Genomic DNA, 461373 nt, shown 5'->3' on the forward strand with positions numbered 1-461373 from the left:
ACCGACAGTCCGAAATGCAGCGCCGCCGCCATGCACACCGGCGACAGATCGGTCGCGCCATGGCAGCCGGTGCGGACATTGTGCAGGTCCGCGAAGCTCGCGATCCGCCTGAGATGGGTGAGCCCGCCGGCATGGACCACGGTGGCGCGGATATAGTCGATCAGCTGCTCCTCGATCAGCTGCTTGGCATCCCAGATCGAATTGAACACCTCGCCCACCGCCAGCGGCGTCGTGGTGTGCTGGCGGATCAGGCGGAAGTTCGCCTGGTTCTCGGCCGGGGTCGCATCCTCCAGCCAGAAGGGGCGATAAGGCTCCAGGTCCTTGCCCAGCCGGCCCGCCTCGATCGGCGTCAGCCGGTGGTGGATGTCGTGGAGGAGATGCACGTCCCAGCCCAGCGCCTCGCGCGCGGCCTCGAACAGCGGCGGCACCGAACGGAGATATTTCTCGCTCGACCAGACATTCTCGGTCGGCAGGTCGGCATCGGCGGGCTCGTAGAAATAACGGTCCTTCGACACGCCATAGGTGGAGGCCAGCCCCGGCACCCCCGATTGCAGGCGGATCGCCTTATAGCCCTGCTCCTGGTAATGGAGCGCATTGTCGATCGTCTCCTCGATCGTCCTGCCGTTGGCGTGGCCATAGACCATCACGCCCTCGCGGCTCGCGCCGCCGAGCAGCTGGTAGACCGGAAGCCCGGCGATCTTGCCCTTGATGTCCCACAGCGCGGTATCGACCGCCGCGATCGCCGACATCGTCACCGGCCCGCGCCGCCAATAGGCGCCCTTGTAGAGGAACTGCCAGATATCCTCGATCCGGTGCGCATCCCGCCCGATCAGGCAGGGCGCGACATGATCGGCGAGGTAGGAGGCCACCGCCAGCTCGCGCCCGTTCAGGGTCGCATCGCCCAGTCCATATATCCCCGCCTCCGTCTCGATCTTCAGCGTCACGAAATTGCGACCAGGGCTCGTCACGATAACTCGCGCAGCGGTGATCCTCGGCATGGCTGTCCTGTCCTGTCAGGCGATCTCGAGGATCGCGGTTTTCAGATGTTCGCTGTCGGGGCCGGCCATGATGTCGAAGCGGCCGGGCTCGACCACCTCCTCCATCGCCTCGTTCCACAGCGCGAAGGCATACCGGCCCAGCGTGAAGCGAAGCGTGCGCGCCTCGCCGGGGGCCAGCGTGACGCGGGCGAACTGCTTCAGTTCCTTGAGCGGGCGCGTGACCGACGATAGCTGATCGCGGACATAGATCTGCACCACCTCGTCGCCCGCGCGATCGCCGATGTTGCGCACGTCGACCTCCACGGTGACGCTGCCGTCCACGCCGATCCGCGCCGCCGAAAGGCGGGGAGCGCCGATATCGAAGCGGGTGTAGCTGAGCCCGTGACCGAAGGGGAAAAGCGGGGCCGCATCCTCGAACAGATAGCCCCGCCGCGACGATGGCTTGCGGTTGTAGAAAAGCGGAATCTGGCCCGCGTCGCGCACCACGGAAACGGGCAGCTTGGCGCCGGGATTGACATCGCCGAACAGCGCGTCGGCCATGGCGGTGCCGCCCTCCTGCCCCGGATACCAGCAGAGCAGCACGGCATTGGCTTTGGCGGCGACGCCGGGCCAGCTTGGCGGGCGGCCGTTGATGGCGACGACGACGATCGGCTTGCCCAGCGCGTGGAGCGCATCGAACAGCGCATTCTGCTCGCCCACCAGATCCACGCTGGTGCGATCGCCGAGATGGTTTTTCGCAAAGCCCTCGCGGCTGGTCTGCTCGGTATCGCCGATCGCGAGCAGGATGACGTCGGCCTTGCGGGCGATGGCGACCGCCTCGGCGATCAGGCGGTGGTTCTCCGCCGGATCGGCGAGCAGCACCTCGTCGGCCGATCGATCCTCGCTGCGGGTGATGAACACGCCCTGGGCGTGGACCACCTCCGCCTTGCCGGCCAGCTTCGCGCGCACCCCGTCCAGCAGGCTCACCGCCTGGCGCGGGGTGCTGGAATAGCCGCCCAGCCGGGCGATGGCGGCATTGGGGCCGATCACCGCCACGGTCGGATGCGCGCCCGGCTTCAGCGGCAGGGTGCCGTCGTTGCTGAGCAGGCACAGCGATTTGCGCGCGGCCTCGAGCGCGAGCGCGCGGGCCTCCGCATTGCCGGTGATGCGATCGGCGGCGGCGAAATCGGCATAGGGATTTTCGAACAGGCCGGCGCGGAACTTCAGGCTCAGCATCCGCGCGCAAGCCTCGTCGATCCGCGCCTCGGAAACCTCGCCGGCGCGGACGGCATCGACGAGGTGGCGGAAGGTCGCCCCGTCCGGCAGCTCGCTGTCCACCCCGGCATTGACCGCGATCACGCCGGCGGCGCGCACGTCCGGGGCGACATGGTGGATCGTCGCCAGCTCGTCGATGGCGGTATAGTCGCTCACGACGATGCCGCCGAACTTCCATTCGCCGCGCAGCACATCCTGCAGCAACCAGCGGTTGGCGTGGGACGGCACGCCGTCTATCTCGTTATAGGACGGCATCACCGCCTCGATCCCGGTGCGGCCGACGACCGCGCGGAAGGGCGGGAAGAAATTCTCCCGCAGCTCGCGTTCCGATATCGGCGCGGGGCCGACATTGGTGCCGCTCTGCGGCTGGCCGTGGCCGGTCATGTGCTTCAGCGTGGCGAAGACCTTGCCGGGCTTCAGCACATCGCCCTCGCCCTGAAGGCCCTGCACGGCGGCGACGCCCATCTCCCCGCAGAGATAGGGATCCTCGCCGAACGTTTCCTCGATCCGGCCCCAGCGCGGATCGCGGGCGATATCGACGACGGGCGAAAGCGCCAGGTGGACGCCGCGCGCGCGCACCTCGCGGGCGATCACGCCTTGCACGTCCCGCATCAGATCGCGGTCGAAGCTGCCGGCCAGCGCGATCGCCTGCGGGAACATGGTGGCATCCGTCGCCATATAGCCGTGGAGCGATTCCTCGTGGAACAGCACGGGGATGCCGAGCCGGGTCTGGGTCGTCGCCCAGCGCTGGACGGCGTTGACGAACTTCACCGTGTCCTCGGGCGTCCGCCAGCGCGCGCCGGTGCCGCCCGCGACATCGGCGACGGCCGGACCGCCGCGCCGGTCGGACGGGCGGGTGATCTGGCCGAAGCTGGCCGGATAGGCGCGCGATGCCCGGGCGGGATCGAAATCCAGCCCGCCTTCCACCATCACGTCCTTCTTCGTCGCCCAGAGCGCGATCATCTGGGCGACCTTCTCCTCCAGCGTCATGCGGGACAGGAGATCGCGGACGCGCGCCTCGGCCGGCTGCGTCGCATCCTTGTAGAGCGGGCGGCCCGCCCCGCGCGCGAAGGCGGCGGAGGAGGATGCCGCGCTCGCCGCCAGCACCGATCCCGATGCCAGCCAGCCGAGCGCCTGCCGGCGGGCGATGCCGATGCTCACGGCTTCACCGTCAGGGTGACGGTCTTCAAGTCGACCGAATTAGGGCCGGCCATGATGTCGAACTCGCCCGGTTCGACCACGCGCTCCATCCGGTCGTTCCACATCTGGAAACTGGCGGGCGTCAGCCTGATCTTCACGGTGCGCCGCTCGCCGGGCTGGAGGGTGACGCGCTGGAAGCCCTTGAGCTCCTTCACCGGCCGCGTGACCGAGCTTACCTTGTCGCGGACATAGACCTGCACGGTCTCGTCGCCGGCGCGGCTGCCGGTATTGGCGACGTCGACCAGCACGTCGACATCGCCGTCCGGCCGGATGGTGCCCGCCGAAAGGCGCGGCTGGCCGATATCGAAACTGGTGTAGCTCAGCCCCCAGCCGAACGGGAAAAGCGGGGCCGTGGTATCGAACAGATAGCCGCGATGGGCGCTGGGCTTATGATTGTAGAACATCGGCAGCTGGCCGACATTGCGCGGGATGGTGACGGGCAGCTTGCCGCCCGGATTGACCGTGCCGAACAGCACGTCCGCCACGGCATTGCCGCCCTGTTCGCCCAGATACCAGCCTTCGATCAGCGCGTTGGCCTGCTCCGCGATCGTCACGGTCGAGGCGGGGCGGCCGTTGATGAGGATGACGGTGATCGGCTTGCCCAGCGCCTTCAGCGCATCGAACAGCGCCTGCTGCTCGCCCACCAGGTCCAGGCTCGGGCGGTCGCCGATATGGTTGTCGGCCCAGGCCTCGCGGCTGGTCTGCTCGGTATCGCCGATGGCGAGCACGATCCGGTCCGCCTTCTTCGCCACCTCGACCGCCTCGGCGATCATCCGGCGGTTGGCGGCGGGATCGGCGAGCTTCACCTCGTCCGCCCACCAATCGTCATTCTCGGTGATCTTCACGCCCGGCGCGAACAGGATATTGGCGCGGTTGCCCGCCCGATTCCTGATGCCTTCGAGGATCGAGACGCTGTGCGGCGGCTGGCCGTAATAGCCGCCCAGCCGCGCGACGTCGGCATTGGGGCCGATCACGGCGATGGTGGGCTTCGCCGCCAGCGACAGCGGCAGGGTGCCGTCGTTCTTGAGCAGCGTGATCGCCTGCTGCGCGGTCTTCAGCGCAAGCGCGCGGGCGGCATCGTTGTTGGTGATCGCCAGCGCCTGCCGCACGTCGGCATAGGGGTTTTCGAACAGGCCCGCGCGGAACTTCAGGTCCAGCATGCGGCGCACCGCAACGTCGACCCTGGCCTCGTCCACCCGGCCCTCGCGCACGGCCTTCACCAGCGTCTTGTAGGAAAGGCCCTCGGGCAGGTCGGAATCGACGCCGGCATCGAGCGCGCGGATCGCCGCGCCTTCCAGATCGGGCGAGACATGATGCAGGCTCATCAGCTGGTCGACCGCCGAATAATCACTGACGATCGCGCCCTTGAAGCCCCATTCGCCGCGCAGCACGTCCTGCAGCAACCAGCGGTTGGCGTGGGAGGGCACGCCGTCGATCTCGTTATAGGACGCCATCACCGCCTCGATCCCGGTGCGGCGGACCACCTGTTCGAACGGGGGGAAGAAATTCTCGCGCAGCTCCCGCACCGATATCGGCGCCGGGCCGACGTTGGTGCCGCTTTCGGGCTGGCCATGGCCGGTGAGGTGCTTGAGCGTCGCGAAGACATGGCCGGCCGGCAGCAGGCGATCGGCGCTCGTGTCGCCCTGGAGGCCCTGCACGGCGGCGACGCCCATTTCGCCGACCAGATAGGGGTCCTCGCCGAACGTCTCCTCGATCCGGCCCCAGCGCGGATCGCGCGCCACGTCCACCACCGGGGAAAGCGCCAGATGCACGCCGCGCGCGCGAATCTCGCCCGCGATCACGCCGTTGATCTGGCGGATCAGACCGGGGTCCCAGGTGGAGGCGAGCGCCATCGCCTGCGGGAAGCTGGTGGCGCCGACGGCGGCATAGCCGTGCAGCCCTTCCTCATGGAACAGGATCGGGATGCCGAGCCGGGTCTGCGTCGTCGCCCAGCGCTGGAGCGCGTTGACCAGCGCGATCGTCTGCCGGACGTCGCGGCCGGGCACGACGCGCGGCGAGACGGCGCCGCGCGCGTCGGACGGGCGGGCGAACTGGCCGATGCCGTCCGGCCAGACGGCGGGCAGCTTCTTCGGATCGAGCTGGAGCTGGTCGTCGAAGACGGCGGTCTTGCCTTCCCAGACGGTGATGATCTGGGCGACCTTCTCCTCCAGCGTCATCCGCTTGAGCAGATCCTCGACGCGGGCCTCGACGGGCTGGGACGCATCCTTGTAGATAGGCCGGGCCGGCGCCTGCTGCGCGGCGGCGATCACGGGCGCGACGAGGGGCGTTCCGATCGCGGTGATCGCGGAAGCGCAGGCAAGCATGGCAAGGCGGGCGCTGGAACGCATTTCGTCTCCTCTCCTGTCGCGGCTATGCCGCCTGCGACGACATTGGCGCGCCGCTTTATTGATTGATAGCGCTACCATGATATAGTCCCGCAAAGCTTGTCAATGGCGGACGGCAGCCGCGACCATTTCAAAACGTGGCGCCGTGGAAAGGGAGAAGGGATGAGGAAAGGGGTGTTCGGCGCCTGCCGCGCGCTGATTCTGGCGGTGGTGGCGCTGCTGGCAAGCGGGCCGGCCATGGCCGAGGACGGCTATGACCTCTGGCTGCGCTATCGCCCGCTCGCCGATTCGGCGCAGGCGCGCTACCGGCCGTTGGCGACGGCGATCGCCGCCCCGCAGGACGATCCCTCGATCCGCATCGCCGCAGCCGAGCTGCATCGCGGCCTTACCGGCCTGCTGCGCGCCGACGTGCCGGCATCGGCCGACGCCATCGCGCCCGGCGCGATCCTGCTCGGCACCGGCGGGGACAGGCGGATCGCCGCGCTCGGCCTGCCCCTTTCGACGCTTGGCCGGGAAGGCTATCTGATCCGCAGCGTCCGCGTGGACGGCAAGCCGGCGACGGTGATCGCCGCCAACAGCGGCGTCGGCGTGCTCTACGGCGCCTTCCATCTGCTCCGCCTCGTCCAGACCGGCGATCCGATCGATCGGATCGACATCCGTTCGGTGCCCAAGGTGGAGCTGCGCCTGCTCAACCATTGGGACAATCTCGATCGCTCGGTGGAGCGCGGCTATGCCGGCCAGTCGATCTGGGACTGGTGGAAGCTGCCGGACATCACCAATCCCCGTTATGTCGATTATGCCCGCGCCAATGCGTCGATCGGGATCAACGGCACCGTCCTCAACAACGTCAACGCCAAGGCGGACAGCCTGACCGCGCCTTATATCGCCAAGGCGGCGAAGCTGGCGGACATTTTCCGCCCCTATGGCATCCGCGTCTATCTTTCCGCGCGCTGGTCGGCGCCGATCGAGATTGGCGGGCTCAAGACGGCCGATCCGCTCGATCCCGCCGTCGCCGCATGGTGGAAGGCCAAGGCGGACGAGATCTATGCCGCCATCCCCGATTTTGGCGGCTTCCTGGTGAAGGCCAATTCGGAAGGCCAGCCGGGGCCGCAGGACTATCAGCGCAGCCACGCCGATGGCGCCAACATGCTGGCGGCGGCGGTGAAGCCCCATGGCGGCATCGTGATGTGGCGCGCCTTCGTCTATGCGCATGAAAATCCCGACGATCGCGCCAAGCAGGCCTATGACGAGTTCAAGCCGCTGGACGGCAGGTTCGCCGACAATGTGATCGTGCAGGTGAAGAACGGTGCGATCGATTTCCAGCCGCGCGAACCCTTCCATCCGCTGTTCGGCGCGATGCCCAAGACGCCGCTGATGATGGAATTCCAGATCACCAAGGAATATCTCGGCTTCGCCACCCACCTCGTCTATCTCGGCGCGCTGTTCGAGGAGACGCTGGCGAGCGACACCTTCGCCAAAGGCAAGGGATCGACCGTCGCCCGCGTGATCGATGGATCGCTGGAAGGCCATGCGCGGACCGGCATGGCCGGCGTCGCCAATATCGGCGTCGATCGCGACTGGACGGGATCGCAGTTCGATCAGGCCAATTGGTATGCCTTCGGCCGGCTCGCCTGGGACCCGGAGGCCTCGGCCAGAAGGATCGCGGCGGACTGGGCGGGGATGACCTTCTCCACCGATCCCGCCTTCGTCGCGCCGGTGGTCGACATGATGATGCGTTCGCGCGAGGCGGTGGTCGATTATATGACGCCGCTGGGCCTGCACCACCTGATGGCGACCGGCCATCACTACGGCCCCGGCCCCTGGGTCGACGATCTCGAGCGGCCTGACTGGAACCCGGTCTATTATCACAGGGCCGATGCCCAGGGGATCGGCTTCGACCGGACGAAGACGGGCAGCAACGCCGTCGCCCAATATGCGCCGCCGGTGGCGCGGCAGTTCGGCGATATCCGCACCGTGCCGGAACGCGATCTGCTGTGGTTCCACCATGTGCGCTGGGATCACCGCATGGCATCGGGCCGCATTTTGTGGGACGAGCTTGTTACCCGTTATGATCGCGGCGTTGCCGAGGTGGCGGCGATGCGGGCGCGCTGGGCGACGCTAGCACCTTATGTGGATGCCGATCGCCACGCCGACGTGATGCGCTTCCTGGCGGTGCAGGCGCGGGAGGCGCAGTGGTGGCGCGATGCCTCGATCGCCTATTTCGCCACCTTCGCCCGGCGGCCGCTGCCGGCGGGATCGCCGCCGCCGGCGCATGATCTGGACTATTACAAGGCGCTGCGTTTTCCTTACGCGCCAGGAAATTGAGCGCTAACATACTTTGAAATAGCACGGAATTATTCGCGGAAAGACCGATTGACACGTCCGGAGAAATGGACGTAGGTTGTGAAATGTGAGCGCTACCAAACAGGGGTGTGGCGCCCCGCGGATCAGCCCATGTGAGGCCGGCCGCGGTTGGGAGAGGGGAGTGACATGTCTACCGAATCACAGACTCGCTTTGCCGTGCGTCGGCTGGCCCTGCTGGGCGCGACGATCCTGGCGGGGCATTGCGTTCCCGCTTTCGCGCAGGATGCTTCGCCGGCCACGGCCGCCAACGTGTCCAACGAGGACATCATCGTCACCGGCTATCGCGCCAGCCTTCTGAGCTCGACCAACGCCAAGCGCGACGCCATCGGCTTCACCGATTCCGTCTTCGCCGAAGATATCGGCAAGTTCCCGGATACGAACATCGCCGAATCCTTCAACCGCATCCCCGGCATCACCATCGTCCGCGACACTTCCGGCGAGGGCCTGAACGTCGCGATCCGCGGCCTCGGCACCAATTTCACCAAGGTGCTGCTGAACGGCGCGCCGGTGGCGGTGGCATCGAGCGGCCGCATGGATTCGCAGAACACCAACCGCGAAGTCGATCTGGACATGTTCCCGACGGAGCTGTTCACCCAGCTCACCGTCAGCAAGACGCCCACGGCCGAGCAGGTCGAAGGCGGCGCCGCCGGCACCGTCGACATGCGCAGCGCGCGGCCGTTCGACAAGCCGGGCACGCGGATCGCCTATTCGCTGCAGGGCACCAAGAACAGCGCGGCGGACGGCTGGGGCCAGCGCGGCTCGCTGCTCGCCAGCACCACCTTCGGCGATTTCGGCGTGATCGCCGGCGTCACCGGCGTGCGCAACAAGGTGAACACCAAGGGCTTCGAGACGATCGGCTGGACGAATGCCAATCTGTCGGCCGCGCAATGCGGTGCCGCCACGGGCTGCAACAATACCGGCGGCGGCAACTGGTCGATCCCCGGCACGGTGCCCAGCAATGCCGGCAACGGCCTGACGGCCGGCGAGACGATCGACAAGCAGTGGCTGCTCGATCACAATCCCGGCCTCACCATCCAGCAGATCGACAACGCCCTGCTGCCGCGCCTTGGCCGCCCATCCGAGACGTTCGGCACCAAGAAGCGCTACAATGCGATCTTCGGCCTGCAATATAAGCCGAGCGACGATCTCAATATCTATGTCGACTCGCTATATGGGCGGAAGAAGAACAACCTCCAGCGCATCGACATGAACTGGGTCGTCCGCAGCGGCGCGCCGATCCCGATCAACATGCAGGTCGATCGCGACGATTGCGGCGGCGGTTGCGTCGTCACCGACGGCACCTTCGCCAATTCGCAATTCTTCCTGGAATATCGTCCCTTCATCGAGGACACGAAATTCTGGGGCGTCAATCCCGGCATCGAATGGCAGGCGACCGACACCATCAAGGTCGACCTCCAGGGCAATTGGACGGAAAGCCGCTTCCATCGTGAATCGCCGTCGGTGGTGCTGAGCACGGCCGCGAATTCCGGCCTGACCGTCGATTACAGCAATGACGGCGGCATCCCCAGCATCGCCTCCAATGTCGACCTGAACGATCCGGCCAATTTCGGCTGGTTCCCCGGCAGCCGCGTCAACGTGCAGGACGAACGCCGCCTGACCAAGACCAAGGGCATTCGCGGCAACCTGACCTGGGGGGATGCGCGCCTGAACCTGCGGGTCGGCGGCGCCTATGACGATGTGTCGCGCCGCATCCGTGCCTATGACAACAGCCAAGCCTGGCAGAATGCGGCTTGCGGCGGCAATCCCAATGTCTTCCTGCTTTCGCCGAACAGCCAGCCGGCCTGCGAGGGCCTGACCTCCGTCACGCCGGGCCAGCCGGGCTATCCCAGCTATCCGGCGCTGGGCACGGGCTATTCCAGCGGGATCACCACGCCGCTGGTCTATCAGGGGTCGCTGATCCCCAACAGCGCGGTCGCATCCTATCTGCGCCCCGGCCCCGGCTTCGTGACGCTGGACTGGAAGAAGTTCGCCGGCGCTTCCAACTATGATTATTTCCACGACAATGCGCCCGAGGCCGGTGCCGCCAATACCGGCGCCAGCGGCGGCTATGTCCGCGAGAAGACGACCGGCGCCTATGCCGAGGTGAACGGCGACATCGACGTGGCCGGCAACCCGCTGCGCTTCAACATCGGTATCCGCTACGCCCACACCGATCAGACGATCGGCGGCCAGGTGTCGCTTGCCGATCCGCGCAATCCGCCGGCGCCGCCTTCGGGGCCGAATCCGGCCGACGGCTCGCTCTACCCGAACGTCATCAATTTCGTGGAGACGCAGAACAGCTACGACAACTGGCTGCCTTCGGCGAGCGCGGCCTATAATGTCGCGGACAATGCGGTGGTCCGCGTCTCGCTTTCCAAGACGATGACGCGGCCCGATCCGAACGCGATGCTGCCGGGCGTGAACTTCAGCACCCCGTCCGCCGATCAGGCGACGATCGGCAATCCGGCGCTGAAGCCCTTCATCTCGAAGAATATCGATCTGGGCTTCGAATATTATACCGGCGGCGCCGGCTATGTGAGCTTCGCGGCGTTCCGCAAGTCGATCAAGGGCTTCACCCAGACCGGCTTCAACACCGTCGCCTTCACCGATCTGGCGGCCTACGGCATCACCTACGATACGCTGACGCCTTCGCAGCAGCAGGCGATCGACGCCCGCGGCGGGCCGGGCCAGGCCGATGTCGTGGTGCAGCAGCAGGTGAACGCCACCGGCACGCTGACCGTCAACGGCCTGGAGTTCAACTGGGTCCAGCCGCTCGATTTCCTGCTGGATCGCTATCTGGGCGTGAAGGGCTTCGGCTTCACCGCCAATGCCACCATCATCGACCAGAAGGGCACGGGTGCTGCGCCGGCGGTGGCGCTGGGCGTCGCCAAATATGCCTATAACCTGACGGCCTATTACGAGAATGGCGGCTTCATGGCGCGCCTGTCGACCACCTACAACAAGGGCTCGCAAAGCTCGCTGGGCGGCCAGAACGGCATTTCGGCCGCGGCGTTGTTCTCCGACAGCTACCAGCAGTGGGATTTCTCCTCGAGCGTCGATCTGGAGAAGGTGTTCGGCCTCAACCACGGTCCGCAGCTCACCTTCGACGTGGTGAACATCTTCAACGCGAAGCAGCGCAGCTACTTCCAGTTCGAAAACGCCACCTTCACGCAGTACAAGCCGGGAACCCAGTTCCTGATCGGCCTGCGCGGAACCTTCTGATTTCCCCACCCTCGGCGGCCGGCAGCGATGTCGGCCGCCTCTTTCCCTGGCCGGTAGCGGCAGGCCCGCCGGTTGCTGTAAGGCAATCGTAACAGGTGGGAGAACCAGATGGCCAATAAGGTTTCACGACGGCAGGGCGGCGCCCCCACGATCGCGGACGTCGCGCGGGAGGCCGGCGTGTCGCCGATGACGGTGTCGCGCGTCATCAACGGCGAAAAGAACGTGCGGGAGGCCACCCGCGAGGCGGTGAACGCGGCGATCGCCGCGCTGAACTATGCCCCCAATCCCGCGGCGCGCAGCCTGGCGGGCGCGGACCAGATCCGCATCGGCCTGCTCTACAGCAACCCGTCCTCCGCCTATCTCAGCGAATTCCTCGTCGGCGGCCTCGATCAGGCCAGCCGCCGCAACGTGCAGCTCGTGGTCGAGAAATGCGATCTCGACCGGCATGAGGTGGAGGTGGCCCAGCGGCTGGTCGCCAGCGGGATAGACGGCATCATCCTGCCGCCGCCGCTCTGCGATTCCCAGGCGGTGCTGAAGGTGCTCGCCGATGCCGGCACGCCCGCCGTCGCCGTCGCCACCGGCCGCGTGGCCGATAACGTATCCGCCGTCAGCATCGACGATTTTGAGGCGGCTTTCGCGATGACGCGCCATATCGTGTCGCTCGGCCATCGCCGCGTCGGCTTCATCATCGGCAATCCCAACCAGACCGCCAGCGGCCGCCGCCTCGAAGGCTATCGCGCGGCGCTGGAGGCGGCGGGCCTGCCCCTTGCGGACGAGCTGATCACCCAGGGCCTCTTCACCTACCGATCGGGCCTGGACGCGGCCGAGCGGCTGCTGGAACTGGCCGAGCCGCCATCGGCGATCTTCGCCAGCAATGACGACATGGCGGCCGCCACGGTGGCGGTGGCGCACCGCCGCGGCCTGGACGTTCCGGGCGACCTCACCGTCTGCGGGTTCGACGATACCGCGCTGGCGACGACGATCTGGCCGGAACTGACCACCATCCACCAGCCCATCACCGACATGTCGCGCGCGGCGGTGGAATTGCTGGTGGACGAGATCAAGCGCCGGCGCGGCGGCGAAGGCGAGAAGCACCGCCGCATGCTGCTGGATTTCACGCTGGTGCGCCGCCAGTCCGATGCCGCGCCGCGCCGCCGACCGACGTTCAGCATGGCGTGAAGCCTTGACGGCCAAGGGGCCCATGGTAACGCTACCATAGAAAGGAGTTCCGGGCGCGGTAGTAGGCTGCCGCCGGCCGGACATGCAGGAGAGGTTCCGTGCCGCGCACCCCCGTTCGCCCCTTCCGCTCGCGCGACTGGTTCGCCGATCCCGCCCGATCGGACATGACGGCGCTCTATCTCGAACGTTTCATGAATTACGGGATCACGCCGGAGGAACTGCGCTCCGGCCGGCCGATCATCGGCATCGCCCAGACGGGCAGCGATCTCTCCCCCTGCAACCGCATACACCTCGATCTCGCGCGCCGGGTGCGGGACGGGATTCGCGATGCCGGCGGGATTCCGATGGAATTCCCGGTCCATCCGATCTTCGAAAATTGCCGCCGGCCCACTGCCGCGCTCGATCGCAACCTCGCTTATCTCGGGTTGGTTGAGATACTTTACGGCTATCCCATCGATGCCGTGGTGCTGACCACGGGTTGCGACAAGACGACGCCTTCGGGGATCATGGCGGCTTCCACCGTCGATATTCCCGCCATCGTCCTTTCCGGCGGGCCGATGCTGGATGGCTGGCATGAAGGCGAGCTGGTCGGCTCCGGCACCGTCATCTGGCGCAGCCGCCGCAAGCTTGCCGCCGGGGAGATCGACGAGGAGGAATTCCTCAACCGCGCGTGCGACAGCGCGCCCTCCGCCGGCCATTGCAACACCATGGGCACGGCATCGACGATGAACGCGGTGGCCGAGGCGCTGGGCCTGTCGCTCACCGGCTGCGCGGCGATCCCCGCGCCCTATCGCGAACGCGGCCAGATCGCCTATGAAACCGGGCGCCGCATCGTCGACATGGCCTATGAGGATCTGCGCCCGTCGCGCATCCTGACGCGCCGGAGCTTCCTCAACGCCATTGCCGTGGTCAGCGCCGCCGGCGGCTCCAGCAATGCCCAGCCGCACATCCAGGCGATGGCCCGGCATGCCGGCGTCGAGATCGGCCCGGACGACTGGAGCGCGGCCTATGATCTGCCGCTGATCGTCAACATGCAGCCGGCCGGCAAATATCTCGGCGAACGTTTCCACCGTGCGGGCGGCGTGCCGGCGGTGATGTGGGAGCTGCTGGGCGCCGGGCGCCTCGATGGCGATTGCCTCACCGTCACCGGCCGCAGCGTGGCCGACAATCTGGCCGGCCGCGAGGCTTCGGACCGGGAGGTGATCCGCCCCTTCGCCGATCCGCTGATGGATCGCGCGGGCTTCCTCGTGCTCAAGGGCAATCTGTTCGATTTCGCGATCATGAAGACCAGCGTGATCTCCGATGCCTTCCGCCAGCGCTACCTCAGCCGGCCGGGGCAGGAAGGCGTGTTCGAGGCGCGGGCGATCGTGTTCGACGGATCGGACGATTATCACCACCGCATCAACGATCCGGCGCTCGATATCGACGAAAATTGCATCCTCGTCATCCGCGGCTCAGGCCCGATCGGCTGGCCGGGCTCGGCCGAGGTGGTCAACATGCAGCCGCCCGACGCGCTGATCCGCAAGGGTATCCTGACGCTGCCCACGCTGGGCGACGGCCGCCAGTCCGGCACGTCGGACAGCCCGTCCATCCTCAACGCCTCGCCGGAAAGCGCGGCTGGCGGCGGGCTGGCCTGGCTGCGCACCGGCGACATCCTCAGGATCGATCTCAACGATGGCACCTGCGACGCGCAGGTCGACGCGGCCGAAATCGCCCGCCGCAAGGCCGAAGCCCCGCCGCCCGTGCCCGCCAGCCACACCCCCTGGGAAGAACTCTACCGCGAAAAGACCGGCCAGCTGGCCGACGGCGCCGTCCTGGAATTCGCGGTGAAATACCGTGCCGTGGCGGACAAGACGCCGCGGCATAATCACTGAGGGCGATATGGCGGCCGGGTGTCCTGCGTCGCTGGGAGCAGGGCGGAGTGGCGCACATGCTCGCTGACGGTGCCCCCGCATGGCTACTAGTGTGGCACGAGCAGCAGCGTCAGCCGCGCTATTTCGTTTTGAATGTCGCTGTCGCGATTAGCTGCACTCTGTCCAATCGTTGCTTAGGCTTGACTGCTCGACTGATTTGGATCGTCATGGCAGGCTCTTCGCGATTCCGGAAAGTGGTGGAAGCCATTCCGTCTTTTATCGAGTTGCTCTGCTGCTCCCAACGACTCCTGAATGCAGGCGAAGCAAGGACCGCTTCAATCGCAGGCTGAAGGTCCGCATTGCCGCCACCAGTGATGTGGCACATCGGTAGTTGGTCAGAGACAACCAAAATGTAGCCGGCACCTTCCGTTGAGTTGATGCGCCAGAAGTGATTTGCCTGCCGAAGTTGGGTGGGGGGAAGGTTTACGGCTTCCACGCTCTCCACCAATCCCATCTTCGCGCCGAGGCCGACAGCCTTTATGAACGGCTCAGGGCCACTAGCCCAACTGGCGGGGTCAAGCACCCAAGTCTCGCAGCCTTTCAACGCTCCACTGAAGCCCCGTTCGAGATCAGATTCCGCGTATGCTGGCGCGGCAAATGCAAGCGCAAGGCTTAAAATGACAAATCTCATGCCGCTGTATTACCGTAGTGCTGACCGGCATGCTACTCGCGTTTTGCGACAGTGAACAAAGTAAGCTCACAGCAGTACGCATTCTTACAATGCTCTTACACGATGCTTATGGGCTGTGTGCAGCCTAGCTACGGATGCCATAAGTTACTGTATTTGTAAGAAAAATTTGGTGGACGCACTAGGGCTCGAACCTAGGACCAGCTAATATACTATATGGTGTTCACTAGCGTCAGAACTGAACTAAGTAATTGTTTTAACAAATAAAATACTTGCGGACCTTCAACCGGCCTCCCTAGCTTATAGCCAATGTCTAGCCGCATCCGACATTGGAGTTCGATAAATGGCCGATGAAATTGATACCCGCGTCACCCCGTCTTTTCATCCTGACACTGTGCGGGCAATTGTCGAATACGACGACGACACCGCCAGCATTCTTGCCGGGGCCGAAGCCGCATTGACCGAAGCCTATATCGGGGTCGGGCGCGTCCATGATGCCCGTGAGGCGGGCAAGCGCAACCCGGCATGGAACGAAGCCGCTGCCCTCATTGAAACGCAGAACTTCGCGGACAAGATGACCGCGAACCTCGCCAAGCGGTTCGATAGCGCTACGGCGAACCTGACCCGCGTGATTGAGGGGCTTGAGCGCGACCTGTCCCAGCCCATTGAGGGCGGCGGCGTGGGAGCCATGGCGGGCGAGATTCGCGCCTATGTTCACGCGCTGCCCGAAGGCCAGCGGATGGGGTTCATCAACCGAGCCATCGAAGCGGGCGACACCCGAACGGTCGGCGCGTGCCTTGGTGGACCTGCCTACCTGTGCGGCCTGACCCCTGAAATGCAGACGGCGCTCCTTCGCGTGCATCACGAGAAGTCTAATCCCCGCATGGCGAAGCAACTAAGGGCGGCGAAGGCGGGTCTTGAACTGCTCGGCGAACGCGGCGGCCTCATCTTCAAGGAGATGGAGAAGGGGGTCGGGGCGAAACAAGCAAAAGTGCAGCAACTTCGTGCAGCAAAGGCGGCGGCTGAAAAGTCGTTCGTCGTCTGACCTGTTCTAAACAATCCGGGATTCAGTTCAGATGCATCGACACATCGCACCTTGGGAGCAGGGCTTCCAGACCGTCACCGCTCCACCGCCCGCACCGCCAATTCCGAAGCGCCGCCAGCCCCGCCGGGGAACCCGGCATGGACAAAGGGGGTGAGCGGCAACCCCGCTGGTCGCCCGCCCGGTCGTCCCGATAAGCGGCTGCTCGCCACGCAGCAGATGCTCGACGAAATGCGAAACATCGTTGCCGTGCTGGTCGGCAAAGCGCTGGAAGGGGATTCTAACGCTGCGGCAATCGTCTTGAGCAAGGTGCTGCCCTCCGTGAAGGCGCAGGCCGAGAAGGTGAACTTCGAGTTCGATGCCACGGCACCGATTAGCGATCAGGTCGCCCAGGTGCTTGATGCCGTTGCCGCTGGCGCAGTCGCGCCCGATGTCGGCAGGCTCATCATCGACAGCATCAAATCGCTCGCGGACGTGCGCGCCAGCGAGGAGCTTGAGGCCCGGATCGCCACTCTTGAGGAGAAGCAAGGGTGAGCGTGCAAACAGCAAAATATGCGTCGTTTGCGAAGGGGCCGAGATGTGACGGCTTCCACGAAAATCCCATCGTAGGGGCACCGGCATGAAGATTCAAACAACCCGCAATGTGGTCATCACAGAGCAGCCCGAACCGGATGACGTGTTCGTCCAAATCTCGTTGCTTGGACCCGGTGACGAACCCGGTCTGTGGCACCCGCGCAGCTTGGGCTACGAGCCGGTCAGTAACTATCAGGCAGCGGTAGATTGGGCGGTCGGGATGGCGGACCAGTTCGCCAAGCCCATCTATGTCGTCCCGCTCAATCACCGCGACATTCTGCTCACCGGCAGGTTCGACCCCATGCGCGCAGCAATCCAGCGCATGACCGATCAGGAGCGCGGCGAGATGCGGCGGGTCGTTGTGACCACATGCTGCGAGGTCATGCGGGACTGCGATGACCCGGAAATCCGCGCAGATATGTTCGACGTGCTGCGCAAGCTGAAGGTGACATATGAAAGCTGATATACCGAAAGAGGAACGCCAGCGCCTTGAGAGGGAGCAGTGGGCGGAAATTCGCGCTGCCCTCGTTCGCCGCCACTTCGCTACCATGCAGGAACAGATGGCGATTGACGCAACGCTGCACCGCTTGGAGCGTGAACACCTCACGCAAGCCGCGCCTGCCATCAACGCCATGCTGGCGGGCATGGGTCACGCCCCGGTGCCCCTCGCTGCACCTGTGGTCATTCCCGAACCTGAACCCGTCGCGCCGGAGCCGGTTGCGGTTCGTCCCGGTGCGCCTGACCTGCCCTTTGACCTACGCCAGCGCTTTGGACTGCGATAACCACAATGGCGGGCATCCGGGCCTTGCAGAAGCGGACGGCGAAGCTGGAGGATGCCGGGATGTGGAGCGGCGTGCAAAATTGACCCCCTTAGCGGGGTGATCGGCGTCTAAAATTGACCCCCATCATTCCAGAGTGTGAGGCGTCGCGGCTTGGGCTTCCAGGCGGCGAGGACGGGGATGTTGATTGTGGAGACTATTGCCAAGATACGCAGGGAGCACAGGGACGGTAAGCCGATCAAAGAGATTGCGCGTGATTTACGGTTGTCGCGCAACACGGTGCGCAAGGCGATCCGTGCTCCGGAGGCGGATTTCAGCTACGAGAGGAAGGAGCAGCATCGTCCGCAGACCGGTCCATTTCGCGAACGGTTAGATGAGTTGCTGGCGGAGAACGAAGAGCGCCCCCGGCGCGAGCGACTGCGGCTGACGCGGATTCATGATCTGCTGGAACGTGAGGGGTTCACCGGCTCCTACGATGCGGTGCGGCGCTATGCGGCCCGCTGGAAGCAGGAGCGCCACGCCGGTGGCAGCGGGGATATGAGCAAGGTGTTCATCCCGCTCATGTTCCGGCCTGGCGAGGCCTACCAGTTTGATTGGAGCCACGAGGACGTGGAGATCGCCGGCAAGCCGATGCGGGTTAAGGTGGCGCATATGCGGCTATGCTGGTCGCGGGCGCCCTTTGTGCGGGCTTATCCGCGTGAGACCCAGGAGATGGTGTTTGACGCCCATGCCAGGGGCTTTGCTTTTCTCGGCGGGGTGCCGACGCGCGGCATCTACGACAACATGAAGACCGCGGTGACGACGGTGTTCACTGGCAAGGAGCGGGTGTTCAACCGGCGCTTCCTGATCATGACGGATCATTATGGCGTTGAGCCGGTGGCCTGTAGCCCGGCGGCAGGCTGGGAGAAGGGACAGGTCGAGAACCAGGTCCAGACCGGCAGGGAACGGCTGTTCAAGCCACGTCTGCGGTTTGCCAGCATGGAAGAGTTGAACGCATGGCTGGAGGCCGAGTGTCGCCGATGGGCCGAGCGCTATGCCCATCCGGATATGGAAGATATGACCATCGCCCAGGCACTGGAGATGGAACGACCCTCCCTACAGCCGCTCACCACGCCTTTTGACGGCTTCTTCGAGAGCGAACATGTGGCGAGCTCGACCTGCCTCGTCAGCTTCGATCGCAACCGTTACTCGGTCATGGCCGTTGCTGCCCGGCATGCGGTGCAACTGCGCGCCTATGCCGACCGGGTCGTCATCCGTTGTGCCGGCAAGGTGGTCGCCGAGCATGCCCGCCTGTTCGGCCGCAATCAGACGAAGTTCGATCCCTGGCACTATCTGCCGGTCCTGATCCGCAAGCCAGGCGCATTGCGCAACGGCGCTCCCTTCCAGGACTGGGATCTTCCGCCGGCCCTGGCCCAGCTGCGCCGCAAGCTGGGCAAAAGCGATGACGCAGACCGACGCTTTGTACGGGTACTGGCAGCGGTGCCCGAGGATGGCCTGGAGGCAGTCGAAGCTGCCGTGCGCGAAGCCATGGCGGCGGGCACGGCCAATGACGAGGTCATTCTCAACATCCTGTCGCGCCGACGCGAACCACAGCCTGTGCAGGCGATCAATGTTGTCGTCGATCTCAGGCTCAAGCATCCGCCCATTGCCGATTGCGCGCGCTACGATACGGTGCGAGGCCTCAATGCAGCGGCATGAGATGTTGGCAGCCCTCAAGGGGCTGGGCCTGAAGGGCATGATCGCCGCGTTCGACGATGCCGTCACCAATGGCATCCGCCGTGACCGGACCGCCATGGAGATGCTTGGCGATCTGCTACGCGCCGAAACGGCCCACCGTGAAGCCGCCTCGATCCGGTATCGCATGACTGCGGCCAGGCTGCCGGCCATCAAGGATCTCGACGGCTTTGTCTTCGCCGACACACCGATCAACGAGAGCCTGGTGCGTTCGCTCCATGCCGGCTCGTTCCTGCCGGAACGGCGCAATATCGTGCTGGTTGGTGGCACCGGCACCGGCAAGACGCATCTCGCGCTCGCCATCACCGCTGCGGTGGTCCGCGCCGGGGCCAGGGGCCGGTTCTTCAATACCGTCGATCTGGTCAATCGTCTGGAGGAAGAAACCCGGCAGGCCAAGGCCGGCAGCCTGGCCGCCCAGATGGCCCGCCTGGACGTCGTGGTTCTGGACGAGCTCGGGTATCTGCCGTTCGCCCGGTCAGGAGGCCAGATGCTGTTCCATCTGATCAGCAAACTCTACGAAAAGACCTCGGTGATCATCACCACCAATCTCGCCTTCGGCGAATGGCCTAGCGTCTTCCAGGATGCCAAAATGACGACGGCGCTGCTGGACCGTGTCACGCATCATTGCGACATCATCGAAACCGGCAACGACAGCTGGCGGTTCAAAAACCGAAGCTAAGAGACGGGAAAAACCCCTTCCCCCGGACCCCCATCCCCGGCGGTTACCCCGGTGGGTCCACAGGTACCTCCCGCGGACGCCGCCGCCAGCGCTCCTGACGGCGCGCGTCGGCGTCCGCGGGTCCCTCCTATGGACTACCGGGATAACCGCCGGAACTCACGAAAAAGGGGGTCAATGTTGGGCGCCGATAGGGGGTCAACTTTGCGCGCCGGTTGACACGCTTGACGACGGGCGCGTCCTTTCTCCAAGCAACTTTGCCCGTGGCAACGGCGCCCAGAAATGCTTCATCATTTACAGCTTCAGCTGTGCCGCGGATCGCGAATAGTTCACGAAGCCCCGCAAGATCGAGGATACGTTCGCTGAGCAGTATCTGCGCCACCTCGGCAGCCTTCGTGCTCTGATCTCGAAAGATGAAGGCCTCATCGTCGATGCGCATCAGTTTCTCGAATATCTCGAGATCTTTCGCTGGATCGTCAGTTGCCGGCAACAGCGCGCCCAGGACGCAGGCCCTAACCAGAACGAGTGGTTTACGTCCCTTCCAGTATGATCCCAACGCTGTCAGGGTCTGTGACTGAACGGCCTTGCGTTCCTTCTGCGCTTCTACGGAGATCTTCTGAGCCGGCCAAAGGCGCTCAATCAAGGCAGGCGCGTCTTGAAGCGAAAGTGGCTGGACCGTCGCGGCAATGGTCTGGTTCGTCATCACAGGTCCTCGAAACTGATCTGTCGCTTGTTGCCGGCTTCGACAGCGCCGGCGCCCTCCGTGAGTCCGATGCGGATCGCCTTGCGCCATCCCTTGTCGATGTCCTCGGCCCGCCCGGTGGCGTGGACGGCCATCGAATAGAGCCACCAGCGCTCTTCGGGACGAAGACCGGTCCATGCGTCGATGGCGGCGGGGATAAGGCTGGCCTCGCAGCTCTCGACCGCCCAGACCAGTACGCAGAGCTCACGGCCGAGAAGCCGGTGAACGTCATTGTCACCCGACGTCCACTTGCCGGATCCCATCTTACGACCCTTCAGACGCTCGTTGAAGGCAGTCCGCACTGCTGCGGAGATCTGCCGCCAACGCTTCTGGTCGAGACGGCACCGAACGACGCGATCCGAACGCATGTTAGTCTGCGGATCATACTGCGGACCCGTGATGCCGAAGTCCTCGATGATCTCGACGAGGTCGCGACCGTTGGCCGGGATGCGGACGACGAAGCGCTGGGGATCGATCTCGTTGGTCGGCACCCCATAGCCGATCGTCGCCATGCTCTTGCTGGCCATGCTCATTTTCCTTTCGTGACACCCGGACCGAAATCCGGCTCACGCCTGTTCGATGTCGGTTCCTGTGTAGATTTCCTCGATCGCGCCCATGAACGCGTCGATCTCGGCGGCGCGATCGACGGATGCCGACTTCCACTGCACCTTCACCTCGGCGAGCTCGTTCCCGAGCTGAGCGCGGGCGAACTTCGCCACTTCCTCGATGGCACCGGGCTTCACGGGCACGTCGCCGCTGAAGCTGGTGCTGACGTTGTTTCCGCCGGAGCCGACGATGACGACGACGCTGCGGAACGTGATGCCCGCCTCTTTGGCCTTCGTGACGGCGGCGAAGACCTTCTCTGTCGTGCCCAGGCTGATCGGCTTGCGAATCGTGGCAGGCTTTTCGCCGTCGATCATCTGACCGGCGCCGTCGCGCCGATTCACGCGGAATTCCTTCCGAATGACGACGCCTTCCGCTTCCGCGTGAGCATAGATCGTGACGTCAGTCTTGCCGTCTAATTTGATGGGACCGTCGTACACAGCTCCCTCGGCAGGGTTCGTGCCGTCGATGTTCCAGCGGATCGTGCCGGTGGGCTTCACCGTCAGCTCAACCTCGTAGCCGCCGCCGACGGGCTTCGGTTCGTGGGTCAGATTGAGGCTATTCAGCCATTCCGTGGCCGCGCCCTTCTGGTGGTTGCCGTCCGGATCGACCGCTAAGAAGAAGCGCTTCATATCGGTCGTGCGCACGGTGGTGTCGTCCAGAACCGTGGAGCTTTCCGACACGTCCGACGAGTTCGACCAATAGATGACGGGGTTGGATCCAGCGTTCTTCGGGCTGATGAACAGCGTCGCCTCGCCGGTCTTCTCATCGTAGTTGAGGACGTCGACGTTGACGCTCGTCTTCTCCTTCTCGAACGGACCCTTCTCGATCCAGCCGGTGCCGCTGTCCCGCCAGTCGCCCCGCGACAGGGCGATCTTGCGGAGCTCGTCCAGCCCGCCGCGGGGAAGCCACAGCCAGCGCACGTTAGAGGCTGCGCGATCCTGCACGTCGGCCCAGCGGGCACGCCGCTCGCTTGCGGGCCACAGCATGTCCTGCGCGCGATCCCGTAGCTTGGCGTAGTTCTCCTCCACGGAGAGGATCAGCTTCTGCGAGTTGACGTCGGTCAGCGCGCCTTCGGTCGCAGCCTCGCCGTCATAGCCGGCGCCATCCGTCCGGCGATGCGCGTCGAGCTTCAGCGCGGTGCTGACGAGACCGTCGGTGCCGCCCGGGACGCGCATCGGGAACCAGATCTTGTTCAGCGTCGAGGCGATCGTGGCGTACACGTCGATCTCGGCGTCCGTCTGGCGCTTCTCCAGATCGGCTCGGTTCTGGCTGTTGGGTCCCTCCGCTTGGATAACCTTTTCCACGGCATAGGCCGTGCGGACCTTCTCCTCGACACTGGCGAGGCTGTGGTCGTCGCCACTGACGATCGCGAAGTTGTTCTTCTCGGTCGTGCCCTCGAACAGCATCCGCGCCTTCTCGGGCGGGATCTGCGCGTCGGGTGACAGGACGATGAGGAGACGCTCCCCCTTGGTGTCGATGTCCTCGAGCTTCGGAAGAGCGAGGACGCGGCCGTAGGCGTTCTTCCGCTTGGGGGTGAAGAGCTCGATCAGGCGGCGTGCGAGATCCGCATCGATCTTCGGCTGGGCGGTCGTACGTGCGGTGTTCTCGATCTTCTTGGTCAGATTCTCATTCTTGGAGAAGATCCAAGCGCCGTTCTCGCGCTTGTGGAGGTACCAGGAGCGCTGCACCAGCGCGTCGAAGCCAGCGATGATGTCGCTCTCAGGCCGGCCGGGCGCGATGAGGTAGGCGCGGATCGTGTCTTCCTGCAGGCCCTTCACGGCGTCGTTGGCCTCGGCGAGCGATGCCATCAGGATGAGGCGGGCCGCCTGGCTGGCTGCGTCGTTTCCGGCGTTGGCGTCGATCGCCTCGGCATGTGCGTCGCTCGCACCTGTGTCGACGATGTCCTGCGTGATCGCGGCATCGAGATTGTAGATGCTGTTGACGAAGTCCCGCGTTTCGCGCTCCGCAAGGTCGAGATGCTGCGGGCCGAGCAGGTAGACGTCGTTGTACTGCCGGCCTTGGGCGGCTTTGATCATGAGCGCGGCGATGCGCATCAAGCCGCGCGTCTGGCGGAAGTTTTCGTTGTCCTTGAACGTGGCGACCACGGTCTTGAGTCCGGGATGGAAGGGGTACGTCGCCGAAACCTCGTCGGCGATCTTCTCCGCTGACTTGGTGATCATGTTCGCCGTGACCGCGTCGGACAGCAGCTGGCCGTATGTCTCGGCAACGGTGGTGATCAGGCCTCCATCCGGTTCCTCGGCAAGCAGACGCTTGCGAAGGATGCGGTAGATCTCGTCGGATCCGAGCTCCACCGGAGTGATCGGCTTGGTCTGGCGGGTCGCCTCGGCCGAAATCTGCGAGATGATCTTCGAGAGCTCGCCGCTTGCCTTGTACTGGCCAACGAGCGTCGAGAGCACGATGCACAGGCGGGGCAGTTTCGTGGCGGCCGAAAGCAGGTTGGCCAGCGCGTGGGAGGTGACGTCGCCGAGATGGCCGCCGCCGACCGAGATGGTGACGGCGTTCTCCAGATACGGAGGCAGCTCATCGATCAAGATGAGCGTCGGTTCGTCACCGAACAATGCCCGCCAATCATCCTCGTTCGGGGCCTTGGCGCCGTTACTCCAGAACTTGGAGAACAGCTCCTCCTTGCCGAGCTGGCGCGCGACCGAACCCCACAGATAGACGTCGTGCGGGATGTTGCGCCCGGAGATTACAACCACCTTGGCCGGGACGGGAGCGAAGCCCTTCACGATCGCGGGATCGACGTCGGCAGCCAGTTGGGGATGAGCGGCTAGGTAGCCTGCAGCGAGCATCGAGTGCGTCTTGCCGCCACCCATCGCCTGCCGCAGCTCGAAGGCCGCCTGGTCATTGAGCCCGGCAAGCCGCTGCATCGTCATGCGCAGAAGCGTTGCCATGCCTTCCGTGACGTACGTCTTGTCGAAGAAGGTGCGGGCGTCCGCCTCCGAGTGACCAACGAGGTCCGCAAGATCCTCGATCTGCTTGGTGAGGGCGACCTCAATCGCATCCTGCTTGAACTTGCAGACGTCGAGCACAGTCTGGAGCATGTTATGGACCTTCGTTCAGCTGGCGGTTGGCGTGGCGGTATCGCTGGGAGCGGTTGAGGCGAGATGCTTGCGGACGGCGTCTTCCAGATCGACGATCCGGTCGCGCTTCGAGATGATGACCTTCAGCAATCTCGTTCCGACGTCATCGGGACAGGGGTTGGCGGAGGAGAGCCAGTAGCGCACCGCGCGATCCGACACGCCGAGGTCAGCGGCGATGGGCGCCTGCCATCGCTCGCCGTACAGTGCCTCTCCGACCAGGCGGAGCAGATCAAGGTTCGAATTTTCCCCCATGCTTCCGGGGTTCTAGGAAGCGAAAAGGCTTTGGCCAACCGGTTTTTCGTGAGGAGGCCAATCCATCTACACTCTTCCACCGTGAGAACGAGTAGCCTGAAGCGGATTCGCCCTATGCGTGTAACCACGCGTAAGGTACAAACCCGGAACGGTGGCGCTGGGGGAGGTAGTTGTCTTGGCCGATTTCACGCATTTGGAAGATCAGATCCGCGATTGCTATGGCCGTGTCGTCTATACCCACAAGACACACGAGAAGATGGCCGACCGCTGCAGTCGGACGCTGCGGCGGTTCAAGATTGCACAGATCGTACTTACTGCGGTCACGGCGTCCGGCGCGTTCTCGGTCGTCTTTCTTGACGACACCTTGCTGAAGATCGCGACTGCGGTGGCGTCGATCGCGAGCCTCATCATCTCGGGATACATGAAGGGATTCGATCCCGGCGCCACGGCGCAGAAGCACAGGGATGCGGCCGCAAGCATGTGGCCAATCCGGGAGTCATATCTTTCCCTCCTCACCGACCTTCGCATGAAGCGGATCTCGGACGATGAAGCAGTCAAGGAGCGTGACGCGCTTCAGGCCAAGCTGGCCGCCATCTACAGGGGCGCGCCACAGACCACGGGTGACGCCTACACCGATGCCCAGGACGCACTGAAGAACAAGGAAGATCTCACCTTCTCCGATGCCGAGATCGACTGCTTCCTCCCAACCTCGCTTCGGAAGACCGCCGCCTGATGGCGCAGCCGAGCCGAACCGGGGAGGGGCTGATTCAGGATCTGGCCGAGGTTCTGGAAATCCCGGTTTCGCGCTACGAGTCAGCCGACCGCAGTTACAGGTCGGTCAGCCGGTGGCTCGATCGGCCGGAATCCCGGTTCGCCCACGTTGATCTGGACGTATACACGCAGGGCTCGTTCCGGCTGGGTACTGCCATTCGGCCGCTGAATGGCGAAGAGCACTACGATCTCGACATCGTCTGCGAGTTCCGCATCAGCAAGGCGCACACGACACAGAAGCAGCTGCACGACGATCTCGGGCATGAGCTCGAGTTGTATGCGGCTAAGCATGGGATGCAGGAGCCGTCACCCTGGCAACGATGCTGGACATTGAACTACGCGGACGAAGCCCAATTCCACATGGATGTGCTGCCATCCGTCCCTGACGCTCAACGGCAGAGGGTGCTGCGAGAGGCGCGATCTCTCCCGCTCGACTACGTGGACCAGTCGGTGTCGATCACCGACACCGAACACGCGAACTTCCGACGACTTTCCGACGAATGGCCGGCCAGCAATCCCAACGGATATGCTGACTGGTTTCAGTCCCGCATGAAGCCGGCTTTCGAGAGTCGCCGAAAGGCGATTATGCTGGCCGAAGCGAAGGCGGACGTGGCTGACATCCCCGTTTACCGGGTGAAGACGCCGCTCCAGTCGGCCATCCAGATCCTGAAGCGTCATCGAGACATGCGCTTCGCCGACGAACCCGAGCGCCGCCCGACGTCGATCGTCATCACCACGCTCGCGGCGCATGCCTATCAGCAGGAGACGACCATCTCGGGCGCGCTCCTGAGCATTCTCCAGCGCATGGACAGCTACATCGTCCAGCAGGACAACGGGTACTGGATCGCCAACCCGTCGGATCCGCGCGAGAACTTCGCGGACGCGTGGAACGAGGATGCGGATCGCCGCGACGCATTCTATGACTGGCTGGAGACGGCGCGCGCCGACTTCAGCCTGGCCGCCAGCCAGCAGGATCCCTCTGCGTTCGTGGACGCTTTGGCGCCTCGCATCGGCCGAAGCCTGGTGGAGGCAGCCGTTGCGCGACGGAGCCGTCCGTCGACAGGTGGAATGTCGTTCGTCAGCAGGGCCAGCCGGGCGCTGCAGCGTGTGATCGACGCTCCGCACCGCAAGCCTGCAACATGGCCCACTGTGCGCTCGGGCACCGTCGAGATCATCGTGGCGACCGCGATGCGGGATGGTTTCCGTCCGCGGATATTCACGAGCGACGATGCGCCTGTTCCACCCGGTGCCAAGCTGCGCTTCGACGCGCGGACCGATGTGCCTCGCCCGTTTCGCGTCTACTGGCAGGTGGTGAACACCGGCGCGGCAGCCACCGCGGCGCGGAACCTGCGGGGGGGATTTGACGAAGTCACTGTGGTGCCCGGTGTCCTGTCGAGAACCGAGGACGCCAAGTATCCCGGATCCCACAGCATCGAGTGCTTCGTCGTGAAGGATGGCTATCTGGCGGCTCGAAGCGGGCCGTTTCTCGTGAACATCGGATAGAAGACGGAAGTGGATCGGGGATGGGTGTCGGCGAGGATTTTTCGCGCTTCAAGGACGGCTACAACATCGATGCGTCGACGATGGCTTCGATCAGCTATCGCTATCGGCGCATAACCAGGCAGCTCAACAAGGACTTCTGGAACACCGAGTCCGAAACGACCCATAGTCTCTACGTGGGATCGTACGGTCGCGACACCGCAGCCCGCGGCCTCAGTGATCTCGACGTCGGGTTCGTTCTCCCCAACTCCCTATACCACCAGTACAACGCCCATCTGGGGAACGGCCAATCGGCACTTCTGCAGGCCGTCAAGCGCTCGATCCAGAAGACCTATACGACGTCGGAGAGCTTCGGGGACGGGCAGGTCGTGGTGGTCAGCTTCACCGACGGCATCACGTTCGAGATCCTGCCCGCCTTCGACAACTCCGATGGGGACAGCTGGACTTATCCCAACGCGAACGGCGGCGGCTCGTGGAAGACCTGCAATCCTCGTGCGGAAATGCGGGCGGTGGACACGCGAAGCCTCCTCACCAACAGGAACCTGAAATATCTGTGCCGCATGATGCGGGTGTGGCGTGACGTGCATTCCGTTCCGATGAGCGGAATGCTCATCGACACCCTGGCGTATCAGTTCATCGAAGGATGGGCGCACCGCGACAAGTCGTTCTTCTATCATGACTACATGGCGCGCGACTTCTTTCTCTACCTATCCCAGCGTGACACCACCCAGTCGTATTGGCGAGCGCCCGGCAGCGGGGCGCTGGTCGCTCGCAAGGGTGCCTTCGAGCGGAAGGCTGCGAGCGCGTATGCGAAGGCACTCGAAGCAATCACCTATGACGCCAACGGACATGATTGGTCACGTCGACAGAAGTGGCGCGAGATCTTCGGCACCCTCTTTCCGGCGTAGTGCTTTACAGATTGCCGATGCGATCTTGCCTCCCCTCCTTCACCACCTTTCACCGAAAAGGTGCTGAACGTGAGAAAGCGATGCCGGGACCGTCGGGTCTGAGCAGGTGACGCCCAGGTAGGTGGCAGCACGGGTCGCGCCGACATAGATGTACTTGTCGAAGAGATCAGGCTCTCGTTGTTCCAGCTTGTCGACATCCACGAAGAAGACGGCCTCGAACTCCAATCCTTTGATATGCTCCACCTCGAACACTCGAACATCGTTTTCCTGCCCCATCACCTGACCATCCGGACAAGCTACCGCGCGGATGTTTCTCGACTCGAGCCTTTCGCTCAATCCGGCAGCGATGGGCGCCATCGAGGCGCTCTCATTCACCAGGATCGCGATAGACGGTAGTTGGCCCGAGAAATCTTCTATTTCGCAGATCCTGTCGCCCAGCCACTCAATCAGCTCGGCCGAACTGGCCAGATCGGCCCCGAAGACTGGCTTCACACCTTCGTTCTCAAGGTGTTCGGGCATCCTCGTTGTGGAGCGGCGTGCAAAATTGACCCCCTTAGCGGGGTGATCGGCGTCTAAAATTGACCCCCATCATTCCAGAGTGTGAGGCGTCGCGGCTTGGGCTTCCAGGCGGCGAGGACGGGGATGTTGATTGTGGAGACTATTGCCAAGATACGCAGGGAGCACAGGGACGGTAAGCCGATCAAAGAGATTGCGCGTGATTTACGGTTGTCGCGCAACACGGTGCGCAAGGCGATCCGTGCTCCGGAGGCGGATTTCAGCTACGAGAGGAAGGAGCAGCATCGTCCGCAGACCGGTCCATTTCGCGAACGGTTAGATGAGTTGCTGGCGGAGAACGAAGAGCGCCCCCGGCGCGAGCGACTGCGGCTGACGCGGATTCATGATCTGCTGGAACGTGAGGGGTTCACCGGCTCCTACGATGCGGTGCGGCGCTATGCGGCCCGCTGGAAGCAGGAGCGCCACGCCGGTGGCAGCGGGGATATGAGCAAGGTGTTCATCCCGCTCATGTTCCGGCCTGGCGAGGCCTACCAGTTTGATTGGAGCCACGAGGACGTGGAGATCGCCGGCAAGCCGATGCGGGTTAAGGTGGCGCATATGCGGCTATGCTGGTCGCGGGCGCCCTTTGTGCGGGCTTATCCGCGTGAGACCCAGGAGATGGTGTTTGACGCCCATGCCAGGGGCTTTGCTTTTCTCGGCGGGGTGCCGACGCGCGGCATCTACGACAACATGAAGACCGCGGTGACGACGGTGTTCACTGGCAAGGAGCGGGTGTTCAACCGGCGCTTCCTGATCATGACGGATCATTATGGCGTTGAGCCGGTGGCCTGTAGCCCGGCGGCAGGCTGGGAGAAGGGACAGGTCGAGAACCAGGTCCAGACCGGCAGGGAACGGCTGTTCAAGCCACGTCTGCGGTTTGCCAGCATGGAAGAGTTGAACGCATGGCTGGAGGCCGAGTGTCGCCGATGGGCCGAGCGCTATGCCCATCCGGATATGGAAGATATGACCATCGCCCAGGCACTGGAGATGGAACGACCCTCCCTACAGCCGCTCACCACGCCTTTTGACGGCTTCTTCGAGAGCGAACATGTGGCGAGCTCGACCTGCCTCGTCAGCTTCGATCGCAACCGTTACTCGGTCATGGCCGTTGCTGCCCGGCATGCGGTGCAACTGCGCGCCTATGCCGACCGGGTCGTCATCCGTTGTGCCGGCAAGGTGGTCGCCGAGCATGCCCGCCTGTTCGGCCGCAATCAGACGAAGTTCGATCCCTGGCACTATCTGCCGGTCCTGATCCGCAAGCCAGGCGCATTGCGCAACGGCGCTCCCTTCCAGGACTGGGATCTTCCGCCGGCCCTGGCCCAGCTGCGCCGCAAGCTGGGCAAAAGCGATGACGCAGACCGACGCTTTGTACGGGTACTGGCAGCGGTGCCCGAGGATGGCCTGGAGGCAGTCGAAGCTGCCGTGCGCGAAGCCATGGCGGCGGGCACGGCCAATGACGAGGTCATTCTCAACATCCTGTCGCGCCGACGCGAACCACAGCCTGTGCAGGCGATCAATGTTGTCGTCGATCTCAGGCTCAAGCATCCGCCCATTGCCGATTGCGCGCGCTACGATACGGTGCGAGGCCTCAATGCAGCGGCATGAGATGTTGGCAGCCCTCAAGGGGCTGGGCCTGAAGGGCATGATCGCCGCGTTCGACGATGCCGTCACCAATGGCATCCGCCGTGACCGGACCGCCATGGAGATGCTTGGCGATCTGCTACGCGCCGAAACGGCCCACCGTGAAGCCGCCTCGATCCGGTATCGCATGACTGCGGCCAGGCTGCCGGCCATCAAGGATCTCGACGGCTTTGTCTTCGCCGACACACCGATCAACGAGAGCCTGGTGCGTTCGCTCCATGCCGGCTCGTTCCTGCCGGAACGGCGCAATATCGTGCTGGTTGGTGGCACCGGCACCGGCAAGACGCATCTCGCGCTCGCCATCACCGCTGCGGTGGTCCGCGCCGGGGCCAGGGGCCGGTTCTTCAATACCGTCGATCTGGTCAATCGTCTGGAGGAAGAAACCCGGCAGGCCAAGGCCGGCAGCCTGGCCGCCCAGATGGCCCGCCTGGACGTCGTGGTTCTGGACGAGCTCGGGTATCTGCCGTTCGCCCGGTCAGGAGGCCAGATGCTGTTCCATCTGATCAGCAAACTCTACGAAAAGACCTCGGTGATCATCACCACCAATCTCGCCTTCGGCGAATGGCCTAGCGTCTTCCAGGATGCCAAAATGACGACGGCGCTGCTGGACCGTGTCACGCATCATTGCGACATCATCGAAACCGGCAACGACAGCTGGCGGTTCAAAAACCGAAGCTAAGAGACGGGAAAAACCCCTTCCCCCGGACCCCCATCCCCGGCGGTTACCCCGGTGGGTCCACAGGTACCTCCCGCGGACGCCGCCGCCAGCGCTCCTGACGGCGCGCGTCGGCGTCCGCGGGTCCCTCCTATGGACTACCGGGATAACCGCCGGAACTCACGAAAAAGGGGGTCAATGTTGGGCGCCGATAGGGGGTCAACTTTGCGCGCCGGTTGACACATCCTCGTCGATGCCTTTCCGTCCTTGGCCGCCAAGGCGCTGGCGAGTTCGTTGAGACGTCGGCTCTGTCTGTAGGCCACGTCGATCTCGCGGACGTCGATATCAGGGAAGATCCAGCGAAGGTGATCGACTGAGCGGGCGCCCCAGACTGTTAGGCGTTGATTGAAGTCGCCACATGCAAAGAACGAGTTCGTCCAAGGACTTGCCAGCGCCGCCATGCAGGCGAGCTGGACCGGCGAGAAATCCGTCGCCTCATCGACAAGGATTTGGTTGCGCTGCAAGCGGCTGACATCGCTCAGGATCTGCGGTGTGCGATCCCCCAGGCGCCGCATGAGGTTAGTGTCGTCAAGCATGTCGCGGGCATTGCGCAGCATGGCGAGCAGGATGACGTCGACCTCGTGCGGCGAAACCTCCCCTCCAGCGATGTCGCTTTCCTGGTACCATCGACCGACCGCTAATCGTGCTCGGCGGAAGGTTCGATAACGTGCCGGCACGCCCCTGACGAAGGCAGTCGGCGAGGCAACTAGCCGTCGAGCAGCTCTCTGCACGACGACTAACTCGCCGATGTCGGCCATCTCCGGCAGCATCATACCACGATCCGTCAGCCACTGGAGGACCCGGCCGTTGCGGCTGGTACGTGACACCGGTCGCTTGCGAGCCTCGGCCACAGCCCGCCCTCGCAGCGCCTTTAGGAAGGCGTCCTGCGCGGCCCGGCGCCCCTGTTGCGGTACCTCATCTTCATCATCGCCCTCCGCGTCCTCGTCGTCTTCAACGTCAGGAGAGAGCGTCACGATGAACCGGGCGAGGTCGTCGAGCAGCGTAGGGTCGGCAGCCACCTGCCTGGCCAGCGGACGGCGTAGTCGCTGCCGAATTTCGTCGTTCAGGCTCGACGATGTCTTACGAAGCTCCTCGAACACGGCAGACACAGCGGCAATCGCTGCCACCGGGCGGGTGGACGCGCTCGATAGTAGCCCCGCTACTCGGCTTCCGATGCGGGCGATCGTCGGATCTGCTGATCCCCCGATCGCGGCAGCGTGTGCCGAGATTTGCTCGAGGAAGATGGCGGACGAGAAGGCATTGAAATCCTCGAACCAGGCGATCTGGTCGGTGATCGTGGCTGGCTGGAGGGGGTCCACTCGTTCGTTGATGACGAGCGTTCCGCCAGTGGCCGAACGCAAGATCGGAAGGGAACGCCGGGCCAGATCCCGCCGGTGGTCGCTCCAGGTTCGGATGCGCTGCTCGGGTGCTGGAACGCCCTCCCGCGCGAACGCCTCCTTGACGTACTGCTTTAGCAGCTCGGTGGGCGTGAACATGAGCCACGACTGATTATGGGGCGGTCCGTTTGCATCCGCCGTTTCGACCAGATCCTGTTCCTCCTCCGAGAGGAACTGGAAGTCTACCTTCTGGCGGAGACGCCGGACCAGCGTCGTGGTCTTGCCGGTGCCGGGGGGACCAAGAATGGCGAGGCGGCTGTCGAGGGGAAGCCGAAAGATTTCGTCTTGGAACTGGTCCAGGATCGGCTGATCCCGCAGCTGCATGGCGGTAAGAACCGAACGCCGCAGACCTTCCACCACGTTGACGGCTTCGTCGTCATCCGCAAGTTGCCGCTCGAGGGCATCCAGATCGTCATCTGCGTACCCCGCCGCCGCGAGAAGCTCGCGAAGCGAAACAATAGTTAGAGGGCCGTGTCCCTCTGCCTGGAAAACAGTTGGCTGGGAGTCCCACATCCCGCCCGGGCACGTTGGCTTGAATACCGCTTTTTCGACCACTTCGAGGTCTACAGCTCCCGAGGGCAATCGGATGCGCGCGAAGTCTCCCACGGGCAATGCCGCAAGGCGTCCTTTCGGCCCAAGGTTGCTACACAGCTGCACACCGCCGCAGGTGACTGGCGTCGCACGGCAGATGTAGAGCGTCTCACGTCGATCGTTCTCATCTGCCACTACAACCCGAGCGATCGCGGGTTCATCCCTCAGGTGTCGATACGCAGACGCAAGTTCTCCTTGCACACGTCCGAGATTCTCGACCGCTCTCGAGGCAGTAAGCTCGTTGATCCCCGCGAACGCATCCACACCGGCGGGGCGCTGTCCGATTAGGGATGCCGCGGCGCTGACGATCTGCTCGAAGGTGCCGAGCGCATCTTCGGCCAAGTCCCGAAGTATTACCGACCGGTCGCTCTGTTCGTCCTCTTTAGCGCTTGTGGCCACATCGCTCCCCCGTGATCCCCGGGGAAGAGTTGAGCGGAAACAACAGATTGCCGCAAGCTGATATCGACCGATCTCTCACCCGCCACCTTCGTGCTGAGGCAAGGATCATCGGGATGAAGGACATCGGCGTTCTACGTCACACTCGTTCGATTCGCTCCACGGCCAGCAGATCGAAGCCATCCCGAACGCCGACGACATTCACGCGCATGCCCAGCAGGCGCCGTGCTTTCCATCCTGCGTCCAGCCGCCAGGTTCCTCCGCCCGCCACCTCCAGTACCAGTTCTCCGCGCTGCTCCAGCAGGATTCCGGTGATCTCGTGGCGTGTCCCCCGCGGCATTTCGCCTCCTCAGCAGCGATGGTCGCGCCATAGGGGCGGCCAGGTGAGTACCGTTGCGCACGATGATTGCCGCGCCAAGCCATGAAGGTGCGAGACTGCGGGTCCCACCGCACATAACCCGCAAGTTCGGCTGGATGTGATGCGGTTCGGCTCGGAGGCGGTTCGCCGACAACGGGACCGAGGCCGGATTTTGGAGCTTCGATCGCGTCCGCGGATGCGTGTGGCGCTCACCGTCCTCGACGGGTCGCTGGTCGTTCCGGGGGTATTTCGTCCGGCGTAGGGTCGGCCGGGGCCGGCTCACCGCAGCCGAGCTCGGTGTCGAGGCTGGCGAACGGAACCGTTGCTCGCGGAAACAGCACGAGACGGCTGCGCAGCTCCACGTGCAGAAGGCTGACGCGGGCGTCGCAGTAGTCGCTGCGCCTCGCGGCCGCCTGATCGAACACGAACGCCGTGGCGCGGCCATCGGCGAGCGCGACGACCTTCCAATAGCCGGACGGCACGCGCTGATAGGGGCCGCCGGTCGGAAGAGGCTTCATCATCCGCTCGAATAGCGGGCCCGTGTAGACGTAGACGGGCACCCCGAGCCGAGTTGCCAGCGCGCGCTCCCTGTCCTCCAGCCGAACCCAAGGCCCCTGGTTGAGCGCCGAACTCTGGGGCGTGATGTTCGACAGGATGTTCGTGTCCGCTGCATGCGGGGTGCCGGAGAAGGACGACAGGGGCGCTTGATGGCCTCGGTCGATGTGGAGCGCGCCACTGGCGCCATCGTACGCATCCGGGGTCAGGGTCTCGTCCGATGACAGCCAGGGATCACGCCGCCAGTCGCGATCGCCCGATACCCCGATGCCCTCCCTGGTGACGCGGTAGGCGACCCAGTCCGCGAGCTTGGTCAGGTCGTTGGACGAGAGGGTGTAGATCTCGCGAACGACGATGTCGTTCGTGGCGGGCGCCCCGATGGGACACCCCTGCAGGCAGTGGAACGTATGGAGCTCCGATGCGCGGCTTTGTGCAGCGGCCGCGAATGGAGTCGCGAGCCCGACCAAGAATGCCGCGGCACCGGCAATCCTGGCCGTCAGGCGCGATGTGCGGATCATGGTTGCGGATGTCACGCGCCGAACCTGTCACGGAAGCGTTCGTGGTTGCGGAGCGCCTCCGGCCTATAAGGTCCCTCGCCGCCCTGACGAGGGACGCTGGGCAGTTCGAACCGCTCCTCGACAGAAGGGTGCAGGGTGGCCGTTTCGATCGGCTGCCGCCGCTCGACCTTCCAGGTCAGCGCGCGCGTGAGCCATCGCAGGGGCGCGGGAGTACGGGCCCGGATGGTGTCCGCCATGCCAGCGACCTCGTCGTGCTGGAGCCCTGCGGCTGACGGGAAGAGCCGCAGCCGGCTGTCGTCGACCAAGAGCGGATGGGGGACCGAACGCGCCTCTTCGAGCATCCACTGCAGCGAGATGTCGGACAGCCTCGACTCCGACTCGGGGTAGCTGCCGCCGATGTCGGAATGGTTCCCGGCGAACCATAGCTGGATGAAGGGCTTGGCTTCGCCCTCGACTTCGGGCGGTCGCTCGACACCCTTTCCCCAGCCCCATTTCAGACGCGGGAAGTCGGCGCGGTTCTCGTCGATCGCTATGGCGTGGCGCGCGTAGAGGACCGACCGGCTGAGCAGCCGGTCGAAGTTGCGCCCGCTCCACTGCGCGAGATGCATGCTGGGCCACCGTCGTCCAGGAAGCGGAGGCCACATGATCTTGAGCGCCGTGCGCAGATAACCCCACAGCGTCCAGCCCCCGATGACGGCGGCGGCGGCAAGGAAGGACCATGTCCAGCGAATGCCGAACGCCCAGTGCGCGACCCCGGCGAGCGTCGCGGCGGCCGCGGCGACGAGCAGCGCCACTAGGGCGGCGAGGGCGATCCTGAGCGGCCCCTTGGCGCCCAGGGAGGCGACGGTGTCGAACACGCCGACGAAGTAGGGCGCCACGTTGGCCTCTCCGCCGGCATCCGAACCGAAGTCGTGCCGGAACCGACGGGCGAGCTCGTCCCGCTCCTCCTCGTACTTCGCGCGGTCGTGGCCGGCGCCGTGCTCGTAGACGCGGATCACCGCCCGCCCGGAGATCTCACGGACCCGTAGCCGGAATCGGGGTAGCTCACCTTCGGGCACCTTGGTGGGCACGCCGCAGAGCATGAGGACGTTGGCGATGCACCGTGCGGTGTAGGCGCCGCGGCTGAAGCCGAAGAGCCAGATCCGATCGCCCGGCGTGTAGTGGTTGACGATGAACTCGTAGCAGTCCGCGATGTTGGTGGTGATGCCGCGACCGGTCACCGAGGACAGCAGCTTAGTGATGCCGCGCCGGATGGAGGTGATGCCGGTGGCGCTGGTGTCCGTGCCGAGGCCGGGATCGTAGAACGCGACCTGCAGGCGGGGATCGATCTGGCTGTCAGGGCCGGGACGGGCGGCGCGGTACATCTTGTAGATGTTGCTGAGCCGCTGCTCGGGCCTGACGCCACCGTCCTGCCCGGTGCCATCGGAGAATATGACGATGTTCTTGGGCACGGTACTCCCCTTCGCCGTCACCGTATCCCATTTGTTCCTTACAGCATAGTGTGGCAGCGCATGGAGGGGCACGTCGACAGGACGAATACGCACGTGGTTTGGCCGGCGACACCGTCGGCTACTCCTGGGTAACTTCGCGGACGGTGAAGTAGTCTACTTCGTAGCTGGCGTTCGGCGAGGCGTTCCCGTTGTTCAGGTAGACGAGAGGCGAGAAGAAGGCCGCGTCTGCAGGCAGGCGAAAGACCGACGCCGCCGTCTTGCCGATGATCGCCTTCCTGTCCTGCCAGGCCCGATCAGAGAACGAGAGATTGGCTCCCCAGGGATAGAAGCCATAGGAGGTGCCGTTGGGGATCCGAACTCCCGCTGCGTTGAAGACGACGATGCCGAGATAGGCGCCCGTCCTGTCGGGGTCGCCGTCGCCTTGGCGGATGCCGAGTGCGATCTCGAACTTCTGGTCGTCCGAAACGATCGGATAACGTGCGGTGGACTGGAACGCCACGTTGCCGCCAGGGATGCTGTAGGCGACGCCGGATCGGCCACCGCGACTTGCTGCCCACCGCATAGGCGCAAGCCGCCCGACGAGCGCTTCCTCATAACCCTTGAGGCCCTTGTCGAACGCCTCGTTGTCAGAGCACGCCGAGTAGTCGGTGGCTGACCGCGTGAGGGAGCCGAGATCTCCGATGAGCCCGGCCTCGGCGGCGTGCAGGCAAAGTGACGGATCCGCCTGCGCCCCGCTGGAGGTGTCGCGGCACGCGACGTCGCGTTGCTCCGTCACCGCCCCGCAGCCGCTCGTGTTGTTCCAGCCGCGATCCTCCCAAGCACATCCCGAGATCTGCTCCGCCTCGTCTAGAACGTCCGGTTTTGGGCCGGTGCAGATGCCGTCGTCCGGTGCGGGAATGCCGTCGGAGCGCAGGCACTGGACGGCGCGCGTGCGGGTCGCCGGATCGGCGCAGGTCGACGACCAGGCTCCATAGTCGCCGGTCCGCCAGTCGAAGGTGCATCCGTCGCGGCGTTCGGCGAAGTCGGTGGTGGCTGGCTTCGGCAACCGGCAGCGCGCCTCCTCGGCCGGCTTGTCGTCTGTCATGCATGTGACCGCGCGCGAACGAGGCGCCCGATCCGTGCAGGCGGCGAATCCGGTCCATTGCCACGCCCCCTCGACCCAGCGGCCATCGTCCTCAACTGGCTGATCGGGGATATGTGTCGCGTTCGTGGGTTTCGCGACCACTCGCCGCATCACCACCACGTCGCCGGGGGACGACGATTGCGCCAACGCTCCTGGCGCGGGAGCGCAGGCGAGTGTTGCGATCAGGCTCGCCTTCCAGAGGTTCTGCGTGACGGGCATGTGTTCTGCTCCTCGTCGGCCCCGTTCAACTGGTCGGGACAGCATTGTGCTGGTTCTAGATTGTCGGTTCAGCCGGCCATCCAGCAGCCGGATGGGGACGTATTTCCTCGCCCGATCGCATTCCGTCGCGACGTGGGGAACGGAGACTGGGGGCGGTGCTCCTCACGCTCCCATATCGCGCGCTGGATGGTGCGCGGCATCACGGCCGTTCGCGTCTGGCGGTCCACTCACCCTGCGCGCCGCTCCGCGTGGATCGGGATCTGGACCAGGCGCCGCCCGGAGGTGGCGCATCGTGTGCGTCTTGGTTTTAGGATGGTGGGAGCGCTTTCGGCAAGCGTCTCAACGGACGTTTCCGCCTGCGCAAGTGTGGCATTGAGGGCGGAAAGGGGGAAACGCGATACGGTCTGAGGTCCGTCGTGCTTTCGCTAACTATACGCCAGCTATATGCGAAAGTCAGGAATCGCTCTCGAAACCCTACGCTAGGTGCGCCTAATCGCGTGTCCCTTGGGGCGCCCCGAAGGTCGGTGGCAGCCAGTGAAGGGGCATATCGATGAAGTTCCTTGTTACGGTCAGCGCAACTGCATTGTTCGCGTGGCCTCTCGCAGCTCAAGCACAATCGACTGCCGAAGATAAGGTGGCGGCAGAAGCCGTACCGCCCTCGGTGCTCACGGTCAGTGGGTCGGCGACACTCGCCTCTGATTACCGCTTCCGCGGCGTGTCCCAGTCCGATCAGGAGATGGCGGTTCAGGGCGGTCTGACGATCGCGCACGACAGCGGCTTCTACGTCGGTGCATGGGCTTCGAACCTCGCGGGCTGGGGCACCTTCGGTGGTGCCAACATGGAACTCGACCTGATCGGCGGCTTCAAGGCGCCGCTTTCCGATAACGCAACACTCGATATTGGCCTCACTTGGTACATGTATCCGGGCGGCGCCGACAAAACGGACTTCGCCGAGCCCTATGCCAAGCTGACCGGCACTACCGGGACTGCAACGCTGACGGCCGGTGTGGCGTACGCGCCCAAGCAGCAGGCGCTTGGACGCTGGTACGACACCGGCACCGAGGCGGCGGCAGGCATCTACAACAATCCCGGTGCCAAGGACGACAATATCTATCTCTGGGGTGATGCCGCAGTTGGCATCGCGGGCACGCGGATCACGGCGAAGGCGCATATCGGCCACAGCTGGGGCCAGGACGGACTCGGGCCGAATGCGACGGCGGTCGCCCCCACCGGCGAGTATTGGGACTGGTCACTTGGCGCCGACGTGACGTGGAGGAACCTCACCTTCAACGTGTCCTACGTCGACACCGACATCTCCGTGTCCGAGGCCAGCCGTCTGCGCCCGAGCTTCAGCAAGGGCCAGGACGGCACCGGCAACATCGCCGGGAGCACGGTCGTCATGTCCCTGACCGCAGCCTTCTGAGGGGGAGGACACGGATGCAGGATCTGCTCTGGATCGCGATCATGGCCGGATTGGTGGCGGCGACGCTCGCCTACGTCCGCCTGTGCGACAATGCGTGAGGTGACGCGATGACGCTCGACCTCTGGCTCGCAGCGCTGACGGCGCTTGGCCTTCTCGCCTATCTCGTGGCGGTGCTGATCCGCCCCGAACGCTTCTGAAGGGGGCGACATCATGACACTTCAGGGTTGGATCCTGATTCTTGGCTTTGTTGCCATCCTGCTCGCGCTGGCCAAGCCGGTCGGCGCGTGGCTGTTCGCACTTTACGAGGGGCGTCGTACGCCGCTGCACCTCGTGCTCGGGCCGTTCGAACGCGGCTTCTACAGGCTGTCCGGCATCGACCCGACGCAGGAACAGGGCTGGCGTCGCTATGCGGTGCACATGCTGCTGTTCAACGCCGCGTTGATGTTCTTCAGCTACGCGGTGCTACGGCTGCAGGCGTTCCTGCCGCTGAACCCGCAAGGCCTGGGGCCGGTGAGCGAGCATCTCTCGTTCAACACGGCCATCAGCTTCACCTCCAACACGAACTGGCAGAGCTATGGCGGCGAGGCGACCATGTCGAACCTCAGTCAGATGCTGGGGCTGACGATCCACAACTTCCTCTCGGCGGCGACAGGCATCGCGCTCGCTTTCGCCCTGTTCCGCGGCTTCGCGCGGCGAGAGGCGAAGACGGTGGGCAACTTCTGGGCCGACGTGACCCGCATCACGCTCTACCTGCTGCTGCCGCTCTGCGTCGCGCTCACGATCTTCTACATCGCCTCGGGCGTGCCGCAGACGCTGGGTGGCGTGGTCGACGTCACCACGCTTGAGGGCGCGCGCCAGTCGATCCTTCTCGGGCCGGTGGCCAGCCAGGAAGCGATCAAGATGCTCGGCACCAATGGTGGCGGCTTCTTCAATGCCAATTCCGCGCATCCGTTCGAGAATCCGACCGCGTTGACCAACTTGGTGCAGATGCTGTCGATCTTCGTGGTCGGCGTGGGGCTGACATGGTGCTTCGGCAAGGCGGTGGGCAACACGCGGCAGGGCTGGGCGATCCTGTCGGCGATGATGATCCTGTTCCTGGCCGGAACGACGATCACCTATTGGCAGGAAGCCGCCGGTAACCCGGTGCTCCACAGCCTCGGCGTGGAGGGCGGCAACATGGAGGGCAAGGAGGCCCGCTTCGGCATCGCCGCTTCCGCGCTGTTCGCTGTCATCACGACCGCCGCCTCGTGCGGCGCGGTCAATGCCATGCATGACAGCTTCACCGCGCTGGGCGGCATGATCCCGCTGTTCAACATGCAGCTGGGCGAGGTCGTGATCGGCGGCGTCGGCGCCGGCATCTACGGCTTCCTGCTGTTCGCCATCCTTGCGGTGTTCGTCGCCGGGCTCATGGTCGGGCGTACGCCGGAATATGTCGGCAAGAAGATCGAGGCGCGCGAGGTGAAGCTCGCGGTGCTCGCGATCGCCGTGCTGCCGCTCATCATCCTTGGCTTCACCGCCCTCTCGTCCGTTGCGGATCAGGGGCTTGCCGGCCCGCTCAACAAGGGGCCGCACGGCTTCAGCGAGATCCTGTACGCCTTTACCTCCGGCGTCGCGAACAACGGCTCGGCCTTCGCCGGCCTGACGGCCAACACGCCTTGGTACAACGGCCTCCTGGGTGTCGCGATGTGGCTCGGGCGCTTCTTCATCATCGTGCCGATGTTGGCCATCGCCGGCAGCCTGGCGGCCAAGAAGTACACGCCTGAGAGCGCAGGCTCGTTCCCGACGACAGGCGGCCTGTGGGTCGGCCTGCTGGTGGGCATCATCCTGATCCTGGGCGGTCTCACCTTCCTGCCGAGCCTCGCGCTTGGTCCTATCGCCGATCATCTCGCGATGATCCGCGGTCAACTTTTCTGATCGGGGGCGCCGACATGGCCCAGAAAACCCAAACACCATCCCGGACCAAGAGCCTGTTTACGGCCGACCTCGTCGTGCCCGCGATCAGGGCATCGTTCACCAAGCTCAACCCACGCGAGCTCGTCCGCAACCCCGTGATGTTCGTCACCGCCGTCGTGGCCGCGCTGATGACCGTCCTGCTCGTGATCGGGCAGGACGATCTCTCGACCGGCTTCAAGATGCAACTTGTCGTATGGCTGTGGCTGACTGTCCTATTCGGCACCTTCGCCGAGGCGCTTGCCGAAGGCCGGGGCAAGGCGCAGGCGGCATCACTGCGCGCCACCAAGGCGGAACTCACCGCCAAGCGGCTGAAGGGCGACGGGCGCCAGTACGACAATGTGGCCGCCAGCCAGCTCAAGATCGGCGACATTGTGCTGGTCGAGACCAATGATCTGATCCCGTCGGACGGTGAGGTGGTCTCCGGCGTGGCGTCGGTCAACGAGGCGGCGATCACCGGCGAAAGCGCGCCGGTAATCCGCGAGGCGGGTGGTGACCGTTCGGCTGTGACCGCCGGCACGCGCGTCATCTCGGACGAGATCCGCGTCAAGGTGACGGTGGAGCCCGGCAAGGGCTTCCTCGACCGCATGATCGCGCTGGTCGAGGGTGCCGAGCGCCAGAAGACGCCGAACGAGATCGCGCTTACCCTGCTGCTGGTAGGGCTCACGATCATCTTCCTGATCGCGGTCGGTACGATCCCAGGCTTCGCAAGCTATGCCGGCGGCAGCATTCACATCGCCATCCTGGCGGCGCTGCTCATCACGTTGATCCCGACCACGATCGCAGCCCTGCTGTCGGCGATCGGCATCGCAGGCATGGACCGGCTCGTACGCTTCAACGTGCTCGCGAAGTCCGGCCGTGCGGTCGAGGCGGCCGGCGATGTGGATGTGCTGCTGCTCGACAAGACCGGCACGATCACGATCGGGGACCGTCAGGCAAGCGAGTTCCGGCCGGTCGGCGGTGTCGCGCCCGAAGCGCTCGCGGAAGCCGCGCTGCTGGCTAGCCTCGCGGACGAGACGCCAGAAGGCCGCTCGATCGTGGTGCTGGCGCGTGACCGCTTCCTGGTGCCCACCGCCGTGCTGCCGGATGGTGCGGAAGTCATCCCCTTCACCGCCCAGACCCGCATCTCGGGCGTGAGGATTGGCGGCGCTCTAATCCAGAAGGGCGCGGTGGATTCGGTTCTCCGGGCCAATCCCGGCCTGGGCGAGACGGCGGGCGCGACCGAGCTTCGGCGGATCACCGACGAGATCGCGCGCGCCGGCGGTACTCCGCTGGCGGTCGCTCGGGACGGCCGGCTGCTCGGCGCGATCTTCCTCAAGGACGTGGTCAAGGCGGGCATCCGCGAGCGCTTCGGTGAGTTGCGGGCCATGGGTATTCGCACGGTGATGATCACCGGCGACAACCCGCTCACCGCCGCGGCCATCGCCGCCGAGGCGGGCGTGGACGACTTCCTCGCTCAGGCGACGCCGGAGGACAAGCTGGAGCTGATCCGCAAGGAACAGCAAGGCGGCAAGCTGGTCGCCATGTGCGGCGACGGCACCAACGACGCGCCGGCGCTGGCGCAGGCCGACGTCGGCGTTGCGATGAACACCGGCACCCAGGCAGCGCGCGAGGCGGGCAACATGGTCGACCTCGACAGCGATCCGACCAAGCTGATCGAGGTCGTCGGCCTCGGCAAGCAGCTGCTGATGACGCGCGGGGCGCTCACCACCTTCTCGGTGGCCAACGACGTGGCCAAGTATTTCGCCATCATCCCCGCCATGTTCGTGGCGCTCTATCCTGGGCTCGGGGTGCTCAACGTCATGGGACTGGCGACGCCGCAATCGGCGATTCTGAGCGCGATCATCTTCAATGCGCTCATCATCCCCCTCTTAGTGCCCCTAGCGCTGAAAGGCGTCGCGTACAGGCCGATGGGTGCCGGGCCGCTGCTGGCGCGCAATCTCGCCGTCTACGGCCTGGGAGGTCTCGTCGCGCCGTTCATCGGCATCAAGATCATCGACCTCGTGGTCGGCGGGCTCGGTCTCGCGTAAGGAGTGACAGTCATGGGCAAGGATTTTACTTCAGCACTGCGGCCCGCGATCGTCATGACGATCCTGTTCGCCGCTCTTCTCGGGATCGCCTATCCGCTGGCGATGACCGGCATCGGTCAGGCAATCTTCCCGAGCCAAGCCAATGGGAGCCTGGTGCGGGATGCCGGCGGCAAGGTGATCGGCTCGACGGTGGTCGGTCAGGCCTTCACGTCGGATCGATACTTTCAGACACGGCCCTCGGCCGCCGGGGAGGGCTATGACGGACTCGCCTCCTCTGGCTCGAACCTCGGCCCCACGTCGCAGGCGCTGGTCGACCGGGTCAAGCCGGACATCGAGAAGCGCCGCGCCGAAGGCGTCACCGGACCAGTGCCGGTCGACCTCGTCACCGCCAGTGGTTCCGGACTCGATCCCGACCTCTCGCCGGAAGCGGCCCTCGCACAGGCGCCGCGGATCGCGAAAGTGCGTAACCTGCCGGTCGAGCGCGTCCGTTCGCTCGTGACCGATCAGCTGGAGACGTCGGTGCTTGGCGCGCCGCATGTCAACGTGCTGGCCCTCAACCGCTCGCTAGACGCGCTCACGCGCTGATGGCGCTGTCCGGCGACGGCAGACCCGACCCTGACGCCCTCCTGCGCGCTGCCGCGCAGGAGGGCAGAGGCCGCCTCAAGATCTTCCTCGGCGCCGCCCCCGGCGTCGGAAAGACCTACGAGATGCTGTCGGACGGGGCTGCCCAGCGCCAAGAGGGGCGGGATGTCGTGGTCGGGGTCGTCGAAACTCACGGTCGTGTAGAGACTGAGGCGCTCGTTCGAGGTCACGAGCTGATTCCCCGCCGGGAAGTTCCCTACCAGGGTCGCATTCTCCACGAGATGGATCTCGACGCGTTGCTCGAACGGGCGCCTGAGCTGGTGCTGGTGGATGAGCTAGCCCATACCAACGCGCCGGGCAGCCGGCATCCCAAGCGTTACCAGGATGTCGAGGAGCTGCTCGCTGCCGGCATCGACGTCTACACCACTGTCAACATCCAGCACATCGAAAGCCTCAACGACGTCGTCGCCTCGTTCACGCGAGTCCGGGTACGTGAAACCGTGCCTGACGGCATCCTCGAAATGGCGGATATCGAGGTGGTCGATATCCCCCCCGACGAACTGATCGAGCGGCTGAAGGCCGGCAAGGTCTATCTCCCACGTGAAGCGACCCGCGCGCTCACCCACTTCTTTTCGAAGTCCAATCTTTCGGCACTCCGCGAACTGGCGCTGCGGCGGGCTGCTCAGGCGGTGGATGCCCAGATGCTCGAGCATGTCCGGGCACTGGGCGTGGGCGGCACCTGGGCCGCGAGCGAGCGGATCGTAGTCGCAGTCAGCGAGCTTCCGGGGGCCGATGGTCTGGTCCGCGCCGCGAAGCGGATCGCGGACGCGCTCCACGCGCCCTGGACGGCGGTCTACATCGAAACGCCTCGCGCGCAGACGTTCGGCGCGGGTGAGCATCGATCTCTCGCCGCGGTCATGAACCTTGCCACCCAGCTTGGCGGGGTGGTCGCCACGGTGCCCGCGACGTCGATCGTGGCAGGCCTCAAGGCGTACCTGACCGACGCACGCGCAACCCAGCTGATCGTGGGTAAGTCGCAACGGTCCCGCTGGTTCGAGCTGCGTCACGGTTCCGTCGTCGATCGTCTCGTACGCGAAACGCCGGGGGTAGCAGTCCACGTTCTGCCGCTTGAGTCTCCACCGCCACGGACTGGTGGCTTTCGCATCCACAATGCCTGGGGTTCGCGCAGCGGCTATGCATGGACTGCTGCGATGGTGGCGGGTGTCACAGCGATCGCCAGTGGCCTGTTCCACGTGCTCGATCTGGGCAATGTGGCCCTGCTCTACCTGCTGCCGGTCATGGCCGCCGCTACCTTGTTCGGGCTGCGAACCGGCCTGTTCGCAGGCCTCACGTCCAGCCTGGCCTATAACTTCTTCTTTCTGCCTCCCACGGGCACGCTGACGGTCAACAATCCCGAGAATGTGATCTCGATCCTGGTGCTGCTCGGCGTTGCTATCGCGACCAGTCAGCTGACCGCACGCGTCCGCGCCCAGGCCGATATGGCGTCATCGAGCGCGCGTACGAATGCGGCATTAGCCGGCTTCCTGAGGCGGCTCACTGGGATCGGCGATCCAATGGAGCTGGCACGCGCGATCTGCGAGGATATCGCGCGCCTCTTCGATCTGCGTGTGGTGCTGCTTGTCCCAAACGGCGGAGGTCTGTCGCTCCAGGCGGCCAGCCACCCGGGGTGCGACCTCGAGACGATGGAACTGGCAGCCGCACGATGGGCATTCGATACCAGCGCGCCGGCGGGCAGGGGATCGGGAACCCTGGCGTCGTCCGACTGGTATTTTCAACCGCTGCGCGCGGGCGACAGGACACAGGGCGTGCTTGGGCTGGCGAAGGAGGATGGGGGCGATCCGCTGCGGGCGGACCAGCTGCCGTTGCTGACGAGCCTTGTCGATCAGGCCGCACTGGTGATGGAGCGCTTCCGTCTCGAAGAGGAGATGCGCGATGTCGAGTCAGTCCGCACCCGTGACCGATTGCGACAGGCACTGTTGTCGTCGGTGAGCCACGACCTGCGCACGCCCCTGACCGCCGTGATCGCCGCGGCCGACCAGCTCGATCATGGCGCCACGCCAGATTTGATCGGAACGATCAAGGCCGAGTCCGCACGGCTCAACCGCTTCGTGTCCAACCTGCTCGACATGGCGCGTGTCGAGGCGGGCGCGCTGAAGCTCAACATCGAAGCCATCGATCTCAGCGACGCTGTCACAGGCGCGGCTCATGATGCGCGTCGCGCGCTGGAAGGCCATCCCGTACGGCTGGATGTCCCGCCGGATCTGCCGCTGGTGCGCGCCGACCCGCAGCTGCTTCATCACTGTCTTCTGAATCTGCTCGATAATGCCGGCCGCTACGGCGATCCCGGCACGGAGATCGTGATCGAAGGGCGTCACCTCTTCGGTCACATCCGCCTTGCCGTGCTGGACAATGGTCCCGGCTTGCCTCCGGGCCGCGAGGCGGAGGTCTTCGAGACCTTCCGCCGGTTCGAGGGATCGGACCGCGCGATCGGCGGAACCGGGCTCGGCCTCGCCATCGTCAAGGCGTTCGCGGAGGCCATGGGCATGTCGGTCGAAGCATCCAACCGCGAAGACGGCAGCGGCGCCTCGTTCGCGCTGATGTTCCCATCCCCCCTCATCGTGCGCGACGTCGCACAGGGAAGCGTTTGATCGGATGTCCGCCAAGGTTCTCGTGATCGACGATGATGCCGCCATCCGCCGGCTGCTACGCAACACGCTCGAACGCGCGGGCTACGCGGTCATCGAGGCTGTGAACGGACGGGATGCGCTTGGGCAGGCTGCCTCGCAGCATCCCGATGCCATTCTGCTCGACCTGGGTCTGCCGGACCGCGATGGCCTCAGTCTCATCCCGCTCCTGCGAACCGACAACGGCGTGCTCCTCGTGGTTTCGGCTCGCGAGGCCACCGACGAGAAGGTGAGCGCGCTCGATCTGGGAGCGGACGATTACGTTACCAAGCCCTTCGACACGGAAGAGCTGCTCGCCCGCCTTCGTGTCGCGCTTCGGCATCGGAGCATGTCGGAAACGGCGCCCAAGGTCATCCGGAAGGGCGACCTGAGCATCGACCTTGACCGTCGCGTGGTGTGCCGCGCTGGGGAGGAACTGCACCTCACCCGCAAGGAGAATGACGTGCTGGCGGTGCTTGCACGCCATGTCGGCAGGGTCGTCACCCATGAGCGGATCATCGCAGCCGCATGGGGCGCGGACGAGGATCCGCGCATCGAGTACCTCCGCATCGTGATCCGCAACCTGCGCCAGAAGCTGGAGGCACCCGGTCCGGTCGGCAGCGTCATCGCCAACGAGCTTGGGGTCGGGTACCGGCTCCGAGCGGATTAGGCGCGTGCGGTCTTCACGCGGGCGCATGCGAAAGTCGGACTAACAGTCGCGAGTCGGGAAGTCCGCATCGTTCCTCCCCGCTCCGAAGCCAGGTTCCGATACCAATGCCCGCGTTCTTTCGCCTGGGCTGTTCCCGACGGGGCAGCCCGGAACACCAAGCGAGGGCCATGATCTCTTCCGGAAGGAGGCGACGAGCCGGTCCGAATGAACATGGGTTGGAGTCGATCCGCGACACCCGGCGAAGCGCCTCTTCCGGGCGATCGCCTGCTCCATCGCTTGGCGGTATTGGCAGGCACTAGTTCGATGCGCGGGCGGGACACCGGGATGTGCGGCCTCCGGAAGCGGTGGTCCGGTAGCCGCGCTCGGGGCTGCTAGTGGCGCGTGCTGCGCGCCTTCTTTCCGCGCTCGCACGCCAGGGCCAGGAACTCACTCAAGCCTTCCGCAGGAGCGGTCTCCGCCCGGTATACCACGGTGCGGCCCACCTTCTCCGAGGACACGAGGCCCGCACGCTGGAGAACGGCGAGGTGCGCCGACATGGTGTTGGGGGTCGTGCCCACCGCCGCCGCGATGTCGCTCGATGCCATGCCTTCCGGAAGGGCTTCCACCAGACGGCGGAACGTGGCGAGCCTGGTCGCTTGGGACAGCGCGGACATCACCTGAAGGGCATGCATCTTTTCCACTCCTGATACTCTAGGTCCGCTCGGCGCCCCAAGCCAAGCGTCCTCGCTACAAAAGCGTTAGCGTGGCGCTAACACTACAATAATTCGCGAAGTGTTGTAATGTTCCGTCGGTGGTCCATATTGTGGTGTGCCGGCGGTCGTCGCCACTTCCGGCACACCTACATCGATGATGATGGAGTGAACCATGAACGCGATCACGGGAAGCATAGAGGCTTCACCTCAGACCGACCTGGACGTCGTCCATTCCGCGCCCGCCTGTGGGCAGTTCCCGGACCCGCTCGAAGCGGACGATGCCTCGGACGAGATCGTCGTCACCACGCGGCGTGCCATCGGGCGTGTCGCCCTCGTGGCGGCCGAGGTGGGAATGCGCTTCCAGCGCGAATCCGTTCCCTACGATCCCATGAGCTGGATGCTGGCGCCGCGCCGCGTGTTCGACGGAGCGGCCCCCGTCGACGCATGTCTCGACCGGGACGACTGCATGCGCGGCGTCCTGGTCCATGGCCTTGGGCTGGGACTGGATGTCGACCGCGCGGCGATCGACACGCTCATGTCATCCGATGACGATGACTTCGATGAGCATGAGTTCGGGCACCTGTACGATGGCCAGTTCGGCGGCGCCGGGCGCTCGAAGCGCGAACGGACGGGTCGTGGCACGCGCCTGCGCCTCTACACCGCGACGATCGCCGAGACCCGTGACAACGTCATGACCCAGGCCTTCCACGCTTCGGTCGCCCGCAACTCGGGCGAAATCCGCGCGCGCCTCGCGGGCCGCTTCGGTCCCGACCTTGCGGACGCAGCCGACATCCGCATCGGCGTGCACGCGGCGTCTCCCCTGGTGGTGGCTCTGGTGCCGGGAGCCGTAATCGAGATGATCCGCCAGATGGATCGCGATTGCGGCACCGTCGCCGCGCGCACCTTCGCCGTCGACATCCAGCAGTGCATCCAGGCGTAGTCGGACCAACCGCCTGACTATGCTCGCGGGCGAAGGGCGCGGCCGTTGCCGCGGCGCGCGAACAGGCTCTTCGATCCACCCCGACTGAACCTCCGCCTCACGGAGACCTTCATGGATACCCAGACCAAGGTCGGGCGCATTGACGCGCCCGCCGCCGGAGGCGTGCGCCTCCTTCATCCCCTGCGATTGCAGGAAGGGCCGACCGGCGAAGGATCCGGGCGGGGCCCGTACATCGGCGTCGCCGTCGATTGCGAGACGACGGGCCTCGACTGGAAGGCAGGCCGCATCATCGAACTGGCTCTTCGCCGCGTGCGCTACGATCGCGACGGCACCATCACGGACATCGATCGCGCGTACGAGTGGCGGGAGGATCCCGGCGAACCGCTGACCGAGGAGGTCTCGCGCCTCACCGGTCTCACCGACCAGGACCTGGCCGGCGAGGAGATCGACACGGATGCCGCCGTCCGGCTCCTCCGGTCCGCCTCGTTCGTGGTCGCCCACAATAGCGCCTTCGACAGGCGCTGGATCGAGGCGCGGCTGCCGGAGGCCGCCGGGCTTCGCTGGTGCTGCTCCATGGCCCAGGTGGATTGGCGCGGCCGTGGCTTCGACGGCAAGGCCCTGGGCTATCTGCTGGTGCAGAACGGCTTCTACTTCTGCGGCCACCGGGCGGCGAACGACGTCGACGCGATGATCGAGATGCTGCGCCACCGCGATGGCCGGGGCCGCACGGCCTTGGCGGAGATGATCGAGCGCGGCTCGGCGCCCTCCTGGGTCGTGCGGGCGAGCGGCGCGCACTTCGATCTGAAGGATGCGCTGCGCGCCCGCGGCTATCGTTGGTCAGCGGACCTGAAGGTCTGGGCAAAGGAGGTCGCGGACGACGACCTCGTGCCCGAGCAGCTCTGGCTCGCCGGCAACGTCTACTCCGCGGACGCGAAGGCTAAAGCGCTCTGTCCCGAACTCGTTCGCGTCACGCCGCGCACGCGCTTCCTCTGACCGGGCGTGAGCCCACCCAATCGAAACAGGAAGGATGACCATGAGCAGGAACAAGATCACGCGAGCCAATAAGCCCGTCTCGACTGCGCTCGCGATCCCGACCGCGGCGGAGCTCGTGCCGATCGTCGGATCGGAGCGGGCGCTGGCGAAGCTGCCTGGCACCGGCGGAGCGGTCGCGCGGGAGGATGGCACCGTGCTGGTCACCGGACGCGGCTACGCAACCCGCGACGGGGTCATCCCTGCGGCGGAGATCTACTTCGTCGATGGGCTGAGGCCGGCGGGGGAGGGTGTCTGGCTGGGCGAGGCCGACAAGGTCGCGTGGCGCGACGAGACGACCGGCTACGAGTGTATCATGCTGCGGGCCACCCGCGGCGGCTACCTGAGCGGTTACGTCGGCGTTCCGCGCGATCACCCGCTTTGGGGATGGGAGCACGGGGCAGTCGGGCCCGATCTCGGCGTCGAGGTGCACGGCGGGCTGACCTACTCGCGCATCTGCGAGGATGGACCCTCGCCGGAGCGCCGGCTGGTAGAGGAGGCCCGCCGGATCTGCCATGTGCCGACGCTGCCTAGCCAGTACGAACCGGTGATTCACGCGACGGGCCACCGTCCCGGCGACGTCCACGCATGGTGGTTCGGGTTCGACTGCAACCACGCCTACGATCTGGTGCCCGAAGCCGACCGTCAGCCGCAGCCGTTCCTCGGCGCGGAGGTGGGGGCCGAGTACCGCGACGACGCCTATGTCATCCAGGAGATCCTCAATCTTGCCGCGCAGTTGCGGGCGGTCGCCGACGGTGTGCCGGCGCCGCCACGCCAGGGACCGCCGCTGCCGCCCATCGGCCTCGATCCCCACGCGGGAGGCTGACCATGGATCCGAGCGACTGGCATTTCGGCGACCTTCCCTGGGGGTGGTGGCTCCGCGCCCGTGACGGCGTGCTGGAGGATCAGGACGGGCGGACATGGTGCACGGTTCGCGACGCCTTCTGGCACGGTGAACTCGCGATGCCTTCGAGCAACGTCGTCCGCGAGCAGGTCGAGCTGCTGCAGCGGGTTCTCACGGCGATCCATGGGCGCTGGCTCGGCGGGGCCGAGCGCCAGCAGGACCTGTTCGACGGGAGCATGGTGTTCTGGCGCTTCTATCCGTGCTGGCTCGCCTCGATCGGACTTATCGAGCCTCGTGCCCGGGGCACGGTCCTGGAGGCACCGCTCACGCCGAAGGGCAGATCGGTGATGCTGATGCTGCAGGCCACGCGCGATCCCGCGTGGGAGGCGCTGCCGATGTCGGAGGTGCTTGAGGCGGTCAGCGCCGCCGAGCGCGGGACCGCCGACGAGGCTCGCGAGCAGGCATTGCGGGACTTCGAGCGGAGCCTCGGCAGACGTCGTCATCTCTTCGCGCGCGAACAAGTCGGCCGATCGCATCTGGTCACCCTCACCGGCGTTGCCATTGATGCAAGGATGCCGACGCTGCGCGTCATGTGGTCGCAGGCGTTTGCGACGGAGCGGGCGCGCGACGATCTCTTCGCCTGGCTGGCCACCAGGGTGGACCGCTGGGACGACTGGGGGTTGCTTGCCTACCGGAAGGGTGCGGACGCTCTGACGAGGCACCTCTTCTCGCTCGTTCTCCTCGACGGATCCACCTCGTCATGATGGCGCGCGAACCAGCTGGTGATCGAACGCGCACGGCGTCGGTCGGGCCTGATCGCATCCACGAGCTGGCGAGGCGTCGGGCGTGCGACGAGGCGCTCGTGATCGATAGGCTTGTGGAAACACTGCGGCTTGCCTCGTTTCGCTCGTTCCTCGCCTCGACCGTGGTGTCCATGTCCGCCATCGTCCCCTCCGTATTGGACATGGTCGGATCGGACGTGCCTTCGGCCCTCCAGCGGATACGGCCGGGGCACCTGTGGCCGCGGAGCACGAGCCGCGCCGGTCGTTCTCCCGCTTCCTCCGCCTTGGGCAGGAAGGACTTGGTCTGGCCGATGCGGATCGGTGATGCGGTCATGGCGGATGGCATCCTCGCGTGGGTGGAGGCTGCGATCCTCGGATCCTCGCTCGACATCGTCCTGCGCGCCGGGGGGGTCGAGCTGGCGACCTACGCGGGGGTGGCGCGCCTCCAGGTCGACGACCGCCTACCGGACACGGTGCTCAGCGCATGCGAGGGGCGCCCGCTGGACCAGATCGTCGACCACCCGCTGCTCCGCGGACGTGGATACGTCGTGGATGGGGCCTATCAGGCTCGGGACGCGTCCGTGCTGACGTTCGACGTCGGTCGGCGGAGCCTGGAGATGCCGTGGCGCCCGTGACCTGCTGTTCCTGTAACCTCCACGTCCATTGCTGATCTTGCTCCACCGTCGAATTGACTTGCGGCTCACATGGGTTCGTGCTCAACTTTCCCTGTATGTTCTCATCAATCCCCAGCGCCGGATGTAGTTCATGACCCTACAGTCCTCCCGCGTCGCAGCAGACCCCTTCTTGCTCCGATTCGCCACGCCGCGGTCCGCCGACGCGGAGATGCCGGGACGCTATTCGCCCGATCTGGGTGTCTGGGTGATCGATCGTGACGGTGGAGAGGTTCCGATCATCGAGGTGGCCGGCGGCTCGCTGGTCGCGACCCAGAGCAAGACCATGACCCATGTGGAGGTCGACGACGACGACCCGGCCCGGTTCGGGTCGATGGAGACGGGCACCTCCACCAGGGTGCGTCAGGAAGCCGACGACGAGGATGCTTCGCTCTGCCTCCCCGAGCTGACGACCAAGACCGACGTCCAGCAGGAGCGGGACGACGAGACGGTGACGGCCTACTGGTGAGGATCGTCCCGGCTTGATCCTGATCGTCACCAACAAGCGAGACGTGACGACTGACTTCGTCGTCATGGAGATGCGCCGGCGGGGTCTTCCGTTCGTTCGGCTCAATACGGAGGATCTGCCGCAGCACCAGGTCGCGATGATCGATGGCGATCCGTCCGAGCTGACGCTCACGGGCGCCTGCGGTTCACTTCGTCTCTCCGATGTTACGGGCGCCTACTATCGTCGACCAGGCAGCTTCGAGGTCGCCGGCTCCGCTCCCGTCTCTGAATACGTGGTGGCCGAATGGTCCGCTGTGCTGCGCAGCCTCTGGAACGCGCTTGAGGGCCGCTGGCTGAACTCGCCCTTCTCGATCCTGCGAGCCGAGGACAAGCCGCGACAGCTCGCGGCCGCGCGTCGCGTCGGCCTGCGTATCCCTGGCACGCTGGTGACCAATGACTTTGCTCTGGCGCGCGATTTTCTGTCGGGCGGGCCCATGGTGGCGAAGCCACTCCGCCATGCGCTCATCGACGACGGTGAGGTTGGCAGCGTGATCTTCACCAATCGGGTTGAACGCCTCCACGACGCCGACGCCGAAGGGTTCGGACGAGCGCCCATGATCCTGCAGCGGGAGATCGTGAAACGCGCGGACGTCCGCGTCGTGGTGGTGGGCGGAGCGGTGTTCGCCACCCGGATACTCTCCCAGGCGTATGACGAGACGCAGGTGGACTGGCGGCGGGGCGTGCGTCAGGACCTCGACCACGAGCCCCTCGGACTGCCGCCCGACATAGTTTCAGGCTGCCTCGCCGTGACCCGAGATCTCGGTCTGCGCTTCGCCGCGATCGACCTCGTCGAGGACGGGCAGGGCGCCTTCTGGTTCTTGGAGGCCAATCCGAACGGTCAGTGGGCCTGGATCGAGCAGAAGACGGGCGCGCGGATCACGTCCGCGATTGTCGATGTCCTCGCGTCCAAGGCGCGGGTATGAACTGGCGTCGCCTCGTCGATCTCGTGTTTCCCTACATCGAGCCTCTTACGACCGCCGAGAAGATCGCGGAGGAGCAGCGGCTTCGACGGGACATCGCGGCCATCGAGGCCGCGGACTTCACCCGAAGCGACGAGCGGGCACTCGACGAGGCACAGAAGGTCTCCGCCACTGAAATCGAGCGCGTCCGCACCGCAGAAGGTAAGGCCACAACCTATCTGGCGGTGCTGGCAGCACTCGTACCGGTGATCATCACATTGCAGGCAGCCAACTGGGAGAAGAAGGCTGGTCCCGCGCCGGACGCTGCCCGCCTGTTCGTTCTGGCGGTGGCAACCGTCTATGTGGCGGCGGCCGGCTTTCACGCCTTCAAGACGCTCCAGGTTCAGGGCTTCCAGCGCGTCGGGGAGGCCGAGATCGCAGCGGCGTGGCAGTCCCAGAAGCCGCTGCGCAGGCTCACGCGCGGCACGCTGCTGGCAACGCGCCGGTCGAGGGATGCGGTCAACGCGAAGATCACCCGGATTCGGGTGACGCACGAGCATCTGCTTCGCGCATTCGGTACGTTCGTCCTGCTGCTGCTCCTCGATCCGCTGTTCTACGCCATGGGCTTCCGAAACGCGGCACCGGATGCACCAGCCGCCAAGAACGTCGTGGTGGAGCACCGACGGGTAGCGGCGCCGCCATCGACAGCGCCACCTCCTCCGTCGCAGCGGCAGTCACCAGCTGGATCCTTGGAGCGAACATCTGCTCGGCCGCAATCGGTCGGGGCCTCGCCGACTGTTGCGCGAAAGGTCGAATCTGCGGCGGATCAGGCGCAGGATTGTCCTGCTGGAGCCAAGGAGTGCTCGGGGCCGAGATAGTTCCGGCGGCGGCCTCACGACTGTCCTGGCTTTACCAAGAGGAGCATGGCGCGGGCTTACAAGACAGCATGTTGCTTGCCGGTGGCTGGCTGCCCGCAGCGCCCTGGCTGAGGCGGACGGCGCAGATCTACCCACGGTGCTTCTCGGCGAGCGAGATGATCGTTAACGGGCGATCTCTTTCAGCTCGTCAGACATCCCAGAACCGACGCAAAACCGGGCAATGACACCATAGGTTGTGCGAATGACAATGACAGGTTGTGCCAGCGTCTAAGTCATTGAAAAAGTGGTGGACGCACTAGGGCTCGAACCTAGGACCCGCTGATTAAGAGTCATTCATAGGCGCTCCACGCCATACCCCGCATCACCACGAAACCGATTGTCTTACAAGCATTTATTGGGCACTACGAGGCGTGGCCGGGGTTGGCCACGCTGACCCCGGCACCGTCTTAACCGTCTTAATTCCCGTCTTCGGACGGGTGGGAGCCGAGCCGATGTCTGACCTGATTGAGCTGACCGACAAATATCTGAAGGCCCTGCCGCCCCCGACCGGCGGCCAGACCGTGGTGCGCGATACGCTGCCCGGCTTCTTCGTCGTCGTGGGCAAGCGCACCAAGACCTTCACCGTGCAGTGCGACGTGAAGGATGACCTCGGGCGGCGGCGCACCAAGAAGGTCGCGCTGGGGCAGGTGGGCGACCTGACCGTTGCCCAGGCCCGCGCGAAGGCAAAGGCGACGCTGGGCGCGCTACAGGTTGCCGGCAAGTTCGAGGAGCGCCGGAAGGAATGGACGTTGGGCGAGGCATGGGACCACATGCGCGACTTCGACCTTCCGGCGAAGGGATCACGCCCCCGGACGGTTGACGGCTATGAAAAGACGATCCGCCGCCTCATGGGCGACTGGCTCAAGGTGCCGCTCCGTAAGTTCGCGGAGAAGCCGCATCTGGTGACGGAGCGCCACCGCACCATCACCCGCGACAACGGCCCCTATGCCGCTAACCACTTCGGGCGAGCGTTCCGGCGGCTATATAACTACGCGCAGGCGAAGCTCGACCGCACGTTGCCGGTCACGGCATGGTCGAAGGTCATCACCTTCAACCGCGAATATCGCCGCAACACGGGCATGGGTGATGGGGATCTTGGGCATTGGTTCACCCAGCTTGCGGACATCCCGAACGGGGTGCGCCGGGAATTTCACCTGTTCACGCTGCTGTCCGGGTCGCGCCCCGATGCGCTGAGCAGGGCGGAATGGCGGCATCTGGACGTGAAGCGGCGGGCACTGCACATCCCGGCTCCGAAGGGCGGGGAGGATCGCGCCTTCGACATCCCGCTGTCCCGGCCCATGCTGGCGTCGCTGGCGCGTGCCCGGCGGATCGGCAGCAAGCTGGCCCCGCGCCAGTCTGAGACGTTCATCTTCCCGGCCGCAAAGAGCAAGGCTGGCCATATCGTGGAATGGAAGGAAGATCGCGATGTGCTGGGCAAGTGGGGCGTGGACCTGCGCCAGTCCTATACTATTGCCGCCGAAACGCTGGACGTTTCGGAGCGCACTTTGAAGCGCCTGCTGAACCATGCGACGCAGGACGTGACGATGGGCTATGGTGATCGCGACCGCATGTGGCCCCGGCTGCTGGAAGAACAGGCGCGCATTTCGGCGCACCTGATGGCCTACGCCAAGCGCAGTTAGTCAGTTTTTACGCTGCACTACGTTTGGCCCCGTTAAAATGCTTGCCGCGCGCGACGTGGCGAACCATATTGTCATCGTCTGGTTGAGGTAGCGCGCAAGCGCAGGCCCATCGGGGGAACGACCCCCGGCCATGACCGGCGGGCACCACTACGCCCCCAGCCGCTCTGGAGGCCCTTCGCGGGCCGCGTGGACTTAGCGGGCCGACGGAACCAACTCAGCGGATGGCCGGAGCGCCAACGCTGATCCGTCGGAGCTTCTCATGACCGCTGCACTTGATGATTCATGGGGCCAGCTTGCCGAGCGGGTCGCGGGCATCGTGACACGCCATCTTGCTGACCTGCCGCCCCGCCGCGTGTCGCCGTGGTTCACCCCGGACGACGCCGCCGACTATCTCCGCCTGACCCGGCGGGGCCTCGAAGATATGCGCGCAAAGGGCACCGGCCCGCGCTTCCACAAGGTCAATGATCGCGTCGTGCGCTACCATGTGCGCGACCTTGACGCTTGGCTTCTGGGCGAGGGAGGCAAGCGTGGGCGTAGCTGAATACGAAATGCCCGCCCCGTGCAAGGGGGCGGGCGAGGGCGCTACTTACCGAGCCGCAGCCCCTTCATTTAGCGACCATCCTTGGCTCTGGGAAATCAGCAACGGGGACTACGAGACGCTATACTATGCGGCGCGGGAGGCCGTCCGTTTCGCGGAAGCCCTGTTCGATCTCGACCGCGAGTATGAGGATGGTCGGGACTTGGTCGGCCGCATTCAGGCCCGATGGGACGCTACCCCGGAAATGTTGCGCGCCTGCCTGCCGCCGATGATGAATGTGGCGGTGCGGCGCGAAGCTGAGCGGTTGCTGCTTTGGGAAAGCCAGATTGCCGAAGCACGGTTCCAGGCCGTGAAGGGGATGGTGGCCCATGGCTGACGCCTTGCCCAGCACCGACACGGTCGGGGCCGCGATGAACTATATCGGCACGGGGATGCGGCTGGTCGTATTGCGGCCGGACAGCAAGAAGCCGGTAAGCGAAAAGGGGTGGCAGAACGCTGAGCCAAAGGGCCGTGATTTTGAGGACGGCAAGAATATCGGTGTGCAGCTTGGCGCAAAGTCGGGCCATCTTGTTGACATTGATTTTGACTGTGCGGAAGCGCGCGCACTGTCCGGGCTGGGCTGCTTCTTCGCAGATCTGCCGGCATTCCGCCGGGCCAGCCTGTCGGCGGACGCCCCCGGCCATAGAATTGTGGTATGTGCGGATGCGCCCGATGCGGTGATGCAGTTCGCCTTCACCAAGAATCCCGAACAGGAAGCCATCGCGGACCTTGGGCTTACCAAGTCCGTGATTTTGGAATTGCGAGCGGGCAAGGGCTATACTGTGTTCCCGCCCTCGGTGATTGAGGGCGACCGGCTGGTCTGGAACCCACGGGTCAGCGCGGACGTGCCGACTATGGCATGGGAGGAATTGCGCCTTAAGGCGGGCATCCTTGCTTTCGCCGCGTTCGCCGCCGCCTGTTATCCCCCGGAAGGCGGGCGCGACAATTTCTGCCTCTCTCTGGCGGGCGCTCTTATTCATGCGGGCGTTGCCGCCGAAACGGCTGAGGATATTATCGCCGCCATTGTCGCGCTTAAGGGTGACAACCCGCGCGACCGGCGCGGCAAGGCCATCGCCACGGCTGAGAAGCGCGATGCCGGGGAGCCGGTAACGGGCCTGCCCGCATTTCTCGAAAATATCGGGATGCGGGCGTGTGAGAAGCGGCTGAGGGATTGGCTGGGGATGGCCGCCGCAGAGGCCGGGGAGCCGCTGCCCCCGGACGCCATCCTTATCGGCAGGCCCGATACCCATGCGGTCCTCGCGGAAATTGAGGAAATGCTGATCGCCAAGAGCGGGCGCGTATATCGGCGCGGCTCTGATCTTGTGCGCGTCAGCACCTTGGAAGAGCCGGTGCGCGACGGTGACGAGATTGTTCGCCACGCGGGGTTGGTAGAATTGCGTTCGGCCTCTCCGGCATGGCTCGCCATTGAGGCCAGCCGCGTAGGCAATTTCGCGCAGCGAAGCGGCAACAAGATCGTGCCCGTCGCGCCTCCGGCTGGCCTCATGGCCATGCTGGGGGCCGTTGCCGACGAAAGCCGCTTCCCGCCATTGCGGGGCCTCTCCATGACGCCGACGCTGCGCTGTGAGCAGCCGGGCTACGACCCGGAAAGCAGGTTGTTCCTCGCCTTCCCGCCGGGCATGTTCCCGCCCGGCAATATGACGCCGACGCAGGCAGAGGCGGAGGCCGCGCTGGTGCGGCTGGCGCATCCTCTCCGGGGCTTCCCCTTCGTCGCCGATGCCGACCGCTCAGTGGCGCTGTCCGGCATGATCGCTGCCGTAATCCGGGGGGAGATGCGGACCTGCCCTCTGCACCTCATTGACGCGCCCGCGCGCGGCACCGGCAAGACCAAGCTCGCTGAGATTATCGGCATCATGGGTACGGGCGTTCCGCCATCAGGCGTCACGCATAGCGATGACGGCGACGAGAACGAGAAGCGGCTGGTCGCCATTCTGCGGACGGGCGACCCGGTTATCCTGATTGACAATGTCTCGTCTGATTTAGAAGGCGACTTCCTGTGCGCCATGCTCACCAGCGAGACGGTGCAGGCGCGCATTCTCGGCCAGAGCGAACGGGTGCGGCTTTCTACGCGCGTGCTCACGCTGGCGACCGGCAACAACATCCGTATGCGCGGCGATATGGCGCGGCGGGCAGTTAGGTGCCGCCTGGACGCCCACATGGCCAATCCCGATGAGCGGAGCTTTGACTTTGACGCGGTCGCGGACGTGCGCGAGGCTCGCCCGGCGCTGGTTACCGATGCGCTCACGGTCGTCCGCGCATTTGTCGCGGCGGGGAAGCCTGCCACCGTGCCGCCCTTCGGCAGCTTTGAGGATTGGGACTTGGTGCGCGGCGCGCTGGTTTGGCTGGGCCACGCGGACCCGGCTGAGACGCGGGCAGCGGTAAAGGAAGATGACGCTGACGTAGAGGAGAAGGTTGAGCTTCTGCGGCTGCTTCACGAACATGTCGGCATTGGCGCGCGATTTACGATGGCGGAATTGGGATCGGCGTCTCGCCGCGAGGCACTGCGGACGGCGCTGGCTCGGATGCTTGATCGCGGCGTGTGGGATAGCAGGCGCGCGGGCAGGCTGCTGCGGCGGCACAAGGACGTGCCGTTTCTGGGGGTTACGCTCCGCGCCCGCCCGAACACGGCAAATGTGCAGGAATGGTGGCTGGCCGGGGAGCCGGAGGAAGCGTTGCTCGATTATCGGGGGGAGCCGGCATGTCCCTTCTAGCGCATCGTCCTGACACTATCCCGGGTTTTCCGGGTTTTCCGGGAACCGCACTAGCCCCAAGGAGCTTCGGCTTGTTTTCTGTTGTTGTTAACAACAACAAGAATAGCCGTAGTAGGAGTAGGGGTGGGCAGCATTCCCGGAAAACCCGGAAAACCCGGCGTCGCCCCCCGGTTTCCTCGCCCATCCCGCCTTCGTGTCAGCTAAAAAAGGGACCGCGACGGTCCTTTTCGGGCGCTCCCCCGGCCGTTTCCCCGGACCCGCTGACCAGCAATCAGCAGGTATCGCCACGCAAACCACTGGTTTTGCAGAAATCATCGAGCAGAAACCTCAGATTAGGACGGTAAAAAGGACGGCTCAGCACATGGAAATGCGCTATGGAACATAACATGAACATTGAAGCCAGCCCCCCGGCCACCGCCACCCTGCCGACGACGCGCGACGACCGCTACGGCACGGTGACGATCAACGCCCCCGGCCTCGCCATCATCAGCGACATGGCGAGGAACGGCTACCCTACCACCAGCATCGCCTCTGCCCTGGGCATGTCGCCGCGCATCCTGCGCGAATGCCGGAAGCGCCAGCCCGAAGTCGAGGAGGCATGGGCGACGGGCCTCGCGGGCCTCGAACAGGAGCTTGTGCATAGCCTGCTGGTTGCGGCCCGGAAGGGCGCGATTGCCGCCGCCATGTTCCTGCTCAAGACCCGCCACGGCTACCGGGAGACGGGCCAGACCGACGCCAGCCCCAAGGTCGCGGTGCAGATCAACCTGCCCGCCGCGATGGAGGCCAAGGCTTACGCGGCGATGGTCGAGGCGGAGGCCCGAATGGTGGGCGACGGGGGCAGCGATGGCGACGCCTAAGCTCACCACCCCGACGCCGTGGCAGGAACGGGTGCTGGCGGTGCCGAAGACCTGAACCTCGCCCTGCTGGGCGGGCGCGGCTCCGGCAAGACGACCGCGCTGGCGCTGCTCGTCCTGCGCCACTGCGTCCAGTACGAGGACAAGGCCCGCGTCCTGATCCTCCGGGCCACCTACAAGTCGCTGGCGAACCTGTGGGACGAGCTCGAAGCCCTGTTCCGCGACGCCTTCCCCGGCGGCATCACCAGCAACCGCGCCGATTTCGTGATCCGCTGCCCGAACGGCGCGGTCGTCACGCTGGGCAACCTGTCGTCGCAGAAGGACGTGGTGAAGTGGCAGGGGCAGGAAGCCAATCTGCTGGCCGTCGATGAGATCACCAACTTCACGACCCTGCGCCACATCAACATGCTGCGCGCCAACCTGCGCGGCCCGGCGGGCATCCCCACCCGCATGATCGTGCTGGGCAACCCCGGCGGGCCGCTGCACGCCACCATCGCCCGGATGCACGTGCATGGTCGGGTGCCGTGGAAGCCCTACGAGCTTCCCGATGGCTCCCGCTGGGTATATGCCCCCTCCACCTACATCGACAATCCGACCATCGACACGGAGCGTTACGCCCGGTCGATCATCGCGTCGGCAGGCGGCGACCGCGCGCTGGCGTCGGCGTGGTTGGAGAACAACTGGAACGACCTTGCCGGGGCGTTCTTCGCGGACGTGTTCGGCGACCATCTCATCATTCCCGACGATCCCGGTTTCCGGGTGCCGAAGGGCAAGGGCCACGGCTGGTATAGCTGCGTCGCGCTCGATTGGGGCTGGTCCGCGCCGACCGCCGCCGTGCTGGCCGTCCATGCCCGGCGTCCGGGTCTTATTGGACCCGGAGGGCGGGTATTCCCGCAGGGATCGTGGATCATCGTGGACGAAGTGCATAGCGCCCGCTCCGACGACCCCTCGCTGGGCAAGAGCTGGCCGCCGCAGATGGTGGCGGAGGAAGTGCTGGCGGCTTGCGAGCGGTGGGGCATCCGCCCGCATGGCGTGGGCGACGACGCGCGGGGATTGCAGAACGACACGCTGCTCGAACAGCTTGGACGGCACGGCCTGCACCTGACCAAGCCCACCAAGGATCGCATTTCCGGCTGGGTGAAGGTGAAGTCCCTCATGGCCGCCGCCCGCGACGGCGACCCGGACACGCCCGGCCTGTGGATGTCCGAGCGGTGCCGCTTCGGGCTGGAAACCCTGCCGCTGCTGCCCCGCGACGATGTGCGGATGGAGGACGTGGACACGTCGGCCAACGACCACTTCGCCGATGCCGTCCGCTACCTCGTCAACTCCGCCCCCCGGATTGTCACGTCTGGCCGCGTCATCGGCCATTACTATTGAGAAGGAGACTACCCCATGCCGACCCCTCTGGACGAAAGCACCCCTGTTCGCGGTGACGTGCCGCTGTCGATGCACCCCGACGCCCTGCTGAACGTCAGCGACACCCTCAACCGTCCCGACACCCTGGGCATTCCCGCCCTGTCCGCCGCGCGTGAGGCCCTGCGGCTCTGCTACGACTGCTATGGGCGGCTGAATGACGCGGAGCGGGACTTGCAGGCCGTTGCGGAGCCTGCCTTGCGCCGCCAGTATCCCGCCGACCGGGGCGGGCACACGGAAGTCAGCGGCAACGTCCGCATGGTCAACGGCAAGCCGACCCGCATCGTGGACGCGGAAGAGTTCGTCACCGCCGCTGAACAGGCGCTGGCCCGCGTCTCCCCGGCGGTTGACCGTCGCATGGCGGAGTTGAAGGGCTACCGCGACACGCTGGCGCAGCGGGTAGCGACCGCGCTGGACGTGCCCGCCCGCAAGTCGCCGGAAGGGCTGGCACTGGCCTCCGAAGTCCGGGCGCACATCAAGGCGATGAAGCAGCCCGCCGCGCGGGGCAAGTTCGTGCTGGACGCGGTGGAGGCGGGCGACTTGCCCACCGTCGCCGCCGTGCTGCACGCCCCGGCCTTCCTCTCCGGGCTTGATGTGGGCACCCATGCCCTTGTCCGCTCGCGGGCGGCGGCGCGCTTCGCGCCGGTGGATAGTGCCCAGCTTGACGCCGCCGAAGTCGCCATCGCTCAGGTCGCGGCGGCGGGCAGTGCGACCACCCGGCGCTTCGGTGCCGTGCTGGCGCTGCGGACCACCCCCGCCGTGAAGGCCGCGAAGTCGGTGAAGGCGCTGGCCGGGGCGGGCGCGTGACGCTCTCCGTCGCCGCCGCCAATCGCATTGCCCGCGCCGCTGCCGCACGTCGCCAGCGCGACGAAGCCCGCCGCCTCGCGGCGCTGGCCGTGCGCGGGGCCTACGACCCGCCCCGCTGGGTGCTGGACCGGCTCACGTCCGGCGACAGGATGGAATACGAGGCCGCGCGCGACGAGGCGCGGAAGGGCAACGTGTGACCAAGCCCAAGCCATACAAACTCGGCCCCAAGCATCCGGGCCGGAGCCGGTTAGCCGGGGGTCATTCGCCAGATACTCAGGTTCGGCCCTGTATCACCTGCGGCAAGCCCTTCCCCAGCGAAGGGCCGCACAACCGCATGTGCCACGATTGTCGCTACTACCGGGACACCAATCCCTACGAGCCATAATCTGCGGCCCCTCTCAAGAAGTGTGTTGCCGAAATAACACACCATTGGGCAACTGGAAGTCTCCAGAAAAGGAGACAACCCCATGCCCACCAATCCCCGCCCCGACCGGCTGCACAATCGCCCGCATGGTTGGGGCCGCATCCTCGTGCTGGACACCCCGGCCAATTATAGCCCCGACCAAGCTGACGCCCATGCCCGGCTGATGACTGCACTGCGCGCGGGCGATGCCCCCGACGAAGCGGACGTTCGCCTTCTCCGGGCCGATTGGGATGGGCACCTAGAGGGCCTCTCGCAGCGCGCGGAAGCGTGGCGGTGGGGAGCATGACAGTGGCCGCTGGGATAGCGGTGCGCGTCCTGACCTTCCTGTTGGTCGTCCTGTTGGTCGTCCTGTTCGCCTTAATGCTGGACATGCGCCACGACCGGACCGGTAGGGAGGATTGAGGAGAGGCGCTAGGTTGGGGACTCATTTGATCCACTCGGCGATGGTGGCGACCAGTGCGATGGCGGCGAGGTAATTGGTGGCATATCGGTCATATCGCGTGGCGATGCGGCGCCAGTTCTTGAGCCTGCAGAAGAGGCGCTCGATAACATTCCTGCGGCGATAGATGCGCCTGTTCAGCGGGTAGGGCGTGCGGCGTGAGGCAGTGGACGGAATCACGGCCTTGATGCGCCGCTCGGCGAGCCAGCGGCGCAGGCTGTTGGCGTCATAGGCTTTGTCGCCGATCAGGCGTCGGGCCGGAGCGGTGACGCTTAGCAGCGGCACCGCCATGCTGATGTCGGCGACATTGCCGGGTGTCAGGGCGATGGCAACCGGTCGGCCGCGATCATCGGCCAGGCAGTGGACCTTGCAGGTCCGCCCACCGCGCGAGCGGCCGATCGCTTCCTGCCACTCCCCCTTTTTGAGCCCGCTGCCGAGCGGTGCGCCTTCACATGCGTGCTGTCGATCGACAGTTCGTCCGGCACCGGCCCGGCACCAGCGATCTTCTCGAACAAGCGCTGCCAGATGCCGCGCGATGCCCACCGGTTGTAGCGATTGTAGATGGTGGTCGGCGGCCCATATGCAGCCGGAACATCGCGCCACCGGCAGCCTGTCTTGAGCACATGCAGGATGCCAGAGATCACCGTCCGATCGTCGACCCGAGGCTTGCCCGGGCGCCCATGCGGAAGATGTGGCTCGATCGCCGCCCACGCCTCATCCGACAACCAAAACAAATGCCGTGCCATCGCCGCTCCTGCTCGAACCTATCGCAGGCAGATATTTACCAGAAAGTATCAACAACTTGTATGGGTTCTCAACCTAGTGCTGCGGCTGGAACAGGAAGAACACGCCGACCGAGTGCGCCAGCGCCAGAAGCGCGCGAGGATGCGGCCTTGCTTGATATGCCGGATATACTGGCTCGCCTTTGCCGCCCTCTCGTTGTTTGCGGCCGAGCCGCTGGGGGGAGGGGCCTCCGTCGAGGCAGGCGAAGTGTGGCGGTGGGGAGGGTGAAATGAAGCAGGCACTGGTGACAACGGCTATGATGCTGCTGGGCGGCTGCTCCATGCGCCCGGACGGTCTGAACTGGCTCCCGCCCGAAGCCCACGGGTCGCAACCGGACTTGCCCGTTGCGGGCGGCGGGACGGCCGACCGGCTGCTGATCGTCCGTGATGGGCGGACGGTGGCGAGCGTGCCCACCGAGCCGGGGCGCGGGGGCGTGGTGTATTTGCCACCGAAGTAGGGAACAGCCGAAAGGCTCGGAAGCGCAAGCGTGAAAAATATTTGCTCACCCCTTGAAGAGCGAGCTTCTGTTCCTACTTTGTGCTCGTCCCCGGAATTGGCCGACGGATACGATCGTTGCAACGTGCAACCCGCCATATGATGGCCGCGATTACGGCTGTGCCGTAGCCGAGCCACCCGGCGAGTTCGATACTCGGGTCATTGAGCATAGCTCGGACCTCCTCGATCATACTATACCACTTAGCGTTTCAGACCCGCACCGAAGAGCGGCTCTACTCGGGGCCTAACAGGGGTGGATTGTGGTGTGCGTCCGGGGGCATCCAGTTAATTCTGGGGTTTCGGGTCAAGACTGGCCCCCGGACTCTGCTAATGCTACGACTGGCGTATGAAGACGCCTAGTTGGTTCCGCGTCCGCGGATACTCTCACTTTGACGTGCCAGTGAAAGTCGCTTTTGCGGAAGGCTTATGCCCGGAGCAGGTGATCCGGCACCCTTGGTCGCCTCTGATCCACTACATAAAGACTGAGAAGCGCTACAAGGCGAGGGAACGCAAGACTGTCCCCAAGGAGCGGCCCATCATGTTCGCATCCCATCGGGATGCCTGCATTCTCAGCAAATACTCAGCGGAGCTAGTTGCGCTGCTTGACCGATGGTATCGAGACAATTCGCTGGACGAGACTGTGATCGCCTATCGCTCACTCGGACTCTCCAACTATCACTTTGCCCGACGTGTTCAGGACTATGTGCGCTCCCAACCATCACTGACGGTCATGTGCTTCGACGTGACGGGTTTCTTTGACAATCTCGACCACGGCCGGTTGAAGGAGCGTCTCCGGTGGATATTGGGCGGCGGCGAGATTCCGGGGGACTGGTACGCCATCCTCAAGGCGATTACCTGCTATCATTACGTCAACCTGGACGACCTTAAGAAACACGATCACTTGGCCCAGCGCATCAAGGAGCGAGGGCACCATCCGCTTGCCACCATCGGGCAAATCAAGGCCCTTGGCGTGCCGATCAACAAGAACCCCAACAAGGTCGGCATCCCGCAGGGGACGCCCATCAGCGCCAGCTTCTCGAACCTGTACATGACCGCGCTGGACATGGAGCTTGCAGTGGAGGCGACGAAACGGGGCGCGCTATATCAACGCTACTCCGACGACATCCTGATCGCCTGTCATCCGACATCCGCAAATACCCTTGAGAAACTGGTCGAAGATAGGCTGCTCGCGTGGGGGCTTGCGCTACAGAAGGCGAAGACGGAGCGGGTGACGTTAGCGGGCGCCAGCACGTTGACCTTTCAATATTTAGGCTATCAGTTGGGGCACGTCGAAGCGAAACTACGGCTCAAGTCGCTATCGCGCCAGTGGCGGACGGTGAAGCGAGCACTCAAGAAAACGGAGCGTGTCGGCTCGAGCGCAGTAGCGGCTGGGAAGGCGAAGCAGATTTACACGCGCAAGCTCAACGTCCGCTTCACCGACGCGGGACCGCGCAATTTTCTGGCCTACGCGGATCGCTCAGCCGATACCCTGGAATCAGGATCGCTGCGTAAGCAGGTGAAGCGGCTGCGGCGGCACGTGCAGGGGGAGATTGCTCGGTTGAAGGGCAAGCCTCCGAAAAAACCTTGAGGCCCTGCAACCGTCTTAATTCCCGTCTTTCTAGGACGGTGGCCCCTCCGGGTCTGCACTAAGTCGTTGAAAAGATTGGTGGACGCACTAGGGCTCGAACCTAGGACCCGCTGATTAAGAGCCGAAATCAGAGGGTCCTTGCGCTTCCGCATGGGTCCAAAAGCGGCAGAACTCTGCGATTCATAGTCCGTATTGTTCTTGAAATGTTCGCCAGTATTCACTACAAAAAGCTACCTAAGGTAGCAGGGACATATGGCGAACAAAGTTGGTTTGACGGATGCTCGAATCGCAGGTTTGAAAGCGCCTGCAAGCGGGCAAATTGAGGTCGCTGATGGCATCGTGACCGGTCTGCGGCTCCGAATGGGAGCGAGCGGCACCAAAACTTATATCTTGCGTAAGCGCGTTCAAGGTAAATGGTTGAACGTGACTATCGGGCGGCATGGCCCGAATTTCACTCTTGCACACGCCCGTCGGAAGGCGCGGGACCTGCTCGTCGACGTTGAGCAAGGCAAAAGCATCGCCAGAAAGCCGGGAGCGAAGAGGAAGGGATCGAAGGGTGTCGGCACCGTCGCCGAGCTATACGAGACATATCTGGCTCAACAGATCGTCGGCAAAAAGCGGAGCGCGAATGAGTTCGACCGGGTTTTCCGCAAGTACATCGAACCTGAGCTAGGCGACCGCCTCGCCGATTCGATCACCCGAAGCGACGTCAGCCGCTTCGTAGAGAAGATCGCATTTGAGCGGGGCAAGGAAACCCTGACGATGGCTCGCATCGTTTATCGGCACCTTTCGACGTTTTACTCATGGGCGCTCACCAGACTTGAACATTTGCCAGCCAATCCGTGCCGGGACGCCTGGCGCCCAAAAAGGAGCGAGCCTCGCGACCGGGTGCTCAGCGATCGAGAGGTCGCTGCACTGTGGCAAGCCGCCGTCGAGGATGGCTATCCGTTTGGTCATCTTGTGCAGATGTTGATTCTCACAGCCCAGCGCCGGGGAGAGGTGCTCGACGCCACTTGCGACGAGTTCGACTTCAAGGGGAAAGTTTGGACTGTACCAGGAGATAGAGCGAAAAACGGCAAGGCAAATTTGGTGCCTTTATCCGCACAGGCCCTCGAGGTCGTCACCGACATCTTCGCGGCCGCCGGGGTCGCGCCTGAAGACGCTCACAAGCAATCCCAAATTCTATTGGCATCCAAGGTGACCAGCACAAACAGTGTCAGTGGGCTGTCAAAGGCCTGGAAGCGGATAAGGGCAAGCGTGGACGAGAAACTCGGCTATGAAGCCGCTCATTTTACCATGCATGACATTCGCCGGACGGTGGCGACCGGACTGCAGAGGATTGGAATACCGCTGGTCGTTTCAGAGGCCGTTCTCAATCATCAGTCCGGCTCGGCAATGGCTGGTGTCGCCGGGGTTTATCATCGGCATCAGTACACGAATGAAAAACGCGAAGCTCTCGCACTGTGGGGCAGGGAGGTCCTACTGATCGTCGCGAAATATCCGCCGCAGGATAGTCAGGAAGAATGACTCTCCACCCCGAGCCAGTCGGCGCGTATCCGATCCATGCCCGCGACAACGCCTTCAACGGTCACTGTATATCCAATGAAGTCCTCACGAACATCATCGCCTTCGATAATCCAGACATCGTCAGAAGTGGTAGTCAGGATCATTCCGCGTCTGCCACCGCTTAGCGTTCCTGACACTCGTATCCGACCCGCGCTCACAACGTCCCCCGTTCAAAAACGCCAATGGCGCAGCACTTCGCGCACATAGGCCGGCGTCTCGCCATTGCGAGGAATACCGCCTGCGCGCTCGACGGCTCCTGGACCTGCGTTGTAGGCAGCGAGGGCCAGATGAACCACCCCGAACTTGTCCAGCATCTGGCGTAGGTATCGGGCCGCACCCAAGATGTTCGCCTTGGGATCGAAGCGATTTGAAACGCCAAGGTCCCGCGCTGTCCCTGGCATCAATTGGCCCAAACCTGCGGCGCCAGCCTTGCTGACGGCCATGGGATTATATCGTGATTCCGTCCATACAAGAGCGTCGAGAAGGCCGCTTGGTAGCGAGTATTGAGCCTCAGCAGCGTAAACATGAGGAAGGTAGCTTGCCCGACGGAAGCCCGATGGCGCGCTGTCTTGGGGCTTTGGATATCGATAGGGCAGATAGGTTCGACCCGCATCGGTAGCCGGCGGCTCGGACGAGGCCGTTGGAGGCTTTCTCCAAATGCCATGTTCGACGAGACGAAAGCCATCGGTTCCTTCTGCAACGCGGAAGCCGTCGGTCGTCAACTCCGAGGCAACGGTCATCTGAGGGGGCTCCATCTCCTGCGCGTGAGCGGAGAGGACGGACCCAAATCCTGTCGTTGCCCCTGCAACTACTGCCCATTTCAGTTTCATTCCCGAATCCTTTGGTGGTCGAATCGGGAAAGAACATATATAGAACATCCGATGTAGGAAAATGAAACGTCAGCGACGCAGAGCGGAGGCTGCGCGGGTGGAGGCACGTTACGATGGAGATGCCCCCATGCACCAACACCGATCATCCCAATTCCAAGGTCTGCAACTGGAAAACCGCGCGCGCAAGATAGTTGAGCAGCTGGGCGGTGCCTGGTCGCGTTCGCGCGGAATGTGCTGTTGCCCAGCCCACGACGACCGCACTCCTTCGCTAAGCATCACACTCGGAAAGCGCGCAATCCTTGTTCATTGCTTTGCCGGCTGCACGAACGAGGCGGTGATAGAAGCTATGGCTGGGCTCGGAATACGAATTGCGGACCTGTTCGATGGCACGAGTGGTCCGATCGTGGCCGAACCGCGCGAGGAAGTCGCCAATCGCAATGCGCTGAGGCTCTGGCGTGAGGCGTCGACCATCGCTGGCAGCCCCGCCGAAAAGTACCTCGTGTCCAGAGGCATCACGATTTCTTCGCCGGAGCTGCGTTTCCACCCGCATATGCCGCTGGGGCCAAAGGGTGCTGTCCGGTTTCTACCCGCGATGGTGGCGGCCGTGCGCAATGATGCCGGAATTCTGGCGCTGCACCGCTCCTTCCTTGACCTCGACAAAACCAGCGTGGCTTCTTTCGATCAGCCCAGGCGTGCGTTAGGCAGCCCCGGTTCTGGCGCGGTGCGTTTCGCGTACCCCAATGGGGGACGCCTTGGCTGTCAATCGGCGTCCAAACGGGACCCCCGATCGGCGCGCAAAAGGGACCCCCTCTCAAGGATGGGGCGACGGTCGAGGAACGCTCCTTGCGCTGCGCGCGGCGTAGGGAGGGCGGAGCCCGACCGGAGACGCGCGCAGCGCAAAGCATCTTAATCCCGGCATGCGGTGGGATCAGTTGCGGTTCTTGAAGCGCCAGCTGTCGTTGCCGGTCTCGATGATGTCGCAATGATGAGTGACGCGATCGAGGAGCGCGGTGGTCATCTTGGGATCGCCGAACACGGTGGGCCATTCCCCGAACGCCAGATTGGTGGTGATGACGACGCTGGTTTGCTCATAAAGTTTGCTGACCAGATGGAATAGCAACTGCCCGCCTGAGCGGGCGAACGGCAGATAGCCAAGCTCGTCCAGAACGACGAGATCGAGCCGGGAGAGCTGGGCGGCAAGCGCGCCACTCTTGCCGATCCGGGCCTCTTCTTCGAGGCGGGTCACCAGATCCACGGTGTTGAAGTAACGCCCCCGCGCCCCGGCGCGGACGACATTGGCGGTGATGGCGATGGCCAGATGGGTTTTGCCGGTGCCTGTGCCGCCGACCAGGACGACATTGCGCCGTGCAGGCAGGAACGCGCCGCTGTGTAGCGAACGGACCAGCGCCTCGTTGATCGGCGTCCCCTCGAAGTGGAAGGCATCGATGTCCTTCACCACCGGCAGCTTGGCGGCTGCCATCCGGTATCGGATCGAGGCTGCGTGGCGATGGGTTGCCTCCGCGCGCAGCAGATCGGTCAGTATCTCCATCGTCGTGCGCTGCCGCTGAAGGCCGGTGGTGACGGCCTCATCGAACGCGCCGGCCATCCCCTTGAGACCGAGCCCGCGCATCGCGTCGATCATGTCATGCCGCTGCATGGAAGTTCCTCAGTTGGTCGTAACGGGCACAGTCTGCGATCGGCGGATGCCGCAGGGCGTTGTCCTCCGAAGTGACGATCGTCAGCGGTCGCGGCGGTTCGCGGCGCCGCGCCAGGATATTGAGGATCAGATCATCGCTCGCCGTGCCGGTCGCCAGCGCCTCCCGCACGGCGGCCTCGACGAGTTCCAGACCGTCGGTCAGCACGGCCGCCAGCACGCGCACGAACCGCCGATCGGCATCATCGCCATTGCCCAGCTTGCGGCGCAACCGAGCCAGTGCTGGCGGCAGCTCCCAGTCCTGGAAAGGGGCGCCGTTGCGCAAAGCGCCGGGCTTGCGGGCCAGCACCGGCAGATAGTGCCAGGGATCATAGATCGTGCGGTTACGCCCGAAGAAGCGGGGATGTTCGGCAACGACCTCATCATCGCATCGGACGACAATGCGGTCGGCATAGGCCCGGACCTGCACCGTGCGTCGTGCCACCGTCGAGAGAACCGAGTATCGGTTGCGATCGAAGCTGATCAGGCAGGTGCCCGACACGCCATGCTCGCTCTCGTTGAAGCCGTCGAACGGCCCCAGCATCGGTTGCAATGCGGGGCGTTCCATCTCCAGCATCTGCGCCACGGTCTGTTCGCCCTGTTCAGGATGCGCCTGCCGTTCGGCCCAGCGCCGGCACTCGGCTTCCAGCCAGCCATTGAGCTCCTCAAGGCTGGCGAACCGCAAACGGGGCTGGAAGAAGCGCCCTCGGATCGTCTGCACCTGGTTCTCGACCTGGCCCTTCTCCCAGCCCGCCGCCGGCGAGCAGGCCGTGGGCTCGACCATATAATGGTCGGCCATGATCAGGAACCGCCGGTTGAACACCCGCTCCTTGCCGGTGAACACGCTCGTCACCGCCGTCTTCATATTATCGTAGATGCCGCGCTTGGGCACGCCACCGAAAAAGGCAAAGCCGCGCGCATGCGCGTCAAACAGCATCTCCTGGCTCTCGCGGGGATAGGCCCGGACATACACCGCCCGCGATGCGCACAGCCGCATATGCGCGACCTTCACCCGCATCGGCTTGCCGTCGATCTCGACATCCTCGTGGCTCCAGTCGAACTGGTAGGCCTCGCCGGGCTGGAACAGCATCGGAATAAAGGCCGTCGTCCCATCGCCGACATTCCTGCGCCGCTCGACCTTCCACCGTGCCGCATAGCGACGCACGGCATCGTAGGAGCCTTCGAAACCCTCACGCACCAAAAGGTCGTGGATACGGGTCATCCGAAGCCGGTCACGTCGGCCCAGCAACTCATTCTCTTCCAGCAGCACATCAAGACGATCCTGAAACGGACCGATCCGCGGTAGCGGCTGAACCTTGCGTCGATAATCAAATGCGCCTTCCGGCGCCCGGATCGCCTTGCGGATCACCTTCCGCGACACATGCAGATCACGCGCGATCGCCTTGATCGCCTTCCCGCCGGCGAACTCTCGCCGGATCCGAACCACTGTCTCCAAAACCAACATCCCGATCTCGCCGCCTGAACATCCAGACGACTGTTTAGGCTATCGAAATGAGGGGTCCCTTTTAGACGCCGATCACCCCGCTAACGGGGTCCTTTTTGCACGCCGATCCACACTTTCGCTCGACATCATGGTCTTCACCCTCGCGGATGCCGACACCCACGACTGGCGGTCACGCGCGGCCACGACCCTGCGTGGCGGCGTCCCCGCGGGTCCGATTGTCGGGTTCGAAGCGAAGGATGCGCCGGCAAGCGCGTCCCTTGCGGACCTGCGCTCGGGTCTCGATGAGAGTTGGCGATCCGGCGAAGACGCTTCGTCGCGCTTCAAGATGTTTCGGGCACTCGCTGATGAAAGTCGCGCAGCATGGCTCGGCTTCGTCGTCGCTCGCACGCTCGAGGCGAGCCTCAACATGGCAGGCGAACGTCAGATCGCGTTCCAGGATCATCTGGGCAGCACGATCGGCATCGACATGGCGCAATGTTGGCGTCCGACTGCGGCGAACTACTTCGACCGTGTCTCGAAGCAGGTCATTCTCGATGCGCTCACCGATGTCGGCGGCCTGGAACTGTCCTCGCGCTTCGCATCGGTGAAAAAGGGCGATCTCGCGATGAGCGCCGAGCGCGTCTTCGCGGGGACCTACATTACCGAGGTCGAAGTTCGGGAGAGGGCGCTCGCCTGGGTGCCCGAAGTCATGCGCTTTGCCGACCAGCCGGAAATTCCTGCCGATAACGAAGCGCAAAGTCCCGACGCGGATTTCGTCGCCAACGACGACAATCAGCCGCCGAGCGAGCTGGCCGCCTGACCTCCTCCTGACAGGAACGGCTGCTCGCCACCGTGAAGCGGTCCTCCGGCACATGCCGGGGGGCCGCTTCCTTCATGGAAAGAGAGCGGAGGGGGCTCCGGGATCTCCGGCACTGACCGACGGAACTGTCGTCAGGCCATTTCAGGAGATCCAACATGGCCTATCGCAAGGGACAAAGCGGCGGAGTGTCGCCTGCTACCCGTATCACCCAGGAAATCATCGCCCGCCTCGAGTCCGGCACGAAGCCGTGGATCAAGCCGTGGCGCGGTGTGCCAGTCTCGCGCCCATTGCGGGCGTGCGGCATCCCTTATCGCGGCATGAATGTCTTCTGGCTCTGGATGGTTGCCGACATGTGCGGTTACGCCTCGCCGTTCTGGATGACCTACAATCAGGCCAAAGAATTGGGCGCACAGGTGCGCAAGGGTGAAAAATCCACCATCGCCATCTTCTACAAGAGCTACACCAAGGAAGTCGAAGCCCCTGACACCGGCGAAAAAACCGACGAAAGTCGTCGCGTGTTGAAGGCCTATCCGGTTTTCAATGCCGATCAGGTCCAAGGTCTTCCGGAACGTTTCCATCCCGCCGCGACGCTTGAGGTGGTGGAGCCCGAGGGCCGTCAGGCTGAACTCGACTCATTCTTTGCCAGTATTCCGGCCGTCCTGCGTCATCAGGGCGACGAAGCCTATTATGAGCCAGTGGCTGACCGGGTGACAATGCCGCCCGCGCATCTCTTCTCGGGCTTCGATCACTATTACGCGACGCTCGCGCACGAACTGTCGCATTGGACCGGCCATGCCAGTCGCATCGACCGCAATCTCAAGAATCGATTTGGTTCTGCAGCTTACGCCGCCGAGGAACTCATTGCCTTATCTGGACAGTCTGCACCGCATGGCACTTTGCAGTAGGATGTGGTGATGGACGCCGACGGTAGGCAGTTATCAGGCTGGCCGTAGCGCTGACCCAAGAGCTGGCGGAGGCCAGCCTGATAACTGACGGGCCATAGGGCGCAACGGTGCGAGGTCAGCTTCCGGGTGGGGGGTCCGGGGGGAGGGTTTCGCGCTGATGTCGATCATCTCTGTCTGCGAGCGTCGCGAGGCCAAGGGTCTCGATGCGCATGTGCCGCTGATCTTGCGCGACGACGCGCTTTACGATCCCGATCTGGATCGCTTCTTTCTCGACCTGCCGCTGTCGGGCGTCCGCTCGCGGCACTCGCTTCGCGCCTGTGCCTACGATGTCGCGGTCTGGCTTCGCTTTCTCGATGCCTTTGGCAAGACCGTGTGGACTGCGACCCGCGACGATGTGGTCGCCTATCATCGTGAGCGACGCCGCGACGAGGCTGATAACCGGATCACGGCGGCAAGCTGGAACCGGGCCGTCGCCAGTCTCGATCGCCTCTACCGCTGGGGCGAGCAGCAAGGGCTGATCGCCGAGGCGCCGTTCAGCCGCCGTGCCGTGTGGCGACCGGCGCAGGGCGGCCGTCGCGGCATGATCGCGGCGCGCAACGACGCCTATGAACGTGTCGCGAGGCGGTCGGATGTTCGGTTCGTCCCGATGGACGACTACCGCATTTTCCGTGAGGTCGGCCTGCGCGGTCTCGCCCCTGACGGCACCGAGCGCCCTGGCGCGCGCGATCGGAACGGGCTGCGCAACGCGCTGTTCGCCGATCTTCTCGTCACCACCGGCCTGCGCCTCGAAGAGGCGTCGTGCCTGCTCGCTGCCGAGCTCACGGCGATCGACCGCGAAGACGGTGATGGACAACAACTTTGGCTGCCTCTCCCGCCGCCGCTCACCAAGGGCGACCGAGGACGCAGCGTTCTGGTCCCGCGCCGGCTGCTTCGTCAGATCGCCGCCTATGTCGCCGTCGAACGGGCCGCAGGCGTTGCCAAGTTTGCCGCGCGCGATGGCGCGGCCAGTTTTGAGCGACCGATCCCTGTCACTCGCGCCGGTCTCGACCGCATGCGGGATATCTGCACCCCGGAGGAACGATGCCGCCTGATCCTGTGTGATGAGGATGGAACGCTCCGGGAGCCGGCGGCGCTATGGCTGACCGAGGTCGGGCAACCTGTCCGTCCCAACTCGTGGGAGGTGATCTTCACTCGGGCCTGCAAGCGGTGCGCGGAGAACGGTTTTCCGCTGTCGATCAGCCCGCACCAGCTTCGCCACACCTTCGCAGTCCATATGCTCGCGTTGCTGATCCAGCAGCGACTACGCGAAGCCGCATTGCCGGCGGGGGCGGTAGAGAGCTACCGGCTGATCTTGGGCGACCCGCTGCAACAGGTGCAACGCCTGCTCGGCCACGCGAGCCTTACGACCACCTATATCTACCTCGACCATATCGCGACCCGCGCCGATACGGTCGACGCAGCCGTAGAGGAGCTACTCGCGCTGCTGCCGGGACCGCAGGGCGCATGAGCGGGCGTCCCCGCAGGGGCCGGCCTGTCGCTTTCGCTCCGATCACCCCGGAGGCTGTGCAGCCCGATCCGGTGCTCGGCCTCAAGTTCACCATCGAGGCGCGGCATGGCGGGACCGTCCTGGTCGATATGACCGGGCTCGAGCCTCGTCCGCTCGCCATTGCCTTTGCCGGCGCGCTCCATCGGTCAGCGGCACTCGGCGGATCAATCGGTGCGGCCAGCGTCATCAAGCAGTATCTCCAGGTCTATCGTCACTTCTTCGCCTGGCTTGCCGACGAAGCGCCGAAGGTGGCCGGCATCAGTGATCTCCACGCGGCCCATATCGATGGTTTTTCCTCCACGCTCGAGCGACTCGGGAAGAGCGCGATCCACCGGCACATAATCGTGGGCAAGGTGATCAACACATTGCGCATGATGGAGGCAGATCGGCCCGACCGGATCGCGCCCGACCTGCATGAGCGGCTTCGTTACACGTTGGCCACTTCGGCAGGTCGCTCGACCCCGCGCGATGCCTACAGTCCGTTCGTCGCTCGCGCACTGCGCGACGCCGCAAGGGCCGATATCGAAGCGATGTTCCGCCGTTTCGGCGCCGATGACGACCACACCGATGAGGGCGATCCGATCATCGCCAGGGCGCGCGCTGAAGTCGAAGCGGTCATCGCGCGGCAGGGCTTTATCGTCGCAGACCATCCCGCGCTGAAGAGCCTCTATTTCATGCGCGCACGGCGCGGCCTGCCGATCAGCACGCTGGTCGATGACCTGCATCGCCGCCATCATCTTCACGTCACCGATATCCCCCCATTGTTCGTGCTACTTTCGCTCGATACTGGCCTGGAGCCCGAGTGCTTGAAGGCGTTGACGGTTGATTGCCTGGCCAACCCATCCGCTGGCACTGTCGAGTTGCGTTACCTGAAGCGACGCGCCCGCGCTGCCGAGCACAAGAGTATGCGCGTGCGCGACGGCGGCATCGGCACGCCAGGTGGCCTTATCCGCCGGCTGATCGAGGTCACGGCAGTTGCGCGCCAACATCTGTCCGCTGATTGTCTCTGGGTCTACCACAACGCTGGCGGGCTGCACGCCGGTATTCGTCATCCGCGCGAACGTCTCGATGCGTGGGTGGCTCGGCACCGGATTGTCGATGACGACGGCAAGCCGCTCTACCTTCTGCTTTCCCGCCTTCGCAAGACCCACAAGGCGCTGTGGTACACCAAGACCGAAGGGCATATGGCTCGGTTCGCGGTCGGGCATAGCCGTGAGGTCGCCGCGCGCCATTACGCGGATCTACCCTCGCTCCGGCCCCTGCACGAGGCCGCGGTCGCCGATGCCTTCCGCGAGGCGGTCGCCGCTGCGATGCCGACCATACTCCCGCCCACTGCGGAGCAGGCACTGCGCGAAGGGCCCGAACAGGCCGCGCCGCTGATGCCGCCAGATACGGTCGATCCGCTGCTCGACGGCGAACAGGATGTCTGGCTCGCCGCTTGTGCGGGCTTCCATCGCAGTCCCTTCGCCGAGGTTGGTTCGCCCTGTTCTCAGCCTTTCTGGGGGTGTCTCCATTGCCCCAACGCTGTCATCACCGCGCGCAAGCTGCCCGCGATCCTGGCCTTCCTCGCATTCGTCGAAGATCAACGGCAGGGCCTGCCTGGTTCTGACTGGATGGCCAAGTTCGGGCAGGTTCATGCCCGGATAGTCAACCAGATTCTGCCAGCATTTTCCGATGCGGTCGTCGCCGAAGCGCGGCTGCGCGCAACCGACGAGCATCTCTATCTCCCGCCCGAGACGCGCGCATGACGGCCCCCGCCTATGTCCCGGCGCTCGCGTTCGATGATCGGCCCGTGTTGACGATTGTGCCGCTCAAGCCGGGCCATTCCCGTGAGGCACTGTCGCGTGTCGGTGACCCGAGCTGGGATCTTGGACCCGCTGTTTTCCGCGAGAACGCCCGGCGCTGCCATGTCACCGTGCATTTCGACGTGCTTGAACATGCCGATGTGCAGGCGACGATGCGCGCCTATCTCTATGCCCGTCTCAACGTCGATCTCCCCGGCTACCGTCCGAAGCTATTGCCCGCCTGTATCCGGCAAGCGTTCAATCGGGCGCGGCGCTTCTTCGGTTTTGCGCGCGGACGACTGGGTGTGCTCGACCTTAGCCGCATCGATCCCGCGCTGATCGATGCTTATGCCCGCCATCTGCGTGATGATCCCGCAAGGAGGCCCGTCATCGTTGGCCACCTTCTCGAGGTGATCATCGATCTATACCATTACCGCGACCATCTTCCCGGTGGCGGCCTGTCGTTTGAGCCTTGGGAAGGACGGGCTCCTGCGCGCGTCGCTGGCTATCGGCATGTCCGGGAGAACCGCACACCGCGTATGCCCGAGGGGATCATCACCCCGCTGCTGGCCTGGTCGCTGCGCTATGTCACCGTCTTCGCGCAGGATATTTTCGCGGCCCGGCGTGAGCTTGATCGCCTCGAAGCCCAACGTGACCGCTGGTTTGCTGCCGAACGGGGACTGGCACACGCCGAGCGTCGTCAACGGCAGCGGATGCGATTGCAGCGCTATTTCCGGTCGCGCGCGCGGCAAGGCCGAGGCGTACCGGTCTGGGTAAGCCCACCCAACGGATCTGCCTCCATCGATCCGGCCAGCGGGACGACCATGCCAGTCGTCAACGTGCAGCTTCTCCATCTCCACGTCGGGGTCGACGCCGCCGCAGAACCGGCGATGCACCTTACTCTCGCTGGCGGTGCTTCCGATCTCATTGAAGCTGCCATCGCGGATATGGGCGTCGAACCTGGCGGTATGGATACGCCGATCTCGATTGATCCCGATCGTGGTTTACCATGGCGGCCCCGTTTCGATGCCAAGTCCCTTATCCTCGAAGAGCGCATGCTGCAGGCGGCAGCCTATGTGGTCTGCGCTTATCTGACCGGGATGCGCGATTGCGAGGTGCAGGCGATGCGTCGGGGATGCCTGACCCTCAAGCGGAGTGAGGATGGCGTCGTGTCACGGCACCGCGTGCGTTCCACCGCCTACAAGGGCAAGGGTAGCGGGGGAGCGCCGGCCGAGTGGGTGACCATTGCTCCTGTCGCTGATGCGATCAGTGTGCTCGAGCTATTGTGCAAGCGTGCGGCCGACGCTCGCGGCCTTGATACACTCTGGCCCGTGCTGTCACTGACGCGGAGCCGCAAGTCGCACGTTTCCGCGGAGATCGTCCGTCAGATCAACGCCTACCGTGACCATCTCAACACGCTGTTCGGTTCGGACGAGGCGCCCGCTATTCCGCCAGGACCGGACGGCAAGCCCTGGCGGATTACGACCCGCCAGTTTCGCCGCACCATTGCATGGCATATCGCCAACCGCCCCTTCGGAACGGTGGCTGGCATGATCCAGTACAAGCATGCCTCCGTTGCCGCCTTCGAGGGCTACGCAGGAAGCAGCGCCTCCGGGTTCCGCGCCGAGGTGGAGACGCAGCGCGGACTCGGCCAGCTCGACGACTTGCTCGATTATTTCGACAGGCGGCGAGGTGGGGCCTCCCTTTCCGGACCAGCGGGCCGGCGCATCGAGCGCGTCCTCGATGAGACGGCCACGCAACTCAGCCCATTGCCAGCGATGATCGCCGACCGGTCCCGTCTGCGCACCATGCTCGCCAGCCTTGCCCGCACCCTGCATGTCGGCACGCTGGCCGATTGCTTCTTCGATCCGGCAACAGCCTTGTGCCTCAAGCGTGCGACAGATTCCTCGGCGAACCGGCCGTTGACAGCACTTTGCGAACCGACCCGCTGTCCGAACGCCTGCATCGCCGAACGTCACCGGCCCATCTGGGAGCGGAGCGCCACCGAGGCGCGGATGTTGCTGCGCGAGAAGCGCCTGCCTGGATTGCAACGAGCAGCGCTCCAGCACGAGGTTGACCGGATCGAGGGCGTGCTGGCCCAGATCGCGCCTGAAGGCGCGACGCCGCCCTTTCGGGCGGCGGTAGAGGGAGAGGAGGGCCTGGAGATGGGGTGACGGGATGAGGAGCGGGAGAGGCCTGCTTCGCCCGTCGTGGAGATCGAACATGTCCCGCTCATCAGCGCCGGCCGAGCGCGCCGACGTTTATACCCGCATCACCACCGAGATCATTGCCGCCATCGAGGCGGGCGCGGGCACCTGGCGCATGCCCTGGCATCATGATGGCGCCGCCGTCACGCGGCCCGAGAACTTCTCATCCCATAAGCGCTACCGGGGCGTGAACGTGCTCGCGTTGTGGGCGGCCGCACAGGTGAGCGGCTATGCCAGCGGCCTGTGGGGCACCTATCGGCAGTGGCAGGCGGTCGACGCCCAGGTTCGCAAGGGCGAACGCGGCACGACAGTCGTTTTCTGGAAGCAGGCTGCGTCCAACGTCGATCAAGACCATGACGATGGCGATCAGCGGCCCGGTCGTATGTTCGCTCGCGCTTTCACCGTGTTCAACCTCGCGCAGGTCGAAGGTTATGAGCCTGCGCCGGTCACCCTATTGCCGGAGACCGAACGCCTCGCCCATGCCGAAGCATTCGTCGCGGCGCTGAACATTCCGATCACCGAAGGCGCCTACGATGCCCATTATCGCATCGATCTCGACCAGATCTTCATGCCGCCTTTCTCGGCGTTTCACGATGCAGCCGCTCACATGGGCACCCTGCTGCACGAGTCCGGCCACGCCACAGGGGCAAAGCATCGGCTCGACCGCAACTTCCAGGACCGGTTCAAGCGCGATTGGCTGCCGATCGAAGAAGCCTGCGCCGAACTCACCGCATCGTTCGTCCTGGCGGACCTCGGCATTGCCCATCATCCGCGCCCCGATCACGCCGCCTATGTGGCATCGTGGCTCAGTGCTCTGAAGAAAGATCCACGGGCGATCTTCACCGCCGCCAGCAAGGCCCAGCAAGCCGCCGACTGGATGTGGGCGCAGCAGCCCCAGCGCGAGGAGTTGGCAGCATGACCAGCACCTCCGCTCGACCCCCAAAAATTCAAATTAGGGCTGGACTGTCAGGATATGTCGCAGAACTCTCGAGCGCCATGCTTGGCGCTGAACTCGGTCTGCCAGTCACCCACCTCGATAGCCATGCCAGCTATATCGAGCACTGGCTCAAGCTCCTGAAGCAGGATGACCGTGCCATTCTCACCGCTGCCGCGAAGGCTGAGGAAGCATCAAGGCTTTTGCTCAGACTCGGAGGACGGATCTCTGCCGATGATACCGACGAAGCGTCTGCCGACGCTGCGTTGGCCGCCTGAAGGAGGGTGTCATGGGCCGATCGGTCAGTTACCCCAGCGGGGCCATTGTCGCCTTCACTGTGCTCGAAGTCGAAAATGACGACGACTGGGACTTCGAATATGAGTGGCTCCGCGAGGATCTGCGTGAGCGCGCAGGGCAGGCATTCCCTTCTCTGATCGCGCACGACGGTTGGCGAGGCCGCGAAGACCGCATCCTCATGCGCAATGCCTATGCGGATTTCGGCGTGTCGGTTTACGCCGGCCTGGTTGCGGTATGGATCGTCGAGCGTGACGATGGCGCCTATTGGGATGCCGATTGGCGCACGGCCAGATCGCCCAGAGCACAACGCTGGCTGTCCCAGATCGCCCCGCGTTTTGAAGCGTTGTTCGGCGACTACGTCTGCCTCGGTCACATGTCGAACGGTGAAGGTGTTTACGCAAAGCGGGTGGCTTGAATGCGTCAGTCACTTTGAACGTGGCGAGCTGCCTGTCCTCCCTGACGAAGCTTGCTTTTGCACTCATGGTCTGAAGCCATGCGAGAAAGGCCCTGGGCCAGCCGCCAGTCTTCCGCAACCCGGCTTGCGCAGGCCCGAGTTGGCCCGGCCCTGTGGGCCGTTGGCCTGCCCGCGCCAGCCTGCCCAAGCAGGTTTCCCCTGTCGGGTGCGGAGACTGCCTCCAGCTGGCCCTGACGGGCTCTCGCTGGCGCAGCCATGAGCGGGTGCATCAGCCTCACGCCAGTCAGGAGGACAATACCCATGCACTCATCATTTTCAGACCAACTTGCCGGCCTCGATCTTTCCGGTTTTTCGATTGGTCCTGCCCCGGTTTCCGCCAATGATTTTCCGGTCCACGATGCGGTAGTCCAGACGCTCGAAGCCGTCTGGTCCGATCTATTTGCGATGGTCTCTGGGACTGCGCTGGAGGCCGATGCCGAGGACCTCGGCTGGGCGTTCGTCAACATCTTTCACCGTTCCGCGACCCGCAAATCGACCGCAGTCGACCGCGCAACCGATGAAGTCCGAGCGCTCCTGGCTACTGCCGATGGATCCGAAATTCATACCCATGAACTCGAGACCCAGATTGAGCGTGCGCAGTGTGCTGAAGGGGCCATGATCGCTCTCGAAGAGATGCGCGAAGTGGCCGCTGCCCTCTATCTCAACGAATTCGGCTCCTCGTGGAAGCCCGTGTCGAGTTCGCGCTTCAATCACAGCGCCATGCTGACTTCCGCGCTTGTCGAGGGCCGCGAGTTCGTCCGAGCCCGGTCTGAAGCCAAGCGCCGCGCCGCCATGCCAGAAGGTACGCCGGTGATCTTTGCCGGTGGCCGCACACGCCATCCAAACGAGCAGGACGCACTCACCTTTGCCAACAATGTCTGGGCTACTCTGGACAAGGTCCACGACCGGGTTCCTGACATGGTGCTTGTCCACGGCGGAGATACCAAGGGCGTTGACCGTCTGGCATCTTCATGGGCGGAACGACGCAACATCCCGCAAATCAGCTTCTCCCTCGACACGCGCCTAGGCGCGCGCGCAGGCTTCAAGCGCAACGAGCGTATGCTCTCGCTCGACCCCCGTTATGTCGTCGCCTTTCCCGGAAACGGGGTCCTGGAGCGCTTGGTCATCGAAGCCAAATCCCGTCGGATTACCGTCGTTGATCGCCGCGGTCCGCTTGGAACTTCTCCCAAGCGCGCGGCTCAGGACACCGACTGATGCGTCCGGCATCGCGCCAGCGCCATCGGCGCTGGCGCAGCCCTTCAGAGGAAAGAATTCGCCTGTTCTCGTGGGCAAGACGATCGGTGCTTGCCCCCACATCTCAGGAGAAATCTGATGACTGATTTTCAGGCGATCATGGCGAATTTTGCTGTCCGCCAGGCCGAGCGCGCGGCACAGGCACAAAGTGAAATCCAGCGGCTCAAGGCAGCTATCATTGCCCCGCTGCGCAACGCCGAAATTGCCCGTGTAGAAATCCGTTTCGATGGGTGCGGTCGAAGAATGCGTCTTCTCTGACGCCGTCGGGGCAAGTGTTCCGTGTCCCGAAGTGACGATCGCCTGTGCCGGAGAAGGCGACGACCAGAGCCTCAATTCCGCCCTCGAGCAACTGACTTACCTTGCTCTCGAACGCCATCATCCCGGATGGGAAATCAATGATGGTGCCTGCGGCGAACTGATGATCGAAGTGGCTACGCCGAGTTTCGTTCTGGACTGCCAGCTGCGTTACACGGCGACCGACGACCATTCGACTGATCTCTAGGAGAGGTGCGATGGCTCATTGCTACTATCACGCCCTATCGTCGGTCCGGAAATGGGGAGGGGTGGAGGAAGACTACCTGCCGCTCCACCAATGGTTTGACCAGTCGAAGGCGATCTTTGCTGATCCGCGGCACCGGGCCCTTCGGCACCATGCCGAAGGCATTTTCATGCTCGAAACGCTGTTCGGGCCTACCATCGTCAACGCCGACAACCGTGTCGTGCCTGTTCGCCTTGTAGGCGAGCAGCACGTCCGCGAGGACTTGGGTGCGATTCCTTCCTTTGCGGATTGGGGGCGCCTAATCACGCCCCAAGACTGGATGTTGCGGGGGCACCGTCTGGACGAGCCTATACCGCTTGGCACTGTGGAGACTGGTGCTGGCGGTGCGTTTTCAGGAGGTCATTCGTCGGCTTCGGGACGAGCTTTCGTAGTCGAGATATGATGTCGCCTTTGAAGGCAGGTGAGGTCAGGGGGCACGTCGCATCCCGATAGTACGAAAAGTCATGGCTGTGGATCGGCGTGCAAAAAGGACCCCGTTAGCGGGGTGATCGGCGTCTAAAAGGGACCCCTCATTTCGATAGCCTAAACAGTCGTCTGGATGTTCAGGCGGCGAGATCGGGATGTTGGTTTTGGAGACAGTGGTTCGGATCCGGCGAGAGTTCGCCGGCGGGAAGGCGATCAAGGCGATCGCGCGTGATCTGCATGTGTCGCGGAAGGTGATCCGCAAGGCGATCCGGGCGCCGGAAGGCGCATTTGATTATCGACGCAAGGTTCAGCCGCTACCGCGGATCGGTCCGTTTCAGGATCGTCTTGATGTGCTGCTGGAAGAGAATGAGTTGCTGGGCCGACGTGACCGGCTTCGGATGACCCGTATCCACGACCTTTTGGTGCGTGAGGGTTTCGAAGGCTCCTACGATGCCGTGCGTCGCTATGCGGCACGGTGGAAGGTCGAGCGGCGCAGGAATGTCGGCGATGGGACGACGGCCTTTATTCCGATGCTGTTCCAGCCCGGCGAGGCCTACCAGTTCGACTGGAGCCACGAGGATGTCGAGATCGACGGCAAGCCGATGCGGGTGAAGGTCGCGCATATGCGGCTGTGCGCATCGCGGGCGGTGTATGTCCGGGCCTATCCCCGCGAGAGCCAGGAGATGCTGTTTGACGCGCATGCGCGCGGCTTTGCCTTTTTCGGTGGCGTGCCCAAGCGCGGCATCTACGATAATATGAAGACGGCGGTGACGAGCGTGTTCACCGGCAAGGAGCGGGTGTTCAACCGGCGGTTCCTGATCATGGCCGACCATTATATGGTCGAGCCCACGGCCTGCTCGCCGGCGGCGGGCTGGGAGAAGGGCCAGGTCGAGAACCAGGTGCAGACGATCCGAGGGCGCTTCTTCCAGCCCCGTTTGCGGTTCGCCAGCCTTGAGGAGCTCAATGGCTGGCTGGAAGCCGAGTGCCGGCGCTGGGCCGAACGGCAGGCGCATCCTGAACAGGGCGAACAGACCGTGGCGCAGATGCTGGAGATGGAACGCCCCGCATTGCAACCGATGCTGGGGCCGTTCGACGGCTTCAACGAGAGCGAGCATGGCGTGTCGGGCACCTGCCTGATCAGCTTCGATCGCAACCGATACTCGGTTCTCTCGACGGTGGCACGACGCACGGTGCAGGTCCGGGCCTATGCCGACCGCATTGTCGTCCGATGCGATGATGAGGTCGTTGCCGAACATCCCCGCTTCTTCGGGCGTAACCGCACGATCTATGATCCCTGGCACTATCTGCCGGTGCTGGCCCGCAAGCCCGGCGCTTTGCGCAACGGCGCCCCTTTCCAGGACTGGGAGCTGCCGCCAGCACTGGCTCGGTTGCGCCGCAAGCTGGGCAATGGCGATGATGCCGATCGGCGGTTCGTGCGCGTGCTGGCGGCCGTGCTGACCGACGGTCTGGAACTCGTCGAGGCCGCCGTGCGGGAGGCGCTGGCGACCGGCACGGCGAGCGATGATCTGATCCTCAATATCCTGGCGCGGCGCCGCGAACCGCCGCGACCGCTGACGATCGTCACTTCGGAGGACAACGCCCTGCGGCATCCGCCGATCGCAGACTGTGCCCGTTACGACCAACTGAGGAACTTCCATGCAGCGGCATGACATGATCGACGCGATGCGCGGGCTCGGTCTCAAGGGGATGGCCGGCGCGTTCGATGAGGCCGTCACCACCGGCCTTCAGCGGCAGCGCACGACGATGGAGATACTGACCGATCTGCTGCGCGCGGAGGCAACCCATCGCCACGCAGCCTCGATCCGATACCGGATGGCAGCCGCCAAGCTGCCGGTGGTGAAGGACATCGATGCCTTCCACTTCGAGGGGACGCCGATCAACGAGGCGCTGGTCCGTTCGCTACACAGCGGCGCGTTCCTGCCTGCACGGCGCAATGTCGTCCTGGTCGGCGGCACAGGCACCGGCAAAACCCATCTGGCCATCGCCATCACCGCCAATGTCGTCCGCGCCGGGGCGCGGGGGCGTTACTTCAACACCGTGGATCTGGTGACCCGCCTCGAAGAAGAGGCCCGGATCGGCAAGAGTGGCGCGCTTGCCGCCCAGCTCTCCCGGCTCGATCTCGTCGTTCTGGACGAGCTTGGCTATCTGCCGTTCGCCCGCTCAGGCGGGCAGTTGCTATTCCATCTGGTCAGCAAACTTTATGAGCAAACCAGCGTCGTCATCACCACCAATCTGGCGTTCGGGGAATGGCCCACCGTGTTCGGCGATCCCAAGATGACCACCGCGCTCCTCGATCGCGTCACTCATCATTGCGACATCATCGAGACCGGCAACGACAGCTGGCGCTTCAAGAACCGCAACTGATCCCACCGCATGCCGGGATTAAGATGCTTTGCGCTGCGCGCGTCTCCGGTCGGGCTCCGCCCTCCCTACGCCGCGCGCAGCGCAAGGAGCGTTCCTCGACCGTCGCCCCATCCTTGAGAGGGGGTCCCTTTTGCGCGCCGATCGGGGGTCCCGTTTGGACGCCGATTGACATCATGCGCCGGCTTGCCTCATGCGAGAGAAGCGCTGCAATCGCGTCTGGGACCATCGACCAGTCCGAGAAGACGAGCGTCTTGGTCGCCGGGACAGGCTCTCCGAATGAAGGACGAGAAGGCGGAATCCACAGCGCTCGATCGAGGCCGTGTTGGAATGCAGTGTCGGCGAGCGCGCGCATTCGTCCGTTGCGAAGTGGAATCTCTGCGAAGTCTTCGACCTGTGCCTTGTCGATGAAGTACGGCGCGGCGGCTCTAATGGCGGTGCGCAGCTCCTTGGCCGGCCGCAATTTGACTGCCTGCAGGCGCTCTCGCAGCTTGTAGCCACGCATGAAATTGAGAAGGTACGGCGACGACTTCCAATATTCGACGATGCCGGGCGCACTGACGAGTTCGGCCACCTGCGAGACCGCTTTCGCCTCCCTCAGATCGTCCGTTTCAATCGTCAGCGGGGGCTTCAACTCCCTCACAAGCGAATTGCGGTCCGCAGTGGAGTCTACGCGCTCCGTCCGGGCAATGACCTGGCTGAGGATGTGATGCACGCGGTCCCGCTGGATACGCGCGGCTGATTTTGACGCAGGCATTGCCTGCAACGCACGCCGGAATTGCGAGAGCTCATTCTCGAGTTCCCTGACACGCGCCTCGCCGTCCACGTCGCCGAAGAGGAAGCGCATGGTTCGCAGAAAATCGCTGTAGTGATCGCCTTCTTCCGGATCGTCGCTGCTCAAGGTGAGCATCCGGTACGGCGTAGCGGACAGCAACAGCAGGCGTGCCGACGAACCGTCCGGGCCGGAGTAGGAAAACAGCGCCCGGGCAAGCTCCGCGGCCGCTGCCTTTTCGGGCGCAAGACTCTCATCGTGCTCATGCAGCAATTCGGCAAACCGCTGGAACTCGTCCAGGATGATGAGATCCGGGGTAAGTGCGTCGACGCATATCCGTGCCAGGATGCGGCGAAGTTCCCCGATTATCGAGGCCGGGCGCTGGTCGGGTGGGTAGTCAGGACTTTTCTTGTTCCGTGCCAGCTCCGATGCCGCGCGAATGCGCTGGATGAAGTCATCCCCGATAGCGTCGTTGAATTTCTCGGATATCTCCTTCGAAATCGACTGGCTGCGCATCCAATCTGTCCAGCCGGGCCAGTTCTCAGGCGTAACTCCACCGCGAAAAATGCGCTGCACGCCACCATGTCGGATGCCGAGCCTTTTTCTCAGCATCTCATAAATGAGAGCGCGCTCTTTTGCCGTGCCCAACGACGATTTGAGATCGAGCGTCGTTCCCGGTGTCAGGCTGATGAGATTTATGGGCCTGGATGCGATCCCTCCTTCCTGCTCGATCTCAAGCGGCAGGAGCGTGAGGCGGGTGTTCAGCGGTTTGGTCGCCGATCCGATAACATTGAGTGACTTGATATTCTGCTCGGCTATCGCCTGGTTCGAGCAGATGTAAACCACGTCTATGCGGTCAACCTTTCCTGTCAGTTGTTCGATCGTCTTGGCGATAACGCCGCGCGCAACCATGGTCTTTCCTAAGCCGACTTCGTCGGCAACGAGGAACTGACGCGTGGGCGACGCATCCGTGAACAGGCGCTGGAATACATAATCGACCGTGGCGCGCTGGAAGGGCTTCAGGATTTCCAGATGGTCGTTCGCCCGATAGGTCACTGCCGCGCTCCCTTGGTGGCCAGGAGCGGCGCAAAACTTGCCCAAAGCGCGAGAAACTCTGGCGGCACTATGTTCGCGCCGCCATCCGGATCTTCGAGGCGCTTGATGAGCTGATCGATCTCGGCGAGCTCGCCGCTATCGAGGCTTAGAGCGCGAACCATCGGTTCGAGAAGCGATGTTCCGCCCTGACCGAGCCGGCGCAGCCATTGCCCTTCGCCGGCGGACTCGCTCTCGAGGAAACTCCCTTCGCCCAGACTTCCGAGGAGCAAGCTCAAATATCGAAAGAAATTCTCGACGTTCGCAATGTGCGCCCGCAGCACGGCGGCGTCGCGCCCATCAGGGACCCCGACAAGCCGCGCACCAAGGGTGAAGGCGACTTCCACGCCAGTCTGATCGTCGCGAAGGCGGATTCCCAACCAGCGGGTGACCTCGCTCAATGGCACCGAACCAAGCGTCATTCGAGACTGTGCTTTCGAGAGCAACGCCGCAGCATCGTATCCCCGTTCGTTCGCAACGGTGATTGCGCGCATGAAACAGCTTACGCCGTCCGGTAGCTCGAGGGATGGGGCTTTGCCGGCGATCTCGACTTCGAGCGCAATGGTATCCGTCAATTGGGTGCAATGAAGGTCGAGCGCGATCGCCGCGATTTTGATGCGCAGTTTCTCCAGCGCCTTTTCGGCTGCCGCCGCAGCGTCCTGCTCGGGCGGCTCGGATGGCGTATAAGGAGCCAGGAGGCGGCGAAATCCTTCCGATAATACCGCATCCTCAATCGTTCCCATCCGGGATTTCGGGCCATCGAGCGTGGCCATGATCTCTACGTTCTGCGTCCGGCCTCCGTGGGTCGGCACCAGCGCAGCCGTCGTCGCATTGGCGGACCCAAGATGAACGTGTAGGCGTGAGCCGCGCTCGACCACATAAGCCTTGGCGTGAAGACCCTCGAGATCGGCTGAACAGGCCTCCTCGCGGTCTTCCTCCTCGTATTCGGTGGCGCGGTCATCGAGGGTTTGGATCTCAAACAGACTGCGAATGGCCGGTTTGATGCAGTCGAGTTCCTCGGCCCGCGCGACGAGTTTGCAAGATGCGGGATCATCGTATCCCGCAGCCAGTTGCTTGAGCGCGTCCCCGCTTACAAAGGGAGACAGGATAGCAAGACGCTCCCCCTTTTGCGGCGCCCACGCTCCCGCTTCCAGGCCATTGACGGCGAAGCGGATCTTGGTTGCCCCGGCGGGAAGATCGTCCCACCAGCAGCAGGCGAGATCGCGCAGCAGCGAAGGGAGGAACTTTGGCGCCGTCGGCCGATTGGCCGCATTCGCCAGTCCCGGAAGGGCGCGTAAGAGCCCGACGACGGGCTCATTGCCTTCGCAAACATCGTCGGCGACCGTGCCATCGAGGCAAAGCGCCAAATCCCAGCATCGATCATTGGTCAGGTTACGCGAAAGAATCGCCAAACGCATGCGGATGGGCATGCCCTTGCGTTCCGGTTGGAAGCGAATGCACCACAATTTAGGATGAAACGCTCCGCCTCCCGGCGCCGCAACTTCGGTGATGGTTTTCTCATAGAGAGCCATCAGACGCGCTGCATTCGGGCGCGCCTCCTTGATGCGGCCACGATCGCAGTAAATGGCCATCCGGCCCGCCATCCGTTCGACGCTTTGCAGCAGAGCCAAGGGGCTGCGCAGCATCTCGTCGCGATTCTCCGCGTCGCGAAATACAATGGCGATCGGGATCGCGAGGGCGGTCTCGAAATCGAGCGAATAGGTGGTGGCTATGGCGTGGTCGAACCTATAGCCGTCGGGCGAGCGCATGAGCGAGGTGTAGAGTTCGCGATTTTCAGGGTCGAAGGCGGGATCAACCGGCATCGGCTAGCTCTCCGAGATAGCGGCTGGCGATGCCCCACCTGAAATCGAGTCGCGCGTCCCCCGAGGCCCCTGACCAGCGTTCAAGCGGCGCATCGTGAAGGAGCCTTGCCTTCATCCTTTTCAGCCCGTGCTCCCGCTGCTTGAGCAGTTCTATCGCCTGGTGATCAGCCTCAACGGGACCAGTGCCGTCCCGGGCGATTGTTATCCATCCCCGGATGAAGTCCCGCGATGACTTGGTGAGGTTGTGGCTGGTACTGCCAATCAGGCCGAAGAGGTCGTCGAGATCCCAGTCGTTCAACGCCAGGTGATCGAGCTCCGACCTCCAAACTTCGATGCGCGAGCGATAGTCCGCCGCCAGTGTGTCCGCATCGGCATGTTTCTTGGCGTTTGGCAGGTCTGCAGCACGAAGGGCCAGCAGGAGGTTATAGAGAAGGCTGGCTCCGTACATAACGCCGGAAAATCGTTCGGCATGCCGAAGGACCGCGCGATTGGCGTCTGAAATGGTGTCTTCGGCGATCTGCCACGGCCAGTCATCCGCGAAGGATTTGCCCTTGCGAGCCAACTCGTTCAGCAAGCTTGAGCCCGCATGGCTTTCGATGCGGTCTCGCAGGAAATCAGCCTCACCATCGGCCAGGGCGAAAGACGCTTGGTCCAGGAGATCTGCGGGTGGCTTCGGAAGGTTGGACGACCAAAGTTTCAGATCGTGGTCCTTCAGGCTTTCGGGACCATAGGACAGGAAGGTCGAATGGCTGCCCGGTAGCGCCCGGATGCCTAGCGTGTTCAGACCCGCCCAATAAACGCTTGATGCGAGGCGCTTCAGGTTCCGCCCCGCGTCTCGTCCGATCACTCCGATCGTCTCTCCACCGCGCAGCAGGGCTTCGCTCAACTGGAATTCCAGATCGCGAGCAATAACCGTGCGTTCCGCCTGCGTGGCCTTGCGACCCTGCGCTTCCAGATAGATCCACGGAATAAAAAGCATGTAGCGCAGCCGCGTCTGGATCGTGCTGGTTCCGGGAAAGAGAAGATCGGCCAGCCCGTCACGCACGGTGCCGAGGCCGAGCTCGTCGCGCGCCTCGGGCTGTTTGAACAGGTCGATCAGTGTTTGAGCGCGGCGACGCTCTTCGGGGTCAAAATCAATCCAGGCGAGATAGGACATGAATGCTTCTTCGTGAGGTACTTGGAAGGGCAGGGCAGCGAGGTCAGGTCCTCGGTTCGATCACGGCGTCGAGCCGACGCTGGATGGCGAGACCTCGATAATCTCACCCCTCGTCATCAGGACAATCATTCCGCGTTCGGCGCCAGTCATGTCTAGATAGGCTTGCACCTGACCTCTGTAGTGCTCGAGCGACACGGCATCGGGCGCTACATCGCTCTTCCAATCCACGATCGTTCCCGGCCTGCCTTCAGGGGTCAGGGTGAGGGCGTCAGCAATTCCGGAGGTCGCATATTCATGCCCATCCGCGGTGTGGCTCGCAAACACCGGGAACTCGGCTATCAGCTCGCGGCGTACTGCTGCAATCGGATCAAGCTTGAGTGTCTTTTCGACGCAACTGGCCAACTCCTCGGCGGACAGTCCCCTCGCGGCATCGCTGACCGCAGTCCGGCCGAATTGAACGATCAATTCCTTCGCTCGCTCGGTCAGCGAACCAAGGTCGTCGAAGGTTTCGCCCGTCAGAACCTCCTCCATCAGCTTGTGGAGGATCAGGCCCCGCTCGCGGCTGCCTTGAATGGCGAGCTGCAGCGGGAGCTCCTGAGGTTGTCTGTCATCGGAGTCTGTCCAGAGGTCTGGTTCCTCCGAGACGACGACGGGGCCGGAGGTATCTTCGCTGCGGCTCGGGGCGAGCCAGGTCAGATGGACCTGTCGTTGCAGGATTTTTTCAGCTTCCGCCGCAAATATCTCTCGCGTCTGCGCATTGCCCACTTCTGCTGCTGGCGATGGTGAGCGCTCTGGCAGTTCGCCGGGATCGATGGCTGGAAGCTCGGCAAGCGAAAGGTCGAGCAGGCTTATCCATGCCGACTTCGATGGTGAGACATCGAGGCGAGGAAGAATCAGCAATTGCCTCGCTCGCGTTGCCGCCACGTACCACAGACGTATGCGTTCCCGATCCAGCTCGAGCTTCTCAGCCTCGATCGCCGCTTCGTGGCCCTCGGGGGGTACGCCGAAGATCGGGCAATAGAATGTGTCCGACTGGCGATCTGTTACCGCGCTGTCGGGACCCATGACCCCCGTCATGGTGTTGATGGGAATGACGACAGGCCATTCCAGGCCCTTCGCCGCGTGCATCGTGAACAGCGAGATGGCTTCCTCTTGCGCGTCGGGACGACCTTCGACCGCTCGGGCCTCATCCTCCCACGCCGTCGTCATCGCCTCAGAAAATGACCGCAGACCGCGCACCGCATATGCGGTCGCGAGATTGAGGTAGAGGTCGACGTTGGCGAGCGCGCGTTCCGCCTGACCGCGATGGCGCTCGACGAGAATGGGCCTGATGCGCAGGACATCAATCGCCTGCGACAGGAGTTCATGAGGCGTGGTGCTGTTCGCTCGCCGCGCAAGAGCCTGGAGTTTCACCAGGACCGCGCGCGCCAGATCGTGCGTGACGGTGTCCGCATCGACTGACAGGGTCAGACGCGGGATACGGTCGGGTTCGCTCTCACTGCGCGGGAGCGCCCAGACAATATCGAGCAATTCTTCATCCGCAAGGCCGACCAATGGCCCCCGAAGCAGGGCGCCCAGTGCCAAGGTGTCGCGACGATCAGCAAGGACACGGGTGACCGCGATCAAATCCTGGATTTCCTGACGGCGGAAGAGCCCTTTGCCGGCTTGGGTCGCAACCGGGATGCCGCGGCGTTCCAAAGCTTCTTCGTATCGCCATAGTTCGGCGCCTGTCGGCGCGAGCAAGGCGATGTCGCCCGGTTGGCAGAGGCGCGGAGTGCCGGTCCGGCGATCGGCAATTTCGTGCCCGCCGATCAGCCGAGCGCAAAGGTCGGCAACAGCTTCGGCTTCACCGTCTCGTTGCTGCTCCACATTCGCTTTGCCATCCTCGCCGGCAACCGCGACGTCGAGGGCGGCTACGCATACGCCTTCGGCGGGATCGGAGTGGAAGGCATCGAGGGCCGTGAAGCCTGGCTGACCATCGGCAGAGAGTACGGCTTCGAAGCGCGCGTTGACGAAGGTCAAAATGGAGGCGCACGACCGGAAGTTGGTCGAGATGGAGAGCAAGCTTTCCTGACTATGCGCGATGAACGCGCTGCGAGCCTGTACATAGGCGCCGACGTCGGCACCGCGAAAACGGTAGATCGCCTGCTTCGGATCGCCCACGAGAAACAGCGCGCCAGGACGGATTCGGAAGTCCGCCCAATCGTCGCCTTCATTCTGCGGATCACCGCACAGCCGCCAGAAGATCTCGGTCTGGAGTGGATCAGTGTCCTGGAACTCATCGACGAGGACGTGGGCAAAACGCTTGCCCAGGGCCTGGCGTACGGCCTCATGACTGCGCAACAGGTCGCGCGCGGCATAGATCAGATCGTCGAAGTCGAGCTGCGCGCTGGAACGCTTGTATTCGCGGTAACGCTCGAGGATTGGAGCGGCTTCTGAGACAAGCGCAGCCAGAACGTGGCCGGCAATCGCCTGCTGCATCGCAGCCCACGTCGCGCAGCATTTCCCGTAGAGATCGTCGGCGGCGATGTTGAGCTGCTCACCATCGGCTTTGGACAAACCGGCCTGCTTCGCCGCTTCGACCCACTTGCCCTTTTTGCGATAGGCGGCAAATCCACCGGTCTTGGTGCAAACGTCCGGATGGGCGCGCGCAACCAGCAACTGAACAAGGCCCGCGGGTGATTGGGGTTCGGCAACCGCGGCTACCGCTTCTGCCATCTGCACGAAGCCTGCCGCATAGGTGGCTGTCTCGGGCTCGTGGGCCGAAGCATTCTCGATGAAGTCGCCCAAGGCCGTGGCCGCCTGTTGGAATTCGGATATGAGTGGAGCAAACGGGGAGGGCGAAGGTGCCTTGAGAGTTCGCCTGCTGCGCAAATTGGCCGCGATCTTGTGAAGCAGCTCGACCGTGCTCTTCGGATTGTAGAGCACCATTTCGGCAATGATGCCGCCGTGTTCACCGGATAGCCGCTCTCGCAGCCAGCCATCGACGATTTCGAGAAACGCAAGGTCAGCCAAGTTCCGATCCATGACCGTCGCGCCAGGATCGATGTCTGCCTCAGCCGGGTAGGGCTTGATGAGGCGCTGGCAGAAGCCGTGAATCGTCGAGCAGGTGACTTCATCGATCGCCGCGCTCGCGGTGATGAGATTGCTGCGCTGGGCATCGCTGAGGCCATCAGGAAGCGCGACTTTCAGCTCTGGCGCGATCCGGCCTTCGCTCAACTCGGCGACAAACTCCCTGACCCGCGACACCAATTCGCTTGCCGCCAGTTCGGTAAATGTCACCGCCGCGATGGCGCCCGGAGAGGTTCCCTCCGCGAGCATTACGGCGATACGCCCCGCCATTACCGCAGTTTTTCCCGAGCCAGCGCCGGCCTCGACAAGGATCGAGCGGGTATGCCGACCAATTGCATCGAAGCGGGCACCGTCGTCCTTCAGTTGCGCAGACATGGTCGTCATCACTCCGCCTCCCACACCTGAGCCGCATCGCCGAGCATTGCTGCCGCGATTGGACGCTTGCGTTTGCAGTAGGTTGGGCCGGCGTTTGCGGGCAGGGCGAAGGCGAGATCGTCGTAATCATCGCCGGTATCGGGGCCGGGGATCGCCAATCCGGATTGTAGGTTCGACCGGGCGGCAACGAGGTAGCCGGTGACCTCGGACAATACGGCGTCGGGATCGTCGAGCTGGAGGTCCAAGTTCTCCCGAGGATACAACAGCGACGCGGTTATGCTCACATCCTCGCCGAGCAAGGATTTCACGGCGAAGCCATAGAGACAGCGTTGAAGCTCCTTGCCCCCGTTGAGGCGAATGGCCGACCGTGGTGCGCGGCCGGTCTTATAGTCTCGCACAATTGCGCGCTTGCCATCGTTAAGAATGTCGAGGCGGTCGATGTACCCCTTGATCGCAAAGCCTGCGCCGGGAATTTCGACCCTGGTGCTCGGATCCCAGGGAATGGCCCCGTCCGATTTGGCCGTAGATCCACCGAACGGCACCTCGGCAAAGCTTTGCGCTCCCGCCAGTTCCTGATTGCCATAGGTCAGGGCATTGCTTGCCGTCATTCGAGCGTCTGAGAGCGTGCGCGCCCAGATGATCGCCGGCGGCACTGGACGTTCACTTTCCCAATCGGCCGCCACTCGGGCTGCGGCATTTTCGACCAATTCGTCGACAACTTGCGCCGTTGCGCTGCCGAGCCCGCCGGCGGCCTCGATGCTCTGGAGGGCGATGTCGAGCACCATGTGGACAAGGTCGCCCATTTCCAGCGGATCGAGCACCAACGGTTCGGTCCCGGCGTCAGGGGCGCTCCAGTGGAGGCCATAAACCCAGATAAAGCCGAGGGGGTTGCGGAGCAGGCGTCGCAGTGAACTGGCTGATTGCGTGCGATCGAGAACGGCCTGGATCAGGGGATGGTCTGGCCTCACCTTGCCATCGTGAGCGGTAATCTCCTCCCGCTTCCAATCCCGCCAGCAGGCCAAGGCGCTGACCGCTTGGGGATAAACGCGAAACTCTTCCGTTCTGGCCATCAACCGATCGGTCTCGCTGAAAGCATGAAGCGGAACCGCATTGCGACGAAGATACATCTCGGTGCCAAGTCCGGCGAGCAGCGGACTACGTCCGAGGAGCCGGCCATCGCTGTCGCGGCGGGCACGGGAAAGTACGAGCTGGCCGGATGTCGTCGCCATAATAGTCTCGAAATCGCGCCTATCCGCCTGATTGATCGGAAGTGGATCGAGCACATGGGTTGGAATGATGTGATCGGGGATCAAGCGGTCTTCAGAAATGCCACGCGGCCAACGCGAGGAATTCAGCCCAATCAGCCGGACAAACCGGCGCGGTGAGGCGGCAAGGGCACTTGCTGGCATCCACGCAACCGAGACGCAGGAGTCGAGGCCGTCATCCTGCTTCAGGTTTTCCAGCGAAGTGTCGATCGATGCGGCCGGGCCGGCCATGAGTGCCTTGCGCCAAATCGCGAGCGCGCGGCCTGAAAGAAAGGCCGGGCCGATTTCATCGGCAGCGTCGGGTCCTTTCGCGAGCAGTTCGATCGCGAACTTCAGAGCAGGTGAATGGTCGCTTCCATCCGGCCAATCTTCTGCTTCGAGACCCGACAACAGCCGGTTCCACGCAGCTGACGTCGCCATCGGTGCATCGGTTGGCAAGACGCGCAGCCACCCTTCAGGCAGGACTGAAAGCGCGGGGCCATCCGAGCAGAGTGCGGCGAGGCGGCGGATACGGGTCTGCGACAGGCCGCGAACGAGAATGTCGGCCAATGCCGCAGCGGCCTGACCATCGCGGGTCGTGACTGTCCGAACGCCATGGACAAAGTGCAGGTCGATGTTCGCATCGGACCGTAACGCCAGGAAATGATCGTCATATTCGGCAGTCGACGCAGCTGCGATTGCGATTTCGTGCGGGGCGACATCGCCGGATGCCAGAAGGGATCGTACCCAGCGCAACGCCTCGATAGCCTCGTGGAGACCCGAGGCGGCGCTTGCGACGCTGACCTCGGGATGCTGGGCCGCAGCTTCGACTACCTTTATCGCGGATCCCACCAACCAGGCCGGAATCCGGCGCGGCCCGGCACTCCACGTCACCGGAATCTCGGTCGCGAGCTCGATCAGCAATGGGCGCCAGCACGGCGATAGCTCGGTCAGTCCCTCAACGGTCAGGGAGCCGAGCACCTTCTGAGAATGATGAATCCGGCTCCGCGCGCAGGCGACGATATCCATCGGCCTGAGCATTCCCGCGGGAAGTTCTGCCAAAACAGCAGCTTCGAGGTGGGTCAGCGCCTCTAGCCTGGGATGGTCTCCTGCGCGTGCGGAGAGGTCGATCCCAGCCCGCCAGACCTTGTGAAGAGTATCGGCCGCAGCGTTGACCATACCGGGGAGTGACTTGATGTTTTCCAACTCACCGAGTGGCGTATTGGGAAGCACTGACTGCAACGTCGAACGAAGCGTTTCGTCGTCAATTGGCTTGATGAAGCCTCCGGCCAACCGCACCGCTGCCTGCTCGAAGGACATGATCTGGGTGCCATGATGCCGATAGCGTGCAGCATGCAGCCGCTCGCAGCGCATGGCATGTCTTCCGTGGCACACAATAGTTGAGCGACAAGCAGCATTCACAATCGATTTCCTTCTGACAAGCAGTCAGTAAACTAAATGATCTTGCTACGCCGACTTGGCGCACAGGATCGTGAATCTTGTGACTATTGGCAGCCCCCTACGAGTACCGCTCATACAAGCCTTTTGATGATCGGATGCAAGATGCCCGAACGGCATTTTGATCGGATTCAAGCTTGCTGCGACCGGTTCTGTCGTGGAGACTGTCTGCAAGGTCCGACCGGAAGCCCGGATTCGGCCGAGGGCGGCGGGGGAAATTCATGGGATTGTTCAACCGGATCTTTGCCGGGCAAAAGATCGACGAATGGGCGTCCGATTACACCCTCGTCGCTGCGAGAACGCTCAATCAGGTTGCGGCCGATCTGATCGTTTCTGCCGAGGATGAGATTGCCAAAGTCGGCCTGAAAGACGGGCTGTTCAGCCAGGCCACCTTCATCCAGGAGCGTATCGCGCCAATGGTGCGATCCGTGGCGGAACCCGTCGCCATTCATATCCTTGACGAAGCGAACACGGCTCTCCTTGAACTGGTTGAGGAGCAGGCCGTTTGGGTGCGGGGGCCAGAGCATGCGGAGGAACCGGAAGGTGCCTTCGAGGGGGCAAGGGATGTCGCGGTGGCCGCGGTTCCGTTGGCCGCGGGGGTGGCTACCGTTGCTGCCCTTCCATTCGCAGCCGTAACGACCACGACGGCCTGGCTCGGGTTGGTGACCACCACAGCTATAAGTTGGCCGGTGGTGCTGGGTGGCGGTGCCCTTGCCGGATTGGGTCTTGCTACCGGCGTTTTCAACACAGCTAAGATACGCGATCGCACGTTGGTCCGTCTGCGAAAGCGGGTGCGAGGGTTCATCGTCGCCTCGCTGATCGACGGAAGCGAACAGTCTCCTGCAATCCTGCAGCAACTCGCGACCGAATTTAACCGAGCCGCCAAGCGAGCGAAGTCCCTATGATCGGCTCGCTTGCCAACACGCTGCTGCGCGAGATCCCCGGTCACCTTCTGGCCGGCGTTGCCTCGGGCGAATACCGCGTCTCCGGCTCCATCATCCAGTCCGTCACCTCGGGAAGGATCGTCGGGCATTTGCAAGAGACCTCGGCGCTCTCTTCGTTGCTGAGTTCCGGTCCCCTGGCGTTGCCCCAGTTGGCGCTCGAGGCCGTGAGCGTCGTCCAGAACGAACAGATCAAGGCTGCGATCGCGGTGGTTCAGTCGCTGCAGGTCGCCAACCTTGCATTGAGCGGCATATCGATTGGGGTGTCGATTGCGGGAACCGCCCTGCTTGCCCGTCGGATCGCGCGCGTTGAGCAGAAGGTCGATGCCATTCTTCCCGGACTAGCAGCGATTGCACGAGGGATTGATGGTCTGCGAACCGAGCGAATTGCGGAAGATTTTACACGGCTTCGCACTCTGGCCGACCAGGTCGAGGAAGCATGGCTTCCATCCGCCACCCACACCGAATGGACGGCTATTGCCCGGGACTCCCATTTTCTCGCAGACAGCTTCGAACGCCGTGCCCGTGACCTTGACGATGCCAGTGATCGTCTTTGTGGCGAACCCTTCGTGGATGCCTATGCATTGGCTTCGGGACTGCGCATTACCGCGAGGTTGGCCGCAGGCCAGGATGACATGGCGCGTCAGGCCGCTACGGCTCGTACCCACACGCTTCTGGCGCTTGGCGAGCCCGTGCGCCTTGGCCGGTTGGTCCTCGCAGCTTCGCCAGACAATGACCTGGCGGCAACGCCGCAGTGGCAAGAGCGAATGGATCAGCGAACCGAAGACTTTCGCACCATCGTCAAATCAGCGCGCGAACGCGAACTCGCAGCGGCCGCCAGCGTGGAGACGCTGGAAGAATTGGCAAGGCAGGAGATCTCCGGACGTGACTGGCTGGAAGCCTCGCGATCCGAGGAAAGCAGCCCTCTGCTATTCCTGCCGGTAGGACCCTTCGAACTGCAAGGGGAAACGCCATGACCCAGAGGATGGCCAAGCTCGATCGCACGCTGAAGCTCGTTCATATGCTGTGCGACAGCGGGGAAGGCCTGACCCTGGACGAGATGGCTGCCGGGCTCGGGGTTACTAGGCGAACCGCCGAGCGCCTGCGCGACGTGATCGCGCTTCATTTCGATGTCGTCGAGGACAGCGATGGACGAACCAAACGTTTTCGCATTCGAGACGCGCTGAGGCGGGTGTACACGCGTCCCACGGCTGCCGAGATCGCGGCACTCCAGGCTGAAGCCGACGCTCGCAATCGCGAGATGGCACCTCAGGCGGCACTGCTCTCCAGCCTGCTCGACAAGACAAAAGCTGCATTGGATGATCGCGAGAAGCGAAGGGTCGATCCGGACTTGGAAGCCTTGGTACGCCTTCAGCGCAGCAGGGTTCCCGCCGGCCCGGCCGTCGTCGCCGACCCGGAAAATCTGGCCGCTATCCAGGGCGCCATCATGGCAGGGCAATGTGTGGAATTCGATTATCGCGCTGACGGGGCTGATATCTCACGATGGCGCCGCGTGATACCTTTTGGCCTAGTGCATGGTCCGATCACGTACTTGGTCGGCAAAATGCCCGATCGAGATGCCGACCCTGTGCCCTTCCGTCTGGATCGGATGAAAAACGTGCGTGCGGCCAACACGTCGGGACTGCCTCCAGACGACTGGGACCTCGACCAGTGGCTGTCACAAAGCTTTGGCATCTGGCGGGAGGAAGATCACGCAGTCGTGTTGCGCGTGCTCCCATCCTCCGTCGAACGCGCACGGCAATGGCGCTTCCATCCCGCTCAGGAACTGGAAGAAACGGCTGAGGGCCTAACCGTAAGGTTCAGGGCTGGCGGCCTCCGAGAAATTGCCGAGCATCTTTTTACATGGGGCGGGGAGGTAGTGATCGAAGGCCCCGACGCGCTCCAAGCGGTTATGCGGGAGCGACTGGAGGCGGCCAGCGCATGCCTGCGACCGCTTTTGACGCAGCACGACGTTAGGGCAGGGACATGAGAAAGCCCGATTCTGTTTCTGCGCTCGCTGATTTCGGCCGCGTTCGGTTGTCGAAGTCATTCTTCATGCGCGATTTCCTATTCTCCGACATTGCAGCGGTACATGGCCTGAGCAACGTGCCCGACGACCCTGATCTGGCGATCGCCGCGGGAAGCAGGCTTTGCGAGGAACTGCTCGAGCCGTTGCAGGATAGGTTTGGCCGCATCGCCATTCGTTCCGCGTTTCGGTCGTGCGAAGTGAACGGGCTGGGCAACGAGTTGCAGGCCGCAGGGAAGAGCGGGTATAATTGTGCTTCTAACGAAGCCAATTTTGCCGGGCACATTTGGGATCGACGCGATGCCAAAGGCCGGATGGGTGCCACGGCGTGCGTCGTCGTTCCAGCATTTTGGGACGCATTCCAGGCAGAGGGGGATTGGCGCAAGCTTGCCTGGTGGATCCACGATCACCTGCCCTATTCGAGCCTCTATTTCTTCCCGAAGTTCTGGGCCGTGAACATCGCCTGGTGCGAGGAGCCGGAGCGACGGATCGACAGCTATACCTATCCCAAGGGCTGTTTGACCAAGGTGGGCATGCCGAACAATTCCGGATCACACGAGCAGGATTGGGCTGGCATCGAGGCAGCAATGGCCCGCGGATTTGCGTGAAGGGGAACCGGGCATGATGATTCCAGGTCAGCTGATCACCGCCGTCGATATGGCCATCGCGAGCGGAATCGATCCCAAGCGTTTTCGCGCAGCCCTTAGAGCTGCGGGCCTCGGCTGGCATCCGCACAACGGGCGTTGGGAGGTCGTGAGAGGAAGTGATCAGCACCATGACATGGAAAGGGTCATGGCTCGGCTGGGTGGAGGAGACTCCGACATCCGGTCAACGTCCAAGGCGGCGCAAGACGTTTCCCGGACAGCAATCCGCGACGAGCAATATGTGCTCGATCTCTGCGATGCGGTTCTCGGACTGAAGGCCGTCCGCCAGCATTGCTTTCCGTTTCTAACCGGAGATCCTGATCGGCGTGGTTACCGGAAGCCTCTGCCTGTCGACGGCTTTTACCCGGCTCTCAGCCTCGTCGTGGAATATCATGAGCGCCAGCACCGCGAACGCGTGGGATTTTTCGACGACAAGCCGACGGTTTCCGGCGTGCCTCGGGGCGAGCAGCGCCGACGATATGATGAGCGTCGCGCCGATTTGCTGCCGAAGCATGGCTATAGGCTAATCGTTCTCGAGGTGGATGAATTTGCCCATGACAGAGCCAAGCGCCTGCTCAGGCATTGCAACGACAAAGAGATCGTGAGCAGACGCCTTCGCGACTTCAGGACACAGGTCGGCTCAGGTTCAGTTTTATCTGCTGATTAATGCAAAATGAGGCATGGTGTGTAAATGGCTACTGAACCACGTGCCCCCAGACTTGCCGTATTGATTGATGCGGACAATGCCTCTTCGCGAATCGCGCCCCGTCTCTTTGAAGAGATTGCGAAAATCGGCGAAGCTAGCGTGCGGCGCATTTATGGCGATTTTTCCGGAACCAGGCTGAAGTCCTGGGCCGACGTCCTCGCGACACATGCCATCAAGGCGCACCAGAACTTTGCGTACACCAGCGGCAAAAATGCCTCGGACATAGCCTTGGTCATTGACGCGATGGACCTGCTGCATACCGGCAGGTTCGATGGCTTTTGCCTTGTTTCTTCCGACAGCGACTTCACCGGACTGGCATCGCGCATTCGCGAGCAGGGCGTCGATGTTTATGGCTTCGGGGAACAGAAGACCCCGGAAAGCTTCCGCCAAGCCTGCCACAGGTTCATCTATTCTGAAAACCTGTTGCCGGAGGCACCAACGCCGGACGAGCCAGAACGGCCTGATACGCGCCCCGCGAATGTCAAGAAGCCGCCGACTGCTGCGGCACCATTGATCCGGACTGCGATCTCGCAGCTGGACGATGAGGCAGGTTGGGTTCCCCTCGGCCGGGTGGGCCAGCGCCTGGCTGCGCTCGCGTCTGACTTCGACCCAAGAACGTATGGCCAGAGCAAACTCAGCGATCTGGTTGAAAAGGCCGGGGGGTTTGAGTCGCGCAGGACCGACGCCGGCCACCTCCAGATTCGCGTGCTCCCGAATTCCAAGGCGAAGACGCCCAAGGCAAAGCAGTCTAAACCTGCATGACCGAAGAGCTACCCGAACTCTTACTTTCCCAGATCGCCGATGGCGGCTTCGTCCACGCCGGTAGGTGGGACTTGAACGCCCAAGGGATGCTGATTTTTGCGGGCAATGCGCCGAAGCATCCCGGCGTCTACATTTTCGTGCAGGCCGGAAGCGCGCGGTATGTCGGCGTTGCGTCGAGAAGCCTTGCACGGCGGCTTTATATGTACGGCCGCCCCGGCGTCAGCCAGCGAACCAATATTCGCTTGAATGCGGCTCTCCGAGACGAGCTCGCAAACGGCAACATTGTCGACGTCTATGTGGCGAACCCGCCCGACCTCAAATGGAATGGGTGGACAGTGTCTGGCGCTGAAGGTCTCGAAGCCGCGATCATTCGCAGCTTCCGATTGCCCTGGAATCAGCGTGGAACAGTGCCTGCGGTGATACCCTCTGCATCGACGGAACTCCCGCAGGCCAATTCGTCCGATAGCACGCACGCCTTCGGATCCGCTGCTCCCGACCAGAGAACGAAAACCGCCGACCGCATTCGCGACTATGCCGAGAGCCGGTTCTTCGATCCGGCCCGGGATGCCGGCCGGTCCATTGTTGAAATCTCAGCACGGGAAATTCACGATGCGCTCGGGCTGCGCAACGCGTTCCCCTCGGTTTGCCAGGCACTCAGCGGGAGAAAGATCGCTGAACTGTGCCGGGTGAACCTCACCCGACGAATTGGCCCCAGCAACAGTTCGACGACTGCCTATGTTTACGAATTGCTCGAATAGCATGGCCTGTGCCTGCCAAAGCACGTGGACATCGCCGCTCGCGTCATCTCGCTGATCTCGCCGGGGGCTACAGTGGCGCTGCGATGTATCGACACACATTCAGGCAAGAGCCTTCATGCGTTCGAATTTGCGCCACAGGATTGGCAGGCTCTTGCCGCCCAAAATGCGCGCGAACGGCATCTCCGCGCACCTTGCTGTCAGGCCGAGATAATACTCAGGCGTTCCAAACTCGGCACCCAGCACTTCGTTCACAGGTTTCGCGGCGCCTGCACGAGCTCACCGGAAAGCGAAGACCATCGTCAAGTGAAGCGTGTGATTGTCGAAACGGCGATAGCCGGTGGCTGGAACGCAGTGGCGGAATTCGACGGGCTGAGCAGCGACAGTGAGCCATGGAGGGCCGACGTGCTGCTGACCAAGGGGCGCGTCCGCATCGCAATCGAGGTGCAATGGTCGAGGCAGAGCCAAGATGAGACCGCTCGCCGACAGTCCCGTTACGCTTCGTCCGGCGTACGCGGTCTCTGGCTCTTTCGGCAACCGCGTTTTGACACTTCCGAGGAGATTCCTGCTGTTCGAATCAGCGGCAACCCATTCGATGGTTATGATGTCTTCGTTCCGACCGGCGCCGGCGAGCAGGTTCTGCCACTCTCGTCGTTCATTTCTGCTGCCTTGAACCGGCAGTATCAATTTGGCCTGCCGCTCGGCGCGGCGGCGGACGTTGAGGTCCGTTGCGGCAATTTGGATTGCTGGAAGTGCGGGGCCGAGACGCAGATCATCACTGGACTCGATATCAGCATTGGTCCCCATAAGCTCTCGGCGACCATCCCAGATCTCGGCAATTGCCCTGATCTCGTGCGGAGGACCTTGCAGGCGATCCCTGCACAAGCATCGCTTGGCCGTATCATGCACCGCAACAGCCGAGAGGCTGGTTTTCGTTACCTGAGCAACGGATGCGCCCACTGTGGCGCTCTGATCGGCGCTCACTACGAATATCAGGCCTGGGACCGTCAGGATGTCGTGGCGAGGTTCCCCACCGTTGTCGATGAACGGATGCGGCAATTGGCGATCGACCTCGGCGACGAACCGGGATGGGGTGTCCATAGGTAGAGGATCATCAACCGGGAGCCACCCACTTTGACCGCGTGCAGTTGCGGTTTGCAGGTCTGAGCTACGACCGCTTCTGACGGATGCCCGAAGTATGAGGCGATGATGAGTGAACTGTTTCTCCCAGGAGTGCCAGCTGACCTGGTCCGCCTGTCATTAGATAGGGCGGGTGGTAACGAACTCGCCTCCGGTAAATTCGCCAGTCCCGAAAGCAGCGCCGCTTTGGCGGCGAATGGGTTTGGCTGGTTCATGGAGAGGCCAAGCCTGCTCCCGGCTTTCCCCGGGCTCGATGACATCAAATGGCGACCCCTCTCGGTCGAGATTGAGCGCCAGATGCGCTTTCCTTGGCAGGGCGGTCGTCACCCTTGGCTTGATGCCGCCGTTGTGACCGAAACCCATCTCATCGGGGTGGAATCCAAACGATACGAGCCATTTCGTGACAGGAAGCAAGCCGCTCTGGCTCAAGCGTATGACCGCGATGTTTGGGGCGAGGCTATGGAGCCTTGGCTGGCCATGCGCGATGCCTTGCGAAAGGATCCGCTCACCTATCGCTACCTTGATGCAGCGCAGCTCGTGAAGCACGCTTTTGGACTCTCGACCGAAGCCAGGCGTGTCAGTCGAGCGCCGGTCTTGCTGTATCTCTACGCCGAGCCATCGCGTGTGGCTGCCTTCGCTTGTTCAGACCATCGCGCGGAAATCGAAGTCTTCTCTGCCGCAGTGCGCGGCGCACGTGTTCGCTTTGCTGCGACGAGTTGGGCCGACTGGCTGGATCGCTTTGCTGTGTCGGCCGCGCCCCCTGCGGTAAAGGCGCATGCCGAAGCTCTGCGTCTCAAATTTCAACCATAGATCGGCGAGCTAAGTCGCACATTGGTGCGAAGATCTGCTTTCGAGCTGGTGCAGCCCTTCCTGCCCTCCAGTGACGCCAGACAGGCGGGCCATTTCGAGGCCACGATTCTCCTGCGGAGCCACAACCGAAAAAATAATCGACAGCTAGCGGTGCTACCTAGGCAGCTACCTAGCGCGACGACGAATCGTCTTGGCCCAAATTCCAGGCCGTGTAAGTTATTGATATAATGCAGGAAAGTGGTGGACGCACTAGGGCTCGAACCTAGGACCCGCTGATTAAGAGTCAGCTGCTCTACCAACTGAGCTATGCGTCCATCCCGTTGGAGACTGAATGTCTCGAAGCGAGGCGCGCCCTTTGCCCCAGGGCGGGCGCCTTGTAAACACCCTTTGGCAGATTTTTTTGCATTGCCGCAGGCGTGGGGTGGTCGGGGCCTCGGGCGGGGGTGGCGATTGCCTTAGCGGCCGGCCTTTTCGGCGCGGTCGATCGCCATCAGCAGACCCAGGCAGAGCATCACCGTCATCACCGCCGATCCGCCGAAGGAGACCAGCGGCAGCGGGATGCCCACGACGGGGGCGAGGCCCATCACCATCGAAAGGTTGATGGCGACGTAGAAGAAGATCGTCATCGAAAGGCCGCCCGCGGCCAGCCGGCCGAAGCGGCTGCGCGCGCGGAGCGCCACGCGGACGCCCCAGTTCACCACCAGCAGGAAGGCGACGATGATGAACAGCCCGCCGGCCAGCCCCCATTCCTCCGCCATCGTCGCGAAGACGAAGTCGGTATGGCCTTCGGGCAGGTAATCGAGATGGCTCTGGGTGCCGTTCAGGAAACCCTTGCCGAAGATGCCGCCCGATCCGATCGCGATCTTCGACTGGCTGATATGATAGCCGGTGCCCAGCGGATCGCTTTCGGGATCGAGGAAGATCAGCACGCGGTTGCGCTGATATTCGTGGAGCGAGAAGAAGATGATGGGCAGCGCCGCCAGGAAGGCCGCGCCCGCGCCGATATAGAGGCGCAGCGGCAGCCCGGCGAGGAAGGTCACGACCACGCCGCCCGCCAGGATCATCGTGGCGGTGCCGAGATCGGGCTGGACGAGCACCAGCGCGAAGGGAACGCCGATCAGCGCGGCGGCCGGCCAGATCGCGCTGAAGCGGCGTATCTCGCCCGCCGGCAGCAGATCGTAGAAGCGCGCGAGCACCAGCACGATCGCCGGCTTCATCAGCTCCGACGGCTGGAGGCGGATGAAGCCGAGGTCAAGCCATCGCTGGCTGCCGCCGCCGACGAAGCCGAATATCTCCACGATCACCAGCGCCGCGACGATGATCGCATAGGCCGGGAAGGCGGCCGCCTTGATCTGGTCCTCGCGCACGCGGGACAGCAGGATCGCGCCGAACAGGAAGGCGCAGAAACGGATCCCCTGGGAAAGCGCCCAAGGCTTCAGGCTGCCGCCGGCGGCCGAATAGAGGACGACGAGGCCGAAGCCGCCGATGGCGATCACCGTGGCGATCAGCCGCCACGGCAGCATGGCGAGCGGGGCCGGGACGAGCGGATCGCGCATCAGTCCGTCTCGACCGGTTCGTTGCCGACGGCGTCGGCGGCGGGCGCGGCCGCTCCGTTGTTCGCGGCCGGCGCAGGGGCAGCCGCGTTCGATGCGGCGGATGCTGGCGCCGGGGCGGGCGGAGCCGCGGGCGCCGGCTTCTCGCGATTGGCCCATTCGGCGGCTTCGCGGGCCATGCGCGTCTCGATATCGCCGCCCCAGCCCTCCTCCATCTTCTCCAGCGTCGCCAGCGCCTTCGCCGGATCGTAGAGATAGGTCATCACGTCGCGCGCGATGGGGGCGGCCACGGCCGATCCGCCGATGCCATGTTCGATCACCACGGCGGCGGCGTAGCGCGGATTTTCAACGGGCGCGAAGCCGATGAACAAGGCGTGGTCGCGATATTTCCACGGCACGCCCTCGCCGCCGAACTTGCCGCCGCGCGCGCGCTCGGCGGCGGTGATGTTGCGGACCTGGGCGGTGCCCGTCTTGCCGGCCATCTGCACATTGGCGATCGGCAGGCGCGACCGGCCGGCGGTGCCGGGGCCGTTCACCACGTCGCTCATCGCCGATCGGATGAAGGCGAGATGTTCGGGGTCCACGTCCAGCGCCTCGCCGCCCTTCAGCGGGCTGCGGGCGAGCAGGCGCGGCATCAGCGCCCGGCCCGATGCGATCCGCGCGGACATGATGGCGAGCTGGAGCGGGTTGGACAGCATATAGCCCTGCCCGATCGTGGCGTTCACCGTGTCATAGGTGTTCCAGCCGGTCTTGTAGCGGCGCTGCTTCCACGCGGTATCCGGCACGGTGCCGTAACGCTGCGAGGCGACGGGCAAAGGGAATTCCTCCCCCAGGCCCAGCTGGCGCATCATCGTAGCGATGGCATCGATGCCGATCGTCTGGGAATAATGGTAGAAGAAGACGTCGCAGCTCTGGTGGATGGCGCGGCGCATGTCGACATGGCCGTGGCCGCCGCGCTTGTGGCAGTGGAACAGGCGGTTGCCGAGCCGATAGGCGCCCGTGCACACCACCGATTCCTCCGGCCGCTGCCCGGCGCGCAGCAAGGCCAGCGCCACCGCCGGCTTCACCGTCGATCCGGGAGGATAGAGGCCCTGCAGCGTCTTGTTGAGCAGCGGCAGGTGATCGTTGGCGTTCAGCATCGCATATTCGGAATGGCTGATGCCGTCGGAAAAGCTGTTGGGATCGTAGGACGGCATGGAGGCCATGCACAACAGGTCGCCGGTATGGCAATCGACCACCACCACCGATCCGCTGTTGGTGCCGATGCGCCGCGACGCATAGGTCTGCAGCCCCGCGTCGATCGACAGGCGCAGCGTGCCGCCCGCCACGTCCGACCGGGTATCGAGATCGCGGACCAGCTTGCCGCGCGCCGTCACCTCGCTGCGCCGGGCGCCGGGCTTGCCGCGCAGCACCGGCTCCATCACCTTTTCCAGCCCTTCCTTGCCGATCTTGAAGCCCGGCGCGATCAGCAAGGGGTCCCGGTTCTTCTCATAATCCTTGGCGGAGGCCGCGCCGACATAGCCGACGAGATGGCCGACGGCGGCGCCGGCCGGATAATAACGGGTATAGCCGCGCGCGGGCGCCACGCCCGGCAGCTCGCTCTGGCGGACGCTGACGGCGGCGAAATGCTCGTAATCGATCTTCTCGGCCACCTGCACAGGGCGGAAGCCGGCGGCGTCCTTCAGGTCCTCGCGGATGCGGTCCACCTCCTCCTCCGGCAGGGCGAGCAGGCGGGCGAGTTCGGCGAGCACGCGCTCCTCGTCCTTTAGCTGGTCGGGGATGATGTCGACGCGGAAATCGGTGCGGTTGATCGCGATCGGCTGGCCGTTGCGGTCGATGATCCAGCCGCGCCGGGGGGGGATGAGGATAAGCTGGACGCGATTATCCTCCGCCATCAGGCGATAGCGTTCGTTCTCCGCGATCGAAAGCCAGCCCATCCGCGCGGCGAGTATCGCGCCGATGCCGATCTGCGCGCTCCCCAGCACCATCGCCCGCCGGGTGAAGGTGAGGAGCTGCTGCTGTTCGGTGACGATGCGGCGGCCGCGCTTCACCGGAGCCGCCAGCGGTCCAGCGCCGCGCACAGGCGCATGGCAGCCGGGAAAAGAAGGATGGTGATGATCGTCTGCGGCACGATCGCGAGCAAATAGCCTCCGCCGGTGGTGAATGCGACAAGGCCGACGCCGCCCGCCAGGCAGAAGATGATCGCTGCCGCCGCCGTCAGCCAGTCCATCCAGTAATCGCGCCACACCGCGCGATTGTCCATCATGTCGAACGCCACGAACACGATGGTCCAGAGCGCCATGGCGGAACCGAGCGGCTGGCCGCTGAACAGATCGTCGAACAGCCCCAGCGGCAGCGCGATCCAGCTGGGCCACATCTCCGGACGGAGCAGCCGCCAGCCGAGCAGCATCAGCAGGCCGACGGGCGGCAGCAGCGGCCAATCGGCGACGATCGGCAGCAGCGTGACCAGCGACCCCGCCAGCACCGTGGCGATCGGCACCCAGCGGGCGCGGCGCGGCAGCAGGACGATATCGTCATCGTCCATGCCGACGACGCGGGGGCGCGATCCGTTCACGGGCCGGTGGGCGCCGGGGGCGGCGGCGGCAGATCGGATTGGAGGGGGCGCAGCACCATCGCGAAATCGAGGCGGGCGGGATCGGCCAGCGGCATGGCCCGCGCGGCATCGCGCGTCACCTTCGTCACCACCGCCACCGGGATGCCGGCGGGATAGATACCGCCCGCGCCCGTCGTCATCACCACGTCGCCCCGGCGGAAGGGCGATGCGCCGGCGATCAGCGACCTAAGCTCGATCGATCCGTCGCCCTGGCCGGTGGCGAGTGCCGCGACGCCGCTGCGGATGATCTGCACCGGCACCACGCTGCTGCCGTCGGTGATCAGCAGCGCGCGGGAGGATATCTGGCCCGCTTCCACCACCCGGCCGATCAGCCCTTCGGCGGATCGGATCGGCTGGCCCGGCTCCACGCCCGCCGTGCGGCCGGCGCTCAGCGTCACCAGCCGGCGGGTGCTGCTGGCGGACGATCCGATCACGCGGACCACCGCCACCGTCTCGCGCTTGTCGCCGACGAGGTTGAGCAGCCGCTTGAGCCGGCGATTCTCGAAATCGATGGCGCGGGCTTCCACCAGCTTGGCGCGCGACGCCTCGATCTCGCGCCGCAGCTCGGCATTCTGGGTGCCGGCGCGCCAATAGGCGCCGATCTCCTCGCCGATCGTCGTCGCGCCGTCCACCAGGCCGCGCCCGGCCGATGTGGCGGGGGCGGCCAGATCATTGGCGGTGGCGCGCAGGGCGGAAAAGCCCTGCGGGTCGAAGCGCGCGGCAACCAGCAGCAGCAGCGCGACGACGATCCCGGCCACCGCGATCACATAAGCGGCGAACAGGCCATATTGCGCGCGGCGCGAGAATCCGGGGCGTCTGAGGCGCGGCGGCGCCATCGCCGGCCGAGCCCGCTCAGGCGGTCTGGAGCACGCCGCGGAACGCCGGATCCTCCAGCGCGCGGCCCGTTCCCAAGGCGACGCAGGTCAACGGGTCCTCCGCGACGGTGACGGGCAGGCCGGTCTCCTCGCGGATCACCTCGTCCAGCCCGTTCAGCAGCGCGCCGCCGCCCGTCAGCACGATGCCCTGGTCGACGATGTCGGCGGCCAGCTCCGGCGCGGTATTCTCCAGCGCGATGCGGACGCCCTCGACGATCGCCTGCACCGGCTCGGAAAGCGCCTCGGCGATCTGGCTCTGGGTGATCGTGATTTCTTTGGGCACGCCGTTCACCAGGTCGCGGCCCTTGATGTGGATCGTCTCGCCGCGGCCGTCGGCCGGCATGCGGGCGACGCCCATTTCCTTCTTGATCCGCTCGGCGGTCGATTCGCCGATCAGCAGGTTGTGGTTGCGGCGGACGTAGGAGGCGATCGCCTCGTCCATCTTGTCGCCGCCCACCCGGACGGAGGTGGTGTAGGCGAGGCCGCGCAGCGAAAGCACCGCCACCTCGGTGGTGCCGCCGCCGATATCGACGACCATCGATCCCACCGGCTCGGTCACCGGCATGTCGGCGCCGATCGCGGCCGCCATCGGCTCCTCGATCAGCCACACCTGGCTGGCGCCGGCGTTGGAGGCGGCGTCGCGAATCGCGCGGCGCTCCACCTTGGTCGATCCCGAAGGCACGCAGATCACGATTTCCGGGAAGCGCGGGAAGCGGCGCTTGCCGTGCACCTTGTGGATGAAGTGCTTGATCATCTGCTCGGCCACGTCGATGTCGGCGATCACGCCGTCGCGCATCGGGCGAATCGCCTCCATGCTTTCCGGCGTCTTGCCCATCATCAGCTTGGCGTCGTCGCCGACGGCACGCACCTTCTTGATTCCATTGGTGGTTTCGATGGCGACCACGGATGGCTCGTTGAGCACGATTCCGCGCCCCCGCAGATAGACGACCGTATTGGCCGTTCCGAGATCGATCGCCATGTCATGCGACATGAACTTGAACCACCGGGTAAATGACATCAGTTCGCCTGTCCGTGGATGCTGCGCCGCCGATCGCGCCCGTGCATTGAGCCCCGTGCATGGTCGGGTGGAAATGCCGGTCGCGGGATGCTCGCGCTTGGGCTAGAGCGGCAGCCATGTCAATACGCCGCCTTCCCGAACATCTGGTGAATCGTATCGCGGCCGGCGAGGTGGTCGAAAGACCCGCCAGCGCGCTGAAGGAGCTGGTGGAGAATGCGGTGGATGCCGGGGCCACCCGCATCGCCATTTCCCTGTCCGACGGCGGGCTCGCGCGGATCGAGGTGGCGGACGACGGCTGCGGCATGGCGGCGGACGAGATCGCGCTGGCGCTGGAGCGGCATGCCACCTCCAAACTGCCCGACGATGCGATCGAGGCGGTATCGACGCTGGGCTTCCGGGGGGAGGCGCTGCCCTCCATCGCCAGCGTATCGCGGCTGACGATCGAAAGCCGGGTGCGCGGGGCGGACGGCTGGTCGCGCACCGTCGACAATGGCGCGCTGGCGGGGGAGGGGCCGGCGGCGATCCCGCCCGGCACTCGCATCCGCATGGAAGGGCTGTTCGATCGCGTGCCAGCCCGGCGCAAGTTCCTGCGCTCCCCCCGTGCCGAATATGCCGCCTGCATGGATGCGATCCGCCGGCTGGCGATGGCGCGGCCGGACATCGGCTTTTCGGTGGAGCATGACGGCCGCCGCGCGCTTTCGGTGCCGCCGGGCGAGGATCGCGCGTCGCGCGTCGCCGCGCTCACCGATCGGGCGCTCGCCGAAAACAGCGTGGCGATCGATTATGTGCGGGGCGAGGTGACGCTGCGCGGCGTGGCGGGCCTGCCCACCTTCAATCGCGGCGTCGCCGATCATCAATATCTCTTCGTCAACGGCCGGCCGGTGAAGGATCGGCTGCTCGTGGGCGCGCTGCGCGGCGCCTATCAGGATATGCTGGCGCGCGATCGGCATCCGGTGGTGGCGCTGTTCATCGACCTGCCGGGCAGCGAGGTGGACGTGAACGTCCATCCAGCCAAGACGGAGGTGCGCTTCCGCGATCCGGGGCTGGTGCGCGGCCTGATCGTCGGCGGGCTGCGCGCCGCGCTCGACGCCGCCGGTCACCGCAGCGCGCAATCGGCGGACCCGGCAGCGATGGGCGCCTGGCGCAGCGAGCCGATGGCCGCGCTCGGCAGCCCGGTCGCGGCGCCGTCGCCCGGCGCCGGCTGGGCCGCGCCGCGTCCGCCGGTGCAGGGATCGGTATGGGATCATGCCCCCGCCTTCGCGCCGCAGCCCCAGGCGCGGGCCGAGCCCGCCCACGCGCCGCCGCCCGAGGCGGTGGACTATCCGCTCGGCGTGGCGCGCGGGCAGGTGGCTGCCACCTATATCGTCGCGGAATCGGCCGATGGACTGGTGCTGGTCGATCAGCATGCCGCGCACGAACGGCTGGTGCTGGAACGGATGCGCCGGGCGATGGCCGATGGCGGCGTCGCGGCGCAGGCGCTGCTGCTGCCCGAGGTGGTGGAGCTGGACGAAGGCGCCTGCGACCGGCTGGAGGCCCGGATCGCCGAGCTGGCCGAAATGGGGCTGGAACTGGAACGCTTCGGCCCGCAGGCGGTGCTGGTGCGCAGCGTGCCGGCGCTGCTGGGCGGCAGCGACGCCAAGGGCCTCGTCACCGATCTCGCCGACGAGCTTGCCGCCTTCGGCGAGGCCCTGTCGCTCAAGGAAAAGCTGGATTCGGTGGCGGCGACCATGGCCTGCCACGGGTCGGTGCGGGCCGGCCGTATCCTTTCCGTCGCGGAAATGAACGCGCTCCTCCGCGAGATGGAGGTGACGCCCCATTCCGGCCAGTGCAACCACGGCCGGCCGACCTGGATCAAGTTGGGCCACGCCGATATCGAGAAGCTGTTCGGCCGGAAGTAGCGGCGCCGATCAGCTTGTCTTCGGCACCTGGATGGCGAAGCGGGTGCCCTTTTCCAGCCGCGCGACCGAGGCATCGGCCTTGAGCTGTTTCGTGGTGCGGGCGATCAGCTTCATCCCCAGGCTTTGGCCCGGTCGGGAAAGGTCGAAATCCTCGGGCAGGCCGACGCCCTCGTCCGCCACCTCGATCGTGATATGCCCTTCGTCGCCCTTGCCGAGGATCACCCGGATCGGGCCGCCCTGATCGGCGGGATAGGCATATTTCAGCGCGTTGGTGACAAGCTCGTTCACCACCAGCCCGATCGAGATCGCCTGCTCGGCGGGGACGATATGGCGGAAGCCTTCGAAGGCGATGTTGTGATGCGGCGCCGAATCGCCGAGCTTGCGGCAGAGATCGCGGAGGAATTCGCCGAGGTCGGCGACGCGGGCGTCCTCCTGCTTCCAGAGATGGTCGTGGACGTCGGCGATCGTCTGCACCCGCGAACGGGCATCGAGCAGCACGTCGCGGATGATCTCGTTGCGGGACGAACGCGCCTTCACGTCGAGGATGCTCGCCACCAGCGACAGGCTGTTCTTGACCCGGTGGCTCACCTCCTTGGTCAGCAGCTTCTGGCGTTCCTGCAGCTCATATTGGCGGTGGATGTCGGTCGCGGTCGCGAACCAGCGGCGCACGGCGACGGCGCCATCCTCCAATATCGGCACGGCGCGGATCAGGAACCACAGATAGTCGCCGTCCCGCGATCGCAGCCGGCAGGTGAATTCCCACGGCTCCCGCCGGCCGTGCGCATCGTCGATGATCCGGTTGAGCTCGTCGATCTGGTCGGGATGCACGGTCGCCCGCCAGCCCGACCGGGCGATCTCATCACCGGAAAGGCCCGTGAACTCGCTCCACTGGTCATTATACCACACGGTGCCGTCACGCATGTCGCGCATCCAGGCGAGCTGCGGGATGACGTTGGCGAGCAGGCGGAAATTGCCCTCGCTCTCGCGCAGCGCGATTTCGGCCCGGCGGCGATCGTCGATATCCGCCGCCGCTCCCACCCAGGCGATGAGCCTGCCCTCGCGCTCGACGGGGGCGACGCTGGCGCGGTGCCAGCGATAGGCGCCGTCGCGCTGGCGCTTCAGCCGCATCTCCACGTCATAACGCTGGCCGGCGGCGATGGCGGGCGCCGCGATGCGGCGGAGCCGGTGCAGATCGGTGGGATGGACCAGATCGCGCCAGCCATGATCCGGCGTTGTCTCGATATCGCCCGTGTAGCGCCGCCATTCGCGATTGTAGAATTTTGCGGTGCCGTCGGGCCGGCCGACCCACATCTTCCGGGGGGCATTTTCGATGATCGCCCTCAGATTGTCGCTGCTCTCGTTCCACCACTCGTCGGACCCGATACACATACGCAACGTCCCTTCCTGGGGCAGACCTGATCCTCTCCGGCTATTGATTGGCTCTAATGGTTCGACTGCAACCAATGCTTACAGCATCGATGGTGGCGTGACTATGCCGGAGTTTTCGCATGATCTATTATAGATACGGCAATAATGCATTTTGCAGGTCATTCGGCTTTCATGCGAAGGCATGGTTAACCCTGGGATATCGCTTTTCATCATCCACGTCGTCATTTCATATGCTGATATGGTGTTGCGCCGAAGATGTTTACTATCGATCCTAACCGGATCGCAGGATCAACGGCGCTAATGGCTGCCGGATGTCGGGACGGTTGCCGCTGCTTTTCACGATCCTGGCCGGCGCGGCCCTGGGATGGCTGCTGCCCTATCGGCCGTCGCCCGATCCGGCCCCGCCGGCCGAGCCCACGGCGCGGGCCGCCCCGGCGGTTGCGGATCGGGTTGCCGCCCCACCGGCGGCGACTTCGCAGAGGATGCCGGAACCGCCGCGGCCGGCGATGCCGGCAGGGCCGGGCATCGTGATCGAGCGCCGCGCCGACGGCCATTATTATGCCGATGCGCTGGTGAACGGGCGGCAGGTGCATTTCCTGGTCGATACCGGGGCGAGCGGCGTCGTTCTCACCATGGACGATGCCCGCCGCGTCGGCCTGCCGTTCAACCCCTACGAATTCAGCGTCATTGGCAAGGGCGCCTCGGGCGACGTGCGCGGCAAGCTGGTGACGATCGACCGGATCGTGCTGGGCCATGTCGATGCCGCCGCCGTGCCGGGCGCGATCATCGGCGATGGCGCGCGGATATCGCTGCTCGGCCAGTCCTTTCTCTCGCGCATCGGATCGGTCAGCATCGCCGACGGCCGGATGACCTTGCGCTAGGGCCTGCGTTTTGAGGGTGGCGGCCGCCCGCCCGAGCCAATATGCCTCGCCGGATACCAAGTTCCGGAGACGACCCATGAAGACACGCGCCGCGGTAGCGTTTGAGGCGAAGAAGCCACTGGAAATCGTGGAGCTGGACCTTGAGGGTCCGAAGGCGGGCGAGGTGCTGGTGGAGATCATGGCGACCGGCATCTGCCACACCGATGCCTATACGCTGGACGGGCTGGACAGCGAGGGGCTGTTCCCGAGCGTGCTGGGCCACGAAGGCGCTGGCATCGTCCGCGAGGTGGGCGCGGGCGTCACCTCGGTGAAGCCCGGCGATCATGTGATCCCGCTCTACACGCCCGAATGCCGCCAGTGCAAAAGCTGCCTGTCGGGCAAGACCAACCTGTGCACCGCGATCCGCGCGACGCAGGGCAAGGGGCTGATGCCGGACGGCACCACCCGCTTCAGCTACAAGGGCCAGCCGATCTTCCATTATATGGGCTGCTCGACCTTCTCGAACTTCACCGTCCTGCCCGAGATCGCGGTGGCGAAGATCCGCGAGGACGCGCCCTTCGACAAGAGCTGCTATATCGGCTGCGGGGTGACGACGGGCGTCGGCGCGGTGGTGAAGACGGCGAAGGTGGAGCCCGGTGCCAACGTGATCGTCTTCGGCCTGGGCGGGATCGGCCTCAACGTGATCCAGGGCGCGAAGATGGTGGGCGCGGACAAGATCGTCGGCGTCGACATCAACGACGGCAAGGAGGAATGGGGCCGCCGCTTCGGCATGACCCACTTCGTCAATCCGGCGAAGGTGGAGGGCGATCTGGTGGCGCACCTCGTCGCGCTTACCGATGGCGGCGCGGACTATACCTTCGACTGCACCGGCAACACCCAGGTGATGCGCACCGCGCTGGAGGCCTGCCATCGCGGCTGGGGCGAATCGATCATCATCGGCGTGGCGGAGGCCGGCAAGGAGATCGGCACGCGGCCCTTCCAGCTCGTCACCGGGCGCGTCTGGAAGGGATCGGCCTTCGGCGGCGCCAGGGGCCGTACCGATGTGCCGAAGATCGTCGACTGGTACATGAACGGCAAGATCGAGATCGACCCCATGATCACCCACGTCCTCTCGCTCGACGAGATCAACAAGGGCTTCGACCTCATGCACGCCGGCGAGAGCATCCGGTCCGTCGTGGTCTACTGACAGCAACAAGGAAGGGAGAGCCAGTGTTTACCCATGTGATGGTCGGCGCGCACGACATCCAGAAATCCAAGATCTTCTACGATGCGGTGCTGGGGGCCCTGGGCGTGAAGCCGGGCTTCGCCGACGACAAGGGGCGCGTGATCTACGTGCACGATCATGCCATGTTCATGATCACCAGCCCGATCAACGGCGAGCCCGCGACCCACGCCAATGGCGGCACGATCGGCTTCCGCGCGGCTTCGCCCGAACAGGCCGATGCCTGGCATGCGGCGGGAGTCGCCCATGGCGGCACGAGCTGCGAGGACGCGCCGGGCTATCGCGAATCACCGATCGGCGCGCTCTACCTCGCTTATCTGCGCGATCCCGCCGGCAACAAGCTCTGCGCGCTCCACCGCCCGGCATAAGCGAGCCGCCCAGGCCCCGGCTTCGGTTGGGGCCTTCATTCTTGCATGTCGCGGGAAAGTGGAGCGGGTAGCGGGAATCGAACCCGCGCGTTCAGCTTGGGAAGCTGACAGGCTACCATTACATCATACCCGCCTGTGCCGCGCCGGATAGCGCGGGCACGAACGCTTGGCAATCGGCCTCTTGATCAGGGGATCAGCAGGCTCGCATCGCCATAGGAATAGAAACGATATCCCTCGGCGATGGCGTGCGCGTAGGCGGCCTGCATCCGCTCGCGCCCTATCAGCGCCGATACCAGCATGAACAATGTCGATTTGGGCAGGTGGAAATTGGTCATCAGCCCGTCGATCCCGCGGAAGCGGTAGCCGGGGGTGATGAAGATGGCGGTATCGCCGTCGAACGGGCGGATGATGCCGTCCTCGCCGGCCGCGCTCTCGATCAGGCGCAGCGATGTGGTGCCGACCGCGATCACCCGCCCGCCGGCCGCGCGCGCGGCGTTCAGCCGGTCGGCCGTAGCGGCGTCGATCCGGCCATATTCGGCGTGCATGCGATGGTCGTCGGTATCCTCCGCCTTCACCGGCAGGAAGGTGCCCGCGCCCACGTGCAGGGTCAGCGTCACATGGTCCACGCCACGCGCCGCCAGCGATGCGATCAGCCCGGGCGTGAAGTGCAGCGCGGCGGTGGGCGCGGCGACGGCGCCCGGCTCGGCGGCGAACATCGTCTGATAATCGTCGCGGTCGCGCTCGTCGGCGGGGCGCTTGCCGGCGATATAGGGCGGCAGCGGCATCCGTCCGGCGCGCTCCAGCAGCAGCTCGACCGGCTCGTCGCCCTCGAACTCCAGCAGGATCGATCCGTCGTCGCCCCGGCTCGCGGCGATGGCGGCCACGCCCGCGCCGAATTCCACCCGGTCGCCGTCGCGCAGCCGCTTGGCGTTGCGGACGAAGGCGCGCCAGGCGCGCGGCCCCTCGCGCTTGTGGAGCGTCGCGCCGATCCGCGCCTCGCCCCGCCGGCCTTCCAGCTGGGCGGGGATGACGCGGGTATCGTTGAAGACCAGGATATCGCCCGGCCGCAGGATATCGCCCAGGTCGCGGACGATGCGATCGGCCATGCCGGCGGCGTCCACCACCAGCATCCGCGCGGAATCGCGCGGGGATGCCGGGCGGAGCGCGATCCGTTCCGCCGGCAGATCGAAATCGAACAGGTCGACACGCATGGCTTTGGCCCGATCCGCCGCCCTTATTTCTTGGGCTTCTGATCGTCCTTCATCTCGCCCTTCAGCACGCTCTTCACCGCCTTGGCAGCTTCCTCCTCGCGCTCATGCGCATGGGGATCGGCGGCGGTGGCCGCTGCCGCCACGGGCAGCGTCGGCTCGGCGGCCTCGGTACGGGCGCGGACGATCTTGGACGGGTTGGCCGGCGGCTCGCCCCGCTCGATCGCATCGACATATTGCATGCCGGAAATGACGCGGCCGATCGCGGTATATTTGCCGTCCAGGCGCAGATTGGCGGTCAGCATGATGAAGAACTGGCTGTTGGCGCTGTCCGGATTGTCGGCGCGGGCCATGGACATCACGCCGCGCACGTGCGGCATGTCGTTGAACTCGGCCTTCAGGTCCGGCAGGTCCGATCCGCCGGTGCCGTCGCCGCGCGGGTCGCCCGTCTGGGCCATGAAGCCTTCGATCACGCGGTGAAAGACCAGCCCGTCATAAAAGCCGCGATTGGCGAGCGAACGGATGCGCTCCACGCTGTGCGGCGCCTTGTCGGGCCGCAGCAGGATCTTCACCGTGCCGCCGGTCGAAAGCTCGAGATCGAGGATGTTGGCCGGATCGACGGCGGGGGCAGGCGCGGCGGCGGGCGCCGCCGGCGTGGTCGGCGCTGCCGGCGCGGCATCCTGGGCAAGCGCGGGTCCGAATGCGAACAGGCCGGCGAGCGTGGCCATCAACATCTTCAAACGCATCGAAATTTCATCTCCCGCCGGGGTGCGGCGCCTGCCTGCCCCGATAATCCTGTCCCACATGACGGCCGAACGCCGGGTGCCCGGCCCTGGCCGGATCGCCCTTGCCGGCGGCTGAACGGTCAGCCGCCCCTGACGCCAAGCTGTTCCACCCGCGCCCGCACTTCGGCGGCCACGGCCGATGGCACGAACTTGTCGATCGCGCCGCCATAAAGCGCGATCTCCTTCACCAGCCGCGAGGCGATCGGCTGGAGGCTGACGTCCGCCATTAGGAAGACGGTCTCCACCCGGTCGTTCAGTTGCTGGTTCATCCCCGCCATCTGATATTCATATTCGAAGTCGGAAACGGCCCGGAGGCCGCGCACGATCACCCGCGCGCCTTCCCGATCGGCAAAGTCCATCAGCAGCGAATCGAACGTCACCACCGTGATATCGCCGGGAATCGAGGCGACTTCGCGGCGGATCATCGCCAGCCTTTCCTCGATCGTGAACATCGGCGTCTTGGCGGGGTTGGTGGAAAGGCCCACCACCAGCCGGTCCACCAGCTTGGCGCCGCGGCGGATGATGTCGACATGGCCGAGGGTGATCGGGTCGAACGTGCCCGGATAGACGCCGATGCGCGCCATTCAGCGATCCCTTTCGATGATGTAGCCGGCGATCGCGCGCAGCAGATCGGCTTCCGCGCCATAGCTGGAAAGATGGGCGATCGCCTGGCCGACCAGCATGTCCGCCTGTTGGTGCGCGCGTTCGCGGCCCAGCAGCGATACGAAGGTGGCCTTGCCGGCGGCGGCATCCTTGCCCACGGCCTTGCCGATGGCGGCGGCATCGCCTTCCACGTCCAGCAGGTCGTCCGCGATCTGGAAGGCCAGGCCGATATCGCGGGCATAGCCACGCAGGCGGCCGCGCCCCTCGGGCGGCACATGGCCCATGATCGCGCCGGCCTCCAGGCAGAAGCCGATCAGCGCGCCGGTCTTCAGCTGCTGCAGGCGGGTGACGGTCGGCAGGTCGAACGCCTGGGTCTCGGCGGCGAGGTCCATCATCTGCCCGCCCGCCATGCCGGCCGGGCCGGCGGCGCGGGCCAGCTCGGCCACCAGCTCGATCCGCACGAAGGGATCGGGGTGGGTCGCCTCGTCGGCCAGTATCTCGAAGGCTAGGCTCTGTAGCGAATCGCCGGCCAGCACCGCCGTCGCCTCGTCATAGGCCTTGTGGACGGTGGGCTTGCCGCGGCGAAGATCGTCATCGTCCATGCACGGCATGTCGTCGTGCACCAGCGAATAGACGTGGATGCATTCGATGGCGAGGGCGACGCGCAGCGCCGCCTGGCGATCGACATGGAACAGGTCGCACGCGGCGCACACCAGCAGCGGGCGCAGCCGCTTGCCGCCGCCGATCGCGGCATGGCGCATGGCATCGTAGAGCCGCGCGCGCGCGTCGTCCGGCACCTCCAGCAGCAGGTCGAAATGGCGGTCGATCTCGGTCGCCACCTGCCGCATCGCGTCCTGGAGCGCGACGGGCGTGGTCGTCACGTCGCCGTCAGCCGACATCGAAGGGCTGCGCGCCCGCCGGCCGGCCGTCGGCGCCCAGGCTGATCTTCTCGATTCGCGCCTGCGCGTCCTTCAGCCGCTTCTCGCACTGCGCGCGCAACGCATCGCCTTCGGCATAAAGGCGGATCGAATTGTCGAGCGTCTCCTCGCCGCTCTCCAGCCGCTGGACGATGGTCTCCAGCCGCTTCAGCGCGTCCTCGAACGAAAGCTCGGCGATGGTGTCTTCATCCTGCCCCATGCCCCGGCTTGTGGCCGGGGCGGGCGCCACGGTCAAGCCGGCGTTGCGGCCTTTGCGCTCGCTTCGGCGCGGGCGCGCTCCTCGGCCACCAGTTCCTTGCGGCTCAGTTTGCCGACCAGCGTGTGGGGCAGGCTCTCGCGGATCTCGACCGCGACGACGCGCTCATGCTTGCCGACCTGCGGGTTCAGCCATGCGCGCAGCGCCTCGCCCGTCACGGCCTCGCTTCCGGGGTGGAGGGTGACGAAGGCCTTGGGATTCTCGCCATGATAGGCATCGGGGATGCCGATCACCAAGGCCTCCTTCACGGCGGGGTGGTGGTAGAGGATCGCCTCGATCTGGCTCGGGAACACCTTGAACCCGCCGACGGAGATCATGTCCTTCAGCCGGTCGACGATGCGGATATAGCCGTCCGCGTCGATCAGGCCGACATCGCCGGTGCGCAGCCCGCCGCCCACGAAGATGTCGGCGTCCGCATCCGGCCGGTTCCAATATCCGGTCATGATCTGGGGGCCGTGGATCACGATCTCGCCGGGCTCGCCGTCCGCCGCCGGCTTGCGGGGATCGTCGCGGTCCACCAGGCGGAAGGTGGTGGCGGGCAGCGGCTGGCCGATCGTGCCGGTGCGGTTCTCGCCCTCATAGGGATTGGCGCTGGCGATGCCGCTTTCGGTGAGGCCATAGCCTTCGCACAGCTTGGCGCCGGTCACGCCCTCGAACCGCGCCTTCAGCTCGGCCGCCAGCGGCGCCCCGCCCGAAACGCAGACTCGCAGCGAGGAGAAATCGGTGCCCGCCGTCTTGGGATGGTCCAGCAGCGCCTGATACATGGTCGGCACGCCCGGCATGGCGGTGGCGCGGGTGCGCTGGATCGCGGCCAGCGTGCCGGCGGCGTCGAAGCGCGGCAGCATCACGATCTCGCCGCCGTTCATCACGGTGCGGTTGAGCACGGCGGCATTGGCGAAGATGTGGAACAGCGGCAGCACGCCGATGATCCGGTCGTCCTCGTCGCGATGCGGATCGACCGCCACGATCTGCCGCGCATTGGCCGTCATCGCCTGGTGGGTCAGCTTGGCGCCCTTGGGCACGCCGGTGGTGCCGCCGGTATATTGCAGCAGGGCGACGTCGCGCTCGGGATCGATCGGCACGGGGGCGAGCGCGCCGTCATTGGCGATCAGGCGCGAAAAGGGGACGATCCGGGGATCGTGCGGCGCCTTCGCCACCTCCTTGCGCTGGAACAGGCGGTAGAGCAGCGACTTGGCCGGCGGCAGCGCGCCCGCCACCGATCCGACGACAAGCCTCTCCAGCCCGCTCGTCTCCATCACCTTCAGCGCGGTGGGCAACAGCGCCTTCGCCGATACGGTGACGAGGATGCGCGTGCCCGAATCCTGCACCTGATGGGCCAGTTCCTCCACCGTGTAGAGCGGCGAGAAGTTGACGATCGTCGCCCCCAGCATCAGCGCGCCGTAATAAGCCGCGACATAATGAGGCACGTTGGGCAGGAACAGGCCGACGCGATCGCCCTTGCCCACGCCCAGCGCGGCCAGGCCCACCGCCGCCCGGCGCGCGCCGGAAAGCGTTTCGGCATAGCTGAAGCGGCGGCCGAAGAAATCGATCAGCGGCCGATCGGGCCAGCGCGCGGCGGAAGCCTCCAGCATCGCCGGCAGGCTGAGTGGCGGGTAGCTCGCCTCCCAGCTGGTGGGGTGGCGGTAGGCGGTTCGCCAGATGGAAGCGGGATCGGCCATGACAATCCACTAGGCCGGGCTGCGGGGGGATGCAAATGCAGCAAGGCCGCGCCGGGCTGTCCCGACGCGGCCTTGCTGGAAGATGGCGATCGCGGCGCCCCCACGCGCCGGACCGGCTTACTTCTTGAAGGGATCGACGAAGCCGTCCTCGTCCCCCGCCTCACCATGCAGCGCCGATTCGGCGGCGCGGGCGGCGGCCTCGCGCTGGGCGCGCAGCTCGTCGATCAGCGCCTCGCGGTCGCCTTCCAGGCGGCTGTCGACCGGAGTCTCGATGCCGGCGGCCTTGGCGGCCTTGGCGACGATCGCGTCCAGCTCGCGCTGCGAGCAGAGGCCCAGCGTCACCGGGTCCTTGGGCACGATGTTGGCGATGTTCCAGTGGGTGCGATCGCGGATGGCGGCGATGGTGGTGCGGGTGGTGCCGATCAGCTTGCTGATCTGCCCGTCCGAAACCTCGGGATGGTTGCGGATGATCCAGGCGATGCCGTCCGGCTTGTCCTGCCGCTTGGAAACCGGCGTGTAGCGCGGCCCCTTGGTGCGGCGCACCTGTTCCGGCCCCTTCAGCATCACCAGGCGGTAATTGGGATCGGCCTGGCCCTTCTCGATCTCGGCCAGCGTCAGCTCGCCCGCGCGCACCGGATCGCGGCCGGTAAGCTTGGTGGCGGCCATGTCGTCGGCGATGGCCTGCACCTCGAGGATGTGGAGGCCGCAAAAGGCCGCGATCTGTTCGAAGCTGAGCGCCGTATTGTCGACGAGCCAGGAAGCGGTCGCATGAGGCATAAGCGGCTGGGCCACGGGAACATCCTCCGGAAATAAATAGGGCCGCCCCTTACGGAGCGGCCGGTGCGTTCCGGCCCGATGTAATCGCAGGCGGCCGCGAGGGCAAGAAGAATGGAGTTCAGGCGGTGATCGGCAGGTAGCCGGGCGTGCGCGCGACCGCCGCGATCCAGGCCGATATCGCCGGATAGGCGCCGAGATCGAACCCGCCCTCATGGGCCACATGGGTGTAGGCGTAGAGGCAGATATCGGCCAGGCTGATCCGATCGCCCACGAAGAAGCCGGCGCCGCCGCGCAGATGCCGCTCCATCACTGCCAGCGCCGCATCGCCGCCCGCCCGCCGCGCGGGGATGGAGGCGCGCTGGGCATCCGTCAGCGCGTTTTCGCCGACGAAGGCCAGCCAGAAGCGCAGCGTGGCGATGTTGGGCTCGTGATTATACTGCTCGAAGAACATCCAGCGCAGCATGTCCGCGCGGTCGAAGCGGTCCTCCGGGATCAGCGGCGATCCCTCCGCCAGCCAGAAGCAGGCGGCATTGCTTTCTGGCAGCAGCTTCTCGCCGATCTGCAGCACGGGAATGCGGCCATTGCCGTTGATCTGGGTCAGGAAGGCGGGCGTGCGGGTCTCGCCCTTCAATATGTCATATTCGCGCCGGTCCAGCGGCACGCCGACCAGGGCGGCCGTCAGCCTGATCTTGTAGCAGTTTCCGCTATTCGCATATTCGTGGAGGATCAGCGCGGCCATGGCGGGCTCCTTATGGGTCCCGCGCGCCATAAGCCGGAAAATTCCCGTCCGCCAGAAGCCGTTTGCGCGCGGCGGCGCCTCTTGTCAGTGGATCAGTGGGCGGTTTCCTGCCCGGCCTGGCCCAGCACCATGCGGCGATAGGCGGTGGGGGAGACGCCCGCCCAGGACCGGATGGCGCGCGCCAGCCCGTTGGCCTCGGCAAAGCCGGCGCGCGTGGCGATCTGGCTGATCGGGATCGATCCGTCGTGCAGGCACATCAGCGCCACCTCGCGCCGCACGTCGGCCTTGAGCGCGCGATAGCTCGATCCTTCCGCCTCCAGCCGCCGCCGCAGCGTCTGCCCGCACATGCCGAAGCCCTCGGCCAGCGCCTCCAGCTTGGGCAGCGCCTGGTGGATTTCCAGATGCGCGCGCATGCGGGCGCGGATCGCCGTCACCAGCCCGTCGCCGACATCGTCGACGGTCAGCATGTCGACGGGACGGTGGGCGAGGAAGCGGGGAATGTCGCTCGGCACCCGCACCACCCGCCGGGCCAGGATCGCGTCGGCGAAGCCGAGGCGCGCCACGTCGGCGCCGAACCGGCATTCGCAGCCCATCACTTCCAGATATTCCTGCATCGGCACCGCCGGATCGCCGGGGAATTCCGCGGTGATGACGGCGAACTTCTCGCCGATCAGCCATTGCGCGAAGCGCTGCCAGAAGATCAGCCACCAGCCCGGCAGCACGCGATCGGGATCATGGCCGGTATCCGGGATGGCGACGGTGACGACGGCGTCATGCCCGTCGCGGTCGAGCGTGAAGGCCAGGTCGCGCGTGGCGACGGCATAGAAGCGGAAGGCGCGATCGAGCGCGGTGCCCACCGTATCGCTGAGCGTGCCGATCTCGCACATCAGCTCGAACGCGCCGGGGCGCAGCGGGTGCGCGGTCAGGCCGCACAGCTCGTCCGCCATCATCAGCTTGGCGTTGCGGGATATCGCCGAAAGCGCGGTGCCGTCATAGCGCCCGGCCACCGGATCGCGCCCTTCGGCGACGATGGCGGGATCAAGCCCCGCGCGGGCCGCGCTGGCCAGGAAGGCCCGCGCATAATGGTCGATAAGCGTGGCCGCGGCCACCGGATCGGCTCCCGATTGTCCCAAGGGTCGCACGATGCGGGATTGCCCTTCGCTTGGCAAGCGGGTGGAAGGCGGGTGGGCGGGCGTGGCGCGGCGGCGCGACCCGATGGCCGCCGCGCCCCTGGCGGGCGGCCCACAGGGAGCACGCCGCCCGCAAGGTCGCCTCCGTCCGGCAGGCTCAGTTCGTCGCGAACATCCTGAGGCCGTTCTCGCACACGATCTTGCGGCGATCGGCGTCGGGAATGCCGGCGGCGGTGAACTGCTTTTCCATCAGCGCCCGCGAATTGGGCCAGGACGTCGCCGGGTGCGGGAAATCCGTGGACCAGTAGAGGACGTCCGGGCCGAAATAGTCGTAGCAATATTTCAGGCCGAGCGGCTCATACATGAAGGTCGCGCCCATCTGCCGCTTGAAATATTCGCTGGGCAGCAGCTTCAGCTTCGGGAAGCTGTAATGGCCCTGGATGATGCGGCCGTCGAGGATCATGTCGAACAGGAAGGGCAGCCAGCCCAGGCCCGGCTCGACGAACAGCACCTTCAGCTTGGGGAAGCGCTCCAGCGTGCCGGAAAGGATCCAGAAGCAGATCGTCTCGGCCAGCTGGAAGCCCGGCAGGCCCAGCGCGACGCCCTTCATCGGGGTCGGATCGCGCTTGATCAGCTCGTAGCCCTTGGCATTGTTGTCGAGGTGGTTGAGGATGGTGATGCCGGTTTCCTGCAGGATCGCCCACAGCCGGTCGTAACGCTCGTCGAAATAGTCCGGCAGGCCGAGCTCGGTGGGGAAGGGCGGAAGCTGCACGCAGCGCGCGCCGCGCTTGGCCACGCGCTCCACTTCCTTCACCGATGCTTCCACATCGTGCGGCAGAAGCTGGTAGGCGCACATCAGGCGCTGCGGATCGACCGCCGCGAAATCGGCGATGGCGTCGTTGAAGCCCGACAGCATCTCCTTCCAGTCGTTGCCCATGATCTCCGGGCTGCACATCTTGGCGCCGCCGACTTCGGGGAAGATCACCTCGGCGAACACGCCGTCGCGGTCCATCGAGGCCAGCTTGGCATGGGGCTCGTAATGGCCCGGATCGTTCCACGCGACCGGGTCCATGATGTCGTTGATGTCGGGGATGAAGCCGCCGCGCTTCTCCAGCTCCAGCGCCTGATATTTCTTGTTGCCGTCGATCCACCCCTGGCGCAGCCGCTCCGAAAGGCGGGGGACGACCCATTCATCGGTGTAGAAAACGTGCGAATCGACCGAGACGAGTTTCTCGTCGGGCGCGATCGAAGGTGCGGTTGCCATGTGCCTCTCCTTATCGTTGCCGGCGGCAAAGGCCGGTTCGGGGAGAGGCTATGGGGTGGGCCGGGGCGTGGAAAGATCGGAAGCTTACAGCCGAGGGATCAAAATCGGACGCCCGCTTCGTCCATCGGCCCGCTTTCGATCGAAAGGCCCGTCATTTCAGGCCGTAGCGTGGTGCTGCATGGGCGTGGCTCAGATTGGGGGCCAGCGCCGCGCGGGCGGCGACATAGGTTTCCCAGTCGCCGGCATCGGGCAGCGAGGGGATCGTCACCGCCTCGCCCTGGTCGAAGCCTGCGATCGCGGCATCGACCATCTCGTCCACCTCCATCACCATCTCGGCCGGCACGAGATCCAGCTTGCCGTCCAGGCTGTCCCAGATGGCGGTGCGGGTGATGCCGGGCAGCACCGCCTGGATGCGCACGCCGCTGTCGCCCGCCTCGGCCTGCAGCGCTTCGGTGAAGTTCAGCAGATAGGCCTTGGTCGCGCCATAGCCGGGCTCGAACGCGCCGGACATCAGCGCCGTTACCGAGGCGATGTTGATGATCGCGCCGCTGCCGGCGGCGAGCAGCCGAGGGAAGATGGCGGCCGCCAGCCGCGTGGTGGAGACGACGTTGAGCCGGATCATCGCCTCCAGCTTGTCGGGATCGGCCGTCGCCAGCGGCCCGTCGCCGACGATGCCGGCATTGTTGACGAGGATGGTGATCGCCTTGTCGTCGCGGAGCCGATGCTCGACGCGGGCCAGATCGTCGGCCTTGCCCAGATCGGCGGACAGCACGTCCACCTGCCGGCCGGTCTCCGCGCGCAGCCGGGCGGCGAGCGCCTGGAGCTTGTCGGCGCTGCGGGCGACGAGGACGAGATCATGGCCCCGGCGCGCCAGCCGTTCGGCATAAGTGGCGCCGATGCCGGACGAGGCGCCGGTGACGAGGGCGGTTCCGTTGATGCTGGTCATGGGGTGCTTCCTCCAGAATGTCCGGCGGCCGCCTGTCCCCAAAGCGGGGCGGCATGCCGATCCGGGCTGAATGAAGCGACGCTACTCCGACGTCCCCCGCATGCCGCCCCGGACCATCGTTTAGCCGGGGCCTCCATCCGGCAGAGGCGATCATGCCTTGGTATGCCCCGAAACCGGCCCTCCCCGGAACCTTCAAAAGGGTGGCGGCCGGATCATCGCCCCGGAACCCGTTTCAGGGGCCATCCTGCGGCAAGCGATTTCGGTGCCGGATATTCGAACGTCGATCCGGCTTAATCCACGGAATCCGCGCGCAGGGCGGCGATCTGCTGGTCGAGCGAGGCCAGCACGCTGGCCCGCTGGCTGGCGGTGAGATCGGCCGCGCGGATCTCGGCGCGGGCCTCCTTCAGCGCATCGGCCACCTGCGCGCGGATCGCGCGCGCGTCCACGCAACTGGCGGCCAGCGTGGCGATCGCGCGGCGATCATCAGCCTCGGCGGAAATCCGGCCCCGGCCATTGCCGCAGGTCCGCGCCAGCTCGGCACGCGCCTGGGCAAGGGCCACGCGGACCTCGCGGTCCACATCCACGCGGATCACATCCGCGCGCGCCTGGGCACGCATCGCTTCCCGCCGCGCCTCGCGGCCGATCGCCCGGGCCTCGGCGGCGGCCTCGCGCGCTTCCGCCGCCTGCTCGCGCATCCGATCCGCCTGTTCGCGCAGCATGGCGGCATGCTCACGGGCACGCGCCGCCCGTTCGCGGGCCGCCTGGGCTTCGACCGGGGGGCGGGGGGCGGCGGGGGCCGCCACCGGGGCCGGCGGCTCGGGCGCATCCGGCGCCACCACGGACGGCGGCAGCGGCACCGCCTGGATGGCGGGCTGGGCAGGGGCGGCGGGCGCAGCCGGTGCCGCCGGCGCCAGCGGCGCGAGGGGAGCGGCAACCGCCAGCCGGGGTATATCGATCCCCGTCGCCGCCGCGACCCCGCCCGATGCGGTCGCCAGCAGGCCGCCGCCCACCATCAGCCCCACCAGGGCGCCGCCGCCCAGCCGGCGTGCGCGCCCGATCTTGCCCGTGGCCATCATCTGCAGTCTCCTCTTGATCCGGGCGGCGCCCAGCGCGCAGGCGGCGGCGGGCGTGCCGCGCGTCGCCGATTTCACCAGCGCCGTCGCATAGGCGTGGCGCTCCGTCGCCGGCTCGTCCGCCAGCACGGTTTCGTCGCAGGCCAGTTCCTGATCGGCGCGGAAGGCGCGATAGGCGATGTGCGCCAGCGGGTTGAACCAGTGGAGCGACAGCATCGCCAGCGCGAAGATATTGGCGATCAGATCGCCGCGCACATGGTGGGCCACTTCATGCGCCAGCACCAGCCGCTGCTCCTGCCGGGTATAGCGGCGGGTGAAATCGCCAGGCAGCAGGATGCGGCGACGGACGATGCCGGCGGCCACCGGGCCGTCCACGCCCGCGCTCACATGCACCGCGATTCCGCAGCGGCGGCAGAGGAAGGCCGATCCCCTGAGCGCCATCTTCAGGAAGTGGCGGTAAAGGCCGATATGCCATGCGAAATGAAGCGCCGCCCCGCCAAGCCACAGCAGGCCGGGCACCATCAGCGCGGCCCAGTCCGGCCCCGTCGCCGCGGCCATGCCGGCGGCATGGGGCGCGATCATGGCCGGCGATGCGGTTTCCGCGCCCGCGGGCAGCGCGGTCGCGATGCCCTCCAGCCCCGAAAGGTCGATGCGGATTGGGACATGCGCCGCCACCGGCCGGGCGATTTCGGGCAGCGGCGGCATCACCAGCCGGATCATCGGCAGCGCCCACAGCGCATAGGCCAGCCGCGCGCCGAACAGGGCGGCGATCCTGCCGCGCACCAGCAGTACCAGCAGCATCAGCAGCGCCGATGCCGCCAGATTTTGGAGAAGCAGCGCGGCGCTCATGGCTTGAGCGCCTTCAGCAGCGCCTCGATCTCGGCAATGTCCTGCGGGGAAAGCTGGTCCTGCTCGGCCAGATGCGCCACCAGCGGCGCGGCGCGGCCGCCGAACAGGCGATCGATCAGCTTGCGGGATTCGCGGGCCGCATAATCCGCCCGCGCCACAAGCGGCCGGTAGAGGTAGCGGCGGCCATCCTCCTCATGCGCCAGCACGCCCTTGGCGAGCAGGCGGGCGAGCATGGTCTTGACGGTGCGGTCGCTCCAGCCGCGGGCGGGATCGATCCGTTCGGCCACCTCGGCGGCGGTCAGCGGCGCCTCGTCCCACAACACGTCCATGACGGCATGTTCGCCGTCGCTGATTCGATCCACCATCGGCGTCCCTCCGATTACAGATGTAGTCTTATATGACTACGCCTGTAATCGTCAAGCCCGGCGATTGGCGGTCAGCGGGATCGGATCAGTGGCGATGCTCGCGGCGCAGCTGGTAGCGGCCGTCGCGATAATCGTCGAAGATGCCGGAAATGGCGGGGTGGTCCACCGGCTCGTCGCTTTCGTCATGCTCCAGATTCTGCTGGCTCACATAAGCGACGTAGCTGCTGTCCGAATTTTCGGCGAGCAGATGGTAGAATGGCTGGTCGCGCGCGGGGCGGACGCCTTCGGGAATGGCCTCATACCATTCCTCGCTATTGGCGAACACGGGGTCGACATCGAATATCACGCCCCGGAATTCCAGCAGCCGGTGCCGCACGACATCGCCGATGGCGAAGCGTGCATGGGCGATGGCGGGCGCGATCAACTGCGCCTGGCGATCCACGGAAAGCGAAATATCCCTCGTCATGGGATCAATCTAGGGTTTGTCGCGACGGAAGCAAGCGCGACGCTTGGCAAGCCCGAATAGTTCGGCTAAGGGCCGCCCCTCATCGACCAGCCGCCCCCGGGCGGAGAGACCCTCGATCATGCGGAGAGGTGCCAGAGAGGTCGATTGGGACGGTCTCGAAAACCGTTGTGCGGGCAACCGTACCGTGGGTTCGAATCCCACCCTCTCCGCCATTTACGCTTCCAATAGCTTGGATTTACTAGATATTTTGGAGGCCCGGCGCGCGCCGTCCCTCATGAAAGCCCACATCAAATCGGCGCTTGATCGGGCCGATTCGATCGCTTCCCGGCGATCACTTCGTTATTCCTAGATCAGCACGACCTCACCCACGACGCGCTCCGCGAAGGCCTGGACGCTGAACGGACGGCGAGGCGCGTTCGCGGTGATTTTGGCGGCTTGCTGCCGTTGGATATGCGGAGCATCGTCAAGGCATGACGAAGTACCTCATCTCCTTTCCGAGTGAGGCCATGGTGCTCACGGACGAAGAGTTCCCGATTGTCGCGGCCGATGCTCATGCGGTGATCGAGGAGGCGAAGGCGGCCGGGGTCTATGTGTTTGGCGGCGGAATCGATGAGCAGGTCGATCCCCTGTTGGTCTCCGGCGACGGGTCGGTGTCCAGGGAGATTTATCCGGGCGGCCGCCTCAAGGGTGGATTCACGGTGCTGGAGTTGCCGACGCGCGAGGATGCCGTGGAATGGGCAAGGCGGATCGCGGTCGCCTGCCGTTGCCCGCAGGAGCTGCGCGAATTCATGTACGATCCGGCGAGCTAGAGAGAATGGATCGGGCGCCGCAGCAGGCGCGGATCAGAAACGCTGAAATACCGGGACGGGATCGAACATCAGGGAAATGAAGCCCCACAGGCTGATCCCGATCAGGACGATCCCGACGAGCTGCATCAGGAGCTTCGGCGATATCCGTTTGGTGAGCCAGGCGCCGGCGGGCGCCGCGGCGATCCCGCCGATCAGCAGACCCGATGCCGCCTGGGTAAAGGATGAAAGGCCGAGTGTTCCGATGAAGGCGGAAAGGACGGTGACCGTCACGAAGAATTCGGCGGCGTTCACGGTGCCGACCGCCATGCGCGGCGTCATGCCCTGGGCAAGGAGGTTGCCCGTCACGATCGGCCCCCAGCCCCCGCCCGAAGCGTCGAGAAACCCCCCGATGAAGCCGAGCGGGCCGACCAGCCGCATCCGCCTGTAGGCCTGCGGCCGCCGCGGCGCCCGCCAGATGAGATAGGCGCCGATCGCGGCCAGATAGACCAGCACCACCGGCCTTGCGATGTCGGTGTGGACGAAGGTGAGCACCCAGACGCCGATCAGGCCGCCGACGATGCCGGGCAGCACAAGCCGCGCGAAGAGCGGCCAATCGACATTGCGCTGGAGCGCGTGGGCCGCGCCGGACGTGCCGCTTGCCAGCCCCTCGACCGTATGGGTGGCCGCGGAGGCCGCCATGGGCGGAAGGCCGAGCAACAGCAGCAGCGAATTCGAGATCACGCCAAAGGCCATGCCCAGCGCGCTGTCCACCAGTTGCGCGAGAAACCCGATCAGGATGAACGGGGCGAGATCGGCCCAGGGGATCGATGCCAGATCGATCATGGCGCGTCGGTTTTCAGGAGCGAGGAAACCGACTTGCCGACGCGACCGGCGGGTGCGGTGAGCAGGAACAGCAGCGGAAAGGCCAGCGCCAGCACGGAGAGGAAGCCGCTCAGCATCGCCTCCGCACCGGCGAGCCAGGGCAGGATCGCGGCCCAGATCGCCACGCCGAGCACCACCAGCAAGGTGCGCTCCTGCTCCGCATCGTCGAGGCTGGACAGATTGGTTCGGACCCGCCCTTCGAACAGGGTCTGCAGGCCGAGGCTGATGCGGCCCTTCCTGTCGATCAGCGGCCCGGGCAGGAGGGCGTGCACGATCGATCCGAGGCCGGCGGCGATCATGCGCAGGCCGACCGCGCGGGCGAAGCCCCGATAGCTGGCGTTGCGGTCGCTGATCGCCCGCAGCCCCGATCGCCCGCCGAAAACCAGCTCGGCCAGCGCCGTGCTTTCGGCCGGGACGGGCGCCTGCCGGGGCGCATCCTGGGTCGCCACGATCCATTCGAGGATGGCGGTGGGCACGTCGAACCCGCTGGCGCGCTCCAGGCCCTGGAAGCCCGGCGCGGAATTGGCCTCGCAGATCCGATAGCCGTCCTCGTCGAACAGGATGTCGATGCCGGTGACGTCCAGTTCCAGCGCGTCGGCCGCCTGCACGGCAAGCTCGGCCATTTCGGGCGGCGGATTATAGGCGACGCCGACGCCGCCCAGCGAGACGTTGGACTTGAAGCCGCCGGTCAGCGATCGCCGCTCCATGGCGGCGACGACGCGTCCGCCGACCACCAGGATGCGCACGTCGCGGCCATGGCTGGCCCGCACATAATGCTGGAGGATGAAGTCCGCCTGCGCCTCCGCGCTTTCCAGCAGGCCGGCCAGATCCTCGAACTGGCTGCGATTCTCGCATTTGAGCACGCCGGCGCCCCGGGTGCCCTTCAGCGTCTTGACGATCAGGGGAAAGCCCAGTTCGCGTTCGACCAAAGCGGCATCCATCGGAAACTTGCCCAGGATCGTCCTGGGAATCGGCAGGCCCGCCCGGATCAGCTGCTGGAGCGTGTGGAGCTTGTCTGAAACCAGCTCGATGGTGGTCGGGCCGTTGATCAGCCGCACGCCGCGCCGTTCGAAGTGCCGCAGCAGCGCCAGCGTGAAATAATCGGTTTCGGCGCCCGTGCGACAGATGATGAAGTCGGGCCGCTCCATCATCCGGTCCTGATATTTGACGGACCAGCCGTCGTCGGCGCCGACGATGAGGTCGAAGCTGTGCGGATTGAGCACGTCGAGATCGATTCCCATCGCGGCGGCGGCTTCCTGGAAGCGGAATATCTCGGGCACTTCCGGAAGCGCCGGATCAAGCTCGCGATGAAACAGAATCCAGCCTCGCAAGATCCTACGCTCCTTTTCTCGCGCGGCACCCGATCCCGGCCCGCAGGCTATCGTGCGGGAAGGGGGCCGGAGGCATCGACGCCCGACAGGTGAGGCGGGCGTCGCGCTTCGTTCAGGCCGAATCGTCCATGGGCCGGACTCTACCCGAACTTCGGGAAAATCCACGGCCCCAAACAGCGGGAATCACGCGGATCCGTAAGGATCGGCGGATCGTCCGCCTGCCACCGGACCGCCTTATCCTCGCCAGCCGTAGCGCTGGTCCAGCTTCGAAAGCTGGCTGGCGAAGCCTTCCTGCTGCATCCTGGTGAATTCGGGATCGTGCATGGCCGACAGCGTCACCACCATCCGCACCTGGCCGTCCGCGACGGGGAAGAATTGCACGACGATCTCGTTTTCATAAGGCTCCACGCCCGGCAGGAAATCGATGATGTGGGTGAGGACGAGGCGCTCGTGCGGCTTGAACTCGGTGAAGGTGCCGCGCGTCTCGTGCGACGGGGATTCGCCCATTTCCCGCATCGCCGCGACCATCTCGGGCGTATCGGCGGCCATGTCGTAATGCAGCGCGCCGCCCGGCCGCCCATCGAGCATGTGGACGTCGGCGCGGAAACCCTGCGGCCCCCACCAGGAAGCGAAGCCCTCCTTCGTCGTCCACAGAGCCCACAATTCCTCGATCGGCGCCTTGTAGGTGCGCTCGACGACGATGCTTGCCTTCATCCTCTCGCGCATGCTCAGCGTTCCTCCAGCGTTTCGCGGCGGCCTTGCCCGGCTTCCAGCGCGGCGCCGAAACGGTCGAGCCGCGCCTCCCACAGCCCGCGATACCGGGCGAGCCAGTCCTCCAGTTCGCGGAACGGCGCCTGCTTCAGCGAATAGAGCCGCCGCTGTCCGTCCGGCCGCATCGCCACGAACCCGGCTTCGTGGAGGATGCGTAGATGCCGGGACACGCCCGACTGGTGGATGCCCACTTCCTCGACGAGGTCGTTGACCTGCCGCTCGCCCCGGCTCAGCGCATCGATGACGCGCCGGCGCGTCGGATCGGCTAAGGCCTGGAACGTGTCTAGTTGCATGAGCATGTATATGCATGATGATGCATATATCGTCAATCCGGGTGCTGCCGCTTATGCCGGACCGCGCTTATTGCCCCAGGCCGGCGCGGCTTTCGAAGATGCGGGCATGGGCCACGTCGTCGCCCTCGGTGCGGACGACGGCAAGGCGCTTGGGATTCTTGTGCCGGAAGCCCTTTTCGCCGCTCGCCGGCGGCGGATCGGCGATCAGGATCAGTGCGTCGAAGGCGCTGCGGGCACCGCGCAATTCCTTCAGGATGGCGAGCAGCTCGCGCGGGGTCGTGCTGCCGCCGCCGTCGCTGTCGGGCGTCTGGGTTTCGATCAGGCGATGAAGCGCCTCGACGATGGCCAGCGTCGGGGGCGCATCCAGCGCGGGCGGCTCGATCGGGATGGCGCGCGCGTTGGCCAGCGCCAGATAGGGATCGATCGCGCCGGGGCCGAACTGCCGTTCGATGTTTATCAGGATCGCGGCATCGAGATTCGTCGCGCCCGTCCGCGCGTTGCGGATCGTGCTGGCCGAACAGGCCAGCCGCGTCGCGAGCTGCCCGTCGTTCAGCTCATGATCCTTCTGCACCCGCCGGATGATCTGGGCGACGGCATCGCGATAAGCGGCGCTGGACATGCGTGACGCGGACGGATGTTTCACAGGGGCGCTCCCATGGGCCATGGATCTCCGGCTATGGCTGCCCGGCCGCAGGACAATGCGATTCACGGCCAATTCCGATCAAGACTTTGCTTGCCGACCGAAGGTATCCGACGCACCCTATGAATTATAGTCGCAGAAACATCCTGCTGGCAGGCGGTGCCATCGCCGGCTCGACTCTCCTCGGCCCCCTGGCGGACAAGCTATCCGCGGAACCCAACGTCCCAGCCCCGGTGCCGGCCCGGCCGATCGCGCGGGACGACGCGCCCGCCGCGCCGTCCACCCCGTCCGCAAGGGCGCCCGATGGCATCCGGCCGGCCTTGTTCGCCGCCGCGCTGGCCGCGCTGGAGCGGCATGGCCCGGCGGTGAAGCGGGACCGGATGGCGATCGTCGATTTCGCCGCCGCCTCGTCGCAGCCGCGCTTCCATCTCGTCGATCTCGCCGGGGGGCGAAACCTGCCGCTGCTGGTTTCGCACGGTTCCGGTTCCGATCCCGATCATTGCGGCTGGGTGGAGCGCTTCTCCAACCAGCCGGGGTCCAACGCCTCGTGCGAGGGCGCCTTCCTGACCGGCGATTATTATGTCGGCAAGCATGGCCGTTCCCAGCGGCTGACCGGGCTCGATCCCACCAACAGCAATGCACTGGCCCGCGCCATCGTGGTGCATGGCGCCTGGTATGCCGAGCCGGACATGATCCGCGGCCACGGCAAGCTGGGGCGGAGCCAGGGCTGCTTCGCGGTCGGCGACAGCCGGATCCAGCAGCTGTTCGACCATCTCGGCGAAGGCCGGATGATCTACGCGGCCAAGCTCGCCTGATACCGGTCAGGGCCGGGGCACGACGGCGTCCATGATCGTCAGCCGCTCGAGCGGTTTGGCGCCCACTGCGGAGTTGGTGACGAGGATCGTCGATCCCGGCTTCAGCTGCGCCTTCACCGCCTCGTAGAAGGGGCGCGGCATGTGAACGCGGTTGATCGTCGCCTCGTCCAGCACATGGCCGGCATCCTCGTCATGGCCGGGCAGGCCGACATAGACCCATTGCGGCCGGCCGGCCTGCTCGATCAGGGTGATGACGTGGGAACCGGGATCGCTGTCGTCGATCCGGGCGACGCTGCGGCCGATCTCGGTGCCGTTGCGGATCACCACGACGCGCTGGTCGCTCTTGGAGATGATGATGGAAAGCGGGCCGGCGCCGGCCAGCTCCGGGGTCCAGCGATATTCCTCGCCCTCGGCCAGCGCCTGGCGCTCGACCGGCTGGCCCTTGTCGTTGAAGGGGGCCAGCAGGCTGTTCTCGCTGGTGCGGACATGGTTTTGCGCATCGCCCTGCACCACCACGGTGACGCCGAGGTCGGTGAGCGCGAACAGCTCGCGCGCGAAGCCATAGGGCAGATGCACGCAGCCATGGCTTTCGGGATAGCCCGGCAGGCCGCCGGCATGCAGCGCCACGCCGTCCCATGTCAGCCGCTGCTGGTAGGGCATCGGCGCATTATTATATTTGCTGGACCGGTGCTTGGCATCCTTCTGCAGGATCGTGAACACGCCGGTCGGCGTCGCGTGGCCGGCCTTGCCGGTGGAAACCGTGGTCGCGGCGATGCGGACGCCGTTGCGATAGACCATGGCGATCTGCCGGGAGAGATCGACATAGATCAGCACCGGGCCGTTTGGCGCCACCTGCGGCGCCCACACCCATTGTCCGGGCTTCAGCTGATCGATCCGGCGGGCGAATTCGGGCGGCGAGCTGGCCTGCGCGCCCTGTGCGTGGGCGATGCCCGGAAAAGCGACGGCCACCGCCGCGAACAAAGCCAGCCTCAAACGCATCCCCATTCCCTTTGCCGTCCGTCCGATGCATCCGGCATATCGCGCGCCACCGCTTTTCCCAATCCGGGAATTGCACATGCGGACCTGTGGACATGCACCAAAGCAGGCGGCGGGTGAGTCCGCTTGCGGACGGGGATGATAAGGCGATCGGGCGCGGATCAGCCCACGTGGATCAATCCGCGCGGATCAGGGAGCCTGCTTGCGCGGGCGCTTGGCGGCGGCCGGCCGGGGGGCGGGGCGTTCGCCCTTCTTGCGGCCGAGGCCCAGTTCCTTGGCGACGGCGCGGCGGCGTTCGCTATAGGCCGGCGCCACCATGGGATAGCTGGCCGGCAATCCGAAGGCCTCGCGATAGCTTTCGGGCGTATAGCCGTGGCGGGTGATGTGCCGCTTCAGGCTCTTGTAGGATTTTCCGTCGATCATGCTGACGATATATTCGGGATCGGACAGCGATTTGCGTATTCCCACCGCCGGCGCGGGCTTGCTGGCGCCGCTCGCGGAGGTTTGCGCGCCGCCGCCGGCCGCCTTGGCAAGGGCATCGTGGACGGAGCGGATCAGGATCGGCACGTCGTTCGCGGCAACATTGTTGTTCGCCAGATGCGCCGAGACGATATCGGCGGTGAGTTCGATGAGCGCTGTGTTCCGGTCGTCCATCATTCACACTCCGGTGTAGATGCTGCCGAGATTCGATCGCATTGATCGATATCCAACGAATTCTACACTGTGAATCTCTTGTAGACTATGATTTTTCGTCGTCTTGATCGATATATTGCTCGATTTGTCGGTATGGAATGATGATGTTCCGTTCGTGTTCCATGCCCGGATGATCGATTGCCGATCGGTTCGCCGGCGGGTCGCGGACGGAACCATGGATGGAGCATCGCCTCATGGCCGGCCAGGAAGAGGTGGAGCTGAAGCTGGATGTCGATGCGGCGGCGATGGCGTCGTTCCTCGCCTTGCCCATGCTCCGGGACGCGGCCTCGCGCGAGCAGCATCTCCATGCGATCTATTATGATACGCCGGACCGCGATCTCGGCGCGGCCGGCGCGTCGCTGCGCATCCGCCATGGCGAGGGCGTCCCGCTCCAGACGCTGAAGCTGCCCGGCGGGTCGGCCGCGGGCCTGTTCGCCCGCGGCGAATGGTCGTGGCCGCTGGCCGAGGACGAGGAGGCCGCGCTGGATGAGCCGCCCGTCCGCGCGCTGCTGCCGGGCCTGGATGCGGGGCTTGCGCCCTTGTTCGAAATCCGGGTCGTCCGGCGGCTCCATGACGTCATCCATGGCGATGCCCGGATCGAGGCGTCGCTGGATAGCGGCGAGATTTCGGTGGCGGGCGCGAGCCGCGCATTCGATGAGGTGGAACTGGAACTGAAATCGGGATCGCCCGCCGCGTTGTTCGATCTCGCGCGGCTGCTGGACGGCATCGCCCCGGTCCGCGTCGGCGTGTCCAGCAAGGCCGAGCGCGGCTATCGCCTGATCGCGGGTCGGGATGCCGGGCCGGCCAAGGCGGAGCCGCTGGCGCTCGCCGACGACGCGACCGCCGCGCAGGCATTCGGCGCGGCGGCCGGCGCATGCCTGCGGCAGTTCCGCCTCAACGAACCGCTGGTGATGGCGGACTGGCATGCCGGGGCGCTGCATCAGGCGCGGGTCGCGCTCCGCCGGCTGCGTTCCACCATCGCCCTGTTCCGGCCTATGCTGGCGGATCATCTGCCCGCGCATCTCGACGGGGAGTTGAGGTGGCTGGCCGGCGCCATGGCGCGCGCCCGCGCGATCGACGTGCTGATCGCGCGCCATGGCGACGACATGCTCCGCCGATCCGTGCTGGAGCAGCGCGAGGCGGCCTATGTCGCGGCGATCGGCGCATTGGCCGGCGCGCGAAGCCGCGCGCTGCTGCTGGATCTCGCCGAATGGATTTCGATCGGGGCCTGGTGCCGGCCGCTTTCGGATGCGCCGTCCGATCAGGCGGACGCCCGCGCCGTCATCCGCCACGGCCTTCGCCGCTTCCGGCGGCGGATCAAGCGGGCCGGCCCGCTGGACGCGCTCGACGATGCCGGCCGGCACAAGGTGCGGATCGCCGTGAAGAAGCTGCGCTATGCGAGCGACATGTTCGCGCCGCTGTTCGAAGGCCCGCATAAGGCCCGGCGCGATTTCCTGCGCGCGCTGGCCACGCTGTCGGATCGGCTGGGCGTGCTCAACGATATCGTCACCGAACCGGGGCTGATCGCCGATCTCGGCCTGCCGCGCCCCGCCGGGACGGGCGAGCCCGCACTGCGATCGGCCATCGGCGATGCCGAGGATGCCCGCCTGGCGTTGCTCGCCATCCGCCCCTTCTGGCGATAGCGGGGACGGAACGGGCGGCCGGTCCCTGCCTGCCGCCCGCCCGCCTCGATACCGTCAGGCGCCGGCCTTGGCCGTCCTGCGCGTCCGCTTGGCCGGGGCTTCCGCCGGCTCGGCCTTCTTGCGGCCCAGCCCGAACTGCTTGGCGACGGCGCGGCGATGCTCGCTATAGGCCGGCGCCACCAGCGGATAGTTGGCGGGGAGGCCGAAGGTTTCGCGATAGCTTTCCGGCGTATAGCCATGACGACCGATGTGGCGCTTCAGGCTCTTATACGGCTTGCCGTCGATCATGCTGAGGATAAAATCAGGATTTGCCGTGGATTTGCGGACGCCGACCGCTCCAACCGGCTTGTCTCCAGAAGATTCTTCGGTGGCCGATGCGTCCGGCGATGCCAATTTGGCAAGAGCATCGTGCACCGACTGGATCAGTTGCGGCACGTCGCCGTTGCTCACGACATTATTGGATACATGCGCCGAAACGATATCGGCCGTAATTTCGATAAGGGTCCTCTGCAGGTCCGTAGTCATTCTATGCTCCCGGGGCCGATGATTGTTTGCTTTGGAAAAATTCGTCGGCTGCGGTTCCCCTACACCATGAATCCACATGATTCCATGTTCATCGGCATGAATTTTTATTAAGGAGGCAAGCTAAAGCGGGTCGTTGCAGTCCAGCCACATGTCGACCGCGCTTGTTTCCGTCCTGTTTGCAAGAAATTGCGTATCTTGCCGGAGGAGTTCGCGCCTTGCGTGCATCGGGACTGCCTATGCTTTCGTTTTGTTACGTTCCTGCGATGCCCATTCCCCGAATACGCATGCGCAACACTTTGCCGATACGCATGCACGATCGAGATCATGATTGAGGATGGCCGGCCGCATCATCACTGATGACGGCGCAGCAACGATGTTCCGCCGGGGGCGGGACGGGGCCGGACCGGAAAGCGATGTCTGGCGGGCTCTGGCCAAGCGCGGGCGAATCCTTATGGTCGCGGCCACCTGTTCATGGAGCGTTCGTTGAAAAGCCTGTCCGTCGGAACCGTCGAGATCGCCAATGACAAGCCGTTCGTGCTGGTCGCCGGCCCCTGCGCCATGGAAAGCCGCGATCATGCGCTGGAGATGGCCGATGCGCTGAGCACGCTGTGCGCCCGGCTCGGCATCGGCTTCATCTACAAATCCTCGTTCGACAAGGGCAACCGCACCTCGATCGCCGCCCCGCGCGGCATCGGCCTGGAAAAGGCGCTGGCGATCTTCGCCGAGGTTCGCGAGCGCTTCGGCTGTCCCGTGCTCACCGACGTCCACGAGCCCGCGCAATGCGCCCCGGTGGCGGAGGTGGTGGACGTGCTCCAGATCCCGGCCTTCCTCTGCCGCCAGACCGACCTTCTCGTTGCGGCCGCCCGCACCGGCCGGGTGGTGAATGTGAAGAAGGGCCAGTTCCTGGCGCCGTGGGACATGAAGAATGTCGCCGCGAAGATCGCGGCCGCCGGTAACGACCGGATCATGCTGTGCGAACGCGGCGCGAGCTTCGGCTACAACACCCTGGTCAGCGACATGCGCGCGCTGCCGATCATGGCGGCAACCGGCTATCCGGTGATGTTCGATGCCACCCATTCGGTGCAGCAGCCGGGCGGGCAGGGGGATCGATCGGGCGGCCAGCGCGAATATGTGCCGGCGCTGGCGCGCGCGGCGGTGGCGATCGGCGTCGCCGCCGTCTTCATCGAAACCCATCAGGACCCGGACAGCGCCCCCAGCGACGGACCCAATATGGTGCCGCTGGGCGAAATGCCGGCGCTGCTCGAAACGCTCCGCGCGTTCGACAGGCTGGCCAAGGGCGGCCTGGGGGAAAGCGCGCGGGCATAGTCCTCGCGCCGGCGCGGGCGCCGCCTGTCGCGCCCGCCCGCCGCGATGGACGTCAGCCCATCACCGCCTTGGGTTCCAGATAGGCCTCCAGCCCGAACACGCCGTTCTCGCGGCCGATCCCCGAATGCTTGAACCCGCCGAAGGGGGCGAGCGGCTCCATCGGCGCGCCGTTGATGATCACCCGGCCCGCCACCAGCCGGCCCGCCACCTTGCGCGCGCGGGCGGGATCGGTCGACGCGACATAGGCGTGCAGGCCGTAGCTGGTGTCGTTGGCGATGGCGATCGCCTCCTCCTCGCTCCCATAGGCGATGATCGACAGGACCGGGCCGAATATCTCGTCGCGGGCGATGGCCATGTCGTTGCGAACGGCGGTGAAGATCGTCGGGCGGACGAACCAGCCGCCCGTCTCGCCCTCGGGGCGCCCTTCGCCACCCGCCAGCAGCGTCGCCCCTTCCTCGATCCCGCGCCGGATATAGGATTGCACGCGCTGCCATTGCTTCTCGCTCACCATCGGGCCGATGGCGGTCGCGGGATCGCGCGGATCGCCGGATTTGATCGTCGCCACGCCCGCCGCGATCGCCGCCTCGAATTCCGCCAGCCGCGCCTCGGGCACCAGGATGCGCGTGCCGGCGATGCATGCCTGTCCGCTGTTCATGTAACCCGCCTGCAAAGCGAACGGCACGGCCTCGGCGAAATCGGCATCGTCCAGGATCAGCATCGGCGATTTGCCGCCCAGTTCCAGCGTCACCCGCTTGAAGGTGTCGGAAGCCGCCTTCAGGATCGCGCGGCCGGTGGCGGTCGATCCGGTGAAGCTCACCTTGGCGATATCGGGATGGGTGCTGAATTCCGCGCCCACCGTGTCGCCGCGCCCGTTGACGATGTTGAAGACCCCGGCGGGCAGGCCGGCTTCGTGCAGCGCCTCCAGCACGATCCGCGTCTGCATGGCGCTCATCTCGCTCGGCTTGATGACGCAGGTGGAACCCGACGCCACCACCATGGCGAGCTTGCTGCAGATGAAGCCGGCATTGCTGTTCCAGGGCGTGATGATGCCCACCACGCCCAGCGGCTCCATCGTCACCGTGGCCGATCCGATCCGGCGGGTGAAATCATAATCCTCCAGCGTGCGGGCGGCATCGGCCAGGACGCTGGCGGCATATTCCGCCATCCAGCGAGCGCGGCTGGCCGGGGCACCATATTCCAGGATCACGGCCTCGGTAAGCGCGTCGGCCCGCGCCGTGACCGCATCGTGCATCCGGCGCAGCATGGCGATGCGATCCGCCTTGCTCGTCTGCGAGAAGGCCGGGAACGCGCGTTTGGCGGCGGCGATCGCGGCGCGCGCGTCCGTCTCGTCGCCCAGCCGCACGCGGCCGATCACATTTCCCGTGGCCGGATTGTGGAGATCGAACAATTCGGTGCCGTGCGGCGTCACATAGGCGCCGTCGATATAGATCTGGTCGATGGTCTCCATGGGGCGGTCCTTTCGGATTGGGATTTGATGAACCGCATCTAGGGCGTAGGATTGATTGGATTAGCCGGACAAACCGGCATGCGGTGATGCGGAAATCGGGATAATGGCGCGCACGCGAAGCGGTCTTGCGGAATATGAGGCGGTCGTGGCCGTCGCGCGGCTCGGCAGCTTCCGGGCGGCGGCGGTGGAACTCGGCATGTCGACATCGGCGCTCAGCCATGCCGTGGCGGCGCTGGAGGCGCGGCTGGGCGTGCGTCTGTTCAACCGCACCACGCGCAGCGTCTCGCCCACCGATGCCGGCGATCAGTTCATCGCGCGCATCGCGCCCGCGCTGGGGGAGATCGGCCAGGCGGTCGAGGCGGTGAACAGCCATCGCGAAACCCCGACCGGCACGCTTCGGATCAACACATCGGCCGGGGCGGCGCGGATGATCCTGGAACCGATCGTCCTCGAATATCTCCGCCGCTATCCCGAAATGAACGTGGTGATCGTCACCGAAGGCAAGCTCGTCGATATCGTCGGCCAGGGTTTCGATGCCGGCATCCGCCTCGCCGAGGCGGTTCCAAACGACATGATCGCGGTCCCGATCGGCGGCGATCAGCGGATGCTGGTGGTGGGCGCGCCTTCCTATTTCCGCGATCGCCCGCGCCCGCAGGTGCCCGATGACCTGCTGGGCCACGAATGCATCCGCGCGCGCATGGCCAGCGGCAGCATCTGGCGGTGGGAGTTCGAATGTCGCGGGCAGGCGATCGCCGTGGATGTTCCCGGCCGGCTGGTGCTGGATGAGATGACGCTGATGCTGGAAGCGGCGCTGGCGGGCGTGGGGCTGGCCTATCTCAGCCAATGGTCGGTCGCCGGCCATATCGCGGCGGGGCGGCTGGTGCCGGTGCTGGAGGATTGCAGCCCGCCTTATCCCGGTCTCTGCCTATATTATCCCGGCCGCCGCCATGTGCCGGCGGGCCTGCGCGCGCTGATCGGCCTCATGCGGGAAAGAAATGCAGCCGGCGTTTCGTTCAACGGGGAAATCCCGATTTCCTAGCTGCTTAGTCCCGGCTTTCGATGGCTTGATAGCGGGCGTCGTCCCAATCGGCAAATCTTCGGGCCGGCCGGCATAATATCCGGCCCCCGCCGATCATGTCGGAAGCGTGTCGATTTCGTCGCCGGTGATTTGCAAATCGCTGTGGGATTTGAAAGGCTGCGCGTATTACTCGACGAAGAAGCGCATTTTTCGAAAGGATGCGTCCCCTGTTACCCGAGCAGGAAGCCGAGCTGACACAACATTACCGGCGCTGGCGGCCGGCGTTGATGTCCTATTTCATGAAGCGGGTGCATGATCATGCCGAGGCGGAGGACCTGACGCAGGAAACCTTCGCCCGCGTGTTCAATGCCTCCGCGGCCGAAAGCGGCTTCCATTCGGGTTACATCTTCAGGATCGCAGCCAATCTGCTGCGCGATCGCGCGCGGCGGCAGAAGGTCCGAACCGATCATCAGGACGTGCTCGACACGCTCTACGGGCAGGGGATCGAATGGCTCGATCCCGAAAAGCTGGCGACGGCGCGCAACGCGCTGTCGCGGCTCGCCGCCGGGCTCGCCGAGCTGCCCGAAAGGACAAGGACGATTTTCGTTTTGTATCGCGTAGAGAATATCGACAAGCGCATGATCGCCGAAAGCTTCTCCATCTCGCCCAGCGCGGTGGAAAAGCATGTGACGCGCGCGCTCGCCCATCTGACGCTGCAGGCCCGGAGGGAGCAGCAATGATGCCGGCGGATGAAGAGGCCGCCTTCGAGCGGGCCGAGGAAGCCGCCTTCTGGTGCGTCCGGCTGGCGGCCTCGCCGCTCGATCAGGCGTCGCAGGATGCCTTCGATGCCTGGATCGCGGCCGATCCCGCCAATGCCGCCGCCTTCGAGGAGGTCGTGGTGCTGTGGCAGGGCGTGGATTGGGTGAAGGACGCGCCGGAAATGATCGCCCATCGGGCGGAGGCGGTGGAAAGCCTGCGCCGGACCAACGAGCGCCGCTGGTCGCGCGGGCCGGCGCCGCGCCGGCCGTGGGTCGCGGCTCTTGCGGCCTGCTTTGCGATGATATTCGTGCTCGGCATCCAGATCTTCGGCCATCCCGTCCAGGTCTATGAAACCGGGATCGGCGAACGCCGCATCGCCACGCTGGAGGACGGCACCCGGCTCACCATGGACGGGGCGACCCGCGTCGAGGTGCGGATGGACGCCGATCGCCGCCGCCTCACCTTGGTCAACGGCCGCGCCAAGTTCGATGTCGCGCATGATCCGCTGCGCCCGCTGAGCGTGCTGGCGCGCAACCGGCTCACCGTCGCCACCGGCACCTCGTTCAGCGTGGAGCTGCTGCCGCGCCAGATGCGGGTGGTCCTCTACGAAGGCAAGGTGGAGGTGATGGCGCAGGCCGATCGCGGCCGCGAAACCAGCCTGCTCACCCGGACCGCCAGTGCCGATGCCGACGCCGCGCTCGTGCCCGGCAAGGAACTCGTCGCCTCGACCGAAGGCACGCAGGTGCGCGTCGCCAAGACGGATGTCGCCCGCTCGCTCGATTGGGAGAATGGGCAGCTCAGCTTCGAAGGCGAGCCGCTGGCGCTCGCGGTCGAGCGCATCAACCGCAGCGCCAAGGAAAAGCTGGTGATCGCCGATTCCGCCATCGCCAATTATCGCATCGTCGGCACCTTCAATGCCGGCGATACCGAGGCGTTTCTGGAAGGCGTGGCGGCGCTGCACCCCGTCCACATCGATCGCCAGCCCGGCATGCTGCTGCTCCGTCGCGGCGGCTGACCGCGCGGGCCGTTCCGGCCTCGATCCGCCGTCCCAATTCCGTCCGGCAAGGCGATCGGCCGAGCATTGCGCTTCGCCGCCGGCCCGCCGCGCGAACAACTGATCCAATAACAACTGATCCAATAACAGAAGAGTGGGGAATGCCATGAACCGTCGTCCATCGCTGCGATCCCATCCGCATATCTCCTGCCGTTCGCGCGCGCTTGTGGCCGTCGCCATCGCCGCGCTGGCGATGCTCGGCCCGGCGGCGGCCGTGGCGGCCGCGCCCGCCGCCTCGGTGCTCGGCCTCTGGCGTTCGCAGGATCGCGGCGGCACCATCGAGCTTTACAATTGCGGGCCGGCGGTCTGCGGCCGCATCCTCGACGGCCCCACGCTCCGCGCCAATCCCGACCTGCGGGACGTGAAGAATGGCGACAAGGCGCTGCGCACCCGCCCGGTGAAGGGTCTGCGCATATTCGACGGCTTCACCGGCGGTCCCACCCGATATGCGGGCGGATCGCTCTACGACCCCGAAAGCGGCTGGGGCACGAGCAATGGCTTCCTGACGCTGAAGGACGCCGACACGCTTGAGGTAAAGGGTTGCGTTGCTTTCTTCTGCCAGTCCGAAATCATGCTGCGGATTCGTTAGGCCGCGTGGGCCTGCCTTATGACCGGGGCATCGGGGAGAACCGGCCTTTCGTCACCTCTCTCGCTTTGTCATTCCCGCATAAGCGGGAACCCACGGCTATGGCGGGCTCTCTTGAGTCGATGGCGCCCGACACAATGGATTCCCGCCTACGCGGGAATGACGAAGGGGGTGGGGCCAGCCGGGCAGGCAGCTTTTCCATGGAACGGCGCGTTGCCGGCTTCCCCACCGGCGCTGATGCAAGCTGAGCCTCCACGCAGGGCGGATCGGCATCGAGCAACATGCTAGGCGCGGCGTGCGGCGCAAAAATTCAGCCGGCGCGGACTCGATCCGGGGGCATCCAAAGAAGATTGGCGCAAGGCCTTCAGGCTTCGAAGCCTGTCGCGCAATGATCTCTGGGAGATAGCGCAGAATAAAAGGCGATCCGGCCGGGCCGCGTCAAAAGCATCGGGGCGGCTCCGTCCGCATGGAGGCCGCCCCGGTTCGTATCTGGATATGGGCTCGCCGGCCGGCCTCAGGCGCGGCGCTGGCCGATCATCGTCATCGTGCCCAGCGGGCCGACCTTGACCGATCCGTTCAGCGTGTCGCCGTCGACGGTGGCGGTGGCATCCATGGTCATCGGCGGCATCTTCAGCTTCATCTTCCAGGTCAGCACGCCGTTCTCGATCTTGCCGTCGATCACGTCGACCTTGCCGGTCGGGCCGTCATTGGAGCCGGTGAAGGTGTCGCCGTTCGTCACGATGGTGAAGACGGACTTCTGCTCGCCCATCGGCGTCTTGGTCACGCAATCCCACTGTCCGTCAGCATTCGCCATGTCGGTATTTCCTCTCGATCGTGTCTTGTGGCGGGCCTTGCCGTCCGAAGGCCCGACCGTGCCCGCCGCGCGAACATGCCTTGCCGGAAGGTCGGGCGATAGGTGGATTCAGGTTGCGGCCCCGGCCTGATCCCCCATCGCCCGGCCGCCGCGACGCCATCTGCCGCGGCGCCTTCCACGCAAGGCACGTCATCCAGCTAAGACGCACGGCATTTCCGAACCCACAGCGGCGATCGCGCCTTCCGGCCGTTTTTCCCGGCGCATGGCCCGGTTGCAAACGTCCGGGGCGGCCCGCTTCGCGCTTTACCGCAATCCCGCCACGCACGCCTTCAGCCACTCCGCCACCGCCGCGATCCGGGCCAGCCGGCGGACGTCGCTGTGCGTCACCAGCCAGAAGCTGCGGCGGATGGTGGTGGCCGGCAGGACGGGTGCGAGCGCGGGATCGCGATCGGCGATGAAGGCGGGCAGCACGCCGATGCCGCCGCCGGCCGCCACCATCCTGTGCTGCACGTTGATGCTGGTCGATCGGAGGCGCGCCTCCAGCCCGCCGCCAATCTCGCCCAGATAATCGAGCTCGGGCGCGTAGATGAATTCGGGCACATAGCCGATCAGGCTGTGGGCGTGGAGATCCTCCACCCGGCGCGGGGCCGCATGATCCGCCAGATAGGCGCGCGCCGCATACAGGCCGAGCGCATAATCGCCGAGCTTGGCGGCGACGAGCCGCCCGGTGCGCGGCCGCGCCAGCATCACCGCCATGTCCGCCTCCCGCTTGGAGGGGTTGAGGAAACCCGATGCGGTGACGAGGTCGATGCGGATATCGGGGTTGGCGGCGTGGAAGGCGGGCAGCGCGGGCGCCAGCACCCAGCTCGCAAAGCCCTCCGCCACGCTGAGGCGCACCTGGCCGGACAGGCTGCGCGCGTCGCCGGCCACCTCGCCCATCGCCGCCAGCGCCGCGCTCTCGATCGTCTCGGCATGGGCGAACAGCGCCTCGCCGCGCGGGGTCAGCCGCCGCTCGCCGCCGATCGTCTCGAACAGCGGCGCGCCGAGGCTGGCGGCGAGCCGGCTCATCCTGCGGCCGATGGTGGTGGCGTCGATCCCCAGCATGCGGGCGGCGGGCGCGATCTTCCGCGCGCGCGCCACCGCCAGGAAGATGCGCAGATCGTCCCAGTCGAACATCGCCTGCCTCGTCCCCGCCGGTTGATCCTGCAAAAATGCAGGCCATCCCTGCACGCATGCGCCCTTGCGTGCAATTCCCCGATGGTGAAGGGAGGCGGGGACAGATTAGAGAGGAATGCCGATCATGCGCATCGTCGAGAATTTCATCGCAGGCGCCGCGGCCGCCGGCGGCAACCGGCAGAGCGACATCTTCGATCCCAATTCGGGCCAGGTGCAGGCGCGCGTCGCGCTGGGCGGCGCTGCGGAGCTGCAGAAGGCGGTGGATGCCGCCAAGGCCGCGCAGCCGGCCTGGGCCGCCACCAATCCGCAGCGCCGCGCGCGGGTGATGTTCCGGTTCAAGGAACTGGTCGAGCAGAATATGGAGGAGCTCGCTCACCTGCTCTCGTCCGAACATGGCAAGGTGATCGCCGATGCCAAGGGCGATATCCAGCGCGGGCTGGAGGTGATCGAATTCTGCTGCGGCATCCCGCACGTGCTGAAGGGCGAATATACCCAGGGCGCCGGCCCCGGCATCGACGTCTATTCGATGCGCCAGCCGCTCGGCATCGGCGCCGGCATCACGCCGTTCAACTTCCCCGGCATGATTCCGCTGTGGATGGCGGGCGTGGCGATCGCGGTGGGCAATGCCTTCATCCTGAAGCCGTCGGAACGCGATCCCTCCGTCCCCGTCCGCCTGGCGGAACTGTTCAAGGAAGCGGGCCTGCCCGACGGTATCCTGAACGTGGTGCAGGGCGACAAGGAGATGGTGGACGCGATCCTCGACCATCCCGATATCGCGGCCGTCAGCTTCGTCGGCTCGTCTGATATCGCGCATTATGTCTACCAGCGCGGCGTCGCGGCGGGCAAGCGCGTGCAGGCGATGGGCGGCGCCAAGAATCACGGCATCGTCATGCCGGACGCCGATCTCGATCAGGTGGTGAACGATCTTTCGGGCGCGGCCTTCGGATCGGCCGGCGAACGCTGCATGGCGCTGCCGGTGGTGGTGCCGGTGGGCGAGGATACCGCCAACCGCCTGCGCGAAAAGCTGATCCCGGCGATCGCGGCGCTCCGCGTCGGCGTGTCGACCGATGCGGAGGCGCATTACGGCCCCGTCGTCACCGCCCAGCACAAGGCGCGCATCGAAAACTATATCCAGATGGGCGTGGACGAGGGCGCGGAGCTGGTGGTCGACGGCCGCGGCTTCACCCTCCAGGGCCATGAAAACGGCTTCTTCGTCGGGCCGACGCTGTTCGATCATGTGAAGACGGGCATGCGCACCTATCAGGAGGAGATTTTCGGCCCCGTCCTCCAGATCGTCCGCGCGAAGGATTTCGAGGAAGCGGTGTCGCTGCCGTCGAAGCACCAATATGGCAACGGCGTCGCCATCTTCACCCGCAACGGCCACGCCGCGCGCGAATTCGCGGCCCGCGTGAACGTCGGCATGGTCGGCATCAACGTGCCGATCCCGGTGCCGGTCGCCTATCACACCTTCGGCGGCTGGAAGCGTTCCGCCTTCGGCGATACCAACCAGCACGGCATGGAAGGCGTGAAGTTCTGGACCAAGATCAAGACCGTCACCGCCCGCTGGCCGGACGGTTCGGCCGACGGCGGCAACGCCTTCGTCATTCCCACTATGGGGTGATGCGATGCGCGCCGCGCTCCCCCTCGTCGCCCTGCTGATCGGCCCGCCGGCCCTGGCCGGGGAGGCGTTCCAAAGGGCGGTGCGGGGGCCGGCCGTGCTCTGCGGGGAGGCGTTCGCGCTGCCGCTGATGCCGGGGGAAGAAGCGACGGTGCACGATCCGAAGATCGATTTCGTCACCTATCATGTGAAGGCCAAGGACGGTCCGTTCGTCCTCTACGAAGGCAACGCCCCCCAGCCGCATGACGACGAGCTGCGGACCGGGCTGGGCTGGCCGAACGTCGTGGCCATCCACGACAATCGCGGCGCGGCCGCGAAATCGGCGAGCCATATCCGCGACAGGTTGCTAACGGGGGCGAAACGGGCGGCCGCCTGCAAGTAAGTGAGCCACAGCGAATGACCCAGTTCGATCTTACCGACGATCAGCGCGCCATCCAGGACATGGCCCGCAAGTTCACCGCCGATGCGATCACGCCCAACGCCGCGCGCTGGGATGAGGATCATCATTTCCCCCGCGATGTCGTGAAGGCGGCGGCCGAACTCGGCTTCGGGGCTATCTATGTTTCGGAGGAATCCGGGGGCATCGGCCTTGGCCGGATGGAATCGGCGCTGATCATGGAGGCGATGGCCTATGGCTGCCCCTCCACCTCGGCCTTTATCTCGATCCACAACATGGCCGCGTGGATGATCGATCGCTTCGGCGGCGATGCGGTGAAGGCGAAATATCTGGCCGACCTCGTGCCGTGCGAGAAGATCGCGAGCTACTGCCTGACGGAGCCGGGCTCGGGCTCGGATGCCGCCGCGCTCAAGACCAAGGCGGTGCGCGACGGCGATCATTATGTGGTGACGGGGGCCAAGGCCTTCATCTCCGGCGGTGGCGAGAACGATCTCTACGTCACCATGGTCCGCACCGGGGAGGACGGGCCGAAGGGCATTTCCTGCCTGGTGATCGAAAAGGACATGCCCGGCGTCTCCTTCGGCGCGCAGGAAAAGAAGCTCGGCTGGCGATCGCAGCCGACCGCGCAGGTCAATTTCGATGGCGTGCGCGTGCCGGTGGAAAATCTGCTTGGCAAGGAAGGCGAAGGCTTCAAGATCGCGATGGCGGGCCTCGACGGCGGCCGCCTCAACATCGGCGCCTGTTCGCTGGGCGGCGCGCAGCGCTGCCTGGACGAGGCGCTGCGCTACACGGCCGAACGCCGCCAGTTCGGCCAGCGCATCCTCGATTTCCAGAACACCCAGTTCGTGCTGGCGGATATGGAGACGGAGCTTCAGGCCGCCCGCATGCTGCTCTACACGGCGGCGGCGAAGGTCACGGCGGGCGCGCATGATCGCACCAAGTTCGCCGCCATGGCGAAGCGGCTGGCCACCGATACCGGCTCGGCCGTGGTCGATCGCGCGCTCCAGCTCCATGGCGGCTACGGCTATCTGCAGGATTATCCGATCGAGCGTTTCTATCGCGACCTGCGCGTCCACCGCATCCTGGAAGGCACGAACGAGATCATGCGTGTCATCATCGCGCGGGAGATGATGCGGCAGTGATCCCTCGCTTCTTCTCCCCGCTCATCCTGGGTAGGGACTGAGCCCAGTCGAAGGCCCGTATCGAAGGACAGCTATGACGGACGAGGTGATTTTCGCGGTCGAAGGCGCGGTCGGGCGCATCCGGCTTAATCGGCCCAAGGCGATCCACGCGCTGAACACGGCGATGTGCGATGCGATGATCGAACGGCTGCTCGCCTGGCGCGCCGATCCCGCGATCCGCATGGTGATGATCGACCATGCCGAAGGGCGCGGCTTCTGCGCCGGCGGCGATATCCGCATGATCGCGGAAAGCGGCGCCACCGATGGCGTCGGCGCACGCGATTTCTTCTTCCGCGAATATCGCCTCAACCACCTGCTCTTCACCTATGCCAAGCCGGTGATCGCCTTCATGGACGGCATCACCATGGGCGGCGGCGTCGGCATCTCGCAGCCGGCGGCCTATCGCATCGCCACCGAACGCACCGTCTATGCCATGCCCGAAAGCGGCATCGGCCTGTTCCCGGATGTCGGCGGCGGCTGGTATCTCTCGCGCCTGCCGGGCCGCACCGGCCAGTTCCTGGCCCTGACCGGCGCGCGGATCGACGGGGCGGAATGCGTCGCGCTGGGCCTTGCCACCCATTATGTGCCGAGCGACGGGCTGGATGCGCTGAAGGCCGCGATCGCCGCCGATCCGGGCGAGGTGGATCAGATCCTGGCGGGCTTCGCGGTGCCGCCGCCGCCCGCGCGCATCGCTGGCAATCGCGAGCGGATCGATCGCCTGTTCGCGCCCGAGACGCTGGAAGGCGTGATCGCCGCGCTCCAGGCGGACGGATCGGAATGGGCGGAGAAGGAACTGGCGACGCTCGCCACCAAATCGCCCACCACCTGCAAGGTATCGCTGCGGCTGCTGGCGCAGGGGCGCGACCATGCGGATTTCGCGGACGAGATGCGCGTCGAATATCGCGTCGCCTCCCACATCTGCCAGCGCCACGATTTCATCGAAGGCGTGCGCGCGCTGATCATCGACAAGGATAATGCGCCCAGATGGGATCCGGCGACGCCCGAAGGGGTGAGCGATCATGTGATCGACCAGATCTTCGCGCCGCTGCCGGAGAATCAGGAATGGACGCCGGTGCCGCTATAGGCTTTCCCGCCATGCTGAACCCGTTTCAGCATCCATCGATGCCGCGCCGGGAATTCATGCGTGGCGGCAACGGGGCCTGGCTTTCGTCAGGATGACCCATGAAAGCCGGTTGGACGCCGCACCACAGGATGATGAAAGGAACGAATGAAATGGCCACCTATGAAACGCTGCTGGTGGAAAACCATGGCGCCGTCACGCTGATCCGGCTCAACCGGCCGCAGGCGCTCAACGCGCTCAACACCCAGGTGCTGGCCGATCTCATCGCTGCCTTCGCCGCCTTCGATGCCGATCCGGGCCAGCGCTGCGCCGTCCTCACCGGCAATGAAAAGGCATTCGCCGCCGGCGCCGACATCAAGGAAATGCAGCCCAAGGGCTTTGCCGCCATGTATGCGGAGAATTTCTTTGCCGGCTTCGAACGGGTCACGGCCACGCGCAAGCCGTGGATCGCGGCGGTCGCGGGCTTCGCGCTGGGCGGCGGGTGCGAGCTGGCGATGATGGCCGATTTCATCCTGGCTGCCGATACGGCCAGGTTCGGCCAGCCCGAAATCAAGCTCGGCGTGGCGCCCGGCATGGGTGGGTCGCAGCGGCTCACCCGCGCGGTGGGCAAGGCCAAGGCGATGGAAATGTGCCTCACCGGCCGGATGATGGACGCGGCCGAGGCCGAACGCGCCAGCCTGGTCGCCCGGGTGGTGCCGGCCGCCGATCTCGTCGACGAAGCGCTGAAGACGGCCGCGCAGATCGCGGCGATGCCGCCGCTGGCCGCCATCGCCAACAAGGAAATGGTGAACGCCGCCTTCGAAACCGGGCTTGCCCAGGGCATCCTGTTCGAACGCCGCCTGTTCAACGGCCTCTGCGCCACGGAGGACAAGGCCGAAGGCATGACCGCCTTCGTCGAAAAGCGCCCCGGCAACTGGACGGGCAAATAACCTCCTTCCCCTTTCAAGGGAGGGGCCGGGGGGGGTGATGCCGGTTGCGAAACAATCGCGCGCCCTCCCCGGGCTCATCCCACCCCCTAACCCCCTTCCTTGAAAGAGAGGGGGAATTACGGAGAGACACATGGCACGCATCGGTTTCATCGGGCTCGGCAATATGGGCGGCGGCATGGCCGCCAACCTCGCCAAGGCGGGGCATGATGTCCGCGCCTTCGATCTGTCGCAGGATGCGCTGGATCGGGCGAAGGCCGCCGGCTGCCTGCCGGCGGCGTCGGCGGCGGAGGCCGTAACCGATGCGGAATTCGTGGTGACGATGCTGCCCGCCGGCAAGCATGTCCGCGCCGTCTATGAAGGCGAGGTGTTCGGCGCCGTGCCCGGCACCGCGCTGCTGCTGGATTGCTCTACCATCGACGTCGCCTCGGCCCGCGCCGTGGGTGCGGCCGCGCAGGCCAAGGGGCTCGCCATGGTCGATGCGCCCGTCTCGGGCGGCATCGCGGCGGCCAATGGCGGCACGCTCACCTTCATGGTCGGCGGATCGGTGGAGCATTTCGGCCGCGCCCAGCCGATCCTGGAAAGGATGGGCAAGGCGGTGATCCATGCCGGCCCGCTCGGTTCCGGCCAGGCCGCCAAGATCTGCAACAACATGCTGCTGGGCGCCACCATGGTCGCGACCTGCGAGGCGTTCGTGATGGCGCAGAAGCTGGGCCTCGATCCGCAGACCTTCTTCGATATCTCATCCAAGGCCTCGGGGCAGAGTTGGTCGATGACCAGCTATTGCCCGCTGCCCGGCGTCGGCCCGCAGACGCCGGCGGACAACGGCTATCAGGGCGGCTTCGCCGCCGCGCTGATGCTCAAGGATCTGAAGCTCGCGGTCGAGGCGGCGCAGGGCGTCGACGCCGCCGTGCCGATGGGCGCGGCCGCCGGCGCGCTCTACCAGGCCTTCGTCAATGCCGGGAACGGCGTGCTGGATTTCTCCGGCATCATCCGGATGCTTGCCGGCGCCGACGGCCGCGAATAAGGGCGGTCGCAATCGCCGGCTAGCGCGCCGGATCGGGCACCTTGCCGAACCACACCACGGCATAGCGCCCGTCCAGCGCGACCCCCATCGCCCGCCAGCCGGTTCCGGCCCAGCGCCCCTGTTCCAGGATCACCGCATTGTGGGCGGCGCTGCCGCGCCACAGGTCGAAGGCGATGTCGGCATCGATCCCCTCGCTATATCGCGCCGCGATTTCGAATCCCTGGCCGCCATAGGCCCCGCGCGTGATCTCGCGCGGCTTGCTCCACATCAGCTGGGCGCGGGCATGGTCCGCCGTGTAGCAGACCGGCGTCGCGCCCGATGCGGCGGACCAGCTGTGCAGGGTGCAGCGCCGCCCGTCCCCGTCCGTGCCGGAATCGGGATTATGATCCTCGAGATCGCGGGCATGGGCGTGGGCCACGCGGGCGAGCGTGGGCGAATAGGGGATGGGCGGCAGCCCGTGCGCCGCGCGATAATCGTTGAGGAAATCCGCGATGCGCGCTTCCTCGCCCGACGGCGCAAGCATGCCGGCGGCCGCCAGCAGCAGCGTCGATATCGATCCAATCATGCGGAAAACCAGCCGATAACCCAGAACCCGATATCGCCCCATCGGCGATCGGCCGGCCGCCGGCAAGCCCGCCACGGCGCGTTTCCGGATCGCTTCGCCGCTCGGGCCGCTTAAGCCTGGCTTCATGTTCATCGCGCCATAGGCACCGCCGGGCGAGCGGGATTTGCCGCCGCGCGGGGCTGCGTTAGATGGATCGGTAGCGCAACGAAGGCCCGTTGAACCAAAGGCCCGGTCCGGCGTCTTGTGCCAAGCGTATCAGCAACGGAACGATCCAGACGAATGCCCAATAACTCACCTGTCACGTCTCGCGAACCTTCGGCGCCCGGCATCCTGTCGCGGCGGCATGCCCTGGCGGGGATCGCCACCACCGGCCTCATCCTCGCCACTGGCGGTGCCCAGGCGGCGCGGAAGAGCGGCGGCCAGCCATTCTCGTGGGAATGGCTGCAGCAGCTCGCCGTGGATCGCGGGCGGGAAGGCTGGCACGCGCCCGAGCCGATCGCCGCCGCCGCTGCGATCGACTATGACGAGGTGAACCGTATCAGCTTCCGCGCCGATCATGCGCTGTGGCGCGGCGATGGCGAGCGGGAGACGCGCTTCTTCCCGATCCACCGTTTCGCCAACACGCCGGTGGAGATCAACCGGGTCGAGGGCGGCCGCGCCTTCCCCGTGCCCTTTTCGCCGGCAATGTATGATATCGCGCCGGACAAGCATGGCCGCCGTTTCCAGATGGCGCCGGGCTTTGCCGGCTTCCGCCTGATGAATGCCGGCGGCCGGGGGGACTGGCTCGCCTATCAGGGCGCATCCTATTTCCGCTCCGCCGGCCAGCTCCACCAATATGGCCTGTCGGCCCGCGCGCTCGCCATCGATACCGGGATCGACGGGCAGGAGGAGTTTCCGATCTTCACCCGTTTCTGGCTGATGCCGGGGCCGGATGATGCGATGACGGTATTCGCGCTGCTGGAAGGGCCCAGCGTCACCGGCGCCTACCGCTTCGTCAACCGCAAGACGGAGGCGGGGCCGGTGCAGGATGTGACCGCCACGCTCCATCTGCGCCGCGATGTCGCGCGGCTGGGGATCGCGCCGCTCACCAGCATGTTCTGGTATGGCGAGGGCAATCGCGCCCAGGCGATCGACTGGCGCCCGGAAATCCACGATTCGGATGGGCTGGCCATGCTCACCGGCGCGGGCGAGCGTATCTGGCGCCCGCTCGGCAACCCGCCGCATCCCACCACCAGCAGCTATAGCGACAGCAATCCGCGCGGCTTCGGCCTGCTCCAGCGCGACCGGCAGTTCGTCCATTATCAGGATGACGGCGCTTATTACGAAAAGCGCCCCAATCTGTGGGTGGAGCCGATCGGCGATTGGGGGCCGGGCGCGGTGATGCTCTACGAAATCCCGACGGTGCGGGAAATCGAGGACAATATCGTCGCCTTCTGGACCCCGGCCGGACCCGCCAGGGCCGGCAACCGTTATGACATCGGCTACCGCCTCACCTGGGGCGGGGATGATCCCGCGCCGGCGGGCCTTGCCCGCGCCGTGGATTGCTGGACGGGCGTGGCCGGGCGGCCGGGCCATGATCCGCTGCCCGATGCCCGCCGCCTCGTCGCCGATTTCGAAGGCGCGCGGCTGGCCGGCCTCGATCGTGAAAGCGGCGTCGAAGGCGTAGTGACGACCAACGGCGGCAAGGTGATCGCCACCTATGCCTATCCGGTGGTCGGCACCGCCTCCCGCTGGCGGTTGATCGTCGATGTCGACCGGTCGGACGGCCGACCGAGTGATTTGCGCGCTTACCTGAAGCGGGGAGGCGATGCGTTAAGCGAAACGCTTCTCTACCTCCTGTATTGAAGGGCAGAGCGTATCGTTGCCCAACCGGTTGAACGAAAAAAGAAACGGAGCCGGTTGTTCTGGGGAGGGTGATCCGGGGGAAACATAATAGATGGGTTTGACCACCGTGCATCTGCATAAGGTACAGCAATTGTCGGCCGCCGAACGGAAAAGCATGCCCTTTTCCGAACCTCTGCTGCCGAATGAGGCACCATTGGCGATGCCGGTGCAATCGCTGGATACGGCCACGTCGCTGGCCGATCTGGAGCCCGGCCCCACCGCCATCGCGGTCGAGGGCGTGTGGGAGCGCCGCCTGTTCCTCGTGCTCGGCAGCCTGCTGGTGGGCATCGCCGCGACGCAGGAGATGATGCGATCCTTCGCGGCGGACGGGCTCAGCCTCCTCGACGTGATCCTCTCGCTCCTTTTCTTCAGCCTCTACAGCTGGATCACCTTCGGTTTCCTCGGCGCGCTCGCCGGGCTGGTCGTGCTGCTGGGCAACGGGCCGGGCCTGTCGCGCTGGTTCACGCGGCTGCGGCTGCCGAAACGGCGGACGGCGGTGCTGATGCCGATCTACAACGAGGATACCGAGGCGGTGTTCGGCCGCATCGCCGAGATGAGCGCATCGATCGCAGCGATCGGCGGGCAGGACCTGTTCCACATCTTCGTGCTCAGCGATTCCCGTGCCGACATGGAAGCGCGCGAGCTTGCCGCGCTGCGTGCCGTGCGCGCCGGCAACCCGGTGAAGGTGTTCTACCGCCGCCGGACCGAGAATATCGCCCGCAAGCCGGGCAATATCGCCGAATGGATCGGCCGTTTCGGCGCCGCCTACGAGAATATGATCGTCCTCGACGCGGACAGCCTGATGAGCGGGCCGGCCATGGCGCTGCTCGCCACGACGATGGAGGAACGGCCCAGCGTCGGCCTGATCCAGACGATCCCGACGATCATCAACGCCCGCACCTTCTTCGCGCGCTGGCACCAGTTCGCGGCGGTCGCCTATGGCCCGGCCGCCGCCGCCGGCCTGCAATGGTGGTCGGGCACGGAATCGACCTTCTGGGGCCACAACGCCATCGTCCGCGTCCGCGCCTTCGCCGAAAGCTGCGGCCTGCCGCGCCTGCCGGGGCCGGAACCGTTCGGCGGCCATGTGCTGAGCCACGACATGGTGGAAGCCGCGCTGCTGCGCCGCAACGGCTGGTCGGTCCACATGGTCTCGCTGCCGGAAGGCAGCTACGAGGAATTTCCGCCGACGATCGCCGATCATTCGGTGCGCGATCGCCGCTGGTGCCAGGGCAACCTCCAGCATGTCCGCCTGCTGGGCGCGCGCGGCTTCCACTGGGTGAACCGCCTGCAACTGCTGATGGGCGCGTCCGCCTTCCTCACCTCGCCGCTGTGGATGCTGATGCTGCTGCTCGGCATCGCCGCTTCGGTCGGCGCGTCGGATGCCACCTTCTCCTCGCCGCCCGATACCTGGCTGGTGATGCTCACGCTGCTCCTGCTGTTCGGGCCAAAGCTGATCGCCGTCCTCTGGCTCAGCGTCGACGATGGCCTGCGCGCGGCGATGGGCGGCGCGCGCAAGCTCGCCACGACGATCGCGATCGAAATGCCGCTGTCCATGGCGATGGCGCCGATCACGATGGTCAACCAGACGATGGCGATCATCGATATCCTGCGCGGCCGCCCGGTGGGCTGGATGCCGCAGCGGCGCGATGCCGATGGCATGCCGCTGCGCGACGCCCTGATGCTCTGCCGCGTGCATATCGGCCTGGGTTTCGCGCTGCTGCTGCCGCTGCTGCTGGGCGCGGGCTTCGCCATCTGGGCGCTGCCGGTCGCGATCGGCCTGATCGCCTCGCCCTTCACGGCGATGCTCACCTCGCGCGTCGATGTCGGCGACTGGTTCGCCCGCCACGGCTTGTTCGCGGTGCCGAACGGCACCTCGGCGACGGCGCAGGCGACGCTGGTGGGCGAGGAGCCTCTGCCCGCCGCCGGCCATCTGGCGGGCACCACGGCGATGGCGCGTGCCTTCGTCGCCCGGCCGATCGGCCCCGCCGTCCGCCCCTGAAGCCTTATTCCGGCCCGGCTTTGCCGCCGGGCCGCCGCCCATTCTCCCGGTCGCCCCGGATAAGGGCCATTTGGCCGCTGGCGCGGTTGACCATATGCCTTGCCAGCCCCCAACCCCGGCGGATCGGCGATGCGGCGCGCCGGGCATCGCACCGATGCGGTCACAGCCGGGAGCAAGAACAGATCAATGTCGCGTTTCTTTCAGTTCGCGTCGCATGACATGGCCATCGATCTCGGCACCGCCAACACGGTCGTCTATCTGCGCGATGCCGGCATCGTCCTCAACGAACCGTCCGTGGTGGCGATCGAGACCCGCAACGGCGTGAAGAAGGTCCGCGCCGTGGGTGCGGACGCCAAGCTGATGCTGGGCAAGACGCCGGAGCATATCCAGGCGATCCGCCCGCTGCGCGACGGCGTGATCGCGGACATCGACATCGCCGAGCAGATGATCAAGCATTTCATCCACAAGCTGCACGGCGGCACCAAGCGCTTCCTGCGCCGGCCGGAGATCATCGTCGGCATCTCTTCCGGCGCGACGGTGGTGGAGCGCCGCGCCATCCGCGACGCCGCCTCCAACGCCGGCGCCTCGCGCGTGCTGCTGGTGGAGGAGCCGATGGCCGCCGCGATCGGCGCCGGCCTGCCGGTGATCGATCCCGTGGGCGTGATGGTGGTCGATATCGGCGGCGGCACCACCGAGGTGGCGGTGCTGTCGCTGCGCGGGCTGGCCTATAGCGCGTCGGTGCGGGTCGGCGGCGACAAGATGGACGACGCCATCACCTCGGCGATCCGGCGGCGGCACAATCTGATGGTGGGCGAGGCGACGGCCGAGCGGATCAAGCAGCAGATCGGCAGCGCCACCACGCCACCCGGCCATGGCGCCGAACTGCGGATCAAGGGCCGCGATCTCGTCGCCGGCGTGCCCAAGGAGATCGTGGTGACGGAGGCCGAGATCGCGGAGGCGATCGCCGAGCCCGTCAGCCAGATCGTCGGCGCCGTGCTGGCCGCGCTCGAAAATACCCCGCCGGAGCTGGCGGCCGATATCGTCGATCGCGGCATCGTCCTCACCGGCGGCGGCGCGCTGCTTCGGAATATCGACGCGCTGATCGCGGAGGAGACGGGGCTGCCCGTCACCGTCGCCGACGAGGCGCTGGCCTGCGTGGCCAAGGGCGCCGGCCGGGCGATGGAGGATGCCGCCTATCGCGGCGTGCTGCGGCAGAGCTGAGGCGCGCTGGGGGCGGCCCCTCAGCCGATGGCGTCGCGCATCATCTCCAGCGCGGCGCGCAGGCTGGCGATGCGGATCGCGCCGCGCCCGATCGCGCCGAAATGCGCCTCGCGATGCGTGGTCGCGCCGCCGCGCAGGGCGCAGGCGAGATGGACGAGCCCTTCCTCGTCCCCCGGCCCGCCCGCGCCGGCGAAGCCCGTGATCGCCAGCGCTATATCGGCGTGCGATCGCAGGATCGCGCCCTTCGCCATCGCCACGGCCACCTCGCGGCTCACCGCGCCGCAGCTGTCGATCCGTTCGCGCGCGATGCCGAGCAGCTCGCACTTGGCATCCTCGCTGTAGCAGACGAAGCCCCGTTCGAAGACATGACCCGCGCCCTCGACGTCGGTGAGCAGCGACGCCAGCAGCCCGCCGGTGCAGCTTTCCGCCGTGGCGAGCGTGCGATCGCGGTCCCGCGCGGCGCGAAGCACCGCGTGCACCAGCGCCTCGATGTCATCCGGCAAAGCAGGCGAAAGTGTTTCGGTCATCCTGTGCCTCCCCGTTCCCGCTGCCCAACCCGCGCGGCATCAACGCGGTTCCGTGCCGGCGAAAAGCCGGTTAAGGCCGGCGCCTCGGATGATGGCGGGGCGGAGTGCGGCGAAGCGCGATGGTGTCGGACGACTGGACCTTTCATGGCGGCCGGCTGGATCGCGCGCGGATGGTCTATGCCGATGCGCCGCGCCCCTGGATCGATCTTAGCACGGGCATAAATCCGCACGGCTGGGATGCGGGCCTCGCCGGGCCGATTGACTGGCGCGCCTTGCCCGATCCGCAAGCGCTTGGGCGCCTGGAGGCGGCGGCCGCCGCCTGTTTCGGCGCCGCGCCCGATCGTGTCCGGGCGCTGCCGGGCACGGAGATCGGCCTGCGGCTGCTGCCGGCGCTCGGCCTGCCCGCGCCCTTCCGCCATGTCGAGCCCGGCTATCGCACCCATGGCGACGCGCTTGCCGGCAGCATTGCCATGTCGGCCGATGCCCTGGACCAGGAGGCCGCGCGCGGCGGCACGATCCTGCTCGCCAATCCCAACAATCCGGACGGCGGCATCCTTCCGCCCGCCACGCTGGTCGATCTCGCCCGACGGATGGCGGGAAAAGGCGGCTGGCTGGTGGTGGACGAAGCCTTCGCCGATGCCTGCCCGGAAGCGGGCATCCTGCCGATGCTGGATGCGGACCTGCCGGTGATCGTGCTGCGGTCCTTCGGCAAATATTTCGGGCTGGCGGGCCTGCGGCTGGGCTTCATGATCGCGCCGCCCGCCATGCTGGAAAGGCTCGACCGGCGGCTGGGAAGCTGGCCGGTCTCGGCGGCCGCGATCGCGATCGGCACCGCCGCCTATCGCGACGCGGCCTGGATCGCCGCCACCCGCCGCCGGCTGCGTGCTGATGCCGATGCGCTGGATGCCCTGCTCGCCCGCCACGGCCTGGAGGGGCGGGGCGCATGCCCGCTTTTCCGCCTGATCGAAACCGAGGATGCGCCGGCCTTGTTCGAACGGCTGGCGCGGCAGGGCATATTGACCCGGCCGTTCGATTATCAGCCCCGCTGGCTGCGGCTCGGCCTCCCCGCCGATGCCGCCGCGTTCGATCGGCTCGACTGGGCCCTGGCGCATGGCTAGCGGCGTCGCCTGCGTGGCGCTTGCGATCGACGCGCTGATTGGCTGGCCGCCCGCGCTCTACCGCCGCATCGGCCATCCCGTGGGCCTGTTCGCCGGCGTGATCGACGGGCTGGAAGGGCGCTGGAACCGGCCGGGCCGCAGCGATGCCGCCCGCCGCGCCGCCGGCATCGCCGCCATGGCGCTGCTGATCGGCGGCACCTTTCTGGTCGCGCTCGCGATCGAACAGATGCTCTGGGCTTGGCTCGGCCGCTGGGGATGGATCGGCGTCGCGGCCGCCGCCGCTCCCGGCCTTGCCGCGCGCAGCCTCCACGATCATGTCCGGCCGGTCGCATCCCGGCTCGCGGCCGGCGACCTCGCCGGCGCGCGCAGGGCGGTGGGGATGATCGTCGGGCGCGATACCGGTGCGCTGGACGAAGCCGGCGTCGCCCGCGCCGCGATCGAAAGCCTTTCGGAAAGCTTCTGCGACGGCGTCGCCGCGCCCTTCTTCTGGCTCCTCCTGCTCGGCCTGCCCGGCATGTGGACCTACAAGGCGATCAACACCGCCGACAGCTTGGTGGGTCATCGCGAGGAACGCTGGCGGGCTTATGGCTGGGCAGCCGCCCGCATCGACGATGCCGCCAATTTCCTGCCGGCGCGGCTGGCCGGCCTGCTGATCTGCCTTGCCGGCATGGGCGGCTGGCGGGTGATGGCGCGCGATCATCGCCACCATGCCTCCCCCAATGCCGGCTGGCCGGAGGCGGCGATGGCGGGCGCGCTCGGCCTGCGGCTCGGCGGGCCGAGCGCCTATGACGGCATCATGCAGGACAAGCCGTGGATCGGCGGCGGCCGCGCGGCGGCCACGGCCGCGGATATCGCCCGCGCGCTCCGCATCTACATCCGCGCCTGCCTGCTCCTCTGGATAGCGGGAGCAATTGCATGGGCGGCCTGATGCTGCAGGGCACCGGATCGGATGTCGGCAAGTCGGTGCTCGTCGCCGGCCTGTGCCGGGCCTTCGCCAATCGCGGGCTTTCGGTGCGCCCGTTCAAGCCGCAGAACATGTCGAACAACGCGGCCGTCACGGTGGACGGCGGGGAGATCGGCCGCGCCCAGGCGACGCAGGCGATCGCGGCCCGCGTGGCCCCCCATAGCGACATGAACCCCGTGCTGCTGAAGCCGCAGGCCGATCGCACTTCGCAGCTCATCGTCCGGGGCCAGGTGCGCGGCACGATCGGCGCCGGCAATTTCCGCGAGGCGCGCCGCCCGCTGCTAGGCGAGGTGCTGGAAAGCTACCATCGGCTCCGCGCCCAATGCGATGTCGTGGTGGTCGAAGGCGCGGGATCGCCGGCCGAAATCAACCTGCGCGCCGGCGATATCGCCAATATGGGCTTCGCGCGGGCGGCCGATGTGCCCGTCATCCTCGTCGGCGATATCGATCGCGGCGGCGTGATCGCGGCGGTCGCCGGCACCCGCGCGGTGATCGATCCGATGGACGCGGCGATGATCCGGGGCTTCATCATCAACAAGTTCCGTGGCGATCCCGCCTTGTTCGACGATGGCTATCGCATGATCGAAAGCCTGTCCGGCTGGCGCGGCTTCGGCGTGGTGCCCTGGCTCAAGGATGCGGTTCGTCTGCCCAGCGAGGATGCGGTGATCCTCGAGCGCCGCCGGAACGACGACAGGGGCCGGCTGGTCGTCGCCTGCCCGATCCTGCCGCGCATCTCCAATTTCGACGATCTCGATCCGCTGCGGCTGGAACCCGATGTCGAACTGCTGATGGTGCCGCCCGGCAGGCCGATCCTGGCCGAGGCGCGGCTGATCGTGCTGGCCGGATCGAAGGCGACCATCGCCGACCTCGCGGCGCTGCGCGCCGAAGGCTGGGATATCGATATCCTCGCGCACCACCGTCGCGGCGGCGCGGTGCTGGGCCTGTGCGGCGGCTATCAGATGCTCGGCCGGCGCATCGCCGATCCCGCCGGCATCGAAGGCCCGCCGGGATCGGTCGTGGGCCTCGGCCTGCTGGATGTCGAAACCGTCCTCACGCCGGCCAAGACGCTGAAGGCGGTCGCCGGCACGGCGCTGGGCGGCCGTTTTTCGGGTTACGAGATGCATATGGGCGAAACCGGGGGAGCGGACGCCGCCGCGCGCCCCTTCGCCCGGCTGGACGATGGCCGCGCCGATGGCGCGCTATCGGCGGACGGCCTCGTCATGGGCAGCTATGTCCACGGCCTGCTGGCGGAACCCGGCCTGCGCGGCGCGCTCCTCGCCCGTATCGGCGCGGTTGGCGGCGGGCATGACCAGGCCGCCGCGGTCGACGCCGCGCTCGATTCCATCGCCGCCGTGCTGGAAGCGCATCTCGATATTCCGGCGCTGATCGCCCTCGCCCAGGGGCATTGACATATAATCTGCGGTAGCGGCCGGAGGGCGCTGTTCCGGCAGGGATTCCAGCCCCTGTTGCTGCGATGCAACGCGATTCGTCGGCGCGACCCGCCGAAACCTTTTGTCGATCGGTGCATTTGACATACGATCCCTTGGATTGCGCGGGGCCGCGACTCGGCCCGGCGCACCGCAATTTTTTCGCAATGCAGCGAGGTGCTGATGAACGCTCACGGGAAGCGGACCGGCCATATTGCCCTGATCGGCAACCATCCGCCGCGCATGTGCGGTATTGCCACCTTCACCGCCGATGTCCGCGCGGCTCTGATGGCGGCGCGGCCCGATCTGATCGCCGATGTCTATGCGATGGACGAACCGGGCGGCCTCCATGCCTATCCCCCCCAGGTCGTCTGCCAGATCGGGCAGGCGGATCTGGCCGATTATCGCGCCGCCGCCCGGCGCATCAACCAGGACGGCGTGGACCTCGTCTGCGTCCAGCACGAATATGGCATATTCGGCGGGGCCGCCGGCGCGCATCTGCTCCGCCTGCTCGATCGGGTGGAAGCCCCCGTGGTCGTCACGCTGCACACGGTGCTGGCGGACCCCAGCCCGGAACAGCGCTTCGTCATCGATGCGCTGGCCCGCCGCGCCGATCGCCTGATCGTGATGACGGAGCGTGCGCGCAACATGCTCCAGCGCGTCCATGGCGTGCCGCTCGCCCGTATCGCCGTGGTCGCGCATGGCGTGCCCGATCGCCCGATCGCCGATGTAGAGGCGGCCAAGGCGCGGTTCGGCTTCCAGGGCCGCAAGGTGCTGCTCACCTTCGGGCTGCTTTCCCCCAACAAGGGCATCGAAACCATGATCCGGGCGCTGCCCGCGATCGCCGCCGAGCATCCCGACGTGCTTTATGTCGTGCTCGGCGCCACCCATCCCCAGCTCGTCATCCAGCAGGGCGAGGCCTATCGCGAACGGCTGGCCGTTCTGGCGCGGGAACTGGGCGTCGAACCCTATGTCCGCTTCATCAACGAATATACCGAGACGGACCAGCTTCTCGATTATCTCGAGGCCGTCGACATCTATGTCACGCCCTATCTGAACGAGGCGCAGATCACCTCGGGCACGCTGTCCTACGCGGTGGCGCTCGGCAAACCGATCGTCTCGACACCCTATTGGCACGCCGCCGATCTGATCGCCGAAGGCGTCGGCATCGAAGTCGGCTTCGGCGACAGCGACGGCTTCGCCCGCGCGATCAACACGCTGCTGGCCGATCCCGAACGGCGCGAAGCGATGCGGCAACGGGCCTATGCGGTCGGCCGCACGATGATCTGGCCGCGCCTCGCGGATGCCTATCTCGACATCTTCGATCGCGCGATCGCGCCGCGTCCGCTGCGCCTGCCGGTCGCCGGTCGCGGCGATCGCATCGCGCCGCGCCTCGCCGCGGTCGAGCGGCTGACTGACCAGTGCGGGATCATCCAGCATTCGGTGTTCAGCGTGCCGGATCGGCATCATGGCTATTGCGTGGACGACAATGCCCGCGCGCTGATCCTGATGCACCGGTTGGGCGACGCCCGCACCGAACGCAGCGAGGCGCTGGCCACCATCTATGCGGGTTTCGTCCAGCACGCCTGGAATCGCGATCGCGGCATGTTCCGCAACTTCATGGCCTATGACCGCCGCTGGCTGGAGGAAGTGGGATCGGAGGACAGCTTCGGCCGCGCGCTCTGGGCCGTGGGCGTCACGGCGGCGGAGGCGCGCCGCCCCGATCTGCGCCGCTGGGCGAGGCATTTGTTCGATGAAGCCGCGCCCACCGCGCTCAAGCTGCAGAACCACCGCAGCCTCGCCTTCGCGATGCTGGGGGCGGAGGCGCTGCTGGAAGGCCAGCCCGGCCACACCCTCGCTTATCGCATCATCGAAACCTGCGGCCGCCGGCTGGCACTGGCGCTGGCGGAAACCCGGCGGCCCGAATGGGTCTGGTTCGAACCGACTTTGGGGTATGACAATGCCCGCCTGCCCGAAGCGCTGATCCGCGCCGGCATGGTGCTGGGCGATCAGCGGATGCACGCCGCCGGGCTGGAGGTGCTGGGCTGGCTCGATCGCATCCAGACGGCCGAGGACGGGCATTTCCGCGCGGTCGGCAATGAAAGCTTCGAACGCCCCTTTGCCCCGCCGCTGCCTTACGACCAGCAGCCCGTGGAAGCCTGGGCGATGATCGACGCGGCGTTGACGGCCTGGGCCGCGACCCGCGATCCGCGCTGGCATGCCGCGGCCCAGCGGGCCTGGCGCTGGTTCCTGGGGGACAATGATCTCGGCCAGCCGGTGGCGTCGGCCGCCGACGGCAGTTGTTTTGACGGATTGATGCGGGACGGCGTGAATCTTAATACAGGCGCAGAATCGGTGCTGGCCTTTCAGCTCGCCGCCTGCGCCATGGCGCAGACCGGCCTGGTGTCGGACAGCCCCGAACGGCCCGAAACGGGGGCCGTGGCCGTCTGAGCCGCCCAGCCCTTCGGGGGGCTGGCGGAAAAGGCGGCCTGACTTGGCAAAGGGCGCCCCTGTCGGGCACCCTGCGGGGAGGAGTGCGGCGCCATTCAGCTCGATCTGATTCACACGCCGCTCCGGCTCAATGCCGATGCGTCCCGCGTCGTGGTGCGGCCTTTCCATATTCCCGTCGATCCGGCGAACCCCGCCGCCGGCCGTGTCGGCCGCATCGTTCGCCAGGTGCTGGCGCTGGATGATGTCCATGCGGAGGCCGAGCTGGCGCTGGTGCTGCGCGATTTCGAGGCGCGCCACTGGCAGACGCGCAACATGTTCAACAAGCGCTACGGCCAGATCGAGCTGGCTTTGGGGCTGGACGGCATGCGCATCTCGCCGGTCAAGCAGCAGCTGATCGGCGCCTATTTCTGCCACGAATATAGCTATGCCGCCGCCGCGCTGATGAACCCCAGCATCGTGCCGCATCCCGATCAGTCGGGCCTGTCGGCCGGCTCGCAGCGGGTGATCCTGTCGCTGCGCGCGGTGGGCGAAGGCCATATCAGCTCGATCGCGTTTCGCGAGGGGATACTCTCCCCCGGCATGCAGTTCGAACTCGCGCCCGAACCGCCCTTCTGCACCACCGCGACGCTGGAGCCGGGCGATCCCGAGCCCAACGGCCGCGTCCAGATCCACCGGCAGCAGGATTCGACGATATCGGGCACGCTGATCTTCCCGATCACGCCCGCGCAGAGCAACGGGCTGGAGGATCTCCGCCTCGTCCAGTTCACCCATGATGACGGCCGGGTCGAATGGATCGGCACCTATACCGCCTATGACGGCCGCTCGATCCGCTCCGAATTCCTGCGCACCTATGATTTCCGCGCCTTCCACATGGAAGCGATCGAGGGATCGGCCGCGCGCAACAAGGGCATGGCGCTGTTCCCGCGCACGATCGGCGGCCAATATATGATGATCGGCCGGCAGGATGGCGAAAACCTGTTCCTCATCACCTCCGACCGGATCGACCATTGGGACGAGGGCGAACTGCTGCTGACCCCGCGCTATCCGTGGGAGATGGTGCAGATCGGCAATTGCGGCGCGCCGATCGAGCTGGACGAAGGCTGGCTGCTCCTCACCCACGGCGTCGGCGCCATGCGCAAATATTCGATCGGCGCGGTGCTGCTCGACAAGCAGGACCCCTCGAAGATCATCGGCCGCACCGTCCAGCCGCTCCTGTCGGCGGCGGACGAGGACCGCGAAGGCTATGTCCCCAACGTCGTCTACACCTGCGGCGCGCTCCGGCACGGCGATCTGCTGTTCATGCCCTATGGCGTGGCGGACAGCTCCGTCGCCTTCGCCTTCGTGCCGATCCCGACGCTGCTCGAAACCATGGCGTAGGGCGGATCGGCTGGCGGACCGGTTACGCGAAGGATCGTCACTCCGGACGTGTTCCGGGATCCACCGTGCGACTGCCAATGTCGGTGCAAGCGGAGGGATGGATGCTGAAACAAGTTCAGCATGACCAGTTTGATAAGTATGCGGTCAAACATTCACGATAATTGAATTTCGATCGCTCCCGAGCCGGATCGCCGTGCCCCCCGCTCGCCTCAACGCCCCGTGCCGTCGGCCGGCACCGCTTCGAACTTGCCGAGCACGCAGGGCACGCCCGGATCGCCGGGGCGGGCCGCCCGCACGAAATCGCCCCGGCAGAGGCGCGCGCCCTTCTTCTCGATAATCAGCGCACCAGCCGCATCCGCCCGCGCCAGGCCGGGGCAGGCGGCGCCGATCCGGTTCAGATAATGGGTGCCGTCCAGCATCACGAAGCGGATGGCGTCGTCGCCTTCGGCCCGGCGGCTCACCACCCGGTCGGGATCGATGCACGTCGCCACGGCCGGCGTGGCGGCCATTAGGGCCAGGGTGAGCAGCATATCGCGTTCCTATCGCTTCACGTCGCGTCCGCCCTCCCGGAAGGCGGCGAGCTCGCGCGGGCCGGAGAGGCTGAAATCGCCGGGGATCGAATGTTTCAGCGCCGCGAGCGCGAGGCCGGTCTCCGCCGCGGCGGCCTCGCCATCGGCCAGGGAGTGCAGCACGCCGGCGGCAAAGGCATCGCCGGTGCCGATGCGGTCGATGATGCCGGCCACCTCGATCTCCGCCGTCTCGAACGCCGCATCGGGCGTATCGATCCGCGCGGTCAGCCGGTGCCGGTCGGCGTCCTCGATATGCCGCGCGGTGGAAGCGATGCGGCGCAGGTTGGGAAAAGCGGCGAAGGCGGCCAGCGCCGCTTCCCGCCGCCGTTCCGGCCCGTCGCCGTGGAAGGCGCGGCCCAGCAGCAGGGCGATGTCGCGATGGTTGCCGAACAGCAGGTCGGCATGGCGGATCAACTCGGTCAGGATCGCGCGGGGATCGCTGTCCCACGCCTCCCACAGCCGCGCGCGATAATTGCCGTCGAAGGATATGGGAACGCCCGCCGCCCTGGCCGCGCGCACCGCCTCCAGCGCCAGTTCCGCGCTGTCCGGCCCCAGGGCGGGGGTGATGCCGGAAAGGTGCAGCCGGCCGACGCCGGCCAGCAGGGCCGGCCAGTCGAAATCGCCGGGCCGTGCCCGCGCAAAGACGCTGTCGACGCGATCGTAGAATATGGCGGAGGCGCGCACGCCGGCGCCCGGCGTCAGGAAATAAAGGCCCATCCGGCCATCGCGCCGGGCGATGCCGTCGATGATGACGCCATGACGCCGCAGCGCATCGATCGCGGCATCGCCGATCGCATTGTCCGGCAGGATGGTCGCCATCGCCGCCGGCCGGCCGAGCTTCGCCAGCGCCACCGCGACATTCGCCTCCGCGCCGCCGAAGCGCGCGTCCAGCCTTTCCTCCTGCAGCAGCAGGCCCCGGCCCGTCGCCGAAAGGCGCAGCAGCATTTCGCCGAAGCACAGCACCGGCCCGGGCCGGTCGATCGAAGCCATATCATCCTCCCCGGCCGGCGCCTCAGGCCCGGCTTCCCTCATCGATATCCCGCATCCGCGCAACTTGACAGCGCTGCCAGACATCGCAATGGTAGCGCTATCAATTAGCGTCGCAAACGCACAGAGTCGAGAGAGGGGATTGATGACGGGCTTCCGGTTCGAGGCAGCGGCCATGCTGCCCGACGACTGGCGCGAGGGCAGCTTCCTGGGCCGCATCCAGACGGCCGAGGGGCCCAGCCCGGTGCTGGTCCAGGGCGGCGTCGTCCACGACATGGCGGCGGTCTTCCCCACGGTTTCGGAACTGGTGGCGCATCGCGCGTTCGATGCCGGTGCCGGCCGCGCGCTCGGCGATCTCGCCACGCTCGGCCTGTCGGCCGCGCCCGATGCCCCGCTCCGGCTGCTGAGCCCCATCGATCTCCAGGTGGTGAAGGCCGCCGGCGTCACCTTCGCCCTCTCCGCGATCGAGCGCGTGATTGAGGAAGCCGCGCGCGGCGATGCCGATCTCGCCGCCGAGGTGCGCGGCCGGCTGGAGGCGAAGGTCGGCACCGGCATCCGCTCGGTCGTCCCCGGCTCGGCGGAAGCCGCCGCGCTCAAGGAGGCGCTGATCGCCGACGGCATGTGGTCGCAATATCTGGAGGTCGCGATCGGCCCGGATGCGGAGATCTTCACCAAGACGCCCGTGCTCGCCTCGGTCGGCTGGGGGGCGGAAATCGGCGTGCGATCCGATTCCACCTGGAACAACCCGGAACCCGAAGTGGCGATCCTCGCCGATGCCCATGGCGATGCGGTCGGCGCGACGCTGGGCAACGACGTCAACCTGCGCGATTTCGAGGGCCGGTCCGCCCTGCTGCTCAGCAAGGCGAAGGACAATAACGCCTCCTGCGCGATCGGCCCGTTCGTCCGGCTGTTCGACGATCGCTTCGGCATGGACGACGTGCGCGATGCCGTGGTGGAGCTTACCATCGACGGGCCGGAGGGATACAAGCTGCATGGCACCAGCTCGATGCGGCAGATCAGCCGCGATCCGGAGGACCTGCTGGCCCAGGCGATGAGCGAGCATCATTATCCCGACGGCTTCGTCTTCCTGCTCGGCACGCTGTTCGCGCCGACCCAGGATCGCGATGTCCCCAATCGCGGCTTCACCCACAAGGTGGGCGATGTGGTGACGATCTCCACGCCGCGCATCGGCACGCTCGTGAACCGGGTCAACACGGCCGGGGCCGCCCCCGCCTGGAATTTCGGCATCGCCGATCTGATGCGCAACCTTGTCGACCGTGGCCTCGTCACGGCGACCGCCCGGAAAGGAGAGGCGGCATGAAGCTCACCCATTTCATCAACGGCGAACAGGTTTCGGCGGATACGCCCTTCGATAGCCTGAATCCTTCCGATACCGACGATGTCGTCGCCAGCTATCCGGCAGGCGGGCCGGCGGAGGTGGAGGCGGCCGTTGCCGCCGCGCGGGGCGCTTTTCCCGCCTGGTCGGCGGCGTCGCCGGAATTGCGGTCCGATCTGCTCGATCGCGTCGGCGCCGCCCTGATGGCGCGCGGCGCCGAGCTGGGCGAGCTTCTCGCGCGCGAGGAGGGCAAGACCCGGGCGGAAGCGACGGGCGAGGTGATGCGCGCCGCGCGCATCTTCAAATATTTCGCGGGCGAGGCGCTGCGCCGCCACGGCCAGACCCTGGAATCCACTCGCCCCGGCCTCGATGCCTCCACCTGGCGCGAGGCCGTCGGCGTCTACGGCCTCATCACCCCCTGGAACTTCCCGATCGCGATCCCCGCGTGGAAAACCGCGCCCGCGCTCGCCTTCGGCAACACGGTGGTGCTGAAGCCCGCCAATCCGACGCCCGCTATCGCCCATGCGCTCGCCACCATCATCCACGAATGCGGCGCGGCGCTGAACGTGCCCAAGGGCATCTTCAACATGGTGCTGGGGCAGGGCGGCGTCGGCTCGGCGCTGGTCGATCATCCCGATGTCGCCGGCATCTCCTTCACCGGATCGCAGGCCGTCGGCGCCAAGGTGGGCATCGCCGCCATGGCGCGGCAGGCGCGCGTGCAGATGGAAATGGGCGGCAAGAATCCGCTGGTCGTGCTGGCGGACGCCGATCTCGACCGCGCCGTGCAGATCGCGCTCGACGGCGGCTTCTTCCAGACCGGCCAGCGCTGCACCGCTTCCAGCCGCGTGATCGTGGAGGATGCGATCCACGATCGCTTCGTCGCCGCGCTGGCCGAACGCGCGAAGGCGCTCAAGGTCGGCCCCGCGCTCGATCCGGCGACGCAGGTCGGCCCGGCCGCCAGCGACAGCCAATTCGAACAGAATCTCCGCTATGTCGGTATCGCCACCGGCGAAGGCGGCCGGCTCGTCACCGGCGGCGAGCGCCTCAGCCTCGCCACGCCCGGCTATTTCATGAGCCCGGCGGTGATCGCCGATACCAACCCGGACATGCGCATCAACAATGAGGAGGTGTTCGGCCCCGTCGTCTCCACCATCCGCGCGAGGAATTACGAGGAGGCGCTGGAAATCGCCAATCGCGGCAATTTCGGCCTGTCCGCCGGCATCGTCACCACCTCGCTGAAGCATGCCCGCGATTTCCGGCGGAACGTGCGCGCGGGCATGGTGATGGTGAACCTGCCCACCGCCGGCGTCGATTATCATGTGCCCTTCGGCGGCACGCGCGGATCGAGCTACGGCGCGCGCGAGCAGGGCTTCGCCGCCGTCGAATTCTATACCCAGATCAAAACCGTTTATGTCGGAGACTGAGGCGTTGTTGCAGGCCCCCATCACGGCGGACAAGGCCGCCATCTACCCCAGTCTCGCCGGCAAGCGCGTTTTCATCACGGGCGGCGGCAGCGGCATCGGCGAAGGGCTGGTCGAGGCGTTCGTCCGGCAGGGATCGCGCGTGGTGTTCGTCGATATCGTCGAGGAACCGTCCCGGGCGCTGGTCGAGCGGCTGTCCGGGCAGGCCGTGCATGCGCCGCGCTTCACCCGTTGCGACCTCACCGATGTCGCCCATCTCCGCCAGGTCGTTGCCGGTTACGAGCAGGAACTGGGCGGTTTCGACGTGCTGGTGAACAATGCCGGCAATGATGATCGCCATGCCATTGCCGAGGTGACGCCCGAATATTGGGACGAGCGCTTCGCGGTGAACCTGCGCCACATGTTCTTCGCGGCCCAGGCGGTGGTGCCGGCGATGAAGAAGGCGGGCGGCGGCGCCATCCTCAATTTCGGATCGATCAGCTGGCACCTCGCGCTTGCCGACCTGATCCTCTACCAGACGGCCAAGGCCGGCATCGAAGGGCTCACCCGCTCGCTTGCCCGCGATCTCGGGCGGGACAATATCCGCGTGAACACGATCGTGCCGGGCAATGTGCAGACGCCGCGGCAGATGAAATGGTATACGCCGGAAGGCGAGGCGGAGATCGTCTCCGCGCAATGCCTGGACGGGCGCATCCAGCCGGCTGATGTCGCCGCCCTCGTGCTGTTCCTCGCGTCGGACGATGCGCGCATGTGCACCGGGCACGATTATTTCGTCGACGCCGGCTGGCGCTGACATGGCCGCTACCGCCCCCCGCAGCGTCTGCCCCGTGGGCGCCACGCTGGGCGAAGGCCCGCTCTGGCTGGCTAGGGACGCGGCCTTGTGGTTCGTCGACATCAAGGGAAAAAGGGTCCACCGTTTCGATCCCGATCAGGGCATGCTGAAAAGCTGGCCCGCGCCGTCCCAGCCGGGCTGGATATTGCCGATCGCGGATGGCGGACTGATGGTCGGCCTGCAAAGCGGGCTCCACCGTTTCGATCCGGCCACCGGCACATTCGATCCGCATCTGGCGCCCGAACCGCACCTGCCGGGCAACCGCCTCAACGATGCGACCGTGGCGCCCGACGGCCAGCTATGGTTCGGATCGATGGACGATGCGGAAAATGCCGCCACCGGGCGCATCTACCGCCTGGCGCGCGGGCAGGCGCAGGCCGCCGCCGCGATTGATCCGGTGGTCATCACCAACGGCCCCGCCTTCGCTCCCGATGGTCGGACGCTCTATCATGTCGATACGCTCGGCGGGCGTATCCATGCTTTCGCGGTGGATGATGATGGGGCGCCGGGGGCGTCCCGCCTCTTCGCCACGATCGATCCCGCTGATGGCCATCCCGACGGCCCCACCGTGGATTCCGAAGGCTGCCTGTGGATCGGCCTGTTCGGCGGCGGCGCGGTGCGCCGCTATTCGCCGGCGGGGGAGCTGATGGAAACCGTGCGCTTCCCCGTCGCCAACGTCACCAAGATCGCCTTCGGCGGCGATGATCTGCGCACCGCTTACGCCACCACGGCGCGCAAGGGCCTCGACGAGTGCCAGCTCGCGGCGCAGCCGCTGGCGGGGGATCTGTTCGCGTTCCGCGTCGATACGCCGGGCCTGCCGGTGCAGCCCATCAGGATAAACCATCCCGGCTGAGACCGGGGATTGCCGTCAACAGGGAAAGGGCGCGGGAAAAGCGCTCGAGGAGAGGAAAGAGGCATGTATCAGGCGCAGCTAGAGCGCGTGAATATGGCGTTCATCGCGGCGATCGTCGCGGTGGCGACTATCGGCGGCTTCATGTTCGGTTATGACAGCGGCGTCATCAACGGCACGCAGGACGGGCTGGAGCGCGCCTTCGATCTTTCGAAGCTGGGCACGGGCCTCAACGTCGGCGCGATCCTGGTGGGCTGCGCGGCGGGCGCGTTCATCGCCGGCCGGCTGGCCGATCGTCTGGGCCGGCGCAACGTGATGATGATCGCGGCAGTGCTGTTCCTGCTGAGCGCGCTGGCGGCGGGCGCGGCGGGCTCCTCGGCGGTGTTCATCATCGCCCGGCTGATCGGCGGCATCGGCGTCGGCGCGGCCAGCGTGCTCTCGCCGGTCTATATCAGCGAGGTGACGCCCGCCCATATCCGGGGTCGGCTGTCCAGCGTCCAGCAGATCATGATCATCACCGGGCTCACCGGCGCGTTCGTGGCGAATTATGCGCTCGCCCATTCGGCCGGCGGCTCCACCGCGCCCTTCTGGCTCGGCTATCCTGCGTGGCGTTGGATGTTCTGGATGCAGGTGATCCCGGCGGCGGTCTATTTCCTGGCGCTGCTCTTCATCCCGGAAAGCCCGCGCTTCCTCGTCGTGCGCGGCCGCATCGCGGAGGCGGAAGCCGTGCTCGCCCGCCTGTTCGGCCCGCAGGAGGCGCGCCGCAAGGTGGAGGAGATCCGCGCCTCGCTGGCGGCCGATCACCACAAGCCCAAGCTGTCCGATCTGCTGGACAAGTCCACCGGGCGGGTCCGCAGGATCGTCTGGGCGGGGATCGGCATCGCCATCTTCCAGCAGCTCGTCGGCATCAACATCGTGTTCTATTATGGCGCGGTGCTGTGGCAGTCGGTGGGCTTCAGCGAGAATGACGCGCTGAAGATCAACATCCTCTCCGGCACGCTTTCGATCCTTGCCTGCCTCGTCACCGTCGGCCTGATCGATCGCATCGGGCGCAAGCCGCTGCTGCTGATCGGTTCCGCCGGCATGGCCGTGACGCTCGGCACCATGGCCGCCTGTTTCGCGACGGCGGGCTTCGTGGACGGCAGCCTGCATCTGTCGGACCAGGTCGGGCTGATCGCGCTGATCGCGGCCAACCTCTACGTCATCTTCTTCAACCTGAGCTGGGGGCCGGTGATGTGGGTGATGCTGGGCGAGATGTTCCCTAACCAGATCCGGGGATCGGGGCTGGCGGTGTCCGGCTTTGCCCAGTGGATCGCCAATTTCGCGATCAGCGTCAGCTTCCCGGCGCTGGCGGCCGGCGTCGGCCTGCCGGTGACCTACGGCTTCTATGCGCTATCGGCCTTCGCTTCCTTCTTCTTCGTCCGTGCCATGGTCAACGAAACGCGCGGCCGTGAACTGGAAGATATGGAGGGCTGATTCGTTTCTTTCGGGTTGGGAAGGGGCGTTCCGGCATCGGCCGGGGCGCCCTTTTTCTTTGGCGGCTATGCCATGGCCGAATCGCCTGCCGTTATGCCGGTGCCTGGCCGCCTGATGATTCGCACAGCGGATGGAAGTGAAGCCGTCGACCGGCGAGGCCGTTCGACAGTAACGCGGGCCTGGCCGGACATAAAAAAAGCCCCGCTGAAAGCGGGGCTTTTCGTCAAGCTAAGCGCGTTGCGCTCAGCGCCACTGACCGCCACCCAGGAGATAGCTCCAGATGTCCCAGCGCAGCGGCTGGTTGGCGTGGCGATTGTGACCCGTGCTCTTAACCATGATTGCCCCTCACATTGCGCGGGCAGGTTCAGGACGCCCGCGAAACGAGGGGTATCACTACCAATCATGGTTAACAAGATATTAAGTATGTTAAGCCGCAGTTTCCCTTGCGTTAGCGGGCAATTGGTTGATCAGGGCAGGCGCCGGCATCGGCCGGCCAGTATGGTAGCCCTGCACGAAATCGCATTGCATCCGCCGCAATTCGGCGAGCGTGGCGGCATTCTCCACCCCCTCGGCCACCACTTTGCGACCCAGCGAATGAGCGAGCTGGATCGTCGAATGCACCATGATCCGGTCACCCTGGGATTTATCGAGCATGCCGACGAAGCTGCGATCGATCTTGATCTCACCTGCCGGAATTTTCTTTAGATATTCGAGGGTTGAAAGACCGGTGCCATAATCGTCGATCGATAGCTGCACGCCCATGGCGCTCAGCCGTTCCAGATTCGCGAAGGATTCGCTCTGGCTGGCCATGGCCGTCGTCTCGGTCACTTCCAGGATCAGCAGGCCGGCCGGCAGGGCGTGACGGGCGAGCGTCTGCTCCACCATCCCGATCAGGCCCGGCTTGTCGAGCAGCCGCGCCGAAAGATTCACGGCGATGCTGAACGGGTAGCCGGACCGATTGATCCGCGCCGCGAGTCCCACGGCCGAATCGAGGACATGCGCGGTCAGATTTTCGATTCGCCCGCTTCGCTCGGCGGCGACGATGAACTGACTCGGGAAGATTTCACCCTTCTCGGGATGCTTCCAGCGTGCGAGCGCCTCGGCGCCGATGATGCGATCATTGGCGAGGTCGATCTTGGGCTGGTAGGCGACCCAGATCTCGCCCCGCTCGATCGCCTGGTCGAGACGGCCGAGGAGAGACAGTTTCCACTGCGCATCCTCCAGCGTCGCCGGATCGAATGTCGCGCAGCGCAGGCCTTCCTTTGCGGCCTCGTCGGCCGCCACGAGCGCGCTCGACACGCGCTGCATCAGCGGACGCGAGGAATCATTGTCCAGGCCGAAGGTCACCGTCACGTCGACAAGCTGGGCCGAAACGATCACCGGGCTGCGGAACAGGGCGTGCAGGCCGTTAAGCTGCTCGATCAGCATCTCGTCATTCTGGGTCTGCGCTACCCAGATGAATATCCCCTCGTCCGCCTGATAAATGGCGGCGCCCGTCGTGCCGAAGCTGAACCGGCTCGTGATCTGCTCGACGAGCTCGCGCTCATATTCCTGGGGAAGGGCGGTGGTGATTTCGGCGAAATTCTGGATCCGCGCGACGACCAGGGTGCCGAGCGCGGCTTCCTCCCTTTGGCGCAGCGCATTCAGATTGGGCAGGCCGGAGATGGAATTGGTGGTGCCCCGGACATGATAGGCGCGCCGCAGATTCTTGTAGAGATGAACGACCGCAACCACCGTCATGGTGACGAGCGACGCCATGATATCCGGGAAGATGTGGTGATGTTCCAGGAATATCGGCCCGATCAGGAAAAGCCCGTAGCCCCCCGCCAGCACGATCCGCGCATGTGTCCGGTTGCGCAGTGTCAGGAATATCGCGGCGATCATTCCGGCCAGGATCAAAGGCGGCATCCAGCCCAGGGCGATGGGGCGGCCCGCAATCAGGGTTTCAGCCGCGATCACATGGAAGAACGCCGCCGGCACGAGGGCGTAGCCCGGCATGAAATAATGTTCGGCGCCCGTGGACGTCTGCGCGACGATCACCTTGCGCCCGGCGACGATCTTGCTGTCCCAGCGGCCCTTGGCGATATCCCGCGCGCTGACGACGGGGACGGAGCGCACGTCGATCGCATAGTCCAGGGGGAATTGCGCGCCTTCATTGCCCTGGACGCCGCTCAGCAGGCTGGCCAGCGATGGCATGACCCCCGTGGCGAGTTCGAGGGCATAAGGATGCGCCCAGATCTTGCTGTCCCGATCCACCCATAAATTGGTGTTCGCCATCGTGGCATGGCGGGTGAAGCGCGGCAGCGGCCTGGTATCCGCCTGCGTTCCGGCAACCATGTCGACGAGCAGCCGGGAAGAGAGGGATACATGCCCCTTCGCGGCGCGCAACGCATCCTCGAGTGCCGCGTCTTCTGCGGGCTTGCCTGGCGATGACAGATCGATATCGAGATGGATCTGCTTTGCTCCGGCGGCGCGCAGCTTGCCCACGATCTGTCCGATCTGGTCCCTCGGCCATGGCCACGGGCCGAGTTCGGCGACGCTCGGATCGTCGACGGCGACGACGACGATAGATCCGCTCGCCTGATCGGCGTGCAGCTTGCCCCTGATGGTCCGCGCGGCCATCTCGACCGGCAGGAACAGGCCAAGCGCGCCCACGACGAGCCCGATCAGCAGCGCCGCGCACAGGATGCGCAGGTTCGGCCCGTAGCGCGACCGGCTAATATGGAAAGGAGTCGACCCCATAGCTTTGTTCTGCCCTTTCGGGATGATCTTGAACAAAAAGTGTTAGGGAAATGGAAACGACGATTGCCCGCGGTAATCCGCCGATTTTGCTCCTTCGCCAGGGGCCGGCCGGCCGAATCGGCAAAGCCCTGCCATCATCGGTAAAACTTTGATCATTCTAGACAGATATGATCCGAAAGATCATGGGAATGCTAGGGCATCAGAGCGGGAGAAGGGGCATCAGGGGGCTGGCCGGCGCCGTTATCGCCATCTTCCTGCTGTGCGGATTCGCCCCGTTCGCGCATGGCGCGGTCGATTCGCTCAAGATCGGCGCGCCGCTCTGCTACGTCGTCACGCCGGAGGATCCCGGCGCGGAGATGCCGTCCCCGTCGGATTATCGGTGCCACGGCCGGCCGCGCGGCTATCAGGCCGGCACGCTCTGGCTGCACATGCCGGTGCAGGCCCGGTCGGCCGGCGATGATCTCGCCCTGCTGGTCCATCTCACCCGCTTCGATCGCCTCACGATATTTTCCACCTATGCGGACGGCGCGGTCCGGACATTCGGGGTCGCGCGCGGCGATTTCGGCACGCATTGGCGCGATGGCGGCCAGATCGTCTTCCGCCTGCCCGATCGGGACGTGCCCGTGGCGTCGCTCACCATGCGCTTCGATCGGCTGGCGAGCCACGATCTGCTACGGGCGCGGCTGATGCCGGGTAGCGAGGCCGATCGCGAGGGCACGCTCGTCGGCCCGCTGATCGGCGGCGCGCTCACGCTGCTGCTGCTCGGCACGATCTACAACCTGTCGCTGGCGCATGGCGTGCGCCGGCAGTTCATCGCCTGGCACGGGGCCTGGGCGGCCTGCGTCTTCATCTGGGGCCTGATCTGGTCGCAGCTGGCGCTGCTGGTGGTGCCGGGCATCGCGGGCACGCTTTCCTCGCAGATCTGCACCTTCCTTTCGACATTGGCGATCGCCTGCGCAACCGCAAGCGCGGTCACCTCGCTCGAACGGTCGCTGCTTCCCCGCGCCCTGCGCATCGGCGTTCTCCTGCTGGGCGCGGCGGTGGCGCTGGTCGGGTTGCCGGCGGCCTTCGCCGTCGGCCCCGCGATCGAGCCGATCGGGCAGATATTGGGCGTTCTCATCATCGCGGATCTGCTGGCGGTCACGGCCGCGATCGTCACCGCCTGGCGGCGCGGCAGCGTGGAGGCGCGCGATTTCGCGCTTGCCTGGGCGGTGCCGATGGCGACCCTGGGGGCCACCCAGCTTTTGGACCTCAACGATCGGCTGCTGGGCGGCGGCGCGCAGATCGCGGTGCTGATGGCATCCGCTTTCCAGACGATTTGGCTGTCCTTCGCGATCACCCGCCGCCTCGCGCGGCTCCGCATCGAGCGGGACGCCGCGCAGGCCGCACAGGCGGAGCTGGATGAGCTGGCCCGCCGCGATTCGCTGACCGGCCTTCTCAACCGCCGCGGCTTCATCGCCGCCGCCGGCGAGGCGCTGGCGCTTGCGGAGCGGGAGAATATCGCCTTCGGGCTGCTCCTGATCGATGTCGATCGCTTCAAGGCGGTCAACGATCATTTCGGGCACGATGTGGGTGACAGGGTGCTGCGCCGCATCGCCGATCGCTTGCGGCAGTGGGAGGGCGACATCTGCACGGCCGGCCGGCTGGGCGGCGAGGAATTCGTGCTGATCGTTCGCGGGCTGGCCGGCCGGCCGCTGGCCGAATTCGCCGATCGCGTTCGGATCGGCATCGCCGGCCAGGGCTATGACGGGCTGCTGCCCGCCGACATGCCCGTCACCGTCAGCATCGGCCTTGCCGATACCGGTGCTGCGACGAGCTTCCCGCTGCTCTACCGCCTTGCGGACGAGGCGTTGTATGAGGCGAAGCGCGGCGGCCGCAACCGCGTGGTCATCCACGCCTCCGGCCGCACCGCGCTTCCGCCACGGCCCGCGCGCCGGGCCTGACCGGCTTCAGGCCGGATCGGGCGGCAGACGCAGGATCTTGCCGGGGTTCATGATGTTGGCGGGATCGATGGCGCGTTTGATCCGCCGCATCAGCTCCACGGCCTCGCCATGCTCCGCCTCCAGCCAGTCGATCTTGCCCAGCCCCACGCCATGTTCGCCGGTGCAGGTGCCGCCCATCGCCAGCGCGCGCTCCACCAGCCGGGCATTGATGCGGCGGGCCTCGGCGAACTCCTCCGGCCGTTCGGGATCGAGCACGAAGGTGACGTGGAAATTGCCGTCGCCGACATGGCCGACGATCGGCGCGGGCATGGCGATGCCGGCCAGATCGGCCTTGGTCGCGACGATGCATTCGGCCAGGCGGCTGATCGGCACGCACACGTCGGTGGACCAGCCGGTCGATCCCGGCCGCAGGTTGAGCGCGGCATAATAAGCCTGGTGCCGCGCCTTCCACAGGCGATTGCGCTCCTCGGTGGTGGAGGCCCAGCTGAAATCGCCGCCGCCATTGTCGGCGCTGATCGCGCGCACCGTCTCCACCTGCTCGCGCACATGCGCCTCGCTGCCGTGGAATTCGAAGAACAGGGTGTTCCGCACCGCAAGCCCGGTGCCGGCCCAGCGGTTCACCGCGTCGATCTGCACGTCGTCCAGCAACTCGATCCGCGCCATCGGCACGCCGAGCTGGATCGCCTGGACGACGGTGTCCACGGCGCCCTGCAGGCTCTCGAACGGGCACACCGCCGCCGAGATGGTTTCGGGGATGCCGTAAAGGCGCAGCGTCACCTCGGTCGCGATGCCCAGCGTGCCTTCCGATCCCACGAACAGCCGGGTCAGGTCGTAACCGGCGGCGGACTTGCGCGCGCGCCGGGCGGTGGTGATGATCCGGCCTTCCGGCGTCACCACCTTCAGCGCCAGCACATTTTCGCGCATCGTGCCGTAACGCACGGCGTTGGTGCCCGACGCGCGCGTCGATGCCATGCCGCCCAGCGTGGCGTTCGCGCCGGGATCGATCGGAAAGAACAGCCCCTTGTCGCGCAGGTGCAGGTTCAGCGCCTCGCGGGTCACGCCGGCTTCCACCGTGCAGTCGAGGTCCGCCTCGTTCACCGTGACGATCCGGTTCATGCTGGTCATGTCGAAGCAGACGCCGCCGTGGATGGCGGTGATATTGCCCTCCAGCGACGTGCCCGCGCCATAAGCGATGATCGGGATGGCATGGCGCGCGCAGATGGCCACCGCCGCCGCCACCTCTTCGGTTGATCGCGGGAAGATCACCGCATCCGGCGTCCGGGCGGCATGATAGGTCTCGGCCTTGCCGTGCTGCTCGCGGATCGCTGCGTTGCGCGTGAAGCGCTCGCCCAGCAGTTCCGCCAGCGCGGCCAATCCCGTTTCGAAATCGGCGCGCGGCCGGGCTTCGGATTCGATCGACATGATGGGTCGCTTATACCCGATCCCCGGCCATGGAAACGCCGCGTCGCCGTGCCCCGCTCAGCTTGTCGATATGGCGAGGGAGACTTCGGTGATCGGCAGCGGTTCTTCCGGCATGCCGCCGATGCTCACTGCCATGCGCGAGGTGAAGTTGAAGGTCATCAGCGCCACCAGCATCGATGCGATCTCGGCCGGCTGGAACGTGCCCGAAAGCCGCGCCGCGCCGTCCGGCGCCATGCCGGCCGGGAAGTTCAGATAGGCATCGGCCAGCGCCAGCGCCGCCTTTTCGCGGGGGGCAAGGGCGCTGTCCTCATAGCCGTCGGCCACCATCTCGGCGCGATCCTCGGAAAGGCCGTCGCGGCGGGCCACGTCATAGCGCACCGATTTGCAGAAGACGCAGTTCACCGTGCGCGCATTGCGCAGGCGGATGATCTCCAGCAGCGAAGGCGGCACCAGGCTGTCGCGCCAGACATGGCCGTTAAGGGCGATGATCTCATCCACCGTTTCGGGGATCAGGCCCATCGCGCTGTCGCGGATGACATTGCCGGTCTGGGTGCCGGGGCCGGTGGCGCGGGGCTTAGCCGACATGGGCGGTCTCCTTCACAGGGGCGGCGGCCGTCAGGTCGCGCAGGCAGCGGGCGGCGCGGATGCGGCCGTCGATGCAGCCCAAAGCCTCGATCAGCATCACCAGCCCCGCCTCGCCGAAATGGGCCTTCACCGCATCGGCGGCCTCCTCGGTGATGGATTGCGGGTCCATCCAATAATATTCGGCGAACAGCAGCACCGCCTTGTCCGCGGGCGAAAAGGCCGGATCGTCCGGCGCCGTGCCGGACAGGACGGCATCGCGCCGGCCGGGCGAGGGCGCATGGCCGCCCAGCTCGATATTGGCGGCGGCCTGCTCGCCGGCATCGCCGTGGAGACGGGCCATCGTCAGGCGGCAGAGTTCCAGCAATTCCGCCGGCAGGTGATCCTGTCGCCACAATGTCCGCCACAGGCGGGCGAAGCTTTCGGCCGCCGGCCCCGCAATGGCGAGATGGGCGTCAAGGCTGATGCTGGTCGGCGCATCGGTCATCGGCAAATCCTCCTCATGGACGCCGGCATGGCCTTCTGGCCCGTCATCGAATCGTCCATGGCGCGACTATCGGCCTTTCGCCGGGGCAGGGCCAGCCGCCGCCCTTTGTCCGAAACCGGACAGATGGGGGATTGCCCATGAAGGGAATTTTCGTGAGATGGTTTATTTTGCCATCTATGTGCGAAATTTGCCGATAGATGGTGGATATCATATCGGTAAAATCGAAAAATATGAGAATTTCCGGGGAAATCGAAATTGGCACGATCCCTGCTGAGTAGGAAAGCATCTGCAACCTCACTCAGGGAAGGGAAAGAAAATGACCATCAAGAACAACTCGCTCGCCGTCTTCGGTGCGATCGTCGCCACTGTCGTCACCCTCGCCGCCGCCACCCCGCTGCGCGCCGAAACGGTCAGCCAGCCGGTCTCCTACAGCGACCTTGATCTGTCGACCGATGCCGGCGTCGCCACCTTGAAGAGCCGCGTCAGCCGCGCCGCCGACCGGATCTGCGGCCGGACGGGCAACGTCCCCACGGTGGCGAGCGCCCGCTGCCGCGCCAAGGCGATCGAAGGGGCGAAGGCCGATATGGCGATGGCCGTCGCCAAGTCCGATCTCCGCTTCGCCGCCCGTTGATCGTGCGGCTGATGCGAACCCGCCGTCCGGCTACGAAAGCCGGAACGGCGGGCTCCATCGCCCGGTAATTCCGGGCAAAAGCCCGGCCCACCAGCCGCCGCGCGGTGGGCAGGGGTTGATCGGGGCCTGATGCCCCCCATATCCAGGGCGCCGACATGGTGCGCCATGCGCCGGGATCGTCCGAACCCGGCTGCCGCCCGAACCCCGCGGGGTGGGGCATGCCAATCCACCGGAACGCCAGACATGCCGTGGCCCCAAGGCCGCGCTTGTCGCTTCATCCGATAGCGTATGGGCGCCGCCGCCGGCATTTCCATAAACCAAGATGCGCGATCGAACGCGCCCAGGAATGAAATGCAGACCATCAATCACAAGAACGCACGAAACGAAACGCGCCGGCCGCCGATGCCGGCCTACGATCCTGCCATCCGCGCCGCCGGATCGGCGCTCCTCTCCCAGCGCGAGCTGCGCCGCATCGTCGCCGACATCATCGGCTGAATCCGCTCGCGGCCTCGCCCGGCGACGGGCGCGGCTATTCCCCCGCGCCTTCCCGATACACGCAACGGAATCCGATATGGGAGGTCGGCGTGTCGATAGGATGCGCATGCCGGGCGGCGGGCCGGTAACGCCGGCAGTAGCTGGGCGCGCAGAGATGCGATCCGCCCTTCAGCACGCGGCGGGGGATGGGGATCGGATCGCCCGGCGCCACGCTTCCGGCCTCGGTTGGCGGGCGGGGCCGATCCCCGCCGCAGCAGCTTTTGGCGGCGATGCGCGCGCCGGGGAGCGACCACCAATCCGCCGTCCATTCCCACACATTGCCGATCATGTCGTAAAGGCCGTGGCCGTTCGGCGGATAGGTGCCCACCGGCGACGTGCGCAGCCAGCCGTCCTCCAGCCGGTTTTCCATGGGAAACGCGCCCTGCCAGGTGTTCGCCATGGCCTTGCCGTCGGGCATCAGGACATCGCCCCAGGCATATTCCGCGCCTTCCAGCCCGCCACGCGCGGCATATTCCCATTCGGCCTCCGTGGGCAGCGCCAGCCCGGCCCAGGCGGCATAAGCCTCGACATCGGCCAGCGCGACATGGACGACGGGATGGTCGTCCAGGCCGTCGAGGCTGCTTTCCGGCCCCGTGGGATGCCGCCAGTCCGCGCCGGCCGTATATTGCCACCATTGGGTGATCGGGCCGTGGAGGGCGACGGGGGCCGAAGGCTGCACGAACAGCAGCGATGCCGGAACAAGGTTTTCGGGAAGCGCACCGGGATAGTCGGCCGGGTCCGGGGCGGTCTCCGCGACCGTCACATGCCCGGTGGCGGCCACGAAGCGCGCGAACGCCGCGTTCGTCACCGGCATCCTGTCGATCCAGAATCCGTCCACGCGGGCGGGGCGGCACGGCCGCTCCTCGGGATAATGATCGTCCGATCCCATCGTGAAGCGGCCGGCGGGAATCCAGGCCATATCGCGATCGGCCACGGCCGGCATGGCCCCGGCGGTCGCCATCAGAACGGCCCGATATGGAAGATGGCGCGCAGGATCGCGAACAGGCCGACGATCAGCAGGGCGCCGGCGATCAATGTCGTCGACGATAGCTGGAATTGTGCCATGTTGTGGATCAGCCCCAGCCGATAGAGGCGGTTGCGCCGTTCGCGCAGCATCCTGATCGAGCGCACATGGTTATAAAGGCCCAGGCACAGCATCACCATGCCGATGGCGATCAGCACCGCGCCGAACCGGCGGGGCGCGGCGCTCATCATCTGGTCCTTCAGATAATTCTCCTTCAGCGTCTGGAAGAACTGGAAGACGGTGAAGCCGAAGGCGATCAGCGAGAGCGAGGTGCGGACGACCGACATCAGCGTGCGGTCGCTGCTCATCTCCGTGCGGAAAAGCGATAGCGCGGTGCGATTGGAGGAAAGTTCCTCCGAAGGATCGCCGCCGATCAGGGAATCAGCGTCGCCGGGGGGAACGGGTGGTTCGTCCATATCACGTCTCCGATCGGCGGGCCGGCGCTATCGGGCCTTGGGCGGGGGCGGCGGGAAATTGGCGAGCGCCGCGTCGACCGCGACGTCGATCATCGCCGGATCGGGCTTGTTCCGGTTGATCTCCTGCGTCGCGGTGCCGTGCCAGACCGGCTTTTTCGTGGCGACGTCATATATGTCGATGGTCAGGGTGCCGTCGGTCACGTTGCGCACGTCGACATCGTGATATCCGCCCCAGCCATAGCCGAAGCGGGGGAAGAAGGGGCCGTAAGGGCCGTAATCCGTCACCTCCACCCTGTCGCGGGCGCCGAGCGTGAAGGCTATGGCGAAATCGCCGTTCGCCGATTGCGTGAAGGATCGGGCGGCGAGCGACCGGTCGATCGACGCCTTCACCCGTTCGAACAGCAGCGGGTTCATCCCCTGCGGAACGCCGGAAAATACCCAGCTATAGGATCGGTAGCGGCTGAAATCCGCCGTCGGATCGGAGTCGTAATTGACCCGCGGGGTCGATGCACAGGCGGTTGCCACAAGCAAGGCGGCAATGCCGAACCAACGCTTCGCCATCGATTCCCTCCATGGCTTCCGGTTGTCGTCATTATGGGGCAGCGGAAGCCGCCATACCTATCGGGAAGAATACCGAGATCGCCTGAGATCAGTCCGGATGGCGTGGGGCGGCCACCAGCGCTGCGGGAAGGCCGGCCCCGCCGCGAGGACGATCGGGACGTTGCCGGGTCGCGGCGCGGGTTTTCCCCGATGGCGAAGCGCGCGCGGGCAATCGAAAAGCAAGGGGAGGAGTGAAGGGTGCCCGCCCGATGGATGAAGAGGCCGAAACGATCGAGGCCGCGCAGCGGCGCCACGAACGGCATCTGGACCTGGCCGAGATCATCGCCGCGCTGGTGCTGTCGGTGGCGGCGTTCCTGACCTCTTGGGCAGGCTTCCAGGCGGCGCTCTGGGATGGCGAGCAGGCGGCCGCCTATACCCGCGCCGGTGCCGCCCGGGTGGAGGCGAGCCGGCTTGCCATGCAGAACGGCCAGTTGGAGGCCGTGGACCTCTTCCTTTTCTCGCAATGGCTCGATGCCGTGGCGCAGGAGGAGCCAAGGTTGCAGGCTTTTTACCACCGGCGCTTCCGGCCCGCATTCCGGCCGGCCTTCGATGCCTGGATCGCCTTGAAGCCGCTCCACAACCTGTCGGCGCCGCCCACGCCCTTCGCGATGACGGACTATGCGATGCCGTTGCGGAACGAGGCCGCGCGGATGGAGCGCGAGGCGGACAGGCTGTTCGCCGATGGCGAGCGGGCGAACAATATCAGCGACGCCTTCGTCCAGGCGACGGTGATCCTGGCCCTGGCGCTGTTCCTGGGCGGCATCGGCCAGACGTTCAAGCGGCCCAGGGTCCGGCTGGCGCTCATCAGCCTGGCAGCGGTGGCGTGCATCGTCGGGCTGGTCCAGCTGCTGCAGCTTCCCGCGCTGCGCCTCACCATGGGATGATGGCCGGTCAGCGCCCGTGGGCTGCGCGCAGGGCCGCGATCTCGGCCTGCGTCACCGCTCCATCCTTGTTGGTGTCCGCGCGCGTGAACATCGGCATGGGCGCCTTGGCCAGTTCCTCGCGCGTGACCTGCCCGTCCTTGTTGAGATCGGCTTCGGCGATCATCGCGTCCAGCCGGGCGGCGATCTGCGGACGGCTGGACGCGCGGGGGAAATCCGCCCGGCTGACCACGCCGTCGCCATTATGGTCGAGCTGGGCGAAATGGCGAGATCGCGCCGCCGCATATTCCGCCTGCGTCACCTTGCCGTCCTTGTCGGCATCGGCCTGCTCGAACGCCGCCGCCGGATCGCGCTGGCGCATCTGCGCCCACCCGATCACCGGCGCGGCCAGGAGGGTCGCGGCCGCCGCCAGATGTCCGCCGAAATAGAGGGAACGCAGCATGGTCCGAACTCCCGCTGACGAGATGGTCGCAGGGAAATTAGCCGCCTCCGCCTGAGCGCGACATCGGGACTTTCCCGGTGGAATGCCTCGTATATCTTCCGGGCGCGCCTGCCTTGGACGGGATCGGGCGCCGCCCGTGCGGGGGTAAATCCCTATGGTCTTCGCCCCCGCTTCGGGTGATCCTTCGTGAATCGGCGAGCCGGAGCAACCGGCCGGAACAAGTGGAGGGAGTAGTGCGAGGAGCACGATCGACCATGCAGGCCCTGCGCTGTTTCCCGCCGGATCGCTCCACGGCAAGGCCGGGCTGAGCGGAGTGGGCATGGGACCTCCCCAGCGCCGCATCCTGATTGCGGACGACCATGAGGTGCTGCGCCGTGGCGTGCGCACCTTCGTGGAGAACCGGCCCGACTGGATCGTGGTGGGCGAGGCGGCGGACGGCCAGAGCGCGCTCGATCTGGCGCTGGAATGCAAGCCGGACATCGCGATCGTCGATTATCTGCTGCCGATCCTCAACGGGCTGGATCTCACCCGCCGCCTCAAGCGGGAGCTGCCGCGCGTCGAGGTGCTGATCTATACCATGCACGATCGGGAGGATCTGATCCTCGAGGTGCTGCGCGCCGGCGCGCGCGGCTATGTGCTGAAATCCGATACGGGCGGTCACCTGCTGGGCGCGATCGAGGCGCTATCGGTGCACAAGCCCTATTTCTCGGGCGCGATATCGGAAACCCTGCTCGATCGCTTCCTCGAGGCGGATCAATCGGCCAGCGGCACCACCCTCACCCAGCGCGAGCGCGAGGTGGTGCAGCTGATCGCGGAGGGCCGAACCAACAAGGAAATCGGCCACGCCCTGCACATCAGCGTGAAGACCGTGGAAACGCACCGCGCTTCCTCCATGCACAAGCTGAAGCTGAAGACGACGGCCGAGCTGGTGCGCTACGCCGTGCGCAACAACATCGTCCAGGCCTGAAGCCCTCCCTTCGATGCGCCGGCGCCCGCATGCCTAGGGCATATCCGCGCGAAGGGAAGGGTTTGTCCCGATAGGATCGTCGCCGGCCGGCTGCGATGTTTTCCCCGATCCTCTGCGACGGGAGATTCGCGATGCCGAAGGGTAAACCCAATATATTGGTGATCTGGGGCGACGATATCGGGATCAGCAACCTCAGTTGCTATTCCCACGGCCTGATGGGGTATCAGACCCCGAATATCGATCGCCTCGCCAGGGAAGGCACGATGTTCACCGACAGCTATGGCGAGCAGAGCTGCACGGCGGGCCGTTCCTCCTTCATCACCGGCCAGAGCGTCTATCGCACCGGCCTGTCGAAGGTCGGCCGTCCGGGCGGACGCGAAGGGCTGCAGGCGGAAACCGTCACGATCGCGGACCTGCTGAAGAACCATGGCTACGCAACCGGCCAGTTCGGCAAGAACCATCTGGGCGACCGCAACGAATTTCTGCCCACCCTGCATGGCTTCGACGAATTCTACGGCAATCTCTACCACCTGAATGCCGAGGAAGAGCCGGAGATGTACGATTATTATCCGGAAAAGGATTTCCCCAACATCCGCAAGACCATCGGCCCGCGCGGCGTTCTCCACTGCTTTGCGCAGGACAAGGAGGACACGACCGAGGAGCCGCGCTGGGGCAAGGTCGGCAAGCAGAAGATCAAGGATACCGGCCCTCTGACGAAGGAGCGCATGGAAACCTGCGACGACGATTTCGTCGAGCATGCCCGCGCCTTCATCAAGAAGGCGCATGCCGATGGCGTGCCTTTCTTCGTGTGGCTGAACACCACCCACATGCACATGTTCACGCACACCAAGAAGGAAAGCCTGGGCCAGGCCGGCCGCTGGCAATCGCCTTATCATGACACGATGATCGATCATGACGGCAATGTCGGCCAGATGCTCGATCTGCTCGATGAACTCGGTATCGTCGACGACACCTTCGTCATGTATTCGACGGACAACGGCCCCCATCGCAACTCATGGCCCGATGGCGGCACCACGCCGTTCCGCAGCGAAAAGAACACCAATTGGGAAGGCGCCTTCCGCGTGCCGCTGCTGGTGCGCTGGCCGGGCAAGGTGAAGGCCGGCCATGTCGCCAACGGCATCGTCCAGCATCATGACTGGCTGCCCACCTTCCTGGCGATCGCGGGCGAACCCGATGTCGTGGAAAAGCTGAAGAAGGGCCACGAGGCCAATGGCAAGACGTTCAAGAACCACATCGATGGCGTGAACCTGCTGCCCTATCTCACCGGCGAGGAAGAGGAGAGCCCGCGCAAGCTGTTCTTCTATTTCAGCGATGACGGTGACGTGCTGGGCGTCCGTTACGACAATTGGAAGATCGTGTTCATGGAGCAGCGGGTGCGCGGCACCATGCAGGTCTGGGCCGAGCCCTTCGTCCCGCTCCGCCTGCCCAAGCTGTTCAACCTGCGGACCGATCCCTACGAATATGCCGACATCACGTCGAACAGCTATTATGAATGGTTCCTCTATCACGACTATATCCTGTTCGGCGCCTACGGGTTGGCGGACAAGTTCGTGCAGACGTTCAAGGATTTCCCCCGCGTGCAGAAACCGGGCAGCTTCACGATCAGCGATGCCCTGGCCAAGCTGTCGGAACCGGCCGCCGGTTCCAGCTGAGCGGGAATCCGGCAATGGCGGGGCGGAGGCCGGAAGCGGCCTTCGCCCCGTTGCCGTTCGGATCGGTATCGGTTGCGTGCGTGCCCTGGCGATTCCGGGGGAGATCCGGCCTGTCAGCGCTGGTCGATCGGGGCGGCCTCATATCCCGGCGGATATTTCTGCCAGCGATATCCCGCACTTCCCTCCGCCCTGCCGAGCTCGAAGAGCTGGCGCATATAATCGGTATCGAATTCCTGGCGGTGCGGCACGTTGAAGCTGCTGGGGATAAAGGCCAGGTTGTAATCGATCCCGTCGCGCTGCGTGGTCACGTAGATGCGGTAGAGATCGCCTATCCCCTGCGTCTGGGTGAGCGAGGCGACGGCGCGCGCGGCCACCGGCAGGGTGCGCCGTTCGACGCTTGCCCAGTCCGGGTCCAGCCGGGCGTTGCGGATGATGTAGAGCGTGCGCTTGCGCGCCACGATATGGCCGTGCAGCGCGGCCTTCGCCGCCGGCGGATAGAGGAAGACCTGCGCGATTGTGCCGCCGTCGACATGCATTTCCTGGTGGCGGACGCCGTCGACGGTCACGTCGATCATCACCGGCGGGAAGGCGCCGGGGATCGACGCTGACGCCACGAGTATCTTGCGGAACAGCTCCGGCGCGCGCGGATCCTTGCTGGCGGCGATCGCCGTCATGTTCCAGATCACCGGCTCCAGCGCGTCCAGGTCCGCCGTGGCCACCAGCAGCAGCCGCCCCTTGGCATATTCGCGGGCGATGGCATCCAGCATGGTCTGGTCGACATAGCGTTCCACAAGCTGCATCAGCGGCGTCGAATCCGCCATCGCGTCGGCGAAGAAGCCTTTCAGCAGACCCCGCATCCGGAAGACGTCGCGTTGGGAGATGGTGGTGTAGACCCGCGCCAGCTCATCGTCATAATCCGGCCCTTCTACGATCTGTGCCTCTAGGGCATGAACAACGATCTGCGCGGCTACGAGGCGGGGCGCTATCGCGACGGCGCCACCTGGGCGGCGCAGGCCGAGATCCGCCAGCACCTGTTCTGGCGGATCGGCGCGGTCGTCTTCGGCGGTGTCGGCGGCGTCTCCCCCAGCCTCGGCCATCTTACGGACACCAAGTTCCTGCCCGCCGGGGGAGGCGGCCTGCGGTTCCAGCCATCGCGGAAGACCAATGTGAACCTCCGGCTGGATTTCGCGGTGGGCAAGCATTCCAACGCGCTCTATTTCAGCATTGCGGAGGCGTTCTAAGGGCGATCGACCTTCGGGATTGTCGGAAGGGCGGTCCACCGATCCGAAGGTGGCGGTCTGGCTACGCGAAGGAGGCGCGGACGGTCAGACCGAAAGGGGCATCCCGGCGATCAGCTTGTCGAGCGTGACGGGATAATCGCGCACGCGCACGCCGGTGGCGTTGTAGATCGCGTTGGCGATGGCCGCGCCCACGCCGCACAGGCCCAGCTCGCCCACGCCCTTGGCCTTCATCGGCGAGGATATGGGATCGACCTCGTCGAGGAAGATCACTTCCTGGTGCGGGATATCGGCATGGACGGGCACTTCATAGCCGGCAAGGTCGTGGTTGACGAAGAAGCCGAAGCGCTTGTCGACCGCTAGCTCCTCCATCAGCGCCGCGCCCACCCCCATCGTCATCGCGCCGATCACCTGGCTGCGCGCGGACTTGGGGTTGAGGATGCGGCCGGCGGCGCACACCGCCAGCATCCGGCGCACCCGCGTCTCGCCGGTGAAGCGGTCGACCCCCACCTCGACGAAGTGGCTGGCGAAGGTCGACTGCTGATATTTGCGGTGGAGATCGCCATATTCGATCAGGTCTTCCGCCGCGATCGGCCCGTCGCGGGCGGCATCCGCCAGCGGCACCGATCGATTGCCGCTGGTGACGCGCCCGTCCGCGAAATCCGCGTCGGCGTTGAAGCCCAGCTTCTGGGCCACTGCCTCGCGCAGCTTCACGCAGGCGGCATAGACGCCCGCCGTCGCGTTGTTGGCGCCCCATTGCCCGCCCGATCCGGCCGAAACGGGGAAGTCGGAATCGCCGAGCTTTACCACCACCCTGCCGATATCCACGCCCATCATCTCCGCCGCTGTCTGGGCGATGATGGTATAGGTGCCGGTGCCGATATCGGTCATGTCGGTTTCCACCGTGACGCGGCCGTCGTTTTCCAGCCGCACCCGCGCGGCGGATTTCTGCAGCAGGTTGTTGCGGAAGCCCGCCGCCACCCCCATGCCCACCAGCCAGCGCCCGTCCCGAACCGCGCCCGGCGTGGCGTTGCGCCTGCCCCAGCCGAAGCGCTCCGCCCCCTGGCGCAGGCAGGCGACGAGCTGGCGCTGGGAAAAGGGGCGTTCCGGCTTTTCGGGATCGACCTGGGTATCGTTGAGGATGCGGAATTCGATCGGGTCCATGCCCAGCTTTTCCGCCATCTCGTCGATGGCGACCTCCAGCGCCATCAGCCCCGGCGCCTCGCCGGGCGCGCGCATGGCATTTGCTTCGGGCAGGTCCAGCACCGCAAGGCGCAGCCGGGTCATCCGGTTGGCGCCGGCATAAAGCAGCCGCGTCTGCTGCACCGCCGTTTCCGGCCCGCCGCCGGGCAGATCGCCAGACCAGCTTTCATGGCCGATCGCCGTGATCCTGCCGTCCTTCGTCGCGCCGATGCGGATGCGCTGGATGGTTGCGGGGCGGTGGGTGGTGTTGTTCGCCATCATCGGCCGGGCGAGCGCCACCTTCACCGGCCGTCCCGCCGCCTTGGCGCCGAGCGCGGCCAGCACGGCATCGGCGCGGACGAACAGCTTCCCGCCGAAGCCGCCGCCGATATAGGGCGAATCCAGCCGCACATTTTCCGGCGCGATGCCCAGGTTCCGCGCGACATCGCCCTTGCCCCAGTTGATCATCTGGTTCGAGGTCCAGAGCGTCAGCCTGTCGCCCTCCCAGGCGGCGATGGAAGCGTGCGGCTCCATCATCGCATGGCTTTCGTCAGGCGTTCGATATTCGGCGTCGAGCTGGACGGGCGCCGCGGCAAAGGCACCGGCGAAATCACCCACCAGCGAATCCTCGTCGCCCTTCGGCATGGTGGCGGCATCCTTCGCGGCGGCAAGGTCGAACGCGCCCTTGGTCCGGGCATAATCCACCCGCACCAGATGCGCGGCGGCGCGCGCCTGCTCGAACGTCTCCGCGACGACCAGCGCCACCGCCTGATGATAATGCTCCACCTCCGGCCCCGCGATCAGCCGGGCGGTGTTCATCTGGCCCTTGCCGAGCTTGCCGGCATTGCCGGCGGTGACGATCGCGAGCACGCCCGGCGCCGCCTTCGCCTCGGCCAAGTCGATCGCCACGATCCGCCCCTTGGCGATCGCCGCGCCCAACACATGGCCATAGGCCTGGTTGGGGATCACGTCGTGCCGCTCATAGGCATAAGGGGCCGTGCCGGTGGTCTTCAGCTTGCCGTCGATGCGGTCCAGCGGGCGGCCCACCACCTTGCCGCGATCGATCGGGTTGGCGCCTGCCGGGGTCTCGAACTTCATGGCTCAGGCCCTCGCTTCGTCGATCGCCGCGGCGATGGTGCGTTCGGCCAGCGGCAGCTTGAAGGCATTGTCGCGGGTGGGCCGGGCACCGGCGAGCAGCCCGGCGGCGACCGCCTTCGCCCCGCGCGGCAGTTCCGCCTCGGCCGCTTCCACCCGCCACGGCTTGTGCGCCACGCCGCCCAGCGCGACGCGGCCGCTGCCGTCGCGCCGGATCACGGCGGCAACCGATACCAAGGCGAAGGCGTAGGAGGCGCGATCGCGGACCTTCCGGTAGATATGTCGTCCGCCCGGCGGCTTCGGCAAGGTCACGGCGGTTATCAGCTCGCCGGCTTCCAGCGCGGTCTCGATATGCGGCGTATTGCCGGGCAGGCGATGGAAGTCCGCGATCGGGATGGCGCGGGTCGTGCCGTCCGGCTTCACGGTCTCCACCGTCGCATCCAGCAGCCGCATCGCCACGGCCATGTCGCTGGGGTGCGTCGCGATACAGGCCTCGCTCACCCCGATCACGCCAAGCTGGCGGCTGAACCCGCCGATCGCCGCGCAGCCACTGCCCGGCCGGCGCTTGTTGCATGGCTGGTTGGTGTCGTAGAAATAGGGGCAACGCGTCCGCTGCAGCAGGTTGCCGGCCGTCGTCGCCTTGTTGCGCAGCTGACCCGATGCCCCGGCCAGCAACGCCCGGCTCAGCACCGCATAATCGCGGCGCACCCTCTTGTCGGCGGCGAGATCGGTATTGCGCACCAGCGCACCGATGCGCAGCCCGCCGTCTCCGGCCGGCTCGATCCGGTCGAGCCCGACACCGTTGACGTCGATCAGGTGGGCCGGCGCCTCGATCTGCAGCTTCATCAGGTCCAGCAGGTTGGTGCCGCCGGCGATGAAGCTCGCGCCCGGCGTGCGCGCGGCCGCCCCGGCGGCTTCGACGGGGGTGGCGGCGCGTTCGTAGGTGAAGGGTTTCATGCCTTCACCCCCGCGACTTCGGCCATCGCCTCGGCGATGTTGGAATAGGCGCCGCAGCGGCAGATATTGCCGCTCATCCGTTCGCGCAGCTCCATGTTGGTCGCCCTGGGGCGGGCAGTGAGGTCGGCCGAGACATGGCTGGGAATGCCGGCCTTGATCTCGTCGAGCACCGCGACGGCGGAGCAGATCTGCCCCGGCGTGCAATAGCCGCACTGATAGCCGTCATGCTTGATGAAGGCCGCCTGCATGGGGTGCAGGGCCTCCGGCGTGCCGAGGCCCTCGATCGTCGTGATCCGGTCGCCCTCGTGCATCACCGCCAGCGTCAGGCAGGAATTGATCCGCCGCCCGTCGACGATCACCGTGCAGGCGCCGCACTGGCCGTGATCGCAACCCTTCTTGGTGCCGGTGAGGCGGAGATGCTCGCGCAGCGCATCGAGCAGCGTCGTGCGCGTGTCGAGCTCCAGCGCATGCTCGCGCCCGTTCACCACGAAAGCCACCCTGGCCATCGCCGGCGAAGGCGGGGCGGGCGGCTGTGCCTCCGCCGTCACGGGCACGGCCGTCGCCGCCACGGATGCGGCGCTACCCACCAGCACGGTCCTGCGCGTGAGCTCCAGATCGTCCGCTTCCAGCATGATCCGCCCTCATCTTCATCGCCAATTCCGGGGATCCGACCCGTTCCAAACGCGGCCGGACGCGGATTGTGCCCGCCCGCCGACATCTGTGACGTGCGATACGGGCGCGCGACCGAATCCACCGGATACGCGATCTTGGCCCATCCGCACGCGCGAAGCATGTATCAAAATGTCGATCGGGAAGAGGGCGCGTGCACGCGCCGAGAGGGTTGCCCAAAGACAGCTCTCAAACGTTTCCAGCGTTGTCTGGAAAATGGTGCCAGAAGAGGAACCGCAAAGGCAAATTATCTATTTGATAAAATTAGATTATCGCGATGGGGAGATTGCTTATGCCCCCATTCATGCCCCCAGTCCCACTTTGTGGCTCGGGTTCGAAGACCATTTTGGCGAATGCCGGTCCCGTTGACCAGCCCTAATCCGCGCCGATCAAATCGGGGTTGTTATCGCCCTTGCGTCGGACGCGATCATACACCTCTCGCGCCAGATGCTCTTGCGCTGCTGAGCGAAATTGCTTGTCGCTCATCACGCGGTTGAAGATTTCGTCGTTGCCCTCCATCCGCTGGATGAACAGGTCATCGAGCACGCGGCTGAAGAAAGCCGCGAAGTTCGCTTCGTTGTTCGCCTTTGCCGCTTCAACGATCTTCTCATCCCTCTCAGCGGTGGCACGCACCTGATCGAAGAAAAGCTGGTCGGCCTCGGTGAAGTCCGTCCCAAAGCGCTCGTTCGCCTGCACCATAGCCTTTCCAGTGTCGGCTGGGGCATCTTCGGCATGAACGAATGCCCAGTTGACGAAGAAAAAGCGGATTGCCTGATCCGTGCGGCCATAGTTGGCCTTGCTGATCGTCAGCGTGCGAAGCCCCGTCTCCGCATCATGGTCGAGCGTGACCTGCGACCGCACGGCATTTTGCCATGCGGTCGAGCCGGAATACTGATTCCCGGCCTTATAGCCTTGGCCGTGCTGCTTGTTCGGGTGCCCGATCAGGATGATGGCTGCGCCCGTCTCTCCCGCGAGGCGGTTTAGGGCATTGAGAAAGCGCGTGACGTCTCCCCGATCATTCTCGTTGCCGGTGAACAAGTGTGCAACGTTGTCGAGGAAGACGAGTTTCGCGCCGGTTTGCGTTATCAGGGCCGCTAGCCGATGATATGCCGGAGCCAATGCGAAAAAGCCGCCTTTGGCGAACGTGCATAGCTCAATGTCCAGTTCGCCGCGCAAACTGACTAGATTGAGCCTGCCCGCTAAGCTTTCCATCAGCACACCGAGAGTCCCGCAGATGTGAGCTTGCCGCCAATGGAGTTGGTCTTCATCATCCTCGCAAGTCAGATAAATCGTATTCGCCTGCTCCAACTTGTGGAGCGGCGTGCAAAATTGACCCCCTTAGCGGGGTGATCGGCGTCTAAAATTGACCCCCATCATTCCAGAGTGTGAGGCGTCGCGGCTTGGGCTTCCAGGCGGCGAGGACGGGGATGTTGATTGTGGAGACTATTGCCAAGATACGCAGGGAGCACAGGGACGGTAAGCCGATCAAAGAGATTGCGCGTGATTTACGGTTGTCGCGCAACACGGTGCGCAAGGCGATCCGTGCTCCGGAGGCGGATTTCAGCTACGAGAGGAAGGAGCAGCATCGTCCGCAGACCGGTCCATTTCGCGAACGGTTAGATGAGTTGCTGGCGGAGAACGAAGAGCGCCCCCGGCGCGAGCGACTGCGGCTGACGCGGATTCATGATCTGCTGGAACGTGAGGGGTTCACCGGCTCCTACGATGCGGTGCGGCGCTATGCGGCCCGCTGGAAGCAGGAGCGCCACGCCGGTGGCAGCGGGGATATGAGCAAGGTGTTCATCCCGCTCATGTTCCGGCCTGGCGAGGCCTACCAGTTTGATTGGAGCCACGAGGACGTGGAGATCGCCGGCAAGCCGATGCGGGTTAAGGTGGCGCATATGCGGCTATGCTGGTCGCGGGCGCCCTTTGTGCGGGCTTATCCGCGTGAGACCCAGGAGATGGTGTTTGACGCCCATGCCAGGGGCTTTGCTTTTCTCGGCGGGGTGCCGACGCGCGGCATCTACGACAACATGAAGACCGCGGTGACGACGGTGTTCACTGGCAAGGAGCGGGTGTTCAACCGGCGCTTCCTGATCATGACGGATCATTATGGCGTTGAGCCGGTGGCCTGTAGCCCGGCGGCAGGCTGGGAGAAGGGACAGGTCGAGAACCAGGTCCAGACCGGCAGGGAACGGCTGTTCAAGCCACGTCTGCGGTTTGCCAGCATGGAAGAGTTGAACGCATGGCTGGAGGCCGAGTGTCGCCGATGGGCCGAGCGCTATGCCCATCCGGATATGGAAGATATGACCATCGCCCAGGCACTGGAGATGGAACGACCCTCCCTACAGCCGCTCACCACGCCTTTTGACGGCTTCTTCGAGAGCGAACATGTGGCGAGCTCGACCTGCCTCGTCAGCTTCGATCGCAACCGTTACTCGGTCATGGCCGTTGCTGCCCGGCATGCGGTGCAACTGCGCGCCTATGCCGACCGGGTCGTCATCCGTTGTGCCGGCAAGGTGGTCGCCGAGCATGCCCGCCTGTTCGGCCGCAATCAGACGAAGTTCGATCCCTGGCACTATCTGCCGGTCCTGATCCGCAAGCCAGGCGCATTGCGCAACGGCGCTCCCTTCCAGGACTGGGATCTTCCGCCGGCCCTGGCCCAGCTGCGCCGCAAGCTGGGCAAAAGCGATGACGCAGACCGACGCTTTGTACGGGTACTGGCAGCGGTGCCCGAGGATGGCCTGGAGGCAGTCGAAGCTGCCGTGCGCGAAGCCATGGCGGCGGGCACGGCCAATGACGAGGTCATTCTCAACATCCTGTCGCGCCGACGCGAACCACAGCCTGTGCAGGCGATCAATGTTGTCGTCGATCTCAGGCTCAAGCATCCGCCCATTGCCGATTGCGCGCGCTACGATACGGTGCGAGGCCTCAATGCAGCGGCATGAGATGTTGGCAGCCCTCAAGGGGCTGGGCCTGAAGGGCATGATCGCCGCGTTCGACGATGCCGTCACCAATGGCATCCGCCGTGACCGGACCGCCATGGAGATGCTTGGCGATCTGCTACGCGCCGAAACGGCCCACCGTGAAGCCGCCTCGATCCGGTATCGCATGACTGCGGCCAGGCTGCCGGCCATCAAGGATCTCGACGGCTTTGTCTTCGCCGACACACCGATCAACGAGAGCCTGGTGCGTTCGCTCCATGCCGGCTCGTTCCTGCCGGAACGGCGCAATATCGTGCTGGTTGGTGGCACCGGCACCGGCAAGACGCATCTCGCGCTCGCCATCACCGCTGCGGTGGTCCGCGCCGGGGCCAGGGGCCGGTTCTTCAATACCGTCGATCTGGTCAATCGTCTGGAGGAAGAAACCCGGCAGGCCAAGGCCGGCAGCCTGGCCGCCCAGATGGCCCGCCTGGACGTCGTGGTTCTGGACGAGCTCGGGTATCTGCCGTTCGCCCGGTCAGGAGGCCAGATGCTGTTCCATCTGATCAGCAAACTCTACGAAAAGACCTCGGTGATCATCACCACCAATCTCGCCTTCGGCGAATGGCCTAGCGTCTTCCAGGATGCCAAAATGACGACGGCGCTGCTGGACCGTGTCACGCATCATTGCGACATCATCGAAACCGGCAACGACAGCTGGCGGTTCAAAAACCGAAGCTAAGAGACGGGAAAAACCCCTTCCCCCGGACCCCCATCCCCGGCGGTTACCCCGGTGGGTCCACAGGTACCTCCCGCGGACGCCGCCGCCAGCGCTCCTGACGGCGCGCGTCGGCGTCCGCGGGTCCCTCCTATGGACTACCGGGATAACCGCCGGAACTCACGAAAAAGGGGGTCAATGTTGGGCGCCGATAGGGGGTCAACTTTGCGCGCCGGTTGACAGGCTTGCGGCGGAAATGATCGTGCGGCGGCCAAGGCGCGTTACCTTCAAACGGCCTGAAGAAATGTGAGAATAGATCGTTGTCCTGCCGAGGCTGGACACGCGGCAGGCTTCCTTGATGGAATAGCCGAGCAGAGGCGCTTCGGATTGGGGAAATAGCATCGGTGTCGTTCCCGCAAGGTCACGGACGGGATTGTCCGAACGTTGCGGGACGATCAGTTATATGGAGCGAGACGCCCGAAATACGCGCCCGAAATAGGCCCGATCATTTAATTTCGGGCGCGGCCTTCCATGCGATGTGTGCGGAGCGAATCCGGTTTGTTATGGTTTTTATCGTTGGCGCTTGTCGGTCGGGATGCTCCTGCCGAAACCATGCTAACAAGGCTCCGGCCTCTTGGGTCAGAGTGGAAAGCGTGTCGCCTCGCTGCTTTCGACGATCGAACTCGGCCATATAGAGCGCGAATCCCTTTTCCCTTCTGCCTGGATCTCCTGTTCCCTCAACTTCGGCCTTTGGTTCGGGCGTCAGACATTGCTCGGGAAGGTAGGATCGATCGAATTCTACATTCCGGGCAAAGCCCGAGTAGGTGCCACCCTCATCCTGAAACGACGACAGATCGAATTCCCCAAGGTGCCAGTTGGCGTTCCGGTGCGCTGCTGACTTCACGACGACCTGCCAGTATTCCTTTGGAATTACCCAGCCGTCATTTTCGTTGCTCGGAACCTTCTCAAGTTTCCAGCCATCACCATCGATCGGTCTGAACTCGCAATGATAGGCTCCCGCACGCGCTGGCCAGTCCCCAGCGGACAAATACCGCAGAATTGACGCTTGGGAACGCTCCCTCGCTTCTACCAAATTCACCTGCATCGCCGAGGCGTATGCGCGCGTCATGGCGGCGAGGGCATCGCAGGCCGATATCCATCTGCTTTCGTGGTTGCTCATGCAAGGGGATCGCTCTTGTCCCATAGGTCGTTGTAATGCTGGACTTTCAACGTGCCGAGTTCAGCTTCTGCACGGGACACTGACGCCGGAGACTTTTTGGCGATGTCCTTGAGCGACTGTGAAATGAGCCATACTACCTTGCCGTCAAGGATGATGAGCCGGTCATGCAGGGAACCCTGCGGCGCATATCTTACTTCGACGGGATGGCTTTTTGAAATATTGTCACCTTCCCACTTACCGGCGGCAGCTAAAAGTCCGGGGTGATACTCAGGCCGCTTCGCAGCCAAGCACCGAACGATCTTTCGAGCAGCGGAGTGGGGCGCTAAGTCTGTGTAGATGACAGAATTGAGATAGGGGTCCACTATCAGCAAATCGTCGCATTCTGTCTGCATAATACTGACGAGGGCAGCGTACCCGTTCCACGTATCCCCACCGGGGATGAACGCACCTTTCAATGCCGCAGGCGCTGACAACTCGACACGACTATAAGCGTCATGGAGGGGAATCAGAAGCTTGTCGCGACTATGGGAATATGACCCAAGCGCCTCGCGGGCTGTGCGAAAGCTAACTAGAGCCGGAATGGCGCCGCTTGCCTCAATCAGAGCGTCCGCCCTCCCCAACCATGCTCTATCGTTATTGGCCAAATCTTCCTGATAGGTGAATTGCGGCGCATCACGAATCGTGGCTTCCAAGAGTGCAAGCAGTTGTTCTGGAGGTGGTGATTTCCGGCCGATCATTTCGACTGAATGACGCGACTAAGTAGCGACAGTCAACAGCGCCTTAAGCCCGAGGGCGCATCGCCGTCATTTGCTCACATGGCGCTCATCCAGATAATCGCTCCACCACTGCGCCATGCGGACGCGCTCATCCCAATAAAGCCCGCGATGATAGGCCCCGCGCGTGGCATTGCTTTCGCCATGGGCAAGGGCGCGCTCGATCGCATCGGGATTCCACAGCCCGCTTTGATTGAGCAGGGTCGAGGCCGTGGCGCGCAACCCGTGGGCCGTCACCTCGTCCTTGTCGAAGCCCATACGCCGGAACGAGGCGTTCAGCGTGTTTTCGCTCATTGGACGGCTGGGGCCATTGGCGGAGGGGAACACATACTTTCCCGAGCCGGTAAGCGTCCGCAGTTCCACGAGCATCTGCTTCACCTGTCGCGACAATGGCACGGCATGGGGCCGCCGCGCCTTCATTTTGGCGGCGGGCAAGTTCCAGATGCCCTCCTCAAGATTGAACTCCGCCCATTCGGCATGGCGCAGCTCGCCCGGTCTGACGAACACATGCGGCGCGATCTGAAGCGCTGCCTTGGTAACGGGGCTGCCGGTGAATGTATCGATCGCGCGCAGAAGCTCGCCCAGTTTGGCAGGCTCCAGAATCGCGGCGTAATGCTTGGCCTGAGGCGTGGTCAGAGCGCCTTGTAGCAAATGGGCAGGGTCGGAGGCGCACCGCCCCGTCACGACGCCATAACGGAAGACTCGGCTCGCGAACGACCGGCATTTCTTCGCCGTCTCATATCGCCCCCTCATCTGCACCCGCATCAGCGCCGCCAGCAGCATTTGCTGATCGACCTCCGCGATCGGCATTTTGCCGATGGCGGGCTCCAGCTGCTCAAGGAACCATCGAGCCTTGCTGATCGTCGCATCAGCCCGTGATTCGCCGACCATCTTCGTATCAATATATTCGTGGGCCACGGCAGCGAAGGTGTTGGCGGCGCTGATCTTGGCAGCGACCTTGCCTCGCTTGCGATCCAAGGCCGGATCAACGCCCTTGAGCAGCTTTGCCTTTTCGTCATCGCGCGTGGCCCGGGCTTCTTTCAGCGAGACGGCAGGATAAGCCCCGAGTGCAAGTCGCTTCTCCTTGCCCGCAATGCGAAACTTCCAGCGCCAGAGCTTCGAGCCGTTGGGGAAAACTTCAAGGTAGAGGCCGCCGCTATCGGCCTTTCGATAGGGTTTATCGAGTGGCCGAAAAGCCCTGATTTCCGTGTCTTTCAGCGCCATGCGGGGGCACCGAAATCTGACGAAACGGGGCCGCTCGGGGTATATGCCCCCGGCGATGCCCCCAGAATGGCCCGATTGTTGGCGATCATGCGTGAATGCCCCCGAACAGTTCGGGGGAGTATTTCGCAGATTTCCTTGATTTTTTCAACCGTTGGCGAACGTCCGCGAACGGTTAGTTGGTGCCCAGAAGAGGACTCGAACCTCCACGACCTTGCGATCGCCAGCACCTGAAGCTGGTGCGTCTACCAATTCCGCCATCTGGGCACGGGGTAGGCGGCGGCCTTTAGGGGAGGCTGTCGGTGCTTGTCAACAGCCGCCATGGGCGGCATTGCGGTTGCGAACGAAATTTTTTCCAAAACTCGGGAATCGGGACATGACTGCACTTGTTACCCTGTTCGGCGGCGCCGGCTTTCTCGGCCGTTATGTCGCGCAGGAATTGCTGAAGGCCGGCGCCCGCGTGCGCCTGGCGGAGCGTGATCCCAAGCGGGCTTTCTTCATCAAGCCGCTGGGCGGGCTGGGGCAGACGCAGTTCGCCGCCGCCGATATCACCCGCGCCGAGAGCGTCGCGCGCGTGGTCCAGGGATCGGATGCCGTGATCAATCTCGTCGGCATCCTGAAGGGCGATTTCGAGGCCGTGCACATCGGCGGCGCGCGCAACGTGGCGGAGGCCGCGCGCGATGCGGGCGTGGGCGCGCTGGTGCATGTCTCCGCGATCGGCGCCGACGCGGATGCCGAATCCCGTTATGCGCGGAGCAAGGGCCAGGGCGAGGCGGCGGTGCGCGCCGTTTTCCCGCAGGCGACTGTCCTGCGCCCGTCGATCATCTTCGGGCCGGACGATCATTTCGTGAACCGATTCGCCCAGATGGCGCGCATGCCGGTGCTGCCGGTGATTCGCGGCGGCGTGAAGCTGCAGCCGGTGTTCGTCGCCGATGTCGCCCGCGCGGTCGCGGCGGCCGCGCTCGATCCCGCGCGCTTCGCCGGCCGGACCTTCGAGCTGGGCGGCCCGGAAACGCTCTCCATGGCCGATCTCAACGCCTGGATCGCCAAGGCGGCGGGCCGCGATCCCGCGATCCTGTCGATCCCCGACGGCGCGGCCCGGCTGATGGCGCGGCTCGGCGGCTGGGCGCCCGGCGCGCCGATCACCTGGGACCAGTGGCTGATGCTGCAGAAGGATAATGTCGCCGCCGGCGGCGCGGAGGGCTTCGAGGCGTTCGGCATCAAGCCGGCCCCGCTGGAAGCCGTCGCCCCCGGCTGGCTGGTCCAGTATCGTCGCCACGGCCGCTTCGCCAAGCAGCCGGCCTGATCGGGCAGGGGCGGGGCTTAGGCCGCGCCCCGCCCTGCTTCACCCGCATTCCCCCATCGCGGCTGTCGCCACGGCGGCCCGCCCGGCCGAAAGACGCCCCCGCTGATGCTTCCCGCGCTGATCGTCGTCATCCTCCTCGGCATCGTCGAGGGGGTCACGGAATTCCTCCCGGTCTCCTCCACCGGCCACCTCATCCTTGCCGGCGAGCTGCTGGGCTTCAACTCGGCCGCCGCCGGCACGTTCGAGATCGTCATCCAGCTCGGCGCGATCCTGGCGGTGATCGTGCTCTACTGGCGGCGCTTCTGGGATGTGCTGGCGGGCCTCGTCCGCGGCGACGCGCGCGCCATCGCCTTCGCCCGCAACATCGCGCTCGGCTTCCTGCCGTCCGCCGTGATCGGGCTGATGGTCTACAAGGTCGTGAAGGCGATGCTGGAGACGCCGGTGATCGTGGCGGTCGCGCTGATCGTCGGCGGTGTCGCCATCCTCGTCATCGAGCGGCTGGTGCGCGCGCCTTCCACCCACAGCGTGGAGGAGATGGGGTGGAAGACGGCGCTGGGCATCGGCTTCGTCCAGTGCCTGTCGATGATCCCCGGCGTCAGCCGCTCGGGCGCCACGATCATGGGCGCGCTGGGCCTGGGTGTGGAGCGCCGGACGGCCGCCGAGTTCAGCTTCTTCCTCGCCGTGCCCACGATGCTCGCCGCCTCGGGCTACGATCTCTACAAGAGCGGCGGCGCGCTCGGCAGCGACGACTGGCTGGCGATCGCAGTGGGCTTCGTCGTCTCCTTCATCGTCGCTCTCGTGGTGATCCGCTGGTTCATCGGCATTGTCAGCAAATATGGTTTCGCGCCCTTCGCCTGGTACCGGATCGTCGCCGGCGGCATCGCCCTGGTCTGGCTGCTGGTGAGATAAGGCCGATACGGACCTTGTTTGAAGGCTCTCTCGACGTGATGTCGCCCGGGATGAACGGAATGTCGAAATAATAGGTCATCAGCACTAACCTATATCGCAAATTCGACGTGACTCCGCCCTTTCGATGAGTCATGGGCCGTTCGAGGAGAACGGTTCATGGCGGATAACCCCATGCTCAAGTTCGTCCGGGTGGGGCAGGATTATCCGGCCAAGCGCCCGGCGGGAGAGCGCAGCGCGGATTTCGGCGAGATCGCGCGCAAATATGAGATGGTGAAGGCGGAGGAGCAGGCGTCGCGCTGCTCGCAATGCGGCGTGCCTTATTGCTCCACGCATTGCCCGCTCCACAATCACATCCCCGATTGGCTGCGGCTGACGGCGGAAGGCCGGCTGCGCGAAGCCTATGAGCTGTCGAACGCCACCTCCACCATGCCGGAGATTTGCGGCCGCATCTGCCCGCAGGATCGGCTGTGCGAGGGCAATTGCGTCATCGAATTTTCGGGCCATGGCGCCGTCACCATCGGATCGGTGGAAAAATTCATCACCGACACCGCCTGGGCGGAAGGCTGGGTGGAGCCGATCCGGCCGCTTCCCGATCGCGGCCAGTCGGTCGGTATCATCGGTGCCGGCCCGGCGGGCCTTACGGCGGCGGAGCTGCTGCGCGCGCGCGGTTATGAGGTCCATGTCTACGATCGGCACGATCGCGCCGGCGGCCTGCTTACCTACGGCATCCCCGGCTTCAAGCTGGAAAAGCCCGTGGTGATGCGCCGCGTCGCCCGGCTGGTCGAAGCCGGCATCCGTTTCCACATGGGGTTCGAGGTCGGCCGCGATGCGGGCATGGCCGAGCTGCGCGAGCGCCACGATGCCCTGCTGATCGCCACCGGCGTCTACAAGCCGCGCGCCATCAAGGCGCCGGGCGTGGGATCGGACGGCGTGGTCGACGCACTCGATTATCTCATCGCCTCCAACCGCAAGAGCTTCGGCGATGAAGTCCCGGCGTTCGAGGATGGCAGCCTGAACGCCGCCGGCCGCAACGTCGTCGTCATCGGCGGCGGCGATACGGCGATGGATTGCGTGCGCACGGCGATCCGCCAGGGCTCGAAGTCGGTGAAGTGCCTCTACCGCCGCGACCGGGCGAACATGCCCGGTTCGCAGCGCGAAGTCGCCAATGCCGAGGAGGAAGGTGTCGAGTTCGTCTGGCTCTCCGCACCCGAAGCGTTCGAGGCGGACGGGGAGGGCGGCCGCGTCTCGGCCGTCCGCGCGACGAAGATGCGCCTCGGCCAGCCGGACGCCTCGGGCCGCCGCGCGCCGGAGCCGGACCCCGGCAGCGAATTCCGGCTGGAGGCGGACCTCGTCGTCAAGGCGCTGGGCTTCGATCCGGAGGATCTGCCCAGGGCGTTCGGCGTGGACGAGCTTTCCGTCACCCGCTGGGGCACGCTGCGCGTCGATCACAAGACGATGCAGACCAGCCTGGAAGGCGTGTTCGCCGCCGGCGATATCGTTCGCGGTGCCAGCCTCGTGGTCTGGGCGATCCGCGACGGCCGCGACGTGGCCGACCGGATGCACGCTTTCCTGAAGGCGAAGGCCGGCGCGGCGCGCGAGAAGGTGGCCGCCTGAACCGGCGGGCCGAGCCAGATGATACCCCTGAGGGGATGAGATGATGACGACCTACGACCAGCCCAACCCCGTCCTCGATGCCGAGCGCGCGCGCCTCGCCGCCGACGGCATGTATCACCCCGACATGGAAGGCGATGCCTGCGGTGTCGGCCTGGTCGCGGCGACGGACGGCAAGGCCTCCCGCCGCGTCGTCACGGCTGCGATCGATGCGTTGAAGGCGGTGTGGCATCGCGGCGCCGTCGATGCGGACGGCAAGACGGGCGACGGCGCCGGCATCCATGTCGACCTGCCGGTGCGCTTCTTCGACGATGCGATCGAGGCTTCGGGCCACCGCCCGCTGCCCAACCGGCTCGCCGTCGGCATGATCTTCCTGCCGCGCACCGATCTCGCCGCGCAGGAAACCTGCCGCACCATCGTCGAATCCGAGATCATCGATTTCGGCTACACCATCTATGGCTGGCGGCAGGTGCCGGTCGACGTGTCGGTGATCGGCGAAAAGGCGCAGGCCACCCGGCCGGAGATCGAGCAGATCATGATCGCCGGCCCGCTGCCGGAGGAGATGGACGAGGCGGAGTTCGAAAAGAAGCTCTACCTCATCCGCCGCCGCATCGAACGCAAGGTGATCGAGGCGCAGATCCAGGGCTTCTACGCCTGCTCGCTGTCGTGCCGTTCGATCGTCTATAAGGGGCTGTTCCTGGCGGAGGAGCTTTCGGTCTTCTACCCGGACCTGAAGGACGAGCGCTTCGTTAGCCGCGTCGCGATCTTCCACCAGCGTTATTCCACCAACACCTTCCCGCAATGGTGGCTGGCCCAGCCGTTCCGCAACCTCGCCCATAATGGCGAGATCAACACGATCCGCGGCAACAAGAACTGGATGAAGAGCCACGAGATCAAGATGGCCTCGCTGGCCTTCGGCGAATATTCGGAGGAGATCAAGCCGCTGATCCCGGCGGGCGCCTCCGATACCGCCGCGCTCGACGCCGTGTTCGAGGCGATCTGCCGTTCGGGCCGCGACGCGCCGACCGCCAAGCTGATGCTGGTGCCCGAAGCTTGGCAGGAAGCGGATATCCCGCAGCCCCATGCCGACATGTATTCCTATCTCGCCTCGGTGATGGAGCCGTGGGACGGCCCGGCCGCGCTGGCGATGACGGATGGCCGCTGGGCCGTGGCGGGCGTCGACCGCAACGCGCTCCGCCCGCTGCGCACCACGCAGACGGCGGACAATCTGCTGATCGTGGGATCGGAAACCGGCATGGTCGTCGTGCCCGAAAGCTCGATCGTGCGGAAGGGGCGGATGGGGCCCGGCCAGATGATCGCGATCGATCTGGAAGAAGGCAGGCTCTACGACGACCGTGCGATCAAGGATCGCATCGCGGCCGAACAGCCCTATGGCGAATGGGTCCGCAATTTCCTGTCGATCGACGATCTGCCCGAAGCCGCCGATGCGCGGCCCGCCTATGATCGCGCGGAATTGACCCGCCGTCAGGTCGCCGCCGGCCAGACGCTGGAGGATATGGAGCTGATCCTGGCGCCCCAGGTGGAGGACGCCAAGGAAGCGATCGGATCGATGGGCGACGATACGCCGCTGGCCGTCATCTCGGACAAGCCGCGGCTCGTCAGCCACTTCTTCCGCCAGAATTTCAGCCAGGTCACCAACCCGCCCATCGATTCCCTGCGCGAAACGCAGGTGATGTCGCTCAAGACGCGGTTCGGCAACCTTGCCAACATCCTCGATGTTGAGGCGCAGCAGGGCAATGTGCTGGTGCTGGATTCGCCCGTGCTCAGCTGTTCCGACTGGGCGCGGCTGAAGGGCCATTTCGGCCGCCACGCGGCGGAAATCGATTGCACCTATCCGGTCGATGGCGGGCCGGATTCGCTCCGCCAGGCGATCGCCCATGTCCGCGCCGAGGCGGAGAAGGCCGTGCGCGAGGGCCGGACCGAGCTGTTCCTCACCGATGAGAATGTCGGGCCGGATCGCATCGCGATCGCGATGGTGCTGGCCGCCGCCGCCGTCCACACCCATCTCGTCCGCAAGGGGCTGCGCTCCTATGCGTCGATCAACGTGCGCTCGGCCGAATGCCTCGACACCCATTATTTCGCGGTGCTGATCGGCGTCGGCGCGACCACGGTGAACGCCTATCTGGCCGAGGCGGCGATCGCCGATCGCCATGCGCGCGGCCTGTTCGGCGATCTTTCGCTGGAGGATTGCCTGAAGCGGCAGCGCAAGGCGATCGACGACGGCCTGCTCAAGATCATGTCGAAGATGGGGATCGCCGTGATCTCCAGCTATCGCGGCGGCTACAATTTCGAGGCGGTCGGCCTCTCCCGCGCGCTGGTCAACGATCTTTTCCCCGGCATGCCGGCCAAGATCTCGGGCGAAGGCTATGCCTCGCTCCAGCTCTCGGCGAAGCTGCGCCACGACGCGGCCTTCGACGAAGCCGTCACCACGCTGCCGATCGGCGGCTTCTACCGCCAGCGCAACGGCGGGGAGGCGCACGCTTATTCCGCCCAGCTGATGCACCTGCTGCAGACGGCGGTCGCGACCGACAGCTATTCCACCTATCTGCAATTCGCGCGCGGTGTGAAGGATATGCCGCCCGTCTATCTGCGGGATCTGCTGGAGTTCAACTGGGCGCGCGAGGCGATCCCGATCGATTCGGTCGAGGCGATCACCGAGATCCGCAAGCGCTTCGTCACCCCCGGCATGTCGCTCGGCGCGCTGTCGCCCGAAGCGCATGAGACGCTGGCGATCGCGATGAACCGGATCGGCGCGAAGGCGGTGTCGGGAGAGGGCGGCGAGGACAAGTCCCGCTACACGCCTTATGAGAATGGCGACAACGCCAACTCGGTCATCAAGCAGATCGCCTCGGGCCGCTTCGGCGTGACGGCGGAATATCTGAACGCGGCCGAGGAGATCGAGATCAAGGTCGCCCAGGGCGCCAAGCCCGGCGAGGGCGGCCAGCTTCCCGGCTTCAAGGTGACCGCGCAGATCGCCAAGCTGCGCCACTCGACGCCGGGCGTCACGCTCATTTCGCCGCCGCCGCACCACGACATCTATTCGATCGAGGATCTGGCCCAGCTCATCTACGATCTGAAGCAGATCAACCCGCGCGCGCGGGTCTGCGTGAAGCTGGTCAGCCAGGCGGGCATCGGCACGGTCGCGGCTGGCGTCGCCAAGGCGCATGCGGACGTGATCCTCGTCTCGGGCCATGTCGGCGGCACCGGCGCGTCTCCGCAGACCTCGGTGAAGTTCGCGGGCACGCCCTGGGAAATGGGGCTGACCGAGGCGAACCAGGTGCTCACCCTCAACGGCCTGCGCCATCGCGTCAAGCTGCGCACCGATGGCGGGCTCAAGACCGGGCGGGATATCGTGATCGCCGCGATCCTGGGGGCCGAGGAATTCGGCATCGGCACGCTCAGTCTGGTGGCGATGGGCTGCATCATGGTCCGCCAGTGCCATTCGAACACCTGCCCGGTCGGCGTCTGCACGCAGGACGAGGCGCTGCGGAAGAAGTTCGTCGGATCGCCGGAAAAGGTCATCAACCTGATGACCTTCATCGCCGAGGAAGTGCGCGAGATCCTCGCCAAGCTGGGCGTCCGCTCGCTCGACGAGGTGATCGGCCGCACCGAGCTGCTTCGCCAGGTCAGCCGCGGTGCCGAGCATCTCGACGATCTCGATCTGAACCCGGTGCTGGCCAAGGTGGATGCGGACGACGACAAGCGCCGCTTCAACATCCCCACCTTCCGCAACGAGGTGCCGGACAGCCTCGACGCGCAGATGATCGCGGACGCGAAGGCCGTGTTCGAGCGCGGCGAGAAGATGCAGCTCACCTATACGGTGCGCAACACGCACCGCGCGGTCGGCACGCGCTTCTCGTCGGAAATCGTCCGCCGCTTCGGCATGGAGAAGCTCGCCGACGGCCACGTCCATGTCCGTCTGCGCGGATCGGCCGGCCAGTCGCTCGGCGCCTTCGCGGCCAAGGGGCTGACGCTCGAAGTGTTCGGCGACGCCAACGACTATGTCGGCAAGGGGCTTTCGGGGGCGATCATCACCGTGCGGCCCACCGTCTCCTCGCCGCTGGAAAGCCGGTCGAACACGATCCTCGGCAACACCGTGCTCTACGGCGCCACCTCGGGCCGCCTCTATGCGGCCGGCCAGGCGGGCGAGCGCTTCGCCGTCCGCAATTCGGGCGCGACCGTGGTGGTCGAAGGCTGCGGCGCCAACGGCTGCGAATATATGACCGGCGGCACCGCCGTGATCCTCGGCCGCGTCGGCCAGAATTTCGGCGCGGGGATGACCGGCGGCATGGCCTTCGTGCTGGATGAGCATGGCGACTTCGCGTCGCGGGCGAACCCGGAAAGCATCGTCTGGCAGCGGCTGGCCTCCACTTATTGGGAAACCCGTCTCAAGGCCCTGATCGCCGAGCATGCGGTGGCGACGGACAGCAAATGGTCCAACATCATCCTCGATGATTGGGATCGCTGGCGCGGCCATTTCTGGCAGGTCTGCCCGAAGGAGATGGTCTCCCGCCTCGAACATCCGCTCAGCGATGCCGAGGCGGAAGCCGCCGCCGTCGCCGCGGAATAAGGACCGTCCGGGCCAGCCGTGGCGCGATCGTTCACCCGGTCGCGCCACAGACGGTTTCGCGCGGCGGCGAAACCGGTTATGGCCACGCCCGGATTGCTCCAGCGGCCCCGTAGCTCAACTGGATAGAGCACCTGCCTTCTAAGCAGGATGTTGCGTGTTCGAGTCACGCCGGGGTCGCCATTTCCATCATAACATGTCGATGACACCTCGCCGGGGGCGAGGGCATGGGAGGCGTGCGACGGCGCCGGATCGCCGGCATGCGGGGCCGTCCCGATTCCGATCACTAATTGCGATTGACTTGCGTTAGCTTCCGGATATGGACCGCCCTGAGTGAACAGGGGGATCCATGAGCCGGTTTTTCGCACTGCTTTCCAGCGTTGCCATCGTCGCGTTTGCCGCACCCGCCTGGGCCGATACGGCTCCTGCGGTGGACGAGGAGGCGACGGCGCCGGGCGAGATCATCGTCACCGGCGAAAAGAGCACGCGCACGTTGCAGCAGACGCCGACCAGCATCGCCGTCGTCACGCCCGAGCGGATCGAGAAGGAAGCCCTGATCACGATCCAGGACGTCTACAACCGCACGGCCAATCTTTCCGAAACCTATGGCGCGGCGGGCTTCACGATCCGCGGCGTCAGCAACACCGGCGTCGGCGCGGGCGGGCAGGCGGATGCCGCCAGCGTCTATGTCGATGGCGCGCCGATCCCGCACTGGGCGCTCTATGGCGGCCCCACCGACATGTGGGACGTCCAGCAGGTCGAGGTGCTGCGCGGCCCCCAATCGACGATCCAGGGCCTCAATGCGCTGGCGGGCGGCATCGTCATCACCAGCAAGGACCCCTCGCTCGTCAACTGGACGGGCGATGTGCGCGTGCTGTGGACGGAACATGATGACCGCACCTTTTCGGGCGCGGTGGGCGGCCCGATCATCGAGGACGAACTCGGCGTGCGCCTTTCGGCCGAGCGGCGCGCCGATCGCGGCCTGATCCGCAACGTGACGCGCGGCGGCTATGACGATGAGTTGAAGGCGCTGAACCTGCGCGGCAAGATCAAGTGGACGCCCGCCGCGATCCCGGGGCTGGAGGCTGTCGCCAGCTACAACCGCGTGCGGCGTGACGGCGGCTATCTCTACGAATATTCCCGCACCGACGTGCCGGATTATTACGACCACCGCATCTCAACCGGCGATCAGCCCAGCCGCGGCAAGATCGACAGCGATATCGCGGTGTTCAACCTCAGCTACCCGCTGGCCGACAAGCTGAAGCTGTCCAGCGTGACCTCGTGGAACAGGTCCAAGGTCCATTCGGTCATCGATACCGATGGCACGCCGGCGGACCTCCAGACCATCGACAACCGCTATCTCTACAAGACGCTGACGCAGGAACTGCGCCTCAACTATGATAGCGATACGCTGAGCGGCCTGCTCGGCGCCTGGTATTATCGCCGCACCGGCAGCATCCACCAGAACAGCCGCATCAATATCGAAACGCCGACCGCGACGATCGCCGGGCTGCTGCAGGCCAACGGCGCCACGCCGGCGCAGGCGCAATTCATCAGCAACGCCTATGCCGCCCAGCTTCCGGTGATCCCCGTGGCCTATAATGGGGATCAGCCCGAAAAGGTGGAGACGATGGCGCTGTTCGGCGACGCGCGCCTGAAGGTCACGGATCGGCTCACGCTGATCGGCGGTTTCCGCTTCGATCATGAACGCAACCGCTATGCGGCGGAAACGGTGGCGACGTTCAACGGCACCCTGCCGGACCCGAACTTCATGGGCGCGCCTTATGCGGGCATCATCTCGCTGATCAACCAGGGCGTGCTGGGCCTCGTGTCCGATGCCTCCTCGCCGCTGGCGTCCAACAGCCGCACCTTCAACGCCTTCCTGCCCAAAGCCGGCATCAGCATGGACTGGACGCCGGATCTCACCACCGCCTTCACCGTCCAGCGCGCCTATCGCTCCGGCGGGTCGAGCCAGAATCCGGCCCGGGCCGAGCTGGTGCCCTACGATCCCGAATATAGCTGGAACTATGAAGGCTCGCTCAGGTCCAAGTGGCTTGACGGGCGGCTCGTCCTCAACGCCAACATCTTCTACATGACGTGGAAGGACCAGCAGGTGACCGCCTATTTCGGGCAGAACGCCTATGACTATAACACGGTGAACGCGGCTGGATCGCACCTCTACGGGTTCGAGGTGGAAGCCAATGCCAAGGTCGCGCGGGGCGTGGATGTCTATGCCTCGGTCGGCCATGTCCGCACCAAGTTCGACGATTTCGATCTTCCGCAGGGCGCCACCAGCACCGTCGATCTCGAGGGCACCCAATTCCCCTATGCGCCGCGCTGGACGCTATCGGGCGGGGTGAACGCGGAATTCGGCGGCGGCTTCACCGCCAACCTCAACGCCAATTACCGCACCTCGGTCTTCACCGGCGTCGGCCAGGATCAGGCGCAATACAAGGTTTCGGGCCGCACGGTCGTGAACGGCCGGATCGGATATGAGACGGACCGCTGGTCGCTGTTCCTGTTCGCGCGCAACCTCTTCAACGAAAAATACAAGCAATATGAATATGCGGCGATCCACCAGGCGATCCTGGGCGATCCGCAGACCTTCGGCGTGGGCGCGGGCGTCCATTGGTGATGGCGGCGGCCAGCCTCGCGCTGCTGGCAGGCGGCGCGCTCGGCGCCTCCCTGCTCCGCCGGTCCTGGCAGCGGCGTGACAGATCGGCGATCGGCCTGATTGCCGGCGGCTGGGCCGTGCTGGCCGGTCTCGCGCTGGCATCGGCAGTGCTGATCGGCCCGGTCAAGGGGCTGGCGCTGGCACTCGCGCTGGAAGGCATCGGCGCGTTGGTGGTCGTCTGGTCCGGTCGGGTGCGCCGCAAGGCGGCACGCCTGCGCGAAGGGGAAGTCGCGCCCGAGCCGCTGGAGGGGCCGGGCCGCTTCTGGCGCGGTGTGCTGCGCGCCCTGCTGGCCGGGCCGCTGGGCATGACGGCGGCGATGGGCATCGCTTTCTGCATCACCGTCTATCTGCCGGGCGATCCGCGCACGCGGATCGTGCTCGGCGGCATGATGATGCCCGTGCTCTGGGGGCTGGCGATGACGTGGACGCTCGCCGATCGCCGCCTGTTGCGCGCCACCGCCGTTCTGGCCGGCACCAGCATCGTCGGCTTCGGCCTTGCGGCTTTGGGAGGGGCGGCATGAACGATATGAAAGCCCGGAACAGCCGCAGCCGGCAATGGCGCTGGCCGATCTCGCCGGAAACGGTGCGCGCGGTGCTCAGCAGCCACTCGGTCCTCGGCCTCGCCTTCGCGGGCATAATCTATCTGGTCTGCCTGACCGGCACGATCGTGGTCTTCGCGCCCGATCTGGAACGCTGGGAAATCCCGGCCGCGCCCGTCATCTCCTCGCTCTCCGATACGGCGGCGGCGCGGGCGATCGCGGAGGGGGCAAGGCATGCGCCGGCCGATGCCACGCTCTATCTCAGCCTGCCCGCGCGCGCGCGCGACGGGGCGACGCTGGTTGCCTATAGCCCCACCTTCGAACGGAAATGGGCCGTGGCCGCCGACGGCGCGCTCGCCGATATGGAAGCGATCTGGACGGAATTCCTGATCCACCTCCACGTCAACCTGCACCTGCCGCGCAGCTGGGGCGAATTCATCGTCGGGCTGACCGGGGTGGCGCTGCTTTCGTCGCTCGTCTCCGGCATATTGGCCCATCCGCGCATCGTGCGCGATGCCTTCCACCTGCGGCTCGGCGGATCGCGCCGCCTGCAGGAGGCCGATCTCCACAACCGGCTCGGCGTCTGGGCGCTGCCCTTCCATTTCGCGCTGGCGCTGACCGGCGCGCTGCTCGGGCTCAGCACCGTCATCGTCGCGGCGCTCTCGCTGCTGCTTTACCGCGGCGACATGGGCAAGGTCTACGAACTGTTCCTCGATCCGCCGCCGCCCGTCGATGCGCGCGCCGTACCGATGCCCGATATCGCCGCGCTGATCGCCGATGCGCGCGCCCGCGCGCCCGGCGCCGCGCCGCAAAGCCTGATGGTCGAACGGCCCGGCCGGGCTGATATGCGCATCTCGGTGGATGGCGGCCGGCCGCGCCTGCTCGTCTCGCAGGATGAAACCCGGTTCGATGCGCGCGGGGCCATGGTCCATGACGAGCATCCCCAGGATATCGTCACCGGCACCCGCCTGCTCGGCGGCATCGGCCAGATCCATTTCGGCTGGTTCGGCGGCCTGCCCGTGCGGCTGGCTTATGGCCTGCTCGGCCTCGCCCTTTGCGTCGTCACCTCGACCGGCGTGACGATCTGGCTCGCCCGCCGCCGCGATCGGGGCCGGCCGGCGCCGCGATGGGAACGCATCTGGGCCACCGTCTGCTGGGGCCAGCCCGCCATTCTCGCACTGACGGCACTGCTCGCCTTGTTGACCCCCACGGCACCTTTGCCGGCAGCGTGGCTGGGCCTGACGATCCTGTCGATCCTCGCCGCCGCGCTGGCCGGCACCATATCGGCGGACCGGCTCTCCCGGGGCTGGCGCTGGGCGCTCGCGATCCTGCTGTTGGCGCTCGCCTTGCTCCACGGCGTCCCCCTGCTGGGGAAAGGCGCGCCCTTGCTGATAGATGCGCTGTTGCTGGCCGGCGGACTGGGGCTGCTGGCCTCGCTGCTTCGCGGGCAAAAAGCGCGGGCCGTCGCCATCTAGCGGGGATGGGGAGCGCCGCCGCCCTCCATCCCCATGATGCGCTTTAGTTCAGCTTGCCGCTCAGCGAGATGCCGAAGACACGCGGCTCGTTATAGACGGCGGCCATGTAATTCTCGATCACGCCCTTCAGATTCTTCTCGTTGGTGATGTTGCGGACGAAGAAGGCGATCTCGTAGGCGCCATCGTTGCCGCTATAGCCGAGCTTCAGGCCGCCTTCGAAATTGCCCTTAGAATAGAACTCCTTGGTCTTGTAGAGCACGAAGTTCGTATAGCCCTGGATGTTCCAGTCGGTCGCCAGGAACAGCTTGCCCGCGTCGCTTACGGGCAGGTCGTAGCGGCCGGCGAAGTTCAGGTTGTACTTGGGCGCGTTGGGCAGCGGATTGCCGTCGATCTGCGCGAACACCGCCGGGCCGAACGCGGTCGGCACGGTGATGGTCGGGTCCTCCACGGTGCAGACGACCGCGCCGTTCAGCGCGCAGACCTGCGCATAGACGCGCTTGTCCTTGATCTCGGTATGCAGCACGCTGCCGCCCAGCGTCAGCGCCAGGTTCCGCACCGGCCGCCAGTCGGCCTCCGCCTCGAGGCCGTAAGCCCTGGCCTTGTTGGCGTTGAACAGCACGCCGTTGCCGTCGGCATCGTTGCCGTTCAGCTGGATGTCGTCGACCGTATAGGCGAAGGCCGATGCGTTCAGGCGCAGCGTGTTGTTGAACAGGCTGGTCTTCACGCCCGCTTCCCAGGACAGGATCGTCTCGGAATCGGCGGTGGTGAAATCGCTGTTGAACACGGCGGAACGGCCCTGGATGGTCGGCCCGCGGAAACCCTTGGCGACGCGCGCATACAGGCTGACATCGGGGTTCACCTGATAGAGCGCGCTGATGTCCCAGCTTGGCTTGGTGTCCTTCAGCTCGACGAAGGTGCGGCCCGTATAGGTCACGACGCCGGCCGCCGTGTCGGCGGTCTTCAGCAGGCGGGTCTCCTTCTTGTCCTCGGTCACGCGGACGCCGCCCGTCAGGGTGAAGTCCGGCGTGATGGCGTAGCTCGCCTGGCCGAACAGCGCCCAGCTGGTGTTCACATTGTGCAGCCGCACCCAGTTGTTGGGATTGTGCCCGGCGGTGGTGAGGAAATAGGCGCGCTGGTAGAAATCGGTCGTGTCGCGGCTGTCGAAATAAAGACCGCCGACCTGCCATTTGAACGGCCCGTCATTGGCGCTCGCAAGGCGCACTTCCTGGGTCCACTGGTCGAGATCGCGCACCTTGCCCATCGACTGGCCGAAGCCGTTGGGCACGCCGTTGACGGGGAAGTCGGCGGCGGCACCGCCGTCGGTATCGCCGCGGCTGTAGCCGGAGGTGGTCTCGTAAGCCGTGATCGACGTCAGCGTCACCGGCCCGAAATCATAATCGATGTGCAGCGATCCGCCGTAGGTGTTGTAGGCCTGCGGATTATTGTCGGCTTCGTCGTAGGCCACTTCGTCGCGCGGCACGTCGGTCTTGTTCGAACCCTTCTTCAGCGCGCCGCGCAGGAACAGGGTGGAGGTGCCGTCATAATCGCGGGCATGGCCGGATGCGAGGATGGAGAGCCGCTCGGTCGGCGTCAGCAGCACCTGCAGGCGGATGTCGCGCTCGTCATAACCGCCCATCGCATTCTTCTTCGGCGTCACGGTGCCGTCGGCGCTGGTGCCGGTGAACACATTGTCCACATAATCGTCGCGATGCTGGTAGAGGCCGGATACGCGCACCGCCACCTTGTCGGGCACGATCGCGCCGCCGATGCCGCCGTCGAAGGTCACCGTATTGTAGCTGCCATAGGATGCGGAGGCGCGGCCCTCCAGATCCTGGCTCGGGCGGATCGTATCGAACTTGATGATGCCGGCGGTGGTGTTGCGGCCGAACAGCGAACCCTGCGGCCCGCGCAGCACTTCCACCTGCCGCACGTCGAACACGGGGTTCGACTTCAGCACCACATGCTCCAGCACCACATCGTCCTGGATGATCGAAACCGGCTGGGACGCGCCCAGATAGAAATCGATATTGCCCAGGCCGCGGATATAGAAACGCGGGAAGATGCGGCCGGTCGTCGTCTCGGCATAAAGGCTCGGCACCCTGCCGGAGAGCGCCAGCAGCGTATCGTCGCCGCCGCTCTGGAAGTCCCGGAGGTTGCCGCCGCCGATGACGCCCACCGAAACCGGCACCTTCTGGAGATTCTCCGATCGCCGCTCCGCCGTCACCACGATCTCACCCAGATCGTCGCCGGCGCTCGTTTCCTGCGCTTGCACCGCGATGGGGCAGCAGAATGCGCCCATGGCGGCGCCCAGCAACAAGGATGATTTTCCAACCGCTTTGAACATCATTCCCCCTTTGGCGGTGTCTGTCCGGCCGCCAGTGACGCACATATTGCTTCTGTAACAAATCATTTCGGAAGCGCTGGCAAGGCGCCCTAGGCCGCGATTGTTTCCCTATCGTGACGACCTTTGGCGTCGGCTACTGAAGCACCGCATTGACGTCCACCAGCGTCACATCGTGCATCTGGTTGAGATAGGCCTCGTAATAGCCCTTGTGCGATGAGCCGACGATCGCGAGCAGGCGGGTGCCGGGCCGGCGGCCCAGCACGTCGCGGATATTGGCCGCCATGCGGAGGTTGCGCGTTTCCCAATAGCCCACATAGCTGCGGCCGAAGGCCTGCGGCGACGGTTCCTCGAGCGCGGCGCCGAAATCGGAGAGATAGACCTGCATCGGCACGCCGGGCGCATTATAGGCGCGATACATCGCCATCAGCCCGTCCGGGCGGGAGAGGCCCGCTTCCAGCCGATCATCCTCCGCCCGGCGCGCGTGCGCGGCGGGGTTGTCCCACGCGCGGCGGATCGCGGCTTCATAAGCCTTCTCGTCCACCGGGCCGGGGCTGTCGGCCGAATGATCGTCCACGCTCCACAGCCGCTCCAGGCCGAGCCGGGCGGCGAGGGGGGCTGCGATCAGGTAGCTTTCGTTACGCCGGTCCTTCAGCTTGTCCAGCAGGGCCGCCAGCTCGGCATTCAGGCCGTCGCCGGCGCGGCGTTCTCCCTCCGGCAGGCGCAGCCATTGCACCAGCGCGGAGCCGCGCTCGCCCGCCGCCAGGAAAAGGGCCGCCAGATGCCGCCGCTGTGCGGCCGAGGGCGCGGCCGGCCAGTCCGCCAGCAGGCGTTCGGCCTCGGCATTGGCGGCCGGCACGTCCAGCCCGGTCGCCTTGCCCGCGGCCACCGTGTCGGGGCAATAATCCTTCACCGTCTCCGCATAGCGGGAGGGATAGCGGCGCAGGCTGTCGCACTGCAGGCCGGACATGTCCTCGGTGGCGACGGCCGTGGGCCGCCAGCTTGCCAGCCGTTCCAGAAGCGGGGCCGTCATGTCCGGCCGGAAGCTGTCGGGCAGGTCGGACAGGTGCATGGTCCCCAGCACCAGCACTTCATTGGGCTTCCCGGCGGCCGGGCCTTTCAGCCGGTCGGGCTGGAAGGACGGCCGGTAATCCTGCCGTGGAGGATCTGCCAGGGCCGCCCCGGCGAACAGGGCGAGGCCCAATGCAACAAGCGTGGATCGACGAAGGCCGGCCATGCGACACCCCTTTTTTGAGCATGAACGAGATGCCGCTCTAGCTCGACTGTGTTGCTCATGCAATACAGTCGAATCGGTGCCGTCTAGCGCGTCGTGAAGCAGGCCTGGCCATGTGCCGCCAGCGCCGCGCAGGCGCGGTCGGCGGCGGCGTGATCGGGGAAGGGGCCGGCCTGCAATCGCGTCACCGCCCCCGCGTCGATCAGGAAGGATTGCTTGTCGGCCAGCACGGCATGCGTGTTCCTGAGCTTCTGCCACAGGCCGTCGGCGCGCGCGGCATCGCTGAACGCGCCGAGCTGGATGCGCCAGCCGCCGCTGGCGGAAGGCGAAGCCGCCGTGGCGGCAGGCGATCGATCGGGCGCCGCGACTTTCGCTTTCCTGTCCTTCGCGGCCTTGGCGGTGGGCACCGGGGCTGCTGCAGCCTCGGTCGCCATCGCCGGTATCGCCGTCTGTCCGACGGCGGCGGTGCGGCCCATTTCCAGCGCCAGCGCCTCGCCGCGACGGCGTTCGTCCTTGGGGATGTAGCGCTCCATCTCCGCCAGACTGTTCACCGCCGGGGGCAGGCCGCTCGCCGCCGCGCGTTTCATATAGGCATAGGCCCGCACCCAGTCGCGCGGCGGGGGATCGCCGTTGAAAGCCAGTGTGCCCAGCACGTAGAGCGCGCGGGCATCGCCCCGCTCGGCCGCCTTCTGCAGCCAGGGGAGGGCGGTTTGGCGATCGCCGTCGTCGAACAGCAGCAGCCCGTAATTGGCCTGCGACTGGGGATGGCCCTGCTCGGCCGCCCGGCGATACCACTCGCGCGCCGCCTTCGGATCGGCGGCCACGCCACGGCCCAGCCGATAGGCCTGGCCCAGGTTGAACTGCGCATCGGCATTGCCGGCCTCGGCCAATGGACGCCAGAAGGCGATCGCCGCCGCATAATCGCCGCGCTTCCATGCGGCGACGCCCGCCGCCGGACCGGACGGCGCCGCCGGACCGGGCGCGGGCGGCGCGAGAAGCGCCTGGGCCGCCGGGGCGTCGGCAGGTTCCGCCGCCGATGCGAAGGTTGCCGCGCCCGCCGCCGCCAGCACCGCCATCGCACCCAGCCATTGCCCCGACGAAACCATGCTTGTTCCCTGTAAACCCGGCCTGCCCGCCTGATCGGCCCATCCCGGCCATGGGGCCGGGATGGTTAATCTTTCGTCAGTGATCTTGCCCCGGTCCGTTCCATACTATCGGTATGGCATTCCCGCAATTTAACGAACTTTTAGGCCGCCCGGTGGCATTCGTTGCGATAGCGACGGTTATTGGGGATTGGATATGCGGGTATTGGCGCTGGCATCGCAGAAGGGCGGGTCCGGCAAGACCACGCTTTCCGGCCATCTGGCGGTTCAGGCGCAGCGCGCTGGCGCGGGGCCGGTGGTGCTGATCGATATCGATCCCCAGGGCTCGCTGGCCGATTGGTGGAACGAACGGCAGGATGACATGCCGGCCTATGCGCAGACCACGGTCGCGCGGCTCGCCGCCGATCTGGAGATGCTGCGCCAGCAGGGCTTCCGCCTCGCCGTGATCGATACGCCGCCGGCGATCACCGTCGCGATCCAGAGCGTGATCCAGGTGGCGGAACTGGTCGTCATCCCCACGCGGCCCAGCCCGCACGATCTGCGCGCCGTCGGCGCCACCGTCGATCTGTGCGATCGCGCCGGCAAGCCGCTGATCTTCGTGGTCAATGCCGCGACGCCCAAGGCCAAGATCACCTATGAGGCGGCGGTGGCGCTGTCGCAGCACGGCACCGTCGCGCCCGTGACCCTGCATCACCGCACCGATTTCGCCGCCTCGATGATCGACGGCCGGACCGTGATGGAGGTCGATCCCAAGAGCAAGTCGGCCGCCGAGGTCGAGGCTCTTTGGAGCTACGTCTCCGATCGGCTCGAGAAGAATTTTCGCCGCACCGTGTTCGCCGCGCCCGGCCAGATCGCGGTCACCGGCAGCGCGCGGCCCATGGGTGGCTTCGGCCGCCGCGTGGTCCAGCACTAAGGGGGGATGATGATGAGCGAATCGCGTCCCTTCGCCTCTCTCACCTCCGGCCTGCTCGCCCGCAAGGGCTTCGCGCGGCCGGCCATGCGCCCGCAGGGCCATGCGCTTACCCCTTCGCATGACGATCTCGGCTGGAACGATATGGGCAGCTTCCGCGCGGCGGAGGAGGAACGCCCCCAGCCGGCAGTGTCCTTCCTCACCCCGCTCTCCGGCGGCGAGGATGCCGGATCGCCCCTGCTGGAGCCGGCGCCTCCCGTCGTCCATCGCCAGCAGGAGGTGATCGCGCAGGAATTCGGCGCCGCTATTCCCGCTCCTGACGATGCGTTTGCCGATGAGGCCCCGGCCGCCGCAGTCGAATCGCCGGTGGTGGCGGAGGCCGCGCCGGTCGCGGCCGTGCGTGCGCCCAAAGCGTCCCGCTCGAAGGCGCACGGCACGCGCGTCGGCACCCGCACCAAGGCGGCGCCCGGCTCGCGCGCCAAGGCGGCCTTCACCCTGCGGCTCGATCCCGAACGCCATCTCCGGCTCCGGCTGGCCTGCGCGGTCGGCCATCGTTCGGCCCAGCGGCTGCTGATCAACGCGCTCGATGCCTATCTGGCGGATATCCCCGGCCTCGATGCGCTCGCCCAGAATGTGCCGGGCGGGGCGCCATCCGCCTGACCGGTATCGTCCATATTGTCCGGCCGTCATTGTTCAGGCCGTCATTGTTCAGGGAAGCGTTGCGATGAAGTCCAGGGTCCTGCTTCAGCTTTCGGCCTCAGCCGCCCTCCTCGCGCTCGTCACCGTCGGCTGCAAGCCGGCGGGATCGCGGCCGGCGACGCTCTCGTCCACGGCCGTGCCCGATGCGCGAGACGGTGCCCGCGCCGCCGCCAAGGCGCGCGCCGCACTCCAGGCTCGAGACGCGGCGAAGGCCGTTGCCGAGGCGGAACGATCGGTCGCCGCCGATCCGCGCAATCCCGCCTATCGCGCAGTTCTCGGCCAGTCCTACCTCCTCGCCGGCCGCTTCGTCTCGGCGCAGACCGCCTTCGCCGATGCGCTGAGCCTCGATCCCGATCAGCCCGTGGCCGGCCTGAACCTGGCGCTGGCCCGGATCGCGCTGGGCGATGCCTCCGGCGCGCTCCGCCTGCTCGACCAGCTCGAGGGCAAGGTCGGCGAAAGCGATCGCGGCCTGGCCTTTGCGCTGGCCGGCGATGTCGAGCGCGCGGTTCCGATCCTCGAGGCCGCCGCCCGCGCGCCCGGCGCCGACGCCCGCACCCGCCAGAATCTCGGCCTCGGCTACGCGCTCGCCCGCCGCTGGGATGAAGCCCGCGCCGTCGCCGCCCAGGATCTTCCGGCCGAACAGGTCGGCCGCCGCATGCTCGAATGGGCGATGTTCTCCCGCCCCAGCCGCAGCTGGGATCAGGTGGCCGGCGTGCTCGGCATCAGCCCCCATCTCGACAGCGGCCAGCCCGTCGCCCTCGCGCTCGCCCCGCAGGCCGAACCCGTGCGCACGGCGGCCGTGGAGCAGCCGGCACCGCTCGCGGAGCCGGCGATCGCGGAAGCCCCGGCTTCTCCGCCGGCCGAGCTGGCCGCCAATCTCGAACCGGAAGCCTTGCCGCCGCTGCTGAAGGCGACGGCTCCATCGGTAACGCCCGTCGCCGTGCCGGCGATGCTGGCCCCGCCGCCGGCCAGGCCCGTCCGGGCCGCCTTCGTCGCGCCCGAACCAGCCCTGCGGCAGGCTTCGCTCCCGATCCAGCGCGTGGCGAGCGAGGGCGGCTTCGTCGTCCAGCTCGGCGCCTATAGCACCGCCGCGCGGGTGGAGACGGCCTGGAGCCGCATCGCCGCGCGCGTCCAGATGATCGCGGATTATGTGCCGTCCAGCAGCGCGTTCGATCTGGAACGGGCCGGCACCGTCTATCGCCTCAGCCTCGGCGGCTTCCAGACCCGCGCCGCTGCGGTCGATCTTTGCGAGAAGGTGCGCCTGAAGGGCGGCGAATGCTTCGTGCGCGCGGCGCTTGGCGATCGTCCGCTGCGCTGGGCGTCCGCAACGCCTGCCGGGGGCGGCCGGCAGCTCGCCTCGCGCTGAACGGCCGGCGCGCGCCGACGGGCCGATCGCAAGGGCTATTCCCCTTGCCGCGATTTCCGGCTAGCGTCGCGCCTGCGAATTTTCCTGATCGGATAGGAGAGGGCGAAAGTCCGGCCGTCTTCCCCGCCTTGGCGGGGAAGACGGAATAACCCCTGCCGGCCGCGCTTCAGGAATTTCCTTACATCTCCGGCTGAAGCAGCCGATGGAGATGGACCACCACATATTTCATCTCGGCATCGTCCACCGTGCGCTGGGCCGCGCCGCGCCAGGCCTTTTCCGCCGACTCGTAATCGTCGAAGAAGCCGACGACGTCGATCGCGTTCAGATCCTCGAATTCCAGCGTGCGGGGATCCTTAACGCGACCCCCGAAAACAAGGTGCATCTTGCTCATCATCATGTCCCTAATTGTGGGTTTGGCGCCCGCCTAGCACGGACGCCGCACCGCAACAATCACGAGGGCCGGCGCGCCTGCCTCAGCCCTTGGACTTCATGAACGCGACGAGCTTGTCGAAGCCGTTGCGCTGGATATAGGCGTCGAAATCGGCCGCCTGGGTAAGCGCCAGGTTGATGCCGGCGACGGTGAGGTTCGAAACCTTGTAGCCGGCCGGCGTCTTGGTGACGGACCAGATGGCGGTGATGGGCTGCTGGCCCTTCTTCACCACCTGGGTGACGACGGCGGCGCCGTTCGCCGCCGGCTGGGAACGGATGACCTTGAGGTCGGCATCGGCATATTCGAACAGCCGGTCGGCATAGATGCCGATCACGTAATTGGGCAGCGCGGCCTGGTAGGCGGCAAGCTGATCGGGCTTCAGCGTCGGCTTCCAGCGGCGGATCAGCCGATCGCCGATCTGGTCGATCGCGAAATGCTGGGAGAGGAGATCGCGGAACTTGACCTTGGCAGCCGCCCGGTTGCCGCCGCGCAGCGCGCCAAAACCTTCCTGCGAAAGCCCCGAGATGAAGGCCTGCGGATCCTGATTGTTGATCGCGGCGGCGGACGCCGGCGTCGCCAGCGCGATCGGGGCGGCAAGACCGGCCAGCGCGATCGTCGCGGCGGTGAACGGGATACGCATCGAAATCATTCTTCTGTCGCTCCGGATTTGGTTCTGCCGCGGCTTTCGCCCCGGATCGGTGAACCGGGCTTGAATATCAGTGATTCTTGACGGCGTTGACCGCGGCGCTGCCGGCGGCGCCCGCCGATCGGGTGGCGGCTTCGAACAGCTTGCCCACCTGCTGGGACGCCGCATCCTTGTTGATGCCGAGGTCGTCCAGAGTTTCGCGCCCGGCTTCCTTGGCAGCGGCGATCGCCACGCGCGCGGCTTCGTTGAGCTTGCCGCCGACCGGCGCCAGCGCCGCCTTCTCGCGTTCACCGCGCGGCAGGAGCGCGCCCACAACCGCGCCGATCGCGATGCCGGCGACAAGCGCCGCGACGGGATTGTCCTCGATCCCCTGGATCGTCGCCGATTTCGCCTCGGATGCCTTCTCCCGCGCGCTTTCCAGCGCTTCGGACGCGGCGACGCGGGTATTGTGCGCCCGTTCGCGCAGCTGATCCTTGGCCTCGCTCAGCTTCTCGCTGGCATAGGCGCCCGCCCGTTCGGCGCTGTCCTTCACGCTGTTGCTCATCGCTCGTCTCCTCGTTCCGCCGGGCGGGCCGGCGCGATTGGGTCAGTCTTCGCCAGAACCGTTCGGGGCGGCGGCGGTTTCCTCCTCCGTCCCCGCTTCGTCTCGTTTCGCCAGCAGGTGCATGATGCCCCGCACGATGGGCTTGCGGGCAAGGAACAGTGCGACGCCGCCGGCGATGGCGGCGGTGCGCGCCGGCTTCTCCTTCGCGGCTGCCAGCGCCTCGGCCGCCAGCTCCTCGCCATGCTCGCGCAATTCGTCCCATGCCTCGCGCGCCAACGCCTTTGGATTGAGCCTTGCCTGGATCTCGCCCAGCGTGCTGCCGAGCCGCGCGCGGGCGGCGGCGGCGCGGGCGCGGGCATTGGCGATATCCGCTTCGTCGCCGATCACCGGTCCCGCTCCGCTTGCGTCGGCTCATCCTCTTCCGGCGGCGCGACCGTCGGCAGGCGTTTCAACCCCTCGCGCACCAGCAGGCCGGCGACGAGGAAACCGGCAAGCCCCGCGACGATCCCGCCGCCCACCGGGCCGATGAAGCGCGCGAGGCCGATCGCGAAGCCGATCATCAGCGCGCTGGCGGAGCCGAGGGCGATGAGCACGCCGGCCAGCATCAGCGCCACCGCCAGCCTTGCGGCCAGCGCGCGGCGGATGGCGAGCCGGCGATAGACCGCCAGCTCGGCGCGGATCAGCTCCCCCCCCTGATCGACGGCGCGATTGAAGAGCTCGCCGATCGAAGTGCCTGGTTCCTTCGCCCCCGCCATCGCGATGCTCAGGCCGATTTGTCCTGCCCGCCATCCTTGCCGGCCCTCACCAGCCGGGCGAGGACGAAGCCGACGGCAACGGCGGCGCCGATCGCGAGCGCCGGGGATTTGCGGACGACGGTGCGGGCATCCTCGAGCAACTCGTCCACATCCTTGGAGCGCAGCGATGTCGCGACATTGGATACGGCGGAGGCCGCCTTGCGGGCATAATCGCCATATTGGGCGCCGACCTTGTCGTCGATGGTGCTGGCCGCGTCGTCCATCAGGCGGGTGACGCTATCCAGCCCCTCGACGGCCTTCTCCTTGCCGATCGCGGCATAATCGCGGGCCTTGCCGGTGGCCTGCTCCTTGAAGTCGCTCGCCTGCTCGCCGACCTTTTCCTTCGCCGCGGCAAAGGCTTCACGCGCCTTCGATCCGGTGGGATTGATATCGATCTCGGCGGCGTTGGGCGTGGCCGGCTGGTTCGGCTTTTCGGTGGAATCCGGGGTCGTGGGCATGTGCGTCTCCGTCGAAAGCGTTTCGCTGTCCGCTTCTCCAACATCCGCCCCTGCCCGGATGTTCCGCCGCGAAACCATTCGCTACACGGCCGGCGAAGCGTTGCCTATCGCTCCTCCTGCGGATAGAGCGCGGGCCATCCAGCGTCCAGAAAAAGGTGCGATTCCGAAATGACTGCGATCATCGACGTCCACGCCCGGCAGATCATCGACAGCCGGGGCAATCCCACCGTCGAGGTTGACGTGACGCTGGAGGACGGCAGCTTCGGCCGCGCCGCCGTGCCGTCGGGCGCCTCCACCGGCGCGCACGAGGCCGTCGAGAAGCGGGACGGCGACAAGAGCCGCTGGCAGGGCAAGGGCGTGAGCGCAGCGATCGACGCGGTGAACGGCGAGATCGCCGAGGCCGTGACGGGCATCGACGCCGAGGACCAGCAGGAAATCGACGCGGTGATGATCGATCTCGACGGCACGCCCAACAAGGGCCGGCTGGGCGCGAACGCGATCCTGGGCGTCAGCCTTGCGGTGGCGAAGGCCGCTGCCGATGCGCGCGGCCTGCCGCTCTATCGCTATGTCGGCGGCACCGCCGCCCATGTGCTGCCGGTGCCGATGATGAACATCATCAACGGCGGCGTCCATGCCGACAATCCGATCGATTTCCAGGAATTCATGATCATGCCGGTCGGCGCGGAAAGCCTGGCCGAGGCGCTGCGCTGCGGATCGGAAATCTTCCACACGCTGAAGAAGGCGCTGCACGACAAGGGCCTGGCGACGGCGGTGGGCGACGAAGGCGGCTTCGCGCCGAACCTCGCCTCCGCGCCGGCCGCGCTCGACTTCATCATGGCGAGCATCGAGAAGGCCGGATACAAGCCGGGCGACGATGTGGTGCTGGCGCTCGACTGCGCGGCGACCGAATTCTTCAAGAACGGCGTCTATGATTTCGAGGGCGAAGGCGTGAAGCGCTCGCCCGCCGAAATGGCCGATTACCTCGCCGATCTCTGCGCCCGCTACCCGATCAAGTCGATCGAGGACGGCATGGGCGAGGATGATTTCGAAGGCTGGAAGATCCTGACCGACAAGATCGGCGACAAGGTGCAGCTCGTCGGCGACGACCTGTTCGTCACCAACCCGGAACGCCTGCGCCAGGGCATCAGGGACGGCCTCGCCAATTCGCTGCTGGTGAAGGTGAACCAGATCGGCACGCTGTCCGAAACGCTGGAGGCCGTCTCCACCGCGCAGCGCGCCGGCTACACCGCCGTCATGTCGCACCGCTCGGGCGAGACCGAGGACGCGACCATCGCCGACCTCGCCGTCGCCACCAATTGCGGGCAGATCAAGACCGGGTCGATGGCCCGTTCGGACCGGCTGGCCAAATATAACCAGCTGCTCCGCATCGAGGAGGAACTGGGCTTCGTCTCGCGCTACGCGGGCCGCTCGATCTTCAACTGATCCTTGTCCGGGCCGCACGGCGGGGCCTATGCCTCCCGTGCGGCCTAATTTATGCGGGAACCGGGCCGCTCCGCCGATTCAGGCTTGCCTTGGCGGCGTGTTAGTGATTCCTGATTCGGGTGATACGCAAGCGCTCTCCCTTCCGCCTTCTCGCCACCGCCGCCGCGCCGACGCTGGCGGTGCTGGTGATGCTGATGTTCGCCGGCTATGCGGTGCTCGGTTCGAACGGCCTGCTGGCGCGCGGCGAATATCATAAGCAGCTGGCCGACGCGAAGGTGAAGCTCGCCCAGGTGGAGGCCGAGAAGCAGCGGCTGCTGAATCGCAAGCGCCTGCTTTCCCACGGCGATCCCGATCTGGCCGACGAGCTTACCCGCGGCGCGACCGACATGGTCGGCCAGGACGAATATGTCATCGTGACCAAGTGATGCTCCGCTGGCGGCGGGCGCCTTCTCCGCGCCCGTTTCGGACTCGTTTTCGTTAGATCGTTACGCCTTTCCCGGTCGTCGTGACGGAATCTTTCCCAACGCTGTCATGGCGTTCGAAACCCCCGAGTGCCGTTGCGGAATCGGGTGTTCGCGGCCTATAGACGGCCCGACATCCGTATCTCTCCACAGGAGCGTTCCAGCTTGGCCAAAGCAGCACAGCCGCGAACCCGCAAGGCGCCCGCCGCCGCGCGGAAGCCGGCGGCATCCGCCGTCCCCGCATCCAACCGCGAGCGCCCGGCCGAACCCGTGCGCTACAAGGCCTCCAAGCAGGAGATGCTGGATTTCTACCGGCAGATGCTGCTGATCCGCCGGTTCGAGGAAAGGGCCGGCCAGCTTTACGGCCTGGGGCTGATCGGCGGCTTCTGCCACCTCTATATCGGCCAGGAAGCGGTGGCCGTGGGCCTCCAATCGGCGCTGACGGTGGGCAAGGACAGCGTCATCACCGGCTATCGCGACCATGGGCATATGCTGGCCTATGGCATCGATCCCAAGGTGATCATGGCGGAGCTGACCGGCCGCGAAGCCGGCATCTCGCGCGGCAAGGGTGGCTCGATGCACATGTTCTCGGTGGAACATGGCTTCTACGGCGGCCACGGCATCGTCGGCGCGCAGGTGTCGCTGGGCACCGGCCTCGCCTTCAAGCACAAATATGCCGGCGACGGCGGCGTGTGCCTGGCCTATTTCGGCGACGGCGCGGCCAACCAGGGCCAGGTCTATGAGAGCTTCAACATGGCGGAGCTGTGGAAGCTGCCGATCATCTTCGTGATCGAGAACAACCAATATGCCATGGGCACCAGCGTGAACCGGGCTTCGGCGGAGGACCAGCTCTACCGCCGGGGCGAGAGCTTCCGCATCCCCGGCATCCAGGTGGACGGCATGGACGTGCTCGCGGTGCGCGGCGCGGCCGAGGAAGCGCTGGAATGGGTGCGCGGCGGCAAGGGGCCGATCCTGCTCGAGCTCAAGACCTATCGCTATCGCGGCCATTCCATGTCGGACCCGGCCAAATATCGCTCGCGCGAGGAAGTGCAGGCGGTGCGCGACAAATCCGACCCGATCGAGCATCTGAAACGCGAGCTGGAAGCGGCCGGCGTTTCCGAGGACGAGCTGAAGCAGCTTGAGAAGGACATCCGCAAGACCGTGCAGGATGCCGCCGACTTCGCCGAGCAGGCGCCCGAGCCCGAGCTTTCCGAACTTTATACCGACGTGCTGGTGGGACAGTATTGATGGCGATTGAACTGAAGATGCCGGCGCTTTCCCCCACCATGGAGGAAGGGACGCTTGCCAAGTGGCTCGTCAAGGAAGGCGATGCCGTCAAGTCCGGCGACATCCTGGCCGAGATCGAGACCGACAAGGCGACGATGGAGTTCGAGGCGGTCGACGAGGGCACGATCGCGAAGATCGTCATCCCCGAGGGCACCGATGGCGTGAAGGTGGGCGAGGTGATCGCGCTGATCGCCGGCGAGGGCGAGGATGCCGCCGCCGTCGAGGCCGCGCCGGCCAAGGCGCCCGAGCCCGAGGTGGAAGCGCCCAAGGCCGAGGCGTCGCCCGCCGCCGGCGAGGATGGCGGGCCGCGCAAGGCGGATACCGGCACCAGGCAGCTTGCCTCCGAAAAGGCGGCCACGGTCTCCGATCCCGATATCCCCGCGGGCACCGAGATGGTGAAGACCACGGTGCGCGAGGCGCTGCGCGACGCCATGGCGGAGGAGATGCGTGCCGACGATCGCGTCTTCGTGATGGGCGAGGAAGTGGCGCAGTATCAGGGCGCCTACAAGGTGACGCAGGGCCTGCTCGACGAGTTCGGCGACAGGCGCGTCATCGACACGCCGATCACCGAATATGGCTTTGCCGGCGTCGGCACCGGTGCGGCGATGGGCGGGCTGAAGCCGATCGTCGAGTTCATGACGTTCAACTTCGCCATGCAGGCGATCGACCACATCATCAACTCGGCCGCCAAGACCAACTATATGTCCGGCGGCCAGATGCGCTGCCCGGTGGTGTTCCGCGGCCCCAACGGCGCCGCCAGCCGCGTCGCCGCGCAGCACAGCCAGAATTACGGCCCCTGGTATGCCAGCGTGCCAGGCCTGATCGTGATCGCGCCCTATGACGCGGCCGATGCCAAGGGCCTGCTCAAGGCGGCGATCCGCTGCCCCGATCCGGTGGTGTTCCTCGAGAACGAGCTGCTCTACGGCCACAGCTTCGAGGTGCCGAAGCTCGACGATTATGTGCTGCCGATCGGCAAGGCGCGCATCGTGCGCGAGGGCCGGGACGTGACGATCGTCAGCTATTCGATCGGCGTGGGCGTCGCGCTCGACGCGGCGGAGAAGCTGGCGGCCGAGGGCATCGACGCCGAGGTGATCGACCTGCGCACGCTGCGCCCGCTCGACAAGGCGACGGTGCTGAAGTCGCTCGCCAAGACCAACCGGATGGTGGTGGTCGAGGAAGGCTGGCCGGTCTGCTCGATCGCGTCGGAAATCGCGGCGATCGCGATGGAGGACGGCTTCGACGATCTCGACGCGCCGGTGCTGCGCGTGACCAACGAGGACGTGCCGCTGCCTTATGCGGCGAACCTCGAAAAGGCCGCGCTGATCAAGGCCGACGATGTCGTGGCGGCGGTCAAGAAGGTCACCTACCGCTAAGCGATCTTCGGACGGCAAGGAAAAAGGGGAGGGGCGCCCGGCGTGCCCCTCCCCTTTTTCGTATCCGGGCTGGCGAATGGTCCGGAGTGCGTGTGGATAAATCGATGGTCGCTACCCGCGATCTTCATCGGATGGCGACCGCCCGGACATACCGCCAAAAACCGTCATTCCCGCGCAGGCGGGAATCCATGGATGCGGTTGGCTCGATAGAGTCGATGGCGCCCGACACAATGGATTCCCGCCTGCGCGGGAATGACAGGTGGGGAAGGGCGGCGAAATATCTGCTTCCCCGGCCTTCCGATCTTAGGCCGGGCGCGGCACTTCGAGACCCAGCGGTCGCCCCCGCGGGGAACTCACCTGCCCTCAGCCCTGATCCTCATAGGCGAGCTGCAGGATGCCCCAGTGGCGGCCGGCGACATGGATCGATGCGATCACCTGCTTCAGCAGCATCACGCCGCCGCCGGCCACCGGCCGGCGATAGGCCTTGAGCCAGAAGGGCTCGGTGAGCCGGCACTGGATGCGCTGGTCCTCATAATCGAAGAACACCTGATGGCGGCTGTGCTCCGCGTTCCAGATGGGATCGTCGCGGCGGGGCAGCGAGCGTTCGGGCATCTGGACCGCGCCGAAGGTGTTGCGATCGGTGAGCGACATGCCGAAGAAGCCCGGAAGCGCGCGCGCCTTTTCCTGATGCGGGCGGGCGGCCGCGACGATCAGGTCGGTCGCGGGATGCTGATATTGCTTCGGGTCGGTGCCGGGGATCGGCTCATAATGATCGGAGAAGAACGCTTCGGCCGAGATGCGCCCGTTGCGGATATCGGCTTCGAGCGCCGCGACGATGGTGCCGGCCGCATCCAGCGCGAAGCGGACATAGGGGCTGTCCGGTATCTCGACCCCGGTTTCGGCCATGTGCTGCAGCAGCACGTTGGTATCGTCGCTGACATGGCTGAGGCGATCGCTGAGCCGCACGAGATCGGCGGCATTGGCGCTGGAGGTGCTGGTGAGCGCATCGAGGCCGGTGCGGATGCCGGATACCGAACCGACGATCGATTCGAGGCTGCCGGCCACCGCGTCGCTATTGTCGGAAAGGCCGCGCATCAGCGTGGCGAGGCTGCTGACCAGGGTCTCGATCTCGCGCGTGCCTTCGTGCGCGGAGCGGGCCTTGTCCACGCCCGTGCCGATCCGCGCCAGCATGGCCTGCGCCTCGGCGGTGAGCGCGCCGATCGATTCGTTGATCTTGGCGGTGGCGGCGGCGGTTTCCTGGGCGAGCTTCTTCACCTCGCTCGCCACCACGGCGAAACCGCGCCCGGCATCGCCGGCGCGCGCCGCCTCGATCGTGGCGTTAAGCGCCAGGAGGTTGGTCTGGCCGGCAATCTCGCTGATCGCTTCCGTCACGCTGGCGACGGTCGCCAGCGCCGCGTTGAAGCTGCCGAGCCCCGCATGGATCTGGCTGACCTGCTCGATCAGGTCGACGACATTGTCGGTGGCGGCATCCAGCCGCGCGCTGGAATCGGCGATCACGTCGCGGGCGGCCGACGCCTTTTCCTTGGCGTCGCGCGCCGTGAGCGACACGGCCGAGCGATCGCGCTCCAGCCGATCGGCATCCGCGCCGATCCGTTCCACCGTATTGGCCTGTTCCGTAACCCGTTCGGCAAGCGCCGCGATATCCGCCTGGAGATCGAGCGTCCTTATCCCAAGGTCGCCCGACAGCTTCGCCGCCTTCACGACCGTCTGTGCAATCTGCATCCGGCTATCCCCGTTCAATATACGGAGAATATGCGGGAGATGCCTAACAAGCGGTCAACGCTTCCCCGCGCGCCGCCCGGCGGGCTTGAGCCGATAGCGGCGCGCGCCCAGCGTTTTGGCGAGCAGGGCGGTGATCGCCGCCTCGTCGCGCTTCAGCCGGCCGCGATGCAGCAGCGACAGGCCGATCACGATCGCCATCATGCCGAGCGGCGCGGCCATCAGCAGCGCCCGCACCAGCGGCGTCACCATGCTCGTCCAGCCGATATAGATGGAGAACAGAACCATCGAGGCGAACCAGCCGATCATGTAGCGGCTGGTGTCGGTCGGCACGCGGAAGCGGCCGCGTATCTGGGTGTTAGCGCCGTCGCGATAGAGGCGGGCGTGGAGCGCGAATTCGCTGTCGGCGCGCCGGTTGCGATGGCGGCAGGCGATATGGAGCGCATCGCGGCCGACGCTGCCGGCGAATACCATGTCCGGCCCGCCATCGGTGAAGGCCACGTCGCCGCCGGCCACGAGCAGCGGCGCCAGCCTGTCGACGCATTCTTCCGGCGAAAGCGGCACGCGATAGCGCGCATCGCGGCCGGTGAGTTCCGGGATCATGCGGGGCGGTTCACCTGTCGCCTTCCTCCGCGCGATAGCTGCATCCCGCGAAGGTGGCGCCGGGATGGGACGGGAAGGCGGTGACGATCATTACCCGCTTATAGGTATAGGACATGCCGAGATCGGCATCATGCTCCACCCGGCGATCGACCAGCTTCTCCCCGAAGAAGCGCGTGTCGTCCGGGATCGTGTTGGCGATGCCGACCTCGCCGGCGATCGTGGCGGGGGCGACTTCCGGCAACATCGCCAGCACGGCGGTGCCGGCAAAGCCGATCCGGTCGGTGGTGCGGCCGAAGGCGGCGATGGGGGCGGGCAGGCGGAATTCGACGATGGTGGGCTCGTCGCCGTCCACCCGCGCCCAGCCGCGCGATGCGCCGCCATTGTCCGGCCCCGTCGCCCAGGCGACGAAGCCGTTGAACTGGCGGGCATCGAGCCTGCAGGCGACGACATCCTCCACCCGCACCGCCGATGGATTGAAATCCGGGGCGCCGGCCGCGCCGGGGGCGGCAGCCAGCAGCAATGCGGGGAGGAGGGCGATCGTCATGCGGTTTCGAGCAGCCTTTCCCTGGCGATCTTCTCCCGCCAGACGAGCGGAGCCATATGGTGCACGTTCTGGCCGGTGGAATCCACCGCCACCGTCACCGGCATGTCCTGAACGTCGAACTCGTAGATCGCCTCCATGCCGAGGTCCTCGAAACCGACCACGCGGGCGCCCTTGATCGCGCGGGCGACCAGATAGGCGGCGCCGCCCACCGCCATCAGATAGGCGGCCTTGTGCTTCCTGATCGATTCCACGGCCGCGGGGCCGCGCTCCGCCTTGCCGACCATGGCGATCAGCCCGGTCTGCTCCAGCATCATGTCGGTGAACTTGTCCATGCGGGTGGCGGTGGTGGGGCCGGCGGGGCCGACCACCTCGTCGCGCACCGGATCGACCGGGCCGACATAATAGATCACCCGGCCCTTGAAGCTGACGGGCAGCTCCTCGCCCTTGGCCAGCATGTCCTGGATGCGCTTGTGGGCGGCGTCGCGGCCGGTGAGCATCTTGCCGTTCAGGAGCAGGCGGTCGCCCGGCTTCCAGCTCGCCACGATTTCCGGCGTCAGCGTATCGAGGTCGACCTTGATCGCCTCCTTGCTCGGCGTCCATTCCACCTTGGGCCATTCGTCCAGGCTCGGCGGATCGAGATAGACGGGGCCGGAACCGTCGAGGGTGAAGTGGGCGTGGCGGGTGGCCGCGCAGTTGGGGATCATCGCCACCGGCTTGGAAGCCGCGTGGGTCGGATAATCCATGATCTTCACGTCGAGGATGGTGGCGAGCCCGCCCAGCCCCTGCGCGCCGATGCCGAGCGCGTTCACCTTGTCGAAGATCTCGATGCGCAGTCGCTCGATATCGTTCTGGGGGCCGCGCTGCTTGAGCTGGGCCATGTCGATATGGCCCATCAGCGATTCCTTGGCCAGGCTCATCGCCTTTTCGGCCGTGCCGCCGATGCCGATGCCCAGCATGCCCGGCGGGCACCAGCCGGCGCCCATCTGCGGCACCATCTCCAGCACCCAGTCGACGATGGAATCGCTGGGGTTCAGCATCTTGAACTTGGACTTGTTCTCGCTGCCGCCGCCCTTGGCCGCGACGTCGATATGCACCTTGGCGCCGGGCACCATCTCCACGTTCATCACGCAGGGCGTGTTGTCCTTGGTGTTGACGCGGCCGAAGGCGGGGTCCTTCAGGATCGAGGCGCGCAGCCGGTTCTCCGGGTTCAGATAGGCGCGGCGCACGCCTTCATCGACGACCTCCTGGAGCGACTTGTCGCTGTCCAGCATGCATTGCTGGCCCCATTTGACGAAGACGGTGACGATGCCGGTATCCTGGCAGATCGGGCGGTGGCCCTCCGCGCACATGCGGCTGTTGGTCAGGATCTGGGCGATGGCGTCCTTCGCGGCCGGCCCCTGCTCGGCCTCATAGGCGTCGCCCAGCGCGCGGATATAATCCATCGGGTGGTAGTAGCTGATATATTGGAGCGCGTCGGCGACGCTCTCGATCAGGTCGGCTTCCTTGATGATGACGGTCATGGGCTCCCTCTACGGGTGGGACGTGGCGCGAAACATCGGGCGCGATCCCACGCGGGAATCGCGTCGTTCGGGGGTGGCCTTACGCGTTTCGCGCACCCATTCCAACCGGCGGTCCCCGGTTGATGGCCCGCTAAGTGGGCCGACCCGCTATGCGGGCAGCGGCCTGCCGTGCCGGAGCACGCCGCCGATGAGGCCGAATCCGGCGATCATCATCGCCCATGTCGCCGGTTCCGGCACCGGCGGCGGCGCGGCGCGGGTGGAGATCGCGCCGACCGCGTCGATGTCGGCGCCGACGGTGGCGCCTGTCGTGCCGCCATTATTGGCCACGTCCGTCAGGCGGATATAGGCGAAGGCGGAGGAGGAGCCGTAGCCGAACGCATCGATATCGATGCCCCGCGTCGATCCGCCGATGGCGCCGACCGAGAGCCAGTCGATGCCGTTGACGCTGATATCGACGATCGTGCCTTCCACATCGGGGCCGACCTCGAAGATCCACAGATCGTCCGCATCGGAATCGCTGCCGGTCAGCAGATTATCGACGAAGCGGAGCACGATCCGCCCGCCCACGCCCAGCGAGACGAAGCTGCAGGCATCCTGCGACGCGCAGGAATTCACCCCGTTATAATCGGGCACGCCGAGCGCGTTGGCGGCGCCCTGGTGCGGTGCTGTCGGCGCATTGCCCTCGAGGCCGGGCTGGTAGGAGACCACGGCATCGGCGAAGGAAAGGGCGCCCTGCGGGAATTCGACTCCGCCGATGATCTCCGCCCTGGCGCCGGCCGCGCTCATGCCGAGCGTCAGGACAGCTACGCCGGACAGGAATATCCGCTTGGGAAAGCTGCTCATTTCGAACCCCTCCTCCATAGGCCGCCGCCGGGGCGTGCCGGCGGGGCATCGTTGAGCGATCCGAAAGGCGTTCGAGCCCCTGTTATCGGGCGAAGCGTGGTCCCGATGGCGTCATGCTGTCAATGCGCGGCCCATAAGGGGTAGGGGCCGGATCGGCATCTTTCTTCCGCCGCCCCGACCCGATCCGGCATGCCCTATCGTTCCACAAGCCGGGTGTAGAGATGCCAGGTGGCATAGCCCAGCACCGGCAGCACCACCGCCAGGCCCACGAACAGGGGGATGCAGCCGATCACCAGCAGCGCCGCGACGATCAGGCCCCATGTGCCGATCGCGACCGGATTCTGGGTGGCGGCCTTGAAGGAGGTGGCGATGGCGGTGCCGACATGGACGGGCCGGTCCACCAGCATAGGGAAGGTGACGACGCTGCTGGCCAGCGCGATCACCGCGAAGCCGAGGCCGACGAGGTTGCCGAAGATGATGAGCCGCCAGCCTTCGTTCGTGGTGAACAGCTGTTCGAGGAAAGCCGATATGGTGAGGCCCTGGCTGAGGCCGAAGGCGCCCTGGTAGAGCCGCCAGGCGGTGCCGACCCAGGCGACGAACAGCAGGGCCAGCGTGAGGGTGGCGAGCAGCAGCTCGCGCCCGCGCGGGCCGCTCCACGGATCGAAGAAATGGGTCCAGCCCGATTCCAGCCCCTGCTCGCGCCGGCGGGCAAGCTCGTAGAAGCCCGAGGCGACCGTCGGCCCCAGCAGCGACAGGCCGGCGACCAGCGGGAAGAGCAGGGGGATAAGCTCCCCGTTCAGCGCGAACCAGGCCGCGATGAAGCCCACCAGCGGATAGATGAAGCCGACCAGCAGGATATCGCCCCGCTTCTCCCGGAAATCGTGCCAGCCCTCGGCGAGCGCCCAGCGCAGATCGGCCATGCCGATCCTGCGGACGTCGGGGATTCTCGTCTCTTCGGAAACGGGTGTGATCGCGACCATGGCGGCCCTCCTGATGGCGGGACGGGCTGCGCCCTTCCCTCGAGCGGCAATTGGATCAGCAAACGGACCGGCGGCCGGCGACCCGAGGCAGGCCGGAGGTCGATCCCGATCCTACGCCTGCCGGCGCCACGCGGGAAGCCGAAATTGCCCAAGGCCGGGCGCCCGCCGATTGCGGCCGCACCGGCCCTTTCGGGAATATTTTTTTGTTCCTCTTTCATTCTCTTGCGGCGGCGCGGAGTGCAGGAAAATCCGCGCGTCGCAGGCCATTTTTCCGCCGGCGGGTGCGACGAACCGAATCGGAGCGGCGATGAGCCGTGGAGGCGCCAAGCGAATTTACATCTTGCGTCCGGACGGGGATCGGGCACTATGGATAGTGGTCGTGCCAGGGGGCTGGCCCCAAGAGATTGTTAAACCCGTGCCGTATCCTATATTTGCGGAACGGCTGTTTGCGTCTCTTTGACGTGGGATTGCGGCGGAAAGCCGGTCCCCTTCCGCCCCCCGGCATGCTAGGCTTGGGGAGCGTGGCTTCCCGGCCGAACATTCTGGGAACGATCGGGCCGCAAAGGCCCGTCCGGCACCCCGGATGGCCATGATTTTGACGACGGATAACCGGGCAAGGGCGACGCGACGATGGACCTTTCAGGCAGCAACAACGAAGCGGGCGCGAGCGACGTGGCCACCACCCTCGAAGCGACCAGGGCCGAAGCCGGGACGGACAGCCCGCACGGCGTGCTCAAGCGGCCCTATCCGGTCGAGGTCGATCACGGGCGTGACGCGCTCCTCACGGATTTCGGCAAGGAGACGCTGAAGGACCGCTATCTGCTGCCGGGCGAAAGCTATCAGGACCTGTTCGTCCGCGTGGCCTCGGCCTATGCCGACGATGCCGCGCACGCCCAGCGCCTCTACGACTATATCTCGAAGCTTTGGTTCATGCCGGCCACGCCGGTGCTCTCCAACGGCGGCACCGGGCGGGGGCTGCCCATCTCCTGCTATCTGAACTCGGTGGACGACAGCCTTCAGGCGATCACCGAGATCTGGAACGAGAATGTCTGGCTCGCCTCGCGCGGCGGCGGCATCGGCACTTATTGGGGCAATGTCCGCGGCATCGGCGAACCGGTCGGCCTGAACGGCAAGACCAGCGGCATCATCCCCTTCGTCCGGGTGATGGACAGCCTGACGCTGGCGATCTCGCAGGGCTCGCTGCGTCGCGGCTCGGCCGCCTGCTATCTCGATATCTCGCACCCGGAGATCGAGGAGTTCCTTGAAATCCGCAAACCCAGCGGGGATTTCAACCGCAAGGCCCTGAACCTCCATCACGGCGTGCTTCTGACCGACGCCTTCATGGAAGCGGTGCGCGACGGCCGCGAATGGGAACTGACCAGCCCCAAGGACGGCAGCGTCCGCGGCAAGGTCGATGCGCGTTCCCTCTTCCAGAAGCTGGTAGAAACCCGGCTGGCGACGGGCGAGCCCTATATCGTCTTCGCCGATACGGTGAACCGGGCGATGCCGAAGCATCATCGCGAACTGGGCCTGAAGGTCTCGACCTCCAACCTCTGCTCCGAAATCACCCTGCCCACCGGCCGCGACCATCTCGGCAACGATCGCACCGCCGTCTGCTGCCTGTCCTCGCTCAACCTCGAGACGTGGGACGAGTGGAACGGCGACAAGCAATTCATCGAGGACGTGATGCGCTTCCTCGACAATGTGCTGACCGATTATATCGATCGTGCGCCCCCGGAGATGGCGCGCGCCAAATATTCGGCGATGCGCGAACGTTCCGTGGGCCTGGGCGTGATGGGTTTCCACAGCTTCCTCCAGGCGCGCGGCCTGCCCTTCGAAGGGGCGATGGCCAAGAGCTGGAACCTGCGCATGTTCAAGCATATCGCCGCCAAGGCGCAGGAAGCGTCGATGCTGCTCGCTTCCGAACGCGGCGCCTGCCCGGATGCCGAGGATCGCGGCGTGATGGAGCGTTTCTCCTGCAAGATGGCGATCGCGCCGACCGCGTCGATCAGCATCATCTGCGGCGGCACCTCCGCCTGCATCGAGCCGATCCCCGCGAACATCTATACGCACAAGACGCTGTCGGGCAGCTTCTCGATCAAGAACGTCCATCTGCAGAAGCTGCTGCAGGCCAAGTCCAAGGATTCGGACGCGGTGTGGAATTCGATCCTCGAGCAGGGCGGCTCGGTCCAGCATCTCGATTTCCTCAATCAGGAGGAAAAGGACACGTTCAAGACCAGCTTCGAGATCGATCAGCGCTGGCTGCTAGAGCTGGCGGCGGACCGGACGCCCTATATCGATCAGGCGACCTCGCTGAACCTGTTCATTCCCGCCGACGTCGAGAAGTGGGACCTGCTGATGCTGCACTTTCGCGCGTGGGAGCTCGGCATCAAGTCGCTTTATTATCTGCGGTCGAAATCGATCCAGCGCGCGGGCTTTGCGGGCGGCGTGGAGGCGGACAACACGCCCGACCTCAAGAAGATCGAGCTGGCCACGACCACCGATTATGACGAGTGCCTCGCCTGCCAGTGAGACGAGGCCGCTAGGTTGAGAACCCATACAAGTTGTTGATACTTTCTGGTAAATATCTGCCTGCGATAGGTTCGAGCAGGAGCGGCGATGGCACGGCATTTGTTTTGGTTGTCGGATGAGGCGTGGGCGGCGATCGAGCCACATCTTCCGCATGGGCGCCCGGGCAAGCCTCGGGTCGACGATCGGACGGTGATCTCTGGCATCCTGCATGTGCTCAAGACAGGCTGCCGGTGGCGCGATGTTCCGGCTGCATATGGGCCGCCGACCACCATCTACAATCGCTACAACCGGTGGGCATCGCGCGGCATCTGGCAGCGCTTGTTCGAGAAGATCGCTGGTGCCGGGCCGGTGCCGGACGAACTGTCGATCGACAGCACGCATGTGAAGGCGCACCGCTCGGCAGCGGGCTCAAAAAGGGGGAGTGGCAGGAAGCGATCGGCCGCTCGCGCGGTGGGCGGACCTGCAAGGTCCACTGCCTGGCCGATGATCGCGGCCGACCGGTTGCCATCGCCCTGACACCCGGCAATGTCGCCGACATCAGCATGGCGGTGCCGCTGCTAAGCGTCACCGCTCCGGCCCGACGCCTGATCGGCGACAAAGCCTATGACGCCAACAGCCTGCGCCGCTGGCTCGCCGAGCGGCGCATCAAGGCCGTGATTCCGTCCACTGCCTCACGCCGCACGCCCTACCCGCTGAACAGGCGCATCTATCGCCGCAGGAATGTTATCGAGCGCCTCTTCTGCAGGCTCAAGAACTGGCGCCGCATCGCCACGCGATATGACCGATATGCCACCAATTACCTCGCCGCCATCGCACTGGTCGCCACCATCGCCGAGTGGATCAAATGAGTCCCCAACCTAGGGCACCCGGCTGGAGCGACAGCCGGGTTTCGGCGCGTCGAGGGCCTGCCTGATGGCCGGAATGCCGGGGGAGCGCGGAGGGACGCTAGTGAAATGCCTGCGCTCCCCCGGCATTCCCCTTTTCGCGGGAATGACGGATCGGGCCGGATCGGACCAGGCAGGCTTTTTCTGCGGAAAGGCACATTGCCGGCCTTCCCGCCACTGCTGATTCAAATCTGAATTTTCCACGCTGTCCGGGCCATGGGCAGTCCACGCCAGGGCCGCCGCTGCCGGCATGCACGAACGGGAAAACGCACCCGCCGCCCCGATCCCGTCGGTGGCGGCGGGTGCGTCTTTGCATGGCTGAAACGTATATATCCGCAAGGCATCGTCTGGTCGGGCATGCCGGGAAACGGGATCGCTCTGTTCGGATCGGATATCGCAAATGACCCAATATCCGGCGGGCCCAGATATTGGAGCCGGCCGATCGCCAGATTGCCGCCATGACATTGCCAAATCTCGCGAGGTCGGGTGCCGTTCATCGCAGAGAGTTTGCAGGCGCTTATGCTGCACTGCGGAAGTATAATCCTTCTATTGACTCATATGAGTATTTTCCATCCATATGATTATATGGAGGGGATGCGGTGCTGCGGTTGAAAGAGGTCGAAAAGGCCTATGGCGTTGCCGCGAATCCGATTCCGGTGCTGAAGGGCATTTCCTTCTCGATAGAAAATGGCAGCTTCTGCGCGATCCTGGGGCCTTCGGGATCGGGCAAGAGCACCCTGCTCAACATCATCGGCCTGCTCGATCACCCGGATCGCGGCGAGGTCCTGCTGGGCGATAATGCGGTGAACTTCGCCTCGGCGGAGGAAACGGCGCGGCTGCGCAACCGGCTATTGGGCTTCGTCTTCCAATCCTTCCAGCTGCTGCCCCGCCTCCGCGCCTGGGAGAATGTCGCCCTGCCGCTGCTCTATCGCGGCATTCCCAAGGCGGATCGCCGGCCGAAGGCGCTGGCGCTGCTCGATCGGGTGGGGCTGGGGCACAGGGCCGATCACCTGCCCTCCGAGCTTTCGGGCGGCCAATGCCAGCGCGTCGCCCTGGCACGGGCGCTGATCGGCGATCCCCAGTTGATCCTGGCGGACGAGCCGACCGGCAGCCTCGACAGCGGAACGTCGCTGGAGATGATGGACCTGCTCAAGGATCTCAGCCGCCGGCTGGCGGTGACGATCGTGATGGTCACCCATGATCGCCAGCTGGCCGAACGCTGCGACAGGCGGATCGAGCTGCTCGACGGGCAGGTGATCGCCGATACGGTGGCCATGTGACGCAGCGCGCGCCCGCGACTTCGGGAATTCCGCTGGCCGAGATCATCGGCGAGGCGTTCGCCAATCTGCGGGTGCAGGGGCGGCGATCGGCGCTGGCGCTGCTGGGCATCCTGATCGGCACCGCATCGATCGTGGCGCTGCTCAACATCGGCCATATCGCGCAGCTCGAGACGCTGAAGCTGTTCCGCCATCTGGGCGTGGATACGGTGCAGCTGCAGGCGACGCCCACGGGGGAAATGCCGCCCGGCTTCGATCCGGACGTGGTGGCGCAGCTGCCGGCGCGCGATCCCGATGTGCTGCGCGCCGTTCCCATCATCACCGGCCGCGCCTCGATCAGCGCTGGCCGCCAGACCACCGATGCGGGGATCGTCGGCATGCCCCCGGCCTTTGCGGCGACCGTGGGGCTCGCCCCCCGGCTGGGGCGGCTGTTCCGGCCGATCGACAATTGCAGCCCAGTCGCGCTGGTCGGCAAGGGGACGGCGGAGAAGCTGTCCGCGCCGGGGGCGGAGCTGCTGCCGGGCGCTGCCATCATCGTCGGCAATTACGGTTTCACGGTGATCGGCATCCTGATGCCGACCGCCCTCGAGGCGATCAATCCCAGCGATTACAACGAATCCGTCATCGTGCCGCTGGCCTGCTCACGCCGTGTGGTGGCGGGTGGCGTGCCCAATATCGTGCTCGCCAAGCTGCGCCCGACGGCGGACCCCGATATCGTGGGGCAGCGGCTGTCGGCGATGCTGGCCAACCCGCGATCGGCGATCCAGGTGATCAGCGCGCGGACCTATATCAAGACGATGAACGCGCAGAAGGCGGTGCATTCGCGCATGCTGGCCGCCGTCGGCGCTATCTCCCTGCTGGTGGGCGGCATCGGCGTGATGAACGTGATGCTGATGGGCGTGATGGAGCGCCGGCGCGAGATCGGGCTGCGCGCGGCCATTGGCGCCACGCCGCGTGACCTGCGGACGATGTTCATCGTCGAATCCGCGACGCTGGCGGTGGCGGGCGGCCTGTTCGGCGCATTGCTGGGCTTGCTGGCGACCTATTTCGTGGCGCGAAGTTCGGGCTGGACCTTCAGCATCGCTTATTATGTGCTGCCGCTGGGGACGGGCGTGGCCGGCCTCGTCGGCCTGATATTCGGCCTCTATCCCGCGATCACCGCGTCCCGCCTGAAGCCGATCGAGGCGCTTCGTGCGGAATAGGGGGCGCATAGCCGGGCAGATCGGGCAAAGCGGGCGGTTCGGCAAGGCTCGGGGCGCTTGGCGGCACCTTCAACTCCCGGGGCGTCGCGCAGCCGGCGGGCAACAGCAGGCACAGGCAAAGGCCGATTCTGGTGCCGATCATCGCCGCCTCCCCTGGTTGCTGATTGCGTGCCTTTGTGGCGCGATCGCCCCGGATCTGGCAAGCGCGCAGAAGATCGCGCCGATCGCGGCGGTAAGATCCCCGCCCGCAAATCCGGTGCCCAGCGGGCAGCCGGTGCCGCTCACTCTCGCCGAAACCGTAGCGCTGGGCCTGCGGGACAACCGGACGATCAAGTCCGCCTATCTCCAGCGCGTGGCGCAGAAGTTCGACCTGTTCGTGGCCGACACGCTGTTCCTGCCCAAGCTGAACCTTTCCGCGGATATCGCCCATCAGCGCGTGGGCGGGACCACCTTCAACACCTCCTCCGTCGGCGCGGCCGGCACCTGGCTGACGCCGATCGGCACGCGCGTGCAATTTTCCTGGGATCGGCGCGACCAGCTCGATTCCGGAAGGACGGGCCATAGCGATACGGCGGCTTTGTCCTTCACCCAGCCGCTGCTGCGCGGGGCGGGGACGAAGGTGAACATGGCGCCGGTGCGGATCGCCCGGCTGCAGGAGGAGATCAACAAGCTGAGCCTGAAATCGACGGTGATCGACACCGTCACCGGCATCATCCAGGCCTATCGCCGCCTGTCGCAGGCGCAGAGCCAGGTGGAGCTTGCGGAACTCTCGCTGGAACGGACGCGGGATCTCCTCGAAACCAACCGGGCGCTGATCGCCGCCGGCAGGATGGCCGCCGCCGATATCGTCCAGACGGAATCCGGCGTCGCCAACCAGGAAGTGGCCGTGCTGCAAGCGCGGCAACAGCTGGCGAGCGCGCAGCTCGCCTTGCTGCAATTGCTGGCGGTGGACCCCCGCACCAATGTGGTGGCCGCGGACGAACCCGATGCCGAGCAGGCCGATATCGACCTCGATCGCGTGGTCGACCTCGGCCTTTCGTCGCGCGTCGACATATTGGGGCAGCGCCTGGCGCTGGAACAGACGCGGATCGACCTTGCCGTCGCACGGAACAACCGGCTCTGGGATCTTTCGATCGGCGGCTCCGTCTCCCGCCAGCGGGTGGACGATCCGATCCTGGGGCGGCTCGATCCGCCGACCGACCATAATGTGGGCGTGCAGCTTTCCATCCCGATCGGGGATTTTTCTTACCGCCAGCGGGAAATCGGCGCGACCACCAGCCTGCGGACGGCGGAGCTGCGTTATCAGGACCTCACCCAATCGGTGGAAACGCAGATCCGCGATGCGGTGCAAACGGTGGAGGCGAGCTGGCAGCAGCTGGCGGCCGCCCGCCGCGCCCGCGCTCTGGCGGCGCGCGCGCTGGAATTGCAGCAGGAAAAGCTCAAGGTCGGCCGGGCATCGAATTTCGAGGTGCTTTCCTTCCAGGCGGACCTGCGCACGGCGGACACGCAGGAACTCACTGCCCGCATCGGATATCTGAACGCTTTGACGAGCCTGGATCAGCAAATCGGGAACACGTTGGAAACATGGCGCATATCCCTGAACGATTGAAGCGGATGGATCGGCGATCCCTCGGCTGGCTGGTCGTCGCCGCCGGCGGCCTTTTCGTGCTGGCCCTGTGGTGGCGGTCTCCCGGGCAGCCGGAGGCAGGCGGCGAGACTACCGAGCAGACGATGGTCGTCCAGCCGCGACCCTTCACCGCGTCGATCAGTTTCGCGGGCACGATCAAGGCGGGTGAGGGGACGGGCATCGTCGCCCCGTTCGACGGGACGGTGAAGGAAATGGGGTTCGCCTACGGCAATCCCGTGGCGCCCGGCCAGATGCTCGCCGTGCTCGACGTTTCGGAACTGGAGCAGAGCCGCAACGAGGCGGAAAGCGCCTATCTGAAGGCGATGCAGGCCGCGCGGGACATGGAGGGATGGGCCAGCGGCCCGGAGGTCTCCCGCGCGCGACGGGCGGTGGAAAGCGCCCGGTTCGATCTGGCCGATACGGAACGAAAGCTGGCGGAAACCAAGACGCTGCTGGATCGCGGGCTGGTGGCGCGTACCGAATATGATGGCATGCTCCAGCAACTGCGCACGCAACGCACTGCTGTGGCCTCGGCGAACGAGGATATGCGGGTGGCTTTGGAACGCGGCAGTGGCCCCAATCGGCGCGTGGCGATGCTTGAGCTTGCAAATGCGCGCGCGCGCCTCGCGGTGCTCAATGCACAATTTACGGGAGCAGTGATCCGCGCGAAAGATGCGGGTATCATGGTACGCCCACCTGCAAATAAGCTGGCTGTGGCCGCGGAAAATGATGTCCATGTAGGTGCCCGCGTTTCGCGCGGCCAGCTTATTGGCGTAAACGCCCGTGCGGGTGATCTTATTGTCACTTTCAACATCGAAGAAGCCGATGTCGCTTTGCTCAGGCTGGGACAACGGTTGATGGTAACTGGTGCAGGCTTTATGGGGTTGGCGCTACCGGGAAAGATTGATGCAATTGCTGGGGAAGCCAGCAATCCTGGTGGCGTCACGACACCTGGAAAGGCAATATTTACCGCTACAGCTAGCCTCGATCCGCTGGCGCCTGATCAGGCGGCTCGGGTCAGAGTCGGCATGACTGCCAATATCGCGGTAATGACCTATAATGCGGCTGCCGCATTGGTGGTTCCCCCTTCGGCGGTGCGGGGCGCGGCGCCAGATACCTTCATTTTGGTGCGCAATCAACGTACAGGCAAGGATAGTCCGGCCAAGGTGCAGATCGGGCAGGTCGGACCGGATGGCGTGGAGATTGTGTCGGGGCTGAAGCCTGGGGATACTATAGTGTGGGAGGACGCACAGTCATTTCCATCGCAATAATTTGTATTAACTCATTAATTTTCATCAGCAGTACTATTGTAGGGTCACTTTGAACCTAAAAATATAAAAAGACGCCCAAGCTCCGTTGGGGGCTTGGGCGTTCAGGGAGGAAGTTAACTATATTGGATGAATTACGGAGTCGCGTCGATATCAAATTCACCCGCTGCCGCCGTCAGCGTTCCAGAGAAGGTGCAGGCACCGACGGTTTGATTGAGGAACGTAACTCGCGCGTTCGGGGGCGGAGGCGAGCCCGGATGGGTGTAAGTGCCGCTGATTGATCCCGCGCAGGTGATCAGGCCGCCAATCGCCGTTGCGTTGATGCCGCTGATCGTAACCGTCGTCGGAGAGACCGAAATGGTGGGCGTCCCGTGCAGGGTGGCAAGGGAGCATCCGGTCCCACCGCTCATCGAAAAGCTGCGCAGATTAACGGTATGTCCATGCGATGGATCCGTGGAGAGCGAATGGCTGAAGGTGGTATGGCCATCTCCAGCCATTTCCGGGACGTCATAAACCGCCGTAACGGTGCAGGTGGTGGATACGCCCAAAATCGTCGTTGTAATCGGGCCGCTCAAGACCATGCTATTGCCCGCTTTGCGGATCGTAACGGCATTTGCCGCGCTGCTCATGCCTGCCATAATAAGAGCGGCTGAACAGATAAGTGATAGTTTCTTCATGTATTGTCTCCTTCTCCTAACAATTATTGAGCAGAAGTGACGCAACATACGCAGAATATAACGATGTCTGCGATAAACATCATCTGCCCACGTGCCATTTTAAGGCATGATTATGTTTGCATTGGAATTATATATAGTCAAGTGATTCTTTTTTATAATTATTATAATCTAAAATTTATTAACAAGGCATGGCAAAACGGTTGGGAGATCTAATCGTGTAGATCGCCAAATCCTATGAGTGCTGAAATTATTATTATTTAATATATTATTAAATTTTAAAATTTCTTAGTGATGTTGAATCCTATGATTCTAGGATCGAGGTAAAATGTATTTGCTGGCATTCCTATATCATCAGCACTGAGAAAAACGTCCGTAATTGGTTGGTCATTCAGAACATTCTTCACGTATAATTGGAACGCAAGTTGATCTTTTGGTCTGGCAAAGGAGACAGAAATATTCAAATTTCCCCAACCTTTTAGTTTGTCGAATTCCGTATTATAAACACGAGCATAACTCTTGGACTGTCTATAATAGTCTCCGCGGAAAGTTAGTTCCCAATCGTCGCTGTCCAAAAAGAATGTGTACTGTGCTCCAACATTGAAGGTGAGGTGCGGAGAATTTGGTAGTTCATTGCCGCCAAGATCGGCATCGAATCCTCTTCCGGCATTTGGAGCCTCTGTTAGAGGGTCATAGGTAAACCCTAGATACTGCCAATATGGCACGGTAGTTTCCGGGGGTATATTTGGATTGTAAGATCCAATACCGGTCGATCCGGGGCACAGTGCCGCAAGGGCCAACTCGGATGGAAAGGTGCTGAGTACCTTTTCGACATACTTGGTTGGCGCGACGCAGTTCGTCGGAACCTGTAGCCATGGCCGGACCACCGTCCAGTCCGGATTCCCCTGGGTGCGATCCATCACGTCGATCGATTTCGCATTCTTCTTCAATTTTGAATCGAGATATCCCAAGCTGCTGTTGAAGCGGAAATTTCGGTTCGGCTGCCAGGTCGCTTCTAGCTCGAGCCCCCAAGTTTGGGCATCGAAGTTTTCCGTATAGGTAATACGATCCGTAACCTGAGATATCTGATAATTGTCATAATCATAGAAGAACGCCGTTGCGTTTAAACTTATAGTATTGTTGGCAAGAAGGTTTTTCGTGCCGATCTCAAATGCTGTCAAACCTTCTGGTTTATATCTATCGGATAGGGGAATATATTGAACGATCCGAGGATCAAAATCGACCCGTGGCGGATTGGCGCCGCCACCTTTGTAACCACGAGAGACGGATCCATAGACGAGTGTATCGTCGGTGAAGGAAATATTGGGTTTCCAATCGACAACAGCTCGTCCAGTGAATCTGCTCCATCCCTGATCTATGTCAGGTAGGGCTGGATATCCATAATTTACAGTTCCTCCAGTTATGATGGAACTGCTAAGAAGAAGTTGGCTTGGTATCTGGGTTTGATATTTTTTATCGTTTGTATATCTGGCGCCTAAGGTGATTTTTATATCATCGGTGGCTTGATAATAAGCTTCTCCAAAGATCGCAAACGATTTGGTCTTAACATTATTTCTGCTCAAGAAATAATTGTGGCCAAGGTCATCTATGCTGTTAAGGGGATTTTTGTCCTTATATGGAGCATATTGACACGCTGGATCTTCGCTCGCCGCAGGGCAATTCAGAAATGATATAGTAGGAGGACTTCCAAAAGCCTTTGATAAATCCTGAAGATAAACGAAATCTGTTGTTAGATTAAAAAGATTGCTGAATGCGTAATAATCGTCCGTGGTTTTGAAATTCAGATAATTCGCCCCGACGTTGAAATTGAATCTATTATTAAAATCCGATTGAAGGCGTATTTCTTGGGTCCACTGACGGGTTCTTGTTCTATTCAGATCCATAGTTAGCAATCTATCCGATGATCCAAGTTGAGAATCTGTATAAAATCCATCTGGAAGGGGGCCATCATCGGCGTATGGTTCAAATAGAACGTTATATAATCCTTTGGTGTTTCCAAAAATAGGGTTGGATGCGAATCTATTGTAATCTTGAGAGGAATACCAACGATCTTTGCTGTATCCGCTCTGCGAAATTAAAGTTAAAGATTCGCCAATTTTTAATTCGAGGTTAAGTTGCACAATGTCGTTTTTGGCTTTGAATGTCAGATCGATAGCTGTCGATATTCTACGCGGGTTGCGCGATTGAACAATGCCCGCGTAAGGATCGCCTGCTTTCACAAGGGGTATTGATGCAAATGTATTCGGATCAATGCCAATAACGATAGACTGCGCATTATAGAGCGCGGTCTGGCTTGCGGCGTTAGGCACGCCGAAGGCGGCATCATCGTAAAGCGATCCAGGCAAGCAACCCTGACTTAGGCGGCTGCGCAACCGATCGGGAACAATAGTGCTGCCCACCATTTCCGGACCTGGATCGGTGGTGCACAGCGCCTTGCCGGTGCGAGAGCGGTCGTCATCCTCGTTGAAATGTTCCCAGATGACGTTCGCTTTGAAGCGGTCGCTGGGCTCCCATTGCGCGGAAAGGCGCGTCGACCAGAGATCGCGCCCGTTCACCCGGTTGCGGGTGAACTCGTTATAATCGAAACCCTCGCGCTTGGTGTAGGCGCCCGCGCCGCGGATCGAGAACGTATCGGTCAGCGGGATATTGAGCATCCCGCTCACCCGGCGGGTCTCATAGTTTCCCACCTCGCCCTTCAGCTCGCCCTCAAACTCACCGGTGGGCAGCGCGGGGAAGATGTTGACCACGCCGCCGGTGGCGTTGCGGCCGTAGAGCGTGCCTTGCGGGCCGCGCAGCACCTCCAGCCGGGAGGTGTCGAAGAATTCCTGCTCGAACAGGCGATTCCGGATCAGCGGCGTATTGTTGTAGCTCACCGCCACGCCCGGATCGCTCGACGAGTTCAGTGCCTTGGTGCCGATGCCGCGGATGCCGATATTGTACATGCTCGAAAAGCTTTTCGAGAAGTTCAGGTTCGGCACCCCGCGCACCAGATCGGCGCCGCTTTCGATCTTCTGGCGATCGAGCTGAGTCCCCGAAAAAGCCGATACCGCGATCGGCACGTCCAGGATCTTCTCCTCACGCTTCTGCGCCGTCACCACGATGTCGAGCGTCTCCGCGGGGGTGAGATCGGGATTCTGGGCTTCCGCCTTGCTGGGCCTCGGCGTCGCCGGCTTTTCGACGATGAAGATGCCGGTGCGGCCGACGCGGACGGTCAGGCCCGAATTGGCGAGCAGCCGGTCGAGGGCATCGCGCGCGCTATATTGGCCGGTAAGGGCGGGACTCTGCTTTTCGCGGACCGCTGCGGGATCGAAGGTGATCTGTTGATGGGATGCGCGGGCGAAGGCGTTCAGCGCGCCGCCCAGGCTTTGGCTGGGAATGTTGAAATCGTATAATTGCTCGCTCGTCTGGGCCGACGCCGGCACCGCGCATGCGGTGGCGATGCTGGCAAAGGCCGTCGCAGAATACAGATATCCCCGCAGAAAACTCCGCTTCATGAATGCCCCTCCTCATGCCGCAAGCCTGCTTTCGACTTGTGGTCATGAGGGTGATACGCGCGAACCGCCGATCCCCACATCCGCACGGCACGTCTTTTCCGCACCTTTTTCAGATTTATTTTCGGAAAAGGCGACGTTCGATATCTCCGGGCGGCGTTTTTCCTGATTTTCCGGCGGCATCCCGTGCAGGTGGAGTGGCCGTCGGGTTGCGTGAAATCTTTCGGGCCGGCATCACAGGATCGGTTTTCGGTTGCAGCAAGGATCGCCCGCCATGCGCAGGATCGCCACCCTTACCCTCAATCCCGCGATCGACGGGGCGTGCGAGGCGGAGCGCGTCTTTCCCACGCACAAGATCCGCACGAACAACGAACGCTATGATCCCGGCGGCGGCGGCATCAACGTCGCGCGCGTCGTCGCGCGCCTCGGCGGGGAAGCGGAGGCTTATTATCTGGCCGGCGGCGTCACCGGGGCGGTGCTGGACAGCCTGATCGACAAGGCGGGCATCGCGCGGACGCGGATCGACATTCACGATCACACGCGCGTGAGCCTTGCGGTGCACGAGCGGGCCAGCGGCCAGGAATTCCGCTTCGTGCCGGAAGGGCCGCTGGTCGGCGATGCGGAATGGCAGGCGGCCCTCGATCGCCTGACGGTTGCGGAATGCGATTATCTGGTGGTGAGCGGTTCCCTGCCGCGCGGCGTGCCCGACGATTTCTATGCGCGGACGCGCGCCGCGATGGCGCCGCGCGGGGTGAAATTGGTGGTCGATACGTCCGGGGCGGCGCTGGCGCGCACGCTGGTGGACGGCGGCATATTCCTGATGAAGCCCAGCCAGGGCGAACTGGAGCAGCTGATCGGCCGCAAGCTGGCGGACGTCGCGGCCATTGCCGAGGCGGCCTCCGCCTTCGTGGCGGGCGGGCAGGTGGAGCATGTCGCGGTGACGATGGGCCATCGCGGGGCGGTGCTGGTGAATGCCGGCGGGGCCTTCCTGCTGCCGGCCGTGCCGGTTGAGGCGCGCAGCGCGGTGGGGGCCGGCGACAGCTTCGTCGGGGCGATGACATTGGGCTTCGCGCGCGGATGGAGCGCGGCGGAGGCATTCCGATACGGGCTTGCCGCGGGCACGGCGGCGGTGCTGACGCCGGGGACCGACCTGTGCTGCCGGGAGGATGTGGAACGCATCCTCGCATCGGTGCCGGAGCCGGAGGCGCTGACGATTGGGGCCTCCGCCGGCTGAACCCCCGCCTTCCAGCGCCCCATCCGCATTGTCGGCCCGGAAAGGCGGTGCTAGGCCCGCGCCGGTCTGGATCGCAGTGGAGTAACGGGCATGGAGGCAGGCGCGACGGGCGCGAAACCGCAGGTCCTGGCCGGCGTGAAGGTGCTCGATCTCTCCCGCGTCCTCGCTGGCCCGTGGTGCACGCAGATCCTGGCCGATTTCGGCGCGGACGTGATCAAGGTGGAAATGCCGGGCCGGGGCGACGACACGCGCGGCTGGGGACCGCCCTTCCTCGATCCCGCCCCGGACGAGCCGGGGCCGGGCGAGAGCGCTTATTATCTGAGCTGCAACCGCAACAAGCGCTCACTGGCGCTCGACCTTTCGACGCCGGAAGGGGCGGCGATCGTGCGCCGGCTGGCGGCGGAGGCCGACATCCTCGTCGAGAATTTCAAGGTGGGCGGGCTGGCCAGATACGGGCTCGACTATCAGAGCCTGCGGGCGGTCAATCCGCGGCTCGTCTATTGTTCGATCACGGGATTCGGCCAGGACGGCCCCTATGCCGATCAGGCCGGCTATGATTTCGTGGCGCAGGCGATGGGCGGGCTGATGAGCATCACCGGCGAGCCCGATGGCCCGCCCACCAAGGTCGGCGTGGCGATCACCGATATCACCACCGGCATCTATGCCACCGTTTCGATCCTGGTGGCGCTCCGCCACGCGGAAAGCACGGGGCAGGGCCAGCATATCGATTGCTCGCTGCTGGATACCCAGATCAGCATGCTCGCCAACCAGGCGATGTCCTGGCTGGTGGGCGGCGTCGTGCCCGGCCGGCTGGGTAACGCCCATCCGACGATCGTGCCTTATCGCCTGTTCGACGCGGCGGATGGGTCGGTGGTGGTCGCCGTCGGCAATGACGGCCAGTTCCGGTCGCTGTGCGCGGCGCTGGGGCGGCCGGATCTGGGCACGGACGACCGCTTTGCCCGCAACGCCGCGCGGGTCGCCAATCGCGACGTGCTGGAGCCGGTCCTGGAGGGACTGATCGCTACGCGCAGCGCGGCGGAGGTCATCGCCATGCTGAAGGAAAACGGCATACCCGGCGGCCCCGTCAACCGCATCGACCAGATATTCGGCGATCCGTTCGTGGCGGCGCGGGGATCGGTGCACAATTTCGTGCGGGAGGATGGCGTGGCCGTGCCGACGGTGGCCTATCCCGCCAGGCTATCCGAAACGCCGGCCGATTATCGCCGCCGCGCGCCCTATCTGGGCGAGCATAGCAGCGAGATATTGGGGGAATGGCTGGGGATCGGCACATCCGAGCTTGCCGGCCTGAGGGGGGACGGCGTGATCCGGGATCGCCCCGGCCCCGACGGCGAGGTGCCGTAACGCCGGCGACCCGTGGGGGATTTCCCTTCCGCTTCATGAATATGGCGTAGTGCGCCATTCAGCTTCGGCATGTCATGAACGATATGCAAAGGACACCCAAGGGGACGAGATATGCGTAAGTTCATCATTGCCGCCGTGCTGGCCGCCGTTGCCGTGCCGGCAAGCCCGGTCCTGGCCGATCATGGCCGCGACCGTCATCACGGCAAGCATTACAACAACGGCAATCGCGGCAAGAATTATTGGAAGGGCGACCGCTATTATAATAACGGCCGCTATGACGGCCGCCGCCTGAGCCGCAACGACCATGTCTATCGCGGGCGCGACGGGCGCTATTATTGCAAGCGCGACGACGGCACGACTGGCCTGATCATCGGCGCCGCCGCCGGCGCGCTGCTGGGCCGGACAGTGGACACGAGCGGCGATCGCATGCTGGGCACGCTGCTGGGCGGTGCCGGCGGCGCGCTGCTGGGCCGCGAGATCGATCGCGGCGAGGTGCGCTGCAAGTAAGCGCGGGCGCCGGCGGAACGGGGCAGGCCCCGTCCCGCCGGCACGCGGATCATTGCATGGCCTCGCCATCGGCAAGGAATTCGGCCAGCTTCCAACCGCTGGCCGTCTTCGCGAAATAATAGCCATAGCCGGCGCAGAAGATCACATAGCGATCCCCTTCCCGCACTGGCGCCGCGGCGGCGATGCAGGGGCGGAGCGGCGCAGCGAACAGGCTCATCCACAGGCTGCCGAACTCGTCCGCGCCCAGCTCGTGGCTGTCGAAATGGAACGGAAAGGCGACGAGCGGCCTGACGGCTGCCGCATCGCCCCGGCCGACGGCGGCGGCGAACCCTTCCCAGAAGGCGGCAAAATCGGGCGGCAGGTTCGATCCGGCCTTCGCGGGGGGCGCTCGCGGAACGGAAGCCGGGAAGATGGGCCGCGCCCCGGCCGGTGGAGCCGGCGCCAGTTCCAGCCAGGTGATACGCCGTTCGTCATTATACCAATCGTCGCGAAAGAACTTCGCCCGCGCCCACATCCCGTCCGCGATGGCGACGGGCGGGTCGGCCGCGTTGGTGAAGGAGGCATGGCTGGGATAGCCGCCGACGATGAAGGTGAACGGCGTATCGCCGATGTAGAAATATTCGTAGGTCGTCTCCTTATAGCGATCGAAGGTGGTGACGCCCACGCCGCGCGACGAACCGGCGAAGCTCCGTTCGGTCCAGCGGCGATGGCCGTTGATCGGGCCTTCCACGGTCGTCACCTCGCCCGCAATTGCCCGCGCCTGGACGCGATCATGGTCCGCATAGGGCAGGGCGACGGTCAGCAGGCCGAGGAACAGGGCGAAGCCGGCGGCCAGCTTCCACCACAGCCGCCGTTCCGCCGTCTTCCACAGCCATAAGGTGAGCGCGATTCCGGCCAGCGGAAAGGCCAGCATCACCCATTGGTCGAAGGGCATGGCCCCCGCATCATGCACCACCCGCATCCCGGCACCCGATCATTGCCACGCGCCGATATTGCCCGCGAGCGCAAGGCGCCCTCAATGGGCGCAAAGGTGGCAGTGCGGGATCGATCAGCCTTCCGCAGCGCGATGCTATCGCCCGAGCGCCTTGCGGACGGACGGCAGGATGTTGGCCACGATCACGTCCACGCCGCGCGGATTGGGGTGCATGCCGTCCTTCAGCAGCAGGGCCTTGTTGGTGGCCACGCCCTGCAGGAAGAAGGGATAGAGCGGCACCTGATATTTGCGGGCGAGCGCCGGATGGATGGCGTTGAACTCTCGGGCATAGGCCTGCCCCAGATTTGGCGCCGCCTGCATGCCGGCGACCATGGCGGGAATGCGCCGCCGCTTGAGCTCTGCCAGGATCGCATCCAGATTGGCCCGGGTCTGCGCGTTGGGCAGGCCGCGCAGCATGTCGTTGGCTCCGAGCTCGACGATCACGAGGTCGGGCCTGGCCTTGAGCCCTCCCAATACCCAGCCGAGCCGGGCCGTGCCCTGCGCGGTGGTATCGCCCGAGACGCCGGCATTGTGCACGCGCGCCGGGATGCCGCTTCGCCGCAATGCGGCCTCCAGCCGTGGGGCGAAGCCTTCGCCGGGCTTGAGCTGGTAGCCGGCCATCAGGCTGTCCCCGAAGGCGACGACCAACTTGTCCGCCGCCAGCGCGGGGAAGGTTACGAACAATGTCATGAGGGCGGCGGCATGGACAATCAGGCGCCGCACTCCATATGCGTAACAATCGGGCCTCAAGGGGAAACCTTCCTTCGCTATGTCAGCCGCCAATATCGTCATCGAAGCCCGGAATGTCACGCTGGCGCTGGGCAGGGGTGAAGCGCGCGTCGAAATCCTGCGGGGGATCGATCTTTCGATCGCCGAGGGGGAGACGGTCGCGCTGCTCGGCCCATCCGGTTCGGGCAAGTCATCGCTGATGGCCGTGCTTTCCGGGCTGGAGCGCGCGGATGCCGGCCAGGTGCATGTCGCGGGCGCCGATTTCGCGGCGATGGACGAGGATCGGCTGGCCAGGGCCCGGCGCGGGCGGATCGGCATCATCCTGCAGGCTTTCCACCTGCTGCCGACGATGACGGCGCTGGAGAATGTGGCGGTGCCGCTGGAGCTGGCCGGCCAGGCGGATGCGTTCGCCCGTGCGCGCGTGGAGCTGGAGGCGGTGGGCCTCGGCCATCGCACCGGCCATTATCCGGCCCAGCTTTCGGGGGGTGAGCAGCAGCGCGTGGCGATCGCGCGTGCGGTGGCGCCCCGCCCGGCCATCCTGTTCGCCGACGAGCCGACGGGCAATCTCGATGCCCGAACCGGCGCGGCGATCATGGATCTTCTGTTCGGTCGCCAGCGCGAAACGGGGGAGACATTGCTCGTCATCACGCATGATCCCGCGCTTGCCCATCGTTGCGGCCGGGTCATCGAAATGCTGGACGGGCGGATCGTCAGCGACAGCCGGGCGGCATGAAGCTCGCCTGGGCCTTGGCGCTGCGCGATCTGCGCGGCGGGTTTGCCGGGCTGCGGCTGCTGGCCATCTGCCTGTTCCTGGGGGTGATGGCGCTGGCGGGCGTCGGCAGCCTTTCCAGCGCCATCACGTCGGAACTGGCGTTGCAGGGTCAGTCGATCCTGGGCGGCGACGTCCAGATGTCGATCGTTCAGCGCACCGCCGATCCGGGGGAGCGCGCGGCCTTCGCGGCGGCCGGCCGCGTTTCGGAAACCATCCGCATGCGCGCCATGGCCTCGCGTCCCGATGGCGCCCAGGCGGTGCTCGCCGAGCTGAAGGGCGTGGACGGCGCCTATCCGCTCTATGGCGATTTCAGGCTCGCCCCCGGCGCGCTCGGCGCGCGGCCCAGGGGGAAGGAAGTCGCGATCGCCCCGGCGCTGGCCGATCGGCTGGCGGTGAAGCCGGGCGACATGGTCCGCATCGGCGATGCCGAGCTGCGGGTGATCGGCCTGATCGCCGAAGAACCCGATCGGGTCGGCGAAGGCTTCACCTTCGGCCCGGCGGCGCTGGTGGACATGGATGGCCTTGCCGCCACCGGGCTGGTGCAGCCGGGCAGCCTTTATACCAGCCGCTACCGCATCCGCCTGCCCGATGGGCAGGATGCCGCGAATGTCGCGAAGCAGATCGCCGATCGCTTTCCCGGCGCCGGCTGGGAGGTGCAGGATCGCAGCAACGCCGCGCCCGGCACCCGACGTTTCATCGGGCGGCTGGGCCAGTTCCTGATGCTGGTGGGGCTGACGGCGCTTGCGGTGGCGGGCATCGGCGTGGGCAACGGCGTCACCTCCTATCTGGAGGGCAAGCGCAACGCGATCGCGACGCTGAAGGTGCTGGGCGCTTCCTCGCGCACCATATTCCTTTCCTATCTGATCCAGATCGGGCTGGTCGCCGGCGCGGGGATCCTGGCCGGCGTGGTTGCGGGCAGCCTGGTTCCGTCCGCCGTCGTCGCGCTCGCCGGGGATGCCCTGCCGGTGCAGCCGCATTTTGCCATTCACGCGCGGCCCCTGTTGCTGGCCGCGCTCTATGGCCTGCTGATCGCGCTGCTGTTCGTGCTGGCGCCGCTCGCCCGCGCCCGTGCCGTGACCGCCGCGTCCCTGTTCCGTGGCGGGGTGGAGACGGCGAGACGGCCGGCATTTCCCGTCTTAGCGGCGATGGCCATCACGCTTGCGGCGATCGTCGCGCTGGCGGTCGGCACCGCGCGGGAACCGCTGTTCGCGGCGTGGTTCGTTGCCGCCGTCGCGGGGCTGCTGCTGCTGCTCACCCTGATCGGCTGGGCGGTGCGGCGCATCGCCGCGCGCCTGCCGCGCCCGCGCAGGCCGCTGCTGCGGCTGGCGATCGCGAACCTGCACCGGCCGGGCGCGCAGACGGGCCGGCTCGTCGTGGCGCTCGGCCTCGGGCTCACGCTTTTCGCCACGCTCGCGGTGATCGAGACCAATCTTTCCGGCCAGATCGACAGCACCGTGCCGGCCAAGGCGCCGAGCTTCTTCGCGCTCGACATTCCGGTCGACGATATCGATCGGTTCCGCGCGCTGGTGGCCGCCCGCGCGCCGGGGGCGGAGGTCCGCACCGTGCCGTCGCTGCGGGGGCCGGTGGTGTCATTCGGCGGCAAGCGCGTGGCCGATCTCGATACGCTGCCCGAGGGCGCCTGGATCCTGCGCGGCGATCGCGGGCTCACTTATTCCGCCACGCCGCCCGAAGGCAGCCGCGTGGTCGAAGGCCAATGGTGGCCGCCCGATTATTCGGGGCCGCCGCTCGTTTCGCTGGACGTGGAGGCCGCCCGCATCCTGGGCCTGAAGGTCGGGGACGAGATCACCGTGTCGGTGCTGGGCGTCGAGGTGCCCGCGACCATCGCCTCGCTGCGCGAGATCAAGTGGGACACGATGGGCTTCAACTTCGTGCTGGTCTATTCGCCGGGGGTGCTGGAGGGCGCGCCGCACAGCTACATGGCCACCATCGCCATGCCGGAAAAGGGCGAGGCCGCGCTCAACCGCGAGATCACCCGGCAATTCCCGTCCGTGTCGCTCATCCGGGTGAAGGAGGTGATCGGCCAGGTGGCGGACGTGCTGGGCCAGCTTTCCACCGCGGTCCGCTCCGCCGCGTCCGTGGCGCTGGCGGCGGGCATCGCCGTGCTGGTCGGTGCCATCGCCGCTTCGCGCCGGTCGCGCATCTACGATTCGGTGCTGCTCAAGCTGCTGGGCGCAACGCGCCGGCAGGTGCTGGCCGCGCAGGCGATCGAATATGCGATCCTTGCGTCCATCCTCTCCCTGCTGGCCGCATTGTTCGGCGCGTTGGCCGGCTGGTATGTGGTGACGGGCGTGTTCGAGCTCGATTGGGCGCCCGACTGGATGGTGGTGGGCGCGACGCTGGCGATCGGCGGCTTCGGCACGCTGGCGCTGGGCCTGCTGGGATCGCTGCCGGCGCTGGCGGCGCGGCCCGCCCGCGCGCTTCGGGAATTGTGATGCGCCGGGCGGCCGCTCAGGCGTGGGGCGGCAGCCCGATCAGCGATATCTGCCGGCCATAGCCGGGCTCGCCGCGATGGGTGGCGCGGCGGAAGCTGTAGAAACGATCGGGATCGGCATAGGTATCGAGGCCCAGCGCCTCGACCCGGCCGATGCCGGCGGCGGCGATGCGGGCGGTGACATAGGCTTCGATGTCGAACTGATAATGGCGGGCACGCACGCCATCGGTGAAGAAGCGCTCATTTTCGGCATCATCCTCGGCAAAGCGGCGGAGGAAGGCTTCATCGACCTCATAGGATGCGCGCGCGATACAGGGGCCGATCGCCGCGACGATCCGCCCGCGATCGGCGCCGATCGCCTCCATCGCCGCGATCGTCGCATCGGTGACGCCACCGATCGCGCCCTTCCACCCGGCGTGGGCCGCGCCGATTACCCCGGCCTTGCTGTCGGCGAACAGCACCGGCACGCAATCGGCGGTCAATATGCCGAGCAGCAGGCCCGGCCGATCGGTGACGAGCGCGTCCGCATGCGGCCGGGCATCGTCGGGGAAGGGCGCGCCGACCTTTACCGCATCGGCCGAATGGACCTGGTGCAGCGTTACCAGCTGCGCATCCGGCAGCACGGCGGCGACGGCGCGCCTGCGATTTTCGCGGATGGCATCGCGATCGTCGTCCGATCCCAGCCCTACGTTCAGCCCGGCGTGGATGCCCATGGAAACGCCGCCGCGCCGGCCGAGAAAGGCGTGGGGGATATCGCCCAGCGAGGCGGCGCGGATCGGATCGATGGCTTGCGTCATGGCGGGCTTCTTACACCGATGGATACGGTTGGACAGCCCGCGCCATACCGATGAACCGTTAGGCCGGCGGTGCCCCGAATCCGGCCGGTTCCGGCCAGCCGGGGGCGACGAACGCCATCACCTTGAACAGCTCCCCCATCTCGCTCGCGTCGGTGAGGCGGTGCCGGGCGGCCTCGATCTCTTCGGCGCGGGTGGGCGAGCCGCGGGAAAGCGCCGCCGTCCGCGCGCCGATGCCGATCGCTTCCAGCCATGCCCCCTGGCCGACGGGGCCGTGGACGCGCACGCCCTCCGCCTCGCCGGCCTGGCGGATCGCGGAAAAATCGACATGGGCGGTCAGGTCGCGCGTGCCGGGGCGGGCGAACGGATCGGCATAGGCATGGGCGTGGACCGCCTGGAAGGTGTCCCCCGCCGCGCGGCCGGCATAGCCATAGTCGATGATGATCGCGGCGCCGCCCTGCTCGGCGATGCGGCCGGCGACGTCGCGGGCGATGGCGGTGCCCATGGGCGCGCTTTCCAGGATCGAGCCGGCGGGCGCATCCCGCAGGCGATCGGGCACGAGGGCGTCGACGGGCACTTCGCCGGGCACGGGGACGAAGCCGTCCGGGCCGTGCGCCACCATCCGCTCGCGCCAGCCGTTCACGGTGCGGACGAACTGGCGGATGGGAAGCGCGTCGAAGAATTCGTTGGCGACCAGCAGCAGGGGCTTGCCGGCGGGCAGGGTGGAAAGATCGTCATGCCAGGCGGCATTGGCGAAGCGTTCGGCCTGCGCGGCCCGGAGCGCCGGGCTGGTCTCGACGAAATGCACGGCCGGCTGGAGGCCGACGGCGCGCATCGCCCGCGTCGCATCGGCGGCCAGCGTGCCCCGGCCCGGCCCCAGCTCGACATAGCAGGCGGGCTCCTCCCCGGCCTGCTGCCAGAGGTCAGCCAGCCAGAGGCCGATCAACTCCCCGAACATCTGGCTGATTTCGGGCGCGGTGACGAAGTCGCCCGCCGCCCCCAGCGGATCGCGCGACGCGTAATAGGCGCCGTTGGCCTCGGCCATGAACTGGGCGATGGGGATCGGGCCGACCGCCCGGATCAGGCGGGCGAGCCGTTCTTCGCAGCTGGGGCTCGTCATCGGAACCCGCGCCGGCTCAGGCGACGCTCTGGTCGCCTGCCACGGGCTCCACGCGCTGGCGGCGGCCCCTGGCGGTGAGGATCAGGTAGAGGCCGCCCAGGATCATCGGCACCGTCAGCCACTGGCCCATGCTGAGGTGGGTGCGCGCGGCGAATTCCATCAGCTGTGCGTCCGGCTCGCGGAAATATTCCACGCAGAAGCGGCTGAGGCCGTAGCCGAGCAGGAAGGTGCCGACGAGCTTGCCGGGCTGGTAGCGGGCATCCGTCTTCCAGAAGAGGAACCACAGGACGGCGAACAGCAATATCCCTTCCAGCCCCGCCTCGTAGAGCTGGCTGGGATGGCGGGCGACGTCGCCGCCGCGCGGGAAGATCATCGCCCACGGCACGTCGGCCGCCCGGCCCCACAATTCGCCGTTCACGAAATTGGCCAGCCTGCCGAAGAACAGGCCGAACGGCACGCAGCAGGCCACATAATCGTGGATGCGCAGCCAGTTGAGCTGATATTTCCGCGCGAGCAGGATGATGCCCAGCGACACGCCGATCACCCCGCCGTGGAAGGACATGCCGCCTTCCCACAGCTTCAGCACGTCCAGCGGGTGCTGCCATATCTCCGGCTGGTAGAATGTGACATAAGCGAGCCTGCCCCCGATGAGGATGCCGAGCGTGGCATAGAACACCATGTCGTCGGCATGGCGGCGGGCCATCGGTGCGCCCGGCTGGTCGAGCAGCTTGAGCAGATACCACCAGCCGATGAGGATGCCGGCGATATAGGCCAGCGAATACCAGCGGAGCTGGAAGAAACCGAGGTCGAGCGCCACAGGGGAGAGGCCAAGCTGGTCAAACCGCAAGGCTGCCGTAGCGTCAGCGAGGAAGGTCAGGATCAAGGCTTTTCCCCGAGGATTTTGGCCCTCATAAAGGGGGCAACGAGAAACGCAAAGCGTGAGGAGAGAGCGGCCGATGCCTAGTGAGCAGGACGCCCGCATGCAAGCGGTGATGGATGCGGTTACCGGGCCGGGGGGCCTCGTCGAGATCACGCATGACGCGCGCGGCTTCGCGATGGCCGCGAAGCTGCCGGCCACGCTGCCCGATCTCTTCCGCTTCGCCTGCGGCCAATATGGGCCGGAAACCGCGCTCGTCGCCGGCAAGGAACGGCTGACCTACGCCGATCTGGACATGTGGTCCGAACGGCTGGCCCGGTCGCTTGCCGGTGGGCATGGCATCCGCAAGGGCGATCGGGTGGCGATCGCCATGCGCAACGCGCCGGCCTGGATCGTCGCCTATATGGCGGCCGCGAAGGCGGGCGCGATCGTCACGCTGATCAACGGCTGGTGGACGCCGGAGGAACTGGCGCACAGCCTGCAGCTTTCCACCCCCAGCCTCGTCATCGCGGACGGCCCGCGCGCACAGCGGATCGCCGATACCGGCATCGAGGTTCGCGTGGCCGATCTGCTGATCGACCTTCCGATCGCGCAGGCGCTGGCGCCGCTGATCGACGGCGTGGCCGAAGGCGATCTGCCGGCGGTGTCGCCCGAGGACGACGCCACGCTGCTCTTCACCTCGGGCTCCACCGGCCAGTGCAAGGGCGCGGTCTCCACCCATCATGCGGTGACGACCGCCACCTATTGCTTCGTGGCGCTCACTGCCACGCTGTTGGGCGCGTTCTATGGCGGGGATCGCAACAATCTGCCGGGCGCGCCGGCGGCGCTGGTGACGGTGCCGCTGTTCCACGTCACCGGTGAGATACCGGTGTTCGTCGCCAGCATCGTGATCGCGCGCAAGCTGGTGCTGATGCCCAAATGGGATGCGACCGAGGCGCTCAGGCTGATCGAGGCGGAGAAGGTGAGCTATTTCGTCGGCGTGCCGACGATGAGCCTGGAGTTGATGCAGCATCCCGATCGCGGCCGTTACGATCTTTCCACCCTGCTCGACATCGCGGCCGGCGGCGCGCCCCGCCCGGCGGCGCATGTGCCGCGCCTGATGGAGGCCTTCCCGCAGAGCAACCCGATGATGGGCTATGGCCTCACGGAGACGAACGCGGTCGGCTGCACCAACTGCCGGGGCAATTATGCCGCGAAGCCTTCCTCGACCGGTCCGGCGCAGGCGCCCTTCGTCCATGTCGCCATCTATGATGACGATGGCAATGCGCTGCCACCGGGCGAGCGGGGCATGATCGGCATCGCCAGCGCGGCCAACATCCGGGGCTATTGGAACAATCCGGAGGCGACCGCCGCGGCCTTCACGGCGGACGGGCATTTCCTGACGGGCGATGTCGGCTATCTGGACGAGGACGGCTATCTCTTCATCGTCGATCGCGCCAAGGATATCGTGATTCGCGGCGGCGAGAACATCTCCTGCATCGAGGTGGAGGCCGCGCTCTACGCCTATCCCGACGTGGCCGAGGCGAGCGTGTTCGGCCTGCCGGACGAGCGGCTGGGCGAAATCGTCGGCGCGGTGGTGCGGATGCGCCGGGGCGGGGCGGTGGATGCGGTGACCTTGCTGGAATTCCTCGGCGGGCACCTCGCCAGGTTCAAGCTGCCCGCGCATCTCTGGTTCTCGGACGATCCCCTGCCGCGCCTCGGCACCGGCAAGATCGACAAAAGGGCGCTGCGGGAGCGCTTCACCAGGCAGATGGAAGCGGACGCCCGCGCGGCCTGATCGCCCTCAAGCCACTGGCGTTCGCGGCGCGCCCTCCTTATTCAGCCGGGTGATGATGGGATCTCGGGGCCTTCCATGGCGATAAGCCGTCGCAATTTCCTGGTCGGTGGCGGCGCCGGGGCGGGCCTGCTCCTCGCCTGGGGGCTCTGGCCGCGCAGCTATCGCCCCAATCTCGTCGCCAGTCCGGGCGAGGCCATCTTCAACGCCTTCCTGAAGATCGGCGAGGACGGCCATGTCGCCGTGGTGGTGCCGCAGGCGGAGATGGGGCAGGGGGTGTGGACCTCGCTGCCGCAGGTGCTGGCCGATGAACTGGGGGCGGACTGGCGGACCATCGCGGTCGAACCCGCGCCGATCAGCCCGCTCTACGCCAATGATTTCCTGATCGGCGAGGCCGCCCAGGGCATGCTGCCCGATCTGCTGAAGGGCGTGGGCGGCTGGGCCGCGCGGCAATATGCCATCCGGTCCGCGCTGATGGTGACGGGGGGATCAAGCTCGATCCGGGGGTTCGAAACCCGCTTCCGCGAGGCCGGCGCCGTTGCCCGCGCCCTGCTCTGCACGGCGGCGGCAAAGCGCTGGGATGCCGATTGGCGGGCCTGTGATACGGCGGTCGGCTTCGTCACGCGCGGCGAGGATCGCCTGCGCTTCGGCGAGCTTGCGGCGGAGGCGGCGTCGCTCGACGCGCCGGGCGGCGTCGCCCTGCGCGCGCCGGGGGCGGGTGGGCTTTCCGGCCGTTCGGTGCCGCGCATCGACTTGCCGTCCAAGGTGGACGGATCGGCCCGCTATGCCGGCGACGTGCGCCTGCCGGATATGGTGTTCGCGGCGGTCCGCCACGGCCCGCACGGCGCCACCCGGCTGACGGGCGTGGACAAGGCGGCGGCGGAGAAGGTGCCGGGGGTCATCGCGGTTGTCCAGAATCCGGGCTGGGCCGGGGCCGTCGCCACCAATGGCTGGGCGGCCGAGCGCGCGCTGGATGCGATGCGCCCTCGCTTCACCACTGACGGCCCTTTCCCGGACAGTGACTCGATCGATCAGGCGCTCAATGCCGCGCTCGACGGGGGCGAGGCCACGCGGTTCGTCGCCGTCGGCGATGTCGACGCGGCCTTTGTCGGCAAGCAGGGGCTGAAGGTCGATTATTCGGTGCCGCTCGCCGTCCACGCGGCGATGGAACCGCTGGCCGCGACCGCGCGGCTGATCGGGGACCGGATGGAGGTGTGGATGCCCACGCAGGCGCCCGGCCTCGCCCGCGCCGCCGTCGCCCGCGCGCTCGACATGAGCGAGGGGCAGGTGACGATCTATCCCATGCTGGTCGGCGGCGGCTTTGGCCGGAAGATCGAGAATGATGCCGCCGTCCAGGCCGCGATCATCGCGCGGGAGGTTCGGCGCCCCGTCCAGCTCACCTGGTCGCGTCGCGACGACATCCAGCAGGATCGCTTCCGCCCCGCCGCCCGCGCACGGATGGCGGCGGCCCTGGGCGAGCGGGGTGAGGTGGTCGGCTGGCAGGCGCGCATCGCGGCCCCCGCCGCCATGGCCTCCATGCAATCGCGGCTGATGGCCGGCGGCGGCGATCCGGGCGCGAAGGCGGAGCTGTCCGCCGTGGAAGGGGCGTTGCCGCCTTATGCCATTCCGGCGATCGCGATCGATCACCTGCCGGTCGATATCGGGATACCCACCGGTATCTGGCGATCGGTGGCGAACAGCTACACCGCCTTCTTCACCGAATGCTTCATCGATGAGCTTGCCCGATCGGCGGGGATCGAGCCGCTATCGTTCCGCATGCAGATGCTGGGCGGCAATCCCCGCCTCGCCCATTGCCTGACGACGGTGACGGCTATGGGCGGGTGGGATGGCGGCATGCCCGGCGGCAATCAGGGGCTGGCATGCCATTCCAGCTTCGGCAGCCATGTGGCGATGCTGGTGGAGGCGCATGTCGGCGAGGATCAGCGCATCGTCGTCGATCGCGTGGCGGCGGCGGTGGATTGCGGGCGGATCATCCACCCCGATATCGTTCTCCAGCAGATCGAAGGCGGGATCGTCTGGGGGCTGGCGGCTGCCTTCGGCGCGACGACGGGCTTCGCCCGCGGCATGGCGGAGGCGCGCAATTTCGACGCGCTGAACCTGCCGCTGCTGGCCGGCACGCCCGATATCCGCGTGGAGCTGATCCCAAGCAAGGAGGCGCCCGGCGGCGTGGGCGAGATCGCGGTGCCGCCGGTGGCGCCCGCCGTGGCCAATGCGATCTTCGCCGCAACGGGGCAGCGCCTGCGCTCGCTGCCGCTGGCCATCGGCGGCCAGTGAACCCGCCCGCCGATCATCCCGCCGTGCCCCAGCGGCGCATCGGCGTGCTGCTGGTCAACCTCGGCACGCCGGACGCGCCGGATGCGTCCTCGGTCCGGCGCTATCTCCGGGATTTCCTCTCCGATCCGCGCGTGGTCGAAATCCCCCGGTTGATCTGGCAGCCGATATTGCACGGCCTGATCCTGCCGACGCGGCCGAAGAAATCGGCCCATGCCTACGCCCAGGTCTGGCGGCCGGATGGTTCCCCGCTCGCGGCCATCACGCGGGCGCAGGCGGCGGCGCTGGCGGGCGCCTTCGGGCCGGACGTCATCGTCGATCATGCCATGCGCTATGGGCGCCCCGCGATCGGCGATCGCATCCGCGCGCTGGTTGCGGCCGGGTGCGACCGCATCCTGCTCGCCCCGCTCTATCCGCAATATAGCGCGGCGACGACGGCGACCGCCAATGACCGCGCCTTCGCCACCCTGGCGGCGATGCGGTTCCAGCCCGCCATACGGACGCTGCCGCCCTATTTCGATCATCCGGATCATATCGCCGCGCTGAAGGCCGGTATCGAAGGGGCGCTGGCGGCGCTGGATTTCGTGCCCGAGGCGATCGTCGCCAGCTTTCACGGCATGCCCGAACGCACGCTCCGCCTCGGCGATCCCTATCATTGCCAGTGCCAAAAGACGGCGCGGCTGTTGGGGGAGGCGCTGGGACGCGAGCTCATCGTCACCTTCCAGTCCCGTTTCGGCCGGGCGAAATGGCTGGAGCCGTCCACCGACGTGACGCTCGCGGCGCTACCGGGCCGGGGCATCCGCAAGGTGGCGATCGTGGCGCCGGGCTTCGCGGCCGATTGCCTCGAAACGCTGGAAGAACTGGCGATCAGGGGGCGCGACGGCTTCCTCGCGGCGGGCGGGGAGAAGTTCGCTTATCTTCCCTGCCTCAACGATAGTGGCGCCGGCATCGAAATGTTGAAAAAACTCCTGGGTGCCGAGCTTGAAGGCTGGCGGGCGGGCCTCTAGACTTTCGCGAAATTGCCGTGGGAGTACGCAAATGGCCAGAATTGCGATCGTGACGGGTGGAACGCGTGGGATCGGGGAGGCCATCAGCCTCGCCCTCCAGGCCAAGGGCGTCACGGTTGCGGCCAACTATGCCGGCAACAGCGAACGGGCCCGCGCCTTCACCGATCGCACCGGCATCCCCGCCTATCAGTGGGACGTCGCCGATCATGAGGCGTGCCTTGCCGGCGTGCGGCAGGTGGAGGCCGATCTCGGCCCGATCGACATCGTCGTCAACAATGCCGGCATCACCCGCGACGGCACCCTGCTGAAGATGGACTGGCAGGCGTGGGACGAGGTGATCCGCACCAATCTGGGCGGCTGCTTCAACATGGCCAAGGCCACCTTCGCCGGGATGCGGGATCGCGGCTGGGGCCGGATCGTCAATATCGGCTCGATCAACGGCCAGGCCGGGCAATATGGCCAGGTGAATTATGCGGCCGCCAAGTCCGGCATCCACGGCTTCACCAAGGCGCTGGCGCAGGAAGGCGCGAAATTCGGCGTCACCGTGAACGCGATCGCGCCGGGCTATATCGATACCGACATGGTGGCCGCGGTGCCGCAGGAAGTGCTGGCCAAGATCGTGGCCAAGGTGCCGGTGGGCCGGCTCGGCCATGCGGAGGAGATCGCCCGCGGCGTCACCTTCCTTGCCAGCGAGGATGCGGGCTTCATCACCGGCTCCACCCTGTCGATCAACGGCGGGCAGCACATGTATTGACGGCACCGGCCCTTTTCCCCGCGGCCATCCGCGCCGGACGGCCCTGATGCCGGGGCCGGTCAAGCGTTCGGTGATGATCGCGGGGCATTCCACCTCGATCAGTCTAGAACCACCTTTCTGGGATGCCCTCGTCGCGGCCGCGCGGGCGGAGGATATCCCTCTCAACGCCCTGGTCGCGCAGATCGATGCGGATCGGGTGCTCGATCCCGATCCTCCAAACCTCGCCAGCGCCATCCGCGTCTGGCTGTTTGAACGCGCCTGTCGATCTCAATAATCGACGTTGACAATATTGAGAATGACTAGCAATAGCCTCCCCCGATAAGTTCGGGCCGCGCAGATGCGGCGCAAAAGGGGAGCCATCCATGGCCAGTTCGGATTTCCGCAGTTCCGTAGCCACGCCTGCCTTCATCGCCCTCGGCTGCGTGGGCTTCATCGCCTCCGCGCCCGCCATGGCGCAGTCCGGCGGCACGGCCGAGGGCGGCAAGCTCGGCGGCGTCACCGTCGAGGCAGAGGCGATCGAGGAAGGCATCAAGGTCGATCGCGTGGAATCGCCGAAGGCGACGGCGCCGCTGCTGGATACGCCGCAGACGATCACGGTGGTTTCGGCCGAAACCCTGCGCCAGCAGAACCTCCTTACGCTGCGCGATGCGCTTTCCACCTTGCCGGGCATCACTTTCGGTGCGGGCGAAGGCGGCGGTGGCTTCGGCGATAGCATCAACCTGCGCGGTTATTCGGCAAACAACGATATTCTCTATGACGGCGTGCGTGACAGCGCGCAGTATAGCCGCACCGAGACGTTCAATATCCAGCAGATCGAAGTCTATAATGGCGCGAACAGCGTGTTCAACGGCTCGGGTTCGATCGGCGGATCGATAAACCTCGTGCAGAAGACGCCGCAGGCGGGCGATCTCACCACCGTTTCGGCCGGTATCGGCACCGACAATTATTATCGCGCCACGGTGGACAGCAATGTCCGCGTGAGCGATCTGGTCGCCGTCCGTCTCAACGCGGTTATCCACGAGAATGACTATCCGGGTCGCGACGTCGAAAAGAACAAGCGCTGGGGCATCGCGCCTTCTGTCAAGATCGGTGCTGAAGGACCGACGAGCCTGACGCTTTCCTACCTCTATCAGCGCGACAACAATATCCCCGTCTATGGCGTGCCTTATTACCGGAACGCCGTGAACGATGGCCCGCTGGACGGCATCAAGGACAGCAGCTATTTCGGCATCCGCAATCTGGACGATCAGGATATCTACCTGAACCAGGCGACAATGCGCTTCGATCATGCCTTCAGCGACAAGGTATCGATCCGCAATCTGACCCGCTGGCAGCGCGTGGAGCAGAATACAGTCACCTCCGCGCCGCAAGGCACTTGGTGCCTTGCCGATGGCACGCTTCCTACCGGCCTGCCCTGCACCGGAGCCACGAATCAGCCGGGTTTCTTTTATCCAAGCGGGCCGCGCGGTTTCGTGCGTGATCAGGAAAATGAACTCTATTACAATCAGACCGACCTCAAGGCGGATTTCCTGACCGGTCCGCTGCACCACAGCTTCGTGATAGGCGTTGCCTATACTAGAGAAGATTATCACATGGACACGGGCCAGTTGCTGCGCGATGCGGCTGGTAACACCATCCCGCAGCCACCCATCAGCATCACTAATCCGAACACGGTGTATACCGGACCGGTCAATTATATCCGTTCCAGCCAGGCTTATGGTTCGACCACCAACAAGGCGATCTACGCCTTTGACACGATCGCGCTGGTGTCCCAGGTCGAGTTGAACCTGGGTGCGCGTTACGAGAACAACAAGGCGCGCTTCCGCACCGATACCTATAACACCACAGTTGGCCCCAATCTGGGTGCTTATACCCGTGGCGCCAATCAGGTGAGCGACGAGAATCTTTTCTCATGGCGTGCTGGCCTTACCTACAAGCCTACCGAGTGGGCGAGCCTCTATGTCGCCTACGGCAATTCGCGCACGCCGCGCTCGGCCTCGGTGCGTGCGGGCTGCGGCACGGTGATCGGTCTGCCTACCGGCGGCACCGCTGACCCCTGTGATGTGGCGCCGGAAAAGGCGTTCAACTACGAAATCGGCGCCAAGGCGGAATTGTTCGACCGCCAGCTGCTACTGACGGCGGCTCTGTTCCGTAACGATCGCACCAACTACAGCGTCAACACCAACGATCCCATCGCGCCGACGCTGCCGGTGCAGGACGGGCATAGCCGCGTGGATGGCATCGCCTTGGGTGCGTCGGGGAACATCACCCGAGAATGGGCCGTGTTCGCCAACTACACCTATCTCGATGGCGAGGTGCGGCAGAGCGTGTCGGATTACTGTCTGGAGCATCCCGGGCCGATTGTCGGCACGCCCAACACAAATCCCTGCGGCAACAATGCGGCTGTTCTTGATCCGCAGCGTGGCCAGCGGCTCACGAACACGCCGCGCCACTCGGGGAGCCTCTTCACCACCTACATGCTGCCTTTCGGCCTGCAGGTTGGTTACGGCTTCACCTATCAGGGCAGCTTCGCATTCAACAATAGCGCGCTCGTGACGCCGCTGGTGGCGGGCAGCACGGCGCTGACGCCCGTGTTCAAGAGCAAGAGCTACCTCGTTCACCGCGCCTTCTTTGGCTACGAAGTGATGGAAGGTATGCAATTGCAGCTCAACATCCAGAACTTCACCGACAAGCGTTACTTCACGGGTATCCGCAACAATGGCTGGGCGACGCCGGGCGAAGGCCGCTCCGCACGCTTCACGATCAACTACAGCTTCTGATCGGTCACCCGCCCGGCAAGTCCGGGCGGGCCATCAGTCCAGCATTTCGGCGAGGGCAGGGGAGAAGGCTTCCCGGCCCTCGTTGCTTATGAAGCGTGCTGCCAGCCGCTTTTGCGTGGCCAGCGCCATGCCGGCTTCGATCCCCAGCACGGTGAGTGCCGTGGCCCAGGCGTCGGCGTCCATGCAACGGGTGTGGACTACCGATACGGCCGCGACGCCGTTTTCCACCGGCCGGCCGGTGCGGGGATCGAGGCTGTGGGCGTAGCGCCGGCCACCATGATCGAAGAAGCGGCGATAATCGCCGCTCGTCGCCACGGCGAGGCCGTGGAGCGCGATCCGCGCTGGCGGCACGGGGGCTTCCGGCGGCGTCTCCAGATCGACCCACCAGGGCTGGCCGTCGGGCATCACGCCTTCGCCGACCAGCTCGCCGCCCACTTCGACCAGGAAGTGGCGATAGCCGGCCTGGCGCAGGGCATCGGCGAGCATGTCGACGGCATAGCCCTTGGCGATGCCCGAAAAATCGAGCGCGAGGTCGCCCGGCTGGCATGCCCGCCGGCCATGGATGTCGATCGCCATCCGCCGATATCCCGATGCCGCCAGAGCCGCGGCGACGTCGCCATCCGAAGGCGGGGCGAGGCTGGCGGGGGCGGGGCCGAAGCCCCAGAGATCGACCAGCCGGCCCATCGTCGGATCGAAGGCGCCGTCGCTTTCGGCTGCGATGTCGATCGCGCGGCGGAGCACGGTGAAGAAATCGGCCGGCAGGGCCTGCCATGCGCCGGCGGGAAGCCGGTTGAAGCGGCAGAGGTCGCTCGTCGGCTCCCAATGGCTCATTTCCGCGACGATCCGGTCGAGCAGGGCTTGCAGGGCCGGTCCGGCATCCGGCAGCGCAGCCCGCGCCGCGATCCGCGCCGACCAGCTCGTCCCCATCGTCCGGCCGCCCAGGGCGATCACCCGGCCGTCGGCGATCCGGGTGGCGATCGCGGATGGAGAAAGCAGGTGGGGGATCAGGATGTGCGGATCGGCCATCCGCTCTCGTTAGGCCGGTTCCATTCTCCTGCAAGCGGGAACGGGCACCGGAAAGGCCGTTCCGGTCGCGGGTAAATTTCCCGATGCCCCTAAAGCTCGGGTCCATCCGGTCGTTCTTGCGAATGGATCAGCGGGGAATGGCCAGTGACGTCGATTGCTTCAACCTTGGGCGTGGGATCGGGGATCGATACGGCGACGCTCGTCGAGCAGCTCGCGGCGGCATCGAAGAAACCCAAGGAGGATCTGATCGCCAAGCGGGAGGAGGCGAACAGCGCCAAGATTTCCGCGCTCGGCAACATCTCCTCGGCGATCGACTCCTTCGCCTCCGCTCTCTCCTCGCTGATTTCCGGCGGCTCGCTTTTCACCCAGGCGACGTCGTCCGACACCGGCGTCGTCGCCAGCGCACTGGCGGGTTCCCGGATCGGCAATCTTTCCGTGCAGATGGAGGTCCGCCAGCTTGCCGCCGCGCAGTCCATCGCCTCGGGCAGCTATGCCGGCGCGACCTCGCCGATCGGGCAGGGGCAGATGACGCTCACCACCGCGAAGGGCAGCTTCGCCATTACTGTCGATGCCGCCAACGATTCGCTGGCGGGGCTCGCCCGCGCCATCAACGCGGCCGGCGCGGGCGTGACGGCCAGCGTGATCCAGGACACGACCGGATCCCGCCTCGTCATCAAGGGGGCGACCGGCGCCGCGCAGGCCTTCAGCCTTTCGGTCGATCCGAGCGCGGATGCCGGCCTGCAGGCCTTCGCCTTCGATCCGGCCAGCTATGATGCCGGCAACCCATCCGGCATGAGCCTCGCCCAGGCGGCCCAGGATGCGATCGTGCGGGTGGATGGCGTGGAGGTCACGCGCACGTCGAACAGCTTTTCCGATCTGGTGCCCGGCGTGAAGATCGATCTCAGGAAGGCGGCCGCCGGCACCGTCATCACCATCGGCTCGTCGCGGCCGACCGCTGCGATCTCGCAGGCGGTGAGCGATTTCGTCGCGGCCTATAACGAGCTTAAGTCGATGCTGGACGCGGCGACGGCGGCGGGCGCCGGCGCGCTGCGCGGCGATGTCGGCCTGCGGGAAATGCAGCGCCAGCTCGCCAAGCTGCCCACGACCGTGCTGTCGAGCGCGGGCGGCCCGGCGACGCTCGCCGAAATCGGCGTCCGCACCCAGCGGGACGGGACCCTGGCCGTCGACGGCGCGCGCCTGTCCTCGATCCTCGCGTCCGATCCCGATGGCGTCGAGGCCTTGTTCAACCCCGGCCAGACGGCGTCCAGCCCCCTGATCCGGATCGTCAGCCCCTATGGAGCGGTGAAGCCCGGCACCTATACGGTGAGCGATCTCGTGGCCGGAGATCCGGCTTCGGGCAAGATCGAAGGATTCCTGGGCGTCGTATCGGGCAGCCAGTTGGGTTCCTCGATCGCGGCCAAGTCCAAGGGGCTCGTGATCGAACCGCTCGGCAACCTTGCCGAAGGCACGATCACGGTCGATCTCGGCCTGGGCGGCGCCTTGCAGGCGATCCGCGATGCGCTGCGCGCGTCCGGCGGGCCGCTGGCGACCACGCAGGCCCGGCTGGCGACCGAGAGCAAGACGATCGCCAAGGATCGGGAGAAGATGGAGACGCGCGAGAGCGCCTATCACGACCAGCTCGTCCGCCAGTTCACCGCGATGGACAGCCGTGTCGCGGCGTTCAAGGCGACGCAGAGCTACCTCGACCAGCAGATCAAGATGTGGACCAGCGGCAACAACTGATCCGCCGCCGGTTCCATGGTTCAATTCGTTTCGGAACATCGCGCGGCCCCGCCCGCCGCGACAGGAGAGTGATGCATGTTCGGTTCCGCCGCCCGCGCCCGCTATGCCCCCGCCGGTGCCCGCTATCAGAGCGTCGATATCGCGACGCGGATCGAGGGCGCGGGGCCGCATCGGTTGGTTTCGATCCTGTATGAGGAACTGTTGACCCGGATGGCCCTGCTCAAATCGGGGCTGGTCAACGGGGATCATGCGCGCCGATCCGATGCGCAGGCGCGGTCGCTGGCGATCCTCGCCGCGCTGGAGAACGGGCTGGACCATGACAAGGGCGGCGATGTCGCACCGCTGCTGGCTTCCGTCTATGCCGAGGCCAGCCGGCTCATCCTGCGGGCGGTGAACGACAATGACGCCGCCCCGCTCGATACCGCGCGCTCGATCATCGCCGACATCGCCGAGGCGTGGGACCGGATTCGCTGATCGATCCGCGTCCCTTCCGCCCAAGCTGGCGCCTTGGCGATTCTGGTCGTTTGGGGCGGCATCGGCTACTCCGCCTGCCATAGGACAGGATAGAGAGGGCCGGCCGCCATGCGTTTCCACCACGCCGAATCGATGACGCCGTTCGAAAATCTGGTGCCGCTGGCCCAGGATGCCGAAGCGCACGGCTATGCCGGCTACATGATCCCGGACAGCCTGATCTACCCGCAGGAAACCGACAGCAAATATACCTACACGGCGGACGGCGGGCGCGAGTTCCTGGAGAACAAGCCCTTCGTCGAAAGCTTCATCCTGGCGACGGCGCTGGGGGCATCGACCACGAAGCTGGAACTCACCACCAATGTCGTGAAGCTGCCGGTGCGGCCGCCGGTATATTCGGCGAAGCTCGCCGCATCCGTCGCGGCGATCACCGGCAACCGCTTCAACTTCGGCGTCGGCCTTTCCGTCTGGGAGGAGGATTATGCCGTGATGGGCGTGGATTTCGCCAAGCGCGGCAAGCGGTTCGACGAGTGCATCGAGATCGTCCGCGGCCTCACCAACGGGGGCTATTTCGGCTTCCAGGGCGAATTCTACGATTTCGCGCCGGTGAAGCTCAATCCCGTGCCGACCAGGCCGCTGCCGATCCTGATCGGCGGCCATTCCGACGCGGCGCTGAAGCGGGCGGCCAGGCATGACGGCTGGCTGTGCGCCGGCGGCAGCTATGAACAGACCCTGCCGCTGCTGGACAAGCTGGCCGCCTATCGGGCCGAGCTGGGCACGGCGGGGCGGCCCTACCGCATCTTCACCACGGCGATGGGCGGGATGCTGGGCCTGGACGACGTCCGCAAGCTCGAGGATGCGGGCGTCACCGACATCGCCGTCGCCTTCCGCAACCTTTATGCCGTGGAGGAGGACCGCCAGCCGCTCGACGAGAAGAAGGCTGATCTGCGCCGCTTCGCCGACGAGGTGATCGCCAAGGCGGGCTGAGCGGGCGCGGCCTCTCCCCCTCGACTTCCCATCCTTCCGGCGGCAGAGAAGGGCCGTTGAGGGGAGAGGGCCGCACCCATGATCGTCGTCGAAAGCCAGCCGGAGGAAGCGGTGCCGCGCCGGCGGAGACTGGCCGGCCAGCTTTATTTCCAGGTGCTGGCGGCGATCCTCGCGGGCAGCGTCATCGGCCATTTCTGGCCGGAGGTCGGCGCGTCGCTGAAGCCGCTGGGCGATGCCTTCATCAAGCTGGTGAAGATGGTGATCGCGCCGGTCATCTTCCTGACCATCGTCACCGGCATCGCGGGGATGAAGGAGCTGGGCGTGGTGGGCCGCGTCGCGCTCAAGGCCTTCATCTACTTCCTCACTTTCTCCACCTTCGCGCTGATCGTGGGGCTGATCGTCGCCAATGTCGTCCAGCCCGGCGAGGGGATGAACATCGACCCGGCGACGCTCGACAGCGGGACGGTGGCCACCTACACGCGGGCCGCGCACGACCAGTCGCTCGTCGCCTTCCTGATGCACATCATCCCGGACACCTTCCTCGGCGCGCTGAGCGGGGGCGAGATATTGCAGGTGCTGTTCGTCGCCATCCTGTTCGGCGTGTCGCTGACCATGCTGGGCGGCCGCGCCCAGCCGGTGGTGGACCTGCTGGAGACGGTGGCGCAGGCGGTGTTCAAGCTGGTCGGCATATTGATGCGGGCGGCGCCGATCGGCGCGTTCGGGGCGATGGCCTTCACCATCGGCAAATACGGGCTGGCGAGCCTGGCCAACCTGATCGCATTGGTGGCGACATTCTACCTCACCTCCGCCTTGTTCGTGCTGGTCGTGCTGGGGCTGGTGGCCCGATATAACGGCTTTTCCATCCTCCGGCTGATCGCCTATCTGCGGGCCGAGCTGCTGCTGGTGCTGGGCACCTCCTCCTCCGAAGCGGCGCTGCCGGCGCTGATCCAGAAGATGGAGATCGCCGGCTGCCCCAAGGCGGTGGTCGGCCTGGTGGTGCCGACCGGATATTCGTTCAACCTGGACGGCACCAACATCTACATGACGCTGGCCGCCCTGTTCATCGCCCAGGCCACCGGCATCCACCTTTCGCTGGGGGACCAGCTGCTGCTGCTGGCGGTGGCGATGCTTTCGTCCAAGGGCGCGGCCGGGGTGACGGGCGCGGGCTTCATCACGCTGGCGGCCACCCTTTCCGTGCTGCCGGCGGTGCCGGTGGCGGGGATGGCGCTGATCCTGGGGGTGGACCGGTTCATGAGCGAATGCCGCAGCCTGACCAACTTCATCGGCAATGCGGTGGCCACCATCGTCGTTTCCCGCTGGGAGGGCGGGCTGGACAAGCCGGCGCTGGACGCCGCCCTGCGCGGCGACCCCCGCGAGGATTAACCCGCCGCCGCCCATTCGGCCACGGCGAGATCGCGTTCGGCCTGGGCGAGGTGGAGCCGTTCCACCATCCGCCCTTCCACCCGGATCGCGCCTTTCGCGGCATTGGCCGGATCGGCGAAGGCGGCGACGATGGCGCGCGCCCAGGCCACGGCATCGGCATCGGGGGTGAAGGCGGCGTTGCACGCGGCGATCTGGCGCGGGTGGATCAGGGTCTTGCCGTCGAAGCCGAATTCCACCGCCTGCGCGCATTGTTCGGCAAAGCCGGCATCGTCGTCGATCGCGTTGAACACGCCATCCAGCACGACCAGCCCGTGCGCCCGCGCGGCGGCGACGGCCATGCCCAGCATCCCCTGGAAGGGCGCGCGTAGCGTGCCGGGCCGCGCCCCCATTTCCTTGGCGAGATCGTTGGTGCCGAGCACGAAGCCGCCGCCGGGACCGGCATCGGCCAGGGCGACGGCAATCTCCTCCAGCCGGAAGATCGAGCGCGCGGTTTCGATCATCACCCAGAGCGGGGCAGCGCCGGCGAGCGCGGCGGCATGGCGGGCGACGGCCGCGCCATCATCCACCTTGGGGACGAGCACGGCATCGGGGCGGGCGGCGGCGAGCGCCGCGAGATCATCGAACCCCCAGGGCGTATCGATGCCGTTGGCGCGGACCACCAGTTCCCGCCGGCCGAAGCCGCCGGCCGCAACCGCCGCCACGGCGGCGGCGCGCGCATCCGCCTTCACATCGGGCGCCACCGCATCCTCGAGATCGAGGATCACGACATCGCAATCGAGCGCGCGCGCCTTTTCCACCGCCCGGGGGTTGGACGCCGGCATGTAGAGCGCGCTGCGGCGGGGACGGACGGCCATGGATCCTCCTGATCGGTGCGGTTGTGCTTGCCCGTGGGCTGTAGGGCGAATCGGGGTGGCTTGGAACCGCCGGCGGCGACGGCGCGGTTCAGAGCGCGCGGACGGCGGCGGGCGGGCGATCGCGCGGCGGGGCCTGTGCGCCGGGCGGTGGCTGGTCGGGCAGTGGCTTGCCGGATGGGGCCGGGCCGGGGTCCGTGGGGCCGGAAGCGACGGGACCGGTGCCTGTGGGGCCGGCCGGAGCAAGCGGGGCCGCGGCCGGGCGCGCCGCTGGCGGCCCGGCGTTGAAATCGGGGAACATGGCGCGGTTATTCTCCAGCCCCAACGGGTCCGGCCCCTTGCCCCGGCGCCACGCCTCGTCCGCGTCATAGAGGCCGAGCAGGCGATTGAGCCGGTTCACCGCCGCATCATGCTGCGCGCATTGCCGGCGGAAATGCGCATCCTCCGCATCGCCTTCGGGGTCGTCGGGTTCCTCCTCCTCCTCCTCCTCCTCCTCCTCCTCCTCCTCGGGCTGGCCGGAGGGCACGAAGCCGAACCAGCGATCGCGATCGGGCGCGTCGGCGGCGATGCGGCCATCGACGAAATATCGGTGGCGGGCCTCCACCACGGCGCGTTCGGCGCGGGAGAGGGCGCGGCAATAATCCGGGTCGCCATATTCGCCGTCCTCCGGCCCGCGAAAGCCGGGCGGGGGCGGGAAGCGGGTGAACCAGCTTTCCTCCTCCGCATCCCACCAGACGGGTTCGTCCTCCGTCGCCAGGCCGGCGTCCGCGCCATCGCGAAGTTGAGGAAGTTGAGGATTGCCATCGGTGCCCTCCGGGCCGGCATCGGGCGCCGCGACGCGGATCAGGCCGGCGGCCTCGGCCCGCGCCCACTGGTCCGCCGTCCAGCCCGCCCGGCCGTCCATGTCGAGATCGGAGATATCGACATCGCCCGCCAGCGCGCCGCCGCCCCGCAGCCAGCGATCGGCGCGGGCCAGCGCCACCACGGGGGCGAGATCATGGCCGGCGCCGCCTTCCTCCCCGCCATCGGCGACGCGCAGGCCCAGGAACAGGCCGGCGCGGGCAGGCGAGCAATCGCGGCCGACCAGATCGAGGAACGCCTCCCATTCCTGCGCGATCAGCCGCGCGGCTTGGTGCGTGCCCTCTGCCACGCGGGCATCGGCCAGCCGATCCATGCGGGTGAGCATCGCGGTGGCGAGGCGATTGTCGAACCGATGCCGCTCGATCACGTCGCCATTGGCCTGACGTGCTCCCCTTTTCTCCTCCACTCATAAGTAGAGTCCGGGGTTGCCAGGGTGCCCTGGCGGGTTGGGTTGTGCAACCCGCCCGGCAGCATTGGCGGGCGTCAGCCCGCCTATCCCGCTATGCGGCCGCACGTAGTTGTAGTCGTCGCGCCATGCCCGCAGCACCGACCGCGCATGGCTGAGGGACGCGAACAGCGTCTCGTTCAGGCATTCGTCGCGCAAGCGACCATTAAAGCTCTCGACGTAGCCGTTCTGCTGCGGCTTGCCCGGCGCGATATAGTGCCACTCGATCCCCCGGTCCTGCGCCCAACGCAGGATCGCGAGGCTGGTCAGTTCCGTGCCGTTGTCGCTCACGATCATCAGCGGCTTGCCGCGAACCGCGATGATCGCATCGAGCTCGCGCGCCACACGAGCACCCGACAGCGACGTATCGACCACCAGCGCGAGGTTCTCCCGCGTGAAGTCGTCCACCACCGCAAGGATACGGATACGCCGGCTGCACACCAGCGTGTCGCTCACGAAGTCCAGGCTCCAACGCTGGTTCGGACCTTGCGGTAACGTCATCGGTGCTCGCGTGCCCATCGCTCGCTTGCGGCCCCGCCGGCGCCGCACACGCAAGTTCTCCTCGCGATATAGCCGCAGCAGCTTCTTGTGGTTCATCACGATGCCCTCGCGGGCCAGCATGGTCCCCAGCCGCCGGTAGCCGAACCGGCGACGTTCAAGCGCGATCTCGCGAAGACGCGACCGCAGGTCGCCATCATCACCACGCCGATGCGCATAGCGCATCGACGATCGATCCACGCCAAGGATGGCACAGGCCCGACGCTCGCTGATGCCGAAGGCCTGCCGAACATCCTCGACAGCCCTTCGACGAGCGGCAGGCCCGAGGCGCTGCACGGCACCTACCGGCTGCGCAAGGCGCTGGGTGAGGGGCTTTGGGCGGAGATGCTTCCCGGGCAGCTTGATGGCGACACGTCCATGCCGCCATACGTCGCCTTCCACTTGTAGAATGTCGCACTGCTCACGCCGTGCTTGCGGCACACATCCCCCGTCTTCGAACCGGCCTCCTGCTCCCGCAAGATCCCGATAATCTGCTCCTCGGTGAACCTGCTGCGCTTCATCGTCGTCCTCCTTCATGAAGGACTCTAGCTCAGACTGGCGGAGTTTCAGGGGACGCGTGACGGTTTCGACCTGCCCGTCGATCGCGCGGGAGAGGAGGATATCGGCCAGCTTCTCCCGCGCCTGCAACGCCGCCGCCTGCCAGCCGAGCGCAAAGGCCGCCCCGTTCGCGCGGCGGCGGAAGGCGTAGGCCGGCACGTCAGCCGAGGCGACGGAAAGCCCGACGATCCGGCACGCGGCCTCCACCGTATGGCCTTCGGCCACCGCCTCGAGAAAGGCGCGCTGGCGTTCGGGCGTCCAGCCGTCGCGGCGGGGAAGGGCGGTTGCGGGGGCGGCCGGGGAGGCGGCCGGCGCGGAGGGGATGGCGAGGTCGGTCATGCCGACAAGATAACCTATATGGTTATATGTAGGACAGGGCATCCCCTCCAGCCGTCATCCCGGCACAGGCTGGGATCGCCTGCTTTTGGCGAAACATCGAGGAAAGCGATCCCAGCCTGCGCTGGGATGACAAGGAAAATTGGGTCAGACTGCGATCATGCCCGAAGCCGCCCCCACGCCCATCACCGGAAGCTGCCACTGCGGCGCGGTGACGCTCACCGTGCCCCACGCCCCTGAATGGGTGAATAGCTGCAACTGCTCGCTGTGCCGCAGGACGGGCGCGCTGATGGCCTATTATCCCGATGGCGCGGTGAAGGTGACGGGCGAGACCCGCGCCTATGTGTGGGGCGACCGGACGATCGGCATCCACCACTGCCCGGTCTGCGGCTGCCTGACCCATTGGCGCACGCTGGGCGAGGATTTCGGCAAGATGGGGATGAACGCGCGGCTGCTGGACGGGTTCGATCCAGACGCGGTCGAGGTGCGGAAGGTCGACGGGGCGAGTTGGTGAGCGCTGACGCGGGAGGGCGGCTCCTGTCCGGCCCGCGACCGGGAAGGAGGACTGGCGCTCGGCGTCCAGTCGCGAGGCGGTGGTGGCGAGGGGATGTGGAGGCATGGTTCGGCATGCCCCCAACTTCATACATGTAAGACAGCCACCATGCTTCCCTGCCGGATAGCTAAGCCGCTATCTTCTTTTCCAATTCCTCAATCCGAGAGGCGATATACTCTTCGAGCTTATAAATATCGGTCAGCGCACTGATTAGATGGCGGGTCTCATCTTTTCCTGAGAATGTTCCGACATATCTCGTTGTGGGGCTGTTGAAGTGAAGCCTAGCCAGGGATTTCCTGTTGTTGTCGTCGAGTAATATGGCGCAATATGACTTCGAGTCTCTTATGACAACTCGACTTGGATCTACGTGTCTGGAAGCTATCGCCTGAATGATGCGGAATCCTGAAATTTCATCGTCTGTTGTTATGATGCCATCGGCTTTCGACATGTCATCAGAGGTATTTTCCTCTATGATATCCGTAGAAGGATTGGCTACATTCAGCGCTGATGTGAGGCGTTCGTTCACGCGGTCGCGGATCAGATCCGATATTGCTGACGAAAGAAGGGATTGAAATTGCTCTCTTATTGCGGCTGACACCCTCCCGCTATGAACGCGAGAGGCGATAAGTCTGACGAATTCCTCAGATGGAGAAGAAAATTCTGTTTCAATTTCCTTCCTTATCTGTGATTGTAATTTTAACCTACTCGCTGCATCAACTATTGCTTCAACATCGAAAGAATGTCTTGTAAATTTCTCCAGGATTGCGGGGTCGCTTCTTTTAAGCGCGTCCATGGAGAATGTATAAAATGGACGGTCGTCCATTTTGTTAGGCTGTTCCGTGTCAGAGTAGAATTGATATGTAACGCCATTCGTTAAAATGGCCACACGCGCATCCGTTACCGAGAAATATCTAAAGAGTTGAGATGCATGTTTTGTATCCAAGTCGGAAGTTGACGGCTTGCACTCTATGAGGATTGATAGTTTGCCATCGACGCATATGGCGTAATCAACCTTCTCGCCCTTCTTTATGCCAACGTCAGCCGTAAACTCTGGTATGACTTCGCTTGGATTAAAAACGTCATATCCCAGCGCTTGCAAGAACGGCAAAACGAGAGCTGTTTTAGCAGCTTCTTCCGTAAGCAGTAACTCCCGGTGCTCAATCGTGCGTTTTTCAAGCGCCATGAGCTTAGTTGCGAGCTCCATATCTCTTCCCCCCCCGGATGATCGGCCGGTCTAAACCTAACGCTGGAAATGGGGACGATTCAACTGCTTCGATAATTATTTCTTTGAGAAGGGAGAGGGAGGCTGACCTGAGAGGAACCGATATCATCAAATCCCCATGAGTTGGGTAATCAGTTCCCGGGATGAGCGGGCGGTGTCCCGTAATCGGATGTTATTGCGCTTCAAAATGATGATCTGATTCATCTTGAGGCGCACTCTTTGTTCCGTGCGATCGGTGCTTCCGCCATCGGTGGTGTTGATTGCCCCTCCAATTATCGGTGGAGGGGGCCCCCTCATCCAACTTCGGCCAGGCGGCCGGGCCGCCAAGCCATCATATCCTTCTCCCCCAAGGGAGAAGGTCTTGTGATCACTCCGCCGCGACCTGTTCTCCGGCCGGTTGCAGGCCGAGCAGGGGGGCGAGGTAGCGGCCGGTGTAGCTGCGGGGTTCCTTCGCGACCTGTTCGGGCGTGCCGGCGGCGACGATCTCGCCGCCCTTGTCGCCGCCTTCGGGGCCGAGGTCGATGATCCAGTCGGCGGTCTTGATGACCTCCAGATTATGCTCGATCACGACCACGCTGTTGCCCTGCTCCACCAGCGCGTGGAGCACCTCCAGGAGCTTGCGGACGTCCTCGAAATGCAGGCCCGTGGTGGGTTCGTCGAGAATGTAGAGGGTGTTGCCGGTGGCGCGGCGGCTGAGTTCCTTGGCGAGCTTGACGCGCTGCGCCTCGCCGCCGGACAAGGTGGTCGCCTGCTGGCCGACCTTGACGTAACCGAGGCCGACTTCGGCCAGCATCGCCATCTTGTCGCGGATCGGCGGCACGGCCTTGAAGAATTCCACCGCGTCCTCGACCGTCATGTCCAGCACGTCGGCGATCGACTTGCCCTTGAAGGTGACTTCCAGCGTCTCGCGATTGTAGCGCTTGCCGTGGCACACGTCGCAGGTGACGTAGACGTCGGGCAGGAAGTGCATCTCGATCTTCAGCACGCCATCGCCCTGGCACGCCTCGCAGCGGCCGCCCTTGACGTTGAAGCTGAAGCGGCCGGGCTTGTAGCCGCGCGCCTGCGCCTCCGGCAGGCCGGCGAACCAGTCGCGGATGTTGGTGAAGGCGCCGGTATAGGTGGCGGGGTTGGAACGCGGGGTGCGGCCGATCGGCGACTGATCGATATCGATCACCTTGTCGAGATGCTGCAGCCCCTCGATCTTCTCATGATGGCCGGCGAGCATGCGGGCGCCGTTCAGCACCCGCGCGGCGGTGGCATAGAGCGTGTCGATGGTGAAGGTGGACTTGCCCGATCCCGAGACGCCGGTGATGCAGGTGAAGGTGCCGAGCGGGATGGAGGCGGTGACGTCCTTCAGGTTGTTCGCCCGCGCGCCCCTGACCGTCAGCTTCCTGCCATTGCCCTTGCGGCGCTTCTTCGGCACGTCCACCGCGCGGCGGCCGGAGAGATAGTCGCCGGTGAGCGAGCCTTCGGTGGCGAGGATATCGGCGAGCGAGCCCTGCGCCACGATCGCCCCGCCATGGACGCCCGCGCCCGGCCCCATATCGATGACATGATCGGCGGTGCGGATCGCGTCCTCGTCATGCTCGACCACGATCACCGTGTTGCCGAGATCGCGCAGGCGGCGGAGGGTTACGAGCAGGCGATCATTGTCGCGCTGGTGGAGGCCGATCGAGGGTTCATCGAGCACGTAGAGCACGCCCGACAGGCCCGAGCCGATCTGCGACGCCAGGCGGATGCGCTGGCTTTCGCCGCCGGACAAGGTGCCCGACGTGCGATCGAGGTTGAGATAATCGAGGCCGACATTGTCGAGGAAGCCCAGCCGCTCGACGATTTCCTTCAGGATGCGTTCGGCGATCGCATTCTGCTGGGCGTTCAGATGGTTGGGCATATCGCGGAAGAAGGCCAGCGCGGGGCCGACGGCGCGGCGGGTGGACTGGGAGATATCCTCGCCCGCGATCTTCACCGCCAGCGCCTCGGGCTTGAGGCGGGCGCCGTGGCACACCTCGCAAGGGGCCGCGGACTGATATTTGGCCAGCTCCTCGCGCATCCACGCGCTTTCGGTGGCGAGCATGCGGCGGTTGAGATTGCCGATCACGCCTTCGAACGGCTTGGTGACCTGGTAGCTCTTCTTCCCGTCGATGAAGGTGAGGACGATCGGCGTGCGGCCGGTGCCGTTGAGGATCGCCTCGCGCTGCTCGTCGGTGAGCTGGTTCCACGGCGTATCGAGCCTGAAGCCGAAATGGGCGGCGAGGCTGGCCAGCACCTGCATGTAATAAGGCGAGGGCGGGTTGGACTTGGCCCAGGGGACGACCGCGCCCTGCTTGAGCGAGAGATTCTCGTTCGGCACGACCAATTGGGGATCGAAATAGAGCTTCTCGCCCAGGCCGTCGCAGGCGGGGCAGGCGCCCTGGGGGGCGTTGAAGGAGAAGAGACGCGGCTCGATCTCGGCAATGGTGAAGCCGGAGACGGGGCAGGCGAATTTCTCCGAGAAGGTGATGCGGTTGGCCGGCACGCCCGCGCCCTTCATCTGGCCGCCGGCATCCTCCGCCTCGCGCCCCGGCACGACGCCGTCGGCGAGATCGACATAGGCCAGCCCCTCGGCAAGCTTCAGCGCGGTCTCGAAGCTCTGGGCGAGGCGGGTTTCCATGCCTTCGCGCACGACGAGGCGATCGACCACCACCTCGATGTCATGCTTGTATTTCTTGTCGAGCGCGGGGGCGTCCTCGATCTCGTAGAATTCGCCGTCGATGCGGACGCGGGTGAAGCCCTGCTTCTGCCATTCGGCCAGTTCCTTGCGATATTCGCCCTTGCGGCCGCGCACGACGGGCGCGAGCAGGTAGAAGCGCGTGCCTTCCGGCAATTGCAGCACGCGATCGACCATCTGGCTGACCGTCTGCGCGCTGATCGGCAGGCCGGTGGCGGGCGAATAAGGCACGCCGACCCGCGCCCAGAGCAGGCGCATATAATCGTAGATCTCGGTCACGGTCGCGACCGTCGAGCGCGGGTTGCGCGAGGTCGTCTTCTGCTCGATCGAGATGGCGGGGGAGAGGCCCTCGATATGATCGACGTCGGGCTTCTGCATCAGCTCCAGGAACTGGCGCGCATAGGCCGAGAGCGACTCCACGTAGCGGCGCTGGCCTTCGGCATAGATGGTGTCGAAGGCGAGGCTGGACTTGCCCGACCCCGACAGGCCGGTGATGACCGTGAGCGTTTCGCGCGGGATATCGACATCCACGCCCTTGAGATTGTGCTCGCGCGCGCCACGGACGGAAATGTGAGTCAGCATGAGGGCAAATGTTCCATATTTGTTCGCGCGCGGCAAGCCGCTATCGGCCATGTTCGGCCCCGAGATGGTGCGCGGCGGGGCAAGAGGCAAGCCGATGCGGGACGGAAGCGGCCGCGGCGGGGCGCCTTCCCCGAAATGGCGGCGGCCCTTCCCCACGGAGTAAGGCTTAGGAGTGCTGGGCCGGGCGGACGTGGACAGGCATAATGCAATGGGGGCGTTCGACAGGGAGCCTGCCATGCCCGGCCATCGCCAATCATCACCTTGCCTGCGCGCGCGCGGTGGTTCGCGGATAAAAGGGGCGGCTTTCCTTCTGGCGGTAGCGATGGTGGCGGGAATGACGGCGCCGGCGACGCGGGCAAGCACGACCCTGGCGTGGCTGGACGGCACGCTGGAGGGCAATGGGCTGGCGAGCACATCCACCGCCGGCGCCGAAGCCGTGGCGATCGACGCGGCGGGCGAAGGGGGCGTGTTCCTTGCCGGCCGGGCCGCCAGCGAGATCGGGATAAACCGGCTTCAGGTCGCCAATTCCACCGGCCTTCCCTTTGCCGACAGCGGCAGCGTGATTTCGGCATTGTCCTTCTGGGCGGACAATCTTTCGGTGCGGGCGGCCGACGGCGGCCCGGTGACGCTGAGCATCAGCTTTTCCTTCGAGGGAAGCTATGTCGGCCCCTGCTGCGACGTGGCCAATCCTAGCAGCACCTTCGGCAATGCCTATTTCCTGGCCGCGCCAGGGCGCTTCCTCGATATCGGGCAAGGCGAGGAAGACGGGCCGATAAGCTTCACCACCAGCCTGGGCAGCGCGGTGCTGCGGGGGCAGGCCACCGCCGTGCCGGGCGGCCTTTTGAGCGTGGCATCCTTGTGCGACGGTGACGATGGGGAGGATGGCTGCGATCCCTTTTCGGCCAGCGCCACCTACACGCTGGATTTCACGATCGGATCGGATGAAGATTTCTGGCTGGCGGGCTATTTCTTCGTCGGCGACCTAGCCCAGGGCGAGAGCGTGGATGCGTTCCACAGCGCCCGGCTGCTGGGGATCAGCATCGATCCCGGTGCGGTGCTGACTTCGGAAAGCGGACGGATCGTGCGGCGCGCCGATGGCAGTTACGGCCTGCCCGCGGCGATACCGGAGCCGGCAACCTGGGCGATGATGATCCTCGGCTTCGGGCTGGTCGGAATGCGGGTGCGCCGGACAGTTTTTCTATCGTATCAATAGAAATTGTTGTCTTGATCCCGGCCATCGGGAGCGGACAGGGGTGGCGATCCATGAGGAGCCGCCGCCGATGACCCAGACCGCCATCGAACCCTTCGATCCCAGCCGGGAGCTTGGCCCCATCATCGCCGGCCTGCGCGCGCAGCGGCTGCGCTGGCGGGCGGCGCATGAGCGGCATGCCGAGCATGGCGGCCACGGCTTTCCCCAGCGGCAGGCGATCAGCCGCATCCTGGCGCCGCTGAGCGCGCTGCTGTTCCCGCTGCGGCTGGGGCCGCCGGAGCTGAACCCGGCGAACGAGGACGCCTTCATCGAGGCGACGCTGGAGACGACGCTGCTGCAGCTGGCGGCGCAGGTGCGGCTGGAGCTGCGCTATCACCAGCGGGATGCGGCGGACGACGCGATCGAGGCGCGGGTGCAGGCGATCCTGCGCGGCTTCGCCACCGCGCTGCCCGGATTGCGCGCGCTGCTGGACAGCGACGTGCAGGCCGCCTGGCAGGGCGATCCCGCCGCGCGCAGCGTGGACGAGGTGCTGATCTGCTATCCCAGCATCACCGCCGTGATCCATTACCGGCTGGCGCACCGCCTGCACGAGCTGGGCGCACCGCTGGTGGCGCGGATCATCACCGAGATCGCCCATTCGCGCACCGGCATCGACATCCATCCCGGCGCGCGGATCGGCGCGCGCTTCTTCATCGACCACGGCACCGGCGTGGTGATCGGCGAGACGGCGGTGATCGGCGAAGGCGTGCGCCTGTATCAGGGGGTGACGCTGGGCGCGATCGGCCTGTCGATCGACGCGACCGGCGCCGCGCGCGGCGAGCCGCGCCATCCCATCGTGGAGGACGAGGTGGTGATCCACGCCGGCGCCACCATATTGGGCCGCGTGACCATCGGCCGGGGCGCGGTGATCGGCGGCCATGTGTGGCTGACCCGCGACGTGCCGCCCGGCGCCGAGGTGCTGCCCGCCGCGCCCGAGCTTGCTATCGTCGAATAATCGGAATCTGATGAGTTTCATGCCCCAACCCACCCGCGCCCGTTTCCGCCCCAGCTTCGGCACCCAGGTGCTGGCTTCGATGGCGATCGGCGTCCTGCTGGGCCTGATCGCGCGCGCGATCGGATCGCCCGACGGCGTGCCCAATGCGCTGGCGCAGACGCTGGCGACGATCGGCAGCATCTTCGTCCAGCTGCTGAAGGTGCTGGTGCCGCCGCTGATCTTCACCGCGATCGTCGCCAGCATCGCCAATTTCGGCGAGATGAAGAATGCCGCGCGGCTGGCCGGCCAGACCTTGCTGTGGTTCGCGCTGACCGCGCTGATCGCGGTTTCCATCGGCCTGGCGCTGGGGACGATATTGCAGCCCGGCGCGCACGCCCATGCCGAAGGGGTGACGGCCGCCGCCCATGCGGCATCGAGCGCGAGCTGGCTGGATTTCCTGAAAGGACTGGTGCCCGCCAACATATTGGGGCTGACGGTGGCCACCAAGCTGGAGAATGGCGGCGCCAGCACCAGCCTTTCCATCAACACGCTGCAGATCGTGGTGATATCGATCGTGATCGGCATCGCCGCCCTGCGATCCGGCGAGGCGGCGGCGCCCTTCCTGGCCTTCATCCGTTCGCTGCTGGCGATCACCCGGCGGATATTGAGCTGGGTGATCCGGCTGACGCCGATCGGCACCATCGGCCTGCTGGGCACCGCCGTCGCCCAATATGGCTGGACGACGCTGGCCCAGCTCGGCGCCTTCGCCGGGGCGATCTATCTGGGCCTCGCGATCGTGCTGCTGGGCGTCTATCCCGCGCTGCTGGCGCTGAACGGGCTGAGCCCGGCGCACTTCTTCCGCACCGCCTGGCCGGCGATCCAGCTGGGCTTCGTATCGCGATCCTCGATAGGCACCCTGCCGGTGACGGAGGCGGTGACCGAGCGGCTGGGCGTGCCGCGCCCTTACGCCGCCTTCGCCGTGCCGCTGGGCGCCACCACCAAGATGGACGGGTGCGCCGCCATCTATCCGGCGGTGGCCAGCCTGTTCATCGCCCAATTCTACGGCATCGCCCTGGGGCCGTCCGATTATCTGCTGATCGCCTTCGTTTCGGTGATCGGATCGGCGGCGACCGCGGGCATGACCGGCGCGGTGGTGATGCTGACGCTCACCCTTTCCACCCTCGGCCTGCCGCTGGAAGGGATCGGCCTGCTGCTGGCGATCGACCCGATCCTGGACATGGGCCGCACCGCCGTGAACGTGGCCGGGCAGGCGCTGGTGCCGCTGATCGTATCCCGCCGCGAAGGGATGCTGGAGGGCGCGCCGCAGGAGGACGATCCGCTCGCCTCCGTCGAAGGGCCGGCATAGGCCCTTTCGGGAAGCGTGATCGGCGCCCCGCCCGCGCCCACTTTCCAAAACCACCGCAAAGGCCCATTGAGCCCCTTCCATCGCCTTGTTTCCGCCGGAGATTCCCATGACCGCCGATCTGACCGCGAGCCGGATGGTTTCCGCCAACCTGACGGCCGATCGGCCGACCTTCGTGACCCATCTGGAATGTTCGCTGACCGGCGAGCGTTATGAGGCGGACCGGCTGCACGGGCTTTCCGCCGCCGGCCGGCCGCTGCTGGTGCGATACGATCTGGAGGCGGCGGGCAAGGCGGTGACGCGCGAGGGGATCGCGGCGCGGCCGACCGACCTGTGGCGCTGGCGCGAGCTGCTGCCGGTGCGGAACACCGCCGACATCGTCAGCCTGGGCGAGATCGAGACGCCGCTGGTGCCGATCCCCGAGGCCGGCGGCGCCAATGTGATCGTGAAGGACGAGGGGCGGCTGCCCACCGGTTCCTTCAAGGCGCGCGGGCTGGTGATGGCCGTCGCCATGGCCAGGGCGCTGGGCGTGACGCGGATCGCCATGCCCACCAACGGCAATGCCGGCGCCGCGCTGGCCGCCTATGCCACCCGCTGCGGCATCGAGACGATCGTGTTCTGCCCGGAGGACACGCCCGAGATCAACGTGCGCGAGATCGCGATGCAGGGCGCGCGGGTGTGGCGGGTGAACGGCCTGATCGACGATTGCGGCGCGATCGTCGCCGAAGGGGCCAAGCAGGGGCGCTGGTTCGATTTCTCCACCCTGAAGGAGCCCTATCGCATCGAGGGCAAGAAGACGATGGGGCTGGAGCTGGCGGCGCAGCTCGGCTGGCGGCTGCCCAGGGCGATCTTCTACCCCACCGGCGGCGGCACCGGCCTGATCGGCATGTGGAAGGCCTTTGCCGAGCTGGAGGCGCTGGGCTGGATCGGGCCCGAACGGCCGAAGATGTTCGCGGTGCAGGCCGACGGCTGCGCGCCGATCGTGAAGGCGTTCGACGACGGCGTGAACCATGCCGAACGCTGGGAGAACGCCCACACCATCGCCGCCGGCATCCGCGTGCCGCGCGCGGTGGGCGACTTCCTGATCCTGGCCGCGGTGCGCGAGAGCGGCGGCAGGGCGCTGGCGGTGAGCGACGCGGAGATCGCCCGCGCCGTGGACGATGCCGCCCGCAAGGACGGCCTGCTGCTCTGCCCCGAAGGCGGCGCGACCCTGGCCGCCTATCGCCGGGCGCTGGCGGAAGGGCTGATCGGGGCGGAGGACAGGGCGGTGCTGTTCAACTGCGCCACCGGCCTGAAATATCCGATGCCGGCGGCGGACAATGCGCTGGACCGGACCAGGCCGATCGATTTCGATCTGTTGTGAGCGCGCGCGCCCGATGGCGCCAGATCAGACGATCAGCGCCAGCAGGGCCAGCGGGAGGGCGGCAAGCCCCATCGCCGGCAGCCAGCGCGGGCGATAGAGCAGGGCCAGCACGACGATCGCGGCGGCGGCGGCGTTGAGGCCGACCCATTCGACCATGCCCGCCCGCCAGCCCGGCGCGGCGAGGCGGAGCGCGAGCGAGGCGGCGAGGAAGGTCCAGCCGGCGATGCGGAGCGGGGCTTCGTGGCGGACGAGCCGGCCGTCGGGCACGGCCTGCGCGGCATGGCGGCGCATGGCGAGGCTGAGCGCGGCATAGGCCGCGAGCAGCAGCAGGGCGGAGGCCATCGTCATGAAAGCCCCCGCGTCACGCCAGCGCCGGCCGGCGGCGGCGCGGGGCGGCGGGCTGGCGCCGGTGGAGGTGGAGCGCGGTCATCAGCGCGCCGCAGCCGATGGCGAGCGCGACGAGATCGAAGCCGGCGAACAGCCAGTCGCCATGGATCAGGCTGGCGGGAAGCCCGCGCGCGGTGGTGAGCGCGGAGACCAGCGGCAGCAGCAGCCAGCCGAGGCCCATCATCGCCGTCAGCTCCGCCCAGCCGCGCCGGGGCGCGCGGGCGAGGGCGAACAGCATCGCCGCCGCCCAGCAGAGGAAGAAGGCCCGGACCTCGATGCCGGGACGATCGGCGAGGCCCACGGGCGCCAGCCGGTTCGCCCAGAAGAAGGCGGCCATGGCGATCGGCAGGCCGGCGACGGTGCCGACGGTGAGGCGGGCGACGAGATGGTGGCCGAAGCCCCGGCCTTCCGGGCGGCTGACCGTCCACAGCACCAGCCCGCTGGCGATGGTGGCGGACAGCGCCAGCCCGCAGAGGAAATAGAGCCAGCGGCTGACCCAGGGGGCGAAGCGGCCCATGTGGAGGCCGTAGAGCACGTCGAACGTCTTCTTCGCGGGGCGATCCTCCGCATAAGCGGCGAGCAGCCGGCCGGTGACGCCGTCATAAGCGAGCTTGCCGGCCGAATAGCCGAGCTGATCGGCATCGTCGCGCAGCACCTGGATCACGGCCGCCGCATCGCCGGGATTTTCCACCGCGACATTGCCGATCCGCCCGCCATCGAAGCGGCGGCGGGCATCGGCGAGAATCGCCTCGACATCGCCGAGCGGGGCGGGGTGGCCGCTGCGTTCGCGCTCGAAATAGCCGGGCGCGACTTCCGCGAACATCGTCGTCGTATCCTTGCCGTAATTGGCGACGAGGCCCCAGGGCATGGTGAGGGTGACGAGGGTGAGGACGCCGGTGAAGGTGATCATCAGGTGGAAGGGCATGGCGAGCACGCCCAGCACGTTATGCGCATCCAGCCAGGACCGCTTGCCCTTGCCCGTCCGCAGGGTGAAGAAATCGGCGAAGATGCGGCGGTGGGTGATGATGCCCGATATCAGCGCCACCAGCATCAGCATGCCGGCGGCGGACGCGAGGATGCGGCCCCACGGATAGGGAAGCTGCAGCTCGAAATGGAAGCGGTAGAAGAATTCGCCGCCCAGCGTCTCGCGGATGCCGTCCGGCCGGCCGCTATTGGGATCGAGTGCCGCGAAGCGATAATCGTCGCCGTCGGCATAGCTCGCCTCGATGGTGGACTGGCGATCGTCCGGGGCGGTGAGATACCAGGCCGGCGCGTTGGGCGCCGCCTTTTCCAGATAGCGGATGGCGGCGGCGGTGGCCTTCACCTGATCGGGCGCGGCCGTGACCTCCGGCCGCATCCAATCGCCGATTTCGGAGCGGAAGACGGTGGCGGTGCCGGTGAGCACCATGGCGAAGAGCAGCCAGCCGAGCACCAGCCCGGCCCAGCCGTGGAGCCATGCCATGGATTGGCGGAAACCGGTTTTCATGGATGCGCCCGCTTCATGGATGGGGGCCGAGCGCCCAGGCGATCGCGGCGGCGAGCCCCGCGACCGCGACGATGCCGGCCCAGGCGCGCGCGGCGCTGCCGACGGCGAAGGCCCAGATCGCCGCGGCCGGCATCACCAGCAGCGCGACGATGGTGGCGACGGTCGAGGCTTCGGCCCGCGCCATCGGCAGCGCGCGGGCGAACGCCATCGCGACGGCGGCGGCGAGCGCATAGCCGCCGACGGCCGCCGCCACCGTCCGCGATGCGACGCCGAGGCGGTAGCGGAGGGTGAGCGGCGGCTTCATCGCCCGATCAGAACCGGTAGCCGACGCTGAAATTCACCGTCCGCCGCAGGCCGAGGAAGCAATCGCCCCGGCCGAGGCAGGTGGTGTAATATTTCTTGTCGGTGAGGTTGGTGGCGTTGAGCGACAGGCGCCACGCGCCATAATCCAGCCCGATCATCGCATCGGCGGCCAGATAATCGGGCGTGACGAGCGTATAAGGCACGAAATTCACGTCATAGGTGGGCGAATAGCTGTCGCTGACATAGCGCAGGCCCGCGCCGATGCGCAGCTTCGCCTCGTCGGTGACGGCGACATGCTTCATCGCCCAGATCGAGGCGAGATGCTTCGGAATGCTTTCGAGCTGATTGGTCGAAAGGCCGACGCCGGCATCGATCTGATCGCTGAGATTGCTGTCCCTGGCGCGGGTGTAGCTGTAGGAGGCGATGATATCGAGATCGTTCGCGATGCTGCGCGAGGCTTCGACCTCGAAGCCCTTGGTCCTCACCTTGCCGGCCTGGATCTGGTTGTTGGGATTGGACGGATCGTTCACCAGCCGGCCGCTATCCTTCATGTCATAGGCGGTGACGGTGACGAAGGTGGCGGGATCGGGCTGCCACTTCACGCCGATCTCATATTGCCGGCCGCGCGTGGGATCATAAGGCTGGCCGTAGAAATCGGCGCCGGCGATCGGCTGGAACGATTCCGTATAGCTGACATAGGGCACCACGCCGGGCGCGATTTCGTAGAGGAAGGCGATGCGCGTCGTCCACGCATGGTCGACGAAGCGTTCGGCGCCCTCGGTATCGTTGGTCGCGCGATCGTAGCGCAGGCCGACGAGCAGGGTGGCCTTGTCGAACGCCTTGATCTGATCCTGCACGTAGAAGCCGGTCTGTTCCTGCTTGGTATCCGGAACATCGTAGAAGGTCAGCGGCATGACATTGCCATAGACCGGGTTATAGGCGTCGATCGGCGTGGTGCCGGGCGGGATGGGATTGCCATCCTCGTCGAAGCCGTTGTTCGACATGGCGAAGGCATCGCGCTCGCGCGTCTTGTAATGCGCGTAATCGAAGCCGACGAGCAGCTTGTGGGTGAGGGGGCCGGTGGCGAAATCGGCCTGGAGCTGGCTGTCGGTGGTCAGCGTCCTGGAATGGAAGACCTCCCCGAAGGCGTAGCGGTTGAGCACGCGGTTGGGGCCGAGCGCGGCATATTCCGGGAACACGGCGTTCAGATAGGGATCGGCCGGATCGAGATAGGGCGCCGCCGGGCTGCCGCCGTAGATATCGGCATAATGCAGGATCTGGCTGGACTTGAACCATTCGTAGCGGGCGTTCTGCCGGAATTGCAGGGCTTCGCTGAACCTGTGGCTGAACTGCGCCGACACCCATTCGGTGTTGTAATCGACCTTGTCGACCGACGGTTCGCCGAGGTTGCGGCTCCACGGCAGCGGGCCGAGCGGATGATCCTTGCCGAACAGCGTGGAGACATAGGGCAGGAACTGGCCGGTCCAGCCATTATTGTCGTCCTGCACCAGGCCGATCAGGGTAAGCTCCGTATCCGATCCCATCCGCCAGGTGAGCGAGGGGTTGATCGTCCAGCGCTTTTCCCTGGCATGATCGGTCTGGGAATCGGCGTCGCGCCAGACGGCGACGAGCCGGGCGGCGAGCTGATCGCCCAAGAGCGGGCCGGTGACGTCGATGCCGGCTTCCTTGCGATCGAAGGTGCCGTAGGAGACGAAGCCCTCGCCGCCGAAATCGAATTGCGGGCGCTTCGACGTGGTGTTGACGAGGCCGCCGATCGGCGCCTGGCCGTAGAGCATGGAGGAGGGGCCGCGCAGCACCTCCACGCTGGAGAGCGTGAAGATTTCCTGCCGCGAACCCTGGCGATAGCCGAAGGAGCGGCGCATGCCATCCTGATAGACGCCCGGTTCGGTGCCGCGCACGAAGCCATAGTCGCCGCGCGTATCGAGGCCATAGGCTTCGGTGCGGACGCCGGCGGTGTAGCGCAGCGTATCCTGCAGGTTGAGCGCGCCCATTTCGAGGAAGCGTTCGGCCGAAACCACCGTGATCGCCTGCGGCGTATCGATCAGCGGCGTATCCGTCTTGGTGCCGATCGGCGATTGATACTGGGCGCCGGTGACGATGATGTCGGCGGGATCGACGGGCGCGCTGGCGGCGTCCTCCGCGCGGGCCGGCGCCGTGGCGAGGCCGATGACGAGCGCCAGTGCCGTGGCGGAGCCGCCGAACGGAAATGCGCCGGAGCGTCCCTTGGCCGAACCCATGCAACCCCCTTTAATGATATCGATAACGACTCGCAATAGAGGCGCTCATATGGCGGGGAGGGGGAAGCGTCAATGCCGTCCGGCGGGGGCACGGATCGGGCAGGCGCGGGCTCCATGTCCCCGCGCTCCCCGCGCTCGCCGCGCGCCGGATGCGGCGCGGGGCTATCCGCCATTGCCGATCGCGGCCCGCATGCGCGGCACCACGAAATCGAGGAAGGCCCTGATCCGCCCCGGAATGCGCTGGGTGCCGAGGTGCAGCGCGTTGATTTCCTCCACATCGCCGCCGCCGGCATCGTCGAGCACCGTCACCAGCCGGCCGGCCGCGATATCCTCCGCCACATGGAAATGGCCGAGCCGGGCGAGGCCGACCCCGGCGATCGCCATGCGCCGCACGGTTTCGCCATTATTGGCGAGCAGCCCGCCCCGGACCACGCGATCGACGACCCGGCCCGCCTGGCGGAACGGCCAGACCGGGGCCGAGCGGCGGAAGTTGAAGCCCAGGCAATTATGCCCTTCCAGATCCTCCATGCCCCGCGGCGTGCCGTGCCGTGCCAGATAATCGGGGGCCGCGACGATGTGCCGCCGCGTGGCGCCGATGCGCACCGCGACCAGGCTGGACGAGGCGAGCGCGCCGATCCGGAAGGCCACGTCCGTCCGTTCCAGATAAAGATCGACGACGTCGTCGGACAGCGACAGATCGACCTGCACGTCCGGATGGGCCTGCCAGAAGGCGGGCAGCAGGGGTTCGAGGACATGCACGCCCAGCGCCACCGAGGCATTGACGCGAACCGTGCCGCTGATGCGGGGCGACCCTTGCGCCAGCCCCTGTTCCAGATCATCCAGATCGGCGAGCAGCGCGAGGCTGCGTTCATGATAGGTGCGGCCTTCATCGGTGAGGGCCAGCCTGCGCGTCGAGCGTTCGACGAGGCGCACGCCCAGCCGCTGCTCGATACGGCCGACGAGCTTGCTGACGGTGGACGGCGTCATCCGCAATTGCCGGGCGGCCTCGGAAAAACTGCCGGTTTCCGCCACGCGCACGAAGACGAGCATCTCGCCGGCCCGATTGTCCACCCGCCTCGACCTTCCATCTGTGAATCCGCTTCCCAGATCATGTGCCGGCCCGGCCGATTTTCAAGATGCGATCACAGGCCCATTTCACGGGGGATTTCGAAGGAGGCATTTCCATGAACATCTTCGTGACCGGCGCGAGCGGTTATATCGGCGGATCGGTGGCGGCCCGGCTGGCGGGCCTCGGCCATAATGTGCGCGGGCTGATCCGCAACGCCGCCCGCGCCGACGAGCTCCGCGCCCACGGCATCGAGCCGGTGATCGGCACGCTGGACGACGGCGCCCTGCTGACGGCCGAGGCGCGCGCCGCCGATGCGGTGATCAACGCCGCCAGCAGCGACCATCGCGGCGCGGTGGAGGCGCTGCTGGCGGGGCTGGCCGGATCGGGCAAGCGCTTCATCCACACCAGCGGCACCAGCCTGGTGGGCGACGAGGCGGTGGGCGAGCCTTCGGACGCGATCTTCACCGAGGAGACGCCGGTGACGCCCGCGCCCGACAAGGTGGCGCGGATCGCGATCAACCGGCTGATCGAGGATGCGGCGCCGGGCGTCCATTCGATCGTGCTGTGCAACAGCCTGATCTACGGCAACCATCTGGGCCCGCGGGCGCAGAGCGTGCAGATCCCGCCGCTGGTGGCCGAGGCCAGGGAAAGCGGCGTGGCGCGCCATGTCGGCCGCGGGCTAAACCGCTGGTCCAACGTGCATATCGCGGACATGGCCGATCTTTATGTGCTGGCGCTGGAAAAGGCGCCGGCCGGCAGCTTCTACTTCGTCGAGAATGGCGAGGCCTCGTTCAGGGAGATCACCGACGCGATCGGCGCGGCGCTGGGCATCGGCCCGTCGCAGGACTGGGCGCCCGAGGCGGCGATCGCCCGCTGGGGCCGCGAGCTGGCGGTATTCGGCCTCGGCTCCAACAGCCGCGTCCGCGCGGACAAGGCGCGGGCGGAGCTGGGCTGGGCGCCGGTCCACACCTCCGTCACCGGCTATATCCTGAACGATATGCCGCGCTAGGAGGGAATGCGCGCGGCGGCCGGGCGGCCCCGCGCGGAACGGCGGGAACGCGCGAAGCCGCCCGGCGGGCAGCCGGCGTGGCGGCGGAACGCGGTGCTGAAGGCGCTGGCCGATTCATAGCCGATCTCCTCCGCCAGCCGATCGAGCGAGATCCCGCCCCGGCTGAGCGCATCCTTCGCCAGCGCCATCCGCCAGCGCGCCAGATATTCGATCGGCGCGCATCCCACCGTCTGCGTGAAGCGCGCGGCGAATGCCGAGCGCGACATGCAGGCGATGGCGGCCAGGCGGGCCACCGTCCAGCGATCGCCGACATTGGCGTGGAGCGCCTGCAGCGCCTTCGCCACGCCGGGATCGCGCATGCCGCCGAGCAGGCCGGTGGCCCGGCTTCCGCCGTCGATGCCGTGGTGGCGGAGCGCCGCGATCAGCATCACCTCCAGCAGCCGTTCCAGGATCATCCCCGCGCCGGGACGATCGCCGGCGGTCTCCTCCAGGATCAGGCCGAGCACGCGGGAGAGGCCGGTCGTGTCGTGCAGGGCGGAGCGGACATGGATCATGCCGGGCAGGAGCGCGGATACCAGCGCCGCATTGGCGGGATCGACCCGGAAGCTGCCGCCCAGCATGCGGAAATCGGGCGCGCCATCGGGATCGCCGTGGCGCAGCGCCTGCCCGGACGGTTCCACCGGCACGCAGGCCATGCCCGGCCGGCTCGCCATATCGAAGGCCGGCGTCACGGGCAGCAGCACGAAATCCCCCGCCTCCAGCCGCACCGGATCGCCCGCCGCCAATGTCAGCCAGCAGCCGCCCTCGACCACCATCGCGAAGCCGGGCATGCCATAAGCGGCGTAGCGCACGCCCCAGTCGCCGCGCGCGGTGATCGGCTTGGACAAAGCGGCATGGGGCCGCAGCAGGGCGATGACGGTGCTCAACGGGTCCATCGGGACGATCCGTAAATAATATCGGATCATGGATTATGGATCGTCCCCGCCCGCCCGTCTAACCCCGGCCGCGACAGCGAAGCCCAGGGAGGCGATATGAGCAGGACCGTTTTCATCACCGGCACCTCATCCGGCTATGGCAAGGCCGCCGCCGATCATTTCCGGGCACGCGGGTGGAAGGTGATCGCCACGATGCGCCGCCCCGATCCCGCCATCTTCGCGGATGCCGGCGATCGGCTGAAGGTGCTGCCGCTGGACGTGACCGACGCGGACAGCATCGCGGGCGCCATCGCGGCCGGCCTGGACTGGGCCGGATCGATCGACGTGCTGGTGAACAATGCCGGGATCGGCCTGGCTTCCGCCGTCGAGGCGACGCCCGACGCCGTGATCCGGGAAATCTTCGAGACCAACAGCTTCGGCGTCTTCGCCATGTGCCGCGCCATCATCCCCGCGATGCGGCGGCAGGGGCATGGCGTGATCGTCAACGTGACGTCGAGCGCGGCGATCGGACCGATGCCGCTGGTGGCCGTCTATGCCGGCAGCAAATGCGCCGTGGAGGGGTTCACCGAATCGCTGGCCTATGAGCTGCACCCCTTCGGCATCGAGGCGCGGCTGGTGGAGCCGGGCTATGCGCCGACCACTCGCTTCACCGCCAATGGCGGACCGCGCATGGCGGGGCTGATCCCCCCGGACTATGCCGCCTTCGCCCAGGCATGCTTCGCGAAGATGGCCGATTATCCCACGCCTTACTGCACCGAGGCGGAGGTGGCCGAGGCGATCTTCGCCGCCGCGACGGCGGAGCATCGCCGGCTCCGCTTTCCCGCCGGGGCCGATACCCGGATGCTCGCCGGCCTGCGCTGGTCGGCGGGCGAGGACCGGTATAGCATGCGGATGCGCGAGATGTTCGATCCCGCGGGCGCGCCGGCGGCGGCGGGCTGACGGGGCGGCATCGCCGGGCCGGAGCAGTTGACCGAGCTGGAGGGCATGGCCGCATGACCATCGACCGGCGCACATTCGTGGGGGCGGCAGCCCTCGCCGTGGGAAGCGCGGCCATGGCCGGCGCCATGACCGAGGCGCGCGGGGCGGCCGAGACGGCCGGCGGCGCGAAGGCCCGCAACGTCGTGCTGGTGCACGGCCTGTTCGCCGACGGATCGTCCTGGTCGGAAGTGATCCCGCTGCTGCAGGCGCGGGGGCTCAATGTCGTTTCCGTCCAGAACCCGCTCACCACATTGCCCGAAGCCGTCGCCGCCGCCCGCCGCGTGCTGGACAGGCAGACCGGGCCGACCGTGCTCGCCGGCCACAGCTTCGCGGGGATGATCGTCACCGAGGCGGGCGTGCATCCCAACGTCTCCGCGCTGGTCTATGTCGCGGCGCGGGCGCCCGATGCCGGCGAGGATTATGGGGCGCTGGCCGCGAAATTCCCGGCGGCCCCGGCCAGCGCGGGCATCATCTACGACGGCGACGAGGGGCGGCTGGGCGACGAAGCCTTCCTGCGCGACTTCGCGGGAGACCTGCCCGCGGCGAAGGCGAAGGTCCTCCTCGCCGTGCAGCAGCCCTTCCGCAGGGAATTGCTCGCCGGGCGCACCGCCAATGCCGCCTGGCGCGGCAAGCCGAGCTATTATGCGGTCTCCACCGAGGATCGCACGATCGACCCCGATCTCCAGCGCTTCATGGCCGGCCGCATGGGGGCCAGGACGATCGAGCTGCGATCGAGCCATGTCTCGCTCCTGTCCCACCCCGCCGAAATCGCGGGCCTGATCCTGGAGGCGGCCGGCGGGCGTGGCTGATCCGTCGCGCGGTATCCGGCGCGCGCCGGGATGACGGGGATGAGGACGGGTTGATCGTCGTTCGACGGGATTCAGATGGGCGTCTTCATTCCCGTTCCGCCGCTGGCGGACGCTGACCGGCCCAGGTCAGCAGGGCATCGAGGGCGGGGCAAAGCGCCTGCCCCCAGTCCGTGAGGCAATATTCGACCTTGGGCGGCACCTGATGGTGGACGATCCGGCGCACGACGCCGTCCTTTTCCATCTGGCGAAGCTGCTGGATCAGCATCTTCTGCGAGATGGCGGGAATCGCCCGCTCAAGATCGGAGAAGCGCAATATCCTGCCGCCGAACAGATGGAACAGGATCACCAGCTTCCAGCGTCCCTCCAGTATCCGCAGCACCTCCTCCACCCCGCTTGCTGCCGAAACCGGCGTCAAATGGCTATTCTTACCTTCAGGTAAGTTCCCTACTTTTTCGTGTGTTCTTGCCATTCACAAAGCGTAACCTCACTCTCGCGCTCGATCAATCAGCATGGCGTTCGACCGCGCCATGCACTGCCGAGGAAGCGCTATGCCGATTAATCTACCTCGACCCATTGCCGCCTATTTTGCCGCCGATCGAGCGGACGGCGAAGCGGTTGCGCGCTGCTTCACCGAGGACGCCGTCGTGCAGGACGAGGGCCGGACGCATGGCGGCCGACCGGCCATCGCCGCCTGGAAGGCGGACGCATCGGCCAGATACGCCTATACGAGCGAACCCGTCGCCATGGACGAGAGCGACGGCAGGACGGTCGTCACCTGCCATCTTGCCGGCGATTTTCCCGGCAGCCCCGTCGACCTGCGATTCTTCTTCCGCTTGCAGGGCGACAAGATCGCCTCGCTGGAGATCATCCCATGAGCTTCGACCTTCAGTTGGCGGGCGCGCGGGCGCTTGTCACCGGGGGCACCAAGGGGATCGGGGCGTCGGTGGTGGAGGCGTTGCAGGAGGCCGGGGGGCGCGTGGTCGCGACCGCGCGAACCGTGCCCGGCCCATCCTCGGCGGGCGTCCATTATGCGGCGGCGGACCTGACGAGTGCGGAAGGCTGTGCTGTCGCCGCGCGGGCCACGCTCGACGCGCTTGGCGGGATCGACATCATCGTCAACACGCTGGGCGGGTCGAGCGCGCCGCCGGGCGGCTTTGCGGCGCTCAGCGACGCGGCGTGGGCAAGGGAACTCGATCTCAACCTCATGCCCGCGGTCCGCATCGACCGGGCGCTGCTGCCCGCCATGATCGCGCAAGGGTCTGGCGTCATCATCCACGTCACGTCGATCCAGCATGTGCTTCCCCTGCCGGAATCGACCACCGCTTATGCCGCCGCCAAGGCGGCGCTTGCGACCTACAGCAAGAGCCTGTCGAAGGAGGTGGCGCCCAAGGGCATCCGCGTCGTCCAGGTTTCTCCCGGCTGGGTGGAGACGGACGCCGCCGTGGCGCTGGCCGAGCGCCTCGCGGCTGACGCCGGAACCGATTATGAAGGCGGCAAGCGCATCATCATGAACGCGCTTGGCGGCATCCCGCTCGGTCGCCCGGCCAGGCCCAGGGAAGTGGCGGACCTGATCGCGTTTCTGGCATCGCCGAAAGCGGGCGCGATCACCGGCGCGGAATATGTCATCGATGGCGGCACCGTGCCCACGGCTTGAAGCGGGCCCTCTCATGAACCGCCGTGCTTTCAGGATCGTGGTGCCCCAAGCAGGATGAAAGCGATGAATATGAGTTGCCGCTTGTGCTACGCTAGGACCGCATTTCAACGCATCGCGCCGCTTTCTGTCGCCTTCAAGGCGTTATGATGTAGTCTCGGCCGTGAGCCGATCGGTCTTGCTCTGTGAACATTGTCGAAAGCGGATATCCTGCTCAGAGCAAATGGCGCTGGAGCGGGAAGGTCAGAGGCGTAAAAGCTATTGCCCACATTAATCTATGTGCTAATACACATTAAACAATGTGTGGTTCAGTGGAACCATGTCATATGCGGACTTTCTGATTGAGTTGGCGCGGGCCGGGCTCACCGTGCGCGGATTCGCGGACTTAGTCGGAATGAACCCAAACTCGATCACCAATTATGCGCGCCAGGGCGGATGCTCACAACATAGACGGAATTTTACTTATAGACACTTGTCGCCTCCCGATAACGTCCCTGACCCAATTGCTCTTTGGCATATCTGGCTCCAAGCGGCGTGAAAGGCTCACCGGAGCAATTAATTAGTCATCTCGCATGATCTTCTCTCGCATGTGCGCACAGTAGGAGCACAACCCTTCATCCAGTCCATCCAGATAATCCTGGATACTGATGCCCTCTCCACAACGAATGCACTCGTCGGTATAGTCCAGCGCTTCGCTGCAATTCGCGCAACTGTCTTCGCCTTCGATCAGCGTAGCCCGTCCACAAGCGGGGCAAGTGTATATGGGGCCATCCTCAAACGCATCCTTGTAGCGGATATAGGCTTCGGTCCCATGGACTTTTTCGATCGCCCGCTCGATCGCGTCGGCCATCTCAACGTCCTGCCCGCAAGTCTTGCAGCGTAGTTCCGCGCAGTCCTGGCTCCCATTATCCGGTTCAATCTGCTCGACCAACTCGGATTGACAATTTCCGCATTTGATGACCTCGGGGATGATCGAAGGTGAATGCCATTCAATCTTTTCTAAGGTCGCGCGCGCTTCCCTGAGTTCTTGATCGTATAATTCTTTGGTCTCCAGCATGGTTGTCCATGCTTCGCCCAGCAAGGTTACAGGATTTTCGTCCATTTGCCGGAACAACGACGCGGCAACGGGAAACCCTTTGCTGATTGCTGAACGGATGGCCGTTGCCGATTCCGAGGTGTAGTGATGCTCCATATCGTTGCGGATCGTATTGAGTGCTTTGAGTGCCTTGTGATCCAGAGCTACGCCGAAATCTTTGGCTCGTTCGCCGATCTGCTGGAAATCGATCGTCGAATGTCCGACCTGTGACAACTCAATGCCCCCCTGGCCGTCCGGCACAGGTTTGAGTTTAGCTCCAATGATGTGCTGGGGGTCCGCGTTCGGCGCAGCCCGAATCAGGGCTTCCTTCGCAAGAAGCAGCAGGCCAGCATAGAAATTGCGTACAGCCGAAATATCGCGATCATGGTCCTGCTGTCGAAAATCTTCGACACCCATACGGATCGACGCAATCGCGTTCTCAAATAGTGACGGCATATAATCTCACGAAAAAGACGATCGTGTCAGTTAAACCAGTACCGCCCAATCCTCCGCCAGAAAATTGTCCATAGGGAATTCGGTGGCGCGAATGATCGTTTTCGAGGGCAGCGATCTGAGCATGGATTGAAACAAAATAGGCGCGATCCGGCCATTCACCAGAACGGACTCGAACTTCCTATCGCAATATGTCGCCGCGCCTACGCTATTGATTGGTCAGGCCAGTGTAGACACGGCGATGCAAAGGCGGTTCTGGCGTACCGTGGCGTAGAGCCACGGCGGTGGTGGTGCCCCGGGAGAGACTCGAACTCCCGACCTGCGGTTTAGGAAACCGTTGCTCTGTCCTGCTGAGCTACCGGGGCAACAGGTGGTTCCGTAGATTTCCGGGGGGGCGCCGTCAATCGGCCGCGCGCGGGAGGGGCGGGCGGGGGCTTGGGGGCTGTTCCATCAGCTCGTCGCCGCCCAGCGTCTGATAGAGGGCGACGAGGTTCTGCGCGCGCGCCAGCCGCGTCGCCGCGAGGGTGCGGCGGGCGGAATAGAGGGTGCGCTGGGCATCGAGCAGGTTGAGATAGGAATCGATGCCGCCGCGATACCGCTCCGTCCCGAGATAGAGGCTGTCGCGGGCGGCTTCCTCCAGCGCGCGATCGGAGCCGAGCTGGCTGTCGATCGTGCCGCGCCGGGCCAGCGCGTCCGCCACCTCGCGGAAGGCCGTCTGGATCGCCTTCTGGTAATTGGCCAGCGCCAGATCGCGCTGCGCCCTGGCATCGGCGAGGTTGCCGGCATTGGCCCCCCAGTCGAAGATCGGCAGGGTGGCGGAGGGCTGCACGCTCCAGGTGAAGGCATCGCCGGTGAAGAGATCGGCAAGCGCGGTGCTGGCGAGGCCGGCCAGCGCCGTCAGCGAGATGCGCGGGAAGAAGGCCGCGCGCGCCGCGCCGATCCGGGCATTGGCGGCGTAGAGGCGATATTCGGCCTGCACCACATCGGGGCGGCGCAGCAGGATGCCGGAATCGAGGCCGGGCGGAAGCTCGGCAAGCTGGTCCTCCGTGCCGTCGAGCGCGGCGGGAAGGAGATCGTCCGCCACGGGGGCGCCGACGAGCAGCTCCAGCGCATTGCGATCCTGGGCGATCGCGGTGGTGAGCTGCGCCGCATCCGACCGGGCCTGGGCGAGGATCGTTTCCGCCTGGCGGAGATCGGTGCGCGGGGCGATGCCGCCCTGGAGGCGGGCGCGGGTAAGCTCCACGCTGCGCAGCGCGCTCGCCTCCGTATCGCGGGCGATGGCGAGCAGCGTGCGATCGGCGGCGAGCTGGAGATAGAGGTTGGCGACTTCGGCCACGAGCGTGAGGCGGGCGGCGCGAAGCGCGGCCTCCGTCCCCAGATATTCGTCGAAGGCGGCGTTGCTCAGGCTTTGCAGCCGGCCGAACAGATCGACCTCGAACGCGGTGACGCCGCCTTCGAGGCTGTAGGAGGTGTTGGTATCGCCGCCGCCGCCGCTTGCGCCGCCGTTGAGCGAGCCGCCGCCGTTCGCGCCGTGATTGACCGAGATCCGCCCGCTGGCGTCGATCCCCGGAAAGATGCCGGCATGCGCCACGCGATATTGCGCGCGCGCGGAGGCGACGTTGGCGAGGGCGGCGCGCAGATCCTGATTGTTGGCGATCGCCCGGTCGATGATCGCCTGCAGCTTCGGATCGCGGAAGACATCGCGATAGGTGACGGAGGGCAGGCCGGCCTCGCTCTGGCGGAGATAGGCGTCGCCCGCCGGCCAGCCTTGCGGGATGGCGGGCGCGGGGCGCGGCATATCCGGCGCCATGGTGCAGCCGGCGAGGAGAGCCAGGGCGGAGAGAGCCAGGGCGGGAAAGGCCAGGGCGGGGAGGGCGGGCGGGAGGCGGCGGATCATGCCAGCGCCTCCGCGGCGCCGCCGGATGCCGGGCCGTCCGGCTTTTCCGCATGGCCCTTGCGGAACAGCCTGCGGACGAGGACGAAGAAGAGCGGCACGAAGAAGATCGCCAGCACCGTGGCGGTGATCATCCCGCCCATCACCGCCGTGCCGATCGCCACCCGGCTCTTGGCGCCGGCGCCGGTGGAGATGGCGAGCGGCAGCACGCCGAAGATGAAGGCGAGGCTGGTCATCAGGATCGGGCGCAGGCGGATGCGGGCGGCCTCCAGCGCGGCTTCCACCGCCGTGCGGCCCTGCCGTTCCGCCTGCTCGGCGAATTCCACGATCAGGATGGCGTTCTTGGCCGAAAGCCCCATGGTGGTGAGCAGGCCGACCTGGAAATAGATGTCGTTTTCCAGCCCGCGCGCCAGCACCGCCAGGGTCGCGCCGATCAGGCCGAGCGGCATCACCAGCATCACCGCGAAGGGGATGGACCAGCTTTCGTAAAGCGCCGCGAGGCAGAGGAACACGACGAGCAGCGACAGGCCGTAGAGATAGGGCGCCTGCCCGCCCGAAATCTGTTCCTGATAGGACAGGCCCGCCCAGGCGATGGAGACGCCGGGAAGCTGGCCCGCAAGCTCGGCGATGCGCGCCATCGCGTCGCCCGAGCTCTTGCCCGGCGCCGACTGGCCCTGAATCTCGTAGGAAGCGAGGCCGTTGAAGCGGGTGAGCGTGTTGGGCGCGCGGCCCCAATCGATATGGGCGAAGGCCGAGAAGGGCGCCATCTGCCCGGACGCGCCGCGCACGAACCAGTTGGCGAGATCCTCCGGCCGGCTGCGATAGGGGGCGTCGCCCTGGACATAGACGCGCTTCACCCGGCCGCGATCGACGAAATCGTTGACATAGTTGCCGCCCCACGCGGCCGACAGCGTCTGATCGACCGCCGCCTGGGTGAGGCCGAGCGCGCCGACCTTCGCCTGATCGATCTGGACCGACAAGGTGGGCGTATCCTCCAGGCTGTTCTGGCGGACCTGGGCGAGGATGGGATCGGCGGACGCCTCCGCGATGAGCTGATCGCGGCGGGCCTTGAACTCCTCCCGGCTGAGGCCGCCGGAGTTGAGCAGCTCCAGCGTGAAGCCGCTCGACTGGCCGAGGCCGCGCACGGCGGGCGGGTTGAGCGCGTAGAACTGGACGTCGCGCATCTCGCGGCCCAGCTCCGCCGTCGCGCGGCGGGTGATCGCCTCCGCGCTGTTGGCCGAACCCTTGCGCTCGTCCCACGGCGCCAGCGACAGGAAGCCGCGCCCGGCATTCTGGCCGGTGCCCGCCTGGTTGCCGCCGATGACCGCATAGACGACGTTGGTGTTCTTGCCCTCCGTCCCCAGGAAATAGCGCTCGATCGTCTTGGCCGCCGCGATGGTGCGGGCCTGGGTGGCGCCCGCCGGCAGGGTGAACTGGAGCTGGGCGATGCCCTGGTCCTCCACGGGCAGGAAGCTGGTCGGCAGCTTCAGGAAGACGAGGACGAGCAGCACGACGATGGCGCCATAGACGAGGAGCGCCGCCTTCATGTGGCCGAACAGGCGGGCGACGCGGGCGCGATAGCCTTCGGACATGCGCGCGAACCAGGCGTTGAAGCGATCGCCATAATGGTGCGCGCGCTGGACGATCCAGGGGCCGCCGCGCCGGGCCGCGTGATCCGGCCGCTTGAGCAGGGTGGCCGCCAGCGCGGGCGAGAGGATGAGGGCCACCACCACCGAAAGCACCATCGAGGAGACGATGGTGATCGAGAACTGCTTGTAGATGACGCCGGTGGACCCGCCGAAGAAGGCCATCGGCAGGAACACCGCCGACAGCACCAGCGCGATCGCGATCAGCGCGATGTTGATTTCCGACATCGACTTGATCGTGGCGTCGCGGGGGGAGATGTCCGGCTCCTCCTCCATCACGCGCTCGACATTCTCGACCACGACGATCGCGTCGTCGACGAGCAGGCCGATCGCCAGCACCATGCCGAACAAGGTGAGCGTGTTGATCGAGAAGCCGAAGGCCGCGAGCACGCCGAAGGTGCCGAGCAGCACCACCGGCACGGCGATGGCCGGGATCAGCGTCGCCCGCCAGCTCTGGAGGAAGACGAACATCACCAGGACGACGAGGATGATCGCCTCGATCAGCGTCTTGATGACGTCTTCCACCGAAAGCTTGATGAAGGCGGTGCTGTCGTTGGGATAGGCGTAGCGCAGCCCCTGCGGGAAAGCGGAGGCGTGGCCGTCGACATAGCTGCGCACCAGCTTCGCCGTCTTGAGCGCGTCCGCCCCCGGCGCGAGCTGGATGGCGATGCCGGCGCCGGGATGGCCGTTGAGCCGGCTGACATTGTTGTAGCTTTCGCTGCCCAGCTCCACCCGCGCGACATCGCGCAGCAGCACCTTGGAGCCGTCCGTCTGCGTCTTGACGATGATGTCGCGGAACTGATCCGCCGTGGTGAGGCGGGACCGCGCCGTGACGATCGCGTTCAGCATCTGGCTGTCGGGCGAGGGCTGGCCGCCGATCTGGCCGGCGGCGACCTGCGTGTTCTGCGCCTGGATCGCCGCGATCACGTCCGCCGGCATGAGCTGGACCGCGGAAAGCTTGAAGGGATCGAGCCAGATCCGCATCGCATATTGCGATCCGAACACATTGACGTCGCCGACGCCCGCGAGGCGGCCGATCGGATCCTGCAGGTTGGAGACGAGATAGTCGCTGACGTCGGCGCTCGTCATCCGATCCGTCTCGTCGTAGATCGACACCACCATCAGGAAATCCGCGTTGGATTTCGTGACGACCAGGCCCTGCTGCTGGACCTGCTGGGGCAGGCGGGGCAGCGCCTGCTGCACCTTGTTCTGCACCTGGACCTGGGCGATGTCCGGGTCCGTGCCCTTCTGGAAGGTGACGGTGACCGTGACCGAGCCGGACGAGTTCGAGGTGGACTGGAAGTAGATCAGCCCGTCGATGCCGGTGAGCTGCTGCTCGATCACCTGGGTGACGCTGGATTCGATCGTTTCGGCCGACGCGCCCGGATAGGTGGCGCGGATGTTGACCGAGGGCGGCGCGATATCGGGATATTGCTCCACCGGCAGCGTCAATATGCCGCCGATGCCCAGCAGCATGATGACGATGGCGATGACCCATGCGAAGATGGGCCGATCGATGAAGATGCGTGACAGCACGGCCTAGCCCCGCGCGGCCGGCCGGGAACCGCCCTGCGCCGCGCCCGGAGGCGCCTTGCCGGAGGCCGGCGGCGAGCCGGCGGGGACCGGCTTGACCGGCTGGCCGGGCCGGATCTTGCCCAGCCCCTCGACGATCAGCCTGTCGCCGGCGGCGATGCCCGACGTCACCAGCCATTTGTCGCCGATGGTGCGATCGGCCGTGACGTTGCGTTCGACGGCCTTGTTGTCCGCGCCCACCACCATCACGGTCGCCTCGCCGCGCGGCGTGCGCGACAGGCCCTGCTGGGGCACGAGGAAGGCGCCCTGGCTGGTCGTCTGCGCAAGGCGCGCGCGCACATACATGCCGGGCAGCAGGATGCCCGAGGGATTGGGGAAGAGCGCGCGCAGCGTGACCGTGCCGGTATTGGGATCGACCATCGCCTCGGCGAATTCCAGCCGGCCCTCCAGCGGATATTCGCTATTGTCCTCCAGCTTCAGGCGCACGGGCACGCGCTGGGCGCCGCCGCCGGGGGCCAGCGACCGGCGCAGCGCCAGCAGCTCCGCGCTCGATTGCTGGATATCGACATAGATCGGATCGAGCCGCTGGATGGTGGTGAGCGGATCGGCCTGGTTGGAGGTGACGAGCGCGCCGGTGGTGACGAGCGAGCGGCCGATGCGGCCGGTGATGGGCGCGGGAACGCGGGTGAAGGCGAGGTTGATCCGCGCGGTTTCCAGGCTGGCGCGGGTCTGCGCCACGCTGGCGGCGGCCTGCTTCGCCGTGGCGGCGGCGTCGGTATAATCCTGCTTGGCGACGGCCTCGATCTCGGCCAGCGGCCTGTAGCGATCGGCGCGGGCCTGGGTCGCCTCGCGGTTCGCCTCGGCATTGGCGAGGTTGGCGGTCGCCTCGTTCACGGCGGCGCTGTAGAGGCTGGGATCGATCTGGTAGAGCGTCTGCCCGGCCTGGACGATGCTGCCTTCGGTGAACAGCCGCGCCTTGACCAGGCCGGAGACCTGCGGGCGCACCTCGGACGTCTCATAGGCGGTGGTGCGGCCGGAAAGCTCGACCTCCAGCGGCACGGTTTCGGGCTTCACGGTGATGAAGCCGGCCTCCGGCGGGCCCTTGTCGCGGCCATTGTCCCGGTTGCCGGAGCAGGAGGAGAGCGAGATGGCGAGGGCGGCAAGACCGGCCGCCCGGAACAGCAGCCGGTAATTCAACGACGCACCATGATGAGGGCCATTCGTCCACGCTCCTGAACTGCCGGCGATGCCAGGACAGCCGACGCCATCCGGACCAAGCCGACACGAATCATATGCCCCACGCACGGCTACCTAAAGCGTCGCCGCGCGGAAGTGTAGCGCTTTCCGATGGATGCCGGCCGGCGGATGACGGCCGGGCGGGCGCCGGACTACATGCCGTAGGTTTCGAGCAGGTTGACCTGCCCGGTATGCGCCAGCATGCCCCCGTCGACGATGAAGTTCTGGCCGGTGATGTAGGAGGCATCGGCGGAGGCGAGGAAGGCGATCAGCCCGGAAACCTCCTCCACCTGCCCCGGCCGGCGCATCGGGATGGCGGCGTGCCATTTGGCCAGCGCCTCGGGCGAGCTCTGGCTGGTGGCCGGCGTGACGATCAGGCCGGGGCTGACCGCGTTGACGCGGATGCCGTCGCGCGCATGATCGAGCGCGATCGATCGGGTGAGGTTGATGACGCCCGCCTTGGCCGCATTATAAGCATGGAAGCCGTAATCGCCCGCGACGCCGCAAACGGAGGCGATGTTGATGACCGAGCCGCCCGTCTTCACCAGATGCGGGATGGCGAAGCGACAGGCGTAGAAGATCGAATCCAGATCGGTGGCGATCACATGGTGCCAGACGGCGGGATCGACCGTGGTGACGCGGCCGAGCATGCCCGAGCCGGCATTGTTCACGAGCACGTCGATCGCGCCATATTCGCCGACCGTGAAATCGATCAGCCCGGCGATGTCGTCCGGCTTGCTGACGTCGGCCACGCGGATGCTGGCCCTGTCCCCCGCGCCGAGCGCATCGGCGCGTTCCTTCAGGCTCCCTTCCGTCCGGCCGGCGAGGACGACGCGCGCGCCTTCCTCGACAAAACGCGCGGCCGCCGCCGCGCCGATGCCGGCGGCCGCGCCGGTGACGATGACGACCTTGTCCTCGAAACGCCTCATTGATCTTCCCCATGCTTGCCGGTTGCGCCCGGTTCCCTGCCGGCGGAAGGTGCCTCATCCCGATGCGGATGGGGCGCGCCATTCGCCCGTTTCGCGATCTTTGCGGCCGTTTCGACGAGCGCGACCATCGGCGCGACGTTCCGCCCCCATTTCCGAACGGGGTCGTCAGCGCGGAAATAATGCCGCAAGAAGGGGATGAGCGCGGGGGACGCCCCGCAGGCGACCGTGGATGCAAGCGAGGGAATATCGTTGGAAACGATCACTATCATCCTGATCCTGTTGCTGGCGGTGGTTGTGAGCGGCGTGGTTTCGCGCATGCTGCCCCTGCCCGTTCCCCGACCGCTGGTGCAGATCGCGCTGGGCGGCGTGATCGGCCTTGCCGCCAACTGGCGGGTGACGCTGGACCCGGAGATATTCTTCCTGCTCTTCCTGCCGCCGCTGCTGTTCCTGGACGGCTGGCGCATCCCCCGCGAGGAGCTGTTCAAGGACGGCAAGACCGTGCTGGAACTGGCGCTGGGGCTGGTGGTGTTCACCGTGCTCGGCATGGGGCTGATCATCAACTGGATGATCCCGGCGATGCCGCTGCCCGTCGCCTTCGCGCTGGCGGCCGTGATCTCCCCCACCGATCCGATCGCGGTTTCGGCGATCGCCCAGCGCGTGCCCATCCCCAAGCGAATGATGCACATATTGGAAGGGGAATCGCTGCTGAACGACGCTTCCGGCCTCGTCTGCCTGCGCTTCGCGGTGGCGGCGGCGCTGACGGGCGTCTTTTCGATCGGCGATGCCGCGCTGAACTTCCTGTGGGTGGCGCTGGGCGGCATCGCGATCGGCGCGGGCGTCACCTTCCTGGTCGTGCGCATCAAGGCGGGGGTGAGCGGCCGTTTCGGCGAGGATAGCGGATCGCAGATCCTGATCAGCCTGCTGATCCCGTTCGGCGCCTATCTGGTGGCCGAGCATCTCCATTGTTCCGGCATCCTCGCGGCGGTGGCGGCGGGCCTCGCCATGGGCTTCGCCGAAGGTTCCGCCCAGGCGATGGCCGCCACCCGCATCCGCCGCAACACCGTGTGGGATGCGATCCAGTTCACCGCCAACGGCATCATCTTCGTGCTGCTGGGCGAGCAATTGCCGCTGATCCTGGCGGGGGCGGCCGAAACGGTGCGGATCACCGGCCATCACGAGCCGGGCTGGCTGGCCGTCTATGTGCTGGCGATCAACCTGGGGCTGGCGGCGCTGCGCTTCATCTGGGTGTGGGTGTCCTTCCGCTTCACCCTGCTGACCCATGGGCGGACCCGCCAGCAGCCCAACTGGCGGCTGGTGGCGGCGATGTCCTTCGCGGGCGTGCGCGGCGCGATCACGCTGGCCGGCGTGCTGACCCTGCCGCTGGCGATGGCCGACGGATCGCCCTTTCCGGCGCGCGACCTGGCGATCTTCCTGGCGATGGGGGTGATCATCGTTTCGCTGATCGTCGCCAGCATCGGCCTGCCCTGGCTGCTGAAGGGGCTGGAGATGCCGGCCGAATCCTCCCAGCTCGCGGAGATCGAGGCGGCGCGCATCGCGGCGGCCAAGGCCGCGATCGCCGAGGTCGAGCGCGTCGAGCACGTGCTGGCCGAGGGGCAGGAGGATGCGGACCTCTATGTCGAGATCGCCGGGCGGATCATGGACATCTATCGCCGCCGGATCGAGACCCGATCCCCCATCGCCGAAGACGCGGCGGCCGCCAGGCGGGTGGACAGGATCGAGAAGGAGCTGCGGCTGGCGGCGCTGAGGGCCGAGCGGGCCGAGATCACCCGGCGCAGCCGCCAGCGCGAGCTTGGCAGCGACGGCGCCCGCAAGCTGATCCGCGAGCTGGACCTGATGGAAACCCGCTATGCGGGGTGAGGGCGGCCCCGCCGGCGCATCCTGCCGGCGGGGCGGCGATCAGGCCGCCTCCACCCGAACCCGCTCCAGCCGGGGCGAGAGCAGGTGGACCGCGACCAGCGCCAGGAAATAGGCGCTGCCCGCCACCGCGAAGAGCGGCGTGTAGGTGCCGAAGCCGTCGAGGATGAAGCCGGCATATTTGGCCATCATCATCCCCCCGATCGCGCCCACCGTGCCGCCGATGCCGATCACCGATCCCACCGCGGCGCGCGGGAACACATCCGACGGCAGGGTATAGAGATTGGCCGAGAATGCCTGGTGCGCGGCCGTGGCGACGCCGATCACGAGCACCGCGACCCACAGATTATCGATATTCTGGGCGAAGAATACCGGCAGCACCGCGGCCGCGCAGACCAGCATCGTCGCCTTGCGGGCGAAATTGACCGACCGGCCCGCCCGCATCAGCCGCGAGGACATCCAGCCGCCGGCGATGCTGCCGACATCGGATAGCAGGTAGATCGCCACCAGCGGCGGCCCGAAGCTGAGGAGATCGAGGCTGTAGCGATCGCCGAGATAGCCGGGCAGCCAGAACAGGAAGAACCACCAGATCGGCTGGGGTGGGAGCGGCAATGTCTCTGACGTCGGGCCGTTGGACTGACCAATCCGGCGGATATTGCGTCCGCCGGCCGGGGCCAGCACAATGGCGCGGCATCGGGAGGAAGGAATGGCCGCCGGATCGCCGCAGGATATCCGCATCAAGCGCGCCTATCTGGCGCCCGCCGACGATGACGGGCGGCGCATATTGGTGGACAGGCTGTGGCCGCGCGGCCTTGCCAAGGCGAAGGCCGCGATCGACCTGTGGCTGAAGGATGTCGCGCCCAGCACGGAGCTGCGCCACTGGTTCGGCCACGATCCCGCGCGCTGGGCGGAATTCCGCAAGCGATATGCGGCGGAGCTGGCGGGCAATCCGGCGGTCGCGGAACTGCGGGAGATCGCGGGCAGGGAGCGGGTGACGCTGGTCTACGCCGCCCATGACGAAGCGCACAATAATGCGGTAGCGCTGGCGGCGTATCTGGCGGGCGCCTAGCCCGCCGCCCGTGCCTGGTTGCGGAGCAGCAGGGCTTCCAGGCATTCGAGGGCGCGGCGCAGCCGATCATGGTCGATCGCGCCGCCCAGCGATATCCTGACGGCGGCGGCGGGGTGATCCTTGCGGACGGCGAAGGCTTCGCCGGGGACGATGGAGAGCCCCATGCCGCGCACCGCCGCGGCGAGATCGGTGGCGGCCATGCCCGGCCCCAGCGGAAGCCAGAGGTGATAGCCTTCGGGATGGGCCGCATAGGGCACCTGCCCCAGATGGTGCGCGGCGATGCGCTGCCGGGCCACGGCTTCGCTGCGGACGCCGGCCACCAGCCGGTCTAGCGTGCCGTCGCGAATCCAGCCCGTTACCAGCGCGGCGTTGAGCGGCGCGGCCATGACCGCGGTTTCGTGGATATCGGCCGACAGCCGCCAGGCATCGCGGGCCGAAGGCGCCCGGACATGGGCGATGCGCAGCGCGGGCGAGACGATCTTGGACAGGCTGGCGATATGCCAGGTCCGTTCGGGCGCGAGGCTGGCGATCGTCGCGGGCGGGACCGCGGGAAGCCGGCCATAGGCGTCGTCCTCGATGATCTGGGCGCCGTGGCGGCGGGCCAGCGCCGCGATCGCCGCGCGCCGTTCGGCGCCGAGCGTGGCGGCGGTGGGATTATCGTTGGTGGGGACGACATAGACGGCCTTCGCCCCGCCCCGGAGCGCGCGGGCGACGCCATCGGGATCGAGCCCCTCCGCATCGGTTTCGAGCGGATCGACGCGGATGCCGAAGCGGGCCGCGAGCGCCAGCAGGCCGGGATAGACGAAGCGGCCGGCGGCGAGCCTGTCGCCTGGCGCCAGGACATTGCCGAGGATCGCATGGAGCGCGTTCTGCCCGCCGGCCGCGATCGCCACCTCATCCTCGGTCGATGGCATGCCCCGCGCCGACAGCGCCTCCGCCGCGACGGCGCGATCGTGCCCGTAGCCGCCGGTCGGCTGATATTGCAGCAGCGGGGAGGGGCCGGACGCGCGGAGCAGCGCCGCCATGCCGGTGCGGATCGCCTCGCTGAGCTGGGAGAAGCCGGGCTGGGGCGGCATGTTCATGCCGGTATCGTCGGATGCCTGTGCGGCCAGCGCCTGCACATGCGCGCCGTTGCGGACGAAGCTGCCGAGGCGGCCGGCGCCTTCGACCAGCCCCGAGGACCGCAGCAGGCCATAAGCGCGGGTGACCGTGGTGAGATCCACATCGAGCGCGCGGGCAAGATCGCGCTGCGGGGGCAGGCGCTGGCCCGGCCGGATCCGGCCGGCGCGGATCGCGCCTTCGATCGTATCGGCAATGGCCAGATAGAGCGGGCCGGAGGCGGCCCGGATCGCGATCACCCAATTTTGCATGGATCGTCTGCATGGTTATGTATGGTTGTTGTAACCATACATAACGCCTAAATGGACGGCAAGCAATCGAACAGACGAGGCAAGGCCCGTGAACAGCATGCCGGGGAAGATGGAAGCCCAGCCGCAGGACGGCCCATGGCCGAAGCTGGAGCCGATCCGCACGGGCCTGCGCGGCCGCTGCCCCCGCTGCGGGCAGGGGCATCTGTTCCAGGGATTCCTGAAGCTGCGCGACGGGTGCGAGGTCTGCGGGCTGAGCTACGACTTCGCTGATCCCGCCGACGGGCCGGCCTTCTTCGTCATATGCTTCGGCTGCGTGCCGGCGGTGACCTTCGCGCTGCTGCTGGAGATATGGCTGAGCCCGGCCTGGTGGGTCCACCTCGTCACGTCGCTGCCCTTCCTGATCGTGACGTGCGTGCTGCCGCTCAGGCCGCTGAAGGGGTGGCTGGTGTGCAGCCAGTTCTTCTTCAAGGCGGGCGAGGGCCGGATCGCCGGCGGCTAGGGCGCCTGAAAATCGCTCTGGCTCAATCCGGGTCGAGCAGGCGTGGCCCGCTGCCATTTTCGGCGAGCGTGTCGCCCGGATTGCGCAGGGGGCAATCCTCGGTCGAGAGGCAGCCGCAGCCGATGCAGGAGCTCAGCTGATCCCGGAGGCGGGTGAGCCGCCCGATCCTGTCGTCCAGATCGTCGCGCCATTCGGTCGACAGCCGTTCCCACGCCGCGATCGTTACCCGCCCGTCCGACGAGAGCGAGGCGAGCCGGTCGCGGATGACGGCAAGGGGGATGCCGGCGCGCTGCGCCACCTTGATGATCGCGATCGCGCGCAGCACGCCGCGATGGAAGCGGCGCTGGTTCCCCGCCGTGCGATGCCCCCAGATCAGCCCCTTCGCCTCATAGAAATGGACCGTCGACACCGGCACGCCGGCGCGGGCCGCGACCTCGCCCACGCTGAGTTCGCGCAATGCCTGTGCGTGCGTCAGCCTTGCCACCGATTCCCCCTTTACCTCAATCATGGTTGAGGTTTTATAGAGGCGCTCCCGATTCGAACAAGGGAGCGTCCCCTGGAACATTCAAGCCTTGCCGACCAGCGGGATGCGCCTGCCGGTCCATCATCCTATCCCCCCGATAGCAGGCCGGGCCGCGCGCGGCCGATCATCCTCGCGCTGGCGGCCACGCTGCTGCTGTTCGGCGCGCTTTATGGCTGGCGGACGCTGCGCAACGCCGCGCCGCCGCCGCAGGCCCCGCCGCCCGTATCGGTGGCCGCCGTGGTCGCGACGCCCGTGGACGTGCCGGTGGCGCTGGAAGCGGTGGGATCGCTGCGGGCGGTGCGCGAAGTGGTGCTGGCGCCCGAGGTGGCGGGCCGGGTGGTGGGCATCCGCTTCACCGCCGGCGCCCGCGTGCAGGCCGGGGCGCCGCTGGTCGAGCTTTACGATGCGCCGGAACGGGCCGACCGGGCGGCGGCGGCGGCGCGCGCCTCCTTCGCCAGGCTGCAGCTTTCGCGATCGCGCGAACTGGAGCCTTCCGGCGCGGAATCGCGCGAGCTGCTGCAGCAGCGGCAGGCCGAATATGACCAGGCGATCGCCGCCGTCCGCCAACTCGACGCGCGCATCGCCCAGAAGCTGGTGCGCGCGCCCTTCGCGGGCGAGCTGGGCATACGCCAGATCAATCCGGGCCAATATCTGAACCCCGGCGATCCGATCGCGACGCTGACGGCGCTCGATACCCTCTATGTCGATTTCACCGTGCCGCAGCAGGAACTGGCGCGGCTGGCGATCGGCGGCGTCGTGAACCTTGCCAGCGACGCCTGGCCCGGCCGCCGCTTCACCGCGCGGGTGAACGCGATCGAGCCGCGCATCGGCGGCGACAGCCGCAACGTGACGGTGCAGGCGACGGTGCCCAACCCGGATCGCGCGCTCCGCCCCGGAATGTATGTGACCACCGCGCTGGACCTGCCGCCGCAACGGGGCGCGCTGGTGGTGCCCGCCACCGCGATCCAGACATCGGCATCGGGCGACAGCGTGATCGTGGTGCGCGGCCCCGATGCCCGCAAGAGCGGCAAGGCCGAGATCGTCGCCGTCACCGTCGGCCGCCGCTTCGGCAATCAGGCGGTGATCGCGCAGGGGCTGAAGCCGGGCGACGTCGTGGTTTCCGAAGGCCAGCTGCGCGTGCAGCCGGGGGCGAACGTCTCCATCGCCCGGCTGCTGCCGGCCGGAGGGAAGTGAGATGCGCTTCACCGATATCTTCATCCGCCGGCCGATCCTGTCGATCGTCGTCAGCCTGCTGATCCTGCTGGTGGGCGGGGCGGCGCTGTTCTCGCTCCCCGTGCGCGAATATCCCAACATGGAAAGCGCCACGATCGTGGTCGACACCAGCTTTCCGGGCGCGACCCAGCAGGTGATGCAGGGCTTCGTGACGACGCCGATCGCGCAGGCGATCGCGACCGCCAACGGCATCGAATATCTCACCTCCACCTCCAGCCAGGGCAAGAGCCAGGTGAAGGCGAAGCTGGTGCTGAACGCGGACGCCGACCGATCGATGACGGAGGTGCTCGCCAAGGTGCAGCAGGTGAAATACCGCCTGCCGCAGGGCGCCAACGATCCGGTCATCACCAAGATCACCGACGGCGCATCGGCGGTGCAATATGTCGCCTTCGTGAGCGACAAGCTTTCCGTCCCCCAGATCACCGATTTCGCGTCGCGGGTGGCGCAGCCGCTGATAACGGCGGTGCCGGGCGTGGCTTCCGCCGAGATATCCGGCGGGCAGACGCTGGCGATGCGCATCTGGGTCGATCCCGTGCGGCTGGCGGCGCGCGGGCTTTCCGCCGGCGACATCGCGGCCGCCCTGCGCGCCAACAACGTGCAGGCGGCGCCCGGCCGGCTGAAGGGGCAGGATACCGCCATCAACATCACCGCCGCCACCGACCTGACGGGCGTGGAGGATTTCCGGTCGATGGTGGTGAAGAGCGGCATGGACGGGCTGGTGCGGCTGGGCGATGTCGCCACCGTCGAGATCGGCGGGCAGAATTATGACAGCAGCGCGATGACGAGCGGCCACCGATCGGTGACGATCGCCATTTCGCCCACGCCGGACGGCAACCCGCTGGAGATCGTGAAGGCGGTGAAGGCGCTGCTGCCCGACATGCAGCGCGTGGCCCCGCCGGGGCTGAAGGTCATCAGCCAGTTCGACGTCGCCCATTTCGTGAATGCCGCGATCGACGAGGTCGTCCACACGCTGGGCGAGGCGATCCTGATCGTGGTGATCGTGATCTTCCTGTTCCTGGGCTCGTTCCGGGCGGTGCTGATCCCGGTGGTGACGATCCCGCTGTCGCTGGTCGGCACGGCGGCGCTGATGCTGGCCTTCGGCTTTTCGCTGAACCTGCTGACGCTGCTGGCGATGGTGCTGGCGATCGGGCTGGTCGTGGACGACGCGATCGTGGTGGTGGAGAATATCCATCGCCATATCGAGGAGGGCCTTTCCCCGGTGAGGGCGGCGCTGGTGGGCGCGCGCGAGATCGTGGGGCCGGTGATCGCGATGACGATCACGCTGGCGGCGGTCTATACGCCGATCGGCCTGATGGGCGGGCTGACGGGCGCGCTGTTCCGCGAATTCGCCTTCACGCTGGCCGGATCGGTGATCGTTTCCGGCGTGGTGGCGCTCACCCTTTCGCCGATGATGAGCTCCTGGCTGCTGAACGCCAAGGTTTCCGAAGGGCGGCTGGCGCGCGCGATCGAGCATCGCATGGAGCGGCTGACGGCCGGCTATGGCCGGCTGCTGGCGCGGACGCTGGAGGCGCGCGCGGCGGTGCTGGTGGTGGGGGCGGCGGTGCTGATCGCAATCGTCGTGCTGTTCACCGGCGCGCGGCGGGAACTCGCCCCGCCGGAGGACCAGGGCTATGTTTTCGTCCAGACCAAGGCGCCGCAATATGCCAATGTCGAATATACCGCGCGCTATGCCGATGAGGTGGAGCGCATGTTCCGGCGGCTGCCCGAATATGTGAGCAGCTGGTTCGGCAACGGCACCGATGGCGAGAATGAAGGCTTCGGCGGCGTGATCCTGAAGGAATGGGCCGACCGCGACCGCAGCGCGGACGACGTGCAGGCGCAGCTGAACGGGGAGGGCGCGGCCATCACCGGCGTCTATGCCGCGGCGTTCCAGGCGCCGGCGCTGCCGGCATCGAGCGGCGGCCTGCCGGTGCAGATGGTGATCCGTTCGTCCGACGACTTTCCCGCCATCTATGCGGCGATGGAGGGGATAAAGGGCGCGGCCTGGGGCAGCGGCCTGTTCGCCTTCGTCGACAGCGACCTCGCCTTCGACAGCCCGGAAGCGCGCATCACCATCGATCGCGCCAAGGCGGGCGAGATGGGCGTGACGATGGAGGCGATCGCCGACACGCTCGCCATCCTGGTGGGCGAGAATTACATCAACCGCTTCAACTGGCACGACCGTTCCTACGACGTCATCACCCAGGTGCCGCGCGACCAGCGGCTGACGCCCGACAATCTCGGCCGTTATTATGTGAAAGCGAAGACGGGCGAGATGGTGCCGCTCGCCACCGTGGTCCGCATCGACATGCGGCCCGAGGCGAACCGGCTGCCGCAGTTCAACCAGATGAATTCGGCCACCCTTTCCGCCGTGCTGGCGCCGGGGGTGACGATGGGGCAGGCGGTGGACTTCCTGAAGGCGCAGCCGCTGCCGCCGGGAACGACGATCGACTGGCTTGCCGACAGCCGCCAATATGTGACGGAGGGGGACAGGCTGACCGTTTCCTTCGGCTTCGCGCTGATCGTGATCTTCCTGGTGCTGGCCGCGCAGTTCGAAAGCTTCCGCGATCCGCTGGTGATCCTCGTCACCGTGCCGCTGGCGGTGTGCGGCGCGCTGCTGCCGCTGTGGCTGGGGTTCGCGACGCTCAACATCTACACGCAGATCGGCCTCGTCACCCTGATCGGGCTCATATCCAAGCACGGCATCCTGATGGTGAGCTTCGCCAACGAGATGCAGCATGGCGAGGGGCTGGACCGGACGACCGCGATCCGCCGCGCGGCGGCGGTGCGGATGCGGCCGGTGCTGATGACGACGGCGGCGATGGTGGCGGGGCTGGTGCCGCTGCTCTTCGCCAGCGGGGCCGGCGCGTCCAGCCGGTTCGCGATCGGCATCGTCGTGGTGATGGGCATGCTGATCGGCACGCTGTTCACCCTGTTCGTGCTGCCGACGATCTACAGCCTGATCGCGCGGGACCATCGCGCGACGGAGGCAAGCCCGCGTGAAAGGGAGTTGCGGACGATGGAGGCGGGCCATGCATAAGTTTTCCTGGCTCGCGGCCCTGGCGCTCGGCGGATGCGCGATGGGGCCGGATTATCGCCCGCCGGCCACGCCGCCGGCCGCCGCCGATCGCTTCGTGACGGCGGCCCCGGCGACGGACGCGGCCGCGCCGCTGCCGGATGCGTGGTGGCGGCTCTACGACGATCCCGTGCTCGACCGCTTGGTGGCGCGGGCCTTCGCCGCCAATGCCGACCTGCGCGTCGCGGCGGCGAACCTCGCCCGCGCCCGCGCGGTGGCGGACGAGGCCGGGGCCGGCCGGCTGCCGACCACGGACGCGAGCGGCGGCGTCTCCTACGGCGATGCCGTGGCCGGCGGCTTTCCGCAGGGCGGGCGGCAATGGACCTATAGTGGGACGATGGCGATCGCCTGGGAGGCGGACCTGTTCGGCCGCGTCGGCCGGACGATCGCGGCGGCGCGGGCCGATGCCGATGCGGTGGAGGCCGCGCGCGACATGGTGCGCGTGGCGGTGGCGGCGGAAACGGCGCGGGCCTATGCCGACGCCTGTTCCTTCGGCGCATCGATCGCGATCGCGCGGCAATCGCTTGCCACCGCCGAGGACGGGCTGAAGCTGATCGCCACGCGGCAGAAGGCGGGCGCGGCCGGCCGCCTGGATGTGGAGCGCGCGGCGACGGCCGCCGCCAACGCCCGCGCGGCGATCCCGCCGCTGGAAGGGCAAAGGCAGGCGGCGCTTTACGAGCTGACCGCGCTGCTGGGCGAGACGCCCGCCAACGTCCCGGCGGAGGCGGCGCAATGCACCCGTCCGCCGGCGCCGGCGGCGGCGCTGCCGATCGGCGACGGCACGGGGCTGCTGCGGCGCCGGCCCGACCTGCGCGAGGCGGAACGGCGGCTGGCGGCCGATACGGCGCGCATCGGCGTGGCGATGGCCGATCTCTATCCGCGCATCAGCCTGGGCGGATCCGCGGGATTCTTCCGCAACGATCAGGTGCGGGGCGGGGATTCCTTCTCCTTCTCGGTCGGGCCGCTGCTGTCCTGGAGCTTTCCCAACATGGCGGTGGCGCGGGCGCGCATCCGCCAGGCCGAGGCGGGAGCCGATGCATCGCTGGCGGCATTCGACGGCAAGGTGCTGGCGGTGCTGAAGGAGGTGGAGCAGGCGCTGGCGCTCTATGGCGCGGAGGACCGCCGCAATCATGCGCTGGCGGAGGCGAGCATCCGCGCGGACGCGGCCTATGGCCTTGCCGACCGGCGCTACCGGGCGGGGTCCATATCCTATCTGGATCTGCTGGATGCGCAGCGCGCGCTGATCGATACGCGGGCGGCGCTGGCCGATTCCACCCAGAAGCTCGGCACGTCGCGGATCACCTTGTTCAAGGCGCTGGGCGGCGGCTGGGTGCCCCCGCCCGAATGATCGCGCGGCAGGATGCGACGCCCGGCGCCGGCATAAGGGGTGCCGGGCCGGGCGCCGATCATGGCGGGAGGATCAGAGGCCGAGCGCGCGGCGCACGTCCCGCCAGTCCACGACCTTGAAGTTCTGCTGCGGGCCGTCCCCATCGGCGGTATCGTGCATGGCGATGGCGCCTTCGGGGAAGGGGCCGATCGGGCCGCTCCAGGCATCGATGCCGTCCGTGCCGGTGACGGCATCGATCGCCCCGCCTTCGACCGCGAACCGGCCGACATAGACGTGGTTCGCGCCTTCGATCCGCCAGACGGGGAAGGTGGCGTCGCCCTGGCTGGAGGCGATCAGATAATCGACGCCGCGATCGCGCAGGATGGCGAGGCCCTCGATATCCGCCGTCAGCCGGATGCCGTCCGCGACCGCGACCTGCATCGGATCGGCCGACCCCCGGGGATCGAAATCGAACCGCCAGATGGCGACATCCTCCTCGCCCAGATAGAGGGTATCCGCCTTTTCATCGACGACGCAGCCTTCGGGCTGGGTCGCGACCTTCATCCGCCGTTCGAGCGTCGCCACCGGGCCGGAGGGGCCCGCGGTGATGCGATACTGGAAGATGCCGCCGGCCTTGTTGTTGGCGACGACGTAGAAATTGCCGCCGCGCTTGCCCATGCACGAGCCGTAGGGTTCGCCCATGTCGGTGGGGATGAAGCCGTAGGGGCGGGTTTCCAGCGTATCGGGATCGAACAGGAAGGTCATGATCCCGAAGCGCTTGCGCTCCATCGCCGCGACCAGGACATAATCCTTGCCGCCGACGCGGAAGCCATCCCGCACGTCCACATTGTCGAGCGGGCCCGAGCGCAGGAACTGGCGGACGCGGCCGTCCATGTCGTGCACGTAGAGGCCGTCCGTCTTGTCCGTGGCGAAGATCACCGCGCGCGCCGGATCGCGGGGATCGGCCCAGAGCGCGGGATCGTCGGCATCGACGCGCGGATTGGTGGTGACGACCGTTTCCAGCGCCGCCGGCACCGCCCTGGCGGGATCGCCGCGCGCGGCCGTGCCCTGCGGCAGTTGCGGTTCGGGCGGAACGGTGGCGCAGGCCGCGAGTGCCGCCAGCGGAGCGAGGATCAGCGCGCGCATCAGAAGGTCGCCTTCGCGCCGAACTTCGCCGTCCAGCCATATTCCTCATATTGCAGGAGGTTACGGCTCAGCGGCTCGCGCTGGTAGGCGGTATAGGGCTCGTTGAAAAGGTTCACCCATTCGACGAAGAGCTGGACCTGCTTGGTGACGCGATATTTGGCGCTGACATCGACCTGGAAGTGATCGGTGACGATGCGATCCTCATCCGCGTCGTCGCCCAGCTCGTCCAGATAGGAGTCGCGATAGGTGCCGGCCACGCGGAAGCTGATCGGCCCCTTGTCGTAGCCCAGCGCCACGTTGAACGTGTTCTTGGCCGAGGACGGCAGCGGTATCTTGCGCCCGTCGGCCAGCCGGCCGTCCGCATCGGTATAGGTGTAGTTGAAATTGGCGAGCAGGCCGTCGAACGGCGCCGGCAGGAAGGTGAACGCCTGCTGGAAGCTGAACTCGATGCCCTTCACCCTGGCGGAGTCGCCATTTTCCGGGATCGTCGCCTCGTCATAGGCGATGCCGTTGAAGACGCCGGGATCGTCATGGTTGCGATCGACGATGAAGTCCTTGATGTCCTTCCAGAAGAAACCCGCCTGGACGACGGCGTTCCTGGCGAAATAATATTCCGCCGCCACGTCGATGTTCCAGGCGCGATAGGGCTTGAGCGCGGGGTTGCCGAATTCGCCCTCGCGCTCGCCATCGTCGCTTTCCTCGATCAGGAAGCGCGGGGCGAGCTTGCCGATCGTCGGGCGCACGACGCTCTTGAACGCGCCCAGGCGCAGCACGACGTCGCGGGCCGGCTGGTAGCGGACGGCGGCGCTGGGTAGCACGTCCGTATAGCTGCGCTTGAAGCGGAGCGGGCTCACCTCGACCAGATCGTCGCCATTGTCGGCGCCTTCCTCGATCAGCTCGACAAGATTGCCGCGAATGTCGTTCTTCGTATGCTCGACGCGGACGCCGCCCACGACGCGCAGCCGCGTATCCTCGTAGCGGCCGAGCAGGTAGCCGGCATAGATATCCTCATCCACGCGATAATCCGAGGCGGCGGATTCGAAGTCGCTGTCGATATCGTTGCGGGTGAACTGGTCGAAGCCGTTGCCGAGGAACTTGCGCACCGGCTTGTAGCCGGGGACCGGATCGATCAGCGCGAGCGAATAATCCTGCTTGCCGAGGACTTCGGCCAGCGTCGTGTCATTATCCTCGTAGATATCCTTCTGGAGATCGTAGGTCTTGCGGCGCAGCCGGGCCTTGCCGCCCGCCTGGATCGAGAATTCGCCCCTGGCCAGCGCGAAATCGCGCGTCACGTCGAAGCGGCCGCTCCATTCGCGGTCCCTGGACAGGCTGAGCGTGGTCCGCTCCACCTTGTCGAATTCATATTCCTCGGGATCGAAGAAGATGTCGCCGCCCTGGGTGATGCTGTAGCCGGGGCGCTTGTAGTTCGCGAAATCGAACGTCACGCCCAGCGGGTCCTCATCGTCGAAGTCGCGGGACCAGGCGATCGGATCGATCGAGCCGTTCTCCTTCTCGCTCGACTTGGCGTAGGCGCCTTCGTAGCGGAAGGTCCAGGGGCCGGTCTCCGTCTTGCCGCCGATCGAATAGGTCATGATCTTCTGGACCTCGTAACGGTCCTTGAGGTCGCGTTCGACCTTGATCTCGTCATCATCCTCGCCGGACACGAAATCGGCGCGGGTGCCGGTGCCGCCGACCGGCTTGGCATCGCCCACGTCGAAGATCAGGCGCTTGCGGAATTCCTGGTCCTCGAAACGGCTGTAGAGGCCGCGCGCGAACAGGGTGGTGGTGTCGCTCGGCCGCCAATCGAGCGAGAGCGACCCGCCGAGGCGTTCGCGCGTCACGTCATAATCGCGATATTCGAGCTTTTCGAAATAGCGGACGCCATCGTCCTCGTCCCAGCCCTCGGCCTCGATATTGTCGGTCGCGAAGCGGCGCTTATAGTAGGAAAGGCCGCCGGAAATGCCGAAATCGTCGCCGACCCTGGTGGCGAAATCGACGCTGCCCTTGGGGCGCAGTTCGTTGGTCTTGTCGTTGAACGATCCCTCGGCGGAGACCGAGACGAACGGCTTCTTGCGATCGAAGGCGCTGGTGGTGTTGATCTCGATCGAGGCGCCGATGGTGTCGGCGTCCATGTCGGGCGTCAGCGTCTTCTTGATCTCGATCGATTCCACCAGCTCGGACGGGATCACGTCCAGCGCGACCGAGCGGACATCGGATTCGGGCGCCGGCACGCGGGTGCCGTTGATCGAGGCGGCGTTGAGGTTGGGATCGAGGCCGCGGACGGAGACGAAGCGCCCCTCGCCCTGATCGTTCAGCACGTTGATGCCGGGCGCGCGGCGCAGCGCCTCCGCGACGTTCTGGTCGGGGAACTGGCCGACGGCATCGCGGGTCAGCACGTTCTCGACCCCGTCCGCCGCGCGCTGGCGCGAGATGGAGCTGCCGAGATTGGCCTGCTGGCCGACGACGAGGATGGTGGCGCCGCCAGCGGCCGGGGAGAGGCGCACGTCGGACCGGGTGATGCCGTCCGGCGCGACGTTCACGTCCGCGCGATAATCCTCCGCGCCGGCATAGCGGGCGACGAGCGTGTAGGAGCCGGCCGGGACGTCCGCGAAGCGATAGGCGCCGTCGGGGCCGGCGTTGGTGCGGCGGCCCAGCTCCTTGAGGACCAGCTCTGCCCCCTGCAGGCTGCCGGTGCCGCTGGCGTCGAGAACGGTGCCCGCCAGGGTGCCGGCGAAAGCGGGGGAGGAGAAGATGGTGGCCGCGAGCAGCGCGCACGCGAGCGATCCGCGCGAGCGGTTCGAAAGATCGATCATGAGAACCCCTTTTCGTCGAAGGGCTTGCCCTCCCTTCGCTCAACGGGGCCAGTGGCAGCGCTTGATGACCGCGCGCCGACGATTCGATGACAGGCGGATTACAGGCGATGACGGAATGATGACGCGGGCCGGCGGCCGCCCCGCGTTGCCGGGGGACGGAAAGCGGGCCTACAGCGCGCCGTAGCTGCGATAGGCGGTGTAGAAATCATTCTCCCACACGAAATTGGTGAAGGAGAGGCTGATGCTGGTGTCGAGCCCTTCGACATGATGCCACCAGCCGACGGGTATGAAGAGGATGTCGCCCGGGCGGATGGTGCAGGTGATGGCGGTCGGCCGCTGGCCTTCGGGCAGGCCGGCGAAGGCTTCCGGCCCGCTCCAGCGGCTGTAGCAGTGCATATGGTTCTGCATCCGCTGGGTTTCCCACAGCGGCACCAGCGTCACCCGCTTCTCGCCCATGATCTGGACGAGGAAATTGTTGGTGAGATCGTGGTGGAAGGGGGTGATCGTGCCCTTCGGCCCCAGCCAGAAGAAGCCGTCGCGCGTGGGATCGGGGACGAGGAAGCCGGGCAGGTCGCCTATCTCTTCCCACAGCGGCGCCAGCGCGGAGCGGTTGTGGCCGCCATTGTTCGCGGTGACATAATAATCGTTGCTGGGCTCGCCCGAGCGGAGCCGGCCGAGGAGGGCGGCCAGCGGCATGCGCGTCTTGTGGTGGTTGGAGCGGATCTCATAGTCCGCATCCTCCTGCCGGCCGGTCTGCACCTCGATCTCGGGATTGCCGGCCAGCGCCTCGATATGGTCGAGCGTCCAGCGCCGCGCGGGCCAGTGGTCGATCAGGCCCGTCAATATCGCCGGCCGGTTGGCGGCATAATGATCCCCGAGGAAGGCCCCCGGCGCCGGGCGTTCGAGGACGGGCACCTCCGGGGGGCGGAGCGCCGCGAGGCGCGCCAGCGATTCCAATATCCAGTCGCGCTTGGCGAGCCGCGCGGCGATCGCCGTGCCGGCCTGGGTATAGGGGCTGGAGGAAGCGGCCGCGATCTCGGCCGAGACGACGGCGGGCGGGGCGCCGAGCGCGGCGAGCCTTTCGGCAATGGGCGCGGCATCGGAGCCCAGAAGCAGATTTTCCGCGATCCAGCGCTGCCATTCGTCCTGGATCCGGGGGAGCGGAGTGGCGGCAAACCGGGTCGTCATGCGATTGGGTCCACTTTTGAGATATGCCATGTCGGATATGCCATGCGCCGCATCGTGCGCGCGAATCCGGCCCGTCTGTCACGATTTGATGACAATTGGAGGAAACAGGCAAGTTCCGCGCGGCGGGCCGGCCCTGTGGAGTCCTCCCGAAATAATCATCCTCGTTAAATCGCCTGATTCTGCTAAAAATGCAGTCGGCGCAAGCATCCGGCGGATAGCGCAGCTTCGCGCGGCAGGGAGATCGGCCCATGATCTACTCGGACCTTCAGGGTAAGGTTGCCGTCGTTACCGGATCTTCCAAGGGAATCGGCGCGTGCATCGCCAGCCGGTTCGGCGAGGAAGGCATGAACGTTGTCGTCAACTATAATTCGGACAAGGCGGGCGCCGACGCCACCGTGGCCGCGATCGTGGCCGCCGGGGCGAGCGCGGTCGCGGTCCAGGCCGACATGGCGGAGGAAGCCAGCGCGACCCGCCTGGTGGAGGCCGCCCTCGACAGCTTCGGCAGGCTCGACGTCTTCGTCAACAATGCGGGCATGGAGAATCCCGTGCCGAGCCACGAGATGACGCTGGAGAACTGGCGCAAGGTGATCGACGTCAACCTGACCGGCTATTTCCTGGGCGCGCGCGCCGCGCTCCGCCATTTCGTGGCGCGGAAGAGCCGGGGCGGCATCATCAACCTCTCCTCCGTCCATGAGCGGATTCCCTGGCCGACCTTCGCCCATTATGCGGCGAGCAAGGGCGGGGTGAAGCTGCTGAACCAGACGCTGGCGATGGAATATGCCCCGCTGGGCATCCGCGTGAACGCGATCGGGCCGGGGGCCATAAACACGCCGATCAACAAGGAGAAGATGGCCGATCCGGCAAAGAAGGCGGCGCTCGAGAGCATCATCCCGATGGGCTATGCCGGCGAGCCGGAGGTCGTCGCCAACGCCGCCGCCTGGCTGGCATCGGACCAGTCGTCCTACGTCACCGGCATCACCCTGTTCGTCGACGGCGGCATGACGCTCTATCCTGCCTTCATGCACAACGGCTGATGGCGCCGGCGGCGTGAGCGCCGATATCCTCATCGCGCTCGTCCCCGCCCTGTTCTGGGGCATCCTTCCCGTGCTGGTCGCCTGGACCGGGGGCCGGCCCATCCAGCAGATATTGGGCACCACGCTGGGCACGCTGATCGCGGCGGTGGTGGTGGTCCTGATCGTGCGGCCGCAGATCGGGCCGGCCGCGCTGCTGTTCGGCGCGCTTTCCGGGGCGTGCTGGGCGTTCGGCCAGTTCAACCAGTATCGCGCCTACGGCCAGATCGGCGTGTCGCAGGCGCTGCCCATCTCGACCGGCCTGCAACTGCTGGGCACGTCGCTGGTGGGGGTGCTCCTGCTCGGCGAATGGCCCACCGCCGGGGAAAGGCTGCTGGGCGGGCTGGCCATCGCGATCATCATCGTCGGGATATTCCTGACGACCCGGCACGAGGACGCCACGCGCGGCGGCGACATGAAGGCCGGCATGACGACGCTGCTGATCTCGTCCCTCGGCTATGTCGGCTATTCCTATTTCCCGCGCGTGCGGGACCTGGACGGCTGGAGCGCCTTCCTGCCGCAGGCGATCGGCATGTTCGCCATGTCCGTCCTCCTTTCGCTGTTCGCGCGCGGGGACCGGCCATGGTCGATCAAGACGGTGCACAATCTGGGGGCGGGGCTGGTGTTCGCGATCGCCGCGCTGGCCTATCTCGTCTCGGCCCAGCGCAACGGCGTGGCCACGGGATTCGCGCTGTCGCAGATGAACGTGGTGATCGCCACGCTGGGCGGCATCTTCATCGTCGGCGAGAAGAAGACGCACAGGGAGATGGTGCTGATCCTCGCCGGCCTGGCGCTGGTGGTGGGCGGCGGCATCCTGATCGGCCTCAACCGCTGAATCGCCTGGGCGCCGGCCGCGATCGGCCCGCGCCGCCAGCGTCCGCAACGGAGCCGACGGCTATCCACACAGCCTTTTTGGAAAATGGCGCCCCGCACCGGATAAACATAACGAATACGTGTCGCCGTTCATACTACTCTAGCAACGCCCGGAACCGCCGCTCCCCGCCGTCCGTCGTCGCATTCGACCGCAGGCGCTACAAGCTGACTGGATACCAGCTCTGGACCTCACATTTGGCTCAGTTGGCTAGAACCCATGTGATGTCGGTCTTTAGAAGGTCTTGCGTTACGCCCCCGAAAACACGCTCTTTCCAACGCCCTTGCGCGCGCCCACCCGCGACGAGAAAGTCCACGCCTTCGTTCTCAGCATATTCGGCGATCACGGAAGCCTCGGACCGCCCGCTTGCCGGAAGATGCTGACGTCGCGCATCGAGGCCGTGGGCAGCGAGATAGCGTTGCACGGCCTCAAGGCAGTCAGCGGTGACAGTCTCGCCGACGCCGAGCACCGTGATCGCTTCGGCGTGGCGGAGGAAGGGTAGAGCCGCCCGCAAGGCGCAACCTGCCTCCCTCCCATCCTTCCAGCCGATCAGCGCTCGCCGAAGAATCTGCGGCGGTTTCGTGCTAAGTCGAAGGACGGCCGCTCCGGTCGTGAGCGCAACATCTACCGGATCGGCTTGGGCAAGTTTGCTCGCACCCGCCACGCCCATGACAATGAGGTCCGCCAGCACACCCTCAGACAGCGTGACGCGCGGGTCGGCGATGCCGTCGCACCAATTCATCCGCTCCGGTGCATCTTGCGCCAAACGATCGAACGTCGAGCGCATCTCCGATAGGGCTTCCCGCAGCTTTTGCTCCTCGGTCATCATGTGCAAGGAACTGGGAGTAAGAGCCTCGGCCAGCGAAGCGCTCTTTGGCCAGGCGGAGCAAACTGCGGTGAGTGACGCGCCTCGTTCACGGGCAATCTGCATCGCCATGCGAATGCGTTGCTCGGCCCCGAGGTCCGGCGTCGCATCCACGACGATTGCGGACAGCTTATCAATCGTCATTCCACCTCCTGCGGAGCGGACCATGAATCCCCGGTTCATTGCGCGTTGACCACGGTCCGGTCATCACACGGATACGCGAGGTTGCGTTCGGAGTAGGCGAGCCATACCCCACCACGCGAGGGGTGCGAGTATGAAAACACTGAGCATTCCGGGGAAATAGCCATACGGCTCGTTCGCCAATACCGGCATTGCGAAGTGAGTGAGTTCGGTGATTCCCATCGACGCGAAGAACGTCCAGGCCAGAAAGCGTGCAAACTCGAAATGCCGCTTAATGAGCACCGGGATTGCGATCCAGGCTCCTACGGGCAGAACTAGGATTGCAAGTATTAATCCGACTGAGACGTCGGGCACGGGCGTTCCGGTGATCCTGGCTGAGACCTGATCGAAGAAGCCCGTGCGGTTTTCCTCGAATTTGTGAAGCGCGAGAAAGGCAATCAGCGTGAGCCAGTATGGAGCGCTGATCCGATGCCAACCAACGCCCGAAGGTGTGCTTAGCCAGAGAAGAAATCCGCCAAGATAGCCTATGAGAAATATCGAAGCATACAGAGTGCCGAGGTAAACATATCCGAGCAGTGGAACTAGAAGTGCAAAGCCGAGCGCCGCTGCAATTAAGGCAAAGGATTTCTTTCTCACAGTAGCCTCGCCGTTGTATTCCCGATCTCGCAGGATTCATCTTCGAGATAGCCTGTCCATGCCTGCCCGCGCCGGACGTTATAACCTCTCAATCGGAGACGTCGAAAGGAATCCTTCCTTAGAAGCGTCATCGTGCTATATAGCACCGGATGGCACGTTTCATTGCCCTAGTTCTGATGTGCTTTGTCTCGCTGTCTCTGGTGGCGGGCAACGTCGCCCATGCGGCCGAGCCGATCGGCTGCTTGGACACTGAGGTCGCGGTCGATCTTGGCCATGCCGCTGGGGATCGCGACCAAGTGCCATCAGACGATGGGAAAGCCACGCCACACCATCACGGCGGCTGTCAGGGCCATCAGATTGGCGAGCCCGTGAAAGAGGGCTTTAGCCCGCAATTGCGTCTGCGCACTACGCTTCCGCTGATCCCTCACGCGAACGGTCGCGTCTCCGCTCCAACAGACCCGGCCTACCGCCCTCCACGCGCCTGACGATTCCAGCCTAGCCCCTTCCTCGGGCTTTCTCGGAAATCGTCAGGAGTCTTTTCATCATGCAACGATTGCTCGCGGCCCTATTGGCCGCGACGGCTTGCGCGAGCATCGCGCAGGCCCAAACCGCGCCGCCGGCTGATGCCGGTCAGGCGCAGCCGCAAGGCATACCAATCTCGGGGCCGGTTTTCAGCGTCGATCGCGCGCTTGAGCTGGCGGGCGTCGTCTCGCCCGCGTTGGAGGCGGCGTCGGCCGACGTTAGGGCGGCCGAAGCGGGGCGGCGTGTCGCGGGGCTCCGTCCCAACCCGACCGTCACCGTCGAGGCTGAAAATGTTGCTGGCTCGGGCCAGTATCGCGGCACACAAAGCCTTGAAGCGACCACCTCCCTTACGCTGCCGCTCGAACTCGGCGGCAAGCGGTCGGCCCGCATCGCCGTCGCGGACGCTCGGACCGACCGCGCCACGATACAAGCCGCCATCGCGCAAGCCGATCTACGATTGAACGTCATCCGCGCCTATGCGGAGGCCGCATCGGCGGAACGTCGTCTCATGACGGCGCGCGATCAGGCACGCATCGCGGGCGAAGCCCTGCGCGCCGCGCAGGTTCGCGTGCAGGCGGGCCGCGCATCGCCGATCGAAGCGGAGCGCGCGAACGTCGCGCGGGTGAACGCCGACGCGGCGCTGACACGGGAGGAACGTGCCGTCGAAGTCGCACGCTTCACCTTGTCGCGCATCATCGGCCAACCGATCGCGGGGCCGCTCGATACAGACTGGTTCGCCCGTGTGCCGACGACCTATGGACCCCTTCGGCCGATCGACAGCGCCGGCACGCTCATGATGGCGGCGGCCGATGCGGACCTTGCCGTCGCCAACGCTGGCGTGCGGCTCGCGCGCTCGCAGCGGGTGCCCGATCTGACACTCGGGGCCGGCGCACGCCGCCTCGAACAGACGGGCGACACGGCGGCCATTTTCAGTCTCTCGATCCCGCTCCCGTTGTTCAACAGCGGCGGTGCGGCGCTCAGTCAGGCTACCGCCGAACGGCAGAGCGCGGATGCGCGGCGGCGCGTGACGGCGCTCGACGTGGATCAGGCCATCGCACGCGCGCAAGCCGATGCCGCCAATGCCGCGACAAATGCGGCAGCGGCCACTGGCCCGGCGCTATCGGCGGCCGAAGAAGCCGCCCGCATTGCGCGCATCGGCTATCGGGAGGGCAAGTTCGGCCAACTCGATTTGCTCGATGCCGAACGCACGCTCGCTCAGACGCGCGAGGCGGCAATCGACGCGCTGCTCTCCTACCACATCGCCCAGGCGCAGCTTGAGCGGCTTACCGCCCGCGCGCCGATCAGACAGGGGGAATGAGAATGAACACCCGATACCTAGCGGCCCTGCCGCTCACGCTGGCCGCATTGTTGATGGCCGGATGTTCCGGCGGCGAGAAGGCCGGCGACGAAGCGCAGAACACGGCGACGGCGGAAAACGCCGCAAGCCCCGAGGCCGGCGGTCACGCCGACGAAGAGGGCGAAATCGACCTCAGCGCCGATCAGATTCGCAAAGCCGGCATCGAGCTAGTGCGCGTGATCCGTAGCGGAGGCGGCGCGCTGACGCTCCCGGCGACGATCGAAGGCGACCCGCAAGGGATGCAGGTTGTGTCCGCCGCGATCGGGGGCCGGGTCGTCTCTCTGACCCGCAACCTCGGCCAGTCGGTCGGGCGCGGGCAGACACTCGCGATCATCGAAAGCCGCGAAGCGGCCTCGCTGAACGCCGAAATCGAGGCGGCGCGGGCGAGGCTCGCACTGGCCGAAAGCACTCTGCGCCGCGAACAACGGCTGTTCAACGAGCGCGTCTCGCCGGAACAGGATTTGATAGCGGCGCGCACGGCAGCGACAGAGGCCCGAATCGCGCTGCGGCTCGCACAGCAACAGGTATCGGCCGCTGGTGGAGGCGGCGGTGCGCTCAATCGTATTGCGATCCGCGCGCCGCTCTCGGGCCAGGTCGTCGTGCGTAGCGTGACGCTAGGCCAGACGGTTGCGGCCGATGCCGAGCTATTTCGTGTGGCCGATCTAGGCCGCGTCGCGGTAACGCTTGCGCTCTCGCCGGCTGACGCCGGCAAGGTGCGCCCCGGCTCTCAAATCGAAGTTGTCGCGGGCGATCGGCGATCGGTTGCGCGCGTCGATTTCGTGTCGCCCATTCTCGATGAAAACACGCGCCTCGCCACGGTGATCGCGGTCATCGACAACCGCGCCGGTCAATGGCGCGTCGGTGAGCCGGTTACGACCTCGATCCAGCTCGCCGGTGGCGGTGCCTCCGCGCTGCTCGTGCCGCAAAGCGCGGTGCAGACGGTCGAAGGCCGGCCCACCGTCTTCGTCCGCACCGAACACGGCTTCAAGGCCACGCCTGTCACGCTCGGAAGCCCGAGCGGCGACAACGTGGTCGTGACCTCCGGCCTCACTGGCGACGAACAGCTCGCCGGGCCGAACAGCTTCACCCTCAAGGCTGAGCTTGGAAAAGGCGAAGCGGAGCACGGGCACTGATATGATCGACCGCATCGTCACATTTTCCGTCGAGCGTCGCTGGTTCATCCTGCTCATGACGCTCATCGCCGCGGTCATCGGAGGCTGGGCGATCTCGCGCCTGCCGATCGACGCCGTTCCCGACATCACCAACAACCAGGTGCAGGTAAACATCACCGCACCGGCGCTCTCCCCCGAGTTGGTCGAGAAGCAAATCGCCTTCCCGATCGAAACCGCCCTCGCGGGCGTTCCTGGCCTTGAATATACCCGCTCACTGAGCCGCAACGGGTTCGCCCAGGTCACGGCGGTTTTCACCGATTCGACCGACATATATTTTGCACGTCAGCAAGTCGCGGAGCGGCTGCGCGTCGCCGAAGAAAGCCTGCCCGACGGTGCGGTCCCGACAATGGGGCCGATCGCGACGGGCCTCGGCGAAGTCTATATGTGGACCGTCCATTTCCAGCATCGCAAGGAAGATACCCATAGGCCGGGCGAGCCCGGAATGCAGCCTGACGGCAGCTACATCACGCCAGAGGGCGACCGGCTTGTCAGTGAAGCCGATCAGGCGACCTATCTTCGCACCGCTCAGGATTGGATCGTCGCGCCGCTGCTGAAGAACACGCCGGGCCTTGCCGGCGTCGACTCGATCGGCGGCTATGTGAAGCAGTTTCAGGTGATCCCCGACGTGCAGCGGCTCGCCGCCCTTGGGCTGAACCTGAGCGATCTGGCGCGGGCGCTCCAAGAGAACAACGTCGGCGTCGGCGCCGGTGTTGTCGATCGCGGCGGTGAGGGCCTGGCTGTCCGTTCCGATGCCCGTATCCGCAACGTGGGCGAGTTGGCCGGCACGGTCATCGCCACCCGCGAAGGCACCCCGATCCGGCTCGATCAGGTGGCGCAAGTCCGCCTCGGTCAAGCCATCCGCTACGGCTCCGCGTCCGAGAACGGCAAGGAGGTCGTGGTCGGAACCGCCATCATGCGGATCGGCGAGAACAGCCGCACTGTCGCATCGGCCGTCGCGGAACGGATCGAGGCAATCAACGCCTCATTGCCAACCGATGTCGTGATTCAGCCGGTGCTGGACCGCACCGCGCTGGTCAACTCCACAATCAAGACGGTGGCGAAAAACCTGACCGAAGGGGCGCTTCTCGTCATCGTCGTGCTGTTCGTGCTGCTCGGCAATTTCCGGGCCGCTCTGATCGCGGCGCTGGTGATCCCGATCACCATGGCGATGACCAGCTTCGGGATGCTGCGAGGCGGTGTCTCGGCCAATCTAATGAGTCTCGGCGCGCTCGACTTCGGCCTGATCGTGGACGGCGCGGTGATTATCGTTGAAAACGCGCTGAGGCGCATCGCCGAACGGCAACATCACTACGGCCGAACGCTGGCGCTGGAAGAGCGCCTGTCTGTGGTGACGCAGGCCGCGCGCGAGATGATCCGGCCTTCCGTCTTTGGGCAGGCGATCATCATCCTCGTCTATGTGCCGCTGCTGACCCTCACGGGCGTCGAGGGCAAGACGTTCACGCCGATGGCGCTGACCGTCATCATCGCGCTCGTCAGCGCCTTCGTGCTTTCGCTGACCTTCGTGCCCGCCATGCTCGCGATCTGGCTCTCCAAGCCGGTCGAGGAAAAGGAGGGCCGGATCATGTCCTGGCTCAAGCGCAAGTATGAGCCGGGGCTCGATAAGGCGATGAAGCGGCCGACGCTGACCATGGGCGTCGGGGTCGGCGCGTTCCTCGCCGCCATCCTGACCTTCTCGTTCTTGGGGCAGGAGTTCCTTCCCCAGCTCGATGAAGGCGACCTGACCGCGCAAGTGCTGCGCGTGCCGGGAACGTCGGTCGATCAAAGCCAGGCGATGCAATCGCGCATCGAGCGGGAGATCGGCAAGCTGCCCGAAGTCCGGTTCGTGTTCTCCAAGACGGGCACGGCCGAGTTGGCGTCGGACCCGATGCCTCCGAACATCTCAGACACCTTCATCATTATGAAGCCGCGCGACGAATGGCCCGATGCCGGGCTGAGCAAGGCCGATCTGGTGGCGAAGGTCGAGAGGACGCTTGAGGGCCTGCCCGGCAACGCCTTCGAAATCAGCCAGCCCATCCAGATGCGCTTCAACGAGCTGATCGCAGGCGTGCGCGGCGACGTCGCGGTCAAGATATTCGGCGACGACACCGATGCAATGAACACGACGGCCAATGCCGTTGCGGCGGTCCTTCGCAAGACGCAGGGCGCAGCCGACGTTCGGGTGGAACAGACCGAGGGCCTGCCGATGCTCGACATACGGCCGCGCCGGGACATCATGTCGAGGCTTGGGATCACCGCGCAGACCGTGCAGGATACTATCTCGGCCGCGATCGGCGGTCGCGATGCCGGTATGATCTTCGAGGGCGATCGGCGCTTTGCTGTCACCATCCGTCTGTCGGACGTGGCGCGCGCCAATCTGCAAACGCTCGGCCAGGTGCCGGTGCCGCTACCGGGCGGCGGGTTCGTGCCCCTGCAAAGTGTCGCCGACATCGGCGTCACCGATGGCCCTAATCAAATCAGCCGCGAGAACGGCAAACGGCGCGTCGTCGTGCAGGCGAATGTGCGCGGCCGTGACGTCGCAGGCGTGGTGGCGGACGCACAGGCGGCGATAGCGGCAGAAGTGCGTCTGCCTGCCGGCCAGTATCTCGATTGGGGCGGCCAGTTCGAGAATCTGCAATCGGCGTCCGAGCGGCTGATGCTCGTAGTTCCGGCCTGCTTCGCGCTCATCATCCTGTTGCTCTACGGAGCCTTGGGAAGCGTGCGCGATGCGGCGATCGTGTTTACCGGCGTCCCGCTCGCGCTGGTCGGCGGCGTCCTCGCGTTGTTCCTGCGGGGTATGCCCTTCTCGATCTCGGCGGCGGTAGGGTTCATCGCCCTGTCCGGCATCGCGGTCCTCAATGGCCTCGTCATGGTGACGTCGATCCAAGGGCTGATGGCGCGAGGGATGGAGCGCGCAAAAGCGGCCCGTGAAGGGGCGATGATGCGGCTGCGGCCCGTCGTCATGACGGCGCTAGTCGCCAGCCTCGGCTTCGTGCCGATGGCGATTGCAAGCGGAGCCGGCGCGGAAGTGCAAAAGCCGCTGGCGACCGTCGTCATCGGCGGCCTGATCTCAGCAACGCTACTGACGCTGTTCGTGCTGCCGACACTCTACGCCCGCTATGGCCGCCGGGAGACGGATATTCCCGCGCCTGCCACGCGGCCCGAAGAGACGACGGTCGATCTGGCGGAGGCTCCACTGTGAGCCTCCGCGTCGGCCGTATCCGAGCACCGGGGATGCGTCTTGTCGAGCGGTGGGCGGCTTTGCCGTCCGCCGCATCGGAGACCAAGGAACGGGCGATCAGGCCGTGAAGGAAATCACCTCCTTCGCCCTGAGCATTACGCCCATCAGGGCGTGGACTCATATCGCCGATCTGGCGGCGTTCGCGTTATGGCACCCCAGCTATCGCTTCCGGGGAAACGCCGCGCCAGGTGCGAGAGTCGGCCTCACCTTTAGCCTGCTCAGAGGAGAACTCCCGCTAAAGGCCGGAGCTAAGATCATAGCCTATGAGCGGGCGCACTGCCTTGCGTGGCGCACCGGCCTCGGCGGGGTGCTCACTCTGCACGAAGAATATGCTCTCGACGGGCTCGGCGAACAGACACGGGTTCGCCACACAATCACGATGAGAGGGATGCTGAGCCCGCTTGGCTATACGGTCCGGCGCGGGTTGCGCTCCGCAATGCGGGCACAGGATGCGGCGCTCGTCCGCTATCTCACCAAGGAAGCGCGCGGGAGCGGCTTCACAGTAAATCGTCGTCGTCGCCGAGTCCGCAAGGCGCAACTTTCCGCGAAAGGCCGCTCATGACCGGCCCGGCATTTTCGGGCCCGGATGCGGAGCGCCGCACCCTCTGGATCGTGTTGATCCTCAATGCGGGGATCGCCGTAGCTTTCCTGATCGCGGGAGTCACAGGCGATTCCAGCGCGCTGCTCGCCAATGGTCTCGACAACCTCTCGGACGCTGCGGTCTATGCGCTGAGCCTCATCGCCCTCAGTCGGGGCGCAAAGTGGAAGACCCGTGCAGCCGCCGTGTCGGGGGTCATGCTCCTGATCTTTGCCGGCGGCATCCTTCTCGATGTCGGGCGGCGATACCTCCAAGGCAGCGAGCCTATCGGCGTTACCATGATGGCGATGTCTGCGGTTGCCGCCGTCGTCAATTTCGTCTGCCTCAAACTGCTGCAACGGCTGCGAGAGCCCGACGTCAATCTGCGCGCCGCGACCACGTTCAGTTTCAACGACTTCATCTCGAACGGCGGGATTCTTGTCGCCGGCCTGCTGGTCTGGTGGCTGGGCTCAAACTGGCCCGATCTGCTGGTTGGCTTCCTCACTGCGATCATCGCCATCAAGGGCGGCGTCGAAATCTTACGCGATGCACGCAAGGAAGCGCGCCAAGCCAAGGAAGTCAGCCGATGATTGCCAAAGCTATCGGCCGCCGCACGCTGAGTCCTTCGGGTGCATGTGCGAGAACGGCCCGCGCCATGGCCGTTTCCCCCAAACAGCCATGGCGAACGGACAGAGGCGGGCGCGCGGGGCGAAGACTCGCGACAGCGCCCCCCGTCGGGCGGACCGCACCGCTTACCCGAAACGCGATCCGCAAAGGACCAACGCCATGATTGAAAAGCTCCGTCTCGATATTCCCGTCCTGTTGCCCGACGTCACCGACGCGGCTGATGCCTGTGTCGCAAGGCTGATCGGCTCGCTTGAAGGCCGCCCCGGCGTCGAGCAGGCCCATGTCGTCGCGGCCAGCGCCGACGCGCCGGCAACTTTGTGCGTCCATTTTGACCCGCAAGTGGTGACGCTATCGCGCATCCGCGAGCTGGCCCGCGCTGCTGGCGCGAACATCGCCGATCGCTTCGGACATGCGATCTGGCGAGTTGAGGGGCTCACCCATCAGCGTCGCGCCCGCACCCTGGGCGACCGGCTTCGCGCCCTTCCCGGCGTGCTGGAAGCTGAGGCGAATGTCTCCGGCCTGGTGCGGGTTGAGTTCGATAAGTCGGCGACGTCGGAAGAGGCGATCCTGGGCGCGCTGCGCGAGGCCGGCGCGCGACCGATCGGCGACAAGGCGCTGACGCCGGCCCCGGCCACGCCGACGCATGACCACGCCAAGGATCATGACCATCCTGCCGGCGAGAAGCATGACCACGATCACGCCCATGGCGGCCTGCTCGGGCCGAATACGGAGCTGATTTTCGCGCTGGCCTGCGGCGCGGCGCTGGCGATCGGCTTCGCCATCGAGAAGCTGGTGGCCGGCGCGCCGGATTGGTTGCCGCTCGCGCTCTACATCGCTGCCTATGGCTTCGGCGGCTTCTACACACTTCGCGAAGCGATCGAAAATCTACGCCTCAAGCGGTTTGAAATCGACACGCTGATGTTGGTGGCCGCCGCTGGCGCGGCTGCGCTGGGAGCCTGGGCGGAAGGCGCGCTGCTGCTATTCCTGTTCAGCCTCGGCCATGCGCTCGAACACTACGCAATGGGCCGCGCTAAGCGCGCGATCGAGGCACTGGCCGAACTGGCGCCGCGCACCGCAATGGTGCGCCGCTCCGATGGCGGCACGAGCGAGGTTCCGGTTGAGGATCTCAAGCTCGGTGATGTCGTCATCGTGAAGCCCGATGAGCGCGTTGCGGCTGATGGTTTCATCGTGAAGGGGATCACCGCGATCAATCAGGCCCCGGTCACGGGTGAGAGTATGCCCGTCGATAAGCGGCCTGTGCAGGACGACGCGGCGGCCCGCGCCAATCCCGATCGGCTCGATGCGGCCAGCCGGGTGTTCGCCGGCACGATCAACGGCAGTGGTCTCATCGAAATCGAAGTGACCCGACTGTCCACCGAAAGCACTCTCGCCAAGGTGGTTAAGCTGGTCAGTGAAGCGGAAACACAGAAGTCGCCGACGCAACGCTTCACGGACCGATTTGAGCGGTTCTTTGTGCCGGCGGTGCTCGCGCTGTCCTTCCTGCTCCTGTTTGCCTGGGTGGTTGTTGATGAGCCGTTCCGCGACAGCTTCTACCGGGCGATGGCGGTGCTGGTCGCCGCCAGCCCCTGCGCACTCGCCATCGCCACCCCCAGCGCGGTCCTCTCGGGCGTAGCCCGTGCCGCGCGCGGGGGCGTCCTCGTTAAGGGCGGCGCTCCGCTCGAACTGCTCGGCTCTCTCGATGCCATCGCGTTCGACAAGACGGGCACGCTCACCAAGGGCGAGCCCCGCATACAGGAAATCATCCCTGTCGCGGATGTGAGTAAGGAAGACCTCATGACGGTGGCCGTCGCCGTCGAGGCCCTGAGCGATCATCCGCTCGCCCAAGCCATTGCCCGCGACGGACGGGACCATATCGGCGATCAGTCGGTGCCGAAGGCCGACAACCTCAAGAGCCTCACTGGGCGCGGCGTGTCGGCCGTCGTCGGAGCCGATGAGGTGCTGATCGGAAAGGCTGAAATGTTCGGTGCTGACGGCATCGCGCCGCTGTCCCCCGAGATGACGGCCGCGATCGAGAAGCTGCGGGAGGGGGGCCAAACGAGCATGGTCGTTCGCCGGGCCGGCAAAGACCTTGGCGCGATCGGGCTGCTCGACACTCCGCGCGAAGCGGCGCGCGATGCGCTCGAAAAGCTGCGCGCGATCGGTATCAAGCGAATGATTATGATCTCGGGGGATCATCAGCGCGCCGCCCAAGCCATCGCCAGGGACGTTGGCATCGACGAAGCGTGGGGCGATCTCATGCCGGAGGATAAGGTCGAGGCGATCAAGAAGCTCCGCGCCGAAGCCAAAGTCGCGATGGTGGGTGATGGCGTCAACGACGCTCCCGCCATGGCGACAGCGACGGTCGGCATTGCGATGGGTGCCGCTGGTTCCGACGTCGCGCTGGAAACCGCAGACGTCGCCCTGATGGCGGATGATCTGGCGCACCTGCCATTTGCGGTTGGACTCAGCCGCAGCACGCGATGGGTGATCCGCCAGAATGTCTTCGTGAGCCTGGGCGTAGTTGCCTTCCTCGTGCCCGCCACCATCCTCGGGCTCGGTATTGGTCCAGCGGTAGCGATGCACGAAGGATCGACGCTGCTCGTCGTGTTCAACGCGCTCCGGCTGCTGGCCTATCGCGATCCTACAGCCCGCCGCAGCGATGCCTTTTAGCATCCGCCAACTGCGCTATGCGATCGCGGCCGCCGATCACGGGAGCTTTTATCGAGCTGCCCGAGCGCTCGACATTGAGCAATCGACGCTTAGTCGGAGCATCCTCAAATTGGAGGGCTCCATCGGTATGCCGATCTTCGAGCGCTCTCGTTCCGGCGTTACCATGACACTTGCCGGCTGTGCTTTTATCCGCGGGGCAAAGCCGATGGTTGCCAGCGCTGACAAACTTGTTGCGATGATGCGGGCTGCCGGCCAAGGACGGGCGGGCGGCCTGCGGCTAGGCCACAACAGCTCTGTTTCCGCCGGCAATCTAAGAGCAACGATGATGAACTGGCGTGAGGCACATCCTGACGTCGAAGTCGAAGGCGTGGAGGCCGACCGAAGTGTCCTACTCGCAGGACTCGATACTGGCGAGATCGACATCGCGATTCTCATGGGCTCGGTCAGCCATGACGGATTTCGCTGTGAGCCGCTATGGAGCGAACGGATGCTCGTAGCGCTGCCCGCATCGCATCCGTTGGCGGAGCGCGACATCGTTCATTGGACTGATCTTCGAGGCGAGCGCTTCCTGCTGCCAATTGCCGATCCCGGCCCCGAAATCCGGGACATGCTGCTCGGGCGGCTCTCAATGTTCGGCACCAAACCGGATATCAGAATGCACCAGTCGAGCCGCGAAACAATCCTGAGCATCCTCGGTGGCGGTGCCGGTGTGAGCATCGTCTGCGAGGGCTCGACCGGCACGCTTTATCCCGATGTCGTCTATCGGCCGATCCACGGCGAACAGGGACCAGCGCTGACGGGTTATTCGGGCTGTTGGCGCGATGACAACCGCAATCCCGCGCTGCGGCGTTTCCTTGGATTCATCAAAGCGCGCTATGCGCTGTCTTTTGATTTCTCGGAGAGATTCTAGTAAATTAGGTAGGTAGTTCTTGGAGTTACGGCCATGTCGCAAGGCAAGACAATCATCATCGTGCTCGTCACTTTGGTCATCGGCTTCGCGGGAGGCTTCGCCTTGCGGCCGGTGATCGCACCGACGCAGCAAGCGGAGAGCGCCACTGTCGCGCTGCCTGGAGCTGCTGTATCGAGCGAAGCGCGCGGCACGCAATATTTCGTGGCACATATCGACGAGGCGCGGCAGGTCGTCGCTGGATGCCGCGATGGATCAGTGCGGGGTGGCGAGTGTGCCACGGCCGAGGAAGCGATCATCAAGGTCGATGCTGCGGAGCGCCGAAGGAAGTTCTTAGGGAATTGACGCCAGCGCTTCGGCTCAATCCTTTGCGGCGCTCCGACGCCGCGAAAACCCCCGGTCGCTCGCCATGAACTTCGCCAGCATGGGAGAGACGAGCTTCTCGGGAGCAATGGTCTCCCCGCCCGTCTCCGCCGCGAGCGCGGCGGCGTAGGCGGCGAGATCGCGGTGGACTGCGGCGGGCAGCTCAATCGTCAGCTTAACCGGCCGGTCATCGGCGAGCGGCCCCAGCTTCAACTTGGTCATCGCGTTCCTCCGATCGGTTCGAGCACAAGATCGCGGGTCAGAACAACGCGCAGCGGATGGCCTGGCCGGATGGTGAGCGTCGGCTGCACGTTGAGTTGCCGACGCACGATCTGCTGGCCGGTCTGGTTGATGGTGTCCTGCGAGCCGCGCCGCAGGGCGCGAGTCAGGTCGTCCTGGCTGTCCGCACCCAGCTCGGTTCCGACGCCCAGCAATGTCGAGACGGCGGCCGCTCGGAGCAGGTTGCCCCAATGCTGGTTGACGCGATCCTGTAGCCCCGCGAACCCCGCACCGTCCGCGCCGGGTTGGCGCTCGAGAACGATCGAGCGGCCGTCCGGCATGATGAGCCGATCCCAGGCGAGCAGCACGCGCGTCTGACCGGCGGCGATCTCGCTGTCATACTCGCCGATTAACCGCGCGCCCTGCGGGATGAGGAGGATGCGCCCGGTCGGGCTGTCATAGACGTTGGCCGTCACCTGCGCGGTGATCTGGCCGGGCAGGTCAGAACGGACACCGGTGATGAGCGCGGCCGGGATGATGCTACCGGCCTGCACGATGTTCGGCGATGCCGGTGTCGTCAGCCGCTCAACGCTAACCGTCCTTTGATTGGATGCCTGAGCCATGAACGCGCGCTTTCCGGCTTGGTCGCCTTGCGCGGCCTGCGTGGCAGGCTCCTGTGTTGCCGGCGAAGGCAATCCGGGCGCTGCGCCGGGCTCCGCACCTACACCCGCGCGCGCGCCGCCGCTGCCGAGGAAGACAGTGCTGGTGCGCGCCGCATCGCGTTCCTGCGCTGCGCGCTGCCGAGCCGCCTCCGCCGCCTGCGCGCGAGGATCGGGCGGGCCGGGCTGCGCGCCGGTCGGTGGCACGGGGACATCTTCGCCGCGCTGCTGCGCCGACACGATCGGTCGGCCGAGGTCGCCGGGAAGCGGCGGGCCGAGCCGGGGCGCCTGCGCGTAATCGCGCGGTCCCGACGTGATGGTCTCGGCCGTGGCGCGGCTGTCGGTGTTGTAGAGTTCCTGCACGGCCCGATCGCCCGGCGGTCGCAGCGCATAGATCAGCGAACCGCCGATGCCGAGACCGGCGGCGATGCCGACGACGGCGAGCGCCTTGCGCGACAGCCGCATGACGCGGGGCGGATCGCCGCGAAGCTGAAACGCGGCGGGATCGGGGCGAGCGGGCTGCGGCTCCGGCCGCGCTTCGGCTGGCGCATCGTGGCTGTCGGTCACGGCCGCCCCCTCCGCCCGTCGTCGCGAACGATGCGGACGCGCTGCTCGGTGCGGCGGTCGCCCAGGCGCAGCTCGGCGGCGGCGAACAGCCGATCGACCACCATGTAGCGACCCTGCACGCGATAATTGACCAACTCCGCGTCACCACGCGCGCCGGTCACGAATAGCGGCGGCATCTCGCCCTGCGAGATCCCGGCCGGAAACTCGATGAACACCTGCCGCCCGTCGTCGAATGCGCGGGCCGGCGCCCACGGCACGCGGTCGCCTTCGATCCGGTAACGGAAATTGAGCGCCGCCACGTCCACGCCGGTCGCAGCCGGCACGGCAGCGGCGGCAGCCGCGTTGCGGCCCTGCAAGGCGATGAGCTGATCCTGCGGATAGGTCCAGGAGACCGACGCCATGTAGGTCGTCGGCGTCGCGCGCAGCTCCAAGTGATAGGTGCGTCGGTCGGTGTTGATGACGAGGTTGGTGGCGAGGTCGGGCCGGGTTGGCTTCACCAAGATATGCACGCGCGCGGTCGCGCCAGTGCCGCTCACCGTATCGCCTATGATCCACCGCACCGTATCGCCGGCCGCGACCGGCCCCGGCCCGACGAGCTGTTCGCCTTCCTGAAGCGCGATGTCCGTCACCTGACCGGGCGCGGTATAGACCTGATAGAGCGCGCCTTCGGTCCACGGATATTGCTGGATGGCGTTGAGGAAGCCGTCGCGCACCGGCTGGATGCGCGCGGCGTCGTTGGCGTCGCCGACACGGCGGCGCGGATCGGCGGGCTCCGCCGGCCTCGGGCTCGCCGTCACCGGCTTCAACTGGCCGGGCAGCGGCAACGGCTCGGGGATCGTCACGATCTCGACCGCGCGGGGCGGCTCGGCCGCGGGGGTTGCGACGATCACCGGGGGCGGATCGTCCAAAGCGATCAGGGGCGGCCGCGCCGACGTGGTGGCGCAGCCGGCGAGCGCGGATGCGGAGACGAACAGCGCGGCCGTGGCCGCGCGGCGGATGGGTATGCCGGTCATTGCGACAGCTCCTTCGACCAGTTGAGGGCATTGACGAAGACGCCGAGCGGATTCTTGCGCAGGGCATCGGGAGTGCGTGGCGGCTGCACGACGATGGTGAGGATCGCGGACCAGCGCTCGGTGGCGGCAAGGCTGCCGTCCTGATAGCGGCGCTCGATCCAGGCGACGCGGAAGCTGTCGGGCGAGGCGCGGATGACGCTCGACACTTCCACCGCGACCTGCACCCGCCCGACATTGGCGAACGGATCGTTGGCCCGCGCATAGTCGTTGAGCGCGAGCGCGCCGCGATCGGTGGTGAAGTCGTAAGCCCTGAGCCAGTTCTGGCGGACGATGACCGGATCGGCCGGGATCGCGCGGACCTGCTCGATGAAGCGGGCGAGATGGAACGCGACCTGCGGATCGGTCGGGCGGTAGCCGGCCTCGGCTGGCGCAACCGCTTGAGCCTCGCCCAGCCGAACGACCTGCACGACCCAGGGGACGATATGACCGCGCGTCGATTGCCAGACGAGGCCGCCGGCCAAGCCGCCCGAAAGCGCCAGCGTGCCGAAGAAGGCGAGCCGCCAGTTCTTCGCCTGCGCGCGCGCCGAACCGATGCGGTCGTCCCACGCCTGCGCCGCGCGCTGATAGGGTGTGGTGGGTTCGGGCGTCTGGCCGTAGCGGATGCTGGGGCGCTTAAACATGGATCAATCCTTCTGGCTGGTATCGACGGATGCGCCGCTGCCGCCGCCGTCGCCGGAGCGCAGCGTGTGGGCGGCGATGGTCGCGCCGTGGGTCATGGTCTGACGGTTCTTCATCGCGGACGCCCAGGCGGGCGCGCCGGCCGGCGCGTCCGGCGATGGCGCGGAGCTGCCGCCCGGAATGGTCCCGCCCGTGGCGGTGACGGCGGCGCGGCCGCCCGAGCGATAGCTGTCTTTGAGCGTGGCCGCCGCCTTGCGAAGCGGCGACATGGCTGCGCCGACGGCGGCTTGGCCGACGCCGCCTGCGCCGCCCGCGATTGCGGCGGCGCCCGACTTGCCGGCCGAACCGAGCGCATAGGCGCTGTTGGCGGCGCCCGAGGTGAAGGTTGCGCCGCGTGCCGCGCCGCCGACTGCGCCCGCCGCCGCGCCGACGCCGAGGCGCGCGGCGGCAGCGCCACCGGCCAGCGCGCCGCCGGCTGCGAGCACGGTGCCGGCCGCGGCGCCTGCGCCGAGCGCCGGGCCGCCGGAGACGATGCCGTTGGCGATCGACGGGCCGAAGATGCCAAGGCCGAGAAGGCACAGCGAGGCGAGCGCGACGGCCAGCGCGTCCTCGATGCTCGGCTGCACGCCGCCGAACCCGGCGCGGAACTCGTCGAACAAGGTCGAGCCGATGCCGACGATGACCGCGAGCACCAGCACCTTGATGCCTGAGGAGATGACCAACCCCAGCACGCGCTCGGCCATGAAGGCGGTCTTGCCGAACAGGCCGAACGGGATGAGGACGAAGCCCGCCAGCGTCGCCAGCTTGAACTCGATCAGCGTCACGAACAGCTGGATCGCCAGAATGAAGAAGGCGAGGATGACCAGCACCCAGGCGATCAGCAGCACCGCGATCTGGATGAAGTTCTCGAAGAACGCGACCCAGCCCATGAGGTCGGAGATCGACTGGAGGATAGGTTCGCCTGCCTCCAGCCCGACTTGCGCGACGCGGCCCGGCTGAAGCAGCTCGGCGGCGGTGAAGCCGGTTCCGGACGCTTTCAGCCCTAGCCCAGCGAAGCTCTCGAAGACGATCCGCGCCAGGCTGTTCCAGTTGCCGATGATGTAGGCGAAGACGCCGACGAACAGGGTCTTCTTGACGAGGCGCGCGATGATGTCGTCGCCTTCACCCCACGTCCAGAACAGCGCGGCCAGGGTCACGTCGATGACGATCAGGGTGGTGGCGATGAACGCCACCTCGCCGCCGAGCAGGCCGAACCCGCTGTCGATGTAGCGGGTGAAGACATCCAGAAAGCGATCGACGACGCCGGTGCCGCCCATGTCAATTCTCCTGTGGGGTGGCGCCATCGGCGATGCGGGCGGCGGGGCGCGCGCCGGGCGCGAGGAACCGGCGGCGGTTCTCGGCCCAGGCGCGCAGGCAATCGGGGTCGCTTGCCCCGGCAGCGCCGATCGACTGGCAGCGGCGCAGCTCGATCAGCAGCGGGTCCGTCGCCGATGTCTCGGCGACGGCCGCCGGCCCCGCGCGCGGTGGCTCGGGCGCACGGCTCATCTCGATCGCCGTCATCGTGATGGCGATGGCGATGAAAACGACGGCGCCGATGCGCGCGAGGAGCTTGCTGTCCATGACCGTCAGTCGTGGAACATGCGGGCGTTGCCCGGCTGATAGCCGGTGGAGCGCGTCAGGAAGCGGCGGAGCCGCTCGCGGCTCTCGGCCTCGACGGCAGCGTTCCGCGCCGAGTCCAGCGCCTGCGCCCGGCCCTGCGCGGCCAGCAGCGCCGTCAGGTCCGCGAGTTGCTGCGATTGCAGCGCGAGAAGCTGGTTGCCCGCCTGCGCCGCCTGAAGCGCGCCGGTCGCCGACTGGCTGGACGTGACCAGGCCGTCCATCGTGGTGCGCGCACCGTCGATGTTGCCGACGACGCCGGCCTGAACGCGCAGCGCGTCCTCGAACGCGCCGACGCTATCCGCCCAGCGCGCATTGGCGTTGGCGACCATCTCCGCATGGGTGCCGGTCAGCGCCGCGCCCTTGTAGCGGCCGTTGAACACCTGCTGGACGTTCTGCACGTCGTAGGCGATGCGCTGCGCCTCGCCGAGAAGCTGCTGGGTGCGCTGCACCTGTTGCTGCAACTGCTGGAGCGAGCTGAACGGCAGCGAGGCCAGGTTGCGCGCCTCGTTCATCAGGCTGGTCGCCTGCTGCTGGATTTGCTGAATCTGGTTGTTGACCTGTTGGAGCGACCGCGCGGCCGTCAGCACGTTCTGCGCATAATTGGTCGGGTCATAGACGATCCCGCCGAACTGAGCGTGCGCCGGCGTGGCAGCGGTGATGCCGATCATGCTCGACGTGGCGATGGCTCCGGCCAGCATGGCGCGGCGCAGGATGTTGGGCTTCATGGGGTCATGTCCTTCAAGGCAAGGGGGAGCTGGCCGGCATCTTCCCGGCGACCGGCCAGCGAATCGGGTTGGGGTTCGGGAAGAAGATCGACCGCCCAGGCCAGGCCGCGATGGCGCAGCCATTCGGCGGCGAAGCGCTCGCGGCCGTGGGTCTCGACCAGTTCGGCGATGCGGAGCTGATCGGTCTTGGAAGACGCGGCGGCGAAGGCCAGAGCGATTTCGCCCAGCCCCAGCTCGAACAGCCGGTTGCCGCGCCGCGACTGGCAGTAATAATCCCGCTTCGGCGCCGCCCGGCTCAATATCTCGATCTGCCGGGCGTTGAGCCCGAACCGCTCGTAGATGGCGGCGATCTGCGGCTCGGCCGCGCGCTCGTTCGGCAGGAAGATGCGCGTCGGGCAGCTCTCGATGATGGCCGGCGCGATGTTCGAGGTTTCGATGTCGGCGAGGCTTTGTGTGGCGAACACGACGCTGGCGTTCTTCTTCCGCAGCGTCTTGAGCCACTCGCGAAGCTGCGCGGCGAAGTCCGGGCTATCGAGGACCAGCCAGCCCTCGTCGATGATGATGAGCGTCGGCGAGCCGTCCAGCCGGCCCTCGATCCGGTGGAACAGATAGGACAGGACAGCGGCGGCCGATCCGGCGCCGACCAAGCCCTCGGTCTCGAACGCCTGCACCGACGCTTCGCCGAGACGCTCGGCCTCTGCGTCGAGCAGTCGGCCCCACGGGCCGCCGATGCAGTAGGAGGCGAGCGCCTGTTTGAGCTGCTGCGATTGCAACAGCACGGCGAGCCCGGTCAGCGTGCGTTCCGGCACGGGTGCGCTGGCGAGCGAGCCGAGCGCCGACCACAGATGCTCCTTGGCCTGCGGATCGACCGCGACGCCTTCGGACGCGAGGATCGCCGCCAGCCATTCGGCCGCCCATGCGCGCTCGGCCGGATCGTCGATCCGAGCGAGCGGCTGGAGCTGCACGCCGTCGCCGGCCTCGTCGGCGAGCATCCCGCCGAGATCCTGCCAGTCGCCGCCCATGCCGATCGCGGCGGCGCGGATGCTGCCGCCGAAATCGAAGGCGAAGACCTGGCCGCTCTCGTAGCGGCGGAACTGCATCGCCATCAGCGCCAGCAGCACCGACTTGCCGGCGCCGGTCGGCCCGACGATCAGCGTGTGGCCGACATCGCCGACGTGGAGGGAAAACCGGAACGGGGTCGAACCTTCGGTCTTGCCATAAAGCAAGGGGGGCGCACCGAAATGCTCGTCCCGTTCCGGCCCCGCCCATACTGCTGACAGGGGGATCAGGTGGGCGAGATTGATGGTGGAGATTGGCGGTTGCCGGACGTTGGCGTAGGTGTGGCCGGGGAGCGAGCCAAGCCACGCTTCCACGGCGTTCATGCCCTCGGGGATGACGGTGAAGTCGCGGCCCTGAACGACCTTCTCGACCAGCCGCAGCTTCTCGGCGGCGATGGCGGGATCGCGGTCCCATACCGTCACGGTCGCGGTGACATAGGCCATGCCGGCATAGTCGGCGCCCAGCTCCTGCAGGGCGGTGTCGGCGTCCGCGGCCTTATTCGAGGCGTCGCTGTCCATCAGGACCGACGCTTCGTTGGTCATCACCTCCTTCAAGATCGCCATGACGCTCTTGCGCTTGGCGAACCATTGGCGGCGGATGCGGCTTAGCAGTTTGGTCGCGTCGGTCTTGTCGAGCATGATCGCGCGGGTCGCCCAGCGATACTCGAAGGCGAGCCGGTTCAGCTCGTCGAGCAAGCCAGGGAACGTGACGCTCGGAAAGCCGACGATGGTGAGCGTGCGGAGATGATGATCGCCGAGCTTAGGTTCGAGCCCGCCGGTTAGCGGCTCGTCGGCCAAAAGCGCGTCGAGGTGCATTGGCGTTTCCGGCACTCGAACGCGCTGGCGCCGGGTGGAAACGGTGCTGTGCAGATAGGTCAGCGTCTCGGCGTCATCGAGCCAGCGGACCTCGGGAACGAAGCCTTCGACCAGATTGAGCACCCGGTCGCTGCGATCGGTGAAGCCCTTGAGCAGTTCCCACGGATCGACGCCGCTAGTGGAGCGGCCCTCGTAGAGCCAGCCTTCCGCCCGCGCGGCTTCCTCGGCGGGCGGCATCCACAAGAGCGTCAGAAAGTAGCGGCTCTCGAAATGCGCGCCCTCCTCGCGGAACTGTTCGCGGCGCTCGAACTCGACCAGCGACGACACGGGGTCGGGAAAGTCGGATTGCGGATAGTCGAGTGCAGGCGTGCGCTGCGCCTCGACGAAGATCGCCCAGCCGGAGCCGAGCCGGCGAAGAGAGTTGTTCAATCGCGATGTCGTAGCGACCAGCTCGGCCGGCGTGGCGCTGTCGAGATCGGGGCCGCGGAACCGGGCGGTGCGCTGGAACGAGCCGTCCTTGTTCAGCACGACGCCTTCGCTGACTAGCGCGGCCCAGGGCAGGAAGTCGGGCAGGTTCGCAGCTTTGCTGCGATATTCGCGCAAGCTCATCATGGCCGCATCCACGTCGGGTAACGGAGGTGGCGCCGGGCCACGTCCACGAATTGCGGATCGCGGCGAGCGGCCCAGACGGACAGCCCGTGGCCGATCGCCCAGATGATCAGGCCAGCGATCCACAGGCGCAGGCCGAGGCCGATCGCGCCCGCCAGCGTCCCGTTGACGATGGCGAGCGAGCGAGGGGCGCCGCCGAGCAAAATCTGCTCGGTCAGCGCCCGGTGGACCGGGGCGAAATAGCCCGCGATCGGTTCGCCATGATCGGCCGCGCTGCTCATGCGATCAGCGCTCCGCCGCCGAAGCTGAAGAAGCTCAGGAAGAAGGAGCTGGCCGCGAACGCGATCGACAGGCCGAACACGATCTGGATCAGCCGGCGCGAGCCGCCTGACGTGTCGCCGAACGCCAGTGTCAGGCCGGTCACGATAATGATGATGACGGCGATGATCTTCGCCACCGGCCCCTCGATGCTTTCGAGGATCGACTGGAGCGGCGCTTCCCACGGCATCGACGACCCGCCCGCGTGAGCGGGCAGCGCGTAGAGCAGGCCGGCAGCGGTGATCGCCGCGTGGCCCATGCGGTCGAGCATGGTGCCGCCGAGCAGGCGGCGCTTCGTAGCACTGATAGGCTTGATGTCCTTGGTCATGGCAGGTCTCCGGGCTGGGGGGTGGTGAGCGGGGCGAGGCGGTAGTCGCCGGTCGCGGGGTCGAGCCCGTCGATGCGGGCCAGCTCGGTCAGCCGGCGACCGTGCGCGTCGCGGACCAGCACGGCGATCAGGTCGATCGTCTCGGCGATCAGCGCGCGCGGGACCGTGACGACGGCCTCCTGAATGAGCTGCTCCATCCGCCGCAGCGCACCGAGCGCGGTGCCGGCGTGGATCGTCCCGACGCCGCCGGGATGGCCGGTGCCCCAGGCTTTGATGAGGTCGAGCGCCTCGGCCCCGCGCACCTCGCCGATGGGGATGCGATCGGGCCGCAGGCGCAGAGACGAGCGGACCAGCTCGGACAGCGACACCACGCCGTCCTTGGTCCGCATGGCGACGAGGTTCGGCGCGGCGCATTGCAGCTCGCGCGTGTCTTCGATCAGGACAATACGGTCGGTGGTCTTCGCCACCTCGGCGAGCAGCGCGTTGACCAGTGTGGTTTTGCCCGCGCCCGTGCCGCCCGCGACAAGAATGTTGGCGCGGGTCTCGACGCCGTGGCGCAGCGCCTCGGCCTCCGCCGCCGACATGATGCCTGCGCGCGCGTAGTCGTCGAGCGTGAACACCGCGACGGCGGGCTTGCGGATCGCGAAGGCCGGCGCGGCGACGACCGGCGGCAGCAACCCCTCGAATCGCTCGCCGCCTTCGGGCAGCTCGGCCGACACCCGCGGGGATCGGGCGTGGACCTCGACGCCGACATGGTGAGCGACCAGGCGGACGATGCGCTCGCCGTCAGCGGCGGACAGCAGCTCGCCCGTGTCGCTGATGCCCTCGCCGAGCCGGTCGAGCCACAGGCGGCCATCCGGGTTCAGCATCACTTCGATGACGGCGGGGTCGTCGAGCCAGCCTGCGATCGACGGCCCGAGCGCGGTGCGCAGCATCCGCGCGCCGCGTGATTCCGCCTCGGATCGGATCGGATGAACGGTCAACGACTGGCCCCTGCAATGGACCGGGCGAACCGCCGCCCGGCTGTCGGGGCACATCAAGAGACGCAGGAATACTCAGGCCGCAACAGCTACTTGTCGGCGTAGTAGAGGGGGCGGCAGATACGGTGCCGAGGGCGGAAGCGGCTTTCCGCCACATCATGATCGGCGGTGCAATTCAGTCCGACTCGGACGATGTCGAGCGCGGCCAGACATCTTCGGGAATCTCGTCCATCAAGGTCTTGCCGCTGGCGAAGCGCCGGCCGAGCGTTTCGATGAAGCCCTCGTAGCGCTTGCGGCCTTTGACCTGGGCCGCCGCCTGATCTTCGTCGGGCAGTGGCGGAGTCACCGCCAGCCAGAACCGGACGAACAGGGACAGCGCCTCGGTGGAAAGGCCGGTGTTGCGCTCCAGCCGCTGCACCTGTCGCGACAGCCGATCGAGCCGGCGCGCGAACGCGGCCTCCATCCGGTCGGCCCCGTCTGGGGACAGGTAAGACGTGACCGCCGCCTCCACGATCGCGGATCGCGAGATGCGTCGGCGGATCGCCAGCTCATCGACCTGCTTGGCGAGCGCGGGCGGGAAATAGACGTTGAGCCGGGTCCGCATGGCGGCCTCCTACAAGTCGATGCCGTCGCCGGGATCGAGCGACGCCTGCCGCGCGAGCCCCTGCATCCGGCGGCGCACGGCCGCCTGCCGGGCCGCGTCGTCCTGTTCGTCCTCCACGATCGCGAACTCCTGCGCGGGCGTGGCGGGCGTCTCCGGCGCGATGGCGACATGCTCGGGCAGCTCGGGCTCGCGGCGCAGCCCGCCGTTGGCGGCGTCTTCTGCATCGCGCACGATGCGCGCGACCTGCTTCGGATCGGCGGCCGCCTGCCGCCCGGTCCAGTCGTCCGCCCGCGTTTTAGCCGCCTCCGGGGACGGCGCTGACATAATCCGCTCGGCGAGGCGGCGATCCTGAAAATAGCGCGCCTTCTTCGCGCGGATCGGATGGACGCCGGCCACCATGACGATCTCGTCGTCGGGCGGAAGCTGCATCACCTCGCCGGGGGTGAGGAGCTGGCGGGCCGTCTCGGACCGCGACACCATCAGATGCCCCAACCACGGCGAGAGCCTGTGCCCGGCATAGTTCTTCATCGCCCGCATCTCGGTCGCGGTGCCGAGCGCATCCGACACCCGCTTGGCGGTGCGCTCGTCGTTGGTGGCGAAGCTCACGCGGACATGGCAGTTGTCGAGGATCGCGTTGTTCGGGCCGTAAGCCTTCTCGATCTGATTGAGCGACTGCGCGATCAGGAACGCCTTGAGCCCGTAACCCGCCATGAACGCCAGGGCGGACTCGAAGAAGTCCAGCCGGCCGAGTGCGGGGAACTCGTCCAACATCAGCAAAACGCGATGTCGGTTGCCTTTGGGCGTCAGCTCCTCCGTCAAGCGGCGCCCGATCTGGTTGAGGATAAGGCGGATCAGCGGCTTGGTGCGGGATATGTCGCTGGGCGGCACGACCAGATAGAGCGTCGCCGGCCGCTCGCCCTCGACCAGATCCGATATGCGCCACTGGCAGGCCCGCGTGACCTGTGCCGCCACCGGATCGCGGTAGAGACCGAGGAACGACATGGCGGTGCTGAGCACGCCCGATCGTTCGTTGTCCGATTTGTTCAGCAGCTCGCGCGCCGCGCTGGCGACGACAGGATGCACGCCGGCTTCGCCGAGGTGCGGCGTCGCCATCATCGCCGCCAAGGTCTGCTCGATCGTGCGCGCCGGATCGGACAGGAAACCGGCGACCCCGGCCAGGGTCTTGTCCCTCTCGGCATAGAGGACGTGGAGGATCGCGCCCACCAAGAGCGAGTGGGAGGTTTTCTCCCAATGGTTCCGGCGCTCCAGCGAGCCTTCGGGATCGACCAGCACGTCGGCGACGTTCTGCACGTCGCGCACTTCCCACTGGCCGCGTCGCACCTCCAGCAACGGGTTGTAGGCGGCGGACGCGGCATTGGTCGGATCGAACAGCAGCACGCGACCGTGCTGCGCGCGGAAACCGGCGGTCAGCGTCCAATTCTCGCCCTTGATGTCGTGGACGATCGCCGACGCCGGCCAGGTCAGAAGCGACGGCACGACCAACCCCACGCCCTTGCCACTGCGCGTCGGGGCGAAGCACAACACATGCTCGGGTCCATCGTGGCGCAGATAGTCGCGGGCGAGCCTGCCGAGCACGACGCCGTTCGGCCCGAGCAGCCCGGCGCCGCGAACCTCGCGCTCGGTCGCCCAGCGCGCAGACCCGTAAGTCTCGGCGTTCTTCAACTCGTGCGCACGCCACACCGACATGCCGATGGCGACGGCGATCGACGCGAACCCGCCCGATGCGGCGATGAACGCGCCGGTCTTGAAGATGTCGGGCGCATAGGCGTCGAAGCTGAACCACCACCAGAAGAAGGCCGGCGGCGGATAGACCGGCAACCCGAACGCCTCGAACCACGGCGGCCCCAGTTCGGGCTGATAGGCGAGCGCGGCGGCGGTCCACTGCGTCGCGCCCCACACCCCGGCGAGCACGACCAAGAACACGATGATGATTTGGCCCCAAAGGATTTTCGTCGCGGACATGGAAGTCTCCTGAATCAGATGCCGAGGCCGCGCTTGCGGCCGAGCGTCCAGTCGATGCCGCCGCCGGCGCGGACGACGCCGGACACCTGACGGCCGAGCTGCTGTTCAAGGGTGCTGGCCCAGGGCACGAGCCGGAAGCCGAGCCCGTCGTCGATCATGGCGAAGCGGCCCGACGCGAGCGCGAGGCGTTGGCGGACGACGCCCACGATCTTCTCGCCGGACGCGGCGGGTCGATAGGCAAGCCCGGTCTCGCCTGCGATCTTCGCGCCAACCGCATCCAGCTCGCGCTTGCGGAGGGTGTCGAGCATTCCGCGCTCGAACACCGTTCGCTCGCCGAAGCGCCGCGCCAGCCCTTCCTTGACGAGATGATCGGTGCGGGCGTCCATTGCGCGGCGCACTTCGGTGCCGAAACCGCCATCCGCGACGCTCGCGCCGCGCTCGATCAGGCGATGGTCGAGCCAGGTCGCGCCGGGCGCTTTCACCTGTGCGGCGAGGTCGAGGTCCGACCGCGTGGCGAGCACCAGCGTCGGTTTCTCCTCGCCGGGCCGCCCGATCGCGCGCAACTCGACAATGCCGCCGAGCTTGGGGCTGTGCTCCAGCGCCTCGATGCCGGGCAGCCGGACATGGTGGGTGCGGCCGTCCGTGCCGTCGATCACGGCATAGGCCGCGCCATACAGTTCGTCGTGCAAGCCCTTGTCGATCAGCCTGCCCGCGATCGGCTTCTCGGGCGCGCTGGTGACGACGGCATAGCTATCGAGCGGCCGGTCCTGACCATGCTCGCGGAGCGCCGCGCCGATCGTGCGGATGATGTCGCCGCGCGTGCCCAGCTCGCGCAGCTTGGCCGCCGCGCCTTCGGCAACCGCCCACTCGCCCGGCTCGCCCTGCGCGGCGAGCCCCATCGACTCCAGATGCTGCAACCGCCCGACCATCAAGCGGCGGAGGCGCGGATCGTCCGGGCCGGGGCGCTCGGGGCGCAGGTCGATCACGCCCAGCTCGTCGGACCCGCGTTTGATCTCGGTATCGAGCCGGGTCCAGCGCTCGGCCGTCACGTCGCGTTCGAGCGTGCGCTGAACCTCATGCTCGGGCTTGGGTCCAAGTTCGGCCTGCGCCAGCTCCTCGGCGTTGGAGCGCAGGTTATGGCTGATGTAGTCGCGCGCCATGACGAGATCGGCGCCGGTGTCGGTGACGCCGCGCACGAGCAGATGGACGTGCGGGTTGTCGGTGTTCCAGTGATCGACCGCGACCCAATCCAGCCGCGTCCCCAGGTCCGCCTCCATCTGGCGCACGAGGTCGCGGGTGTATTCGCGCAGGTCGGTCAGCTCGGCCGCATCCTCCGGCGAGACGATGATGCGGAAATGATGCCGGTCGTCCTTGCAGCGATCGGCGAAGCCGCGATCGTCGGCGTTGTCGCCGGCCGCGTCGAACATGCGGGTCGGCGAGCCGTCACGGGTGACGCCCTCGCGCTTCAAGTAGGCGACGTGCGCGGATAGCGGCGCCATGCGGTATCCGCCCCGGCCGCGGTGATTGACGGGCAGCGCCTTCACCAGCACGCGCCGCCCCGATCCAAATAGGCGGCTGCGCGCGAACGCAGTGCGGCCCCGGCCGAAATTGGACTGGCCGCGGCGGGCCGGCCCGCTCCAGGCGCGGCGCGGGTTGCCGCCACTCATGGCGGCGGCGCGCAACACCTCGGCGACCAGGCCGCGCGCGTTGCGGCCCTGCGCTTTGCTGCGCTTGGCCTTGCCCGGCCGGACACGGAAGTCGCTGTCTTCGCTCACGGCCGGGCCGCTTTCGGCCGGAAATGGCCTATGGTGCCATTCGAGGCGTTGTTTTTGCTGGCTTTTCCCTTCCGCGCGGCACGCGCGCCGACCGATGCCCCCGCGTGAAGCCACGGAAAAGCCTTGGCTTTTCGGCGAAACGGGGCGGGCCTTGTATCTTGCCCTCGCACTTCCCCCCTGTTTCCTGCCCTCCCGGTTCCCTTCTCGAATCCGGCGGCCAATCGGGAGCGAGCCCCGATCATTGCGGTCGGCCCGCGCGGGCGCGGGGGACAAACAACGTATCCGCCTGCGTGTCTGGTGACGAAGGAGCCAGGCTCTCTTGCGCTTCGGTAGAGCGCGCCGCGACCGATCCCGGCGCATCGGATGTGTCATCCGATTGCGCGGCCGGCGACGCGGAGCTGCTGCCTGTGATGCGGACGAATAGCGCCGCACGACGCCACGCGAAGCGGTCCGGCGGCGCATTCACCGCTGTTTCGACCGCTCCCGACGCGCCGACTATGGCTGTAAGCTGGGCGAGGTAGCCGACCGTCTCGGCGGGCAGCGGACGGCCGCGCGACACATAGTCGTCGTAGCGCCCCGGTCCCGCATTATAGGCTGCCAGCATCGCGCTCGCGTTGCCGTAGCGGTCGTGCATCTCGCGCAGATAAGCCGCACCGGCCATGATGTTGTCGCGCACGTCGAACGGGTCAGGGCCGAGACCGTAACGAGCGCGCAGCGTGCCCCAAGTCGCGGGCATGATCTGCATCAGGCCCATCGCGCCAGCCCGCGAGACAGCGCGCGAATTGCCCCGGCTTTCGACGCGCATGACCGCCCATATCCACGCTCCGGGAATCCCGAAGCGCCGGGCGGCGTCGGCGACATGACCGGCATAGGGATGTGCTGCGGCTGGGGCGGCAGAAGGCGCGTCTTGCGCCCAAGCCGTTCTCGGCACAGCGCCACCGGACAGTAGGACGGCGGCAATCAATATGGCCGACCCGACTCCGCTTCGCCGCCAGCCTGCCAGCGTGCTCGCTGCGGTAAAGGGTGCGCGCCGAGCGCCGGCCTTCGGCCGCCCTTGACCTCCGGTGCGCGCGCCGGCCGGCCTTGGGCCGAGCGGGACGAAGGGATGAGACGGCTTTCCCGCGAACAAAGGGATGAACAGGAATCGCACCGGCTCAGTCCTGCTCGCGCGACTTCGGCTGGCGGTTCCAGCGCAGCGACCAGGCCGATTTGTCGCCCGTATTCTGGAACAGCGCGGCGCGGATAGGCTGCGCGAACGCGGGGTCGTCGATGCGCAGCGAGACGTAATCCCCGGCGCGCTCGCCGGTCTCGTTCCAGCCCGCGCCGATCTCGGGGCCTTCGCTGTCGCCGCGGTGGACGCGCCAGTCCGGCGCCCTTTCGGCGTCGGTCGGGTCGGCGGGAACGATCGAGATGCGGATGTCGAGCGTCGCCGTCTCGATGATGCCTTCATAGCCGTTGGCGGTGCGGAAAAAGCTGCCGATCTGCATGGGAATGTCCTTTCGTTTGGTGGGGTGGATGCGGAGTCAGGATCGGGCGGCACGCCACATCAGCGGCGCATCGGGCGTGTCGCGGGTGAGGATCGGGATTGCGCGGCCGAGCACGGTCGAAACCGGCAGCGGCCCGAAATAGCGCCCGTCCAGGCTGTCGGGATGATCGGGATTGAGCAGCAACAACTCGCCGGTTGCGAGCGTGCGGCAACCCTGCCACGCGGGCAGCGGGCGGCCGATCCGGTCACGGATCAGGGCGACGGCAACCGCCCTCCCATCGACGCTGACCGTCGCGCCGATCCGGCAAACGCGCTGACCCGCCTTGGCGGCGACATGCTTCAATAATGGCACGTTGCGGCCGAGATAGCCGCGCTCGGCCATCCAGCGGCCAAGCCGCTCGGGCGGCGCGACGGCGACAAGCGCGCCAACGGGCGGATCGCTGTCCGGCCGTATGCGATAAAGGCCGAGCGGTGCGCTCGCGCTGGCGTTCCAGATGACGCGCGGCAGCGGATCGGTGAGCGCGATCGCAGCGAACGACAGGACGAACGCTGACGCGGTGAAGGCTGTCGCGCGGAGATAGAAGCGGCGCGTCATCCCTCGATCTCCCGGCGTTTGAGCCAGGCGCGATGCCGCTCGATCGTGTAGAGGCGCGGCGGCTGACCGGCAGCGATGCGGTTGTGGACGTGACGCCAGTGATCGGGCGCGGCATCGCACGGATCGACGCCTGCCGCTTCGGTCGCGTCGATCGCCGCGAGAACCTGACTGACTTTGGGCCAGCCTTCGATCTTGAGCAGGATGTCGCCACCCGGCCGCACGAACGGCAGCGTCGTGAACGGTTCGTCCGCGCCGACAGCGCGCACGATGTCGATGCGCGAGACTACCGTGCCATAGTCGTTCGCCGCCCAGCGGACGAACGCGAAGATCGCGCCGGGCCGGAAGCGGACGATACGGCGGCGGCGATCAACGATCTCGTCCACCGCGACGCGGCCGAACCTGATCCAGTGCTCGATCCGCTTCTCGATCCAGGTCAGTTCAACGCGGGTCATGCCGTCGTCGGACGGCTGGCGGTGACGCATGGGTGACGGCGGGACGGTCATCGCCGGCTCCGGGCGATGGCTGAATCCGCGCGCGGCATGAGGTCGTCCTGACCCGGATCAGAGGTCGAATGCTTGATGCCGATGTCGGCCCAGGCGCGCAGGTCATCGACCGAATACACGACGCGCCCTCCGATCCGGCGGTAGGCGGGGCCGGTGCCGAAGTAGCGGTGCTTCTCCAGCGTGCGACCGGAAAGGCCGAGAAAGCGTGCGGCTTCTGGCGTGCGCAGGAAGCGAGGCGGCAAGTTGGTGGGCGTATCGGACAAGTGACGGCTCCTGCGGGCGGTGGCGGCAGGAGGCGTAATTGTCAGAATGGAAGCGGCCGGGTGGGGTATGAAGATGTGCAGCTGCGCGGATGTGACCACCCCCCGCGACGGCGCGCTTGTATGGGCGTTTCAGCGGATGCGAAGCAGCTTGCGGTAATCGCCTTCCATCATGGCGATGCCATCACGGACGAGCCGAACCACGAACGACCGGGACGCCGACATTTTCCAGTCGCTCGCGGAGAGGTTGGTCGCGTCCTCGCGCCCCAGCTCGACCGCGATCTGGCGATAGGTCGCGCCGCCGTCGCGTAAATCAAGGGCGCGAAGGATCAGGTTCAGGCGGGCCAGGCGATAGGGTGTGAGCGGCCAACCGCGCGGCAACGGTCCGGCCTCCCGGCCAAGCAACCGGCGATGAAAACGCAACAGGCTGGCGATTCGGGTAATGAAGTCGCGGTCGAGGGGGACGATGGCGGCGAGCGGGCGGCCGGGCGTCGGGTCACGCAGCCATAACCGATGCTCGCCGGCCGCGTCGGCGACGATGACGTGGCGCCCGTCGATCCCCGCCAGGTCCGCGAGCAGCGCGCCGAGCAAGTGCGGATCGACCGGCTGAGCGCTCGCAAATCCGTCCGGCGCCGCGTCAAGAATGACCGTCACGGCGGACAGCTCCGGCCGCCAGATGACGGGCTCGGTCAGGTCATCGGGCGCAATGGCGAAAGGACAACCCCCAGCGCCGCGCGAACGCCGCTTCCGCTGCGTTCTTGGCGACGGCGCCGTCCGCGATGCGCTGCCGCATCTGTGCATGTTCGGCGCGATAGGTGCGATTTCGGCGTAGAAATTCGGCAGCTATGTCGGCGCGCCCCAGCGCATCGGACAGTCCGCCGACGCGCCGCTGGCGACGCCCCGGCGGCGTCGGCATGGCATCCTCCCAATCGCGCCTTCAGCGCGGTTTGTGGAAGATTGAGGATCGTCATGGAACGCCTGCGCGATAGCGCGAAGGTCGCGCACAACCATGCCGTGCAGGCGGCAAGTTGGCGCGGCAATTGGTCCGAAATGGAGAGTAATCTTAACGATTTAGCCGCGTCGGCTTCCTAGCAAATGAGCGTATCCCACTTCCGTCATCCACCGCGCACGGGCAAGGTGGCTGTCGTGCATGACCTTCGCGCGACCCGGCTCGCGCGCGACGTCGATGCCAAAGACCAAACCAGCGGCCTCTCGCCAATCCGCCCCGTCTGCGTCAGCGTCGAGCAACCGCAGATAGTCGGTGAGATGGCCATTATCATAGGCCGTAAGCTCGGCAGAATCGGGCGCGCGATCATCGAAAACTTTGGTGTTCATCTCGTTCTCGCCGATCCGCCCTCTTAACCAATTAGATCAGGGCGCTGCGTTTTCGATGAGCGTGACAGGCATGATTGGCCGCAAATTCTGCATAGCTCGCCGACACTCGAAAAGGCTGCTGATTTGCGGTGCGCCCCCGCAAACAGCTCCTAGACCCGTGATCGGGGAGTTGGAAAACCGGAATATCTCGGTCCCTATGACCTTTAGCCCGAGAGCCTGTTGTATACGTCACAGGCTCCCCGACCATGCGGTCAAGGATGGCGGCGTCGTCACGGCCGACGCCCAACCGGATATTCCGGGGTTTCCACGCCCCAGGCCGCCGCGTAGCGGCCCGCGCTCCTTTTACGGTAGCGGTGACGAGAATGCCACTACCAACCGCGAGCCGGGCGGAAGCCCGGCGAGCGCGTTTGCGGCCGCGCGGACCTTGGGACGCGCGGCCGCCGCCGATCCGCCACAGCGGATCGGCGCGAGATGGCCGAGCCGCAGGGCCGAAGGTCCGGCCCTGCGGTGGCGAGCGGTCATGCCTTGAGGCGTTGCATTCCCTCGGCCAGCGTCCAGAGCGCCCGGTTCAACGTGACGTTCTGGTCAATGCCGTTGATGGCGCGGGTCTGCGCCCGGCGTATGCGGCCTTCCGCGTTGCGCTTGCGGCCCTGCAAACCGCCCCGCACGACATTCTCCTGAATGACGTTGAAGGTGGTCCACAGGCTATCGCCCATGTCCTCGCGGCGGCGCGGCTCGATGATCTGTTCAGGCCGTAGCGGGCTTTCGTCCTCGCCATAGCGGGCGACCAAACTGACCTCGCCAAGCAACCGCCGCTCGTCGTTGGAAAGTCGCACCTCTTTCATGGCCTCGCTCGCGTCAATCAGGCGGGGGAAGTCCTCGGCGACGGTGTAAACGCCTTCGATAATGTCGTGCTCGATGTTGCCCTTGTGGGGAACGCGGACCTCCTCGAATCGCTCGCCCGCGATCATGGAATTGGTGCAAACGAAGCGGAGCATCCCGGCGAACATCTGATAGGCGCTGGTCCCGTCATGGCTGTTCACGATGATGACTTCTGCGGCCTCGGGTTTGCCGATTCCCTCGTCACGACGAAGGCGCAGCATGTGTTTCGCGTGGCCGTGGCGTGAACCGTCGCGCGGAACCGACTGGACGGCGAAGAACGGGAACCATCCTTCCCGGCGCAATCCCTCCACGATGTCGATGGTCGGGACATAGACATACCGCTCCGAACGGCTGTCGTGCGCCTCGCGGGCGAAGATGGAAGGGACGTGGCGATATAGCGCCTCGTTGTCCAGCGGCTCCCGACCGCTGATCTGATGGGCGTTCCGGCCGAACCGGGTGGCAAGTTGATGATACATGGCTGAACTCCTTGGGCTTGGGTTTCCGCGCAGCGGAGCGCCGCGCTGAAACCCTGCCCGTCGGCGAGACCGGGGGTGCAACCGGAGTGGGCGGCTTCGCGGGGAACCGGCTGCACGGAACGCGAAGCGTGGAGGAAGCTGGGCGGAAGCCGCTCCGAAGGGCGCTCGGGGCAGCGCCCCAAGCACCTCACAACATGCCGGGCCACTGGCCCGTCCATATTATGAACTGGCGAACCAACACACGAAGGCGCCCCGCTCCGAGGGAGCGGGGCGCCGTGTCGAGGTCAGCGCGACCAGATAAGAGCGTATTCGCCGGGGGTCTCGGTTTCGACCAGTGTGGCGTAGATCGGAGCCGCGAAGGTCGGATCGTCCAGCTTGACCGAGATGTAGTCGCGGTTCTCGCGGCTGGTCTTCTTCCATCCCGCGCCGCATTCGACCGTGCCGACCACGACGCGGAAATCGGGGGCCTTGTCGCTCTCCTTGTCGATCGGACGGAGGGTGGCCTTTGCGTTGAGGGTGAGCGTCTTGATGGTTCCGCTGAAGGAGCCGTTGCTCGCCTGGGTGAAGGTGCCGATGGTAGCCATGTCGAAGTTCCTTTTGCTTCGGGCCACGACCGCCGCGGCCTCGATGGGGATCGGTGAAACGGGGATGATCGGACGCGCACCGCTTGCGGCCGAAGCACAGCGGAGGATGGCGACGCGCGGCTTTTTTGTTTCGCGATGCAAAGCCGAAGGCGGCGGAAAAAAGCCGCGCGGCGCCGTTGCGCCAGGCCGATCAAGGCGAAGCCGGCCCCGGTTAGATCAAGCCAATCGAGAGGCCGCGCGGTTGTCGCCGAGCCGGAAATTCTACGCTGTGGCTATGACGGGCATCGTCAGTCGGAGGGCATTCGCTTCTTTGCTGGACCGCGCCGGGCTCACCTCGCAAGCAATCCTTCGCAAAGACGACAGGAGAGCGAACGCCGCTGACGCTCCCTATGTGTTCGCCGATACCGCGCGAGGCTGGCATAGACCGTCGCTCATCGCCCGCATCATAGTCGCCGAGCGGTCCCGCCGCGTGGGTCTGCAACATTACTCGATGAACCCACCTCCAGAAATGCAACGGTCGATCCGCCATCAGCACGCCGCCCCGCGCCCTCGGAGCGGGGCGCCTGTGCAATGGGAAAGCGGCCGCGCCCCAACGGGCGCGGCCGCGATTTTTCGCCGGTTACAAAAGGAAACCGGGACCGCTCGCGTGGTCCCGGTCCCGTGCCGCTATTCGGCGGCGACAGCAAAGGATGCTTCGCTGTCCTCCACATCGGGCGGCTGCTCCACGCTATCCGCGTCCTCCGGCTCCGCAGGCGCGGGGTCCGCTCCCTCCGGTTCGGGCGTCCTCAACACGGCGGGAAGCCAGCCGGTCCCGGAAAGAAGCTGCTCGGCGGCTTGCGCCATGTCCGGCTTCTTCATGTCCGCGATGCGGCGGGCGGCGTCCTCCGACACGCCTTCGGTCACAGCGTCCACGATATGCGCCTTGGTGACACGGCCAAGGTAGCTGTCCACGGTCGGCGTCCAGTCCTTCGCCACGTCCAGCGCCAGCGCGCCCGCCAGCCTGTCCGCCGTTTGCAGCGACCGGGGCTTGCGGTCCCACGGCAACCGCAGAGCGTTGACGGTGCGAGCCGCGCAATGCGCCAGCAACGCAATCCGCTTCGCCTCGTCCAGCCCGACGATAAAGCCCCACAGGTCCGCCACGTCGCGCGGCATCCGCTCGGCCCATGCCTCGTGCTGCTCGCTCGCCCGTGCTGCCAACGGCGTGTCCTCGATCCCGTCCGCATGGCTCCCCAAGGGGGTCACGGTCGGACGAACCTCAAGGCAACCGGCCTCCGCATAGCTGTAGAACAGTTGCGCGGTGAGCGTGTGGGTCAGCGCGATCAGGGCCATATCGGGCTGCTCGGCCAGCGCCACGCGAAGCGCCAGAGTCCGATAGGCGGACAGGTCGCGGGTGAGGCTGTCGGAAATGGGCTTGCCCGGTTCCTCGTCCTCGTCGGCATCCTGCGCGTCCGCGTCGCCGTCCTCCGGCTGCTCGTCGTCGCCCATCTGCGGCTCGGTCGCATCGCCTTCTTCCGGCTCCGGCTGGGGGTCCGCCAACGCCTCGTCCTCGGCCCGCACGAAACCGCGCTCGACCCTGACCGTGCCGTCATGGTTAAGCACGACGAACGCACCGCCATTGGCGATCACATTGGGATCGTAGGCGGAGCGCTTGGCCGACAGGGCGTCCATTTCGGCATCCAGCGCACGGGCTTTCGCCGCCAAGTCCTCGGGCATTTCATCCAGCGAGTCATAGCCGTCGACGATCTGGTCATATTCGGCCCATGCCTCATCGACCCGCGCCTCTTCCTCGTCGGACAGGGCGACGGTCTGCGGATAAAAGCGCCGCATCCCGTGGGCGTGGGGATAGTCGATATGCGCCTCGGCCCATTTCCAGCCCTCGGCCTGAACGCGCTCGGCAACTTCGCGCAACTTCTCGATGGCGAGCGTATCGAGCAAACCCGCATCCTCGAAGAACCCGCCACGATCCTCGCTGAACAGGTCGCGAATGATGTTGCCGCCCGCTTCCGCGTAGGCTTCGGCTCCGACGAATACCGCGCGCCGGTCCTCTGCCGAGACATTGCTTGCGGTCATGTCGCGCCGGATGATCCACGGTTCGCGGTTGTGATGCAGGTTGGCGAAAACTTGCTCCTGCCGGTCATGGTCCTCGGTGATGGCGAAGGCCATAAGCTGGTCCAGCGTAAGGCCGTCCTCCCGATAGACCTGCAACAGCTTGGGCGAGACAGCGCCAAGGCGAAGCCGCTGCTTCACCACGCGAGCCGACACGCCGAACCGCGCGCCGATCTCTTCCGCGCCATAGCCCTTGCTCTCGGACAGTTCACGGAACCGCTCGAACTGGTCGGCGGGATGCATCGGGGTCCGGGTCACGTTCTCGTCCAGACTGATTTCGGACGGATCGTTGGCGGTATCGAGCCAGCAGCGCACGACTTCCGACTTCTTGATCTGCTTGCGCTTGGCGCGCAGCAGCATCGCCAGCCTGCGGCCTTCACCAGCGGTAACGAGATAGTTGCCGGTCGGCGTCCCGTCCTCCTTGGTTTCCGGCTCCACGACAAGGTTCTGGATCAGCCCCTTGTGCTGGATCGAAGCGGCCAGCGCCTCGATAGCGGCTTCCCCGTGCGGCACCTTGCGCGCGTTCTTGGGGGATTTCTTGAGCCTGGCGAGCGGCACGAAAAGCTCGACGCCCGACACAGGCTCGGCGGCTACGGTTTCAGTAACAGCGTTCATCACACTTCTCCTTCAAACCGCACTCACCCCGGAATGGGGTGGGCGGCGAAGGAGCGGACCGGCAGGCCCGCCGGCGGAGCCGGGCAGCATCCGAAAGGACCGGAACGCAGAGGAGGTAAGCGCGCCCCGCGCGCGTTGCGGCCCGGCGCGGCGGGCCTAAAGGGAAGCGTCGCCCACCCCACCGACGGGGAGAGCTACCGCAGCGCGATCGGGCCGGCGCAGCCCTGGCCCGATCTCCGCAGCTTGAAAGAATTGCAATCCGCAGGGCGGATTGACCGACCGGCGCGCCAGCGCCGTCCCGCCATGCTGATCGTCACCCGGCAGGGTCGAAACCCGTCAGGGGTTCGGTCGGAGCGCAGCGGAGATAGAGCGGCGGTCCCGCAAGGAGGCGCCAAATTCCCGGCGGCAGCAGGTCCAGAAATCGAGACCCAGTTCAGAAACGCAATGGTCTGAAAGCCGAAGAAGAGGACGGAACCGCCCTACGCCGCGATCGCCCGAAGTGCCTTATCCATCGAAAAGTTTCTCGTCGTGCCGTCTTCGAACGTCACGCCGAAACATCGCGTGGTGTAGCCGGGGCCGCGATCATGCACGGGATAGAACGAAGCTGGCGCTGACGGCAACGGCCAGTCGGTCTGGGCGCAATAGGCGATATAGGTGGCCTGAATATCTGCGAACTCGTTGCCGGAGAAAGCCTGCTTCAGCTCTTGGCCGTTGAGGATTTTCGCGAAATGCTCCTTTGCGGCGGTGACGGTCGGGAACGTCCTTCCGGTGCTGAGCGTCACTGATTTTGCCATCACAATCTCCTGTAGTGCCTCTGCAAGCGAGCCTGACCCTTCTACTGGCGACTACACGCGCGGCGTAATGCGTGCTGCGGTTCGGATGTCGGCGATCTGGGTGCCGAGGGCCTGAAGGTTTTGACGCATATCGTTGAACACCGGCTGTTCGGCGTCGGGATCACTGATGGTCACGATCACCGTAAACGGCACGCCTTCTTCGGGCATGATCTCGCCCGCCCGCGTCAGATATTCGACGAAGAGACGCCAGTTCGAGGATGGACCCGCTCCCTGCGGGAAGGTTTTCGCCAAGACCTTCACCGGGCTCCATTTGAGATCGTGCTCGATGCGCTCCGCCTCGATCGGAGGAGCCTCCCGCCGTGACGGGAGATAGAGCGGCTCAAGCCGCCCCTTCCACCCGCCATTGGCCTGTTCCTGCTGCAAGACAGCGTTAATGTTGACGCGCACGAACTCCGATCCGAACCGGGCATCGAGCGGGGGCGTGGAGACGAGCGTAATCTTCGCGCGGCCACGGCACTTGCCTCCGGGACCGACCAGCGACGCCGGCCACTGGAAACGGAAGTTGATTTGCTGGTCGCGTTGGATGCGCGACGCGAAGACGAGAGTGATTGTGTGGTCACCCGTTTCTAGGATGCGGTCGGCCGAAGGCGGCATTCCGAACCCCGCCATATGCTTGGCGATCGGCGCGAGTGCCTTGACCTGCAAAGGAGTCGGCATTTCGGCATGATGAACGAGCAGGCCGATCAGGGTTTCACGCGAGACCTCACCCTCAATGGCGTGATCCAGGACAGCGGCCGTCTTCGCTGCAAGGGGCGCGGCATAGCTAGTCCCGCAGCCATCGACGATGGTCCCATCCGGCAAGATCGAGAAAAGCCCGTGGCCGAGTTCAGGGTGCTGGGAACCCGCGCCACCGATGTGCGCCAAGTCGGGCTTGACGCCAGCGCGAAGTCCCGGGCCACGTCGGCTGTAGCGCGTCGGTGCGAATGGAAGGCACCCGTCATGGCCGGGCGGGTTTAGAGCCGCCACAGCGACATTGCGCGCGCTCTCGGCCGGCGTAAGCAGGCCATCGTTGCGGGCGGTGGCGAGGTTGGCGAGCGCGGCCGTGGCATCGGCAGGCCATTCGGGGCGAAGGTCTTGCTGCTGTATGTTGCCCGCCGAAATGAAAACGATCGCGTTGTTGCTCTCAGCGATCTGATCGAGCCGCGCTGCGTGGGGACTGTAACGATCTGGCGCCGCCGGCTGAAGAATATTCAGGCTCATGTTGAACACGCGCACCCCATGTCGAGCGCGGGCGTCCGAAATGGCTGTCTCCATTTCATCGAAGAATTGCGGCAAGCCATCAGGATAATAGGAGGCGAAGGCTCCGGCTTTGCGTTCGTTCGGGAAGACTGCGACGTCGACCAGCTCCGCGCCGTCGGGCTCAGGGCAAATTTCCGCGCCGTTAAGCGCACCTCCCACCGCAGCCAATCCGCCGATGAACGTCCCATGCGCAAGGTCGGTATCTTCTTCCGCAAGAACGTCCCACCGATCGATGACCCAGTCTGACAGCGCTTCGCCGATTCCGCCGTCGATGATCCCGAGCCGAGGATGACTGCGGCGGCTGTCGCGGGCGGGAATGGTGACATCGGCAGGCCGCGCGCGCACGATAGGCGTGCTGACGGCCCGCACGACAATGCCTGGCAGTTCGATCCGGCGCACAAGCGGATGGCTGTCAAGGAAGGCGAGCAGCCGGGCGTGGCGACTCATGTCTGGATTGAATGCGGCAAGCTCTCGCCGCCGCTCGCTGACCGGGACATCATTCAGCCGTAGAACCGGCTGATCTCCAGACTGATCCAGTCGGACAGAGAGGATCGGCTGTTTGTGGCGACGGTTCGGCAAGCGTTCGACGGCGAGGCCGCGATCCAGCGCGGCGAAGCCGGCAACAAAGCTCTCGACAAGGCGCCGATGGCTCGGGTCGAGGCGGTCCCACTCAGAGCGCGGCGGCGGGCTGTCGAACAGTTCGACCTGATAGCTGCTGCCGGTCATCGGATTGGAGAGCCACGCCACAGCCTCATCGACCGAGAAGTTGCGCCGATCGCTCGGCCCATAGAGTTCGATCCGGTCGATGGCGCCGGTCTCGCTCTTTCGGGCAGACGGATAAGGTTCGTCCTTCTGCTTCTGCTCGTTGAAGCGCATTTCTGTGTGGGTTTCGGCCTTTGCGATCTCCGCGGCCACCTGGCGGAGCGTGCCGGGTCGGGCTTCGACGAGCATAACCCCGAGATCTCCGCCGCCAACGACAGGAGTGCGATCGTGCCGAAACAGGCTGGCGATCGGGCGATGGCTCTTGGCCCAAGCCTCGCGACGAAGGATGACCTTCACGAAGCCGACATCGCCTTGTGCTTGGGCGCTGAGAACGCCAGCAATCGTGTCGATCTGGCTCAACAGCGCGGCGCGATGGGCGGTGAACTCGGCATCGCGGTGAGCGAAAAAGTCCTTCCGGCCGCCTCCGCCACCAGCGTCGCGCGCCTCCTCATAGTTTTCAGGATTGAGGACGATCTGAATGGGACTAGCCATTTAGCGTCTCCCCATCACCAGACTTGGCCGCTCGGCCGAGTTGACGGCTGACCGTCGATTTATCTTTGCCGGCAATCTCGCCGATGTCGGCCATCGAGAAGCCGAGGATCGGATCATCTCGCATGGCCCGAAATAGATTGCTGGAATCGTCGAACAGCAGCGCGCGGCGTTCACTTTGCACCCGAGCCGCGTTCAGCGTAGCGAATTGGCGGAGCGTATCGAGTAGCCCGCGCTTGTCCTCCTCGCGAACGGTGGTGGCCTTCTTATAGGTGCGCACGAGAGACTCGATCTCAGCGCCGGTCGAGCCCTCGGTGAACCATGCGATTAGGCGCAAATGGATGTCCGGGGCTTTTACCGGCGGCATGAAATGCGCGGCGATCGCCTTTCGCATCTCGAAGTCGGGCTTGGGAATCTCAAGCTGAACCTCGAAACGCCGCCAGACGGCCGTGTCCAAGAGTTTCGGGTGATTGGTGATGCCGATCGTGAAGCCGACATCGCGGCGCGTATCGAGATTCTGCAGAAGCGCGTTCACGACGCGCTTGATCTCGCCAACTTCCTGCGGATCGTCCCGAACTTTCGCGATCGCATCGAACTCGTCGAGCAGAAGGATGCAGCGGTGGCGGTTCGCGAAGGCGAACAGGTTCCCGATATTGCGGGCGGTCGTGCCGAGGAACGACGATACGAGCCCGTCCAGCTTCACCAGCACGACGGGAAGATCGAGCTGTTGCGCGATCCAAAGCGCAAGCCTGGTCTTTCCCGTCCCCGGAGCACCGTAAATAAGACAGGTCTTGGAAGGCCGAATGTCGATTTCCGACAGTGCGTCGAAGTTGGCCCATTCTTCGATAATGGTCTCGATGGCGTGACTGACGGTCGTGTTGAAGAGCGGCGCGGTCGGTTGAATGTCCGCCGGAAAGAGAATCTCCGCCAACGGCGCGGCTGTCTCTCGGTCGACCGGAACAGGCGTGTTCCGTGTCAGCGTCTCACCAGAGAGCTGCGCTTTGGAGCGCTCGATCCGGCTCGGCGAAAGCTCCTTCGTCCGCTCGGCGGTCGTGAGGATGCTGGTCAGAGCGGCGGACTGCTTGGATTCCCCATCCTTAGCCAGCGCGTCACGAAGTCGCTCGACCTGCTTGCGCAGAGCGGGTGAAGCGTCGGCCATTGCCGCGCGACAAAGGGCTTGGATGATCGAGAAATGGTCCATAAGCGATTCCCAGTGGCGCGTTGCATGATCACGCCAGTATGATGCATGTATATGGCTTTGCGTTGCATATCAATAGGTGTATGGTGCGAATTTGAGGCGTAGTGGTGCATGGCGCCAACCGGCCGTTGCAAGAAGGATGAGATATGGTGCAGGCAGAACACCGGGGGATCGTGCGACCGATCGATGCTTGGTCGACAAACAAATCGTTGCGATCGTGTGGAGCGCGGCGGGCGACTCGCCATGCCCGCGATTTCGTCGATTGGCGGACCACGGTGGTCGATCCGTGGGGCGAAGCATGACGCCCGCCGCCCCACGTCTCTATCTGCGCTACGCCGCGATGAAGCATTTGTGCGAGGTGTGGACACGCGGCAGCGTGCCGAGATGGCCCTTCCTCGCAAAGTCCGTCGCCGCACGCCTCGTCGCTGGGCCGAATGCCCGGATGACCTGCATGACTACATCAACCGCGTCGCGCCGCGCCGGGCTTCGCGCCGGCCGCGCGAGGATGACGGGCCGATTGTCGTCACCGACGACTGGCCGGAGCAGGTTCCGATCGGCGACGCCGAGCTGCGCGCGATCGAAGGCCATATGCGACACGAGCTGGACAAGCTGTTCGAACCGTTGCCGTGAAGTGAGGAGTGAAGCGTCATGACCAGCGCCGCCCTGCGACGAGATGAGGATGAGGCGCCGGTCGTGGCGACCGCCCGCGCCGCGCTCTACCTGCGGGTTTCCACCGGCCGCCAGGCCGAGAGCGACCTGTCGATTCCCGACCAGCGCCGCCAAATCGAAGGCTATTGCCTGTCGCGCGGCTGGGAGGTCGCGGCTGAGTTCGTCGAGCCGGGCAACACCGCCACCGACGATCGCCGGCCGGCGTTTCAGGCGATGATCGACGCGGCGATGGTCAAGCCGCCGGCATTCAACGTCATCCTCGTCCACAGCTTCTCGCGGTTCTTTCGCGACCAGTTCCAGTTTGAGTTCTACGTTCGCAAGCTGGCGAAGAACGGCGTTCGGCTGATCTCCATCACGCAGGATTTGGGCGACGATCCGATGAGCGTGATGATGCGTCAGATCATGACGCTGTTCGATGAGTATCAGTCGAAGGAGAACGGCAAGCACACGTTGCGTGCGATGAAGGAGAATGCCCGGCAAGGCTTCTGGAACGGCGCGCGGGCGCCGATCGGCTATCGCGTGGTTGCGGCAGGCGAGCGTGGCGCGAAGATCAAGAAGAAGCTGGAGATCGACCCGATCCAGGCCGAGACAGTGCGGCGCATCTACCGCATGGCGCTCAACGGCGTTGATAACAAAGGGCCGATGGGCCTCAAGTCGATCGCCACCTGGCTCAACGAGAACAACATCCGCACTCGCGATGGCGGGCGCTGGGGCTTGGGCGCGGTGCATCAGGTTCTCACCCGCACGACCTATATCGGCCAGCATCGTTTCAACACCCGCGATCACAAGACGAAGACGCCGAAGCCGGAGAGCGAGCACGCCGTCATGGAAGTGCCGGCGATCGTGTCGGAAGCCGAGTTCGAGGCCGTGCAACGCTCGCTCAAGGCGCGCAGCCCCAAGATGATGGCGCCAATGGCGGTGGGCGGACCCACGCTGCTCACCGGCATCTGCTTCTGCGCGTGCTGCGGCGGCGCGATGACGCTGCGCACCGGCACCAGCAGCGTCGGCCGAGAGTATCGCTATTACACCTGCTCGACGAAGGCGCGGCAGGGTGCGACCGGCTGTCCGGGCATCACCGTGCCGATGGACCGGCTCAATGAGGCCGTGGTCGATCATCTCGAAGCGCGGCTGCTCGACCCGGCGCGGCTCGAAGTTCTGATGGATCAGATCCTCGAACGCCGCGACGAATGGGTGAACCAGCGCCGCGAGCATGTCGCCGATCTTGAGCGGCGTGCGACCGAGGCCGAAGCGAAGCTCAAGCGACTCTATGATGCGATCGAGAACGGCGTCATCGACGTGAACGATTCTTCGCTTAAGGATCGCATCGCCGAGCTGACCGCGACGCGCGATCAGGCCAAGGGCGATGCCGAACGCGCGCTGGCGCATATCGTGAAGATCGGTCCGGCGATCACGCCGGAGAGCCTGCGCGCCTTTGCGACCGCGCTGCGCAAGAAGCTGCGGAACGGCGATGGAACGTTCGCCCGAGATCAGGTTCGTGCGGTCGCGCAGCGGGTCGAAGTGGTGAGCCGGAAGGAGGTCCGCATCCGTGGTCTGCGGAGCGAACTGCTCCGAACGCTAACCGCCGCCTCTGGCGTAGAGGCGGCGGTGCTAGGCGTTCGTGCCTTTGAACCGAAATGGCGCGCCCGGAACGATTCGAACGTCCGACCCTCAGATTCGTAGTCTGATGCTCTATCCAGCTGAGCTACGGGCGCGTTGGAGTGGCGCTATTAGTCGGGGGCGAAGCGGAGCGCAAGCCCGTTGCCGCGAATAATTTGCGGGCCTAAAGCCATGGCATGATTTTCCTCCCGAAGATGGCGCCCGCAGCGGCGATTCTGGCCGTGGCGATGCTGGCGGGATGCGCCGGATCGGACATCTCCTTCCCCTCGCTCGCGCCCCGCGCGGTGGAAAAATTGCCGATCGAGGACCCGGTGAGCGATTCGACCGGGCCGGTCGCGGTGCCGGCGGACGCGGCGACGGCGGCCGCGATCCGGGCGCAGCTTGCCGCGGCGGAGACGGCGCGCGGGCGATTCGACGGCGAACTGGCCGATGCGCGGCGCGCGGTGGCCGCCGCGGCGGGGCAGCCGGCGGAAAGCGAGGCGTGGATCGCGGCGCAGCAGGCGATCAGCCGGCTGGATCAGGAGCGGGGGCCGGTGACGTCGGCGCTGGCCAGCCTGGACGAGATGGTGGTCGCGACCGGCGGCGCCCCCTCGCCCGAGCTGGCCGACGCCTGGAGCCGGGTTTCGGCGATCGACGAGGCGCAGCGCCGGGCCTTCGGCGAGGTGGCGGGCAAGCTGCCCAACCCCTGACCGGGGTTCGATCCCCGGCGGAGCCCCATCGAAGCCGGCCAGATATCCTTAGCCCGCGAGGGCCGCGGCGTGGCGGCGGGCCAGCTCGACATAGCCGGCCACGCCCTTGCGATGCGCGGCGAGATCCTCCTCCGTCAGATCGCGGACATATTTGGCCGGGCGGCCCGCCCACATCTGGCCGGAGAGGATGCGCTTGCCCGGCGTGAGCAGCGCGCCCGCCGCGAGCATGGCATCGCTTTCGATCACACACCCATCCATCACGATCGCCCCCAGGCCGACGAAGGCGCGATCGTGCAGGTGGCAGCCATGGACGATGGCGAGATGGCCGATCAGGCAATCCGCGCCGATCACCGTATCATATTGCTTCGTCGTGACGTGGACGACGGTGCCGTCCTGGATATTGGTGCGCGCGCCCACCGATATCGGCGCGACATCGCCGCGCAGCACGCAATTATACCAGACGCTCGCCCCTTCGCCGAGCACGACATCGCCGATCAGCCGCGATCCCGGCGCCACGAAGCCCGCGCGCGACACGTCCGGCGTGGCGCCGTCGAAGGGCAGGAGGGTGACGCCTGCTATCGTCATGCCGTTTTCCATGCGCCGACCTCCCAGTCCTTCGCCTCGATCAGGTGGAGGATGGTGGGATTGTCCTCCGGCCCGAAACGGGGATCGTTGAAATCCAGATCGGGCCGGCGCGTCATCCCCAGCCGCCGCATCAGGCCCCAGGAAGCGACGTTGCGCTGGCTGGTGATGGCGATCACCAGCGGCGCGCCGACCGTGCCGAAGGCGAAGTCCAGCGAAGCGGAGGCGGCTTCCCGCGCATAGCCCTGGCCCCAGCAATCCTTGTCCAGCCGCCAGCCTATCTCCACCTCGCCGGGCAGCGTCGCGCCTTCCGCGTCGAACAGCTTGAGCCCGCACAGGCCGATCGGCCGGCCGTCCGCCTTGCGGAACAGGCCGAAGAAGCTGAAGCCGCGTTCGGCTTGGAGGCGGATCATCTTGTCGATGCGCTCGTCGCTGGCCTCGCGCGTCTGCGGGCCGCCGAGCAAGGCCATCACCTCCGGATCGGCGCATTGCGCGGCCGCCCAGGGCTTGTCGGCCTCCGTCATCGGCCGGAGAATCAATCGGTTCGTCTCGATCATCTGTCTCTCCCCGCGCCTGTCCTAGGCAGGGCGGGGCGGCATCGCAAATATCGGGAGCGCCGCGGCGGCGAGAGTCGGAAACTTTTACACCGCAGCGCAGCAACCCCTGCGGCAAATCCGCAAAATCCGCGGAATTGCGCCAGCGCGGCCGTCTGGCACGGCCCGTGCATGTGATGGCGGCGAGGGTATACCACTTTCGGGATACCTCTTTCAGCTTCAATCCCCGTCGAAAGGGAATCCATGTTCAAGACGCTTGCAGCCGCTCTGCTTCTGACCTGCGCCGCCACCTCGGCCAATGCGGCCACCTTCGTGTTCGCCCAGGGTGAGGGCGGCGCCAAGGCGTTCGAAACCGTGATCGCCGACTTCAACAATGCCGCGAACGACGGCCTGGTGAGCGGCATCAACTTCAGCTTCCTCGACGCCGCGACCAGCGGCGGCACCGGCGCGCTGCCGGGCGCGGGCGATGGCAGCCGCTATCTTTCGGTGCTGGGCGGCGGCTATGCCGAGATCAGCCTGCCGGCCGCGACGAGCTTCAGCATCGATGTCGGCTCGCTTGACAGCTACAACCTGATGACGCTGCTATATTCGGACGGCACCACCGCCGACCTGAGCGGCGACACCATCTTCAACGGCGATGCCGATGGCAACCAGACCAGCCCGTCCGCCAATGGCCGCCTGACCGTGTGGGCCGATGCCGGCAAGATCATCACCGGCATCCGCTTCTCTTCGGACTCGAACTCGTTCGAGGTCGACAATCTCGCGATCACCGCGGTTCCCGAGCCTTCGGCCTGGGCGCTGATGCTGGCCGGCTTCGGCCTGATCGGCACCGGCCTGCGCAGCCGTCGCCGCGGGATCGCGCCGCAGGCCGCCTGATCCGCTTTATTCCCTTATCGGGGAGGAAGGCCGCCGGCCCTCGCAAGGGGGCCGGCGGTTTTCGTTTGGGGATAAGCGCGCGAGCGTGATGGCAATACGGAGCGGCCGGCTGGTGCGGGCGGGCGGCTGATCGAGCGGCCCTGATGCGATGGCCGGATGGCGACGGCAGGGCTCGCCGGAAGCGCGCGGGGGCGGATCGGCATCCGGGGTGCAGGTGCGGGCCGGCCCCGAAGGCTCCGCCACGCGGGGTCGATCCGGGGGGCGTGGCGGGCGCCGGGAGGCTCCTGGGGGCAGCCTCCGTGGAGGGATGGCCCCGGACCGGGTCCGGGGCGACGGCAGGCATGCGGGTCGGCTCGGCCGGGCCTGCAAGACGGGCGCGGGGCCCCGGCGGCCCGCCCTCAGCCCGCGAGCAGGCGGGCGGCGTGGGCGGCGTGGTAGGTGAGGATGCCGGAGCAGCCCGCGCGGCGGAAGGCGGTGAGGGTTTCCAGCACCAGCGCGTCGCGATCGCCCGCGCCGGCCGCGACGGCGGCCTCGATCATCGCATATTCGCCGGACACCTGATAGGCGAACACCGGCACCTCGAACCGTTCCTTCACCCGGCGGATGATGTCGAGATAGGGCAGGCCGGGCTTCACCATCACGCTGTCCGCGCCCTCGGCGAGATCGAGCGCGACCTCGCGCAGCGCCTCCTCCGCATTGGCATAATCCATCTGATAGGCGCGCTTGTCGCCCTTCAGCAGCCCGCCCGATCCCACCGCATCGCGGAAGGGGCCGTAGAAGGCGCTCGCATATTTGGCCGAATAGGCCATGATCTGCACGTTGCGATGGCCGCCGGCCTCCAGCGCGGCGCGGATCGCGCCGACGCGGCCGTCCATCATGTCCGAAGGGGCGACGATGTCGGCGCCGGCTTCCGCCTGCACCAGCGCCTGGGCGACCAGCAACTCGCTCGTCTCGTCGTTGAGGACATAGCCGGTGGCGTCGACCAGCCCGTCATGCCCGTGCGAGGTATAGGGATCGAGCGCGACATCGGTGAGCACGCCGATATCGGGCACCGCATCCTTGATGGCGCGGATGGCGCGGCACATCAGATTGTCGGGATTGAGCGCCTCGCGCCCGTCGTCGGTGCGCAGATCGCGCGGGGTGTTGGGGAACAGGGCGAGGCAGCCGATGCCCAGCGCCTTCGCCTCCTTCGCCACGGCGCCGATCCGGTCGATCGAATGGCGCGACACCCCCGGCAGCGTCTTCACCGGATCGGTGACGCCCTGGCCCTCCGTCACGAACAGCGGCCAGATCAGGTGCGCCGGCGACAGATGCGTTTCGGCGACGAGCGCGCGGCTCCAGGCGGAGGCGCGGGTGCGGCGGAGGCGGAGGGCGGGAAAGCTGGCTTGGGTCATGGCCGCCCCTTCTAGGCGGCGAAACCGCAAACGGGAATGCGGCAAAATGACCCAAGGCCGGGCTATTGCCGCGCCACGAGACGAGAGCCGACGGCCTGCGGGGCCGGAGGGCGTTGCCGGCGCTTCCGATCCACGTCGCGCGCACGGCATCTCGCCGGCGCAGCCCTTATCGCCTTTGGCCTGGCCGTTGATCCGGCCCTTGCGGCGGACGCCGGGCCGCAGGTCGATGCCGACACCATCGTCGTCACCGCCGCCGATTATGCCATCTACCTGCCCTATCCCAGCGGGACGACCACGGCCTACACGCCGGCTTATTCGATCAACCAGGAAGGCCGGCGGCTGTGGCTTTCGGTGAATGTGGACTTCTGATGTGAGGGGGGCTGGGCAGGCCCGCTGACGACTGGAGTGCCGGGGGGCGGGCGGATATTCCGCCAGTTCCCCCCTTCGTCATTCCCGCGCAGGCGGGAATCCATTGTGTCGGGAGCTATCGGCTCAATCGAGCCAACCGCATCCATGGACTAGCTAGGCTGGCCTCCGGCTCCCGCCTGCGCGGGAATGACGGTTTTGGGGGGGCGTTTCCGCGGGAATGACGGTGGTGGCGCGAACGGAAGGGCCGTTTTCCAAGGAAAGGCACCTCGCCGGCCCTCCCGGCGCAGCTAGCCGCCCTGGGCCGCCTTCCAGCCGGCGGCGGCGAGGGCGGGGAACTTTTCCGCCATTTCGCGGGCGTGGGCGGATGCGGCCGTGCCGCGGACGACGCGGCCCTTGATGCCGTGGATGATCGCCGCCAGCCGGAAGATGTTGAAGGCGGTGTAGAATTGCAGGTCCGGAATGCCGGCGCGGCCGGTGCGGGCGCAATAGGCCGCGACATAATCGGCTTCGGACGGGATGTTGAGCGCGGCGAGGTCCGCGCCGGCGATGCCGGTCGCGATCGGCGGGGCCAGGCGATACATCATGAGATGATAGGCGAAATCGGACAGCGGATCGCCCAGCGTGGACAATTCCCAATCGAGCACCGCGACCACGCGCGGCTCGGTGGGGTGGAAGATCATGTTGTCGCAGCGATAATCGCCATGGGTGATGCGCACCTCGCCCTGGTGCGGGACATGCGCCTCCAGCCAGCCGATCAGCGCATCCATGTCGTCGTTGCGGCCGGCCTCGACATCCTCATGATATTGCTTCGTCCAGCGGCCGATCTGCCGTTCGAAGAAATTGCCGGGCTTGCCATAGTCGCCAAGGCCGATCGCCTGCGGATCGATGCCGTGCAGCCGGGCGAGCGTGGCGTTCATCGCGTCGAAATAGGCGGGCCGCTCCTCACGCGAAACCTGGGGGAAGGTGGCATCCCAGAAGATGCGCCCTTCCACCATGTCCATCACGTAGAACCAGGTGCCGATCACGCTGTCGTCGGTGCAAAGGCCGTGGACGCGGGCCACCGGGAAATCGACGGTGGCGAGCGCGGATAGCACCCGCGCCTCGCGCTCCACCGCATGCGCGCCCTTCAGGATCTGGCCCGGCGGCTTGCGGCGCAGCACATAGGCGCGGCCGGGCGTGGTGAGCTTGTAGGTCGGGTTGGACTGGCCGCCCTTGAACTGCTCCACCGTCAGCGGGCCTTCATAGCCCGCGACATTATCGGCCATCCAGGCGGCCAGCCGCGCCTCATCGAAGCGATGCGCCTCGCGCACGGGGGTGGTGCCGCTGTTCTGATCCTGCCGATCGGCCAAGCCTGTTCTCCCTCGATCATGGTTCCGGCGTGGCTGAAACCACTTTTTGCCGCATGCCTAGCGGTCTGGCCGGGACGGGTGCATCCGCATCGCCCGGACAATCAGACCACCGATCCACTAGTGCGGTTCGCGCGCTGGCGGAACCGGGAAGCGATCCTTCGATGGCGCAATTCCCTTGCCCGGTCGCGGAACAAAAGCCGCGCTTCCGGGTCGGACGCTACGACAGGGCCGCGAGAGCCCCGCCCCCCGATCGGGAGAGAATCCGATGTCGAAGATCGCACCCTGCCTGTGGTTCGCCACCGAAGCCGAGGAAGCCGCCCGCTTCTATGCCGGCCTGATCCCCGATTCGCGGATCGATCAGGTGCAGCGCGCGCCGGCCGACAGCCCCGGCGGGCAGGCGGGAACGGTGCTGGTGGTGGGCTTCACCCTGGGCGGCACCCGCTTCACCGCGCTGAACGGCGGGGTGGGGGCGGAGTTCAGCCACGCCATATCCTTCCAGATCGACTGCGCGGACCAGGCGGAGGTGGACCGGCTGTGGCACGGGCTTTCGGCCGGCGGCAAGACCGAGCAGTGCGGCTGGCTGCGCGACCGTTACGGCATTTCCTGGCAGATCGTGCCGACCGCGCTGCCGAAACTGCTGGCCGATCCCGATCCGGCGAAGGCGAAGCGGGTGATGGAGGCGATGCTGGGCATGACCAGGATCGACATCGCCGGGCTGGAGCGCGCCTGGCGGGGTGCGTGACGGATGTTCGTCGCGGTCTATTGGTGGCGGGTCCACCCCGGCAAGGAGGATCAGTTCCGCGCGGCCTGGCGGCGCGGGACGGAACTGATCACGCGCATCTACGGCAGCCTGGGATCGCGGCTGCACCGCGCGGCGGACGGCCGCTTCGTCGGCATCGCCGAATGGCCGGACGAGGAAACATGGCAACACGCCATGGATGCCAAGATGGCCTATGACGAGCCGGAGACGCGGGCCGCCTTCGTCGATGCGATCGCCGATGCGCCCCACGATCCGCTGTTGACCTTGACGGTCACGGACGATCTGTTGCTGCGCACGCTGGACGTGGCGGACGAGGATTTGGGGAGGATGTGAATGCTGCACGGAAGCTGCCATTGCGGAGCGGTGACCTTCACGGTGGAGGCCGATCCGCCGGAACAGGCGGTGGCGTGCAACTGTTCCCACTGCCGGCGCAAGGGCTTCCTGCTGGCTTTCTACGGCGCGGACCGGTTCCGGCTGGAACAGGGCGAGGAGGCGCTGGGCAGCTATCTGTTCAACCGCCACGCCATCACGCACCGCTTCTGCACCACCTGCGGCTGCCAGCCCTTCGCCGAGGGAACGGCGCCGGACGGCAGCGCGACCCGCGCGGTGAACCTGCGCTGCGTGGAGGAGGTGGACCCCGATGCCATCGCCGTCCAGCATTTCGACGGGGCGAAGCTTTGAGCCACGGCGCGATCCGCGTCGGCATCGGCGGCTGGAACTATGAGCCGTGGCGCGGCACCTTCTACCCGGAGAAGCTGCCCCAGGCGAAGGAGCTGGCCTATGCGGCGGAGCGGCTCACCGCGATCGAGATCAATTCCACTTATTACAGCACCCAGAAGCCGGAAAGCTGGCGCAAATGGGCGGACGCCGTGCCCGAGGGCTTCGTCTTCACCGCCAAGGCATCGCGTTTCTGCACCAACCGCCGGGTGCTGGCGGAGGCGGGCGATTCGATCGCCAAGTTCCTGGGGCAGGGATTGACCGAGCTGGGCGACAAGCTCGGCCCGATCCTCTGGCAGTTCATGCCGACCAAGAAGTTCGACCGCGAGGATTTCGGCGCCTTCCTGAAGCTGCTGCCGCATGGGCAAGGCGGCCGGCGGCTGCGCCATGCGGTGGAGGTGCGGCACGAAAGCTTCCGCGATCCCGCCTTCGTCGATCTGGCGCGCGACAATGGCGTGGCGATCGTCTTTGCCGACCATGCCGAATATCCCGCCATCGCCGATCTGACCGCCGATTTCGTCTATGCCCGGCTGCAGCAATCGCGCGAGGAGGTGGCGACCGGCTATGATGCGGCGGCGCTCGACCATTGGGCCGATGTCGCGCGGAGCTGGGCTGGGGGGCACCAGCCGCGCGGGCTCGATCATGTGGCGCCGAGCGCGCCGCCGGCGAGTGGGCGGGACGTGTTCCTGTTCTTCATTTCCGGCGCCAAGGTGCGCAATCCGGCGGCGGCGCAGGCGCTGATCGAACGGGTGGGGTAGGGGCGGTCGCTTCCCTCCCTTGAAAGGGAGGGGAGGGATCGGATCCTAAAGCCGCTCCAACGTGCGGGCGTCGCGCTGGCCGTCGTAGAAGGCGTCGAGCGCGGCGGCGAAGGGTTCTGCGGCGGGATCGGCCGCGACCGCATCGAACAGGGTGAGCGAGGAGCGGAGCTTGAGGGCGTCGATGCCGCCCATGATCGCTTCCGGCGGCCGGCCGGCATGGGCCAGCAGCGCGCGGGTGATGGCGCGCAGCCTTTCGCCGAGGATCGGGTGGGCGAGGAAGGCGCGGGCTTCGGCGGCCGAGGCGATGGCGTAGCGCTGGGCCATGACGCTGTGGCCGAGCCCTTCGATCTGGGGGAAGACGAACCACATCCAGTGGCTGCGCTTGGCGCCGGCGGTGATCTCCGCCAGCGCGGCGGCGTAGCTGGCTTCCTGCGCGGCGAGGAAGCGGGCGAGATCGTGGGGATCGCCGCCGGCCATCGGCGATCAGCCCGGCAGCAGCCCGCGCGCAACGAGATCGGCGCGCAGCGTGGGCGCATCGCGGAAATGGTGGCCGATCAGCCCGGCGGCTTCGCCCGCGGCGACATTGTCCGCCCGGTCGTCCACGAACAGCGCCTCGCCGGGGGCAAGGCCGAATCGCGCCATGGCGCGGCGGAAGATTTCGGGATCGGGCTTCACCAGCTTCTCCTCGCCGGAGACGAGGATATCACGGAAGCGATCGAACAGCGTGGCATGATCCGCGCGGAAGGGCGGCCAGAATTCGGCCGAGAAGTTGGTGAGCGCGAACAGCGGCACGCCCGCTTCGTCGAGCGCGGCGACGATTTCCGGGCTGCCGGGGATGGGGCCGGGCACCATCTCCCCGAATCGCGGGCCGAACTGGGCGATCAGCGGCGCATATTCGGGATGGAGCGTCGCCAGCTCCGCGCTGGTTTCCGCGAACGGGCGGCCGGCATCGTGCTGGCTGTGCCATTCGAAGGTAACGACATGCGCGAGAAAATCCTCCAGCGCCGCCCGATCGGGGATCAGGCGGGCATAGAGGTTTCTGGGATGCCAGTCGAAAAGGACGTGGCCGACATCGAAGATGACGGCCATCGGCCGGGCGTGGATCAGCCCTGGCGCGCCTTGAAGCGACGGTTGGTCTTGTTGATGACGTAGGTGCGGCCACGACGACGGATCACGCGATTGTCGCGGTGACGCCCCTTGAGCGATTTGAGCGAATTGCGGATCTTCATGGCTTGAACGCCTGCCTTATCTTGTCATCAGTCTGGAAAAAGCGAGGCGCTCCCCTATTCAACGCCCGGCCCCGAGTCAAGCATGTGCGCGGCCTTTGCGCGCGGCATGCAGCAAAAGACGTTGGACAAGCGTTTCGATCCACGTCCATGTGGTGCTTCAACATAGCTGGGGAATCTCTCCATGTCGCTTCGCCGCCTCGTTCTTTCCGGTTTCGTGCTGACGCTCGTCGCGGGCTGCGCCTCGCAGGTGCCGCCCGTGCAGGTGACGCGATTCCACCTCGGCCAGCCGATCGCCCGCGGCGAGATCGTGGTGGAGCCGCGCGATCCCACGCTGGCCAACAGCCTCGAATTCCGCAGCCAGGCGGAGGCGGTGAGCGCCGAGCTGGCCCGGCTGAACTTCCGGCTGGCGCCGGGCATCGCCAAGTCCGAGCTGGTCGCCGTGGTCGATGTGACGCGGCGCACCCGCCGCGATGCGGATACGGGATCGGGCGTGTCGGTGGGGCTGGGCGGCGGCAGCTATGGCGGCGGCGTGGGCGTTGGCGGCGGGGTGAGCTTCCCGATCGGCAAGAGCAAGTCCAGGGACGTGGACCTGACCGAGCTTGCGGTGCAGATCAAGCGCCGATCCGAAGGCACGGTGATCTGGGAAGGCCGCGCCAGGAGCGAGGCGCGCGCCGGCACGCCGGGCGCGGCCCCGGCCGCCGCGGTGCAGCGGCTGGCCGCCGCCCTGTTCAAGGATTTCCCCGGCGAATCGGGCCGCGTGGTGACGGTGAAGTAATCGGTGCAGGCGTAGGTATGGGTGACATGGATATCGGCATTTCGGCGGCGTTCGACAGCGGCAACATCATCGTCAAGGGGCGGGAAGGGGACCGGTTCGACCTGGAGATCGCCCGCGATCATGAGTCGGACTTCTACCAATGGTTCCATTTCCGGCTGACGGGCGCGGCGGGACGGACGGTGACGCTGCGCATCCTGAACGCGGGCGGATCGGCCTATCCGGGCGGCTGGCCCGGCTATCGCGCCCGCGTGTCCGAGGATCGCGAGACGTGGCGGCAGGCGGAGACCGACTATGCCGACGGCGTGCTCACCATCCGCCACATGCCGGCCACCAACAATGCCTGGTTCGCTTATTTCGCGCCTTATTCGATGGAGCGGCATCATGATCTGGTCGCCCGGATCGCCAGCCGCGAGGGCGTGACCCATCGTTCGCTCGGCCGCACGCTGGACGGGCAGGAGATCGACTGCCTCTCGCTGGGGGACGGCCCCCGGCAGGTGTGGCTCTATGCCCGCCAGCATCCGGGCGAGACCATGGCCGAATGGTGGATGGAAGGCGCGCTGGAACGGCTGACCGACCGGCAGGACAGCGTGGCCCGCCGGCTGCGCGCGGCCGCCACCTTCCACATCGTCCCCAACATGAACCCCGATGGTTCGCGGCGCGGCCACCTGCGCACCAATGCGGCCGGCGTGAACCTGAACCGCGAATGGCACAAGCCCTCGGCGGAACGCAGCCCGGAGGTGCTCCACACGCTGGCGCGGATGGACGAGACGGGTGTGGACTTCGCCATGGACGTGCATGGCGACGAGGCGATCCCCCATGTCTTCCTCGCGGGGTTCGAGGGCATTCCCAAATGGACCGAGAGGCAGGGCGCGCTCTACGCCCGCTTCCGCGACACGCTGGCTGCCCGCACGCCCGATTTCCAGACGGCGCACGGCTATGAGACGGCGCCCCCCGGCAAGGCCAACCTCTCCATGTCCACCAACCAGCTCGCCAACCGCTTCGATTGCGTGGCGATGACGCTGGAAATGCCGTTCAAGGACAATGACGACTTGCCCGACGCCGCCTTCGGCTGGTCGCCCGCGCGATCGAAGCGGCTGGCCGAGGATTGCCTGGCCACCTTGTGCGAGATGATCGGGGAAATCTAAACGGCCATGATCTTGGCCCTTCCTTCACCCTGAACTTGTTTCGGGGCCTGTGGCGCCGCAGGCGAAGGGATCGCCTGCGGAAAACGGGTGCCGAAGCAAGTTCGGCATGACGGGCGGCATCGGGAGAGGCGCATGACCCTGCGGCTGGAGGATATCGAGCGGATCAAGCAGCTCAAGCATCGCTACATGCGGATGCTGGACAGCGGCGACAGCGAGGGGCTGGCCAGCTGCTTCGTGCCCGAGGCGACGATCCGTTACGAGGGCGGTTCCTACCTCTACGAGGCGAACGGGCGCGACGAGATCATCGCCATGCTCGGCCAGATGCAGAACAACCAATATGTCGGCATGCACCTGGCGCTGATGCCCGAGATCGACGTGGCGGAAGACGGCGCCGTAGCCGAGGGGCGCTGGTATATGGTCGACTGGGCGGTGAACATGGCCACCAACCGCATGACCCACGGCACCGCGCTCTATCACGACCATTACGTCCACCGCGACGGCGAATGGCGCATCCGCCATTCCGGCTATGTCCGCCTGTTCGAACGGGTGGAGATGCTGAAGGAGCCGATCGACCTCAAGAGCCACGCCTTCGCCCGCTTCGGCCCGCCGATGCTGGGAGGGGTGCTGCCGCGGTAGTAAGGCAGGCGGGCTCTTGCCGTGGGCCTGCCGGGTCGTCAGTCCGTCAGCTATAATAGCGGTTGCAGGTGGAGCGCTGACCGGCGGCGATGCCCCCGGTCTTCATCACCTGATCCGAGCGCTGGCGGACGTTGAAGGCGCTGGTGTAGCGGATCGTGCGATCCTTCAGGATCGAATTGGGGACCAGCGGCTGATAATCATAGACGACCTCCACGAACATCAGCGCGGTGCCGGGGCTGGCGCCGATCTGGTTGTTGGCCGGGCCGATGCCGGTCGGCGTGGGGGTGCCGTTGGCTTCAGGCAGGGATTTGGCCTGGTCGCTGGATTTGGTGGCGTCCGAATCCGCCTCGCTCCCATTGGTGATGATCGTCCCGCCCTTGGTCCTGGGCGCGCCGAAGCTGGAGGCGGCCTGCTTCATCCCGAAGCAGCGCTGCCAGCGGATCCACTGGTTGGGTTTGCCGTTGGTCATGGTCGGTGCGACCGTGCGGGGCTCCACGCTGGACAGGATGATCCGGCCATGATCGGCGAAGTCGATGCTCTGGCCCACCAGCTTGGCGCCGATGAACAGCTCGTTGATGTCATATTCGTCGATCGAATCGCGCACGCGCGCGGCATTGTCGGCAGTGGCCATGGCGATCTGGCTGATGCGCAGATGGGCGATGGCATAGTTGGCCGTTTCGATGCCCGCTAGCCCGAGCAGCAGCAGCAGCGGAAGGACAAAGGCGAATTCGGTCATCGCCACGCCACTTTGGCTGCGGTGGAGGGTGGAGAGGTCAGCCACCGGGGCATACCTCCTTGGGGATGGTCTGCGATGCATAAGGCTGGTTGCGCAGCACCGTGCCGGAGCTGACGGTGGCCGTGGGCGAGAAGCCGAAGATCTTGGTCAGCGGCACCAGCCGCTCGAAACTGGCCGTCACCTTGTAATAGACGATGTCATCCGATCCACCGAGGCCGGCGCGTCCGGCGACGGTGTTGCGGATGCCGTCACCGTTCAGATCCTCGAAGCAGTCGCTGGGGTCTTCGCCCACTGGGCCACGATCCTTGGTGATCTTCTCCGGCCGGCCGATGCCCGAATATTCGTAATAGTTGGTCTTCTCGATCTCGATCGTGGCGGTGTTGGAGAAAGCGGAAAGCTGATCGCGTATATATTCGTCCACCTTATCGGCGGGCATATCGCCCACCGTGGCCAGCCGCGCCGCCCGGTGGACGGTGCCCTCCACCACCGATCCCAGATACATGCTGTAACCGAAATCAATGAAGCCCAGCAGGATGCCCAGGAACGGCAGCATCACGAATGCCAGTTCGACGATGGTGGCGCCCCGCTGGTCGCGGGCGAGCCGGTTCCGGCGCGCGCGCGTCATTGGGTGAGCCTCAGCGAGCCGATATTCTTGCCGATTTCCACGAACTTGGCGATCAGCTGGGCTTTATCGGACGATTTCGAAACCTGATTCGGGCTGCTGGCGCACTCCTTCAGCGCGGCACTGGGATCGGTGGAAGTGAAGCTGATCACCCAGATCGACACGCTCTGGCCCTTGATCGCGTGGCAGACCATCTTGAACCGCTGCTCGTGGCGGCTCGTCTGGGTCGAGGTGTTTGCGGTGCCGGTGATCTTCCTGTCGAGTTGTTCGATGCCATAAGCGGAATAGCTGTCGACATTCGGCGCCAGCGCGCCATCGGTCAGGAAGATCAGGAAGCGGCTGACGGGCATGCTGCCGACCTGCTCGGGATTGTCGCTCTTGAACACGCCTTTTCGGGAGAGCAGTCGGCCGCCCCAGATCAGCCCGATATCGTGATAGGTGCCGCCGGTGGTGACCAGATTATCAATATAGGCCTTGAGGTCGTCTCTCGACCAGGCGGTGAGCCGGCGAGCTTCGGACGGGCAGGCCGTATAGGCGTTTTCCGGTGTCGTCAGAGTCCCCTTCCTGGGCAGATATTCACCATTGATATCCGCGCTCGTTCCCGCTGCACGAAGATAGGTTACCTCTGGCCAGAAGGGTTTCCAGCGGGTTTCCTTGCTGTTCGGAATGAGGTCCAGGTCAAGGTCATGGGCGCCGGAGGGGATGGTATAGTCCGAAGACGTCGTGATCGATGACGTCGTTTGGGCTTCCTCGATGCAGCCCGCCCACTTGGCTTTCTTCGTCGTTCCGCTATCCCTGGACGGGACGTCCACCTCGTTGCCCTTGACGAAATTGGCGATATCATACTCTACGGGCATGTATATCCAGGTGGACTGATTGCCTGTGCTGTCGGAATCATAATATGTGCATTGCTTGTTGCTATAGGAGCGATATTCGGCAGGAATAGCGTTGCAATCGGATTGGTTGTTGACAGCCTTGGTGTGCTTGTATGTCAACTTTCGCGAATGGTAAGTCCATTTATCGCTTTCAACATAGCTATTGTTTATGCCCCTAACCACGTTTCCGACGTTCACGTTGCTGGAATAGGGCACGATTCCGTAGCGGAGTTGCAGGCCGGCCTTTTTAAGCTGATCCTGAACCGGCGCCAGCTCGTCGTAGAGAGCCATAACGGCCTCTCGCAGGGCGGCGATCTTGGGACTGCCGCCAAGATTTTCATCCATCGATTTGGTGACGTCCAGCACCAGCATGACATCGGTGTTCACGAAATCCTGGCGCGCATCGCATGTGACCGAGAGCGGCAGATATTCGAAGCCGAATATCTTCATGATCGATGTCGGGATGCGCGTCTGCGCGCTCACCAGCACGGTCGTCTTTCCCTTTTCCGTGCCGTCCTTGGCCTTGGTGGATAAGGTGAAATGATCGGTATCGAAGCTGCCTTGCGGGAAGTTGAAGTTGAAGAATTTCTCCGCTTCGGTGGTGACGGTGCTGTCCACCACCCCCGCGCTCATCGCGCGGCGGCCGGCGAGGGCGGCGGCGTCGCAGGCGACTTGCAGGCGCGATTGGGCGGCATAGGCGCGGCTCAGATCGATGCCGGAGCCGATGAGGCAGAGCAGCGGGATAATCGCCGCCGTGGCGATGGCGAGCACGTTGCCGCGGGTGTCGTCGCGCAGCCGTGCCAGGAATCCGCGCCGGCCCTTTTCGTGCAGGCCCTTCGGATGATTGCGTATTTCGCGTTCGTTTATCCGAGCCATTTGGTCGCCCCGCCCGGCGCCCCACGCGCGCCTGTCTGCCTTCATCGCAGGGAAGGGCTAAGGCTATCTGAAATCCCGTGGTTAACGCGGCGTTGCCATCGTTCGGCCGTGGGCTTGCGCAATATCGGTTGGGCGGCGCGCGCGGCGGGATTATGGCGGGCGGCATGATCCCGCCCGACGATCCCGAACGCGCGCTCGCGCTTGTCTATGCGCCGGCGGACCGGCGGGCGGCGCTGGCGGTGCTGTGGCGGCTGGACGAGCGGCTGGGCGCGGTGCTGGCGATGGCGCAGGAGCCGATGATCCGCGCGATCCGCCTGGCCTGGTGGCGCGAGGCGCTGGAGGCGCTGGACGACGGCCCCCCGCCGGACGAGCCGCTGCTGCAGGACGTGGCGGCGCATATCCTGCCGCTGGGCCTTGCCGGCGCCGATGTCGCGGCGCTGGAGGAAGGCTGGGCGGCGCTGGCGGACCTGCCGCCGGACCTTGGTCGTCACGCGCGCGCGCGGGGGGGCGCCTTATTCGATCTGTCGGCGCGGCTGCTGGGCGAGGCCGCGCCGCGCGACCTGGCCGATGCCGGGGAGGGCTGGGCGCTGATCGACCGGCTGGCCGCCGGGGATGGGCCGGACGAGGATCGGGCGGAATTGCAGGCGCGGGCGGCGGCGTTGCTGGCGCGGCGCCGCTGGCCGCGCGCGCTGCGGCCGCTGGGCGTGCTGGCGGCGCTGGCGCGGCGCGATGCGCGGGCGGGCGATCCGGCGGCGCGGCGGCAGGGATCGCCGGCGCGGCTCGGCCGGGCGATCGTTGCGGGACTGCTTGGCCGCTGAGCGGAGACGCGATAGCCTTCCGCCCCAGGGGACATGGGGGAGGCGATCATGGCGCGATTCCTGGCGGGCGTCGCATCGGCGCTGCTGCTGGCGGCTGCGGGTTTCTTCTGGTGGAGCGGGCGGGCGGCGGATGCGGGGCCGGCCGCGCTGCCGCCGGCCCCGCTGATCGCAGCACCCGCCGATGCGGGCGCGGATAGGGACCCGCCCCAGGCGAGCGAGCGGACGCGCGAGCAGCGCCGCTTCGCCCGCTACGATCGCGACAGGGACGGCCGGGTCGGCCGCGAGGAATATCTGGCGGCGCGGCGCAAGGCCTTCGCCAAGCTCGATACCAATGGCGACGGCCGGCTTTCGTTCGAGGAATATGCCGTCCGCACGATCGACAAGTTCGGCCAGGCCGATGCGGATCGTTCGGGCGCGCTGGACGCCGCCGAGTTCGCCGCCACCCGCGTCGCCCGCAAGGCGCCCGCCCGCCCCAATTGCCCGCCGCCGCCCGCGCGCGACGAGGGCGAGGAGGGCTGAGGATCAGGCGGCGGCGTCGATCCAGTCGGCCAGCTTTTCCCGCGCGCGCGTCGTATAGAGCAGCTTGCGGTCGGCCTTCTTCGTCCGGCCGGGGATGGGCGGGAACAGGCCGAAATTGACATTCATCGGCTGGAACGTCTCCGCATCCGCGCCGCCGGTGATATGGCCCAGCAGCGCGCCGAGCGCGGTTTCGACCGGCGGCGGCGCCAGCGTGCGGCCGCCCAGATCGGCGGCGGCGAAACGCGCGGCAAGCAGGCCGACGGCGGCGGATTCGATATAGCCTTCGCAGCCGGTGATCTGGCCGGCGAAGCGGATGTGCGGCGCGCTCTTCAGCCGCAGCTCGCCATCCAGCAGGCGCGGCGAATTGATGAAGGTGTTGCGGTGCAGCCCGCCCAGCCGGGCGAATTCCGCCTTTTCCAGCCCCGGTATGGTGCGGAAGATGCGGACCTGTTCGGCATGCTTCAGCTTCGTCTGGAAGCCGACGATGTTCCACAGCGTGCCGAGCGCATTATCCTGGCGGAGCTGGACGACGGCATAGGGCCAGCGCCCGGTGCGCGGATCATCGAGGCCGACCGGCTTCATCGGCCCGTGGCGCAGCGTATCGACGCCGCGTTCGGCCATCACCTCGATCGGCATGCAGCCGTCGAAATAGGGCGTATCGGCCTCCCATTCCTTGAAGGCGGTCTTCTCGCCCGTCATCAGCGCATCGATGAAGGCGAGATACTGGTCCTTGTCGAGCGGGCAGTTGATGTAATCCTTGCCGTCGCCCTTGTTCCAGCGGCTCTGGAACCAGGCCACGTCCATGTCGATCGTGTCGCGGTGGACGATCGGGGCCAGCGCATCGAAGAAGGCGAGTTCCGCCTCGCCGGTTTCGGCGAGGATGGATTGCGCGAGCGGCGCGGCCGTCAGCGGGCCGGTGGCGATGATCGCCGGGCCTTGCGGCAGGCCGTCCACGCGTTCGCGCACCAGCTCGATCCGCTCATGATCCGAAACCCGTTTCGTCACGGCGGCGGAGAAGCCGTCCCGGTCCACGGCCAGCGCGGAGCCCGCCGGCACGCGATGTGCGTCGGCACAGGCCATGATGAGTGAGTTAAGCTGGCGAAGCTCGGCATGGAGCAGGCCGACGGCGTTGCTTGCCGCGTCGTCGGAACGGAAGCTGTTGGAACAGACCAGCTCGGCCAGGTCGTCCGTCTTGTGCGCGGGCGTGCCTTCCACGCCGCGCATCTCGGAAAGCCGCACGCGATATCCGGCCTCGGCCATCTGCCACGCGGCCTCTGACCCGGCCAGCCCGCCGCCGATGATATGAATGTCGTGAGTCATGGCGAAGTGCGATAGAAGGTTAAGCGCACGGAAGCGAGTGGGAGCGGGAGCTTGATCGACCATATCGGCTTGACGGCAACGGACATCGCCCGGTCGCGGGCCTTCTATGCGGCGGCGCTCGCGCCGCTCGGCATCGCCCTCGTCATGGAGATAACGCCCGAGATGAAGGGCACGCCCGGCAGCGCGCTGGGCTATGGCCGCGAAGGCAAGCCCTTCTTCTGGATATATGGCGATGCCCCGGCAGGGGGCGAGGTGCATGTCGCCTTCGCGGTGCCCGATCGCGCCGCCGTCGATGCCTTCCACGCCGCCGCGATCGCCGCCGGCGGCAGGGACAATGGCGCGCCCGGCCTGCGGCCGCATTATCATGCCGATTATTACGGCGCCTTCGCGCTCGATCCTGACGGCCATAATATCGAGGCGGTATGCCACGCGCCGGCCTGAGCCGATCGGGCTGGGCCGGCTTCGCGATCGCCGGCCTGCTGGCGCTGGGGGTGTCGGCCTATGCCGCGCGCTATCCGATCGTCGGGCCGCCCGCCTTCGCGGCGGGCCTGCGGGATAGCTTCCTCCGGCACCCCTGGGCGATCTACGTCCATGCCGGTTTCGGCGCGGTGGCGCTGGGCGTGGGCTTCATCCAGCTCAATCCCGCGATCCGATCGGCAAGCTATGGGCTGCACCGCTGGCTGGGGCGGGCTTATGCCACCGCCGCGATCCTTGGCGGCGCGGCGGGCCTCTACCTGGCGCCTTATGCCGATACGGGGCCGATCGCGGCCACCGGCTTCGGCCTGCTCGCGGTGCTGACGATGCTGACGACCGCCGCTGGCTGGATCGCCATCCGGTCCCGCCGGGTCGCCGCGCATCGCCGCTGGATGATCCGCAGCTATGCCCTGATCTTCGCCGCCGTGACGCTCCGTATCGAGCTGCCGCTGCTGATCATGGCGTTCGGCGATTTCGTGCCGGCCTATCGCATCGTCGCCTGGCTGTGCTGGGTGCCCCACCTGCTCGCGGCCGAATGGTGGCTGCGCTGCGCCGGCGCGCGGATGCCGCCGGAACTGGGCGGGGCGGCCGCCTGATGCGGATCTTCACCATCGGCTATGAAGGCGCGACCCAGGCGGACTTCATCGCCGCGCTGCGCGATGCGGGCGTGAAGCGGGTGATCGACGTGCGCGCCGTGCCGCTGTCCCGCAAGCCCGGCTTCTCCAAGACCGTGCTGGCGGCGGGGCTGAAGGAGGCCGGCATCGATTATGTCCACCTGAAGCCGCTCGGCACGCCGCCGGCCGGGCGCGAGGCGGCGCGCAAGGGGGATAGGGCCGGCCTCGAATCCGTCTATGCCGGGCAGCTCGCGCAGCCGGACGCGATCGTCGCGGCGGCGCGGATGATCGAGCTGGCCGGGGAGGCGCCGAGCGCCCTCCTCTGTTTCGAGCGCGATCCCGCCGCCTGCCATCGCAGCCTGCTGCTGGCCGCCGTGGCGCCCGATGCCGAGGTGGTGGATCTTTACGCCTGAAGGGGCGGGCCGCGCGGCTGTTCAGGCCGGGATGGCCGTTTTCCGCGCCTTTCGCGCGACGATTGGCGCAAGGCTGTGGCATTCATGACCTATTCAAGGCGGAGGCCCTATGCCACAAGCCCATGCCGATGAAGACTTTAGTTCTGCCCTGCTTGGCGGGCACCCTTGCCGTCAGCGCGATCGCCGCGCCGGCGGAGGCCGGCCGCCGCGATCAGGATGCCGCGTTCGAAGCCGTGCGCAGCGGCCGCAGCCAGCCGTTGCCGATGCTGGAGCGCCGCGTGCTGCCGCAGATCAGGGGCGATTATCTCGGCCGACCCGAATATGATGCAGGATCGAACATGTATCGCATGAAGTTCATGCGGAACGGTTCCGTGATATGGATCGACGTGGACGGACGCACCGGCCAGATCCTTCGCCGTTCGGGAGAATGACTGAAATATGCGCGTACTGATTGTCGAGGACGAGCCGAATCTCGGCCGCCAGCTTCGCGCCACGCTCGAAGGAGCGGGCTATGCCGTCGATCTGGCCACCGATGGCGAGGACGGCCACTTCCTGGGCTCCACCGAAAATTACGATGCGATCATCCTCGATCTGGGCCTGCCCAAGCTCGACGGGCTGACCGTGCTCGACAGGTGGCGCAAGGAGGGCAAGGAAACCCCCGTGCTGGTGCTGACGGCGCGGGACAGCTGGTCGGACAAGGTGGCGGGCCTCGATGCCGGCGCCGACGACTATCTCGCCAAGCCCTTCCAGACGGAGGAGCTGATCGCCCGGCTGCGCGCGCTGATCCGCCGCGCCTCGGGCAATGCTTCGTCCGAGCTGGTGGCGGGCGACGTGCGGCTCGACACGCGATCGGGCAAGGTCACGCTGGCCGGCGAGCCGGTGAAGATGACCGCGCAGGAATATAAGCTGCTGAGCTACCTGATGCACCACAAGGGCAAGGTGGTGAGCCGCACCGAGCTGATCGAGCATATCTACGACCAGGATTTCGATCGCGATTCGAACACGATCGAGGTGTTCGTCACCCGCATCCGCAAGAAGCTGGGCCAGGATGTGATCACCACCATCCGGGGCCTGGGCTACAGCCTCGAGGACCCGGACGCCTGAGAGATCGTTGGAAAATTCGCCTTCAGCGCATTTCAGGCGCCCCGATCCGGCCACCCATAACATATTGCCGCGGGGTGGCCGGCTGGGGGAGCGCGCCGGTGCCGTCCAATGGGCGAAAGCCCATCCTCCAGCGGCCTTGAGCCGGCGATGAGCCAGCCGCCCGAGCCAGAAGCCGCGCCGCCGCCGTCCCCCGCGACGGAGGCGGTGCCGCTGCTTTATCGCCTGCCCGCCTTCCTGCGCCTGCTGCGCGCGCGGCTGCGGCCGCCGCCGTCCACCGCGCGATCCACCGGATCGCTCACGCGGCGGATGATCGTGATTTCGGCGGCGTGGATATTCGTGCTGCTGGTGGGCGGGGGCCTCGCGCTCGATCGCGTGCTTTCCTCCGCCATCACCCGCAATTTCGATGCGCAGCTCGAATATGTGCTGACGGCGATGATCGCATCGTCGGAAATCGGGCCGGACGGGGAGGTGCGTTTCAACCGGCCGCTCGCCGACCAGCGTTTTCTGGAGCCCTATTCGGGCCTTTATTACCAGATCAGCGGGCGCGGCTTCGAAACCTTCCGGTCGCGATCGCTGTGGGATCGGGCGCTGACGGTGAAGGCGCAGCATGGCGACGATTCGGTCCATGTCTATGACAGCCGCGAATTCGCCGACGAGCCGCTGCGCGTGCTGGAACGTGACGTGCGCCTGCCGGGATCGGGCACGCGCTGGCGCTTCCAGGTGGCGCAGGGGCGCGCGGCGCTGGACGAGCAGATCGCCACCCTGCGGCGCACGCTGGTGCGGTCCTTCGCCCTGCTGGGGCTGGGGCTGATCGTCGCGTCGGCCCTGCAGGCGACCTACGGCCTCTGGCCGCTGCGCAAGATAAGGCGCGGCATCAGCGCCGTGCGCGCCGGCCAGATCGCGCTGGTGGACGATGCCGTGCCCAACGAGATCGTGCCGCTGGTGGAGGAACTGAACGCGCTGCTCGCCCATAATGAGAAGCAGGCGGAGGAAGCGCGCCGCCATGCCGGCAACCTCGCCCACGCGCTGAAGACGCCGCTCACCGTCATCATGAACGAGGCGACCGCCGGCAGCCCCGACCTCAAGGACACGGTGATCCGCGAGGCGACGACGATGCGCCGGCAGGTGGACCACCATCTCGCACGCGCCCGCGCCGTCGGCCGGCGCGGCCAGATGCAGAGCCGGGCCGAGGTGTGGCCCGCGCTGAAGGCGGTGGAACGCGCCATGGCCCGGCTCCATCGCCATGTGACGGTGGATCTGGCCGGCGTGAAGGACGCCGCCGTCCATGTCGAGCATCAGGACCTCGAGGAGATCGTCGGCAACCTGATCGAGAATGCCGCCAAATATGGCCAGGGCCGCGTGTTCGTGGAGGTGAAGCGCGACGCCGGTTATGTCGAGATCATCGTCGAGGATGACGGCCCCGGCATTCCCGAGGCGGATCGGCGGGTGCTGTTCCATCGCGGCGCGCGGCTGGACACCGGCAAGCCGGGCACGGGCCTGGGCCTCGCCATCGTCCGCGATGTCGTGGAGATTTACGGCGGCACCGTCAGCCTGGAGGAAAGCGAGGATCTGGGCGGCCTGCTCGCGCGGCTGAGGCTGCCCGCGGCCGCCTGACATCCTTGCGGATGCCGCCGCCGGAGAATCGCATATCCGGGCGCTATGTGCGGAACGATCCGGTTTGAACGTATTTCTGCTCAAGGCACGGCGGATTCGCGTCCTATGCTTCGGAACGGGCAGGGGATATTGGGCTTGTGGTCGATCAACCCGGATATGGCCGCGATCGGATGAAGGGGACGGCGGGCTTCGCCGACGAGGACGACCGCTGGTATAGCCTCGCCTCGACGATCGAGCAGCTTGCCGGCGCCCGTTCGGACGATGAGGTGATCGATATGCTGCGCGGATCGGCGCGCAGCATCGTGGGCGCGGACGGCATCGCCGTGGTGCTCAAGGACGGGGACCAGTGCTTCTATGTGGCCGAGGATGCGGTGGAGCCGCTCTGGGCCGGCCAGCGCTTCCCGGCTGAAACCTGCGTGTCCGGCTGGGCGATGCGCCACCGCCAGACGGCCGTCATCCCCGATATCACCGCCGATCCCCGCGTGCCGATCGAGGCCTATCGGCAGACCTTCGTCCGCAGCCTGGTGATGGTGCCGATCGGGGCGCCCGCGGCCATCGCCGCGCTGGGCGCCTATTGGGATCGCATCCGCGTGCCGAAGAAGACCGAGGTGGCGATGCTGGAGGCGCTGGCGCGATCGGCCGCGACCGCGATCGAGAATGCCCGGCTGATCGCGCGGCTCCATGCGATGAATCGGGATCTGGCGCAGAGGCTTGCGGAGCTTGACGGGCGATCCGGCCGGCACTGATGGCCGGTCCTTCGGCCACCCCCTCCAAACGGACTAGGACCGACTCCTCCCCATCGCATAGCCTCCCCCGGAAACGCCGGCCCGAGCCGGCGGCATGGAGGATGACGAGATGGCCGAATATCAGATGCTGATCGATGGCGCGCTGACCGACGGATCGGCGGAGCTGGAGGTGGTGAACCCCGCGACCGGGCAGCCCTTCACCAGCGTCGCCCGCGCGTCCGAAGCCGATATGCTGCGCGCGATCGCCGCGGCCAAGGCGGCCCAGCCGGGCTGGGCGGCGAAGCCGCTCGCCGAACGGCAGGCGGCGCTGGTGCGCCTGGCCGACGCGATCGACGCGAACGCCGCCGATCTCGCCCGCACGCTGGTGATGGAGCAGGGCAAGCCGCTGGAGCAGGCCCAGGCCGAAACCGCCTATGCCGCCGTGTTCATCCGCCATTTCGCCGCCCAGTCGCTGGAGCCGGAGACGGTGCAGGACGACGAGGCCTATCACATCCAGGCCCATTATCGTCCGCTGGGCGTGGTCGCCGGCATCACGCCGTGGAATTTCCCGCTGCTGATCGGCTGCTACAAGCTCGCGCCCGCCGTGCTCCTGGGCAACAGCTTCATCTGGAAGACCGCGCCGACCACGCCCGTCACCGCGCTGATGATCGGGAAGCTGGCGCAGGACATCTTCCCCGCCGGCGTCGTCAACGTGCTGGTCGACAAGAACGATCTCGGCGCGGTGCTGACCTCGCACCCCGATGTCGCCAAGATCAGCTTCACCGGTTCCACGCCCACCGGCCGCAAGGTGATGGAGGCGGCGGCATCCTCGCTCAAGCGGCTGACGCTGGAGCTGGGGGGCAACGACGCCGGCATCGTCCTTCCCGACGCCGATATCGCCAAGACCGCGCAGCGCGCCGTGGGCAGCGCCTTCTTCAACGCCGGCCAGGTCTGCATCGCGCTGAAGCGCCTCTACGTCCACCGTTCCATCTATGAGGAGATGTGCGACGCGCTGGCGAGCGAGGTGGCGCAGCTCGCGCTGGGCGACGGGCTGGAGCAGGGCACCCGCGTCGGCCCGCTGCAGAACGCCCAGCAATATGAGAAGGCCAAGACCTATCTGGAGGCCGCCCACGCCGATGGCCGGGTGATCGCCGGCGGCCGCGCGCGCGAGGGCGGCGGTTACTTCATCGAGCCGACGCTGGTGCGCGACATCGGCGACGGATCGAAGCTGGTGGACGAGGAGCAGTTCGCCCCGATCCTGCCGGTGATCGCCTATGACGACCCCGCCGACGTGATCGGCCGGGCCAATTCCTCCGAATATGGCCTGGGCGGATCGGTATGGTCCGAGGACATCGACAAGGCGGTGGCCGTCGCCAGCCAGATCGAAAGCGGCACGGTGTGGATCAACCACCATACCCATTTCGGCCCGCACATTCCCTTTGCGGGCGCCAAGCAATCGGGGCTCGGCGTGGAATTCGGCAAGGAGGGCCTCACCGAATTCGCCCAGCGCACGGTGATCAGCGTGTCGCGCGCCTGACCGGTGTTGCGGCGGCGGCGCCATCCCGCCGCCGCACCGGGGAGGAGCCGGCGTCGCCATCAAGCGCCGGTTCCTCCCCGTTTTTTGGGCCCCGGCCGGAGGCGCGGGGGAAAAGGCCGCGCCCTCTCTCTCCCGATTGCATTCGTCATCGACTTCGGCGCAAATGCGGGTCTGGGCTCGAGGACAGGATGAACGCCGAAAAACCCATGCGGGGCCGCCATCTGGTGACGGCCGATCGCGGATTTTCCACGGGCGGCGGCCTGTGGGCGCGGCTGCTGGCGCCCGGCTTCCGCCGGCTGCTGGACCATGTCGATCGCGGGCTGGAGGCGGGCGCGATCGATGCGACCCTGCCCGACGGCACCCGCCGGCTGCTGGGCGGCCGGGCGGACGGCCCCGTCGCCGTGGTCGAGGTGAGGAACTGGCGCGCGCTGGTGCGGCTGATCACCGGCGGATCGATCGGCTGGTATCGCGCCTGGGCGGAAGGCGAATGGACCAGCCCCGATCCCGTGCCGCTGTTCGATCTGTTCATGCGCAATCGCGTGGCTTTGGGCGAGATCGGCCGGGCGCAGGGGCTGGGCCGGCTGGTCAACCGCCTGCGCCACGCGCTCCGCCGCAACGATCGCAGCGGCGCGCGGCGCAACATCGAATTCCACTACGATCTCGGCAATGATTTCTACGCCGCTTGGCTCGACGGGACGATGGCCTATTCCAGCGCCCGCTTCGCCGAGCCGATTTCGGCCGACGAGCCGCTGGAGGCCGCGCAGGAACGCAAGGTCAGGATGCTGCTCGACCGGCTGATGCTGAAGCCGGGGGATCATCTGCTGGAGATCGGCTGCGGCTGGGGCGGCCTCGCCGAGATCGCCGCGCGCGATTATGGCGCGCGGGTGACGGGCATCACGCTTTCGGCCGAGCAGAAGGCCTATGCCGAGGCGCGGATCGCCGCCGCGGGCTTCGCCGATCGGGTGGATTTCCGGCTGGTCGACTATCGCGACGTCCAGGGCCGCTTCGATGCGGTGGCCAGCGTCGAGATGGTGGAGGCGGTGGGCGAGGCCTATTGGCCGGCCTATCTGGAAGCGATCGCGCGGCTGCTGAAGCCGGGCGGCCGCGCCGGTATCCAGTTCATCGATATCGACGATGCGATCTTCGCCAATTATGCGACCGGCGCGGATTTCATCCAGGCCTATATCTTCCCCGGCGGGCTGCTGCTTTCGGAAAGCCGGTTCCGCGCCATCGCCGAGAAGGCGGGGCTGGCCTGGCAGGCGATCGACCGGTTCGGCCTGCATTATGCCGAAACGCTGCGGCGCTGGCGCGAACGCTTCGACCGGGCGGTGGCGGGCGGCGCGCTGCCGGCGGGGTTCGACGATGCCTTCGTGCGGCTGTGGCGTTACTACCTCATGTATTGCGAGGGCGGCTTTCGCGGGCGGGGAATCGATGTCGCGCAGGTGACGCTGGTGCGCGGCTGAAGCACGCCGCCGAACGATCGCACTTTATCGTTTCGGAACCGCAAGCGCCGCCATATGTTCGTTATCCCGAAGTCTGATGGGAGACGATGATGGCTGATACCCCGATCGGAGACGCCCCCGCCAAGCCGGTCCGCCGCCGGGCCGCCCGCTCGACCGCCAAATCGGCGACGACCAAGCGCACGGCACCCAAGGGCCCGGCGGCCGCCAAGCCCCGGACTGCGGCAAAGACGGCCCGGTCCGCCGCCGCCGCCAAATCGGCGCCGGCCAAGCCCGCCACCCGCGCCCGCGCGGCGATCGACAAGGTGGAAGCGGAGGTGAGCGCGCTGGCGAAATCGGCCTCCACCCGCGCCAAGGCCACGGCGAGCAAGGCGAAGGCCACCGCCGCCAAGGCGAAGGACAAGCTGCCGCCGGCCACCTCGCGCAACGTTGCCATCGGTGCTGCGGCCGCGGTCGTCGCGGTCGGCGCCGGCATCGCGGCGACGCTGGGGCGCAAGAAGATCGCGGCCACATCGGGCGAGATCGTCGAATCGGTGAAGAAATCGATCGCCAAGGCGCGGACGAAGAAACCGCCGACGACACCGGGCGGCGGCTCCACGCCGCTCTGACGGCCGGCCGGGCTGCTGCGATGTCCCGTCCCGCGACGGGACATCGCCCCGCAAATTCCGCAGGCGACAGAATCGTTACCAAGGCGTTAAGCCTTGCATATGATCGAGGCACGCACGGGATTCGGTGCCGGCCGTGGCACCCCATATCGATCGCCGGGCAGGGCGGGGCGACGGATTCGCCCGCTCCTCGCCGGTGCTGTCCAGCCGGCGGCGTCCGTGCCGCTGGCGCGGGGCGAAGCTTTGCCGGCGGACGCGGGATCGGGCTGGAAGGCCGAGGATGCGCGGCTGTTCGCGATCACCTTCGCGGCGGGATTCCTGTTCTTCCTGACCTTCCTGGGCTGAAGGGCCTTTCGCCCGGAGCCGGAGCGGGCATCGGCCCCGTCAGTCGCAGGCGCAGTGCAGCTTCCAGGCGATCCAGGCCGAAACCAGGCACATGGCGGCGACCAGCAGCAGCGACTGGACGACGGTGACGCCCATCGCCGTCAGCCCCATGATCGCCAGCGATCCCAGCACCATCGCCCCTGAATTGACGATATTGTTGGCGGCGACGGTGCGCGCCGTCTGATCCTTGGCGACGGTGGTGGTGAGGAAGGCGTAGAGCGGCACCACGAACATGCCTCCGCACACCGCCACCCCGAACAGGGCGGCGAACACCTCGATCGCGCCGGGATGGTGCGTGAATTCGGCGAGGCTGTAGAGATGCCCTTCCGGCTGCCCCTGCCAGCCATTGGCGACGTGGAACATGAACAGCACCGCCATGCCCATCGCGATCACGGCCGCCGGCGCGTAGCGGGCGGAGACATGGGCGCCGAGCAGGCGGTTGATGAGCACCGATCCGATGGCGACGCCGACCGAGAAGATGCCGAGGAACAGGCTGGCGACGGTTTCGTCGGCGGTGAACACATTCTTCACCAGCGGCGGGAAGATCACCACCAGGATCGATCCGATCGCCCAGAAGAAGCTGATCGCGCAGATCGCCAGGAACAGGCGGGGGATGTGCATCGTCGCCGATACCAGCCGGATCGAGGAGCGGACGATGTGAAAATCGAGCGGCGGCGTATCGCCCAGCGGCGGGGCCGGCGGCACCTGCCGGCCGGAAAGCCAGCCCAGCGCCGCGACGCCGAGGACGGTGACGGCCACCGCGCCCTCGTTGCGGCTCATGAAACCCGCCAGGATCGTGCCGGCGAGGATGGCGATATAGGTGCCGGCCTCGACCAGCCCGGTGCCGCCCAGCACCTCATCCTCCTTCAGGTGCTGGGGCAGGATCGCGTATTTTATCGGGCCAAAGAAGGTGGAATGGACACCCATTGCCAGCACCGCCAGCAGCATCAGCCCGATCGACCAGCCTTGCGCCACGGACGACAGCAGCAGGCCGGTGGCGCCCACGGCCATGATGCCGATTTCCGCCGTCTTCACCAGTCGCACGATGCGGGCCTTGTCGCGGGTGTCGGCAAGCTGGCCGGAAAGCGCGGACAGCAGGAAGAAGGGCAGGATGAACAGGCCGGTGGCGATGGCGTTGAACCAGGCTTCGACGCGGGGGTCCGAATAGACCTCGTAGGTGACGAACAGCACCATCGCGGTCTTGAAGAGGTTGTCGTTGAAAGCCCCCAGGAACTGGGTGACGAACAGCGGCAGGAACCGCCTTCTGGCTAGAAGCCCTATCGATGCATGCATGCCGAGCGTGGTTCGCCTTGTTCTTATCGGTCGCGCTGCATAGCCCATGGGCGGGGCGGGACCAAGCATTGTCGCCCGCCATGGCATCGCCATGCCGATCGCACTCCCCAAGGCCGGCAAAGCGCGCTAAGACGATGCCCGAAACATGCTGACCTTGCCCAATATCCTTACGCTTTCGCGCATTCTGGCGGTGCCGATCCTGGTATTCCTGCTGTGGAAGCCGGGCTGGTACGATTATGCGCTGGCCTTCGGCCTCTATGTGCTGATGGGCGTTACCGATTATTTCGACGGCTATCTCGCCCGCGCGCGGGGCACGGTTTCGAAGCTGGGCGTGTTCCTCGATCCGATCGCCGACAAGATCATGGTGGCGGCGGTGATCGTGATGCTCGTCTTCACCCGCGATATCGACGGCTATGCCGTGATCGCGGCGCTGGTGATCCTGCTGCGCGAGATCGCGGTTTCGGGCCTGCGCGAATTCCTGGCGGACCTGCGCGTATCGGTGCCGGTGAGCCAGCTTGCCAAGTGGAAGACGACTTTCCAGCTCGTCTCGCTGGGCGCGCTGATCCTGGCGGGCGCGGTGCCGCAATGGCCGTGGGTGGCCTGGGTCGGCTTCTTCAGCCTGTGGATGGCCGCCGCGCTCACCCTGCTGACCGGCTGGGATTATCTGCGCGTCGGCCTGAAGCATATGGACTAGTGCCCATGGCGGCGATCGAGATGCTCTATTTCGCCTGGGTGCGCGAGGCGATCGGCACCGGCGCCGAAACGGTGACGCCGCCCGAGGGCGTCGCGACGCTGGGCGATCTCGTCGGCTGGCTTTCCGGCCGCTCGCCCGGCCATGCCACAGCCTTTGCCGAGCCGCATCGGCTGCGCGCGGCGATCGACCAGGATTTCGTGGATTTCGCGGCGCCGATCGCCGGCGCGCGGGAAATCGCGCTCTTTCCCCCGGTCACGGGGGGATGAGGGACATCCGCGTCCAGATCGAGCGCTTCGATCCGGGCGAGGAGCTGGCCCGGCTGGAGGCGCTGGGCGGCGGCGGGGTGGCGAGCTTCACCGGCATCGTCCGGGGCGAGGGCGGCCTTGTCGAGCTGCTGCTGGAACATCATCCCGGCATGACCGCACAGGCGATGGCGCGCATCGCGGTCGAGGCCGAACGGCGCTGGCCGCTGCTGGGGCTGACGCTGATCCACCGCCATGGGCCGCTGGCGCCGGGGGAGCGGATCGTGTTCGTCGGCACGGCGGCCATGCATCGCGGCCCGGCGCTGGAGGCCTCAGCCTTCCTGATCGACTGGCTGAAGACGGCCGCCCCCTTCTGGAAGCGCGAGCGCTTCGCCGACGGGCGCGAAGCCTGGGTGGAGCCGCGCGCGGGCGACGCGGCGGCGGCCGCGCGCTGGGACGATCAGGGCTGACCGGCGGGCTCGAAACGGAGATAGCCGGCAAGGCGGGGGCCGGATGCCGCCATGTCCCTGGGATGATGCACGCCGTCCAGCACCGGCACCTCGGTGAAATCGAACGGGCTCAGCCCTTCCAGGCAGGCGACGTTGACGCCATATTGCTGCGGGTTGGAGCGGCGTTGATGATGCGTGTAGATTCCGCAATGGCGGCAGAAATGGTGCTTCGCCGTCATGGTGTTGAACTGGTAGGTCGCGATCGCATCCTCGCCCGCGAGGATGGTGATGCCGGAAAGGTCGGCCGAAACCGCCACCGCGCCCCGCATCCGGCAATAGCTGCAGGTGCAGCGGCGCGCGGTGCGCAGCCCGTCCGTCAATTTCACGCGGAAGCGGACGCGGCCGCAATGGCAGGCGCCGTCGATCTCGCCGATATCCATGTCCACGCCCATATTCCGCCTCCGTCCCTTCTTTCACCGGAACGACAAGCATGAACGAAGCCGATAGCGCCAGCGAGAAAAGGGCCGAGGAAGCCGCGGCCATCCGCCGCCGCTGGATCACGCTGGGCGAGGTGCTGGCCGTGCTGGCGGTCGCCATCTCGGCGCTCACGCTCTGGCTGAATTGGTCGCAGCGCCGGGGCGAGGCGGTCGAGAAGGCGGCGCAATCCACGCGCGAGACGGCGCGGGCGGCGACGCTCGTGCTCGGTGCCGCGCCTGAGGATCGGGGCGCCCGGCTGGCGATACGGCCGGTTTCCCCGTCCCAATCGGTGCAGAGCCAGACGATCCGCTTTCCGGCCGCGATCGGCGCCGACCCGGTCGAGACCACCGGCGAGCCGCGGATCGAGGCGCGCTGGTTCGATGCCGGGCTGAAGAAGGCGCGCAACCGCGCCGGCCTGCCGGACGACAGCCGGGGCGACGAGCGGCTGCCGGTGCTGATCGAAACCCGCTTCCTCGTCGATGGCGAGGCGCATGACGATATCGCCGTCTACGACATCGGCTACACCATACGCGGCCAGATGCTGAGCGGCCATCAGGTGACGCTGCGCGGGCTTTCGCTGGTGAAGCGGATCAAAGGCGGGGCGGGCGCCGACAAGGCCGGCCCCGCAGCGCTCGACGCCCGCTGGAACAGGCTCGTCCCCGCGAAGCGCGACTGAACTCAGCGCGCCTCGTCGAGGAAGGCGGCGACTTCGGCCAGGTCGACATCCTTCGCCAGGAAGGTCCGGCCGATCCCGCGCGCCAGCAGGAAGGGCAGGCGCCCGCCCTCCATCTTCTTGTCGTGCATCATGTGCGCGACCAGCGCCCGGCCCGAGGCCGCGACGCCCGCATCGGCCAGCGTGGCCGGCAGGCCGACGGCGGACAGGTGGGCGGCGACGCGCGCGGCGTCCTCCGCCGGGCACAGCCCCATGCGCGCGGAGAAGGCGAAGGCCAGCGCCATGCCGGCGGCAACCGCCTCGCCATGCAGCAGGCGATCGGAAAAGCCGGTCTCCGCCTCCAGCGCGTGGCCGAAGGTGTGGCCGAGGTTGAGGAGCGCACGGCGGCCGCTGGTCTCGCGTTCATCCTCGCCGACGATCGCGGCCTTGGCGGCGACGCTGCGGTGGATGGCATGTTCGCGGGCGTCGGCGTTGCCGGCGAGGAGCGCGGGCGCGTTCGCCTCGCACCAGCCGAAGAAGCCGGCATCGTCGATCAGGCCGTATTTCACGACCTCGGCATAGCCGGCGCGGACCTCGCGCGCGGGCAGCGTATCGAGCGTCGCGGGATCGATCAGCACATAGGCCGGCTGGTAGAAGCTGCCGATCAGGTTCTTGCCGGCGCGGGCGTTGATCGCCGTCTTGCCGCCGACCGAGGAATCGACCTGCGACAGAAGCGTGGTCGGCACCTGCACGAAGCCGCAGCCGCGCTTGAGGATCGAGGCGGCGAAGCCGGTGAGATCGCCGATCACGCCGCCGCCCAGCGCGATGATGTTGTCGTTGCGCTCCACCTCGCGATCGAGCAGCCAGTCGGTCACGCGCTCGAGGCTGGCCCAGCTCTTGGTCGCCTCGCCCGAAGGGAGGATGATGGCGGCGTGGGCGATGCCGGCGGCGTCCAGGCTGGCGGTGAGCCGGCCGAGCTGCGCCTGCGCCACGGCCTCGTCCGTGACGATGGCGAAGCGGCCGCGCCGCGCGAAGGGGGCGAGCAGATCGCCCGCGCGATCGAGCGCGCCGGCCATGATGTCGATCGCATAGCTGCGATCACCCAGAGCGACCTCGACACGGCTCATAGCTTCAAGGCCCTCATGATGGCATCGACGGTGGCGTCGTGCGGCAGCGGCTGGCTGCGCACGCGGATCGGCGCCAGCGCGTAGACCGGATTGCGGATGGCGGCGAGCTCGCTCAGCACCTCGCGCGGATCGCGATCCTTGAGCAGCGGGCGCCCGTCGCGCCGGCCGACCCGATCGACCAGCACCTCGATATCGGCGTCCAGCCAGATGGCGGTCGCCTTGTCGAGAATCAGCTTGCGGGTTTCATCCTGCATGAAGGCGCCGCCGCCGGTCGCCACCACCTTGGGCGATCCGTCGATCAGCCGCTGGATCACCCGGCGTTCGCCGCTGCGGAACTCCGCCTCGCCGAATCGCTCGAAGATTTCGGGGATCGAAAGCCCGGCCGCGACCTCGATCTCGTGATCGGCATCGACGAAGGGAAGATGCAGGCGGGATGCCAGCCGGCGGCCGACCGTGGATTTGCCCGATCCCATCAGCCCGACCAGCACGATCGGCCGGCGGAGCGCGGCGTGGGAGGAATGGAGGGTATGCGGCATTGCGCGGGGGCTATACACAGAGCGGCGGCATCGGGCAAAAGCCGCGTGCCGGCTGCCTGGCGGCCGTCCAGGATTGGCGATCAAGGGAAGAATATGTCGCGTTTCGGGATCATCCTCATCGTCCTGCTGATCGTGCTTGTCGGCGGCGTCATATTCCTGTCGACGGTGGACACCGAAGTGCCGCCGGTGCGCGTGGAAAAGGCGATGCTGAATGAAGCTGCCGCGAAATAAGCTGGTCCTAGCCGCGCTGCTGGGCGGCGCGGCGCTGGGACCGGCGCTCTGGCCGGCCATGGGGCAGCAGGCCCCCGAATCGCTGTTGCCGCCCGGCTTCGGCGATCCCGCGCCCGCGCCGCCGGCACAGCCCGCCCAACCCGCGCCGCCGAGCCGGCCCGCCGCGCCCGCCCCCGCGCCGGGCGCGCCGGCCGATCTGCTGCCGCCGGTCCCGCCGCCGGAAATGGCGGCGGAGGCGGCAGCACCGGAGGAGAAGAGCGCGGCCGAGCTTGCCGCCGATGCGGAGAAGGCGGCCGAGCTGGAGCTGCCCGACGCCGCCCGCCGGCCGATCGACACGGTGGGCGTGCTCGACGATCGCTGGGGCATGCGCGGCGATGCGTTCGGGGATGCCGGCGGGCGGATGCTCACCGGCCTGATGCGGCGCACCGCCGCGCCGATGCCGTCGCGCTGGGCCTCGATCGTGCTGCGCCGCGCGCTGCTGTCGCGCGTGCCGGCGCCGCGCGGCGCGCAGCCGCAGGATTGGGTGGCGGAGCGCGCCTGGCTGCTGCTGCGCATGGGCGAGGCCGATGGCGCGCGCATGCTGGTGCAGAAGGTGGATGTCGACCGTTTCAATCCCCGCCTGCTTTCGATCGCGGCGCAGACGGCGCTCGCCACCGCCGATCCGGCGGCGCTCTGCCCGCTCACCGGGGCGGCGGGCGGCAGCAGCGAGCCGATCTGGCCGATGGCGACGGCGATATGCGCGGCGCTGGCCGGCGATTCGGCGGTGTCCGGCGCGCTGATCGATCGCACGCGCGCTCGCGGCATCGCGCGCGGCATCGATACGCTGCTGGCGGAAAAGGTGATCGGCGCCGGCAGCAACGGCCGCCGCGCCGTCACCATCGAATGGACGGGCGTGAGCAAGCTCACCAGCTGGCGCTTCGGCATGGCGACGGCGACCAACGTGCCGATCCCCGATTCGCTCTACGCCACGGTCGGCCCGCAGGCACGGGCCTGGGCGGCGCGCGCGCCGCTGCTGGCCGCGCCCACCCGCATCGCGCCGGCGCGGGTGGCGGCGGCGCTGGGGGTTTTCTCCAACGCGGCGCTGGTCGACCTTTACGGCACGGTCGCCGAGCAGACCGACGAGGCGGAGATCGCCGCCAGCGATGCCGGCCGGCTGCGCGCCGCTTATGTGGGGGAGGATGCCGCCGCCCGCATGGAGGCGATCCGTGCCCTCTGGGGCGGCGCCACCGGCCCGCGCGATCGCTATGCCGCCGCGATCCTCACCGCGCGGGCGGCGGCGCGGATCGCGCCCGACAAGGAATGGGCGAACGATGCCGCCGCGCTGATCGGATCGATGCTGTCGGCGGGCCTCGACTACCAGGCCGAACGCTGGGCGCCGGTGGTGAAGGGCATGGGCGGATCGGCCGGCGACGACGCCTGGGCGCTGCTTGCCGTCGGCGCGCCGGCGCCGGTGGTGGATGCCAGCGCCGGCCGGGTGGAGGATTATGTCGGCCGCCGGGGGGACGAGGGCGCGCACCGGGCGCGGCTGCTGGTGGCGGCGCTGGCGGGGCTGGGCCGGGTCTCCGCCGCCGACGCCGCCCGGCTGGGCCAGAAGGCCGGGGTGAACCTTGCCCATCAGGATGCCTGGACGCGGGCGATCGATACTGCCGCCGCGCGCGGGCAGGCGGGCACGGTGGCGCTGCTCGTCGCCGCCGGCATGCAGACGCGCGACTGGGCGGGCGTGCCGCCGCAATATTTCAGCCATATGCTGGCCGCGCTCCGCCGGGTCGGCCTGGAAGGCGAGGCGCGGATGATGGCGGCGGAGGCGATGACGCGCGCGTGATCCGCGAGAGGCACTGATGGGGAAAGCAGGGGTGGATGGCCTGGAAGCCGGCGAGGACGGCCGCGCCATCGCCCGTTTCCTGGAGATGATGGCGGCCGAGGCGGGATCGGCGCGCAACACGCTGATCGCCTACGGCACCGACCTGAAAGGGGCTTCCGCCGTGCTGGGGGCGCGGCTGGCGGCGGCCGACGAGGGCGCGCTGGGCCGGCTGGCGGAGGCGTGGGCCGATCTTTCCCCCGCCACGGCGGCGCGCAAGGCGGCGGCGCTGCGGCGCTTCTTCGCCTTTCTGGTGGATGAGGGGATGCGCGCCGACGATCCTTCCGCCGCCCTGCCGCGCCCGCAGACGCGCCGTGCCCTGCCGCGCACGCTGGATCGCGGCGATGTCGACCGGCTGTTCGCCGAGCTGGAGCGCCGGCAGGCGGCGGACCCGTCGCCCGCCAACCTCAGGCTGACGGCGCTCATCGAGCTGCTCTACGGATCGGGGCTGCGCGCGACCGAGTTGGTTTCCCTGCCGCGCCGGGCGTTGCGGCCGGACCAGCCCTTCCTGATCCTGAAGGGCAAGGGCGGGCGCGAGCGGCTGGTGCCGATATCCGATCGCGCGCGCGCGGCCGTCGCCGCTTGGGGCGTGAAGGTGCCGGTGGACAGCCCGTGGCTGTTCCCTTCGGGCAAGAGCCATCTTTCGCGCATCCGCCTTTATCAGCTGCTGAAGATATTGGCGGCGGACGCGGGCGTGCCGCCCGACCGGATCAGCCCGCACGTGCTGCGCCACGCCTTCGCCACCCATCTGCTGGAAGGCGGGGCGGACCTGCGCGCGCTGCAGCTGATGCTGGGCCATGCCGACATCGCGACCACCCAGATCTACACCCATGTGGACAGCCGCCGGCTGGTCGAGCTGGTCAATGCGCGCCATCCGCTCGTTGACGTGTTGCCAAAGCGGGCTTAACCGCGCTGCATGGTCGCTTTCCTCGAATTCGAAAAACCGATTGCCGAACTGCAGAACCGTATCGCCGATCTGCGCGAGACGGCCGAGGCCGGCACGGTCGACATCGCCGCCGAGGTCGCGAGGCTGGAGGCGAAATCGGACAAGCTGCTGCGCGACACCTATGCGCGGCTGACGCCCTGGCAGAAGACCCAGGTGGCGCGCCACCCGGAACGGCCGCACCTGAAGGATTATCTGGCGGGCTTCGTCAGCGATTTCGTGCCGCTGGCGGGCGACCGCGCCTTTGCCGACGATCTCGCCATCATCGGCGGCCTCGGCCGGATCGGCGGGCGCCGCGTGGTGGTGATCGGCCATGAGAAGGGCGACGATACCGCCAGCCGCATCCGCCACAATTTCGGCATGGCGAAGCCCGAGGGCTATCGCAAGGCGATCCGCCTGATGAAGCTGGCCGACCGCTTCGGCCTGCCGGTGGTGAGCCTGGTCGATACGTCCGGCGCCTTCCCCGGCATCCAGGCGGAGGAGCGCGGCCAGGCGGAAGCGATCGCGCGGTCGACCGAGGCCTGCCTGGAACTGGGCGTGCCGATGGTGGCGGCCGTGGTGGGCGAAGGCGGATCGGGCGGCGCGGTGGCGCTGGCGGCCGCGAACCGCGTGCTGATGTTCGAACATGCGATCTATTCGGTGATCTCGCCCGAGGGCGCGGCCTCGATCCTGTGGCGCACGTCGGACAAGGCGCCCGACGCCGCCGATGCCATGCGCATCACCGCGCAGGATCTGGAAAAGCTGGGCGTGGCCGATCGCATCGTGCCGGAACCGGTGGGTGGCGCCCATCGCGATCCGGCGGTGGCGATCGCGGCGCTGGCGCAGGCGATCGGCGAGGAGCTGGACGCGCTGGCCGGCAAGTCCGCGGCCGAGCTGAAGGCCGAACGCCGCCGGAAATTCCTGACCATCGGTTGACAATCCGCACGGAACCCGTCCGAAATCGCCGGGTTGAACGGGCGATGACCGATCGTGGGAGAGGCGAATGAAGCGGATCGTGGCATGGGGCGTCGCGGCGTCCCTGCTGGGTTATGCCGGCTATGGCGCGGCGCAGCAGGCGCAGAGCATATCGGCCGCCGACAAGAAGGCGGGGGCGGCCGCACATCCCCAGTTGCTGCAGGAATTCGGCGGGGCCTTTCCGGGGGCGACGGCCAATTATGTGACCGGCGTGGGCCGCAAGATCGCCGTGCAATCGGGGCTGGCCAATTCGCAATCCGAATTCACGATCACGCTGCTCAATTCGCCGGTGAACAACGCCTTCGCGATACCGGGCGGCTATGTCTACACCACCCGCGCGTTGGTGGGCCTGATGAACGACGAGGCGGAGCTGGCTTCCGTGCTGGGGCATGAGGTGGGGCATGTCGCCGCGCGCCATTCGGCCAAGCGGCAGGAAGCGCAGCAGCGCAACAGCATATTGGGGGCGCTGCTCGGCCTCGGGCTGGGGGCGATCGCCGGCGATTCGGGGCTGGGGCAGCTGCTCCAGCAGGGGGCGGGGCAGGCGGCCCAGCTCATGACCCTGCGCTATTCGCGCAAGCAGGAATATGAGGCCGACGATCTCGGCATCCGCTATCTCTATTCGGCCGGCTATGACACGCTGGCGTCGTCCACCATGCTCGCCTCGCTCGCGGCGCAGACCACGCTCGACGCGCGCGATCAGGGGGGCGAGGCGCGCAACCTGCCCGAATGGGCGAGCACCCACCCCGATCCCGCCGGCCGCGTCGTCCGCGCCCGGCAGAAGGCACAGGCGATGGGCGGCACCGGACGGATACGGAACCGCGATGCTTTCCTGAACGCGGTGGACGGCCTGCTCTATGGCGACGATCCGCATCAGGGCGTGGTGGACGGGCGGACCTTCCGCCACCCCGACCTGCGCATCGCCTTCACCGTGCCGCAGGGCTTCGCCCTTTCCAACGGCAGCGACGCGGTGTCGATCAGCGGCAGCGGCGGGCAGGCGCAATTTTCCGGCGGCAAGCTCGGCGGATCATTGGCCGCCTATATCGACGGGGTCTATCGGCAGCTCGGCGGGCAGGGGAGCGTCGGCAATGTGCAGACGACGCAGATCAACGGCGTCGATACCGCTTATGCCGTTACCCGCGCGCAGACCAAGCAGGGCCAGGTGGACGTGGGCGTGATCGCTTATTCCATGGGCAATGGCAGCGCCTATCATTTCGTGACGATCGCGCCGGCAGGGCGCGGGTTAGGCCCGTTCCAGCCGATGGTGCAGAGCTTCAGCCGGCTGAGCCCGGCGCAGGCGGCCGCCATCCACCCCCGCCGGATCGACGTGGTGACGGTGAAGGCGGGCGATACGGTGCAGAGCCTGAGCCAGCGCATGGCCTATGACACGCTGAAGCAGGAACGCTTCCTGACGATCAACGGCCTGGACGCCGGCGCCCGGCTGGCACCGGGGCAGCGGGTGAAGCTGATCGTCTGGGGATAAGAAAAAGGCGGCGGATCTGATGATCCGCCGCCCATTTTTTCGTATTAATTATTAACCGCCCGGCGTAGCGCCCTTATCAAGCTCGGTCTTGACCGTAGTGAAGGTCTCGTTGAGCGAGGTGCCCAGCTGGCTCATGATGCCCACGCAGGCAACGGCGATCAGGGCAGCGATCAGGCCATATTCGATGGCGGTGGCGCCGACCTTGTTCTTCAGAAGTTTGCGAAAAAACTGCATATCCGGTCTCCGTCGTTCCATTGTCCGGGAAGTGTTCCGTCTTCCCCCGCCGAAGCCTTCCGGGGCCCGACGCCCACGATCCTGGCCCTGCGCTGGTTGAGAAATATTTAATGCGAATCCAGAAATAACCTGAAAGTTCGCTTAACTATTATCCGTTACTTTGTCCGCTACGTGCTGCCACATATCGATGGTCGTTCCGGCGACCTGGCTGAGCACGCCGACCATCGCCATCGCTATGAAAGCGAGGATCAGGCCATATTCTATGGCGGTGGCGCCTCGATCGTTTCCGGCCAGCCTGTGCAGCAAATATCCCATCCGAACCGTTCCCCGTCAGATCCGACCTCTCCGGTTCCCGCGCGGAGGATCAGGCTCTAGCCGCCGGACTCGTTTCCCGGCATGGGCAGCTTAGCCATGTCAGCCTTAAGAAAGCCCTTATGACGAAGCCCGATCTTGCGATTTCCCGGATCATGACCGTCGTCGCCGTGGCCCTTGTCGATGGCGATGGGCGGGTGCTGCTGCAGCGGCGGCCGGAGGGCAAGGCGATGGCGGGGCTCTGGGAGTTTCCGGGCGGCAAGCTGGAAGCGGGGGAAAGCCCGGAGGCGGCTTTGGTGCGGGAATTGCGCGAGGAACTGGGGATCGATGTGGAGGCGGCCTGCCTCGCGCCCGCCACCTTCGCCAGCGAGCCGCTGGGCGACCGGCATCTGCTGCTCCTCCTCTATGCCTGCCGCAAATGGCGGGGCGTGCCGCAGGCGCTGGAGGCGAGCGCGCTGAAATGGGCGCGGCCGCTGGAGATGCACGGGCTGGACATGCCGCCGGCCGACCGCCCGCTGATCGGGCTGATCGAGGCCCTGCTCTAGAAAGCGGGCGGAATTTCCGGCCGCATCGGCATTCCTTACGCCGTCATCCCGTCCGGATGGCGGGTTTCCGGGGCACGCGCCGCGCCGATCCCGAATATCGATCGCCCGCGGACGTTAAAGCGGTGCCGCAATGCGACAAATGCCTGTTGATATGATGTATCATCTGCTCTATCGCCGACCCTGATATAACGTAACAAAAGGGTGGCGCGAATGCTCCGGGCGGGTCTGTTATGTGGTGTGGCGTTTCTCTGGGCCGGGGTGGCCCATGCGGGGGAGGCGGCGGGCGAGGCGCCCGCGACGAACGATGCGGCGCCGGCTGGCGATGCCGACGCGGCCGGGGAACGGCATGACCGCAACGCGCCGGGCGACTATCACGCGCAGGCCGCGAGCGACATCGTCGTCACCGCGCCGTTCAAGCGCGATGTCGGCACGCTGCTGAGCGGCGCTTCGGTGGTTTCCGGCGAGACGCTGACGCGCGAGCTGCGCCCCACCATCGGTGAGACGCTGGCCCGCCAGCCGGGCGTGTCCTCCACCTCCTTCGGCCCCAACGCCTCGCGCCCGATCCTGCGCGGCTTCCAGGGCGATCGCGTGCGCGTGCTGACCGACGGCATCGGCACCTTCGACGTATCGAGCACCTCGGCCGACCATGCCGTCGTCATCAATCCGCTGACGGCGGACCGGATCGAGGTGCTGCGCGGGCCTTCCGCCCTGCTGTTCGGATCATCGGCGGTGGGCGGCGTGGTGAACGTGATCGACAGCCGCATTCCCCGCCGGGTGCCGGACGAGCCGATCCACGTCGATGCGATCGGCACCTATGGCACGGCGGCCAACGAGCGTTCGGTGGGCGGCGCGGTGGAAAGCCCGATCGGCGACAAGTTCGTCGTCCATTTCGACGGCAGCTACAGCAAGACCGGCGATCTCGACACCGGCGGCCATATCCTGACGCCGGCGCTGCGCGCGCAGGCGGCGGCGAACCCCGATCCCGAGATCGCGGAGCTGGCCGACCTCAAGGGCAAGCTGCCCAACAGCGCGGCGCGCACCTGGGAAGTGGCGGGCGGCGCGGCCGTCATCACCGATACCGGCAATTTCGGCGTGTCGGTGAGCCGTTATGACAGCCTCTACGGCGTGCCGATCCGCTATTCGCTGGATCCCGATATCGAGGCGGAGGCGGTGCGGCTGGACGTGAAGCAGACCCGCGTCGATTTCCGCGGCGAGGTGGAGACGGGCGGCGGCTTCCTGCAATCGATCAAGCTGCGCGGCGGCTATGCCGATTATCAGCATAGCGAGATCGAGGATACCGGCGAGGTCGGCACCACCTTCTACAGCCAGGGCTGGGAAGGGCGGCTGGAGCTGGTGCAGCAGGAACGCGGCGGCTGGCGCGGCGCGATCGGCGGCCAGATGATGATCCGCGACTTCAACGTGATCGGCGAGGAGAAATTCCTGCCGAAGAACGAAACCCAGCAATATGGCCTCTTCACCCTCCAGGAATTCGATCTGGGCGCGGTGAAGGTGGAGGCCGGCGGCCGCTTCGAGCATTCGGTGATCAGCGCCGATGCCGATGCGGACCTAGGCAATCCCGCCTACCACCGCACCTTCGACGCGCTTTCCGCCTCGCTGGGCGCGGGCGTGGACATCGTGCAGGGCTGGCGCGTCGGCCTGAACCTGTCGCGCACGGAACGCGCGCCTTCGGCCGACGAGCTGTTCGCCAACGGCCCGCATGCCGGAACCCAGGCGTTCGAGATCGGCGATCCCACCTTCGGCAAGGAGAAGAGCTGGGGGCTGGAGGCGACGCTGCGCGGCAAGGGCGAAGGCTACAGCATCAACGCCTCCGTCTTCCACAGCTGGTTCGACAATTACATCTACGAAACCGCGACCGGCGAGATCGAGGACGATCTGCCCGTCTACCGGTTCGCGCAGGGCGACGCCCGCTATTACGGCTTCGAGGTCGAAGGATCGGCGACGCTGGCGCATATCGGCCAGACGACGATCGTGGCCGACGCGCTGGCCGATTATGTCCGCGCGAAGATCAAGCATGACGGCCCCGTGCCCCGCATCCCGCCGCTCCGCGTGCTGGGCGGCATCGAGGCGCAGGCCGAACGCATCACCGGCCGCGTCGAGGTGGAGTGGACCGACGACCAGAAGCGCGTGACCGAGTTCGAAACGCCGACGGAAGGCTATACGATGGTCAACGCCTCGCTGGCGTTCAAGCCGTTCGGCAGCGCCAATTCCACCAGCATCGTGCTTTCCGCCAACAACATCTTCGATGTGGTCGCCCGGCGGCACGCCAGCTTCCTGAAGGATTATGCGCCGCTGGCGGGCCGGGATTTCCGCATCACCACCCGGATCAACTTCTAATTACGGATATGGCCGCGATGCGGATCGCGGCCATCAACCTTCCCCGGGGAGGCGGCATCCCCGGACGACCGCGCTAGGCTCGCCGCCAAAATGGCAGGAGAGCGACATGGCCCACCCCCATCAGGAAGTGGTCGACACGATCGAGCGGCTGATCGAGGCCTTCAAGGAATGCGAGCGGCGCAACAGCTGGAGCTGGCTGGCCGACGAATTCTATCATCAGGATTGCGTCTACACCTGCGAATATGGCGGGGTGATGCCGGTCGTCGCCAACGGGCGGGAGGAGATCCGCCGCACCCATTATGGCCGCGACATGGAAGTGGGCTCCGGCTGGGCGGGCTGGAGCTTCCCGATCGTCGATTATGCGGTGAACGGCGACAGCATCATCACCCACTGGAAGAATCGCGGCCCCGGCCTCCGGCCCGACGGCAGCCATTATGAGACGCCGGGCGTGTCCTTCATCACCTATGGCGGCGACGGCAAGTTCATCCGCCAGTTCGACATGTTCGACATCGGCCACCAGATGGTGCTGTGCGATGAGCTGGACGCCGCCGGCCTGCTTTCCCCCCGGCTGAAGGCGGAATGGGTGGCGCCGATGAAGCAGCGGATCATCGCCAGGCTATCGGCTGCCTGAACAGCCCCCGAGCCTATTTCGAATCGCATGCGGAACATCTGGGCGCGTCGCGCCGTTTCGGCCCTGATGCTGGGTTCGAACAGGGGAGCGCGGCGACGTGAAGGGATATCTTGCGATCCTGCCGCTGGTGCTGGCGACGCCGGCGCTGGCGGAACCGATGACGCCTTCGGTGAAGGCGATGGTCGAAAAAGCGGTGCGCAGCGGCGACAAGGCCAAGGCCGATGCCGTGGTGGGCGTGGCCAAGGAAACCTATCCCGACAGCGCGGGCGAGATCGACGCGCTGGTCGCCTCCATCCAGGCGGAGCAGGAAGCGGCCCGGAAGGAGCAGATGGCCCATGCCGGCTTCTTCGATAACTGGAAGGGATCGGGCGAGCTTGGCGGATCGAAGGCGACGGGCAATTCCGATACCGTCACCGTCGCGGCGGGCCTCACGCTCAACAAGGAAGGCCGCGTCTGGCGCCACGCGATCACCGCGCTGGCCGATCTGCAGCGCAGCGACGGCGACAATACGCAGGAACGCTATGCCGCTGGCTACAAGATCGATCGCAAGTTCGGCGAGCGCTTCTACCTGTTCGGCACCTTCGGCTGGGAACGCAACCGCGTCGCCGGGCTGAAATCGCGATTCACCGAGGCGCTGGGCCTGGGCTATACCGTCATCAACCAGCCCAACCTCACCTGGAACCTGGAAGGCGGCCCGGCGCTGCGCCAGGCCAAGTTCGTCGACCGCGACGAGAATGGCGTCGCCTTCCGCGCGGCATCGGATTTCGCCTGGAGCATCACGCCCACCACCAAGCTGACCCAGCTGACCACCGGCTTCATCGAAGGCGGCAGCAGCAGCATCCTTTCGACGACGGCGGTCACCGCCCAGCTGATCGGCGCGCTATCGGCCCGGCTCTCCTTCAACGTGCAATATGAAAGCGATCCCCCGGCCGGCGACAAGCATACCGACACGATCACGCGCGCCACGCTGGTCTATGATTTCTGATGCCGGCCGGCGGGCCGGCGGGTGAGGCGACGAGCCTTGGAACAGGGCGGAGGAACGGCATGATGCGCGCGGCCATGATCCTGACGGCGGCGCTGGGCCTCGCCGCCCAGCCCGTGTCCGCGGCGCCCCCGGATGGAGCCGGGCCTGGCCGCTGGCCGGGCACGAAAGCCGGCCAGGCCGCCCCGGAAATGGCGGAGATGCCGGAAATCCTGGCGAAGAATCTGCGCAACTTCGACGATCTGGATTTCCGGGTCTATACCGGCCGGCAATGGGCGGACCTCCACAAGAGCCATGCGCGGAACATCGTCGTCCATTATCCGGACGGCCACACCAGCAGCGGCATTCCCGACCACATCAAGGAACTGGCCTTCATGTGGACGTTCGCGCCCGATAACCGCATCACTCAGCATCCGGTGCGGTTCGGCACGGCGGAAGGCGAATGGACCGCCGTCATCGGCTATATCGACGGCACCTTCACCAAGCCGATGGTGCTGGCGGACGGCAAGGTCATCCAGCCCACCGGCAAGAGCTATCATCTTCCGATGGCCACGCTCGGGCGCTGGAACAAGGAAGGCACGATGGACGAGGAATATCTCTTCTGGGACAATGCCGCCCTGATGCGGCAGATCGGCGTGGCGCCATAAGCATGGCGAACGGCTCCGCACCGATGCCGGCGATCTTCATCGGCCATGGCAGCCCGATGAACACGCTGGAAAAGAACGACTATACCGATGCCTGGCGCCGGATCGGCCGGGCGCTGCCGCGTCCGCGCGCGATCCTGTGCGTTTCGGCCCACTGGTTCGTGGGGGTGACGGCCGTGACGGCGATGGCGCGCCCGCGCACCATCCACGATTTCTACGGCTTCCCCGACGAACTGTTCGCCTTCCAATATCCCGCGCCGGGCCTGCCCGAGCTGGCGGAGGAGGTGGCGGCGGTCGCCCGGCCCCATTGGGTGGGCGCGGACGTGGACCAGTGGGGGCTGGACCATGGCACATGGAGCGTGCTGGCCCATCTGTTCCCGGATGCGGACGTGCCGGTCGTCCAGCTTTCGATCAACGCCTTGAAGCCGATGGACTATCATCTCGATCTCGGCGCGCGGCTGGCGCCGTTGCGCGATGCCGGCGTGCTGATCCTTGCCAGCGGCAACGTGGTGCACAACCTCCGCCGCATCCAGTGGAACATGCCCGATGCGGGCGAGGCATGGGCGCAGCGCTTCGACGAGGCGGTGGCGGCCCTCATGGGCGAATCGCCGGGCGAGGTGCTGAAGGCGGCCGATCACCCGGATTATGCCATGGCGGTGCCGACGCCGGATCATTTCATCCCGCTGCTCTATACGGCGGGGCTGGCCGTCGCCGCGAACGAAGGGGCGAAGCCGATCGTGCGCGGCTACTCGCTGGGGTCGCTGTCGATGACCTGTTACGGCGTGGGGATGGATATGGTGGCGTGCGAGGAATGCCACGGGGCGGCATCGCTGCCCGGCGACATTCCGCCGATCGACATGAACGTCTGAGGCCGCGCGCCCGCCGCGGGCATCGTTGCGGCCACAAAAAATGGGGGCCGTTTCCGACCCCCATCTTCTGTAGTCCAAGCGGTGAACCCGATTTCCGAATCAGCGCTTCGCTAGTCCGAGTCTGAAAAATTATATTTTAATATCATCTACTTAGATAGTTAACATAGCTTCACGTGTAAGAAACGTGTAAATTAATTGGTAATTTATCTAATATTTTCAATCGATTAGAGAGATGCAGCATAAATACGGCATGAGATTCGACGAGTTCGCCACGACCAAACCCAAGAAAGCCAAGAAGCCGCACAAACCCCTGACGCCTGAGCAATCGCTTGAGACAGCCAAAAAGCGTGAGGTCGATGTGGCCAAGAAGGCGCTGCAATCCGTGAAGGACCAGCACAAGCGCCGCAAGGAAATGGAGCGCGCCCGCCGCGACAGCTATATTGGGCAGCTACAGCGGTCGAACTGACCGTCAATCAGCCTTCGATCACGAAGGCAGACCCCCATTCTACCCACATATATCCGTCAGGCACGATGTCGATGCCGATCAAATGCGGGAATTTACTATGTAGATAATTCCCGACCACGGGACGGCCCACTAATAGTGTGGAGCGGCGTGCAAAATTGACCCCCTTAGCGGGGTGATCGGCGTCTAAAATTGACCCCCATCATTCCAGAGTGTGAGGCGTCGCGGCTTGGGCTTCCAGGCGGCGAGGACGGGGATGTTGATTGTGGAGACTATTGCCAAGATACGCAGGGAGCACAGGGACGGTAAGCCGATCAAAGAGATTGCGCGTGATTTACGGTTGTCGCGCAACACGGTGCGCAAGGCGATCCGTGCTCCGGAGGCGGATTTCAGCTACGAGAGGAAGGAGCAGCATCGTCCGCAGACCGGTCCATTTCGCGAACGGTTAGATGAGTTGCTGGCGGAGAACGAAGAGCGCCCCCGGCGCGAGCGACTGCGGCTGACGCGGATTCATGATCTGCTGGAACGTGAGGGGTTCACCGGCTCCTACGATGCGGTGCGGCGCTATGCGGCCCGCTGGAAGCAGGAGCGCCACGCCGGTGGCAGCGGGGATATGAGCAAGGTGTTCATCCCGCTCATGTTCCGGCCTGGCGAGGCCTACCAGTTTGATTGGAGCCACGAGGACGTGGAGATCGCCGGCAAGCCGATGCGGGTTAAGGTGGCGCATATGCGGCTATGCTGGTCGCGGGCGCCCTTTGTGCGGGCTTATCCGCGTGAGACCCAGGAGATGGTGTTTGACGCCCATGCCAGGGGCTTTGCTTTTCTCGGCGGGGTGCCGACGCGCGGCATCTACGACAACATGAAGACCGCGGTGACGACGGTGTTCACTGGCAAGGAGCGGGTGTTCAACCGGCGCTTCCTGATCATGACGGATCATTATGGCGTTGAGCCGGTGGCCTGTAGCCCGGCGGCAGGCTGGGAGAAGGGACAGGTCGAGAACCAGGTCCAGACCGGCAGGGAACGGCTGTTCAAGCCACGTCTGCGGTTTGCCAGCATGGAAGAGTTGAACGCATGGCTGGAGGCCGAGTGTCGCCGATGGGCCGAGCGCTATGCCCATCCGGATATGGAAGATATGACCATCGCCCAGGCACTGGAGATGGAACGACCCTCCCTACAGCCGCTCACCACGCCTTTTGACGGCTTCTTCGAGAGCGAACATGTGGCGAGCTCGACCTGCCTCGTCAGCTTCGATCGCAACCGTTACTCGGTCATGGCCGTTGCTGCCCGGCATGCGGTGCAACTGCGCGCCTATGCCGACCGGGTCGTCATCCGTTGTGCCGGCAAGGTGGTCGCCGAGCATGCCCGCCTGTTCGGCCGCAATCAGACGAAGTTCGATCCCTGGCACTATCTGCCGGTCCTGATCCGCAAGCCAGGCGCATTGCGCAACGGCGCTCCCTTCCAGGACTGGGATCTTCCGCCGGCCCTGGCCCAGCTGCGCCGCAAGCTGGGCAAAAGCGATGACGCAGACCGACGCTTTGTACGGGTACTGGCAGCGGTGCCCGAGGATGGCCTGGAGGCAGTCGAAGCTGCCGTGCGCGAAGCCATGGCGGCGGGCACGGCCAATGACGAGGTCATTCTCAACATCCTGTCGCGCCGACGCGAACCACAGCCTGTGCAGGCGATCAATGTTGTCGTCGATCTCAGGCTCAAGCATCCGCCCATTGCCGATTGCGCGCGCTACGATACGGTGCGAGGCCTCAATGCAGCGGCATGAGATGTTGGCAGCCCTCAAGGGGCTGGGCCTGAAGGGCATGATCGCCGCGTTCGACGATGCCGTCACCAATGGCATCCGCCGTGACCGGACCGCCATGGAGATGCTTGGCGATCTGCTACGCGCCGAAACGGCCCACCGTGAAGCCGCCTCGATCCGGTATCGCATGACTGCGGCCAGGCTGCCGGCCATCAAGGATCTCGACGGCTTTGTCTTCGCCGACACACCGATCAACGAGAGCCTGGTGCGTTCGCTCCATGCCGGCTCGTTCCTGCCGGAACGGCGCAATATCGTGCTGGTTGGTGGCACCGGCACCGGCAAGACGCATCTCGCGCTCGCCATCACCGCTGCGGTGGTCCGCGCCGGGGCCAGGGGCCGGTTCTTCAATACCGTCGATCTGGTCAATCGTCTGGAGGAAGAAACCCGGCAGGCCAAGGCCGGCAGCCTGGCCGCCCAGATGGCCCGCCTGGACGTCGTGGTTCTGGACGAGCTCGGGTATCTGCCGTTCGCCCGGTCAGGAGGCCAGATGCTGTTCCATCTGATCAGCAAACTCTACGAAAAGACCTCGGTGATCATCACCACCAATCTCGCCTTCGGCGAATGGCCTAGCGTCTTCCAGGATGCCAAAATGACGACGGCGCTGCTGGACCGTGTCACGCATCATTGCGACATCATCGAAACCGGCAACGACAGCTGGCGGTTCAAAAACCGAAGCTAAGAGACGGGAAAAACCCCTTCCCCCGGACCCCCATCCCCGGCGGTTACCCCGGTGGGTCCACAGGTACCTCCCGCGGACGCCGCCGCCAGCGCTCCTGACGGCGCGCGTCGGCGTCCGCGGGTCCCTCCTATGGACTACCGGGATAACCGCCGGAACTCACGAAAAAGGGGGTCAATGTTGGGCGCCGATAGGGGGTCAACTTTGCGCGCCGGTTGACACAACGGCACCTTAATACGCGGCATCACGGGGCAGAGCGACCACCGCACTGCCTGATCCAGCGCCTGACGGATCAAACCTGTTTCCATAAGAAGCGTTTTTTAGGCGGGGCGCTTCGTTCCGCGTTCACGGCGTCACCCTGCGTAATTTTCGACCTTCTGCACGGTTATTTTGTCCACGGCGCAGTTTTCGAAATACGGCTTGATGTAGCGCGTGCCCGTCCCGTTATGCAGCCTTTGACGATGAATACTAAGGTTCTTTTCAACCCATGGGATCCAGCGCTTGTCCCAGAATTCGTCAAATTTCATGGAGTTAAGCGGCATGTCCGCGTCTGCGCGGGGCTTGAGCTTGCTGTACAACTCCAAGGCGGCACGTTCCGCCCCTGCCTGATCTGCTGTTTTCAGGCTTCGTCGTGTCCGTTTCCCGCCGCCAAGCTCTAAGCGAGCCTGCCACGTCCCATCACTATTGTCGCCGCGCTTGTAGAGGACAATTACGCCGCCCATCAATTTTACGGTGTCTTGCTGATGCCCCATGCTTGCCACCCTATGCGTGTAAAGGTGACTAAGTCGTAAGCTCGCCATGCCTTTTATGCGATCAAAACATGAACAAACGTGTAATCGCGCGTGTTAAACGCGTGCTTCAGGCTAACTCGTGGCAACGCATTTCTGGGGCAAACGTGTAAGTCGCGTGTAACGAAAAAAGGGGCCACTTCTGACCCCTTTTTCCTTAATTTCCAACTGGTTAAGCCAAGCTTCCAGCTTAGCGCTTCGAGAACTGGAAGCTGCGGCGGGCCTTGGCCTTGCCGTACTTCTTACGCTCGACCGCGCGGCTGTCGCGGGTCAGGAAGCCGGCGGCCTTCACCGGGCTGCGCAGGATCGGCTCGTAGCGGGTCAGCGCCTGGGCGATGCCGTGCTTGACCGCGCCGGCCTGGCCCGAAAGGCCGCCGCCCTTGACGGTGCAGATCACGTCATACTGGCCTTCGCGGCCGGCGACGCCGAACGGCTGGTTGATGACGAGACGCAGCGTCGGACGCGCGAAATAGACTTCCTGATCGCGGCCGTTGATCGTGATCTTGCCCGAACCCGGCTTCAGCCACACGCGGGCGACGGCATCCTTGCGGCGGCCGGTGGCGTAGGCGCGGCCCTGCGCGTCGATCTGCTGCTCGCGCAGCGGGGTCGTCGGCTGGACGGGGGCGATCGGCGCTTCCACGCCGGCTTCGACCGGGGCGGTGGCAGCGGCGGGGGCCGGGGCGGCGTTCGTCAGCGCCGCGAGATCGGCGAGAGACTGGCGATTGTCGGACATTATGCGCCCACCTTGTTCTTGCGGTTCATCGAAGCGACATCGAGCACTTCGGGGTTCTGCGCGGCATGGTCATGCTCGGCACCGTTGAAGATGCGCAGGTTGCGCATCTGCTGGCGGCCCAGCGGACCACGCGGGATCATGCGCTCGACGGCCTTTTCCAGAACGCGCTCCGGGAAGCGGCCTTCCAGCACCTTGGCGGCGGTCACGCCCTTGATGCCGCCGGCATAGCCGGTGTGCTTGTAATAGACCTTCTGGCCCAGCTTCTTGCCGGTGAAGCGCACCTTGTCCGCATTGATGACGATGACATTGTCACCGCAATCGATGTGCGGGGTGAAGCTCGGCTTGTGCTTGCCGCGCAGGATGTTGGCGATGATGCTGGCGACGCGGCCGACGACGAGCCCTTCGGCGTCGATCAGCAGCCACTTCTTTTCCACCGTCGCCGGCGTGGCCGACTTGGTGGTCTTCATGAGCGCTTTCATTGGCTCGGACCTTCTCGAAAAACGAAGCACGCCGCCCGGCAAGGGGCGGCGCAGACGGAAGCGCTAATGGCGACGGAGGGGGCCAGAGTCAAGAAAATTGGCCGGTTTCGTGAGTGGTATCAAGATACCTCTTGTGAAACCCAGCTTTCATAAGGGCCGTGGGCCGCCGCGATCGGCCAGGCGATCGCGGCCGGCACGTCATAGGAATGGGCGACCGCGATGGCGGCGATCAGCGCCTCCGCGCGGTCGGCGCGGGTCTTGAACAGGGCGGGGATTTCGATCGCTTCCTCGATCGCCCCCTGCCAGCGATAGATGGAGCGGCAGGGCGCGAGGATGTTGACGCAGGCGGCGAGGCCGGCCTCCACCATCGCCCGGCCGATGCGCGCCGCCTCCGCCTCGTCCGCGAACACGGCATAGACGGTGGCGATGCCGGTCATGCGCGGCGGGCCTTGCCCAGCCGCTGCGCCGTCCAGGCGGTGCTGGCGACCAGCAGCGCGCCGACGGCCTGGTGGGCGACGGCGACATGGATGTCCACGCCGGTCAGCAGGGTGGCGATGCCGAGGCCGATCTGGAGGATGAGGAAGGTGGCGATGGCGTGGACCGGCCCCTTCACCCCCGCCTTGTGCGCGGCCCAGGCCAGCGACAGCAGGATCGCGGCGGCGACCCAGGCGAACCAGCGATGGACGAACTGCACCACGATCGGATTATCGACCAGGTTGGCCCAGAGCGGCTTGAGGAAGGCCACGCCCTCGGGAAACAGGCGGCCGCCCATGGTGGGCCATTCGGCGAAGGCATAGCCCGCGTCGAGGCCGGCGGTGAAGGCGCCGAGCATGAGCTGGACGAAGAGGACCAGGAAGGCGAGCGCGGCGATGCCCGTCAGCCGCGCCGGGCGGGCATCGGGATTGCGCTGGAGATCGAACAGGTCGAGCGCGGTCCACACCAGCGCCGCAAGGATCAGGAGCGCGGTCAGCAGGTGGACGGCGAGGCGGATATGGCTCACGTCCGGCCGGTCGATCAGGCCGGAAGCGACCATCCACCAGCCGATCGCGCCCTGCAGGCCGCCCAGCGCCAGCAGCAGGATGAGGCGCGGGCCATAGCCCCTGGGAATCATCCGCTTCCACGCGAACCAGGCGAGCGGCAAGGCGAAGGCGATGCCGATCAGCCGGCCGATCACCCGATGCAGATATTCCCAGAAGAAGATGCCCTTGAACTCGTCGAGGGACATGCCGCGATTGATCTTCAGATATTCGGGCGTCGCCTTGTAGGCATCGAATTCGGCATGCCACTGCGCCGCGTTCAGCGGCGGCACGATGCCCGATATCGGTTCCCACCGCACCATCGACAGGCCCGATTCGGTGAGCCGGGTGATCCCGCCCACCACCACCATCGCAAAGACCATGAAGGCAACCAGAAGGAGCCAGCGGGCGATACGGGCGGGTTGCGGGCGGGCCGCGATGGGGCGGGATAGCGACATGGGGAGCGGCTATGCCCCCGGCGCGCGCGGCAGACAAGCCGTGGGGCGTGCCGGCCCTGCCTCAATCCTCGGGGCCGGGATAGCGTTCGAATTCGGGCAGATGGTGCGCATCCCGGATCCAGCCGATGCGCTCGGCGACCTGGATGTGGGCCGAAGGCGCCGGCACGGCATCGGGATCGTCCAGCGTGGCGGTCTGCACGTCGATCAGGCCGGGGAAGATCGCCGCGCTGGTATAGAAAAGGCCGGTGCCGCAATCCGGGCAGAAGTGGCGGCGGCCATGTTCGGACGAGGCGCGGACCTTCGGCGTGCCGGCAAGGATCGTCACGTCGGCTTCCGGGAAGATCGCCCAGGCGACGAAGGGCGCGCCGGCCGAACGGCGGCAATCGCTGCAATGGCAGAGCGAATGGCGATCGGGCAGCGAGGCGACCTCATAGCGTATCGCGCCGCAATGGCATCCTCCGGCCAGCATCATTCTCTCCTTCGTCGTGAAACCGTGATCGGGGGATATCCCGGATGTCCGGGCACATTCCTACTCCAATTCGTCATGCCGGGCCTGGCTCGGCATTCTGCCCTCCGCGCGCACCGACATCGCCGGTGACGGAATCGACCCTTCAGGGTGGCGATTCCTTCGCATGACCGAACCACCGCCCGCTGAACATCTGTGGGGGCGGGGAAACGCCGGCTGCTGCAAATGATATGTTGTATCTTCCTCTCGATCATGCCATTTGCACTGGCAGCTTAGGGAGTGGATTCGAACGGTGTCTGACGTTGCGGGACGCGGGATGTGGCTGGACCGGCTGGCGATCGGCCTGTCGGGCCTGTGCCTCGCGCATTGCATCGGATCGGCCGTGTTCGTGGCGCTGCTGGCGTCGGCCGGCGGCATCCTCGTCCACCATTCCATCCATGAAGTGGGCCTGGTGCTGGCGATCTGCTTCGCGGTGCTGGGGCTCGGCCGCGGTGTGATGCGGCACGGCTTCATGCTGCCCGGATCGATCGGCGGCCTCGGCATCGGCGTGATGGCCGGCGCGCTCACCATGCCGCACAATGCGGATGAGGTGATCTACACGATCATCGGCGTGGGCCTTGTGGCGCTGGGCCATGATCTCAACCGCCGGGCGCTGATCTAAGCCCCGCTTCGGCGGCTATCGCTTGCCGATCGGGGTGGCAGCGCCTAGATTTGGCCCATGGCCCACGCCCACAATCATGCGCATTCCGATGCCCATTCGCACGTCCTGCACGAAGGCGCCGAGCTGAAGGCGGCCGCGCGCGACGCATTGGAGAAATCGGGCCAGCAATGGACGACGATGCGCGCGGCGGTGTTCGACGCGCTCGTCCAGTTCGATCGGCCGGCATCGGCCTATGACATCGCCGAGGCGGTTTCCAAGGCGGAAGGGCGGCGGATCGCGGCCAACAGCATCTATCGCATCCTCGACCTGTTCGTGGGCTCCAACCTCGCGCGGCGGGTGGAAAGCGTGAACGCCTATGTCGCCAACGCGCATCCCGATTGCATGCACGACTGCATCTTCCTGGTGTGCGACACCTGCGGGCAGGCGACCCATATCGACGACGACAGCCTGAGCGGCAATGTGCGCCGTGCCGCGGAAAAGGCCGGATTCGCCGCGGCCCGGCCGATCATCGAGGTCCACGGCACCTGCGCGGATTGCGCCGGGGCCTGATTTTCCGCCGCAGGATGCGCCTGCGCGATCCTGATCAGCCGCGGTTCACCTTCCCGGAAGGATGGTCTACGGGGAGGGCATGAAAGGATTGCCCGCATCCATGACCGAACGCTCCGAGACCCCGCTCCTCGACACGGTCGACACCCCTGACGCCCTGCGCCGGCTGAAGCCGGAACAGCTCCGCACCCTTGCGTCCGAGTTGCGTGCGGAGATGATATCGGCGGTGGGTGTGACGGGGGGGCATCTGGGGTCTGGCCTGGGTGTGGTGGAGCTGACGGTGGCGCTCCATTATGTGTTCGACACGCCCAGGGACGTGTTGATCTGGGACGTGGGCCACCAGGCCTATCCGCACAAGATATTGACCGGCAGGCGCGATCGCATCCGCACCTTGCGGCAGGGCGGCGGGCTTTCGGGTTTCACCAGGCGGTCCGAGAGCGAATATGATCCGTTCGGGGCGGCGCACAGCTCGACCTCGATCTCGGCGGCGCTCGGCTTTGCGGTGGCGAACAAGCTGGCGGGCGCGGCCGGCAAGGCGATCGCGGTGATCGGCGACGGGGCGATGTCGGCGGGCATGGCCTATGAGGCGATGAACAACGCCGCCCAGGCCGGCAACCGGCTGGTGGTGATCCTGAACGACAATGACATGTCGATCGCGCCGCCGGTGGGGGGGCTGTCCGCCTATCTCGCCCGGATCGTCTCGTCGCGGCCGTTCCTGTCCCTGCGCGATCTCGCCAAGAAGGTGGCGCGCCGGCTGCCGCGCCCGCTGCACGACGTCGCCAGCAAGACCGACCAGTTCGCCCGCGGCATGACGATGGGCGGCACGCTGTTCGAGGAGCTGGGCTTTTATTATGTCGGGCCGATCGACGGCCATAATCTCGATCACCTGATCCCGATCCTGGAGAATGTCCGCGACGCCTCCGAAGGGCCGATCCTGGTCCATGTCGTGACCCAGAAGGGCAAGGGCTATGCGCCGGCGGAGGCGGCGGCCGACAAATATCATGGCGTGCAGAAGTTCGATGTGGTGACGGGCGCGCAGGCCAAGGCGCCGCCGGGGCCGCCGGCCTATACCGCCGTCTTCGCCGATGCGCTGGTGGCCGAGGCGAAGCGCGACGAGACGATCTGCGCGATCACCGCGGCGATGCCGTCGGGCACCGGGCTCGACCGGTTCGAGAAGGCGTTTCCCGATCGCTGCTTCGACGTCGGCATTGCCGAACAGCATGCGGTGACCTTCGCCGCCGGCCTGGCCGCGCGCGGCATGCGGCCGTTCTGCGCGATCTATTCCACCTTCCTGCAGCGCGCCTACGACCAGGTGGTGCACGACGTGGCGATCCAGAACCTGCCGGTGCGCTTCGCGATCGACCGGGCGGGGCTGGTGGGGGCGGACGGCGCCACCCATGCCGGCAGCTTCGACGTCACCTATCTCGCCTCGCTGCCCAATTTCGTGGTGATGGCGGCCGCCGACGAGGCGGAGCTGACCCACATGGTCCACACCATGGCGCTGCACGATACGGGGCCGATCGCGGTGCGCTATCCCCGGGGCAACGGCACCGGCGTCGCCATCCCCGCCACGCCGGAGCGGCTGGAGATCGGCAAGGGCCGGCTGGTGCGCGAGGGCAAGACGGTGGCGATCCTCTCGCTCGGCACGCGGCTGGCGGAGGCCGAGCGCGCGGCGGACCAGCTGGAGGCCCTGGGCCTTTCCACCAGCGTCGCCGACCTGCGCTTCGCCAAGCCGCTGGACGAGGCGCTGATCCGCCGGCTGCTGTCCACCCATGAGGTGGCGGTCACCATCGAGGAAGGGGCGATCGGCGGCCTCGGCGCGCATGTGCTGACGCTGGCCTCCGACGCCGGGCTGATCGACGGCGGCCTGAAGCTGCGCACCATGCGCCTGCCCGATATCTTCCAGGACCAGGACAAGCCCGAGCGCCAGTACGAACAGGCCGGCCTCGACCACAACGCCATCACCGCAACCGTCCTCGCTGCCCTCAGAAAAAATAGCGGCGGCGTGTCGCAGGAGGCCCGCGCCTGAAAGCGCTTTTCCGGGCCGCATGGCCGAAAGGCTGTCCTACACGGCTGGAATCGCTATAATCGCGCAAGGTCCGCGCGCTTATTGCCTGGATGATCGCCTTCTCCGGTTTTGAAGCCGGAGAAGGAGCGATCCCGATGCCTCAACTTCCTCAACTTTACCGATTCCTCGAACGCCTCGATCCCTTGCCGCGCATGCTGCGGGAGGCGCTGAAGTTGCTCGACACGCGCGAGCAGCCGGGGCCGGGCAACAATCCCGTGATCATGCAATGGGTGCGGGAGCTGGCCGACCCCGCCGTCGCCAGCGTCTATACCGCCGATGCCGTGCCGTGGTGCGGGCTGTTCATGGCGATCGTCGCCAAGCGGGCGGCCCGGCAGCCGGTGTCCGGGCCGCTCTGGGCGCTGAACTGGGGGAAATTCGGCGTCGAGGCGGGCCAGCCGATGCTGGGCGACGTGCTGACCTTCGTGCGGCCCGAGGGCGGGCATGTCGCGCTTTATGTCGGTGAAAGCGCGGGCAGCTATCATGTGCTGGGCGGCAACCAGTCCGACCGGGTGTGCTTTACCGAGATCGCAAAGACCCGGCTGCGCGCCGCGCGCCGGCCGGCCTATGCGAACCGCCCGGCGACGGTGAAGCCCTATATACTGGGATCGAGCGGCTCCCTTTCCGTCAACGAAGCCTGATGGGTTGGGCCGGGTTGCGGACGGCTGCTCAGATCGTCCGCAGCCCGGCCTCCTCATGCGTCAGCGACGCGAGGATCTCGTTCAGGCCGGCGCCCTGCGCCATCGGCCCTTCCGCCGTGCCGATCAGCCGATCGAGCAGGCGTTGCCCTTCTTGCCACAGGCCGATGCCGCTGGCGGCGTTGATGTGGCCGCAGGCACCGATATTGACGAAATGGCTGCCCCAGTCCCGCGCCATATCGAAGCCGCGCTGGACGGAGGAATAGGGATCGTCCTCGCTGACGACGACGATCGAGGGGAAGGGCAGGCTGCACCGGGGCGTGGGCGCGAATCCCGCGACTTCGGCCGGCATGTCGCGACGGTCGACATCGGGCGGCGCCACCAGCAGCGCGCCGGCGACCGGCCAGCCCCAGGGCTGTCCGGCCAGTTCCGCCCACCACGCCACGGCGAGGCAGCCGAGGCTGTGGGCGGCGAGCAGCACGGGCTGTTCGGCGGACCGGATAGCCTGATCGAGCTTGGTGACCCAGGGGTTGCGGCGCGGCGTATCCCACATGCCCAGCTCCACCCGCACGACATCGCCGCGACTCTGTTCCCACAGCGATTGCCAATGCGCGGGGCCTGAACCATTGAGGCCGGGAACCGTGAGCACCAGCGGCCGCCGGCCGCTGAATTCGGAGATTGCCTGCACCATGCGTCGTCTCCCGATCCTGTCCGCACCGGGAAGAAGCTCCCCCGAAGCGATTCGCTGGGGAGGAGGATATCTCTATCGTTGCAGTCAACAAGAGGGGCGGCGCTCAATTATGGCTTTATTGCGGCAATCCGATCCGCCATGGACGGCGCCATGACGAAGAATATCCGGGCGGATCAGCTGCTGGTGGAACGCGGGCTGGCGGAAAGCCGGGCGCGGGCGCAGGCGCTGATCCTGGCAGGTCTGGTCTATGTAGCTGACCGGAAAGTGGAAAAAGCGGGGCAGGCGCTGAAGCCCGATGCGGCGCTGGAGGTGAAGGGCCGCGACCATCCCTGGGTGTCGCGCGGCGGCGTCAAGCTGGCCCATGGGCTTCAACATTTTGGCTGGAATGTGGCAGGCGCGATCGCGATCGACGTCGGCTCCTCCACCGGCGGCTTCACGGACGTGCTGCTGACCAACGGCGCGGCGCGGGTCTATGCGGTCGATTCGGGCACCAACCAGCTTGCCTGGAAGCTGCGCCAGGACCCGCGCGTGGTGGTGCATGAGCGCACCAACGCCCGCAACCTGACGGCCGAACATGTGCCGGAGGCGGTGGACGTCATCGTCTGCGACGCGAGCTTCATCTCGCTGGCCAAGGTGCTCGATGCCGCGCTGGGCTTCGCCCGCCCCGGCGCGCACCTGATCGCGCTGATCAAGCCGCAGTTCGAGGCGGGGCGCGGCGAGGTGGGCAAGGGCGGCGTGGTCCGCGACCCGGACGTGCACGAACGGGTGTGCCGCGAGGTGGCCGACTGGCTGACCGCACGTGGCTGGAATGTGGCGGGAATCACGCCCAGCCCGATCACCGGCCCCGAAGGCAATGTGGAGTTCCTGATCGGCGCCGTTCTGCCGCAAGAATCCGCGATCGTTGCGGAGGCGTGAAACCAAATCGCCTGCCCTGCTTTTACGCGAAATGCGGGGCGCACCAATGCGGGACGGGGACGAAATGGTTGTGCTTTGACCGGATCGCAAAGAGACGATACGCAGGATATCGAGCGGACCTGTAGCAAGGGGAAAACGTGGCTTTACCTCGCCTCTTTGCCTTGATCGTCGGGCTGCTGGCGGCGGCCTATTTCGGCTTTGGCCTGGCCCAGTATACGGTAAGCCCGATCGTCGCGGGCATCATGCTGTTCGCGGCCCTGATATTGGTGGCGGCGTCGCCGCGCCGGGCCGTCACCCGCCTGCAGCGCAACCTGGTGGTTGCCGCCTGGGGAGTCTTCAGCCTGCTTTCGATCGCCGCGCTGATCGTGCTGCTGCTGATGGGGGGCGACAATCGCGCCAAGGCGATGGCCCTGCTGCTGTTCCTGACCGGCTTCGGCTTCACCGTCCGTTCGGCCTGGCAGGCAGGCAAGAAGAAGCGCCGGAAATGGGACAATTATTTCGATAAATAAGGGCGGAAGGCCGGCTGCCGTCAGGCGCCTTCCGATCGCAGCGTCGCCACCCAGATATCGGCGAGCGTATCGAGCAGCCCTTCGAAATCCGTTTCCCAGCCCTGGATGTGGACCGCCATCATCGCGCGTTCGAGCTGGAAGATCAGCAATTGCGCGCGCCGCCGCGCCTCATCGGAGGTGAAGGCCGACCAGCGCGCGCCATCCCCGATCAGCGCGGCGACGAAGGCGGCCTCGTGCGCGCTCGAATCCGCCGAGATCTCGGCCAGCATTTCGCGCAGCAGGGTGCGCATGCCGTCATTATGGACCCGCCAGGCGGCGCCGACCTCCGCCAGCCAGCCGCGGATCGAGCGGCGCGACCAGTCCGGCAGTTCGGCGAAGCGGACGTAGAGGCCGGTTCCCCGCTCCCACATGTCCGCCAGGATCGCCCGGCCGACATCGGGCTTGCCGGTGAAATGGGCATAGAAGGTGGCGCGGGAAATGCCGGCCGCGCCCAATATCTCCTCGATCGTGGCGGCCGCCATGCCGCGCCGTTCGAACACCGCCAGCGCGGCATCGACGATCCGCGCGCGGGTGGCGCGGCGCTGCTGTTCCCGAAGCGGGATCGGGCTGGGCCGGGCCTGGATGCTGGGCGCGATCGACATGGACCTTGGCTATCAGACGCGGCGGCGAAGACAAGGCCATACATATGTATGGAATATTGACGATCATATGGCCCGTGATATGTCTTTTGCCGAAAACAGAATGGAGAGGCCCAATGAATGCGATCAGCCCGATTCCGATGCGCTATCGGACGCACGACACCATCTATCCGCGCGGATGGTATTGCATCGCCGAGTCGGAGGATGTGGCCGCCGACAAGATGCTGCCGGTGAGCTGGCTGGGCCAGCAGCTCATCATCTACCGCACGAAGGACGGCGCGGCGCAGGCGGCCGACGCCTATTGCCCGCATCTGGGCGCGCATCTCGCCAGCCATGACGGAAAGTTGTGCGACGGGCGGATCACCTGCCCCTTCCACAAATGGGAATTCGACAGCGCGACCGGCAAGGTCGAGCATATCCCCTATACCGACGTGCCGGTGCCGGCGAGCGTGCGGCTGACGCTGCACCCCACGCGCGAGACCGACGGCATGGTGCTGATCTGGCACGACCCGGCCGGCGGCAAGCCGAGCTTCGAGCCGTTCGATTCGAGCGGGCTGCGCGGCGACGACAAATGGGTGCGCTATGCGGTGAAGAGCTGGGAGACGCGCTGTCCCTTCCGCGACATGCTGGAGAACATCTTCGACACCGCGCACATCACGCAGCTCCACAATGCGGCCGCGCTGCCCGACATCACCAATTACGAGCCCAGGGATTACGGGCTGCGCCTGCAATATGTGACGGACCCGGACGCCGGCGAGGAGACGCCGATTTCCTCGTTCGAGATGAACCTTTCCGCGCTGTCGCTGCTGACCCAGATCTATCACGGCGTGCATTTCACGGCGCTGTTCGTGATCTCCTTCACGCCGATCGACGAGGAGCGGATGGTGGAGACGGCCCGGCTCTACCTGAAGGACAATGGCAATGCCGAGGCGATGGAGCAGATCGGCAAGGCCTTCGTCGAGCGCTTCGTGTTCGAGGTGGAACAGGATCTGAAGGTGCTGGACTATAAGAAGCACCTGACCCAGCCGCGCCTGTGCGCCGGCGACGGCCCGATCATGAAGTTCCGTAGCTACGCCGCGCAATATTACGACTGAGCGGAAACAGGGGTTGCGGCGCGCTTTGGGGCGCGTGCCGCGATCCGGGGCCGGGTTTCGCGCCCGGCCCCGTGACGTTTCAGGCGACGAGCGCTGTGGCCCAGCGCGCGAAGCCGAGCCAGGCTTCCGTCTGCCAGACCAGGATCGGCAGGACCATCGCCGCCAGCGCATAGAGGCCGCCCCACAGGGTCGCGCGATGGATGCGGCGGATGGTCGCCATGTCCCACAAAGCGACGAGGACGATGTAGAGCGCCGGCACCAGCACGATCCCGCTGAGCCCGGCGAACCAGGGCATGCGGCCGAAGGCGGCGCCCATCATCGGCACCATCGCGAGCACCATCAGCCGCTTGTGGGTCTGCGGCGCCCGGCGCTTCCACAGGGCGGCAAGGATCAGGCCGCCGAAACCGGGCACGGCGAACAGCGGGATCGCCGCCCAGGACAGGGGCGGCACGATCGGCGGGCCGGAGGCGCGGGCGACGCCGTGAAGCCCGGTCAGGGTGCCGATGACGATCATCGCGATGACCAGCGGCAGCCCCAGCATGCCGAGCCGGCGGTGGATATCGGTGCGGCCGGCGCCGGCCAGCGCGGTCTGCGCCACGAACAGCAGCATCCACGCCGAAAAGACCGCGCCGTGCAGGTGCACCAGCGGCGTCGGCGGCAGGACATGAGCCGGCCGGCCGTTGAACGGCACCAGGAACCAGGACGGCGCGAAGCCGATGAAGACGGCGACCAGCATCGACGCCGCGATGCCGGTATAGAAGATATGTTCCGGCGCCCATCGGCGCCGGCGAGCAAGAGCAATCGTAGCCAATCCGGCCTCCCCACAAGGCGGGAGCCCCGAAGGTGGGGCTCGCGGGATGTGGGGCGGGAGAGGCCCGATCGCGGGCGGATCGGCCAGAGGCGCGCGACGAAGATGCGATTCCGCGCGATCTTGCGACGAAATTGCGCCGCCGCCGCCGGGCGGGATCGCTGCCGGATCGGATGGCGGCCGCCCGTTCCGGCGCCGGTGGCTGGAACGGGCGGCGGCGCTCAGTTCAGATAATGGGTCAGCTCAGATAATGGGCCGTCGTCCTGGCGGCGACTTCCTCCGCCGTCACGCCCGGCGCCAGCTCGATCAGCCGGAAGGGGGACTTGTGGTCCGGCCGCTGGAACACCGCGAGATCGGTGATGACCATGTCCACCACATTCTTGCCGGTCAGCGGCAGGGTGCAGGCGGGGATGAACTTGGGGCTGCCGTCCTTGGCGTTATGCTCCATCACCACGATGATCTTCTTGACGCCGGCGACGAGATCCATCGCACCGCCCATGCCCTTGATCATCTTGCCGGGGATCATCCAGTTGGCGATGTCCCCGCTTTCGGAAACCTCCATCGCGCCCAGCACGGTAAGGTCGATATGCCCGCCGCGGATCATCGCGAAGCTGTCCGCCGAGGAAAAGTAGCTGGACGACGGCAGCTGGCTGATCGTCTGCTTGCCGGCGTTGATCAGATCGGCGTCCACCTCGTCCTCATAAGGGAAGGGGCCGATGCCGAGCATGCCGTTTTCGGACTGGAGCGTCACCTCCACGCCTTCGGGCACATGGTTGGCCACCAGCGTCGGGATGCCGATACCGAGATTGACGTAGAAGCCGTCCTGCAATTCCTTCGCGGCGCGGGCCGCCATCTGGTCGCGGGTCCAGCCCTTGGTTGCTTCCGTCATCATGCCGCCTCCCGCGTCCGCACGGTGCGGAACTCGATCTTCTTGTCATAGGGCGCGCCCAGGATCAGGCGCTTCACATAGATGCCGGGCAGATGGATGCAGTCCGCATCCAGGCTGCCGACCGGCACGATCTCCTCCACCTCGGCCACGCAGATCCTGCCGGAGGTGGCGGCGGGCTGGTTGAAGTTGCGCGCCGTCTTGCGGAAGACGAGATTGCCGGCTTCGTCGGCCTTCCAGCCCTTGATGATCGAAAGATCGGCGCGGATGCCGCGTTCGAGCACATAGGTCTCGCCGTCGAACTCCTTCAGCTCCTTGCCTTCGGCCACCAGCGTGCCCACGCCCGTTTTGGTGTAGAAGCCGGGGATGCCGGCGCCGCCGGCGCGCATCCGTTCCGCCAGCGTGCCCTGGGGGCAGAATTCCACCTCCAGCTCGCCGGCCAGATACTGCCGCTCGAACTCCTTGTTCTCGCCCACATAGGAGGAGATCATCTTGGCGATCTGGCGGGTGCGCAGCAGCTTGCCGAGCCCTTCATTGTCGATGCCGGCATTGTTGGAGGCGACGGTGAGCCCCTTCACGCCGGAAGCCTGGATCGCATCGATCAGCCGTTCCGGGATGCCGCACAGGCCGAAGCCCCCGGCCGCGATCGTCATGCCATCGAACAGCAGCCCTTCCAGTGCCGCCGCAGCATCGGGATATATCTTGTTGGCCACGCCTTCTCCTCTCCCCTGAACGCTTCTGTGCCGGCGGGATAAAAGCAGGCGGGGATGGCCGTCAATCGAAGCTTGTCCCGATTGTCCGCCACGCAATCGCACTCGGGAAACGCGGAGGCGGGATGTCCCTTTTTCCGCCGATCGGGGCGGGTTATGGATGCATCATGAGCAATCAACGCACTGGCGGGCGGATCCTTGTGGACGCCCTCGTCGCCCAGGGATGCGATCGCATCTTCTGCGTGCCCGGCGAATCCTATCTGGCCGTCCTCGACGCCCTGCACGATACGCCGGAGATCGAGCTGGTCGTCGCCCGGCAGGAAGGTGGCGTCGGCTTCATGGCGGAGGCGGACGGCGCGATGACCGGCCGGCCCGGCATCGCCTTCGTCACGCGCGGCCCCGGCGCCACCAACGCATCGATCGGCGTGCATGTGGCGATGCAGGATTCGACGCCGATGATCCTGTTCATCGGCGACGTCGCGCGCGGCGACCGCGACCGCGAGGCTTTCCAGGAGATCGACTTCACGGCGATGTTCTCCCCCATCGCCAAATGGGCCTCCCGCATCGACGATGCGGAGCGCATTCCCGAATATGTCGCGCGCGCCTATGCGGTCGCCATGTCCGGCCGGCCGGGGCCGGTGGTGCTGGCGCTGCCGGAGGACATGCTGACCGATCTGGTCGGCGCGGTCGATCGGCCCCGCGTGGAGCCGCCGCAGCAGGCGGTGGGCGCGGAGACGATGGCCCAGGTGAAGGCCCTGCTGGCCGAGGCCAACAATCCGGTGGCGATCATCGGCGGCGCGGGCTGGAACGGCAAGGCCGCGCGCGACTTCGCCAGCGCGGCCGAGGCGATCGGCCTGCCCGTCGCGGTGGCGTTCCGCCGCCAGGATGCGATGTCCAATGATTGCGCCGTCTATGCCGGCAATCTGGGCTATGGGCCGAGCCCCGCGCTGGTGCGGCGGGTGAAGGAGGCGGACCTGCTGCTGGTCGTCGGACCCCGGCTGGGGGAGGCCACCACCGATGGCTATACCCTGGTCACCCCGAACCATCCCGGCCAGAAGCTGATCCATGTCCATCCCGATCCGGCGGAGCTGGGCCATGTCTATCGCGCGGACCTTGCCGTCTGCGCGGGAATGGCGGCCTTTGCCGCTGCCCTGGGCGGGATGGTCCGCGACGATGCCGGCAGCGGGGACATCCGCTTCACCACCGGCAAGGATGCCCATGTCGAATGGCTGGCATGGTCCACGCCCACGCCCGGCAGCGCGACGCTCGATCTTGGCGACTGCGTGACGGCGATGCGCGAGGCGCTGCCGGCGGACAGCATCATCTGCAACGGCGCCGGCAATTTTTCCGGCTGGTGGCACCGTTTCTGGCGCTATGCCGGCCCGGTGAGCCAGCTTGCGCCGACGGCCGGCGCCATGGGCTACGGCCTGCCGGCGGGCGTTGCCGCCGCGATGCGCGCGCCGGAGCGGCAGGTGGTGGTGCTGGCCGGCGACGGCTGTTTCCTGATGAACGGGCAGGAACTGGCGACGGCGGTGCGATATGGCCTGAAGCTGCTGGTGCTGGTGATCGACAATGGCAGTTACGGCACCATCCGCATGCATCAGGAACGGCGCTACCCCTCCCGCATTTCCGGCACCGACCTGGTGAACCCGGACTTCGCCGCGCTGGCGCGGGCCTATGGCGCCTGGGCGGAGACGGTGACGGAGACGGCGGCGTTCGCGCCCGCGCTGGCGCGCGCGCAGGAACAGCCGGGCGTGGCGCTGCTCCACCTCAAGACCGATATCGAGCAGATCGGGCCGGGGATCACGGTGAGCGCGCTGCGCGGCCGATGAGCGCGGGATAGAATGAAGGAAGCGCCCGTCCGGATGGAGCGGGCGCTTCCCCGCGACCCTCGCGGGTAATCGTCGATCGTTTGATGACAGCAATGTTACCGGTCCCATCGGCCGGGCGAAACCGCAAGTCCACGGGGCGTTGGAAAAGGGCGATGGCCGGCCTTCCGCGAAGCCGCTCGCCTAGCGCGCGGCGCTGCGCTAAGGGGAGGGCATGATCCTCGAACTTGCTGAAATCGATATCCTCCCCGGCAAGGAAGCCGCGTTCGAATCGGTGCTGGAGGAGGCTTCGGGCCATTTCCTGCGGACACCCGGCTGCCTGGGCATGAAGGTGACCCGATCGATGGAGCATCCGCACCGTTTCCGGCTGCTGGTGCAGTGGGAATCGGTCGATGCGCATATGGTGGGCTTCCGCAATTCGGACGCCTTCCTGGAATGGCGGCGGCTGGCCGGGCCATGCTTCGCCAAGCCGCCGCGCGTCGAGCATCTGAGCCTGCTGATCGACAAATGATCCGGCGCGCCGGCGATCAGCCGGCGGGGTTTTGCCCTTCGCGCTTCGCGAGGATGCCGGCGACGAGATCATAGTCGCTGGCCTTGTCCACATCGATGCCCGCTTCGGCGCGGTCGAGCAGCACCGGCTTCACCCGGAAACCGAGCCGGCGCCCCGCCGTCGCCAGCGCATCGGCCAGCGTGATCGTGCGGGTGAGCGCGCGGAGGGCGAGGCAAGGGCCGAAGCGCATCATCAGCTTGCGTGCGGCCTTGCGGTCCTGTTCGGCGCCGGCCCACAATTCCAGCGCCGGGGCCACGGCCGGGCCGGTGAGCGCGAACAGGTTGGCGCCGGTGAACCCGCCGTCGCGGAAGCGCAGCCAGGTGCGCTTGTTCTCGGGATAGGCGGCCAGCAGCACGCGGGCGGGCACCATCGCCACGGCCACGTCGGTATCGCCCACGCCATCGATGAAGGCATCGACATCGGCGGGCAGCAGCAGCGGATGATCGGCGGTGGCGATCAGCACGGGCCACGGCGCCTCCGGCCGGCCGGCGACCGCCTCGATGCTGCGCGATATGCCCATGCCGCTGACGTGGAGCCGCACCTTGGGGTGATCGGCGATCCAGCCGAGATCGCCCGCGACGACGGCCTCGGGCTCCTGCGAGAGGATGAGGATGCGGCCGATGCGATCGACGGCGGCCAGCGTGCGCACCATGCGGGCGATCATCGCCTCGCCCGCGATCGGGATGCGGGCCTTGAAGCGTTCGCCATAAGCCTCGGCGAAGGGATCGCCGCCCGGCCGCGACCCGGCGAGCAGGATCGCCGTCCATTGGCCCGTTTCGTTCACCGCGCTCCGCCCTTCCTGTCCGCCGGCCAGCCTGCCGGGAAGCCCGAGCCTATAGCCGCCGCCCCGGAAAAGTCACGATTGCGGGCGATAGGCGCGGGCCATATTCTGTCCCCACCATCAGCGCGAGCGCATCATGACCATCCGCAAGGCCGTTATCCTGAGCGCGGGCAAGGGATCCCGCCTGCTGCCCCTCACCGAGAACCGGCCGAAATGCCTGCTCGACTGTTCGGGCAAGACGCTGCTGGAATGGCAGCTCGACGCGCTGTTCTCCGCCGGCGTGGAGGAGGCGGTGATCGTCACCGGTTTCCGTTCCGACCTTGTCGACGCGCTGGTCGCCGCCCGGCCGGACCGGCGCGCGCGCACGCTCTACAACCCCTTCTACCATGTCGCCGACAATACCGGATCGGTGTGGATGGCGCGCGAGGAGATGAAGGAGGATTTCCTGATCCTCAACGGCGATACGCTGATCGGCCCCGATATTGTCCGCAGGGTGATCGACAATGCGACCGCGCCGATCACCGTGACGGTGGATGAGAAGCCGGCCTATGACGATGACGACATGAAGGTGCTGCGCGACGGCGACCGGCTGCTGCGCATCGGCAAGACCATCACCGAATGCAATGCGGAGTCGATCGGCTTCCTCGCCTTCCGGGGGCAGGGGCCGGCAGTGTTCGTCGATGCGGTCGATACGCTGATGCACGGGCCGGAAGGCGTATCGAGCTGGTATCTGAAGCTGATCGACCAGCTCGCCCCGCTCGGCATCGTCAGCACGACATCGATCCACGGCATGGAATGGCAGGAGGTGGATTTCCTCCCCGATCTCGACGCCGCGCAGAAGCTCACCGCGCGCTGGCGCGAAGCGGGGCGATAGGCCCGATCAGCCGCGCGCCTTCGGAACCAGCTCCACCACGTCGAGCAGCGATTCCCAGCGCGGATAGGGCAGGACGAGGCGCCAGCGCTGGTCGCCGATCCGTTCGAAGGCGCCGATCATGTCGCGTTCCGGATCGCGGCCATATTCCAGCGCGCGCCGTTCGTCCCCCAGCATCATCGTGCCGAGGAAGATCATGCGGCTACCATCCTGGGGAAAGAGCAGCCCCACCGGCTTCTGCCCGCCTTCCAGCTTGGTGAGGCTGAGGATGCCGCCTTCCTGCGCGACGCGGCAGGTGAAGGGCGGCAGGGTCGTGACCACGGGCCCGGCAGGGCGGCGGGAACCGAGCTTGAAGACGCGGCAGGCATAATCGCCGGCCGGCGGCGTAGCGCCGGGCTGGGCCGCATCGGGCTGCATCAGCGCGCCCAATGGGGCGATCTGCTGCGATTGGCCGGCGGCGGCGACCTGGTCCAGCGCCTTGATCCAGGCCGTCCGCCATCCGCGCAGGCGTTCGCGATCGGCGCTGGTGGCGATGACGCGCCAGTTGGTCGGCGGCGGGGAATCATCGGCATGGGCATCGATCGCCGCGCCCGCAACGCAGCCGGCGAGAAGGATGAGCGACAATATCCGGGGGGATGATTGGAGGCTCTTCAGCAAATCATGTTCCTTCGGCCCTTCATCGCCGGGCTGGACGTGCCGAGGGGATCGCGGCAACCGGAAGCCGTAAAGACGACGGGAGATACAGGATGATGACAGACCTCGAGACCCGGATCGACCGCCTCGAATCGACCGAGGCGATCCGTCAGCTCGTTTCGCGTTATTCCCTGTCGCTCGACATGCGCGATCTCGACGCGCACGTGAACCTGTTTGCGCCGGACATCCGCGTGAGCCGCGACAAGGTGGGTCGCAGCCACCTGAAGCGGTGGCTGGACGATACGCTTCGCCTGCAGTTCACGGGCACGTCCCATCATGTCGGCAACCATGTGATCGAGTTCGACGATGCCGATCATGCACATGGCGTCGTCTATTCCAAGAACGAGCATGAGACCGGCCCCGAATGGGTGATCATGCAGATGCTCTACTGGGACAATTATGAACGGATCGACGGGCGCTGGTATTTCCGGCGACGGCTGCCCTGCTACTGGTATGCGACCGACCTGAACAAGCCGCCGATCGGCGACATGAAGATGCGCTGGCCGGGGCGGGAGCCCTATGAGGGGACGTTCCACGCGCTCTGGCCGTCCTGGAAGGACTTCTGGGCCAATCCGCCGCAGTCGGACGAGCCGGAGGTGGCGGAGCCGGCGCCCCTGGGCGAGTTCCTGAAGCGGATGCGGCGGGATGCGGCCGATCCGCGCATCCGGGTGCGGTGAGCGGGAAGGGGCGGAACGGGCTTGAGGCCGCCCGCCAAGCTGTGTATTGCTTGCATAACACAGTGGAGGATCGACCGATGCGCCTTGCCCTTATCGCCCTGCCCGCGGCCTTGCTCGCGGCGTGCAACGCCGGTGGACCGGCCGCGGCCGACAATGGCGGCGGCGGGCGCGACGTGCGGCAATTCTCCGCCGCCGGCTTCGATCGGGTGGCGTTGCGCGGGCCTGACGACGTGACGGTGCGGGTGGGGCCTGCCGTGTCGGTGCGCGCCGAGGGCGACCGCGCGGTGCTCGACCGGCTGGAGGTGAGCGTGGTCGACGGCGAGCTGCGCCTCGCCCGCCGCAAGGAAGGCTGGAATTCCAACACGCGCGGCAGCGCCCGCTTCATCGTGACCCTGCCGGCGCTGCGCGGCGCGACCGTCGCCGGATCGGGCAACATGTCCGTGGATCACGCCAAGGCCAGGGAATTCGCGGCGTCGATCGCGGGATCGGGCAATCTGGGCGTGGGCGCCGTGGAAGGCGAGACGGTGGACCTTTCGGTCAACGGATCGGGCAATCTGACGGTGGCCGGCAGCACGCGGACGGTGAGCGGATCGATCAACGGATCGGGATCGATCCGGGGCCAGGGGCTGAAGGCGGACACCGCCTCCATCTCGATCGCGGGATCGGGCGACGCCGACCTGACGGCGCGATCCACCGCCGCCATATCCGTGATCGGATCGGGCAATGCGACCGTCACGGGCGGCGCCAAGTGCACCATCCGCCGCGTGGGATCGGGCGGGGCCAATTGCAGCTGAACTGAAGGCGGGCGCGCGTCGTCGGCGCGCGCCTTCAGGCCGTGGGTTCCAGCCCCGCGGGGGTGAGCAGGCCGCGACGGGTGGCGGCGTTGAAGATCAGGTTCACCACCGGGTTCGACCAGCCGCAATTGGTGGCGAAATCGCGGGCGAGGGAGTCGTGGTGGAGCTGGTGGGCGGCGGGCGTCATCAGCAGGCCCAGCCGCCGCATCGCCCGCACCACCGGCGGATTATGATCCCGGTGCAGCGTGCCGTGGAAATATTGGGCGAAGGTGCCGCCCAGGATGAAGGTGATCGCGCCCGCCACCGCCCAGCCGGGCACGGGCAGCGCCAGCCACAGGATGTTGAGCAGGATCGAGGCGGGCAGCGCGCCCGCGATCACCGTCGATCCGATCTGCCGCCACATCGTCCGCCGGCCGAGCGCGTTGGGGCGGGGATGGTGGTTCTTGAAATCATAGACCAGCCGCTCGAGCGGGGAGAGCTGGGCCATCGTCTGCCGGAACAGCGCCTGATAATGATCGGACTCGCGCGATCCTTCGTAGAAATAGAGCCGGTCCAGCCCCATGCCGGGGCGGCAGGGCCGGTAATCCATATACATATGGACCAGGCCGGACATCAGATCGGCGGCATACCAGCCCGCGATCATCGCCGGCGGGATCAGCCAGCTCCAGCGATCGACCGCGCCCGCGAGGTTGAGGGCGAGCGAGCCCGCGAACAGCAGAACGATCGCGAATATCGTGAATTTCCGGCCCGTCACCGATCCAGAACCTGCGCCTGACTTCCCACGGCATAGCCATGCGCCGGCAGCGATTTCATGTCAAAGCCGGGGCGACGAGGCGCCTTCAAGCCACGGCTGCGCCAGCCGTTCCGACGCCGTCATGAAGCGATCGATATGGTCCGGCGTCAGCGCGGCCGTGGGCAGGATCGCGCGGGCCTTGCGATCGAACATCGCGCCGTTGAACCGTTCGAGATCGGGTGAAAGGAGGAGCGGGGCGATCCGGCGCGCATAGCTGTCGGCATCCGGCGCCAGCAGGCCGATCAGGGTTTCGACGATGCGATGGCGCAGGCTGTTCTCGCCCAGCGGGTTGCCGCGGATATCGGTGCGGATCAGCCCCGGATTGAGCCCGAAGCTGCCGATGCCGGGAAAGCGGCGGGCCAGATCGATCACCAGCATCTCGTTGCCGGCGATGGTGTTCTTGTGGGCGCCGAGGGCCGTGTATCGCCGTTCGGCATTGAGATCGCCGGGATCGCCGGCCGCACCCGTGCCGGGATAGCCCATGACGAATATCCGGGGGCGGAACGCGGTATCCCGCCGGTCGCGGCCGAGGCGGGGTGCCAGCGAACGCAGCATGACGAAGCGGTTGAGATAGCTGACCGCCAGGTCGCGCTCTATGCCGTCCGCCGTCATCTGCCGGTGCGGCGCGGCGAAGATGCCGGTGGTGAAGATCAGGATATCGGCATTTTCGGCCGGCAGCTCCTCCGCCACGCGCCGGGCCTCGCCCATCAGGCCGAGATCGGCGGGGACGAAGACGATGTCCGGCCGGTCGGCATCGCGGAACCTCCGCCCGACGACCGTGACATCGGCGCCGTGGGAGGCGAGCAGGCGGCTGATCGCGCGGCCGATGCCGCCCGTGCCGCCCACCACGATCACCCGCTTGCCCGCGATGGCTGCCACGCCGGCCGGGTGCCAGACGATTTTTCTGTCGCGTCGCATCGCGGGCCTCCTGCCGTCAGGCCGCGATCAGGGCCGCCTGATCCAGCGCGGCGGCCATGGCGGCGGTGCGCGTCGCTTCGCTGATGGCAAGGCCTTCGGCGACGATGACTTCCAGCGCGGTGACGCCGATGAAACCGAACACGCTGCGCAGATAGGTTTCGGCATGCTCGGCGGCGGCGGCCGGGGAGCCGGGGCCGTAGAGGCCGCCGCGCGACAGGGCGACGATCACCCGCTTGCCGCCGGCCAGCCCCTCCGGCCCGTTGGCGCCGTAGCGGAAGGTCTGCCCCGCCACGAGGATGCGATCGATCCACGCCTTGAGCTGGCTGGGGATGGTGAAATTATACATGCCCGCGCCGATCACGACGATGTCGGCATCGAGGAATGCCTTGAGATCATCCCCGTCGGCCACCCCCGCGAGATCGGCGAGGTCGAGATGGGCCGGCGGCGCGGCGGCGAGATCGCGATAATCGACGGCGAGGCCCGGATTTTCGGCGCGCAGGCGATCGACGATCGCGGCGGTGAGCGCGCGGCTGGCGGAGCGTTCGCCCTGGATGCTGGAATCGAGGTGGAGCAGGTTCACGATAATCTCCGGTATGGATTTGTGACCTGATCCAGTTATGGAACCCCCTGTGCGCTGCCAAGAACGCAAATCTTTGGGACCTGGTCACATGAATAGGACTGCATCCGCCATCGGGCATCCGGCCAGCGAGCCGCCGCCGGACATCGAGCATCGCGATTGCCGGATGATCAGCGAGATACTGGGCCGGATCGGCGACAAATGGACGGTGCTGGTGGTGATGACGCTGCGCGAGCGGCCCCGCCGCTTCAACGAGCTGAAGCGCGCGGTGGACGGCATTTCGCAGCAGATGCTGGCGCGCACGCTGAAGGCGCTGGAACGCGACGGCATGGTATCGCGCCGCGTGCAGGACAGCGTGCCGCCGCAGGTGGAATATTCGCTGACCGAGCTTGGGACATCCCTGGCCGAGCCGGTGAAGCAGCTTGGCCAGTGGGCCTGGGCGCATCTGGAGCTGATCCGGGGCCATCGCGCCCATTATGACCGTAAGACGGGTTAGGCCGCATTTGGGGGGGAGGATATTCCGCCGGCCTTATTCATCATTCCCGCGAAAGCGGGAGCCATAGGTTAGCGTAGCTGATCCACGGATGCGGTTGGCTCGATTGAGTCGATAGCTCCCGACACAATGGATTCCCGCCTGCGCGGGAATGATGGAGGGGGCGACGCAACGGAAAGGCACATGCCGGCCGGGGCGACGGCCAAGACCCTTTCAGGGGCGGAACAATATCGCGTGGGATGCCGTTCTGCGAAGGCGGGACGTGCCCGTCCGGCGATGTTGGGAGAAGGACCATGAAGGTTCGTATCGGCACCGCGATTGCCCTTTCGCTCATCCTGCTGGCCGGCGGCTGCGCGCCGCAGGCGTGGCCGGCCGGGGCTTCGCCGCCCGATGCGCATGATGCGCGCAATTCGCTGGACTGGGCCGGCGCCTATCGCGGCGTGCTGCCCTGCGCCGATTGCGAGGGGATCGAGACCGTGGTGACGCTGGGCCAGGACGGGCGCTTCCGCGAGGAGGTGAAATATCTGGGCAAGGGAGACGGCAAGGTCCTGACCCGGGAGGGCGCGTTCCAGTGGAACGACGCCGGCAATGTCGTGACGCTGGAAGGCGACGGGCCGGCGCGTTATTTCGTGGGGGAGAACCGGATCACGCGGCTGGCGAGAGACGGTTCCAGGATCACCGGCGGCCTTGCCGATCGCTATGGGCTGGAGAAGATGGCCGGGCACCTGACCGAGACCTACTGGAAACTGGTGGAGCTGAACGGCCGGCCCGTGCCCCGGCTGGAGCGCGAACCCTATCTGATCCTGAAGGCCGAGGGCGGCCGCGTGAACGGCTTTGGCGGGTGCAACAGCTTCAGCGGCTCCTATACGCTGGACGAGGCGGCATCGCGGATCAGCTTCGGGCAGGTCGCCTCCACGATGATGGCCTGCGTGTCGGGCATGGACGTGGAGCAGGCGTTCCACCGAGTGCTCGGGCAGGCCGACAATTATTCGCTGAACGGCGATCATCTTACCCTGAATCGCGCGCGGATGGCGCCGCTGGCGCGGTTCGAGGCGGTCTATCTCCGCTGATCCGGCCGGCAGCGGTGCTTGACGGCGGCCGCCGCCCACGGGCTAACTCCCGCCCCGCCGGATGACGATGGCATCAAGTGGGGGGGAATATGAACGTTGCGACCAAGCCCGTGGCCCTGGTGACGGGCGCGTCTTCCGGCATGGGGCTGGATTTCGCGCTCAGGCTGATCGCGGAAGGCTATACCGTCTATGGCGCGGCCCGTCGGGTCGACCGCATGGGGGGGATCGCGGCGGCAGGCGGGATCGCCATCGCCATGGATGTGACCGACGATGCGACGATGGTGGCGGGCGTCGACCGGATCATTGCCGATCAGGGGCGGATCGACGTGCTCATCAACAATGCCGGCTATGGCCAATATGGCGCGCTGGAGGATGTGCCGATCGCCGAGGCGCGCCGCCAGATGGAAACCAACGTCATCGGGCTGGCGCGGCTGACCCAGCTTTGCCTGCCGCACATGCGGGCACGGCGTTTCGGCAAGATATTCAACATATCCTCGATCGGCGGCCGCTTCGCCCTGCCGCTGGGGGGCTGGTATCACGCCTCCAAGTTCGCGCTGGAAGCCTATTCGGATGCGCTGCGCAACGAGGTGCGCGGCTTCGGCATCGACGTGATCGTGATCGAGCCGGGCGGCATCGAAAGCGAATGGAGCGGCATCGCCACGGCGGAGGCTGAGCGTTATTCGGCGGACGGCGCCTATGCCGCGATGACGAGGCGCTTCGGCGAGCTGCAGGCCCGCATCCGCAAGCAGCCCCCGCCCAGCGTGATCAGCGACCTGATCGTCCGCGCGCTGAAGGCCCGGCGGCCCAGGGCCCGCTATCATGGCGGGCTTTATGCCGGGACGTTCCTGTTCCTGCGCCGCGTGCTGCCGGACCGGCTGTTCGACCGGATGATCATGGCGGCGCTGAAATAGGGTCAATGCGCGGCGCTGGTATCCACATCCTTGCGAGGGCGGGGGCTGAGCCAGATGATCGCGGCGGCGAAGGCGAACATGGCGCTGGCGACCAGGAAGACCTGGGTGGTCGCCAGCGCCTGCGCCTGCTGTTCCACCGACCGTTCGATCAACACGCGGACCTGATCCAGCGAGAAACCCTGGGCGGATAGCGCGTCCGACACCGACTGGGTGTTGAGGCTGGACACGATTTCGCTGCGGGCGACGCGCGTCTTGTCGTCCCAGGCGGTGGCGACGATCGAGGTGCCCACCGCGCCGGACATGGTGCGCAGGAAGCTCAGCAAGCCGGCGGCGGATGCCGTCTCCTCCGGCCTGACCGCGCCGAGCGCCAGGGTCGTCACCGCCACGAAGAAGAAGGGCATGCCGAAGCCCTGCACCATCTGCGGGATGGCGAGCGTCCAGAAATCCGCCTCGGTGGACCAGCCGGCGCGCAGCAGCGACGTCATCCCCAGCCACGCCACGCCGAAGCAGACCAGCGCGCGCGGATCGATCTTGCTGATGAGCTTCGCCACGATCGGCGACATGACGACGGCGGCGACGCCCATGAACGCCATCACATAGCCCGCCTTGGTGGCCGTGTAGCCAAGGCCCACCTGCAGCCATTGCGGGATCACCACGATCGTCGAGAAGAAGGTACCGAAGGCGAAGGCGGTGGTGACGACTGCGGCCGAGAAGCCCCGGTGCCGGAACACGCGGAGATCGACGACGGGGTTCGCCTCCGTCAATTCCCAGATCAGGAAGGCGACGAAGCCGACGGCGGCAATGATCGCGAGCGCGACGATGAAGCTGTCGGAGAACCAGTCATGCTCGCGGCCGAGATCGAGCATGATCTGCAGCGCGCCGATCCACAGGACGAGGAGGGCGAGCCCGATCATGTCGATCGGCACGCGCCGGATCGGCGTTTCGACGACGCGGACCACCAGCATCGCGCCCGCCGCGCAGCCCAGCGCCACCGGGATGTTGATGAAGAAGATCCAGTGCCAGGACCAGTTGTCGCTGATCGTGCCGCCCAGGATCGGCCCGAGGATCGGGGCGACCACCGTCGTCATCGCCCAGATGCCCATGGCCTGGGCGTGCTGTTCCTTGGGGAAGATGCGCAGCAGCAGCGTCTGCGACAGCGGCATCAGCGGGCCGCCGCACAGCCCTTGGCCGACGCGGCAGGCGACCAGCATGGTGAGCGTGGTCGAAACCCCGCAGAGGAAGGAAAAGAGGCCGAAGCCGACCATGCCGAAGGCGAAGGTGCGCACCGCGCCGAAGCGCTGGGCGAGCCACCCCGTCAGCGGCACGCACACCGCCTCCGCCACCGCATAGGAGGTGATGACCCAGGTGCCCTGGCTCGCCGATATGCCGAGGCCGCCGGCGATGTGCGGCACCGAGACGTTGGCGATGGTGGTATCGAGCACCACCATGAAGTTGGTGACCGCCAGCGTGATGCAGGCGATGACGAGGCGGATGCCGTGGAGCGGCTCGGCGCTCTGGCCGGCGGCGGGGGCTGCGGAGGCCATGGCGGACGGCCCCCTCAGCGGTTCGAGATATCGACGTCGACTTCCATCGAAAGCCCGACGCGCAGCGGATGCTCGCGAAGCTCCTTGGGATCGAGCTGGATACGCACCGGCAGGCGCTGCACCACCTTGATCCAGTTGCCGGTGGCGTTCTGGGCCGGGATCAGCGCGAAGGACGATCCGGTGCCGCCGGCCAGGCCCACGACCTTGCCGTGATAGACGACGCCGTCGCCGTAGAGGTCGGACGTCAGCTCCGCCGTCTGGCCAATGCGGACATGTTTGAGCTGGCCTTCCTTGAAATTGGCGTCGACATAGGCCTGATCGACGGGGACGATCATCATCACCACCGTGCCGGCGGCGACCCGCTGGCCGAGCTGGACCTGACGGCGGGTGACGATGCCGTCGATCGGCGCGCGGATCACCGTGCGGGAAAGGTCGAGGCGGGCCTTGTCCAGCTTCGCCTGCGCGGCGCGAACATCGGGATTTGTGCTGACGGTGGTGCCGGCGATGATCGCATCGTTGGCGGCGAGATCGCCGGCGGCGGCGATGCGCGTGGAATTGGCCTGGGCGACGCCGGCCTGCGCGGTTTCCAGATTGGCGCGGGCGGCGGCGAGCGCGTTGGTGGCGCTCGTCAGCTCATCGCCCGAAACGGCGCCGCTGGGGGCGAGCTTCGCCCGGCGATCGAAATCGACCTGCGCCTTGGCGAAGGCGGCGCGGGCGGAGACCAGCTCGGCCTGCGCGCGCTCGATCTCCGCCTGGCGGGCGCGGACCTGCGCGGCGAGTGCCTCGCTGCTGGCCGACGTCCGGCCGAACTGGCGCTGGGCGCGGGCAAGCTCGGCCTCGGCCTCGGCGACGGCGATGCGGGCGTCGCTGTCGTCGAGCCGGACGAGCACGTCGCCGCGCTTCACCGCCTGGGTATCGGACACCGCGACCTCGATCACCTGCGCCGCGATCAGCGGGGTGATCTGCGCGGTCTCGGCGTTCACATAGGCATTGTCGGTGGTGGCATGGCGGCTGCCGATCAGCAGATACCAGGCGCCGTAGCCGACGCCCGCCAGGATGACGACCGCGGCGAGGCCGGTGAGCAGGCGCTTGCGCAGGCCCGGCCGCCCGCCGCTGGGGGCGGCGCCGGTTGCGCGGGGGGCCTGCAGGTCCTGGGGATCGGCCTCAGCCATCGTCATTTTCCTTGGCAATAATATCGTTTGTCGCAAAGCCGCCGCCGAGCGCGCGCACCAGCGCGACATCGAGCGTGAAGGCGCGCGCTTCCAGATCGGCGACGATCCGCCGGTTCAGGAGCACGGCGTCTTCGGCGGAAAGAACGTCGAGGAAGGTGGAAAGACCCCCTTCATAGCGCTGGCGCGCGACCGCATAGGCCTGTTCCGAGCTGGCCAGCGCGCGGCGCGTTTCATCGAGGCGCACGGCCAGCGACCGCTGGCTGGTGACGGCATCGGCGACCTGATGATAGGCCTCCACCACGCTGCCGTCATAGCTGGCGACGGCCTGGTCGTAATCGGCGCGCGCGCCCTTGTAGCGGCCGGCAAGCTCGCCGCCGTGGAAGATCGGCAGGCTGATCGCGGGGCCGACGCTGCCGATGGAGGAGCCGCTCTTCACCAGATTGTCGATGCCGAGCGATTGCAGCCCGATCATCGCCGAGAGATTGACCGCCGGGTAGAAATCCGCCCGCGCCACCTTGATGCGCGCGGCGGCCGCCTCAACCCGCGCGCGGGCGGCGGCGACATCGGGCCGGCGGCCGATGAGATCGGTGGTGACGCCCGGGGGCAGCCCGCGTCCACCCAGAGCCGGCGTGGCGGGCCGCTCGATCGCGAGGCCGCGATCGGGGCCGGCGCCGATCAGCGCCGCCAGACGGTTGCGGGTCAGCGCGATCGCTTCGTCCGTCGCGGCGACATCGGCGCGGGCGGCGGGCACGGCGGCCTCCGCCTGCTTGAGTTCCGCCTGCGTGTCGAGCCCGGTGGCGACGCGGTTGGCGACCAGCGCCAGCGTTTCGCTGCGCACCCGGAGCGCGGATTGCTGCACGTCCCGTTCGGCGAACAGCCGGGCGAGATCGGCATAAGCGGCAGCGATGTTGGTGGAGAGGACAAGACGCGCCTCCTCCAGCTCGATCCGCGCGGCGGCGGCATCCGATGTCGCGGCCCGGAGCGCGGCGCGATTGCGGCCCCACAGATCGAGATCGAGGCCGAGATCGAGCGCGGCGCGGCCATTATCCTGCCAGCCGCGCGGCACGAAGGCGGGCGGGATGCCGTTATTGTAGCTCTGCTTCGCCCAGCCGCCGCTTGCGCTGGCATCGAGCGAGGGGAGGAGAGCGGCGCCGGCCTGCTGGGCGAGCGCATCGGCCTTGCGCAGGCGGGCGGCGGCGGCGGCGAGGTCGGGCGCACCCTTCAGCCCTTCGCCGATCAGCGCGGAAAGCTGGGCATCGCCATAGGCCTGCCACCATCCGGCCTGGGGCCAGGCGGTCTCACCGGCGGCGAAGCTCTGCGTCGCCGCGATCGAGCCGGCCGCCAGCGGACGCGGCGCGGCGCCGAGATCGGGAACCGGCGCGCAGGCAGCCAGCAGCGCCGTTCCGCCAAGCAAGGGCACGGCGCAGGCTGGAAGAAGACGAATCAAGGACATGGATAAAGAACCGTACTGGCTGGTACGGCGCCTTTCCGCCTCTCCATCGCCCTTGTCAATCAAAAACCGTACTCTATAGTACGATTTCACTATGACGGCGGTGACACTCAAAGACCGGCGCGACGCGCGCAGGCAGGACAGGCGGGAGACGATCCTGGCCGTGGCGGCCCGATCCTTCCTGGAAAAGGGCTATGCCGCGACGTCGATGTCGGCCATCGCCGCGACGCTCGGGGGGTCCAAGGGAACCTTGTGGAGCTATTTCCCGTCGAAGGAGGCGCTGTTCGAGGCGGTGCTCGATCACCAGACGGTGGCCTATCGCCGCGATCTTGAGCATGCGCTCGACCTGGCTGGCGACCTGCGGGAAACGCTCACCCGTTTCTGCCGCAATTTCCTGGAGAAGGTGACGTCGCCCGACGCGCTGGCGCTGCACCGGCTGGTGCAGGCCGAGCATCAGCGCTTTCCCGAGGTAGGGCGCATCTTCTACGAACGCGCCCCGCGCGCGACGCAGCGGTTGCTTTCGGCCTATCTGGAACGCTGCATCGCGAACGGCTGGCTGCGGCCGGGCGACTCGCTGCGCATGGCCCGCCGGCTCGTCGGCCTGTGCATATCCGACTGCCACCAGCGCCTGATGTGGGGCGTGGGGCCGGCATCGCTGCCCGAGGCGATCGAAGAGGACGTGGCCGACGCGGTGGAGATATTCATCCGCGCCTATGCGGCCTGAAGGCCCGCCCGCCGGGACATCAATCCCCGGCGGACCGCCGCCAGTTGGGATCGGGCCCGCGCAGCATCGCCGCCAGTGATCCACGCGGGCGCGCGGGGCGGGGAAGCGCCGCGCCGGCCCCCAGGTTGAGCTTGCCGGCATAGATCACCGTCGCGATCGTCATCTCCGTGATGAAGGAGTTGCGCCCGCCGAAGAAGGTGAACAGCAGCATCTGCAGCACCGCCAGGGCCATCGCGAAATAATAGCCCATCGCCTCGTGCATCTGCGGCGTGCGCACGCGGGTGGCGAAGCGGACGGCGATCACGGGAATCGCCGCCAGCGCGCCGATGAACATGACCAGGCCGATCACGCCGGAAACGAGCGCGACATAGATGTAGCTGTTGACGAAATCGATGATCCGCTCGCCCTGGCGCATATCCTCCATATGGCTGGTGAATTCGTCCTGGTTGGTGCCGATGAGCGGATGCTTGGCGATCTCCTCCAGCCCGCGATGGAACAGGCGGACGCGATAGGCGGCGGTGTCCTCGGTATCGCTGCCCGTTTTCGTGGTCTGGGGGGATTCGTTCAGGAACAGCGTGGTCGGCACCGCGATCAGCATGACGGCGAAGACGAGGAGCGCCTTGGCCGTGGCGGGCTTGGCGAAGCGCCTGAACGCTTCCGACGCGATGATCGCGACCGCGAGGCCGAGATGGGCGTTGCGCGACTGGCAGGCGGTGACGCCCACGAAGATCGCCCCGAAAACCGCCAGCCGCGACAGATTGTTCTGGAAGAAGCTGCGGAACTGCCAGGCCACCATCGCGAAGAAGGACAGGCCGAACGCCATCGCCGTCGCCTCGAGGAACGGCCCCGCGGCGCGGAGGAAGCCGTGCCGCCACTTCACCCGGAACCACTGGGCATCCAGGCCGTAGCGGCTCAGCGTCTCGCGGAAGACCACCCAGCCGGTGACCGATTCGAGCGCGACCAGCGCCGACAGCACCATGCCGGCCGAAAGCAGGTAGACGATGAAGGTGCGGAAATCGGATTCGGTGCGCAGCGACCGCGTCACCACATAATAAGGCAGATAGAGATCGAGCAGCTGCTGGGTGGTGACGCGCAGCACGTTGGTGAAGCTGGTGTCGCGCGCCTGCCCGACCACGAAATAGGCGACCAGCAGCAGCGCCACGATATCGGACAGGCGCGCCGGCTTCGCCCGCTTTCCCTGCACGAACAGCATCATGAGCGCGCCGAGGCCGATCGTGTGCGACGGCCCCCAGGGAAACAGCCAGACACCCGCCACCGTGAGATGGGTGTGCATTTCGGGCACGAGCAGCATGGAGATCAGCATCATGCCGCCCAGATGCTCCGGCCGGCGGCACAGCACGGGGACGATGAAGAAGAGGGCGACGGAGGTGAGGATCAGGTTGGGCGACAGGACGAGGATCGACAGCACCGCCGCGCAGACGATCGCCACCTGGGGGATCACCGCCTGCAATTCCTTGCCCTTGAGGCAGACGTGGAGGAAGGCCAGCGCGCCGAGGCTGGCGAACAGCATGTAGGCGAGCTTGATCAGATCGTGGAGCATTAAGCCCGTCTCCCCATGCGGCCCCAAGGAACCCGTCCGCGCCCGTTGATATCGTAACGGCCGGCGGCGTCCAGCCTTCGATGGCGCAAGGCCGGCGGAGCGTGCCGCCATCGTGCGCGGCCGAAAGCGGGGGCTGGACGAAGCGTCGTGCCGTTTCTGCGAACTGCTTTGCACCCGGAACGATCCAGCGATAGGGTGCGGCCATCCCGGCCGGCCCCCGGCCGCCCAATATTGGAAAGCCGCTTATGCCGCGTTTCTTCTCCGGCTCGATCGCCGCGCTCCTCCTCGCAACCACGGCCCCCGCCTTCGCCGCCAAGCCGGCGCCGGTGAGCGCGCTCGTAAAGGCGGTGGACATCCCCTATCAGCAATTCACCCTGGCCAACGGCCTGCGCGTGATCGTGCACGAGGATCGCAAGGCGCCGATCGTGGCCGTATCCGTCTGGTATCACATCGGATCGAAGGACGAGCCCAAGGGCAAGACCGGCTTCGCCCACCTGTTCGAGCATCTGATGTTCAACGGGTCCGAAAACGCCAACATGGATTTCTTCAAGCCGCTGGAGCAGGTGGGCGCCACCGACCTCAACGGCACCACCTGGTTCGACCGGACCAACTATTTCGAGACGGTGCCGACGGGCGCGCTGGAAACGGCGCTGTTCCTGGAATCGGACCGGATGGGCCACCTGCTCGGCGCGATCGACCAGGCGAAGCTCGATAACCAGCGCGGCGTGGTGCAGAACGAGAAGCGGCAGGGCGACAATGAGCCCTACGGCCTGGTCGAATATGCCCAGCTCGCCGCCCTGTTCCCCGACGGGCACCCCTATCGCCATTCCACCATCGGATCGATGGCGGACCTCGACGCGGCGAGCCTGGAGGACGTGAAGAACTGGTTCCGCGCCCATTACGGCCCCAACAATGCCGTGCTGGTGCTGGCCGGCGACATCGACGCGAAGACCGCCAGGCCCCTCGTCGAGAAATGGTTCGGCGATATTCCGCGCGGGCCGGACACGGTGCGCGCGGAGGTGACGGTGCCGACCTTGCCCGCGCCCGTGGACCAGGTGATGAAGGATCGCGTCGCCACCACGCGGATCATGCGGAGCTGGGCGGTGCCGGGCCTCAACGATCCGGAGACGACGCAGCTCCAGATCGCGATGTCGATCCTGGGCGGGCTCGCTTCCTCGCGGCTCGACAATGCGCTGGTGCGGCAGGACAAGACGGCGGTGAGCGTTTCGGCCTCGGTCCAGCCGTTCGAGAAGATATCGATCGTCGAGATTGCGGCCAATGTGAAGCCGGGCGCCGATGCCGCGCAGGTGGCGGCGAAGCTCGATTCGCTGATCGCCGATTTTCTGAAGAACGGCCCAACCGCCGACGAGGTGACGCGCGCCGCCACCCGGGCGATCTCCTCGCAGATCGGCGGGCTGGAATCGGTGGGCGGCTTCAGCGGCAAGGCGGTGACGCTGGCCGAGGGCGAGGTCTATTCCAACGATCCCGCCAAATATAAGCAGGATCTGGCCGAAGCCGCCGCCGCGACGCCCGCGACGGTGGCGGCCGCCACCCGCAAATGGCTGGGCCGGCCGGCCTATCGCCTGACCGTGGAACCGGGCGAGCGCAGCGAGGCGGATATCGCCATCGCCGGCGGCATCCGTGCCGAGCCGCGTTACTATCGCGATCCCAAGCGCGAGGGCGGGGCGGCCGCGCCGGCCGCCTCGATCGCGGCGGTCGACCGCAGCAAGTTCCCCGAGGTGAAGCCGATCGGCGACCTCACCTTCCCGGCGATCGAGCGGACCACCCTATCCAACGGCATGCAGGTGACGCTGGCGCGCCGCACCACCGTGCCGACGGTGCGGGTGTCGATTTCCTTCGACGCGGGCAATGCCGCCGATCCCAAGCAGAAGCTGGGCACGCAGGCGCTGATGCTTTCCCTGCTGGACGAGGGCACCAAGACGCGCAACTCGATCCAGATCGCGGAGGAGCAGGAGCGGCTGGGCGCGGCGATCGCCACCAGCCAGTCGATGGATCGCACCGGCGTCTCGCTGTTCGCGCTCAAGGCCAATCTCGCGCCCTCGCTCGACCTGCTGGCCGATGTGGTGCGCAACCCCGCCTTCGAACCGGCCGAGATCGAGCGCCTGCGCGGGCAGCTCGTCACCTCGATCGCGGCGGAGAATACCCAGCCACGCGGCATCGCCCGCCGGGTGATCCCGGAACTGCTCTACGGCAAGATCCACCCTTATGGCGTGCCGATGTCCGGCAGCGGCACCGAAGCGGGAGTGAAAGCGGTGACGCGGGACGATCTGGTGGCTTTCCACCAGGCGTGGCTGCGCCCCGACAACGGCAAGATCTTCGTGACCGGCGATACCACGCTGGCGGAGATCAAGCCGCTGCTGGAGGCGCGCTTTGGCCAGTGGCAGGCACCGGCCACCCCCAAGGGCGCCAAGCTGTTCCGCATGGACCGCATGGCGCGGCCGGCGCGGATCGTGCTGATCGATCGGCCGCAAAGCCCGCAATCCTACATCATGGCGGGCCAGCTCCTGCCGTTCCGCGGCACGGACGATCCGCTGGCCTTCACCACGGCCAATGAGGTGATCGGCGGCAGCTTCCTCTCGCGGCTCAACATGGACCTGCGCGAGGACAAGGGCTGGGCCTATGGCGCCTTCACCTCCGCTCCGCTGGTCCGCGATACCATGCCCTTCTACGTGATCGCGCCGGTGCAGACCGACCGGACCGGCGATTCGATCGCGGCGGCGATCGGCGACATCAAGACCTTCCTCACCGCCAAGGGCGTGGACGAGGAGGAGCATGACCGCACGATCAGCAACCAGATCCGCTCGCTGCCGGGATCGTTCGAGACGAGCAGCGATCTTCTGGCCGGGCTGGTTTCGCTCGATACGCTGGGTCGGCCGGACGATTATTACACCAGGCTCGCCGATCGCTATCGCGCGATGACCGCCGCGGAGATGGACAAGGCCGCCCGCGAGGCCATCCGCCCCGACGACCTGATCTGGGTGGTGGTGGGCGATGCCGCTAAGGTCCGCCCGCAGCTCGAAAAGCTGAAGGCGCAGGGCATCAACCTGCCGGTGGAGGAAGCCAAGCCCGGCGCCTGATCGCTGCCCAATACGGAGGTTCTTGACGCAAGCGTCAGGCGCCTCCATCCCTGTGCCACCGAATGAACGGAGAGGAATGAACATGGCGAATGTCGACGGACAGTGGGATTGCGTGACCAAGACGCCGATGGGCGAGCAGAAGTCCGTCTTCACGGTGGTCAGCAACGGCGACACCTTCACCGGCAGCAATGCCGGGCCGATGGGATCGCTGGACGTGGTCGACGGCAAGGTCGACGGTGACACGCTGAGCTGGAAGATGGAGCTCAAGGTGCCGATGGCGATGACGATGGACGCCACCGCGACCGTCGACGGCGACACGCTGACCGGCACCATCAAGCTGGGCGCGTTCGGCGTCGCCCCGATGACGGGCACGCGCAAGGCCTGAACCGACGTAGCCCGGCCCTCGCGGCCGGGCGAACCTCCCTCCTGAGGGAGGGGAATGAGGGTGGGCAGGCGCGCGAAGCGTGCCTGCCGACCTCACCGCATCTGGCGGTTCCCCCTGGGAACCTCCGCAACGCCACCCGTGCCAGGGCGGAATGCCTACCTCCGATCGAACTTGTTCTCGCGGCGGCGGCCGAAGAGGAGGTTGCGTTCGAGGCGGAGGCGGAGCGCGGTGTAATAGGCGTTGAGGAATTCGCTGTCCCCGCCGGGGGCCTGCCAGCCGATCCGGGTGCGGATGGCTTCGGCGACCGTCTGGATCGTTGCCCAGTCATTGGCGCGGAGCACATCTTCGAGCGTCTGCAGCTCGTAGACGCCGTAGGCGTCGAGCTGCGCATCGGTGAAGCTGTAGGCGGGGCCGCGGCGCGGACGGGCGGCGATGCGGATCAGGTCGAGGTCCAGCTCCGTCTTCGGCGCGCGGACGACCCAGGTGCCGGCCAGCAGATCGCCCACGCGCAGGCGATCCCTGTTCATCAGCGGGAAGAATAGGAAGATGCCGCTCCACCCCAGGCCGAACAGCGCGGTGGCGGCGTCCGCCACGCCTTCATGGGCCTGGTAGAACCAGAAGCTCAGCGGCAGGAACAGCTCGATCTCCCGCATCAGGTTGCGCGCGATCACGGCGTCGCCGGTCAGCCGGCCGCCATTGCGGGCGACGACGCGCAGGCCGCTGCGGCGCTTGCCGGGCGTGGCGCCGCGCGGCCCCATCTCGAACAGGATGAAATAGCCGTTGCGGGCCACGAACAGGCCCAGCAGCCAGAGGATGATGGCGATCTGGCCGGTATTGCCGCCGAACCAGGTGCCGATCACGAGGAGCAGGATGGTGGCGAGCAAGAAGGTGGCGGTGATGATCGCCGCATCGATCGCGAAGGCGGCGGCGCGTTCGCCGGCCGATGCCAGCACGAGGCCGAGATCGACGCCTTCGGGGGTGATGAAGCGGCGGCGGAGCCGTTCGTCGGCATGTTCAGCCATCGGCGGGCCTCCGGCGCGGCCAGTAGAAATATGCAAGCCAGAGCAGCAGCGCCCCGCCGCCGATGGCATAGCGCGCGGCATTGGCGTCGATCCGCTGGCGGGCGATGCCTTCCAGCAGGCCCGCGACCATCAGCATCACCACCACGCCGGCCATGGCGGTGGCGGATATCCGGCCGGCTTCCCGCGCGGCGGCAAGGCGGGTGCTGGGGCCAGGAAAGGCGACCGCGCGGCCGATGCGCAGGCCGGCGGCCCCGGCAATGAGGATCGCGAATATCTCCGTCGTGCCGTGGATGGCCAGCCACCCGCCCAGGTCCACACCGAGCCCGCGGGGCGCGAACAGGGCGAAGAAGGCGCCCAGCGTGCAGCCATTGGCGACGATCAGCAGCGCTGACGGCAGGCCGAAGGCGAAGCCCAGCGCGAAGGCGAAGATCGCGACGCTGGCATTGTGCGTGAAGAGGAAGGTGGCGAAGATGCTGAGGCCGTCGCGATCGGCGGCCGGCCCGCCGGGTTCGGCATGGAGGGTGGCGCGCAGCGCGGCGGTGGAACTGGTGGGATCGCGCCCGCCCGCAAGCTCGCTGGGGATGATCGAGTAGAACCAGCTCGTATCGTGGATGACGAGCAGATAGGCGGCCACCACCCCGGCGACGGTGAGGAGAAGCGTGACGAGCGTTTCCCGCCAAAGCGCGCGGACCGAGGCCGGCCAATCGTGGAGGACGAAGGCGCGGAGCCGCTGCCCGGCGGGCGTGCGCACGCCATAGAGGAAGAAATAGGCCCTCGCGCTCAGGCTTTCGAGATATTCGACCAGCGCGCGATCGAGCGAGGTTTCCCGCGCGACCGAGAGCGAGGACAGCGCCTGGCGGTAGAGCACGGGAAGGGCCATCAGCTCCTCCTCGTCCAGCGCGCGGAGCGATCGCTTCTCGGCCAGCGTGAGCAACTCGTCGAGGCGGCGCCAGTCCGCCTCATGCGCCTCGCGGAAGCGGCGCGCGGTGGCGGCGGGATCGGCCGGCGCTGCGGCGGGAGAGCGGAGCGGATTCACAGCAGGTTCCGTCGCTTGAGATCGACATAATAGTCCACCAGCCGCAGGCCGACGCGGTCGTGGGGCGATTCCAGCACGTGGAAGCCGCTGTGGCGCAGGCGGGTGATGACGATGCGGCGTTCGCGCAGCAGCTCCGCCGCCATCACCGCGCGGGTGACGTCGTCGGGATCGTGCGGCTCGGCAGCGGCGATATCGACAAGTTCCCGATCCTCCAGCACCACGAACAGGACGAGATGGCGGTCGAGCAGGCCGGCGGCGGCGCGCAGCATCAGCTCCGCGCTGGTGGGATCGGAAAATTCGGTGAAGACGACGATCAGCGAGCGGCGGTTGAGGCGGCCGCCCAGCGTGGTGAGGGCGAGGGTGTAGTTGGTTTCCTCCCCCGAATAATCGATCTCCGCCGCCAGCCGCTGGATCAGCGCGAAGGCGCGAGCGCCGGCAACAGCGCCGCTGGTGATGCGCGGGCGCGAATCGAAGCCGAACAGGCTCACCCGATCGCCGAGCTTGAGCGCGACATAGGCGGAGAGGAGCGCCGCCGAGACGGCACGGTCGATGCGCGGCACGCCGTCCAGCGGCTCGCACATGTTGCGGCCGGCATCGAGGGCGAAGACGATATTGTTGTTGCGCTCCGTCCGATATTCCTTGGCGAGCAGCCTGGAATGGCGGGCGGACTGCTTCCAGTCGATCGCGCGGCGATCCATGCCGGGCTGGAAATCGGCGAGCGATTCGAACTCCGCGCCGTCGCCGCGATCCAGCTGGGCGACGAGGCCGTGCATGGTGCTGCGCAGGAAGAGATGCGCGCCGCGATCGCGCACGGCATGCACGTCTGGGGTGATGAGTATCCGCAGGTTGAGGGGGGCGCGGCGCTGCTTCCAGGAGAGGCCGAGCGGGCCTGTCCAGCGGAGCCACAGCGCCTCCAGCCGCGCCGCGCCGCGCCGGGCGGCGGCGAGGGGGAGGGAAGCCGCGCCGCTGCCGCCGGCGAGCGCGATCGTCCAGGCGGGGCCGCCGGGCGTTTCCAGAAGATCGGAATGTTCGAGGATGATTTCCGCCGATGCGGGCGCGGCGCCCGTAAAGGCCACGCGGACGAGCGCCTTGAGGCCCGCGCCGACGCCGGCGGTGCCGGGCGCCTCCACATCGATGCGCGGATCGCGCGGCCAGGCGCCGGACACCGCGTCGATGGCGGTGAGCGCGAAGACGAACAGCGTCCACCCGATGCCGGCATACCAGTAAGCCGGCCAGAGCACGCCCACGACCAGCACGGCGGGCGCGCCCGCCGCCGCCAGCAGCACCGCGCGGCGGGTGGGGTAGATCAACGCGGCGCCTCGATCCGCTCGATGATCTCGGCAACCACCGATTCGACCTGCCGGCCGTCTATCTCTGCGGCGGGCGAAAGGATCACACGGTGGCGCAGCACGGCGGGCGCCAGCGCCTTCACGTCATCGGGGATCACGAAATCGCGCCCGTCGAGCGCGGCGCGCGCGCGCGCGGCGGCGGCGAGCATCGCGCCCGCGCGCGGCGATGCGCCGCTTTCCAGATCGGCGACATCGCGGGTCGCGCGGATCAGGGCGACGATATAATCGATCACCTGGTCCACCAGCCGCACCTCCGCGACGGTGGCGACCGCCGCATCGATGGCCGCGGCATCGGCGCGGGGGGCGACGCCCCAATCCTCGGGCTTCGGCGCACCGAAGCGGACGCCGTGGCTGGCGATGATCCGCCGTTCCTCCGCCGCGTCGGGATAATCCACGGTCTGCTTGAACAGGAAGCGATCGAGCTGGGCTTCCGGCAGGGGATAGACGCCCTGCTGCTCGATCGGGTTCTGGGTGGCCACCACCATGAAGCGGGCGCCCAGCGGCAGGGTTTCCCCGTCGATGGTGACGGTGCGTTCCTGCATCGCCTCCAGCAGGGCGGCCTGCGTCTTGGGCGGGGTGCGGTTGATCTCGTCCGCCAGCAGCAGATCGGTGAAGATGGGGCCGCGCGTCAGGGTGAAGCTGCTCGTCTGGAAGTTGAACAGATTGGCGCCCAATATATCGCCGGGCATCAGATCGGGCGTGAACTGGATGCGGCCGAAATCGAGGCCGGTGGCCCGCGCGAAGCATTGGGCGAGGAAGGTCTTGGCCGTTCCCGGCGGCCCTTCCAGCAGGACATGGCCGGCGGAAAAGAGGGCGACCAGCATCAGCTCCACCGTTTCGGCCTGGCCGACGACGGCCTTGCCGATTTCGCCGCGTATATCGTCGGCGAGCGCCTTCACCTCTTCAACCTTCACGGATCACGTCCCTTCTCCAGCGATAGAGTGCGCGCGCCGCCTGCGCGAGTTCCGCCGGATCGGCGGCGACGCGGGCGGCAGCGGCGAGTTCGGAAAAGCGCGGCTCGGCCAGCCGATCGAGATAGGCGTCGAGCGCGGCCTCGTCCGCCTGGGCCGGCGCACCGGTCGCGGCGACCACAGCATCGCGGGTGAGCAGCGCGTAACGGCCGCCGACGCGGTGCTGGCGGTGGGCGAGCTTGAGCAGCGCGGCGCTGTTATCGACCAGCGCGCGCTTGCCGAAGGCGATCTCGCGCTCCTCCCGCGCGGGCGGGCCGAAGCGGAACAGCGCCTGGATGCCGGCCAGCAGCGCCGCGCCGAGCAGGCAGAGGGTAAGCGCCAGGAAGGGCGGCTCCAGCGCCAGCTTCATCAGGCTGGGCGACCGGCCGAAACCGTTGAGGGTAAGATCGAAATCCACCGTCTCGGCGCCGCTGGAATTGAGCCAGTCGATCATCGCGATCGCCGCCCGCGCGGTATCGGCGCTGGCCAGCCCCTGATTGTTGAGGAGATCGGGATCGGCGAGGATATAGAGCGGCCGTCCACCCACCTCGGCCAGCACGATCCGCCCTTCGCCATCGACGATCAGCGGACGGAGGTTGCGGCCCGATATGGTCTGGAGCTGGGCGGGCCCGCCGGTGGCGGCATCGGCCGGCAGGCCGTTCACCGCGCGGAGCTGCCCGCCGGCGCTGCGGTGGAGCGCGAAATTGGGCACCTGGCGGATGAGCCGCTGAATCTCCTCGACGGGCAGGGTGCCGGCGCTTTCTACCCAGGCGGGCTTTTGCGGCATCTGCCGCACCCACCATTTGGGCAGCACGATCAGGGTGGGCTTGTCCGCCCGCGGGGCGAGGCGCTTGCCGATCTCGTCCGGATCCGTGCCCGGCTCGGGCGTCAGGACCAGCAGTTCCTTGCCGTCCCATTCGCCGTCGCTGCGGACGAAATAGGACCAGTCTTCCCAGGGCAGGCCGTCGATCAGGTCGGCAAGGCCGTGGAAGCCGATCGCGGACGTCGACAGCGCATGCGCGCCGCCGTTGCGCCCGTTCCTGAGATCGGGGGCATAGGTGCCGAGGATCAGCAGGCCGGCAAAGGCGAGGATGCCGGCAGCCACCACCCACAACATCGTGCGGACGGAGAAGGGGGAGGCGGAAGCGGCGCTCACCGCCAGGCCCCCGGCAGCGCGAAATCCTCATAGGCCGCGCGCGCATCGCGCCACGCCGCCGCATCGACCGGCCGGCCGCCGAACAGGCTGCGCTCGACCAGCCCGGCCAGGCCGGCGAAGACCCGGCGCGCCTTGCCCGGCAGCGCATCGGCGGCGGCGATGTCCCGCGCGGTGAGCGCGGGGCGGACGAGGTGGGGGCGGCGGCGCTCGATCTCCTCGATGCTGCGGACGAGGAGGAGGTGGACGGCCTCGGCATGGCGGCCGGCGGCGGCCAGCGCGTCCGCCTCGGCCAGCAATTGCCGGGCCGGGCCGGCTTCGGGCCGCCATTCGGGCTCCTGCCCTTCCTCCGCCACGGCCCTGCGGCGGAAGAAGGGCAGGCCGTGGGCGAGGAGGTGGCGCGCGACGATATAGAGAAGCGCCAGCGCGGCCAGGATCAGCAGGCCCCAGGCGATATATTCCATATAGGGCGCGATCGCCTTCAGCAGCCGCACGAGCCAGGCAGGCGGCGGATCGGGCGGCGGCATCGTCGGCAGATCGAACTGCAGCGCGGGATCGGCGCGCAGCTTTTCATGCGCGGCGGCGAAATCCGCATCGCTGATGCCCGTGCTGCCAATGCCGCCCGACGCCGCCAAGAGCTTCCCCCAAATTCCCCGGAGCCATGCTTAGAGCGGATCGCGGGCCGACGGAAAGCCCCGATTCCGCCCTATGGACAAAAGCTTGGGGACGCGGAATGATCCTGGCCGGGGAATTGGGGGAATATCATGGCCTATGAGGATAATGCGCTCGATATCGGGCGGGTGATGCGGTGCACGGGCGCCGTGGTCGGCGCGCGGCCGGCGGCGATCTTCGGCATCGCGGCGGTGTCGATGGCGGTGCCGGCGGCGATCAGCTACGCGCTCGGAGAACCGGGCAGGGACGCGGCCGCCAGGGGGATGGGCCTTGCCGGCGGGATGATGATGCTCGGCCTCATCGCCAATGCGGCGATGCAGGCGGCGCTGTTCCGCATCACCATCGACGAGGCGGCAGGCGTGAGGCGCGGCATGAGCGAGATCGTGCCGGGTGCGCTGCGGGCGCTGCCGGCGATGATCGGCCTCACGATCCTTTCCTGGCTAGGCATATTCGGTGCTTCGCTGCTGCTGGTGGTGCCGGGAATCATCGTGGCGCTGATGTGGGCGGTGGCCGGACCCGCGCTGATCGCGCGGCAGGAAGGCGTGCTGGCGGCGCTGGGATATAGCCGCGCGATCACCAGGGGCGCGCGGGGGAGCCTGTTCCTGCTGCTGGGCGGGATCGGCATCGTCGTTTCGATCATCGCGATCGGCGCGTTCATGGCGAAGCCGGATCTCGCCATGCCGGGCGGGGTGACCGTGGGCATCCTTGTGATTCAGGTCGCCATCAACGCCGTGGTCTATGCGCTGTGGTCGGTGCTGACGGCCGCCATCTATGTCGATCTGAGCGCGGGCGACGGCGAACTGGCGAGCGAGCGCTATGCCGAGGTTTTCGCCTGACGCGGAAGGGGCGCGGCCCGGCGGGATCAATCCCGCCAGCCGCGATCCTTGCGATCGACCAGGCGGACCAGGGCGTTGAATTCCGCCTCGCCGGGCATGCCGGGGCGGACGAGCTTGGCCTGATCGCGCTGGTGGACGGCCAGCACCTCCGCCGGAATTTCCCGAAGGCGGCCCATCGGCGCGGATGCCGCCTGGATCTGGCAGGCCCGTTCCAGCGCCCAGAGCCTGAGGAAGGCGATCGGCAGCGTCGGCCCCATCGAAAGCAGGCCGTGGTTGCGCAGGATCATCAGCCGCTTGTCGCCCAGATTGGCGATCAGGCGGGGGGCCTCGTCGTCGCGCACGGTGATGCCTTCGAAATCATGATAGGCGATCTGGCCCGCGACCTGGCCGGCGTAGAAATTGCTGATCGACAGCCCGTCCTCCAGGCACGCCACGGCCATGCCGGCGGTGGTGTGGGTGTGCATCACGCAATGCGCGTCGGGCAGGTGGCGATGGAAGGCGGCATGCTGGACGAAGCCGGCCAGGTTCACGCCCCAGGGCGAATCGGAAAGCTTGTTGCCGTCGATATCGATCTTCACGAGGTTGGAGGCGGTGACCTCGCTGAAATGCAGGCCGAAGGGGTTGATGAGGAAGGCGCCTTCCTCCCCCGGCACGCGCAGGGTGATGTGGTTGAAGATCAGTTCCGTCCAGCCGAGGTGATCGAACACGCGGTAGCAGGCGGCAAGCTGCTGGCGGGCGGACCATTCCGCCTCGCTGATGCCGGCCCGTTCCGGGATGGCGGTGGCCATGGCGTCTCTCCTGACAATTATGTCAATATAGTGCCGCGCCGCTTTGCCGCTGTCGAGCCGCAGCCCTATCGGTGGGAAGCGGCCTTTTCGGGTTGAAGAATCGCCCACCCACTGCTAGGGCGCACGCCTTGCGACGCGGACCGGGGTTCGCGGCGAACCCTATTCACGTCCGTCGAGTGGCCGGAAGCCGCCCTGCGGAAGCGAGAGACTGGAGATCGACGGCCTTATGCAAATCATCGTTCGCGACAATAATGTCGACCAGGCGCTGCGCGCGCTCAAGAAGAAGCTGCAGCGTGAGGGCGTCTATCGCGAGATGAAGCTGCGCCGTCATTACGAGAAGCCGTCGGAAAAGCGCGCGCGCGAGCGTGCCGCCGCCATCCGCCGCGCGCGCAAGCTGGAGCGCAAGCGCGCCGAGCGTGACGGCGTCCGGTAAGACGCCGCATCGTGTGGGGCCGCAAGGCCCCGCCCGAGAAAGATGACCTGCCCATTCTGACATAGCGAGCCTGCCCATGTCCGTGACTGCCGTTCCGTTGCGTCCGATCAAGAAGGGCTCGCTTACCAAGCTGTGGATCGGCATCGGCCTGCTGGCCGCCGTCGGCATCGGCGCCGCCTGGCTTTCGACCAAGGCGGCCGTCGTCGCGGCGCAGACGCCGGACGAATATCTGGCGGATAACGGCAAGCGCGCCGGCGTCGTGACGCTGCCGTCCGGCCTGCAATATGAGGTGCTGAAGGAAGGCAACGGCCCTAAGCCGACGCCGGCCGACCTCACGCTGGTGAACTATGAGGGCAAGCTGGCAAAGACGGGCGAGGTGTTCGACGCCTCCGAACGGCATGGCGGCCCCGCCACTCTTCCCGTGACCGGCCTGATTCCGGGCTGGACCGAAGGCGTGCAGCTGATGAAGCAGGGCTCCAAATATCGCTTCTGGATGCCGCCGAGGCTCGCTTATGGCGATGCCGGCGCCGGCCCCAATGGCGAGATTCCGCCCAATGCGGTGCTGGTGTTCGACCTGGAGCTGCTGGCCGTGCAGCCCGGCGCAATGAACGCGATGCCTGGCATGGGCGGCGGCATGGAAGGCCATCCCGGCATGTGATCGCCCGGCCGCCGGGCTCCGGCGGCGGACATCGTCGACCAAGACGCAGGCGGCGTCCCGAGGCATCGGGGCGCCGTCTTTCCGTTTGCGCTCCGCGAGTCGCGCGCCGGTTCCGGCATGGCGCGACATTTTCCCTTGTCGCCTCCCCTTATCGTCATGCCAGCGCAGGCTGGCATCGTGTCGAGGCTGGTGCTGTGCCGAGGTGCTGCCGCTTGCAGCGGTGAGCGATGCCAGCCTGCGCTGGCATGACGATGGGGAAGAAATGCCGGCTCCAGCCGACCGCCACATCCCACTCGTCAGCGCCGGGCATGGCCCCCGGACGGCGCGGGCGATCCTTAGCCCGTGATGCGGTGCGTGACGGCGGAGGCCGCGGCTTCCTCGGCCTTGGCGTCGGAGCGTTGTTCCAGCAGCACCTTGATCATCGCGACGAGCGGATCGGCCAGCGCAAGGCCGAGGATGCCGCAGAGCGAGCCCAGGAGGAGCTGGGCGCTGAGCACCAGCGCGGGCGCGAGATCGACCGAGCGCTTGGCGACAGTCGGCACGATCAGATAGCCGTCCACCGTCTGCACGACGAAATAGACGGCGATCGCCCACAGCCCGGTCTCGACCCCGGCCGAAAAGCCGACGAGCACCAGCAGCAGGCCCGATACGATCGCGCCGATATTGGGCAGGAAGGCGAGCAGGCCGGTGAGGATGCCGAGCAGCGCCGCCATCGGCACGCCGCCCACCAGCAGAAGCAGCCAGGTGCCGACGCCCTCCACCGCCATTCCGAGCAGGCGCCCGGCCATCAGGCGGCGCATCGTGTAGCCGAGCTTGGCCGAGGTTTCGTAGAATTCCTGGCGCCTTTCCATCGGCAGCATCCAGGCGAAGCCGCGTTCGTAGAGGCGCGGCTCGATCGCCACGAACACGCCGATCACCAGGATCATCGCCATGCTGGAGACGGCGCCGATCGCGGTGCCGAGCGCGCTGGTGAGCCGGCCGAGCGATCCCATCACCTGCTCGCCGATCGCGTTAGCGCTGTCGCGGGGCATCAGCCCCATCGCCTGCACCCAATCGACGATGCGGTTGAACTGTTCGGTCACGACGATGCGCAGCGTGCCGAACTGCGCGCCGATCGAGGCGCCCGCGAAATAGAAGGTCCAGAGCAGGAAGGCGGTGACGGCCAGGCACACGATCGCCAGCCGCCAGCCCCGCCGGATCGGCAGCACCCGGCCGAGCAGGCGGGCGCCGCCGTCCAGCATCGAGGCGATGACAAGGCCGCCGGCGATCAGCAGCAATGTCTGGATCAGATACCAGGCCAGCACGATGCCGGCGGCGAGCCCGAGCCAGACGGCGGCGCGCTTCAGTTCCCGGGTGGTGATCGGATCGCGGAAATCCGAAGGGCCGGGCTGTTCGGGCGCGCGCGCCTCGTCGCTCATTGCGCGGGGGCCTCCGCATGGGCCGGGCGCAGGCTGGTGCCCGCGCGGCCGCCGCGCATCGCCGTGAACCAGCTAATCGGGTTCCACAGCGTCGAGGTTCCATCGAGCGAGAAGGTGATGAATTCCGCGCGGCCGCCCAGATTTTCCACCGGAACCGGCCCGCCCAGGCCGCCTTCCATCGATGAGACCCTGCTGTCGGCGGATTGATCGCGATTGTCGCCCATCAGGAATACATGGCCCTCCGGTATGGTCAGCGCCGGATAATCATCGTTCTGGCCGCCGGGGCCGAGATCGATCGTGTCGTAACTGACGCCGTTGGGCAAAGTTTCCCGGACGCGAGGCATCTGGCAATATTCGCGGCCGTCCGGCCCCGTCACGCGCAGGCGATAGACGTCGGGCGTGTCGCAGGGGATGTTGGGATCGATCGGGATCATCGCGGGCGACAGGAACTGCCGCTTCACCGGCACCCCGTTCAGGATGACGACGCCGTTGCGCAGCTCGATCCGGTCGCCGGGCAGGCCGATCACGCGCTTGATATAATCGGTATATTGCGTCGGCGGCTTGGCGATCACCACGTCGCCGCGCTGGGGCAGGTGGCCGAACAGGCGCCCGTGGATGAAGGGGATCGACAGATAATCCTGCCCCGTCAGCCGGCCGAGCCAGCGGCCCGGCGCGCCGGGGATGCGGGTGATGCTGGGCGACACATAGGACCAGCCATAGGGATATTTGGTCACCACCAGCCGATCGCCCTTGATGAGCGTGGGCATCATCGATTCGGACGGGATGTAGAAGGGCTTGGCGAGGAAGCTGTGGAAGGCGAGCACCGCCAGCACCAGCCAGAACACGCCTTTCGCCTCCGCCCACCAATCCGTCTTCGGCCGGGAATCGGCCGCGGAGGGCAGCGGGGCCTGCGGCTGCGGCTGCGGTTGGGGCTGGGCGGTGTCTTCGATACTCATCGATACTTGCTGATCGCTCAAGCGATCCACTCCTTAGATCCGGGCGGCGCCTAGACGGCGCGGGCATAGAGGATGACGAACGCCTGCGCCCAGGGGTGGTCGTCGGTCAGCGTCAGATGCACGTCAACGGCGTGGCCCGGCGGCGTGATCGCGTCAAGCCTTGCCTTGGCGCCGCCGGTCAGCGCCAGCGTCGGCGCGCCCGACGGCGCGTTGACCACGCCGATGTCCTTCATGAACACGCCGGAACGGAAGCCGGTGCCCACCGCCTTGGAGAAAGCCTCCTTCGCGGCGAAGCGCTTGGCATAGGTGGCCGCGCGGGTGAGCTGGCGCCGCTCGGCCTTGGCGCGCTCCACATCGGTGAAGACGCGGTTGACGAAGCGCTCGCCGAACCGGTCGAGCGAATTCTGGATGCGCTCGATATTGCAGAGGTCGGAACCGATGCCGATGATCATCGTGCCTGCTCCATCAGTTCGCGCATCCGCGCCACGCTGGCGCCGAGGCCGGTGAAGATCGCCTCGCCGATCAGGAAATGGCCGATGTTCAGCTCGGCGAGCTGCGGGATGGCGGCGATGGCCGTGACATTGTCGAAGGTCAGGCCGTGGCCGGCATGCGGCTCGATCCCGTTCTTGGCGGCCAGCGCCGCGGCATCGGCGATGCGGCGAAGCTCGGCCGTGCGATCGGCGCCGTCAACATGGGCATAGCGGCCGGTGTGGAATTCGACCACGGGCGCGCCGAGCCGGATGGCGGCCTCGATCTGGCGGGGATCGGGTTCGATGAACAGGCTGACGCGGATGCCGGCATCGCCCAGCCTGCGGACGAAGGGCAGGAGGTGATCGAACTGGCCGGCGGCGTCGAGGCCGCCTTCGGTCGTCCGCTCCTCCCGCCGTTCGGGCACGATGCAGGCGGCGTGCGGCCGGTGGGCCACCGCGATGCCCAGCATCTCCTCCGTCGCCGCCATCTCCAGATTGAGGGGCAGGGCGATTTCCGCCATCAGCCGATCGATATCGCCGTCGGTGATGTGGCGGCGGTCCTCGCGCAGATGGGCGGTGATGCCGTCCGCACCCGCCTGCGCCGCCAGAATCGCCGCCCGCACGGGATCGGGATGATCGCCGCCCCGCGCGTTGCGGATGGTGGCGACGTGATCGATGTTCACACCCAGGCGGAGACGGCCGGTCATGGCGGCGGCATCCTTTTATAAGGAGGGTTGATTATGAAGCGGCCCTGCTTCCGGGCTTGATCGCGGGGATCGCCGCGAGCTCGGGCGGCAGCGCATCGGCCGCATAGGTCGGCACGGCGATGCGAATCAGCGGGTAGAAAGGCACGCCGAGATCGGCCTTGCCGTCCGACCGGTCGACCAGCGAAGCCGCCGCGATCACCTGGCCGCCGGCTTCCTCCACCGCCTTGATCGCCTCGCGCGAGGAGAGGCCGGTGGTGACGACGTCCTCCATCAGCAGCACCTTCAGCCCCGGTGCGAGGCGGAAGCCGCGGCGCAGCTCGAACGTGCCGGTGGGGCGTTCGACGAACATCGCGTCGAGGCCGAGCGCGCGGCCCATCTCATGCCCGGCGATCACGCCCCCCATGGCCGGCGATACCACCGCGCCGAGCTGGATCTTCACTTTGTCCGGTATCTTCCGCGCCAGCGCTTCGGCCAGCCGCGCGGCGCGCGCCGGGTTCATCAGCACGCGCGCGCACTGCAGATATCGGGACGAACGCAGCCCTGAGGACAGAATGAAATGGCCTTCGAGCAGCGCATCGGCGTCGCGGAATTCCGCCAGTATCTCTTCATCCGTCATGTCGTTTCTCCCGGCGGTTCGATGCCCCGCCAGATAGGCCGCGCGGGCGCGTGCATCAACTGCCCGAAATTCTGCGATTACCCTGCTTGAGACCCGCGACACCCGCGCCTATAAGCCCCCCAATCGCGATAAGCCCGCATAGAGACGAACAGCCGCGAGGGAAGCGGCGCTGACCGGGGGTGAGATGAGTACGCTGAAGACGATGTTGATGGCATTCGCGCTGGCTGCGACGCCCGCAGCCGCGCTTGCCCAGGGCGCTCCCGCGCCCGTCGCGGCCCAAACGGCTGCTGCGCCGGCCGCCGCGGCGACCGCCGCCCCCGAATCCGCAAAGCCTGCCTTCCAGCATGCCGCG

432 protein-coding genes, 7 tRNA genes and 3 pseudogenes (2 of these 442 only partly in view) are annotated in these 461373 nt (G+C 66.4%); 235 read left to right on the forward strand and 207 right to left on the reverse strand.

Going from position 1 to position 461373, the window contains the following annotated elements; genetic code table 11:
* The 3 genes in view from manD to G432_RS12215 are tightly spaced (at most 15 nt apart) and all read right to left on the reverse strand, a layout consistent with a single transcriptional unit that may run on beyond the window.
* Positions 1-998, reverse strand: the 5' portion of a protein-coding gene (gene manD, locus G432_RS12205; protein ID WP_015459138.1) for a D-mannonate dehydratase ManD. 214 nt of this gene lie to the left of the window's left edge; only the first 998 of its 1212 coding nucleotides appear in the window; it begins with the start codon at positions 996-998; the stop codon falls past the left edge of the window.
* Positions 999-1013: 15 nt separating this feature from the next.
* Entirely contained in the window at positions 1014-3413 is a 2400-nt protein-coding gene (locus G432_RS12210) for a glycoside hydrolase family 3 N-terminal domain-containing protein (protein WP_015459139.1), read from the reverse strand.
* On the reverse strand, positions 3410-5800 hold the full coding sequence (locus G432_RS12215) for a glycoside hydrolase family 3 N-terminal domain-containing protein (protein WP_015459140.1): 2391 nt from the start codon (positions 5798-5800) through the stop codon (positions 3410-3412). Before G432_RS12215 ends, G432_RS12210 begins: the two co-directional genes overlap by 4 nt.
* 171 nt (positions 5801-5971) lie before the next feature.
* Between G432_RS12215 and G432_RS12220 the strand changes: the two genes are divergently transcribed.
* The 4 genes from G432_RS12220 to xylD all read left to right on the forward strand — a co-directional run bounded on the left by G432_RS12220 (position 5972) and on the right by xylD (position 14436).
* Positions 5972-8122, forward strand: a complete 2151-nt coding sequence (locus G432_RS12220; RefSeq protein ID WP_015459141.1) for an alpha-glucuronidase family glycosyl hydrolase — start codon at positions 5972-5974, stop codon at positions 8120-8122.
* Between the two features lie 165 nt (positions 8123-8287).
* On the forward strand, positions 8288-11383 hold the full coding sequence (locus tag G432_RS12225; RefSeq protein ID WP_041864898.1) for a TonB-dependent receptor: 3096 nt from the start codon (positions 8288-8290) through the stop codon (positions 11381-11383).
* Positions 11384-11491: 108 nt separating this feature from the next.
* Complete coding sequence (locus G432_RS12230) at positions 11492-12562, forward strand: LacI family DNA-binding transcriptional regulator (RefSeq protein ID WP_015459143.1); 1071 nt, start codon at positions 11492-11494, stop codon at positions 12560-12562.
* A 164-nt stretch (positions 12563-12726) separates the two neighbouring features.
* Positions 12727-14436 (forward strand): xylonate dehydratase XylD, encoded by a 1710-nt coding sequence (xylD, locus tag G432_RS12235; protein ID WP_269078708.1) that lies wholly within the window; start codon positions 12727-12729, stop codon positions 14434-14436.
* Positions 14437-14554: 118 nt separating this feature from the next.
* Here the strand turns inward: xylD and G432_RS23285 are convergent, their stop codons facing one another.
* The gene (locus G432_RS23285; RefSeq protein WP_144062040.1) at positions 14555-15106 is read right to left on the reverse strand and encodes a hypothetical protein; all 552 of its coding nucleotides are present in this window, start codon (positions 15104-15106) and stop codon (positions 14555-14557) included.
* A gap of 340 nt (positions 15107-15446) precedes the next feature.
* Here G432_RS23285 and G432_RS12240 point away from each other — a divergent pair, with 340 nt between their 5' ends.
* The 6 genes from G432_RS12240 to istB (G432_RS12265) all read left to right on the forward strand — a co-directional run bounded on the left by G432_RS12240 (position 15447) and on the right by istB (G432_RS12265) (position 19910).
* Positions 15447-16148 carry a hypothetical protein gene (locus G432_RS12240; protein WP_015459145.1) on the forward strand — a complete coding sequence of 234 codons (702 nt, stop codon included), beginning with the start codon at positions 15447-15449 and terminating at the stop codon, positions 16146-16148.
* Between the two features lie 150 nt (positions 16149-16298).
* On the forward strand, positions 16299-16679 hold the full coding sequence (locus G432_RS12245) for a DUF5681 domain-containing protein (RefSeq protein WP_202192008.1): 381 nt from the start codon (positions 16299-16301) through the stop codon (positions 16677-16679).
* A gap of 85 nt (positions 16680-16764) precedes the next feature.
* Positions 16765-17181, forward strand: coding sequence for a hypothetical protein (locus G432_RS23290; protein ID WP_015459147.1), 417 nt, complete (start codon positions 16765-16767; stop codon positions 17179-17181).
* Positions 17171-17500 (forward strand): hypothetical protein, encoded by a 330-nt coding sequence (locus G432_RS12255; protein ID WP_015459148.1) that lies wholly within the window; start codon positions 17171-17173, stop codon positions 17498-17500. The genes G432_RS23290 and G432_RS12255 overlap by 11 nt, the downstream gene beginning before the upstream one ends.
* A gap of 177 nt (positions 17501-17677) precedes the next feature.
* Positions 17678-19195, forward strand: coding sequence for an IS21 family transposase (istA, locus tag G432_RS12260; RefSeq protein WP_015449228.1), 1518 nt, complete (start codon positions 17678-17680; stop codon positions 19193-19195).
* The gene (gene istB / locus G432_RS12265; RefSeq protein WP_015449229.1) at positions 19182-19910 is read left to right on the forward strand and encodes an IS21-like element helper ATPase IstB; all 729 of its coding nucleotides are present in this window, start codon (positions 19182-19184) and stop codon (positions 19908-19910) included. The genes istA (G432_RS12260) and istB (G432_RS12265) overlap by 14 nt, the downstream gene beginning before the upstream one ends.
* Positions 19911-20037: 127 nt before the next feature.
* On the opposite strand, the gene G432_RS24100 is transcribed toward istB (G432_RS12265), so the two are convergent.
* From G432_RS24100 to G432_RS12285, 4 genes are read right to left on the reverse strand one after another with little or no spacing between them, the layout of a single operon-like run.
* Positions 20038-20610, reverse strand: a complete 573-nt coding sequence (locus G432_RS24100) for a DUF1156 domain-containing protein (RefSeq protein ID WP_015459149.1) — start codon at positions 20608-20610, stop codon at positions 20038-20040.
* Positions 20610-21176, reverse strand: a complete 567-nt coding sequence (locus G432_RS12275; protein WP_015459150.1) for a DUF3780 domain-containing protein — start codon at positions 21174-21176, stop codon at positions 20610-20612. Before G432_RS12275 ends, G432_RS24100 begins: the two co-directional genes overlap by 1 nt.
* Positions 21177-21215: 39 nt before the next feature.
* Entirely contained in the window at positions 21216-24320 is a 3105-nt protein-coding gene (locus G432_RS12280; protein WP_015459151.1) for an anti-phage-associated DUF499 domain-containing protein, read from the reverse strand.
* 15 nt (positions 24321-24335) lie between these two features.
* Positions 24336-24611 carry a hypothetical protein gene (locus G432_RS12285; protein WP_015459152.1) on the reverse strand — a complete coding sequence of 92 codons (276 nt, stop codon included), beginning with the start codon at positions 24609-24611 and terminating at the stop codon, positions 24336-24338.
* Positions 24612-24786: 175 nt separating this feature from the next.
* Between G432_RS12285 and G432_RS12290 the strand changes: the two genes are divergently transcribed.
* Genes G432_RS12290 through G432_RS12300 form a run of 3 tightly spaced genes read left to right on the forward strand, consistent with a single transcriptional unit; the run spans position 24787 to position 27790 of the window.
* Entirely contained in the window at positions 24787-25344 is a 558-nt protein-coding gene (locus G432_RS12290; protein WP_015459153.1) for an SLATT domain-containing protein, read from the forward strand.
* Complete coding sequence (locus tag G432_RS12295; protein WP_015459154.1) at positions 25344-26885, forward strand: nucleotidyltransferase; 1542 nt, start codon at positions 25344-25346, stop codon at positions 26883-26885. Before G432_RS12290 ends, G432_RS12295 begins: the two co-directional genes overlap by 1 nt.
* A 20-nt stretch (positions 26886-26905) precedes the next feature.
* Complete coding sequence (locus tag G432_RS12300; protein WP_015459155.1) at positions 26906-27790, forward strand: SMODS domain-containing nucleotidyltransferase; 885 nt, start codon at positions 26906-26908, stop codon at positions 27788-27790.
* Between the two features lie 39 nt (positions 27791-27829).
* On the opposite strand, the gene G432_RS12305 is transcribed toward G432_RS12300, so the two are convergent.
* Positions 27830-28309 (reverse strand): ATP-binding domain-containing protein, encoded by a 480-nt coding sequence (locus G432_RS12305; protein WP_015459156.1) that lies wholly within the window; start codon positions 28307-28309, stop codon positions 27830-27832.
* Between the two features lie 123 nt (positions 28310-28432).
* Between G432_RS12305 and istA (G432_RS12310) the strand changes: the two genes are divergently transcribed.
* A complete protein-coding gene (gene istA, locus G432_RS12310; protein WP_015449228.1) occupies positions 28433-29950 on the forward strand; it encodes an IS21 family transposase in 1518 nt (505 codons plus the stop codon).
* Entirely contained in the window at positions 29937-30665 is a 729-nt protein-coding gene (gene istB, locus G432_RS12315; protein ID WP_015449229.1) for an IS21-like element helper ATPase IstB, read from the forward strand. The genes istA (G432_RS12310) and istB (G432_RS12315) overlap by 14 nt, the downstream gene beginning before the upstream one ends.
* Before the next feature lie 134 nt (positions 30666-30799).
* Here the strand turns inward: istB (G432_RS12315) and G432_RS23735 are convergent, their stop codons facing one another.
* From G432_RS23735 to G432_RS12340, 5 genes are all read right to left on the reverse strand, one after another.
* Positions 30800-33031, reverse strand: a complete 2232-nt coding sequence (locus tag G432_RS23735) for a DNA helicase UvrD (protein WP_187293999.1) — start codon at positions 33029-33031, stop codon at positions 30800-30802.
* A 193-nt stretch (positions 33032-33224) separates the two neighbouring features.
* Complete coding sequence (locus tag G432_RS12325) at positions 33225-33425, reverse strand: DUF5818 domain-containing protein (RefSeq protein ID WP_015459158.1); 201 nt, start codon at positions 33423-33425, stop codon at positions 33225-33227.
* A gap of 227 nt (positions 33426-33652) precedes the next feature.
* Positions 33653-34516: a DNA/RNA non-specific endonuclease gene (locus G432_RS12330; RefSeq protein ID WP_015459159.1), complete on the reverse strand. Its 864-nt coding sequence runs from the start codon at positions 34514-34516 to the stop codon at positions 33653-33655.
* Positions 34517-34527: 11 nt separating this feature from the next.
* Positions 34528-35967 (reverse strand): DUF2235 domain-containing protein, encoded by a 1440-nt coding sequence (locus G432_RS12335; protein ID WP_041864900.1) that lies wholly within the window; start codon positions 35965-35967, stop codon positions 34528-34530.
* A 118-nt stretch (positions 35968-36085) separates the two neighbouring features.
* Positions 36086-37309, reverse strand: coding sequence for a hypothetical protein (locus tag G432_RS12340; RefSeq protein ID WP_015459161.1), 1224 nt, complete (start codon positions 37307-37309; stop codon positions 36086-36088).
* 550 nt (positions 37310-37859) lie between these two features.
* Between G432_RS12340 and G432_RS12345 the strand changes: the two genes are divergently transcribed.
* The 7 genes from G432_RS12345 to G432_RS12375 all read left to right on the forward strand — a co-directional run bounded on the left by G432_RS12345 (position 37860) and on the right by G432_RS12375 (position 46648).
* Entirely contained in the window at positions 37860-38732 is an 873-nt protein-coding gene (locus G432_RS12345; protein ID WP_015459162.1) for a TorF family putative porin, read from the forward strand.
* A gap of 107 nt (positions 38733-38839) precedes the next feature.
* Positions 38840-38929, forward strand: a complete 90-nt coding sequence (gene kdpF / locus G432_RS12350; protein ID WP_041864902.1) for a K(+)-transporting ATPase subunit F — start codon at positions 38840-38842, stop codon at positions 38927-38929.
* A gap of 13 nt (positions 38930-38942) precedes the next feature.
* Positions 38943-40646 (forward strand): potassium-transporting ATPase subunit KdpA, encoded by a 1704-nt coding sequence (gene kdpA, locus G432_RS12355; protein WP_015459163.1) that lies wholly within the window; start codon positions 38943-38945, stop codon positions 40644-40646.
* 14 nt (positions 40647-40660) lie between these two features.
* Positions 40661-42712, forward strand: a complete 2052-nt coding sequence (gene kdpB / locus G432_RS12360) for a potassium-transporting ATPase subunit KdpB (protein WP_015459164.1) — start codon at positions 40661-40663, stop codon at positions 42710-42712.
* 12 nt (positions 42713-42724) lie between these two features.
* A complete protein-coding gene (kdpC, locus tag G432_RS12365) occupies positions 42725-43297 on the forward strand; it encodes a potassium-transporting ATPase subunit KdpC (protein WP_015459165.1) in 573 nt (190 codons plus the stop codon).
* Complete coding sequence (locus tag G432_RS12370) at positions 43297-45963, forward strand: sensor histidine kinase (RefSeq protein WP_015459166.1); 2667 nt, start codon at positions 43297-43299, stop codon at positions 45961-45963. The genes kdpC and G432_RS12370 overlap by 1 nt, the downstream gene beginning before the upstream one ends.
* 4 nt (positions 45964-45967) lie before the next feature.
* Positions 45968-46648, forward strand: coding sequence for a response regulator transcription factor (locus tag G432_RS12375; RefSeq protein ID WP_015459167.1), 681 nt, complete (start codon positions 45968-45970; stop codon positions 46646-46648).
* 371 nt (positions 46649-47019) lie between these two features.
* Here the strand turns inward: G432_RS12375 and G432_RS12380 are convergent, their stop codons facing one another.
* Positions 47020-47319, reverse strand: a complete 300-nt coding sequence (locus G432_RS12380; RefSeq protein WP_015459168.1) for an ArsR/SmtB family transcription factor — start codon at positions 47317-47319, stop codon at positions 47020-47022.
* Positions 47320-47512: 193 nt separating this feature from the next.
* Between G432_RS12380 and G432_RS12385 the strand changes: the two genes are divergently transcribed.
* From G432_RS12385 to G432_RS23295, 17 genes are all read left to right on the forward strand, one after another.
* Positions 47513-48280 carry a hypothetical protein gene (locus G432_RS12385; RefSeq protein WP_015459169.1) on the forward strand — a complete coding sequence of 256 codons (768 nt, stop codon included), beginning with the start codon at positions 47513-47515 and terminating at the stop codon, positions 48278-48280.
* A gap of 111 nt (positions 48281-48391) precedes the next feature.
* Positions 48392-49273, forward strand: a complete 882-nt coding sequence (locus tag G432_RS12390; protein ID WP_015459170.1) for a 3'-5' exonuclease — start codon at positions 48392-48394, stop codon at positions 49271-49273.
* Positions 49274-49313: 40 nt separating this feature from the next.
* Positions 49314-50135 carry a hypothetical protein gene (locus tag G432_RS12395; protein ID WP_015459171.1) on the forward strand — a complete coding sequence of 274 codons (822 nt, stop codon included), beginning with the start codon at positions 49314-49316 and terminating at the stop codon, positions 50133-50135.
* A 2-nt stretch (positions 50136-50137) separates the two neighbouring features.
* Complete coding sequence (locus G432_RS12400) at positions 50138-50917, forward strand: hypothetical protein (protein ID WP_015459172.1); 780 nt, start codon at positions 50138-50140, stop codon at positions 50915-50917.
* A complete protein-coding gene (locus tag G432_RS12405) occupies positions 50914-51570 on the forward strand; it encodes a hypothetical protein (RefSeq protein WP_041864904.1) in 657 nt (218 codons plus the stop codon). Before G432_RS12400 ends, G432_RS12405 begins: the two co-directional genes overlap by 4 nt.
* Before the next feature lie 130 nt (positions 51571-51700).
* A complete protein-coding gene (locus G432_RS12410; RefSeq protein ID WP_015459174.1) occupies positions 51701-52075 on the forward strand; it encodes a hypothetical protein in 375 nt (124 codons plus the stop codon).
* A gap of 13 nt (positions 52076-52088) precedes the next feature.
* Entirely contained in the window at positions 52089-53036 is a 948-nt protein-coding gene (locus tag G432_RS12415) for an MvdC/MvdD family ATP grasp protein (protein ID WP_015459175.1), read from the forward strand.
* Positions 53033-53890: a hypothetical protein gene (locus G432_RS12420; RefSeq protein WP_015459176.1), complete on the forward strand. Its 858-nt coding sequence runs from the start codon at positions 53033-53035 to the stop codon at positions 53888-53890. Before G432_RS12415 ends, G432_RS12420 begins: the two co-directional genes overlap by 4 nt.
* A gap of 491 nt (positions 53891-54381) precedes the next feature.
* Positions 54382-55569: an integrase arm-type DNA-binding domain-containing protein gene (locus G432_RS12430; protein ID WP_015459177.1), complete on the forward strand. Its 1188-nt coding sequence runs from the start codon at positions 54382-54384 to the stop codon at positions 55567-55569.
* Positions 55570-55828: 259 nt separating this feature from the next.
* Positions 55829-56110: a helix-turn-helix transcriptional regulator gene (locus G432_RS12435; RefSeq protein ID WP_015459178.1), complete on the forward strand. Its 282-nt coding sequence runs from the start codon at positions 55829-55831 to the stop codon at positions 56108-56110.
* Positions 56097-56483 (forward strand): hypothetical protein, encoded by a 387-nt coding sequence (locus tag G432_RS12440; RefSeq protein WP_041864905.1) that lies wholly within the window; start codon positions 56097-56099, stop codon positions 56481-56483. Before G432_RS12435 ends, G432_RS12440 begins: the two co-directional genes overlap by 14 nt.
* Positions 56476-58875, forward strand: a complete 2400-nt coding sequence (locus G432_RS12445) for a bifunctional DNA primase/polymerase (protein ID WP_015459180.1) — start codon at positions 56476-56478, stop codon at positions 58873-58875. Before G432_RS12440 ends, G432_RS12445 begins: the two co-directional genes overlap by 8 nt.
* Positions 58876-59261: 386 nt before the next feature.
* Positions 59262-59732, forward strand: a complete 471-nt coding sequence (locus G432_RS12450; protein ID WP_236626769.1) for a hypothetical protein — start codon at positions 59262-59264, stop codon at positions 59730-59732.
* 18 nt (positions 59733-59750) lie between these two features.
* Entirely contained in the window at positions 59751-61106 is a 1356-nt protein-coding gene (locus tag G432_RS12455; RefSeq protein WP_015459182.1) for a phage terminase large subunit, read from the forward strand.
* 15 nt (positions 61107-61121) lie between these two features.
* A complete protein-coding gene (locus G432_RS12460) occupies positions 61122-61949 on the forward strand; it encodes a hypothetical protein (RefSeq protein WP_051128732.1) in 828 nt (275 codons plus the stop codon).
* A complete protein-coding gene (locus tag G432_RS12465; RefSeq protein WP_015459184.1) occupies positions 61946-62146 on the forward strand; it encodes a hypothetical protein in 201 nt (66 codons plus the stop codon). The genes G432_RS12460 and G432_RS12465 overlap by 4 nt, the downstream gene beginning before the upstream one ends.
* A 270-nt stretch (positions 62147-62416) precedes the next feature.
* The gene (locus G432_RS23295) at positions 62417-62659 is read left to right on the forward strand and encodes a hypothetical protein (RefSeq protein WP_015459185.1); all 243 of its coding nucleotides are present in this window, start codon (positions 62417-62419) and stop codon (positions 62657-62659) included.
* Positions 62660-62797: 138 nt separating this feature from the next.
* Here G432_RS23295 and G432_RS22575 read toward each other — a convergent pair.
* Positions 62798-63558, reverse strand: a pseudogene (locus G432_RS22575) (IS5 family transposase).
* 266 nt (positions 63559-63824) lie between these two features.
* On the opposite strand from G432_RS22575, the gene G432_RS12490 reads away from it, so the two are divergent.
* From G432_RS12490 to G432_RS12500, 3 genes are all read left to right on the forward strand, one after another.
* The gene (locus G432_RS12490; RefSeq protein ID WP_015459186.1) at positions 63825-64052 is read left to right on the forward strand and encodes a hypothetical protein; all 228 of its coding nucleotides are present in this window, start codon (positions 63825-63827) and stop codon (positions 64050-64052) included.
* 576 nt (positions 64053-64628) lie between these two features.
* The gene (locus tag G432_RS12495) at positions 64629-65678 is read left to right on the forward strand and encodes a reverse transcriptase domain-containing protein (RefSeq protein WP_144062041.1); all 1050 of its coding nucleotides are present in this window, start codon (positions 64629-64631) and stop codon (positions 65676-65678) included.
* Between the two features lie 252 nt (positions 65679-65930).
* Entirely contained in the window at positions 65931-67205 is a 1275-nt protein-coding gene (locus G432_RS12500) for a tyrosine-type recombinase/integrase (protein WP_015459188.1), read from the forward strand.
* Here the strand turns inward: G432_RS12500 and G432_RS23740 are convergent.
* Positions 67193-67348 (reverse strand): DUF5818 domain-containing protein, encoded by a 156-nt coding sequence (locus tag G432_RS23740; RefSeq protein WP_172595472.1) that lies wholly within the window; start codon positions 67346-67348, stop codon positions 67193-67195. The two genes, G432_RS12500 and G432_RS23740, sit on opposite strands and share 13 nt — an antisense overlap.
* Before the next feature lie 66 nt (positions 67349-67414).
* On the reverse strand, positions 67415-68074 hold the full coding sequence (locus G432_RS22580) for a lytic transglycosylase domain-containing protein (RefSeq protein WP_015459189.1): 660 nt from the start codon (positions 68072-68074) through the stop codon (positions 67415-67417).
* Positions 68075-68420: 346 nt separating this feature from the next.
* On the opposite strand from G432_RS22580, the gene G432_RS24440 reads away from it, so the two are divergent.
* Positions 68421-68984 carry a DUF7146 domain-containing protein gene (locus G432_RS24440; protein WP_443024293.1) on the forward strand — a complete coding sequence of 188 codons (564 nt, stop codon included), beginning with the start codon at positions 68421-68423 and terminating at the stop codon, positions 68982-68984.
* Between the two features lie 18 nt (positions 68985-69002).
* Here G432_RS24440 and istB (G432_RS12505) read toward each other — a convergent pair whose 3' ends face one another.
* Positions 69003-69731 carry an IS21-like element helper ATPase IstB gene (gene istB / locus G432_RS12505; RefSeq protein WP_015459191.1) on the reverse strand — a complete coding sequence of 243 codons (729 nt, stop codon included), beginning with the start codon at positions 69729-69731 and terminating at the stop codon, positions 69003-69005.
* Complete coding sequence (gene istA / locus G432_RS12510) at positions 69718-71232, reverse strand: IS21 family transposase (RefSeq protein WP_015460387.1); 1515 nt, start codon at positions 71230-71232, stop codon at positions 69718-69720. The genes istB (G432_RS12505) and istA (G432_RS12510) overlap by 14 nt, the downstream gene beginning before the upstream one ends.
* 127 nt (positions 71233-71359) lie before the next feature.
* Between istA (G432_RS12510) and G432_RS12515 the strand changes: the two genes are divergently transcribed.
* The 14 genes from G432_RS12515 (at position 71360) to istB (G432_RS12575) (ending at position 84761) form a co-directional block, all read left to right on the forward strand.
* Positions 71360-72031 carry a hypothetical protein gene (locus tag G432_RS12515; protein ID WP_015459193.1) on the forward strand — a complete coding sequence of 224 codons (672 nt, stop codon included), beginning with the start codon at positions 71360-71362 and terminating at the stop codon, positions 72029-72031.
* A gap of 155 nt (positions 72032-72186) precedes the next feature.
* The gene (locus G432_RS12520) at positions 72187-72936 is read left to right on the forward strand and encodes an ArdC family protein (protein WP_015459194.1); all 750 of its coding nucleotides are present in this window, start codon (positions 72187-72189) and stop codon (positions 72934-72936) included.
* Positions 72937-73093: 157 nt separating this feature from the next.
* Positions 73094-74443 (forward strand): tyrosine-type recombinase/integrase, encoded by a 1350-nt coding sequence (locus tag G432_RS12525; RefSeq protein ID WP_015449377.1) that lies wholly within the window; start codon positions 73094-73096, stop codon positions 74441-74443.
* Complete coding sequence (locus G432_RS12530) at positions 74440-76230, forward strand: hypothetical protein (RefSeq protein WP_037465845.1); 1791 nt, start codon at positions 74440-74442, stop codon at positions 76228-76230. Before G432_RS12525 ends, G432_RS12530 begins: the two co-directional genes overlap by 4 nt.
* A complete protein-coding gene (locus G432_RS12535; protein WP_015449375.1) occupies positions 76227-78440 on the forward strand; it encodes a phage integrase in 2214 nt (737 codons plus the stop codon). The genes G432_RS12530 and G432_RS12535 overlap by 4 nt, the downstream gene beginning before the upstream one ends.
* Positions 78441-78489: 49 nt before the next feature.
* Positions 78490-79392 carry an ArdC family protein gene (locus G432_RS12540; RefSeq protein WP_015449374.1) on the forward strand — a complete coding sequence of 301 codons (903 nt, stop codon included), beginning with the start codon at positions 78490-78492 and terminating at the stop codon, positions 79390-79392.
* Positions 79389-79685 (forward strand): zincin-like metallopeptidase domain-containing protein, encoded by a 297-nt coding sequence (locus G432_RS12545; RefSeq protein WP_015459195.1) that lies wholly within the window; start codon positions 79389-79391, stop codon positions 79683-79685. Before G432_RS12540 ends, G432_RS12545 begins: the two co-directional genes overlap by 4 nt.
* Positions 79686-79696: 11 nt before the next feature.
* The gene (locus tag G432_RS12550; RefSeq protein ID WP_015459196.1) at positions 79697-80119 is read left to right on the forward strand and encodes a hypothetical protein; all 423 of its coding nucleotides are present in this window, start codon (positions 79697-79699) and stop codon (positions 80117-80119) included.
* Positions 80120-80419: 300 nt separating this feature from the next.
* Positions 80420-81373 (forward strand): DUF2493 domain-containing protein, encoded by a 954-nt coding sequence (locus G432_RS12555; RefSeq protein WP_015459197.1) that lies wholly within the window; start codon positions 80420-80422, stop codon positions 81371-81373.
* A 117-nt stretch (positions 81374-81490) separates the two neighbouring features.
* Positions 81491-81670 carry a hypothetical protein gene (locus tag G432_RS24110; RefSeq protein ID WP_236626771.1) on the forward strand — a complete coding sequence of 60 codons (180 nt, stop codon included), beginning with the start codon at positions 81491-81493 and terminating at the stop codon, positions 81668-81670.
* A complete protein-coding gene (locus G432_RS12560; protein WP_236626772.1) occupies positions 81639-81914 on the forward strand; it encodes a DUF6878 family protein in 276 nt (91 codons plus the stop codon). Before G432_RS24110 ends, G432_RS12560 begins: the two co-directional genes overlap by 32 nt.
* 10 nt (positions 81915-81924) lie before the next feature.
* Positions 81925-82353: a DUF6915 family protein gene (locus tag G432_RS12565; RefSeq protein ID WP_015459198.1), complete on the forward strand. Its 429-nt coding sequence runs from the start codon at positions 81925-81927 to the stop codon at positions 82351-82353.
* A 178-nt stretch (positions 82354-82531) separates the two neighbouring features.
* The gene (gene istA / locus G432_RS12570; protein ID WP_015460387.1) at positions 82532-84046 is read left to right on the forward strand and encodes an IS21 family transposase; all 1515 of its coding nucleotides are present in this window, start codon (positions 82532-82534) and stop codon (positions 84044-84046) included.
* Positions 84033-84761, forward strand: a complete 729-nt coding sequence (istB, locus tag G432_RS12575; protein WP_015459191.1) for an IS21-like element helper ATPase IstB — start codon at positions 84033-84035, stop codon at positions 84759-84761. The genes istA (G432_RS12570) and istB (G432_RS12575) overlap by 14 nt, the downstream gene beginning before the upstream one ends.
* Here istB (G432_RS12575) and G432_RS12580 read toward each other — a convergent pair.
* The 5 genes from G432_RS12580 to G432_RS12600 are packed head-to-tail and all read right to left on the reverse strand — an operon-like array spanning position 84745 to position 95612.
* Positions 84745-86586 (reverse strand): DEAD/DEAH box helicase family protein, encoded by a 1842-nt coding sequence (locus tag G432_RS12580; protein ID WP_015459199.1) that lies wholly within the window; start codon positions 86584-86586, stop codon positions 84745-84747. The genes istB (G432_RS12575) and G432_RS12580 overlap by 17 nt on opposite strands.
* Positions 86583-88445, reverse strand: a complete 1863-nt coding sequence (locus G432_RS12585) for a phospholipase D family protein (RefSeq protein ID WP_015459200.1) — start codon at positions 88443-88445, stop codon at positions 86583-86585. Before G432_RS12585 ends, G432_RS12580 begins: the two co-directional genes overlap by 4 nt.
* A complete protein-coding gene (locus G432_RS12590; RefSeq protein WP_015459201.1) occupies positions 88435-89601 on the reverse strand; it encodes a DUF6361 family protein in 1167 nt (388 codons plus the stop codon). Before G432_RS12590 ends, G432_RS12585 begins: the two co-directional genes overlap by 11 nt.
* A gap of 60 nt (positions 89602-89661) precedes the next feature.
* Positions 89662-93057 (reverse strand): UvrD-helicase domain-containing protein, encoded by a 3396-nt coding sequence (locus tag G432_RS12595; RefSeq protein WP_015459202.1) that lies wholly within the window; start codon positions 93055-93057, stop codon positions 89662-89664.
* Positions 93057-95612, reverse strand: a complete 2556-nt coding sequence (locus tag G432_RS12600) for a PD-(D/E)XK nuclease family protein (RefSeq protein ID WP_236626773.1) — start codon at positions 95610-95612, stop codon at positions 93057-93059. The genes G432_RS12595 and G432_RS12600 overlap by 1 nt, the downstream gene beginning before the upstream one ends.
* A gap of 359 nt (positions 95613-95971) precedes the next feature.
* On the opposite strand from G432_RS12600, the gene G432_RS12605 reads away from it, so the two are divergent.
* From G432_RS12605 to G432_RS12645, 9 genes are all read left to right on the forward strand, one after another.
* Positions 95972-96655: a hypothetical protein gene (locus tag G432_RS12605; protein WP_015459204.1), complete on the forward strand. Its 684-nt coding sequence runs from the start codon at positions 95972-95974 to the stop codon at positions 96653-96655.
* A complete protein-coding gene (locus G432_RS12610; protein WP_015459205.1) occupies positions 96652-97668 on the forward strand; it encodes a hypothetical protein in 1017 nt (338 codons plus the stop codon). Before G432_RS12605 ends, G432_RS12610 begins: the two co-directional genes overlap by 4 nt.
* On the forward strand, positions 97665-98681 hold the full coding sequence (locus G432_RS12615; protein ID WP_015459206.1) for a helix-turn-helix transcriptional regulator: 1017 nt from the start codon (positions 97665-97667) through the stop codon (positions 98679-98681). Before G432_RS12610 ends, G432_RS12615 begins: the two co-directional genes overlap by 4 nt.
* Positions 98678-99325 carry a hypothetical protein gene (locus G432_RS12620; RefSeq protein ID WP_015459207.1) on the forward strand — a complete coding sequence of 216 codons (648 nt, stop codon included), beginning with the start codon at positions 98678-98680 and terminating at the stop codon, positions 99323-99325. Before G432_RS12615 ends, G432_RS12620 begins: the two co-directional genes overlap by 4 nt.
* A 13-nt stretch (positions 99326-99338) precedes the next feature.
* On the forward strand, positions 99339-100028 hold the full coding sequence (locus tag G432_RS23950) for a hypothetical protein (RefSeq protein WP_202192010.1): 690 nt from the start codon (positions 99339-99341) through the stop codon (positions 100026-100028).
* A gap of 24 nt (positions 100029-100052) precedes the next feature.
* A complete protein-coding gene (locus G432_RS12630; protein WP_015459209.1) occupies positions 100053-100829 on the forward strand; it encodes an NYN domain-containing protein in 777 nt (258 codons plus the stop codon).
* Complete coding sequence (locus G432_RS12635; protein WP_015459210.1) at positions 100826-101587, forward strand: GIY-YIG nuclease family protein; 762 nt, start codon at positions 100826-100828, stop codon at positions 101585-101587. The genes G432_RS12630 and G432_RS12635 overlap by 4 nt, the downstream gene beginning before the upstream one ends.
* 24 nt (positions 101588-101611) lie before the next feature.
* On the forward strand, positions 101612-102691 hold the full coding sequence (locus G432_RS12640) for a competence protein CoiA (RefSeq protein WP_236626774.1): 1080 nt from the start codon (positions 101612-101614) through the stop codon (positions 102689-102691).
* Positions 102692-102790: 99 nt separating this feature from the next.
* Positions 102791-103534 carry a PGN_0703 family putative restriction endonuclease gene (locus G432_RS12645; protein ID WP_015459212.1) on the forward strand — a complete coding sequence of 248 codons (744 nt, stop codon included), beginning with the start codon at positions 102791-102793 and terminating at the stop codon, positions 103532-103534.
* Positions 103535-103772: 238 nt separating this feature from the next.
* Here the strand turns inward: G432_RS12645 and G432_RS12650 are convergent.
* The 6 genes from G432_RS12650 to G432_RS12675 form a co-directional block, all read right to left on the reverse strand.
* A tRNA-Lys gene (locus tag G432_RS12650) sits at positions 103773-103848 on the reverse strand.
* Positions 103849-103989: 141 nt separating this feature from the next.
* Entirely contained in the window at positions 103990-105090 is a 1101-nt protein-coding gene (gene rodA / locus G432_RS12655; protein WP_015459213.1) for a rod shape-determining protein RodA, read from the reverse strand.
* Positions 105090-107138 carry a penicillin-binding protein 2 gene (gene mrdA / locus G432_RS12660; RefSeq protein ID WP_015459214.1) on the reverse strand — a complete coding sequence of 683 codons (2049 nt, stop codon included), beginning with the start codon at positions 107136-107138 and terminating at the stop codon, positions 105090-105092. Before mrdA ends, rodA begins: the two co-directional genes overlap by 1 nt.
* Positions 107135-107632 (reverse strand): hypothetical protein, encoded by a 498-nt coding sequence (locus G432_RS12665; protein ID WP_015459215.1) that lies wholly within the window; start codon positions 107630-107632, stop codon positions 107135-107137. Before G432_RS12665 ends, mrdA begins: the two co-directional genes overlap by 4 nt.
* Before the next feature lie 26 nt (positions 107633-107658).
* Positions 107659-108537 carry a rod shape-determining protein MreC gene (gene mreC, locus G432_RS12670; RefSeq protein WP_015459216.1) on the reverse strand — a complete coding sequence of 293 codons (879 nt, stop codon included), beginning with the start codon at positions 108535-108537 and terminating at the stop codon, positions 107659-107661.
* A gap of 16 nt (positions 108538-108553) precedes the next feature.
* On the reverse strand, positions 108554-109594 hold the full coding sequence (locus G432_RS12675; RefSeq protein ID WP_015459217.1) for a rod shape-determining protein: 1041 nt from the start codon (positions 109592-109594) through the stop codon (positions 108554-108556).
* Between the two features lie 116 nt (positions 109595-109710).
* Here G432_RS12675 and mutL point away from each other — a divergent pair, with 116 nt between their 5' ends.
* Positions 109711-111492 carry a DNA mismatch repair endonuclease MutL gene (mutL, locus tag G432_RS12680; protein ID WP_015459218.1) on the forward strand — a complete coding sequence of 594 codons (1782 nt, stop codon included), beginning with the start codon at positions 109711-109713 and terminating at the stop codon, positions 111490-111492.
* Positions 111493-111501: 9 nt separating this feature from the next.
* Here mutL and G432_RS12685 read toward each other — a convergent pair whose 3' ends face one another.
* Positions 111502-112881 carry a sensor histidine kinase gene (locus G432_RS12685; RefSeq protein ID WP_015459219.1) on the reverse strand — a complete coding sequence of 460 codons (1380 nt, stop codon included), beginning with the start codon at positions 112879-112881 and terminating at the stop codon, positions 111502-111504.
* A 311-nt stretch (positions 112882-113192) separates the two neighbouring features.
* Between G432_RS12685 and G432_RS12690 the strand changes: the two genes are divergently transcribed.
* From G432_RS12690 to G432_RS12700, 3 genes are all read left to right on the forward strand, one after another.
* Entirely contained in the window at positions 113193-113762 is a 570-nt protein-coding gene (locus G432_RS12690; RefSeq protein WP_236626775.1) for a retropepsin-like aspartic protease family protein, read from the forward strand.
* Positions 113763-113838: 76 nt separating this feature from the next.
* The gene (locus G432_RS12695; protein WP_015459221.1) at positions 113839-114948 is read left to right on the forward strand and encodes an S-(hydroxymethyl)glutathione dehydrogenase/class III alcohol dehydrogenase; all 1110 of its coding nucleotides are present in this window, start codon (positions 113839-113841) and stop codon (positions 114946-114948) included.
* A gap of 23 nt (positions 114949-114971) precedes the next feature.
* Positions 114972-115352, forward strand: a complete 381-nt coding sequence (locus G432_RS12700) for a VOC family protein (protein ID WP_015459222.1) — start codon at positions 114972-114974, stop codon at positions 115350-115352.
* Between the two features lie 59 nt (positions 115353-115411).
* Here the strand turns inward: G432_RS12700 and G432_RS12705 are convergent.
* From G432_RS12705 to hspQ, 15 genes are all read right to left on the reverse strand, one after another.
* A tRNA-Gly gene (locus G432_RS12705) sits at positions 115412-115485 on the reverse strand.
* Positions 115486-115537: 52 nt separating this feature from the next.
* Positions 115538-116563 carry a tRNA preQ1(34) S-adenosylmethionine ribosyltransferase-isomerase QueA gene (gene queA / locus G432_RS12710; RefSeq protein ID WP_015459223.1) on the reverse strand — a complete coding sequence of 342 codons (1026 nt, stop codon included), beginning with the start codon at positions 116561-116563 and terminating at the stop codon, positions 115538-115540.
* A 23-nt stretch (positions 116564-116586) separates the two neighbouring features.
* Complete coding sequence (locus G432_RS12715; protein ID WP_015459224.1) at positions 116587-117306, reverse strand: peptidylprolyl isomerase; 720 nt, start codon at positions 117304-117306, stop codon at positions 116587-116589.
* A gap of 119 nt (positions 117307-117425) precedes the next feature.
* Positions 117426-117929, reverse strand: coding sequence for a pantetheine-phosphate adenylyltransferase (coaD, locus tag G432_RS12720; protein ID WP_015459225.1), 504 nt, complete (start codon positions 117927-117929; stop codon positions 117426-117428).
* Positions 117930-118847, reverse strand: coding sequence for a polyprenyl synthetase family protein (locus G432_RS12725; protein ID WP_015459226.1), 918 nt, complete (start codon positions 118845-118847; stop codon positions 117930-117932).
* Positions 118837-119085: an exodeoxyribonuclease VII small subunit gene (locus G432_RS12730; RefSeq protein WP_015459227.1), complete on the reverse strand. Its 249-nt coding sequence runs from the start codon at positions 119083-119085 to the stop codon at positions 118837-118839. The genes G432_RS12725 and G432_RS12730 overlap by 11 nt, the downstream gene beginning before the upstream one ends.
* Before the next feature lie 32 nt (positions 119086-119117).
* Positions 119118-120821, reverse strand: coding sequence for a long-chain-fatty-acid--CoA ligase (locus G432_RS12735; RefSeq protein ID WP_015459228.1), 1704 nt, complete (start codon positions 120819-120821; stop codon positions 119118-119120).
* Positions 120822-120938: 117 nt separating this feature from the next.
* Complete coding sequence (locus tag G432_RS12740; protein WP_015459229.1) at positions 120939-121598, reverse strand: DUF1013 domain-containing protein; 660 nt, start codon at positions 121596-121598, stop codon at positions 120939-120941.
* A 118-nt stretch (positions 121599-121716) separates the two neighbouring features.
* Positions 121717-122337, reverse strand: coding sequence for a glutathione S-transferase family protein (locus G432_RS12745; protein WP_015459230.1), 621 nt, complete (start codon positions 122335-122337; stop codon positions 121717-121719).
* A 92-nt stretch (positions 122338-122429) separates the two neighbouring features.
* Positions 122430-123446, reverse strand: a complete 1017-nt coding sequence (locus tag G432_RS12750; protein ID WP_015459231.1) for an AraC family transcriptional regulator — start codon at positions 123444-123446, stop codon at positions 122430-122432.
* 178 nt (positions 123447-123624) lie between these two features.
* Positions 123625-124731 (reverse strand): amidohydrolase family protein, encoded by a 1107-nt coding sequence (locus G432_RS12755; protein WP_015459232.1) that lies wholly within the window; start codon positions 124729-124731, stop codon positions 123625-123627.
* A gap of 151 nt (positions 124732-124882) precedes the next feature.
* A complete protein-coding gene (locus tag G432_RS12760; protein ID WP_015459233.1) occupies positions 124883-125677 on the reverse strand; it encodes an SDR family NAD(P)-dependent oxidoreductase in 795 nt (264 codons plus the stop codon).
* Positions 125678-125967: 290 nt separating this feature from the next.
* Positions 125968-127599, reverse strand: a complete 1632-nt coding sequence (locus G432_RS12765; RefSeq protein ID WP_015459234.1) for a M56 family metallopeptidase — start codon at positions 127597-127599, stop codon at positions 125968-125970.
* Positions 127596-127964: a BlaI/MecI/CopY family transcriptional regulator gene (locus G432_RS12770; RefSeq protein WP_015459235.1), complete on the reverse strand. Its 369-nt coding sequence runs from the start codon at positions 127962-127964 to the stop codon at positions 127596-127598. Before G432_RS12770 ends, G432_RS12765 begins: the two co-directional genes overlap by 4 nt.
* 85 nt (positions 127965-128049) lie before the next feature.
* Positions 128050-128430, reverse strand: coding sequence for a heat shock protein HspQ (gene hspQ, locus G432_RS12775; protein WP_015459236.1), 381 nt, complete (start codon positions 128428-128430; stop codon positions 128050-128052).
* Between the two features lie 122 nt (positions 128431-128552).
* Here hspQ and G432_RS12780 point away from each other — a divergent pair.
* Both G432_RS12780 and G432_RS12785 read left to right on the forward strand, forming a co-directional pair.
* A tRNA-Ser gene (locus G432_RS12780) sits at positions 128553-128642 on the forward strand.
* A 258-nt stretch (positions 128643-128900) separates the two neighbouring features.
* Positions 128901-129239 (forward strand): YciI family protein, encoded by a 339-nt coding sequence (locus G432_RS12785; RefSeq protein ID WP_015459237.1) that lies wholly within the window; start codon positions 128901-128903, stop codon positions 129237-129239.
* 33 nt (positions 129240-129272) lie between these two features.
* Here the strand turns inward: G432_RS12785 and G432_RS12790 are convergent, their stop codons facing one another.
* The 5 genes from G432_RS12790 to G432_RS12810 form a co-directional block, all read right to left on the reverse strand.
* The gene (locus tag G432_RS12790) at positions 129273-130061 is read right to left on the reverse strand and encodes a sulfite exporter TauE/SafE family protein (RefSeq protein ID WP_015459238.1); all 789 of its coding nucleotides are present in this window, start codon (positions 130059-130061) and stop codon (positions 129273-129275) included.
* The gene (locus tag G432_RS12795) at positions 130058-131431 is read right to left on the reverse strand and encodes an ATP-grasp domain-containing protein (protein ID WP_015459239.1); all 1374 of its coding nucleotides are present in this window, start codon (positions 131429-131431) and stop codon (positions 130058-130060) included. The genes G432_RS12790 and G432_RS12795 overlap by 4 nt, the downstream gene beginning before the upstream one ends.
* A gap of 234 nt (positions 131432-131665) precedes the next feature.
* Positions 131666-132157: an SRPBCC family protein gene (locus G432_RS12800; RefSeq protein ID WP_041864910.1), complete on the reverse strand. Its 492-nt coding sequence runs from the start codon at positions 132155-132157 to the stop codon at positions 131666-131668.
* A 2-nt stretch (positions 132158-132159) separates the two neighbouring features.
* A complete protein-coding gene (locus G432_RS12805; protein WP_041865395.1) occupies positions 132160-132495 on the reverse strand; it encodes an ArsR/SmtB family transcription factor in 336 nt (111 codons plus the stop codon).
* A gap of 67 nt (positions 132496-132562) precedes the next feature.
* Positions 132563-133138 carry a hypothetical protein gene (locus tag G432_RS12810; RefSeq protein ID WP_015459242.1) on the reverse strand — a complete coding sequence of 192 codons (576 nt, stop codon included), beginning with the start codon at positions 133136-133138 and terminating at the stop codon, positions 132563-132565.
* Positions 133139-133257: 119 nt separating this feature from the next.
* Here G432_RS12810 and G432_RS12815 point away from each other — a divergent pair, with 119 nt between their 5' ends.
* Positions 133258-133950: a murein L,D-transpeptidase catalytic domain family protein gene (locus G432_RS12815; RefSeq protein WP_015459243.1), complete on the forward strand. Its 693-nt coding sequence runs from the start codon at positions 133258-133260 to the stop codon at positions 133948-133950.
* Between the two features lie 6 nt (positions 133951-133956).
* Here G432_RS12815 and G432_RS12820 read toward each other — a convergent pair whose 3' ends face one another.
* Both G432_RS12820 and G432_RS12825 read right to left on the reverse strand, forming a co-directional pair.
* On the reverse strand, positions 133957-134949 hold the full coding sequence (locus G432_RS12820) for a L,D-transpeptidase family protein (RefSeq protein ID WP_144062043.1): 993 nt from the start codon (positions 134947-134949) through the stop codon (positions 133957-133959).
* 186 nt (positions 134950-135135) lie between these two features.
* Complete coding sequence (locus tag G432_RS12825) at positions 135136-135603, reverse strand: MucR family transcriptional regulator (RefSeq protein WP_015459245.1); 468 nt, start codon at positions 135601-135603, stop codon at positions 135136-135138.
* 215 nt (positions 135604-135818) lie between these two features.
* Here G432_RS12825 and G432_RS12830 point away from each other — a divergent pair, with 215 nt between their 5' ends.
* Positions 135819-137282, forward strand: a complete 1464-nt coding sequence (locus G432_RS12830) for a CYTH and CHAD domain-containing protein (RefSeq protein ID WP_051128733.1) — start codon at positions 135819-135821, stop codon at positions 137280-137282.
* 54 nt (positions 137283-137336) lie between these two features.
* Here G432_RS12830 and G432_RS12835 read toward each other — a convergent pair whose 3' ends face one another.
* Positions 137337-137807, reverse strand: coding sequence for a MucR family transcriptional regulator (locus tag G432_RS12835; protein WP_015459247.1), 471 nt, complete (start codon positions 137805-137807; stop codon positions 137337-137339).
* A 471-nt stretch (positions 137808-138278) separates the two neighbouring features.
* Between G432_RS12835 and kdsA the strand changes: the two genes are divergently transcribed.
* Positions 138279-139133 carry a 3-deoxy-8-phosphooctulonate synthase gene (kdsA, locus tag G432_RS12840; RefSeq protein ID WP_041864913.1) on the forward strand — a complete coding sequence of 285 codons (855 nt, stop codon included), beginning with the start codon at positions 138279-138281 and terminating at the stop codon, positions 139131-139133.
* Positions 139134-139185: 52 nt separating this feature from the next.
* On the opposite strand, the gene G432_RS12845 is transcribed toward kdsA, so the two are convergent.
* Complete coding sequence (locus G432_RS12845) at positions 139186-140601, reverse strand: aldehyde dehydrogenase family protein (protein WP_015459249.1); 1416 nt, start codon at positions 140599-140601, stop codon at positions 139186-139188.
* A 103-nt stretch (positions 140602-140704) separates the two neighbouring features.
* On the opposite strand from G432_RS12845, the gene G432_RS12850 reads away from it, so the two are divergent.
* The 4 genes from G432_RS12850 (at position 140705) to G432_RS12865 (ending at position 144021) form a co-directional block, all read left to right on the forward strand.
* Positions 140705-141640, forward strand: a complete 936-nt coding sequence (locus tag G432_RS12850) for a LysR family transcriptional regulator (protein WP_015459250.1) — start codon at positions 140705-140707, stop codon at positions 141638-141640.
* A 266-nt stretch (positions 141641-141906) separates the two neighbouring features.
* Positions 141907-142359: an RNA polymerase sigma factor gene (locus G432_RS12855; protein ID WP_051128734.1), complete on the forward strand. Its 453-nt coding sequence runs from the start codon at positions 141907-141909 to the stop codon at positions 142357-142359.
* On the forward strand, positions 142356-143393 hold the full coding sequence (locus G432_RS12860) for a FecR family protein (protein ID WP_051128735.1): 1038 nt from the start codon (positions 142356-142358) through the stop codon (positions 143391-143393). Before G432_RS12855 ends, G432_RS12860 begins: the two co-directional genes overlap by 4 nt.
* A 145-nt stretch (positions 143394-143538) precedes the next feature.
* Positions 143539-144021 (forward strand): DUF2147 domain-containing protein, encoded by a 483-nt coding sequence (locus G432_RS12865; protein ID WP_015459253.1) that lies wholly within the window; start codon positions 143539-143541, stop codon positions 144019-144021.
* A gap of 511 nt (positions 144022-144532) precedes the next feature.
* Here G432_RS12865 and G432_RS12870 read toward each other — a convergent pair.
* Positions 144533-144832 (reverse strand): hypothetical protein, encoded by a 300-nt coding sequence (locus G432_RS12870; RefSeq protein ID WP_015459254.1) that lies wholly within the window; start codon positions 144830-144832, stop codon positions 144533-144535.
* A gap of 303 nt (positions 144833-145135) precedes the next feature.
* Positions 145136-146008: a LysR family transcriptional regulator gene (locus tag G432_RS12875; RefSeq protein ID WP_015459255.1), complete on the reverse strand. Its 873-nt coding sequence runs from the start codon at positions 146006-146008 to the stop codon at positions 145136-145138.
* Between the two features lie 124 nt (positions 146009-146132).
* Here G432_RS12875 and G432_RS12880 point away from each other — a divergent pair, with 124 nt between their 5' ends.
* From G432_RS12880 to mmsB, 6 genes are all read left to right on the forward strand, one after another.
* The gene (locus G432_RS12880; protein WP_015459256.1) at positions 146133-147629 is read left to right on the forward strand and encodes a CoA-acylating methylmalonate-semialdehyde dehydrogenase; all 1497 of its coding nucleotides are present in this window, start codon (positions 146133-146135) and stop codon (positions 147627-147629) included.
* 4 nt (positions 147630-147633) lie between these two features.
* Positions 147634-148008, forward strand: coding sequence for a hypothetical protein (locus G432_RS12885; protein WP_015459257.1), 375 nt, complete (start codon positions 147634-147636; stop codon positions 148006-148008).
* Between the two features lie 14 nt (positions 148009-148022).
* Complete coding sequence (locus G432_RS12890) at positions 148023-149165, forward strand: acyl-CoA dehydrogenase family protein (RefSeq protein ID WP_015459258.1); 1143 nt, start codon at positions 148023-148025, stop codon at positions 149163-149165.
* Positions 149166-149238: 73 nt separating this feature from the next.
* Entirely contained in the window at positions 149239-150288 is a 1050-nt protein-coding gene (locus tag G432_RS12895; protein WP_015459259.1) for an enoyl-CoA hydratase/isomerase family protein, read from the forward strand.
* Positions 150289-150437: 149 nt separating this feature from the next.
* Positions 150438-151214, forward strand: coding sequence for an enoyl-CoA hydratase-related protein (locus G432_RS12900; protein WP_015459260.1), 777 nt, complete (start codon positions 150438-150440; stop codon positions 151212-151214).
* Between the two features lie 130 nt (positions 151215-151344).
* Positions 151345-152238, forward strand: a complete 894-nt coding sequence (mmsB, locus tag G432_RS12905; RefSeq protein WP_015459261.1) for a 3-hydroxyisobutyrate dehydrogenase — start codon at positions 151345-151347, stop codon at positions 152236-152238.
* 19 nt (positions 152239-152257) lie between these two features.
* On the opposite strand, the gene G432_RS12910 is transcribed toward mmsB, so the two are convergent.
* Positions 152258-152803 carry a CAP domain-containing protein gene (locus G432_RS12910; RefSeq protein WP_144062044.1) on the reverse strand — a complete coding sequence of 182 codons (546 nt, stop codon included), beginning with the start codon at positions 152801-152803 and terminating at the stop codon, positions 152258-152260.
* Between the two features lie 279 nt (positions 152804-153082).
* Between G432_RS12910 and G432_RS12915 the strand changes: the two genes are divergently transcribed.
* The 3 genes from G432_RS12915 to G432_RS12925 all read left to right on the forward strand — a co-directional run bounded on the left by G432_RS12915 (position 153083) and on the right by G432_RS12925 (position 157907).
* Positions 153083-154648, forward strand: a complete 1566-nt coding sequence (locus tag G432_RS12915) for a glucan biosynthesis protein (protein ID WP_015459263.1) — start codon at positions 153083-153085, stop codon at positions 154646-154648.
* 91 nt (positions 154649-154739) lie between these two features.
* Complete coding sequence (mdoH, locus tag G432_RS12920; RefSeq protein WP_236626776.1) at positions 154740-156686, forward strand: glucans biosynthesis glucosyltransferase MdoH; 1947 nt, start codon at positions 154740-154742, stop codon at positions 156684-156686.
* Positions 156687-156872: 186 nt separating this feature from the next.
* Positions 156873-157907, forward strand: coding sequence for a rod shape-determining protein (locus G432_RS12925; protein ID WP_015459265.1), 1035 nt, complete (start codon positions 156873-156875; stop codon positions 157905-157907).
* A 20-nt stretch (positions 157908-157927) separates the two neighbouring features.
* Here G432_RS12925 and G432_RS12930 read toward each other — a convergent pair whose 3' ends face one another.
* Positions 157928-158434, reverse strand: coding sequence for a CinA family protein (locus G432_RS12930; protein ID WP_015459266.1), 507 nt, complete (start codon positions 158432-158434; stop codon positions 157928-157930).
* Positions 158435-158553: 119 nt separating this feature from the next.
* On the opposite strand from G432_RS12930, the gene cobD reads away from it, so the two are divergent.
* The 5 genes from cobD (at position 158554) to G432_RS12955 (ending at position 165771) form a co-directional block, all read left to right on the forward strand.
* On the forward strand, positions 158554-159552 hold the full coding sequence (cobD, locus tag G432_RS12935) for a threonine-phosphate decarboxylase CobD (RefSeq protein ID WP_015459267.1): 999 nt from the start codon (positions 158554-158556) through the stop codon (positions 159550-159552).
* A complete protein-coding gene (gene cbiB, locus G432_RS12940; RefSeq protein ID WP_041865399.1) occupies positions 159545-160480 on the forward strand; it encodes an adenosylcobinamide-phosphate synthase CbiB in 936 nt (311 codons plus the stop codon). The genes cobD and cbiB overlap by 8 nt, the downstream gene beginning before the upstream one ends.
* Positions 160468-161925, forward strand: coding sequence for a cobyric acid synthase (locus tag G432_RS12945; protein ID WP_015459269.1), 1458 nt, complete (start codon positions 160468-160470; stop codon positions 161923-161925). The genes cbiB and G432_RS12945 overlap by 13 nt, the downstream gene beginning before the upstream one ends.
* A 201-nt stretch (positions 161926-162126) precedes the next feature.
* Positions 162127-164394, forward strand: coding sequence for a glycosyltransferase family 4 protein (locus G432_RS12950; protein ID WP_015459270.1), 2268 nt, complete (start codon positions 162127-162129; stop codon positions 164392-164394).
* A gap of 150 nt (positions 164395-164544) precedes the next feature.
* A complete protein-coding gene (locus G432_RS12955; protein ID WP_015459271.1) occupies positions 164545-165771 on the forward strand; it encodes a glycoside hydrolase family 130 protein in 1227 nt (408 codons plus the stop codon).
* A gap of 209 nt (positions 165772-165980) precedes the next feature.
* On the opposite strand, the gene G432_RS12960 is transcribed toward G432_RS12955, so the two are convergent.
* Complete coding sequence (locus tag G432_RS12960; RefSeq protein ID WP_015459272.1) at positions 165981-166301, reverse strand: hypothetical protein; 321 nt, start codon at positions 166299-166301, stop codon at positions 165981-165983.
* A gap of 9 nt (positions 166302-166310) precedes the next feature.
* Positions 166311-167330: a sugar kinase gene (locus tag G432_RS12965; protein ID WP_015459273.1), complete on the reverse strand. Its 1020-nt coding sequence runs from the start codon at positions 167328-167330 to the stop codon at positions 166311-166313.
* A gap of 142 nt (positions 167331-167472) precedes the next feature.
* On the opposite strand from G432_RS12965, the gene G432_RS12970 reads away from it, so the two are divergent.
* From G432_RS12970 to G432_RS12990, 5 genes are all read left to right on the forward strand, one after another.
* Complete coding sequence (locus G432_RS12970) at positions 167473-168648, forward strand: fumarylacetoacetate hydrolase family protein (protein WP_015459274.1); 1176 nt, start codon at positions 167473-167475, stop codon at positions 168646-168648.
* A complete protein-coding gene (locus tag G432_RS12975; RefSeq protein ID WP_015459275.1) occupies positions 168645-170087 on the forward strand; it encodes an aldehyde dehydrogenase family protein in 1443 nt (480 codons plus the stop codon). Before G432_RS12970 ends, G432_RS12975 begins: the two co-directional genes overlap by 4 nt.
* A complete protein-coding gene (locus G432_RS12980) occupies positions 170074-170877 on the forward strand; it encodes an SDR family NAD(P)-dependent oxidoreductase (protein ID WP_051128736.1) in 804 nt (267 codons plus the stop codon). Before G432_RS12975 ends, G432_RS12980 begins: the two co-directional genes overlap by 14 nt.
* 1 nt (position 170878) lies before the next feature.
* Positions 170879-171769 (forward strand): SMP-30/gluconolactonase/LRE family protein, encoded by an 891-nt coding sequence (locus G432_RS12985; RefSeq protein ID WP_015459277.1) that lies wholly within the window; start codon positions 170879-170881, stop codon positions 171767-171769.
* A gap of 63 nt (positions 171770-171832) precedes the next feature.
* Positions 171833-173242 (forward strand): sugar porter family MFS transporter, encoded by a 1410-nt coding sequence (locus G432_RS12990; protein ID WP_015459278.1) that lies wholly within the window; start codon positions 171833-171835, stop codon positions 173240-173242.
* A 426-nt stretch (positions 173243-173668) separates the two neighbouring features.
* On the opposite strand, the gene G432_RS22165 is transcribed toward G432_RS12990, so the two are convergent.
* Positions 173669-175984 (reverse strand): EAL domain-containing protein, encoded by a 2316-nt coding sequence (locus G432_RS22165; RefSeq protein ID WP_015459279.1) that lies wholly within the window; start codon positions 175982-175984, stop codon positions 173669-173671.
* Between the two features lie 188 nt (positions 175985-176172).
* Between G432_RS22165 and G432_RS13000 the strand changes: the two genes are divergently transcribed.
* Complete coding sequence (locus G432_RS13000) at positions 176173-177927, forward strand: sensor domain-containing diguanylate cyclase (protein ID WP_015459280.1); 1755 nt, start codon at positions 176173-176175, stop codon at positions 177925-177927.
* Between the two features lie 6 nt (positions 177928-177933).
* Here G432_RS13000 and G432_RS13005 read toward each other — a convergent pair whose 3' ends face one another.
* Genes G432_RS13005 through G432_RS13015 form a run of 3 tightly spaced genes read right to left on the reverse strand, consistent with a single transcriptional unit; the run spans position 177934 to position 180418 of the window.
* Positions 177934-179349 (reverse strand): FAD-binding oxidoreductase, encoded by a 1416-nt coding sequence (locus G432_RS13005; RefSeq protein ID WP_015459281.1) that lies wholly within the window; start codon positions 179347-179349, stop codon positions 177934-177936.
* A 57-nt stretch (positions 179350-179406) separates the two neighbouring features.
* The gene (locus G432_RS13010; protein WP_015459282.1) at positions 179407-179934 is read right to left on the reverse strand and encodes a carboxymuconolactone decarboxylase family protein; all 528 of its coding nucleotides are present in this window, start codon (positions 179932-179934) and stop codon (positions 179407-179409) included.
* Entirely contained in the window at positions 179924-180418 is a 495-nt protein-coding gene (locus G432_RS13015; RefSeq protein WP_015459283.1) for a hypothetical protein, read from the reverse strand. The genes G432_RS13010 and G432_RS13015 overlap by 11 nt, the downstream gene beginning before the upstream one ends.
* Here G432_RS13015 and G432_RS23300 point away from each other — a divergent pair.
* The 3 genes from G432_RS23300 (at position 180396) to G432_RS13025 (ending at position 181544) form a co-directional block, all read left to right on the forward strand.
* Positions 180396-180692: a hypothetical protein gene (locus G432_RS23300; RefSeq protein ID WP_144062045.1), complete on the forward strand. Its 297-nt coding sequence runs from the start codon at positions 180396-180398 to the stop codon at positions 180690-180692. The two genes, G432_RS13015 and G432_RS23300, sit on opposite strands and share 23 nt — an antisense overlap.
* A 42-nt stretch (positions 180693-180734) precedes the next feature.
* On the forward strand, positions 180735-181049 hold the full coding sequence (locus G432_RS13020; protein WP_015459284.1) for a UrcA family protein: 315 nt from the start codon (positions 180735-180737) through the stop codon (positions 181047-181049).
* A gap of 288 nt (positions 181050-181337) precedes the next feature.
* Positions 181338-181544 (forward strand): hypothetical protein, encoded by a 207-nt coding sequence (locus G432_RS13025; RefSeq protein ID WP_015459285.1) that lies wholly within the window; start codon positions 181338-181340, stop codon positions 181542-181544.
* Between the two features lie 34 nt (positions 181545-181578).
* Here G432_RS13025 and G432_RS13030 read toward each other — a convergent pair whose 3' ends face one another.
* Genes G432_RS13030 through G432_RS13040 form a run of 3 tightly spaced genes read right to left on the reverse strand, consistent with a single transcriptional unit; the run spans position 181579 to position 183584 of the window.
* Positions 181579-182544 (reverse strand): formylglycine-generating enzyme family protein, encoded by a 966-nt coding sequence (locus tag G432_RS13030; RefSeq protein ID WP_015459286.1) that lies wholly within the window; start codon positions 182542-182544, stop codon positions 181579-181581.
* Positions 182544-183023 carry a YidH family protein gene (locus tag G432_RS13035; protein ID WP_015459287.1) on the reverse strand — a complete coding sequence of 160 codons (480 nt, stop codon included), beginning with the start codon at positions 183021-183023 and terminating at the stop codon, positions 182544-182546. The genes G432_RS13030 and G432_RS13035 overlap by 1 nt, the downstream gene beginning before the upstream one ends.
* Before the next feature lie 27 nt (positions 183024-183050).
* Positions 183051-183584 (reverse strand): DUF4136 domain-containing protein, encoded by a 534-nt coding sequence (locus G432_RS13040; RefSeq protein ID WP_015459288.1) that lies wholly within the window; start codon positions 183582-183584, stop codon positions 183051-183053.
* Between the two features lie 248 nt (positions 183585-183832).
* On the opposite strand from G432_RS13040, the gene G432_RS13045 reads away from it, so the two are divergent.
* Positions 183833-184507 (forward strand): hypothetical protein, encoded by a 675-nt coding sequence (locus G432_RS13045; protein WP_015459289.1) that lies wholly within the window; start codon positions 183833-183835, stop codon positions 184505-184507.
* Positions 184508-184514: 7 nt separating this feature from the next.
* On the opposite strand, the gene G432_RS13050 is transcribed toward G432_RS13045, so the two are convergent.
* Positions 184515-184946: an EF-hand domain-containing protein gene (locus G432_RS13050; protein WP_015459290.1), complete on the reverse strand. Its 432-nt coding sequence runs from the start codon at positions 184944-184946 to the stop codon at positions 184515-184517.
* 319 nt (positions 184947-185265) lie between these two features.
* Here G432_RS13050 and G432_RS13055 point away from each other — a divergent pair, with 319 nt between their 5' ends.
* Positions 185266-185913 (forward strand): response regulator, encoded by a 648-nt coding sequence (locus G432_RS13055; protein ID WP_015459291.1) that lies wholly within the window; start codon positions 185266-185268, stop codon positions 185911-185913.
* 131 nt (positions 185914-186044) lie between these two features.
* On the forward strand, positions 186045-187586 hold the full coding sequence (locus G432_RS13060) for an arylsulfatase (protein ID WP_015459292.1): 1542 nt from the start codon (positions 186045-186047) through the stop codon (positions 187584-187586).
* A gap of 113 nt (positions 187587-187699) precedes the next feature.
* Here G432_RS13060 and G432_RS13065 read toward each other — a convergent pair whose 3' ends face one another.
* Positions 187700-188443, reverse strand: coding sequence for a hypothetical protein (locus tag G432_RS13065; RefSeq protein WP_051128738.1), 744 nt, complete (start codon positions 188441-188443; stop codon positions 187700-187702).
* Between the two features lie 90 nt (positions 188444-188533).
* Between G432_RS13065 and G432_RS23745 the strand changes: the two genes are divergently transcribed.
* Positions 188534-188827, forward strand: a complete 294-nt coding sequence (locus G432_RS23745; RefSeq protein ID WP_015459294.1) for a hypothetical protein — start codon at positions 188534-188536, stop codon at positions 188825-188827.
* A gap of 84 nt (positions 188828-188911) precedes the next feature.
* Here G432_RS23745 and paoC read toward each other — a convergent pair whose 3' ends face one another.
* The 4 genes from paoC to G432_RS22595 form a co-directional block, all read right to left on the reverse strand.
* A complete protein-coding gene (paoC, locus tag G432_RS13075) occupies positions 188912-191104 on the reverse strand; it encodes an aldehyde oxidoreductase molybdenum-binding subunit PaoC (protein WP_015459295.1) in 2193 nt (730 codons plus the stop codon).
* Between the two features lie 3 nt (positions 191105-191107).
* Entirely contained in the window at positions 191108-192058 is a 951-nt protein-coding gene (locus tag G432_RS13080) for an FAD binding domain-containing protein (RefSeq protein ID WP_015459296.1), read from the reverse strand.
* Positions 192055-192690: an aldehyde dehydrogenase iron-sulfur subunit PaoA gene (paoA, locus tag G432_RS13085; protein ID WP_015459297.1), complete on the reverse strand. Its 636-nt coding sequence runs from the start codon at positions 192688-192690 to the stop codon at positions 192055-192057. The genes G432_RS13080 and paoA overlap by 4 nt, the downstream gene beginning before the upstream one ends.
* Before the next feature lie 412 nt (positions 192691-193102).
* Positions 193103-194035, reverse strand: coding sequence for an AAA family ATPase (locus tag G432_RS22595; protein WP_084673657.1), 933 nt, complete (start codon positions 194033-194035; stop codon positions 193103-193105).
* 119 nt (positions 194036-194154) lie between these two features.
* On the opposite strand from G432_RS22595, the gene istA (G432_RS13095) reads away from it, so the two are divergent.
* Both istA (G432_RS13095) and istB (G432_RS13100) read left to right on the forward strand, forming a co-directional pair.
* Positions 194155-195672 carry an IS21 family transposase gene (gene istA / locus G432_RS13095; protein WP_015449228.1) on the forward strand — a complete coding sequence of 506 codons (1518 nt, stop codon included), beginning with the start codon at positions 194155-194157 and terminating at the stop codon, positions 195670-195672.
* Entirely contained in the window at positions 195659-196387 is a 729-nt protein-coding gene (istB, locus tag G432_RS13100; RefSeq protein WP_015449229.1) for an IS21-like element helper ATPase IstB, read from the forward strand. The genes istA (G432_RS13095) and istB (G432_RS13100) overlap by 14 nt, the downstream gene beginning before the upstream one ends.
* A 195-nt stretch (positions 196388-196582) precedes the next feature.
* Here istB (G432_RS13100) and G432_RS24445 read toward each other — a convergent pair whose 3' ends face one another.
* The 5 genes from G432_RS24445 to G432_RS13110 all read right to left on the reverse strand — a co-directional run bounded on the left by G432_RS24445 (position 196583) and on the right by G432_RS13110 (position 199804).
* Positions 196583-196765 (reverse strand): helix-turn-helix domain-containing protein, encoded by a 183-nt coding sequence (locus G432_RS24445; protein ID WP_084673658.1) that lies wholly within the window; start codon positions 196763-196765, stop codon positions 196583-196585.
* A gap of 103 nt (positions 196766-196868) precedes the next feature.
* Positions 196869-197543, reverse strand: coding sequence for a hypothetical protein (locus G432_RS23305; protein ID WP_144062047.1), 675 nt, complete (start codon positions 197541-197543; stop codon positions 196869-196871).
* Positions 197540-198280, reverse strand: coding sequence for a hypothetical protein (locus G432_RS23310; protein WP_144062048.1), 741 nt, complete (start codon positions 198278-198280; stop codon positions 197540-197542). Before G432_RS23310 ends, G432_RS23305 begins: the two co-directional genes overlap by 4 nt.
* Before the next feature lie 66 nt (positions 198281-198346).
* Positions 198347-199540, reverse strand: coding sequence for a tyrosine-type recombinase/integrase (locus tag G432_RS13105; RefSeq protein WP_015459299.1), 1194 nt, complete (start codon positions 199538-199540; stop codon positions 198347-198349).
* Between the two features lie 177 nt (positions 199541-199717).
* Positions 199718-199804: transfer RNA gene (locus G432_RS13110), tRNA-Leu, on the reverse strand.
* A 109-nt stretch (positions 199805-199913) separates the two neighbouring features.
* On the opposite strand from G432_RS13110, the gene G432_RS13115 reads away from it, so the two are divergent.
* From G432_RS13115 to G432_RS13150, 8 genes are all read left to right on the forward strand, one after another.
* Positions 199914-200843, forward strand: coding sequence for a complex I NDUFA9 subunit family protein (locus tag G432_RS13115; protein ID WP_015459300.1), 930 nt, complete (start codon positions 199914-199916; stop codon positions 200841-200843).
* Between the two features lie 105 nt (positions 200844-200948).
* Positions 200949-201752, forward strand: a complete 804-nt coding sequence (locus tag G432_RS13120) for an undecaprenyl-diphosphate phosphatase (RefSeq protein WP_015459301.1) — start codon at positions 200949-200951, stop codon at positions 201750-201752.
* Between the two features lie 156 nt (positions 201753-201908).
* A complete protein-coding gene (locus G432_RS13125; RefSeq protein ID WP_015459302.1) occupies positions 201909-203366 on the forward strand; it encodes an NAD(P)-dependent oxidoreductase in 1458 nt (485 codons plus the stop codon).
* A 43-nt stretch (positions 203367-203409) separates the two neighbouring features.
* On the forward strand, positions 203410-207954 hold the full coding sequence (gene gltB / locus G432_RS13130) for a glutamate synthase large subunit (RefSeq protein WP_015459303.1): 4545 nt from the start codon (positions 203410-203412) through the stop codon (positions 207952-207954).
* A gap of 103 nt (positions 207955-208057) precedes the next feature.
* Positions 208058-208134 (forward strand) — tRNA-Arg (locus tag G432_RS13135).
* 166 nt (positions 208135-208300) lie between these two features.
* Positions 208301-210586 carry a TonB-dependent receptor gene (locus tag G432_RS13140; RefSeq protein ID WP_015459304.1) on the forward strand — a complete coding sequence of 762 codons (2286 nt, stop codon included), beginning with the start codon at positions 208301-208303 and terminating at the stop codon, positions 210584-210586.
* Positions 210586-211146 carry a hypothetical protein gene (locus G432_RS13145; protein WP_015459305.1) on the forward strand — a complete coding sequence of 187 codons (561 nt, stop codon included), beginning with the start codon at positions 210586-210588 and terminating at the stop codon, positions 211144-211146. Before G432_RS13140 ends, G432_RS13145 begins: the two co-directional genes overlap by 1 nt.
* On the forward strand, positions 211143-212639 hold the full coding sequence (locus G432_RS13150) for a PepSY-associated TM helix domain-containing protein (protein ID WP_015459306.1): 1497 nt from the start codon (positions 211143-211145) through the stop codon (positions 212637-212639). The genes G432_RS13145 and G432_RS13150 overlap by 4 nt, the downstream gene beginning before the upstream one ends.
* A 43-nt stretch (positions 212640-212682) precedes the next feature.
* Here G432_RS13150 and G432_RS13155 read toward each other — a convergent pair whose 3' ends face one another.
* From G432_RS13155 to G432_RS13165, 3 genes are all read right to left on the reverse strand, one after another.
* Complete coding sequence (locus G432_RS13155; RefSeq protein ID WP_041864919.1) at positions 212683-214986, reverse strand: TonB-dependent receptor domain-containing protein; 2304 nt, start codon at positions 214984-214986, stop codon at positions 212683-212685.
* A gap of 130 nt (positions 214987-215116) precedes the next feature.
* Entirely contained in the window at positions 215117-216217 is a 1101-nt protein-coding gene (locus G432_RS13160; RefSeq protein ID WP_015459308.1) for a DUF5694 domain-containing protein, read from the reverse strand.
* Positions 216218-216300: 83 nt separating this feature from the next.
* On the reverse strand, positions 216301-217320 hold the full coding sequence (locus G432_RS13165; RefSeq protein WP_015459309.1) for an SPOR domain-containing protein: 1020 nt from the start codon (positions 217318-217320) through the stop codon (positions 216301-216303).
* Between the two features lie 193 nt (positions 217321-217513).
* On the opposite strand from G432_RS13165, the gene G432_RS13170 reads away from it, so the two are divergent.
* From G432_RS13170 to G432_RS13180, 3 genes are all read left to right on the forward strand, one after another.
* On the forward strand, positions 217514-218230 hold the full coding sequence (locus G432_RS13170) for a ParA family protein (protein WP_015459310.1): 717 nt from the start codon (positions 217514-217516) through the stop codon (positions 218228-218230).
* 12 nt (positions 218231-218242) lie between these two features.
* Positions 218243-218887: a hypothetical protein gene (locus G432_RS13175; protein ID WP_015459311.1), complete on the forward strand. Its 645-nt coding sequence runs from the start codon at positions 218243-218245 to the stop codon at positions 218885-218887.
* A 64-nt stretch (positions 218888-218951) separates the two neighbouring features.
* Entirely contained in the window at positions 218952-220292 is a 1341-nt protein-coding gene (locus G432_RS13180; protein WP_015459312.1) for an SPOR domain-containing protein, read from the forward strand.
* A 178-nt stretch (positions 220293-220470) separates the two neighbouring features.
* Here G432_RS13180 and G432_RS13185 read toward each other — a convergent pair whose 3' ends face one another.
* The 6 genes from G432_RS13185 to G432_RS13210 all read right to left on the reverse strand — a co-directional run bounded on the left by G432_RS13185 (position 220471) and on the right by G432_RS13210 (position 223164).
* Entirely contained in the window at positions 220471-220683 is a 213-nt protein-coding gene (locus G432_RS13185; protein WP_015459313.1) for a DUF4170 domain-containing protein, read from the reverse strand.
* A gap of 82 nt (positions 220684-220765) precedes the next feature.
* On the reverse strand, positions 220766-221362 hold the full coding sequence (locus G432_RS13190) for an MlaC/ttg2D family ABC transporter substrate-binding protein (protein WP_015459314.1): 597 nt from the start codon (positions 221360-221362) through the stop codon (positions 220766-220768).
* Positions 221363-221438: 76 nt separating this feature from the next.
* Entirely contained in the window at positions 221439-221912 is a 474-nt protein-coding gene (locus G432_RS13195) for a DUF883 family protein (RefSeq protein WP_015459315.1), read from the reverse strand.
* A gap of 42 nt (positions 221913-221954) precedes the next feature.
* Positions 221955-222299: a DUF3618 domain-containing protein gene (locus G432_RS13200; protein WP_015459316.1), complete on the reverse strand. Its 345-nt coding sequence runs from the start codon at positions 222297-222299 to the stop codon at positions 221955-221957.
* Entirely contained in the window at positions 222296-222667 is a 372-nt protein-coding gene (locus G432_RS13205) for a phage holin family protein (RefSeq protein ID WP_015459317.1), read from the reverse strand. The genes G432_RS13200 and G432_RS13205 overlap by 4 nt, the downstream gene beginning before the upstream one ends.
* An 8-nt stretch (positions 222668-222675) precedes the next feature.
* Positions 222676-223164: a hypothetical protein gene (locus tag G432_RS13210; RefSeq protein WP_015459318.1), complete on the reverse strand. Its 489-nt coding sequence runs from the start codon at positions 223162-223164 to the stop codon at positions 222676-222678.
* Between the two features lie 168 nt (positions 223165-223332).
* On the opposite strand from G432_RS13210, the gene eno reads away from it, so the two are divergent.
* From eno to G432_RS13230, 4 genes are all read left to right on the forward strand, one after another.
* Positions 223333-224607: a phosphopyruvate hydratase gene (eno, locus tag G432_RS13215; RefSeq protein ID WP_015459319.1), complete on the forward strand. Its 1275-nt coding sequence runs from the start codon at positions 223333-223335 to the stop codon at positions 224605-224607.
* A 119-nt stretch (positions 224608-224726) separates the two neighbouring features.
* Positions 224727-225032: an FtsB family cell division protein gene (locus tag G432_RS13220; protein WP_015459320.1), complete on the forward strand. Its 306-nt coding sequence runs from the start codon at positions 224727-224729 to the stop codon at positions 225030-225032.
* A gap of 201 nt (positions 225033-225233) precedes the next feature.
* Positions 225234-226316, forward strand: coding sequence for a pyruvate dehydrogenase (acetyl-transferring) E1 component subunit alpha (pdhA, locus tag G432_RS13225; protein WP_015459321.1), 1083 nt, complete (start codon positions 225234-225236; stop codon positions 226314-226316).
* Positions 226316-227728, forward strand: coding sequence for a pyruvate dehydrogenase complex E1 component subunit beta (locus tag G432_RS13230; RefSeq protein WP_015459322.1), 1413 nt, complete (start codon positions 226316-226318; stop codon positions 227726-227728). Before pdhA ends, G432_RS13230 begins: the two co-directional genes overlap by 1 nt.
* A gap of 363 nt (positions 227729-228091) precedes the next feature.
* Here the strand turns inward: G432_RS13230 and G432_RS13235 are convergent, their stop codons facing one another.
* From G432_RS13235 to G432_RS13260, 6 genes are all read right to left on the reverse strand, one after another.
* Positions 228092-229471, reverse strand: coding sequence for a methyl-accepting chemotaxis protein (locus tag G432_RS13235; RefSeq protein WP_015459323.1), 1380 nt, complete (start codon positions 229469-229471; stop codon positions 228092-228094).
* A gap of 54 nt (positions 229472-229525) precedes the next feature.
* Positions 229526-230071 carry a hypothetical protein gene (locus G432_RS23750; protein ID WP_015459324.1) on the reverse strand — a complete coding sequence of 182 codons (546 nt, stop codon included), beginning with the start codon at positions 230069-230071 and terminating at the stop codon, positions 229526-229528.
* A gap of 10 nt (positions 230072-230081) precedes the next feature.
* Entirely contained in the window at positions 230082-230615 is a 534-nt protein-coding gene (locus G432_RS13245) for a hypothetical protein (RefSeq protein ID WP_015459325.1), read from the reverse strand.
* Positions 230612-232135: a fumarate hydratase gene (locus tag G432_RS13250; RefSeq protein WP_015459326.1), complete on the reverse strand. Its 1524-nt coding sequence runs from the start codon at positions 232133-232135 to the stop codon at positions 230612-230614. Before G432_RS13250 ends, G432_RS13245 begins: the two co-directional genes overlap by 4 nt.
* Positions 232136-232282: 147 nt before the next feature.
* The gene (locus tag G432_RS13255; protein WP_015459327.1) at positions 232283-232978 is read right to left on the reverse strand and encodes a PEPxxWA-CTERM sorting domain-containing protein; all 696 of its coding nucleotides are present in this window, start codon (positions 232976-232978) and stop codon (positions 232283-232285) included.
* Positions 232979-233172: 194 nt separating this feature from the next.
* Positions 233173-233958 (reverse strand): DUF2189 domain-containing protein, encoded by a 786-nt coding sequence (locus G432_RS13260; RefSeq protein ID WP_015459328.1) that lies wholly within the window; start codon positions 233956-233958, stop codon positions 233173-233175.
* 630 nt (positions 233959-234588) lie between these two features.
* On the opposite strand from G432_RS13260, the gene G432_RS13265 reads away from it, so the two are divergent.
* From G432_RS13265 to G432_RS13295, 6 genes and pseudogenes are all read left to right on the forward strand, one after another.
* On the forward strand, positions 234589-236490 hold the full coding sequence (locus G432_RS13265) for a ribonucleoside-diphosphate reductase subunit alpha (RefSeq protein ID WP_015459329.1): 1902 nt from the start codon (positions 234589-234591) through the stop codon (positions 236488-236490).
* Positions 236491-236577: 87 nt separating this feature from the next.
* Positions 236578-237338 (forward strand): annotated as a pseudogene (locus G432_RS22610) (IS5 family transposase).
* Between the two features lie 635 nt (positions 237339-237973).
* On the forward strand, positions 237974-238654 hold the full coding sequence (locus tag G432_RS13280) for an ABC transporter ATP-binding protein (protein WP_015459330.1): 681 nt from the start codon (positions 237974-237976) through the stop codon (positions 238652-238654).
* Positions 238651-239853: an ABC transporter permease gene (locus G432_RS13285; RefSeq protein WP_015459331.1), complete on the forward strand. Its 1203-nt coding sequence runs from the start codon at positions 238651-238653 to the stop codon at positions 239851-239853. The genes G432_RS13280 and G432_RS13285 overlap by 4 nt, the downstream gene beginning before the upstream one ends.
* Positions 239854-240109: 256 nt before the next feature.
* The gene (locus G432_RS13290) at positions 240110-241462 is read left to right on the forward strand and encodes a TolC family protein (protein WP_236626777.1); all 1353 of its coding nucleotides are present in this window, start codon (positions 240110-240112) and stop codon (positions 241460-241462) included.
* A complete protein-coding gene (locus G432_RS13295; protein WP_144062053.1) occupies positions 241438-242751 on the forward strand; it encodes an efflux RND transporter periplasmic adaptor subunit in 1314 nt (437 codons plus the stop codon). The genes G432_RS13290 and G432_RS13295 overlap by 25 nt, the downstream gene beginning before the upstream one ends.
* Before the next feature lie 131 nt (positions 242752-242882).
* Here the strand turns inward: G432_RS13295 and G432_RS23325 are convergent, their stop codons facing one another.
* The gene (locus tag G432_RS23325; protein ID WP_144062054.1) at positions 242883-243425 is read right to left on the reverse strand and encodes a hypothetical protein; all 543 of its coding nucleotides are present in this window, start codon (positions 243423-243425) and stop codon (positions 242883-242885) included.
* Between the two features lie 275 nt (positions 243426-243700).
* On the reverse strand, positions 243701-246937 hold the full coding sequence (locus G432_RS22615; protein WP_084673659.1) for a TonB-dependent receptor domain-containing protein: 3237 nt from the start codon (positions 246935-246937) through the stop codon (positions 243701-243703).
* Positions 246938-247208: 271 nt separating this feature from the next.
* Between G432_RS22615 and G432_RS13310 the strand changes: the two genes are divergently transcribed.
* The 3 genes from G432_RS13310 to G432_RS13320 all read left to right on the forward strand — a co-directional run bounded on the left by G432_RS13310 (position 247209) and on the right by G432_RS13320 (position 250037).
* Positions 247209-248168, forward strand: a complete 960-nt coding sequence (locus G432_RS13310; RefSeq protein WP_015459336.1) for a 1-phosphofructokinase family hexose kinase — start codon at positions 247209-247211, stop codon at positions 248166-248168.
* Positions 248169-248258: 90 nt separating this feature from the next.
* Positions 248259-249530, forward strand: coding sequence for a CaiB/BaiF CoA transferase family protein (locus tag G432_RS13315; protein WP_015459337.1), 1272 nt, complete (start codon positions 248259-248261; stop codon positions 249528-249530).
* A gap of 111 nt (positions 249531-249641) precedes the next feature.
* Positions 249642-250037 (forward strand): glycine zipper 2TM domain-containing protein, encoded by a 396-nt coding sequence (locus tag G432_RS13320; RefSeq protein WP_015459338.1) that lies wholly within the window; start codon positions 249642-249644, stop codon positions 250035-250037.
* Positions 250038-250086: 49 nt separating this feature from the next.
* Here G432_RS13320 and G432_RS13325 read toward each other — a convergent pair whose 3' ends face one another.
* A complete protein-coding gene (locus tag G432_RS13325; protein ID WP_144062055.1) occupies positions 250087-250989 on the reverse strand; it encodes a hypothetical protein in 903 nt (300 codons plus the stop codon).
* Between the two features lie 117 nt (positions 250990-251106).
* Complete coding sequence (locus G432_RS13330; protein WP_041865409.1) at positions 251107-251700, reverse strand: arylesterase; 594 nt, start codon at positions 251698-251700, stop codon at positions 251107-251109.
* A 79-nt stretch (positions 251701-251779) separates the two neighbouring features.
* On the opposite strand from G432_RS13330, the gene G432_RS13335 reads away from it, so the two are divergent.
* Together G432_RS13335 and G432_RS13340 are read left to right on the forward strand one after the other, a co-directional pair.
* Positions 251780-252472, forward strand: a complete 693-nt coding sequence (locus G432_RS13335; RefSeq protein WP_015459341.1) for an ABC transporter ATP-binding protein — start codon at positions 251780-251782, stop codon at positions 252470-252472.
* Entirely contained in the window at positions 252469-254964 is a 2496-nt protein-coding gene (locus tag G432_RS13340) for an ABC transporter permease (RefSeq protein WP_015459342.1), read from the forward strand. The genes G432_RS13335 and G432_RS13340 overlap by 4 nt, the downstream gene beginning before the upstream one ends.
* 16 nt (positions 254965-254980) lie before the next feature.
* On the opposite strand, the gene pgeF is transcribed toward G432_RS13340, so the two are convergent.
* The 3 genes from pgeF to lgt are packed head-to-tail and all read right to left on the reverse strand — an operon-like array spanning position 254981 to position 257760.
* Entirely contained in the window at positions 254981-255760 is a 780-nt protein-coding gene (gene pgeF, locus G432_RS13345; protein WP_015459343.1) for a peptidoglycan editing factor PgeF, read from the reverse strand.
* A gap of 58 nt (positions 255761-255818) precedes the next feature.
* Positions 255819-256877, reverse strand: a complete 1059-nt coding sequence (locus G432_RS13350) for a class I SAM-dependent methyltransferase (protein WP_015459344.1) — start codon at positions 256875-256877, stop codon at positions 255819-255821.
* A gap of 16 nt (positions 256878-256893) precedes the next feature.
* Positions 256894-257760, reverse strand: a complete 867-nt coding sequence (lgt, locus tag G432_RS13355) for a prolipoprotein diacylglyceryl transferase (RefSeq protein WP_015459345.1) — start codon at positions 257758-257760, stop codon at positions 256894-256896.
* A 73-nt stretch (positions 257761-257833) separates the two neighbouring features.
* Between lgt and G432_RS13360 the strand changes: the two genes are divergently transcribed.
* From G432_RS13360 to G432_RS13385, 6 genes are all read left to right on the forward strand, one after another.
* Entirely contained in the window at positions 257834-259531 is a 1698-nt protein-coding gene (locus G432_RS13360) for a class I adenylate-forming enzyme family protein (protein ID WP_236626778.1), read from the forward strand.
* A 75-nt stretch (positions 259532-259606) separates the two neighbouring features.
* Complete coding sequence (locus G432_RS13365) at positions 259607-261823, forward strand: xanthine dehydrogenase family protein molybdopterin-binding subunit (RefSeq protein WP_015459347.1); 2217 nt, start codon at positions 259607-259609, stop codon at positions 261821-261823.
* Positions 261820-262827, forward strand: coding sequence for a ferrochelatase (gene hemH / locus G432_RS13370; RefSeq protein WP_015459348.1), 1008 nt, complete (start codon positions 261820-261822; stop codon positions 262825-262827). The genes G432_RS13365 and hemH overlap by 4 nt, the downstream gene beginning before the upstream one ends.
* A gap of 31 nt (positions 262828-262858) precedes the next feature.
* Positions 262859-263581 (forward strand): acetoacetyl-CoA reductase, encoded by a 723-nt coding sequence (gene phbB, locus G432_RS13375; protein WP_015459349.1) that lies wholly within the window; start codon positions 262859-262861, stop codon positions 263579-263581.
* Between the two features lie 46 nt (positions 263582-263627).
* The gene (locus tag G432_RS13380; protein ID WP_015459350.1) at positions 263628-263855 is read left to right on the forward strand and encodes a ribbon-helix-helix domain-containing protein; all 228 of its coding nucleotides are present in this window, start codon (positions 263628-263630) and stop codon (positions 263853-263855) included.
* Between the two features lie 88 nt (positions 263856-263943).
* Positions 263944-266361 (forward strand): TonB-dependent receptor, encoded by a 2418-nt coding sequence (locus G432_RS13385; protein ID WP_015459351.1) that lies wholly within the window; start codon positions 263944-263946, stop codon positions 266359-266361.
* 33 nt (positions 266362-266394) lie between these two features.
* On the opposite strand, the gene G432_RS13390 is transcribed toward G432_RS13385, so the two are convergent.
* Positions 266395-267387 (reverse strand): FAD:protein FMN transferase, encoded by a 993-nt coding sequence (locus tag G432_RS13390; protein ID WP_015459352.1) that lies wholly within the window; start codon positions 267385-267387, stop codon positions 266395-266397.
* A gap of 144 nt (positions 267388-267531) precedes the next feature.
* Here G432_RS13390 and fliD point away from each other — a divergent pair, with 144 nt between their 5' ends.
* The 4 genes from fliD to G432_RS13410 all read left to right on the forward strand — a co-directional run bounded on the left by fliD (position 267532) and on the right by G432_RS13410 (position 271971).
* Positions 267532-269130 carry a flagellar filament capping protein FliD gene (fliD, locus tag G432_RS13395; RefSeq protein ID WP_041864921.1) on the forward strand — a complete coding sequence of 533 codons (1599 nt, stop codon included), beginning with the start codon at positions 267532-267534 and terminating at the stop codon, positions 269128-269130.
* A 75-nt stretch (positions 269131-269205) separates the two neighbouring features.
* A complete protein-coding gene (locus tag G432_RS13400) occupies positions 269206-269604 on the forward strand; it encodes a flagellar export chaperone FliS (protein ID WP_015459354.1) in 399 nt (132 codons plus the stop codon).
* A 108-nt stretch (positions 269605-269712) separates the two neighbouring features.
* Positions 269713-270588, forward strand: coding sequence for an LLM class flavin-dependent oxidoreductase (locus tag G432_RS13405; RefSeq protein ID WP_015459355.1), 876 nt, complete (start codon positions 269713-269715; stop codon positions 270586-270588).
* A 78-nt stretch (positions 270589-270666) separates the two neighbouring features.
* Positions 270667-271971, forward strand: a complete 1305-nt coding sequence (locus tag G432_RS13410) for a dicarboxylate/amino acid:cation symporter (RefSeq protein ID WP_015459356.1) — start codon at positions 270667-270669, stop codon at positions 271969-271971.
* Here the strand turns inward: G432_RS13410 and G432_RS13415 are convergent.
* From G432_RS13415 to G432_RS13425, 3 genes are all read right to left on the reverse strand, one after another.
* A complete protein-coding gene (locus G432_RS13415; protein WP_015459357.1) occupies positions 271968-272825 on the reverse strand; it encodes an HpcH/HpaI aldolase/citrate lyase family protein in 858 nt (285 codons plus the stop codon). The two genes, G432_RS13410 and G432_RS13415, sit on opposite strands and share 4 nt — an antisense overlap.
* An 88-nt stretch (positions 272826-272913) precedes the next feature.
* Positions 272914-274089: a hypothetical protein gene (locus tag G432_RS13420; protein WP_144062056.1), complete on the reverse strand. Its 1176-nt coding sequence runs from the start codon at positions 274087-274089 to the stop codon at positions 272914-272916.
* Positions 274090-275186, reverse strand: a protein-coding gene (locus G432_RS13425) for an IS3 family transposase (protein ID WP_443024284.1) whose coding sequence is annotated in 2 segments (ribosomal slippage) — positions 274090-275022 and positions 275025-275186 — 1095 coding nt in all. Because the reading frame shifts where the segments join, the coding sequence is not laid out codon by codon here.
* Between the two features lie 533 nt (positions 275187-275719).
* On the opposite strand from G432_RS13425, the gene G432_RS13430 reads away from it, so the two are divergent.
* A complete protein-coding gene (locus tag G432_RS13430; protein ID WP_015459360.1) occupies positions 275720-276073 on the forward strand; it encodes a GFA family protein in 354 nt (117 codons plus the stop codon).
* Positions 276074-276239: 166 nt separating this feature from the next.
* Here G432_RS13430 and G432_RS22620 read toward each other — a convergent pair whose 3' ends face one another.
* Both G432_RS22620 and uvrA read right to left on the reverse strand, forming a co-directional pair.
* Positions 276240-277316, reverse strand: coding sequence for a type I restriction endonuclease (locus G432_RS22620; protein ID WP_015459361.1), 1077 nt, complete (start codon positions 277314-277316; stop codon positions 276240-276242).
* A 385-nt stretch (positions 277317-277701) separates the two neighbouring features.
* A complete protein-coding gene (gene uvrA, locus G432_RS13435; RefSeq protein ID WP_015459362.1) occupies positions 277702-280623 on the reverse strand; it encodes an excinuclease ABC subunit UvrA in 2922 nt (973 codons plus the stop codon).
* A gap of 334 nt (positions 280624-280957) precedes the next feature.
* On the opposite strand from uvrA, the gene G432_RS24115 reads away from it, so the two are divergent.
* The 4 genes from G432_RS24115 (at position 280958) to G432_RS13455 (ending at position 285532) form a co-directional block, all read left to right on the forward strand.
* The gene (locus G432_RS24115; protein WP_015459363.1) at positions 280958-281836 is read left to right on the forward strand and encodes a PEPxxWA-CTERM sorting domain-containing protein; all 879 of its coding nucleotides are present in this window, start codon (positions 280958-280960) and stop codon (positions 281834-281836) included.
* Positions 281837-281903: 67 nt separating this feature from the next.
* Entirely contained in the window at positions 281904-282827 is a 924-nt protein-coding gene (gene epsC, locus G432_RS13445; protein WP_051128840.1) for a serine O-acetyltransferase EpsC, read from the forward strand.
* 10 nt (positions 282828-282837) lie between these two features.
* Entirely contained in the window at positions 282838-284172 is a 1335-nt protein-coding gene (locus tag G432_RS13450) for a dicarboxylate/amino acid:cation symporter (RefSeq protein ID WP_015459365.1), read from the forward strand.
* A 106-nt stretch (positions 284173-284278) separates the two neighbouring features.
* A complete protein-coding gene (locus G432_RS13455; RefSeq protein ID WP_015459366.1) occupies positions 284279-285532 on the forward strand; it encodes a threonine synthase in 1254 nt (417 codons plus the stop codon).
* Between the two features lie 24 nt (positions 285533-285556).
* Here G432_RS13455 and G432_RS13460 read toward each other — a convergent pair whose 3' ends face one another.
* The 5 genes from G432_RS13460 to G432_RS13480 all read right to left on the reverse strand — a co-directional run bounded on the left by G432_RS13460 (position 285557) and on the right by G432_RS13480 (position 291037).
* Entirely contained in the window at positions 285557-285880 is a 324-nt protein-coding gene (locus G432_RS13460) for a DUF3325 domain-containing protein (RefSeq protein WP_015459367.1), read from the reverse strand.
* A gap of 13 nt (positions 285881-285893) precedes the next feature.
* Complete coding sequence (locus G432_RS13465) at positions 285894-287405, reverse strand: PepSY-associated TM helix domain-containing protein (protein WP_015459368.1); 1512 nt, start codon at positions 287403-287405, stop codon at positions 285894-285896.
* Positions 287406-287418: 13 nt separating this feature from the next.
* Positions 287419-287709, reverse strand: a complete 291-nt coding sequence (locus tag G432_RS13470) for a hypothetical protein (protein ID WP_015459369.1) — start codon at positions 287707-287709, stop codon at positions 287419-287421.
* Positions 287710-287716: 7 nt separating this feature from the next.
* The gene (locus G432_RS13475) at positions 287717-289966 is read right to left on the reverse strand and encodes a TonB-dependent siderophore receptor (RefSeq protein ID WP_015459370.1); all 2250 of its coding nucleotides are present in this window, start codon (positions 289964-289966) and stop codon (positions 287717-287719) included.
* A 162-nt stretch (positions 289967-290128) separates the two neighbouring features.
* Positions 290129-291037 carry a LysR family transcriptional regulator gene (locus G432_RS13480; protein WP_015459371.1) on the reverse strand — a complete coding sequence of 303 codons (909 nt, stop codon included), beginning with the start codon at positions 291035-291037 and terminating at the stop codon, positions 290129-290131.
* A gap of 113 nt (positions 291038-291150) precedes the next feature.
* Here G432_RS13480 and G432_RS13485 point away from each other — a divergent pair, with 113 nt between their 5' ends.
* A complete protein-coding gene (locus G432_RS13485) occupies positions 291151-292044 on the forward strand; it encodes an NAD-dependent epimerase/dehydratase family protein (RefSeq protein WP_015459372.1) in 894 nt (297 codons plus the stop codon).
* Here G432_RS13485 and G432_RS13490 read toward each other — a convergent pair.
* Complete coding sequence (locus G432_RS13490) at positions 292041-292979, reverse strand: AraC family transcriptional regulator (protein WP_015459373.1); 939 nt, start codon at positions 292977-292979, stop codon at positions 292041-292043. The two genes, G432_RS13485 and G432_RS13490, sit on opposite strands and share 4 nt — an antisense overlap.
* A 96-nt stretch (positions 292980-293075) precedes the next feature.
* Here G432_RS13490 and G432_RS13495 point away from each other — a divergent pair, with 96 nt between their 5' ends.
* Entirely contained in the window at positions 293076-293918 is an 843-nt protein-coding gene (locus G432_RS13495; RefSeq protein WP_015459374.1) for an SDR family oxidoreductase, read from the forward strand.
* A gap of 53 nt (positions 293919-293971) precedes the next feature.
* The gene (locus G432_RS13500; protein WP_015459375.1) at positions 293972-294766 is read left to right on the forward strand and encodes an alpha/beta fold hydrolase; all 795 of its coding nucleotides are present in this window, start codon (positions 293972-293974) and stop codon (positions 294764-294766) included.
* A gap of 85 nt (positions 294767-294851) precedes the next feature.
* Here the strand turns inward: G432_RS13500 and G432_RS13505 are convergent, their stop codons facing one another.
* Entirely contained in the window at positions 294852-295181 is a 330-nt protein-coding gene (locus tag G432_RS13505; protein ID WP_015459376.1) for a winged helix-turn-helix transcriptional regulator, read from the reverse strand.
* Between the two features lie 94 nt (positions 295182-295275).
* Between G432_RS13505 and G432_RS13510 the strand changes: the two genes are divergently transcribed.
* On the forward strand, positions 295276-295641 hold the full coding sequence (locus G432_RS13510; protein ID WP_236626779.1) for a nuclear transport factor 2 family protein: 366 nt from the start codon (positions 295276-295278) through the stop codon (positions 295639-295641).
* On the forward strand, positions 295638-296420 hold the full coding sequence (locus G432_RS13515; RefSeq protein WP_015459378.1) for an SDR family oxidoreductase: 783 nt from the start codon (positions 295638-295640) through the stop codon (positions 296418-296420). The genes G432_RS13510 and G432_RS13515 overlap by 4 nt, the downstream gene beginning before the upstream one ends.
* Before the next feature lie 556 nt (positions 296421-296976).
* Here G432_RS13515 and G432_RS13520 read toward each other — a convergent pair.
* The 6 genes from G432_RS13520 to G432_RS13545 form a co-directional block, all read right to left on the reverse strand.
* On the reverse strand, positions 296977-297948 hold the full coding sequence (locus G432_RS13520) for a hypothetical protein (protein WP_015459379.1): 972 nt from the start codon (positions 297946-297948) through the stop codon (positions 296977-296979).
* Between the two features lie 285 nt (positions 297949-298233).
* Positions 298234-298310, reverse strand: a tRNA-Arg gene (locus tag G432_RS13525).
* A gap of 35 nt (positions 298311-298345) precedes the next feature.
* On the reverse strand, positions 298346-299842 hold the full coding sequence (locus G432_RS13530; RefSeq protein WP_015459380.1) for an efflux transporter outer membrane subunit: 1497 nt from the start codon (positions 299840-299842) through the stop codon (positions 298346-298348).
* Positions 299839-303021, reverse strand: a complete 3183-nt coding sequence (locus tag G432_RS13535) for an efflux RND transporter permease subunit (RefSeq protein ID WP_015459381.1) — start codon at positions 303019-303021, stop codon at positions 299839-299841. The genes G432_RS13530 and G432_RS13535 overlap by 4 nt, the downstream gene beginning before the upstream one ends.
* A gap of 3 nt (positions 303022-303024) precedes the next feature.
* Positions 303025-304215: an efflux RND transporter periplasmic adaptor subunit gene (locus tag G432_RS13540; RefSeq protein ID WP_015459382.1), complete on the reverse strand. Its 1191-nt coding sequence runs from the start codon at positions 304213-304215 to the stop codon at positions 303025-303027.
* A gap of 191 nt (positions 304216-304406) precedes the next feature.
* Positions 304407-305183 carry an SDR family NAD(P)-dependent oxidoreductase gene (locus G432_RS13545; protein ID WP_015459383.1) on the reverse strand — a complete coding sequence of 259 codons (777 nt, stop codon included), beginning with the start codon at positions 305181-305183 and terminating at the stop codon, positions 304407-304409.
* 249 nt (positions 305184-305432) lie between these two features.
* On the opposite strand from G432_RS13545, the gene G432_RS13550 reads away from it, so the two are divergent.
* Positions 305433-307061 (forward strand): Na+/H+ antiporter, encoded by a 1629-nt coding sequence (locus G432_RS13550; RefSeq protein WP_041865415.1) that lies wholly within the window; start codon positions 305433-305435, stop codon positions 307059-307061.
* Between the two features lie 39 nt (positions 307062-307100).
* Here the strand turns inward: G432_RS13550 and G432_RS13555 are convergent.
* A pseudogene (locus tag G432_RS13555) lies at positions 307101-307652 on the reverse strand (MFS transporter); the annotation flags it as partial.
* Between the two features lie 112 nt (positions 307653-307764).
* Between G432_RS13555 and G432_RS13560 the strand changes: the two are divergent.
* On the forward strand, positions 307765-308127 hold the full coding sequence (locus G432_RS13560; RefSeq protein WP_015459386.1) for a DUF488 domain-containing protein: 363 nt from the start codon (positions 307765-307767) through the stop codon (positions 308125-308127).
* On the opposite strand, the gene G432_RS13565 is transcribed toward G432_RS13560, so the two are convergent.
* A complete protein-coding gene (locus tag G432_RS13565; protein ID WP_015459387.1) occupies positions 308124-309497 on the reverse strand; it encodes an aminotransferase-like domain-containing protein in 1374 nt (457 codons plus the stop codon). The two genes, G432_RS13560 and G432_RS13565, sit on opposite strands and share 4 nt — an antisense overlap.
* 97 nt (positions 309498-309594) lie before the next feature.
* On the opposite strand from G432_RS13565, the gene G432_RS13570 reads away from it, so the two are divergent.
* Entirely contained in the window at positions 309595-309996 is a 402-nt protein-coding gene (locus G432_RS13570; protein ID WP_236626913.1) for a DUF983 domain-containing protein, read from the forward strand.
* A 22-nt stretch (positions 309997-310018) separates the two neighbouring features.
* Here the strand turns inward: G432_RS13570 and soxR are convergent, their stop codons facing one another.
* Positions 310019-310480 (reverse strand): redox-sensitive transcriptional activator SoxR, encoded by a 462-nt coding sequence (gene soxR, locus G432_RS13575; RefSeq protein WP_015459389.1) that lies wholly within the window; start codon positions 310478-310480, stop codon positions 310019-310021.
* Between the two features lie 162 nt (positions 310481-310642).
* Between soxR and G432_RS13580 the strand changes: the two genes are divergently transcribed.
* From G432_RS13580 to G432_RS13590, 3 genes are read left to right on the forward strand one after another with little or no spacing between them, the layout of a single operon-like run.
* Positions 310643-311713 (forward strand): efflux RND transporter periplasmic adaptor subunit, encoded by a 1071-nt coding sequence (locus G432_RS13580; protein WP_041864923.1) that lies wholly within the window; start codon positions 310643-310645, stop codon positions 311711-311713.
* 1 nt (position 311714) lies between these two features.
* Positions 311715-314792 (forward strand): efflux RND transporter permease subunit, encoded by a 3078-nt coding sequence (locus G432_RS13585; protein WP_015459391.1) that lies wholly within the window; start codon positions 311715-311717, stop codon positions 314790-314792.
* Positions 314785-316176 carry an efflux transporter outer membrane subunit gene (locus G432_RS13590; RefSeq protein WP_015459392.1) on the forward strand — a complete coding sequence of 464 codons (1392 nt, stop codon included), beginning with the start codon at positions 314785-314787 and terminating at the stop codon, positions 316174-316176. The genes G432_RS13585 and G432_RS13590 overlap by 8 nt, the downstream gene beginning before the upstream one ends.
* 72 nt (positions 316177-316248) lie before the next feature.
* On the opposite strand, the gene G432_RS13595 is transcribed toward G432_RS13590, so the two are convergent.
* The 3 genes from G432_RS13595 to G432_RS13605 all read right to left on the reverse strand — a co-directional run bounded on the left by G432_RS13595 (position 316249) and on the right by G432_RS13605 (position 321302).
* Positions 316249-317301, reverse strand: coding sequence for a phytase (locus tag G432_RS13595; protein ID WP_015459393.1), 1053 nt, complete (start codon positions 317299-317301; stop codon positions 316249-316251).
* Complete coding sequence (locus tag G432_RS13600; protein WP_015459394.1) at positions 317301-320114, reverse strand: TonB-dependent receptor; 2814 nt, start codon at positions 320112-320114, stop codon at positions 317301-317303. Before G432_RS13600 ends, G432_RS13595 begins: the two co-directional genes overlap by 1 nt.
* Before the next feature lie 168 nt (positions 320115-320282).
* Positions 320283-321302 carry a cupin-like domain-containing protein gene (locus G432_RS13605; protein ID WP_051128744.1) on the reverse strand — a complete coding sequence of 340 codons (1020 nt, stop codon included), beginning with the start codon at positions 321300-321302 and terminating at the stop codon, positions 320283-320285.
* Between the two features lie 248 nt (positions 321303-321550).
* Here G432_RS13605 and G432_RS13610 point away from each other — a divergent pair, with 248 nt between their 5' ends.
* Positions 321551-322336: a glucose 1-dehydrogenase gene (locus tag G432_RS13610; protein WP_015459396.1), complete on the forward strand. Its 786-nt coding sequence runs from the start codon at positions 321551-321553 to the stop codon at positions 322334-322336.
* 13 nt (positions 322337-322349) lie between these two features.
* Positions 322350-323207 (forward strand): GRP family sugar transporter, encoded by an 858-nt coding sequence (locus G432_RS13615; RefSeq protein WP_015459397.1) that lies wholly within the window; start codon positions 322350-322352, stop codon positions 323205-323207.
* A gap of 238 nt (positions 323208-323445) precedes the next feature.
* On the opposite strand, the gene G432_RS13620 is transcribed toward G432_RS13615, so the two are convergent.
* Complete coding sequence (locus G432_RS13620) at positions 323446-324252, reverse strand: universal stress protein (protein ID WP_015459398.1); 807 nt, start codon at positions 324250-324252, stop codon at positions 323446-323448.
* A gap of 63 nt (positions 324253-324315) precedes the next feature.
* Entirely contained in the window at positions 324316-324885 is a 570-nt protein-coding gene (locus tag G432_RS13625; RefSeq protein WP_015459399.1) for a hypothetical protein, read from the reverse strand.
* Between the two features lie 149 nt (positions 324886-325034).
* Between G432_RS13625 and G432_RS22630 the strand changes: the two genes are divergently transcribed.
* From G432_RS22630 to G432_RS13665, 9 genes are all read left to right on the forward strand, one after another.
* A complete protein-coding gene (locus G432_RS22630) occupies positions 325035-325370 on the forward strand; it encodes a hypothetical protein (RefSeq protein ID WP_082166313.1) in 336 nt (111 codons plus the stop codon).
* 59 nt (positions 325371-325429) lie between these two features.
* Positions 325430-326725: a TolC family protein gene (locus tag G432_RS13630; RefSeq protein WP_015459400.1), complete on the forward strand. Its 1296-nt coding sequence runs from the start codon at positions 325430-325432 to the stop codon at positions 326723-326725.
* A gap of 2 nt (positions 326726-326727) precedes the next feature.
* Complete coding sequence (locus G432_RS13635; RefSeq protein WP_015459401.1) at positions 326728-327897, forward strand: efflux RND transporter periplasmic adaptor subunit; 1170 nt, start codon at positions 326728-326730, stop codon at positions 327895-327897.
* 1 nt (position 327898) lies between these two features.
* Entirely contained in the window at positions 327899-331135 is a 3237-nt protein-coding gene (locus G432_RS13640; RefSeq protein WP_015459402.1) for an efflux RND transporter permease subunit, read from the forward strand.
* A 103-nt stretch (positions 331136-331238) separates the two neighbouring features.
* Positions 331239-331736 carry an SRPBCC family protein gene (locus G432_RS13645; RefSeq protein WP_041865419.1) on the forward strand — a complete coding sequence of 166 codons (498 nt, stop codon included), beginning with the start codon at positions 331239-331241 and terminating at the stop codon, positions 331734-331736.
* A complete protein-coding gene (locus tag G432_RS13650) occupies positions 331733-332341 on the forward strand; it encodes a cation transporter (RefSeq protein WP_015459404.1) in 609 nt (202 codons plus the stop codon). Before G432_RS13645 ends, G432_RS13650 begins: the two co-directional genes overlap by 4 nt.
* 196 nt (positions 332342-332537) lie before the next feature.
* Positions 332538-335048 (forward strand): heavy metal translocating P-type ATPase, encoded by a 2511-nt coding sequence (locus G432_RS13655; RefSeq protein WP_015459405.1) that lies wholly within the window; start codon positions 332538-332540, stop codon positions 335046-335048.
* Positions 335038-335958: a LysR family transcriptional regulator gene (locus G432_RS13660; RefSeq protein ID WP_041864924.1), complete on the forward strand. Its 921-nt coding sequence runs from the start codon at positions 335038-335040 to the stop codon at positions 335956-335958. Before G432_RS13655 ends, G432_RS13660 begins: the two co-directional genes overlap by 11 nt.
* 33 nt (positions 335959-335991) lie before the next feature.
* Positions 335992-336300, forward strand: coding sequence for a hypothetical protein (locus G432_RS13665; protein WP_015459407.1), 309 nt, complete (start codon positions 335992-335994; stop codon positions 336298-336300).
* Between the two features lie 15 nt (positions 336301-336315).
* On the opposite strand, the gene G432_RS13670 is transcribed toward G432_RS13665, so the two are convergent.
* The 28 genes from G432_RS13670 to G432_RS13805 all read right to left on the reverse strand — a co-directional run bounded on the left by G432_RS13670 (position 336316) and on the right by G432_RS13805 (position 363696).
* Positions 336316-336540: a DUF2274 domain-containing protein gene (locus tag G432_RS13670; protein WP_015459408.1), complete on the reverse strand. Its 225-nt coding sequence runs from the start codon at positions 336538-336540 to the stop codon at positions 336316-336318.
* Positions 336537-337763: a TrbI/VirB10 family protein gene (locus G432_RS13675; RefSeq protein WP_015459409.1), complete on the reverse strand. Its 1227-nt coding sequence runs from the start codon at positions 337761-337763 to the stop codon at positions 336537-336539. Before G432_RS13675 ends, G432_RS13670 begins: the two co-directional genes overlap by 4 nt.
* Positions 337760-338776, reverse strand: a complete 1017-nt coding sequence (gene trbG, locus G432_RS13680; RefSeq protein ID WP_015459410.1) for a P-type conjugative transfer protein TrbG — start codon at positions 338774-338776, stop codon at positions 337760-337762. The genes G432_RS13675 and trbG overlap by 4 nt, the downstream gene beginning before the upstream one ends.
* Positions 338773-339456 (reverse strand): conjugal transfer protein TrbF, encoded by a 684-nt coding sequence (trbF, locus tag G432_RS13685; protein ID WP_015459411.1) that lies wholly within the window; start codon positions 339454-339456, stop codon positions 338773-338775. The genes trbG and trbF overlap by 4 nt, the downstream gene beginning before the upstream one ends.
* 3 nt (positions 339457-339459) lie before the next feature.
* Positions 339460-340770: a P-type conjugative transfer protein TrbL gene (gene trbL, locus G432_RS13690; protein ID WP_015459412.1), complete on the reverse strand. Its 1311-nt coding sequence runs from the start codon at positions 340768-340770 to the stop codon at positions 339460-339462.
* Position 340771: 1 nt separating this feature from the next.
* Entirely contained in the window at positions 340772-341074 is a 303-nt protein-coding gene (gene trbK-alt, locus G432_RS13695) for a putative entry exclusion protein TrbK-alt (protein ID WP_015459413.1), read from the reverse strand.
* 5 nt (positions 341075-341079) lie between these two features.
* A complete protein-coding gene (gene trbJ, locus G432_RS13700) occupies positions 341080-341838 on the reverse strand; it encodes a P-type conjugative transfer protein TrbJ (protein WP_015459414.1) in 759 nt (252 codons plus the stop codon).
* Positions 341835-344324, reverse strand: a complete 2490-nt coding sequence (gene trbE, locus G432_RS13705; protein ID WP_015459415.1) for a conjugal transfer protein TrbE — start codon at positions 344322-344324, stop codon at positions 341835-341837. Before trbE ends, trbJ begins: the two co-directional genes overlap by 4 nt.
* On the reverse strand, positions 344321-344602 hold the full coding sequence (locus G432_RS13710; protein ID WP_015459416.1) for a VirB3 family type IV secretion system protein: 282 nt from the start codon (positions 344600-344602) through the stop codon (positions 344321-344323). Before G432_RS13710 ends, trbE begins: the two co-directional genes overlap by 4 nt.
* Positions 344599-344910, reverse strand: a complete 312-nt coding sequence (locus tag G432_RS13715) for a TrbC/VirB2 family protein (RefSeq protein ID WP_041865420.1) — start codon at positions 344908-344910, stop codon at positions 344599-344601. Before G432_RS13715 ends, G432_RS13710 begins: the two co-directional genes overlap by 4 nt.
* Positions 344911-344963: 53 nt before the next feature.
* Positions 344964-345950 (reverse strand): P-type conjugative transfer ATPase TrbB, encoded by a 987-nt coding sequence (trbB, locus tag G432_RS13720; protein ID WP_015459418.1) that lies wholly within the window; start codon positions 345948-345950, stop codon positions 344964-344966.
* Between the two features lie 172 nt (positions 345951-346122).
* Complete coding sequence (locus G432_RS13725) at positions 346123-346551, reverse strand: CopG family transcriptional regulator (protein WP_015459419.1); 429 nt, start codon at positions 346549-346551, stop codon at positions 346123-346125.
* Positions 346552-346560: 9 nt separating this feature from the next.
* Positions 346561-348534 carry a conjugal transfer protein TraG gene (locus G432_RS13730; RefSeq protein WP_015459420.1) on the reverse strand — a complete coding sequence of 658 codons (1974 nt, stop codon included), beginning with the start codon at positions 348532-348534 and terminating at the stop codon, positions 346561-346563.
* A 14-nt stretch (positions 348535-348548) separates the two neighbouring features.
* The gene (locus G432_RS13735; RefSeq protein ID WP_015459421.1) at positions 348549-350309 is read right to left on the reverse strand and encodes a relaxase/mobilization nuclease domain-containing protein; all 1761 of its coding nucleotides are present in this window, start codon (positions 350307-350309) and stop codon (positions 348549-348551) included.
* Between the two features lie 238 nt (positions 350310-350547).
* On the reverse strand, positions 350548-351276 hold the full coding sequence (locus tag G432_RS13740; protein WP_330218206.1) for a lytic transglycosylase domain-containing protein: 729 nt from the start codon (positions 351274-351276) through the stop codon (positions 350548-350550).
* A gap of 187 nt (positions 351277-351463) precedes the next feature.
* Positions 351464-351796, reverse strand: coding sequence for a DUF736 domain-containing protein (locus G432_RS13745; RefSeq protein ID WP_015459423.1), 333 nt, complete (start codon positions 351794-351796; stop codon positions 351464-351466).
* A gap of 36 nt (positions 351797-351832) precedes the next feature.
* Entirely contained in the window at positions 351833-352390 is a 558-nt protein-coding gene (locus tag G432_RS13750) for a S26 family signal peptidase (protein ID WP_015459424.1), read from the reverse strand.
* Positions 352387-352893 (reverse strand): DUF2840 domain-containing protein, encoded by a 507-nt coding sequence (locus G432_RS13755; protein ID WP_015459425.1) that lies wholly within the window; start codon positions 352891-352893, stop codon positions 352387-352389. Before G432_RS13755 ends, G432_RS13750 begins: the two co-directional genes overlap by 4 nt.
* The gene (locus tag G432_RS13760; protein ID WP_015459426.1) at positions 352890-353156 is read right to left on the reverse strand and encodes a helix-turn-helix transcriptional regulator; all 267 of its coding nucleotides are present in this window, start codon (positions 353154-353156) and stop codon (positions 352890-352892) included. The genes G432_RS13755 and G432_RS13760 overlap by 4 nt, the downstream gene beginning before the upstream one ends.
* 129 nt (positions 353157-353285) lie before the next feature.
* Complete coding sequence (locus G432_RS13765) at positions 353286-353807, reverse strand: DUF2285 domain-containing protein (RefSeq protein ID WP_236626780.1); 522 nt, start codon at positions 353805-353807, stop codon at positions 353286-353288.
* Between the two features lie 40 nt (positions 353808-353847).
* On the reverse strand, positions 353848-354069 hold the full coding sequence (locus tag G432_RS13770; RefSeq protein WP_015459428.1) for a transcriptional regulator domain-containing protein: 222 nt from the start codon (positions 354067-354069) through the stop codon (positions 353848-353850).
* A 155-nt stretch (positions 354070-354224) separates the two neighbouring features.
* Complete coding sequence (locus G432_RS13775; protein ID WP_015459429.1) at positions 354225-354488, reverse strand: DNA -binding domain-containing protein; 264 nt, start codon at positions 354486-354488, stop codon at positions 354225-354227.
* Positions 354489-355006: 518 nt separating this feature from the next.
* Positions 355007-355846: a DUF932 domain-containing protein gene (locus G432_RS13780; RefSeq protein ID WP_015459430.1), complete on the reverse strand. Its 840-nt coding sequence runs from the start codon at positions 355844-355846 to the stop codon at positions 355007-355009.
* Positions 355847-356130: 284 nt separating this feature from the next.
* Entirely contained in the window at positions 356131-356430 is a 300-nt protein-coding gene (locus G432_RS13785; protein ID WP_015459431.1) for a DUF736 domain-containing protein, read from the reverse strand.
* Positions 356431-357096: 666 nt separating this feature from the next.
* Positions 357097-359151 (reverse strand): ParB/RepB/Spo0J family partition protein, encoded by a 2055-nt coding sequence (locus tag G432_RS13790; protein ID WP_015459432.1) that lies wholly within the window; start codon positions 359149-359151, stop codon positions 357097-357099.
* Between the two features lie 479 nt (positions 359152-359630).
* Positions 359631-359945, reverse strand: a complete 315-nt coding sequence (locus tag G432_RS13795) for a hypothetical protein (protein WP_041864926.1) — start codon at positions 359943-359945, stop codon at positions 359631-359633.
* A gap of 51 nt (positions 359946-359996) precedes the next feature.
* On the reverse strand, positions 359997-362498 hold the full coding sequence (locus tag G432_RS13800) for a S8 family peptidase (RefSeq protein ID WP_015459434.1): 2502 nt from the start codon (positions 362496-362498) through the stop codon (positions 359997-359999).
* Positions 362491-363696, reverse strand: a complete 1206-nt coding sequence (locus G432_RS13805; RefSeq protein WP_015459435.1) for an AAA family ATPase — start codon at positions 363694-363696, stop codon at positions 362491-362493. Before G432_RS13805 ends, G432_RS13800 begins: the two co-directional genes overlap by 8 nt.
* A gap of 645 nt (positions 363697-364341) precedes the next feature.
* On the opposite strand from G432_RS13805, the gene G432_RS24450 reads away from it, so the two are divergent.
* The gene (locus tag G432_RS24450) at positions 364342-366042 is read left to right on the forward strand and encodes a recombinase family protein (RefSeq protein WP_015459437.1); all 1701 of its coding nucleotides are present in this window, start codon (positions 364342-364344) and stop codon (positions 366040-366042) included.
* Here G432_RS24450 and G432_RS13820 read toward each other — a convergent pair.
* Positions 365998-366074: transfer RNA gene (locus G432_RS13820), tRNA-Arg, on the reverse strand. The genes G432_RS24450 and G432_RS13820 overlap by 45 nt on opposite strands.
* A gap of 81 nt (positions 366075-366155) precedes the next feature.
* Here G432_RS13820 and G432_RS13825 point away from each other — a divergent pair.
* Positions 366156-366668, forward strand: a complete 513-nt coding sequence (locus G432_RS13825) for a hypothetical protein (RefSeq protein ID WP_015459438.1) — start codon at positions 366156-366158, stop codon at positions 366666-366668.
* Positions 366669-366716: 48 nt separating this feature from the next.
* Here G432_RS13825 and G432_RS13830 read toward each other — a convergent pair whose 3' ends face one another.
* A complete protein-coding gene (locus tag G432_RS13830) occupies positions 366717-367253 on the reverse strand; it encodes a gamma carbonic anhydrase family protein (protein WP_041865421.1) in 537 nt (178 codons plus the stop codon).
* Positions 367250-367807, reverse strand: coding sequence for a GNAT family N-acetyltransferase (locus tag G432_RS13835; RefSeq protein ID WP_015459440.1), 558 nt, complete (start codon positions 367805-367807; stop codon positions 367250-367252). The genes G432_RS13830 and G432_RS13835 overlap by 4 nt, the downstream gene beginning before the upstream one ends.
* A gap of 240 nt (positions 367808-368047) precedes the next feature.
* Between G432_RS13835 and G432_RS13840 the strand changes: the two genes are divergently transcribed.
* The gene (locus G432_RS13840) at positions 368048-368680 is read left to right on the forward strand and encodes an Npun_F0296 family exosortase-dependent surface protein (RefSeq protein WP_015459441.1); all 633 of its coding nucleotides are present in this window, start codon (positions 368048-368050) and stop codon (positions 368678-368680) included.
* 398 nt (positions 368681-369078) lie between these two features.
* Here G432_RS13840 and hemB read toward each other — a convergent pair whose 3' ends face one another.
* Positions 369079-370074: a porphobilinogen synthase gene (gene hemB, locus G432_RS13845; protein ID WP_015459442.1), complete on the reverse strand. Its 996-nt coding sequence runs from the start codon at positions 370072-370074 to the stop codon at positions 369079-369081.
* Positions 370075-370110: 36 nt separating this feature from the next.
* Between hemB and G432_RS13850 the strand changes: the two genes are divergently transcribed.
* Positions 370111-370443 (forward strand): hypothetical protein, encoded by a 333-nt coding sequence (locus tag G432_RS13850; protein WP_015459443.1) that lies wholly within the window; start codon positions 370111-370113, stop codon positions 370441-370443.
* Positions 370444-370730: 287 nt separating this feature from the next.
* Here the strand turns inward: G432_RS13850 and G432_RS13855 are convergent, their stop codons facing one another.
* On the reverse strand, positions 370731-371792 hold the full coding sequence (locus tag G432_RS13855; protein ID WP_015459444.1) for a phosphotransferase: 1062 nt from the start codon (positions 371790-371792) through the stop codon (positions 370731-370733).
* 265 nt (positions 371793-372057) lie between these two features.
* On the opposite strand from G432_RS13855, the gene G432_RS13860 reads away from it, so the two are divergent.
* Genes G432_RS13860 through G432_RS13875 form a run of 4 tightly spaced genes read left to right on the forward strand, consistent with a single transcriptional unit; the run spans position 372058 to position 374027 of the window.
* The gene (locus G432_RS13860; protein WP_015459445.1) at positions 372058-372534 is read left to right on the forward strand and encodes a VOC family protein; all 477 of its coding nucleotides are present in this window, start codon (positions 372058-372060) and stop codon (positions 372532-372534) included.
* A gap of 3 nt (positions 372535-372537) precedes the next feature.
* A complete protein-coding gene (locus G432_RS13865) occupies positions 372538-372885 on the forward strand; it encodes an antibiotic biosynthesis monooxygenase family protein (protein WP_015459446.1) in 348 nt (115 codons plus the stop codon).
* Positions 372886-373233, forward strand: coding sequence for a GFA family protein (locus G432_RS13870; RefSeq protein WP_015459447.1), 348 nt, complete (start codon positions 372886-372888; stop codon positions 373231-373233).
* Positions 373230-374027, forward strand: a complete 798-nt coding sequence (locus G432_RS13875; RefSeq protein ID WP_015459448.1) for a DUF72 domain-containing protein — start codon at positions 373230-373232, stop codon at positions 374025-374027. Before G432_RS13870 ends, G432_RS13875 begins: the two co-directional genes overlap by 4 nt.
* Positions 374028-374072: 45 nt before the next feature.
* Here the strand turns inward: G432_RS13875 and G432_RS13880 are convergent, their stop codons facing one another.
* From G432_RS13880 to ykgO, 3 genes are read right to left on the reverse strand one after another with little or no spacing between them, the layout of a single operon-like run.
* Entirely contained in the window at positions 374073-374504 is a 432-nt protein-coding gene (locus G432_RS13880) for a DUF1810 domain-containing protein (protein ID WP_015459449.1), read from the reverse strand.
* Between the two features lie 6 nt (positions 374505-374510).
* Entirely contained in the window at positions 374511-375116 is a 606-nt protein-coding gene (locus tag G432_RS13885; protein WP_015459450.1) for an HAD family hydrolase, read from the reverse strand.
* A 14-nt stretch (positions 375117-375130) separates the two neighbouring features.
* Positions 375131-375256 (reverse strand): type B 50S ribosomal protein L36, encoded by a 126-nt coding sequence (gene ykgO, locus G432_RS13890; protein ID WP_004210176.1) that lies wholly within the window; start codon positions 375254-375256, stop codon positions 375131-375133.
* A 181-nt stretch (positions 375257-375437) separates the two neighbouring features.
* Between ykgO and G432_RS13895 the strand changes: the two genes are divergently transcribed.
* From G432_RS13895 to G432_RS13905, 3 genes are all read left to right on the forward strand, one after another.
* On the forward strand, positions 375438-376031 hold the full coding sequence (locus G432_RS13895) for a DUF4136 domain-containing protein (protein ID WP_015459451.1): 594 nt from the start codon (positions 375438-375440) through the stop codon (positions 376029-376031).
* Positions 376032-376057: 26 nt separating this feature from the next.
* A complete protein-coding gene (locus tag G432_RS13900; protein ID WP_041864929.1) occupies positions 376058-377176 on the forward strand; it encodes a M14 family metallopeptidase in 1119 nt (372 codons plus the stop codon).
* Positions 377177-377308: 132 nt separating this feature from the next.
* Positions 377309-377812 (forward strand): nuclear transport factor 2 family protein, encoded by a 504-nt coding sequence (locus G432_RS13905; protein WP_015459453.1) that lies wholly within the window; start codon positions 377309-377311, stop codon positions 377810-377812.
* Positions 377813-377858: 46 nt separating this feature from the next.
* On the opposite strand, the gene G432_RS13910 is transcribed toward G432_RS13905, so the two are convergent.
* The 3 genes from G432_RS13910 to G432_RS13920 are packed head-to-tail and all read right to left on the reverse strand — an operon-like array spanning position 377859 to position 380921.
* Positions 377859-378593 (reverse strand): TadE/TadG family type IV pilus assembly protein, encoded by a 735-nt coding sequence (locus G432_RS13910; RefSeq protein WP_236626781.1) that lies wholly within the window; start codon positions 378591-378593, stop codon positions 377859-377861.
* Positions 378586-379173 carry a TadE/TadG family type IV pilus assembly protein gene (locus tag G432_RS13915; RefSeq protein ID WP_015459455.1) on the reverse strand — a complete coding sequence of 196 codons (588 nt, stop codon included), beginning with the start codon at positions 379171-379173 and terminating at the stop codon, positions 378586-378588. Before G432_RS13915 ends, G432_RS13910 begins: the two co-directional genes overlap by 8 nt.
* A complete protein-coding gene (locus G432_RS13920) occupies positions 379170-380921 on the reverse strand; it encodes a Tad domain-containing protein (protein WP_015459456.1) in 1752 nt (583 codons plus the stop codon). The genes G432_RS13915 and G432_RS13920 overlap by 4 nt, the downstream gene beginning before the upstream one ends.
* Positions 380922-381085: 164 nt before the next feature.
* Between G432_RS13920 and G432_RS13925 the strand changes: the two genes are divergently transcribed.
* Both G432_RS13925 and G432_RS13930 read left to right on the forward strand, forming a co-directional pair.
* On the forward strand, positions 381086-381739 hold the full coding sequence (locus tag G432_RS13925; RefSeq protein ID WP_015459457.1) for a hypothetical protein: 654 nt from the start codon (positions 381086-381088) through the stop codon (positions 381737-381739).
* A 48-nt stretch (positions 381740-381787) separates the two neighbouring features.
* The gene (locus tag G432_RS13930; protein ID WP_041865423.1) at positions 381788-382258 is read left to right on the forward strand and encodes an EF-hand domain-containing protein; all 471 of its coding nucleotides are present in this window, start codon (positions 381788-381790) and stop codon (positions 382256-382258) included.
* 3 nt (positions 382259-382261) lie between these two features.
* On the opposite strand, the gene trmFO is transcribed toward G432_RS13930, so the two are convergent.
* The gene (gene trmFO, locus G432_RS13935) at positions 382262-383578 is read right to left on the reverse strand and encodes a methylenetetrahydrofolate--tRNA-(uracil(54)-C(5))-methyltransferase (FADH(2)-oxidizing) TrmFO (protein ID WP_015459459.1); all 1317 of its coding nucleotides are present in this window, start codon (positions 383576-383578) and stop codon (positions 382262-382264) included.
* Positions 383579-383629: 51 nt separating this feature from the next.
* On the opposite strand from trmFO, the gene G432_RS13940 reads away from it, so the two are divergent.
* The 11 genes from G432_RS13940 to G432_RS13990 all read left to right on the forward strand — a co-directional run bounded on the left by G432_RS13940 (position 383630) and on the right by G432_RS13990 (position 392469).
* The gene (locus G432_RS13940; RefSeq protein WP_015459460.1) at positions 383630-384019 is read left to right on the forward strand and encodes a VOC family protein; all 390 of its coding nucleotides are present in this window, start codon (positions 383630-383632) and stop codon (positions 384017-384019) included.
* On the forward strand, positions 384001-384648 hold the full coding sequence (locus G432_RS13945; RefSeq protein WP_015459461.1) for a DUF2306 domain-containing protein: 648 nt from the start codon (positions 384001-384003) through the stop codon (positions 384646-384648). The genes G432_RS13940 and G432_RS13945 overlap by 19 nt, the downstream gene beginning before the upstream one ends.
* Positions 384648-385079 (forward strand): DUF488 domain-containing protein, encoded by a 432-nt coding sequence (locus tag G432_RS13950; protein ID WP_015459462.1) that lies wholly within the window; start codon positions 384648-384650, stop codon positions 385077-385079. Before G432_RS13945 ends, G432_RS13950 begins: the two co-directional genes overlap by 1 nt.
* A 128-nt stretch (positions 385080-385207) precedes the next feature.
* Positions 385208-385510 carry a hypothetical protein gene (locus G432_RS13955; protein ID WP_236626782.1) on the forward strand — a complete coding sequence of 101 codons (303 nt, stop codon included), beginning with the start codon at positions 385208-385210 and terminating at the stop codon, positions 385508-385510.
* A 7-nt stretch (positions 385511-385517) separates the two neighbouring features.
* On the forward strand, positions 385518-386183 hold the full coding sequence (locus G432_RS13960) for a response regulator transcription factor (protein WP_015459464.1): 666 nt from the start codon (positions 385518-385520) through the stop codon (positions 386181-386183).
* 306 nt (positions 386184-386489) lie between these two features.
* The gene (locus G432_RS13965; RefSeq protein WP_015459465.1) at positions 386490-387797 is read left to right on the forward strand and encodes a sensor histidine kinase; all 1308 of its coding nucleotides are present in this window, start codon (positions 386490-386492) and stop codon (positions 387795-387797) included.
* A gap of 137 nt (positions 387798-387934) precedes the next feature.
* Positions 387935-388543, forward strand: a complete 609-nt coding sequence (locus tag G432_RS13970; RefSeq protein WP_236626783.1) for a GAF domain-containing protein — start codon at positions 387935-387937, stop codon at positions 388541-388543.
* A 109-nt stretch (positions 388544-388652) separates the two neighbouring features.
* Complete coding sequence (locus tag G432_RS13975; protein WP_041865426.1) at positions 388653-390059, forward strand: aldehyde dehydrogenase family protein; 1407 nt, start codon at positions 388653-388655, stop codon at positions 390057-390059.
* Between the two features lie 188 nt (positions 390060-390247).
* Positions 390248-391522, forward strand: coding sequence for an SAM-dependent methyltransferase (locus G432_RS13980; protein ID WP_015459468.1), 1275 nt, complete (start codon positions 390248-390250; stop codon positions 391520-391522).
* Positions 391523-391611: 89 nt separating this feature from the next.
* Positions 391612-392127: a hypothetical protein gene (locus G432_RS23755; protein WP_015459469.1), complete on the forward strand. Its 516-nt coding sequence runs from the start codon at positions 391612-391614 to the stop codon at positions 392125-392127.
* A gap of 99 nt (positions 392128-392226) precedes the next feature.
* The gene (locus G432_RS13990; RefSeq protein ID WP_041864930.1) at positions 392227-392469 is read left to right on the forward strand and encodes a hypothetical protein; all 243 of its coding nucleotides are present in this window, start codon (positions 392227-392229) and stop codon (positions 392467-392469) included.
* A 39-nt stretch (positions 392470-392508) separates the two neighbouring features.
* Here the strand turns inward: G432_RS13990 and G432_RS13995 are convergent, their stop codons facing one another.
* Complete coding sequence (locus G432_RS13995; RefSeq protein ID WP_015459471.1) at positions 392509-393801, reverse strand: MFS transporter; 1293 nt, start codon at positions 393799-393801, stop codon at positions 392509-392511.
* 145 nt (positions 393802-393946) lie between these two features.
* On the opposite strand from G432_RS13995, the gene pgsA reads away from it, so the two are divergent.
* From pgsA to G432_RS14010, 3 genes are read left to right on the forward strand one after another with little or no spacing between them, the layout of a single operon-like run.
* Positions 393947-394495 (forward strand): CDP-diacylglycerol--glycerol-3-phosphate 3-phosphatidyltransferase, encoded by a 549-nt coding sequence (gene pgsA / locus G432_RS14000; RefSeq protein ID WP_015459472.1) that lies wholly within the window; start codon positions 393947-393949, stop codon positions 394493-394495.
* 5 nt (positions 394496-394500) lie between these two features.
* The gene (gene moaD, locus G432_RS14005) at positions 394501-394761 is read left to right on the forward strand and encodes a molybdopterin converting factor subunit 1 (RefSeq protein ID WP_015459473.1); all 261 of its coding nucleotides are present in this window, start codon (positions 394501-394503) and stop codon (positions 394759-394761) included.
* A complete protein-coding gene (locus tag G432_RS14010; RefSeq protein ID WP_015459474.1) occupies positions 394758-395207 on the forward strand; it encodes a molybdenum cofactor biosynthesis protein MoaE in 450 nt (149 codons plus the stop codon). The genes moaD and G432_RS14010 overlap by 4 nt, the downstream gene beginning before the upstream one ends.
* Here the strand turns inward: G432_RS14010 and G432_RS14015 are convergent.
* Positions 395198-395638: a GFA family protein gene (locus tag G432_RS14015; RefSeq protein WP_015459475.1), complete on the reverse strand. Its 441-nt coding sequence runs from the start codon at positions 395636-395638 to the stop codon at positions 395198-395200. The two genes, G432_RS14010 and G432_RS14015, sit on opposite strands and share 10 nt — an antisense overlap.
* A 38-nt stretch (positions 395639-395676) precedes the next feature.
* On the opposite strand from G432_RS14015, the gene G432_RS14020 reads away from it, so the two are divergent.
* Positions 395677-396339, forward strand: a complete 663-nt coding sequence (locus G432_RS14020) for a hypothetical protein (RefSeq protein ID WP_015459476.1) — start codon at positions 395677-395679, stop codon at positions 396337-396339.
* Positions 396340-396341: 2 nt separating this feature from the next.
* Here G432_RS14020 and aroB read toward each other — a convergent pair whose 3' ends face one another.
* Both aroB and G432_RS14030 read right to left on the reverse strand, forming a co-directional pair.
* Positions 396342-397442 (reverse strand): 3-dehydroquinate synthase, encoded by a 1101-nt coding sequence (gene aroB / locus G432_RS14025; protein ID WP_015459477.1) that lies wholly within the window; start codon positions 397440-397442, stop codon positions 396342-396344.
* The gene (locus G432_RS14030) at positions 397439-397978 is read right to left on the reverse strand and encodes a shikimate kinase (protein ID WP_015459478.1); all 540 of its coding nucleotides are present in this window, start codon (positions 397976-397978) and stop codon (positions 397439-397441) included. The genes aroB and G432_RS14030 overlap by 4 nt, the downstream gene beginning before the upstream one ends.
* A 93-nt stretch (positions 397979-398071) precedes the next feature.
* On the opposite strand from G432_RS14030, the gene G432_RS23760 reads away from it, so the two are divergent.
* From G432_RS23760 to G432_RS14050, 5 genes are all read left to right on the forward strand, one after another.
* A complete protein-coding gene (locus G432_RS23760; RefSeq protein WP_015459479.1) occupies positions 398072-398209 on the forward strand; it encodes a hypothetical protein in 138 nt (45 codons plus the stop codon).
* The gene (locus G432_RS14035; RefSeq protein ID WP_015459480.1) at positions 398190-400031 is read left to right on the forward strand and encodes a hypothetical protein; all 1842 of its coding nucleotides are present in this window, start codon (positions 398190-398192) and stop codon (positions 400029-400031) included. Before G432_RS23760 ends, G432_RS14035 begins: the two co-directional genes overlap by 20 nt.
* 16 nt (positions 400032-400047) lie before the next feature.
* The gene (locus G432_RS14040) at positions 400048-400974 is read left to right on the forward strand and encodes a tyrosine-type recombinase/integrase (RefSeq protein ID WP_051128747.1); all 927 of its coding nucleotides are present in this window, start codon (positions 400048-400050) and stop codon (positions 400972-400974) included.
* A 9-nt stretch (positions 400975-400983) separates the two neighbouring features.
* Positions 400984-401925 carry an acetyl-CoA carboxylase carboxyltransferase subunit alpha gene (locus G432_RS14045; RefSeq protein WP_015459482.1) on the forward strand — a complete coding sequence of 314 codons (942 nt, stop codon included), beginning with the start codon at positions 400984-400986 and terminating at the stop codon, positions 401923-401925.
* A gap of 67 nt (positions 401926-401992) precedes the next feature.
* Entirely contained in the window at positions 401993-403444 is a 1452-nt protein-coding gene (locus G432_RS14050; RefSeq protein WP_015459483.1) for a M48 family metalloprotease, read from the forward strand.
* Between the two features lie 51 nt (positions 403445-403495).
* Here the strand turns inward: G432_RS14050 and G432_RS14055 are convergent, their stop codons facing one another.
* Positions 403496-403678, reverse strand: a complete 183-nt coding sequence (locus G432_RS14055; protein WP_015459484.1) for a Flp family type IVb pilin — start codon at positions 403676-403678, stop codon at positions 403496-403498.
* Positions 403679-403819: 141 nt separating this feature from the next.
* On the reverse strand, positions 403820-403993 hold the full coding sequence (locus tag G432_RS14060) for a Flp family type IVb pilin (RefSeq protein WP_015459485.1): 174 nt from the start codon (positions 403991-403993) through the stop codon (positions 403820-403822).
* 119 nt (positions 403994-404112) lie between these two features.
* On the opposite strand from G432_RS14060, the gene G432_RS14065 reads away from it, so the two are divergent.
* The 9 genes from G432_RS14065 to istB (G432_RS14105) all read left to right on the forward strand — a co-directional run bounded on the left by G432_RS14065 (position 404113) and on the right by istB (G432_RS14105) (position 412968).
* Positions 404113-404535, forward strand: a complete 423-nt coding sequence (locus G432_RS14065; protein ID WP_015459486.1) for a (deoxy)nucleoside triphosphate pyrophosphohydrolase — start codon at positions 404113-404115, stop codon at positions 404533-404535.
* Between the two features lie 210 nt (positions 404536-404745).
* Positions 404746-406890, forward strand: a complete 2145-nt coding sequence (locus G432_RS14070) for a TonB-dependent receptor (protein WP_084673665.1) — start codon at positions 404746-404748, stop codon at positions 406888-406890.
* 106 nt (positions 406891-406996) lie between these two features.
* Positions 406997-407521: a nuclear transport factor 2 family protein gene (locus G432_RS14075; RefSeq protein ID WP_015459488.1), complete on the forward strand. Its 525-nt coding sequence runs from the start codon at positions 406997-406999 to the stop codon at positions 407519-407521.
* A 97-nt stretch (positions 407522-407618) separates the two neighbouring features.
* Positions 407619-408506: a DUF481 domain-containing protein gene (locus tag G432_RS14080; protein WP_015459489.1), complete on the forward strand. Its 888-nt coding sequence runs from the start codon at positions 407619-407621 to the stop codon at positions 408504-408506.
* Positions 408507-408565: 59 nt separating this feature from the next.
* On the forward strand, positions 408566-409150 hold the full coding sequence (locus G432_RS14085) for an ester cyclase (RefSeq protein WP_015459490.1): 585 nt from the start codon (positions 408566-408568) through the stop codon (positions 409148-409150).
* A 2-nt stretch (positions 409151-409152) separates the two neighbouring features.
* Positions 409153-410016, forward strand: a complete 864-nt coding sequence (ygiD, locus tag G432_RS14090; RefSeq protein WP_202192011.1) for a 4,5-DOPA dioxygenase extradiol — start codon at positions 409153-409155, stop codon at positions 410014-410016.
* A gap of 232 nt (positions 410017-410248) precedes the next feature.
* Entirely contained in the window at positions 410249-410482 is a 234-nt protein-coding gene (locus G432_RS14095) for a hypothetical protein (protein WP_236626784.1), read from the forward strand.
* Positions 410483-410735: 253 nt separating this feature from the next.
* Positions 410736-412253 (forward strand): IS21 family transposase, encoded by a 1518-nt coding sequence (gene istA / locus G432_RS14100; protein ID WP_015449228.1) that lies wholly within the window; start codon positions 410736-410738, stop codon positions 412251-412253.
* Positions 412240-412968 carry an IS21-like element helper ATPase IstB gene (istB, locus tag G432_RS14105; protein ID WP_015449229.1) on the forward strand — a complete coding sequence of 243 codons (729 nt, stop codon included), beginning with the start codon at positions 412240-412242 and terminating at the stop codon, positions 412966-412968. Before istA (G432_RS14100) ends, istB (G432_RS14105) begins: the two co-directional genes overlap by 14 nt.
* Positions 412969-413318: 350 nt before the next feature.
* On the opposite strand, the gene G432_RS14110 is transcribed toward istB (G432_RS14105), so the two are convergent.
* The 6 genes from G432_RS14110 to G432_RS14135 all read right to left on the reverse strand — a co-directional run bounded on the left by G432_RS14110 (position 413319) and on the right by G432_RS14135 (position 416911).
* A complete protein-coding gene (locus G432_RS14110; RefSeq protein WP_015459493.1) occupies positions 413319-413717 on the reverse strand; it encodes a putative integrase in 399 nt (132 codons plus the stop codon).
* A 226-nt stretch (positions 413718-413943) separates the two neighbouring features.
* A complete protein-coding gene (gene rpsI / locus G432_RS14115) occupies positions 413944-414486 on the reverse strand; it encodes a 30S ribosomal protein S9 (RefSeq protein ID WP_015459494.1) in 543 nt (180 codons plus the stop codon).
* A complete protein-coding gene (gene rplM / locus G432_RS14120; protein WP_015459495.1) occupies positions 414486-414965 on the reverse strand; it encodes a 50S ribosomal protein L13 in 480 nt (159 codons plus the stop codon). The genes rpsI and rplM overlap by 1 nt, the downstream gene beginning before the upstream one ends.
* Before the next feature lie 119 nt (positions 414966-415084).
* Positions 415085-415402, reverse strand: a complete 318-nt coding sequence (cutA, locus tag G432_RS14125) for a divalent-cation tolerance protein CutA (RefSeq protein ID WP_015459496.1) — start codon at positions 415400-415402, stop codon at positions 415085-415087.
* On the reverse strand, positions 415399-416439 hold the full coding sequence (locus G432_RS14130; RefSeq protein WP_015459497.1) for a COX15/CtaA family protein: 1041 nt from the start codon (positions 416437-416439) through the stop codon (positions 415399-415401). Before G432_RS14130 ends, cutA begins: the two co-directional genes overlap by 4 nt.
* Before the next feature lie 61 nt (positions 416440-416500).
* On the reverse strand, positions 416501-416911 hold the full coding sequence (locus G432_RS14135) for a GFA family protein (RefSeq protein WP_015459498.1): 411 nt from the start codon (positions 416909-416911) through the stop codon (positions 416501-416503).
* Between the two features lie 310 nt (positions 416912-417221).
* Here G432_RS14135 and G432_RS14140 point away from each other — a divergent pair, with 310 nt between their 5' ends.
* The 4 genes from G432_RS14140 to G432_RS14155 all read left to right on the forward strand — a co-directional run bounded on the left by G432_RS14140 (position 417222) and on the right by G432_RS14155 (position 420818).
* Complete coding sequence (locus G432_RS14140; protein ID WP_015459499.1) at positions 417222-417566, forward strand: MerC domain-containing protein; 345 nt, start codon at positions 417222-417224, stop codon at positions 417564-417566.
* Between the two features lie 57 nt (positions 417567-417623).
* Positions 417624-418115, forward strand: a complete 492-nt coding sequence (locus tag G432_RS14145) for a Fur family transcriptional regulator (protein ID WP_015459500.1) — start codon at positions 417624-417626, stop codon at positions 418113-418115.
* 100 nt (positions 418116-418215) lie between these two features.
* Positions 418216-420141, forward strand: coding sequence for a 1-deoxy-D-xylulose-5-phosphate synthase (dxs, locus tag G432_RS14150; RefSeq protein WP_015459501.1), 1926 nt, complete (start codon positions 418216-418218; stop codon positions 420139-420141).
* Positions 420142-420275: 134 nt separating this feature from the next.
* Positions 420276-420818: a TIGR02594 family protein gene (locus tag G432_RS14155; RefSeq protein WP_015459502.1), complete on the forward strand. Its 543-nt coding sequence runs from the start codon at positions 420276-420278 to the stop codon at positions 420816-420818.
* Positions 420819-420846: 28 nt separating this feature from the next.
* Here the strand turns inward: G432_RS14155 and G432_RS14160 are convergent, their stop codons facing one another.
* Positions 420847-421506, reverse strand: a complete 660-nt coding sequence (locus G432_RS14160) for an RBBP9/YdeN family alpha/beta hydrolase (RefSeq protein ID WP_015459503.1) — start codon at positions 421504-421506, stop codon at positions 420847-420849.
* A 150-nt stretch (positions 421507-421656) separates the two neighbouring features.
* Here G432_RS14160 and G432_RS14165 point away from each other — a divergent pair, with 150 nt between their 5' ends.
* Together G432_RS14165 and G432_RS14170 are read left to right on the forward strand one after the other, a co-directional pair.
* Positions 421657-422421 (forward strand): TlyA family RNA methyltransferase, encoded by a 765-nt coding sequence (locus G432_RS14165; protein ID WP_015459504.1) that lies wholly within the window; start codon positions 421657-421659, stop codon positions 422419-422421.
* Positions 422422-422558: 137 nt separating this feature from the next.
* A complete protein-coding gene (locus G432_RS14170) occupies positions 422559-422930 on the forward strand; it encodes a hypothetical protein (RefSeq protein WP_236626786.1) in 372 nt (123 codons plus the stop codon).
* A 20-nt stretch (positions 422931-422950) separates the two neighbouring features.
* Here G432_RS14170 and G432_RS14175 read toward each other — a convergent pair whose 3' ends face one another.
* Positions 422951-423571 carry a TetR/AcrR family transcriptional regulator gene (locus G432_RS14175; RefSeq protein ID WP_015459506.1) on the reverse strand — a complete coding sequence of 207 codons (621 nt, stop codon included), beginning with the start codon at positions 423569-423571 and terminating at the stop codon, positions 422951-422953.
* Between the two features lie 113 nt (positions 423572-423684).
* Here G432_RS14175 and G432_RS14180 point away from each other — a divergent pair, with 113 nt between their 5' ends.
* Positions 423685-424662, forward strand: a complete 978-nt coding sequence (locus G432_RS14180; protein ID WP_015459507.1) for a Rieske 2Fe-2S domain-containing protein — start codon at positions 423685-423687, stop codon at positions 424660-424662.
* A gap of 79 nt (positions 424663-424741) precedes the next feature.
* On the opposite strand, the gene G432_RS14185 is transcribed toward G432_RS14180, so the two are convergent.
* The 3 genes from G432_RS14185 to G432_RS14195 all read right to left on the reverse strand — a co-directional run bounded on the left by G432_RS14185 (position 424742) and on the right by G432_RS14195 (position 427069).
* A complete protein-coding gene (locus G432_RS14185) occupies positions 424742-425473 on the reverse strand; it encodes a hypothetical protein (RefSeq protein WP_015459508.1) in 732 nt (243 codons plus the stop codon).
* 235 nt (positions 425474-425708) lie between these two features.
* Positions 425709-426359 carry a 3-oxoacid CoA-transferase subunit B gene (locus tag G432_RS14190; protein ID WP_041865433.1) on the reverse strand — a complete coding sequence of 217 codons (651 nt, stop codon included), beginning with the start codon at positions 426357-426359 and terminating at the stop codon, positions 425709-425711.
* Positions 426359-427069: a CoA transferase subunit A gene (locus G432_RS14195; RefSeq protein ID WP_015459510.1), complete on the reverse strand. Its 711-nt coding sequence runs from the start codon at positions 427067-427069 to the stop codon at positions 426359-426361. Before G432_RS14195 ends, G432_RS14190 begins: the two co-directional genes overlap by 1 nt.
* A 164-nt stretch (positions 427070-427233) precedes the next feature.
* Here G432_RS14195 and G432_RS14200 point away from each other — a divergent pair, with 164 nt between their 5' ends.
* Both G432_RS14200 and G432_RS14205 read left to right on the forward strand, forming a co-directional pair.
* Complete coding sequence (locus tag G432_RS14200) at positions 427234-428898, forward strand: thiamine pyrophosphate-binding protein (RefSeq protein ID WP_015459511.1); 1665 nt, start codon at positions 427234-427236, stop codon at positions 428896-428898.
* A 211-nt stretch (positions 428899-429109) separates the two neighbouring features.
* Positions 429110-429406, forward strand: a complete 297-nt coding sequence (locus tag G432_RS14205) for an antibiotic biosynthesis monooxygenase family protein (protein WP_015459512.1) — start codon at positions 429110-429112, stop codon at positions 429404-429406.
* 16 nt (positions 429407-429422) lie between these two features.
* Here G432_RS14205 and G432_RS14210 read toward each other — a convergent pair whose 3' ends face one another.
* Positions 429423-430229, reverse strand: a complete 807-nt coding sequence (locus tag G432_RS14210; RefSeq protein ID WP_015459513.1) for an NTP transferase domain-containing protein — start codon at positions 430227-430229, stop codon at positions 429423-429425.
* A gap of 133 nt (positions 430230-430362) precedes the next feature.
* On the opposite strand from G432_RS14210, the gene G432_RS14215 reads away from it, so the two are divergent.
* Positions 430363-431100 carry a phosphocholine cytidylyltransferase family protein gene (locus tag G432_RS14215; protein WP_015459514.1) on the forward strand — a complete coding sequence of 246 codons (738 nt, stop codon included), beginning with the start codon at positions 430363-430365 and terminating at the stop codon, positions 431098-431100.
* 6 nt (positions 431101-431106) lie between these two features.
* Here the strand turns inward: G432_RS14215 and G432_RS14220 are convergent, their stop codons facing one another.
* Positions 431107-431754, reverse strand: coding sequence for a DUF4893 domain-containing protein (locus G432_RS14220; protein WP_236626787.1), 648 nt, complete (start codon positions 431752-431754; stop codon positions 431107-431109).
* 89 nt (positions 431755-431843) lie between these two features.
* On the opposite strand from G432_RS14220, the gene G432_RS14225 reads away from it, so the two are divergent.
* Positions 431844-432467: a nuclear transport factor 2 family protein gene (locus G432_RS14225; RefSeq protein ID WP_015459516.1), complete on the forward strand. Its 624-nt coding sequence runs from the start codon at positions 431844-431846 to the stop codon at positions 432465-432467.
* 77 nt (positions 432468-432544) lie between these two features.
* A complete protein-coding gene (locus tag G432_RS14230; protein ID WP_015459517.1) occupies positions 432545-433261 on the forward strand; it encodes a head GIN domain-containing protein in 717 nt (238 codons plus the stop codon).
* A gap of 34 nt (positions 433262-433295) precedes the next feature.
* On the opposite strand, the gene G432_RS14235 is transcribed toward G432_RS14230, so the two are convergent.
* Genes G432_RS14235 through G432_RS14245 form a run of 3 tightly spaced genes read right to left on the reverse strand, consistent with a single transcriptional unit; the run spans position 433296 to position 435552 of the window.
* Positions 433296-434015, reverse strand: coding sequence for a fatty acid desaturase CarF family protein (locus tag G432_RS14235; RefSeq protein WP_015459518.1), 720 nt, complete (start codon positions 434013-434015; stop codon positions 433296-433298).
* A gap of 60 nt (positions 434016-434075) precedes the next feature.
* Positions 434076-434972: an SDR family NAD(P)-dependent oxidoreductase gene (locus G432_RS14240; protein ID WP_015459519.1), complete on the reverse strand. Its 897-nt coding sequence runs from the start codon at positions 434970-434972 to the stop codon at positions 434076-434078.
* Positions 434973-434988: 16 nt separating this feature from the next.
* On the reverse strand, positions 434989-435552 hold the full coding sequence (locus tag G432_RS14245) for an FMN-dependent NADH-azoreductase (protein WP_015459520.1): 564 nt from the start codon (positions 435550-435552) through the stop codon (positions 434989-434991).
* 88 nt (positions 435553-435640) lie between these two features.
* Between G432_RS14245 and G432_RS14250 the strand changes: the two genes are divergently transcribed.
* The 3 genes from G432_RS14250 to G432_RS14260 all read left to right on the forward strand — a co-directional run bounded on the left by G432_RS14250 (position 435641) and on the right by G432_RS14260 (position 438023).
* Entirely contained in the window at positions 435641-436045 is a 405-nt protein-coding gene (locus G432_RS14250) for a winged helix-turn-helix transcriptional regulator (RefSeq protein ID WP_015459521.1), read from the forward strand.
* Positions 436046-436335: 290 nt separating this feature from the next.
* A complete protein-coding gene (locus G432_RS14255; protein WP_015459522.1) occupies positions 436336-437112 on the forward strand; it encodes an META domain-containing protein in 777 nt (258 codons plus the stop codon).
* A gap of 89 nt (positions 437113-437201) precedes the next feature.
* Positions 437202-438023: an oxidoreductase gene (locus G432_RS14260; RefSeq protein ID WP_015459523.1), complete on the forward strand. Its 822-nt coding sequence runs from the start codon at positions 437202-437204 to the stop codon at positions 438021-438023.
* A gap of 2 nt (positions 438024-438025) precedes the next feature.
* On the opposite strand, the gene G432_RS14265 is transcribed toward G432_RS14260, so the two are convergent.
* Genes G432_RS14265 through G432_RS14275 form a run of 3 tightly spaced genes read right to left on the reverse strand, consistent with a single transcriptional unit; the run spans position 438026 to position 442192 of the window.
* Positions 438026-439567: a DHA2 family efflux MFS transporter permease subunit gene (locus G432_RS14265; protein WP_015459524.1), complete on the reverse strand. Its 1542-nt coding sequence runs from the start codon at positions 439565-439567 to the stop codon at positions 438026-438028.
* 14 nt (positions 439568-439581) lie between these two features.
* On the reverse strand, positions 439582-440739 hold the full coding sequence (locus G432_RS14270) for an HlyD family secretion protein (RefSeq protein WP_015459525.1): 1158 nt from the start codon (positions 440737-440739) through the stop codon (positions 439582-439584).
* On the reverse strand, positions 440732-442192 hold the full coding sequence (locus G432_RS14275) for an efflux transporter outer membrane subunit (RefSeq protein WP_041864933.1): 1461 nt from the start codon (positions 442190-442192) through the stop codon (positions 440732-440734). The genes G432_RS14270 and G432_RS14275 overlap by 8 nt, the downstream gene beginning before the upstream one ends.
* 91 nt (positions 442193-442283) lie before the next feature.
* On the opposite strand from G432_RS14275, the gene G432_RS14280 reads away from it, so the two are divergent.
* Complete coding sequence (locus G432_RS14280; RefSeq protein WP_015459527.1) at positions 442284-442913, forward strand: TetR/AcrR family transcriptional regulator; 630 nt, start codon at positions 442284-442286, stop codon at positions 442911-442913.
* A 19-nt stretch (positions 442914-442932) separates the two neighbouring features.
* On the opposite strand, the gene G432_RS14285 is transcribed toward G432_RS14280, so the two are convergent.
* A complete protein-coding gene (locus G432_RS14285) occupies positions 442933-444474 on the reverse strand; it encodes an O-antigen ligase family protein (protein ID WP_015459528.1) in 1542 nt (513 codons plus the stop codon).
* A 245-nt stretch (positions 444475-444719) separates the two neighbouring features.
* Between G432_RS14285 and G432_RS14290 the strand changes: the two genes are divergently transcribed.
* Together G432_RS14290 and G432_RS14295 are read left to right on the forward strand one after the other, a co-directional pair.
* Entirely contained in the window at positions 444720-447572 is a 2853-nt protein-coding gene (locus tag G432_RS14290) for a M16 family metallopeptidase (protein ID WP_015459529.1), read from the forward strand.
* 82 nt (positions 447573-447654) lie between these two features.
* The gene (locus G432_RS14295) at positions 447655-447957 is read left to right on the forward strand and encodes a hypothetical protein (protein WP_041865436.1); all 303 of its coding nucleotides are present in this window, start codon (positions 447655-447657) and stop codon (positions 447955-447957) included.
* Between the two features lie 155 nt (positions 447958-448112).
* On the opposite strand, the gene G432_RS14300 is transcribed toward G432_RS14295, so the two are convergent.
* Genes G432_RS14300 through G432_RS14325 form a run of 6 tightly spaced genes read right to left on the reverse strand, consistent with a single transcriptional unit; the run spans position 448113 to position 454102 of the window.
* A complete protein-coding gene (locus G432_RS14300) occupies positions 448113-448979 on the reverse strand; it encodes an RDD family protein (RefSeq protein ID WP_015459531.1) in 867 nt (288 codons plus the stop codon).
* Positions 448972-450015 (reverse strand): stage II sporulation protein M, encoded by a 1044-nt coding sequence (locus tag G432_RS14305; protein WP_015459532.1) that lies wholly within the window; start codon positions 450013-450015, stop codon positions 448972-448974. Before G432_RS14305 ends, G432_RS14300 begins: the two co-directional genes overlap by 8 nt.
* Positions 450012-451325, reverse strand: a complete 1314-nt coding sequence (locus tag G432_RS14310; RefSeq protein WP_015459533.1) for a DUF58 domain-containing protein — start codon at positions 451323-451325, stop codon at positions 450012-450014. Before G432_RS14310 ends, G432_RS14305 begins: the two co-directional genes overlap by 4 nt.
* Entirely contained in the window at positions 451322-452278 is a 957-nt protein-coding gene (locus G432_RS14315; RefSeq protein ID WP_015459534.1) for an AAA family ATPase, read from the reverse strand. Before G432_RS14315 ends, G432_RS14310 begins: the two co-directional genes overlap by 4 nt.
* Entirely contained in the window at positions 452268-453470 is a 1203-nt protein-coding gene (locus G432_RS14320) for a hypothetical protein (RefSeq protein WP_015459535.1), read from the reverse strand. The genes G432_RS14315 and G432_RS14320 overlap by 11 nt, the downstream gene beginning before the upstream one ends.
* Positions 453467-454102 (reverse strand): DUF4129 domain-containing protein, encoded by a 636-nt coding sequence (locus G432_RS14325; RefSeq protein ID WP_015459536.1) that lies wholly within the window; start codon positions 454100-454102, stop codon positions 453467-453469. Before G432_RS14325 ends, G432_RS14320 begins: the two co-directional genes overlap by 4 nt.
* 129 nt (positions 454103-454231) lie before the next feature.
* On the opposite strand from G432_RS14325, the gene G432_RS14330 reads away from it, so the two are divergent.
* Entirely contained in the window at positions 454232-454975 is a 744-nt protein-coding gene (locus G432_RS14330; RefSeq protein ID WP_015459537.1) for a hypothetical protein, read from the forward strand.
* A gap of 26 nt (positions 454976-455001) precedes the next feature.
* Here G432_RS14330 and G432_RS14335 read toward each other — a convergent pair whose 3' ends face one another.
* Complete coding sequence (locus tag G432_RS14335; RefSeq protein ID WP_015459538.1) at positions 455002-455763, reverse strand: class II aldolase/adducin family protein; 762 nt, start codon at positions 455761-455763, stop codon at positions 455002-455004.
* Between the two features lie 226 nt (positions 455764-455989).
* Between G432_RS14335 and rpsU the strand changes: the two genes are divergently transcribed.
* On the forward strand, positions 455990-456196 hold the full coding sequence (gene rpsU, locus G432_RS14340) for a 30S ribosomal protein S21 (RefSeq protein ID WP_010126124.1): 207 nt from the start codon (positions 455990-455992) through the stop codon (positions 456194-456196).
* Between the two features lie 76 nt (positions 456197-456272).
* Positions 456273-456854 (forward strand): FKBP-type peptidyl-prolyl cis-trans isomerase, encoded by a 582-nt coding sequence (locus tag G432_RS14345; RefSeq protein ID WP_041864935.1) that lies wholly within the window; start codon positions 456273-456275, stop codon positions 456852-456854.
* A gap of 335 nt (positions 456855-457189) precedes the next feature.
* Here G432_RS14345 and G432_RS14350 read toward each other — a convergent pair whose 3' ends face one another.
* The 5 genes from G432_RS14350 to pyrE are packed head-to-tail and all read right to left on the reverse strand — an operon-like array spanning position 457190 to position 461021.
* Positions 457190-458272, reverse strand: a complete 1083-nt coding sequence (locus G432_RS14350; protein WP_015459540.1) for an AI-2E family transporter — start codon at positions 458270-458272, stop codon at positions 457190-457192.
* A complete protein-coding gene (gene lepB, locus G432_RS14355) occupies positions 458269-459228 on the reverse strand; it encodes a signal peptidase I (protein WP_015459541.1) in 960 nt (319 codons plus the stop codon). Before lepB ends, G432_RS14350 begins: the two co-directional genes overlap by 4 nt.
* A 50-nt stretch (positions 459229-459278) precedes the next feature.
* Positions 459279-459680, reverse strand: a complete 402-nt coding sequence (gene acpS, locus G432_RS14360; protein WP_015459542.1) for a holo-ACP synthase — start codon at positions 459678-459680, stop codon at positions 459279-459281.
* Positions 459677-460405 (reverse strand): pyridoxine 5'-phosphate synthase, encoded by a 729-nt coding sequence (locus tag G432_RS14365; RefSeq protein ID WP_015459543.1) that lies wholly within the window; start codon positions 460403-460405, stop codon positions 459677-459679. The genes acpS and G432_RS14365 overlap by 4 nt, the downstream gene beginning before the upstream one ends.
* 31 nt (positions 460406-460436) lie before the next feature.
* The gene (gene pyrE, locus G432_RS14370; protein ID WP_015459544.1) at positions 460437-461021 is read right to left on the reverse strand and encodes an orotate phosphoribosyltransferase; all 585 of its coding nucleotides are present in this window, start codon (positions 461019-461021) and stop codon (positions 460437-460439) included.
* A 184-nt stretch (positions 461022-461205) separates the two neighbouring features.
* On the opposite strand from pyrE, the gene coxB reads away from it, so the two are divergent.
* Positions 461206-461373, forward strand: partial view of a cytochrome c oxidase subunit II gene (gene coxB, locus G432_RS14375; RefSeq protein ID WP_015459545.1) — the 5' end (the start) only. It continues 867 nt past the right edge of the window; 168 of the gene's 1035 nt are visible here — the first part of the coding sequence; the start codon lies at positions 461206-461208; the stop codon falls past the right edge of the window.

This window comes from Sphingomonas sp. MM-1 (assembly GCF_000347675.2).
In the GTDB taxonomy this organism is placed as follows: domain Bacteria; phylum Pseudomonadota; class Alphaproteobacteria; order Sphingomonadales; family Sphingomonadaceae; genus Sphingomonas_E; species Sphingomonas_E fennica.

Coding starts and splice junctions, on each gene's coding strand:
- G432_RS13180 (WP_015459312.1), top strand. CDS start 218,952: ATGAAGTCCAGGGTCCTGCTTCAGCTTTCGGCCTCAGCCGCCCTCCTC.
- G432_RS12820 (WP_144062043.1), bottom strand. CDS start 134,949: ATGCGTTTGAGGCTGGCTTTGTTCGCGGCGGTGGCCGTCGCTTTTCCG.
- G432_RS13605 (WP_051128744.1), bottom strand. CDS start 321,302: ATGACGACCCGGTTTGCCGCCACTCCGCTCCCCCGGATCCAGGACGAA.
- G432_RS23760 (WP_015459479.1), top strand. CDS start 398,072: ATGTCGCGTTTCGGGATCATCCTCATCGTCCTGCTGATCGTGCTTGTC.
- G432_RS13415 (WP_015459357.1), bottom strand. CDS start 272,825: ATGGCCGTCCGTCCCCGCCGCAGCGCGCTCTACATGCCGGCGTCCAAC.
- G432_RS14225 (WP_015459516.1), top strand. CDS start 431,844: ATGATGACAGACCTCGAGACCCGGATCGACCGCCTCGAATCGACCGAG.
- G432_RS14205 (WP_015459512.1), top strand. CDS start 429,110: ATGATCCTCGAACTTGCTGAAATCGATATCCTCCCCGGCAAGGAAGCC.
- G432_RS13885 (WP_015459450.1), bottom strand. CDS start 375,116: ATGGCCGTCATCTTCGATGTCGGCCACGTCCTTTTCGACTGGCATCCC.
- G432_RS12965 (WP_015459273.1), bottom strand. CDS start 167,330: ATGGCTTCGATCGACCGGCCCGGGCCGGTGCTGTGCTTCGGCGAAATG.
- G432_RS14345 (WP_041864935.1), top strand. CDS start 456,273: ATGTCCGTGACTGCCGTTCCGTTGCGTCCGATCAAGAAGGGCTCGCTT.
- G432_RS13405 (WP_015459355.1), top strand. CDS start 269,713: ATGCGTTTCCACCACGCCGAATCGATGACGCCGTTCGAAAATCTGGTG.
- G432_RS12555 (WP_015459197.1), top strand. CDS start 80,420: ATGCACTCATCATTTTCAGACCAACTTGCCGGCCTCGATCTTTCCGGT.
- G432_RS12685 (WP_015459219.1), bottom strand. CDS start 112,881: ATGTGTATCGGGTCCGACGAGTGGTGGAACGAGAGCAGCGACAATCTG.
- G432_RS12825 (WP_015459245.1), bottom strand. CDS start 135,603: ATGATGGACGACCGGAACACAGCGCTCATCGAACTCACCGCCGATATC.
- G432_RS12225 (WP_041864898.1), top strand. CDS start 8,288: ATGTCTACCGAATCACAGACTCGCTTTGCCGTGCGTCGGCTGGCCCTG.
- G432_RS12875 (WP_015459255.1), bottom strand. CDS start 146,008: ATGTTCGACTGGGACGATCTGCGCATCTTCCTGGCGGTGGCGCGCGCG.
- G432_RS14255 (WP_015459522.1), top strand. CDS start 436,336: ATGAAGGTTCGTATCGGCACCGCGATTGCCCTTTCGCTCATCCTGCTG.
- G432_RS13250 (WP_015459326.1), bottom strand. CDS start 232,135: ATGACCGTCATCATCAAGGAAGCCGACCTGATCGAGAGCGTCGCCGAC.
- G432_RS13620 (WP_015459398.1), bottom strand. CDS start 324,252: ATGACGATTGATAAGCTGTCCGCAATCGTCGTGGATGCGACGCCGGAC.
- G432_RS24110 (WP_236626771.1), top strand. CDS start 81,491: ATGACTGATTTTCAGGCGATCATGGCGAATTTTGCTGTCCGCCAGGCC.
- G432_RS12540 (WP_015449374.1), top strand. CDS start 78,490: ATGTCCCGCTCATCAGCGCCGGCCGAGCGCGCCGACGTTTATACCCGC.
- G432_RS12215 (WP_015459140.1), bottom strand. CDS start 5,800: ATGCGTTCCAGCGCCCGCCTTGCCATGCTTGCCTGCGCTTCCGCGATC.
- G432_RS23285 (WP_144062040.1), bottom strand. CDS start 15,106: ATGAGATTTGTCATTTTAAGCCTTGCGCTTGCATTTGCCGCGCCAGCA.
- G432_RS13795 (WP_041864926.1), bottom strand. CDS start 359,945: ATGGCAAAATCAGTGACGCTCAGCACCGGAAGGACGTTCCCGACCGTC.
- istB (WP_015449229.1), top strand. CDS start 29,937: ATGCAGCGGCATGAGATGTTGGCAGCCCTCAAGGGGCTGGGCCTGAAG.
- G432_RS23290 (WP_015459147.1), top strand. CDS start 16,765: ATGAAGATTCAAACAACCCGCAATGTGGTCATCACAGAGCAGCCCGAA.
- pyrE (WP_015459544.1), bottom strand. CDS start 461,021: ATGACGGATGAAGAGATACTGGCGGAATTCCGCGACGCCGATGCGCTG.
- G432_RS12860 (WP_051128735.1), top strand. CDS start 142,356: ATGATGCCGGCGGATGAAGAGGCCGCCTTCGAGCGGGCCGAGGAAGCC.
- istA (WP_015449228.1), top strand. CDS start 410,736: ATGTTGATTGTGGAGACTATTGCCAAGATACGCAGGGAGCACAGGGAC.
- G432_RS13000 (WP_015459280.1), top strand. CDS start 176,173: ATGCTAGGGCATCAGAGCGGGAGAAGGGGCATCAGGGGGCTGGCCGGC.
- G432_RS12395 (WP_015459171.1), top strand. CDS start 49,314: ATGAGCAGGAACAAGATCACGCGAGCCAATAAGCCCGTCTCGACTGCG.
- G432_RS14295 (WP_041865436.1), top strand. CDS start 447,655: ATGGCGAATGTCGACGGACAGTGGGATTGCGTGACCAAGACGCCGATG.
- G432_RS13380 (WP_015459350.1), top strand. CDS start 263,628: ATGCCGGGGCCGGTCAAGCGTTCGGTGATGATCGCGGGGCATTCCACC.
- G432_RS12605 (WP_015459204.1), top strand. CDS start 95,972: ATGGGATTGTTCAACCGGATCTTTGCCGGGCAAAAGATCGACGAATGG.
- istB (WP_015459191.1), bottom strand. CDS start 69,731: ATGCAGCGGCATGACATGATCGACGCGATGCGCGGGCTCGGTCTCAAG.
- G432_RS12410 (WP_015459174.1), top strand. CDS start 51,701: ATGACCCTACAGTCCTCCCGCGTCGCAGCAGACCCCTTCTTGCTCCGA.
- G432_RS12330 (WP_015459159.1), bottom strand. CDS start 34,516: ATGATCCGCACATCGCGCCTGACGGCCAGGATTGCCGGTGCCGCGGCA.
- G432_RS14215 (WP_015459514.1), top strand. CDS start 430,363: ATGACCATCCGCAAGGCCGTTATCCTGAGCGCGGGCAAGGGATCCCGC.
- G432_RS13895 (WP_015459451.1), top strand. CDS start 375,438: ATGTCGCTTCGCCGCCTCGTTCTTTCCGGTTTCGTGCTGACGCTCGTC.
- G432_RS13805 (WP_015459435.1), bottom strand. CDS start 363,696: ATGGACCATTTCTCGATCATCCAAGCCCTTTGTCGCGCGGCAATGGCC.
- G432_RS12985 (WP_015459277.1), top strand. CDS start 170,879: ATGGCCGCTACCGCCCCCCGCAGCGTCTGCCCCGTGGGCGCCACGCTG.
- G432_RS12725 (WP_015459226.1), bottom strand. CDS start 118,847: ATGTCGGCTGACGGCGACGTGACGACCACGCCCGTCGCGCTCCAGGAC.
- G432_RS13650 (WP_015459404.1), top strand. CDS start 331,733: ATGACCGGCCCGGCATTTTCGGGCCCGGATGCGGAGCGCCGCACCCTC.
- G432_RS14035 (WP_015459480.1), top strand. CDS start 398,190: ATGAAGCTGCCGCGAAATAAGCTGGTCCTAGCCGCGCTGCTGGGCGGC.
- G432_RS12450 (WP_236626769.1), top strand. CDS start 59,262: ATGAACATTGAAGCCAGCCCCCCGGCCACCGCCACCCTGCCGACGACG.
- G432_RS13040 (WP_015459288.1), bottom strand. CDS start 183,584: ATGGCGAAGCGTTGGTTCGGCATTGCCGCCTTGCTTGTGGCAACCGCC.
- G432_RS13315 (WP_015459337.1), top strand. CDS start 248,259: ATGGAGGCAGGCGCGACGGGCGCGAAACCGCAGGTCCTGGCCGGCGTG.
- G432_RS12635 (WP_015459210.1), top strand. CDS start 100,826: ATGACCGAAGAGCTACCCGAACTCTTACTTTCCCAGATCGCCGATGGC.
- G432_RS23295 (WP_015459185.1), top strand. CDS start 62,417: ATGCCCACCAATCCCCGCCCCGACCGGCTGCACAATCGCCCGCATGGT.
- G432_RS13790 (WP_015459432.1), bottom strand. CDS start 359,151: ATGAACGCTGTTACTGAAACCGTAGCCGCCGAGCCTGTGTCGGGCGTC.
- G432_RS12520 (WP_015459194.1), top strand. CDS start 72,187: ATGGCCTATCGCAAGGGACAAAGCGGCGGAGTGTCGCCTGCTACCCGT.
- G432_RS24450 (WP_015459437.1), top strand. CDS start 364,342: ATGACCAGCGCCGCCCTGCGACGAGATGAGGATGAGGCGCCGGTCGTG.
- G432_RS12305 (WP_015459156.1), bottom strand. CDS start 28,309: ATGCCCGAACACCTTGAGAACGAAGGTGTGAAGCCAGTCTTCGGGGCC.
- paoC (WP_015459295.1), bottom strand. CDS start 191,104: ATGAAGTTCGAGACCCCGGCAGGCGCCAACCCGATCGATCGCGGCAAG.
- G432_RS13255 (WP_015459327.1), bottom strand. CDS start 232,978: ATGAGCAGCTTTCCCAAGCGGATATTCCTGTCCGGCGTAGCTGTCCTG.
- ygiD (WP_202192011.1), top strand. CDS start 409,153: ATGGCGAACGGCTCCGCACCGATGCCGGCGATCTTCATCGGCCATGGC.
- rpsI (WP_015459494.1), bottom strand. CDS start 414,486: ATGTCCGACAATCGCCAGTCTCTCGCCGATCTCGCGGCGCTGACGAAC.
- mreC (WP_015459216.1), bottom strand. CDS start 108,537: ATGGCGCCGCCGCGCCTCAGACGCCCCGGATTCTCGCGCCGCGCGCAA.
- G432_RS13745 (WP_015459423.1), bottom strand. CDS start 351,796: ATGCAGATCGGCAGCTTTTTCCGCACCGCCAACGGCTATGAAGGCATC.
- G432_RS12345 (WP_015459162.1), top strand. CDS start 37,860: ATGAAGTTCCTTGTTACGGTCAGCGCAACTGCATTGTTCGCGTGGCCT.
- G432_RS14085 (WP_015459490.1), top strand. CDS start 408,566: ATGATGCGCGCGGCCATGATCCTGACGGCGGCGCTGGGCCTCGCCGCC.
- G432_RS13600 (WP_015459394.1), bottom strand. CDS start 320,114: ATGATCGATCTTTCGAACCGCTCGCGCGGATCGCTCGCGTGCGCGCTG.
- G432_RS13310 (WP_015459336.1), top strand. CDS start 247,209: ATGCGCAGGATCGCCACCCTTACCCTCAATCCCGCGATCGACGGGGCG.
- G432_RS12490 (WP_015459186.1), top strand. CDS start 63,825: ATGAAGCAGGCACTGGTGACAACGGCTATGATGCTGCTGGGCGGCTGC.
- G432_RS12445 (WP_015459180.1), top strand. CDS start 56,476: ATGGCTGACGCCTTGCCCAGCACCGACACGGTCGGGGCCGCGATGAAC.
- G432_RS12980 (WP_051128736.1), top strand. CDS start 170,074: ATGTCGGAGACTGAGGCGTTGTTGCAGGCCCCCATCACGGCGGACAAG.
- G432_RS14260 (WP_015459523.1), top strand. CDS start 437,202: ATGAACGTTGCGACCAAGCCCGTGGCCCTGGTGACGGGCGCGTCTTCC.
- G432_RS12805 (WP_041865395.1), bottom strand. CDS start 132,495: ATGCAACTAGACACGTTCCAGGCCTTAGCCGATCCGACGCGCCGGCGC.
- G432_RS14200 (WP_015459511.1), top strand. CDS start 427,234: ATGAGCAATCAACGCACTGGCGGGCGGATCCTTGTGGACGCCCTCGTC.
- G432_RS12895 (WP_015459259.1), top strand. CDS start 149,239: ATGACGGACGAGGTGATTTTCGCGGTCGAAGGCGCGGTCGGGCGCATC.
- G432_RS22620 (WP_015459361.1), bottom strand. CDS start 277,316: ATGGAGCTCGCAACTAAGCTCATGGCGCTTGAAAAACGCACGATTGAG.
- G432_RS13980 (WP_015459468.1), top strand. CDS start 390,248: ATGAACGCCGAAAAACCCATGCGGGGCCGCCATCTGGTGACGGCCGAT.
- trbJ (WP_015459414.1), bottom strand. CDS start 341,838: ATGAAGCCCAACATCCTGCGCCGCGCCATGCTGGCCGGAGCCATCGCC.
- G432_RS13530 (WP_015459380.1), bottom strand. CDS start 299,842: ATGATCCGCCGCCTCCCGCCCGCCCTCCCCGCCCTGGCCTTTCCCGCC.
- G432_RS13390 (WP_015459352.1), bottom strand. CDS start 267,387: ATGGCCGATCCGCACATCCTGATCCCCCACCTGCTTTCTCCATCCGCG.
- G432_RS13840 (WP_015459441.1), top strand. CDS start 368,048: ATGTTCAAGACGCTTGCAGCCGCTCTGCTTCTGACCTGCGCCGCCACC.
- G432_RS13165 (WP_015459309.1), bottom strand. CDS start 217,320: ATGGTTTCGTCGGGGCAATGGCTGGGTGCGATGGCGGTGCTGGCGGCG.
- G432_RS12730 (WP_015459227.1), bottom strand. CDS start 119,085: ATGGGGCAGGATGAAGACACCATCGCCGAGCTTTCGTTCGAGGACGCG.
- G432_RS13585 (WP_015459391.1), top strand. CDS start 311,715: ATGCGCTTCACCGATATCTTCATCCGCCGGCCGATCCTGTCGATCGTC.
- istB (WP_015449229.1), top strand. CDS start 195,659: ATGCAGCGGCATGAGATGTTGGCAGCCCTCAAGGGGCTGGGCCTGAAG.
- G432_RS13925 (WP_015459457.1), top strand. CDS start 381,086: ATGATCCCGCCCGACGATCCCGAACGCGCGCTCGCGCTTGTCTATGCG.
- G432_RS12230 (WP_015459143.1), top strand. CDS start 11,492: ATGGCCAATAAGGTTTCACGACGGCAGGGCGGCGCCCCCACGATCGCG.
- G432_RS12770 (WP_015459235.1), bottom strand. CDS start 127,964: ATGGTGGATCGAATCAGCGACGGCGAACATGCCGTCATGGACGTGTTG.
- G432_RS12495 (WP_144062041.1), top strand. CDS start 64,629: ATGTTCGCATCCCATCGGGATGCCTGCATTCTCAGCAAATACTCAGCG.
- G432_RS12835 (WP_015459247.1), bottom strand. CDS start 137,807: ATGACTACGGACCTGCAGAGGACCCTTATCGAAATTACGGCCGATATC.
- G432_RS22580 (WP_015459189.1), bottom strand. CDS start 68,074: ATGAAACTGAAATGGGCAGTAGTTGCAGGGGCAACGACAGGATTTGGG.
- G432_RS14230 (WP_015459517.1), top strand. CDS start 432,545: ATGCGCCTTGCCCTTATCGCCCTGCCCGCGGCCTTGCTCGCGGCGTGC.
- G432_RS22165 (WP_015459279.1), bottom strand. CDS start 175,984: ATGGGGTCGACTCCTTTCCATATTAGCCGGTCGCGCTACGGGCCGAAC.
- G432_RS12630 (WP_015459209.1), top strand. CDS start 100,053: ATGGCTACTGAACCACGTGCCCCCAGACTTGCCGTATTGATTGATGCG.
- G432_RS22630 (WP_082166313.1), top strand. CDS start 325,035: ATGGCACGTTTCATTGCCCTAGTTCTGATGTGCTTTGTCTCGCTGTCT.
- G432_RS12950 (WP_015459270.1), top strand. CDS start 162,127: ATGAACGCTCACGGGAAGCGGACCGGCCATATTGCCCTGATCGGCAAC.
- istA (WP_015449228.1), top strand. CDS start 28,433: ATGTTGATTGTGGAGACTATTGCCAAGATACGCAGGGAGCACAGGGAC.
- rodA (WP_015459213.1), bottom strand. CDS start 105,090: ATGCGCGATCCGCTCGTCCCGGCCCCGCTCGCCATGCTGCCGTGGCGG.
- G432_RS14160 (WP_015459503.1), bottom strand. CDS start 421,506: ATGGTGCAGGCAATCTCCGAATTCAGCGGCCGGCGGCCGCTGGTGCTC.
- G432_RS12715 (WP_015459224.1), bottom strand. CDS start 117,306: ATGCGTTTGAAGATGTTGATGGCCACGCTCGCCGGCCTGTTCGCATTC.
- G432_RS13865 (WP_015459446.1), top strand. CDS start 372,538: ATGTTCGTCGCGGTCTATTGGTGGCGGGTCCACCCCGGCAAGGAGGAT.
- G432_RS14015 (WP_015459475.1), bottom strand. CDS start 395,638: ATGGGCGTGGACATGGATATCGGCGAGATCGACGGCGCCTGCCATTGC.
- cbiB (WP_041865399.1), top strand. CDS start 159,545: ATGGCTAGCGGCGTCGCCTGCGTGGCGCTTGCGATCGACGCGCTGATT.
- G432_RS12765 (WP_015459234.1), bottom strand. CDS start 127,599: ATGAGCGCCGCGCTGCTTCTCCAAAATCTGGCGGCATCGGCGCTGCTG.
- G432_RS12430 (WP_015459177.1), top strand. CDS start 54,382: ATGTCTGACCTGATTGAGCTGACCGACAAATATCTGAAGGCCCTGCCG.
- G432_RS23745 (WP_015459294.1), top strand. CDS start 188,534: ATGAACAACGATCTGCGCGGCTACGAGGCGGGGCGCTATCGCGACGGC.
- G432_RS12745 (WP_015459230.1), bottom strand. CDS start 122,337: ATGGCCGCGCTGATCCTCCACGAATATGCGAATAGCGGAAACTGCTAC.
- G432_RS12300 (WP_015459155.1), top strand. CDS start 26,906: ATGGGTGTCGGCGAGGATTTTTCGCGCTTCAAGGACGGCTACAACATC.
- istA (WP_015460387.1), top strand. CDS start 82,532: ATGTTGGTTTTGGAGACAGTGGTTCGGATCCGGCGAGAGTTCGCCGGC.
- G432_RS13770 (WP_015459428.1), bottom strand. CDS start 354,069: ATGCCGACGCCGCCGGGGCGTCGCCAGCGGCGCGTCGGCGGACTGTCC.
- G432_RS13080 (WP_015459296.1), bottom strand. CDS start 192,058: ATGAAACCCTTCACCTACGAACGCGCCGCCACCCCCGTCGAAGCCGCC.
- G432_RS13475 (WP_015459370.1), bottom strand. CDS start 289,966: ATGGGTTCGGCCAAGGGACGCTCCGGCGCATTTCCGTTCGGCGGCTCC.
- G432_RS12890 (WP_015459258.1), top strand. CDS start 148,023: ATGACCCAGTTCGATCTTACCGACGATCAGCGCGCCATCCAGGACATG.
- G432_RS13595 (WP_015459393.1), bottom strand. CDS start 317,301: ATGCGCGCGCTGATCCTCGCTCCGCTGGCGGCACTCGCGGCCTGCGCC.
- G432_RS13030 (WP_015459286.1), bottom strand. CDS start 182,544: ATGGCGACCGCCGGGGCCATGCCGGCCGTGGCCGATCGCGATATGGCC.
- G432_RS14045 (WP_015459482.1), top strand. CDS start 400,984: ATGGTCGCTTTCCTCGAATTCGAAAAACCGATTGCCGAACTGCAGAAC.
- G432_RS12500 (WP_015459188.1), top strand. CDS start 65,931: ATGGCGAACAAAGTTGGTTTGACGGATGCTCGAATCGCAGGTTTGAAA.
- G432_RS12435 (WP_015459178.1), top strand. CDS start 55,829: ATGACCGCTGCACTTGATGATTCATGGGGCCAGCTTGCCGAGCGGGTC.
- G432_RS13465 (WP_015459368.1), bottom strand. CDS start 287,405: ATGAAAACCGGTTTCCGCCAATCCATGGCATGGCTCCACGGCTGGGCC.
- G432_RS13850 (WP_015459443.1), top strand. CDS start 370,111: ATGCGGCAAAATGACCCAAGGCCGGGCTATTGCCGCGCCACGAGACGA.
- G432_RS12420 (WP_015459176.1), top strand. CDS start 53,033: ATGAACTGGCGTCGCCTCGTCGATCTCGTGTTTCCCTACATCGAGCCT.
- G432_RS13115 (WP_015459300.1), top strand. CDS start 199,914: ATGACTGCACTTGTTACCCTGTTCGGCGGCGCCGGCTTTCTCGGCCGT.
- G432_RS13670 (WP_015459408.1), bottom strand. CDS start 336,540: ATGACCAAGTTGAAGCTGGGGCCGCTCGCCGATGACCGGCCGGTTAAG.
- G432_RS13565 (WP_015459387.1), bottom strand. CDS start 309,497: ATGCAAAATTGGGTGATCGCGATCCGGGCCGCCTCCGGCCCGCTCTAT.
- G432_RS12405 (WP_041864904.1), top strand. CDS start 50,914: ATGATGGCGCGCGAACCAGCTGGTGATCGAACGCGCACGGCGTCGGTC.
- G432_RS13825 (WP_015459438.1), top strand. CDS start 366,156: ATGATTTTCCTCCCGAAGATGGCGCCCGCAGCGGCGATTCTGGCCGTG.
- G432_RS14020 (WP_015459476.1), top strand. CDS start 395,677: ATGAACGAAGCCGATAGCGCCAGCGAGAAAAGGGCCGAGGAAGCCGCG.
- G432_RS13140 (WP_015459304.1), top strand. CDS start 208,301: ATGAGCCGGTTTTTCGCACTGCTTTCCAGCGTTGCCATCGTCGCGTTT.
- G432_RS12390 (WP_015459170.1), top strand. CDS start 48,392: ATGGATACCCAGACCAAGGTCGGGCGCATTGACGCGCCCGCCGCCGGA.
- G432_RS13060 (WP_015459292.1), top strand. CDS start 186,045: ATGCCGAAGGGTAAACCCAATATATTGGTGATCTGGGGCGACGATATC.
- G432_RS13385 (WP_015459351.1), top strand. CDS start 263,944: ATGGCCAGTTCGGATTTCCGCAGTTCCGTAGCCACGCCTGCCTTCATC.
- G432_RS12900 (WP_015459260.1), top strand. CDS start 150,438: ATGGCCACCTATGAAACGCTGCTGGTGGAAAACCATGGCGCCGTCACG.
- G432_RS14275 (WP_041864933.1), bottom strand. CDS start 442,192: ATGTCCTTGATTCGTCTTCTTCCAGCCTGCGCCGTGCCCTTGCTTGGC.
- G432_RS13470 (WP_015459369.1), bottom strand. CDS start 287,709: ATGAAGCCGCCGCTCACCCTCCGCTACCGCCTCGGCGTCGCATCGCGG.
- G432_RS12530 (WP_037465845.1), top strand. CDS start 74,440: ATGAGCGGGCGTCCCCGCAGGGGCCGGCCTGTCGCTTTCGCTCCGATC.
- G432_RS13635 (WP_015459401.1), top strand. CDS start 326,728: ATGAACACCCGATACCTAGCGGCCCTGCCGCTCACGCTGGCCGCATTG.
- rpsU (WP_010126124.1), top strand. CDS start 455,990: ATGCAAATCATCGTTCGCGACAATAATGTCGACCAGGCGCTGCGCGCG.
- G432_RS14110 (WP_015459493.1), bottom strand. CDS start 413,717: ATGGGGCATCAGCAAGACACCGTAAAATTGATGGGCGGCGTAATTGTC.
- G432_RS13460 (WP_015459367.1), bottom strand. CDS start 285,880: ATGACGATGGCCTCCGCCCTGCTGCTGCTCGCGGCCTATGCCGCGCTC.
- G432_RS12970 (WP_015459274.1), top strand. CDS start 167,473: ATGACGGGCTTCCGGTTCGAGGCAGCGGCCATGCTGCCCGACGACTGG.
- G432_RS14050 (WP_015459483.1), top strand. CDS start 401,993: ATGAAGCGGATCGTGGCATGGGGCGTCGCGGCGTCCCTGCTGGGTTAT.
- G432_RS12585 (WP_015459200.1), bottom strand. CDS start 88,445: ATGCCGGTTGATCCCGCCTTCGACCCTGAAAATCGCGAACTCTACACC.
- G432_RS13105 (WP_015459299.1), bottom strand. CDS start 199,540: ATGGCGCTGAAAGACACGGAAATCAGGGCTTTTCGGCCACTCGATAAA.
- G432_RS13210 (WP_015459318.1), bottom strand. CDS start 223,164: ATGCCCACGACCCCGGATTCCACCGAAAAGCCGAACCAGCCGGCCACG.
- G432_RS12380 (WP_015459168.1), bottom strand. CDS start 47,319: ATGCATGCCCTTCAGGTGATGTCCGCGCTGTCCCAAGCGACCAGGCTC.
- istB (WP_015449229.1), top strand. CDS start 412,240: ATGCAGCGGCATGAGATGTTGGCAGCCCTCAAGGGGCTGGGCCTGAAG.
- cobD (WP_015459267.1), top strand. CDS start 158,554: ATGGTGTCGGACGACTGGACCTTTCATGGCGGCCGGCTGGATCGCGCG.
- G432_RS13365 (WP_015459347.1), top strand. CDS start 259,607: ATGGCGATAAGCCGTCGCAATTTCCTGGTCGGTGGCGGCGCCGGGGCG.
- uvrA (WP_015459362.1), bottom strand. CDS start 280,623: ATGCTGACTCACATTTCCGTCCGTGGCGCGCGCGAGCACAATCTCAAG.
- G432_RS13710 (WP_015459416.1), bottom strand. CDS start 344,602: ATGAGCAGCGCGGCCGATCATGGCGAACCGATCGCGGGCTATTTCGCC.
- trbG (WP_015459410.1), bottom strand. CDS start 338,776: ATGACCGGCATACCCATCCGCCGCGCGGCCACGGCCGCGCTGTTCGTC.
- pgsA (WP_015459472.1), top strand. CDS start 393,947: ATGCTGACCTTGCCCAATATCCTTACGCTTTCGCGCATTCTGGCGGTG.
- G432_RS14060 (WP_015459485.1), bottom strand. CDS start 403,993: ATGGGATATTTGCTGCACAGGCTGGCCGGAAACGATCGAGGCGCCACC.
- G432_RS14280 (WP_015459527.1), top strand. CDS start 442,284: ATGACGGCGGTGACACTCAAAGACCGGCGCGACGCGCGCAGGCAGGAC.
- G432_RS13025 (WP_015459285.1), top strand. CDS start 181,338: ATGGGCGCCGCCGCCGGCATTTCCATAAACCAAGATGCGCGATCGAAC.
- G432_RS12755 (WP_015459232.1), bottom strand. CDS start 124,731: ATGGCAACCGCACCTTCGATCGCGCCCGACGAGAAACTCGTCTCGGTC.
- G432_RS13340 (WP_015459342.1), top strand. CDS start 252,469: ATGAAGCTCGCCTGGGCCTTGGCGCTGCGCGATCTGCGCGGCGGGTTT.
- G432_RS24445 (WP_084673658.1), bottom strand. CDS start 196,765: ATGCTATTTCCCCAATCCGAAGCGCCTCTGCTCGGCTATTCCATCAAG.
- G432_RS13960 (WP_015459464.1), top strand. CDS start 385,518: ATGCGCGTACTGATTGTCGAGGACGAGCCGAATCTCGGCCGCCAGCTT.
- G432_RS12325 (WP_015459158.1), bottom strand. CDS start 33,425: ATGCCGCGGGGGACACGCCACGAGATCACCGGAATCCTGCTGGAGCAG.
- G432_RS12990 (WP_015459278.1), top strand. CDS start 171,833: ATGTATCAGGCGCAGCTAGAGCGCGTGAATATGGCGTTCATCGCGGCG.
- G432_RS12400 (WP_015459172.1), top strand. CDS start 50,138: ATGGATCCGAGCGACTGGCATTTCGGCGACCTTCCCTGGGGGTGGTGG.
- G432_RS24440 (WP_443024293.1), top strand. CDS start 68,421: ATGGCTGGGCTCGGAATACGAATTGCGGACCTGTTCGATGGCACGAGT.
- G432_RS13835 (WP_015459440.1), bottom strand. CDS start 367,807: ATGATCGAGACGAACCGATTGATTCTCCGGCCGATGACGGAGGCCGAC.
- trmFO (WP_015459459.1), bottom strand. CDS start 383,578: ATGACTCACGACATTCATATCATCGGCGGCGGGCTGGCCGGGTCAGAG.
- G432_RS12560 (WP_236626772.1), top strand. CDS start 81,639: ATGGGTGCGGTCGAAGAATGCGTCTTCTCTGACGCCGTCGGGGCAAGT.
- G432_RS12590 (WP_015459201.1), bottom strand. CDS start 89,601: ATGTCCTATCTCGCCTGGATTGATTTTGACCCCGAAGAGCGTCGCCGC.
- G432_RS12620 (WP_015459207.1), top strand. CDS start 98,678: ATGAGAAAGCCCGATTCTGTTTCTGCGCTCGCTGATTTCGGCCGCGTT.
- G432_RS13830 (WP_041865421.1), bottom strand. CDS start 367,253: ATGACGATAGCAGGCGTCACCCTCCTGCCCTTCGACGGCGCCACGCCG.
- G432_RS12910 (WP_144062044.1), bottom strand. CDS start 152,803: ATGATTGGATCGATATCGACGCTGCTGCTGGCGGCCGCCGGCATGCTT.
- G432_RS13640 (WP_015459402.1), top strand. CDS start 327,899: ATGATCGACCGCATCGTCACATTTTCCGTCGAGCGTCGCTGGTTCATC.
- G432_RS13335 (WP_015459341.1), top strand. CDS start 251,780: ATGTCAGCCGCCAATATCGTCATCGAAGCCCGGAATGTCACGCTGGCG.
- G432_RS13860 (WP_015459445.1), top strand. CDS start 372,058: ATGTCGAAGATCGCACCCTGCCTGTGGTTCGCCACCGAAGCCGAGGAA.
- G432_RS13065 (WP_051128738.1), bottom strand. CDS start 188,443: ATGCGGGGTCTGCTGAAAGGCTTCTTCGCCGACGCGATGGCGGATTCG.
- G432_RS13175 (WP_015459311.1), top strand. CDS start 218,243: ATGAGCGAATCGCGTCCCTTCGCCTCTCTCACCTCCGGCCTGCTCGCC.
- G432_RS13190 (WP_015459314.1), bottom strand. CDS start 221,362: ATGCGTATCCCGTTCACCGCCGCGACGATCGCGCTGGCCGGTCTTGCC.
- G432_RS13955 (WP_236626782.1), top strand. CDS start 385,208: ATGAAGACTTTAGTTCTGCCCTGCTTGGCGGGCACCCTTGCCGTCAGC.
- G432_RS13570 (WP_236626913.1), top strand. CDS start 309,595: ATGCCGGGGAAGATGGAAGCCCAGCCGCAGGACGGCCCATGGCCGAAG.
- G432_RS13900 (WP_041864929.1), top strand. CDS start 376,058: ATGGATATCGGCATTTCGGCGGCGTTCGACAGCGGCAACATCATCGTC.
- G432_RS13655 (WP_015459405.1), top strand. CDS start 332,538: ATGATTGAAAAGCTCCGTCTCGATATTCCCGTCCTGTTGCCCGACGTC.
- G432_RS13965 (WP_015459465.1), top strand. CDS start 386,490: ATGATCGTGATTTCGGCGGCGTGGATATTCGTGCTGCTGGTGGGCGGG.
- G432_RS12525 (WP_015449377.1), top strand. CDS start 73,094: ATGTCGATCATCTCTGTCTGCGAGCGTCGCGAGGCCAAGGGTCTCGAT.
- G432_RS13730 (WP_015459420.1), bottom strand. CDS start 348,534: ATGTCCGCGACGAAAATCCTTTGGGGCCAAATCATCATCGTGTTCTTG.
- G432_RS23300 (WP_144062045.1), top strand. CDS start 180,396: ATGCTGGTCGGCGCATCGGTCATCGGCAAATCCTCCTCATGGACGCCG.
- G432_RS13430 (WP_015459360.1), top strand. CDS start 275,720: ATGCCCGAAGCCGCCCCCACGCCCATCACCGGAAGCTGCCACTGCGGC.
- G432_RS13050 (WP_015459290.1), bottom strand. CDS start 184,946: ATGCTGCGTTCCCTCTATTTCGGCGGACATCTGGCGGCGGCCGCGACC.
- G432_RS12800 (WP_041864910.1), bottom strand. CDS start 132,157: ATGCGCGAGAGGATGAAGGCAAGCATCGTCGTCGAGCGCACCTACAAG.
- acpS (WP_015459542.1), bottom strand. CDS start 459,680: ATGATCATCGGCATCGGTTCCGACCTCTGCAATATCGAGCGCATCCAG.
- G432_RS13020 (WP_015459284.1), top strand. CDS start 180,735: ATGACCATCAAGAACAACTCGCTCGCCGTCTTCGGTGCGATCGTCGCC.
- G432_RS13145 (WP_015459305.1), top strand. CDS start 210,586: ATGGCGGCGGCCAGCCTCGCGCTGCTGGCAGGCGGCGCGCTCGGCGCC.
- paoA (WP_015459297.1), bottom strand. CDS start 192,690: ATGCTGGAAGCGGACGATCTGGAGCTCACGCGCAGGACCGTGCTGGTG.
- G432_RS12275 (WP_015459150.1), bottom strand. CDS start 21,176: ATGGCCAGCAAGAGCATGGCGACGATCGGCTATGGGGTGCCGACCAAC.
- G432_RS12550 (WP_015459196.1), top strand. CDS start 79,697: ATGGGCCGATCGGTCAGTTACCCCAGCGGGGCCATTGTCGCCTTCACT.
- G432_RS23325 (WP_144062054.1), bottom strand. CDS start 243,425: ATGAAGAAACTATCACTTATCTGTTCAGCCGCTCTTATTATGGCAGGC.
- G432_RS14075 (WP_015459488.1), top strand. CDS start 406,997: ATGGCCCACCCCCATCAGGAAGTGGTCGACACGATCGAGCGGCTGATC.
- G432_RS13515 (WP_015459378.1), top strand. CDS start 295,638: ATGAGCTTCGACCTTCAGTTGGCGGGCGCGCGGGCGCTTGTCACCGGG.
- trbK-alt (WP_015459413.1), bottom strand. CDS start 341,074: ATGGACAGCAAGCTCCTCGCGCGCATCGGCGCCGTCGTTTTCATCGCC.
- istA (WP_015460387.1), bottom strand. CDS start 71,232: ATGTTGGTTTTGGAGACAGTGGTTCGGATCCGGCGAGAGTTCGCCGGC.
- istB (WP_015449229.1), top strand. CDS start 19,182: ATGCAGCGGCATGAGATGTTGGCAGCCCTCAAGGGGCTGGGCCTGAAG.
- epsC (WP_051128840.1), top strand. CDS start 281,904: ATGACCCAGACCGCCATCGAACCCTTCGATCCCAGCCGGGAGCTTGGC.
- G432_RS13610 (WP_015459396.1), top strand. CDS start 321,551: ATGATCTACTCGGACCTTCAGGGTAAGGTTGCCGTCGTTACCGGATCT.
- G432_RS13410 (WP_015459356.1), top strand. CDS start 270,667: ATGATCGTCGTCGAAAGCCAGCCGGAGGAAGCGGTGCCGCGCCGGCGG.
- G432_RS13265 (WP_015459329.1), top strand. CDS start 234,589: ATGGACCTTTCAGGCAGCAACAACGAAGCGGGCGCGAGCGACGTGGCC.
- G432_RS13005 (WP_015459281.1), bottom strand. CDS start 179,349: ATGTCGATCGAATCCGAAGCCCGGCCGCGCGCCGATTTCGAAACGGGA.
- G432_RS14330 (WP_015459537.1), top strand. CDS start 454,232: ATGGCCTATGAGGATAATGCGCTCGATATCGGGCGGGTGATGCGGTGC.
- G432_RS12930 (WP_015459266.1), bottom strand. CDS start 158,434: ATGACCGAAACACTTTCGCCTGCTTTGCCGGATGACATCGAGGCGCTG.
- G432_RS13800 (WP_015459434.1), bottom strand. CDS start 362,498: ATGGCTAGTCCCATTCAGATCGTCCTCAATCCTGAAAACTATGAGGAG.
- eno (WP_015459319.1), top strand. CDS start 223,333: ATGACTGCGATCATCGACGTCCACGCCCGGCAGATCATCGACAGCCGG.
- rplM (WP_015459495.1), bottom strand. CDS start 414,965: ATGAAAGCGCTCATGAAGACCACCAAGTCGGCCACGCCGGCGACGGTG.
- G432_RS14155 (WP_015459502.1), top strand. CDS start 420,276: ATGCCTCAACTTCCTCAACTTTACCGATTCCTCGAACGCCTCGATCCC.
- G432_RS13785 (WP_015459431.1), bottom strand. CDS start 356,430: ATGGCTACCATCGGCACCTTCACCCAGGCGAGCAACGGCTCCTTCAGC.
- G432_RS13015 (WP_015459283.1), bottom strand. CDS start 180,418: ATGACCGATGCGCCGACCAGCATCAGCCTTGACGCCCATCTCGCCATT.
- G432_RS12865 (WP_015459253.1), top strand. CDS start 143,539: ATGAACCGTCGTCCATCGCTGCGATCCCATCCGCATATCTCCTGCCGT.
- G432_RS13120 (WP_015459301.1), top strand. CDS start 200,949: ATGCTTCCCGCGCTGATCGTCGTCATCCTCCTCGGCATCGTCGAGGGG.
- G432_RS12255 (WP_015459148.1), top strand. CDS start 17,171: ATGAAAGCTGATATACCGAAAGAGGAACGCCAGCGCCTTGAGAGGGAG.
- G432_RS13230 (WP_015459322.1), top strand. CDS start 226,316: ATGGCGATTGAACTGAAGATGCCGGCGCTTTCCCCCACCATGGAGGAA.
- G432_RS13950 (WP_015459462.1), top strand. CDS start 384,648: ATGCGGATCTTCACCATCGGCTATGAAGGCGCGACCCAGGCGGACTTC.
- G432_RS14065 (WP_015459486.1), top strand. CDS start 404,113: ATGACGAAGCCCGATCTTGCGATTTCCCGGATCATGACCGTCGTCGCC.
- cutA (WP_015459496.1), bottom strand. CDS start 415,402: ATGACCGGCATCGCCACCGTCTATGCCGTGTTCGCGGACGAGGCGGAG.
- kdpB (WP_015459164.1), top strand. CDS start 40,661: ATGGCCCAGAAAACCCAAACACCATCCCGGACCAAGAGCCTGTTTACG.
- G432_RS14095 (WP_236626784.1), top strand. CDS start 410,249: ATGCAGCATAAATACGGCATGAGATTCGACGAGTTCGCCACGACCAAA.
- G432_RS13170 (WP_015459310.1), top strand. CDS start 217,514: ATGCGGGTATTGGCGCTGGCATCGCAGAAGGGCGGGTCCGGCAAGACC.
- G432_RS13490 (WP_015459373.1), bottom strand. CDS start 292,979: ATGGACCCGTTGAGCACCGTCATCGCCCTGCTGCGGCCCCATGCCGCT.
- G432_RS12285 (WP_015459152.1), bottom strand. CDS start 24,611: ATGGGGGAAAATTCGAACCTTGATCTGCTCCGCCTGGTCGGAGAGGCA.
- G432_RS23755 (WP_015459469.1), top strand. CDS start 391,612: ATGGCTGATACCCCGATCGGAGACGCCCCCGCCAAGCCGGTCCGCCGC.
- G432_RS12370 (WP_015459166.1), top strand. CDS start 43,297: ATGGCGCTGTCCGGCGACGGCAGACCCGACCCTGACGCCCTCCTGCGC.
- trbE (WP_015459415.1), bottom strand. CDS start 344,324: ATGATGAGCTTGCGCGAATATCGCAGCAAAGCTGCGAACCTGCCCGAC.
- G432_RS13775 (WP_015459429.1), bottom strand. CDS start 354,488: ATGAACACCAAAGTTTTCGATGATCGCGCGCCCGATTCTGCCGAGCTT.
- G432_RS13150 (WP_015459306.1), top strand. CDS start 211,143: ATGAACGATATGAAAGCCCGGAACAGCCGCAGCCGGCAATGGCGCTGG.
- G432_RS13780 (WP_015459430.1), bottom strand. CDS start 355,846: ATGTATCATCAACTTGCCACCCGGTTCGGCCGGAACGCCCATCAGATC.
- G432_RS12695 (WP_015459221.1), top strand. CDS start 113,839: ATGAAGACACGCGCCGCGGTAGCGTTTGAGGCGAAGAAGCCACTGGAA.
- G432_RS13295 (WP_144062053.1), top strand. CDS start 241,438: ATGGCGCATATCCCTGAACGATTGAAGCGGATGGATCGGCGATCCCTC.
- G432_RS14300 (WP_015459531.1), bottom strand. CDS start 448,979: ATGGCTGAACATGCCGACGAACGGCTCCGCCGCCGCTTCATCACCCCC.
- G432_RS13660 (WP_041864924.1), top strand. CDS start 335,038: ATGCCTTTTAGCATCCGCCAACTGCGCTATGCGATCGCGGCCGCCGAT.
- G432_RS23950 (WP_202192010.1), top strand. CDS start 99,339: ATGATGATTCCAGGTCAGCTGATCACCGCCGTCGATATGGCCATCGCG.
- G432_RS12880 (WP_015459256.1), top strand. CDS start 146,133: ATGCGCATCGTCGAGAATTTCATCGCAGGCGCCGCGGCCGCCGGCGGC.
- kdpA (WP_015459163.1), top strand. CDS start 38,943: ATGACACTTCAGGGTTGGATCCTGATTCTTGGCTTTGTTGCCATCCTG.
- xylD (WP_269078708.1), top strand. CDS start 12,727: ATGACGGCGCTCTATCTCGAACGTTTCATGAATTACGGGATCACGCCG.
- G432_RS12610 (WP_015459205.1), top strand. CDS start 96,652: ATGATCGGCTCGCTTGCCAACACGCTGCTGCGCGAGATCCCCGGTCAC.
- G432_RS23740 (WP_172595472.1), bottom strand. CDS start 67,348: ATGATCCTGACTACCACTTCTGACGATGTCTGGATTATCGAAGGCGAT.
- G432_RS13750 (WP_015459424.1), bottom strand. CDS start 352,390: ATGACGCGCCGCTTCTATCTCCGCGCGACAGCCTTCACCGCGTCAGCG.
- G432_RS24115 (WP_015459363.1), top strand. CDS start 280,958: ATGACGGCGCCGGCGACGCGGGCAAGCACGACCCTGGCGTGGCTGGAC.
- G432_RS13260 (WP_015459328.1), bottom strand. CDS start 233,958: ATGGTCGCGATCACACCCGTTTCCGAAGAGACGAGAATCCCCGACGTC.
- G432_RS14055 (WP_015459484.1), bottom strand. CDS start 403,678: ATGCAGTTTTTTCGCAAACTTCTGAAGAACAAGGTCGGCGCCACCGCC.
- G432_RS12375 (WP_015459167.1), top strand. CDS start 45,968: ATGTCCGCCAAGGTTCTCGTGATCGACGATGATGCCGCCATCCGCCGG.
- G432_RS13055 (WP_015459291.1), top strand. CDS start 185,266: ATGGGACCTCCCCAGCGCCGCATCCTGATTGCGGACGACCATGAGGTG.
- G432_RS13455 (WP_015459366.1), top strand. CDS start 284,279: ATGACCGCCGATCTGACCGCGAGCCGGATGGTTTCCGCCAACCTGACG.
- moaD (WP_015459473.1), top strand. CDS start 394,501: ATGGCGGCGATCGAGATGCTCTATTTCGCCTGGGTGCGCGAGGCGATC.
- G432_RS24100 (WP_015459149.1), bottom strand. CDS start 20,610: ATGACGAACCAGACCATTGCCGCGACGGTCCAGCCACTTTCGCTTCAA.
- trbF (WP_015459411.1), bottom strand. CDS start 339,456: ATGTTTAAGCGCCCCAGCATCCGCTACGGCCAGACGCCCGAACCCACC.
- G432_RS13320 (WP_015459338.1), top strand. CDS start 249,642: ATGCGTAAGTTCATCATTGCCGCCGTGCTGGCCGCCGTTGCCGTGCCG.
- G432_RS13665 (WP_015459407.1), top strand. CDS start 335,992: ATGTCGCAAGGCAAGACAATCATCATCGTGCTCGTCACTTTGGTCATC.
- G432_RS12340 (WP_015459161.1), bottom strand. CDS start 37,309: ATGCCCGTCACGCAGAACCTCTGGAAGGCGAGCCTGATCGCAACACTC.
- G432_RS12760 (WP_015459233.1), bottom strand. CDS start 125,677: ATGACCAGCATCAACGGAACCGCCCTCGTCACCGGCGCCTCGTCCGGC.
- G432_RS13330 (WP_041865409.1), bottom strand. CDS start 251,700: ATGACATTGTTCGTAACCTTCCCCGCGCTGGCGGCGGACAAGTTGGTC.
- gltB (WP_015459303.1), top strand. CDS start 203,410: ATGACGACCTACGACCAGCCCAACCCCGTCCTCGATGCCGAGCGCGCG.
- G432_RS12535 (WP_015449375.1), top strand. CDS start 76,227: ATGACGGCCCCCGCCTATGTCCCGGCGCTCGCGTTCGATGATCGGCCC.
- hspQ (WP_015459236.1), bottom strand. CDS start 128,430: ATGACGAGGGATATTTCGCTTTCCGTGGATCGCCAGGCGCAGTTGATC.
- G432_RS12830 (WP_051128733.1), top strand. CDS start 135,819: ATGGAGCATCGCCTCATGGCCGGCCAGGAAGAGGTGGAGCTGAAGCTG.
- G432_RS12600 (WP_236626773.1), bottom strand. CDS start 95,612: ATGTCCTTCGAGCAGGCAGCGGTGCGGTTGGCCGGAGGCTTCATCAAG.
- G432_RS13995 (WP_015459471.1), bottom strand. CDS start 393,801: ATGCATGCATCGATAGGGCTTCTAGCCAGAAGGCGGTTCCTGCCGCTG.
- G432_RS14240 (WP_015459519.1), bottom strand. CDS start 434,972: ATGCGACGCGACAGAAAAATCGTCTGGCACCCGGCCGGCGTGGCAGCC.
- G432_RS12740 (WP_015459229.1), bottom strand. CDS start 121,598: ATGCCTCATGCGACCGCTTCCTGGCTCGTCGACAATACGGCGCTCAGC.
- G432_RS13920 (WP_015459456.1), bottom strand. CDS start 380,921: ATGGCTCGGATAAACGAACGCGAAATACGCAATCATCCGAAGGGCCTG.
- G432_RS13125 (WP_015459302.1), top strand. CDS start 201,909: ATGGCGGATAACCCCATGCTCAAGTTCGTCCGGGTGGGGCAGGATTAT.
- trbL (WP_015459412.1), bottom strand. CDS start 340,770: ATGGGCGGCACCGGCGTCGTCGATCGCTTTCTGGATGTCTTCACCCGC.
- hemB (WP_015459442.1), bottom strand. CDS start 370,074: ATGACCCAAGCCAGCTTTCCCGCCCTCCGCCTCCGCCGCACCCGCGCC.
- G432_RS12975 (WP_015459275.1), top strand. CDS start 168,645: ATGAAGCTCACCCATTTCATCAACGGCGAACAGGTTTCGGCGGATACG.
- G432_RS13545 (WP_015459383.1), bottom strand. CDS start 305,183: ATGAGGCGTTTCGAGGACAAGGTCGTCATCGTCACCGGCGCGGCCGCC.
- G432_RS14335 (WP_015459538.1), bottom strand. CDS start 455,763: ATGGCCACCGCCATCCCGGAACGGGCCGGCATCAGCGAGGCGGAATGG.
- G432_RS12675 (WP_015459217.1), bottom strand. CDS start 109,594: ATGTCATTTACCCGGTGGTTCAAGTTCATGTCGCATGACATGGCGATC.
- mutL (WP_015459218.1), top strand. CDS start 109,711: ATGTCAATACGCCGCCTTCCCGAACATCTGGTGAATCGTATCGCGGCC.
- G432_RS13930 (WP_041865423.1), top strand. CDS start 381,788: ATGGCGCGATTCCTGGCGGGCGTCGCATCGGCGCTGCTGCTGGCGGCT.
- G432_RS14270 (WP_015459525.1), bottom strand. CDS start 440,739: ATGGCTGAGGCCGATCCCCAGGACCTGCAGGCCCCCCGCGCAACCGGC.
- G432_RS13035 (WP_015459287.1), bottom strand. CDS start 183,023: ATGGACGAACCACCCGTTCCCCCCGGCGACGCTGATTCCCTGATCGGC.
- G432_RS12595 (WP_015459202.1), bottom strand. CDS start 93,057: ATGACGACCATGTCTGCGCAACTGAAGGACGACGGTGCCCGCTTCGAT.
- G432_RS12240 (WP_015459145.1), top strand. CDS start 15,447: ATGGCCGATGAAATTGATACCCGCGTCACCCCGTCTTTTCATCCTGAC.
- G432_RS12850 (WP_015459250.1), top strand. CDS start 140,705: ATGGCGCGCACGCGAAGCGGTCTTGCGGAATATGAGGCGGTCGTGGCC.
- G432_RS14140 (WP_015459499.1), top strand. CDS start 417,222: ATGTGGCTGGACCGGCTGGCGATCGGCCTGTCGGGCCTGTGCCTCGCG.
- lepB (WP_015459541.1), bottom strand. CDS start 459,228: ATGAGTATCGAAGACACCGCCCAGCCCCAACCGCAGCCGCAGCCGCAG.
- G432_RS13590 (WP_015459392.1), top strand. CDS start 314,785: ATGCATAAGTTTTCCTGGCTCGCGGCCCTGGCGCTCGGCGGATGCGCG.
- G432_RS14190 (WP_041865433.1), bottom strand. CDS start 426,359: ATGACGGAAGCAACCAAGGGCTGGACCCGCGACCAGATGGCGGCCCGC.
- G432_RS13725 (WP_015459419.1), bottom strand. CDS start 346,551: ATGCGGACCCGGCTCAACGTCTATTTCCCGCCCGCGCTCGCCAAGCAG.
- G432_RS13185 (WP_015459313.1), bottom strand. CDS start 220,683: ATGAGCAAGATGCACCTTGTTTTCGGGGGTCGCGTTAAGGATCCCCGC.
- istA (WP_015449228.1), top strand. CDS start 17,678: ATGTTGATTGTGGAGACTATTGCCAAGATACGCAGGGAGCACAGGGAC.
- G432_RS14290 (WP_015459529.1), top strand. CDS start 444,720: ATGCCGCGTTTCTTCTCCGGCTCGATCGCCGCGCTCCTCCTCGCAACC.
- G432_RS14180 (WP_015459507.1), top strand. CDS start 423,685: ATGAATGCGATCAGCCCGATTCCGATGCGCTATCGGACGCACGACACC.
- G432_RS13945 (WP_015459461.1), top strand. CDS start 384,001: ATGCCACGCGCCGGCCTGAGCCGATCGGGCTGGGCCGGCTTCGCGATC.
- G432_RS13400 (WP_015459354.1), top strand. CDS start 269,206: ATGTTCGGTTCCGCCGCCCGCGCCCGCTATGCCCCCGCCGGTGCCCGC.
- G432_RS22615 (WP_084673659.1), bottom strand. CDS start 246,937: ATGAAGCGGAGTTTTCTGCGGGGATATCTGTATTCTGCGACGGCCTTT.
- G432_RS14070 (WP_084673665.1), top strand. CDS start 404,746: ATGCTCCGGGCGGGTCTGTTATGTGGTGTGGCGTTTCTCTGGGCCGGG.
- G432_RS12785 (WP_015459237.1), top strand. CDS start 128,901: ATGACGAAGTACCTCATCTCCTTTCCGAGTGAGGCCATGGTGCTCACG.
- pgeF (WP_015459343.1), bottom strand. CDS start 255,760: ATGACGCAAGCCATCGATCCGATCCGCGCCGCCTCGCTGGGCGATATC.
- G432_RS13485 (WP_015459372.1), top strand. CDS start 291,151: ATGAACATCTTCGTGACCGGCGCGAGCGGTTATATCGGCGGATCGGTG.
- G432_RS13500 (WP_015459375.1), top strand. CDS start 293,972: ATGACCATCGACCGGCGCACATTCGTGGGGGCGGCAGCCCTCGCCGTG.
- G432_RS12385 (WP_015459169.1), top strand. CDS start 47,513: ATGAACGCGATCACGGGAAGCATAGAGGCTTCACCTCAGACCGACCTG.
- G432_RS14365 (WP_015459543.1), bottom strand. CDS start 460,405: ATGACCGGCCGTCTCCGCCTGGGTGTGAACATCGATCACGTCGCCACC.
- G432_RS13235 (WP_015459323.1), bottom strand. CDS start 229,471: ATGCAGATTGCACAGACGGTCGTGAAGGCGGCGAAGCTGTCGGGCGAC.
- G432_RS13195 (WP_015459315.1), bottom strand. CDS start 221,912: ATGAGCAACAGCGTGAAGGACAGCGCCGAACGGGCGGGCGCCTATGCC.
- aroB (WP_015459477.1), bottom strand. CDS start 397,442: ATGAGCCGTGTCGAGGTCGCTCTGGGTGATCGCAGCTATGCGATCGAC.
- G432_RS12690 (WP_236626775.1), top strand. CDS start 113,193: ATGTCGGGACGGTTGCCGCTGCTTTTCACGATCCTGGCCGGCGCGGCC.
- G432_RS13495 (WP_015459374.1), top strand. CDS start 293,076: ATGAGCAGGACCGTTTTCATCACCGGCACCTCATCCGGCTATGGCAAG.
- G432_RS13010 (WP_015459282.1), bottom strand. CDS start 179,934: ATGTCGGCTAAGCCCCGCGCCACCGGCCCCGGCACCCAGACCGGCAAT.
- G432_RS12815 (WP_015459243.1), top strand. CDS start 133,258: ATGAATTATAGTCGCAGAAACATCCTGCTGGCAGGCGGTGCCATCGCC.
- G432_RS12665 (WP_015459215.1), bottom strand. CDS start 107,632: ATGGACGATGACGATATCGTCCTGCTGCCGCGCCGCGCCCGCTGGGTG.
- G432_RS12960 (WP_015459272.1), bottom strand. CDS start 166,301: ATGCTGCTCACCCTGGCCCTAATGGCCGCCACGCCGGCCGTGGCGACG.
- mmsB (WP_015459261.1), top strand. CDS start 151,345: ATGGCACGCATCGGTTTCATCGGGCTCGGCAATATGGGCGGCGGCATG.
- G432_RS14350 (WP_015459540.1), bottom strand. CDS start 458,272: ATGAGCGACGAGGCGCGCGCGCCCGAACAGCCCGGCCCTTCGGATTTC.
- G432_RS13905 (WP_015459453.1), top strand. CDS start 377,309: ATGACCCTGCGGCTGGAGGATATCGAGCGGATCAAGCAGCTCAAGCAT.
- G432_RS14145 (WP_015459500.1), top strand. CDS start 417,624: ATGGCCCACGCCCACAATCATGCGCATTCCGATGCCCATTCGCACGTC.
- G432_RS12885 (WP_015459257.1), top strand. CDS start 147,634: ATGCGCGCCGCGCTCCCCCTCGTCGCCCTGCTGATCGGCCCGCCGGCC.
- istB (WP_015459191.1), top strand. CDS start 84,033: ATGCAGCGGCATGACATGATCGACGCGATGCGCGGGCTCGGTCTCAAG.
- G432_RS13520 (WP_015459379.1), bottom strand. CDS start 297,948: ATGCCGTCACTATTTGAGAACGCGATTGCGTCGATCCGTATGGGTGTC.
- G432_RS23305 (WP_144062047.1), bottom strand. CDS start 197,543: ATGAGCAACCACGAAAGCAGATGGATATCGGCCTGCGATGCCCTCGCC.
- G432_RS12925 (WP_015459265.1), top strand. CDS start 156,873: ATGTCGCGTTTCTTTCAGTTCGCGTCGCATGACATGGCCATCGATCTC.
- G432_RS12945 (WP_015459269.1), top strand. CDS start 160,468: ATGGGCGGCCTGATGCTGCAGGGCACCGGATCGGATGTCGGCAAGTCG.
- G432_RS13510 (WP_236626779.1), top strand. CDS start 295,276: ATGGCGTTCGACCGCGCCATGCACTGCCGAGGAAGCGCTATGCCGATT.
- G432_RS14130 (WP_015459497.1), bottom strand. CDS start 416,439: ATGTCGCTATCCCGCCCCATCGCGGCCCGCCCGCAACCCGCCCGTATC.
- G432_RS14175 (WP_015459506.1), bottom strand. CDS start 423,571: ATGTCGATCGCGCCCAGCATCCAGGCCCGGCCCAGCCCGATCCCGCTT.
- G432_RS14040 (WP_051128747.1), top strand. CDS start 400,048: ATGGGGAAAGCAGGGGTGGATGGCCTGGAAGCCGGCGAGGACGGCCGC.
- G432_RS13450 (WP_015459365.1), top strand. CDS start 282,838: ATGAGTTTCATGCCCCAACCCACCCGCGCCCGTTTCCGCCCCAGCTTC.
- G432_RS23750 (WP_015459324.1), bottom strand. CDS start 230,071: ATGATCCCGGAACTCACCGGCCGCGATGCGCGCTATCGCGTGCCGCTT.
- G432_RS13360 (WP_236626778.1), top strand. CDS start 257,834: ATGCCTAGTGAGCAGGACGCCCGCATGCAAGCGGTGATGGATGCGGTT.
- coaD (WP_015459225.1), bottom strand. CDS start 117,929: ATGGCGCGCATCGGCGTCTATCCGGGCACGTTCGACCCGATCACCCTC.
- G432_RS13990 (WP_041864930.1), top strand. CDS start 392,227: ATGATCGAGGCACGCACGGGATTCGGTGCCGGCCGTGGCACCCCATAT.
- G432_RS13045 (WP_015459289.1), top strand. CDS start 183,833: ATGGATGAAGAGGCCGAAACGATCGAGGCCGCGCAGCGGCGCCACGAA.
- G432_RS13350 (WP_015459344.1), bottom strand. CDS start 256,877: ATGACGAGCCCCAGCTGCGAAGAACGGCTCGCCCGCCTGATCCGGGCG.
- G432_RS14165 (WP_015459504.1), top strand. CDS start 421,657: ATGACGAAGAATATCCGGGCGGATCAGCTGCTGGTGGAACGCGGGCTG.
- G432_RS12870 (WP_015459254.1), bottom strand. CDS start 144,832: ATGGCGAATGCTGACGGACAGTGGGATTGCGTGACCAAGACGCCGATG.
- mdoH (WP_236626776.1), top strand. CDS start 154,740: ATGGGTTTGACCACCGTGCATCTGCATAAGGTACAGCAATTGTCGGCC.
- G432_RS12915 (WP_015459263.1), top strand. CDS start 153,083: ATGCCCAATAACTCACCTGTCACGTCTCGCGAACCTTCGGCGCCCGGC.
- G432_RS12515 (WP_015459193.1), top strand. CDS start 71,360: ATGGTCTTCACCCTCGCGGATGCCGACACCCACGACTGGCGGTCACGC.
- G432_RS12460 (WP_051128732.1), top strand. CDS start 61,122: ATGCCGACCCCTCTGGACGAAAGCACCCCTGTTCGCGGTGACGTGCCG.
- G432_RS13715 (WP_041865420.1), bottom strand. CDS start 344,910: ATGCTCGACCGCATGGGCCACGCGGCGATCACCGCTGCCGGCCTGCTC.
- G432_RS12855 (WP_051128734.1), top strand. CDS start 141,907: ATGTCCTATTTCATGAAGCGGGTGCATGATCATGCCGAGGCGGAGGAC.
- G432_RS14285 (WP_015459528.1), bottom strand. CDS start 444,474: ATGCTCCACGATCTGATCAAGCTCGCCTACATGCTGTTCGCCAGCCTC.
- G432_RS12615 (WP_015459206.1), top strand. CDS start 97,665: ATGACCCAGAGGATGGCCAAGCTCGATCGCACGCTGAAGCTCGTTCAT.
- G432_RS12735 (WP_015459228.1), bottom strand. CDS start 120,821: ATGGCCGATCCCGCTTCCATCTGGCGAACCGCCTACCGCCACCCCACC.
- G432_RS13205 (WP_015459317.1), bottom strand. CDS start 222,667: ATGGCGGGGGCGAAGGAACCAGGCACTTCGATCGGCGAGCTCTTCAAT.
- G432_RS14010 (WP_015459474.1), top strand. CDS start 394,758: ATGAGGGACATCCGCGTCCAGATCGAGCGCTTCGATCCGGGCGAGGAG.
- G432_RS13155 (WP_041864919.1), bottom strand. CDS start 214,986: ATGATGTTCAAAGCGGTTGGAAAATCATCCTTGTTGCTGGGCGCCGCC.
- G432_RS13630 (WP_015459400.1), top strand. CDS start 325,430: ATGCAACGATTGCTCGCGGCCCTATTGGCCGCGACGGCTTGCGCGAGC.
- dxs (WP_015459501.1), top strand. CDS start 418,216: ATGACCGAACGCTCCGAGACCCCGCTCCTCGACACGGTCGACACCCCT.
- G432_RS12790 (WP_015459238.1), bottom strand. CDS start 130,061: ATGATCGATCTGGCATCGATCCCCTGGGCCGATCTCGCCCCGTTCATC.
- queA (WP_015459223.1), bottom strand. CDS start 116,563: ATGCGTGTCGACCTGTTCGATTTCGATCTGCCGGCGGAACGGATCGCG.
- G432_RS13880 (WP_015459449.1), bottom strand. CDS start 374,504: ATGGCCGGCGGCGATCCCCACGATCTCGCCCGCTTCCTCGCCGCGCAG.
- G432_RS23310 (WP_144062048.1), bottom strand. CDS start 198,280: ATGATCGGCCGGAAATCACCACCTCCAGAACAACTGCTTGCACTCTTG.
- G432_RS14265 (WP_015459524.1), bottom strand. CDS start 439,567: ATGGCCTCCGCAGCCCCCGCCGCCGGCCAGAGCGCCGAGCCGCTCCAC.
- kdpC (WP_015459165.1), top strand. CDS start 42,725: ATGGGCAAGGATTTTACTTCAGCACTGCGGCCCGCGATCGTCATGACG.
- istA (WP_015449228.1), top strand. CDS start 194,155: ATGTTGATTGTGGAGACTATTGCCAAGATACGCAGGGAGCACAGGGAC.
- phbB (WP_015459349.1), top strand. CDS start 262,859: ATGGCCAGAATTGCGATCGTGACGGGTGGAACGCGTGGGATCGGGGAG.
- G432_RS13755 (WP_015459425.1), bottom strand. CDS start 352,893: ATGACCGTCCCGCCGTCACCCATGCGTCACCGCCAGCCGTCCGACGAC.
- G432_RS12565 (WP_015459198.1), top strand. CDS start 81,925: ATGGCTCATTGCTACTATCACGCCCTATCGTCGGTCCGGAAATGGGGA.
- G432_RS14030 (WP_015459478.1), bottom strand. CDS start 397,978: ATGCCGCATACCCTCCATTCCTCCCACGCCGCGCTCCGCCGGCCGATC.
- G432_RS12280 (WP_015459151.1), bottom strand. CDS start 24,320: ATGCTCCAGACTGTGCTCGACGTCTGCAAGTTCAAGCAGGATGCGATT.
- G432_RS13560 (WP_015459386.1), top strand. CDS start 307,765: ATGGCCGCCGGATCGCCGCAGGATATCCGCATCAAGCGCGCCTATCTG.
- kdpF (WP_041864902.1), top strand. CDS start 38,840: ATGACGCTCGACCTCTGGCTCGCAGCGCTGACGGCGCTTGGCCTTCTC.
- G432_RS13160 (WP_015459308.1), bottom strand. CDS start 216,217: ATGGCCGGCCTTCGTCGATCCACGCTTGTTGCATTGGGCCTCGCCCTG.
- ykgO (WP_004210176.1), bottom strand. CDS start 375,256: ATGAAGATCCGCAATTCGCTCAAATCGCTCAAGGGGCGTCACCGCGAC.
- G432_RS12845 (WP_015459249.1), bottom strand. CDS start 140,601: ATGGAGACCATCGACCAGATCTATATCGACGGCGCCTATGTGACGCCG.
- G432_RS13245 (WP_015459325.1), bottom strand. CDS start 230,615: ATGACGATCGCCCTCCTCCCCGCATTGCTGCTGGCTGCCGCCCCCGGC.
- kdsA (WP_041864913.1), top strand. CDS start 138,279: ATGGAGCGTTCGTTGAAAAGCCTGTCCGTCGGAACCGTCGAGATCGCC.
- G432_RS14135 (WP_015459498.1), bottom strand. CDS start 416,911: ATGATGCTGGCCGGAGGATGCCATTGCGGCGCGATACGCTATGAGGTC.
- G432_RS12645 (WP_015459212.1), top strand. CDS start 102,791: ATGATGAGTGAACTGTTTCTCCCAGGAGTGCCAGCTGACCTGGTCCGC.
- G432_RS13915 (WP_015459455.1), bottom strand. CDS start 379,173: ATGACGCGCGCGCGCCGGAACCGGCTCGCCCGCGACCAGCGGGGCGCC.
- G432_RS13975 (WP_041865426.1), top strand. CDS start 388,653: ATGGCCGAATATCAGATGCTGATCGATGGCGCGCTGACCGACGGATCG.
- G432_RS12545 (WP_015459195.1), top strand. CDS start 79,389: ATGACCAGCACCTCCGCTCGACCCCCAAAAATTCAAATTAGGGCTGGA.
- G432_RS14250 (WP_015459521.1), top strand. CDS start 435,641: ATGAATAGGACTGCATCCGCCATCGGGCATCCGGCCAGCGAGCCGCCG.
- G432_RS12295 (WP_015459154.1), top strand. CDS start 25,344: ATGGCGCAGCCGAGCCGAACCGGGGAGGGGCTGATTCAGGATCTGGCC.
- G432_RS13870 (WP_015459447.1), top strand. CDS start 372,886: ATGCTGCACGGAAGCTGCCATTGCGGAGCGGTGACCTTCACGGTGGAG.